General features: G+C 66.3%; 406 protein-coding genes, 3 tRNA genes, 3 rRNA genes and 2 pseudogenes (2 of these 414 cut by a window edge). 166 read left to right on the top strand and 248 right to left on the bottom strand.

From position 1 onward, the window contains the following. The 12 genes from ACR81A_RS04550 to ACR81A_RS04495 form a co-directional block, all read right to left on the bottom strand. Positions 1-2,406, bottom strand: partial view of a hypothetical protein gene (locus ACR81A_RS04550; protein WP_440312798.1) — the 5' portion only. The gene continues 21 nt to the left of window position 1, outside the view; 2,406 of the gene's 2,427 nt are visible here — the first part of the coding sequence; the start codon lies at positions 2,404-2,406; its stop codon lies off the left edge, out of view. Between the two features lie 55 nt (positions 2,407-2,461). Next, positions 2,462-2,617 carry a hypothetical protein gene (locus ACR81A_RS04545; protein WP_440312797.1) on the bottom strand — a complete coding sequence of 52 codons (156 nt, stop codon included), beginning with the start codon at positions 2,615-2,617 and terminating at the stop codon, positions 2,462-2,464. Between the two features lie 88 nt (positions 2,618-2,705). Next, positions 2,706-3,380 (bottom strand): hypothetical protein, encoded by a 675-nt coding sequence (locus ACR81A_RS04540; RefSeq protein ID WP_440312796.1) that lies wholly within the window; start codon positions 3,378-3,380, stop codon positions 2,706-2,708. A 144-nt stretch (positions 3,381-3,524) separates the two neighbouring features. Continuing rightward, positions 3,525-4,715, bottom strand: a complete 1,191-nt coding sequence (locus tag ACR81A_RS04535) for a hypothetical protein (RefSeq protein WP_440312795.1) — start codon at positions 4,713-4,715, stop codon at positions 3,525-3,527. 144 nt (positions 4,716-4,859) lie between these two features. Continuing rightward, positions 4,860-5,273: a hypothetical protein gene (locus tag ACR81A_RS04530; protein WP_440312794.1), complete on the bottom strand. Its 414-nt coding sequence runs from the start codon at positions 5,271-5,273 to the stop codon at positions 4,860-4,862. 60 nt (positions 5,274-5,333) lie between these two features. Further along, positions 5,334-5,600: a helix-turn-helix domain-containing protein gene (locus ACR81A_RS04525; protein WP_440312793.1), complete on the bottom strand. Its 267-nt coding sequence runs from the start codon at positions 5,598-5,600 to the stop codon at positions 5,334-5,336. Continuing rightward, on the bottom strand, positions 5,597-7,747 hold the full coding sequence (locus ACR81A_RS04520; protein ID WP_440312792.1) for a hypothetical protein: 2,151 nt from the start codon (positions 7,745-7,747) through the stop codon (positions 5,597-5,599). Before ACR81A_RS04520 ends, ACR81A_RS04525 begins: the two co-directional genes overlap by 4 nt. 56 nt (positions 7,748-7,803) lie before the next feature. Then, positions 7,804-9,162, bottom strand: a complete 1,359-nt coding sequence (locus ACR81A_RS04515; protein WP_440312791.1) for a hypothetical protein — start codon at positions 9,160-9,162, stop codon at positions 7,804-7,806. 74 nt (positions 9,163-9,236) lie between these two features. After that, complete coding sequence (locus ACR81A_RS04510; protein ID WP_440312790.1) at positions 9,237-10,208, bottom strand: helix-turn-helix domain-containing protein; 972 nt, start codon at positions 10,206-10,208, stop codon at positions 9,237-9,239. Between the two features lie 467 nt (positions 10,209-10,675). Then, complete coding sequence (locus ACR81A_RS04505; protein ID WP_440312789.1) at positions 10,676-10,969, bottom strand: hypothetical protein; 294 nt, start codon at positions 10,967-10,969, stop codon at positions 10,676-10,678. Positions 10,970-11,181: 212 nt separating this feature from the next. Further along, complete coding sequence (locus ACR81A_RS04500; protein WP_440312788.1) at positions 11,182-11,742, bottom strand: hypothetical protein; 561 nt, start codon at positions 11,740-11,742, stop codon at positions 11,182-11,184. Between the two features lie 323 nt (positions 11,743-12,065). After that, positions 12,066-12,878, bottom strand: coding sequence for a hypothetical protein (locus tag ACR81A_RS04495; protein ID WP_440312787.1), 813 nt, complete (start codon positions 12,876-12,878; stop codon positions 12,066-12,068). Positions 12,879-13,013: 135 nt separating this feature from the next. On the opposite strand from ACR81A_RS04495, the gene ACR81A_RS04490 reads away from it, so the two are divergent. Together ACR81A_RS04490 and ACR81A_RS04485 are read left to right on the top strand one after the other, a co-directional pair. Continuing rightward, the gene (locus ACR81A_RS04490; protein ID WP_440312786.1) at positions 13,014-13,682 is read left to right on the top strand and encodes a hypothetical protein; all 669 of its coding nucleotides are present in this window, start codon (positions 13,014-13,016) and stop codon (positions 13,680-13,682) included. A 36-nt stretch (positions 13,683-13,718) separates the two neighbouring features. Continuing rightward, complete coding sequence (locus ACR81A_RS04485) at positions 13,719-14,246, top strand: hypothetical protein (RefSeq protein WP_440312785.1); 528 nt, start codon at positions 13,719-13,721, stop codon at positions 14,244-14,246. Here the strand turns inward: ACR81A_RS04485 and ACR81A_RS04480 are convergent. The 6 genes from ACR81A_RS04480 to ACR81A_RS04455 form a co-directional block, all read right to left on the bottom strand. Next, positions 14,239-14,598 (bottom strand): hypothetical protein, encoded by a 360-nt coding sequence (locus ACR81A_RS04480; RefSeq protein ID WP_440312784.1) that lies wholly within the window; start codon positions 14,596-14,598, stop codon positions 14,239-14,241. The genes ACR81A_RS04485 and ACR81A_RS04480 overlap by 8 nt on opposite strands. A 116-nt stretch (positions 14,599-14,714) precedes the next feature. Beyond that, positions 14,715-14,912: a hypothetical protein gene (locus tag ACR81A_RS04475; RefSeq protein WP_440312783.1), complete on the bottom strand. Its 198-nt coding sequence runs from the start codon at positions 14,910-14,912 to the stop codon at positions 14,715-14,717. Then, positions 14,909-15,517, bottom strand: a complete 609-nt coding sequence (locus tag ACR81A_RS04470) for a hypothetical protein (RefSeq protein ID WP_440312782.1) — start codon at positions 15,515-15,517, stop codon at positions 14,909-14,911. Before ACR81A_RS04470 ends, ACR81A_RS04475 begins: the two co-directional genes overlap by 4 nt. A gap of 367 nt (positions 15,518-15,884) precedes the next feature. Further along, a complete protein-coding gene (locus ACR81A_RS04465; RefSeq protein WP_440312781.1) occupies positions 15,885-19,157 on the bottom strand; it encodes a DUF7507 domain-containing protein in 3,273 nt (1,090 codons plus the stop codon). A 386-nt stretch (positions 19,158-19,543) separates the two neighbouring features. After that, entirely contained in the window at positions 19,544-20,209 is a 666-nt protein-coding gene (locus ACR81A_RS04460) for a response regulator (protein WP_440312780.1), read from the bottom strand. A gap of 263 nt (positions 20,210-20,472) precedes the next feature. Next, entirely contained in the window at positions 20,473-20,868 is a 396-nt protein-coding gene (locus tag ACR81A_RS04455) for a hypothetical protein (RefSeq protein WP_440312779.1), read from the bottom strand. A 102-nt stretch (positions 20,869-20,970) separates the two neighbouring features. Here ACR81A_RS04455 and ACR81A_RS04450 point away from each other — a divergent pair, with 102 nt between their 5' ends. Then, a complete protein-coding gene (locus ACR81A_RS04450) occupies positions 20,971-21,354 on the top strand; it encodes a hypothetical protein (protein WP_440312778.1) in 384 nt (127 codons plus the stop codon). 10 nt (positions 21,355-21,364) lie between these two features. On the opposite strand, the gene ACR81A_RS04445 is transcribed toward ACR81A_RS04450, so the two are convergent. The 3 genes from ACR81A_RS04445 to ACR81A_RS04435 form a co-directional block, all read right to left on the bottom strand. Then, positions 21,365-22,405, bottom strand: a complete 1,041-nt coding sequence (locus tag ACR81A_RS04445; RefSeq protein WP_440312777.1) for a hypothetical protein — start codon at positions 22,403-22,405, stop codon at positions 21,365-21,367. A 768-nt stretch (positions 22,406-23,173) separates the two neighbouring features. Continuing rightward, positions 23,174-23,782 carry a lipase gene (locus ACR81A_RS04440; protein WP_440312776.1) on the bottom strand — a complete coding sequence of 203 codons (609 nt, stop codon included), beginning with the start codon at positions 23,780-23,782 and terminating at the stop codon, positions 23,174-23,176. 41 nt (positions 23,783-23,823) lie between these two features. Next, a complete protein-coding gene (locus ACR81A_RS04435; protein WP_440312775.1) occupies positions 23,824-24,615 on the bottom strand; it encodes a hypothetical protein in 792 nt (263 codons plus the stop codon). Between the two features lie 138 nt (positions 24,616-24,753). Here ACR81A_RS04435 and ACR81A_RS04430 point away from each other — a divergent pair, with 138 nt between their 5' ends. Next, a complete protein-coding gene (locus ACR81A_RS04430; RefSeq protein WP_440312774.1) occupies positions 24,754-25,053 on the top strand; it encodes a hypothetical protein in 300 nt (99 codons plus the stop codon). After that, positions 25,046-25,282, top strand: coding sequence for a hypothetical protein (locus ACR81A_RS04425; protein ID WP_440312773.1), 237 nt, complete (start codon positions 25,046-25,048; stop codon positions 25,280-25,282). The genes ACR81A_RS04430 and ACR81A_RS04425 overlap by 8 nt, the downstream gene beginning before the upstream one ends. Before the next feature lie 113 nt (positions 25,283-25,395). Here the strand turns inward: ACR81A_RS04425 and ACR81A_RS04420 are convergent, their stop codons facing one another. Continuing rightward, a complete protein-coding gene (locus ACR81A_RS04420; protein WP_440312772.1) occupies positions 25,396-25,743 on the bottom strand; it encodes a hypothetical protein in 348 nt (115 codons plus the stop codon). A gap of 127 nt (positions 25,744-25,870) precedes the next feature. Here ACR81A_RS04420 and ACR81A_RS04415 point away from each other — a divergent pair, with 127 nt between their 5' ends. From ACR81A_RS04415 to ACR81A_RS04390, 6 genes are all read left to right on the top strand, one after another. Further along, positions 25,871-26,971 carry a hypothetical protein gene (locus ACR81A_RS04415; RefSeq protein WP_440312771.1) on the top strand — a complete coding sequence of 367 codons (1,101 nt, stop codon included), beginning with the start codon at positions 25,871-25,873 and terminating at the stop codon, positions 26,969-26,971. Positions 26,972-27,013: 42 nt separating this feature from the next. After that, entirely contained in the window at positions 27,014-27,985 is a 972-nt protein-coding gene (locus tag ACR81A_RS04410; RefSeq protein ID WP_440312770.1) for a hypothetical protein, read from the top strand. 17 nt (positions 27,986-28,002) lie between these two features. After that, complete coding sequence (locus ACR81A_RS04405) at positions 28,003-28,920, top strand: hypothetical protein (protein ID WP_440312769.1); 918 nt, start codon at positions 28,003-28,005, stop codon at positions 28,918-28,920. Positions 28,921-28,944: 24 nt separating this feature from the next. Then, positions 28,945-29,499: a hypothetical protein gene (locus tag ACR81A_RS04400; RefSeq protein WP_440312768.1), complete on the top strand. Its 555-nt coding sequence runs from the start codon at positions 28,945-28,947 to the stop codon at positions 29,497-29,499. A gap of 160 nt (positions 29,500-29,659) precedes the next feature. Continuing rightward, the gene (locus ACR81A_RS04395; RefSeq protein ID WP_440312767.1) at positions 29,660-30,115 is read left to right on the top strand and encodes a hypothetical protein; all 456 of its coding nucleotides are present in this window, start codon (positions 29,660-29,662) and stop codon (positions 30,113-30,115) included. 247 nt (positions 30,116-30,362) lie between these two features. After that, the gene (locus tag ACR81A_RS04390; protein WP_440312766.1) at positions 30,363-31,742 is read left to right on the top strand and encodes an NAD(P)-binding domain-containing protein; all 1,380 of its coding nucleotides are present in this window, start codon (positions 30,363-30,365) and stop codon (positions 31,740-31,742) included. Positions 31,743-31,898: 156 nt separating this feature from the next. Here the strand turns inward: ACR81A_RS04390 and ACR81A_RS04385 are convergent, their stop codons facing one another. The 6 genes from ACR81A_RS04385 to ACR81A_RS04360 form a co-directional block, all read right to left on the bottom strand. Continuing rightward, positions 31,899-32,291 (bottom strand): rhodanese-like domain-containing protein, encoded by a 393-nt coding sequence (locus tag ACR81A_RS04385; protein WP_440312765.1) that lies wholly within the window; start codon positions 32,289-32,291, stop codon positions 31,899-31,901. 11 nt (positions 32,292-32,302) lie between these two features. Beyond that, positions 32,303-32,899: a DUF4395 domain-containing protein gene (locus tag ACR81A_RS04380; protein WP_440312764.1), complete on the bottom strand. Its 597-nt coding sequence runs from the start codon at positions 32,897-32,899 to the stop codon at positions 32,303-32,305. Beyond that, a complete protein-coding gene (locus ACR81A_RS04375; protein ID WP_440312763.1) occupies positions 32,896-33,684 on the bottom strand; it encodes a sulfite exporter TauE/SafE family protein in 789 nt (262 codons plus the stop codon). The genes ACR81A_RS04380 and ACR81A_RS04375 overlap by 4 nt, the downstream gene beginning before the upstream one ends. Positions 33,685-33,728: 44 nt before the next feature. Beyond that, a complete protein-coding gene (locus ACR81A_RS04370) occupies positions 33,729-35,159 on the bottom strand; it encodes an MBL fold metallo-hydrolase (protein ID WP_440312762.1) in 1,431 nt (476 codons plus the stop codon). Positions 35,160-35,353: 194 nt separating this feature from the next. Beyond that, the gene (gene trxA / locus ACR81A_RS04365) at positions 35,354-35,725 is read right to left on the bottom strand and encodes a thioredoxin (protein ID WP_440312761.1); all 372 of its coding nucleotides are present in this window, start codon (positions 35,723-35,725) and stop codon (positions 35,354-35,356) included. A 25-nt stretch (positions 35,726-35,750) separates the two neighbouring features. Then, entirely contained in the window at positions 35,751-35,936 is a 186-nt protein-coding gene (locus tag ACR81A_RS04360) for a hypothetical protein (RefSeq protein WP_440312760.1), read from the bottom strand. Positions 35,937-36,064: 128 nt separating this feature from the next. On the opposite strand from ACR81A_RS04360, the gene ACR81A_RS04355 reads away from it, so the two are divergent. The 5 genes from ACR81A_RS04355 to ACR81A_RS04335 all read left to right on the top strand — a co-directional run bounded on the left by ACR81A_RS04355 (position 36,065) and on the right by ACR81A_RS04335 (position 39,157). Further along, entirely contained in the window at positions 36,065-36,358 is a 294-nt protein-coding gene (locus ACR81A_RS04355; protein ID WP_440312759.1) for a metal-sensitive transcriptional regulator, read from the top strand. A 615-nt stretch (positions 36,359-36,973) separates the two neighbouring features. Next, a complete protein-coding gene (locus tag ACR81A_RS04350) occupies positions 36,974-37,384 on the top strand; it encodes a hypothetical protein (protein ID WP_440312758.1) in 411 nt (136 codons plus the stop codon). Between the two features lie 422 nt (positions 37,385-37,806). Then, the gene (locus ACR81A_RS04345) at positions 37,807-37,938 is read left to right on the top strand and encodes a hypothetical protein (RefSeq protein ID WP_440312757.1); all 132 of its coding nucleotides are present in this window, start codon (positions 37,807-37,809) and stop codon (positions 37,936-37,938) included. A 54-nt stretch (positions 37,939-37,992) separates the two neighbouring features. After that, positions 37,993-38,523: a hypothetical protein gene (locus ACR81A_RS04340; protein ID WP_440312756.1), complete on the top strand. Its 531-nt coding sequence runs from the start codon at positions 37,993-37,995 to the stop codon at positions 38,521-38,523. Positions 38,524-38,638: 115 nt separating this feature from the next. Beyond that, a complete protein-coding gene (locus ACR81A_RS04335) occupies positions 38,639-39,157 on the top strand; it encodes a DUF6998 domain-containing protein (RefSeq protein ID WP_440312755.1) in 519 nt (172 codons plus the stop codon). Here ACR81A_RS04335 and ACR81A_RS04330 read toward each other — a convergent pair. Further along, a complete protein-coding gene (locus ACR81A_RS04330) occupies positions 39,106-40,452 on the bottom strand; it encodes an N-6 DNA methylase (RefSeq protein WP_440312754.1) in 1,347 nt (448 codons plus the stop codon). The genes ACR81A_RS04335 and ACR81A_RS04330 overlap by 52 nt on opposite strands. A 119-nt stretch (positions 40,453-40,571) precedes the next feature. Between ACR81A_RS04330 and ACR81A_RS04325 the strand changes: the two genes are divergently transcribed. After that, positions 40,572-40,874, top strand: a complete 303-nt coding sequence (locus ACR81A_RS04325; RefSeq protein ID WP_440312753.1) for a hypothetical protein — start codon at positions 40,572-40,574, stop codon at positions 40,872-40,874. A 6-nt stretch (positions 40,875-40,880) separates the two neighbouring features. Here the strand turns inward: ACR81A_RS04325 and ACR81A_RS04320 are convergent, their stop codons facing one another. Both ACR81A_RS04320 and ACR81A_RS04315 read right to left on the bottom strand, forming a co-directional pair. Further along, positions 40,881-43,313: a DEAD/DEAH box helicase gene (locus ACR81A_RS04320; RefSeq protein ID WP_440312752.1), complete on the bottom strand. Its 2,433-nt coding sequence runs from the start codon at positions 43,311-43,313 to the stop codon at positions 40,881-40,883. Beyond that, positions 43,310-45,259 (bottom strand): site-specific DNA-methyltransferase, encoded by a 1,950-nt coding sequence (locus ACR81A_RS04315; protein ID WP_440312751.1) that lies wholly within the window; start codon positions 45,257-45,259, stop codon positions 43,310-43,312. The genes ACR81A_RS04320 and ACR81A_RS04315 overlap by 4 nt, the downstream gene beginning before the upstream one ends. A gap of 23 nt (positions 45,260-45,282) precedes the next feature. Here ACR81A_RS04315 and ACR81A_RS04310 point away from each other — a divergent pair, with 23 nt between their 5' ends. From ACR81A_RS04310 to ACR81A_RS04280, 7 genes are all read left to right on the top strand, one after another. Continuing rightward, complete coding sequence (locus ACR81A_RS04310; RefSeq protein ID WP_440312750.1) at positions 45,283-45,861, top strand: hypothetical protein; 579 nt, start codon at positions 45,283-45,285, stop codon at positions 45,859-45,861. A 39-nt stretch (positions 45,862-45,900) separates the two neighbouring features. Next, complete coding sequence (locus ACR81A_RS04305; RefSeq protein WP_440312749.1) at positions 45,901-46,731, top strand: DUF6988 family protein; 831 nt, start codon at positions 45,901-45,903, stop codon at positions 46,729-46,731. A 65-nt stretch (positions 46,732-46,796) separates the two neighbouring features. Beyond that, positions 46,797-47,117 (top strand): hypothetical protein, encoded by a 321-nt coding sequence (locus ACR81A_RS04300; RefSeq protein ID WP_440312748.1) that lies wholly within the window; start codon positions 46,797-46,799, stop codon positions 47,115-47,117. Positions 47,118-47,172: 55 nt separating this feature from the next. Continuing rightward, entirely contained in the window at positions 47,173-47,574 is a 402-nt protein-coding gene (locus ACR81A_RS04295) for a TraR/DksA C4-type zinc finger protein (RefSeq protein ID WP_440312747.1), read from the top strand. A 166-nt stretch (positions 47,575-47,740) separates the two neighbouring features. Beyond that, entirely contained in the window at positions 47,741-48,310 is a 570-nt protein-coding gene (locus ACR81A_RS04290) for a recombinase family protein (RefSeq protein ID WP_440312746.1), read from the top strand. Then, a complete protein-coding gene (locus tag ACR81A_RS04285; protein WP_440312745.1) occupies positions 48,307-48,534 on the top strand; it encodes a hypothetical protein in 228 nt (75 codons plus the stop codon). Before ACR81A_RS04290 ends, ACR81A_RS04285 begins: the two co-directional genes overlap by 4 nt. Then, positions 48,531-48,761, top strand: coding sequence for a hypothetical protein (locus tag ACR81A_RS04280; RefSeq protein WP_440312744.1), 231 nt, complete (start codon positions 48,531-48,533; stop codon positions 48,759-48,761). Before ACR81A_RS04285 ends, ACR81A_RS04280 begins: the two co-directional genes overlap by 4 nt. On the opposite strand, the gene ACR81A_RS04275 is transcribed toward ACR81A_RS04280, so the two are convergent. From ACR81A_RS04275 to ACR81A_RS04255, 5 genes are all read right to left on the bottom strand, one after another. Beyond that, on the bottom strand, positions 48,748-48,960 hold the full coding sequence (locus tag ACR81A_RS04275; protein WP_440312743.1) for a hypothetical protein: 213 nt from the start codon (positions 48,958-48,960) through the stop codon (positions 48,748-48,750). The genes ACR81A_RS04280 and ACR81A_RS04275 overlap by 14 nt on opposite strands. A 375-nt stretch (positions 48,961-49,335) precedes the next feature. After that, positions 49,336-51,150, bottom strand: coding sequence for a sigma-70 family RNA polymerase sigma factor (locus tag ACR81A_RS04270; RefSeq protein WP_440312742.1), 1,815 nt, complete (start codon positions 51,148-51,150; stop codon positions 49,336-49,338). A 480-nt stretch (positions 51,151-51,630) separates the two neighbouring features. Further along, complete coding sequence (locus tag ACR81A_RS04265) at positions 51,631-54,462, bottom strand: CshA/CshB family fibrillar adhesin-related protein (protein WP_440312741.1); 2,832 nt, start codon at positions 54,460-54,462, stop codon at positions 51,631-51,633. A 275-nt stretch (positions 54,463-54,737) separates the two neighbouring features. Next, a complete protein-coding gene (locus ACR81A_RS04260; protein WP_440312740.1) occupies positions 54,738-56,255 on the bottom strand; it encodes a SpaH/EbpB family LPXTG-anchored major pilin in 1,518 nt (505 codons plus the stop codon). A gap of 186 nt (positions 56,256-56,441) precedes the next feature. Continuing rightward, positions 56,442-57,398 carry a class C sortase gene (locus ACR81A_RS04255; protein ID WP_440312739.1) on the bottom strand — a complete coding sequence of 319 codons (957 nt, stop codon included), beginning with the start codon at positions 57,396-57,398 and terminating at the stop codon, positions 56,442-56,444. A gap of 644 nt (positions 57,399-58,042) precedes the next feature. Between ACR81A_RS04255 and ACR81A_RS04250 the strand changes: the two genes are divergently transcribed. The 3 genes from ACR81A_RS04250 to ACR81A_RS04240 all read left to right on the top strand — a co-directional run bounded on the left by ACR81A_RS04250 (position 58,043) and on the right by ACR81A_RS04240 (position 59,995). Beyond that, entirely contained in the window at positions 58,043-58,264 is a 222-nt protein-coding gene (locus ACR81A_RS04250) for a helix-turn-helix transcriptional regulator (protein ID WP_440312738.1), read from the top strand. Between the two features lie 114 nt (positions 58,265-58,378). Beyond that, the gene (locus tag ACR81A_RS04245; RefSeq protein ID WP_440312737.1) at positions 58,379-58,594 is read left to right on the top strand and encodes a helix-turn-helix transcriptional regulator; all 216 of its coding nucleotides are present in this window, start codon (positions 58,379-58,381) and stop codon (positions 58,592-58,594) included. After that, on the top strand, positions 58,595-59,995 hold the full coding sequence (locus ACR81A_RS04240; protein WP_440312736.1) for a tyrosine-type recombinase/integrase: 1,401 nt from the start codon (positions 58,595-58,597) through the stop codon (positions 59,993-59,995). It abuts the gene before it with no gap. A 60-nt stretch (positions 59,996-60,055) separates the two neighbouring features. Here ACR81A_RS04240 and ACR81A_RS04235 read toward each other — a convergent pair. The 3 genes from ACR81A_RS04235 to typA all read right to left on the bottom strand — a co-directional run bounded on the left by ACR81A_RS04235 (position 60,056) and on the right by typA (position 62,923). Beyond that, positions 60,056-60,129: transfer RNA gene (locus tag ACR81A_RS04235), tRNA-Pro, on the bottom strand. Positions 60,130-60,225: 96 nt separating this feature from the next. Next, entirely contained in the window at positions 60,226-60,894 is a 669-nt protein-coding gene (locus tag ACR81A_RS04230; protein ID WP_440312735.1) for a maltokinase N-terminal cap-like domain-containing protein, read from the bottom strand. Between the two features lie 121 nt (positions 60,895-61,015). After that, the gene (gene typA / locus ACR81A_RS04225) at positions 61,016-62,923 is read right to left on the bottom strand and encodes a translational GTPase TypA (RefSeq protein ID WP_440312734.1); all 1,908 of its coding nucleotides are present in this window, start codon (positions 62,921-62,923) and stop codon (positions 61,016-61,018) included. A 153-nt stretch (positions 62,924-63,076) separates the two neighbouring features. Between typA and ACR81A_RS04220 the strand changes: the two genes are divergently transcribed. Then, positions 63,077-64,264, top strand: coding sequence for a multidrug effflux MFS transporter (locus ACR81A_RS04220; protein ID WP_440312733.1), 1,188 nt, complete (start codon positions 63,077-63,079; stop codon positions 64,262-64,264). Between the two features lie 93 nt (positions 64,265-64,357). Here the strand turns inward: ACR81A_RS04220 and ACR81A_RS04215 are convergent, their stop codons facing one another. From ACR81A_RS04215 to ACR81A_RS04180, 8 genes are all read right to left on the bottom strand, one after another. Further along, complete coding sequence (locus ACR81A_RS04215) at positions 64,358-66,100, bottom strand: dipeptide ABC transporter ATP-binding protein (protein WP_440312732.1); 1,743 nt, start codon at positions 66,098-66,100, stop codon at positions 64,358-64,360. Further along, positions 66,097-67,158 carry an ABC transporter permease gene (locus tag ACR81A_RS04210; RefSeq protein WP_440312731.1) on the bottom strand — a complete coding sequence of 354 codons (1,062 nt, stop codon included), beginning with the start codon at positions 67,156-67,158 and terminating at the stop codon, positions 66,097-66,099. The genes ACR81A_RS04215 and ACR81A_RS04210 overlap by 4 nt, the downstream gene beginning before the upstream one ends. 1 nt (position 67,159) lies before the next feature. Beyond that, positions 67,160-68,236, bottom strand: a complete 1,077-nt coding sequence (locus ACR81A_RS04205; protein WP_202381720.1) for an ABC transporter permease — start codon at positions 68,234-68,236, stop codon at positions 67,160-67,162. 55 nt (positions 68,237-68,291) lie between these two features. Continuing rightward, on the bottom strand, positions 68,292-69,902 hold the full coding sequence (locus tag ACR81A_RS04200; protein WP_202382155.1) for an ABC transporter substrate-binding protein: 1,611 nt from the start codon (positions 69,900-69,902) through the stop codon (positions 68,292-68,294). A 277-nt stretch (positions 69,903-70,179) separates the two neighbouring features. Further along, the gene (locus ACR81A_RS04195; protein ID WP_440312730.1) at positions 70,180-71,877 is read right to left on the bottom strand and encodes a dipeptide ABC transporter ATP-binding protein; all 1,698 of its coding nucleotides are present in this window, start codon (positions 71,875-71,877) and stop codon (positions 70,180-70,182) included. Next, a complete protein-coding gene (locus ACR81A_RS04190; RefSeq protein WP_202381718.1) occupies positions 71,874-72,827 on the bottom strand; it encodes an ABC transporter permease in 954 nt (317 codons plus the stop codon). Before ACR81A_RS04190 ends, ACR81A_RS04195 begins: the two co-directional genes overlap by 4 nt. Then, complete coding sequence (locus ACR81A_RS04185) at positions 72,820-73,746, bottom strand: ABC transporter permease (protein ID WP_202381717.1); 927 nt, start codon at positions 73,744-73,746, stop codon at positions 72,820-72,822. Before ACR81A_RS04185 ends, ACR81A_RS04190 begins: the two co-directional genes overlap by 8 nt. Positions 73,747-73,928: 182 nt before the next feature. Further along, on the bottom strand, positions 73,929-75,551 hold the full coding sequence (locus tag ACR81A_RS04180; RefSeq protein WP_202381716.1) for an ABC transporter substrate-binding protein: 1,623 nt from the start codon (positions 75,549-75,551) through the stop codon (positions 73,929-73,931). Between the two features lie 308 nt (positions 75,552-75,859). On the opposite strand from ACR81A_RS04180, the gene ACR81A_RS04175 reads away from it, so the two are divergent. Further along, positions 75,860-76,663, top strand: coding sequence for a CPBP family intramembrane glutamic endopeptidase (locus ACR81A_RS04175; protein ID WP_337248925.1), 804 nt, complete (start codon positions 75,860-75,862; stop codon positions 76,661-76,663). Here the strand turns inward: ACR81A_RS04175 and ACR81A_RS04170 are convergent. The 15 genes from ACR81A_RS04170 to ychF all read right to left on the bottom strand — a co-directional run bounded on the left by ACR81A_RS04170 (position 76,660) and on the right by ychF (position 103,600). Next, complete coding sequence (locus tag ACR81A_RS04170) at positions 76,660-77,364, bottom strand: hypothetical protein (RefSeq protein ID WP_440312729.1); 705 nt, start codon at positions 77,362-77,364, stop codon at positions 76,660-76,662. The genes ACR81A_RS04175 and ACR81A_RS04170 overlap by 4 nt on opposite strands. Before the next feature lie 94 nt (positions 77,365-77,458). Beyond that, positions 77,459-78,370 (bottom strand): homocysteine S-methyltransferase family protein, encoded by a 912-nt coding sequence (locus ACR81A_RS04165; RefSeq protein WP_440312728.1) that lies wholly within the window; start codon positions 78,368-78,370, stop codon positions 77,459-77,461. Further along, the gene (locus tag ACR81A_RS04160) at positions 78,367-79,188 is read right to left on the bottom strand and encodes a phosphotransferase (protein WP_440312727.1); all 822 of its coding nucleotides are present in this window, start codon (positions 79,186-79,188) and stop codon (positions 78,367-78,369) included. Before ACR81A_RS04160 ends, ACR81A_RS04165 begins: the two co-directional genes overlap by 4 nt. A 57-nt stretch (positions 79,189-79,245) precedes the next feature. Continuing rightward, positions 79,246-79,992: a GTP pyrophosphokinase gene (locus ACR81A_RS04155; RefSeq protein ID WP_440312726.1), complete on the bottom strand. Its 747-nt coding sequence runs from the start codon at positions 79,990-79,992 to the stop codon at positions 79,246-79,248. A 59-nt stretch (positions 79,993-80,051) separates the two neighbouring features. Further along, positions 80,052-80,261 carry a DUF4287 domain-containing protein gene (locus ACR81A_RS04150; RefSeq protein ID WP_202381711.1) on the bottom strand — a complete coding sequence of 70 codons (210 nt, stop codon included), beginning with the start codon at positions 80,259-80,261 and terminating at the stop codon, positions 80,052-80,054. 10 nt (positions 80,262-80,271) lie between these two features. Beyond that, on the bottom strand, positions 80,272-81,897 hold the full coding sequence (locus ACR81A_RS04145) for an alpha/beta fold hydrolase (RefSeq protein WP_440312725.1): 1,626 nt from the start codon (positions 81,895-81,897) through the stop codon (positions 80,272-80,274). Continuing rightward, entirely contained in the window at positions 81,890-82,438 is a 549-nt protein-coding gene (locus ACR81A_RS04140; protein WP_440312724.1) for a DUF1801 domain-containing protein, read from the bottom strand. Before ACR81A_RS04140 ends, ACR81A_RS04145 begins: the two co-directional genes overlap by 8 nt. A gap of 49 nt (positions 82,439-82,487) precedes the next feature. Then, entirely contained in the window at positions 82,488-82,916 is a 429-nt protein-coding gene (locus ACR81A_RS04135) for a VOC family protein (RefSeq protein ID WP_202381709.1), read from the bottom strand. Between the two features lie 99 nt (positions 82,917-83,015). Beyond that, a complete protein-coding gene (locus tag ACR81A_RS04130; protein ID WP_440312723.1) occupies positions 83,016-83,423 on the bottom strand; it encodes a zinc ribbon domain-containing protein YjdM in 408 nt (135 codons plus the stop codon). Between the two features lie 93 nt (positions 83,424-83,516). Then, positions 83,517-83,903, bottom strand: a complete 387-nt coding sequence (locus tag ACR81A_RS04125) for a hypothetical protein (protein ID WP_440312722.1) — start codon at positions 83,901-83,903, stop codon at positions 83,517-83,519. A gap of 118 nt (positions 83,904-84,021) precedes the next feature. Continuing rightward, entirely contained in the window at positions 84,022-84,390 is a 369-nt protein-coding gene (locus tag ACR81A_RS04120; RefSeq protein WP_440312721.1) for a hypothetical protein, read from the bottom strand. A gap of 67 nt (positions 84,391-84,457) precedes the next feature. Further along, complete coding sequence (locus ACR81A_RS04115) at positions 84,458-85,303, bottom strand: MerR family transcriptional regulator (protein ID WP_440312720.1); 846 nt, start codon at positions 85,301-85,303, stop codon at positions 84,458-84,460. A gap of 54 nt (positions 85,304-85,357) precedes the next feature. Beyond that, positions 85,358-85,819 (bottom strand): hypothetical protein, encoded by a 462-nt coding sequence (locus tag ACR81A_RS04110; protein WP_440312719.1) that lies wholly within the window; start codon positions 85,817-85,819, stop codon positions 85,358-85,360. Positions 85,820-85,839: 20 nt separating this feature from the next. Further along, positions 85,840-102,237: an SdrD B-like domain-containing protein gene (locus ACR81A_RS04105; protein WP_440312718.1), complete on the bottom strand. Its 16,398-nt coding sequence runs from the start codon at positions 102,235-102,237 to the stop codon at positions 85,840-85,842. A gap of 289 nt (positions 102,238-102,526) precedes the next feature. Beyond that, positions 102,527-103,600 (bottom strand): redox-regulated ATPase YchF, encoded by a 1,074-nt coding sequence (ychF, locus tag ACR81A_RS04100; RefSeq protein WP_202381703.1) that lies wholly within the window; start codon positions 103,598-103,600, stop codon positions 102,527-102,529. 51 nt (positions 103,601-103,651) lie between these two features. Between ychF and ACR81A_RS04095 the strand changes: the two genes are divergently transcribed. The 3 genes from ACR81A_RS04095 (at position 103,652) to rmuC (ending at position 107,847) form a co-directional block, all read left to right on the top strand. Beyond that, complete coding sequence (locus ACR81A_RS04095; RefSeq protein ID WP_202381702.1) at positions 103,652-104,236, top strand: exonuclease domain-containing protein; 585 nt, start codon at positions 103,652-103,654, stop codon at positions 104,234-104,236. A gap of 169 nt (positions 104,237-104,405) precedes the next feature. Next, a complete protein-coding gene (locus ACR81A_RS04090) occupies positions 104,406-106,391 on the top strand; it encodes a DUF222 domain-containing protein (RefSeq protein WP_440312717.1) in 1,986 nt (661 codons plus the stop codon). A 67-nt stretch (positions 106,392-106,458) separates the two neighbouring features. Next, positions 106,459-107,847: a DNA recombination protein RmuC gene (gene rmuC / locus ACR81A_RS04085; RefSeq protein ID WP_440312716.1), complete on the top strand. Its 1,389-nt coding sequence runs from the start codon at positions 106,459-106,461 to the stop codon at positions 107,845-107,847. A 151-nt stretch (positions 107,848-107,998) separates the two neighbouring features. On the opposite strand, the gene glpX is transcribed toward rmuC, so the two are convergent. Then, the gene (gene glpX / locus ACR81A_RS04080) at positions 107,999-108,982 is read right to left on the bottom strand and encodes a class II fructose-bisphosphatase (protein WP_202381699.1); all 984 of its coding nucleotides are present in this window, start codon (positions 108,980-108,982) and stop codon (positions 107,999-108,001) included. A gap of 178 nt (positions 108,983-109,160) precedes the next feature. Between glpX and fbaA the strand changes: the two genes are divergently transcribed. Together fbaA and ACR81A_RS04070 are read left to right on the top strand one after the other, a co-directional pair. Continuing rightward, the gene (gene fbaA / locus ACR81A_RS04075) at positions 109,161-110,189 is read left to right on the top strand and encodes a class II fructose-bisphosphate aldolase (protein WP_202381698.1); all 1,029 of its coding nucleotides are present in this window, start codon (positions 109,161-109,163) and stop codon (positions 110,187-110,189) included. Then, positions 110,189-111,010 (top strand): DUF6264 family protein, encoded by an 822-nt coding sequence (locus tag ACR81A_RS04070; protein ID WP_202381697.1) that lies wholly within the window; start codon positions 110,189-110,191, stop codon positions 111,008-111,010. The genes fbaA and ACR81A_RS04070 overlap by 1 nt, the downstream gene beginning before the upstream one ends. A 54-nt stretch (positions 111,011-111,064) precedes the next feature. On the opposite strand, the gene ACR81A_RS04065 is transcribed toward ACR81A_RS04070, so the two are convergent. Both ACR81A_RS04065 and ACR81A_RS04060 read right to left on the bottom strand, forming a co-directional pair. Further along, complete coding sequence (locus ACR81A_RS04065; RefSeq protein ID WP_237462557.1) at positions 111,065-111,706, bottom strand: M15 family metallopeptidase; 642 nt, start codon at positions 111,704-111,706, stop codon at positions 111,065-111,067. A gap of 135 nt (positions 111,707-111,841) precedes the next feature. Next, positions 111,842-112,873, bottom strand: a complete 1,032-nt coding sequence (locus tag ACR81A_RS04060) for a 4-hydroxy-3-methylbut-2-enyl diphosphate reductase (protein ID WP_202382151.1) — start codon at positions 112,871-112,873, stop codon at positions 111,842-111,844. A 141-nt stretch (positions 112,874-113,014) separates the two neighbouring features. Between ACR81A_RS04060 and xseA the strand changes: the two genes are divergently transcribed. Beyond that, the gene (gene xseA / locus ACR81A_RS04055; protein WP_440312715.1) at positions 113,015-114,229 is read left to right on the top strand and encodes an exodeoxyribonuclease VII large subunit; all 1,215 of its coding nucleotides are present in this window, start codon (positions 113,015-113,017) and stop codon (positions 114,227-114,229) included. A gap of 42 nt (positions 114,230-114,271) precedes the next feature. Here xseA and ACR81A_RS04050 read toward each other — a convergent pair whose 3' ends face one another. After that, positions 114,272-115,456, bottom strand: coding sequence for a hypothetical protein (locus ACR81A_RS04050; protein ID WP_440312714.1), 1,185 nt, complete (start codon positions 115,454-115,456; stop codon positions 114,272-114,274). A gap of 96 nt (positions 115,457-115,552) precedes the next feature. Here ACR81A_RS04050 and ACR81A_RS04045 point away from each other — a divergent pair, with 96 nt between their 5' ends. The 5 genes from ACR81A_RS04045 (at position 115,553) to ACR81A_RS04025 (ending at position 119,315) form a co-directional block, all read left to right on the top strand. Next, positions 115,553-115,816 carry an exodeoxyribonuclease VII small subunit gene (locus ACR81A_RS04045; RefSeq protein ID WP_202381693.1) on the top strand — a complete coding sequence of 88 codons (264 nt, stop codon included), beginning with the start codon at positions 115,553-115,555 and terminating at the stop codon, positions 115,814-115,816. Positions 115,817-115,818: 2 nt separating this feature from the next. Then, positions 115,819-116,514 (top strand): DUF4245 family protein, encoded by a 696-nt coding sequence (locus ACR81A_RS04040; RefSeq protein WP_440312713.1) that lies wholly within the window; start codon positions 115,819-115,821, stop codon positions 116,512-116,514. Then, a complete protein-coding gene (locus ACR81A_RS04035) occupies positions 116,511-117,185 on the top strand; it encodes a carbonic anhydrase (RefSeq protein ID WP_202381691.1) in 675 nt (224 codons plus the stop codon). The genes ACR81A_RS04040 and ACR81A_RS04035 overlap by 4 nt, the downstream gene beginning before the upstream one ends. 45 nt (positions 117,186-117,230) lie before the next feature. Beyond that, complete coding sequence (locus ACR81A_RS04030) at positions 117,231-118,637, top strand: aspartate ammonia-lyase (RefSeq protein WP_202381690.1); 1,407 nt, start codon at positions 117,231-117,233, stop codon at positions 118,635-118,637. Positions 118,638-118,724: 87 nt separating this feature from the next. After that, positions 118,725-119,315 carry a tetratricopeptide repeat protein gene (locus ACR81A_RS04025; RefSeq protein WP_440312712.1) on the top strand — a complete coding sequence of 197 codons (591 nt, stop codon included), beginning with the start codon at positions 118,725-118,727 and terminating at the stop codon, positions 119,313-119,315. Positions 119,316-119,330: 15 nt separating this feature from the next. Here the strand turns inward: ACR81A_RS04025 and ACR81A_RS04020 are convergent, their stop codons facing one another. Further along, complete coding sequence (locus ACR81A_RS04020; protein ID WP_440312711.1) at positions 119,331-120,689, bottom strand: MFS transporter; 1,359 nt, start codon at positions 120,687-120,689, stop codon at positions 119,331-119,333. Between the two features lie 53 nt (positions 120,690-120,742). Here ACR81A_RS04020 and ACR81A_RS04015 point away from each other — a divergent pair, with 53 nt between their 5' ends. Further along, positions 120,743-121,483 carry an FCD domain-containing protein gene (locus ACR81A_RS04015; RefSeq protein ID WP_202381687.1) on the top strand — a complete coding sequence of 247 codons (741 nt, stop codon included), beginning with the start codon at positions 120,743-120,745 and terminating at the stop codon, positions 121,481-121,483. Here ACR81A_RS04015 and ACR81A_RS04010 read toward each other — a convergent pair. Next, a complete protein-coding gene (locus ACR81A_RS04010; protein WP_440313126.1) occupies positions 121,480-122,901 on the bottom strand; it encodes a PhoH family protein in 1,422 nt (473 codons plus the stop codon). The genes ACR81A_RS04015 and ACR81A_RS04010 overlap by 4 nt on opposite strands. A gap of 306 nt (positions 122,902-123,207) precedes the next feature. Here ACR81A_RS04010 and mtnA point away from each other — a divergent pair, with 306 nt between their 5' ends. From mtnA to ACR81A_RS03980, 6 genes are all read left to right on the top strand, one after another. Further along, the gene (gene mtnA, locus ACR81A_RS04005; protein WP_440312710.1) at positions 123,208-124,251 is read left to right on the top strand and encodes an S-methyl-5-thioribose-1-phosphate isomerase; all 1,044 of its coding nucleotides are present in this window, start codon (positions 123,208-123,210) and stop codon (positions 124,249-124,251) included. Positions 124,252-124,366: 115 nt separating this feature from the next. After that, positions 124,367-125,422: a BMP family ABC transporter substrate-binding protein gene (locus tag ACR81A_RS04000; RefSeq protein WP_202381685.1), complete on the top strand. Its 1,056-nt coding sequence runs from the start codon at positions 124,367-124,369 to the stop codon at positions 125,420-125,422. Positions 125,423-125,546: 124 nt separating this feature from the next. After that, positions 125,547-127,133, top strand: coding sequence for an ABC transporter ATP-binding protein (locus tag ACR81A_RS03995; protein WP_440312709.1), 1,587 nt, complete (start codon positions 125,547-125,549; stop codon positions 127,131-127,133). Beyond that, entirely contained in the window at positions 127,130-128,269 is a 1,140-nt protein-coding gene (locus ACR81A_RS03990; protein ID WP_202381683.1) for an ABC transporter permease, read from the top strand. Before ACR81A_RS03995 ends, ACR81A_RS03990 begins: the two co-directional genes overlap by 4 nt. After that, positions 128,266-129,180, top strand: a complete 915-nt coding sequence (locus ACR81A_RS03985; protein WP_202381682.1) for an ABC transporter permease — start codon at positions 128,266-128,268, stop codon at positions 129,178-129,180. The genes ACR81A_RS03990 and ACR81A_RS03985 overlap by 4 nt, the downstream gene beginning before the upstream one ends. Next, positions 129,177-129,740 (top strand): cupin domain-containing protein, encoded by a 564-nt coding sequence (locus ACR81A_RS03980; RefSeq protein ID WP_440312708.1) that lies wholly within the window; start codon positions 129,177-129,179, stop codon positions 129,738-129,740. The genes ACR81A_RS03985 and ACR81A_RS03980 overlap by 4 nt, the downstream gene beginning before the upstream one ends. Here ACR81A_RS03980 and ACR81A_RS03975 read toward each other — a convergent pair. The 5 genes from ACR81A_RS03975 to ACR81A_RS03955 all read right to left on the bottom strand — a co-directional run bounded on the left by ACR81A_RS03975 (position 129,721) and on the right by ACR81A_RS03955 (position 134,715). Next, on the bottom strand, positions 129,721-130,776 hold the full coding sequence (locus tag ACR81A_RS03975; RefSeq protein ID WP_440312707.1) for a lysostaphin resistance A-like protein: 1,056 nt from the start codon (positions 130,774-130,776) through the stop codon (positions 129,721-129,723). The genes ACR81A_RS03980 and ACR81A_RS03975 overlap by 20 nt on opposite strands. Beyond that, positions 130,773-131,819 carry a DUF1648 domain-containing protein gene (locus ACR81A_RS03970; RefSeq protein WP_440312706.1) on the bottom strand — a complete coding sequence of 349 codons (1,047 nt, stop codon included), beginning with the start codon at positions 131,817-131,819 and terminating at the stop codon, positions 130,773-130,775. The genes ACR81A_RS03975 and ACR81A_RS03970 overlap by 4 nt, the downstream gene beginning before the upstream one ends. After that, on the bottom strand, positions 131,816-132,205 hold the full coding sequence (locus ACR81A_RS03965) for a GntR family transcriptional regulator (RefSeq protein WP_202381678.1): 390 nt from the start codon (positions 132,203-132,205) through the stop codon (positions 131,816-131,818). Before ACR81A_RS03965 ends, ACR81A_RS03970 begins: the two co-directional genes overlap by 4 nt. 98 nt (positions 132,206-132,303) lie before the next feature. Next, entirely contained in the window at positions 132,304-133,467 is a 1,164-nt protein-coding gene (locus ACR81A_RS03960) for an acyl-CoA dehydrogenase family protein (RefSeq protein WP_202381677.1), read from the bottom strand. A 60-nt stretch (positions 133,468-133,527) separates the two neighbouring features. Further along, entirely contained in the window at positions 133,528-134,715 is a 1,188-nt protein-coding gene (locus ACR81A_RS03955; protein WP_202381676.1) for a CoA transferase, read from the bottom strand. 138 nt (positions 134,716-134,853) lie between these two features. Between ACR81A_RS03955 and ACR81A_RS03950 the strand changes: the two genes are divergently transcribed. Beyond that, positions 134,854-136,380 carry a PucR family transcriptional regulator gene (locus ACR81A_RS03950; RefSeq protein ID WP_440312705.1) on the top strand — a complete coding sequence of 509 codons (1,527 nt, stop codon included), beginning with the start codon at positions 134,854-134,856 and terminating at the stop codon, positions 136,378-136,380. Here the strand turns inward: ACR81A_RS03950 and ACR81A_RS03945 are convergent. Together ACR81A_RS03945 and ACR81A_RS03940 are read right to left on the bottom strand one after the other, a co-directional pair. Then, on the bottom strand, positions 136,377-137,342 hold the full coding sequence (locus ACR81A_RS03945) for a LysR family transcriptional regulator (protein WP_440312704.1): 966 nt from the start codon (positions 137,340-137,342) through the stop codon (positions 136,377-136,379). The two genes, ACR81A_RS03950 and ACR81A_RS03945, sit on opposite strands and share 4 nt — an antisense overlap. Before the next feature lie 56 nt (positions 137,343-137,398). Then, positions 137,399-138,553, bottom strand: a complete 1,155-nt coding sequence (locus tag ACR81A_RS03940; RefSeq protein WP_202381673.1) for an aminotransferase class I/II-fold pyridoxal phosphate-dependent enzyme — start codon at positions 138,551-138,553, stop codon at positions 137,399-137,401. Between the two features lie 305 nt (positions 138,554-138,858). Here ACR81A_RS03940 and ACR81A_RS03935 point away from each other — a divergent pair, with 305 nt between their 5' ends. From ACR81A_RS03935 to ACR81A_RS03910, 6 genes are all read left to right on the top strand, one after another. Further along, positions 138,859-140,487 (top strand): ABC transporter substrate-binding protein, encoded by a 1,629-nt coding sequence (locus ACR81A_RS03935; protein WP_440312702.1) that lies wholly within the window; start codon positions 138,859-138,861, stop codon positions 140,485-140,487. 8 nt (positions 140,488-140,495) lie between these two features. Next, on the top strand, positions 140,496-141,485 hold the full coding sequence (locus tag ACR81A_RS03930) for an ABC transporter permease (protein ID WP_440312701.1): 990 nt from the start codon (positions 140,496-140,498) through the stop codon (positions 141,483-141,485). Continuing rightward, a complete protein-coding gene (locus tag ACR81A_RS03925; RefSeq protein ID WP_202381670.1) occupies positions 141,482-142,348 on the top strand; it encodes an ABC transporter permease in 867 nt (288 codons plus the stop codon). Before ACR81A_RS03930 ends, ACR81A_RS03925 begins: the two co-directional genes overlap by 4 nt. Further along, a complete protein-coding gene (locus ACR81A_RS03920; protein WP_440312700.1) occupies positions 142,345-143,973 on the top strand; it encodes an ATP-binding cassette domain-containing protein in 1,629 nt (542 codons plus the stop codon). Before ACR81A_RS03925 ends, ACR81A_RS03920 begins: the two co-directional genes overlap by 4 nt. Then, positions 143,970-145,136 carry a peptidase C39 family protein gene (locus tag ACR81A_RS03915; protein ID WP_440312699.1) on the top strand — a complete coding sequence of 389 codons (1,167 nt, stop codon included), beginning with the start codon at positions 143,970-143,972 and terminating at the stop codon, positions 145,134-145,136. Before ACR81A_RS03920 ends, ACR81A_RS03915 begins: the two co-directional genes overlap by 4 nt. 124 nt (positions 145,137-145,260) lie before the next feature. After that, positions 145,261-145,926, top strand: coding sequence for a pentapeptide repeat-containing protein (locus tag ACR81A_RS03910; RefSeq protein WP_440312698.1), 666 nt, complete (start codon positions 145,261-145,263; stop codon positions 145,924-145,926). On the opposite strand, the gene ACR81A_RS03905 is transcribed toward ACR81A_RS03910, so the two are convergent. From ACR81A_RS03905 to ACR81A_RS03895, 3 genes are all read right to left on the bottom strand, one after another. Then, the gene (locus ACR81A_RS03905) at positions 145,923-146,153 is read right to left on the bottom strand and encodes a hypothetical protein (RefSeq protein WP_440312697.1); all 231 of its coding nucleotides are present in this window, start codon (positions 146,151-146,153) and stop codon (positions 145,923-145,925) included. The genes ACR81A_RS03910 and ACR81A_RS03905 overlap by 4 nt on opposite strands. A gap of 392 nt (positions 146,154-146,545) precedes the next feature. After that, a complete protein-coding gene (locus ACR81A_RS03900) occupies positions 146,546-146,683 on the bottom strand; it encodes a hypothetical protein (RefSeq protein ID WP_440312696.1) in 138 nt (45 codons plus the stop codon). Between the two features lie 18 nt (positions 146,684-146,701). Next, entirely contained in the window at positions 146,702-146,905 is a 204-nt protein-coding gene (locus ACR81A_RS03895; protein WP_440312695.1) for a hypothetical protein, read from the bottom strand. A gap of 1,207 nt (positions 146,906-148,112) precedes the next feature. Here ACR81A_RS03895 and ACR81A_RS03890 point away from each other — a divergent pair. Both ACR81A_RS03890 and ACR81A_RS03885 read left to right on the top strand, forming a co-directional pair. After that, on the top strand, positions 148,113-148,547 hold the full coding sequence (locus ACR81A_RS03890; protein WP_440312694.1) for an Hsp20/alpha crystallin family protein: 435 nt from the start codon (positions 148,113-148,115) through the stop codon (positions 148,545-148,547). Positions 148,548-148,713: 166 nt separating this feature from the next. After that, positions 148,714-148,932 (top strand): hypothetical protein, encoded by a 219-nt coding sequence (locus tag ACR81A_RS03885; RefSeq protein WP_440312692.1) that lies wholly within the window; start codon positions 148,714-148,716, stop codon positions 148,930-148,932. A gap of 108 nt (positions 148,933-149,040) precedes the next feature. Here the strand turns inward: ACR81A_RS03885 and ACR81A_RS03880 are convergent, their stop codons facing one another. The 5 genes from ACR81A_RS03880 to ACR81A_RS03860 all read right to left on the bottom strand — a co-directional run bounded on the left by ACR81A_RS03880 (position 149,041) and on the right by ACR81A_RS03860 (position 154,134). Then, positions 149,041-149,217 carry a hypothetical protein gene (locus ACR81A_RS03880; protein ID WP_440312691.1) on the bottom strand — a complete coding sequence of 59 codons (177 nt, stop codon included), beginning with the start codon at positions 149,215-149,217 and terminating at the stop codon, positions 149,041-149,043. An 88-nt stretch (positions 149,218-149,305) separates the two neighbouring features. Further along, positions 149,306-149,806, bottom strand: coding sequence for a TspO/MBR family protein (locus ACR81A_RS03875; RefSeq protein WP_440312690.1), 501 nt, complete (start codon positions 149,804-149,806; stop codon positions 149,306-149,308). A gap of 497 nt (positions 149,807-150,303) precedes the next feature. Beyond that, positions 150,304-150,936, bottom strand: a complete 633-nt coding sequence (locus tag ACR81A_RS03870; protein ID WP_440312689.1) for a hypothetical protein — start codon at positions 150,934-150,936, stop codon at positions 150,304-150,306. 26 nt (positions 150,937-150,962) lie between these two features. Then, positions 150,963-151,481, bottom strand: a complete 519-nt coding sequence (locus ACR81A_RS03865) for an amino-acid N-acetyltransferase (protein ID WP_440312688.1) — start codon at positions 151,479-151,481, stop codon at positions 150,963-150,965. A gap of 124 nt (positions 151,482-151,605) precedes the next feature. Then, positions 151,606-154,134, bottom strand: coding sequence for an ATP-dependent Clp protease ATP-binding subunit (locus tag ACR81A_RS03860; RefSeq protein ID WP_440312687.1), 2,529 nt, complete (start codon positions 154,132-154,134; stop codon positions 151,606-151,608). Between the two features lie 220 nt (positions 154,135-154,354). Between ACR81A_RS03860 and ACR81A_RS03855 the strand changes: the two genes are divergently transcribed. Genes ACR81A_RS03855 through ACR81A_RS03820 form a run of 8 tightly spaced genes read left to right on the top strand, consistent with a single transcriptional unit; the run spans position 154,355 to position 161,398 of the window. After that, positions 154,355-155,209, top strand: coding sequence for a MurR/RpiR family transcriptional regulator (locus ACR81A_RS03855; protein ID WP_440312686.1), 855 nt, complete (start codon positions 154,355-154,357; stop codon positions 155,207-155,209). 31 nt (positions 155,210-155,240) lie between these two features. Next, positions 155,241-155,378, top strand: a complete 138-nt coding sequence (locus tag ACR81A_RS03850; protein ID WP_440312685.1) for a hypothetical protein — start codon at positions 155,241-155,243, stop codon at positions 155,376-155,378. Positions 155,379-155,429: 51 nt separating this feature from the next. Continuing rightward, complete coding sequence (locus ACR81A_RS03845; protein WP_025134498.1) at positions 155,430-156,128, top strand: tyrosine-protein phosphatase; 699 nt, start codon at positions 155,430-155,432, stop codon at positions 156,126-156,128. Next, complete coding sequence (locus ACR81A_RS03840) at positions 156,125-156,940, top strand: metallophosphoesterase family protein (RefSeq protein ID WP_440312684.1); 816 nt, start codon at positions 156,125-156,127, stop codon at positions 156,938-156,940. The genes ACR81A_RS03845 and ACR81A_RS03840 overlap by 4 nt, the downstream gene beginning before the upstream one ends. After that, a complete protein-coding gene (locus ACR81A_RS03835; protein WP_440312683.1) occupies positions 156,930-157,970 on the top strand; it encodes an ABC transporter substrate-binding protein in 1,041 nt (346 codons plus the stop codon). The genes ACR81A_RS03840 and ACR81A_RS03835 overlap by 11 nt, the downstream gene beginning before the upstream one ends. Beyond that, positions 157,954-159,645: an ABC transporter permease gene (locus ACR81A_RS03830; protein WP_440312682.1), complete on the top strand. Its 1,692-nt coding sequence runs from the start codon at positions 157,954-157,956 to the stop codon at positions 159,643-159,645. The genes ACR81A_RS03835 and ACR81A_RS03830 overlap by 17 nt, the downstream gene beginning before the upstream one ends. Positions 159,646-159,653: 8 nt before the next feature. Beyond that, a complete protein-coding gene (locus ACR81A_RS03825; RefSeq protein ID WP_440312681.1) occupies positions 159,654-160,811 on the top strand; it encodes an ABC transporter ATP-binding protein in 1,158 nt (385 codons plus the stop codon). After that, positions 160,808-161,398, top strand: coding sequence for a histidine phosphatase family protein (locus ACR81A_RS03820; RefSeq protein ID WP_025134503.1), 591 nt, complete (start codon positions 160,808-160,810; stop codon positions 161,396-161,398). Before ACR81A_RS03825 ends, ACR81A_RS03820 begins: the two co-directional genes overlap by 4 nt. Positions 161,399-161,490: 92 nt before the next feature. Here ACR81A_RS03820 and cls read toward each other — a convergent pair whose 3' ends face one another. The 13 genes from cls to tilS form a co-directional block, all read right to left on the bottom strand. Continuing rightward, on the bottom strand, positions 161,491-162,975 hold the full coding sequence (gene cls / locus ACR81A_RS03815) for a cardiolipin synthase (RefSeq protein WP_440312680.1): 1,485 nt from the start codon (positions 162,973-162,975) through the stop codon (positions 161,491-161,493). A gap of 151 nt (positions 162,976-163,126) precedes the next feature. After that, positions 163,127-163,306, bottom strand: coding sequence for a hypothetical protein (locus ACR81A_RS03810; protein ID WP_202381649.1), 180 nt, complete (start codon positions 163,304-163,306; stop codon positions 163,127-163,129). A gap of 91 nt (positions 163,307-163,397) precedes the next feature. Further along, on the bottom strand, positions 163,398-164,963 hold the full coding sequence (lysS, locus tag ACR81A_RS03805) for a lysine--tRNA ligase (RefSeq protein WP_202381648.1): 1,566 nt from the start codon (positions 164,961-164,963) through the stop codon (positions 163,398-163,400). 61 nt (positions 164,964-165,024) lie between these two features. Further along, a complete protein-coding gene (locus ACR81A_RS03800) occupies positions 165,025-165,753 on the bottom strand; it encodes a DUF2520 domain-containing protein (RefSeq protein WP_440312679.1) in 729 nt (242 codons plus the stop codon). Further along, positions 165,753-167,447, bottom strand: a complete 1,695-nt coding sequence (locus ACR81A_RS03795) for a PH domain-containing protein (protein ID WP_440312678.1) — start codon at positions 167,445-167,447, stop codon at positions 165,753-165,755. Before ACR81A_RS03795 ends, ACR81A_RS03800 begins: the two co-directional genes overlap by 1 nt. Further along, complete coding sequence (locus ACR81A_RS03790) at positions 167,444-168,079, bottom strand: PH domain-containing protein (RefSeq protein ID WP_440312677.1); 636 nt, start codon at positions 168,077-168,079, stop codon at positions 167,444-167,446. Before ACR81A_RS03790 ends, ACR81A_RS03795 begins: the two co-directional genes overlap by 4 nt. Before the next feature lie 53 nt (positions 168,080-168,132). Beyond that, a complete protein-coding gene (locus ACR81A_RS03785) occupies positions 168,133-168,645 on the bottom strand; it encodes a DUF3180 family protein (RefSeq protein ID WP_440312676.1) in 513 nt (170 codons plus the stop codon). After that, complete coding sequence (folK, locus tag ACR81A_RS03780; RefSeq protein WP_440312675.1) at positions 168,632-169,207, bottom strand: 2-amino-4-hydroxy-6-hydroxymethyldihydropteridine diphosphokinase; 576 nt, start codon at positions 169,205-169,207, stop codon at positions 168,632-168,634. The genes ACR81A_RS03785 and folK overlap by 14 nt, the downstream gene beginning before the upstream one ends. After that, a complete protein-coding gene (gene folP / locus ACR81A_RS03775) occupies positions 169,204-170,481 on the bottom strand; it encodes a dihydropteroate synthase (RefSeq protein WP_440312674.1) in 1,278 nt (425 codons plus the stop codon). The genes folK and folP overlap by 4 nt, the downstream gene beginning before the upstream one ends. Further along, positions 170,478-171,083, bottom strand: coding sequence for a GTP cyclohydrolase I (gene folE / locus ACR81A_RS03770; RefSeq protein ID WP_440312673.1), 606 nt, complete (start codon positions 171,081-171,083; stop codon positions 170,478-170,480). Before folE ends, folP begins: the two co-directional genes overlap by 4 nt. A gap of 5 nt (positions 171,084-171,088) precedes the next feature. Continuing rightward, entirely contained in the window at positions 171,089-173,248 is a 2,160-nt protein-coding gene (gene ftsH, locus ACR81A_RS03765) for an ATP-dependent zinc metalloprotease FtsH (RefSeq protein ID WP_440312672.1), read from the bottom strand. Positions 173,249-173,407: 159 nt separating this feature from the next. Then, the gene (hpt, locus tag ACR81A_RS03760; RefSeq protein ID WP_202381643.1) at positions 173,408-173,968 is read right to left on the bottom strand and encodes a hypoxanthine phosphoribosyltransferase; all 561 of its coding nucleotides are present in this window, start codon (positions 173,966-173,968) and stop codon (positions 173,408-173,410) included. A 60-nt stretch (positions 173,969-174,028) separates the two neighbouring features. Then, entirely contained in the window at positions 174,029-175,108 is a 1,080-nt protein-coding gene (gene tilS / locus ACR81A_RS03755) for a tRNA lysidine(34) synthetase TilS (RefSeq protein WP_440312671.1), read from the bottom strand. Between the two features lie 83 nt (positions 175,109-175,191). On the opposite strand from tilS, the gene ppa reads away from it, so the two are divergent. After that, positions 175,192-175,719: an inorganic diphosphatase gene (ppa, locus tag ACR81A_RS03750; RefSeq protein ID WP_440312670.1), complete on the top strand. Its 528-nt coding sequence runs from the start codon at positions 175,192-175,194 to the stop codon at positions 175,717-175,719. A gap of 107 nt (positions 175,720-175,826) precedes the next feature. Here ppa and ACR81A_RS03745 read toward each other — a convergent pair whose 3' ends face one another. After that, complete coding sequence (locus ACR81A_RS03745; protein ID WP_440312669.1) at positions 175,827-177,233, bottom strand: peptidoglycan DD-metalloendopeptidase family protein; 1,407 nt, start codon at positions 177,231-177,233, stop codon at positions 175,827-175,829. Positions 177,234-177,423: 190 nt separating this feature from the next. After that, positions 177,424-178,599: an acyl-CoA dehydrogenase family protein gene (locus tag ACR81A_RS03740; protein ID WP_440312668.1), complete on the bottom strand. Its 1,176-nt coding sequence runs from the start codon at positions 178,597-178,599 to the stop codon at positions 177,424-177,426. Between the two features lie 122 nt (positions 178,600-178,721). Here ACR81A_RS03740 and ACR81A_RS03735 point away from each other — a divergent pair, with 122 nt between their 5' ends. Continuing rightward, on the top strand, positions 178,722-179,642 hold the full coding sequence (locus ACR81A_RS03735; protein ID WP_440312667.1) for a carbonic anhydrase: 921 nt from the start codon (positions 178,722-178,724) through the stop codon (positions 179,640-179,642). On the opposite strand, the gene ACR81A_RS03730 is transcribed toward ACR81A_RS03735, so the two are convergent. The 3 genes from ACR81A_RS03730 to ACR81A_RS03720 all read right to left on the bottom strand — a co-directional run bounded on the left by ACR81A_RS03730 (position 179,600) and on the right by ACR81A_RS03720 (position 182,096). Then, on the bottom strand, positions 179,600-180,064 hold the full coding sequence (locus ACR81A_RS03730; RefSeq protein WP_440312666.1) for an aminoacyl-tRNA deacylase: 465 nt from the start codon (positions 180,062-180,064) through the stop codon (positions 179,600-179,602). The genes ACR81A_RS03735 and ACR81A_RS03730 overlap by 43 nt on opposite strands. Before the next feature lie 93 nt (positions 180,065-180,157). Next, the gene (locus tag ACR81A_RS03725) at positions 180,158-181,525 is read right to left on the bottom strand and encodes an MFS transporter (protein ID WP_440312665.1); all 1,368 of its coding nucleotides are present in this window, start codon (positions 181,523-181,525) and stop codon (positions 180,158-180,160) included. A 127-nt stretch (positions 181,526-181,652) separates the two neighbouring features. Further along, positions 181,653-182,096, bottom strand: coding sequence for an Lrp/AsnC family transcriptional regulator (locus ACR81A_RS03720; RefSeq protein ID WP_202381635.1), 444 nt, complete (start codon positions 182,094-182,096; stop codon positions 181,653-181,655). Positions 182,097-182,252: 156 nt separating this feature from the next. On the opposite strand from ACR81A_RS03720, the gene pdhA reads away from it, so the two are divergent. The 7 genes from pdhA (at position 182,253) to paaZ (ending at position 190,977) form a co-directional block, all read left to right on the top strand. Next, positions 182,253-183,347, top strand: coding sequence for a pyruvate dehydrogenase (acetyl-transferring) E1 component subunit alpha (gene pdhA / locus ACR81A_RS03715; protein ID WP_440312664.1), 1,095 nt, complete (start codon positions 182,253-182,255; stop codon positions 183,345-183,347). Beyond that, on the top strand, positions 183,344-184,435 hold the full coding sequence (locus ACR81A_RS03710) for an alpha-ketoacid dehydrogenase subunit beta (RefSeq protein WP_440312663.1): 1,092 nt from the start codon (positions 183,344-183,346) through the stop codon (positions 184,433-184,435). Before pdhA ends, ACR81A_RS03710 begins: the two co-directional genes overlap by 4 nt. Then, positions 184,432-185,853 (top strand): dihydrolipoamide acetyltransferase family protein, encoded by a 1,422-nt coding sequence (locus tag ACR81A_RS03705; protein WP_440312662.1) that lies wholly within the window; start codon positions 184,432-184,434, stop codon positions 185,851-185,853. The genes ACR81A_RS03710 and ACR81A_RS03705 overlap by 4 nt, the downstream gene beginning before the upstream one ends. A gap of 177 nt (positions 185,854-186,030) precedes the next feature. Continuing rightward, positions 186,031-187,248, top strand: coding sequence for a thiolase family protein (locus tag ACR81A_RS03700; RefSeq protein ID WP_440312661.1), 1,218 nt, complete (start codon positions 186,031-186,033; stop codon positions 187,246-187,248). Then, positions 187,245-188,003 (top strand): enoyl-CoA hydratase/isomerase family protein, encoded by a 759-nt coding sequence (locus ACR81A_RS03695; protein ID WP_440312660.1) that lies wholly within the window; start codon positions 187,245-187,247, stop codon positions 188,001-188,003. Before ACR81A_RS03700 ends, ACR81A_RS03695 begins: the two co-directional genes overlap by 4 nt. A 2-nt stretch (positions 188,004-188,005) precedes the next feature. Next, positions 188,006-188,920, top strand: a complete 915-nt coding sequence (locus tag ACR81A_RS03690; RefSeq protein ID WP_440312658.1) for a 3-hydroxyacyl-CoA dehydrogenase family protein — start codon at positions 188,006-188,008, stop codon at positions 188,918-188,920. Next, entirely contained in the window at positions 188,917-190,977 is a 2,061-nt protein-coding gene (paaZ, locus tag ACR81A_RS03685; protein WP_440312657.1) for a phenylacetic acid degradation bifunctional protein PaaZ, read from the top strand. Before ACR81A_RS03690 ends, paaZ begins: the two co-directional genes overlap by 4 nt. Before the next feature lie 45 nt (positions 190,978-191,022). Here the strand turns inward: paaZ and ACR81A_RS03680 are convergent, their stop codons facing one another. Then, positions 191,023-192,270 carry a ferrochelatase gene (locus ACR81A_RS03680; RefSeq protein WP_440312656.1) on the bottom strand — a complete coding sequence of 416 codons (1,248 nt, stop codon included), beginning with the start codon at positions 192,268-192,270 and terminating at the stop codon, positions 191,023-191,025. Positions 192,271-192,416: 146 nt separating this feature from the next. Between ACR81A_RS03680 and ACR81A_RS03675 the strand changes: the two genes are divergently transcribed. Then, positions 192,417-192,992: a MarR family winged helix-turn-helix transcriptional regulator gene (locus ACR81A_RS03675; protein ID WP_440312655.1), complete on the top strand. Its 576-nt coding sequence runs from the start codon at positions 192,417-192,419 to the stop codon at positions 192,990-192,992. A gap of 58 nt (positions 192,993-193,050) precedes the next feature. Here the strand turns inward: ACR81A_RS03675 and ACR81A_RS03670 are convergent, their stop codons facing one another. From ACR81A_RS03670 to paaI, 3 genes are all read right to left on the bottom strand, one after another. After that, entirely contained in the window at positions 193,051-193,677 is a 627-nt protein-coding gene (locus ACR81A_RS03670; RefSeq protein WP_440312654.1) for a TetR/AcrR family transcriptional regulator, read from the bottom strand. A gap of 77 nt (positions 193,678-193,754) precedes the next feature. Further along, positions 193,755-195,059: a phenylacetate--CoA ligase PaaK gene (paaK, locus tag ACR81A_RS03665; protein ID WP_440312653.1), complete on the bottom strand. Its 1,305-nt coding sequence runs from the start codon at positions 195,057-195,059 to the stop codon at positions 193,755-193,757. 88 nt (positions 195,060-195,147) lie between these two features. Then, positions 195,148-195,645: a hydroxyphenylacetyl-CoA thioesterase PaaI gene (gene paaI / locus ACR81A_RS03660; protein ID WP_440312652.1), complete on the bottom strand. Its 498-nt coding sequence runs from the start codon at positions 195,643-195,645 to the stop codon at positions 195,148-195,150. 206 nt (positions 195,646-195,851) lie between these two features. Here paaI and paaA point away from each other — a divergent pair, with 206 nt between their 5' ends. The 7 genes from paaA to ACR81A_RS03625 are packed head-to-tail and all read left to right on the top strand — an operon-like array spanning position 195,852 to position 200,976. Beyond that, positions 195,852-196,829: a 1,2-phenylacetyl-CoA epoxidase subunit PaaA gene (gene paaA, locus ACR81A_RS03655; RefSeq protein WP_440312651.1), complete on the top strand. Its 978-nt coding sequence runs from the start codon at positions 195,852-195,854 to the stop codon at positions 196,827-196,829. Positions 196,830-196,876: 47 nt separating this feature from the next. Next, complete coding sequence (paaB, locus tag ACR81A_RS03650; protein ID WP_025134813.1) at positions 196,877-197,182, top strand: 1,2-phenylacetyl-CoA epoxidase subunit PaaB; 306 nt, start codon at positions 196,877-196,879, stop codon at positions 197,180-197,182. Beyond that, positions 197,179-198,006, top strand: coding sequence for a 1,2-phenylacetyl-CoA epoxidase subunit PaaC (gene paaC / locus ACR81A_RS03645; RefSeq protein ID WP_440312650.1), 828 nt, complete (start codon positions 197,179-197,181; stop codon positions 198,004-198,006). Before paaB ends, paaC begins: the two co-directional genes overlap by 4 nt. Further along, entirely contained in the window at positions 198,000-198,509 is a 510-nt protein-coding gene (paaD, locus tag ACR81A_RS03640) for a 1,2-phenylacetyl-CoA epoxidase subunit PaaD (RefSeq protein WP_440313125.1), read from the top strand. The genes paaC and paaD overlap by 7 nt, the downstream gene beginning before the upstream one ends. Positions 198,510-198,565: 56 nt before the next feature. Then, complete coding sequence (paaE, locus tag ACR81A_RS03635) at positions 198,566-199,675, top strand: 1,2-phenylacetyl-CoA epoxidase subunit PaaE (protein WP_440312649.1); 1,110 nt, start codon at positions 198,566-198,568, stop codon at positions 199,673-199,675. A 27-nt stretch (positions 199,676-199,702) separates the two neighbouring features. After that, positions 199,703-200,542, top strand: coding sequence for an enoyl-CoA hydratase/isomerase family protein (locus ACR81A_RS03630; RefSeq protein WP_440312648.1), 840 nt, complete (start codon positions 199,703-199,705; stop codon positions 200,540-200,542). Next, positions 200,539-200,976 (top strand): hotdog fold thioesterase, encoded by a 438-nt coding sequence (locus tag ACR81A_RS03625; RefSeq protein WP_440312647.1) that lies wholly within the window; start codon positions 200,539-200,541, stop codon positions 200,974-200,976. The genes ACR81A_RS03630 and ACR81A_RS03625 overlap by 4 nt, the downstream gene beginning before the upstream one ends. Here ACR81A_RS03625 and ACR81A_RS03620 read toward each other — a convergent pair. Beyond that, positions 200,951-202,495 (bottom strand): FAD-dependent monooxygenase, encoded by a 1,545-nt coding sequence (locus ACR81A_RS03620; protein ID WP_440312646.1) that lies wholly within the window; start codon positions 202,493-202,495, stop codon positions 200,951-200,953. The two genes, ACR81A_RS03625 and ACR81A_RS03620, sit on opposite strands and share 26 nt — an antisense overlap. 52 nt (positions 202,496-202,547) lie before the next feature. Here ACR81A_RS03620 and ACR81A_RS03615 point away from each other — a divergent pair, with 52 nt between their 5' ends. Next, positions 202,548-203,126 carry a CGNR zinc finger domain-containing protein gene (locus ACR81A_RS03615; RefSeq protein ID WP_440312645.1) on the top strand — a complete coding sequence of 193 codons (579 nt, stop codon included), beginning with the start codon at positions 202,548-202,550 and terminating at the stop codon, positions 203,124-203,126. On the opposite strand, the gene ACR81A_RS03610 is transcribed toward ACR81A_RS03615, so the two are convergent. Beyond that, entirely contained in the window at positions 203,123-203,863 is a 741-nt protein-coding gene (locus ACR81A_RS03610; protein ID WP_440312644.1) for a helix-turn-helix domain-containing protein, read from the bottom strand. The genes ACR81A_RS03615 and ACR81A_RS03610 overlap by 4 nt on opposite strands. Before the next feature lie 91 nt (positions 203,864-203,954). Here ACR81A_RS03610 and ACR81A_RS03605 point away from each other — a divergent pair, with 91 nt between their 5' ends. Beyond that, positions 203,955-205,385 carry an MFS transporter gene (locus ACR81A_RS03605; protein WP_440312643.1) on the top strand — a complete coding sequence of 477 codons (1,431 nt, stop codon included), beginning with the start codon at positions 203,955-203,957 and terminating at the stop codon, positions 205,383-205,385. Between the two features lie 310 nt (positions 205,386-205,695). Continuing rightward, entirely contained in the window at positions 205,696-207,312 is a 1,617-nt protein-coding gene (locus ACR81A_RS03600; RefSeq protein ID WP_440312642.1) for an ABC-F family ATP-binding cassette domain-containing protein, read from the top strand. Here ACR81A_RS03600 and ACR81A_RS03595 read toward each other — a convergent pair. Then, the gene (locus tag ACR81A_RS03595; RefSeq protein ID WP_440312641.1) at positions 207,309-208,682 is read right to left on the bottom strand and encodes an MFS transporter; all 1,374 of its coding nucleotides are present in this window, start codon (positions 208,680-208,682) and stop codon (positions 207,309-207,311) included. The genes ACR81A_RS03600 and ACR81A_RS03595 overlap by 4 nt on opposite strands. Before the next feature lie 67 nt (positions 208,683-208,749). On the opposite strand from ACR81A_RS03595, the gene ACR81A_RS03590 reads away from it, so the two are divergent. Both ACR81A_RS03590 and ACR81A_RS03585 read left to right on the top strand, forming a co-directional pair. Then, positions 208,750-209,277: a CGNR zinc finger domain-containing protein gene (locus ACR81A_RS03590; RefSeq protein ID WP_440312640.1), complete on the top strand. Its 528-nt coding sequence runs from the start codon at positions 208,750-208,752 to the stop codon at positions 209,275-209,277. 57 nt (positions 209,278-209,334) lie between these two features. Then, on the top strand, positions 209,335-210,141 hold the full coding sequence (locus ACR81A_RS03585) for a TerC family protein (RefSeq protein WP_440312639.1): 807 nt from the start codon (positions 209,335-209,337) through the stop codon (positions 210,139-210,141). On the opposite strand, the gene ACR81A_RS03580 is transcribed toward ACR81A_RS03585, so the two are convergent. The 9 genes from ACR81A_RS03580 to ACR81A_RS03540 all read right to left on the bottom strand — a co-directional run bounded on the left by ACR81A_RS03580 (position 210,126) and on the right by ACR81A_RS03540 (position 220,015). After that, positions 210,126-211,028, bottom strand: a complete 903-nt coding sequence (locus tag ACR81A_RS03580) for a siderophore-interacting protein (RefSeq protein ID WP_440312638.1) — start codon at positions 211,026-211,028, stop codon at positions 210,126-210,128. The two genes, ACR81A_RS03585 and ACR81A_RS03580, sit on opposite strands and share 16 nt — an antisense overlap. Beyond that, on the bottom strand, positions 211,025-212,806 hold the full coding sequence (locus tag ACR81A_RS03575) for an ABC transporter ATP-binding protein (protein WP_440312637.1): 1,782 nt from the start codon (positions 212,804-212,806) through the stop codon (positions 211,025-211,027). The genes ACR81A_RS03580 and ACR81A_RS03575 overlap by 4 nt, the downstream gene beginning before the upstream one ends. After that, complete coding sequence (locus tag ACR81A_RS03570) at positions 212,803-214,434, bottom strand: ABC transporter transmembrane domain-containing protein (RefSeq protein ID WP_440312636.1); 1,632 nt, start codon at positions 214,432-214,434, stop codon at positions 212,803-212,805. The genes ACR81A_RS03575 and ACR81A_RS03570 overlap by 4 nt, the downstream gene beginning before the upstream one ends. Beyond that, positions 214,431-215,219, bottom strand: coding sequence for an ABC transporter ATP-binding protein (locus ACR81A_RS03565; protein ID WP_440312635.1), 789 nt, complete (start codon positions 215,217-215,219; stop codon positions 214,431-214,433). Before ACR81A_RS03565 ends, ACR81A_RS03570 begins: the two co-directional genes overlap by 4 nt. A gap of 11 nt (positions 215,220-215,230) precedes the next feature. Then, on the bottom strand, positions 215,231-216,289 hold the full coding sequence (locus tag ACR81A_RS03560) for a FecCD family ABC transporter permease (protein ID WP_440312634.1): 1,059 nt from the start codon (positions 216,287-216,289) through the stop codon (positions 215,231-215,233). Next, entirely contained in the window at positions 216,286-217,281 is a 996-nt protein-coding gene (locus ACR81A_RS03555; protein ID WP_440312633.1) for a FecCD family ABC transporter permease, read from the bottom strand. Before ACR81A_RS03555 ends, ACR81A_RS03560 begins: the two co-directional genes overlap by 4 nt. Further along, the gene (locus ACR81A_RS03550) at positions 217,278-218,345 is read right to left on the bottom strand and encodes an ABC transporter substrate-binding protein (protein WP_440312632.1); all 1,068 of its coding nucleotides are present in this window, start codon (positions 218,343-218,345) and stop codon (positions 217,278-217,280) included. The genes ACR81A_RS03555 and ACR81A_RS03550 overlap by 4 nt, the downstream gene beginning before the upstream one ends. Positions 218,346-218,516: 171 nt before the next feature. Then, positions 218,517-219,362 carry an AraC family transcriptional regulator gene (locus tag ACR81A_RS03545; protein WP_440312631.1) on the bottom strand — a complete coding sequence of 282 codons (846 nt, stop codon included), beginning with the start codon at positions 219,360-219,362 and terminating at the stop codon, positions 218,517-218,519. A gap of 74 nt (positions 219,363-219,436) precedes the next feature. Next, positions 219,437-220,015, bottom strand: a complete 579-nt coding sequence (locus ACR81A_RS03540; RefSeq protein ID WP_440312630.1) for a TetR/AcrR family transcriptional regulator — start codon at positions 220,013-220,015, stop codon at positions 219,437-219,439. Positions 220,016-220,105: 90 nt separating this feature from the next. Here ACR81A_RS03540 and ACR81A_RS03535 point away from each other — a divergent pair, with 90 nt between their 5' ends. Further along, positions 220,106-220,444: an SIP domain-containing protein gene (locus ACR81A_RS03535; RefSeq protein ID WP_440312629.1), complete on the top strand. Its 339-nt coding sequence runs from the start codon at positions 220,106-220,108 to the stop codon at positions 220,442-220,444. Here the strand turns inward: ACR81A_RS03535 and ribB are convergent. Next, positions 220,432-221,088 carry a 3,4-dihydroxy-2-butanone-4-phosphate synthase gene (gene ribB, locus ACR81A_RS03530; protein ID WP_440312628.1) on the bottom strand — a complete coding sequence of 219 codons (657 nt, stop codon included), beginning with the start codon at positions 221,086-221,088 and terminating at the stop codon, positions 220,432-220,434. The genes ACR81A_RS03535 and ribB overlap by 13 nt on opposite strands. Positions 221,089-221,206: 118 nt before the next feature. Between ribB and ACR81A_RS03525 the strand changes: the two genes are divergently transcribed. Beyond that, positions 221,207-222,394: an MFS transporter gene (locus ACR81A_RS03525; protein ID WP_440312627.1), complete on the top strand. Its 1,188-nt coding sequence runs from the start codon at positions 221,207-221,209 to the stop codon at positions 222,392-222,394. Here ACR81A_RS03525 and ACR81A_RS03520 read toward each other — a convergent pair. Together ACR81A_RS03520 and ACR81A_RS03515 are read right to left on the bottom strand one after the other, a co-directional pair. Beyond that, a complete protein-coding gene (locus tag ACR81A_RS03520) occupies positions 222,391-223,038 on the bottom strand; it encodes a response regulator transcription factor (RefSeq protein WP_440312626.1) in 648 nt (215 codons plus the stop codon). The two genes, ACR81A_RS03525 and ACR81A_RS03520, sit on opposite strands and share 4 nt — an antisense overlap. Further along, complete coding sequence (locus ACR81A_RS03515) at positions 223,035-224,276, bottom strand: sensor histidine kinase (protein WP_440312625.1); 1,242 nt, start codon at positions 224,274-224,276, stop codon at positions 223,035-223,037. Before ACR81A_RS03515 ends, ACR81A_RS03520 begins: the two co-directional genes overlap by 4 nt. 171 nt (positions 224,277-224,447) lie before the next feature. Here ACR81A_RS03515 and ACR81A_RS03510 point away from each other — a divergent pair, with 171 nt between their 5' ends. Next, positions 224,448-224,921: a hypothetical protein gene (locus ACR81A_RS03510; RefSeq protein ID WP_440312624.1), complete on the top strand. Its 474-nt coding sequence runs from the start codon at positions 224,448-224,450 to the stop codon at positions 224,919-224,921. Between the two features lie 21 nt (positions 224,922-224,942). Here the strand turns inward: ACR81A_RS03510 and ACR81A_RS03505 are convergent, their stop codons facing one another. Both ACR81A_RS03505 and ACR81A_RS03500 read right to left on the bottom strand, forming a co-directional pair. Further along, a complete protein-coding gene (locus tag ACR81A_RS03505) occupies positions 224,943-226,652 on the bottom strand; it encodes an Ig-like domain-containing protein (protein ID WP_440312623.1) in 1,710 nt (569 codons plus the stop codon). A gap of 100 nt (positions 226,653-226,752) precedes the next feature. After that, positions 226,753-227,217, bottom strand: coding sequence for a GNAT family N-acetyltransferase (locus ACR81A_RS03500; RefSeq protein ID WP_440312622.1), 465 nt, complete (start codon positions 227,215-227,217; stop codon positions 226,753-226,755). A 126-nt stretch (positions 227,218-227,343) separates the two neighbouring features. On the opposite strand from ACR81A_RS03500, the gene ACR81A_RS03495 reads away from it, so the two are divergent. Continuing rightward, positions 227,344-229,014 carry an ABC-F family ATP-binding cassette domain-containing protein gene (locus tag ACR81A_RS03495; protein ID WP_440312621.1) on the top strand — a complete coding sequence of 557 codons (1,671 nt, stop codon included), beginning with the start codon at positions 227,344-227,346 and terminating at the stop codon, positions 229,012-229,014. Positions 229,015-229,016: 2 nt separating this feature from the next. On the opposite strand, the gene ACR81A_RS03490 is transcribed toward ACR81A_RS03495, so the two are convergent. Further along, positions 229,017-229,472, bottom strand: a complete 456-nt coding sequence (locus ACR81A_RS03490; RefSeq protein ID WP_440312620.1) for an Lrp/AsnC family transcriptional regulator — start codon at positions 229,470-229,472, stop codon at positions 229,017-229,019. A 122-nt stretch (positions 229,473-229,594) separates the two neighbouring features. On the opposite strand from ACR81A_RS03490, the gene ACR81A_RS03485 reads away from it, so the two are divergent. Continuing rightward, positions 229,595-230,224, top strand: a complete 630-nt coding sequence (locus ACR81A_RS03485; RefSeq protein WP_440312619.1) for a LysE family translocator — start codon at positions 229,595-229,597, stop codon at positions 230,222-230,224. Positions 230,225-230,332: 108 nt separating this feature from the next. Continuing rightward, entirely contained in the window at positions 230,333-230,842 is a 510-nt protein-coding gene (locus ACR81A_RS03480) for a VanZ family protein (RefSeq protein ID WP_440312618.1), read from the top strand. On the opposite strand, the gene ACR81A_RS03475 is transcribed toward ACR81A_RS03480, so the two are convergent. The 10 genes from ACR81A_RS03475 to ACR81A_RS03430 form a co-directional block, all read right to left on the bottom strand. Continuing rightward, positions 230,839-232,164: a hypothetical protein gene (locus ACR81A_RS03475; RefSeq protein ID WP_440312617.1), complete on the bottom strand. Its 1,326-nt coding sequence runs from the start codon at positions 232,162-232,164 to the stop codon at positions 230,839-230,841. The two genes, ACR81A_RS03480 and ACR81A_RS03475, sit on opposite strands and share 4 nt — an antisense overlap. A 32-nt stretch (positions 232,165-232,196) precedes the next feature. Continuing rightward, positions 232,197-235,274: a hypothetical protein gene (locus tag ACR81A_RS03470; RefSeq protein ID WP_440312616.1), complete on the bottom strand. Its 3,078-nt coding sequence runs from the start codon at positions 235,272-235,274 to the stop codon at positions 232,197-232,199. After that, on the bottom strand, positions 235,271-235,993 hold the full coding sequence (locus tag ACR81A_RS03465; RefSeq protein ID WP_440312615.1) for a hypothetical protein: 723 nt from the start codon (positions 235,991-235,993) through the stop codon (positions 235,271-235,273). Before ACR81A_RS03465 ends, ACR81A_RS03470 begins: the two co-directional genes overlap by 4 nt. An 86-nt stretch (positions 235,994-236,079) precedes the next feature. After that, positions 236,080-236,304, bottom strand: a complete 225-nt coding sequence (locus ACR81A_RS03460; RefSeq protein ID WP_440312614.1) for a hypothetical protein — start codon at positions 236,302-236,304, stop codon at positions 236,080-236,082. 116 nt (positions 236,305-236,420) lie between these two features. Further along, the gene (locus ACR81A_RS03455) at positions 236,421-237,383 is read right to left on the bottom strand and encodes a siderophore-interacting protein (RefSeq protein WP_440312613.1); all 963 of its coding nucleotides are present in this window, start codon (positions 237,381-237,383) and stop codon (positions 236,421-236,423) included. Next, positions 237,380-238,177: an ABC transporter ATP-binding protein gene (locus ACR81A_RS03450; RefSeq protein WP_440312612.1), complete on the bottom strand. Its 798-nt coding sequence runs from the start codon at positions 238,175-238,177 to the stop codon at positions 237,380-237,382. Before ACR81A_RS03450 ends, ACR81A_RS03455 begins: the two co-directional genes overlap by 4 nt. Beyond that, entirely contained in the window at positions 238,174-239,199 is a 1,026-nt protein-coding gene (locus ACR81A_RS03445) for a FecCD family ABC transporter permease (protein ID WP_440312611.1), read from the bottom strand. Before ACR81A_RS03445 ends, ACR81A_RS03450 begins: the two co-directional genes overlap by 4 nt. Next, complete coding sequence (locus ACR81A_RS03440; protein WP_440312610.1) at positions 239,196-240,239, bottom strand: FecCD family ABC transporter permease; 1,044 nt, start codon at positions 240,237-240,239, stop codon at positions 239,196-239,198. Before ACR81A_RS03440 ends, ACR81A_RS03445 begins: the two co-directional genes overlap by 4 nt. Further along, entirely contained in the window at positions 240,236-241,288 is a 1,053-nt protein-coding gene (locus tag ACR81A_RS03435; RefSeq protein ID WP_440312609.1) for an iron-siderophore ABC transporter substrate-binding protein, read from the bottom strand. The genes ACR81A_RS03440 and ACR81A_RS03435 overlap by 4 nt, the downstream gene beginning before the upstream one ends. Before the next feature lie 60 nt (positions 241,289-241,348). Beyond that, complete coding sequence (locus ACR81A_RS03430; RefSeq protein ID WP_440312608.1) at positions 241,349-242,266, bottom strand: LysR substrate-binding domain-containing protein; 918 nt, start codon at positions 242,264-242,266, stop codon at positions 241,349-241,351. 185 nt (positions 242,267-242,451) lie between these two features. Here ACR81A_RS03430 and ACR81A_RS03425 point away from each other — a divergent pair, with 185 nt between their 5' ends. From ACR81A_RS03425 to ACR81A_RS03415, 3 genes are read left to right on the top strand one after another with little or no spacing between them, the layout of a single operon-like run. Beyond that, on the top strand, positions 242,452-243,828 hold the full coding sequence (locus tag ACR81A_RS03425; protein ID WP_440312607.1) for an MFS transporter: 1,377 nt from the start codon (positions 242,452-242,454) through the stop codon (positions 243,826-243,828). 22 nt (positions 243,829-243,850) lie between these two features. Continuing rightward, positions 243,851-245,071, top strand: coding sequence for an FAD-dependent oxidoreductase (locus ACR81A_RS03420; protein WP_440312606.1), 1,221 nt, complete (start codon positions 243,851-243,853; stop codon positions 245,069-245,071). After that, positions 245,068-245,688 (top strand): NADPH-dependent F420 reductase, encoded by a 621-nt coding sequence (locus tag ACR81A_RS03415; RefSeq protein ID WP_440312605.1) that lies wholly within the window; start codon positions 245,068-245,070, stop codon positions 245,686-245,688. The genes ACR81A_RS03420 and ACR81A_RS03415 overlap by 4 nt, the downstream gene beginning before the upstream one ends. Positions 245,689-245,774: 86 nt before the next feature. Here the strand turns inward: ACR81A_RS03415 and ACR81A_RS03410 are convergent, their stop codons facing one another. From ACR81A_RS03410 to ACR81A_RS03395, 4 genes are all read right to left on the bottom strand, one after another. Then, on the bottom strand, positions 245,775-248,882 hold the full coding sequence (locus ACR81A_RS03410; RefSeq protein WP_440312604.1) for an InlB B-repeat-containing protein: 3,108 nt from the start codon (positions 248,880-248,882) through the stop codon (positions 245,775-245,777). 360 nt (positions 248,883-249,242) lie between these two features. Beyond that, entirely contained in the window at positions 249,243-251,807 is a 2,565-nt protein-coding gene (locus tag ACR81A_RS03405; protein WP_440312603.1) for a putative Ig domain-containing protein, read from the bottom strand. A gap of 64 nt (positions 251,808-251,871) precedes the next feature. Next, positions 251,872-253,593 (bottom strand): leucine-rich repeat domain-containing protein, encoded by a 1,722-nt coding sequence (locus tag ACR81A_RS03400; RefSeq protein ID WP_440312602.1) that lies wholly within the window; start codon positions 253,591-253,593, stop codon positions 251,872-251,874. 197 nt (positions 253,594-253,790) lie between these two features. After that, positions 253,791-256,103: a response regulator transcription factor gene (locus ACR81A_RS03395; RefSeq protein ID WP_440312601.1), complete on the bottom strand. Its 2,313-nt coding sequence runs from the start codon at positions 256,101-256,103 to the stop codon at positions 253,791-253,793. Between the two features lie 758 nt (positions 256,104-256,861). Here ACR81A_RS03395 and ACR81A_RS03390 point away from each other — a divergent pair. From ACR81A_RS03390 to ACR81A_RS03375, 4 genes are all read left to right on the top strand, one after another. Continuing rightward, positions 256,862-257,461 carry a hypothetical protein gene (locus tag ACR81A_RS03390; RefSeq protein WP_440312600.1) on the top strand — a complete coding sequence of 200 codons (600 nt, stop codon included), beginning with the start codon at positions 256,862-256,864 and terminating at the stop codon, positions 257,459-257,461. Between the two features lie 386 nt (positions 257,462-257,847). Beyond that, positions 257,848-258,165, top strand: a complete 318-nt coding sequence (locus tag ACR81A_RS03385; protein WP_440312599.1) for a nucleotide pyrophosphohydrolase — start codon at positions 257,848-257,850, stop codon at positions 258,163-258,165. After that, entirely contained in the window at positions 258,152-258,442 is a 291-nt protein-coding gene (locus ACR81A_RS03380) for a GIY-YIG nuclease family protein (RefSeq protein WP_440312598.1), read from the top strand. Before ACR81A_RS03385 ends, ACR81A_RS03380 begins: the two co-directional genes overlap by 14 nt. Positions 258,443-258,448: 6 nt before the next feature. After that, positions 258,449-259,867 (top strand): DNA/RNA helicase domain-containing protein, encoded by a 1,419-nt coding sequence (locus ACR81A_RS03375; protein WP_440312597.1) that lies wholly within the window; start codon positions 258,449-258,451, stop codon positions 259,865-259,867. Positions 259,868-260,231: 364 nt separating this feature from the next. Here ACR81A_RS03375 and ACR81A_RS03370 read toward each other — a convergent pair whose 3' ends face one another. The 5 genes from ACR81A_RS03370 to ACR81A_RS03350 form a co-directional block, all read right to left on the bottom strand. Continuing rightward, on the bottom strand, positions 260,232-262,058 hold the full coding sequence (locus tag ACR81A_RS03370; RefSeq protein ID WP_440312596.1) for a DUF4209 domain-containing protein: 1,827 nt from the start codon (positions 262,056-262,058) through the stop codon (positions 260,232-260,234). A 379-nt stretch (positions 262,059-262,437) separates the two neighbouring features. Beyond that, positions 262,438-263,193, bottom strand: coding sequence for a Qat anti-phage system TatD family nuclease QatD (qatD, locus tag ACR81A_RS03365; RefSeq protein ID WP_440312595.1), 756 nt, complete (start codon positions 263,191-263,193; stop codon positions 262,438-262,440). Next, entirely contained in the window at positions 263,190-264,467 is a 1,278-nt protein-coding gene (qatC, locus tag ACR81A_RS03360) for a Qat anti-phage system QueC-like protein QatC (protein ID WP_440312594.1), read from the bottom strand. Before qatC ends, qatD begins: the two co-directional genes overlap by 4 nt. Beyond that, positions 264,464-265,207, bottom strand: a complete 744-nt coding sequence (gene qatB, locus ACR81A_RS03355; protein WP_440312593.1) for a Qat anti-phage system associated protein QatB — start codon at positions 265,205-265,207, stop codon at positions 264,464-264,466. Before qatB ends, qatC begins: the two co-directional genes overlap by 4 nt. 49 nt (positions 265,208-265,256) lie before the next feature. Continuing rightward, positions 265,257-267,128, bottom strand: a complete 1,872-nt coding sequence (locus ACR81A_RS03350; RefSeq protein ID WP_440312592.1) for a KAP family P-loop NTPase fold protein — start codon at positions 267,126-267,128, stop codon at positions 265,257-265,259. A gap of 494 nt (positions 267,129-267,622) precedes the next feature. Between ACR81A_RS03350 and ACR81A_RS03345 the strand changes: the two genes are divergently transcribed. Both ACR81A_RS03345 and ACR81A_RS03340 read left to right on the top strand, forming a co-directional pair. Further along, positions 267,623-269,428 (top strand): ATP-dependent nuclease, encoded by a 1,806-nt coding sequence (locus ACR81A_RS03345; RefSeq protein WP_440312591.1) that lies wholly within the window; start codon positions 267,623-267,625, stop codon positions 269,426-269,428. After that, positions 269,406-271,160, top strand: a complete 1,755-nt coding sequence (locus ACR81A_RS03340; protein ID WP_440312590.1) for a UvrD-helicase domain-containing protein — start codon at positions 269,406-269,408, stop codon at positions 271,158-271,160. Before ACR81A_RS03345 ends, ACR81A_RS03340 begins: the two co-directional genes overlap by 23 nt. A 79-nt stretch (positions 271,161-271,239) precedes the next feature. On the opposite strand, the gene ACR81A_RS03335 is transcribed toward ACR81A_RS03340, so the two are convergent. The 5 genes from ACR81A_RS03335 to ACR81A_RS03315 all read right to left on the bottom strand — a co-directional run bounded on the left by ACR81A_RS03335 (position 271,240) and on the right by ACR81A_RS03315 (position 277,972). After that, a complete protein-coding gene (locus ACR81A_RS03335) occupies positions 271,240-272,421 on the bottom strand; it encodes a tyrosine-type recombinase/integrase (RefSeq protein WP_440312589.1) in 1,182 nt (393 codons plus the stop codon). Next, positions 272,414-272,665, bottom strand: a complete 252-nt coding sequence (locus ACR81A_RS03330) for a helix-turn-helix transcriptional regulator (protein ID WP_440312588.1) — start codon at positions 272,663-272,665, stop codon at positions 272,414-272,416. The genes ACR81A_RS03335 and ACR81A_RS03330 overlap by 8 nt, the downstream gene beginning before the upstream one ends. A 105-nt stretch (positions 272,666-272,770) precedes the next feature. Further along, on the bottom strand, positions 272,771-273,100 hold the full coding sequence (locus ACR81A_RS03325) for a sulfate permease (RefSeq protein WP_300143031.1): 330 nt from the start codon (positions 273,098-273,100) through the stop codon (positions 272,771-272,773). 171 nt (positions 273,101-273,271) lie between these two features. Next, positions 273,272-276,808, bottom strand: a complete 3,537-nt coding sequence (gene mobF / locus ACR81A_RS03320; RefSeq protein ID WP_440312587.1) for a MobF family relaxase — start codon at positions 276,806-276,808, stop codon at positions 273,272-273,274. 33 nt (positions 276,809-276,841) lie between these two features. Beyond that, the gene (locus ACR81A_RS03315; RefSeq protein WP_440312586.1) at positions 276,842-277,972 is read right to left on the bottom strand and encodes an SIR2 family protein; all 1,131 of its coding nucleotides are present in this window, start codon (positions 277,970-277,972) and stop codon (positions 276,842-276,844) included. 183 nt (positions 277,973-278,155) lie between these two features. Between ACR81A_RS03315 and ACR81A_RS03310 the strand changes: the two are divergent. From ACR81A_RS03310 to ACR81A_RS03245, 14 genes and pseudogenes are all read left to right on the top strand, one after another. Then, positions 278,156-278,608: pseudogene (locus ACR81A_RS03310) on the top strand (DNA cytosine methyltransferase); the annotation flags it as partial. A gap of 46 nt (positions 278,609-278,654) precedes the next feature. Beyond that, positions 278,655-279,095, top strand: coding sequence for a hypothetical protein (locus tag ACR81A_RS03305; protein ID WP_440313162.1), 441 nt, complete (start codon positions 278,655-278,657; stop codon positions 279,093-279,095). A gap of 535 nt (positions 279,096-279,630) precedes the next feature. Beyond that, on the top strand, positions 279,631-281,286 hold the full coding sequence (locus tag ACR81A_RS03300) for an ABC-F family ATP-binding cassette domain-containing protein (protein ID WP_440312585.1): 1,656 nt from the start codon (positions 279,631-279,633) through the stop codon (positions 281,284-281,286). After that, the gene (locus tag ACR81A_RS03295; RefSeq protein WP_440312584.1) at positions 281,283-282,551 is read left to right on the top strand and encodes an MFS transporter; all 1,269 of its coding nucleotides are present in this window, start codon (positions 281,283-281,285) and stop codon (positions 282,549-282,551) included. The genes ACR81A_RS03300 and ACR81A_RS03295 overlap by 4 nt, the downstream gene beginning before the upstream one ends. Before the next feature lie 170 nt (positions 282,552-282,721). Further along, positions 282,722-283,561: a helix-turn-helix domain-containing protein gene (locus ACR81A_RS03290; RefSeq protein WP_440312583.1), complete on the top strand. Its 840-nt coding sequence runs from the start codon at positions 282,722-282,724 to the stop codon at positions 283,559-283,561. Between the two features lie 225 nt (positions 283,562-283,786). After that, entirely contained in the window at positions 283,787-284,869 is a 1,083-nt protein-coding gene (locus ACR81A_RS03285) for an ArdC-like ssDNA-binding domain-containing protein (protein ID WP_440312582.1), read from the top strand. Continuing rightward, positions 284,869-285,771 carry a bifunctional DNA primase/polymerase gene (locus ACR81A_RS03280; protein ID WP_440312581.1) on the top strand — a complete coding sequence of 301 codons (903 nt, stop codon included), beginning with the start codon at positions 284,869-284,871 and terminating at the stop codon, positions 285,769-285,771. The genes ACR81A_RS03285 and ACR81A_RS03280 overlap by 1 nt, the downstream gene beginning before the upstream one ends. 35 nt (positions 285,772-285,806) lie before the next feature. After that, positions 285,807-286,496, top strand: coding sequence for a DUF2637 domain-containing protein (locus ACR81A_RS03275; protein WP_440312580.1), 690 nt, complete (start codon positions 285,807-285,809; stop codon positions 286,494-286,496). Continuing rightward, positions 286,493-286,927 carry a hypothetical protein gene (locus tag ACR81A_RS03270; protein WP_440312579.1) on the top strand — a complete coding sequence of 145 codons (435 nt, stop codon included), beginning with the start codon at positions 286,493-286,495 and terminating at the stop codon, positions 286,925-286,927. The genes ACR81A_RS03275 and ACR81A_RS03270 overlap by 4 nt, the downstream gene beginning before the upstream one ends. Positions 286,928-287,002: 75 nt before the next feature. Beyond that, positions 287,003-287,869 carry a hypothetical protein gene (locus ACR81A_RS03265; RefSeq protein WP_440312578.1) on the top strand — a complete coding sequence of 289 codons (867 nt, stop codon included), beginning with the start codon at positions 287,003-287,005 and terminating at the stop codon, positions 287,867-287,869. After that, on the top strand, positions 287,866-288,933 hold the full coding sequence (locus tag ACR81A_RS03260; protein WP_440312577.1) for a ParB N-terminal domain-containing protein: 1,068 nt from the start codon (positions 287,866-287,868) through the stop codon (positions 288,931-288,933). The genes ACR81A_RS03265 and ACR81A_RS03260 overlap by 4 nt, the downstream gene beginning before the upstream one ends. Positions 288,934-289,015: 82 nt before the next feature. Beyond that, positions 289,016-289,711 carry a hypothetical protein gene (locus ACR81A_RS03255; RefSeq protein WP_440312576.1) on the top strand — a complete coding sequence of 232 codons (696 nt, stop codon included), beginning with the start codon at positions 289,016-289,018 and terminating at the stop codon, positions 289,709-289,711. A 7-nt stretch (positions 289,712-289,718) separates the two neighbouring features. Then, the gene (locus tag ACR81A_RS03250; RefSeq protein WP_440312575.1) at positions 289,719-290,900 is read left to right on the top strand and encodes a M23 family metallopeptidase; all 1,182 of its coding nucleotides are present in this window, start codon (positions 289,719-289,721) and stop codon (positions 290,898-290,900) included. Then, positions 290,897-291,163 (top strand): DUF6112 family protein, encoded by a 267-nt coding sequence (locus ACR81A_RS03245; RefSeq protein WP_440313124.1) that lies wholly within the window; start codon positions 290,897-290,899, stop codon positions 291,161-291,163. Before ACR81A_RS03250 ends, ACR81A_RS03245 begins: the two co-directional genes overlap by 4 nt. A 19-nt stretch (positions 291,164-291,182) precedes the next feature. On the opposite strand, the gene ACR81A_RS03240 is transcribed toward ACR81A_RS03245, so the two are convergent. Continuing rightward, positions 291,183-292,541 carry a hypothetical protein gene (locus ACR81A_RS03240; protein ID WP_440312574.1) on the bottom strand — a complete coding sequence of 453 codons (1,359 nt, stop codon included), beginning with the start codon at positions 292,539-292,541 and terminating at the stop codon, positions 291,183-291,185. A 102-nt stretch (positions 292,542-292,643) separates the two neighbouring features. Here ACR81A_RS03240 and ACR81A_RS03235 point away from each other — a divergent pair, with 102 nt between their 5' ends. From ACR81A_RS03235 to ACR81A_RS03175, 13 genes are all read left to right on the top strand, one after another. After that, positions 292,644-292,913, top strand: a complete 270-nt coding sequence (locus ACR81A_RS03235; RefSeq protein WP_024355940.1) for a DUF6112 family protein — start codon at positions 292,644-292,646, stop codon at positions 292,911-292,913. 30 nt (positions 292,914-292,943) lie between these two features. Next, on the top strand, positions 292,944-294,341 hold the full coding sequence (locus ACR81A_RS03230; RefSeq protein WP_440312573.1) for a conjugal transfer protein TrbL: 1,398 nt from the start codon (positions 292,944-292,946) through the stop codon (positions 294,339-294,341). Positions 294,342-294,344: 3 nt separating this feature from the next. Beyond that, the gene (locus ACR81A_RS03225; RefSeq protein WP_440312572.1) at positions 294,345-295,808 is read left to right on the top strand and encodes an SCO6880 family protein; all 1,464 of its coding nucleotides are present in this window, start codon (positions 294,345-294,347) and stop codon (positions 295,806-295,808) included. Between the two features lie 10 nt (positions 295,809-295,818). Beyond that, positions 295,819-296,586: a hypothetical protein gene (locus ACR81A_RS03220; protein WP_440312571.1), complete on the top strand. Its 768-nt coding sequence runs from the start codon at positions 295,819-295,821 to the stop codon at positions 296,584-296,586. Further along, a complete protein-coding gene (locus tag ACR81A_RS03215) occupies positions 296,583-298,061 on the top strand; it encodes an ATP-binding protein (protein WP_440312570.1) in 1,479 nt (492 codons plus the stop codon). Before ACR81A_RS03220 ends, ACR81A_RS03215 begins: the two co-directional genes overlap by 4 nt. Before the next feature lie 181 nt (positions 298,062-298,242). Next, a complete protein-coding gene (gene dprA / locus ACR81A_RS03210; RefSeq protein ID WP_440312569.1) occupies positions 298,243-299,256 on the top strand; it encodes a DNA-processing protein DprA in 1,014 nt (337 codons plus the stop codon). 75 nt (positions 299,257-299,331) lie between these two features. Beyond that, positions 299,332-302,343, top strand: a complete 3,012-nt coding sequence (locus ACR81A_RS03205) for a hypothetical protein (RefSeq protein ID WP_440312568.1) — start codon at positions 299,332-299,334, stop codon at positions 302,341-302,343. Positions 302,344-302,505: 162 nt separating this feature from the next. After that, positions 302,506-303,084, top strand: a complete 579-nt coding sequence (locus tag ACR81A_RS03200) for a hypothetical protein (RefSeq protein ID WP_440312567.1) — start codon at positions 302,506-302,508, stop codon at positions 303,082-303,084. Then, positions 303,081-304,856 carry a TraM recognition domain-containing protein gene (locus tag ACR81A_RS03195; RefSeq protein ID WP_440312566.1) on the top strand — a complete coding sequence of 592 codons (1,776 nt, stop codon included), beginning with the start codon at positions 303,081-303,083 and terminating at the stop codon, positions 304,854-304,856. Before ACR81A_RS03200 ends, ACR81A_RS03195 begins: the two co-directional genes overlap by 4 nt. Positions 304,857-304,938: 82 nt before the next feature. Beyond that, on the top strand, positions 304,939-305,397 hold the full coding sequence (locus ACR81A_RS03190; protein WP_440312565.1) for a single-stranded DNA-binding protein: 459 nt from the start codon (positions 304,939-304,941) through the stop codon (positions 305,395-305,397). A gap of 14 nt (positions 305,398-305,411) precedes the next feature. Next, a complete protein-coding gene (locus ACR81A_RS03185; RefSeq protein ID WP_440312564.1) occupies positions 305,412-305,981 on the top strand; it encodes a hypothetical protein in 570 nt (189 codons plus the stop codon). Beyond that, a complete protein-coding gene (locus ACR81A_RS03180) occupies positions 305,978-306,193 on the top strand; it encodes a helix-turn-helix transcriptional regulator (protein ID WP_440312563.1) in 216 nt (71 codons plus the stop codon). Before ACR81A_RS03185 ends, ACR81A_RS03180 begins: the two co-directional genes overlap by 4 nt. Next, positions 306,156-307,406 (top strand): tyrosine-type recombinase/integrase, encoded by a 1,251-nt coding sequence (locus ACR81A_RS03175; RefSeq protein WP_440312562.1) that lies wholly within the window; start codon positions 306,156-306,158, stop codon positions 307,404-307,406. The genes ACR81A_RS03180 and ACR81A_RS03175 overlap by 38 nt, the downstream gene beginning before the upstream one ends. Before the next feature lie 197 nt (positions 307,407-307,603). Here ACR81A_RS03175 and ACR81A_RS03170 read toward each other — a convergent pair. The 5 genes from ACR81A_RS03170 to lysA form a co-directional block, all read right to left on the bottom strand. Then, a tRNA-Pro gene (locus ACR81A_RS03170) sits at positions 307,604-307,677 on the bottom strand. A 278-nt stretch (positions 307,678-307,955) separates the two neighbouring features. Next, positions 307,956-308,747 (bottom strand): ATP-binding cassette domain-containing protein, encoded by a 792-nt coding sequence (locus tag ACR81A_RS03165; protein WP_202383248.1) that lies wholly within the window; start codon positions 308,745-308,747, stop codon positions 307,956-307,958. Continuing rightward, positions 308,740-309,702 (bottom strand): amino acid ABC transporter permease, encoded by a 963-nt coding sequence (locus ACR81A_RS03160; RefSeq protein WP_202383247.1) that lies wholly within the window; start codon positions 309,700-309,702, stop codon positions 308,740-308,742. Before ACR81A_RS03160 ends, ACR81A_RS03165 begins: the two co-directional genes overlap by 8 nt. An 8-nt stretch (positions 309,703-309,710) precedes the next feature. Beyond that, positions 309,711-310,643 carry an ABC transporter substrate-binding protein gene (locus ACR81A_RS03155; protein ID WP_440312561.1) on the bottom strand — a complete coding sequence of 311 codons (933 nt, stop codon included), beginning with the start codon at positions 310,641-310,643 and terminating at the stop codon, positions 309,711-309,713. 70 nt (positions 310,644-310,713) lie between these two features. Further along, positions 310,714-312,012 carry a diaminopimelate decarboxylase gene (lysA, locus tag ACR81A_RS03150; protein ID WP_440312560.1) on the bottom strand — a complete coding sequence of 433 codons (1,299 nt, stop codon included), beginning with the start codon at positions 312,010-312,012 and terminating at the stop codon, positions 310,714-310,716. An 83-nt stretch (positions 312,013-312,095) separates the two neighbouring features. Here lysA and ACR81A_RS03145 point away from each other — a divergent pair, with 83 nt between their 5' ends. Continuing rightward, complete coding sequence (locus tag ACR81A_RS03145; protein ID WP_440312559.1) at positions 312,096-313,694, top strand: PucR family transcriptional regulator; 1,599 nt, start codon at positions 312,096-312,098, stop codon at positions 313,692-313,694. A gap of 16 nt (positions 313,695-313,710) precedes the next feature. Here ACR81A_RS03145 and ACR81A_RS03140 read toward each other — a convergent pair whose 3' ends face one another. After that, entirely contained in the window at positions 313,711-314,076 is a 366-nt protein-coding gene (locus ACR81A_RS03140) for a winged helix-turn-helix transcriptional regulator (RefSeq protein ID WP_440312558.1), read from the bottom strand. A 133-nt stretch (positions 314,077-314,209) separates the two neighbouring features. On the opposite strand from ACR81A_RS03140, the gene ACR81A_RS03135 reads away from it, so the two are divergent. Beyond that, positions 314,210-314,854 carry an NAD(P)-dependent oxidoreductase gene (locus ACR81A_RS03135; RefSeq protein ID WP_440312557.1) on the top strand — a complete coding sequence of 215 codons (645 nt, stop codon included), beginning with the start codon at positions 314,210-314,212 and terminating at the stop codon, positions 314,852-314,854. A 40-nt stretch (positions 314,855-314,894) separates the two neighbouring features. Here the strand turns inward: ACR81A_RS03135 and ACR81A_RS03130 are convergent, their stop codons facing one another. The 6 genes from ACR81A_RS03130 to ACR81A_RS03105 all read right to left on the bottom strand — a co-directional run bounded on the left by ACR81A_RS03130 (position 314,895) and on the right by ACR81A_RS03105 (position 319,462). Further along, on the bottom strand, positions 314,895-315,923 hold the full coding sequence (locus ACR81A_RS03130; RefSeq protein WP_440312556.1) for a VOC family protein: 1,029 nt from the start codon (positions 315,921-315,923) through the stop codon (positions 314,895-314,897). Between the two features lie 46 nt (positions 315,924-315,969). After that, on the bottom strand, positions 315,970-316,650 hold the full coding sequence (locus ACR81A_RS03125) for a DUF305 domain-containing protein (protein ID WP_440312555.1): 681 nt from the start codon (positions 316,648-316,650) through the stop codon (positions 315,970-315,972). Further along, positions 316,647-317,324: a DUF3105 domain-containing protein gene (locus ACR81A_RS03120; protein WP_440312554.1), complete on the bottom strand. Its 678-nt coding sequence runs from the start codon at positions 317,322-317,324 to the stop codon at positions 316,647-316,649. The genes ACR81A_RS03125 and ACR81A_RS03120 overlap by 4 nt, the downstream gene beginning before the upstream one ends. Before the next feature lie 105 nt (positions 317,325-317,429). Beyond that, positions 317,430-317,897, bottom strand: coding sequence for a MarR family winged helix-turn-helix transcriptional regulator (locus ACR81A_RS03115; protein WP_237462946.1), 468 nt, complete (start codon positions 317,895-317,897; stop codon positions 317,430-317,432). Between the two features lie 53 nt (positions 317,898-317,950). Then, positions 317,951-318,877 carry a VOC family protein gene (locus ACR81A_RS03110; RefSeq protein ID WP_440312553.1) on the bottom strand — a complete coding sequence of 309 codons (927 nt, stop codon included), beginning with the start codon at positions 318,875-318,877 and terminating at the stop codon, positions 317,951-317,953. A 6-nt stretch (positions 318,878-318,883) separates the two neighbouring features. Further along, positions 318,884-319,462, bottom strand: a complete 579-nt coding sequence (locus ACR81A_RS03105; protein WP_440312552.1) for an NADPH-dependent F420 reductase — start codon at positions 319,460-319,462, stop codon at positions 318,884-318,886. 115 nt (positions 319,463-319,577) lie between these two features. Here ACR81A_RS03105 and ACR81A_RS03100 point away from each other — a divergent pair, with 115 nt between their 5' ends. Then, positions 319,578-320,105, top strand: coding sequence for a MarR family winged helix-turn-helix transcriptional regulator (locus ACR81A_RS03100; RefSeq protein ID WP_440312551.1), 528 nt, complete (start codon positions 319,578-319,580; stop codon positions 320,103-320,105). Between the two features lies 1 nt (position 320,106). Here the strand turns inward: ACR81A_RS03100 and ACR81A_RS03095 are convergent, their stop codons facing one another. Beyond that, positions 320,107-321,618, bottom strand: a complete 1,512-nt coding sequence (locus ACR81A_RS03095) for a phytoene desaturase family protein (RefSeq protein WP_440312550.1) — start codon at positions 321,616-321,618, stop codon at positions 320,107-320,109. Positions 321,619-321,755: 137 nt separating this feature from the next. Here ACR81A_RS03095 and ACR81A_RS03090 point away from each other — a divergent pair, with 137 nt between their 5' ends. Then, positions 321,756-322,430: an RNA polymerase sigma factor gene (locus ACR81A_RS03090; RefSeq protein ID WP_440312549.1), complete on the top strand. Its 675-nt coding sequence runs from the start codon at positions 321,756-321,758 to the stop codon at positions 322,428-322,430. Here the strand turns inward: ACR81A_RS03090 and ACR81A_RS03085 are convergent. The 6 genes from ACR81A_RS03085 to ACR81A_RS03060 all read right to left on the bottom strand — a co-directional run bounded on the left by ACR81A_RS03085 (position 322,369) and on the right by ACR81A_RS03060 (position 331,775). Then, entirely contained in the window at positions 322,369-323,175 is an 807-nt protein-coding gene (locus ACR81A_RS03085) for a hypothetical protein (protein ID WP_440312548.1), read from the bottom strand. The genes ACR81A_RS03090 and ACR81A_RS03085 overlap by 62 nt on opposite strands. A 4-nt stretch (positions 323,176-323,179) precedes the next feature. Next, positions 323,180-323,746, bottom strand: coding sequence for a hypothetical protein (locus ACR81A_RS03080; RefSeq protein WP_440312547.1), 567 nt, complete (start codon positions 323,744-323,746; stop codon positions 323,180-323,182). Positions 323,747-323,860: 114 nt separating this feature from the next. Then, the gene (locus ACR81A_RS03075; RefSeq protein WP_440312546.1) at positions 323,861-326,920 is read right to left on the bottom strand and encodes a hypothetical protein; all 3,060 of its coding nucleotides are present in this window, start codon (positions 326,918-326,920) and stop codon (positions 323,861-323,863) included. Positions 326,921-327,037: 117 nt separating this feature from the next. Continuing rightward, on the bottom strand, positions 327,038-329,701 hold the full coding sequence (locus ACR81A_RS03070) for a helix-turn-helix transcriptional regulator (RefSeq protein WP_440312545.1): 2,664 nt from the start codon (positions 329,699-329,701) through the stop codon (positions 327,038-327,040). A 140-nt stretch (positions 329,702-329,841) separates the two neighbouring features. After that, entirely contained in the window at positions 329,842-331,008 is a 1,167-nt protein-coding gene (locus ACR81A_RS03065; RefSeq protein WP_440312544.1) for an HTTM domain-containing protein, read from the bottom strand. 8 nt (positions 331,009-331,016) lie between these two features. Next, a complete protein-coding gene (locus tag ACR81A_RS03060; RefSeq protein WP_440312543.1) occupies positions 331,017-331,775 on the bottom strand; it encodes a DUF5819 family protein in 759 nt (252 codons plus the stop codon). A 598-nt stretch (positions 331,776-332,373) separates the two neighbouring features. Between ACR81A_RS03060 and ACR81A_RS03055 the strand changes: the two genes are divergently transcribed. Next, on the top strand, positions 332,374-333,054 hold the full coding sequence (locus ACR81A_RS03055; protein WP_440312542.1) for a hypothetical protein: 681 nt from the start codon (positions 332,374-332,376) through the stop codon (positions 333,052-333,054). Here the strand turns inward: ACR81A_RS03055 and ACR81A_RS03050 are convergent. Then, complete coding sequence (locus ACR81A_RS03050) at positions 333,041-334,723, bottom strand: ABC-F family ATP-binding cassette domain-containing protein (protein ID WP_440312541.1); 1,683 nt, start codon at positions 334,721-334,723, stop codon at positions 333,041-333,043. The genes ACR81A_RS03055 and ACR81A_RS03050 overlap by 14 nt on opposite strands. 284 nt (positions 334,724-335,007) lie before the next feature. Between ACR81A_RS03050 and ACR81A_RS03045 the strand changes: the two genes are divergently transcribed. Beyond that, positions 335,008-335,946: an NUDIX domain-containing protein gene (locus tag ACR81A_RS03045; protein WP_202383235.1), complete on the top strand. Its 939-nt coding sequence runs from the start codon at positions 335,008-335,010 to the stop codon at positions 335,944-335,946. Here ACR81A_RS03045 and ACR81A_RS03040 read toward each other — a convergent pair. Beyond that, on the bottom strand, positions 335,858-336,592 hold the full coding sequence (locus ACR81A_RS03040; protein ID WP_440312540.1) for a lysoplasmalogenase family protein: 735 nt from the start codon (positions 336,590-336,592) through the stop codon (positions 335,858-335,860). The genes ACR81A_RS03045 and ACR81A_RS03040 overlap by 89 nt on opposite strands. A 9-nt stretch (positions 336,593-336,601) precedes the next feature. Further along, a complete protein-coding gene (rraA, locus tag ACR81A_RS03035) occupies positions 336,602-337,072 on the bottom strand; it encodes a ribonuclease E activity regulator RraA (RefSeq protein ID WP_202383234.1) in 471 nt (156 codons plus the stop codon). A gap of 199 nt (positions 337,073-337,271) precedes the next feature. Between rraA and ACR81A_RS03030 the strand changes: the two genes are divergently transcribed. From ACR81A_RS03030 to ACR81A_RS03020, 3 genes are all read left to right on the top strand, one after another. Beyond that, a complete protein-coding gene (locus ACR81A_RS03030) occupies positions 337,272-337,982 on the top strand; it encodes a TetR/AcrR family transcriptional regulator (protein WP_440312539.1) in 711 nt (236 codons plus the stop codon). A gap of 165 nt (positions 337,983-338,147) precedes the next feature. Beyond that, entirely contained in the window at positions 338,148-339,695 is a 1,548-nt protein-coding gene (locus ACR81A_RS03025; RefSeq protein ID WP_440312538.1) for an MFS transporter, read from the top strand. Between the two features lie 275 nt (positions 339,696-339,970). Then, positions 339,971-340,447 (top strand): DUF4190 domain-containing protein, encoded by a 477-nt coding sequence (locus ACR81A_RS03020; RefSeq protein ID WP_440312537.1) that lies wholly within the window; start codon positions 339,971-339,973, stop codon positions 340,445-340,447. Positions 340,448-340,519: 72 nt separating this feature from the next. Here the strand turns inward: ACR81A_RS03020 and ACR81A_RS03015 are convergent, their stop codons facing one another. From ACR81A_RS03015 to ACR81A_RS02885, 27 genes and pseudogenes are all read right to left on the bottom strand, one after another. Further along, on the bottom strand, positions 340,520-341,620 hold the full coding sequence (locus tag ACR81A_RS03015; RefSeq protein WP_440312536.1) for a hypothetical protein: 1,101 nt from the start codon (positions 341,618-341,620) through the stop codon (positions 340,520-340,522). Positions 341,621-341,625: 5 nt separating this feature from the next. Next, positions 341,626-342,576, bottom strand: a complete 951-nt coding sequence (locus ACR81A_RS03010; RefSeq protein ID WP_440312535.1) for a DUF817 domain-containing protein — start codon at positions 342,574-342,576, stop codon at positions 341,626-341,628. A 142-nt stretch (positions 342,577-342,718) separates the two neighbouring features. After that, a complete protein-coding gene (der, locus tag ACR81A_RS03005) occupies positions 342,719-344,134 on the bottom strand; it encodes a ribosome biogenesis GTPase Der (protein WP_237462960.1) in 1,416 nt (471 codons plus the stop codon). A 146-nt stretch (positions 344,135-344,280) separates the two neighbouring features. Next, entirely contained in the window at positions 344,281-345,033 is a 753-nt protein-coding gene (gene cmk, locus ACR81A_RS03000; protein ID WP_237462944.1) for a (d)CMP kinase, read from the bottom strand. Next, positions 345,033-346,154 carry a prephenate dehydrogenase gene (locus ACR81A_RS02995; RefSeq protein WP_202383227.1) on the bottom strand — a complete coding sequence of 374 codons (1,122 nt, stop codon included), beginning with the start codon at positions 346,152-346,154 and terminating at the stop codon, positions 345,033-345,035. The genes cmk and ACR81A_RS02995 overlap by 1 nt, the downstream gene beginning before the upstream one ends. Positions 346,155-346,867: 713 nt before the next feature. After that, positions 346,868-347,617: pseudogene (locus ACR81A_RS02990) on the bottom strand (pseudouridine synthase); the annotation flags it as partial. A 151-nt stretch (positions 347,618-347,768) separates the two neighbouring features. Further along, a complete protein-coding gene (gene scpB / locus ACR81A_RS02985) occupies positions 347,769-348,392 on the bottom strand; it encodes an SMC-Scp complex subunit ScpB (protein WP_202383225.1) in 624 nt (207 codons plus the stop codon). Then, the gene (locus ACR81A_RS02980) at positions 348,385-349,236 is read right to left on the bottom strand and encodes a segregation and condensation protein A (protein ID WP_440312534.1); all 852 of its coding nucleotides are present in this window, start codon (positions 349,234-349,236) and stop codon (positions 348,385-348,387) included. The genes scpB and ACR81A_RS02980 overlap by 8 nt, the downstream gene beginning before the upstream one ends. Before the next feature lie 8 nt (positions 349,237-349,244). Beyond that, complete coding sequence (locus tag ACR81A_RS02975; RefSeq protein ID WP_202383223.1) at positions 349,245-350,099, bottom strand: ParA family protein; 855 nt, start codon at positions 350,097-350,099, stop codon at positions 349,245-349,247. 188 nt (positions 350,100-350,287) lie between these two features. Then, entirely contained in the window at positions 350,288-350,806 is a 519-nt protein-coding gene (locus ACR81A_RS02970) for a MaoC family dehydratase (RefSeq protein ID WP_440312533.1), read from the bottom strand. After that, entirely contained in the window at positions 350,799-351,644 is an 846-nt protein-coding gene (locus ACR81A_RS02965) for an SDR family oxidoreductase (protein ID WP_440312532.1), read from the bottom strand. The genes ACR81A_RS02970 and ACR81A_RS02965 overlap by 8 nt, the downstream gene beginning before the upstream one ends. Positions 351,645-351,671: 27 nt before the next feature. After that, the gene (locus ACR81A_RS02960; protein ID WP_440312531.1) at positions 351,672-352,439 is read right to left on the bottom strand and encodes a TetR/AcrR family transcriptional regulator; all 768 of its coding nucleotides are present in this window, start codon (positions 352,437-352,439) and stop codon (positions 351,672-351,674) included. Between the two features lie 6 nt (positions 352,440-352,445). Beyond that, a complete protein-coding gene (locus ACR81A_RS02955) occupies positions 352,446-354,083 on the bottom strand; it encodes an AMP-binding protein (RefSeq protein ID WP_440312530.1) in 1,638 nt (545 codons plus the stop codon). After that, entirely contained in the window at positions 354,080-354,934 is an 855-nt protein-coding gene (locus ACR81A_RS02950; RefSeq protein WP_440312529.1) for an enoyl-CoA hydratase/isomerase family protein, read from the bottom strand. The genes ACR81A_RS02955 and ACR81A_RS02950 overlap by 4 nt, the downstream gene beginning before the upstream one ends. Further along, positions 354,931-355,707, bottom strand: coding sequence for an amino acid ABC transporter ATP-binding protein (locus ACR81A_RS02945; RefSeq protein WP_440312528.1), 777 nt, complete (start codon positions 355,705-355,707; stop codon positions 354,931-354,933). Before ACR81A_RS02945 ends, ACR81A_RS02950 begins: the two co-directional genes overlap by 4 nt. A 6-nt stretch (positions 355,708-355,713) precedes the next feature. Further along, positions 355,714-356,364 carry an amino acid ABC transporter permease gene (locus ACR81A_RS02940; RefSeq protein ID WP_202383216.1) on the bottom strand — a complete coding sequence of 217 codons (651 nt, stop codon included), beginning with the start codon at positions 356,362-356,364 and terminating at the stop codon, positions 355,714-355,716. 43 nt (positions 356,365-356,407) lie between these two features. After that, positions 356,408-357,226 carry a transporter substrate-binding domain-containing protein gene (locus ACR81A_RS02935; protein WP_440312527.1) on the bottom strand — a complete coding sequence of 273 codons (819 nt, stop codon included), beginning with the start codon at positions 357,224-357,226 and terminating at the stop codon, positions 356,408-356,410. A 292-nt stretch (positions 357,227-357,518) separates the two neighbouring features. Beyond that, positions 357,519-358,562, bottom strand: coding sequence for a site-specific tyrosine recombinase XerD (locus ACR81A_RS02930; protein ID WP_440312526.1), 1,044 nt, complete (start codon positions 358,560-358,562; stop codon positions 357,519-357,521). Next, positions 358,562-359,221 (bottom strand): NUDIX domain-containing protein, encoded by a 660-nt coding sequence (locus ACR81A_RS02925; RefSeq protein ID WP_440312525.1) that lies wholly within the window; start codon positions 359,219-359,221, stop codon positions 358,562-358,564. The genes ACR81A_RS02930 and ACR81A_RS02925 overlap by 1 nt, the downstream gene beginning before the upstream one ends. After that, positions 359,214-360,908 carry a CTP synthase gene (locus tag ACR81A_RS02920; RefSeq protein ID WP_337249009.1) on the bottom strand — a complete coding sequence of 565 codons (1,695 nt, stop codon included), beginning with the start codon at positions 360,906-360,908 and terminating at the stop codon, positions 359,214-359,216. The genes ACR81A_RS02925 and ACR81A_RS02920 overlap by 8 nt, the downstream gene beginning before the upstream one ends. 53 nt (positions 360,909-360,961) lie before the next feature. Beyond that, on the bottom strand, positions 360,962-362,224 hold the full coding sequence (locus ACR81A_RS02915) for an AI-2E family transporter (protein ID WP_440312524.1): 1,263 nt from the start codon (positions 362,222-362,224) through the stop codon (positions 360,962-360,964). A gap of 76 nt (positions 362,225-362,300) precedes the next feature. Beyond that, the gene (gene recN, locus ACR81A_RS02910; RefSeq protein ID WP_440312523.1) at positions 362,301-363,992 is read right to left on the bottom strand and encodes a DNA repair protein RecN; all 1,692 of its coding nucleotides are present in this window, start codon (positions 363,990-363,992) and stop codon (positions 362,301-362,303) included. After that, entirely contained in the window at positions 363,989-364,915 is a 927-nt protein-coding gene (locus ACR81A_RS02905) for an NAD kinase (protein ID WP_440312522.1), read from the bottom strand. The genes recN and ACR81A_RS02905 overlap by 4 nt, the downstream gene beginning before the upstream one ends. Further along, positions 364,899-365,795, bottom strand: coding sequence for a TlyA family RNA methyltransferase (locus ACR81A_RS02900; RefSeq protein WP_440312521.1), 897 nt, complete (start codon positions 365,793-365,795; stop codon positions 364,899-364,901). Before ACR81A_RS02900 ends, ACR81A_RS02905 begins: the two co-directional genes overlap by 17 nt. Further along, positions 365,785-365,967 (bottom strand): hypothetical protein, encoded by a 183-nt coding sequence (locus ACR81A_RS02895; RefSeq protein WP_202383208.1) that lies wholly within the window; start codon positions 365,965-365,967, stop codon positions 365,785-365,787. Before ACR81A_RS02895 ends, ACR81A_RS02900 begins: the two co-directional genes overlap by 11 nt. 53 nt (positions 365,968-366,020) lie before the next feature. Beyond that, a complete protein-coding gene (locus tag ACR81A_RS02890) occupies positions 366,021-367,061 on the bottom strand; it encodes an HAD-IIA family hydrolase (protein WP_440312520.1) in 1,041 nt (346 codons plus the stop codon). Continuing rightward, positions 367,058-367,918 carry a hypothetical protein gene (locus ACR81A_RS02885; protein ID WP_440312519.1) on the bottom strand — a complete coding sequence of 287 codons (861 nt, stop codon included), beginning with the start codon at positions 367,916-367,918 and terminating at the stop codon, positions 367,058-367,060. The genes ACR81A_RS02890 and ACR81A_RS02885 overlap by 4 nt, the downstream gene beginning before the upstream one ends. On the opposite strand from ACR81A_RS02885, the gene ACR81A_RS02880 reads away from it, so the two are divergent. After that, the gene (locus ACR81A_RS02880) at positions 367,877-369,097 is read left to right on the top strand and encodes a hypothetical protein (protein ID WP_440312518.1); all 1,221 of its coding nucleotides are present in this window, start codon (positions 367,877-367,879) and stop codon (positions 369,095-369,097) included. The two genes, ACR81A_RS02885 and ACR81A_RS02880, sit on opposite strands and share 42 nt — an antisense overlap. 5 nt (positions 369,098-369,102) lie before the next feature. Here the strand turns inward: ACR81A_RS02880 and rrf are convergent. The 6 genes from rrf to ACR81A_RS02850 form a co-directional block, all read right to left on the bottom strand. Beyond that, positions 369,103-369,219: ribosomal RNA gene (gene rrf, locus ACR81A_RS02875) — 5S ribosomal RNA — on the bottom strand. Between the two features lie 125 nt (positions 369,220-369,344). Next, positions 369,345-372,448, bottom strand: a 23S ribosomal RNA gene (locus tag ACR81A_RS02870). Positions 372,449-372,919: 471 nt separating this feature from the next. Beyond that, positions 372,920-374,442 (bottom strand): 16S ribosomal RNA (locus ACR81A_RS02865). The 16S, 23S and 5S rRNA genes sit together here, the layout of an rRNA operon. A gap of 620 nt (positions 374,443-375,062) precedes the next feature. Further along, positions 375,063-376,055: a C-terminal binding protein gene (locus ACR81A_RS02860; protein WP_440312517.1), complete on the bottom strand. Its 993-nt coding sequence runs from the start codon at positions 376,053-376,055 to the stop codon at positions 375,063-375,065. Then, complete coding sequence (locus ACR81A_RS02855; RefSeq protein ID WP_440312516.1) at positions 376,052-377,755, bottom strand: thiamine pyrophosphate-binding protein; 1,704 nt, start codon at positions 377,753-377,755, stop codon at positions 376,052-376,054. Before ACR81A_RS02855 ends, ACR81A_RS02860 begins: the two co-directional genes overlap by 4 nt. A 123-nt stretch (positions 377,756-377,878) precedes the next feature. Further along, positions 377,879-379,384 (bottom strand): sodium:solute symporter family transporter, encoded by a 1,506-nt coding sequence (locus ACR81A_RS02850; RefSeq protein WP_202382192.1) that lies wholly within the window; start codon positions 379,382-379,384, stop codon positions 377,879-377,881. 204 nt (positions 379,385-379,588) lie between these two features. Here ACR81A_RS02850 and ACR81A_RS02845 point away from each other — a divergent pair, with 204 nt between their 5' ends. Next, positions 379,589-381,292, top strand: coding sequence for a PucR family transcriptional regulator (locus ACR81A_RS02845; RefSeq protein ID WP_440312515.1), 1,704 nt, complete (start codon positions 379,589-379,591; stop codon positions 381,290-381,292). A gap of 5 nt (positions 381,293-381,297) precedes the next feature. Here the strand turns inward: ACR81A_RS02845 and ACR81A_RS02840 are convergent, their stop codons facing one another. After that, positions 381,298-381,927 (bottom strand): cyclase family protein, encoded by a 630-nt coding sequence (locus tag ACR81A_RS02840; protein ID WP_440312514.1) that lies wholly within the window; start codon positions 381,925-381,927, stop codon positions 381,298-381,300. 48 nt (positions 381,928-381,975) lie between these two features. Between ACR81A_RS02840 and ACR81A_RS02835 the strand changes: the two genes are divergently transcribed. Beyond that, a complete protein-coding gene (locus ACR81A_RS02835; RefSeq protein ID WP_440312513.1) occupies positions 381,976-382,956 on the top strand; it encodes a hypothetical protein in 981 nt (326 codons plus the stop codon). 81 nt (positions 382,957-383,037) lie between these two features. On the opposite strand, the gene speB is transcribed toward ACR81A_RS02835, so the two are convergent. Next, positions 383,038-383,985: an agmatinase gene (gene speB / locus ACR81A_RS02830; protein ID WP_202382195.1), complete on the bottom strand. Its 948-nt coding sequence runs from the start codon at positions 383,983-383,985 to the stop codon at positions 383,038-383,040. Positions 383,986-384,121: 136 nt separating this feature from the next. On the opposite strand from speB, the gene ACR81A_RS02825 reads away from it, so the two are divergent. Then, positions 384,122-384,703 carry a helix-turn-helix domain-containing protein gene (locus tag ACR81A_RS02825; RefSeq protein WP_202382196.1) on the top strand — a complete coding sequence of 194 codons (582 nt, stop codon included), beginning with the start codon at positions 384,122-384,124 and terminating at the stop codon, positions 384,701-384,703. A gap of 6 nt (positions 384,704-384,709) precedes the next feature. Here ACR81A_RS02825 and ACR81A_RS02820 read toward each other — a convergent pair whose 3' ends face one another. The 3 genes from ACR81A_RS02820 to ACR81A_RS02810 are packed head-to-tail and all read right to left on the bottom strand — an operon-like array spanning position 384,710 to position 387,486. After that, positions 384,710-385,825 carry an alcohol dehydrogenase catalytic domain-containing protein gene (locus ACR81A_RS02820; RefSeq protein ID WP_202382197.1) on the bottom strand — a complete coding sequence of 372 codons (1,116 nt, stop codon included), beginning with the start codon at positions 385,823-385,825 and terminating at the stop codon, positions 384,710-384,712. Positions 385,826-385,828: 3 nt separating this feature from the next. Continuing rightward, positions 385,829-387,307, bottom strand: a complete 1,479-nt coding sequence (locus ACR81A_RS02815) for a purine-cytosine permease family protein (protein WP_440312512.1) — start codon at positions 387,305-387,307, stop codon at positions 385,829-385,831. Then, positions 387,304-387,486: a hypothetical protein gene (locus tag ACR81A_RS02810; RefSeq protein WP_202382199.1), complete on the bottom strand. Its 183-nt coding sequence runs from the start codon at positions 387,484-387,486 to the stop codon at positions 387,304-387,306. The genes ACR81A_RS02815 and ACR81A_RS02810 overlap by 4 nt, the downstream gene beginning before the upstream one ends. 215 nt (positions 387,487-387,701) lie before the next feature. Between ACR81A_RS02810 and ACR81A_RS02805 the strand changes: the two genes are divergently transcribed. After that, the gene (locus tag ACR81A_RS02805) at positions 387,702-388,646 is read left to right on the top strand and encodes an Lrp/AsnC family transcriptional regulator (RefSeq protein WP_440312511.1); all 945 of its coding nucleotides are present in this window, start codon (positions 387,702-387,704) and stop codon (positions 388,644-388,646) included. On the opposite strand, the gene ACR81A_RS02800 is transcribed toward ACR81A_RS02805, so the two are convergent. The 3 genes from ACR81A_RS02800 to tyrS form a co-directional block, all read right to left on the bottom strand. Continuing rightward, a complete protein-coding gene (locus ACR81A_RS02800) occupies positions 388,606-389,409 on the bottom strand; it encodes a nitrilase-related carbon-nitrogen hydrolase (RefSeq protein ID WP_440312510.1) in 804 nt (267 codons plus the stop codon). The two genes, ACR81A_RS02805 and ACR81A_RS02800, sit on opposite strands and share 41 nt — an antisense overlap. A gap of 109 nt (positions 389,410-389,518) precedes the next feature. Then, positions 389,519-390,712: a dipeptidase gene (locus tag ACR81A_RS02795; RefSeq protein ID WP_440312509.1), complete on the bottom strand. Its 1,194-nt coding sequence runs from the start codon at positions 390,710-390,712 to the stop codon at positions 389,519-389,521. 171 nt (positions 390,713-390,883) lie between these two features. Then, complete coding sequence (gene tyrS / locus ACR81A_RS02790) at positions 390,884-392,191, bottom strand: tyrosine--tRNA ligase (protein ID WP_440313123.1); 1,308 nt, start codon at positions 392,189-392,191, stop codon at positions 390,884-390,886. Positions 392,192-392,303: 112 nt separating this feature from the next. Between tyrS and ACR81A_RS02785 the strand changes: the two genes are divergently transcribed. Then, positions 392,304-393,005 (top strand): ABC transporter ATP-binding protein, encoded by a 702-nt coding sequence (locus tag ACR81A_RS02785; protein ID WP_202382203.1) that lies wholly within the window; start codon positions 392,304-392,306, stop codon positions 393,003-393,005. Further along, the gene (locus tag ACR81A_RS02780) at positions 393,002-394,348 is read left to right on the top strand and encodes an FtsX-like permease family protein (RefSeq protein WP_202382204.1); all 1,347 of its coding nucleotides are present in this window, start codon (positions 393,002-393,004) and stop codon (positions 394,346-394,348) included. The genes ACR81A_RS02785 and ACR81A_RS02780 overlap by 4 nt, the downstream gene beginning before the upstream one ends. A 78-nt stretch (positions 394,349-394,426) precedes the next feature. Here ACR81A_RS02780 and argH read toward each other — a convergent pair whose 3' ends face one another. Together argH and argF are read right to left on the bottom strand one after the other, a co-directional pair. Further along, entirely contained in the window at positions 394,427-395,872 is a 1,446-nt protein-coding gene (argH, locus tag ACR81A_RS02775; protein ID WP_202382205.1) for an argininosuccinate lyase, read from the bottom strand. Positions 395,873-395,880: 8 nt separating this feature from the next. Further along, positions 395,881-396,819: an ornithine carbamoyltransferase gene (gene argF, locus ACR81A_RS02770; protein WP_202382206.1), complete on the bottom strand. Its 939-nt coding sequence runs from the start codon at positions 396,817-396,819 to the stop codon at positions 395,881-395,883. Between the two features lie 55 nt (positions 396,820-396,874). Here argF and ACR81A_RS02765 point away from each other — a divergent pair, with 55 nt between their 5' ends. Then, entirely contained in the window at positions 396,875-397,639 is a 765-nt protein-coding gene (locus ACR81A_RS02765; RefSeq protein WP_440312508.1) for an HAD-IIB family hydrolase, read from the top strand. Between the two features lie 215 nt (positions 397,640-397,854). On the opposite strand, the gene mqo is transcribed toward ACR81A_RS02765, so the two are convergent. The 3 genes from mqo to ACR81A_RS02750 are packed head-to-tail and all read right to left on the bottom strand — an operon-like array spanning position 397,855 to position 403,732. Next, on the bottom strand, positions 397,855-399,372 hold the full coding sequence (gene mqo / locus ACR81A_RS02760) for a malate dehydrogenase (quinone) (RefSeq protein WP_440312507.1): 1,518 nt from the start codon (positions 399,370-399,372) through the stop codon (positions 397,855-397,857). Between the two features lie 31 nt (positions 399,373-399,403). Beyond that, positions 399,404-400,726 carry a DNA repair protein RadA gene (gene radA / locus ACR81A_RS02755; RefSeq protein WP_202382209.1) on the bottom strand — a complete coding sequence of 441 codons (1,323 nt, stop codon included), beginning with the start codon at positions 400,724-400,726 and terminating at the stop codon, positions 399,404-399,406. Positions 400,727-400,771: 45 nt separating this feature from the next. After that, positions 400,772-403,732 carry a cytochrome P450 gene (locus ACR81A_RS02750; RefSeq protein ID WP_440312506.1) on the bottom strand — a complete coding sequence of 987 codons (2,961 nt, stop codon included), beginning with the start codon at positions 403,730-403,732 and terminating at the stop codon, positions 400,772-400,774. A 127-nt stretch (positions 403,733-403,859) separates the two neighbouring features. On the opposite strand from ACR81A_RS02750, the gene ACR81A_RS02745 reads away from it, so the two are divergent. Both ACR81A_RS02745 and ACR81A_RS02740 read left to right on the top strand, forming a co-directional pair. Continuing rightward, positions 403,860-404,345 carry an HtaA domain-containing protein gene (locus ACR81A_RS02745; protein ID WP_440312505.1) on the top strand — a complete coding sequence of 162 codons (486 nt, stop codon included), beginning with the start codon at positions 403,860-403,862 and terminating at the stop codon, positions 404,343-404,345. Further along, on the top strand, positions 404,342-405,289 hold the full coding sequence (locus tag ACR81A_RS02740; protein ID WP_440312504.1) for a LysR substrate-binding domain-containing protein: 948 nt from the start codon (positions 404,342-404,344) through the stop codon (positions 405,287-405,289). The genes ACR81A_RS02745 and ACR81A_RS02740 overlap by 4 nt, the downstream gene beginning before the upstream one ends. Here ACR81A_RS02740 and ACR81A_RS02735 read toward each other — a convergent pair. After that, positions 405,261-406,559 carry an MFS transporter gene (locus ACR81A_RS02735; RefSeq protein WP_440312503.1) on the bottom strand — a complete coding sequence of 433 codons (1,299 nt, stop codon included), beginning with the start codon at positions 406,557-406,559 and terminating at the stop codon, positions 405,261-405,263. The genes ACR81A_RS02740 and ACR81A_RS02735 overlap by 29 nt on opposite strands. 278 nt (positions 406,560-406,837) lie before the next feature. Here ACR81A_RS02735 and ACR81A_RS02730 point away from each other — a divergent pair. Continuing rightward, positions 406,838-406,928 (top strand) — tRNA-Ser (locus tag ACR81A_RS02730). Positions 406,929-407,145: 217 nt separating this feature from the next. Continuing rightward, positions 407,146-407,553 carry a RidA family protein gene (locus ACR81A_RS02725; protein ID WP_440312502.1) on the top strand — a complete coding sequence of 136 codons (408 nt, stop codon included), beginning with the start codon at positions 407,146-407,148 and terminating at the stop codon, positions 407,551-407,553. An 86-nt stretch (positions 407,554-407,639) separates the two neighbouring features. On the opposite strand, the gene ACR81A_RS02720 is transcribed toward ACR81A_RS02725, so the two are convergent. Beyond that, positions 407,640-408,938, bottom strand: coding sequence for a hypothetical protein (locus ACR81A_RS02720; RefSeq protein WP_440312501.1), 1,299 nt, complete (start codon positions 408,936-408,938; stop codon positions 407,640-407,642). A 227-nt stretch (positions 408,939-409,165) separates the two neighbouring features. Continuing rightward, a complete protein-coding gene (locus tag ACR81A_RS02715; protein WP_440312500.1) occupies positions 409,166-409,723 on the bottom strand; it encodes a phosphorylase family protein in 558 nt (185 codons plus the stop codon). Positions 409,724-410,059: 336 nt separating this feature from the next. Between ACR81A_RS02715 and ACR81A_RS02710 the strand changes: the two genes are divergently transcribed. The 3 genes from ACR81A_RS02710 to ACR81A_RS02700 all read left to right on the top strand — a co-directional run bounded on the left by ACR81A_RS02710 (position 410,060) and on the right by ACR81A_RS02700 (position 411,281). Next, a complete protein-coding gene (locus ACR81A_RS02710; protein WP_202382214.1) occupies positions 410,060-410,377 on the top strand; it encodes a hypothetical protein in 318 nt (105 codons plus the stop codon). A gap of 114 nt (positions 410,378-410,491) precedes the next feature. Next, positions 410,492-410,983, top strand: a complete 492-nt coding sequence (locus ACR81A_RS02705) for an S-ribosylhomocysteine lyase (protein WP_202382215.1) — start codon at positions 410,492-410,494, stop codon at positions 410,981-410,983. A gap of 1 nt (position 410,984) precedes the next feature. After that, a complete protein-coding gene (locus ACR81A_RS02700; RefSeq protein WP_202382216.1) occupies positions 410,985-411,281 on the top strand; it encodes a DUF1905 domain-containing protein in 297 nt (98 codons plus the stop codon). 95 nt (positions 411,282-411,376) lie between these two features. Here the strand turns inward: ACR81A_RS02700 and ACR81A_RS02695 are convergent, their stop codons facing one another. The 4 genes from ACR81A_RS02695 to ACR81A_RS02680 all read right to left on the bottom strand — a co-directional run bounded on the left by ACR81A_RS02695 (position 411,377) and on the right by ACR81A_RS02680 (position 415,261). Further along, positions 411,377-412,132 carry a nucleoside phosphorylase gene (locus ACR81A_RS02695; RefSeq protein ID WP_440312499.1) on the bottom strand — a complete coding sequence of 252 codons (756 nt, stop codon included), beginning with the start codon at positions 412,130-412,132 and terminating at the stop codon, positions 411,377-411,379. A 54-nt stretch (positions 412,133-412,186) separates the two neighbouring features. Beyond that, the gene (locus tag ACR81A_RS02690) at positions 412,187-413,563 is read right to left on the bottom strand and encodes an amidohydrolase (RefSeq protein WP_440312498.1); all 1,377 of its coding nucleotides are present in this window, start codon (positions 413,561-413,563) and stop codon (positions 412,187-412,189) included. Between the two features lie 79 nt (positions 413,564-413,642). After that, the gene (locus ACR81A_RS02685; RefSeq protein ID WP_440312497.1) at positions 413,643-414,473 is read right to left on the bottom strand and encodes an SDR family NAD(P)-dependent oxidoreductase; all 831 of its coding nucleotides are present in this window, start codon (positions 414,471-414,473) and stop codon (positions 413,643-413,645) included. 2 nt (positions 414,474-414,475) lie between these two features. After that, positions 414,476-415,261, bottom strand: coding sequence for an isoprenyl transferase (locus tag ACR81A_RS02680; RefSeq protein ID WP_337248951.1), 786 nt, complete (start codon positions 415,259-415,261; stop codon positions 414,476-414,478). 112 nt (positions 415,262-415,373) lie between these two features. Here ACR81A_RS02680 and trhA point away from each other — a divergent pair, with 112 nt between their 5' ends. After that, a complete protein-coding gene (gene trhA / locus ACR81A_RS02675; protein ID WP_237462672.1) occupies positions 415,374-416,228 on the top strand; it encodes a PAQR family membrane homeostasis protein TrhA in 855 nt (284 codons plus the stop codon). Between the two features lie 86 nt (positions 416,229-416,314). Here trhA and recQ read toward each other — a convergent pair whose 3' ends face one another. The 3 genes from recQ to mca are packed head-to-tail and all read right to left on the bottom strand — an operon-like array spanning position 416,315 to position 419,522. Further along, positions 416,315-418,414: a DNA helicase RecQ gene (gene recQ / locus ACR81A_RS02670; RefSeq protein WP_440312496.1), complete on the bottom strand. Its 2,100-nt coding sequence runs from the start codon at positions 418,412-418,414 to the stop codon at positions 416,315-416,317. Positions 418,415-418,419: 5 nt separating this feature from the next. Next, the gene (locus tag ACR81A_RS02665; RefSeq protein ID WP_440312495.1) at positions 418,420-418,656 is read right to left on the bottom strand and encodes a hypothetical protein; all 237 of its coding nucleotides are present in this window, start codon (positions 418,654-418,656) and stop codon (positions 418,420-418,422) included. Continuing rightward, entirely contained in the window at positions 418,653-419,522 is an 870-nt protein-coding gene (mca, locus tag ACR81A_RS02660) for a mycothiol conjugate amidase Mca (protein ID WP_440312494.1), read from the bottom strand. Before mca ends, ACR81A_RS02665 begins: the two co-directional genes overlap by 4 nt. 85 nt (positions 419,523-419,607) lie before the next feature. Between mca and ACR81A_RS02655 the strand changes: the two genes are divergently transcribed. From ACR81A_RS02655 to ACR81A_RS02635, 5 genes are all read left to right on the top strand, one after another. After that, positions 419,608-420,060: a DUF4307 domain-containing protein gene (locus ACR81A_RS02655; RefSeq protein ID WP_440312493.1), complete on the top strand. Its 453-nt coding sequence runs from the start codon at positions 419,608-419,610 to the stop codon at positions 420,058-420,060. Between the two features lie 145 nt (positions 420,061-420,205). After that, a complete protein-coding gene (gene greA / locus ACR81A_RS02650) occupies positions 420,206-420,691 on the top strand; it encodes a transcription elongation factor GreA (RefSeq protein WP_202382225.1) in 486 nt (161 codons plus the stop codon). A 144-nt stretch (positions 420,692-420,835) separates the two neighbouring features. Next, on the top strand, positions 420,836-421,435 hold the full coding sequence (locus ACR81A_RS02645) for a TetR/AcrR family transcriptional regulator (protein WP_440312492.1): 600 nt from the start codon (positions 420,836-420,838) through the stop codon (positions 421,433-421,435). Further along, positions 421,432-423,243 (top strand): alpha/beta fold hydrolase, encoded by a 1,812-nt coding sequence (locus ACR81A_RS02640; protein ID WP_440312491.1) that lies wholly within the window; start codon positions 421,432-421,434, stop codon positions 423,241-423,243. The genes ACR81A_RS02645 and ACR81A_RS02640 overlap by 4 nt, the downstream gene beginning before the upstream one ends. Positions 423,244-423,349: 106 nt before the next feature. Then, positions 423,350-423,964 (top strand): GNAT family N-acetyltransferase, encoded by a 615-nt coding sequence (locus tag ACR81A_RS02635; RefSeq protein ID WP_202382228.1) that lies wholly within the window; start codon positions 423,350-423,352, stop codon positions 423,962-423,964. Between the two features lie 13 nt (positions 423,965-423,977). Here ACR81A_RS02635 and ACR81A_RS02630 read toward each other — a convergent pair whose 3' ends face one another. The 10 genes from ACR81A_RS02630 to ACR81A_RS02585 all read right to left on the bottom strand — a co-directional run bounded on the left by ACR81A_RS02630 (position 423,978) and on the right by ACR81A_RS02585 (position 434,703). Next, positions 423,978-424,775 (bottom strand): TSUP family transporter, encoded by a 798-nt coding sequence (locus ACR81A_RS02630; RefSeq protein WP_337248952.1) that lies wholly within the window; start codon positions 424,773-424,775, stop codon positions 423,978-423,980. A 47-nt stretch (positions 424,776-424,822) separates the two neighbouring features. Beyond that, positions 424,823-425,746: an amino acid ABC transporter permease gene (locus ACR81A_RS02625; RefSeq protein WP_202382229.1), complete on the bottom strand. Its 924-nt coding sequence runs from the start codon at positions 425,744-425,746 to the stop codon at positions 424,823-424,825. Further along, on the bottom strand, positions 425,743-426,399 hold the full coding sequence (locus ACR81A_RS02620; protein ID WP_440312490.1) for an amino acid ABC transporter permease: 657 nt from the start codon (positions 426,397-426,399) through the stop codon (positions 425,743-425,745). The genes ACR81A_RS02625 and ACR81A_RS02620 overlap by 4 nt, the downstream gene beginning before the upstream one ends. A gap of 66 nt (positions 426,400-426,465) precedes the next feature. After that, on the bottom strand, positions 426,466-427,365 hold the full coding sequence (locus ACR81A_RS02615; protein WP_202382231.1) for a glutamate ABC transporter substrate-binding protein: 900 nt from the start codon (positions 427,363-427,365) through the stop codon (positions 426,466-426,468). Positions 427,366-427,454: 89 nt separating this feature from the next. Further along, positions 427,455-428,201 carry an amino acid ABC transporter ATP-binding protein gene (locus tag ACR81A_RS02610; protein ID WP_025135024.1) on the bottom strand — a complete coding sequence of 249 codons (747 nt, stop codon included), beginning with the start codon at positions 428,199-428,201 and terminating at the stop codon, positions 427,455-427,457. A gap of 224 nt (positions 428,202-428,425) precedes the next feature. Continuing rightward, positions 428,426-429,400: a TAXI family TRAP transporter solute-binding subunit gene (locus tag ACR81A_RS02605; RefSeq protein WP_202382232.1), complete on the bottom strand. Its 975-nt coding sequence runs from the start codon at positions 429,398-429,400 to the stop codon at positions 428,426-428,428. Next, complete coding sequence (locus tag ACR81A_RS02600; protein ID WP_440312489.1) at positions 429,400-430,773, bottom strand: sensor histidine kinase; 1,374 nt, start codon at positions 430,771-430,773, stop codon at positions 429,400-429,402. Before ACR81A_RS02600 ends, ACR81A_RS02605 begins: the two co-directional genes overlap by 1 nt. Before the next feature lie 3 nt (positions 430,774-430,776). Further along, complete coding sequence (locus ACR81A_RS02595) at positions 430,777-431,448, bottom strand: response regulator transcription factor (RefSeq protein WP_202382234.1); 672 nt, start codon at positions 431,446-431,448, stop codon at positions 430,777-430,779. Positions 431,449-431,530: 82 nt separating this feature from the next. Next, on the bottom strand, positions 431,531-432,970 hold the full coding sequence (locus tag ACR81A_RS02590; RefSeq protein WP_440312488.1) for an APC family permease: 1,440 nt from the start codon (positions 432,968-432,970) through the stop codon (positions 431,531-431,533). A 14-nt stretch (positions 432,971-432,984) separates the two neighbouring features. Next, positions 432,985-434,703 (bottom strand): amidohydrolase, encoded by a 1,719-nt coding sequence (locus ACR81A_RS02585; RefSeq protein WP_440312487.1) that lies wholly within the window; start codon positions 434,701-434,703, stop codon positions 432,985-432,987. 139 nt (positions 434,704-434,842) lie between these two features. On the opposite strand from ACR81A_RS02585, the gene ACR81A_RS02580 reads away from it, so the two are divergent. Continuing rightward, positions 434,843-435,439 (top strand): TetR family transcriptional regulator, encoded by a 597-nt coding sequence (locus tag ACR81A_RS02580; protein WP_202382237.1) that lies wholly within the window; start codon positions 434,843-434,845, stop codon positions 435,437-435,439. Between the two features lie 24 nt (positions 435,440-435,463). On the opposite strand, the gene ilvA is transcribed toward ACR81A_RS02580, so the two are convergent. From ilvA to ACR81A_RS02550, 6 genes are read right to left on the bottom strand one after another with little or no spacing between them, the layout of a single operon-like run. After that, a complete protein-coding gene (ilvA, locus tag ACR81A_RS02575; protein ID WP_202382238.1) occupies positions 435,464-436,708 on the bottom strand; it encodes a threonine ammonia-lyase in 1,245 nt (414 codons plus the stop codon). Continuing rightward, positions 436,705-437,904, bottom strand: a complete 1,200-nt coding sequence (locus ACR81A_RS02570; protein WP_202382239.1) for an AI-2E family transporter — start codon at positions 437,902-437,904, stop codon at positions 436,705-436,707. Before ACR81A_RS02570 ends, ilvA begins: the two co-directional genes overlap by 4 nt. A gap of 58 nt (positions 437,905-437,962) precedes the next feature. Further along, a complete protein-coding gene (locus tag ACR81A_RS02565; RefSeq protein WP_440312486.1) occupies positions 437,963-439,366 on the bottom strand; it encodes an aldehyde dehydrogenase family protein in 1,404 nt (467 codons plus the stop codon). A gap of 9 nt (positions 439,367-439,375) precedes the next feature. Next, positions 439,376-439,804 carry a hypothetical protein gene (locus ACR81A_RS02560; protein WP_440312485.1) on the bottom strand — a complete coding sequence of 143 codons (429 nt, stop codon included), beginning with the start codon at positions 439,802-439,804 and terminating at the stop codon, positions 439,376-439,378. Between the two features lie 35 nt (positions 439,805-439,839). After that, positions 439,840-440,133: a hypothetical protein gene (locus ACR81A_RS02555; protein WP_202382242.1), complete on the bottom strand. Its 294-nt coding sequence runs from the start codon at positions 440,131-440,133 to the stop codon at positions 439,840-439,842. Beyond that, positions 440,133-441,491: an inorganic phosphate transporter gene (locus ACR81A_RS02550; RefSeq protein WP_202382243.1), complete on the bottom strand. Its 1,359-nt coding sequence runs from the start codon at positions 441,489-441,491 to the stop codon at positions 440,133-440,135. Before ACR81A_RS02550 ends, ACR81A_RS02555 begins: the two co-directional genes overlap by 1 nt. A 280-nt stretch (positions 441,492-441,771) precedes the next feature. Between ACR81A_RS02550 and ACR81A_RS02545 the strand changes: the two genes are divergently transcribed. Further along, entirely contained in the window at positions 441,772-441,996 is a 225-nt protein-coding gene (locus ACR81A_RS02545; protein WP_440313122.1) for a mycoredoxin, read from the top strand. Here the strand turns inward: ACR81A_RS02545 and ACR81A_RS02540 are convergent. Together ACR81A_RS02540 and ACR81A_RS02535 are read right to left on the bottom strand one after the other, a co-directional pair. Beyond that, positions 441,993-443,030 (bottom strand): 6-phosphofructokinase, encoded by a 1,038-nt coding sequence (locus ACR81A_RS02540; RefSeq protein WP_202382244.1) that lies wholly within the window; start codon positions 443,028-443,030, stop codon positions 441,993-441,995. The two genes, ACR81A_RS02545 and ACR81A_RS02540, sit on opposite strands and share 4 nt — an antisense overlap. 167 nt (positions 443,031-443,197) lie before the next feature. Then, positions 443,198-445,357, bottom strand: coding sequence for a DEAD/DEAH box helicase (locus ACR81A_RS02535; RefSeq protein ID WP_202382245.1), 2,160 nt, complete (start codon positions 445,355-445,357; stop codon positions 443,198-443,200). Between ACR81A_RS02535 and ACR81A_RS02530 the strand changes: the two genes are divergently transcribed. Beyond that, complete coding sequence (locus ACR81A_RS02530; RefSeq protein WP_440312484.1) at positions 445,357-445,482, top strand: hypothetical protein; 126 nt, start codon at positions 445,357-445,359, stop codon at positions 445,480-445,482. The two genes, ACR81A_RS02535 and ACR81A_RS02530, sit on opposite strands and share 1 nt — an antisense overlap. A 30-nt stretch (positions 445,483-445,512) precedes the next feature. Here the strand turns inward: ACR81A_RS02530 and ACR81A_RS02525 are convergent, their stop codons facing one another. The 3 genes from ACR81A_RS02525 to manA form a co-directional block, all read right to left on the bottom strand. After that, positions 445,513-446,463 carry a bifunctional riboflavin kinase/FAD synthetase gene (locus ACR81A_RS02525; protein WP_440312483.1) on the bottom strand — a complete coding sequence of 317 codons (951 nt, stop codon included), beginning with the start codon at positions 446,461-446,463 and terminating at the stop codon, positions 445,513-445,515. Continuing rightward, positions 446,463-446,876 (bottom strand): hypothetical protein, encoded by a 414-nt coding sequence (locus tag ACR81A_RS02520; RefSeq protein WP_237462707.1) that lies wholly within the window; start codon positions 446,874-446,876, stop codon positions 446,463-446,465. The genes ACR81A_RS02525 and ACR81A_RS02520 overlap by 1 nt, the downstream gene beginning before the upstream one ends. Before the next feature lie 95 nt (positions 446,877-446,971). After that, positions 446,972-448,273, bottom strand: a complete 1,302-nt coding sequence (gene manA, locus ACR81A_RS02515; RefSeq protein WP_440312482.1) for a mannose-6-phosphate isomerase, class I — start codon at positions 448,271-448,273, stop codon at positions 446,972-446,974. Between the two features lie 136 nt (positions 448,274-448,409). On the opposite strand from manA, the gene ACR81A_RS02510 reads away from it, so the two are divergent. The 3 genes from ACR81A_RS02510 to ACR81A_RS02500 all read left to right on the top strand — a co-directional run bounded on the left by ACR81A_RS02510 (position 448,410) and on the right by ACR81A_RS02500 (position 452,149). Next, positions 448,410-449,801 carry an O-antigen ligase family protein gene (locus ACR81A_RS02510; RefSeq protein ID WP_440312481.1) on the top strand — a complete coding sequence of 464 codons (1,392 nt, stop codon included), beginning with the start codon at positions 448,410-448,412 and terminating at the stop codon, positions 449,799-449,801. 4 nt (positions 449,802-449,805) lie between these two features. After that, entirely contained in the window at positions 449,806-450,165 is a 360-nt protein-coding gene (locus ACR81A_RS02505; RefSeq protein ID WP_202382249.1) for a hypothetical protein, read from the top strand. Positions 450,166-450,244: 79 nt separating this feature from the next. Next, complete coding sequence (locus ACR81A_RS02500) at positions 450,245-452,149, top strand: glycosyltransferase (RefSeq protein ID WP_440312480.1); 1,905 nt, start codon at positions 450,245-450,247, stop codon at positions 452,147-452,149. A 13-nt stretch (positions 452,150-452,162) separates the two neighbouring features. Here ACR81A_RS02500 and ACR81A_RS02495 read toward each other — a convergent pair whose 3' ends face one another. Beyond that, positions 452,163-454,418, bottom strand: coding sequence for an S-layer homology domain-containing protein (locus tag ACR81A_RS02495; protein WP_440312479.1), 2,256 nt, complete (start codon positions 454,416-454,418; stop codon positions 452,163-452,165). A gap of 401 nt (positions 454,419-454,819) precedes the next feature. Here ACR81A_RS02495 and ACR81A_RS02490 point away from each other — a divergent pair, with 401 nt between their 5' ends. Both ACR81A_RS02490 and ACR81A_RS02485 read left to right on the top strand, forming a co-directional pair. Beyond that, positions 454,820-456,385: an alanine/glycine:cation symporter family protein gene (locus ACR81A_RS02490; protein WP_440312478.1), complete on the top strand. Its 1,566-nt coding sequence runs from the start codon at positions 454,820-454,822 to the stop codon at positions 456,383-456,385. 154 nt (positions 456,386-456,539) lie between these two features. Then, positions 456,540-457,311, top strand: partial view of an acyltransferase family protein gene (locus ACR81A_RS02485; RefSeq protein WP_440312477.1) — the 5' end (the start) only. It continues 1,460 nt past the right edge of the window; the window shows 772 of its 2,232 coding nt (coding positions 1-772); it begins with the start codon at positions 456,540-456,542; the stop codon falls past the right edge of the window.

Raw genomic sequence — 457,311 nt, 5'->3', positions numbered from 1 at the left:
GGTCGGTTTTGCGCGGTTGCTAGTGATTACTGGCGGCTGCTCTGGCTGAGGGACAGGTATTGCGCCCTCGGGCATGTCGAGCACCTCCGGAGCAGACGCGACGGGTCGAAGCGGCGGCATCTCGCCGGGCGAGGCGGTAGTGAAATCGGTGTCGTCGTCAAAAGTGAAGTCGATCTCGCCGAGATCAATGTCCTGTGCAGCAGCAGCGCTCCCATGATTCAAAATCTGCCCGAACGCCGGGACGATCTCTGCCTGCTCAGCGCCGGCCTGCGGCGGCAACTGACCTGAGGCACGCAACTCTCGGAACTCGCGGTCCCAGCGGTCAAGCGTGGCGTCATCCGTGTAGGGGAAGCGGACGCGCTGCGGCTCCGGGAACCCTTCGACGCGGACGTAACCAATTCCGGCACTGCGGTAGCCATTGCCTGGTGACGCCACGGGGATCAGGTGGGCCTCTGCGCCAAAGTCTGTGGCCCCGGTGCCAAGCACCAGGTCGGTTTCGATGGCTGTCTCGGTACGCAGAGCAACGCGCATCGGCAGGAACGGGCGCAGCGCGCCCACCATCTCCTTCTGCGGCGCTTGGACTGCACTCACAATCAAGATATTCATTGAGCGTCCCTGGCTCGCGATGAGGAGCAGATTGCTCATTACTTCCTTCGCTCGCTTCGAGTCTGTATCGAGTGCCGTCAACGCCGAGAGCTCATCGATGAAGAGCACTAGTAGTGGCTGCTCGCGAGAGACTGGCAATGATCGGCCCTGCCCCTTGCGGGCGTTCATCTTGTCGACCACGTTGGCCACGAGCGCGGCCCAGTCGTCAGGTGTCGTAGCTACCTGCTGGAACATGCCTCGCAATGAACCATCGTCGGCAATAGCTTCTGCACCCTTGGGGTCGATGGCGTAGATCTCTGCGAGGCCTTGCCGCGCGGACGGGAGCACTCCGGACAGGATCGACCAGATGACCGATCCTTTACCAGCGCCGGTTTGGCCGACAGCGAGCGTGTGGAACAAGCTGAACGGCACGGCCTCGCCGTCCTCCGTAACCGCAATGTCGAACGATTTCCAGCTGGTGGCCGGGTCGTCGCCGAGTGGGTGTTGGTCGCGGAAGTCATCAATCGTCAGCATGGTCATGAGCGGGTCACGGCGTTCACGCATCGAGATGATGCCGCGCGCGTCGTCTACGGTGGTGCGCCATGATAGGTCTGCCTCGTGGGGCGCGATCGAGACTTTGAGCTCCGCAGCGATCTTGCGGCGCGACAGTCGGTCGGCTGCGAGTAGCTGTGGAGCGCTAAACGTGAGCACCCGGTGGCCGAGCATGTCGGTTATTTGCTCGATCTGTAGGTCGTGCGGGTAAGTCTTCAGCTGCGCTGCGATACGTTCGCGCACCGCCCGCAAGTCCTCAGGGAGCTTCGCAATCGTTGCCCGGCGTTCCAGCGGTGCCCACGCCATCAACGATGCACCGTCGTGGTGGGTGGTGGCGTACGCGGCGACGGCCTCGGCAGCAGAGGGTGAGACGCCATGCGCAAGAGTCAGCACCGTTACGCCGTCGGTACCGGGTGTCTCGTCGACAACAAGTCCTCCGGAGAGTTTGTCAAGGTGGCGGCGAGCCTGAGTCCCGGGCGATACCGGGCGCGCGATGAGCGAACCCCGCTCGATAACGACCTCGTAGCCGCTGTTAATGGCTGCAATGGTGCGATCAACCTGCACCGGGTTCGCCAAAAGACGTGCGCTGGCGGTCGCTGGTGTTGGGCGAATTGAGAATGTGTCGCCTTTCTGCTGGATCCGCTCCGCTTCACGGTCATCCACGCCGAGAGCCTCCTTAAGGAGGTCGGCGATCTCGCTGCGTTTGGCTCGACGGAAGCCAGCATGCCGTGCGCTCATGAACAGCGCCCCCCAGTAGAAGCACCCTCCAAGCGCGATTGCCGCAGCCGGTATCCACCAGGCCACCGGAACGAACTCGGCGAGCAGGTCGTGGGTCGTAGGGATAACCGGGAGGAGGGCGACTGCGAAGCCGAGCAGCTTCGGGACCAGGAGCGCTGGGATCTGCCAGAAGGCGGGCACCGTGAGGCGGGTCTGCACGGCCTGATCGAGGTATCGGAGGCGCCGGCCGATGAGGACGGCTGCAGTAAGGGCGGTGGCAGCCACGACAATGAGGGGTGCATCGAAATGGCCGGCCACACTCGGAAGGAAGGCCCAGAGCACGGCACCGGCGATCTGCCGGGCTTCCTGCGCAGATGTGCGCGGCCGGTGTCCGCTGACCTTTTCGTAGCGGGGTGAATCGGCGAGTACCGTGACGACGCCAGCCAGGAGGTAGGCAGCCCAGCGGATCGGCGTGAATAGAGCGCGGAAGGTCGCGCGCACGGCGCTCCGCTTAGCTTGGGCTACGGCCATGTCGCGCATTGAGACTCCCACGGGCTCTCCTCCTCCTTCGTTATCTACCGCTACACATACGGGTCATTTGATGGCGCTACGCCGCCATTGCCCGCGCCCGCAGTTCGTCGGACAGCTCGTCGGCGGGGCGAGCGTCGTAGGCGAGGTCGAGTGAAGTGAGATACCTCTCGGTGAGGCGGCACTGCATGCATGACGGGCCAGCGGAGAAGACGGTGATCTGAAGAGTGGACATCGTGGGGCTCCTTATATAGGGGGTGAGGGGTGAAGCCGCGGCGACGTGCGGACACGACTACGCTCGTCGCCGCGGCGGTTTGTGGCAGCTACTCGACGGTGATGGTCGAGCTGCTGGACGGCGCGTACGGGAGCGTGAGCGTCTCGTCATCGCCGACCACGTGGGCGGTCGGCTGCGCCTGGATGCCACCGCCGACAGCGACCGTCGTGGTGGCGTAGCCGTCAGCATCGGTGGTCACCGTGCGGGTCTCGTGGGCCGCGGCTTTCGCAGCGGCCTTCAGCTCATTCACCTGGGCACTGGCTGCTGCGACCTGCTGGTACTCGGCGATGCTGCGAGCCTGCGTCTCGACGCGCTTGTCCTCAGCCATCGCGGCCGAGTTCTGGGCGAGCCAATTGCTTAGATTCGCCGGTGTCGGTGCCGCGAGGTAACGCTGCAGCGCGGCGTCAGCGGCGGTGCGCGCAGGTCGATGCCGACTGTCGTACCAGCCCTGCAACGCCGCCTGCGCCTCGCGCAGCTCAGCCTCGGCCTGGTCGAGCGCGGGGCTCGACATCAGCTCCGGCCACGTGCCGGTGATCTCGACGGTCGCGCCCTCGACGGGCGCTCCGGCTGCGTCGACCACCTGGATCTGCGCGTCGGTGGTCTGAACGGCAGTGGTGGCGGCATGGGCGGTGGTCGGGATGAGAAGCGCGCCGAGAACGGCGGCTCCGGCTACGACGGTAGCGCCCATGCGGCGCTTGATCTGGGGTTTTGTCTGGGTGGACATGTAAACTCCTTAGGTCTCTCTGGGATATGGGAGGGTGAGGCCGGGATCGGCGGTTGTGGGACTTGAGATCCCGGCCTCGTAGGACCGTGGCGCTGGCCGAAAGAGGCTCCCCAGCCTGTATTTCCCTCGCGCCCGCGGTACTTCTTATGAGCTACGGCGTCGAATGCGGCGCAGCAGCGGGCCACTCGCGAGGACGCCGGCAGCGGCTGCCAGGATCGCTGTGAAAGTCAGCGGTACCGCGGGATCAGAGCCGGTCTGAATGAGTTGCGTCGGCGGGTCGGTAGGATCCTCGGGCGTGTTCACGACCGTCACCACCCAGCTGCCGTCGTCGAGCTGCTCGGCTGCGCGGGGCGTTGCATCAATCTGGTAACCGGCGGGCGCCTCGATTTCCGTGACCACGGGGGCGATGATCTCGGCCCTATCGATAACCGGCGACTCAGCCGACCCCCTTACGCACTGCGCGAATCCCACGACCTCGACAGTCGCCTGCCCATCCTCATCGGTGGTCACGCTGCTCGCGGTCACCTGCTCGTACGCGTCGATCATGAGCGTCTCGGTCGCGCGAGCGGCGGTGATGGCTGCCTGATCCGCGGCGTCGTACTCAGCTGCTGCCTCCTCGGCTGCTGCGGTCGCATTAGCCAGTTCTGCTCGCGCCTCGGCGATCTCGTCAGCACTCGGCCCACTGGCGATCAGCGCATCGATCTCGGCGCGCGTCTCAACGAGCGCGGTCTGCGCGTCGGTGACGGCCTGAGTCGCGGCGTCGACCGCTGTCTGGGATGCTGCGATCTCGTCAGAGTCACCACCCCACTCGGCGGCAGTGAGGTGTTTCTGCGCCTGCGCGAGCGCTTCCTGTGCCTCGCTGAGCGCCACGCTCTGCGAGGACTCACGCTCTACGAGCGCAGCGAGCCGCGGTGATTGTGCGCCAGCATCGGCGAGCAGAGCGTCGAGAGCCGCCTGCGCGTCAGTCTGCGCGGCCTGGGCAGCATGGAGGATAGCGCGGGCGTCGTCTGCAGCCTGGCGGGCTTCGTCAGAGGTGGCGGAGGCGGCGGAGAATTCGCCGTAGAGCTGGTTGGAAGTGAAGGCGTCACCCATCGGGTTATTGATCGACCAGTGCTGGGCGTCAACCTGGAAGGTCGCGCCGCCCAAAGGCTGGCCGGCGGGGTCCGTCTTCTGGATCTGCAGCGTGGTCGGCTCGGCGCTGCAGCCGCCGAACGCCGCCTGCGCGGGGGCGGGCTGTGCGATGAGCGGGATGGTGAAGGCGGTCGCTGCGACTGCGAGAGTCGCGAGGCCGAAAACGGTGCGGCGGGTGGGGTTGGTGGTGCGGGTGTTCGACATCTTCTTCTCCTAGATACGGGGTAGACGCCAATCGCACTCGATCTCAAGGGAAGCTATTTTGTTGTGCTGCCAATCGCACAGAAGTAGAGTGAATACCCGGGGCAGCGTGCGATTGGCGTTGCTGAGACTGCCCCGGGGAGTTTTTTAGGCCGCGGTGCCGTACCTCCGGCGGAGGGCTGCGGCACGGCGCTTGAGCTCGCGCATCCTGCGGGCGGCGTCCGCCTTCGACGCGTAGGGCTCGCGCGCACCGACGAGCACGGCGGCTGTTGGGATAAGCGCGGCAATATCGGCATCCGGGACGCGGGTTTCGCACTCCCCCAGGTGCGTACGCACGGCGCGCTCAGCCAGAGCCTGGATTCGCTCGGCGAGCGTCGGGAGGCGCTCGATCGCTGGCTCGTAGCTGATCCGTACGTCCCGGTGGTATCGGGCGATCAGGTGCGCATCCGGCCCGGTCACGCCGATCTCGGCGAGCGCCCGGACGTCGGCATTCTCGGGACTGATGCCGTGGAAGTGGCGGGCCTCAGGGTGAGGCGAGAGAGTGGGGGCGCTGTAAGTCATGTCGTCGTGTCCTAACTGCTATGTCAATAAGCCTATCGCATTTCGTCGGTTAATGCAGCATTATGTCGTCTTAGTAGAGAAGAATTTTTCCAGATCTTCCAGCTGGCCTGCCCTGAGCGCTTCGACCCATCCACTCGGTACGAAACGGCGATGAGGCGACAACGAAAACACTGGAATCTCGCCGCTCTTGATACGCCTCTGGATAGTGCGCTCGTGAACACCCAGCGCCTCCGAGGCCTCTCCTACGGTCAGCCACCCAGCTGGAATCAGTTCCTGTTGATCCATTTCAATATCCTCACGTCTCATACGTTCGTCGCTTTTCGTCATCTCTCATTCTCCTCGATAATCGACACGTCCTCCAGCTGGTCATCTGCGTAGAGGCTAGGATCCAGTCCGAGCAGTGCTGCGGGGATCGTGAAACCCGCAGCAGGCCTGGTGACAGAAAAAGCCTTGCGCGAACCTTTGTGACGCCCAGGGGCCTCGCGACGAAAATCGGGGTGTTCCACCGAGTGCATGACCTCCGCCAGTTGATCGGGCCCCATCCCTAGCCTCAGCGCTTCGCCCTTCGCGACAGATCCGATAGCTCCCGCGAGCAGGTGCACGAGTGCGCCATCATCCGAGAGATATCCGAGCGACGGCCCCATGGGCTGTACCGCGTCCTTGACCGGTGACTCCCGCCACCCGTAACGCTTTGCAAGCGTACGGGCCTCGGGGTCCGAGACACCGTCAATGTGCGGAGGCATCAGCAGATGCCCTTTGCCTGCCGCAAGGAGCGAGGACACCTCATCCACGAGCCGCGAAGAGATCGACCCTGAGGTCAGAGACGCGGCGTTCTCGCGCACCATCGCATGGTAGAGCTCGACGATCTGCTGCTCCGACGGAATCAGCGGGGCGAGCTCGTTAGCAAGCGGTGTATCGGCGTAAGCGTCTACCATCTCGCGGAGCAGCTCCCAGCCGAGCGTCCAGACTGCGCAGACCTGCGCGACACGAAGATTCTGTGCCTGCTCGATAAGTCCCGCGGCGGAGTCTTGACGAGCAGCTTTGAGCGCAGCAAAACGGGCGCGGGTCGCAGGGATACCGTCAGCGTCAAGCTTCGAAGCGAGGTACTGAACGAGTGCAGCCGTGAGCTTTCGCAGGCCATCGGTGCGGTCGATAACCGGCTGCAGAGCATTCAGTGGCGCGTCAGATCGACCGAGGCCAAAGATTTCGGATTTCGTCATATCCATCGCGATCTGAGCAATACGGGAGCGGATCGCTTCGCCGTTCTCTCCGGGCGAGATCTCCCCTGTCATCACTGGTGAGACGATACGCGAATCGGGCTGTTGTACTGAAAAAGTGATGTCGGACTTCGCACGCCCACCATCGCCGTACGCGGCCTGGGCGATGATCGTTGCCGCCTCATTCGCCTTATCATCGAGCTTCGAGACGTTTGCGACACGGTAGTCGTCGATGAAAAGCCCGACGTGCCCATGCCAGCTCAAAACTGCGTTCACGGCTGGGGTTGAGTTGTCGGCAGTCAAGCTGAGCGCATAGCCGGAGCTCGCGACCGGGGCGGTCGAGAACAGGGAGCGCACGGCGCGGAGCACCGACGATTTTCCTGAGCCGCGGGGCGCGGTCAGGATCATGCCTGCACCCTCAGACTGCGGGATGAGGGATGCGAGCGTAGCCCCGATCATGGGGATCATGATGCGGTCTGACGCGATAGCACGGAGCGCACGGAGCGCTTCAGCGATGCCACGGGCCTCCCCCGCAGTGTTCTCCACTTCAGGGAGACCAAGCGCTGCCTGGTACGCGACAGGTGCACCGCCACCGGTGCCAGCATTCGCCACGCGGATCGCGTCAGTCGTGCCGTGAGCGTCGAGCGATCCGCCGGGGAGGGCGTAGACGTGGCGACCTTCAAGCTTTATCCAGCCGGTACGGTTTGTGGAGATCAGTTCCTGTCGGTACTCCTGCTGAGCAGAAATCAAGACATTCGACATGTGGCGCGTTCCGCCCGAGACAGCGGGGACCCGGAATGGGCCGCCGACGGCTTTGAGCGCTTCCTTGATGTCTTCGGCTTTTGACTGCGGAAGGTTCGGCGCGACCCATTTGCGGCCGGAGCTATCGATCACGACAACGGTGCAGAGGCGAACTCGAGAGTTCGTCAGAGCTGACTCGACCTCCTCTAGCTCGCCGTCGGCATTCGGCGAGCACAGCTGGTCACGGGAAGCGATGTACGGCACGTAATCCGCGATCATAACGCGTCGAGGTGCCATTCCCTGCTGAGGGATCAGGCCGAAGACACCATGATCCTCGGGGTCATCAAGGTTGATCGAAACAGCCATCGGCTCCATCGGACCGAGGAGCTGCTCGGCGTTACGCTTGTGCTCCGCGAGAGCCTTAGTGAAGTCTTCCTCGATTACCTCCCGGACAAACTCAGGCTCTTCGACAAGGGAGAACTCGGAGGTTGGCATGAGCTCGACAACTTCACCCATAGGACCCCCCATTGCTTCGTTACTGTTGTGTGCTGGCTGTGCGTGCAGGGTCGTGCTCATCGGAACACCGCCCCTCCGAACGCGCTACCGCCGAATGCCGGAGCCGATGTCTGGAAAACCTGCCGCGGTCGCGACTTATACGGCGGATACAGCTCCGCAAGCTGCTGCGGAGTGTTCGCGCGGAGCACTGAAAAGATCGCGGCGAGGTCAAAAACCTGCGCGCCGTCAACAGTGCTGGAGTGGCGGCCAAGCAGGCGGGCTGCGAGCTTCGCATCTCCCGCGCAGAACACCGTGACAAGGAGATCCCAGCTATTGAGCTGCGCCCCCTGCTTCGGAAATAGCGGGAGACCTGCTGCGCGCCAGCGCTCCTGCTGCGCGGTGCCGTGCATGACCAAAACGGGTGCGTCGTGGATCGGACGGTGGGCGATTTGGTTGCTCGGCTCCCCCAGTAGGCTCACCTTCATCACCTGGCGGAAGCCCGAGTTGTCGAGCATCGTGCTCGGCTTGCCGTCAGCGTAGGTGCCATCGGGTCGGCGGAATTTGACCCACTTCCCGGTCACGCGGGCATCCATGACGTGTTGCACGAGGTCAGCCGGAGATGCAGCGAACGCGAACCTGGTGCCGATGCCGTGGTCGACCCCATCGGGAAGAGCGCGAGGTTCGGAGACCTGGTCGCCGCGCGGGCGCAGGAGAGCATCAAGCTCGGCGACGACCTCTGCTGGCAGCGCCCACGCCTCGTCGGTCAACTCGCCATAGTCGTAGGTCGGGCCAACGTCGAGCAACTGCCCACCCTGGGGAGCCTCGGCGTTCTTGCGGTTCACAGAGCCGCAGACCCGGCGCCAGCCACAGTGCTTGCGGGTTACAGCCACATCGGCTGAGGGGCCAAAGATATGCATCACCCAGTAGGCGGCGCGCTCCTCAAGGAGCCCAAGCTCCTGCGAGTCAGGGTGCAGCGGGTCGCGCAGCTGCACGACCAGAAGCAGTCCCCCGCCGGTGAAGGTGGTTACGGTCGGTGCAAAACCTGAGTTCTCGAGCGCAGCGAGTGCTTGTGCGTAGGACAGCATCCCGCTGCTGTTGGCATGAACACCTTCTGACACGTCAATGTCGAAGACGATCGAATCGACGGCAGTTACGTTTGCAACCTCGACCCCGCCGCCGTCGAGCGTGTTCAGGGTTCGGTAGATGCCCCAGGTGCCCGGATGGTCGTGGACGTCAATCCAAGCCACCTGTGCGTCCACGTCGCCAGCGGGCAGCCAAGCGACGCTGCCCCAGCCCGAACCCTTACCGGTCGGGGCGACGAACGCGACGAACCCCTCGCGGTCTTCCTGACCGATCGCATCACAGAAGTCGCGGTAATCGTCTGCGTCAAAGCCTGCGGTCGGATCGACCGGGGCGGGGTAGCTGTGCTGGCTCATGTATCCAGCTTAACAAAACCGACACATTAAGACCAGTTCCGACAGTAAGTTTTTCGTCTAATATTGTTGAGAGGTCACCGAGCTCTTCGCGCCCGGTACTCCTCCACTTCCTGCTGGGAGAGTCGCCCATGCTCGTCGCGAGTGAGCTGGCCGCGCTGGATCGCTGCATAGATCGAGGGGCGCGAGACACCCACAGCCTCCGCAGCCTCAGCAACGGTCATCGAGCCGGCGGCGTCAGCGTCTACCTGCGCCTGCTCGTAGCGATCGAGTGATTCTACGAGCACGCGAACTGGCTCGCCCTCCCCCGACAGTTCACCATCGCGCAGTAGGCGTGAGATCTTGGCGCGAGAGACATCCAGACGCTCGGCGGCTTCTTGCACCGTCACAGACGATCCTGCGACGCGGTCACGCTCCGAAAGGTAGGCGTCGAGGGAGGCGGTATCGATGCCAAATGACCCAGTGGTAGTGAGACCTGCCTTGACGTGGCCCTTCCTCAGCAGCAGCGTGACGGCTGGACGCGAGACACCAGCACGCCGGGCAGCCTCGGACACAGAAACCGCTTCCGGGGCAGCTCCTGCCGCGACCTGGTAGCGCGGGTGGCGCAGCACCGACTCACGCACGATGCGGCGGCGGGTCTGGCGGCCGGGGCGCTCGATCTCGATAGCCTCGAGCTGCCCCTGCTCAACGAGATCGAGCACCGACTGGCGTGCGGCGTAACCAAGGAGCTTCGCAGCCTCGGTCACGGTGATCGTGCCGGCCGGCGGCTCGGTGGTAGCACCGGTCTGCGGCACGCCCGCGCGTGACGGGCGCGGCTGGGGCTGCGCTTCGATGGAGGCGTCCGTGAGACGTTGCAGGCGCCACTGAGCAGAGCGCACCGGGATACCAACGGCAGAAGCGACCTCGTCCCATGAGAGCCCAGCGTCGCGTGCGTCGCGGATCGCGGCGTCTAGCGCGGCCTCGGAGACAGCGAAGGCCTCAGCCGCCTCCGCCTCTCGCTTACGCGCCGCCGCAAGCGCAGTCGTCGGATCCTGCTCAGAATTGCCCATAGCGTCAGCCTACCTTCCTCGTGATTCCGCCAGTCGGGACCACGCCGACTCTATGCGCGGTGCCCTGGTCCCAAGTTGGGACCGCTGGACCCGACCGGACCCGCCCTGGTCCCGAGGTTTGGGACCTGGCAAAATTCGCGTAATTATGCGGAAGTTTGGGGGTCAAACGGGTCGAAATCGCCCCTGGTCCCAAAATCCCAGAAGGGGTACCCCTACCTATATAGAGAACCGTGGAGAGGGAGGCTTGCGCGTAGAAAGGGGGTACCCCTTTCTATATTTTGGGACCAGAGACTAAATATAGAGAGAAAGGGCCTTAACATCGTTGATTTCATGCGGTTTTTGCCTGGTCCCAAACCTTGGGACCAGGGCGGGTCCGGTCGGGTCCAGCGGGACCAAGACAGGGACCAAAACAGCAAAAACCCGCCTGAACGAGCGATTTGGCTCCTTCAGACGGGTTACAAGGGACACTAGCTCAGCCTCGCGAGCAGCTCCGCGGGACCACCTTGCTCCCGCGACAGGACCAGCAGGTCTCGCAGTGAATCGCCCCCATCGTCAACTGCGATCTCGACACTCTCCTTTTCCACTGCTCCCGCGAGCACCGGGCCGTACAAGCGCGGGTGCCTGAGTGCCGCTCGAAGCCCGCTACAACCGGGGGCGACAGCGATGCCTTCAGCGTCAGCGACATCAAGCGCAGCGTACTCAAGTGCGAGCAACTGGAGTAGCTCAACTACATTTACTTCCTGAATCGAATGGGCGGTCATCTACTGCCCCTCTCTGGGATCACGCAAGCGCTGGCTTACGGTGAGCAGTAGCTGTCATGGTTCTTCGCCTCCTTCGTCACTTAGTGCGGAATCTCCGTCTAGGTTCTTAATGCGCGGTATCTACGAAACTCCTCCGGCCAACGCAGAAAGCGCCCCACCAGGCCACCACGACCCGGCGGAGCGCTCCCGTTCTCCCACCACCTACTCCCCTGCTATCCAGCCCGCGCCACCACCAGCTGCTCTGCTTGCCCGCGTAGAACCCCGTGCATCACCTCCGTCGCTCCATCGACCGCCGACACGGGGATACCTAGCGAAGCGACTAGCATCGCGACACCAACTTCGCGCGCTGACAGCTCAAGCGCTATCTCGACCGGAAGCCCCGCGTCGAACACCGAAGCCAGCGACTCCACGTGCATCGCCGTCAGCCTGTTCAGCGCTGGCACGCATGGTGCGACCATCGCCCGCCGTAGCTCGCGCTCAGCCGCTTCAACGCGCTCTCCATGCCCCGCCGATGCCCGCGCCCATTCGTCTTCAGACCGGCGTTCCACCACTCGGCGTGCCTCGCCGAGCAGCCCGTCGCGCAGAGCGGCCCAGGCATCAGTGAGCGCGATACGACCATCGTCAGCGTGCGTGGTCTGGCGCACGAAGACTTCGGCGTACTGCGCTGCGAGCCATACTGCGACGGGCGGTGGATCGCTGGATGGTGTGGGCCACGTGCTTGCGATGGATGCGGAGGCGCGGGTGTTTCTGGATCCGTAGCTGTCTTCTGTCATGCCGAGAGTAATGCGCGGTGCGCCCGATTGCCGACAATCAAGATCAACCACATACCAGAAGGTGCACTAGCCCACTCTCCAAAGTCAGCCAGGAACACACGCCCTATTTCTGGGCTAAGCTCCGAGCCGTCGCGTCACAAAACGGCCAGTGACAGCATTCCTCGTCACCTTGCCGCTACGGGGACTGGACCACTTGAGCTGCTGACGTTCGCGACGAACCTCAGCGACCGTGTCGTCAAAACTCTGATTCAGCTTGTTTGCCCGTTTCTGCTTGCGCGCAGCAACGGTTTCGGGTGAGAGCCGGTATGGCGTAGGTACAAACGTCATGTGTTGTCGTCTCCCTTCCTGCAAAGCATGTTTATTACAGCGTACATCGGCTTCAACCAAACGGAGTCATTTTTGGAGCCCTTTTGGATACTGGCAGCGCTGAAGAAGCTCGCTAACAAGTCTGCGATTGGCACAAGATTCTCTTCGTCCTGCACCGAGAGGTCCAAGGTGGAATCTGTATCAACAGCGAGAATGCCGTACATCTCGTCATCCCTAGACACTGAGGCCACCGAGTAACTCGTGTACTCTCGCCCCTTGATCCCTGCCCGGCTGGCTGACTCAAAAGGGCCAGTGAGATGTTCAAGCAGTGCATCGAATGTGGCGCTGCCAGGAGCGTGTGTACCTGGCACGTCATCCCTGCCGTAAGAGTAGATGGGCTTTATTTGGACTGTGCCATCGGTGTCCTGCCCCAGGATATAGAACGTTACTCGATACCCGTATTTCTTAGGATAAACGCCGGATGCCAATGACTCCACAACCTTCTTGATCGTTTCATCTCGCAGTTCAGCGCGCTCCTGAGCCGACAGGTTCGAGGGTTGAGGGAGCTTTGGAACCAAACTCGAAACGATTCGAAGACTTGCCCGTTCCCTTGCATCCTTTACAAGCTGCACTTGCGCGACGTGCTTCTGAAAATATGCCCGGATGCCAAGTGGAACCGTACCAACAAGGACAGTGAGCGAGCCGACTCCAACCCAGAACCAAGCCAAATTGGGGCCGATGAAATTGGAGATGATGATGCTTCCACCAACCGGCAGAACCCATGGGGCGACCTCCATGAATAGATACCTGTTGGATACGAACTCAATCAACCACCACCAAGCGCGACGGAATGCCCGCCCCAGCGTTCCCCAGAATCCGCTCCCGCGTCGATGTTCTCTCACAACTGAGAGCCTACTGAATGGTTGAAAAGACATAAGCAAGGGACAAGGTGAGAGGCTTCTCCTATGACTCTTACTCCTACGCCCAAGATCTTCGACACGTTCCGATCCCAGCTCGAACCGGCGTACCGCCACATCGGTGTGGCAGCGGTCTCGCATGCTGCGTTCGAGGCGCGGATGAATCAACTGATTGAGTCGCTCAAGCCCGAGGGCGAACCATTCGCCACTGCAGCCGGTCGGTCATACCTCCCGCGTCGCAATATGGAGATGTCCAAGCGGCTCGACGCTCTTGTCGCTGCCAACGTGGTTACTGGGAACTTGCAGGCTCAGCTCATGCAGTTACAAAGTGCTGAGCATGAACTTCGAAACCTCCGGAATTCTGTAGTCCATTCATTCGTCTCCGATCCCTACCCGGACAATCCAAACGTCGTCTATTTTGAAGACGCACGCACGGAGCTGGGTCCTAACCGCGTTCGACGCAATATCCAAGCGTTGTGGGAGGCAACTGTGCGGATCACGGATGAAGCAGCAATTCTCGGAGCCATTGCTGGTGTAATTTTCGACAGGATTTTCGCAACGATCAAAGAGGGACCAGACACCGTAGCACCGGCAGTTAGCGTGAACTCTAGCGATCCAGACTTCGCGAGGAAGTTCACCGCGTTCGTCAAGAAGGGGCTTTGGCTTGGATGGGCTGCTGGCGGTGACGAACCAGATTCCGATTGGTGGCGGAAGTAGGCACCACGGTGGATTCTAACCGGTAAGGTTCTGGGCATGTCTGCACCAATCATGGAACGCACAGTCGGCGGCAAGATCCGACGAGCCGCCATCATCAGTCTTGATTCGCCTTGCCGGCAGAGGAGAAAGCTGGAATCCATCGAACGAGCTGGTCTAGGAGAATTCGGTGCGTTCCCCGGTACAGCTGAAGACTTTAAAGAAGCCTGCAGTGTCGAAGTTGATCTTCTCGTGATCTCTGCTCATGGTTGGCACAGCCACGACAAGGTGGGTTTTGGTCGCCAGGAATGGCTCAACATCGATGAGCTGCAGGGCAGCGCGGATACCCTGCTCGTGCTCACCTGTTTTGGCGGCGACGGCGAACACCCCGCAGTATGGAAGAAACAGTTCAGCGCGAGTCATGTCATCGCCGCTTCTGGTGAGCCTGAAAATATCTCCGGCTACAACGCTGCCCTGCGCGTACTGAGAGATACGAGCATCTGGACAGCACCAGATGAAATCTGCTCACGCTACCGAGAAAACATGCGCGCCCCTGTACTCGCCAACGCCGGATGGTTCGTTAGTTGAGCTTCAGCAGCTTTCGCCACCAGGTCTCTCGCCCAACCTTCGCTACGGGCATCCATTCGTGCTCAAGTAATGGACACTCATCTTCAACATAGTCAGGCAGTGACCTGATCCAAGCAGCGCCCTGCGCGCTTACGTGTGTTCTTGAATGCTGCAGCTCCGGCTCTAATCCGCTCGCAAGCCTCCATAATTCGGTAGCGATCCCTTGACGCCCCCACCCCGGCGCCTCCACCGCCACCATCTGAATGACGTATCCCGACCAATGGATATAGCCGACCTGATACTGCCGGTGTGAGTATTCGATGTCGCTAGTGGTCAGGTCAGTGTCTCGGGAGAAGACCACGATCTGGCCCATCCCTACACCCTGTCGGTCTCCGTAGACACCGTCAGCATGAAACGGGTATAAAGTCCGCCCGTCTCTAGTCATAAACGTAGGCAGCCTCTGCCACTTGAAGTAAGTCACATCACGCATCATGCCACCCGCACCTCACCCAGCACCCGCCCGCCGCACAGCGGACACCCGGCCACCGTCAGTTCCACTCCCCCAGCGTCTCTAATCCGCCGCGGGTTCACCATGTTGAACTCGGGCTCCGCAATACCCTCGACCCGATGCTCCTCCAGGAACCCGCATGCACGGCAGGTCATCGAGTAGATGACCGCACCGGTCACCGGCGGATCCCCGCCCAAGCGTCCTGCGCGAAATTCCCGGTAATCGTATGGCTGACCGCGATCAGCAGATCACCCTCCACAATGATCTGATCCGTGTACCGGTGCTCCGCGCTCGGCGCCTGCACGAACCGCGCTTCCGCGCCATCCGCCAGCACTTCCTCGTAGACCGAGTCGCGCAACGCCGCTACCAATTCGGCCTTCGCTGTTTCGTCGATCACGCTCGCGCCGAGGTAAGCAAACGCGTCGGTGCCAGTAATGCCCCAGTTACAGTAAATCTGCTGCTCGCCAGATTGCAACGTGGCCATCGTCATCGGGCCAATCAGGCCTGAAAGCTGAGTCTCGGCATCAACGCCGGGGTGAGCCTCAAGTCGATCATCGTAAGTGCGCACCTTCGCGAGCGGCAGCAGTTCCTCGCAGGTCTCAGGGATGGACGTGGACGCAGGCTGCTCGACCGGCTTCTCTACGGGCTTGGGTGCCTCAACGGCCTCCGTCGTCTGCGATGGTCGAGGTGCCTGCTCCGGTGCTGGTTCTGCGGCACAGCCGACGACGGTCGCGGCGAGAGCTGCGAAGACGAGCGGAGCATAGAGAAGGCGACGGGCGGGCATAGGCCCAGCCTATCTACCGCTCTCAATACGCTTCAGGCAGCACGGCTGACGATAGCCGTACTGCCTGAAGAGTGCAGCCCTGGACCGCCTTCGGGGAAAGGGATCCAGGGCTGCACGGGGTGCCGCCTCATGATCGAATGTGTGGGTTGTCATGACCCTAGGGAATCTCGATCAGGCGGCGGTAACACCACCCCTGCGACGTGGGAAAGCTTCGCTCAAAGGGGGAGTTTGCGAAGATGCGCCGCTGGGTGTGGTGAGTCTGAGGGTTTGGTCGCGAAGATAAGTTTCGGATCGCGACGAGGCCGGTTCCTTCCCCGACTCACAACTATCACGCTGAGAGCCGGGGAAGGTACTGAACTACGGAAGGTTAGTTCATCTGGACCGTAGCCTCATGCGTTTCTGCACGGCGCCTGCGGAGCAGGAACAGCACTCCGCCGGCAAGGAGCAGGCCGGCCGCGAGGAAGCCCGCGGTAGCAATGCCCTGCCCACCGGTCACGGCGAGGGCTCCGACGGTGATCTTCTCATCGTCGTCTGCCTGCACCGGGTCTCCGCTGGGCGGGTTGCCAGTGACGGAGGCGTGGTTGTCCACGTATCCGCGATCACGGTCGGCGCTGGTGAGCTTGTAGCTCGCCGTCGCCGTCACCTGCTCCCCCGGAGCCAGCACGCCAGCTTCGCCCGGCCAGGAGCCGTATGTGATCTTCGACAGGCCCTTGAGCTCGTCGGTGATCTCCACCCCGGTGAGGGTGACGTTGCCGGTGTTCGTGACAGTGAAGGTGTAGGCGATCTGGTCGCCGTTCAGCTTCCCGGTCTTCACGAGGGTGATGGCCGGCGCCTGGGGCAGCGGCGTGTTTTCCTCGTCCGGATCCTCAACAGGGTCTCCCGTGGGAGGCGTGCCGGTGACGAGCGCGTGGTTATCGACGCTGCCAGCATCCACGTCAGCCTGCGTGAGCGTGTAGCTCGCGGTCGCCGTCACCTGCTCGCCGGGCGCGAGGACGCCAGCCTCACCAGGCCAGGTGTAGACGATCTCCGACAGGCCTTCCAGCTCGTCAGTGATCGACACGTCGGTCAAGGTGACGTTGCCGGTGTTCGTAGCGGTGAAGGTGTAATTCACCTGATCACCGGCGACGGAGCCCGCGCCCTGCGGAAGGGTGCTCGACTTCAGCAGGTCGATTGCCGGACCCGGCGTCACGGGCACAGTCACGTCGTCCTCGTCCTCCACCGGGTCGCCCGTGGGCGGGGTACCAGTAGTGGTCGCGATGTTGTCGACGCTTCCTGCGTCCACGTCAGCCTGCGTCAACACATAGGTTGCGGTCGCGGTGACCTGCTCACCCGGTGCAAGAACACCAGCGGCATCAGGCCACTGACCGAACGTGATGTCCGACAGGCCTTCCAGCTCGTCAGTGATCGTGACATCGGACAGGGTGACGTTACCGGTGTTCGTGACGGTGAACGTGTAGTTCACCGTGTCACCAGCTGTGCCCTCGCCGTCAAGCGTTCCGGTCTTCACCAGATCAATCACAGGCAGCTGCGGGAGGGGCACGTCCTCTTCATCCTCGTCCTCCACCGGGTCACCCGAGGGCGGGTTGCCAGTGGTGGTCGCCGAGTTGTACACGTTGCCTGCGTCAATATCCGCCTGCGTCAGCGCGTAGTTCGCGGTCGCGACTACCTGCTCACCCGGAGCGAGGACACCAGCTTCGCCCGGCCAGGTGTAGACAATCTCCGACAGGCCTTCCAGCTCATCGTCAATCGTGACGCCCGTGAGGGTGACATTGCCTGTATTGGTGGCGGTGAAGGAGTACTCGATCAGGTCGCCCGGAATAACCGTTGCGCCGTCTTCGAGACCGCCGGTCTTCACCAGTTCGATGGCGGGTGCGGGATCCACGGGGATGATTTCAATGTCATCATCTTCCACCGGATCGCCCGTGGGCGGGGTACCAGTCGTGGTCGCGGTGTTCTCTACCTGACCTGCGTTCACATCAGCCTGCGTCAGAACGTAGGTCGCCGTTGCGGTAACCTGCTCGCCGGGAGCGAGGACACCGGTTTCGCCCGGCCACTCACCGTACGTAACCTCGGACAGGCCTTCCAGCTCGTCCGTGATCGACACGTCCGTGAGCGTCACGTTCCCGGTGTTGGTCGCCGTGAACGTGTACTCGACAGTGTCGCCTGCCTGGCCGGTTGCGCCTTCTGCGAGTGCGCCGGTCTTCACGAGGCTGATCGCGGCTGCCGGATCAACCGGAACCGTCACATCGTCTTCGTCTTCCACCGGATCCCCCGAGGGCGGGTTGCCAGTGGTCGTCGCGATGTTGTCGACGCCGCCTGCGTCCACGTCGGCCTGTGTCAGAACGTAGCTCGCCGTCGCAGTGACGGTTTCTCCGGGCTGCAGGACGCCCGCTTCGCCGGGCCATACTCCGAAGACGATCTCCGAAAGACCATCGAGCTCGTCAGCAACGGTGACATCAGTCAGAACAACATCACCGGTGTTCGTCACCGTGAACGTGTACTCGACAGTGTCGCCGGCAACGCCAGAACCGCGGAGGGTACCGGTCTTCACCAGATCAATTGCGGGATTATCAGGGAGGACTACTTCTGCATCGTCCTCGTCGGTGACCGGAGGACCCGTGGGCGGGTTACCAGACACCGTCGCCGAGTTCTGGATGATCTTGTTGTCGACGTCCGATTCAATGATCGTGTACGTTGCCGTCGCGGTCACCTGCTGACCGGGCTCAAGAACACCAGCCTCACCGGGCCACGAGTAGGTGAGATCAGACAGGCCCGGCTTCGGATCCGTGATCACAACATCCGTGAGCGTACGACCGCCAGTGTTCGTGGCAGTGAACGTGTACTCAACCGTGTCGCCCACCACACCGAGATCGCCATCGGCAAGAGCCGCGGTCTTCACGAGGTCGATCGCGGGAGCTGCTGCGCAGTTGTCGGCGATCAGCTCGAGGAGGATGTCGGACAGACCTTCGAAGTTGGTCGACAGGTAGTCACTGCCCTCGACCGGACCCGAAATCTGCGACATGTGCTCATGGAACTCGTTCATGTCGGAGATGTTGTCGGTCAGGCCGACGCCAACGATCCGGGTGTCCGTCGCCTTGAGCGAGTTCGCGCTCTCCACCGCGGCAGTGATCGTCGCAACGTCAGTCGAGTTGCCCGGCCCTTGTGCGGGGCTGCCGTACTGGGTCGGGTTGCCGTCAGTCACGAACAGCAGCGCGTCGTACGACTCCTGGGTTCCTTCGACCGCTGCGAACGCGCGGTCCCAGTTCGTGCCGCCTTGCTGGTTCGAAGGACGCTGGATTCCCTGCACCCAGTTGGACACGCTGCTGATTCCAGCGTCGTCGAGAGCTGTCAGCGGCAGCGGTGCGTTGCTCGGAGCGCCAGTAGCTGGCGCGTTCGATGCAAAGTTATGCAGCGACAGGCGAACCGGGTAATCGCTGAGCGTTTCAGCAAGCTCCGCGACACCGTTACGCATCAGCTGCAACTGCTCGTCATCCACAGAGTTCGACAGGTCAAGGCTCAGCGCAAGATCAAGCTCACACTGTGCCGGCATCGGCGGGTTCGGGGCAGGGTCAACCTGCGACTGAGCCGCGTGGGCAGCGGTAACGCTGCCGAACATCATCAGCGAGGAGACCAGAGCCACTGCAGCAGACTTCTTCACACCGCGGCCTATACCGCGGCGACGCTCCTGAGTAGCCAATGTCACCTCCTCGGGAACTTCGGAGCTCGACGAGCCCCTCAGCCTTATGTGCTGCATATGATTCCTTTTCGCTCGTGTCGCCAGCGGGAAACTCCAACCAGCGGCGGTGATGGTGCAAGCAGGAGAGCGCCCACGCCGAGAAGGCATGACAAAGAGAGGCCATCGGGTGCGAACCCGAGAACCTTCCGTGTGATCACTGCCCCAGCTGTGAAGCCAGGTGCGGCGATCCGCTCCCCCACCCCCAAAGCTAGGCGTCACGATCCCAGCCGATCCAGCATCCAGATCCTTTGACCCCCGCCGGGGGTCACGGCCTGGGAATACGCATCAGCTCAGCCGGCAACGGCGAGGTACCCGTCATCAGCGGCGGCTTTCGCTAAATCCAATCGTGAGTTCAATGGACGCTGCGCCGCGGCATACTTGTTCCGCACTCGTTGCAGGTACTTCTTCACTGTGTTCGTCTTGACGCCGATAGCTGCCGCAACTTCCTCGATCGAGGACCCCGACGCGTACAGAGCGAGCGCACGTTCCTCCTGCTCACTCAAAGCTGGCCGCTTCGGATCGTCCGCGATGAGCTCAGCAAGTTCGGGAGACACCCACCACTCTCCATTCAACACCGCTCTGACAGCTTGCAAGATACTCGCCTCGCTGTCTCGCTTCCCGATGGCGCCGTGCACGCCTGTCTGGATCATCCGCCTCGCGAGCGGCGGAGACGTGAGTGCGGAAAAGAGCACCACCTTGGGCCCCGGGTATCGATGATGCGCGAGGAGCTTCGCCACCATTCGCGGGTCTGCGTGCGGGCGCCGGTCGACCATCAAATCGAGAAGAACGAGATCTGGAAGCACGTTCCGGCCCGCCGTCTCCATCCATTCCATAAGCTCAGGCAGTTCTTCGCAGGCAAACACCACTCGGAGATCTGGTTGGTGATTGAGGAGCGCTGTCACGTATTTGCGCTGCATGAGGTGGTCCTCCACGACCACAACTTTGTGCACGCGCACATCCGACTCCTTGATGCTCCACGCCAGGGACCCGGCTGCCCCCACGACATTCGACTCCCCCTGGACTATCGAACCCCGTATTTGTTCAACGCCTGGTCCGACGCGGATCGAATGACCCCCGGAGGGGGTCACGCAGAACGTATGCGCAGCAGGTACGGCTTTGAGGTGCTGTGGTTCACCGGGGTCCGGCGATCAGCAGATTCGTCAACCCTCTGAGCTACGTACTACTCAGTACGTATCGAACGCGATGAGTGTCTAGCAGTTCAGAGCGCATCCTTCGAAACTGGCGAGTACTCAATAGCCACCACGGACGAGGTCTTACGGACCGTGCCCGCGTAGATACTCCCGCTGCGCTCGACCATGTTCTGACGCTCTTCAGCCCAGTAGACGAAAACAGCGCCCGCGTCAGGCCCTACGCAAGCGCTCCACGACACGAGCTCAAGCTCTTCGCCGTCGCCATGCAGTTCGATCCCGGGCATCCCGAACTCAGGATCAGCAGGGACCGCAGCCCGCCCGCGGACCATCGTCGCTGAGCGGTCCTCGGCTACCATCACGCGGTACACGGAGCCAGAGACAGTCGTCACGACCCACGTACCTGGCGCTGCCTCGCAGCCTTCAATGACCTGAATTGGCTCACCCATCACCATCACCATCACCATCACCATCTCCTCCCGTGGCCAGACCGTTCGGCGGCACGAGTGGTCAATGCGCGGCCCCTCTATCACCCCATCACCTCGCTGTTGCCGGATACTCTGATCACCATGACCACGACCGCCTTTGTTCCCGAGCGCTCGGCCACTAAATTCTGGCTCTTCGCAGGCATCGGCATCCTAGTGATGGTCGTCGCCTGGTGCTGGTACGGTTTCGCGCAACTCGAAGCAGAGTCGGAGCAAGGCAAAGCGCTAAACGCCGGTACGACGATGGAAGGCTTCGGCTTCGCGTTCGGAGGCATCCCGCTGATTACGGCGCACCTCATTGGCCTCGCCATTCTCCTGCCGCTTGGATGGCAGCGCTGGCGGCTGCCTGGCCTCGCGTATGGTCTGCTCGCAGTAGCCGTGGCGAGCGTCATCGGAATCGGTATAGGTCAACTTCTTTTTGGCGGGGAGCTTTTCGAAGTCGGACTTCACCGGTACTACGGCGAGTAGCCGACTGCCGTCACGCCGCCACTCGTTCCACCATCCGCGCGCCGGTCACTCGGTCTGCCGCGACCTGCGCACGATCATCAGCCATCCCCGCGCCGACGAGCACCCGCCGCACGGCCTCGCGCATGGCAGCCCGCTGCGCGAGCGTTGCCCGGTCGCCGATACTCCCCCACGCATCCGCCACCTGGCCAAGCCAGCCCTGCGCCTCGTCGAGATCAGCCGGGCGATCTCCGATACGCTGCAGCACAGCGACGGCTGTCTCCTCCGGAGTGCGATAACTGCGGACCCCGCCGGTTGCAGCATCCGCCGCCCGCCGGTTCGCGCGCCGGGCCGCATCCGCCGCTGCTTTCCTTTCGGCCGCCGCGGCAGCAGCGCCGCTACCCTCAGCCACCTCGGCCACCCATTCGACCATCGGCCGGTCTGCCGGGCGTTCAGCCAGCCAGGCCCGAGCGACGGCGGACTTCTGCGGCGAACCCAGTCGGCTAGGCCAGCCAGCCAGCGACTCTAGTTCCCTGCCGATCTGCCGGCCACGGCGGGTCCCCAACGCTGCCGCCACGTCTCTGCCGACGGTGCGAGCTTCCTTGGCGCGGGGCAGCATCGCCTCCCGGAGCGCCTGCGTCCATGCGCCGCCCGGGGTGCCTTCGTGCAGCCACACCGCGGAGTCCGCCCCGGCGACCACGTCAGCCACGGAGCCAGCGGTCGGCGCAGCGCCGGTGGTCACGAACGCAAGCAGCTCGGACACATCGTCAGCCCACGCCAGCTCAGCCGCCAAACGTTCGGCGTGCGACAGCACGCGGAGCTTGAAGGCGCGCGTGCGCTGATCACGGAGCAGCTTCTCGCTGGTCAGCAGCCCGGCTGACTTCATCACGTTGACCACCTGTAGCGCACCCTGCTGTGTCACGCCGAGTCGGAGCGCGAGCCACCGAGAGGACACGATCACGTACTGCATAGTTTCGCAGCGCTGCGCTTCGGCAATGGAGGTCATGCCGATCACGGCAAGCGCACGACGGACGATCCCCTGACGTCTTTTTGCTACGCCGTCATGCGGTGCCATCACCAGCGCCAGCGTTCGCGCCGCCGCCGCGCGTGGGGCGGAGAGAGAGGGACCGGAGCCGCGAGCCATAGCGAGCTGTGAGAGAGCGGCACGGACTGACGACAGACTGAATGACTGATCGCCCCAGACGATGCGCATCGCCCGATGGAGTTCCGCTGCTGACGGTGCCGACGAACGCGCGGCGTAGTAAGCACAGGAGGCGTACAGAAGCTGAGAGCGCGAGGCACTGTACCGGTGAGCCGCAGAAGCGAGCCACGAACGAAGGGCGATGCTGGTCATCGGTCATCCTTTGCGTCTGGACGGTTGTCTGTTGTCGAACTGGCTTTTCTCGCGTGCGGAGCTGAGCGAGAAAAGGTCATGTGCGCATTACTGGCGGCGGGCCTAGAGCAACCGGTGCGCCAGGTAGCCCCAAGCAGACGAATGTCTGTCGGTCAGTTGTCGAGCTGACGGCGTGCGCGTGCGGGCTTTGCCCTGCCGCTGCGCCGCAGGCGTACTGATAGCCGCCGTCATGCGTAGGCGAGCTGGCGAGGGAGGCAGGCAACAGGAAGCAAAGCACAACGACTATCTGGCTGATAGCTTCCGTCGTAGGGCGCACCTGTACTTGCGTGGCTTGGCTGGCGGGGCGGCGCCGACTCTTCTCTGCAAGCGTTGCGCCTGGCGGCGGGGGGGACGATCATCTCGATACTCATCTTGTTTTTCAGATAGTTCACTACTCCCCCACCTTCCTCCCCTACTTCACACCCTCTGCCGACGCCACACGGCCGCCGCTCAGAACCGCCAAGCGACGGCATGGAACCCAGCGGGGGGCTGCGGTGTCCAGCTATCGCTATTCGTCACCAGCCCGGAGCCGCCGGGGTTGTTCGACTCCACGATCTTGAACGTGCCGTCGGCGTTGATCCCGGTCACCAGCACGGTGTGTACGCCGACCGCCCATGCGCCTTCAGCCCCGTCGGCGTGATACTGGATCACATCGCCAGGCACGGCCTCACCAACGCTGTGCCGCATCGCCCCGAGGTAGTTGTCGAGGACGCTCCCTACGCCGGCCCAGCCTCCGCCACCGGCGTTCACCCAGCGCCTGGCGCTCTCGATGCACTCACCCGGCGCAGCCCAACCCGTCGGCCGCGCGCTGCCGACCTCGGCGTACGCCATCTCCACCGCCGCCCGCCAGTCGTAGCTCGGCTCGACGACCGCCACGGTGGGTGCGGACAGCGGCACGCGGGCAGGCTCGGCGTCGGCCGTCACGAGAGTCTGCGGCGGCTGAATATCAAGGCATTCGATCTCGTACCGAGGGGTCGCCGCCTGCGCCGCTTCGGCCACACCAGCCACCGGCAGGAGGACGCCAGCCACGAGGGCTGCGATTGCGGGGACGGTTCTCACGAGTGCTGTTCCTCCGGTACGTCGTGCCGATGGCCGGTGGCTTACGCCGCCAGCGCCGGTCGGTCGGTCTCAGTCGCAGCGCGCTGCTTGAGTCGGGTTTCGAGCTTCGACCGAGTCGTACCCGCCAGCTCGGCAGCCTTGCGCTGTCCGAAACCGTGCTCGACGTGGAGACGAACGGCGTAGTCGAGGTCACTCTCGTCAGCCAGTCGCTCCGGCAGATCGGCAGGCGGCATTGGCTTCGGCTTCGTCGCGGCAGCTGCGGGCTTGGCTGCGGCCTTCGCCGGCGTGCTGGCTTGCGCAGCGGGTGCAACTTTCTTCACGACCGCGGGAGCTGTTCGTCGGGCACCGCGAACTCGCTTCGCGGCCTTCGGCGGCGCCATGACCATCACCATGATCTCCGACGCAGCGAGCACAGTCAGCGGCATGGCTGCCGAGATCGCTACGCCTGTGATCGTCTCGGGCGTCCATACACCGCTGATCGACCAAGCATGCACGGACTGTGCCGCGACGGAGACGAGCGCGATGACAAGCAGCGACAGCCCCGGCAGCGCCGCGCCGAGACCACGGGCACGCAGCCGCAGGCGACTGATCGCAGCGACGATGGCCATCATGTCGATACCAAGCGGCAGGCAGAGCGCGATTGCCGGTTCTAGATGGAGCCAGTCGGTGCCGATGGCATAGAGCGAGCGCGCGCTCACGACGAACGCGGCCCAGGCCACAACCCAGAGTCCGAGGATGATCAGCTTCTGCATTCCACGCCCTTCCACATCGATGTAGCGGGGCGGCTTCACCGGGTCTACCGCTGCGTCTACGGCGGGGGTTGCGCTGCTCACGGTGCCTCCTTTGGGGCTGGGTTTTTGCTGAGCTCCATATATGTCTTGCGACTTTATGGTTGCAAGCGTACCGAACATCGCCTAGACTTGCAACCATAAAGTCGCAAGAAGTCAAGTGGCCAAGATACGGAGATGATGATGAGCAAGATTCGCCGCGACGCAGACGTAGAGTTCTGGAGCTTCACCACCCGCGAGGAGGCCGAAGCAGCCATCCAGGAGGCCCTCGAAAACGAGCAGGATCCGGAGTTCCTCTCGGCCGCAGGCTTCACCGCTACCGAGATGGTCGAGGCTCGCTGGCAGAACATGACCTCGCTCCACAGCATGATCACTGAGATCGAGTACGACGACGGCACGTTCAGCTACATAATCCCCGACGACTTCTGGGTCATGGTTGACATCGCCGATCGCGCCAATAAGGAGAACGAAGACGATGAGTAGCCCAACCATTGCCACCCAGACCGCTCGCGAGAACATTGTCGACCTGCAGGTCGCCCTTATCGATCTCGTCGCTTACGAAACCGGAGCCTCGAGCGCCGAGGCCAGCGAGACCATCCCTGACGCCTCAACGCTCGAGATCTGGCTCCGCGACCGCAACCAGCATCCACTCGACGAGGCCAGCGTCGAGGAGTGGCTCGACCGCATCGCCGAGGCAGGCCTGCTCCCCTAGCCACCACCACAACCGGCAGGACGCTGACTCACTCCGTCCCACCTCAAGCAGGAAGCCCCTCCAGGCAGACCAACCCGGAGAGGCTTCGCAATTGAGCGCTGATTACTGCGCTATTACTTCTTCTTCTTGCGTGGGGCGCGCACAACTTTCGCGGCCTTGAATTCTTCGGCGATCGCCAGAAGCGCAGCGCGATCCCAAACGAGGGTTCGGAATACTTCGCCTTCCGGCTCAGGCAGCATCCCAGCACGCACGGAGAGCGGCACATCCCACTCCTTACCGTCCTGCGTAAATCTCCGCCCGCCGGCTGATTTTTCAGCACGCAGACTTTTGAGCGTCCTAGTTGAGTCAATGCCGAGAATTTCGATCGCTTCGGCTGACGTGACGTAGCGCTTATCGGTCAGCTTACTGATGAGCGACTCTTCGGCTTTTTCGGCAGGTGAATTCTGATTATCGGTGGTCATGCTCATGATTTTCGCACACTTTCCCGCTTTTTGCGACCTTAAGGTTGCAAGAAGCAAACTGACGCCTTAAGCTTGCGTCGATAAGGTCGCAAGAATGCGAACCGCTGACACGACACCAGGAGTCATCATGAGCACCGTCACCCTCGCCGAGATTCGCCAGGCCCTTCGCTACTACGCCGGCCACCGCGTCACCCGCGGCATCGCCTACGCCGCATCCGCCTCGCTGATCGCGACCGCCGCCATCGGCATCCCGCAATTCGTCGACGCTCACGCCATGCAGACTAACCGCGTCGCCACAGCACACCGGCTGATCGACGGCCAGCTCGACATCACCGAGACCACCCGGTCGGAGCTGGTAGAGCAGATCACGGCAGCGGAGAAGGTGGCAGAGCAGGCGGGAGCAGAGGGTGCGCTTCCTGAGAAGCACAGCCTCCGCGAGCTTCGCGCTGCCATCGCCGACGCTGAGGCCCAGCTCGCAGACCTCGACGCGCAGACGACCGCGACCAAGGAAACCAGCGCCGCCGACGACGTTCACAGCTGGCTCCCCCACGTGATCGCTGAGCAGGCCGACGACCTCGGCGAGGCGTTCAATGACCTCCGCACCAAGACCGTCGCCGCGAGCAAGTTCGACCTCGCGGAGGCCACTGCCACAGTGGTTGCGGAGATGAATGCGAAGGCCGCTGCCGATAAGAAGGCCGCAGAAGAGAAAGCTGCGGCAGAGGCACGAGCAGCCGAGGAAGCCGCCGCAGCTGAAGCCTCAGAGCAAGCCGCCGGGCAGACCATCTACTCCCCCAGCGTCGCGCCCCAGCAGCAGTCGCAGGGCACCCCCGCCCCGGCTACCGGCGGCAGCTGCCGTGCACAGGCCGAAGCATTGGTCGCCTCGCTATCCGGGGCACAAGTCGTCTGGGCGGACTTGTTCGGCGTTCGCGGACAGACCACTGCAGGGATTGTCGAACTCGGAGGAACACGCGGAGTTGTTAGCCTCAGCTCCGGCTCGGATGACAGTGCGTGGTGCACCCCCAGCGCCGGCTACACGGCGGCACATGAAAGCGCCCATTCCCTGCATAACGATCGATACAGCGCTATCGCAGACACTCATGGCTACGAATGGCAGATCGCCCACGCTGAGAGCGCTGCCGACTGCATCGCTAATCAGTGGGGCTACGCAGGGTCCGTTTACGGCTGCACCCCAGAAGGCCAGGAGCTGGCTCGCCTCATTCTCGGCTGATAGCCCAATCCCATCCCGCGCATTCATACACAGGAGGTATCCATGAAGACCAGGACGCTTGTCGCTACCGCCGTTACCGGTGCTCTCATCGCCGGGGCGGTGGCGGCGGGCGCGGTCTTCCATCAGCATGCGCGGGGCGTCGCCGCTTTCGATGAGGCGTATGACAAGCTCGCCGAGCAGATCGAGACAGTCCAGGCCGCACGCGGCACCGCTACCGCTGACCTCGTAGCAGCGCAGTCTGTCCTCGATAGCGCCAGCCAGCCCGGCGCGCTCGCACAGAGCAACCACCTCGCCGACCTTGACGCAGCGGTCGGAAGAGCCACCGAGCAGATCGCCCGGTTCGATGACCTACTCGCACAGCCGGAGCAGATACTTGCCGGCTCGGAGGCGCAGCTCGGCGAACTCTTCTGGCGCGGCGATCTCGATGAGGCAGCTGACGACATGCTCGCGCAGGTCTACTCCATGAGCGCCGCAGGCACCCCGAGGGTTAGCTTCGGGCCAGTTACCGCAGTCCGCGCGGAGCTGGATCGCACCGCCGAGATCGTCGCCATCGAGGAGCAGATCGCGAGCACCGCCCCGGCACAGGACAGCTCCGGCTCGTACCGCGCCGCTGCCGAGAAGCTCGCGACGGAGGCAGGCTACTCGGTTCACCAAGCCCCGGCGGGCGGCGACGCATGCGACGGCACACAGCCTCAGCGGGAGGATGTCGCAGCCTTCGTCTGCCCGGATACCCCCGAGATCTACGTGATTGCCGGGGCGACAGCCGACGACGACCCCTACTACGACGTGATGATCCGCCACGAGCTCGCGCACATGCTGGTCTACGAGCGTTGCGGCAGCTTCGACCCGCTCGGGCAAGGCGACGTGTTCGAGGGGATGACCAGCTCATACGCCGTTCTATACCTCGGGGGCGACCGCGCCGAGCTATCCAAGACTCATGGCGAGCAGTACACCATGAGCGCCGGTTCTGACTCCGCCGCCCGCACTATCCACGACCAGGGCTGCACCGCCTAACCACGAGAGGACTCAACATGTGCCAATCCAAGAAGCAAGGCGGTCGCCGCTGCACGCCCCACACCGCCGGCGCTGTCACCGCCGCTACCGACGCGATCCACGCCGCTATCGCTAGAGACACCGGCAGTCTCACGCAGCGCGGCGCGGCACTCGACGCAACCCTTGTCCGTGGACGACTCGCGCACCGCGCGATGGCAGACCGTGAGGCTGAGATCTCGGGCGAGCTGGGTAGCCTCGCGGATACTGGCTCCGATGCAGAGCTGACTGCGCGGCAGCATCTGCTGCGCCGTCACCGCCAGCTGCTTCGTGACGCACAGGAGCCGTACGAGGAGGCCGTGCGCGAGGCCGAGACTCGGTACGCGCTGCTCATGGCAGAAGCGCCGGGCGGAAAGCGTTTTGACCTAAGGGATTTCTCAACCGGGATCACCGCACGCGAGGCACTCGCGCAGCGGCTGCTTGAGGAGCACCCGGAGTGGTCGAACCCAGGAGCCAAGCCCGCGCCTGAGGTTAGGGCTGCTGCCGAGGCGGAGCGGATCACTCACGAGCGGGCGATGGCTGTCGCACCGCTGGTCACGCCTGCGAATCTCGAAGCTTTGAGTGCAGCACTCGCCGACGCCGGGATGTCGCCCGCTGAGACTGCACCGCATGATCGCGGGGTTTGGCTGCACCGGCAGACCATTGCGGCGGAGGCTGAGATTGCGAAGCGCGGTAAGCGCAGCTCGCAGGTCGGCTCCACCTTCGTCATCCGCCCGCCTCACGGCCGGGGCACGGTAACCCTGATCCGCAGGCCGAGCGGTTGGGCGCTCTGCGACTACGCCGCCGAGTTCGACTCACGCGCGCCGATCCCCGGCCTTCACCCGGCTCCTCGTTTTGAGCGCCCCACGCCGGCTGAAGCGCCTGCCCCCGGATTCTTCGAGCAGCTCTTCGCTGCATAATCTCCCACAGAAAGGACGGTCATCATGACCTCGAATACACCCCGCCGACTGCTTGCTGCAGCGGCCATCGCCGGAGCGGCGTTCATGCTCGCCGGATGCTCGTCCGGCGACACTGAGACAACCGGTACTCCGAATAGGCCGACAGCTGAGCCTTCGGCCCCTTCGACACCACCCGCGCAGCCCCAGGAGGCTTCCGGGCGCACACTCCACACGCTCACAGCAGAGGACATCGCCGCCATCGATGCCGCCGTAGCCGCGAAATTCGAGGAGTGCGGCGGCGCGTTCGACTTTGCTGGCCCCGTCGAATTCAACATCGACTGCGCTGCCGATCCTTCGGCTGCCGATTTCGCCGCCACTCTGGCCGATGCGCCCGTCGCCACCGATGCTGGGGATGGCTCCGACGAATACACCTCGGTTGCCCCTACCCGTGAAACCGGCACTGAGCTTTACCTCCTAGAGCCGGATGTTGTGGGCTGGAAGGGCGGAATCTTCCTCTCGGGTGCTGGTCAGAGCGGGGAGGCAGCCGGCCTCGTAGATCTGAAATCGGGCGAGCTCATCAACATTGCACTCAACTACTGAGCTCTTTCTTCCCGCATGAACCCCGCAGCTCCTCTTGAGTTGCGGGGTTCGCTGCTTCAGACAGCGGTACGGCAGGAACGCGTCATAGCGCGTGAAAGCTCTCGGCCACAGCTCCGGCTCATTACCCCAGCTAGGCTGAGATGCATGGTGAGTCCGTTCCTTGCTGAGGCAAGTTGTGCCTGCTGACGAGCGAATCGAGCGCGCGCTGGGACTCCTCGCAGGCACCGTGGCAGCGGTCCTCGTGTTCCTCGCGAGTTTCTTCATCCTGTTCGGTCGCGAAGCACCGTCAGGGATGTTCCCGGTCTTCGTGACCGTTACCGTGCTCGTCGCATCGATCCCCGGCATCACGGCCGCTGTGCGGCTCGCAAAGGGTGTCAGCGCAGCAGAAGGAACACTCTTGGACGGGCTCGACACGTCCGCAGTTGTCACCCGGTCTGTATGGAGTGGCATCATCATCAACGCCGTTTTCGCGGGCCTCGGCGTGGTCGCGTCGATGGGCATGCTCATTGTCTTCCTTTTGCCATATCTTCTCGTAGGTTCAGCGATCGTCGCTGCGGTGGCGGCGCTCCTCGGGTGGGTTGCGACACGTGCAACAGCCCGAAAGCTCGCACGCTAGCAAGAGAAGGTTGGCGAATGCGGTCGCAACGGTATTCATCGCCGGGACCGCGTTTTTGGGCGCCTGATACGGTTGATCTGTTGTTCGTACCGGTGGTTTGAGACTTTTCTCCTACTCACGACGACTTTGGCAGCTGGAACGATGTGCGTATCGATCCACTCTGTTGCCGATCTGCTTGGTCTGAGATAGGCCCGTTCTGCCCGAAGCGAGCAACAGGCTACGAGATGAACTGAGTGAGGAATATTACTTGAGCGAAAAACAGAGAGTAGCAATTATCGGGGCTGGTCCGAGCGGCATGGCTCAGCTTCGCGCGTTTGAATCTGCGGAGCAGGCTGGTGCTGAGATCCCGGAGATCGTGTGCTTTGAGAAGCAGGCGGACTGGGGCGGCCAGTGGAACTACACCTGGCGCACCGGCCTCGACGAGCACGGCGAACCCGTGCACTCCAGCATGTACCGCAACCTGTGGTCGAACGGACCAAAGGAGGGACTCGAGTTCGCGGATTACTCGTTCGACGAGCATTTCGGCCGACCGATCTCTTCCTATCCCCCGCGCCCGGTGCTGTGGGACTACATTGCCGGCCGTCTTGAGCGTACCGACGTGCGCAAGTACGTGCGCTTTGAAACCGTGGTGCGCATGGTCACGTTCGACGAGGACGCCGCGCTGTTCACAGTGATCAGCGAGCACCTGCCGACGAAGGCCACCACCACTGAAACCTTCGACAAGGTGATCGTGGCGAGCGGGCACTTCTCTTACCCGAACATGCCTGAAGTGTCTGGCATCGAAACGTTCCCGGGCGCGATCTTGCACGCCCACGACTTCCGTGGCGCTGAGAGTTTGAAGGATCGCGACGTGCTCGTCATCGGCTCAAGCTACTCCGCTGAAGACATCGGAAGCCAGGCCTACAAAATGGGTGCCGCCTCTGTCACCGCGTCCTACCGCACCGCACCGATGGGGTACGAGTGGCCAGAGGGCTTCGAGGAACGCCCAGGCATCGACCATTTCAACGGCAACACTGTCGTGTTCGCAGACGGTTCTTCGAAGAACATCGACGCAGTCATCCTCTGCACCGGCTACCAGCACAAGTATCCCTTCCTCCCAGAGAATCTCGCGCTCAGCGGCCCGAACACCGTCTACCCGGGAGGCCTCTACCGCGGCGTCGTCTGGCAGGACAACCCGTCACTCTTCTATGTGGGCGCCCAAGACCAGTGGTTCACCTTCAACATGTTCGACGTACAGGCATGGTACGTGCGCGACCTCATCCTCGGCACTGCCCCACTGCCCGATGCAGCAGAACGTGAAGCCTCGATCACTTCATGGCGGGAACGGTTCCTCTCGATCCCCGATGCTGAGGCCGAGATCGCGTTCCAAGGCGACTACGTGCTCGACCTGCTGCACCAGACGGATTACCCGGAGTTCGATGTCGCCGAGGTGGTGAAGATCTTCGTCGCCTGGAAGCGCGATAAGAAGCAGGACATCATGGGCTACCGAGACCGCTGCTACCGCTCCGTCATAACCGGCACGCTCGCGGTGCAGCACCACACTCCGTGGATCGAGGAACTCGACGACAGCCTGGAACGCTACCTCGCCGAGGATGTGACGCCCACTCCAACAGCCTCATCACACTGACGGGACAATGAGTTCTCATACCGGCGGGGCCGGTCAGTATATCTGCTGATCGGTCCCGTGGTGTCAGATAGACGGCGCGCGAGGGTCCCGGTCTGATCGTGGGAAGAGGACCGCACCTGACCCAACCGGAATGATGGAAAGGAGATGAGAAATCCTCTAACTGAAGCCTCGGCCCACGATAGTGAGTGCTGTGGTCTCGGCGGCTTGTTCGAGGGAGCCGAGGTTCGTGAGGTTCTCAAACCCGGCTTTTTCCATGAGGGTGATGGCTTGGCCTGCACGGTTCCCGGATCTGCAGTAGATGAGGTAGTCGGCGTCGGGGTCGAGGTCCGGGATGGCTTCAGCGACGGCACCAGCGTTGAAATCGAGCAGTTTCGCTCCGTCGAGGTGCCCTGCCGCATACTCCTCCGGGGTGCGAACGTCGAGAATGATGGCGTCCGCTGGGATATCGGCGTCTCCCGTGGGGGTGGGTGCGCTGGTGCAGCCGGCGAGACCGAGCGCGAGGACTCCGGCGGCCAGGGGAAGGGCGATTTTCGTGAGTGTGTGGCGCATGAGCGATCCTTTCATTGTACGGGTGAGGTGGTGCGATGGGGCGTGGTGTGTACAGATGCGGGTGCGGTGTCGTCCGGGATTTCGCAGGTGCCGCCTGCACAGTACTGCGGTGGTGTTTTGGAGAGGAAAGATTGGAGTTTGCAGCCGACGCAGATGCCGAATGCCGTTTCGAGGAAGAGGAGGGTGAGGCAGGTGCCGCAGAGGACGAGCGTCACCCAGAGCGGGGCCTGCAGAAGCCCGGTCGCGAGACAGGCTGCGAGCCCCATGCTGTAGCCGAGCCACCATGCGAACAGTTTCTGAGGCGCACCGACCCATTCGGGCTGTTGCCGCGAGACGATGATGCGTGCGAACGCGAGGGAGGGCGCGTATCTGTCGCCGGCGAGGACGCGGATCAGCATGTCGAGCACGAACACAGCACCGAAGGGCTTCAGCGGTTCAGCGGTGCCTGTGTGGATGGCGGTGAGGTAGAGCACGATTCCGGGGAGGAAGAGGAGGCCTGCGGCGGCTCTGGCTTCGCGTTCGTTGATCACCGGGACTGCGTAGCCGGGGATGATCCGGCCGACGCGCGGCCACGCAAGTGCGGGTGTTCGTCGGGTGGTGCGGGTCATGCGAGGCCTCCCATCAGGTTCGGAGCTTCCTGAGTGAGGACGAGTACGCCCATGGCGAGTACGAAAACGCCGAAACTGCGGCGGAGGGCCCGTTCCGGGATACGGCCCGTGAGCCGGGCACCAAGGAGAGAACCGGCGACCGCGATACCGGTGAAGGCGAGCACGATCGGCCAGTCGAGCGGCACGGACATGAGTGCCCCGGTGAGTCCGGAGGTGGTGTTCATGGCGATGACGAGCAGGGAGGTCGCGACCGCAGCGGCCATCGGCAGCCCGCCGAGGAGGTTCAGAGCGGGCACGATCAGGAACCCGCCGCCGGCCCCCACGAGCCCAGTCGCAAGGCCCACGAGGAATCCGACGGGCAGGATCCGGGCGAGCGGGAGCCCTGCACCGTCGTTCTGCGTCTGCGCACCGTTCGCGGGTGCTCTGCGTCCGCGGATCATCGCGGTGGCGGTCGCGATCATCATCACAGCGAACAGGATCATCAGCACCGGCCCGGGAATCCAGTCGCCCAGCCACCCGCCCGCGAACGCGCCGACCATGCCCGAGATTCCGAAGAGCAGCCCGGTCTTCCAGCGCACCCGCCCTGCCCGAGCATGCGTCATCAGCCCCACGGCACTCGTCACGCCGACGACGAACAGGGAGGAAGCGATCGCGGCACGCGGTTCCATTCCGAGCACATAGGTGAGGATCGGGACAGTGAGGATGGCTCCGCCACCGCCGAGGAGTCCGAGCGAGAGACCGACGAGCACAGCGAGTAGCAGCGCGATGACGAGCGTCGGTTCCATGCACGGACTCCTAGCGTGAGAAAGGCTGCAGCCGATGAGACGGGTCAGACTGAGACCGGCGTACTGGTCTCAGGGGTGTTACCCGCAGCGATCCAGGCCGCGTAGCTGCCGTCGAGCTCGGCGACGTCGTAGCCCGCCCGGCGCAGCGCGCTGGCGGCAACACTATTGCGGACTCCGCTCTGGCAGTACGACACGATCATCCCGGCTCCGGGGTCGGGAAGCAGATCGAGGTTCCACAGCACCCGTCCGCCCGAGAGCTGACGTGCACTGGGCAGGTGCCCGTCGGCGTATTCGGTCTTGTTGCGCACATCGAGTAGCATCACCCGCTTGACGCCGTCGAGTTCTTCCGGCTGTACAAGCTTCGGAGTCACCAGGTCGAGACCGTCGAGCGAGGTGATGTACCCGCGTACCGTGTCGATCCCGACACGGATCAGGTGGTCTCGCATAGCCTCCGCTTCTTCGACGTCGGTGGCGAGGAGCACCAGAGGGCGCTGTTCGACCAGCGGATCGATCACCCAGGCGCCGTAGCTCGCGGCCTTATCGACCCCGGGGATGTTGAGCGAGCGCTCCACGGTGCCCTGGTGCACGTCGCTGTTGTGCCGGGTATCGACGAGGATGACCGTGTCGGTCGCAAGTTCCGCCGACAGCTGCTCGGCCGTGTACTCGACGAGCTCGGGAGTCTCGCCGATCACCGCGGGCCCGATCTTGTTCTCCATCTTCATGCGCCCGAAATAGGCGTGCGCATCGGGCTGCCCGCTGAGGAGCTCGTCGACGAAGCCCTGTTCGTCGTCGTTCTTCAGGTACTTGGCCCACCAGGAGAAGTTGCGCTCATAACCGACGGTCGAGGAGGGGATCGCGCCGAGCGCCTTGCCGCAGGCGCTGCCGGATCCGTGGGCGGGGAGCACTTGTACGTAGTCGGGCAGGGTGAGGAAGCGGTGCTTCAGGCTCGCGAAGAGATCCTTCGCGCCCTGGAAGCGGGTATCGACGAAGCCTGCGGCCTCGTCGAGCAAGTCAGGGCGGCCGAGATCCCCGACGAACACGAAATCTCCGGTGAGCATGAATCCGGGCTCGGCCGTCTGCGCACCGTCGGTGACGAGGAACGACAGGTGCTCGGGGGTGTGGCCGGGAGTGTGCACGGCCTCGACCTCGATGTTGCCGAGCACGATCCGGTGGCCGTGCTTCATCCGTACGGCGTCGTCGAAGTCGGTGCCGTACGTCCAGTCCGGGCCGCCCTCGTCGGAGACGTACATCCGCGCGCCAGTCCTCGCCGCGAGCTCGCGAGTGCCCGAAAGGTAGTCGGCGTGGATGTGGGTCTCGGTGACGGCGACGATCCTCATGGCGTGCTTCGCAGCAAGCTCGAGGTAGCCGTCGAGGTCGCGACGGGGATCGACGACGATCGCCTCGCCCTTAGCCTGGCAGCCGATGAAGTAGCTCGCCTGCGCGAGATCCTCCTCGTAGATGCGTTCCAGCAGCATGATCAGATCCTTCTTTGTCGTGAACGGGTGGAGAGTGTCAGCGGCAGGTGCAGCGCTCGGCTTCTGGAACCTCGGCGAGAGCTTCCTCGATGTGCTGGCCGCACCCGGTCCAGGTGGGTTTTCCGCAGGTTGAGCAGGTGATTCGAGCGCACATGATGGGGTCCTCTCTCACGATGTGCCGGTGGGTTGGGTGGTCAGGATGCGGGTTGCGTGTCGCGTTCGGCGAGCTGCCTGCGCACGTCTTCCATGTCGAGATCGCGGGCGCCTTGGATCAGTTGATCGAGCTGCGGTGCGCGAAGCGCGCCTGGCTGCGCGTAGACCATGATCCCGTCACGAAACACCATCAGCGTCGGAATCGACGTGATACGGAACTCGGCGGCGAGCTGCTGCTCGGCCTCGGTGTCGACCTTGCCGAACACGATGTCCGGATGCTGCGCAGAAGCCTGCTCAAATACCGGCGCGAACGCCCGGCACGGTCCGCACCACGCCGCCCAGAAATCCACGAACACGATCCCTTCGCCGACCGTCTCGGCGAAGTCGGCGTGAGTCAGGTTCTTCGTCGTCATGATCCTGCTCCTCTTCCTCAGTGGTTTAGCGTCCGAAGAGACGGGAGAGGAACCCGCCGCGTTCGACCTTCGCCGCGTCGATCTGGGCCTGCGAGTGCTTGCCGTTGCACCAATCGGAAGCTGGCACGGTCATCTTCACCATCGCCACGTGCTGGCCACAGCCCGCCCAGGTCGTCTTCCCGCAGGTGCGGCACTTCGTTGCTCGGCACATACCGTGCTCCTCGTCTCTTAAGCCAAATGCAATACCCCTGGGGGTATTGTCCAACTACCGGAACTATACCCCATGGGGTATCCTGATTGTCAAGTCCTACCCGGTTCGACTCTTGAAAGCAGGCAGCGATGTCATACGCGACCGCACCCGTCCTCAGCACCGCTTCGCGTGACGAGGAAGCCAAACGCAAGGTGGTGAACCGTCTCCGCCGTGCGCACGGACAACTCGCCGCTGTGATCAGTGCAGTCGAAGACGACGCCCACTGCCGGGATATCGTCCACCAGCTCGCGGCCGTCACGAAAGCACTCGACCGCGCAGGCTTCCTCGTGATCTCCAGCGCACTCAAGGAGTGCCTCACCAACCCGGATGGGGAGCCGACAGATCAGGATGAGCTGGAGAAACTCTTCCTCAGCCTCGCCTAAGGCAAGACCAGTCCAGATCTCAATCCCCTCAGCTATTCAAAGCTGGAGCAAACAACCTCTTAGGTTCGGCGGCGGAAGTTTTGCAGTCGGAGGCAGTTGAACACGACCAGCACCGAGGAGAGCACCATCGCTTCACCGTCACTGAAACTCGCTCCGCTAAGGTCGAGATTGAAGTAGTCGAGGAGTTTCGTGAACGTTTGGAGCCTCCGATGCGTTTTCAAGAAGCAAAGGGATTTGCGGTGTTCGCTGGCTCAGGTCTGGCTGCGGTTTGCCTTGGACTCGTTGCCTTCGGCGCGCTCCCGACTGGCATAAGTGGCCCTTCGAACAGTGCGGAGGTCTCTTCAGCCCAGGAGCAGAACCCCTGGGATCCTCCGGTTAAACCATGCGCAGATGAATCGGTCGAGACCGCCGCGCAGGAACGCAGAGCGGCCGGGTTCGAAAGTCTCGACAACTCGACCCTGGCCCATCCTGACGAGGTATCGAGCGAGCGAAGGACCTATCAAGAGCAGGCCTGGCGCTCGCTCCAACCCCACGAACGCGAGGTACAGCACTGTCTCGCCGCGCTCGGAGCAGAGGGGTAAGCGACTCGCCCCGGGTGCGGACTATGATGAGGCCATGAGGATCCGTTCAACACTTGTCGCGGTCGCCGCTATCTCACTGTTCGCTATTACAGGCTGCGCTGTCGCCTCCGATTCCCAGCAAGCGGTGGATGTGCAGCCGCGAGACGTGGATGCGGTGTTGCCGATCCTCGAGGAAAGCACAATCAATTTCGATGTCGATTCGGCTCGCCTCGTCTGGGAAGGTGAAGACGCCTCCTTCTATACCGCCACCGACACCGATAATCCCGACTTCACTTGCCTCCTCCCGGTCTCCTCCGAGGGGCGGGACCTCGTTGGCGGTTGCTCCACCGACACGTACTTTGCGGTCAGTATTGGTGAAGAGTTCTATGCTTACGGAACCAAGCCAGACTTCGATGACGAGGACTGGAAAGAAGTCGCCACAGACTTTTGGCTTCGGGACGCCTGATCCGCTCAAGATATGACATTGATTAAGATTCCCGCCGCGCTCACAACATGCGTCCTGGCCGCGGTGGCGCTCTCAGGTTGCGCTCCTGAGCCTGGCGCCTCGGTTTCTAGTGACAGCACTCAGCCCTCCCCTGCACAGACCAGTTCGCCAGCGACACAGAACCGCACAGCAACTGGCATTCTCACCTCTGTTGACAGGCAAACGACGGGACGGGTTGAGGTGCAGATCGAAGAAGTCACCGATGACTCCGGGATCACGACCCCGCTTGCGACGGTGGAGTTCTTTGATCTTGTCACGCCATACGACCATTTGACGCCCGGCGGTGCCCTCGCTCCCCGAGGCGACGACCCTGCTTTGACACCGGGATCCGGTCAGCCGGTGGAACAATCACTCCCGACGGGGACGGCTTCGCGACCGCCACCATGCCTGCAGCGGACAGCGATTACTCCCTTCACGAGATCGTGCTGCATCTCGACTGGACCCAGATCGATGCCGAGACCGAGGCATGCATGCAACCGGTCGTCGCCCGCGCCCCGCTGACCTGGTCTGAGTAGCCAGCCAGGAAAATGCCTGGCCTCCTTCCGGGACGAGGTTGGTACAGTACCGAGATGAGCGAGCAATTAGATTTCGTCGAGACAACGGTTGAGCGCCGGCCTCTCAACCGGTCGAAGGTGCTGGTCTCGATTGCCCTTTCTGTCGCCGCGATCCTCGCTCTGATCGGGGCGGGGAGCCTCGCCTGGAATTTTCTTGTGTATCAGCCGAGCGATCGAGGTTCATGCCTCTCTTTCAACTCGCACAACTGCAAGAGCCTCACCCGCGAGGCGATCGAGGACATGGGCCAGGTTGCGTTGCCCGAGGATGCGCGAGTACTTCGATCAGGTTCGGGTAAGACGCTGAAATCGGCTAGCTCGTACGCCGTCGTCGAGCTTCCCGGTGACTCGGAGCTGATCTTGAATAGCAACTATCGAGAGACCAAATCGGATGGCACCGCTCCTGCGTACGTTCGCGATGCGGGCCTTGTCTCCGTAGATACTGCTGCCGCGTTCACGGAGAGTTCGAATGTCATCCGCAAGGTGTTTGTCGGCAGCGGCGAGGGCGGGGAACGACTGGCCTACATCGAGGAATGGCGAGACTTCTGATTCTGCATGGCACCACACTCACCGAGGCGCAGTCGAGGTGTCGCGCCTCTCCGCGGGAAAATTGGCAGTCCTCTGCCCGAGTAAGTCTGGCACGCTGATCACCGAAGGAGCCCTGATGACTGATCTGCCGGACGTTACCCGTCTGCCGGTGAAGCAGTTGCTGCGCCTGGAGGCCAGCATCGTCACCGAACTGCGACGCCGCGACCTCGTGCGCACTAACAACAAGCCTCTCGGAGACATCGCTGAGCACGTCGTCTGGTTGGCACGCGGCGGAGTACTTGAACCCAACTCTACGAAGTCGCATGACATCACGACCTCGGCAGGTCAGCGCATCCAGGTCAAGGCAATGGCCAACCGGGCAGCCGGAGCCGGAGCTCGCTTCAGCCCGTTCCGTAGCGCGGACTACCACACGGCCGTGTTCCTAGTTTTCGACGCCGAGTTCGAGATCGTGAAGGCCTACGAGGTCGTGGCCGAGCACATCGAGGAGCACGTCAGGTTCGTGCCGCACGTAGCCGGACGGCAGCCGAGCCTAACGCAAGTCCGGTCCCTGGGGACGGACGTTACCACCGAGATGCAGGCAGCCTATGCGCGTATCGACGGTTCGATACCCGCGCCGGACTCCCCCTCGCTGTAAAGCGGCACCCCGCCGACAATCGCCGCCGTAACGTGCGGCAGCGTACTCCCGGTCGAACGCCCCGCCAACCATTCCTGCGTCTGCGGCGAGCGCAGCGTCCTGACCAGCGCTGCCGGATCGACACCATCCCTCGGCCGAACCCGAATCACCGATGTCCCGTAGATAGCGCCCGCGTGCTTTTCGCCGACGACAGCCACCCGGTGCAGCTTCCCCCGCCGAGCGATCAGCACATCCCCTTGTACGACCCGATACTTCGCTAGTCGTTCCGCATCTTCAGCAGATACCCGGCGCATCTCTCCTATAACCAGGCCGTCAAGGTTGCGTGCCTCCACGACGGCCACGCCTTCCTCGCTCTCCGGTAGCCAGTGCCGCGACCCCAGAATCTCGCCGCTCGGTGACGGCTGTACGTCCGCTACGTCGCGCAGCACCTGCCTCGCCGGTGTGTTACCCGAGTACGTTGCTGGATTCAACTGCCACCCGCATCCGCCGATCTCCTCAGCGCTCACAAGCTCGCCCTCAGGTAGCATTCCGCTCTCCCAGTTTCGCGCGTCGACCATCAGCACGCCGTCCGCCGGAGCGCCGCGTTCGATCACCCAGATCACGCCAGGCGTAGCGGTCCCCCGGAATTGGTCCCGCGGGAGTGCTACCACGGCGCGGAGCAGACCTGAGGTGACCAGGTGCTGGCGATAAGCGGCCCAACCACCTTGCTCATCGGTGCATACGCTGACTGGCAGCAGAAGCACCGCTCGGCCGTCGGCGGCGAGCGCAGAGACGCAGTGCTCGACCCAAGCTCGGTTCGTCGCCCGCTTCCACGGTGGGTTCGCCAGCACCAGGTCCACTGCGAGCGCATGGTGCTGCTGCTCGAAAAGGGTGTCACCCGGGAGACCGAGGTTGATCTCTACGCCTGCCAGTTCGGCATTGATAAGAGCGGCAGCGTGGCTGACCGCGTCGATCTCCTGTCCTACGAAGGCAGCACCAGGGTGACGCGCGGCGGCCGCGAGCAGCAGGGCTCCGGTTCCAGCCGCAGGGTCGTACACGGTTCCTGTGACATCACCCGCGAGGTCGAGCATGAGCCGGACGAGCGCGGGCGGCGTGTGATGGGTGGTCCTATGAGCGCGCCGGCCTTCGAGAGCTTCGATCGCCCAGGCCAGCGGGTCGTCGTGGGCGGAGAGCGGGTGCCGATCGAACAGGGCGTCGAGTTCTGAGCGGCAGACTGTGGAGAGCTGCTCGGGGTGCAGGGCTGCCACCACGGCTGGCACCGGCACACCGAGGTCTCGAGCGAGCCGCTCAGCCACCGCGCCGACGATCTGCGCACGGGGTACCCTATGCCGCTCAGCGAGCAAGTAAAGCTTTCGCGCGGGAGACGGGGCGGGCATCTGGCCAGCGTATCGAGGGACCGCGCATTGGGTACGGTATGACACGAAAACGAGGCACCCCTCACTTCACCCCAGTTGACAACACCGCCCCGCCGGAACGGCGCACCGCACCCCACGGACGACTCACGCTCGTCGCTGACGATGGTGTTGCCGTAGTGCCTGACTATGACGACTGGCCACCGGATTACGAGCGCCTGGGGTTCGACCCTGACGAGGTCGTACCGCCGCCGGAGCGCCCACAGATCGTGCGCGAGATCGTTGGCGACGACGATGCAGCGTACTTCGAGGCTATGCGCGGCTGGCGCGACGACGGATGGCGGCGAGGTAATGCGCCATTCTGAGTGGGGTCAGCTCCCGATGAGCGAGGCCCAGTCCTGCGCAGCAGCAATCTGCGCTTCAGAAAGCAGCTTGTATCGCCAGGTGCCGAACATGTGCGCCTCATTTACCCGCTGAATCCACAACTCTGCATCAGCAGCCTTCTCTTGTACGTCAGCGGAGTCCTGAGCATCGCGGTTGCTCTTCGCTTCCAATACCCAGTACACGTCATCAGAATCGACGACGACGAAATCGGGATAGTAGTTGCCGCCCTTTGACTTCGGGATCTTCGCTGCGCCGTGCACGTAGATGCGCTGCCACCGGCGAACCTCGTCGAAGTCATCGAGCTTCTGAGCAAGCGAGTACTCGCCGGACTCTGAATCGAACTGGGCGTAGCGTTCGATTGACTTATCCCACAGGCCAATCCACGCTCCGGCTGTGAACCCGGCCCACCTATCTACCGGGTTCGCAGGGAGGGGCTTCGGTGCCGGGATCTCAGTCGGTGTCCACCGATACGTGGTGACCGTGTCCAAGCCCCGTCGTGCAGCTTGCAGAATCTGCAGCAAGGCTGCCTGCGCCCGGGAAGCATGATCGACTGACCACGACCAGTCGCTCTCATCGTCTACATCAGCACCACGCAGGAACGCGTCGACAAGGTCGAGTGCCCACCCCTGCTCAGACACGTCCGGCTCGACAAGCCCCGAGCTCAGGATGCGACGCAGCAAACTCTGCCGAATCTCTGTTGCGCTCCATGTGACGCGCGTAGCCTCATCGCTGTCGACCGCTTGCTCACTAACAATGATCTCTCCGGTGGTGTCACGCTGCACGGCGAGCGCACGCCGCTTGAGCACGATCTTTGGGTCGTGCTTGAATAGCCGTCCCTGCTCTTCCGCGAGCAACGGCTTCACCACCGAGAGAGTGAACTTCGCCGCCTCGATCTGCGGGACCATTGTCGGGAACGTGATCTTCGGCAGGCTCTCATTCAGCGGCATCGACTGTCCCAGCATCTGTGCGCTGCGCTCGATGGCTGCTTGCTGCTCCCCCATCTCCTGAGCGAGCAGCAACTCCGCAGGGCCTACGCCATCAAGCGCGGTGTCGGCCTGTGTGCTAGGCGGCGGCGTAACTGCCCAGCTAAACCCTTCCGCACTGCCGCCGCCCACAGTGCTAATGATGTCCAGTTCCACGGGAATACTGGATTCAGCGCCCGGCTGTGTTGGCTGCCCGGCGAGCTTCTGAAGCAGCACATGACGGTTTCTCAGCAGCGTCTCATATGACTCATGAGCGACAATGTCCACCATATCGATCGCCGGCACACCGACCCGGCGTCCGAACGGCAGACGCAGCCCACGGCCGAGAATCTGCTCGGTGAGCGCTTCGGATGCGAGTGCCCGGTGTGCCATAATCACCGCGATGTTCTTGACGTCCCAACCTTCTTTGAGTTTGTCCACGGAAACGATGGCGCGCACCGGTGATTCAGGCCGCTCAACGTCAGCGAGCATGCGCAATGCTTCGTCGCTTGACTCAGAGGTAATGAGTAGCACCTCGCCGTCACCGGGCAGCATGTCATCGCGGCGCAAAGTAGTGGCAACAGAATTCGCGTCAGCGATCGACTGACAGACGACGAAAAGCACTGGGTGCACCTCGGGCACACCAGCTGCTTCGGCGTACTGATGCCACAGCGGCTCACGGTTCGCTCGGAGTAGACAGGCATCTGCCAGCTGCGTCTCCAGATCGCGCCGTCCGTCGCTGCGGTACACCACAGCGGGGACTTTCACGTAGTGATCCGCGATTGCCTCGGCGAGCGAATACGAGAAGACCACCTTCCCGGCATCCACATCTTTCTTGTCTGGCGTCGCCGTCAAACCCACGACGGTGCGAGCGCCAAGATCTCTGACGGCAGCGTTGAACTTCTTCGCGGACTCACGCACGACGTGGTGCTCATCTACGATGACCACGAGATCATCTGCGGCTTGCAGGTGCTCGTACAGCGCACCGCCAATTGCTTCGTTTTCTTCGTAAGTGCGCCGGTTCGCTTTCACGGTCGGCTTAATCAGCGTCTGCACGTTGAACACAAACACCTTCAGCCTGTTGGGGTCGTGGAGAGCATCGCCGACCTCACCTCGGTTGAAGTTGTCCGCAGTCACAAGTAGCGGGCGCGCGACAGCGCCACTCACGTACTTAGAATCACCTGGCGTAAAGTTCCGAAGCGTCTTCTCAAGGACCGTCTTACCCGGCGTGACCAGTAGAACGTTTCGTACCCCGGACTGCGCAAGGTAGTCGATAAGGGCTGCCGCCAGGTAAGTCTTGCCCACCCCGGTCGCCAGGTCGGCGATAACCTCGCGGCCGTCGCCATGCGACACCTGCTTCGCGAGCTCATGCAGTGCCAGCATGTTCGGGGTGCGCAGATCCATCTGCTTCCCAACGGCTTCGGCAAGGTCTTCCTGGTACGGCAGCCAGTCGCTCATCGAATTACGCCGCCCTTCGGGAACAAATCGTTCGGGATGCTGATGATGCGTGAACCCTTGCTTTCGGACCGCAGCGCAGCCCTGGCGTCGTCAGCAACGGTCGTCGCAGCAATCACCACGGTCTCTTGCTCGTCAACCTGCGAGAGAACTCCGGCGACCGCTTTCGCGTCAACGGTGCCATCAATCACCGCAAGCCGAGACTTCCCGAGTGCACCGACAATCGGCCCTTCGAGCGAGTCCGCAAGTCGGTAGCCGAGCTGGGCAGCAACGGAACGCGCGAGCTGCTCGTAGCTGGAACCCGGCACAACCGACATGATGGTCATCCCTGCCAACTCGCTCACCTGGAAGACTGCCGAGTCAACGACGAGTTCACGAAAGCCACCGCCACCTTCCCAGACCGTCGTGTCTACAGTCTTGGTATCAGTAACCCGTCGCAAGGAATCAAGAGCTTCCGTATGTCCTGCGCCTGTTTCGAGGCCGAGGGACTCGATGGCCCTCAACTTCTTTAGTACTCGTTGGAAAGCGGATGCTTCAGCGGCACTGATACCGAATGCATCGAGGCCGTTCAAAGACTCTCTTGCCGAAGTTGAGGAGATCCCGCCACCGTCATGACCGGAAATCACCTTCACCAGCCTTGGGCGAGTAAACCCTTCGAAAACAGTGTCCAGAAGTTCTGCGGTCACCCATCGACGCCCGAGTTTGTGTGCAACCGCGGCGGTGGTTCCAGAACCGCCGAATACGTCGAGAACGACCTCACCCGGCGAACTTGCCATATTGATGATTCGCTCGAGAAGCTGCTCCGGCTTCGGAGTATCAAATGCTGTCGCGCCAGGGAACAGGCTCGTGATGTGAGCTTTTGCTTGTCTGGTGGTTGGGAGATCAGACCAGATGGTTTGCCAAGGCCGTTCAGGAAGCATAGGCGCATATTCGCGCGTATATGGAACCCACTTCTCACCGCCGTTTAGAGGGTCCGCTCGACGCTTCCAGATCAATCGATTTTCATCATTGAACTGTTCCACAGCTTGCTCACTGAGAGACCAGCACGCTTCTCTCCCGTCGTCATGAATAGGCCAGACCTCGGTACCGTCCGGGGCAGCCAGCGGATACCACATAGTGGGTCTGTCTTCCCGAAGAGAGTTCTTACCGTTCTTCTTGAGAAGACGGTCACGGTAGCGCCGGCCGTCCTCAGTGGTCTGCTTATACCCGTCGAGGATCGACTGATCTGCACGACGACTGAAATTCTTCACCATTTCAGGCGTCCTTGTGTAACAGAGGATGCCTTCATGATCGGGGGTGACAGTCACCTTATTATCGTTCGGGCTGTCTACCTTGCGCCACATGAACGTGGTTACGAAACAGTTGCGCCCGAACACCTCATCCATGAGGGCTTTGGCATAGTGCAGTTCATCGTCACTGAGGTGCACAAAGATTGCCCCGTCTGACGCAAGCAGATCTTTTAGAAGTACCAGCCGTTCACGAAGCATTCCCAACCACACTGAATGCTCAACGCCGTCGTCGTAGTAGGTGAACGACTGCTTAGTGTTGAATGGCGGATCAATGTAGACCAGCTTTACTTTCCCCTTGTACTTTTCAGCGAGTTCAGGGACACGGTTCAGGCTACGGAGAAGATGGTACCCATCGCCTCGGACGAGCAAATTATCTCCGCCATCACCGTTCACATCACCGTGGGTTGCAACCTCAGTCAGCGTACGCACCTCTGCGGCACGCGGGTCGCTCGGGTCGACCCAGAGATATCCGCCTTCCCCGTCGCCGATGAGAGCTTGGTCTTTGTTGCGCCACGAGAGTGTAAGTCGGCCGGTCATGGTGCCTTTCGGTCGGGGCGGTGTTGCTTCATACATCGTATCTGTGGCCTGAGCCGGTTCGTGCTTTCTCTGCCTCTTATGCCGTGTCGTCATCGCGCCGTAATGCGCAGCCGCAAGTGTCACCGGTGGCCACTACAGTGCGAGATGTGAGCTTCCGAGACCCCGCTGATAAGCAACCCGCTGCCCAGAACGAAAACGACCTCCTCCACCAGCTCTGGTTCCACACCTCAACGCAGCCTGATTGGCCAAGTAGCAGCTGGGATCCGACAGTCGGCTGGAATGCTGAAAGCTTCGAGCGCATGGAGAAGATGTGTGGCGCCGGTTCCGTCGAGCGGTGGCGCGCTAAGCAAATCATGAAGTGTCTACACGTCGGAACGCTCACTGCTGCGCTCGAGAACATGGATCGTCGCCGTCGTAACCAAGCGGATAACGACAGCGTCTTCTGGCTGTACCGTGTGAAGCTCTCGCCACAGGCAGTAGTCCGCGCAGATGAAATCAGTGACCCCGGCGGGATGGTCGGCGACGTGTGGCCTGACGAAGTGATGCGGCCTGCGGAGTCAGTCGTGAAGTACACGAATGATCACGAGGATCGCGGCTCCGTATCACTCGCCCTCCGGCAAAGTGCGATTGCTGCGGTGCAACGAGTTCCTGTTTCGGTCGACTACGACGAAGCCGCGTTGCTCGCGGCGCTCGATGCGGCGGAGTGGGAAGACCGGTCAGTCTGAGGGTCCCAAGTGTCGCCGGTCGCGGGTAGAGTCCGAATCATGAGCACTACTGATGCCGAGTCGCTACGCGCGCTGCTCGACGAGCTTCTGGAGATGTGGGAGGAGCACGGCGACCCGCGCGACCTGACTCAGCCAAAGGCGCGCCGTGGTCAACCGATCACCTCCATCGATGTCGCTCGCATGGAGTGCGTGCTCGGTCTGAGCCGCCACACCTACGAGACGGCGTACGCAATACGGCTCCTCCTCGACAACGGGCATGTGCTCAGCGCAATTCCACTCATCCGCTTGGCCTACGAATGCGCACTCACATCGGTGTGGCTCGTGCAGAGCAAGGGAACCGAGGCGGTCAAGGCGTTCATGCATGAGTATGCGCGGAGCAACCGCAACATGCAGGTCAGCCTCCGGAATGCCATGTCGGCAACGTTCCGCGAGAACGCTGACTCAATTGCAGATTCAGATGTCGCGCCGTACCGTGATGCTCTCGACAACGCCCAGCGCTTCGACCTGATCTGTGAGGATCTCACACCCGGTGGCGCAGACGCGTACGTGTACTACCGCGCTCTGAGCGGTTTCAGTCACGCCGGCGTTCGTCTACTGGAGCTCTACTTCGAACCTGATCCCGCCGGAAGCCCGATGCCAGCAGTTCGACCTGAACCCCGCGAGCCGTTCGGCGACAATTACCTGCTATTCATGACGTGTGCTTCGCTGGTCTGGGCTGGCCGGCCGATCACCTATCTCGCCGAGAACAAGGTGTATCGGAACTACCTTCGCCGCGCTGGGAACCAAATCGGCGTGACCTCAGAACTTAAGCTGAGCCAGAAGTACTACCAACGGCACGCGACCGCGAAAGCTCGTAAGCCGAAACACTGACGCTTATCCACAGACCCATTTCTCCCGCTTGACAGCCCTCAGTTCGTCCGTGCGATCATCAGCTCATGAGCGCCGATGACGCTGATCTTCTAGAGCTGCACCTCGCTGCCTGCGTTGCCCAGCTCGCTTGGTGTCTCGTCCCACACGAAGAGCCGCCTGCTGATCTTGCACTTCTTGCTCGCGCCATGATCAGCGACGCAGCGAAAGCGTTCTCTGTACCGACAGAGGAACTGCCTTCTGTGACCCAGTTGCTCTATGAAGCGCGCCCCCGGGTTGTCTGGCGCGGCGAAGTGGACGCCTCGGAACGCACGGAATGGCAGGGCGAGCGCATCCAGGAGGCGTGGGCGGAGCTGCTGGAATACCGAGAACTGGCGGCGCAGGAGTAGACCGCGCATTGCTCACCTGCTCGTAGCGAAAGACGCTGCGGCAGAAGGAGCAGCGATGTCCACCGGCCCCACCCCCGAGCAGCTTGACGAGCTCATGACCCCGCGGTTGCAGGCACTCCGGCGCGACCCGCGGCCGGCTGCGTTCGACTTACCCGGCGGCTGGTACCAGATCGTCGCTGATCTCGACCGAGAGCTTGAGAAACACTCGTTCTGGTTCCGCTACTCGCAGATCAAGGCCGACCACGGCGAGCTGATCGTACACCTCGACTACGCCGAGAACATGCCCGGTGACATCCGGTGGCGCGTCCAAGAGCTGACCGCCCGGGCCCGTGAGCGTTCGGTCACGATCTGCGAGGAGTGCGGCGAACCGGGCGAGCAGCGCATCCATCAGAGCTGGTGGGGAACGCGCTGTGAGGTCTGTTTCGCAGAGCACATCGCAAGCCGGAGCCCGCAGTGAGCGCTACCAACGTCCGCATAGCGCCACGCCACCGGTCAGTTCAGTGGACTACCTATACGGACACCGCTCCGCGAGTCACCGGTTCAACCACATCGACACTCCCCTATCGTCCGTTTGGCGATCGGCTTACGGTCACTGACGTAACCGCAACGGACGGAGGTAAACCATGTTGATCGGCTACGCCCGCGTCTCAACAGCAGACCAGGATCTGACGGCGCAGCGTGATGCGCTGATCAAGCTCGATGTCGCTGAGATCAACATCTACACCGACCATGGCCTCACCGGCACCAACCGTGAGCGGCCGGGGCTCGAACGAGCGCTGGCGGCGGTGCGTCACGGCGACACCTTGGTTGTGACGAAGCTGGATCGTTTGGCCCGCTCCGTACCTGACGCGAGTGACATCGCAGCTGAACTCGGTGCACGGGGCGTCTCCCTCTCGCTGGGTGGCGCGGTGCATGACCCGAGTGACCCGATTGGCAAACTGTTGTTCTCTGTGCTTGCGATGGTCGCGGAGTTCGAGGCTGACTTGATCTCCCAGCGCACCCGTGAAGGCATGGCCGTCGCCCGCGCCAAGGGCAAGTTGCGCGGCAAGCAGACGAAATTAACCAGTGCGCAGGACAGGCATATCGCCGAGCTGCGCGCCGGCGGGATGTCGATCACCGATGTAGCGGGCCTCTTCGGGATCGGCCGCGCATCGGTCTACCGGGCAATCGAACGAACGGAGGCAGCGCAGTGAAAGTTGGAGGCTATGACCACGTCGCCGGCGTGCATCGATTGGCGGCGGTCGCTGAGATACTGCTTGCTACCGGCGTGACAATTGAGCAAGCGTGCGAGGGGATGCAGATTTCACGCGAAGAACTGGGGCACCTCATGGAAGTGATGGTTCAGGATCGTGCGTTGGTATTAGCAGCTCGGACGCAGATCACAGGGATCAAAGACCAGCAGGAGGACACGCAATGACGAAGAAGATCGAGGTACGGGACAGCGGCACCGTCATCGGTTATGTCGTCGAGGGCGGCACGTGGACCGATGCGCCCGGATTTAGGTCAACCGACATCCTGCTGCGCGGCGGCACCTACGAGCAGATCGAGCGGCTCTTTTACCAGCGGTCGGAGTACCGGAGCCCCGAGGTGTCCGAGGGGCGCACGTACCAGGACGACTACTCGTTCCACTTCAGCGACGAGTAGCGCGTCGGGCGCAAGGCGCGAGGCGAACCGCGCCATCCACCACCTCTAGCTCCCAGTCGGTACCGAGCGCCGCGACGCCCGCCCGCCAGTCACTGCCGAGCGGTTCTGGGTCGAGCAGGTGCCGGCAACCGGTGAGATGGACGATGCCGTATCGGTCGGCGTCAGCGTCGTCCATCTCGATAGTGAACTGAGTGCGCATGGAGATCCACCTCTGGCGGCCGCGCGGTGCGGCGTTGTACAGGGAGGGTAGGCGCGATGTGGCGGGCGCTAGGCACATTCAGCGCCGTGACCGTCGCACAGTCTCAGTCTTCCGCGGCAAGCACCGACTGCAATCCATAACTGTTTGCGGAACTCGCGACGCAGGGTGACGAAGCGCACCGAGCCTAAAGAAACTCATGCGAGTGTCGTCGCCAAGTTCAGTGCGCCCACCAACGTCAATTCCAATTTGTCAATCTGTTGAGAATGCTTAGCAGGCAACTGAGCGAATCACGCGATGATACTCGGCGTCCAGCCCATGCAAAAGTGCGTTGTCACCGCCCTGGGGCCGTTCTTTCATCTGCAGAGTGCGTCAGCATCAATCCGTAAGAACTCTCCACCACACTCGCCTCGGGCCTTCAGACGTGTTCCCTTGCCAGTAGCGCAGATCACCGAGCGAGGACCTCGGAAAGGGGACGGTGAGGGTTACTTCGCCTGGCGCCGTAGGTGGATGGTTTGATGCCAGCGTGCCCTGACCTGTGGATTCAATGTTGACGACTTGGTTCTTCGTTGGGGCGGCGAGTCCAGTCACGCGGATTGTGGTCTCCCCTGCTCCGCTCGCCTCGACCTCGATACCGAGGCCATTCCCCACTGCATAGCTGCCGACAACCACTTCGTCGTCCAGGAAATCTTTGCCTTGAAACGAGTACGACTGCTGTCCCGTTACAGTGAGTTGCCCCAGGAGCGTCGCTGGGGTGAACACCCACCTCCCTTGTGCATCAGCAGTGACTTGCTGTTCGTAGGACTGCCCCAGCTCATTTGTGACTTGAAGTTGAATGGATGCGTTCGGCGCCCCAGAACCGGCAAGGCGCGGATAGACTCCAATTTCCACGCCGTCAAGGGGCGCTGCACTCAGGTTTGCAGGAGCCTCCGGCGGGTCGACGCCGTCTGTGTCGTCAGTGCCATCTGAGTTTGCGTTGCCATTCGCGTTGGCCGTCCCGTTGGAGTCCGCCGCGCTATCAGCGTCAGCGTCTGCCTGAACACCCGTCGCAGCGCCACTTCCGCCGGATTCTTCTATGTCGTTCGGTTTCGACTCATCCTGAGGGACTTCCTTTGAGGGGATTGTTTCTGTCTCAGCTTCCTTCACCCCGGATTCGGTAGAAGATTTCTGAGTGACAGGCCCCACGACCGGCGGAGCTTTCCGCTCAGCAGGCATGCCTAATGAGAAAGCGATAGATGTAGCAAGCACACCTGCTGAGATCGCCGCAACCGGCAAGATCATGGCCTTCGTGGCTCCGCTCCCGATGAGCCCTGCTTTCGCCTTCGCTAAGCCGACAGGGTGAGACGCCATAGCGGCAGACGCATCGAAAACGGCAGCACTTGCAGGTGCCGCGGAACTTGATTGCAGCCACGCGGCATAGCCTGTTGCTGCGGAGCCTCCGATCAACGCCGGTAGAAGGACAAGCGCAAGACGAGAATGGATATGCTCTGATTCCTCAGCGAGTATCGCGCATCTGGGGCAGTTCTCGAAGTGTGTTGAGAGTTTCTTGCGGGTCGCTGGAGTAGATTTGCCTCTGGTGATTTGCGGCAGCTTCTCAACAACCCACTGGCAGTCCGCAGACAGGCCAGCTTCTGGTTCCAGATTCGCGGCGATCCAGGCTTGTTTAAAACCTTCCCTCGCACGTTTCAAGAGAGCTGAGGTCGCGTTTTCATTCATTCCCAAATAGGTTGAGAACTCGCGCACCGGCAGATCTTCCACGTCACGGTACCAGAGCACTTCCTGCCATCTCGTGGGAAGGGTGGTGAATACCTGCTGCGTGAAAGCGCTTCCGAGGACCTTCCCGGCGGTATCGGGCAACTCGGAAGCATGTGATTCAAAGACGCTGTCGTCACTGCCTGTGATTTCGTCGCTGCTGCGGTTCCGCGCCATGTTCGTCGCGACGTTCCTGGCCGTCATAATTGCGTAGGCCCTGAACGCGGTGTTGGGTCCGCGGCCAGCTTGGATCTGCTGCAACACCCGAAGAAATGTTTCCTGCGCTACATCGTCAGGATCGAACCCAGTGAAGCAGCGGGTGGCCACAATCACTGCTGGGGCGTGCCTCTTCCATAATTCGGCGTACGCATCGCCGATGCCACTCCGGGTGAGCTCTACGAGGGCCATGTCGGACGCCTGAGTGAGGTCGATGCTCTTCACCGTGCTTACTCTCCTCTTCACCAAAGTCTCACCGCTGAGTGCTCCAGCTAGCAGACTACAGATAATTACCCTTAGTTCACCAATGTGTGACTCGTGAAACTATTTATTAAGACGCGTCAGATTTTGGTGTCACGTGTTGTCTCAATACATGTAGGCGGTTTTGTTGCACCACCACCCCCTAACGTGCAGCAGGCGTCTACATCGTGCGCTTTCGTTGAAGCTCTGTTTTCTTCGTTCAAACTGAAAAGCACACGCAGCGCCTTCCCATTGGATCTTCCCCCATCCGGTCCAGTGGGAAGGCGCTTTTTATTTTGCGACACGGAAGTAAATGGTCGCGCCACCTGCGTGGCACATCCGTAAGGCAGCAGCGCCGGGTTGCCCCCGCAAATGAAACCTCGAGCCAGAACTTTCGGCCAAAGAACTAATCGGGTCTGCACCATCAATGGAGCAGACCCGATTAGTTCCCAATCACTCTCTCAACTAGCCGATGCTCACTCTGGAGCGTCGGCGCTGGAGCGTGAGTGCAATCAACAGCAGCACTCCGATCCCTCCAGCCCCGAGGAAGATCGCAAGAGTCCCCATGCCGCCCGTGAGGGGCAGCTGTGGGACTTCAGCCTGTTCGTTCTCGATATCACCAAGGTCGATATGAGAGTTTTCCACGGTCACGATAATCGGATCGGTGAGCAGTTCATACCCGGCTGGAGCTTTCGTTTCTTCCAGTTGATACTCTCCGGGAGCAATGTCTTTAAGCTGGAACTTCCCGCTCGCTGCATTCATATCTGGCCCAGCACACGGAGCGCTTTCGCAATCGATAATTGCGATCTCTTGAGCGGTAATGGGAGAGCCATTTTCGTCCAACGGGCTGAGCTTCCATTCGGAACCAGCCAAAAACTCGTCCGTTGCCTCCGCAGCGACCTTGTTCCAGCTCAAATCATAAGACAACTTCTTATTGTAGATCGTGCACAGGACTGACTGACCTTGAGTGGTCTCGAAATCAAAACCAGGATGTGATTGAGTACCCTCATACCCACCGACCCCTACAGTCCGATCCGTTGAGACATCGACACATACGGCGTTCTTTGATTCAACCGGCACAACCGCGTAGCCCGGCTGCTGCACCTCTGCAAGTGCAATGTTTCCACCCGCAGTGCTTCCGCTGTAGGTAGCTGTGAATGCGGCTTGGCCGTTCTCATCTGTCGTGACGTTCTCAGGTGTAATGGAAACGCCTTGTTCTGGCGTCCAGTCCTCGGGAACACCGAACTCCCAGTCATCGCCAGCAGGAACCGCGCCTTCGATGGTCCCTTCCGGGGCGTCACTTGGAACCAACATCTTTTGAACGATGATCTCTGAGTATCTCGGCAATTCCACGTCGACCTTATAATCTTCCACTTCACCTGAAGTTGTAGTCAGGCCCTTAGCAGGAATATCTACGATCGAACCATCTGGATTCTCCTGGTTGGTGATGCGAACGCGCATGTAGGTTGGCGCGCTGTCGGGGTCCCCTTCCACGGATCGCACAGCATCATCAGGAAGCATCCAGATCAGCTCGGCAGTGCCGTTCTCACATTTGATTTGGTTGCTCTTGTCGGCTGCATCAAACTCGCCATTCCGGTTCCAGTCGATCCAACCTGCAACATCGCCCGGGCCGGCGCAGATGACACTTTGTGAGAACGTCATCCCACCGGAGTTCTCAGTGGGAACAATGGTGTTCTTTCCGTTAGAAGTGTTGGCAAAAATTACACCATCCTCATCATCAACGGCATTGTTATCATCCCAATCTGCGTCGACGGAATAGTGTGCTTCAAGTTCGCCGTCGATCTCATTCCCCAGGATGGTGTTAGGGGTGTCCATCGTCGTGACCTGATTCGCATTTTTCATGGCCGAAAGGTTGTGCGTGGACTGACCGGAAACGTCACCACCTTGCCAAGTGGGCTGGAAGAGTGCCGCTGCTGAACCATACGATTCCGGTGCATCTCCGAAGTCCAGAGAAATGATAGCCCCCAGGGCGACAGCACCTTGCCCACCTCCTCGGACCTCTACTGCGGCGGAAGTTGATCCTTGCAAGAACATAACTGACGCTGGACCCTGCCCCCCGGCGGGGAAGGTGGGGAGTGTTGCGCATTGGATTCCATCTGAACGGAACCTCATTGTGTCACCAGCGTTCAGGAATTCTGCCACGGAATTTGTCGCACAGCCGGCTGTCTTGTACGAGTCAAGTAGCTTCCAGGACGGCTCTTGCGCGGCTGAGCCATTCGGAGTCACCGAAATATACTCGCGCTGCGACCCATTAAATGTTCCGTTAGCGGGGTACCAGTTATTGGACTCGGCATCAGCGAACACGAGCCCTTCGAGCGGAACGACGGTAAAGTCATCGGTGCTTGTCGAGCTCGTCAGCTGAGGTGCTGTTGCTGAGTTAATCAGCCAGGCACCGCAGTCGAACTGAAACTCAATCGTCGCATCGAATCGACGTTGCGAAGTGTTGTTCGCCCACTCATCTACTGCGATCGCATTCACAAGAGTGTTACTAAAGCCTGTGCCGCCAACGTTATAGAGGTTGCTGAGTGCGTCGCCGCTCCAACTTCCTGACACGTAGGACTTCAGCGGGTTCGCAGGACCGGCCGGGTTTCTCCCGCCAGGTCCTTCACCCTGAAATTGCGGGTAGCCGATCGGGTATGCAGGTGTCTTATCTTTTACATTGGATATTTCACAGCGAGTAGATATCCAATAATCTGCGCCTGCAGCGGTTGGCTTAGTCCATGAAACGTCGCTGTTATTGTCGATTCTGCGGTTCTTTTGTCCCCACTCAGCCCAATCAATTACATCGCCGTACCGACCGATGCCGCCGGTCGCCACCATCCGTGGTCCAACAGCACTGGTTGCAGGTGCGGAAGTGTCCCCGGCAGGCACACTGGGAACCTCAGCGTCCGCGGGCTCATCGGTTTCCGGATCAACAGCGTCTTGGGCAGGGGTAGAAGATGGATGAGTTTCATCCGGTCCTTCGGCTTCACCATCCTCAACAGGAGCATCGTCCTCAACGCCTTCTTGTGGTGTAGATGAGTCAGTTTCAGATGCTGGGTCGTCCTGAGCTTCGGTTGGTTCCGAAACGTCATTGGGTTGCGTGGTCTCTAACTCAGTATTTTGGGAAGCTGAGGTTTCCGGGGCCAACGCATTCGCCATATCGACGCTCAGGCCGGAGCCTGTCAGCAGCCCTGAAGCAAGAAGAATTGATAGCCCCACCGCGGCCGTGCGGCGAGCATTGTGCAGCGGGTGTTTCTGACAGCGATGCTGACTTGTTGATGATGTTCCAAGCACTTAAAGTTTCCTTATCATCATGAGCTTGTTAAGGGCAGCAGCCCTGGGGAAGAACGTGGAGCCCTTGAACGCATGGTCTCAGGCACTCCACACTTTCTCCGCTAGTGGTCACATGCGCCAGGAGACGAGTCCGTGACGAGACCTGCAGACGTTGGCGCATGTGACCACCGCTTTCCATGGTTGCTGTCAGGACTCAGGGCGAAAGATAGCGCCGTTCTGAAGCAATCATGTTGTGCGGGGACTCACTGCGAGTCCCCGCACAACATGTGTGTGAATTAGTTGTCGGCCGACTGGCGGCGACGGTTCATCATGACGAGTCCAACCGCGACAGCAATCGCAGCCGCACCACCCGCGAGGAGGAGCATCTGGCCGGCAGCACCGGTCAGCGGCAGCTCGGGAACGTCCTGCTGCGTGTTCACAATGTCAACGTTGTCGGAGATCGTGGTCTCACCGATCTTGACAGTTACCGAGGTGAACGGATCCGAGGGGAGCACGTAGCCGGTGGGGGCTGCGGTCTCCTTGAGGACGTAGCAGCGCTGCTGCGCGTCAATCACCGGGTTAACGCTGTCGCTCACGAACAGGCCAGAGATCGAGATGACGCCGGTGCCGGCCGAGGTGAACTCAGTCGCACCGTTGACCGTTACGGGGTCGCCCGTGGCCTCGGCTGTGGAGCAATCAGCAGCGTACGGATCAACTGCGTTGTACACCTCGAAGACTGCGCCGTTCAGGAGGCCTTCGTTGCCGGTGGTACCTGCGGCACGCTTCTGCACAGCGAGGTTGCCCCAGTGCGTTTCAACCTCGTTCGAGGGAACCGGAGGGTTCGTGCTCGGGTCAAAACCGGGGTTGTTGGGCCACAGCTCTGCCTCGTTCGTGATGGTGCCGTTGCCAAGCGTGGTCACGGTTCCCGCGAAGATGACCTGGATCTTCTTACCAGCCTGCGCGTTCGGGCCCTCGTTCAGCCACGCGAGACCTTCGGCAGTGAAGTTCATCGTGATCTGCTGGCCAGAAACAGTCAGCTCGTAGTACGACGCATCAAGTGCTGCGCCGTCAACTGTGACTGCCATGTCGGCAGCGTCGACCGGAGTCAGACGTGAATCGAGGGTGTCTCGGATCGCGAAACCCGTCCAGTCCTCACCCGTCGTCGGGATGGGGGCGGTCACCGGGAACTTGACGACGGAGCCAAGGCCCGTCTCCTGCTGCTCCTCGATCGACTTCTCGATCGTTGCTTCACCATTCTTGGGGAAAGCGTGTACGTCATAAACCCAGCCACTTTCGTGCGGCATCGGGATCGTGACGATGAACGGTGAGGCCGAATCAATAATGTTCGCAGGAGCGGACGTCTCACACACCTGGTACGCGCCGATAGGCAGGGCAACATTTGCAGCGCCCTGGTTATCGGTTGCAGGCAAAGCGATCGGCGAGCCGAGCGTGAGACCGGCAGGCGCGGTGCAGCCATCACCGGGAGTGAGCCCAGCGAGCTGATCCCAGTTTGCTGCTACGGAAAGGTCAATTGCCTCCCCATCCTTGAGCAGCGGGTACGCCGTGAACACGACCCCTGCAACCGGATCAGTAAAGTCACCATCGGCCGGCGCCTGGCTAATGTCGCCTTCCTTCGGAGTGACCTGGTGCAGGTACTTGTGCACGGTCAGCGACCCTGTTTTGTCAAAGTCAATGTTGCCGTACTCGGCGGGTGCCGCGAAGGCAGCGCTACTCGCGCCCATGAACGCCGTCATTCCTACCGCTGCTGCTCCCAGCATCGCCGCTAGGCGCCGCCCTGTATTCCGTTCAGCCATCTGAACTTCTCCCTCTCATAAGTTAGGACCGCATGGTCCCGATAAATAAACGCCTGCACCAAAAGAGTCGGCGTCTAGTTATGGAGACACTAGCCCGGAACACAATCTGACGCCCGTTACGTTTTCGTTACATTAACTTTTGTTGACGAGTTGTTCACGTTGCCTTCGTGCGAAAAAGTCACCACTTTAGGCCGCAGTATGAGCTGCGTCTTGTGGAGATTCATTGGGGCCAGATGCGCTCCGAGCGCGACGCAACGTCACGATTCGTGCGTCCGCAAAGCCTTGACGCGCACAGTACCCAGCAACCAGGAGGACGCCAACGCCACCAATCATGGCCCACCAAGGGAAACCAGGAATTGCTGGAGCTTCACCTGCGGCCTGAATATCTTTGAGAGGCGTTGGAGTGATGCGTTCTCCAGTTACGACGATGCGATGGGAATTAATGCCGAGCGGCGTGCACGTAATCAGCGTCACGAGATCTTCCCCCGGTACCGCCCGCAACGAACTGGTCTCAGTCGGTTCAATGACTTCCACGTCAAAGACCCGGTAGGTGAGCACGTCCCCGAGAACCTCGACAGTGAAAGTATCCCCTGACTTCACTTTGTTCAGGTTCGTGAACATCGTCGAGTTCGCAAGCCCGCGGTGTGCAGTGACCACTGAGCGAGTTCCTTCCCCACCTACCGGCAAATGCGACCCCTCGAGATGCCCGGCCCCTCGCAGCAGCGTCTCGTCGGATGTACCGTGATAGACCGGCAAATCAACATCGATACTGGGGACTTTGATTCTCGCCATCAACCCTTCACTGTTTGCTCTGAGCTGTTCGTCATAGTTCAGTGCAGCGTCGGAGCTATTCCCCGTGCCGACGGGCACATTCCCACCGGCTTCGAGTCGAACACCGGAGGTCAAAGCGCTGTTGTACATTCGGGCCGCCTCAAGCTGTTGCTGGGGGCCCGGAGAAAGAGACTCCAGATCCGTGTTCGAGATCACCTTCGACTGGTTATACGAAGATAGCCATGAAGCCGTCATTGGATACAGGCCGGCCACCATCCCACCGATTGCCAAAACCACAATGAACCACGTCAGCACACTCGGACGCCAAGTGACCGCCTTGGCCTGGATTTTCACTTGCCCGGATCTTCCCATGACACCCATTCTCACCGACATCCTCCTGCAGGGAAGCCCATATGCGTTCCAGCCTATGAAGACACTTCACGATCACAGAATATGACGCGCAATCGTCGCCCAAGCCATAACTAGCTCCTATTCACGGCGGCGGGAAACCTGTCAATTGTCCGTTTCACACCGGTGCCCCTTTAGCACCCCGTGTTTCGAACTGATCCCCAGCCGAGCTAATTTCAACCGCTCATGTAAACCCCGCATACTCCCGCCTTCAACCAGCTGTCGACATCTCTACCGAGGCGGGTCGGTTGAGTAATCCAAGCGTGACCCCAAGTCATTCAAGCACCCTTTGAGCTGTCGTCTTCTCGAACAGGAGGATTCGCAGACTCTACGCCCTCTAACCAACCGTCGCGCGTGACGTAGCCCGATGAGGTGCTGCTAGAGCTGCTTGATGACCTACATCGTTGACCAGCCCCCATCGAATCCTCACAGACTGCGGCGAACCTCGCCGCAAACAACGAAATGGCCCAGATTTTGGAAGAGATCTGAACCGTTTTCGTGATTCGGGAGCCTCACAGTTCGTGAAACACCCCGCGTCATTACCGACCCTTATGTGTCTTTTCGAACGGTGCTAGCACCCAGTGAGCACCCCGACGAAAGGCATGAGCATGGCCGCGACGACCGACCGATTCCTCTCCATCTCCGAGACGATGGAACTCACACATCTCAGCCGCCGCACGCTCCGCGAGTTACGGGCGCGGCCTGACCACGGCGGGCTGCCGTTCTACAAGCCGACCGGTGCCAAGCTCGTGCTGTACCGCGAGCGTGACGTTCAGCAGTGGCTCGAACGCGGGCTCGTACCTGCGCCCGACGAGCCGGAGGCTGCGTGAGATACCGCGCATTAAGAATGCGACCCACGCACTGAGGAGCCCCCTATGTGACCGGTCAGGCCGCATTTGTAGCACCAGACAACACGAGACCCGCGGCCCCGAAAGGAAAAGACCATGGCCGCACCAGAGCCCACCCCACTCCACGCAGCGCCACAGCTGCTCACCATCGACGAGCTAGCCGAGCTGCTGCAGGTCAGCACCTCGACAATCTACTCACACCGCTCCCTCGGTCTCCCACTGCCGCCGGCGGCGAAGATTTGCGGGCGGCTGCGGTGGCGACTGTCAGATGTAGAGGCATTCATCGCCAACCAGTTCGCGGAGGCCGCGTAAATGGCAAGGGCCTGGATCGTTGACCTCTGGGTGAAAGACGCGAAAGTAACGCTGCCAGACGGCACCAGCACCAACCTCTCTCCTACGTCGGCGCAACTACGAGCACTTGCGAAGCTCCCAGATCACTTCCGCACCGCAAAGTTCGGTGTCGGGAGCCGCTGGCGCGTGGTCTGGCATGAGGAAGACGATGCAGGCAAGCAGCGTCAACGCACGAAACATTTCGCCGCGAAGAAAGACGCGGCGGCGCTGGTCTCCGAACTAGAGGACGACATTCGCACCGGGCGTTACATCGACCCGTCGCAGCGTGAGCAGCGTTACGCTGTGGTCGCGGAGGCTTGGCTCGCTTCAAAAGCACGCATCAAGGACGCAACATGGCGACGGTACCGCCGGGAACTCGACACATACATCCTGCCGAAGTGGGGCACGGTGCGGATTGGTGCCATCAAACGTCAGCAGATCGATGAATGGGTGCAGCAGCTGCTAGCTGGCACCGCTCCGTACGATTTCCGCGGTGAAGGGAACCGTCGCCCGCGCACCCAAGGGCCTCTCGCACCGTCGTACGTGCAGCATCTTGTCGGTGCGACTTTCGGTGCAGCTCTCCGGTACGCCGTCAGCGAGGGGTGGCTTGGCCGGAACCCTGCGGCGAAGGTTGAGCTGCCTCGCGCCGAAGAATCCGAGGATGATCTCCCGACGCTCACCTACGCGGAGATCGAACTGCTGGCGGCGAGCGCAGCGGCACCGCGCAGACGAAAGAACGGGCACGAGGACGTCGCCCCTCCCGCCGATGACAGGTTACTTCTTCTGCTGCTGGCATATAGCGGGCCTCGAATCGGAGAAGCGACGGCGCTAAGAGTCAAGAACCTCGACCTCGGTAACTCACGCGCCCGTATCGCCCGCACATGGACCGTTGATCGCGAGGGGTTGCGTGTGCTCGGCCCACCGAAAACCTGGCAAAAGCGTTGGCTCCCAGTTCCACCGTTCCTCGTGGAAGAACTTCGGGCACATGTGCAGCACAAGCAACCCGACGACTTCGTGTTCACGAGCTATCGCGGTGGCGGGCAGACCGCTATCGACGGCGGGAACTGGTACAACCGAGTCTGGACGAGACTCCGCACAGAGTCGGGAGTCGCCGCTGGATTCAGCGTGCATGACCTCCGCCACGTAGCCGCGACCCTCGCTATCGGCGCGGGTGCTGATGTGAAGCTGGTGCAGCAGATGCTCGGACATGCTGACGCTACGGAAACGCTCAACACATACGCGCACCTGTGGCCGGAGAAGACTGGCGAGGTGCTCAGCCTGGTCGCAGCGAGGCGGGCGGAAGCGCTCGGAGAGGCTACGGAAATGCCGGGCAGAGACAAGCCTGATGCTGCGTCTGAAAATGTCATCGTGACTGAAACGTGACTGCACCATCAAAAACGAAAACAGCCCCGGTTAGAAACTAGCTCTGACCGGGGCTTTTCGTCGGGATGACAGGATTTGAACCTGCGACCCCGTCGTCCCGAACGACGTGCGCTACCAAGCTGCGCCACATCCCGATTTGCGCTTTCACGCAGGGACTACTCTATCGGGTCTCGACGCAAACTAGGAAATCGCGAGCCGCCCGGGCGCGGCTCATTCGAGACAGCCTCCCGTTACTCGGGCGACACCGTGCTCAGCGTCGCAATCGTGACCGGGATCTCCTGCCCCGGCCAGGTGATGCGCAGCGCGAGACGCTCATCGCCCGGCGCAGGCTCGCCTCCCCCGGCGAGCGCCGATGCGTCGAGCACATGACGCACCCGCAATGTTGCAAAGCCCGTGTCGGCGATGCTCTCGCCGCCCAGCTCAGAAACCGAAGCCGCCCACAGCTCGGGCACCGCGAACTCGGGCGTTCCCGTGCCCGCAACGCTGCTCGTGGGCGCGAGCGGAGCCTCCTCACCCGATTCCGACACCCCAATCTCTTCGGCGCCCGTGCGGCCGTGGGAGATCGCCTCGGCGATCACGGTGCGGAAGACGGGATCCCCCACCGCGTCCGAGATCCAGCGGGTGCCGAGCACGCCGTGCGCGGAGGTGTCGAGCAAGAACTCCTCACCGTCCTGCAGCGGCGCACCGCGGTACGTGAGGGGCACGTGGTAGACCGTGCTGTCCCCGGCGGTCACCAGGTGGCCCTCGATACCGACCTCGCCCTCAGGATCGTCGTAGCGATACGCGGCGATCTTGGTGAGCGCGGACACGTCGCCCGTGAACCAGGAGCGCGTGGGCAGCCACGCAGCGAGCAGCTCCGCCTTTGACGGAGACATTGTGGTGTCGTAAATGAGTCCCATGCGCCGATCCTACGCTGCTCGGTTCCACCGCGCCCGAGAAAAACAGCACAGCGCCCCACCCGTCAAGTGACGGATGGGGCGCTGTGCGGGGCGCGGCAGCTACCGCGGTGCGAACTCGGGCTTACTTGCCCGTGTTCTTCTGACGCGAAGCGGTGCGAGCACGCGCGTTCGAGTCGAGCACGACCTTGCGAATGCGCACGTCGTCGGGGGTGACCTCAACACACTCGTCCTCGCGGGCGAACTCCAGGCATTCCTCGAGCGTCAGCACGCGCGGGGGCGTCATCGACTCGAAGGTGTCCGCGTTCGCCGAACGCATGTTCGTGAGCTTCTTCTCCTTGGTGATGTTCACGTCCATGTCCTCGGAGCGCGAGTTCTCACCGATCACCATACCCTCGTAGACCTCGGCGGTCGGCTGCACGAAGAACGACATGCGCTCCTGCAGGTTGATGATCGCGAACGGGGTGACGACACCCGCGCGGTCAGCAACGATCGAGCCGTTATTACGCGTCGTGATGACGCCAGCCCACTCACCGTAGCCGTGTGCGATCGCGTTCGCGATGCCGGTACCGCGGGTCATCGTCATGAACTCTGAGCGGAAGCCGATCAGGCCACGCGACGGGACGATGAACTCCATACGCACCCAGCCGGTGCCGTTGTTCACCATGTTCTCCATGCGGCCCTTGCGCGCGGCGAGGAGCTGCGTGATCGCGCCGAGGTGCTCCTCGGGCGTATCGATGGTCAGGTGCTCGTAGGGCTCGTGCGTCTTGCCGTCGACCTGCTTCGTGACCACCTGGGGCTTGCCCACGGTCAGCTCGAAGCCCTCGCGACGCATGTTCTCGACCAGGATCGCGAGCGCGAGCTCGCCTCGACCCTGCACCTCCCACGCGTCGGGACGCTCGGTGTCAACAACCTTGAGCGACACGTTACCGATGAGTTCGCGATCGAGGCGATCCTTGATCATGCGGGCGGTGAGCTTGTGACCCTTCACCTTGCCGACGAGCGGCGAGGTGTTCGCACCGATGGTCATCGAGATAGCGGGCTCGTCGACCGTGATGGTCGGGAGGGGACGCACGTCCTCGGCATCAGCGATCGTCTCGCCAATGGTGATGTCTTCGATACCCGCGATGGCAACGATGTCGCCGGGGCCAGCCTGCTCGGCCGGGTAGCGGGTGAGCGCCTTCGTAAGCATGAGCTCGGTGATGCGCACGTTCGCGACGGTGCCGTCGTGCTTGACCCACGCGACGTTCTGGCCCTTCTTGATCCAGCCGTTGTGCACGCGGAGCAGCGCGATGCGGCCGAGGAACGGCGAGGAGTCGAGGTTCGTGACGTGCGCCTGCAGCGGGTGCGTGTCATCGTACGTGGGAGCGGGCACGCGCTCGAGGATGGTCTCGAAGAGCGGCTCGAGGGTCTCGTTGTCGGGCAGCTCGCCATCCGCGGGGCGGGTGTGGCTCGCGGCGCCGGCACGGCCCGAGAGGTAGACGGTGGGCACGTCGAGCACCGCGTCGACATCGATCTCGGGGTTGTCCTCCGAGAGGTCCGATGCGAGGCCGAGCAGCAGGTCCTGGGCCTCGCCCTCGACCTCCTCGATGCGCGCGTCGGGACGGTCGGTCTTGTTCACCGCGAGGATCACAGGGAGCTTCGCCTCGAGCGCCTTGCGCAGCACGAAGCGGGTCTGGGGCAGCGGGCCCTCGGACGAGTCGACGAGCAGCACAACGCCGTCCACCATCGAGAGTGCGCGCTCCACCTCGCCACCGAAGTCAGCGTGGCCGGGGGTGTCGACCACGTTGATGACGATCGGGCCGTTCTTGGCGTGCTCGCCCTCGTACGTGATCGCGGTGTTCTTCGCGAGGATCGTGATGCCCTTTTCGCGCTCGAGATCGTTCGAGTCCATGACCCGGTCGTCCATCTCAGCATGCGCGTCGAAGGAGTTCGTCTGGCGCAGCATGGCGTCGACGAGCGTGGTCTTGCCGTGGTCGACGTGTGCGACGATGGCGACATTGCGGAGGTCTTCGCGAGTAGCGAGAGCCATAGGGGTGGTGTCCTAACGTGACGAACGGGTCGTCGACACGGCGGGGTGCCGGGCACCGCGGGGCGATCCCCCGAGCGGCGCCGAAGAAGCCGACGCACTATTTTAGCGGATCACAGACGAGTCCGCACACAGGAGATCATATATGATTCGAGAATGAGTGCCCGACCGAAGTTCACACGCGGACTCCTCGCGGTTCTTTCCTTCCTCGCGGCCACCGGCCCGTTCGCCACGGACATGTACCTGTCCTCGTTCACGCACATTGCGCAGGACCTCGGTGCCCCGGCCTCCTCGGTGCAACTCACGCTCACGGCCTTCCTGCTCGGCATGGGCGCGGGGCAGCTGGTCCTCGGCCCGCTCTCGGATCAACATGGGCGCCGCAGGATCCTGCTCGCCGCTCTCGCGGTGTTCGCCGCGACCAGCATCGCAATGGTGTTCTCCCCCACCATCGAGGTGCTGATCGCCCTGCGCTTCGTGCAGGGCTTTGCGGGCGCGGCCGGCGTGGTCATCTCGCGCGCCATCGCGGTCGACCTCACCGAGGGCGCGGAGTCCATCCGCGCGATCAGCCTCATCGCCCTGTTCGTGGGGCTCGGCCCACTCCTCGCACCCCCGATCGGCGGGGCGATCGCGGCGATCTCGGACTGGCGCGTGGTGCTTGCCACGCTCGCGTTCCTCGCCGTCGCGATGCTGGTACTCGCGGCGCTCTTTGTGCCCGAGTCTCTCGAGCGGGATCAGCGTCACTCCGGCGGGCTCTCCGCTGCGGCGCGCAACTTCGCCAAACTGCTGCGCAACCGTTCCTTCCTGCTGCTCATGTGCGTGTTTGGGCTCGGCTTCGGCGGCATGATGGCGTATATCTCCGCCTCGCCGTTCGTCGGCCAGGTAGTGCTCGGCATGTCGCCCTTCGTGTACTCGCTCGCCTTCGCACTCGGCGCGCTCGCCATGATCACGGCGAACACGATCAACGCTCGCCTCGCGGGGCGCGTACAGCCCACGCGGATGCTGCTCCTCGGAGCGATCCTTGCACTCACGGCTGGCGTGGCGCTCACCACGCTCACCCTCACCGACACACTCAATCCTGCGGCGTTCATCGCCTGCGCGTTCACGCTAACCGGCGGCACCGGGTTCATCATGTCGAACGCGAGCGCACTCGCACTCGCCCGCGCGCGAGAAGCCCGCGGATCGGGATCGGCGCTGCTCGGTGCCGCGCAGTTCGCCGTGGGCGGTGTGGCCTCTCCGCTCGTGGGCGCCTGGGGTGAGCACACGGCTCTCCCGATGGCACTCTTCGTGCTCACGGTTGCCACGCTCGCGGTGGGCGGCGCGCTCCTCGCCCGTCGCGCAGCGTAGCCCGTCGCGGTACTGAGGCACGGCTGCCGCCGAAATCACTGGCGCCCCCTCCCGCAGCGGGAGCGGGCGCCAGTGTCATTCCAACGGGATCAGTTACGCGTCGCGCAGCGCGCGAGCCTCCTCGCGGCGGACTGCCTGCTCCGCGGGATCCGGCACCGGCAGCGAGGCGAGCAGTCGCTGCGTGTACCGCTCGCGCGGCGCCCGCAGCACCTCGGACGCCGGGCCGCTCTCCACAAGCTCGCCGTGGTAGAGCACGCCTACGCGATCCGCGAGCGCATCGACGACCGCGAGGTCGTGCGTGATGAACAGCGCTGCGAAGCCGAGCTCCGCCTGCAGCTCCGTGAACAGCTCAAGCACGCGCGCTTGCACAGACACGTCGAGCGCCGAGGTCGGCTCATCGGCGATGAGCAGCTTCGGATCGAGCGCCAGGCCGCGCGCCAGCGACGCGCGCTGACGCTGCCCACCCGAAAGCTCGTGCGGGAAGCGGTCCCCGTACGAGCGGGGCAGCTGCACCGCCTCGAGCAACTCGTCGACGCGGGCGCGGGCTGCCGCGGGGTTCGCGGCGATCTTCTGCACCACGAGCGGCTCGGCGACGTTCTCCGCGATCGTGAGGAGCGGGTTGAAGCTCGACGCCGGGTCCTGGAACACGAAGCCGATGTCGCGGCGGGCGGCGCGGAACTGGCGCTCCTTGAACCCCACCATCTCGTGGCCAAGCACGCTGAGCGAGCCACCAGTCGCGGGAGTGAGGCCCGCAATCGCGCGACCGATCGTCGACTTGCCTGAGCCCGATTCGCCGACGAGGCCGTACACCTCACCCGCGGCGATCTCGAAGTCGACGCCGCGCACCGCGAGGAAGCCGGGCTTGCCGAGCCGCCCCGGGTACCGGATCTCCAAACCTTGCGCCACGACAAGCGGTGCGGCGGCGGCCTGGCCGCGATCCCGATCTGATTGCTGGTCGTGCTGCTGCGCCGAGACACGGATCGGCCCCTCGCCCAGCTTCAACACGGACCCCAGCAGCTGCTTCGTGTATGCCTCACGCGGGTTCGCGAAGAGCTCCGCGACGGGCGCCCGCTCGACAACCTCGCCCTGGTACATCACGGCGACGTCGTCCGCGAGATCCGCCACCACCCCCATGTTGTGGGTGATGAGCAGGATCGCGGTGCCGAACTCGTCGCGCAGCTGCCGGAGCAGGTCGAGGATCTCTGCCTGCACGGTCACGTCGAGCGCGGTGGTCGGCTCGTCGGCGACGATCAGACCGGGCCTCAGCGCGAGCGCCATGGCAATCATGACGCGCTGCTTCTGCCCGCCCGACAGCTGGTGCGGGTACGAGTCGACGCGCTCGGCGGGATCCGGGATGCCCACTCGTTTGAGCATCTCGATGGCACGAGCGCGCGCCTGCTTCTTCGAGAGCTTCTCGTGCGCGCGCAACCCCTCCGCGATCTGCCACCCGATCGTGTAGACGGGGTTCAGCGCGGTGGACGGCTCCTGGAACACCATCGCGACATCGCGGCCGCGCACGCTGCGCAGCTGCTCGCCGGTGAGGCGCAACACATCGTTCGTCTCGCCGCCGTCGCGCGAGGTGAGAATCACCGAGCCCGCAGCGGTCGCGGTCTCGGGCAGCAGCCCGAGCACGGTGCGCGCGGAGACCGTTTTGCCGGAGCCCGACTCCCCCACCACCGCGAGCACGCGGCCCGGCTCGACCGTCAGCGAGACGCCATCGACCGCGCGCACGGGCCCGTGATCGGTTGCGAAGGTGACCTCGAGGTTCTGGATGTCGAGCACGGCACCGCTGCGCGGGGCCGCACCCGTTTTCAGGATTCCGCCCACTCGGCTCATCGTGTCGTTCCTTCCTGCGTGGAGTCGCTCGGCTCGGCGGTGCCACCAATGGGCGTCGACGCGGTGTCGAGGCCGGCGACCGAGGTACGGGCGACGGTTCCCGTGCCCGCCTTGACCCGGCGGCGGCTGCGCAGGCGCGGATCTGCAAGGTCATTGAGGCTCTCGCCGGTCAGCGTGAGACCCGTGACGATCAGCACGATGGCGAGGCCGGGCCAGAGGCTCGTCCACCACACACCGTTCGTCACGTCGGCAATCGCCTTATTGAGGTCGTAGCCCCACTCAGCGGCGGAGTTCGGCTCGATGCCGAATCCGAGGAAGCCGAGGCCGGCCAGCGTGAGAATCGCCTCCGACGCGTTCAGGGTGAACACGAGCGGCAGCGAACGCGTCGAATTGCGCAGCACATGCCGGAACATGATGCGGCCCCGGCTCGCGCCGACCACGCGCGCCGACTCAACGAACGCCTCCGCCTTCACGCGCACCACCTCAGAGCGCACCACGCGGAAGTACTGCGGGATGAACACGACGGTGATCGAGAGGGCCGCGGACCAGATGCCGCCCCACAGGCTCGACTGGCCGCCCGAGATGACGATCGACATGACGATCGCGAGCAGCAGCGAGGGGAACGCGTAGATCGCGTCGGTGATCATCACGAGCACGCGGTCGAGGGCGCCACCGATGTACCCGGAGACGAGCCCGAGCAGCGTGCCGGCGAAAATCGAGCTCACCACGGCGATGAGGATCACGAGCAACGCGGTGCGGGATCCCCAGATCACGCGCGAGAGCACGTCGTACCCGGCGATCGTAGTGCCGAACGGGTGGGCCGCGGAGGGCGCGCTGCGCGATCCGAAGTCGCCGTCGGGGCCCGCGAGCGTGTTGAAATCGTACGGTGCGATGAGCGGTGCGAAGATCGCGAGCACGAGGAAGAACGCGACGAGCGCGAGACCCGCGATAAGCATGCCGCGCTGCAGGCCAACACTCTGCCGGAGCTGCTTGATGAGGGGCCAGGAGTGCCACCCGCGCTCGGTGGCGCGGGTGGTCAGGATGGCTTCGGTAGTCATCTCAGTACCTCACTCGCGGGTCAATGAGCGCGGCAACGACGTCGACAACGAAGTTGCTGAGCGCGACAATCACGGCGAGCAGCGCCACAATGCCTTGCACCGCAACGAAGTCGCGAGCGCTCAGGTAGTGGGCCAGTTGGAAGCCGAGCCCCTTCCACTCAAACGTTGTCTCGGTGAGCACGGCGCCGCCCAGCAGCATCGCGATCTGCAGGCCAATGACCGTGATGATCGGGATGAGGGCCGGCCGGTAGGCGTGCTTCGTGACGAGCCGGAACTCGCCCACACCGCGCGAGCGCGCCGAGTCGACGTACTCACGACCGATCGTGCCGATCATGTTGGTGCGCACGAGGCGGAGGAAAATGCCCGCGGTCATCATGCCGAGCGTCAATGCGGGCAGGATCGCGTGGATGAGCACATCGCCCACGTTGGCGAGATTGCCCGTGCGGAACGCGTCGATCAGGTAGAAGCCGGAAGGGCCATCGAGCATCTCAATCTGCAGCTCAGTACCGATCGACGCGCGCCCGGAAACGGGCAACCAGCCGAGCCACACGCCGAAGATGAGCTTCATCAGGAGGCCCGAGAAGAACACGGGTGTCGCGTAGGTGAAGATCGCGAACACGCGCAGCACGGCGTCGGGGCCGCGGTCACGGTAGTACGCGGCGAGCATGCCGAGCGGGATGCCGACGACGAAGGCCACGATGAGCGTGAAGACGGCGAGCTCGAGCGTTGCCGCGCCGAACGTCGCGAGCACCTCGGTGACGGCGCGGTTGTCGCTGATCGTCGTTCCGAAGTTGCCAGTGAACACCTGCCCGAGGTACTCGAAGTACTGGGTGAGGATGGGCCGGTCGTAGCCGGCGTCATGAATGCGCTTGGCGAGCTCGTCGGGCGGCAGCTTGCCGCCGACCGCGGCGGTGATCGGATCGCCGATGCTGCGCATCAGCAGGAACACCATCGTGACGAGGATGAAGACGGTGGGGAGGATGAGGAGCGCGCGCCACAGGATGTAGCGGAGCAGGCCCCCTCCCGAGCGAGCGGCGCGCGTGGGTGTCGGCGCCGCCGGGGGTGCGAGTGTAGCCATGATGCAACTCACCGGCGGCGTGCGGGGTCTCCCCCGCACGCCGCCGGCATGAGAGTTACTTCTTCGTGATCGTCCCGAGGCGGAACTTGAACGAACCGTCGAGCACCACGCCGTCGATGGCGTCGGTGGTCACTGCGACCTGCGTGCCCTGCAGCAGCGGGATCATCGGAACATCCTTCGCGACCTCGGCCTGCGCCTCCTCGATGAGGGTGGTGCGCTTCGCCGCGTCGGTCTCTACACGCTCGTTCGCGATCAGCTCGTTGGTCTTCGCGGAGCTGTAGTGGTTGTTGAAGAAGCCACCGTCAACGAAGAACGGGGTGAGGAAGTTGTCGGCATCCGAGAAGTCGGGGAACCAGCCGAGCTGGTACATCGGGTACGCGTCTGCCGGGAAGTCCTTCGAGTACTGGCCCCACTCGGTCGACTGCAGATCGACCGTGAAGACGCCGTCTGCCTCAAGCTGCTGCTTGATGAGCGCGTACTCCTCGGAGGATGCGTCGCCGTAGTGATCCGGGTTGTACTGCAGCTGGAGCTTCACGGGGAGCGTGACGCCAGCGGCCTCCAGGCGTGCCTTCGCCGCTGCGGAGTCCGCGCCGCCCTGCTTGTCACCGTAGGCGTCCTTAAACGCTTCGGTCGCGCCGGTGAAGCCCTGCGCCACCGGGCTGTACAGCGGGGTGAACGTGTCCTTGTACACCTGCGAGGCGATCTTCTCACGGTCGATCATGTCGGCCGCTGCCTGGCGCACTGCGAGCGCCTTCGCCGCATCGGCCTCGGGCGTCTTCGCGCCGAAGGGCTGCGTGTCGAAGTTGAACACGATGTAGCGGATCGCGCCGCCGGGGCCGTCGACGAGCTTCAGGCCGTCGGTCTTGCCGAGCTTCTCGGTGTCGGTCGCGGAAAGGCTGCGGAAGGCAACGTCCACGGCCTTCGTTTCCATCGCCTGGCTCAGGTTGGTCTCGTTCGCGAAGTACTTCACGTTCACATCGGAGGTCTTCGCGGCGCCCCACAGGCCCGCGTAGTCGGCGTTTGCGACGTAGGAGGCAAGGTCGTTCTTCTTAAAGTTCTTGAGCGTGTACTGGCCCGCGAAAGGCTGGCCCTTGACGATGTCCTCGTCGCTCAGCACGCTGTCGGCGGGGAACACGTCCTCGTCAACAATCGGCGCAACCGGGGTCGACAGCACCTGCGGGAACGTCTGGTCGTTGCCCTCCTTGAGGTGGAACTCGACCGTGGTCTCATCGGGGGTCTCGACCTTGTCGAGATTGCCGAGCAGGCTCGAAGGGCCGCTCGGGTCGGCGATCTTCACCTGGCGATCGAAGGTGAACTTCACGTCCGAGCTGGTGAGGTCGTTGCCGTTCGCAAACTTCAGGCCGCTCTTGAGCTTCACGGTGTACACGGTGGGCGAGGTGAACTCGGCGGACTCCGCGATGTCGGGCGCCACGTCGCTCGAACCGATCTCGTGGTTCAGCAGGAACGGATAGACGTTCGTCATCACGGCGAATGAGCCGTTGTCGTACGAGCCCGCGGGATCGAGCGAGGTGACCACGTCGGTCGTGCCGACCGTGATCGCGCCGCCGCCGGACCCGCCATCGCCGCCGGCGTTGCCGCCGCCAGTGCCGCCGCCTGCGCAGGCCGTGAGCAGCACAGCGCTGCCGAAGAGTGCGGCCGCAGACATCATTGTCTTCTTCAAGAGTTCCTCCTGGTACCCAAGGTGGCGCGCGGCGGAGCGGTGCGCTGCGCTGCGCGTGTCATTCAACGGACACGAGCATAGCGACACTCACGGCCTTCGTTCAGCTTCCGTGACCAATTCGGAACAACACACTCAAATATTGAACGGATCCGCACGTTCTGTCGCAGGAGCCGCTGATTGGCGCCAACTTCTGCGCACCAAAAAAGCCTCAGGGCAGCCCGTCTATGACCGACTGCCCTGAGGCTGCGCGAACGACGCCGAACTAGCTCACACCGAGTTCGATGTTTGCGCCCGGGATCGCGGCGAGGAGGTTCTTCGTGTACTCCTGCTGCGGGTTCTCGAACACCTCATCGGTAGTCGCCTGCTCGACGATCTTGCCCTGCTGCATGACGCAGACACGATCGGCGATCAACCGCACGACCGCGAGGTCGTGCGTGATGAACAGGTACGTGAGCCCCAGGTCACGCTGCAGCTCGGCGAGCAGATCGAGGATCTGCGCCTGCACGAGCACGTCAAGCGCGGAGACGGCCTCGTCGAGCACGAGGATGTCCGGCTTCAGTGCGAGACCGCGAGCCACAGCGACGCGCTGACGCTGGCCGCCCGAGAGCTCGTTCGGGTAGCGCGTCGCGAGTTCACGCGGCAGGGCCACCTGGTCAAGCAGCTCGTACATGCGGGCCTTCCGGCTCGCTGCATCGCCGACACCGTGAATCTTCAGCGGCTCCATGATGGTGTTGCCGATGTTGTGCAGCGGGTCGAGTGAACCGTAGGGATCCTGGAACACGGGCTGCAGCGTCGAGCGCAGCTCGAACAGCTCGCGGCCCGACATGCCACGTGTCTCCTTGCCCGCGATCCGCACCGAACCACTCGTCGGCTCCTCGAGCTGCAGCACCATCTTCGCGATGGTCGACTTGCCCGAGCCCGACTCGCCGACGAGTGCCATGGTCTCGCCACGGTTCACCGTGAACGTCGCGCCGGACACCGCGTGGAAGTCTTCCGAACCGAAGTTGCCCTTGCGGATCTTGTAGACCTTGCCGAGGTCAGTGATCTCGATCACGGGCTCGCCCTGGGCAACCTTGCGCTTCTCGCTCTCGGCGAGCGCCGCGAGGTCGAAGGTTTCGGTCGGTGCCGTGGGAAGCGTCGCGTCAGCACCGATCCGACGCGAGGCGAGGCTCGGCGCCGCCGAGACGAGTCGCTTCGTGTACGGGTGCTTCGGGTGCTGCAGAATCTCGCGGCTCGGGCCGGACTCCACGATGTTGCCCTGGTACATCACGATGAGCTTTTCAGCGCGCTCAGCCGCAAGGCCGAGATCGTGCGTGATGAAGACCACAGCGGTGCCGAGCTCGGTGGTGAGCTTCTGGAGGTGATCCAGCACCACTCGCTGCACTGTCACATCGAGCGCGGAGGTCGGCTCATCAGCGATGAGCAGATCGGGCTCAGCCGAAAGGCCAATACCGATGAGCGCGCGCTGCTTCATGCCGCCAGAGAACTGGTGCGGGTACTGCTTCATGCGCTGCTCGGCATTCTGCAGACCGGCCTGCTCGAGCACCTGGATGGCGCGCTCGCGCACCTCCTTCTTGCCCTTCGCCAAGCCGTTCGCGCGGATCGCTTCCTCGACCTGGAAGCCGACCGACCACACCGGGTTAAGGTTCGACATCGGGTCCTGGGGCACGAGACCGATCTCGCGTCCACGCAGGGACTCCATGTCCTTTCGACCGATCCCAACGAGGTCGCGGCCCTTCCATTCAACGGAACCGCCCGTGATCTTGCCCGTGCCCGGAAGCAGGTTGATCACGGCGTGCATGGTCGTCGACTTGCCGGAACCCGACTCGCCGACAATTGCCACGGTCTCGCCGGGGAAGACGTCGAAACCGACGCCGTGCAGCACCTCGCGGCGCTCCTTCTTCGTTCCGAACTCGACACGAAGGTCACGGACACTCAGAATTGGCTGTTGCTCGCTCATCGCTGCGCCCTCGCCTTCGGATCGAGCGCGTCACGAACAACCTCGCCCAGCATGACAAAGCCGAGCACGGTGATCGCAAGCGCGAGAGACGGGTAAAGCAGAATCTGCGGATCGTTGCGGAGATCACGCTGTGCGGCTGAGATGTCGTTGCCCCAGCTGATGTAGTCGGCCGGAGGCAGACCCACACCCAGGAACGAGAGGACCGCCTCGGCCACAATCGCAGCGGACAGCGAGAGCGTCGTGACAACGATCAGTGGTGCAATCGAGTTCGGCAGCACGTGGCGCACAAGGGTCTTCAGCTTCGACAGCCCGAGTGCGGTCGATGCCATCACGAAGTCGGCATTCTTCACGCGGAGGATCTCGGAGCGCAGAATACGCGCGGAGACCGGCCACGAGAAGCCACCGATCGCGAAGGCGATGACGAGCGGGGTCCGATGCTCCTGGAACACGGTCATCACGATGACCGCGGCGAGGATGTAAGGAATCGAGAAGAAGATGTCACCGATGCGAGAGAGCACGGTGTCCACCCAGCCGCCGAAGTAGCCGGCCAGCGAGCCGGCGATCACGCCGCCCACGAAGGTGATGAGAATCACCAGTAGGCCGACCGAGACCGAGGTCGAGGTGCCGTAGATGAGGCGAGAGAAGATGTCCTGCCCCTGCGCGTTGAAGCCGAGCAGGTGCCCATCGGTCGGACCCTCCTTCGACATGCCGAGGTCGGCAGCGCGCGGGTCGACATTGGTGAACATCGACGGGAAGAGGGACACGACGAGCACGATCAGAATGATGGTCGCGGAGATCCAGAACATCGGCCGGCCACGCATATCGCGCCACGCGTCGAGCCACAGGTTCGACTTCTTCTCCTTGACAACCACGGCATCGACCGCGGCCACCGGCGTCTCGTCGAACGGTGCGACGAAGTGCTCCATTTTCGGGTTCTGCGGCTCAGGCATAACGGATCCTCGGGTCAAGTACGGCGTACAGCAGGTCGACGATCAAGTTCACGCCGAGGTAGATGAGCACCATGAACGTGACGAAGGAGACCACCAGCGAGTTGTCGCCCTTCAGGATCGCGTTGAAGAGTGCGTTGCCGACGCCGGGAACGTTGAAGATACCCTCGGTCACCGTGGCGCCCACCATCAGCACACCGAAGTCGGTTGCGGTGTTGGTGATCGTCGGGATGAGCGAGTTGCGAAGCACGTGGACCGGGACGACTCGGCCGCGGCTCAGGCCCTTCGCGTACGCGGTGCGCACGAAGTCCTGGTTCAGCGTGTCGATCACCGAGGCGCGCGTGAGGCGCATGCTCGTTGCGTAGAGGCTGACGCCGAGCACGATTGCCGGCAGCAGCAGGTCTTGCACGGGGGCTCCCGTGCCGACCGTCGTACGGAACCAGCCGAGCTTGATGCCGAGGCCCCACTGCGCGATGAAGGCGATCACGAAGATCGGGATGCTCATGAAGAGCAGGCCGATGATCAGGTTGACGTTGTCGAACAGCTTGCCCTTGCGCAGACCCGAGATGAGGCCGATCGTGATAGCGAGGATGAGCTCGATCACAATCGCCATCGCCGCGAGCTTGATCGTCACCGGGAAGGTGCGCGCGAGGATGTCCGAGACAGCCTGGCCCGAGAAGCTCATCCCGAAGTCGCCGACGAGGACGCCCTTCAGGTACATGAGGTACTGGACGATGAACGGCTGATCGAGGTGGTACTGCTCGCGAAGGCGCTCAAGAATCGCCGGGTCGGGCGTCTTGTCGCCGAACATCGCGAGGATGGGGTCGCCGGGCATGGCGAAGACCATGAAGTAAATGAGGAATGTGGTGCCCAGGAGAACTGGAATCACCTGGAGGAGGCGGAAAAGGATGTATCTCAGCATGTGCTGACCCTCCCCCGCTCGACTGAGCTATGCATGTGGGTATTCTCTCGCAGTTGTAGTGCGCGGCAAATCTGTGGACTTCGGTGTCGCAGATTTGCAAGTTGGGGGCCGTGCCGCGCGACGGGTAGTCACGCGGCACGGCGGAGGCCCCGGGGCGTGCCCCGGGGCCTGCGTCAGAAGGGTTACTTCTTGGTGATCTCGTGGTACAGCGGCACCGAGTTCCAGCCGAACTCGACGTTGTCCACGTTCTCGCCGTAGCCACCGTTCACGTTGGCGTACCAGAGCGGGAAGGCCGGCAGATCAGCGAGGAGCACTTCCTGTGCCTGCTGGAACTTCTCGTTCGCCTTGGCGGGATCGGTCTCAACCGAGCCTTCCTGCAGCAGCTTGTCGAACTCGGGGTTCGAGTAGTCGCCATCGTTCGAGGAAGCGTTCGTTGCGTACAACGGTCCGAGGAAGTTGAACAGACCCGGGTAGTCGGCCTGCCAGCCGGTACGGAAGGCGGTCTTGATCGTGCGGTTCGTGACCTCTTCGCGGAGGACGTCGAACTTGGGGTATGCCTTGCCAGCGGCGGTGATACCGAGTGTGGAGCTCACGCTGTTCGACACAGCGTCGACCCAGGCCTGGTGGCCACCATCGGAGTTGTAGGCAATCTCAAGGGTGCCCGACCACGGGGAGAGCTTGTCAGCCTCAGCCCAGAGCTTCTTGGCCTCGTCGGGGTTGAACGCGAGCACCTCGGCGCCCTTGAGCGAATCGCTCCAGCCGTCGATGACGGGCGAGGTGAAGTCGCTTGCGGGGGTACGGGTGCCGTCGAAGATCTTGTCCGTGATCTGCTCACGGTTGATCGCCATCGAGATGGCCTGGCGGCGCAGCTTGCCCTCTTCGCCCGAGAAGTGCTCGAGGCGCTCCGGGATCGTGAAGGACTGGAAGATGGCTGCCGGCTGGTTCACCGCGCGGTCACCCAGGTCGTCCTGGAAGTTCGCGAGCTGCGTCTCGGGAATCTGGTCGACAACGTCGAGGTTGCCGCCCATGAGGTCCGAGTACGAAGCGTCCTGCGTCGCGTAGAACTTGATGGTCAGGCCACCGTTCACGGGCTTGCGGGGACCGTTGTAGTCCTCGTTCACCACGAGCTCGATCTGCTCGTCGTGCTGCCATGCGCCTTCGCCGGCCAGCTTGTACGGGCCGTTGACGATCGGGTTCTCACCCTGCGCGTCCATGTCCTCGAACGCAGCGTCGGGCAGCGGGTAGAAGGCCGAGTAGCCGAGGCGCTGCGGGAAGTCCGATGCAGCCTTGTTGAGCTTCACGGTGAAGGTGGTGTCATCGACAACCTTCAGGCCCGGGAGCTCCTTGACGCTGTCCTCGTAGCTGAAGCCCTCAACGTCCTCGAAGAAGTAGCTGTTCAGCTGAGCGTTCTCGGAGTCGGCGCCGTAGTTCCACGCCTTCACAAAGTTCTCCGCCTTGACGGGGGTGCCGTCGGTGAAGGTCGCGTCGTCACGAATCTTGATCGTGTAGTTGATCGCGTCATCGGTCTCGATCGAGGTTGCGATGTCGTTGTGCGCAGCACCGTCAGCATCGTAGTAAACGAGGCCAGCGAAGATCTGGTCGAGGATCTTGCCGCCGCCCACCTCGTTGGTGTTCGTCGCGATGAGCGGGTTCTGCGGCTCCGAGCCGTTGGTCGTGATAATCGCGTCGCTGGCAGCAGCATCGCCACCGTTGTCCGATCCCCCGCCCGACGTGCAGCCCGACAGGGCAAGCGCGCCTGCGGCGGCCAGAGCGATAAAGCTCAGACCCATCCGTGATCGCTTCACTTGTTTCCTCCTTGAACGTGTCCCTCCGGGGCGGCGCGCACGACAAGGTGCGGCCGAATCTATCCCCGAAAAGATTCGGTATATTCCCGCCCAGCTTATCGACCGTTGCAACCGCCCCCGAAAAAATGGACCAGCCGTAACTGCTTCGTGACCGAGAACTGTAGCTCTCCGCAATTGCAATGCCAGAGTTAGGGATACTTTCTGTACATATCCGCAATCTCGGGCGCGTTTCTCCGTACGTAGTCGCACAACACGGAACGTGGAGCGAACCCGCGCGAACCCGCGCGGCCCGGCGCTACGCTGAGCATGTGAGCCCAACTGCACTGCCACCCATCGCGCACTCCCCCGCCGCCCGCACCCGACTCCGCTGGGAGATCGGCATCGTCCTCGCGCTCTCCTTCGGCGCGTCGGCAGTGTACGCGGTCGTGTCGCTCATTGATTCGCTCACCCGCGACTCGGCGCTCGCCGAACAGACCGCCACCATCAATCGTGTGCTCTCCGAGCGGCCGGCGTTCGATCTCGTGTATCAGCTGCTCGGCTTCGCCTTCGCGCTCGCACCGGTCGCCCTCGTCGCGTACCTCGTGTGGCAGCCGCGGCGCCCGCACTTCGCCGCGCTCGGAGTCGGTGGCCAGGCGCGCTGGGGCCGCGAACTCCTCGGCGGGCTTGGCCTCGCAGCCCTGATTGGGATCCCGGGCATCGCGTTCTACGTCGTGTCCAAGCTCATTGGCATCAACGTCACCGTCATTCCCACCGCGCTCGACACCTACTGGTGGACGGTCCCCGTGCTCGTGCTGCACGCGTTCCGCGCAGCGGTGACGGAGGAGATCATCGTGGTGGCATACCTCTTCGACCGGCTGCGCCGACTCGGAGTCGGCACGGTCGGCGTGATCGTGTCGAGCGCACTGCTGCGTGGCAGCTACCACCTCTACCAGGGCTTTGGCGGCTTCATCGGCAACGTCGTGATGGGGCTCGTGTTCGGATGGGCCTACCACCGCTACGGCCGCTCAGTACCCCTTGTCGTGGCGCACTGGATCCTCGACATCGTGAGCTTTGCGGGGTACCCGCTCGCGCTCGCGCTGTGGCCCGCATGGTTCGGGGCGCCCGGCAGCTAGTTGACCTTGATCGACTTCACCCAGGCATCGAGCAGGCCCCAGACCTGGTCGTAGAGTTCTGGCGCGGCCTCGCACGTGGCCGCGGGCTTCGCAACCTCAAACTTGCCGTCCGGAAGCTTCGTGGCACCCCACTCCCCACGCATTGCGGCGCACGATTCGGGGAACGAGTTGAAGAGCTCGCCGCTCAACTTGAGGTGGCTCGCGTCTGGAATCTCGAAGTTCGCGGCGCCGAGGCGCTGCGGCCACTCAGACGACGCGTTCCAGGGACCAATCGGGAACGATGAGGTGGGCCCCACATCGACGCTCGGCACCGTGTCTTCATCCGGCTTCTCGGTCTCCGGTTTCTCAGTGACCGGCGTGGTGGGCTTGGGATCGGGCTGCTCGGTGCTCGGCTGCTCCGTTGCCGTCGGCTTCGGAGTGCTCGGCTCGGCGTCTCCCTGCCCACGCGCAATGTTCACGACGACGATCGACGCGAGGATTGCGAGGAGGGCAACAATGCCGACCACGATCCACGGCTTGGCCTGCGCAGCACGGTCGCGCTGGGGCTCTCCCGGCTCTCCCCACGAGCCCCCACGATCGGCAGGGAGCTGCGCGGTCCGAACACGCTCGGCCTGCTCGTAGGCCAGGCGTTCACGGGCGGGGACGGGTTCGGGCGTCTCGTCGGCAGGGCCGAAGAGTTCCTCCAGTGGGTCCTTATTCACACCCCCACCCTAACTACTCAGCATCCATGCTGCGTGCGGGCCACCCGAATGCGGTGGGATTCAGGCGGCACTCACACCCCTGGGCCGGGCGGAATCACGCCGCCTGAGCGGCATCAGCGAGCGCCGCGATGTGCGGCGCGTCCGTGCCACAGCACCCACCGAAAGCCACGGCCCGAGGTGCGAGATCGCGCAGTGCGAGCACGCCGCGTGCAAAATCTGCGGGGGCATCCCCCGCACCCTCGTCACCGTGCTCCGCGGCGTTCAGCCGGAAGCCGATGATGCGCGAGAGCTCGGGCGCCCCTGCTCCGGCCGCCAGCCCGCGCGCGACCTCACTCGGGTGCGCGCAGTTCACGAGGAAGCCGTCAGCGTAGCCCTCGGTCGCCGCGTCGGTCGCCGCGATCGCAGCGGCAAGGGAGCTCCCATCGCCGAGCATCCCGTCCGCCCCCACCGCAAACGACACCGCGACCGGAACACGCGCTGCGCGAGCGGCTCGCACCACGCCGATCCCCTCGGCGGCATCGATCATGGTCACCGCAGTCACGCGGTCGGCGCCCGCCTCGGCAAGCGCCTGAATCTGCGGTGCGTGATACGCCTCGGCAGCTGCCTCGGTCATCCGCTCTTCCGCGACGTAGTCGTCGAACCGGGGGCCCACGCAGCCGTTCACCACGGTGTCGTCGGGCCCAGCCTGGCGCACGAGGGCGACGGCGTCCGCATTGGCGCGATCGAGTGCCGCCGCGTCGGCGCCCACCCGGGCACCCCAGTCCGGGTTCGCGCGCCAGGTCGGCGTGTCGAGCACGAGCGGGAGACCACGCTCGGCGGCGAGCTCCACGAAGGGTCGGTAATACTCGTTCAGCGCGGCACGCCCCTCGACGCTGTCGAGCAGCACGAACGCCGCAAACTCCGGCAGCTCCTGTCCCAGACGCTCCGTGAGCGCCGTCTCGATCCCGCCATCCGCGAGGGTCACGCGTGCCGAATTCTCTGCTGCCAACGGTGCTGCCTGCGTCATGATTCGCTCCTCTGCTCGATCGGGATCTGGGGTGTTGCGCCGGGCCGGCTCGCGCCGTCGGAAACCAGCAAAGCGCGCAGCTTCTCGCGGCGAGCCGAGAAGCCGGCGACCCGCGCCGCGTGACGCGCCATGATGCCGCCGTCGCGGAGCGCGATGGTGCCCGGGTCTTCTCGCTCGAGGCCCGCACGCCAGCGCGCGGCGATGAGTTCCATTCGTGCGTCAACCGCAGCGAGGAGCTCCTCGGGCGCGACATCACCGTAGGCCGCCGCGGCGATATCGACGCGACGCGCGGCGTCGGCCACTGGAATCTCGCGGAGCAAAGGGACCCCCGACCAGCAGAGGAACGCGAGATCTTCGATCGGGCGGCCCGGGCCTGCCCGATCCCAATCAATCATTCCCGCGAACTCACCGTCGAGAATCATCCAGTTGTAGAGCCCGGGATCGTTGTGACAGATCACCTCGCCGTTAGCGAGTTCCTGTGCGCCCTGCCGCCACTCGCGGGCGTCTCGCGGGAAGTCTCGTACTGCATCGTGAAACCGGCGCAGCCAGGCCGCCGCTGCGGCGAGCGCCTCGTCACTCACCTGCTCAGTCTCGGGATCGAGCGTGCGCCCGGGGAGGTACTCCAGCACCTCGCGTCCCTCGTCGTCGAATCCCTCGACTTCGGGGATGCCGTCAAGGCCGCGCGCGTGCAGGTGCGCGAGCAACTCGTGCACCGCGGGGGTCCAAGGGCCCGTGGGCCGGTGGACGCGCGTCACCCCATCGGCGCCGGCGATCCGCCAGACACCGCCCGATCCGCCCGGCAGGTGTTCGCTCTCCACAATTCGACCGTAGCGCACCGCGGTGCCGACACGCGCGAGCGCGCCCAGGATGTGTCGCTAGACCTGGCGGACGATGTTGCGTGGTCGCCCGGTTTGGCCGTGCAGCTGGATGTGGAGGCGCTCCATGCGGGTGTCGAGCTCGGCGGCGGTGTCGGCCGCGTGCTTGAGCTCTTGCGTGAGTGAGTCGGGCACCTGCCGCGCGTACTTGTAGTAAATCTTGTGTTCAAGGCTCGCCCAGAAGTCCATCGCGATGGTGCGGAACTGCACCTCGACCGGCACGTCCACGCGCCCCGTCGAGAGGTAGACCGGGATCGAGAGGATGGTGTGCAGGCTCTGGTACCCGTTCTCCTTCGGGGTCTCGATGTAATCCTCGACCTCGAGCACGGTGATGTCATCCTGCTGCGTCAACAGGTCGAAGAGCCGATAGACGTCGTTGATGAACGCGCAGGTGACACGCACACCAGCGATGTCGTGGATCTCCCGACGGATCACCTCGAACTCGCTGCCAATGCCGCGCCGCTCGAGCTTCGCAACGAGGCTGTCCACGGACTTCACGCGGCTCGACACGTGCTCGATCGGGTTGTACTCGTGCATGTGGAGAAACTCCTCGCGCAGAATGGCGAGTTTCGTCTCGACCTCCTGCATAGCGAAGCGGTACTCCAGCAGGAATCGCTGCATCTGATCGCCGAGGGTGCGCAGCGCGCTTGCGGAGATGGTGATCTCGTCGTTGTCGGCGGCGGCAAGCGCCGAGTGCGAGTCGGGCTCCGGTTCCTGCGCGGATGCGGCGGGTGCGTCGGTGCTCATGTCAGCAGGCTACTGGCCTAGCTTCGGAAGCCGCTGTGATTTCAGCTGGCCCTCGCCGGTCAGGCGCCGTCGTGCTCCGCGCGGAACACGTGCACGAGGGCGTTCGCGTGGCCGTGCCCCATCCCCTGCTCCTTGAGGAATGCGACCTGCTCCATGTGTTTCTCGCCCGCGTGCGGGCGTAGGAGTGCGATCCATTCGTCGATCGATTTGCCGTACTTCGCCTCGATCGACGGGAAGTACGATTTGGGTCCGGTGGCACGCTCGGTCATGTCGCTGATCTTACGCCTCGGCCGCGTCGTCACGGCACACCGCGCCAGCGGCTGGGAGTGCGCCCGCGAGGAGGTACTCGGTCACCGCATCGTCCACGCACGAGGAGCGATCGGAGTACGAGGCAGCGTGCCCCTGCCCGTCAAGGGTGAGCAGTCGCGCGTTGCCGAGCTCGTCCACCAGCTCCTTCGCGTACGGGTACGGGGTCGCGTGGTCTCCCGTGATCCCAATCACGAGAAGCGGCTCCGCCGTGTCCGGCGCGTGGAACGAGTCCGTAATGTCGAGGCCGCTCTCGGGGAGCGCGTAGCAAGAGAGGTCAACGAACGGCGCAAGGGTGTCGTCCGAGATCTCGGGGCCGCCGAGCAGCCGGGGCATGCCCGCCTCCTCGATGTGCGCGAGCAGGCCCGGGATGTCGGGCTCGATGGGGAACGAGTGACAGCTCACGATCTCCATAGCGAGGTCGATTCCTCCCTCGGGGTCGGGCGCCACCGCCGCACCGATCTCGTCGATCGCGTCTTGGTCGCCAAACAACGCAAGCGCGATGCGATCCAGTGCTCGCCCACGCTCGAAGTGGCTCTGGTAGAGCGTGTCGGTCAGAAACCCCTGCAGGTCCTGCCCGGTAATCTGCGTCCCGTCCGTCGCCTCGAGCGGCTTCTCGTCGAGTTCGCCGAGCACCTTGAGCAGGCTCGCCTCATCAACGAAGGGGCACACCTCGACCTCGTCGCGATACTCGGTGCGGCACGAGGTGGCAAGCGCCACCGTCGCCTTCGCGATCGCCGCCGCCTGATCGAAGGCGTGGATGGGGCTCGCCCACTGCGCGTTCTCCGCGCTGTCGAGCACCATGCGTCCCGCGCGCTCGGGGAAGAGGGTCGCGTACGTCGCGCCGAGCATAGTGCCGTACGAGTAGCCGAGGAAGTTCAGACGTTCCTCATCGAGCAGCGCGCGCATGAGCTCCATGTCGCGCGCCACCTGAGACGTGCCCATCGTGTGCGCGATCGGGTTCGTCGACACGCACGTGCCGATCTGGATCGCGGTGATCTCCGAGCCTCCGCCATCGCAATCGAGCGGTGTGCTGTTGCCGATCCCACGCGGGTCAAAGCCCAGCAGCCCGTAGCGCTCTGCGATCGGCTCGAAGCCGGGCGACAGCGGCATGCCCAGCATGAAGTCGACGCCCGTAGCGCCGGGGCCGCCGGGGTTGCCGAGCAGGGTGCCAAGCGGCTTCGTGCCGAGCGCGGGGAGGTGCACGACGGCGAGCTCGATCCGATCCCGATCTGTGGGGTCCTCCCAGTCGAGCGGGGCGAGCACGGTGCCGCAACGGATCTTCGCGAGCGTGTAGCCTGCGTCCTCGAGCGCCGCACCGGTGTCGTCGTCGAGGCCGTCCTCGGGAAGGCACTCGCGCCAGGCGATGCGCTGCGCGTAGAGCTCCGCGAAGTCGCGCTCCTGCACCGCCGAGGCGGAGTTCGCGCTCCCTGAGCCTGGTCCCGCCGAGCCACCGCCCGGCCAGCCGCGCCACCCGGGGAAGCCAGCCATGCACCCGCTCAGCACCAGCAGCGCGGCAAGCGCTCCCGCGATCGTCGCGCTGCGGACGCTCGCGCTGCGCATGCCCGCACGGCGGTGCGCTCGGCCGGGGCTACGCATCGCGCTGCGCTACGGACCCTGAGCCCGCGTCCGAATCCACGTCCGAGTCCGCGTTCGGATCGGTGTCATGCGCCCCGGCATCCGCTCGAGTCTCCTCGAGCGCCCGTTCGAGCAACGCACGCAGCACCGAGCGATCGACGCGCGCCAGACGCGTGATGTAGAGGCAGGCCTTGCTCGCGGTGTGCGGACCAAGCTCGGCGAGCAGTTCGGGCCAGCGCTCGGCGAACCCCGCCGGGAAGTAAATGGTGTGCTTCGCCTGCGCGGTCGCAAACGCGAGCTCGGGCATGATCCCACCGTGTCCGCTCTCGTACAGGTAGCTGACCTCACCGAAACCGATGATGCGCCCGGCCCAGACAACGGGGGCCTCGCCGCTCACTTCGCGGTGCAGCGCAAGCAACTCGTCGGCTTCCGCACGGCGCGGACCCGACACACGGTCGAGTACCTGCTCCGCCGGCTCGTCGCCCGGGCGCATCGCAGGCTGCTTCGCGGCTCGGCCCCGTGCGGGTGCCGTACCGGCGCTGCTCATCGGTGTTGCTGCCATCCTCGAAGTCCTCCCCCGGGGTTTCGGTGTCAGCCGCCCCGGCTCACTCTCACGCAGCGGCGCTGCACGAGAACGACCACATCACGCCGTAGCGGTCGAATACCTGACCGTACCAGTCACCCCACGGCGCTTCTTCGAAGGGCATCCCCTCAGTACCGCCGCCTGCAAGGAGTTTCGCGATGTACGCTCGCGCCTCGTCCGGAGTGTCGGTCGTGTAGAGCAGCGAATAGGCCGAGCCGCGCACGGGGTAGTCCGTGCCAGGGTCCATCGAGTCGCCGCCGGCGATCACTCCCGCGGGAAGGGTCAGCGTTGCGTGCGCAACCGCCTTCGCGTCTGGCTCGAACGGCATTCCCGGCATGGGCGGCATATCGCCGTAGCGCAGGATCTCGAGCTCACCCCCGAACACTTCGTGCCAGTGCTCCATTGCTTCGCCGGTAGACCCCGGCAGCGAGATGTATGTGGCCAGTGTGTGCGTCATGATGACTCCTTCGACGGAGCGGATGGGATCCGCGTGCGCTCAGTATGCACCCGGCCCTGGCCCCGCGGAAGCCCCTGGCGCACATTCAGTAATCGGGTATCAGTTTGCGCGCCGCACCACGCTTGACTTCAGCATCATCTTGCCGAAGCCGGGCACACGCGCGTCGATGTCGTGCCCGCCGGCGCCGCCCGGCGCAAGTCGGATCCCGGTCACCTTCGTGCCGGCCTTGATCGAGCCACCCCCGCCGCCTGAGACCTTGACGGTCTTCACGACCGTCACTGTGTCGCCGTCCGAGAGCACGTTGCCCACAGAGTCGCGAATCACGTCGGCACTCGCGCTCGCGCCGTTGTTTGCGTCGGTACCGTCAGCCACACCGTCGCCAGCCGCGGCCGCCCACTCGTGCGCGCACATGGGGCAGACGAGCAACGCACCCATCTCGTACGCGTACTCGCTGCCGCACTCGGGGCACGGCGGGAGCTGCGTGGTCTCGGGGGTCTCGTCAGTCATGGCGTCCTCCTCAGGGCTCGCGGAATACCGGCGCCCGGAATCGAGGCTGGCCGACTTCAGACCATACCGTGCTCGGTGCCGCGCTCGTCGTCGCTATTGATCCGCGTCATCCTCATCGTCGTCTGCCTCGTCATCGCCGCCAATGCGCTCCTCAAGGACGGCGAGTTCGGCTCGCACCGCGGCGAGGACCTCGGGGTCGTCTTCCCAGAGCTCGCGGAACTCAGAGTCGGGCTCCAGCATCTCGGAGAGGAGCTCGATTCCGCGCTCGAGCAGCGCGTCGAGACGCTCGAGATCGCCGGGCCAGATGTAGCCCCGCCCGAGCACGGCAAGGAGGTATCCGGCTGCCCGAATGCGGTCGTAGTCGTCATCCGCCTCGAACGCCTCGGAGATTCGCGCATCCGCGTCAATTCCCTCGAAGAACTCGGCGAACCAATCCGCCGCACCGTCCGTATCCCAGGGTGCGCTGCCCCATGCTCCCATGTGTGCTGCCTCTCGATTCGTGTGGACCTCGACCGGTCAATCTGGCCCGTGTTCTGAGTGTAGCGAGCACGTCAGACACTGCAATGGGCTGCAGTTGACGTTTGCACGAACACACGGTTCACTCCCCCGCGGGCGCCTCCGGCAGTCCATCCTCACCGAACACGATGCCCTCGCGTTCGAGGCGCTCGCGAGCCGCGTGGTGCACCACCCCGCGTCGCGCCGGCTTCTCCTCGAGCATTCCGAGAATCGTCTCCCGGCTCGTATTCGGGTGCTCGGCGACGGCGACGCGCACGCTCCAGAAGCGATCCTGCGCAAAGCGCGCAAGCACCGCGGGGCTGGCATCCGGGTTCAGCGCCGCAGCGTTGCGAATGGACTGGTTCGTGTCGGTGAAGAACGGCTCGAACTCGTCGTCCGTGTGGGCCCCCAGCGCGCGGACGTAGCGTTCTTCTTCAGCAGCCCGTTCTTCGGGTGTCTTCCGCTTTCCCATGGTGTCCTCCGCATCTGGTGGTCTCCGGCCTGGGTGTTTCGCCCAGCCGGGACCGTCTCACCCGAGGCTAGCGTTCCTCAACCACCACCGACACTTCCACGCTGAATCCATTGGGATCCTGCCCGCGAATCGTTTGCCGCACCTCCATGCGCCCGAGGCGCAGCTCGATCCCACGCTCATCGAGCGCGTCGAAGAGCGCGACGATCGCGGGGTGCGTCGCCCCCTCCGGGAGTTCTTCCCCGCCTTCGGGCCGCCACGTAGCCACGAGCTCGGTGCGAGGTGGCAGCGTGCCTGCCCGGTCCCCGGGGAAGGTCCACGCGGCGCCGAGGGAATGGGGTACTTCCCAGCAGCCCATGAGCGCAGCACCACCGTTCTCGCCGGACCCCAGCGTCGTCCAGAACTCACCGCTCACCGGGATTCCCGCGCCGGCGAGACGTTCGAAGAGCTCTCCGAAGACCGCGTTCGCGTCGTCGTCGGTCAGCTCGTCGAGGTCGTCGCCTGGTGCGTGCAGCGCTCGTCCAACGAAGTGCTGTTCGGGCTGCTGTCGAAGTTCAACATGGACCGGAACTCGCAGTGCGCGAAGTTCCTTCACCGCGGCCTCGTGCGCGAGATCCTCCCGCGCACGCTCCTCGAGCACACGCTCACGGTGAGCTTCGAGCGCGTCGAGCGCGTCGAGCGCCCCGTCAACTCCAACTGAACTCGCGCCCAGCGCCTCCGCGATCTCCGGCAGCGGCACCCCGCCCGCCCGCATCGCTCGAATGGTCGCGCCGGCACGCACCTGCCCTTCGGCGTACCAGCGGTATCCCGACCGCTCATCCACCACCTCGGGAGCCAGCACCGCTTTCTCTCCGTAGTGGCGCAGCGCTTTCACGCTCAGGCCGGTAATCCCCGCGAAATCTCCGATTTGCAACATGATTCAAGGATGCAGGCTCCTGCTACGGGAGGGTCAAGGAGGAGCTCCCTCCGCCTACTCGGCGAGCCCGTCCACGATGATGTGCAGATTTGCTGTGCCCAGCGACAGCACGTGTTCTCCGGGCACGAACGTATCGAGGCCAGCGAGGAACTCACGGATCGTCCGGGTGTCCTCGGCGTCGGGCACCTCGAGCACTAGGGACTCCGCCTCCGTGTTGACGGGCACCGTGACGTAGGTATAGCCGTTCTGTTCCTCGACATTCAGGTTCGTTGAGTACTCCACACCAAGCACCGTGGTGGTGCGCACATCACCCGCAGGCCACAAGGACCAGGTCACCGCGCCGATTGCAAGCGCCGCGGCAGCGCCAACGCCGAGCCAGAGCGCACGATGCCGAGAGCGACTGCGACGCCCAGCAGACGCGCTGGGTTCCTCCCCAGTTCCCTGGGCCACCGTCGTCTCCGCACCTTCCGCAGCCTCCGCCGCGTTCGCACGCTCAGGCACTCCATGCTTTGCCACTCGGGGTTCCTCCGCTTCCACTATTTGGTTTCCTGCTTCGCGCGCTGTCGCCGCAGGCCGAGGAGCACTCCGCCTGCTGCGAGCAGCAACACCCCGAGTACGGCGCCAATACCGAGCCCTGCTCCCGTGACCGCGAGGTCGCCGATCACGGGAAGACCGGGCGTCGGCGTGACGGGCACAGACACCCGCGCAAACGGGTAGCTGAGCGTGAGATCATCGCGCACACTCGCCAGATCAATCCGAGTCGCTGACGGCTCACGATCGTCCACAGCGGTATCGGCACCCTCAGCGCTTTCAAGAGCTTCGGACTCCGCATCCACCAACTCCACAATCTGCGCTTCGAGCGAAACAGCGTGCTTCCCGTCGGTCTTGGCCGTCAGACTCCCAGCGCTCAGGCGGAAGGCCTGCGGCACAGCCACAGTGGTGCGGTACGTGCGGGGCAGCAGGTAGCCGGGAGCCGCGGCGTCGTACTCGGTCGGCAGCACCGCGAAGGCATAACGCCCCTCGGCATCAGTTCGTTGCGTCGACTCACCGTTCGCGTCAGTAGCGACCTGCCAGTCTCCGTCAACGCGTTCCCACAGCGTCACCTCGTAATCAGCGAGCGGCGCTTCACCCGACTCTTGCACGCCGTCCTCGTCCGCGTCGTCCCACACAGTTCCCCCAACGGCGGTGAGGTGCGGGTAGGTTTTCACACCGATACCCATGTGCAGGTCGTCACGGGATGAGGTGAGATCGATCACACCGTCCGTGTGATCCACGATCGAGAAGACGCGCGTCTCCCCGACGTGTGAGGCGGCTTGCGGCAGCTCAGGTGCCGTCGTCGTCTCGCTCAGCGTACTGATGTCGCTGTCGATCTCCCGATCGTCGCCGACGTTGAGCGGCGACCAGACCTGGTACCCCGCGCGCTCTGCGGTGACACGATACTCACGCGGCGCGAGGAAGCCCGCAGCCCCCTCCTCGAAGTGAGTGGGCGCCACCCGGAAGCGGTACTCCCCGAGGGCATCTGTCATCTGCTCGCCGACGCCGTCAAGATCGGCGGTGCGGATCCACACCCCGTCGACGCGCTCCCACAGGGTCACCATGCGGCCAGCGGTCCCCGCTTCATCGGCGTCCTGAATGCCATCGTTATTCGCGTCCTCCCACATGCGCCCACCAATCGTCACGTCGGTGTCGAACATGGTGAAACCGGCGTCCGCGCTGAGCACATCGTGTGCGTCGTCAAGATCAAGCGCCTCAGCTGCGGATCCCGCGGACCTTGCTTCGATCAGCGAGATCGGATCGGTGAGCACGGTGCTGAACGGCTTCGGGATCGGGATCCCGTCGACGTCGCCTCCTGGCTGGCGGAAGAACACGTTGTTCACCTCAACCAGCTGGAGGTTCGCTGGGGCGTCGAGCCGCACGCGGTACTCCGCGGGGGTGCGGTAGTGCGGCGAGTCCTTTTCGAGATCGGCGACCTCGACGGCGAACGCGTAGTGCCCGTCCGCGTCCGTGGCGACCGTGTGGTGACCGTCAACGTCCGTGTAGGGTTCCCAGAGCCCAGTGTCTCGGTTCAGGGCGTACACGGCAGCCTCGAGCCCCGGGATGCCGGGCTCGTCGGGACCTTGCGCTCCGTCGGCGTTCACGTCGTGGAAGACGGTGTCGCCGAGGATCCGGATTGAGTCGTGCGTGATCACGCCGCCGTCGATGCGGTCGGTCCCTGCGGCCGTCGTGTAGTCGGCGCGGCCGTTGCCGTCGGCCGACACGAGCGAGAACTCCTCGGAGATCACGGTGTGCGCGGGATCCGCGATCGCGTGGCCGTAGCGCGCGCCGCCTTCTCCGAGCAGCTCAGCGAACTTGGAGTTCTTCGCGTCGTCGCTGCCGACCGAGAGCGGGGAGATCGTCTGGCGCGAGCTGAGAGCGAATTCAACGACGTAGCGGTGCGGCTGATCGAGGTGCCCGGTCGCGGGATCCTCCTCGGCCACCGCCGCGGTGAACGCATAGGCTCCGTCAGCGTCCGTCTCCGTTTCGGCGACGGGCACAAGTTCGCCGTCGATCACGCGGTTGAGCACCACGCGGATGCCCCCCAGCCCGGGCTCGTCAGCTCCCTGCAGCCCATCGCGATCTCGGTCGTCCCAGATGAAGTCACCGACCTGCGCTTCGCGCTCGAGCGGCACAAGCCCCAAGTCGACGTCCTCTGCCGGGACCCCCGTGCGGGTATCGATGGGCAGCAGTTCGTTCTGGAGCGCGCCGAGCACGCGGGGCTCGGACACCGCGGTGAGCGTCGCGCCGCGAGCTGACTGAGTGAAGTCGTTGTCGACGGTGGGATCGTCCCCGGCGCCGAGCGCCGTGACGCCCTGCCAGAGCGGCACCTCGGTGACCCGCACGCGGTACTCGTAGGGCACGAGCTGCACGCTGTCGAGGATGTGCAGGTCCTCGAAGCGGTACGACGAGACGCCCTCCTGCCGGATCGGCGCGTCGCTGTCGCGCGCCGCGGCCGGTTCGATCATGCGCCCCGCAGCGTCCTGCCGCGCGGTGGCCCAGCCGGCCGCGGTGCGCACCTCGAGGGTCGCCGTGTAGCGATCTTCGGCGGCGGCGACCTCAGCCGCGGTCTTCGTTCCGCTCGCGTCGGCGTCGAGGAACACCTCGCCCGAGAGCTCCGAGCGCGCGTGCGCCATGAGCCCGAGGTCGATCGTGTTGTCGGTGATGCCGAACACGACGCCCGTCGCCTCGTCGATCTCCACGACGCTGATCAGGTGCTCTCCGAGGGCGGCGCCGGTCTCGTGCATCGTCCCGTTCGGGAAGAAGTCGGAGTCGGTCTCGCGCGTGCCGGTGAGCGACAGCCCGGGCGCGTGCGTCGGCGCGAACGTGTAGCCGGTGACGAGCTCTCGAACGACGACCTGGTACTTCGTCGGCAGTGCCTCAGTGCCGTCGTAACGGACGCTCGGCACCTTAGTGAAGTAGTAGAAGCCGTCGTCGTTCGACACCGTGCGCTGGGCGTAGTCGGTGCGCGTCCAGGCGCCGTCGATCTCGACGTACTGCTCGAGCTCGAGCTGCTGCCCGGCGATGCCCGGCTCCCCCGCCTCCTGGAGACCGTTCCGGTTGCGGTCATCCCACACCCGGTTGCCGATCACGCCGTACGTCGTCTTGTCGTAGAAGCCGATGCTCACGCTCTCGCGCGGCGCGAAGCCGGAGGCGAAGAGCCCCTCCAGGTCGAAGTTCAGCGGGTTCGTCTTCACGATCCGCGTGCCCTTCTCGTTCAGGCCGTCGTTGTCGTTCGCCTCGGCGAACGGGTCGCTGTGGTGGAGGAACGGGGAGACGAGCCGCTCCGAGTTGAACTCGCCGTTCTCGTCGGTGATCTCCAGATAGTACTGGCGGTCGACCGGCAGCAGCGTGAAGCGGTAGGCCCCCTGGGCATCGGTCACGGCGACCATCGGGCGGCCGTGGGAGTCGCGCACGGTCTCGCCGCTCAGGTGCTTCAGCGTGACGTGGTAGCCGGGGATGCCCGGTTCGTTCGACCCCGCCTGGTAGCCGTCGAGGGTGTCGATGTCCTCTGCGAACACCGTGCCGCCGAACTCGATGGTTTGCGCGACGCCGAGGTCGAAGCTCATGCGCTGCGCGTCGTCCGTCGCCGAGTCGACAGTCGCCGCCTCGGTGATGGCGACGAGCGCGGCGTCGTCGACCGCGGCGGGGATGTCGAGCGGCTCGCCCGGAGCGAAGCTCTCCACGCCGGCGCGCTCGAACACGGTGCGCGTGGTGGTCAAGAACGCGTCGTACTCACGCGGGAACTCGAACAGCACCCGGTAGTCGCCCGGGCGGATGTTCGAGAAGGTGTAGTACCCCGCGTTGCCCGCGATGTCCGACTCGGTGACGGTCACGAGCGGACCTTCGGAGGGGATGGGGCGCTGGAACACCTCGTCGAGCACCGACGTGCCGGTGGCTTCGTCGACAACTTCCCACGCGCCCGAGACCTCGTGGATAGGGTTGCCGAGCGCGTCGACGTTGTACCCCGCGGGCGTCAAGAGCGTGACGCGCACGCCGTTGATGCCGGGATCGTCGATCTCGCCGTCGAAGTCGAGGTCGCGGCTCGGCCGCAGGTGCGTGCGCCCGTTGCCGTCGCGCACCGCGTCGCCCTCGTCCTGCTCGCCGTTGTAGTTCACGTCGTTCCAGACGTAGTTGCCGAGGTAGACGCCGTCTCGCTTCTCCGTCGCGTAGACGCCGGCGTTGTTCGACTCCTGCGGGATGAAGCGGCTCACCCGCTGCGTCGCCATGAATGAGTTCCACAGCGATGCTTCGGCCTTGCGCTCAGCACCGTCGAACTGCTCCAGGTAGACGGGTGCGTTGAGGGGCGAGCGCATCGTGTAGCTGAGCTTCAGCTTGTTCTGTCCGGGCAACTGCTCGGTTGCACTGTTGAAGAGCACGAGAATCGACTGCGCGCGGTGCAGCAGCTCCGGGCGGTCCGCCACGTCGGCGAGCGGCACGAAGTGTTGATCGCGCACCGCGGAAGGAGCGCCGGGCAGACCGAGCGCGTCGTAGAACGACTCGCTTGCGGCCTCCGCGTGGGGCACCAGTTCGGTCTCCACGATCTCGCCGGCCTGCTTCGTGAAGGGCCCGACAAAGACGGTGTACTCGCTCGGCCGGTACGTCTTCTTGTCGGCGCCCTCCCGCTCGAGCTTCACGCTGTCAGGGCGGAGCCAGGCCGAGTACTGCGATCCGCGCGGGATCGTCGCGTTGGTGATGGAAGTGTCCCCCGCCGAGGGCAGCACGTCGTAGATGATCGGGTACGGGTAGGGCCGGTCTCCCGCCTCCTTCGAGTTGTCAACGGACACCTCAAAGGTAAAGTCGCCGCCCTGGCGCACAGGCGTCTGCTCAGGCGCAACACTGCCCGCGCGGTTGAGGTCGGAGTAGGCAACCTTCCGCTTCCCGAAGTTGTCGTAAGTCTCGTACTGGAACAGCGACTTCTCCGAGAAGACCAAGCGGTCGTTCATCAGTTTGTTGTCGTTGAAGTCGTGACCGTCAGTCGAGTAGCCGAGGCGGTTTGCCGCGTTCTGCTGCGAATTCAGCGGGTGAAGCAGACCAGTGTTGTTCGTCACCATGGCCCGGGACTTCAGGTCCTCTGCCTCAGCACCGGGCGAGTACGCGTCGACCGCTCCGATGAACTCGACGACGATTTTGTCGCCCGGCATGACGCTGCCATCGAACCACACCGACACGACGTTCCGGTCGAAGCCTGGCCAGGATCCGGTCGCGATCCGCGTGTGCTTCAGGTGCGACTCGGGATCCGCCTCGCTGCCGTCGGCGCGCACAAGCTTCCACGTCCACAGATTCGTGTCGGCGGCGGTGAGCGAGTAGCGCGAGCGGTGCGCGCTGTCGAGCGGGTGATCGGCGGTGATGTCGGCCTGCGGCACGTAGGTGAACGCCCCGCCGGATTCCATCACGGTGGGGAGCTGGAACGTGACGAAGGGGTTCACCAACGTGTCCTCTGCGTACGTGTTGTCCTCGTCGCGCGACCACATCGATCGATCGGCGTTGATGAACTCACCGCTGAACTTCAGGTGCGGTGACGACTTCGGCGCGATCGCCGTGATGTCGGACCACCCGAAGCGCTGGTCGCTCGGCTTCGTGGAGTCGCTGCGGTAGTAGAGCGAGTCGTACTTCACGTTGACCACGGGGCGCGACGGGGTGAGGTACGAGCGGGTCTCGCTCTGGGCGAGCTTCGACACCCGCGTCGAGACGTAGTTGCCCCAGAACTGGGCCGTGTCATAGACGAACAGCGTCGACTTCGCGTTGGACCCGATCCGCACGCCCAGCGAGATCGCGTGGTCCGTGACCGAGGCCGGGTAGGGCGAGGTGCTCCGGTTCGTCGGATCGGTGTCGAGCACCGACTGCGTTCCCGGGGTCTCCGGGTCCGCGTCGATCGCGAGGCGCGTGCCCTGCGGCACGAGGGTCGTCTCGGGATCGAGCGCGCGCACCACGATGCGGATCTTCTGGAGGCCCCCCTGCGCTGCCGCCGGGATCTCGAAGCGCTCGTTGCGCAGGATCGAGGTGCCGCCCGGGTTGAGCAGCGTCCAGGCCCCGGCCTCGTAGCCGTCCTCGGCGAGCTCGTCGGAGACGTAGACGAAGGTCTTGAAGGCGTCGTCGATCTCGGTGCCCGCATCGGCGAGCCGGTCCACCGTGCGCTGCGGCAGCTCCCACGTGCCGGAGGTGACGTAGCGCGTGTTCGTCGTGATCGGCTGGTTGCTGACCGAGACGGTGCTCTCGTTCGTCGTGTCCGTCGGGAGGATGTTCTCGATCACGAGCTCGGTGAGCCCGGAGCCCGTATTCTCGGCGTGGGTGATGAGGTACTCGATCGTGTCCGAGGAGTTGAAGTACGTGTCTCCCGAGAGGCCGTTCGAGTAGGCGATGCGGGGGCGGGTCGTGTTGACGCGCACCTCGGCGCGCGGCTTCAGGATCTCGATCTCCGCGGAGTCCGCGGCGTAGCGGCCGGCGAGGTCTCCGTTGCTGTCGATGTCGATGCCGGTGCCCCGGTCGCTCGTGTGCGTGTGGTACGCGATCGACGCGAGCGACTGGACGATGAAGTCGGCCGGGCGCTGCGCCCCCGGGCTCCCCTGCGGGATCAGCGTCGTGTCGTCCGTGATGAGGGAGACGTACGTGTCCATGACGAGCTCGTCGGCCGTCCAGACCGTGTCGTCGGAGACGACGTTGTCCTCGTAGCCGTCGACGAGCTGCAGCTCGGTGAGGAGCGTGAAGCGCTCGCCCGACTTCAGCTCGCCGCGCGTGCCGCGCTCCCCAGCAGGCGGCGTGACCACCCACTGGATCCGGTTGCGCGTCGCGTCGACCGTCGGCTCGGCCGGCGTCATCCGCTCAACCGTGTAGCCGCGGGCCTCGAACTCGGCGCGGTCCAGCACCTCGTCACCGACCGCGATGCGCACCTCGTCCGTCGCTGCGGCGAAGTTCGTGACGAACTGCGTCACCACGAAACGCGCGTTGTGCACATCGCCCGCGGTCTTCAGCCGCTCGTACGGGTTCGTCTCGTCCTCAGGCGCGTTCGACACCTCGGTTGCGAGCCAGTACTTCCCCGCGGCATCCACCTGGATCAGCTCGGCGAGCGCCCCATCGGCGAAGGAGGCGGCCTTCGTGGTGTTCGTGATCGACGGCTTCTTGAGGTTCAGGTCGCTGCTGCCGTACGCACCGGTCGTCGCGGGCGATCCCGCAGCGCCCGTTCCGCCGGTCCTGCCTGTTCCGCCAGCTCCGCTGCGCGTGTGCCCCGGAGTCAGCTCGCTCGCGCGCTCGGTCCAGCCCGTGCCCGTGTTCAGGGTGAGCTCGGTGTCCGCTCCGTAGGGCTGCGTGGCGGCGATGAGGCGCTCGGTGATCTTCAGCGCGCCCATGTTGCTGCTCCACGTGCTCGTCGCATCGCGGCGGATCCGGTCGTTCGCCGTGATGGCGAGGCCGTTCGAGGACTTGACATTGTTCGGGGCGGCCGAGACGCCCTGGTCGCGCGCTGTGAGCGACGGGGGCGCGCCGGTCGTGTAGCGCTCCGAGACGACGGGGGCGAAGACCGGGCGCTGCGTGCCCGCGAGGGCGAGCAGGTGCTGGTAGCGGCTGTCGTCAGTGTCCGCACCGTAGAGTGGCGTGTCGATCGTGGCCACGCGGGGCGTGATCTCGAGCGATTCGCCGGTCGCGATCTCGGTGGCACGGTCGGCGCGAGCCGTGAAGTGCAGCAGGAAGCGCTCCCCCAGCTTGTCCTCGAGCCGTTCGACGCGCACATCGAAGAGCGCGCTCAGATCCCGAGCGGGCACCGAGGTGCCGAGCCCGAGCGTCTGCGCGGACGCCTGGAACTCGACGCTCTGCTGCTTTGCGAGCTCGCCGTCGTAGCGGGCGACCGTTCCGTCCTCGAGGACGGGGGCAATGCCGTAGGGCAGTGCGATCGTCACGGTCGGCTCGAACCAGGTCCCGCGCGCCCCGCCGATGGTCTGGGGCGCGTTCTTCCAGATGTCGTCGTTGAAGTTCTCCCCCGAGTAGCGGTTGTAGCCGCTGTTCACCCGGTTGTACTCGCCGAGCACCTCGAGCTGCTGGTTCTCGACGGTTGAGCGGATCGAGAACTCCTCGTACAGGTCGACGCTGAAGTCCTCGATCGTGGCGTCGATCCCCGCGGGGTACGCGTCCTTGCTCGCGCTGCTCCACACGCGGAGCGTGGGGCGGCGCATGGCGATCTGGTCGCCCGTGACGAGAGCGGGGCGGCCGTCGTCGGCGGACGTCGCGGTGCCCTGCGCGTTCAGGCCGCGCACGTAGCGGCCCCACGGCTCCACCGCGAAATACGAGGTGTACGAACCGAAATCGTAGGCGAGGTCGTTCACGTTCAGCCCCTGCGCCATGCCATCGTTCGGGAAGCGGGCCGTGTTGTACACGCCGATGGGGCGGCTGAAGCCGCCGTACTCCGCGCCGTAGATCTCGAGGTACTCCTCGGGCGCGATCGAGCTCAGCGTGAGCTGGTCGTGCCAGAGCGAGAGCCCCTGCGCGTTCGCGGGAACCTCGCCCGCGACGCGCACCCGGATCTCGACGCGCTGCGTCTGCAGGTTCTGGTCAGCGGCAGCCGAGCCGAAGAGCCCGGTCACCTCGCCTGCGACCCGCACCCGGAGCACGTAGGGGATCCCGTCATCGCGGGTCGACTCGGCGTACGTGCCAGCCTCCTGCGATTGGGCGGGAGCTCGGTAGCCCTGATCGTTGTCCGGGCTCTGGAGGATCTCAACCTCGCTCGCCAGTTCGCCGCCGCCGCCGCTCAGCGCGGCCACTCCGAGGAGTTGCCCGGACTCGTCGTACGGGCTGATCCCCAGCGGGAGGATTTCCGTGTACTCGAGCCCGCTGCCGATCGCACGATCGCCGAGGTTTGCCGCATGGAGTCGCACGGTGAATTCCTCGTGCAGTTGCACGGCGTAGCTGTAGTCGTCCTCGACGTATGGTGTGTAGCCGAGCCGATGCCGCTCGTACGAGTTCAGCGAGCCGTCGTGCTCGACAAAGTTCGCCGCGTCGGTGCCCCACGCGGCGCGCTCCGTATCGGGCACCATCTCACTCGCCCCCGAGAGCCAGGCGCGGTTCAGTTGCATTCCGTCCTGCGCCCAGAGAATTCGCTCCGGCGCGGTGACCGCGCCGTCGGCCACACGCGCCTTCGTGACGTACGCGAAGTTCTCGTCGAGCGCGGTCGATGAGAAGCTCGTGTAGAGCTCGCTCGCGGCAGTCTCCCGGAGATGTGCCGTGTGCGACTTCTCGACATTCGCCGAGGCATCGTAGTAGGTCGCCTGGACGTACGACCCCGGCGAGTTGCTCGCGTCGCGGCGCCGGTCGTTGGAGCCGGGCAGCCAAGAGTGCGAATTCGACAGGAATTCGGAGGCGGTCATCTCGTGCCCCCGGTCGCCAGTGATCCCGGCATCATGGAGCAGCGCAGCGAGATCCATCGAGGTCTGCTTCGCAGAGTTCGCGACGGGGATGTTGCTGCCGTACCAGCCGAAGAGCGGCGCGAACACCGCGGTGCCATCCGCATACTGCGCGCGGGGCAGATCGTGCTGTCTCGCCTGAGCCGAGTACACAATCTCGAGCTGTTCTCCGCGGCCGAGATCTTCATCGGCGAACGTGTAGCTGAACACGTTGAAGTCGATCGTGTCAGCCGGGTTTACGGTCGTGTTCACGGGCTCGGCGGAGGAGAGCCGTCCCCAACCGTCGTTGTGCCGGTCGTTTGCGAAGGTTTGGGCTCCCGCGACGTCGAGGCCGGTCACCGAGCGCATGGTGACCTCGGGCAGCGTGAAGTCACGCGGGGTGCCCGCGGCGTCGAGCATGCGGATTTCGAGTACACCGGCGGCGACGGCGCCGGCGACGTCGAGTTCCCCGGCGTGCACGAAGCGGCTCAGCTCGGTGCTGAGGTACTCGGGGATCTTGTCGACGATCACCGGGTGGCGCAGCGGCGCCTTGCCGTAGGGCGTGTTCGTGTTCGTGCCCTGATCTGTGCTGTGGTTCTTCGCAGTGAGTCGGTAGTGCACGTCGTCGCCGGCCACGTAGCCGGTCTTTCCCGGCTGCGCGCCGTTGTAGGGCGCGGTCGCCTCGGCTCGGGTGTCGAAGGACTGGATGTTGAACTCGACCGTAGGGATCGCCTTGTACACGGTCTGCGCTGCCTCGGTGCGGTAGCTGTACTCCGCAATGCCCGTACCCGTCTCGTCCTGGTGCGTGAGGCGCGTCTGCGCCTGCGAGGTGAGGCGGTAGGACTTTGTGTTCTGGGCCGCCGGCGTGCGCCAGTGCCCGGTCCCGGAGATCTCAAAGTTCGATGGCCCAGCGCCCGCGTGCACGGTGCCGTAGCGGATCCAGAGCTTGTTGATCTCGCGCATCGTATGCTCCGACGCGTCGAAATCAGCCGAGTCGACCCACTTCCCGTCCCGATCCTGGAACAGGACTGTGGGCTGCGCGGAGGCCGCGGCACCCTCGGGCACGTTGAGCGCCGGAACGGTCGGAAACTCCGTCAACTCGAAACCAAGCAGGCCGCCGGTGTCAAGAGTGAGGAACAGGTCGAGGGCCGTGTTGTCATGTCGGATCTCGTTGCCGATGTTCTTCACGGTGAGGGTCATATCCTCGCCGGACACGTTCTCGCGGTCGAAGCGGCTCTCGATGACGAGCTGCTTCGGATCGGCGTAGCGATACGCGGTGTTCGTCAGTCGCCCGAGCTGCTCAGCAAACGCATCGCCGTCAAAGTTCACCGCGGCGGTGGATCCCGTCACGCGGTTGCCATTCGCGCCATCGCTGTTGTAGCTCATGAAGTGGTGTGTGTAGGCGGGCCGCGCGTACACGTTCCACTGCAGGGTCTTGCCCTGGGTCGCGCCGAGGATGCTCGGCTGGTCGTTCGTCGCCGTGTATTCGACGACAAAGAACACAGACTCACCGTCGTGCAGCGTGACGTCGAAGGCGACGTCAGCGCGCTTGCTGTTCTGACGCGTGATCCGCACCTGATCCTCCGGCACGGTGACTGCCGTATTGACGCTCTCCGCGATGACTCCTGCTCGGTTCGGATCGGCGAGGAGGTACGCCGAGGAAGCCTGCACGTCGGAGACCGCAAGGAAGGCGGGCGCCTCGATGTGCGCAACCGGGGAAAACACCGGGAGCGATCCGGGGCCAGCGTCATCGCTCGCCGTCGTTCCGACGTTCCGCAACTCGTAGAGCACACGGGTCGTGTCGCCGACCGCGATGTTTGCGAAGTCGATCTGAGTCCCCGTGTCTGCGTCGTAGAACAGACCGGTCGCGTCGGCCCGCGAGAAGTCTTCACGGAGATGCACAGCGTGCGCCTGCATCCGCGCCACGCGGGTGAAGACTCGTGGCGCCGCGGCGCTGCTCGAGCTACTCGCGAGGCGCAGCGTCGGCTTCTCGCCTGAGTTGCCCCCGCCCGCGGAAACGAAGATCGGGTTATAGGAGGTAACCACCGCGCTCGCGGTGAAGGCGCTATGCAGCATGATCTGCTCATCGCTGCCCTTGCTCCGCTCCGTCACGAACGTCGGCTTCGAGCTCCAGCTGGGTCCGTCGGCCGCCTCGTCGACCCACACGCCCGTGACGAACAGGTCGCCCCCGTCGCGCATGCGGGTAGGAAGGGGTTCGTTCGAATTCCCTCGAGTGATCGAGCCCCACAGGCCGACCGTGCCATCGCGCGGCGCGAACGCCACGGAGATGCTATCGATGTGTTCCTTGAGCAACGTCGCTGTACCGCCGAGCGTCACATCGAACGGCTGTGACCGCAGCGTTCCGTCTGCGAACAGGCTGCGCAGATCGAACTCACGCATTCCTGTCTCGGGGTTGGCAATGAAGCGATCGCTGGCAATCTCAACCGTTGTGCCACCCTGCGTCACCGTGACTCGGTCAACCGACCAGTCTCCGGCGAAGATGTCCTCCGGGATCGCAACCAGCTGCGAGCGATACGCCGCGTCGGGAGTGAAGGTGATGACGGCATCCTTGATGTCCGCTTCGGAGGTGTTCTCGATCCCCACGGCCACCTGCGTGGTGCTCGGCGTAATCCCGTCAGCCTGGTAGTCATACACCTTCACGCTGTCGAAGCTCATGTCGAGCTTCGCGCTCAGCTTCGGCGTGTAGCCGGTCAACGTCGCACTCGACGTGTGCATGAGGGCTTTCACCCCCGTGTCGCTCGGCACGCGGTAGAGGTTCGTGGTGCCCTGGAGCGCGCGGTTTCCATTGACCACACCCGCTACACGCACGTCGACCTCGGCAAGCGAAGCGCCAAGCGTGTCGGGGGCGATGCCATCAAGCTCTGCGGTGCGCTCTCCGAATCCGGCGACCTCCTCAAAGATCGCTTCAAAGCGCTTGGGGTAGGAGCCTTCCTGACCTAACGAGACCGTAAACGTCCCGTCGCCATCGTCGTGGATCCCTCGCTCACGGGAGTTGTCGTAGTCGAAGCGGGGAGCCTGCGCGAGGGGGGCCGCGAAGTCAATGGAGAGGATGTCGCCTCGCGCGCCGGTCACCCGCACCCCTGTGAGGTACTGCAGTGTGCTCGTATCGGCGATCGAGACGTGAGTTGCGTCCAGGTTGTACACGGCGTCATCAGCCGGGGTCGCGGGGTACACAAATTCGTAGACGAGCTTGTCGTGGAACGACGCGGGATCGTACATGCCGAGCCACTCGTCGTACTCGGTCGCGGCGGGCACGTACACATCGGGGCCATGCCCGGAGTAGTACGACCAGTTCGCCGTATTGACGTTCCAGATGCTTGCGAGGTACTCCCCCGCGCTCCCCATCGGGATCACCTTGTTCGCGAGCGACGTATTGTCATTTGCGCCGGTGCGCGACTGCGCGAACGGGTAGGCGACGAGTGAGTTGATTGAGGTGGTGGCAGTACGGGTGAGTTCGCGATCGCGCCCGAACGTGTCGGTGGCGGTGAGCTTCGTCGCCTGTTTCCCCTTCACGGAAGACGAGTGGAAGCGACCCATGTACTCGATGACATCATTTTGTGTGCCTGCCATCTGCGGAGCAGCATCGTTGCTCTCTCGCGAGAACTCCAGATGAACCGAAACGCGAGAGACGGGCGAATCAGGCTGTACGTCCGCGTCCCACGCTTCCTTGTAATACGGGTGTTCGCTCACTCCGGTGACAGAGTCGTACGTGGTGAAGAGCTCGCTGTCCGGAGTCGCGGGCCGCGCGGTGGCAATGCGCCAGAAGCCAGCGCCCTCCTGTGAGTTCTCCACCCAAGCATCTCCGGGCACTGTCTTCCAGAGCACCTCTGTACCGTCAACCATGCGGAAGAGGTCGACCGACTCGAGGTACGGTCGCATGTCCTCGCGGATCTTCAGGTAGTAGAGATCGAATTGGGTATGCGGGAGCGCGACGTCGACGCTGACGCGCTGGTCGTTGTTCTCGGAGGCGGCGGTCGGCCGGGTGAGCGTCGTCGTGAAGCCACCGAGCGACTTGTATCCCTGGTCGAGGGTGTAGTCCTGCGTGTTGTATGTGGAGCCACGGTTCCACCAGCGATAGATGTCAACCGAGTACGCGTTCCCAGCACCGAGAGGCTGCGTCACCTGGTTGACGCCCTCAACCTTCACAGCGGTCTGCGTCTCGCGGACGTTGACCTGATTCTGCTGGCGCGCGGTCTTCGTCTCCTCGTACGGGGCCTCTTGAGTCCCGGTGAACGTCGCGCGCAGCGTCTGCGAGGACCCGATCTCGATGCCCGCGCGGTACTCAACGAGCGCCACTGCGCTCAGACCGCGCACACGCAAGTCCTTGCCGGAGATGACAATTTTCGCGATGTCTGTGAGAGCCACATCCCCCGCTGCAACTTCGGAGTCCGTGAACTCCTGTTCCTTCCCCGAGGCACTCACGAACGTGATCACGGGATCCGTGATGGCGTCAAGGAACGGCTGCTGGAGTCTGATCTTGGAGAACTCGAGCGCACCCGTCTTCGTGGGTGCAAGCATGTCAATCGTGTAGCTCGCCTGAGGCGAGTTCACGCCCTTCGTATCCACCTGATACTCGGCTTCGAACGTCGACTCATAGCCGACGTTCGTCGTCTTCTGCGTGCGCTGCGAGCCGTAGATGCCGACAACATCAACGGCTGGAACGAGCTCATTGGGCAACCGGATATCAATCGTGCCACTGGCCTCGCGGGTGGCATCCCGATCATAGGGCTTCGGCTGATACGTGCGGATCTTCGCATTGATCAAGTGCTGCCTGTCGAGCTTTGCCCCGACCTTCGCCGTGATCGTGGCGAAGTTTACGGCGCCATCGGTGGCAAGCGTATCGGTCTCGATCATCACCTTCGCCACGTGCTCCGGCAACGCGACAACAACATCACCGTTCGCAGCGGGGCTTCCGAGCTCAAGCCGGGTGACGGTCCCGTCGATCGTTTCCACGCTCACTCGCACGCGCTCCGCTTGGGCGAAGAGCGCGGCTCGAAGGGTGAGTTCGGCATCGCGAAGCCGCTCAACCTTCGGGTTCACGGCGAGCGTCGTTGTCGAGTTTGCGGCGGTGGTGCCGTTGACACCGAAGAGAAAATCGATTGTCGTTTTCGCACCGTAATCCACCGTAGCTCGGTCGGCCGTGCCATCGATGCGCACGGCAATGTTCGGCACGACCTCCTTGGGGTAGATCACGGTGTAGCTCGCATCAATCGGAGTCTCGTGCGGCACCTCGGTATACGTGGTGTTGCCACCGAAATCGTCGTTGCTCGCGATCTTCTCGATGAACACGGCCGTTGCCGTCGACGTCACGTCGCCAACACGGAGAGGCGCACCGAAGACCTTGATGGTGACAGGCAGCAGCGCGCCTGCCTCAACCCGACCACCGAGCCCGAGAACGAGCGTGTGGTCCCAGTCGCGTTTCTGCAGTTCCGCGAGATCAAACGTGAGGGTGACGAGGCCCGTGTCGGGATCCGGATCTGAAACCGTCGGCGTGAGCGACTCGGTAACGGTCTTGCCGCGCTGCTCGTCTTCGAAACGATAGCTCACCCGTACGTCCTCGAAGCGTTCGAGATCGGTCTCGGGTATCTCATAGCTAACGCGATCCGGAGTGACATCCGGGTCAAGCTCGTAGCGCACTGTCGGGTCAAATGTCGGTGCGTTTGATGCGCTGCGCAGCTCAGAGATCTCGGTGTAGGTCTCGTAGCCGTACACAACTTCCCGCTGCTGGGCGGTGTGCGAGAACGTGAAGGCATACTCGGGCACGACAATCTCGCGCTCAACCACGCGGGTCTTTGACCAGTTCGCGGTCTTCGCGAAGAGAACATTCGTGATTGCGGTTACGCGGAACGTTGTGGGCGGGTTCGGGAACCCTTGCCGACTCAATGGCAGCGAGATCAAGTATTTGCGCTCGGAAGGTCCGGCAGCGCCCTCAGGTGTGAGCGCCTGCTTGTTCGCGCCATGCTCACGGTCGATTGTGAGCATGCCGGTACCGGAATACGTGTACGGAATCTCATCGGTGAGTTCGCTTGTGCCATCCCAATCGGTGACGTCGTAGATCAGCACGCCGCCCTCGCCAGGTACGCCGACGAATTGTCCCGATGTATCGTTCCGGTCATCGTTCGGAGTAGCCGGGCCCCCTTCCTCGTACCGCCAGCGGTTGATGTCGAAGGGGATGATGCCGTTCACATCACTGTCAGTGGAGTCAATATCAAAGGTGACCGAATAGCCATCGATGTTGGCGGCGACGTTGTCTGAGGTGTTGGAGAGCGAGTAGAGATAGTCGACGTACTGGTATCGATCCCAAATGGGCACGAGATCCGGGCCGCCACCCGGCACGTACGATTCGATCTGCGTTTCCCAGCGCAAGTCCGAGGAAATCACCGAGACGCGCGACTCGTCGTCGAGCTCGTTCGGTGTCGTCCACGAAGAGCCCTCAACTCGGTTGAACATCTCGTATGAGACGGAGCCGTTGATCTCGAAGCGAGTGCCCTCGGGTACTCCCCCGTAGGGTCCGTCCGAGCCATCGTTGTAGGTCGTGAGGAAGATATCAAACGCGGGGTTCACCCCGGCGCGCAGATCTCCGTCATACTCCATCACGATCGGGCCACCCTGCACGGTCGTGTCAGAGAGCACGTTCCAGCCGCCGCCAGCGCTCACTCGGCCTTGGACGCCCAGCGGGCTCGGGGCCCGATCCCGCCCAACCACTCGGTATCCATCGCCAACATGCTCAAGCGAAGGGAGGTAGATCGCGACGGTGACCCCAGTTGCGGCCCCAGACGCGTAGCCGGGAACGAGCCGATAGTTGATCTTCGTTTCTGCCCCGGTCGAGAGCACAATCGACTTCGAGTTGAGATAGCCAGGATCGCCCTCGGCGACGGTGCCATTCAGGGTGATGCTCGGGGTATCTGCGGCAACCGCGGCAGGAAGCGCGCTCACGCCACCCACGACATCGGAAAGTACCAACAGCAACACGAGGGCCACCGAGGCCACTCCTGAGAAGATCTTCTTCAAAGCACATCCCCCGAGGCCAGAAAGCCTCTGTTCGTTTGTGGTCAGTACGACCAGTGAACGCGCAGACAGGCGAACTGACGCGGGTGTGTCTCGCGCCCGCTGTCCCCCCGTGCGCGCTGGCGCTCCCCCGAGGCCAGCACCCCTGCGCGAAACCGTTGTGCGATGCGACGATCACGATTCCGTTCGCAGGGTGTCGACGCGGCGACGCGCGGATCCGTTCTCTCCGTATGCGGCAGTGAGGCGGATCCGACGCGTCCCGCGCCACCCGGGTCGATCCCCGGGGTACTACTTAGACGTTAAAGCGCCATTCGCAAACGTCGCCGTCCTGCATGATGTAGTCCTTGCCCTCCATGCGGGCCTTGCCCTTCGCACGCGCCTCGGCTACCGAGCCGGCCTCAACGAGGTCATCGAAGGAGATGATCTCGCCCTTAATGAAGCCCTTCTCGAAGTCGCCGTGGATCACACCGGCCGCCTGGGGTGCCGTGGCGCCCTTGCGCACAGTCCACGCGCGAGCTTCCTTCGGTCCAGCGGTCAGGTAGGTCTGCAGGCCGAGGGTGTCGAAGCCGACGCGGGCGAGCTGGTCGAGGCCGCTCTCCTCCTGGCCAATCGACGCGAGGAGCTCTGCGGCGTCCTCATCGCTCAGCTCAATCAGTTCGCTCTCGAGCTTCGCGTCGAGGAAGATCGCCTTCGCGGGCGCAACGAGGGCGGCCAGCTCATCGAGCTTGGCCTGGTCCTGCAGCACACCCTCATCGACGTTGAACACGTAGAGGAACGGCTTTGCCGTGAGCATGCCGAGCTCGCGGATGGGCTCGAGGTCGATCCCGCTCAGCGAAAGCAGCGTCCCCGCGTTCAGTGCGTCGGCTGCCTCCTTCGCGGTGGCAACGACGGCCGGGTCGATCTTCTTCGACTTCAGTTCCTTCTCGTAGCGCGGCAGTGCCTTCTCGATGGTCTGCAGGTCGGCGAGGATCAGCTCGGTGTTGATCGTCTCCATGTCGCTCGCGGGGTTCACGTTGCCGTCGACGTGGATCACGTCGGGGTCCGAGAATCCGCGCACCACCTGGGCGATCGCGTCTGCCTCACGGATGTTCGCGAGGAACTGGTTGCCGAGGCCCTCTCCCTCGCTCGCGCCACGAACAATGCCGGCGATGTCAACGAACGAGACCGGCGCGGGCAGGATCCGCTCGGAGCCGAAGATCTCGGCGAGCTTGTCGAGACGCGGGTCGGGCAGGTTCACCACACCAACGTTCGGCTCGATAGTTGCGAACGGGTAGTTCGCAGCGAGCGCGTCATTGTGAGTCAGCGCGTTGAACAGGGTCGACTTGCCGACGTTGGGGAGACCGACGATTCCGATAGTAAGAGCCACGAGAGCCCAGTCTACCCGGCCGGTGTCAGAGGGGTGTGCAAAGCTGAGGGGGTGCCCGTAGATTTCACCGCGATCGATTTCGAGACCGCCAATAGCCACCCGTCGTCGGCGTGCTCCGTTGGGTTGGTGCGCGTGCGTGGCGGAGCGGTCGTTGATCGTGCGGAGTGGCTCATCAAGCCGCCCGCTGGGCACGCACAGTTTTTGCCGTTCAACATCAAGATTCACGGCATCACCCCTGACATGGTCGTGGCGGCGCGCGAGTGGGCGGAGCAGCTGAGCGAGCTTCGCGACTTCATCGGCTCCGACATTGCCGTGGCGCATAATGCCAGCTTCGATATGGGGGTCATTCGAGCCGCGTGCGCCGAGAGCATCACTCCCACACCCAAGCTGAAGTACCTCTGCAGCGTGCAGGTCTCGCGAAAGACCTACGAGATTCCTTCTCACCGACTGCCGCTTTCGGCCGCCGCCGCGGGTTTTGTTGACTTCGCGCATCACAATGCGCTGGCAGACGCCGAAGCGTGCGCGGCAATCGTCACGGATGCTGCACGGCGGCATGGCGCAGACGATCTCACGCAACTGGCGAAGAGCACTGGGCTTCGGATCCAGCAGCTCAAAGCCATCCCACTGAAGCTCTAGGTGGCGGGCGCGCCCACGGGGTGATCGCACGCCCCACTTTCACCCTCTTCTTGAGGGTGAACTGACTTTCCAGAGTGGGATCAGGAGTTCCTCACGGTGCCGTGTTTTGCCGCGTGTTTCCGCGGTTTTCTGGGGTCTGAATGTCAGTGGTCACTGCTTGAATGAGCGCATGACCACCACCCGAGGTTCTCCCCCTGCTGGCTCGCCGCTCGCGCCCCGCCGGGCTTCCCGGGTGCGTTTCCAGAAGACCTCCGCGGCTCACACTTCTGCTCCACCCCAGCCACCGGAGTTCGACCCCACCGAGCTCATCACCAAAGCGTTCGCGTCCGCAATCCCGGGTGTGATCCCACCCGTGTTCTCTGTGCGGGTGGTGGATGACGTGGTCGGCATGCTGGAACAGTTTGACCGCTTCCAGAACATTCTCACCGCCGCACGCTTGAACGTTCTTTCGTTCGCGATGGAGACCGCGGTGCACCGTGCCCCTTCCGGCAGCGGGGACATCCCGTACCGGTCGTTGCGTGCCGAGATCGCGACCGCCCTTCATCAGAGCGAACACATCGTGGAGCGCGATCTGAACCTTGCGACCGCGCTCACGATGCGTTTCCCGGCGACTCTGCCGCGCATGCTCACCGGCCAGGTCTCTCCCGCGCACGTCCGCGCACTCGTAGAGTCCGCGGACGCGCTGGGGCTTGGGCAGGATCCGGAGTCGGTGCGTGTGCGGGGCAGGTACGAGGCGGAGGTGCTGCGGCGTGCTGAATCCCAGACTCCGCAGCGTTTGCGGCCGATCGCACGAAAGCTTGCCCGTGAACTCGCGAGAACCCTCCCGAAGCCGGCCCCGTTCCCGGGCGTTGACCCCACGGGCGGTGGCCCGGCAGGTGCTGACCAGTCCTCCCCGGATCCGTCCAGCACCGATCCCGACGGCGCTGCCCCGAACAACCTCGACCCGGAAGCTAGCACTGCTGCTAGCGTCGTCCCCGTTCCAGCGCCGGAGTGTGAGCGAAAAGTGTGGGTGCGTGATCACGAGAACGGGATGGCGGAGCTGGTCGCGTTCATGCCGTCACCGGTGGCGTATGCCATTCATGATCGCTTGACGCGGCTCGCGAAGTCCGCGGAAGTAACCGAGCACCAACTCACCCGCACCCTCACGGACCGCGGCACCGGTCTCGCAGACACGAGCACGGGCGCGGGCACCATCACGGGCACGGGCACGGGTAAAGCGTCACCCGCGCACCCCACGCGCAAGCCACGGGGTGTGAGAGCACAGAGCGTCGCAGAACGCCGGCGCATGCTCCGGGAACTCCGTCCGGGCATGAAAGGCGGGCGTCCCGGGGTGCGAGAGATCCGGGCAGGGCTTCCCAAGCGCAGCCGCGCGCAGACCCGCACTGATGTGTTCCGGGACCTGCTCCTTGCCGGGGATCCGATGCGGCTGGTTGCGGGGTCTCCGGAGGAGGCGGTGCGGGCGCACATCCAGGTCGTGGTGACCACCACAACACCCCCGGCAGGTACCGGCAGTGACCCCACTGCTTCCTCGCCGCCGGAGTTCACGGATGCCGAACTCATCGGGTCCGGACCCGTCGACCCCGATCAGGTTCGCGGCTACGCAGGTCACGCCGACTTCTGGGAGAAGGTCACCGTGTCCGGTGAGGCCGGGGATGTGCTGAGTGTGGATCGGTATCGGCCCAGTGCACAGATGCGCCGTTTCCTCGGGGCCCGCGACCTGCACTGCAGGTTCCCCGGTTGCCGGGTGCCGGTGAACCGATGCGATATTGACCACACGGTTCCCGCAGCAGATGGCGGCGCCACGTCAACGGACAACCTGGCCCATCTCTGCCGTGGCCACCACACGATGAAGCACAACTCTGACTGGGACCACCGTTTGTTGTCGGACGGGACGATGCGCTGGCGGTCCCCGACCGGACGCGTGTACGACGATGAGCCGCCGAGCCGGGTGAGGTTCCTGAAACACGAGAACACCGGAACACCACCACCGAGGCCATCAGTGACGAGGTCATCGCCGCCGTCCACAGCACCGGTATCAGCGCCGAGCTCATCAGCACCGAAGGCTGCAACACCGACACCACCGATTCGCACAGCACGACCTCTCGTGCCACCCGGACCAGTTGTCGACGACGCCCCCGACGATCACCCGTTCTGAGTCACTGCGACATGCCGAGCGTGAACGGTCGCCCACCAATGTCCGACGTCCCTGACATCCTGAATTCATGAACCCGCTGACACTCACCCTGCTGATTGCACTCGTTGCGCTGCTCGCCGCCGCCGTGGGCGCCGGGGCCGGCGTTGCAGTCCGGGGTCGCGCCGCACAGCGAGACCTCGCACGCGTCACCGCCGAGCACATCGAGGATGCGCAGCGAGAGATCTCGCTCGCCACCCAGCGCGCACGCCTCGATGCCGAGGCGGGAGCCCGAATCTTGCGTGAGGAACTCGCAGCGGCCGAAACCCGAGCGGAAGGGCTCGAAGCCCGGCTCCGCGACGCTCACGCAAACGCGCAGCAGCGCTCGGAACTCGACCGCGAAGAGCAGCGCGTACTGCAGCAGCTCGCACCGCTTCGCGACAGCCTCGGCAAGTTGGAGGTCACGGTTGCGACGATGGAGCAGCAGCGAGCAGAGCAACACGGTGAACTTGCACAGCAGCTCCGCCAGGCCGCACTCGCTGAAGACAAGCTGCGCGGCACGGCAGAGAGCCTTGCCGCCGCTCTTCGATCCAACAACACGCGCGGTATCTGGGGCGAGACTCAACTGCGCCGAATCATCGAGGCCGCCGGGATGCTCGAACGCGTCGACTTCGACGTGCAGCCCCAGTTCACCACCGAGAACGGGGTGCTGCGGCCCGACGTTGTCGTTCGCCTCCCCGGCGGCAAGTCGATCGCCATCGACGCGAAAGTCCCCTTTGCCGCGTACCTCGAAGCACAGAATCTGGGCACGGGTGCCGCCGGGGCCTCCTCCCCTGACGCGAGCGTCGAAGCGCGCCGAGGGGAACTCCTTGCCCAGCACGCACGTGCCCTGCGGGATCACATCATCGCGCTGAGCAAACGAGACTACGCATCCGCGCTGCCAGACTCGCCCGAGTTTGTCATCGCGTTTCTGCCGAGCGAGTCGCTGCTCTCAAGTGCGCTCGACACCGACCCGCTCCTTCTCGAGTACGCCTTCGAACGCCGCGTCGCCCTCGCCTCACCCGTGAGCCTCTGGGCGATCCTCAAGTCCGTGGCGCACAGCTGGCGGCAAGACTCACTCACTGCCGAAGCGCGCACGCTCTTCGACCTCAGCCGTGAGCTCCACTCCCGCATCGGGCGCAGCGCCAACCACCTCGACAAGCTCGGCCGCACGCTCGCCCGAGGAGTGCAAGATTACAACGCCTATGTCGGATCCTTCGAGCGCCAGGTGCTTCCCACCGCGCGCAAGATCAGCGCGCTCAACGGCGAGCAGATCTCACCTGAGCCGACGCAGCTCGACGTTGCAGTACGCCCACTTATGGCACCCGAGCTGCGCACGAGCGAGATGACCCAGCTCGGCAACGCTGAAGAAGACCTGTGGGCGCCGGAGATGCCAAAGGAGCGAGAAGAGCCTTCGAAAACCCCCGCAGCCGAAAGCTAAGTCCAGCGGCGTCAGCAATCGTGCCCCTCCCCCGAGCGGATGGCCACGCGGATGGCCACGCCGACGCGCACACAGCCAAACACACAAGTGAGGCCCCGGACTTGTACAGTCCGGGGCCTCCCTCAGGCCAGCCTCACACGAGGCAGAACGCTTAGTCCCAGCGGCTGGGGTCCATGTCGCTGATGACGTGGCGGATGGTGCCCGAGTGCGAGCGCATCACGATGCTCTCCGCACGCACGAACGGTCCGCGACGCTGCACGCCGTCGATGAACTCGGCGTCCGTGATCCCGGTCGCCACAAAGTAGCAGTTGTCGCTCGCCACGAGGTCGTTTGCCTCGAGCACACGGTTGAGATCGTGGCCGGCGTCGAGTGCGCGCTGGCGCTCCTCGTCGTCCTTCGGCCAGAGGCGGCCCTGGATCACGCCACCCAGAGCCTTCACTGCACACGCCGTGATGATGCCCTCGGGGGTGCCGCCGATACCCACGCACATGTCAATGCGCGAATCCCAGCGGGCAGCGTTCACGCCACCAGCGACGTCGCCGTCCATGAGCAGACGCGTTCCGGCGCCAGCCTCGCGGATCTCGCGGATGAGGTCCTCGTGGCGCGGGCGGTCGAGCACAGCGACACGAATATCGGACACGTCGACCTGCTTCGCACGCGCCAGCGCACGAATGTTCTCACCGATGGGACGGTTGATGTCAACAACCCCCACGCCCTCGGGGCCGCAGACGAGCTTGTCCATGTAGAAGACAGCCGACGGGTCGTACATGCTGCCGCGATCGGCAACCGCGATGACCGAGAGTGCGCCGGGGCGCCCCTCTGCGGTGAGGCGGGTGCCATCGATCGGGTCAACCGCGACGTCGCACTCGGCGCCCTCACCATTGCCAACGACCTCACCGTTGTACAGCCAGGGGGCGTCATCCTTCTCGCCCTCGCCGATCACGACGGTGCCCTTCATGTTGACCGTCGAGAGGAAACGACGCATCGCATCGACCGCTGCACCGTCCGCAGCGTTCTTGTCTCCACGGCCGATCCAGGGGGTCGCACGCATGGCCGCAGCCTCGGTCGCGCGAACGAGCTCCATCGCGAGGTTACGGTCGGGCTGCCATTCGCCAAGCGAAACAGGTTCATTCATGCCGACCAGCCTACCGCTTCTCCCTGCCGTTCATGGCCCGAACGCGTAGACTGGAACAGCGAAGCGGTGCCCACCGGGTATCGCCACAAACGTCCGGCGCGCCGGGCGAGCTGACGGATCCGTCATCGCAGGCGCAGCCACAGCAGCACTACAACATCACACAACACGAGGAGCACACATGCCCGTCGCAACCCCGGAACAGTACGCAGCGATGCTCGACGCCGCGAAGACAGGCGGCTTCGCCTTCCCCGCGGTGAACGTTTCCAGTTCGCAGACTCTGAACGCTGCACTCCAGGGATTCGCCGAGGCCGGCTCTGACGGCATCATCCAAGTGAGCTTCGGCGGCGCCGACTACTTCGCAGGACACACCGTGTCAAACCGCGTCGGTGGCGCGATTGCGTTCGCCAAGTTCGCTGAGGAGGTCGCGAAGGCGTACGACATCACCGTCGCGCTCCACACCGACCACTGCCCGAAGCAGCACCTCGAGAACTTCGTGCTGCCCCTCGTCGCTGCGAGCGAGGAGCGCGTGGCGCAGGGCGGTCTCCCTTACTTCCAGTCGCACATGTGGGATGGTTCGGCAGTGCCCCTCGGCGAGAACCTCGACATCGCGAAGGAGCTGCTCCCCCGCATGGCGGCGATCAATGTGATCCTCGAGGTCGAGATCGGCGTTGTCGGCGGCGAGGAAGACGGCATCGCACACGAGATCAACGATCAGCTCTACACCACGCTCGACGATGCTGTCGCGACGGTCGAGGCACTGGGCCTTGGTGAGCAGGGCCGCTACCTCACCGCGCTCACCTTCGGCAACGTCCACGGCGTGTACAAGCCGGGCGGCGTGAAGCTGCGCCCCGAGCTCCTCGCAGAGATCCAGGCTGGCCTGCAGGCGAAGTACGGCACCGGCGAGAAGCCGCTCGACCTCGTCTTCCACGGCGGATCGGGCTCCTCGGCCGAGGAGATCGCAGAGGCTGTGCGGAACGGCGTCATCAAGATGAACATCGATACCGACACGCAGTACGCATTCACGCGTCCCGTCGCCGACTTCATCCTGAAGAACTACGACGGTGTTCTGAAGATCGACGGCGAGGTGGGCAACAAGAAGCAGTACGACCCGCGCGCCTACGGCAAGGTTGCCGAGAGCGGCATGGCTGCGCGCATCGCGCTGGCCGCTGAGCAGCTCGGTTCCGCCGGGAAGTCGGTGAGCGCCTAGTGTCCGAACCGCGCGACGAAACCAACACCGGCGCGACCCAGCCGGCGCAGGCGCCCCAGCAGGCACAGCCCCAGCAGCCCGCACAGTCGCAGCCGGTACAGCCCCGGCCCGCACAGCCCGAGTACGGCGAGTACGCGCCGGAGGGTTGGGAGTGGAAGCCGGAGGGCAGCGATGCAGCCCCGCAGGCCGCCGCACCGAGCAACCTCGGGGTTCCCCACAACCTGGGCGCCCCCGCGGCGGCCGGTGCGACGGGTGCCACGGGCACCCAGCCGCAGGCGCACCAGCAGCAGCAGCCGAACCAGCAGCAGGCGCAGCCGTTCACGCAGCAGCCCGGAGATCAGCAGGCCTACCGCGCGGCTGCGCCCCAGCCCGGCCCGGTGTACGGCATGCCCGGCGCCCCGCGCCCCCGCACGGGCGATCGCATCATCACGATCATCCTGCTCGTGTTCGGTGCGTTCGGTGCGCTCAGCGTTGCCCGCTCCTTCTTTGGTCTGGAAAGCCAGATCAGCCTGATGGGCACGCTCATCGGAATGGACGAGCCCAAGGTGGCGAGCTGGGTCGGCACGCTCGGCATGGTGAGCGCGCTCGTCGTGCTGCTCGTCTGGGCGCTCAACCTACTCTTCTCGATTCAGCGGATGCGCGCCCGGAAGATCACCTTCTGGGTACCGCTCGTCGCGGCAGTCATCGCGTTCATCATCGTGATGGTGGTCCCGATGATCGCCATGAACGGTGCGCCCGAGATTATGCAGCAGATTGAGGCGGATCCGAACGGGGCGCTCTCGAAGATGCTCGAGTCGCTGCAGGAGATGCAGCAGCCCTAAGCCGGCTCAGGGAGCACTCCCGCCTTCGGCAACACGGCCAGCGCCGTCGCACGCTCAATCCGGGCGGGCGGCGGCGCTTTCGTATGCTGCGGGGCAGTACCCGTCGGCGTCCAGCTCAGCGAGCTCGAAGTGCCAGTTCTCGTTCGCATAGGTCTGGCAGAGACCAAACTCGGCACCGTACTGACCGACCCAAAGTGCCGCTTCGAGGCCGCCAATGTCGACAGCGTCGCCCCGCACGTGCGCCGAGCGCTCCGGCGTATCAACCCAGTGACGAGCTTCTTCCTCGCTGCCATACTCGGTGATCGCGTCCGCGAGCAGCTCGGCCTGGTAGTCAGCGCTGCGCCACCCAGAGTTCAGCCGCAGCTCCACCCCCTCCTCGCTTGCACGAGCGGCTGCCGCCTGCACCGCCTCACGCAGCTCGGGATCGAGGCCACGGACTCCGGGGTGGTCAGCGTCAACCGCGATTCCGTTGGGGTCGTCGACAGAGCCGTTGCCGCCAAAGCGCTGCTCGGGATCCTGATCTGAGGCCTGCTGCGTGCCGAACCCGCCGCTCGACCCCTGTGCCCCGGGGGATTGCTCAGCGCGCGCCCGCTCGCCCGTCTGCAGAAGCAGCGCGCCCCCGACGATGGTTGCGACGGCAAGCGTCGCGATAATTGCAGCGATTGCGGCGTTGGCCGCGCGGGAACGATACGACATGAACATACGTCCAGTCCAGCAAGACTGGTGTTGCCACGTCGTATGCCCGGGAGCATACGCTCACGATATGCCCGCGCAGGTGTCCCGGAGGTCTCCACCGCAGGTGTCCCCGCGGGCATATCGCGTGAGCGAAACCTAGCGAACGCGACCGCCCAGCGCACGATCATCGCGTTTGCCGTTGGCGTCCTGACGGAGCTCCTTCGGCAGCGAGAACACGAGGTCTTCCTCAGCGGTGACCGTCGCCTCAACGTCGGCGTACCCGGCGTCGGCGAGATCATCGAGCAGCTCCTGTACAAGCACCTCAGGCACCGAGGCGCCGCTCGTCACGCCGATCGTGCGAGCACCCGCAAGCCACTCCTGCTGCACCTCGCTCGCGAAGTCGACACGGTAGGCCGCCTTCGCACCGTACTCGAGTGCGACCTCCTTCAGTCGCACCGAGTTCGACGAGTTCGACGAGCCAACAACCAGCACCACGTCAGCCTGCGGAGCAATCTTCTTGATGGCTACCTGGCGGTTCTGCGTGGCGTAGCAAATGTCGTCGCTCGGCGGATCCTGCAGGTTCGGGAAACGCTCGCGCAGGCGGCGCACCGTCTCCATCGTCTCGTCAACCGAAAGCGTGGTCTGCGAGAGCCACACGAGCTTGTCGGGGTTCTTCACCTCAAGTGTGTCGACGTCTTCGGGCGAGTTGACGATCGTGATGTGTTCGGGAGCCTCGCCGGCCGTGCCTTCAACCTCTTCGTGCCCGGTGTGGCCGATAAGGAGAATCTCGAGATCCTGCTTCGCGAAGCGCACGGCTTCGCGGTGCACCTTGGTGACCAGAGGGCAGGTTGCGTCGATGGCGTGCAAGCCTCGATCGTCAGCGGCCTGCACAACCGCGGGAGAAACTCCGTGCGCGGAGAACACGACGTTTGCGCCCTCGGGCACCTCGTCGACCTCCTCGACGAAGATGGCGCCCATCTTCTCGAGCGTGTTGACGACGTGGACGTTGTGCACAATCTGCTTGCGCACGTACACGGGAGCACCGAAGCGATCGAGCGCCTTCTCGACGGCAACAACCGCGCGATCCACCCCAGCGCAGTAGCCGCGTGGCGCGGCGAGCAGCACCTTTTTCTCGCCTTCCACGGGCAGGTTTTTGAGTCGGCCGACCTCGCGCCGCATGCGCGGCATCGCGAGGCTCACAACGGGGGCGCCGATGGTGCGCTGATCGGGCTGTTGCACGGTCATAGTCATGCCGAAGATTCTACCCGCCCTTCCTCAATGCTCGCGGGGACGGCAGCAAACCCCGATCCCGATCAGTAGGGTGGTCGCATGGCCGAATCAGGAACCGCGCCCGCAACCCGGGATACCCCCTGGCCGGTAGGCCTCATGAGCGAGAAGATCGCCGCTTGGATCGACCGGCTCGGCCAGGTGTGGGTCGAGGGCGAGATCACGCAGTGGCAGGTGCGCGGCGGCCACGTCTACGGCAAGCTCAAGGACCTGGGGCAGGACGCCACCGTGAGTTTCACGGTGTGGCGCTCGGTCGCGCAGCGCCTCACGAGCGACTTTGCGCAGGGCGACCGCGTGATCGCACTCGTGAAACCCAACTTCTGGGTGAAGGGCGGCTCCCTCACCGTGCAGGTATTTGAGCTCTCGCACGTGGGACTTGGCGAGCTGCTCGAGCGCCTCGAGCGCCTACGCCGACAGCTCCAGGTGGAGGGGCTCTTCGACGCAGATCGGAAGCGCCCGCTCCCGTTCCTCCCCGGGCGAATCGGCCTCGTCACCGGCCGCGACTCGGACGCCGAGAAAGATGTGGTGCGCAATGCGACGCTGCGCTGGCCCGGTGTGCAGTTCCGCGTGCACTACGCCGCAGTGCAGGGCGATCGAGCTGCTGGCGAAGTGGCGGCGGGTATCGAGTCGCTCGATCAGGATCCGGAAGTTGACGTGATCATCGTCGCCCGCGGCGGCGGCGACTTCCAGAATCTCCTCCCCTTCAGCGACGAGCGCGTGCTGCGCGCGGCTGCGGCAGCCACGACCCCGATCGTCTCGGCGATCGGCCACGAGGCCGACCGACCGCTGCTCGACGAGGTGGCCGACCTTCGCGCGTCCACCCCCACGGACGCGGCGAAGCGCGTGGTCCCCGATGTTGGCGAAGAACTCGCGGGAATCGATCAGGCCCGCGCCCGCATGACCTCGCGGGTCAGCCAGTTCCTCGCCCATGAGACTGACCGCCTGACGCAGTTGCGTGGGCGCCCCGTGCTGAGCGCCCCCGAGCGCCTGATTGATGAGCGCGCGGAGGAGCTTGTGCGATGGATCGCGCGGGGCACCGAGCTCGCTGATCGCGCCGTCGAAGACCGCCGGCGGGAGCTCACCGATCTGCGCGCGCGGGTGACCGCGCTCTCGCCACGCGCCACGATGGAGCGGGGGTACGGAATCATCCAGCTCGCCGACGGCACGGTGCTACGCGGCACGGCTGGCGCGCCCGCGGGCACCGAGCTGACCATCGCACTCGCGGACGGACGGATCGGCGCGGTCTCTCAGGGGTAGCGTCTCCTGCAGTTTGACCCGCCTCCCGCGCGTCTGGGCACCCTACTGATCCGTGCGAACGAGATCGCTCCCATCAGCTTCCACGCGGAAGCTAGTGCTCCGGTACGCATCACTCAGGGAGAAGTTCACCGTCACTGGGCCCGTGCGGTCCGTGTTCCACGGGTCCTCGGGGTCGTGGGCGAGCGTACGCTCGACCGAGTACATCGCGTCGGCGAGCGCTTCCTTGGTATCGATCTCGTCGTCAACGAGTCGCGCAGCATCCTGCAGCGCCTGCTGCACTGCTGCGCCGTCAAGCTCTGACACGGTGAACAACTCGCTGGCGGACTTGGGCTGCGTCGATCCCGCGCCGGTGTGCGTCACGCTGCCACGGCGGTAATACCACGAGTCGACGTTCAAGCTGTCGCGCTTCACGGGTGCCTCGACGCGCACCAGGTCGGAGGAGACGGTGATGGAGCGCACCTGATCATGGCCGATCTCAGTCGTGAGCGCAGTGAGCGCACCGGCGAGGGAGTCGCCGGTGCGCAAGTCTGCGTGGAGCTGGCCCTGCGGGATCGCCGCCACCGTCTCGGCGAGCCCCGCCCGGTACGGGAAGACGACCGCAGCACCGGCGAGCAGACCGGCAAGCACGAACAGCGTGATCCGAATCGGCTTGCTTCGCATTCCCATTCCGATGAGGGGCCGCCGCCCGGAGCCGTCGCGCGTCAGCCCGCCCGAGGATGGGGGAAGAAGCGGGCCAGCGGTGGCGGCTGGCGGAACCTCGGTGTCCGACCAGATTTCGGCAGAGGCATCGTGCTCAGTGAGTGCGACATCGGGTGTGCCGGGCGCGAGAAGGGCGACGACGTGGGTGCTGCCCGGCTGAAAGCGCGGGATCTCCGTGAGCTGCACAATGCGCCGCACGGTGGTGCGATAGGCGGCGCCGCTCAGCGGCTGCACCGTGAGCTCGAGGTCGCACAGCGGCTGCTCGTTGATGTAGGTGCCGGTCTGCGTGAGGCGATCGATTCGCGCAAGGCCCAAGCGTCCCTCGTCGGTGGCCCGGGTGACGAGTTCCGGCGCCGGCAGGCTGACCCCGCGCATGGACTTGCCGATCCCGAGCATCACCGCAGAAAACACCGTGACGATGAGCCCGACGGGAAACGCCCAGGCCGCAGCGCCCGGCGGCCCGACAACGGCGGAGACGATTCCGCCGAGAAGAATTCCGGCACCGATGAAGCAGAGCAGGCGAAGCATTCAAAAAGCCTAGCGCGCCTCCCGCGGGGTGCCGCAAGTGCGGGATGGCGCTCGACACGCAGCCCCCGATGAGCCGCGGCGGCTAGACTGTGCCACATGTCTGTTTCCGAGACCCGGGATCCCGTCGAGCTCAGCTATGAGGAGGCGCGCGACGAACTGATTCAGGTGGTGCAGCGCCTTGAGCAGGGCGGCAGCACACTCGAGGAGTCGCTGACGCTCTGGGAGCGCGGCGAGGTACTCGCGGCACGCTGCGAGGAGTGGCTGCTCGGCGCGCGTCAGCGCCTGGAGTCGGCACGCCAGCAAGCCGGGGCCGGAACAGCGGATGCCGCAGGCACTGATTCGATGGAGGGCCGCGCGTAGCGATGGCGAAGAAGAACAAACCGCCGGTCGTTGTTGCGGAGCTCGGCCGCCCCGAGACGGCCGCTGAAACCGCGGCGCGGAAGGCACGCGATAGCCGCCTCTACAAGCAGCGCAAGACCGTCAACAACCTGGTGTTTTCTCTCCTGGTCACGCTCGGGCTCGTCGTTGTCATGGTACTCGTGGTGCCGCGCGGAGTCGGCGGTTTTGAGGACCACACGGTGAACGTTTCCGAGCTCGCCACTGAGGCCAGCCCGAGCGCTGGGCGGACGCTCGCAGCACCCGCCGTGGGGGATGACTGGAAGGCGAAGCAGGCCCTCCTCCGCTCCGGCAGCGGAGTCACCTCGTGGCAGATCAACTACACGACCGCCGACGAAGCGTATGCCGCGGTGACGCAGGGCTTCACCGCGTCCGGTGAGCCAGTGCCCGAGCTGTGGATCTCGCAGCAGCTTGAGCAGCAGGCCCCCACGGGCACCGAGCAGATCGGCGGCATTGACTGGATCGTGTACGACCACCCCGACCGCAAGGCGGAGGAGTCGAACATGCTCTTCGGCCTGCAGGGCAACTGGGGCAACGACACGATCCTCGTCTACGGCACCGACTCCCCCGCGACCCTCCGCGTACTCGCGGCTCAGGTTGCCGAGTCGCTCGGCACGCCAGACGGCGCCGCCGCAACCACCGCACCAAAGGAGATCGAATGACCGCGCCCCGCGTGACCCCGCAGCAGGCTTGGGATTCCTTCGCGGCGGGCAATGAGCGCTTCGTCACGGGCGTGTCCGCCCACCCGAATCAGGATGTTGAGCGCCGTTCGGAGCTCGTCAACTCGCAGACCCCTGATGTCGCGCTCTTCGGGTGTTCGGACTCGCGTCTTGCCGCAGAGATCATCTTCGATTGCGGCCTGGGTGACCTCTTCATCGCTCGCAACATGGGGCACGTCGTGGCCGAGTCGATCACGGCGTCGATGGAGTACGCGGTCACCGAGCTGGGCGCCTCGCTCATCGTGGTGCTCGCGCACGATTCCTGTGGCGCGGTTGCCGCGGCCATCGACCAGTCGAGCCGCACGCCGAGCGAGACCACCGCGTCGGTACGACACACGCTCGCCCCGATTCAGCCGGCTGTGCAACAGCTCTGGCTGAAGGGTCGCACGGATACCCCCTACGCGGATGCGTCGCAGATCGACGCGAACGCCGTGGGCCGTGTTCACCTCGCAGCAACCGTGAACGAGCTGCTGCGCACTTCGCGCGCGATCAGCGACGCGGTGGATGCCGGGCGCCTCGCCGTGGTCGGCTGCCAATACCGCCTCACCGAGGGTCGCGCTGTGCCGTACACGGTCGTCGGCCCGGTGGAGCTTGAGCTCGCGCCGCTTGACTAGCTTTCATTTCTTGACCTACCCACCCCTCTCAGACAAAGGACAGCTGTGACCGAAGAGATCGAGTACCGCATCGAGCACGACACGATGGGCGAAGTCCGCGTTCCGAAGAACGCGCTCTACGCTGCGCAGACGCAGCGCGCCGTCGAGAACTTCCCCATCTCGGGCACCGGCCTGGAGCCCGCGCAGATCGTCGCGCTCGCACGTATCAAGCGCGCAGCCGCAATCGCGAACAAGGAGCTTGGGATCCTCGAGGCGCCGATCGCCGACGCCATCGTCGCGGCTGCCGATGAGGTCATCGGTGGCGCACACCACGACATGTTCCCGGTCGACACTTACCAGACGGGCTCGGGCACGTCGTCGAACATGAACACCAACGAGGTGCTCGCCACCCTGGCGACGAAGCACCTCGGCGCCCCCGTGCACCCGAACGACCACGTCAACGCTTCGCAGTCGTCGAACGATGTGTTCCCGACCTCGGTGCACATCGCCGTGACCGGCGCGCTCATCGAGCAGCTGAAGCCCGCACTCGCACACCTCGCCGAGGCATTCGAGGCGAAGGCTGAGCTGTGGAAGGAAGCTGTGAAGCCCGGCCGCACCCACCTCATGGATGCGACCCCCGTGACCCTCGGCCAGGAGTTCGGCGGCTACGCCGCGCAGATCCGCTACGGCATCGAGCGCATCGACGCGGCCCTCCCCCGCGTGGCAGAGGTCCCCCAGGGCGGCACCGCAGTCGGTACCGGCATCAACACCCCGCTCGGCTTCCCCGAGAAGGTCATCGCCGAGATCGCGCAGTCGAGCGGCTTGCCCATCACCGAGGCACGCAACCACTTCGAGGCGCAGGCCAACCGCGATGGCCTCGTTGAGGCGTCGGGCGCGCTCCGCACGATCGCGGTGTCGCTCACCAAGATCAACAACGACATCCGCTGGATGGGTTCGGGCCCCAACACGGGCCTCGCCGAGCTGCACATCCCCGATCTGCAGCCGGGCTCGTCCATCATGCCGGGCAAGGTGAACCCCGTGGTTCCCGAGGCCGTGCTCATGGTGTGCGCGCGCGTCATCGGCAACGACGCCACCATCGCATGGGCGGGCGCTTCGGGCTCCTTCGAGCTCAACGTGCAGATCCCCGTCATGGGCACCGCGCTGCTCGAGTCGGTCCGCCTGCTCGCGAACGCGTCGGTGGTCCTCGCGGACAAGACCGTCGCTGGCCTCGAGGCAAACCTCGACCGTGCGGCGGCGCTCGCGGGCATGAGCCCGTCGACCGTCACGCCCCTCAACCGCCTGATCGGCTACGAGGCCGCGGCGAAGATCGCGAAGCACTCGGTTGCCAAGGGCATCACGGTGCGCGAGGCCGTGATCGATCTCGGCTACGTTGAGCGCGGCGATGTCACCGAGGCCGACCTCGACAAGGCGCTCGACCTGCTCTCGATGACCCACCCGGGCGTCGCAAAGTAGTTCACGCTTCTGAGCACTCTCGCGGGGTGGTGTGGCTTCGGCTGCACCACCCCGCGGTGCTGTGGGGCGGCTGACTAGGCTGTTCGCATGACCGAGACGACCCCGCCCGCGTACGAGCCCGAGCGCACAACTGCGGTCACGGGGCCAAGCGCGCCGCCGACGGCAGCAACACACACAGGCGCAATCACAGTCGCAGACACAGACTGGCAGCGCCGCGTCGACGCGGTGTGGGCAGACGACGCCCTGACCGAGGCCGAGGTCGTGGAACGCATCGGCGCGCTTGTCGCCGAACTCGACCCCACGGATCCGCGCGGCCCGTTCGAACTGGGCGGCGCCCACGACTCAGCCGGCGATGAAGCCCGCGCCGCCGAGCTGTACGAGCGTGCGCTCGAACTGGGGCTCTCGGGGCCCGCACGCGCGGAGCTCACGGTTCAGTACGGCTCGACGCTGCGAAACCTCGGCCGAACCGCCGAGGCCGTCGCGTTCCTCGAGTCGGGCGAGCGGGATCCCGCGCATGGCGCAGCCCCCGATGCGTTTCTTGCGCTCGCGCTGCACTCCGCCGGGCGCGCAGACGAGGCGCTCGCAGTGGCGCTTGAGGCGCTGATCCCGCACGTGCCTCGCTACCAGCGTTCCCTGCGCGGGTACGCCGCCGAGCTCAGGAAGAACTCCGCGACGTAGGCGCATCAGGCGCGGCTACGCCACAGCCTGGGCAGCCGCCGCGCGACGCCGCTCGACGACACGCGTCACGAGCACGCCGATCACGAACTGCGCCACCGTGCACACGGCGAGCGCAATGATCACCGCGTTCCAGTCGCCGAGCAGCTGGCGCGCGGCTCCCGCACCGAGCGGGCCGAGCGTCGCGACCGAGTAGCCAACGGACTGCACCAGGCCGGAAACCCGCGCCGACTCCTGCGCATCGCGCCCGAAGCCTGCGATGAGTGCCAGGACGAGCGGGAAGGCGCACATGCCGAGCCCGAAGAGCGCGGCCCACACCTCGGGGAGCGCTGCCGGCGCGAACAGCAGCCCACCGAGCGCAACGAGGTTCGAGACTCCCACGATGCCGAAGCCGAGGCGCATTCCCGCCGGGGTGCGGCCGAGTGCCATCACAAGGACAGTTCCCACCACGCCGATGGCCATCGAAATGCCGAGCAGCATGCCCGCGCGCCCGGCGGGCAGCCCCGCGTCTTGCGCGATCGAGGGCAGCCAGCCCATCACCACGTAGCTGAGCAGCGCCTGGAGCGCGAAGTACCCCGCGAGGAACCAGGTGCCGTGCGGCAGCGGCTCTCGCGCGGATCGGGATCGCCGAGCGGGTGCCGCAGCAGCGTTCTCCGGCATGGTCTCCGGCGCGGTCTTCGCGGCCGGCGTCGCCGGGGGTGCGGAAACCGAGGCTGCGGAAACCGGGGCCGCAGCCGCCGGAATCCCCCGAATGGCGAACAGCCACACGAGGAGTGCGATCGCAGCGGGAAGCGCCCACGCCGCGAGCCCGAGTGCAGGAGACTGGAGCCCCGCGGCGATCGGCACCGCGAGCGCCGCCGCCAGCGCGGCACCGAGCGACATGAGCGTCGTGTACGCGGTGGTCACGGGCCCAATTCGGTTCGGGAAATGGCCGCGCACAACAGCGGGAAGCAGAATGTTGACCATTGCGAGCCCGCCCGTGCCCACGATGGTGCCGGCCACGATGACCCAGGGACTGGGGACGCCGCGCAAGAGCAGGCCCACAGTGAGGCCGACAAGGCCGACGAGCACAATGCGCTCGACCCCGAATCGAGCGGCGAGCTTCGCGGTGCCGAGGCCCGCAACGGCGAACACCGCGGTGGGAATCGCGGGGATCAGCACCACGGTCGCAGCGGTGAGCGCACCGGCGTCGGTGAGCGCGGTGAGCAAAGCGCTCGCACTCGTGATCGCGAGGCGCAGGTTCACTGCGACAAGCAGGAGGGCGATGAGCATCAGCACGGCGCCCTGCGGCGCGCGGCGCCGTGCTCGCTCGGTGGGGGCACTCGAGGCGTGTTCTGGAGCGGGTGCGACCATGCGCACCGGAGCTGTTGCGGTCATAAAGTTCCAAACATCCAACGTCTAACCATTTGTCGGGGACTATCATGACACATGTGACCCCCAAATCGGAACCCACCCGCGACAGCGCCCAGCTGCTGGACCCGGTGCAGCGCCTGTCGCTCAGCGATCAGGTCGTCGAGCGTCTCCGCACCGAGATCAGCGAGGGCCGCTGGCCCGTGGGAGAGCGCATTCCCCCCGAGCCAGAGCTCATGGCCTCGCTCGGCGTCGCGCGCGGCACACTTCGCGAGGCGCTGCGCGCGCTGCAGTACTCCGGCATGCTCGAGATTCGCCGCGGCGACGGCACATTCGTGCGCGCACGGAGCGAGGTACCGGGCGCGCTCGCACGCTCCGGTGCGAGCCTGCGCGATGTATTGGAGGCGCGGCGCGCGCTGGAACCCCAGCTCGCGCGGCTCGCCGCGGAGCGCGCCACACAAGATGACACGGCACGCATCGCCGACGCGCTCGCGGCGCGCTCTGCTTCGAGCGACGAAGAGTGGGTCGAGGCGGACGTTGCGGTGCACGAGGCGATCGCGCGCGCAGCACGCAATCCGATCCTCTTCGAGGTCTACACCGCGCTGCTCCCCCGCCTCCACGAGTCGATGCGTTCAGCGCAGCAGCGCGAGGGATTCTGCCGCGACGAGCCCCGCGGCCACGACGACGTGCTTGAGGCGATTCGACGACGCGACCCCGACGCCGCAGCGGCAAGCGCGGAGGAAAACCTCGCCGCGACCGAGGTGTGGGACGCCGGCGAAGCCGAGTCCAACACCGCCGGCCGCGGCGAGCAGCGCCGCTAGTCCCCCAGGAGCTCCGTGACGAGCGCTGCGATATCGCTGCGCTCGGAGCGGGTGAGTGTCACGTGCCCAAAGAGCGCGTGCCCCTTGAGCTTCTCGATGACCGCCGCGATGCCGTCGTAGCGCCCCACGCGGAGGTTATCGCGCTGCGCGACATCGTGCGTGAGCACGACGCGGGAGTTCTGGCCGATGCGGCTGAGCATAGTGAGGAGCACTCCGCGCTCGAGCGACTGCGCCTCGTCGACGATCACGAACGCATCGTGCAGCGAACGTCCGCGGATGTGCGTGAGCGGCAGCACCTCAATCAGGTTGCGGGCGACCACCTCGTCGAGCACGTTCTCCGACACGATCGAGCCGAGAGTGTCGAAGACTGCCTGCGCCCAGGGGCCCATCTTCTCCTGGTGATCGCCGGGAAGGTACCCGAGCTCCTGCCCGCCCACCGCGTACAGCGGCCGGAACACCATCACCTTGCGGTGCTGGCGTCGCTCGAGCACCGCCTCCAGCCCCGCCGCGAGTGCGAGCGCGGACTTGCCCGTGCCTGCACTGCCGCCCAGCGAGACGATGCCCACCTGCGGGTCAAGGAGCAGGTCGATCGCGAGCCGCTGCTCGGCACTCCGACCGGTCACCCCGAACACCTCGCGGTCGCCCCGCACCAGGTGCAGGCCGCCGGGGCCATCGATACGCCCGAGCGCCGAACCACGTGGCGAGTGCAGCACCACGCCGGTACCACGCGGCAACTCTTCGGCTGCCTCGATACCGTCGAGCCGCTCGCTCTCCCAGAGCGCCGCCATCTCGGCCTCGTCAATGGACAGGGCGGCCGTGCCGGTGTAGGTGTCGTCGGCAGCAAGTTCGGCGCGGTACTCCTCCGCCCCCAGGCCCAGAGCCGCGGCCTTCAATCGCATCGGCAGGTCCTTCGACACGACCGTCACCTCGCAGCCATCGCTCGCGAGGTTCTGCGCCACCGCAAGAATGCGGGTGTCGTTGCCTCCGAGACGCATACCCGAGGGCAGCCCATCCGTGCTCGTATGGTTCAGTTCGACGCGCAGGGTGCCACCTGCCTCACCGACGGGCACGGGGAAGTCGAGCCGGAGGTGCGCGGACCGCAGCTCATCCAGGAAGCGCAGCGCGCGCCGCGCGAAGTACCCAAGTTCGGGATCGTGGCGTTTCTGTTCTAGCTCCGTCAGCACGACGACGGGCAAGACGACCGCGTGCTCCGCGAAGCGGAACAGCGCTCGCGGATCGCTCAGCAGCACCGAGGTGTCGAGCACGTAGGTGCGGAGCTGCTCCTCGCTTCCCGCGATACGTTCCTGCTCGGGCGGCTCCGAGAGCGCGGGAGTAACAGGTGCGGGATTCGCGTCGTGCGCGGCGCCCAGAGTGGGTGTTTCGGTCGGTGCTGCGGGGTGAAATGCGGGGTGATTCATCTCGGCCACGATGGCTCCTCTGCCCCGAGGCGCAAGCCCCGGATCAGCGAGACGACCGTCACTCCCATCGAGGTGGTTGGCCGCCTCGATCGGGCACCCTGCCCGATGGCACATACGGTACGCCGGGTTTTGCGTGCGCCACACGGAGACACGCGCTGTGTCGCGTGAACGTTGCGTGGCCGCTCGGTGACGCCCGCTTGATCGCGATGGCTCATGAGGTCTGACAAGATTCGGGTATTCTGGCTGTGCGATACCACACACGGGGGACGACGTACATCCCTCGGTCGCCCCCTAAAGGAGCCTCATTTGCGCACGATCGACTGGATCGACGGAGCTATCGAACTTGTGGACCAGACGCTTCTGCCCCACCGACTGGAGCAGCGCCGAGTCACTGAGCTTGGCGAGCTGATCGCGGATATCCAGCGTCTCGCCGTGCGCGGCGCACCCGCGCTCGGGGTAGCTGGCGCAATGGGCGTCGCACTCATCGCCGCGTCGGTCGCCGAAGCAGGCGGCGACGCCGAGCTCGACCGCGACGAGGTTGTCCGACAAGCGCGCCTCCTGCGCGAGGCTCGCCCGACCGCCGTAAACCTCTCCTGGGGTGTCGATCGTGCACTGACCCGCCTCGACGAAGGCGCTGCCGCGATCCTCGAGGAGGCGCTCGCCATTCGCGACGAAGACGTCGCTGCGTGTATCTCGATGGGCCTGCGCGGCGCGGACCTCACGCGCGAGCTCACGGGCAAGGACCCCGTGCGCGTCATGACGATTTGCAACACGGGCGGCCTCGCCACCGTGGAACGCGGCACCGCGCTCGGCGTCATCCAGACGCTTCTTGAGCAGGGCTCGCTCGCCGAGGCGTTCCCGCTCGAAACCCGCCCCCTCCTGCAGGGTGCACGCCTCACCGCGTGGGAGCTGCAGCGCATGGGCGCCCCGTTCCGCCTGCTCATCGATTCCGCAGGCCCATTCCTGCTCTCGCGTGGGATCGCTGACGCCGTCTTCATCGGCGCCGACCGCATTGCGGCAAACGGCGACTCCGCAAACAAGATCGGCTCCTTCTCGCTCGCGCTTGCCGCGAAGCACGCGGGCGTTCCGTTCATCGTGGTGGCCCCCGAATCGACCGTCGATATGAACACCGCAAGTGGGGCAGACATCGAGATCGAGGATCGCGGCGTCGACGAGGTGGCCGGCTTCGGCGGCACTCGCACGGCCCCCGAAGGCATCGACGCGGTCAACCCCGCGTTCGACGTCACGCCGCACGAGCTCATCACGGCGATCGTGACCGAGCGTCGCATCATTCGACCGGGATCGGGCGAAACGCTCGCGACCGTTCCGCTCGAGGCGCTGCGCTCGTAGGCTGTAGCTACTTTCCCTGATCACGACAGTGCCCAGGGAGCACCGACCAGGAAGTACCCGGCCTCGGGTGCACCCGCTGAAGTTTTCCCTCCCACCACCTCCGAAAGGAACACCAATGTTCTTCACCAAGCGCCGCGCCCGTGCGGCTCTCGTCGCAGGCGCGGCTACCGCCGCACTGCTGCTCACCTCCTGCGCTGGCGGCGGCGGCTCCGCCGATGCCGGCTCGTCGGCCGAGGGCCCGAGCTTCATCTACATCACGAGCGATCCGATCGGCCAGAACGAGTTCCTGAAGTCGGGCAAGGTCGGCATTGACGCCGTCGCGAAGACATTCGAGGGCTCGGCCACCACGTACGAGTCCAAGGACGAGGCGCAGCGTCGCACCAACCTCGAGGCTGCAATCGCAAAGGCCCCCGAGGTCGTCGTGATGCTCGGCTTCCAGTTCGGTGACATTGCGAAGGAGCTCGCGGAGCAGAACCCGCAGCAGAAGTTCCTCCTCATCGACACCGCCGTTGAGGGCGCACCCGAGAACCTGTACCAGGCAACCTTCCGCGAGCAGGAGCCCTCCTACCTGCTCGGCGTTGAGGCCGGCCTGCTCACCAAGGCCAACAAGGTCGGTTCAGTACTGTCGCTCGACATCCCGCTCCTCAAGAAGTACTCCGAGGGCTTCGCCGAGGGCGCGAAGAGCGTGAACAAGGACGTCGAGACCGTCGCCCCGCAGTTCATCGGTGGCAACAACCCGTTCGCCGACCCCGCGCTCGCGCAGGAGCAGGCGCTCGCGTACGCCGGCACCGGCGTCGACCAGATGTTCGCCGTTGGCGCCGCCTCGAACGGTGGCATCATGAAGGCCGCAGCAGCCAAGGGCTTCTCCGCCTACGGCGTTGACGTCAACCAGTGCACCGACGCCCCGGGTTCCGTGGTCGACGGCACGATCAAGTCGGTCAACAAGGTCGTCGAGACCGTTGTCGGCGAGATCATGGACGGCAAGAGCTCGGCCGAGGCGACCACCTCGTTCGGCCTCAAGGAGGAGGGCATGACGATCGTCAGCCTCACCGAGGATGCCGCCGACTCGCAGTGCACCGTGATGGACAACGCTGATGTGCTGAAGCAGGTCACCCAGGTGCGCGACGACATCGTCGCTGGCAAGGTCAAGGTCACCGATCCGCTGGCCTAGGTCGTAAACTCGTGGCCGAGAGGTTCCGCGCGCGCGGCGCCTCTCGGCCACACTTGCTTCCCGGGCTGAGTGCCCCCGAAGCCCCAGTTTTTCCCCTCCCGCCTGTTCAACTGAAGGAGCCACGTTGACCGCTGAGGTTTCGATGCGCGGCATTACGAAGCGCTTCCCCGGCGTGCTCGCCGACGACAACGTCGATCTCGAGGTCGCACCCGGCGAGATTCACGCGCTCATGGGCGAGAACGGTGCGGGGAAGTCGATCCTCATGTCGATGCTCGCGGGCGTCATGCAGCCCGACGAGGGCGAGATCTACATTCGTGGGGAGCGCCAGTCGTTCTCCTCCCCCCTCGACGCCATCGATGCCGGCATCGGCATGGTGTTCCAGTCGTTCAAGCTCTTCCCGTCGCTCACCATCGCGGAGAACGTGGTCTTCCGCAGTGAGCCGACGAAGCGCGGCCTCATCGATCGCCAGGCAGCCAACCGCCGCGTCGCCGAGATCGCCGACAAGTACGGCCTGCAGATCGACCCCACCGCGCGCGTGGATTCGGTGCCCGTGGGCGTGCTGCAGCGCGTCGAGATCGTCAAGGCGCTCTACCGCGAGGCCCGCGTGCTCATCCTCGACGAGCCGACCGCAGTGCTCACCCCGCAAGAGACCGAGCGTCTCTTCGAAGTGCTGCGGGCGCTCAAGGCCGACGGCCGCACCATCATTCTGATCACCCACAAGCTGAACGAGGTGATGGCGATCTCCGATCGCGTCACCGTGCTGCGCGACGGCCGCAACGTCGCCGAGCTTGTCACCGCCGACAGCTCGCCTGAGGAGATCACCCGCCACATGACCGGCCGCGACGTGGATCTCACCACGCCGCCCCCGGCGCAGGCACCCGGCGACGTTGTGCTCGACGTGCGCGACCTCACGGTGCCCGGTTCGGGCGGCCGCGCCGCGGTCGACGCAGCGCACCTGTCGGTCCGCGCGGGAGAAGTCGTAGGCATCGCCGGTGTGGCAGGCAATGGCCAGGTGGAACTCGCCGAGGCGATCATTGGAATGCGCCGCACGAGCGCGGGCGAGGTGCACGTCGCGGGCTCCGACCTCAGCCGCGCCACGATCGCGCAGCGCCGCACCGGCGGCGTCGCCTATGTTCCCGAGGACCGTCACGCGGTCGGCAGCGCGGGCAGCGCAAGCGCGGTCGACAACCTTGCGCTGGGCCACCACCGCTCCGCACCGATCCTCACCCGCGGGCTGCTCTCCCGCTCCGCCATGCTCGATCATGCGAAGCGCCTCATCAGCCGCTTCGGCGTGAAGATTGCCGGCCCGTCAACGCCGGTCGGCACGCTCTCGGGTGGCAACCTGCAGAAGATCGTCGTGGCTCGCGAGCTCGACTACCGCTCCCCCGTGCTCATCGCCGAGCAGCCCACGCGCGGCGTCGACATCGGCGCGATCGAGTCGATCCACCGCGAGCTGTGCGAGTACCGCGACGGCGGCGGCGCACTCCTGCTCATCTCGGCGGAGCTCAGCGAGATCATGTCGCTCAGCTCGCGCATCCTCGTGATGTTCGAGGGGCGCATCGTTGCCGAGGTTCCGAAGGCTGATGCCACCGAGGCCCTGCTGGGCCTCTACATGGCAGGACACACTCCGGAGGCGCAGCACCGACCCAGCGCTCCGCTCACCACCCCGGCGGCGCACGCTGCCGCCCCGCAGAAGGAGACCGCACGGTGAAAACCCTGCAGAGTTTCGGCCGCTGGCTCGCCAGCCCGATCCCCGTTTCGGTGGTGCTCGCGCTGCTGATCGGCGCGTGCTTCATGCTGATCGCTGGCGTTGACCCGCTGAGCGGCTACCTCGCCATGGTCAATGGTTCCTTCGGGAGCGGCGTTGGCCTCGCCAACACCCTGCAGCGCGCCGTGCCCATCATCGGTATCGGCATCGCGATCGCCGTGGCGTTCCGCGCGGGCGTGCTGAACCTCGGCACCGAGGGCCAGGCCGGCCTGGGCGCGCTCGCCGGCGGCATCGTCGCGGTGTACGTGCCCGGCCCCGCGATCCTGATCGTACCCCTGGCGTTCATCGCGGCAATCGCCGCGGGTGCCGCGTGGGGCCTCCTCACAGCACTCCTGCAGAACCTGCTCGGGGTGCCGATCCTGCTCTCCACACTGCTGCTGAACTACCCCGCCCGGTACTTCTCCTCGTGGCTCATCCGCTACAAGCTGAAGGATCCCAGCACCGACCTCGTGGCGAGCGCCCAGGTGCCCGCCGACCACCAGATCTCCATGCTGGTGCCGCGCGACTCGGGGCTTGCCGAGACCCTGCGCAACACGCTGGGGGCAACGAACCCGGTCACCGCCGTGCTCACGGGCGTGAACTGGTCGATCATCGTGCTGATCATCGTGGTGCTCGGCGCGATCTTCGTGAACCGCCGCACCCGCTACGGCTTCGAGTCCGGGCTCGCGGGCCAGAACGCCGAGTTCGTGCGCTACAGCGGCGTGCAGCCCGGGCCACTCGTCACCCGCACGATGGCCATCTCGGGTGGCCTCGCTGGCCTCTTCGGCATGATGCTCACCATCGGCGCACCGAGCACTCGAATCATCGAGGGCTACTTTGTGCAGACCAACTTCGCGTGGACGGCACTCCTCGTGACGCTCCTCGCGCTCTACCGCCCCGTGGGAATCGTGATCGCGGGCCTGTTCTTCGCCGCGATCATGGTCGGCTCCGACGCCATGGGCCGTGAGCTCGGCCTTTCACCGCAGATCGCCGCAGTGATTCAGGCGTTCGTGATCATCCTGCTCGCCTTCCGCGTCGCACTCCCCAAGTTCCGCAAGCGAACAGCCACCAGCCCCGCAGCGAAGGAGGGCGAGCGATGAGCTTCCTCGACCTGTTCAACGAGGATCTGATCTCCTCGGTTCTCCGCTCGCTCATCCCGGTGCTGCTTGCCGCCCTGGGAGGCATGCTCGCCGAGCGCGTCGGCATCTTCAACATCGGCCTCGAGGGCATGATCCTCGTCGGCGCATTCGCCGGCGTGGCGGCCTCCTACTTCTCGCACAACTGGATCGTCGGCGTCATTGTCGCGATGCTCGCCGGTGCGGTGTTCTCGCTCATCCTGGGCTATGGCGCCGTCTACCGAAAGGGCGATCCGATCGTGCTCGCCATCGCGATGAATATCCTCGCGGTCGGCGTCACGAGCTTCCTCCTCGTCGCGATCTTCAATGTGCAGGGCGTGTTCCAGGATCCCGGCATCGACGGCATTCCGGTCTGGCGGATCCCGATCCTCGCTGATATCCCCTGGCTCGGCGCGCTCTTCTCGCTCACCCCGCTCGGCTATCTCGCGCTGCTTCTCGTCCCCGCGCTGTGGATCATGCTCTTCCGCACCCCGCTCGGTCTGCGCATGCGCGGCGTCGGCGAGCGCCCGCTCGCTGCTGCCACCATGGGTGTCAACCCGCAGCGCTACCAGCTGGGAGCCGTGATCGCCTCGGGCGCGCTCGCCGGCCTCGGCGGTGCCCAGCTGGCGCTCGGCAACGTGGTGCAGTTCACCGAGAACATGTCGGCGGGACGCGGCTGGATCGCCGTGGTGGCCGTGATGCTTGCCCGTGCGCACCCCGTCGGAGTGCTCGGCGCCGCGCTGCTCTTCGGCTTCGCTGACGCGCTGGGTTTCCGCCTGCAGTCGTTCGGCCTTCCCCAGCAGCTCACCGACTCGGGTCCGTACGTCATCACGCTGATCGCGCTCATCCTCATGAGCCGTCGCTTCCGCAAGACGCGTGAGGCTGCCGTCGCATGAGCGAGCAGCAGAACGTGAGCGAGGAGCGCAGCGCGAACGAGCACCTGAGCGCAATCAGCGCGGCTGCGGCATCGTCCGGCCAGCCTGAGCTGCCGCCGGAGGCCGCACGGTGGGTCGAGCGGCTCGGCCTCGAGCCGCTCGAGCACGAGGGCGGAATGTTCCGCCAGATGCACCTCGACGAGCACTCGAGCGCGATCTACTATCTGCTGGCCGACCCCGATTTCTCGGCGCTGCACTCACTCGCCTCGGTCGAGGTGTACCACTGGTACGCGGGCGCGCCGCTCAGCATGCTGCTCCTCCACCCCGATGGGCGTGCAGAGGAGCGGCTGCTCGGCCCCGATCCCAATTCGCGTGAGCTCCCGGGCCAGCTCCCACAGCTCGCCGTGCCGCCCGAGGTCATGCAGGGCTCGTCGTCAACGGGCGCCTGGACGCTGATCGGAACGACGATGGCGCCGCCGTTCGAATGGAACGGCTTTGCGCTCGGCGAGCGGGCAGAGTTGCAGGAGCGGTACCCGTCCGCCGCGAAGCGGATCGCGGAGCTTACGCGACCTGAGGCGTAGCGCCGGCGCGCACGCGGCGCGGTGCGAGCTCGGGCTGCCGGTCGGGCGAGAACTGCTTCGTTGCGACGAGCAGTACCAGCACTACAGCGATGACGATCCAGCCGCTGGCGCCGAGCGGCAACACGAACGCCGGGTTCAGATCGGCGCCCGCTGCAGCCACGATCCCAATCAATCCCGCGGACGCGTTCAACGAGGCGTGCCCAATCACCGCTGGCCACACCGAGCCGGTGCGGAGGCGGGTCCAGCCAAGCAGGGCGCCCCAGAGCACACAGCCAATCGTCATGAGGGCGACGCCCCGCCAGTCGGTGAGGCCGAAGTTGTAGCCGAGCAGGATGAGCGGCGAGTGCCACAGGCCCCAGATCACGCCTGAGACCGCGAGCGCTGGCCACGTGCCGAGCGGACGGAGAGCGGGGAGCAGCCAGCCGCGCCAACCGAGCTCCTCGCCAAATGCAGCGACCGAGTTGATGACGACGCCGAGCGGAATGCTGAGCAGCTGCGCGACAACGATCACTTCGATGGGCGGCATGGGGATGTCCATACCCTCCGGGAGACCCGCAGCGATAGCGGCGGCGAAGCCGGAGAACTCGACAAGGTCAAGCTCCGTCCAACCGAGCGCTGCCGCGACCGCGACACTTGCGGCGACGATCAGCGTCGGCGCAAACACCGCCCCGACGATGAACCACACGACACGCTTCGCGGGGCGCAGCGGCCACATGCCGAGGAAGCGCAGCCGCTCCGTCCGCGGCACGCGAGCGAAGAAGACAACCGCGAGCGTCGCAAGTGCGGGGGTGAACATCATCGCGGGAGCGAGGACACCGAAGAGCCTGGCGAAGCCGGTGCTCTCGGGATCCCGCAGCCACAGCGGTAGTGCGACGAGCCAGGCGAGCCCACACGCGAGCACCACAAACAGAGCGACGGCACCCCACGGCACGCGTACGAGGCGCGTGTTCGGGCTCTGCTCAGGAACGGGCTGACCGAAATCGAGCTGCACGGGCGCAGCAGCCGCGGGTGCCGGTGCGTACTCTGGCGTCGTCATGCGGAACCTCCGGGTTCAGGGTCGTGCCCACGCGCTCGGGTCTGCAGCCCGGTGAGCAACGCGGCGGCGGTGTCTGCGTCGTCGACCGTCACCGCAAAGAGCCGGCCATCCCGCCGTGTCACCACGATACCCTCACCGGCACGCAGCACCACGCCCATTCGGCCCGGGGCCCAGCGCACGCCCCAGCCCCCGAAGTCTCCGAGTGGGCTGATCGGCGCAGCGACGGCTTGCGCCACGTCCGCGAGCGGTACGCGGAACGCCGGCCAGCCGACGGCCGAGCTCACCGCGATCCCAGAACCATCGACGCGCACGCGGAACATGCCCGTCATCGGGATCGCGCACCAGAGCAGCGCGCCAACGCCAACGAGGATCCATCCCTCTGCCAGCTGGTCGCCCAGGAGCCAGATTCCGCCACCCAGCACGCACGCAGCGGCGCCAATAAGCACCACGAAGAACGTACCGGAGCCTCGAGTCGTGCGGTACCAGACCGCGCGCTCGGCTGCGCTGAGCTCGAGCCCGTCTCCCGGGAACGCTTCGCCGCCGCCGACGGTCACGGCGGGCTGCACCGCCCAGGCGATCGCACCAACGATTGGAAGCAGAGCGAGACCGATCAGGCCCGCCCAGCCGAGCGGCGGCGCGAGCCGGGCATCTGCAAGATCGAGTTGAATCGCGGCCGAAATCACCGCGAGAAACTGCAGCATCGTCACGGTTCCTGCGCTGAGCGCCGCGACGAGCCGGTTGAAGCCCGACCAGGTGGGGATCCCGCTCCCCCGCACACTCGAGGAACCCGCCGCAGCGAACCACAGCAGCAAGGTCAGGCCCAGCCCCACGCCCGCGCTCAGCGCGGGGAACGTCCACGGCGGCCCGAAGCCATCGGGTCCGCCGATGCCAGACCAGTGCGTAGCTGCGGGATCCGGCAGTCTCGGGAGCCAGACGAACGTGAGGACCGTCGCAATCGTCGTGAGCGCGAGGGGAAACACAAGCGCAACCCAGCGCGCGGCCCGACGGGCACGGCGCAGCTCTGGGTGGTGCGCGGCGCTCACGCGGACGCCCCCGCACTCTCTGCCGCGGTGCCGGGAACGGGGACCGCGCTTGCCACGAGCGCGGCGAGCGCAGCGCCCGAGAGCCCCAGCTGCACCGCGCGCTCCACGAGAGCGGTCACGTCAGCGCGCAGCTCAGCCATTGCCCCCGCGGCCGGGGTCACGACCGCGCCGCGGCGGCGCTTCAGATCGATCAGGCCCTCGTCCCGCAGCAGCTGGTAGGCGCGGAGCACCGTGTGCACGTTGATCTCGAGGCCCGCGGCCAGTTCGCGCGCGGGCGGCAGAGCGGCGCCCGGCGAGAGGCGCCCGGCAGCGATGTCCTCGCGCAGCGACGCGGCGATCTGCGCGTAAAGCGGAAGCTCACTCTCATCGGTGATACGAACCAGCATTGCGGCCTCCTTCTGCCGCAATAATTCTATCCGAATACGAACAATTCCCCGGGGCCGCGTGCAACCCCGGGGAATCATCCCATATATTCGAGCCTCTATTAGAACGCGGCGATGCCGGTCAGCTCTCGGCCGATGACGAGCTGGTGCACCTCATCAGTGCCCTCGTAGGTGCGCACCGACTCAAGGTTTGCCATGTGGCGCATCACGGGGAAATCGCTCGTGATGCCGTCGCCACCGAGGATCGAGCGGCAGTTGCCGGCGATCTTGATGGCCTCGCGCACGTTATTGAGCTTGCCCACGGAGATCTGGCCGTAGGAGAGGTTCCCGGCGTCCTTCAGACGGCCCAGGTGCAGCGCGAGGAGGAGGCCCTTCTCGTACTCGACGAACATGTCGGCGAGCTGCGCCTGGATGATCTGCTTCGAACCGATCGGGGCACCGAACACCTCGCGGGTCTGCGAGCGCTCGACCGCCACCTCGAGGCAGGCGCGAGCGGCACCCATGACGCCCCAGGCGATACCGTAGCGCGCCTCGTTCAAGCATTTGAACGGCGCCGAGAGGCCCTTTGCCTCGGGCAGAATCGCGTCGAGCGGCAGGCGCACATCGGTGAGCTCGATCTCGGTCTGCAGCGAGGCGCGCATCGAGAGCTTGTTCTCGATGGCGGTGGCCTTGAAGCCCGGGGTGTCCGTCGGCACGACGAAGCCGCGCACGATGCCTTCCTCATCCTTCGCCCAGATCACGCCAACCTTGGCGATCGTGGCGAGGCCGATCCAGCGCTTCTTGCCGTTGAGTACCCACTGGTCGCCCTCGCGGCGCGCGTTGGTGAGCATGGTGTTGGGGTCGGAGCCGCCCTGCGGCTCGGTCAGACCGAAGAAGCCGACGGCTTCGCCGCGGCCCATGGCCGGGAGCCACTGCTGTTTCTGCTCCTCGGAGCCGAACTTGTAGATCGCACCCATGGCGAGCGAGCCCTGCACGGAGAGCGCGGTGCGGAAGCCGGAATCAACGGCCTCGAACTCCATTGCCACGAGGCCGTAGGCCACCGAGGAGGCACCCTTCAGCCCGTACCCGTTCATGTACATGCCGAATGCGCCGAACTCGCCCACCTCGGGGAGCAGTTCGACGGGCAGGCGGCGATCCTCGAATGCCTGGTCGATGATGGGCTTGATGCGGGTCTGCGCGAACTCGCGCGCCTTCATCTGCCACTCGCGCTCTTCTTCGGTCACGAAGTCGGAAACGTTGAACAGTTTGTCAATCGTCGTGGTCATGATGCTCCTTTGTCGGGATCTCGGAAAACGTTGTGGTGCGGAAAGACTCGGTGGGGCGATTCAGGCGTCTCGCCAGATCGCGTCCTGGTGCTCCCCTACGCCGGGCGGCGGCGCCGAGTAGCGTGCGGGCGTCTGCGAGAGCGAGATCGGCAGCGCGACCGAGCGCAGGGTGTGCTCGGAACCATCTGGCGCGACCGCGGGGGTGTGCGCGACGGGGCTGAGGTCGAGCGTTTCGGCGAGCTCGAGCGCCTGAGCGATCGTGTTGACGCGGCCCGCGGGGATGTTCGCGCGGGTGAACTCCGCGATCCATTCCGCGGCGGTGCGGGTGCGCAGGGGCTGCTCGAGCGCCGCGCGCAGCTCCACGCGGTGCGCAACGCGCTGCGGGTTGTTTGCGAAGCGCTCGTCGGCTGCGAGCTCGGGCACCCCGAGCACCTCGCAGAGGCGGGTGAACTGTCCGTCAGTACCGACGGCGAGAGCGATCGCCTGATCGGACGCGTCGAGCGTCTCGTACGGCGAGATGGACGGATGCGCGTTGCCCATACGGCCGGGCGAGACACCGGTCTCAAGGGTCGACGATGCCTGGTTCGCGAGCGCGGAGAGCAGCGAGCCGAGCAGCGTGACCTTCACGTGCTGTCCTTGGCCAGCGGTCGGCGAATCGGCGGTGTCGCGTGCGCGCAGCGCAGCCTGGATGCCAATGACCGAGTTCAGCCCTGTCAGGATATCGACGAGCGCGACGCCCACCTTGGTGGCTTCGCCGTCTTCCTGCCCCGTGATGCTCATGAGCCCACCAACGGCCTGCACGAGGAGGTCGTAGCCGGGAAGGTCGCGCCCCTCGGTATCCCCAAACCCGGAGATGGAGCAGTAGACCACACCTGGGTTCGCCGCGGCGACCTCGTCGTAGCTGAGCCCAAACTTTGCCATAGTTCCCGGCTTGAAGTTCTCGATCACCACGTCGGCCGTGCTCGCGAGCTCGCGGGCACGTGCAATCCCCTCGGGTTCCCGCAGATCGCAGACCACCGAGCGCTTTCCGCGGTTGACGCCTGCGAAGTAGGTGCTCTGCCCCACCGCGTTGGTCGGCGGGCTCCACTGCCGGGTGCCGTCACCCTCCGGGCTCTCGATCTTGATGACATCAGCGCCGAGATCAGCAAGGATCATCGTGGCGTGCGGGCCCGCGAGCACCCGGGAGAAGTCTGCGACCCGGATTCCGGCGAGTGCGCCCGCCGTGGTCTGCTCCGCATGGTCGTTCACAGTGAATCCCCGTCCGTTCGTCTCGTCGCTCAGGCGTCGATGCCTCGCTGCGTGTGTGGCCAGTGTACGTGTCAGGCAGCCGCCCCCGAGCGCGCGATTGCATAGCCCTGCGCCACGGACCTGTGCAAGAATCTCAGCATGGCGTCACTCTCCGATTTGCTCGCGCTCCCCCAGTTGGGGCTCACACTCGTGCAGTCCGGCCCGGGGGATCCGGAGATCTCGTGGCTCTCCACGACCGAGTTGCTGGACCTCGGCGACTACCTTGAGGGCGGCGAAATCATCCTCACGACCGGGCTCGCGCTCGAGTCCGGAGACCCGCGGTGGCGCGACTTCGTGGCGAGCCTCAGCCGGGCACGAGTTGCCGCGATTGGCTTCGGCGTCGGCGTGAACCACGAGCGCATCCCGCCCGCGCTCGTGAGCGCGGCAAGCATGTACCGGGTGGCGCTCTTCGAGGTGCCGCTCCCCACTCCCTTCATCGCGATCAGCAAGGCCGTCGCCGGGCTCATCCGCGCGGACGAGCTCCGCGCAGCCCGCGGCGCGCTTCAGGCTCAGCAGCGGCTGCTTGACGGCGCCCGCGGGAAACAAGACCCAGCCGAGGTCCTCGCGAGCATCGCACAGGCCACCGGTAAGCAGCTCGCTCTGCTGACATCGGACGGCGCGGTACTCGCGAGCACCGCGGGCTTCGCTGCCGCCACCAGCGCGCCAACCACCCCTGAGACGATTCCCCTCGATCGCGAGGGGTCACTTCGGCTCGCGGTCGCTGGCGCCACCCCGCTCACTCCCGAGGGACACGCGGTGATCGCTGCCGGCTCGATCGTGCTGTGGCTCGGCCTCCGCGGTGCGGACGCTGAGGAAAGCCGCGAGCGCGAACGCTGGGAGCGCTTCACCTGGGCACTCCTCACCGGGAGCGCGACCCCCGCAACGATTGAGATTCTCTCAACGCGTGTGCGGCTGCCCGAGCGTGTGCGCGCCGTCGCCGTCCAGGGGTCACCCGAGGATGTATCCAACTGGCGGCGCCGACCGCGCAGCGGCCACGACCGATTCATCACCCCGGGCGGCCTCCCGGCGCAGGCACCCGGCCTCGCCCTCGCGTGGCAGCTCTGCGCTGACACCCCCGAGGCAACGGCGCACCTGCTCGAGGTCGCCGCGGAGCACGGCCTCGACGCGGTCTTGGGACGCCCCACCGACCCCGCCTCCGCCGAGCTGAGCCTCCGCTCCGCGAACTCGCGGCTCAGTGCGCTCTCGGCGACCGCGCCACTCTATGCGGCCCCGCGCGTTCCAACGGTGGTGTGGGCCGACCGCGATACGCCATTCCTCGAGGCGCTCGTCGCGCTCTCCGACACTCCTGCGGGAGTACCCGATGAGCCATCAGGCCTCACTCCGCACGACACGTCGCAGCTGAGCGCGCGCGTGCTCGGGCCACTCTCCCACCACTCGGCAGAGCTTCCCGGCGAAGAAGCTGAGATGCTGCGCGCCACGCTGCGCGCCGTCTACGCCGCAGATGGGCAACGCGGACCGGCCTCAACCGCGCTCGGCATTCACCGCAACACACTTCGGGATCGCATCACGCGGATCGAGCGGCTGACTGCGCGCACGCTCGCCGACGCCGACGACCGCGCCGAGCTCTGGCTCGCGCTGCGCGTGGAGGATCTGACGGGACTCTAGGCGCTTTCGCCCACGCCGGGCCGGGCGCCGAGCTCGACCGGGTCGAGCACCCGCGCGGCCGCGCGCTCGAGGGCCGCCACGACATCGTGCACTTCCTGGCGCACCTCACCCTTCGCGTGCACGATCAGCAGCTGTCGGCCATCACCCTCGCCGACGCCAAACGCGCGCACGCCCGGGTGCCGATAGCTCAGCAGGCTGAGCCGGGGCACCACCGACACGCTCATGTCGCGTGCCACGAGTTCTTGCACCACCATGTAGTCGTCGGTGGCGTGGCGAATATCGGGCACAAACCCCTCGCGCTCCGCGATGCGCAGGAAGTGCTGGCGGCAGGCCGGGCAGCCGGTGACCCAGCGATCCCGCGCGTGCTCCGCGAGCGGACGGCGCTTCGTTCCGGTTGAGCCGCGACGCTGCGACACGATGAGCTGCAGAGGGTCCCAGCCGATCGGGATCTCGGTGACCTCCGCGCCGAAGTCCGGGGAGGCCTCCCCCTCATAGCGGAACACGAGCGCGACGTCCGCGGTGCCCCGCCGCAGCAGTTCGGGCACGGCGAATGGTTCCTGCTGCTCGAGCTCGATCGCAGTGCCGGGCTCCCCCGCACTGCCGCGTGCGAGCAGCTCGGACATGGCCGGGGCAACGATACTCGTGCACGCCGACGGGAACGCGACCACGCGCACGGTGCGCTGGCCCTCGTCGACGAGCCCCGCCACCTCGCGCGCCGCCCGCTCGAGATGTCCATCGATGATCTCGGCGTGGTGCAGCAATCGGCGACCCGGCTCGGTGAGCTGCACGCCCTTGACGGTGCGAGTCACGAGGGTGACCCCGAGGCTCTCCTCGAGCCTGCGCACCTGGCTGCTCAGCGCGGGCTGCGTCCAGCCGAGCTCGCGCGCCGCCGCGGCGAACGAGCCGTGCTCTGCGACCGCACGAAACGACATCAATGCCCGGGGATCAATCCCATCTGCCATGTCTGCCTCTCTCGCACTCGGTGCTCGCGCGGCACAGCGATCGTGTCGCCTGCCCGCTACGCCGCGCGCGGTGCCGCGGCGGCCGCGGCGACGAGACGCCGCACCGCCTCCATCGTATCCGCGTGGCTGAGCGCCGCATTGAATCGCACACTGCCGGCACCCGCAGCCCCGCAGGACGAGCCATCCGTCACCACGACCTGCGCCGCCTCGCGCACCGCTTCCGCAGCGCTCTGCCCCTCACGCAGCAGTCCAGTCTCGCTGAGGTCAAGCCACAGCAAATAGGTCGCTTCGGGGGCGATCACCCGGATCCCGGTCTCCGCGGCCGTCGCCCGGAGAAGCGCCACCGCCTCATCAACGGTTGCGGCGAGCTCGCCCACGGTGTCGCGCAGCCACTCGCGCCCCTCGGCGTACGCTGCGGTCGTCGCCACCACGCCGAGCACGGCCGTCTGGTGCTCGTGCCAGTGGCCCACCCGGCGCCACTCGGCGAGCTGCGCAGGGTTCGAAAAGATCAGCTGCCCACACTTCGCACCCGGAATGTTGAACGCCTTCGTCGCCGAGGTCGCGGTGATCGTGTGCGCGGCGGCGCGCTCATTGCGCGCGGCGTACACAATGTGTTCACCCGCGCCGAGCACGAGCGGAGCGTGGATCTCGTCGGCGAACACGACGCCGTCGAACTCCGCGACGAGCGCCTCAACTTCGGCGAGCTCAGTCTCCGTCGCGACCTTGCCGATCGGGTTGTGCGGGTTGCACAGCACCATGAGCCGGGCCCCGGCCTCAAACGCGGCTCGCAGCGCAGGAAAGTCGTAGCGCCAGCCCGCCGCATCGTCGCGAAGCATGGGCACCTCGATGACCGGGTGGCCGATCTGCTGCGGCACCGAGAGGAACGGCATGTAGCCCGGGGTGGGCACGATGATCGGCTGCCCAGCGGGGAGCAGGTGCGTGAGCACGGCACGGAACCCGGCGACGAGGTCGGCTACCGGGCGGATCGAGTCGATGTTCGGCTGCCACCCGTAGCGTTCGCTCAGCCACGCCGCGACGCCGCGCTGCAACCTGGAAACGTCCTCCTGCGCCAGGTAGCGGAGCGCGTCTTGCGCAACCGCGTGTGTCAGTGCTTCCGTGACGGCGGGGGCGCACCCTCGCTCCATCTCAGCGAGAGGTCGGCCGAGCGACTGCCGCATTGACGTTTCGGCGGTCTCAGCTGCGATCTGCACACCTGCTCCTTCGTTTGTGCACGGTGTTGTGCCCTGAATCTCATGCTAGGTCTGGGCGCCAGCCGCCAGCTCTTCGTTTCGGCTGGGGTGCTCTCCGTTTTGCTTGGGGGCCCGATGCTGGCGTCGCACATTACCCCGCAAGTCATTGCGCCGCGCCACGGTGCCACACGCTCAGCTACGCTTTCGGCACCGGCTCCGTCCGCGCCGGTGGCTGCCCTGCGCCGCCAGTACACTCGATCCAGCACCCACCGCGACCGTGCGGGGGCGGAGCCGCTCGGTTCCGGGTACGCAAAGGAGCGACACAGATGCACACTCACCCCACACTCGTGAGCCGCCGTGGCCGCGTGCGCCTCGCCGCAGCCGCCGCGATCGCCGCGACCCTCGCTCTCGTCGGTTGCGCGGGCGGCGGCGCCCCCGCTGAGAAGCCCGCGGTCGAGCTCGTCGACACGGGCGCCGAACTCGATCAGGTCACGGTCGCATTCCCCGGTTCGCTCGCCAATCTCTACATCGGCCAGGAGAGCGGCATCCTGAACTACAACCTCGCCGCCACCGTGCAGGAGGGACTCGTGTCGCAGGACGCGAGCGGCGCGATCATCCCCGCCCTCGCAGAGACCTGGGAGACACCGGATGACTCCACCTACGTATTCACGCTGCGCGCGGACGCGAAGTTCCAGAACGGCGACGTGGTCACGCCCGAGGACGTCGTCTTCAGCCTGCAGCGCGCGCAGGATCCCGAGCTCTCCCCCGGTATCTCCTACTACCTGAACAACCTCGCCTCGGTCGAGAAGACCGGCGACCGCGAGGTGACCGTGAAGAGCAAGGCCCCCGATGCCACGTTCCTCGTGAACCTCTCGAACTCGGGCGCCCTTGTGGTCACTCAGCAGAAGTTCTGGGAGGAGCACGCTGGCAAGGTTGGCACGAGCGCGTCCCTGCTCATGGGCACGGGCCCGTACCAGGTCACCGAGTTCCAGCCCGACTCGCACGTGCTCCTCGAGCGTGTGGACACCTGGTGGGGCGGCGTGCCGAAGGCGAAGACCATCCGCGTAAACTTCATCCCCGACGCGAACACCCGCCTCGCCGCCGCGCAGAAGGGCGACATCGACATCGCGTTCAACGTGCCGATCAACCAGGCTGCCGAGTGGCAGAAGATCAGCGACATGCGCGTGGAGTCCATGAACGATCTCTCGTACGTCGGACTGCTCTTCGATGAGCGCGTCGCCCCGTTCGACGATCAAAAGGTGCGCGAGGCGATCGCGCTGAGCGTCGACCGCACCGCCATCGCTGAGAAGCTGCTGCGCGGCTACGGCGAGGCAGCCACCGCGATCATGACCCCCGAGTCGCTCGCCCAGGCGTTCGACGGCGACGAGGCGCGCGCAGAGCTCGCGAAGATCCCGCAGCACGACCTCGACCTCGACGCGGCGAAGAAGCTCATCGCCGAGACGGACGCGAAGGACCTCACGACCGAGCTCACCTACCCGAACACGGGCCCGCAGCTGGGCATCGCCGCGCAAGCGATTGCCGAGAACCTTGGCGAAATCGGCATCACCGTGAAGGTACGCGAGGTGCCCATCGAGGAGTGGCTCGCCACCATCGGCGACGGCGAGCACGGCCTCGGATTCATGTGGTACTTCTCAACGACCGGCGACCCGGCCGAGGTGAACAGCTACCTCGTGGGCCCCGACAACCCGAACGGTTTCGAGAGCGAAGAGGCCGCCGCACTCATCGCGGAGGCAAACGCGCTCACCGAGCCGAAGGAACGCGCCGCAAAGCTGCTCGAGCTCGAGACACTCAATGCGGAGCACGTCGTGAACGCGCCGATCTGGTGGGGCAAGTCGGTCACCGCCTTCTCGAACGGCGTGGGGCTCACCGACTACGGTCCGTACACCTTCACGGGCACGTGGGGCGCGCAGCTGTTCGCCGCTGAGGCGAAGTAAGCACCCCCATGTCAGCCACACGCGCAGGCGGCGCCCCCGGTGGGCGCCGCCTGGCCCGCACGCTCACATTGCGCATTGGCGGGGTGCTCGTCATCCTGCTTGTGCTCTCGTTCCTCACCTTCACGCTCTTGTACCTCGCCCCCGGCGATCTCGTGAAGAATCTGCTCGGCAACCGGCCGAGCTCACCCGAAGCAATCGCCGCGATCCGCGCGCAGTACCACCTCGATGACCCGTTCCTCGTGCGGTACTTCGACTGGCTGTGGAGCGCCATTCGCGGTGACTTCGGCATCTCGATCCGACTCCAGCAGCCGGTCACCGCGGTGATCAGCAGCCGGCTCGGCATCACCTCGCTGCTCATCGGGCTTTCGTTCGTGCTCGCCCTCATCACCGCGGTACCGCTCGGCATCGTGAGTGCCGCGCGCGCCGGCACCCCCGTCGACCGCGTCGCGAGCGCCACCGCACTCTTCGGACTGTCTGCGCCGAGCTTCGCTCTCGCGATCCTCGCGATCACCGTTTTCGCGATCGCGATCCCCATCTTCCCCGCGTACGGTGCCGGCGACGGCCCGCTCGGTCAGCTGTGGCACCTCTTCCTGCCCGCCGCGGTGCTCGCCGCAGGCATCGGAGCGATCCTGATGCGAATGACGCGGGCCGCCGTGCTCCGCGAGCTCGAGAGCGACGCGATCACCTTCGCACGGGCGCGCGGCATCCCAGAGGGCCGGGTGCGACGCATCGCCCTACGCGCGGCCTTGATCCCGATCGTCACCAGTGCCGGGCTTATTCTGACCTTCATCATCGGGGGCACGATCATCGTCGAGACCGTCTTCGCATTGCCGGGCATCGGCCAGCTGCTGCAAGAGGCCGTACTTTTCAAGGATCTGCCCGTCGTGCAGGCGATCACCCTCCTCGTCGCAGCGGCGATCGCGATCATCACCATTCTTGTGGACATGAGCTACCTGCTGCTCGATCCGCGAGTCCGAGCACGGGAGCTGAGCGCATGACCCCGCGTACCCGACAGGTTTCCCTGCTCAACGACGTGCGGGTCGCGCCCGGCCGCCCCCGCGACTGGGTGTCTACACTCGCCGCGGTGTTCCTCGCGCTCGTGGTGCTCGCCGCGATCGCCTCGCCGTTCCTCACCGAGCTCGCCACAAAGCAGAGCATCCTCGATTCGCTGCTGCCCGCGGGCTCCCCCGGACACCTGCTCGGCACGGACGAACTGGGGCGAGATGTGCTGCTGCTCACGCTCGCGGGCACGGGATCCGCGGTGGCTGGCCCCGTCGTCATCGCTGCGGGATCGATGCTGCTCGCCATCCTCATCGGCACCGTTGCCGGCTACCTCCGCGGACCGGTCGATTGGATCGTGGGCCGCGTGGTCGACATTCTGCTCTCGCTCCCGGTCATGCTCGTCGCGCTCGTGGTCGCCGGCATCTTCGGGGCCGGCTACTGGGTGACCGTCATCATGCTGGTGCTGCTCTTCTGCCCCTCGGACATTCGGATCATTCGCGCCGGCGTCACCGAGCAGGCGCCGCGGCCGTACATCGAGGCCGCGCAGATGCTGTCACTGTCGCCCGCACGCATCATGTTCAAGCACATCGTGCCGAACGTGTGGCCGCTCATCATGACCAACTTCATGCTGAACCTCGCGATCGCGCTCGTCACGCTCTCCTCGCTCTCTTTCCTCGGAATCGGCGTCGCGCCCGGCACCCCCGACTGGGGCCGCCAAATCACCGACGGCCGCGGCATCCTCGGCGACAACCCGGCGATGATGGTGGTGCCGGCGATTCTCATCGTGCTCGTCGCGATGGCCATCAACGTGCTCGGCGATCACCTCGGCGAGCGGCTCCGCGAACGGGGGATGCAGTGATCACCTCATCGGACACACAGCTCAACGCTCAGGGCACGCCCCCCGGTGTTGCAGTCTCCGGTCTGCGCGTCGTGGCGGGCGAGCGAACGCTCGTCGCTCCCGTCGATTTCACGGTCGCGCCGGGCGAACTGCTCGCCGTGATCGGCGAGTCCGGCTCCGGAAAGTCGATGACCGCCCGCGCGCTCACCGGGCTCCTCCCCCGCGGAGTGCACGCGACGGGCGACGCGCGCATCGACGACCACGAGTACGATCTCGCCTCCGGGCGCGACGCGGATTGGGCGGCCGTGCGCGGGCGCCGCGCGGTGCTGCTCCTGCAGGATCCCTTCACGAGTCTCAGCCCAGTGCTGCGCTGTGGCGCGCAGATCGCCGACACGATCGAAGCGCGCGCCGCCGCAACCGGGCAGCGAATCGGCAAGTCCGCCGTGCGCGAGGAGGTGCTGCGCCGTCTCGCGGAGGTGCGCCTCCCCGAGCGAGTCGCGCGGCAGTACCCGGGTGAACTCTCGGGCGGCATGCGGCAGCGCGTCGCGATCGCCGCGGCACTTGCGGCCGAGCCGCGCCTCCTGATTGCGGACGAGCCGACCACCGCGCTCGATGCCAGCACGCAGGGCGAGGTGCTCGATCTCCTCCGCGAGCTACAGCTCGCGCATCGGATGAGCCTGATCCTCATCAGTCACGATCTGGGGGTCATCGAGGGGCGGGCCGATCGCGTGCTCGTCATGCGGCAGGGCGAGGTGGTGGAGCGTGGCGTTACGTCGGAGGTGCTTCGAGCCCCCGAGCACCCGTACACGCGCCAGCTCATCGCTGCGAACCTGTCCGTCACCGATGAGCTGCGTGAGCCTGAGGCCCGGCCGGAGCCGCTGCTTGAGGCCGAGCACCTCTCCAAGCGGTTCGGCGCCACCACCGCGCTCGCCGACGCCACGGTGTCTGTCGCCGCGGGCGAGGTGCTCGCGATCGTGGGCGAGTCCGGATCCGGGAAGACCACCCTCGCACGCGCAATCGCGGGCCTCGAGCGCCCCGACACGGGCGAGGTCCGGCTCGCCGGACGTACGCTCCCCTCGGGCCGGCGCGGCCGTACCCCGGGCGAGATCCAGGTCGTGTTCCAGGACCCATACTCCACACTCAACCCGGTGTTCACCATTCGCGAGTCACTTGATGAGGCGCTGCGTGCGGGCGGTCAGCGCGGCCGCAGCGTCGAGGAGTTGCTGCGACTCGTCGAGCTCGATCCCGCGCTGGCTGATCGCCGGCCCGCGCAACTCTCCGGCGGGCAGCGGCAGCGCGTGGCGATCGCACGGGCGCTCGCGCCGAACCCGCAGGTACTCATCTGCGACGAGAGTGTCTCGGCACTCGATGTGTCCGTGCAGGCGCAGATTCTCGCGCTGCTGGCCCGGTTGCGCGATGAGCTCCAGCTCGCGATGCTCTTCATCACGCACGATCTCGGGGTCGTGGCACGCATTGCCGACCGCATCACGGTGCTCCGGCTGGGGGAGATCGTTGAGCAAGGCAACACCGCTGCGGTCCTCAGAGATCCGCAGCACCCCTATACCCAGGTGCTCGTCGCAGCTGCCGAGCGCGACAGCATCGCGCACGAGCGCGACACATCACTTCCACGAGAGGAGCGGGCATGAGCTCCGCAACGCACCACATCACATTCGATTCGCAGTCGGGGGCAGCGCTGCCCGCTGAGCTGCGCGGCGCTGCAGCTCTCGGCGCGAACGCGGCCGAGCGCGCCGCCCTCTGGGACGTGGAGCGCGAGCTCTGGACCCCGCGCACCATCACTGCGCGCAACAGCTCGGGATCGGTGCTGGGCGCAGCCCTCACCGCGGCCCGCCCCTTCTCCGCGTATCGCAAGATCGTGGATGTGGTGGCTGGGTCCGCAGATGTGTGGGCGGCCCTCGTTGCCGCCGCGCGCGATGACCTCCTCGGCGAACCGGGAACTGAGGAGCACCCCGCGCCTCTTGCCGTGCACTTCGAGGAGCACCTGACGCTCGCGCCACTCTCCGAGACGCAGCGCGCGGCGCTCGAAGCCGCCGGGTTCGCGGCGGAAGGCACCCCCGTGCCCTCGGTGCCCAGCACCCGCGTGGAGGAGCCCAGCGCGGTTGCGGCCTGGTCGTTCTGGCGCGTTCCTGCGCCCGCGCGCAACGCTCCCTACTACGGGCAGACCACCGATGTGACCTGCGGCGCGGTCGCTGCGCTCACCGCGCTCGAGCAGCGTGGGCTTGGTGAGTTCCAGGCCGACAACGGTGCCGAGAACCGCGCCGCTGAGATCGCGTTCTGGCGGCGCGCAACGAACCTCCCGGCCTGCGAGCCGATCGGCCTCGCGGTCGAGACGGCGAAGCTCGGCGCCGACTCGGGCACCCTGCCTGCGCGACCCCACATCTTCTTGAGCACCCCCGATCCCGTGTTCATCGAGGAGTTCTCCGAGCAGCCCTGGGAGCAGGACCTGCGCATCGACCTGCAGCTCGAATCGCTGCGCCAGGCGGAGGCGCTGGGCTTGCCCCTCGAACGGCGCTGGCTCGAGGTCGACGAGATCGTGTCGTTCGTGCGCGAGGGCGCACAGGTGCTGCTGCTCATCGATCTGACCGAGCTTATTGCCGACCCGACCCCGCACTGGGTTCTGGCCACCGAGGTCGTGGGCGACGCGCTGCTCATCGCAGACCCGTGGGTGCAGGCCCCGAACGGCGAGACCTGGGTCGATACGTTCGCACTGCCGCTGCCCTTCGCCACGATCGATCGGGTGACCCGCTGGGGTGACCCGGCGTTCCGCGGCGCGATCGTGCTTCCGGCCTAGCGGCCTCGCCGGTCGACGAGATCAGTGCGGGGGCGGGTAGCAGACCGAGTCGCGCGCGAGCCCAGTGCTGCCGCGCACGCGAGGCAATACCATCGGCAGCACGCCCCGCGTTCAAGGAGAAGCCATGCGCCGCCGCACTGATCGTTTTCGCTCGCCAGCCCTGCCCTCGCTCGATCTCCCACACCTCGAGCCGCTCGAAGTCGAGGCACTCGCTGATGCGAAGGACCACGTTGGGGAGCTCATCCAGCAGGTCGACGCCTCCGGGCTCGACCTCTCTGGTGCAACGTTCAGCGAGTGTGAGATCACATCGTTTGTTGCGGATGAAACGCGATTCCTCGGTGCGCGGTTCACGGATTCCCGGCTCACACAGGTTACGGCGCCCACGCTGAAGGCGGCGCGGACGACGTGGCGCAATGTCGAACTCGCCTCATCTCGGATCGGCGCGTTCGAGGCGTTCGACACCGAGCTCGCCCAAGTGCGCATCGACGGGTCAAAACTCGGCTGGGTGAACTTCCGCTCGGCCGAGCTGCGCGATGTGACGTTCATCGGGTGCCGGTTCGAGGAGCTCGATCTGAGTGGCAGTACCCTCAATCGCGTGGCGTTCGAGCACTGCAGCGTGCAGACGCTGGTGCTCGAGCACACGAAGTCGCAGGACTTGGATCTCCGCGGCCTGGAGTTTGCCGAGCTCCGCGGACTCGATGGCCTGCGCGGCGCGCGCGTGTCCGAGGAGCAGGGCGTCGACCTTCTCGGCGTCTTCGCGCGGCACTTCGGCGTGGCGATCGGCGGCTAGGCGTCAGGCCCCGTGCCGCGTGGCCTGGTCCGCCAGATCCACTGCACGGCCTCACAGAGCGCCAGAGCAAGCAGCACGAAACCTGAGACGAGAAGCACCACGTTCCATGCCCCGGGCTCGGCACGGCTCGCAGCGGAGAAGGCAAGCGTGGAGAACAGCACGAGCGCGGCAATGCTTGCGATTGCCCGTTTGCCGCTGTGCGGCGACTTCGGAACCATCTTCTCCACGAGGCGCGCTCCCCTCAACGTTGTCCGCAGAGTAGCAGAGCCCGCCGTTTGAGGGCCGGTCTCCGCTCCACGGCCTTTGCGCGCCCAGAGAACCGAGAGGGCACCGGCGAGCACGAGCGACCCTGCCGCAGCAGCCCACGGCGCAGGGGGCGGCCCGCCGGTCGCTGCAAGCGCGCGTGGTGCCGGGTGTGCGGCCGCAACAGGGTGCTGACTGTCTACTGACAAGCGCGCAGCAGGAGGTTCTGTTCCCGCTAGCTGTCCACCCGGGTTGCCGCCGGGCTCCTCGCTCGGCGCTTCCCCGGCTCTTCGTCCGGCTCTCCCCCACCCGTCTCCTGCGTGTAGCGAATCTCCACAAGCCCAGACGTCCGTGCATCGGCCGTGCTGAAGATCGCTCACGCTGGCCCCAGGCTCGAGCCACCGCCACCGGCGTTTGCGACGTTCGTATCGCCCGCCACCTCGTTCCCGCCAACGCCGACTTGCATGCCGGTCGCCGCGGTACCTGAAGCCCCTGCGATTCCGGCTCCCCACATGGGGAGAGTCTCATTCGGCTAGCTGGCAGCGCCCTGTGTCGTGACGTCGACGTGGGTCACTCCCTCCGGCACGGTCCGGTGTTCGGGCGCGCCGGAAAAGCCAAACTCAACGACTTCGCTCGTATCGCTCGTATCGAGGTCAAATGCATGGGAAGCGACGCCCACGCTCAGAATGCCCAGACTCGCTAAGACGCCCACCGTTACTCGCACTGTTCTGTTCATACTCCCGAGCGTATCGATCGCCCCAGCGGCCCGGTGAGACACCCCGAGTGGGGCAACACGCACAAGTTCGCCCGCACAGTAGAGGAGGAACTCCAATCCTTGATTCGCTACGAACGTGCCCGCTTGCTTGCGTCACAAACATGTCTCTTCTCCGCTTGGGGACAGCGCCCCAGAACCATCCCGAGTCGGGACTCATACGGACTCTGCGCGAACTGCGGCCGCGTCGTTTCCGCATCCAAGACCCAGGCGGAATTGCGACTGCACGGGGGCAGTTCCTCGCTCATCTGGTGTCGGCAGCGTTGCCTTGCGTCCGTCCCGCTGCGAAATGAATGCTGCAAGGTGTCGGAGCTGGCTTGCCTGTCAGCAATACTCTCGCGAGATTGAGGCTCATCGACTGCGGCGTCTTGGACACGATTACGCGTTTGGTGGAGCGTGATACTTGCGCCGTCGCGCACAGAACTGCCGGCGGCAAGCAACTGGGCAACCGGATGGAGGGTTTTCTGACACTCCTGGAATCCTCGTGCCCAAAAACTCTTTCGAGCGAATACCTCGGCCTTCTGAAAGACCCCTGCATACTTCTCAAGGCGTTCGCAGTCCCTGCGAATCGCGAGAAGCAAGTCTGTCCTCGCCGGTGCACGGCGTCTAGATGCCTCCAGCCGAAATGTCACGGCTAGTGCGGCGAGAGAGGCGGCAACAGCAGAGAACAGGCTACCCAAGATGTCATTCAGTTCTACAATAGCGCGGCCACCCATCGGCCGCTTCTCAGCTCACATCTCCTCAACAAGCCAGAGAGCTGACTCAGCTACCACACGTCCAGGCAGGGCTTCCCCCACCTCTTTACCGGCACAAACGGCACACGCGGCGACTACGAACCGGGAGGGAGGGTTGTGAGCGCCGCACCTCCTGGCGACGCAGCCAGGACCTCTCCCAAAGAGCTCCTCTCGCACGCCCCTGAATCCGTACAGGTCTCCTCGATGACCAGTGACGTGTCAGATGCAGAGTTCAAGGAAGCCTTTGCCGACGTGAAGTTTGCGGAGAAGATGCTTCACAGGGATGTGGCGCGCCTCAGGCAAACTTGAGACGAAAACAGACGCCGCATTGAGGGTCACGAAAGCGCAGGACTTGGCACTCTCAGCATGAGAGTGCTAATTTATTTGCCACCTGAGGAACTCAACCTCAGGCAGCAATTGGAAGGAGACTGATTTCAATGACACTGACATTTGACCCTTTCACTGATCTCGAGCGAGCTACGGCAGGGATTCGTCAGGCCCGAAGCGGCCCACGCCCAATGCCAGTGGACCTGAGCCGAGATCAGGACCGGTACGTGGTCACAGCCGATCTTCCCGGCATTGACCCCGGAAGCTTGGATATCGATCTCGATGGCCAGCTCCTCACGGTTCGCGCCTACCGCTCCACCGACAAGTCCGTAGGAATGAAGTGGATCAACCAGGAGCGAGTTGAGGGCACCTACCTGCGCCAGTTCAGCATTGGCGAGGGGATCGACACCGAGGCGATCAGCGCAACCTATCAGGACGGTGTCCTGAGCGTCATTCTCCCGCTGAACGCGAAGGCAAAGCCACGCAAGATTGAAGTTGACCTGTCGCGTGATAACCACCCGGCAGGAAAGTCGATCACCGCGTAAATACTCCGCCTGTGCGGGTAGGTTGCTCGTGGGTGAAAGTTACTACCCGCACAGGTGACACTCCTTGTGACACTGGTTCAAAAGCAGTGGGCCCCTCTCCTCGGGGATTGGGAGAGGGGCCCACTGCTTCCACACTCGCCACGAAAAAGCAATAAAGAGGCACAGGATGCGCATCCGTTCAAGTGACGAGTTCGACGAGCAGCACTCTCGCTTCAATGCCGAAGCTGCGGAAGAAACTCTGCGAGAACTCGAGGAGCAGTACGCAGCCGGAGAGATCGAGCGTCACGCCTACTTCGAGAAGAAGCAGTCGCTCGTCCGCTTATTCTTGAAGGCCACGACGAACCCGAGACGACGACGCCGTGAAGAAAACTACGACGGAGACTAGGCGGTCAGCTCCAGTAGGAACTGGGCAACCCGACCATGTTGGCTGTCGAGGATACTACAGGAGCTGACCAACTCAGGGGGGCGAGCCAGCGCTCACCCTCGGAGAGGCCTAGAGATTATAAGGAGCGGTGTTTTTGTCACCTTTCTCAGGGTGACGAATCAAAGCTGGGTCAGACTGCCCCTTGCGCGGGTCTGCTGAACTATCCATCTTGTCGGTTGCGCCGTCCATGACAGGTTCATCCTGGTATTCCTCAGAGGGAGTTTCGCGGTTCTTGGATTCACTCATGTTTCCTCCTTGCTCGGCAGTTGAAACACAAACGATAGGCCAGAATTCCGAGAGGGCTTTCAGGTCGGCGGACAATGTCTCGAAGTGACTAATTGAGAACAATGACGGCCGCGTTGAGCGTCGAGGCAAAGAGAAGCCACAGCAGATAGGGGACGAAGAGCCATGCGGCCCACTTCGACCAGCGGGCCGCAGACATGATCAGCCCAACGACTGACACAATCAGCATGATCATTACGACCATTGCACCCCACCAGGCACTCTCCCCCACTAATGGGTAGCCGGCGAAAAAGACTGGCGTCCACAGTGCGTTGAGACCGAGCTGCACAGCGTAGAGGGTGAGAGCGGGTCGTGCGGCATTCTTCTCGCCCGGGGTCCAACCTTTGCGCCAGAGCAACCATCCACCCGATGCGATCAACACGTACAGGACTGACCAAGCCGGGCCAAACACCCAGTTAGGTGGACTCCAAGGCGCCTTTCGCACCGAGGCATACCACCCATCAGCATTCGGGATCGTTGCCAATGACCCGGCAAGAGCGATGCCTGCAACAACGGTCAGTACTAAAAGTCCAATACCAATCTGGCGCGCCACAGTGGGCCTGCTCCGCATGGTCCCCTCCTCCGTGATCCTCCCACCAACCTAACAACACTGGTATCCGAAGGTAAGCCTCCGTCGACCCCCTGCGGCGTCCCAGAGGACACCACAGGGGACGAATTCTGCAACTACTCGTGAATGCCTGATCTCGAAGTCGGTCGATCGGGTCTGAATGTCACCTACACGTGCTTCACCTCCCTTGGCGAGAAGCACGCGCGAAGGTTGCCGGCCTACCTGACGGGTTCAGGATTTACGATCTGCGCCACTATTTCGCTCCGATGTTGATCGCGTCATGGCTCGATATGAAGGTGGTGCAGGCGAGGTTGTGCCATGCTTCAGCGAAAACGACGCTCGACACGTACGGGCACCTCTGGCCGGACTCAGACGAGTCCTCTCGAACTGCTGTGAGTGCGGCATTTGCCACTCACCCCAAGACTGCTGCGGATTCTGTGCGGACTCGGGCACCGATTTCCTAAGCGAGGCAAGGGTTCTTACTAGTAGAGCAAGAACTGGGCCGTTCCCGTGCCCTGCACGCCAGCCGCGGTGACCTTCAGATGGTAGGAGGCGCCGTCTGCGCCCACCGGGTCACGGGTGATGTCGCAGGTCTCCGTACTCGAACGAGTGCGGTCCCACGTGATCGGTTCGCTCTCGAGCGGCTTGCCCGGCTCAAGGATCACCGCGAGCGACTCGGCGCCGGTCTGGCAGTCCTTCGAGCGCCACACCTCATCGTCACCGCTCGAGATGGCAAACTCCATGCCAGCAGTACCGAGATCGGCCGTGCAGGCCTCCTCACCGGTGTTCTCCGCCGACAGCGAGAGCGCAGGGAGCTCTCCCGCGGGGTAGTCGCCGCGGTCCGTCACTGGGGTGATGCGCAACTGCCCGGCCCGGCATGCCGCCGGTTCGTCCTTGGCGTCCGCCGAGCCCGATTCCTTGTCGCTTGCGGTCGTGTCGAGCCCCTCGGGCACCTCGACCTGTTCCGCGTTCTTGGGCCCGTCTCCCCCGCCCGGTTTCACGATCACAAGCACGATCACCGCGATCACGGCGAGGAGGCCGGCGAGCACGAGCAGCCGCCGCCGAATGTAGACCTTGCGGTCCTTCGGCCCGACGGGATCGCGGAGGGTGGACATGGCGCCAGCGTAGCCTGGAAAGCGGCCTACAGACGCTTCAACATGCGCGTGTTGCCCAGGGTGTTGGGCTTCACACGGGCAAGATCCAGGAACTCGGCGACGCCCTCATCGTTCGAGCGCAGCAGCTCGGCATACACATCTGATGCGACCAGCGCGGTGTTCTCGCCCATCTCTTCGAAGCCGTGGCGGCCGAAGAAGTCGGTCTCAAAGGTGAGGCAGAACAGCTGCGTGAGGCCGAGCTGACGCGCGCGCTCCTCAAGCGCGGTGATCAGCCGGTGCCCGACGCCGTGCCCGAGCCACTCCTCCGAAACGCCGAGCGTGCGTACCTCGCCCAGCTGCTCCCACATTACGTGCACCGCACCGTACCCGACGAGGGTGCCGTGCTCGTCTTCGGCAACGATGAACTCGGGAACCGCGGCGTACAGGTCGACCAGGTCCTTGCCGAGCAGAATCCTTCGCGCGACGAGGGGTTCCATCAACTCGACCATGCGGAGCACGTCTCCCGTGCGCGCGTTGCGGATGCGAATCTCAGAAGCCACACTCATGACCCGAGTCTACTCGGGCGGGCCCCGGCGCTCGGCACACCGCTGAGGCCAGAAACGCAAACGGGCCCGCTGCCGAAGCAGCGGGCCCGAGGGCGAGTGCGAGGCGGAGCCTGCGCAGCGGAGGTTACTCCGCGGTGGTGTTCGGCGTCGCGGCCGTGGAGGCCACAGCGGCGGCAGCTGACGCGGACGCATCGCCGTGCGCCTTCGCCGAGCGCGACTCAGTCTCGAAGGTGAACTGGCCATCGACAAGGTCGACCTTCACGAGGTCGCCCGCCAGCAGCTCGGCGCCGAGGATCTTCTCCGAGAGGCGGTCCTCGATCTCCCGCTGCATCGCGCGACGGAGCGGACGCGCACCGAGCGTGGGATCGTAGCCGATCTCCGCGAGGCGTTCGCGGGCTGCTGGCGAGATCTCGATGTACATGTCGCGGTCGAGGAGGCGATCCTTCAGCTGCTTCACGAACAGGTCAACAATCTGCAGCAGCTCGGGCTTCGTGAGCTGCGGGAACACGATGGTGTCATCGACACGGTTCAGGAACTCGGGCTTGAAGTGCTTCTTCAGCTCCTCGTTCACCTTGCCCTTCATCATGTCGTAGCCGACCGAGGTGTCGCCCTCGAGCTGGAAGCCCACGGGGCCACCGGCGATCGCGGAGGATCCCAGGTTGGTGGTCATGATGATGACCGTGTTCTTGAAGTCGATCACACGACCCTGACCATCGGTGAGGCGACCCTCTTCGAGGATCTGCAGCAGCGAGTTGAAGATGTCGGGGTGTGCCTTCTCGATCTCGTCGAAGAGCACCACGGAGAACGGCTTGCGGCGGACCTTCTCGGTGAGCTGGCCGCCCTCCTCGAAGCCGACAAACCCGGGAGGGGCACCGAACAGACGGGAGACCGTGTGCTTCTCGCCGTACTCGGACATGTCGAGCGAGATGAGCGCGTTCTCGTCGTCGAAGAGGAACTCAGCGAGCGCCTTCGCGAGCTCGGTCTTACCAACACCCGTGGGGCCGGCGAAGATGAAGGAGCCCGAAGGACGCTTCGGGTCCTTGAGGCCCGCGCGCTGGCGACGAATCGTCTTCGCAAGGGCCGAAATCGCCTCGTTCTGGCCGATGACGCGCTGGTGCAGCGCCTCCTCCATGAAGCGGAGACGGCTCGTCTCCTCCTCGGTCAGCTTGAACACGGGGATGCCGGTCGCCTGCGCGAGCACCTCGGCGATCAGCCCCTCGTCGACCTCGGCCTTCGTCGCGACGTCGCCCGAGCGCCACTGCTTCTCGAGCCGCAGTCGCTCGGCGATGAGCTTCTTCTCCTCATCGCGCTTGTTCGCAGCGGCCTCGAAGTCCTGGTTCTCGATCGCCTGTTCCTTGTCCGCACGCACGACCGCGATCTTCTCATCGAACTCGCGCAGCTCGGGCGGGCTCGACAGAATCGACAGGCGGAGACGGGCACCGGCCTCATCGATCAGATCGATGGCCTTGTCCGGCAGGAAGCGATCCTGCACATAGCGGTCAGCCAGGTTCACCGCGGCGACGATCGCGCCGTCGGTGATGGACACCTTGTGGTGCGCCTCGTAGCGATCGCGCAGACCCTTGAGGATGTTGATCGAGTGCGGAAGCGACGGCTCTGCGACCTGGATCGGCTGGAAGCGGCGCTCAAGTGCCGCATCCTTCTCGAAGTGCTTGCGGTACTCATCGAGCGTGGTCGCACCGATGGTCTGCAGCTCACCACGAGCCAGCATGGGCTTCAGGATGTTCGCTGCGTCGATTGCGCCCTCGGCGGCACCCGCGCCCACGAGCGTGTGAATCTCGTCAATGAAGATGATGATGTCCCCGCGGTTGCGGATCTCCTTCGTCACCTTCTTGAGACGCTCCTCGAAGTCACCACGGTAGCGGCTGCCCGCAATCATGGAGCCGAGGTCGAGCACGTAGACCTGCTTGTCCTTCAGTGTCTCGGGCACCTCGCCCTTGACGATGGCCTGCGCGAGGCCCTCGACTACAGCGGTCTTGCCGACGCCGGGCTCACCGATCAGCACCGGGTTGTTCTTCGAGCGGCGCGAGAGGATCTGCATGACCCGCTCGACCTCCTTCTCGCGGCCGATCACGGGGTCAAGCTTGCCCTCGCGTGCGGCCTGAGTGAGGTTCCGACCGAACTGGTCGAGCACCTGCGAGCCCTTGGACTCCCCACCCGTCTCGGGTGCACCAACGGTCGCATTCTCCTTACCGGCCTGGTAGCCGGAGAGCAACTGGATGACGGTCTGACGCACACGGTTGAGGTCAGCCCCGAGCTTCACGAGCACCTGAGCGGCAACGCCCTCGCCCTCGCGAATGAGGCCGAGCAGAATGTGCTCGGTACCGATGTAGTTGTGGCCGAGCTGCAGCGCCTCGCGGAGGCTGAGCTCCAGCACCTTCTTCGCGCGGGGCGTGAAGGGAATGTGACCCGCGGGCGGCTGCTGGCCGGTGCCGATGATGTCGGTCACCTGCGCGCGCACAGCGTCGAGCGAGATATCGAGCTGCTCGAGCGCCTTCGCGGCAACGCCCTCGCCCTCATGGATCAGGCCGAGCAGAATGTGCTCCGTGCCGATGTAGTTATGGTTGAGCATCTTCGCCTCTTCTTGGGCGAGGACGACAACACGACGTGCGCGGTCGGTGAATCTCTCGAACATCTATAACCTCCCAGACAAACCCGCCGGGGCGCGAGTTCGTCGATGTACCCAGGGTATGCGAGCTGACGGCTCTATGGGCGGTTGTTCGCCAGAGGCGTGCAAGGCCGAGATCCGCGATCCGGTGCCCGCCAGTTGAGCGGGGAACCCGCGCCGCCACCCCGCCGCCTGTCCGCAAGCTCCCCGCCACTTCTCGTTCACCCGGGCGCCCTACGGTGAACGCATGCCAGCCCCGCTCACCCACGCGCACCCTGACGGTTCGGCCCTCGCGCTGATCCGCGCTGTTGCCGGTGGCCTCGGCCAGAGTGAGGGGGCGGTGGCCCGGGTGATTCTCGACCGGCCGGGTGAGATCCCGCAGTGGTCGACGCAGGAGCTCGCCTCCGCAGCCGGAACATCGACCGCCACGGTCATCCGTGCATGCCAGAGGCTCGGATTCCGCGGATTCCAGCACCTCCGGCTTGAACTCGCACGTGAGAATGCCGCGACGCCCGTGGAAGATCCAGTGGCGGGTGACGCCGTTGATGCGGTGTTCGCGCACGCGCGCACGGCGCTGCTTGTGGGGCAGCAGGCCATCGATCGCGTTGCGCTCTCCGAGGCCGCGACGATCCTCGTCGGCGCTTCCCGCGTGGTCTGCTCGGCGAACGGCTTCTCTGCTCCTCCTCTGCAGGATGCGGCCATGCGCTTCGCTACCATCGGTCGTCCCGTCGAAGCGCCGCTCGACATCCTCGCGCAACAGTTCGCCGCGCATAGCACCGGTCCTCACGACGTTTGCCTTGCCCTCAGCCACTCGGGTGCGAACACACACACCCTCGCCACGGCGCGCGCCGCCCGCAAGCGCGGGGCGCGCATCATCGCGCTGAGCAGCTACGCCCGCTCACCGCTCGGCGACCTGGCCGACGTGACGCTCTCGACGGGCATGATCGGCGCCCAGCACACGGTCGACCCCTTCTTCAGCAGGCTCGGGCACTCCGTGCTGCTGCAGGCGCTCGTCGCCGAGGTGTCCGCGCTGGCCGCGCCGAGCGACGCGCTCGACATGCGCGAGGTCGTCGCCGACGCGCTCGCCGATCCCGGCGCTTAGGGAGAGCAGAGACGCCGCGTGGCGGGAAATCGTGCCCGCCCTGCCCGCGTCGTGCACCCGCCCCTGCCTGCCCCTGCCCGCGCGTCGCGCGCACTTCCGCGAACGTCCACGCGGCCGCCTCGCGGCGTTCACCGAGGCGACACCTGGGCTCGGGAAGCTGCTCATGTAATCGAATTTCACGCTCGATGTAACGGGCAGCAACCGGTAGGAGTTCTGAGCAGTGCACGTCATTCCACTCGAGGGCAGCTACAACGCGCGGAGCGTCGGCGCGGAGGCGAGCCCCTGGCTCGTGCGCACCGCGTCGCTCGACGGGCTGAGCGCCGGCGGCGAGCGCGCCCTCCGCGCACTCGGGGTCGACCTCGTGATCGACCTGCGCGAGCCCGAGGAGCACGGCCCGCGCACCCACGGGCTGCCGATCCGCTCCGCGCCCCTGTACGGCGAGGCTCCGCCCGCCGCCGGCTCGCTCGAGGGCGTGTACGCGGGCCTCGTGCGGGATCGCGGAGCCCGGATCGCCGCCGCCGTCGGCGCGATCGCCGAGCACCCGGGCGTCGTCGCGGTGCACTGCACGGCGGGCAAGGATCGCACGGGCCTCGTCGTGGCGCTCGCGCGCCTCGTGGCGGGCGACACCCGCGAGACGGTCGTGGCCGACTACGCGCAGTCGGGCCGCACCGTGCGGCCCGCGCGGGCGAGCATCGCGACCGCGCAGCTCGACGCGCTCGCGCTGAGCGGGGCCGCGCGGGCGGCCGCCGAGCGCCTGCACCTCGACAGCCCCGCCGAGGCGCTCGAGGGGGCGCTCGACCTGATCGACGCGGAGGGCGGCCCGGAGGCCTACCTCCGCGCGCACGGCGCGAGCGACGCGCAGCTCCGGGCGCTCCGCGCACGCGCCGAGCGCCCGGCAGTCGCGGAGCTGCGCGCATGAGCCGCGACACGGGGCGCTTCACGGTGCTGCACCTGAGCGACGTCCACGCGACCGAGACCGGCCTGCTCTACGGCTCGGTGGACGGCGCCGGCCGCATCGAGCGCGTGGGCGACTACGCGGTGGCCGCGGGCGTCACGCCCGAGGTGGTGCTCATCACGGGCGATCTGATCGAGCGCGGCAACCCCGGGGCGTACCCCGCGGTCGCCGCGGCCTGCCGCCGGCTCGAGGACCGGCTCGGCGCCCCCGTGCTCACGGTGCTCGGCAATCACGACGACCCGGTCGCGGCGCGCAAGCTCCCGCACCACGGCGCGGGCCACTTCGCCGTGCACGACGTCGACGGCACCCGTGTGATCCGGCTCGACTCGCACCGCGGCGTGCTGGATCCCGCGCAGCTCGACTGGCTCGCTGATGAACTGGCGCGGCCCGCAGCGCACGGCTCCGTGATCGCGCTGCACCACGCGCCGCTCGCCTCACCGCTACCGACACTGCGTAGGCAGGGCCTCGCGAACGCGGACGCCCTGCTCGAACTGCTGCGCGGCTCCGATGTGCGGGCGATCCTCGCCGGGCACTACCACCACAGCCTGTCGGCGTCGGTGCAGGGGTTCCCCGTCTTCGTCGGCCCCTCGCTCGCCTACCACCAGGTCATGGACGCCGGGCCCGATGCTGTGGCCGGACACGACTCCCCCATGTTCTCGCTCGTGCAGATCACGAGCGACGGAGTGAGCGCCTCGGCGATCGCGCTGCACTCCCCCGATCCCCTGTTCACCCAACCCATCACCCGACCCGCACAGAAAGCGACTCATGTCTCGTAATCGCACCACCGGCGTCATCGCCGCATTCGCCCTCGCGGCGCTCGCCCTCACCGGTTGCTCCTCCGCGGCCGATGCCGCCGGATCCGAGGCCCCGGCAGCGTCCGGCGCCTCGGCCGAGGCCTCCACGATCACGCTCTACACCTCGGAGCCGCAGGAGAAGATCGACGCGGTCATCGCCGCCTTCACGAAGCACCACCCCGAGATCACGGTCGACGTGTTCCGCGCGGGCACGGGCGACCTCACGGCGCGCATCGCCACCGAGGAGAAGGCCGGCGACATCGGCGCGGACCTGCTGCTCGCCGCCGACGCGGGCACCTTCGAGGACTACGCCGAGCGCGATCTGCTGCTCGAGTACGCGTCGCCCGAGGCGAAGGACATCCGCCAGGACCTCATCGACCCCGAGCACTTCTACGTGGGCACCCGCCTGATCCCGACGGTGATCGCCGTGAACACGAACGTGATCACCGACGCCCCCGAATCGTGGGCCGATCTCACCGATCCCCAGTACGCGGGGAAGATCGCGATGCCGAACCCCGATGTCTCGGGCGCCGCGGCCTACAACGCCGCCGTCTGGCTCGACACTCCGGCGCTCGGCCTGAGCTGGCTCGAGGGCCTCGCCCAGAACACGCCCCTGATCGCCGAGAGCAACGGCCCCGTCTCGCAGGCGGTCGCCGACGGCAGCAGCCCGGTCGGCATCGTCGTGGACTCGCTCGTGCGGGATCTCGCGGCGGCCGGCTCCCCCATCGCCGCGGTCTACCCGAGCGAGGGCGTGCCCTTCGTCTCCCAGCCGGTCGGGATCTTCGCCGACACCGAGCAGCCCGAAGCGGCGAAGCTCTTCGTCGACTTCCTCATCAGCGCCGAGGGCCAGGAGATCGCCGCCTCGCAGTCGTACCTGCCCATCCGCGAGGACGTCGCGAGCCCGAAGGGCGCGCCGGCGATCGCCGACATCGCGTTCCTCACCCCTGAGCTCAAGCAGATCCGCGCCACGCAGGCCGACGCCGTGCAGACGTTCAATGGCCTCTTCCAGTAACACGCAGGAGCGCATCCCCGCGGGCCTGGTCGTCACCGACCGGGCCCGCGGGCCGCGCACCGGCGGAATCCGCTTCGACGGCTGTGACGCGACCCGCCTCGCGCTGTGGTGCGCGGTCGCCGCGCTCGTCCTCGTGCCGATCGGCGCGGTCGTCCTGCTCGCGGCGGGCGGCGGCGGCTGGGCGGCGCTCGCCGATCCCGATGTGCTCGCGGCCGCGGCCAACTCGCTCGTGTCGGCGACCGTCTCGGGCGTGCTCGCGGTGGTCATCGGCACCCTCCTCGCCCTCCTCCTGGAGCGCACCGACCTCCCGGGGCGGCGCGTGCTCCGGCTCCTCGCGCTGAGCCCCATGCTCATGCCCCCGTTCGTTGGCGCGATCGCCTGGCTCAGCTTGCTCGGCCCCGCCTCCGCGGTGAACACGTTCTGGACGGCCCGCTTCGGGGCCCCGCTGTGGAACCTCTACGGCGGCGACGGCGTTATCTTCCTGCTCACGCTGCACAGCTTCCCGATCGCGATGATGATCGTCACGGCCGCGCTCCGCCGCATCCCCGCAGACCTCGAGCAGGCCGCGCGCATCGCGGGCTCCTCCGCGCCGCGCGCGCTCTGGGAGGTGACCACCCCGCTTCTCCGCCCCGCGATGCTCTCCGCGTTCACGCTCATCGCGGTGTCGAACCTCGCCGACTTCGGCATCCCCTCGATCATCGGGCTGCCCGAGCGCTACGTGACGCTCTCCACGCTTGTCTACCGCTATCTCCAGTCCGGCACGGTCGAGGATCCGCTCGCCGTGGTCGCCGCGATCGGCTTCGTGCTGCTCCTGATCGCGCTGCTCGGCGTCGTCGTCGATCTGCTGCGCTCGCGCACCCGCGTCGAGCTCGACGCCCAGGCGGGCGCCCCGGCGCTGCTCCCGCTCGGCCGGGCCCGCGGGCCGATCGCCGCGATCACCGCCTTGCTCGTCCTGGCTGTCACCGTGCTCCCCCTCGTCACGCTTGCGATCCAGGCGCTCCTGCCCGCCCCCGGGGTGCCGCTCACGCCGGAGACCATCACGCTCGCGAGCTTCGAGCGCGCGCTCAGCGCCTCGGGCACGCTCCAGGGCATCGGCAACTCGCTCATGCTGGCCACGCTCGCCGCGCTCGGCTGCGGGGTGCTCGGGCTCGGGATCGGAACGATCGTCACCCGCACGCGCGCCCGCGGCAACGCCGCGCTCCTCGGCCTCTCGCTCCTGCCGCAGGCGATCCCCGGGCTCGTCATCGCCGTCGCTTGGCTGCTGATCGCGCCACGGATCGGCCTCTACAACACCCCGTGGCTGATCCTCTGCGCGTATCTGACTTCCTTCCTCGCGCTCGTGGTGCAATCGGTGCACGCGCCGCTCTCCGGGATCCCCACGACCGCCGAGGAGGCGGCCCGGCTCTCCGGCGCCTCCCGCCTTCGGGCCCTGTGGGACATCTCCTGCCGGATGGCGGTGCCCGCCGCGATCTCGGGCGCCGTGCTCGTCGCGCTGACCGCGGTGCGCGAGCTGACCCTCTCGGTGCTGCTCCTCTCCCCCGGCTCGCAGACCCTCGGCGTCGTCATCTTCAACCTGCAGCAGGCGGGCGCGTACAACGCCTCGTCGGCGCTCTCCCTCATCGTCGCCGTGGTCGGCCTCGTCGGCCTCGGCTTCACCGCACGTACCCAGCGTTAGGACCGATCGTGTCATCCGTCTCCCTCACCTCCGTCAGCCTCGCCTACCCGGGCGGACACCTCGGCCTCGCCGATGTCGATCTCAATATCGGCGACGGCGAGTTCGTCGCCCTCGTCGGCCCCTCCGGCTCGGGGAAGACGACGCTGCTGCGCACGGTCGCCGGCTTCATCTCGCCCACGGCGGGCACCGTGCGGATCGGCGAGACCACGGTCGCGGGGGCCGGACGCGACGTCGAGCCCGAGCGGCGCGGCCTCGGCATGGTGTTCCAGCAGCACGCGGTGTGGCCCCACTGGAACGTGGGCCGCAACGTCGAGTATCCGCTCCGCCGCGCGGGCGTCGGCCGTGCGGAGCGCACCCGCCGGGTGGCCGAGGCGCTCGAGCTCGTCGGGCTCGGAGGCGCCGAGCGCCGCGATCCCGCGACGCTCTCGGGCGGTCAGCGCCAGCGCGTCGCCATCGCCCGGGCGATCGTGGGCCGGCCCCGGGTGCTGCTCCTCGACGAGGCGCTGTCCGCCCTCGACGAGCCCCTGCGCGATCGGCTCCGCCTGGAGCTCCGCGCCCTCACCCGCAGCCTCGGGCTCACCGTGATCCACGTCACGCACGACCGCAGCGAGGCGCTCGCCCTCGCCGACCGCGTCGTCGTGCTCGACGCGGGCCGGGTGCAGCAGATCGGCACCCCGAGCGAGCTCGTCGATCGGCCCGCCTCCCCCTTCGTTGCGCGCTTCATCTCCGACGCGGCCGTGCTGCCCGGCAGGCTGTCCGGCGGCGTGTTCCGCGCGAGCGGCTTCCCGATCGAGGTACCGGCGGAGCGGCTCTCGGCGGAGCGCAGTCCCGACCATCGAGCTCGCGCCCACCGAGATCCCGCCCACCCCGTTCACGTCGCAGGCGAGCGCGCCGTGGAGATCGCGGTCCAGCCGGAGCACGTGCGCGTCGTGCCCGACCCGGCCGGGCCCGCGGTCGTCGAGTCCTCGCTGTTCGGCCGGAGCGGCGACGAGCTCGTCGTGCGCTGGGGCGAGCTGCGGCTGCGCTCCCGGGCGAGCGGCGCCCGCTGCGCGGCCGGCGAGCGGGTGCGCGTCGAGATCGACCGGGCCCTCGTATTCGAGCCGGATCCGGCGCAGCGCGCCGCGCACGCGAGCTCGCAGGCGGAACCGGCTAGCGTGGGGGCATGAGCACCTCGTCGCACCCAGCCGCGTCCATCGTCATCGTGCGCCACGGCGAGACGGACTGGAACATCGGCCGCCGCATCCAGGGTCGCACCGACATCCCCCTGAACGAGCGCGGCCGGGCGCAGGCCGGCGAGATCGCCGAGCTCCTGGCGGCTTCGGGCAGCTGGTCCCGGGTCGTCGTGTCGCCGCTCGGGCGGGCCGTCGACACGGGCCGCATCATCGCCGGGCGCCTCGGCCTCGCCGAGCCCGAGATCGACGTCGCGGTCACCGAGCGCGACTTCGGGCCGGCCGAGGGCCTCCAGGTGAGCGAGGTGACCGCGCGCTGGCCGGGCCTCGACATCCCCGAGGCTGAGGGGCTCCTGCCGCTCGCCCGGCGCGGCGCCCGGGCCTTCGAGCGCCACCTGCGCGAGGCGCCGGGCAGCATCGTGATCGCGCACGGCGCGCTCATCCGCGCGGCGCTCTCCGAGCTGAGCGGCGAGCCCGCGCCCCGCATCCTGAACGGGGAGGCGTGGCTGCTGTCCGCGGTGTCGGGCGCTGCCGCGCCGGCCGTGCGCCGGCTGGGCACCCCGGCGATGCAGCACGCGCTGTAGCCGAGGCTGGCCGGCGGGGCGGGCGGGCTGAGCCGGGCGGGCTGGCTGGCTGAGCCGGCTGAGCCGGGCTGGCTGGCCAGCCCGGTGCGCCGCTACTGCAGGGCCGAGCTGAGGCGCGCGAGCCCGTCGAGGAGCTGCGAGCGGAGCGGCTGCTGCAGCCACTCCTCGAGCGTGAGCTCGCGCGAGTTCGCGCGGTAGAAGTCGCTCACCTCGTCGAGATCCCGCACGAAGCCCTCGCCGTGCACCACCATCGAAATCTCCATGTTGAGACCGAAGGATCGCTGGTCCATGTTCGAGGAGCCGACCACGGCGACCGCGTCGTCCACGGTGAAGTGCTTCGAGTGGAGGATGTAGGGCGGGCGGTACATCCAGATCCGCACCCCCGCGCGCAGCAGCTCCTCGTAGTACGAGCGCTGCGCGTGGTAGACGACGGCCTGGTCGCCCGTCTCCGAGACGAACAGCTCCACCTCAACCCCGCGCGCCGTCGCGGCGCGCAGCGCGTTCATGATCGAGCCGTCGGGCACGAAGTACGGGCTCGTGATGCTGATGCGGCGCTTCGCCGTGTACAGCAGCGCGACGAACACCTGGAGGTTGTTCTCGGCCTCGTAGCCGGGACCGCTCGGCACGATCTGGCAGTCGAGCTGGCCGGGCCGGGCCACCTCGATGGGCGATTCGGCGAGGTGCGTGAGGTACTGCCCCGTCTCCAGGTACCAGTCGCCCTGGAACACCGCTTCGAGGCCGAGCACGATCGGCCCCTCCACGCGGACCATGAGGTCCTTCCAGTGCAGGCCGCGCCGCTGGTTCGAGCGCTTGTTGTAGCTCGAGTCGACGAGGTTCTGCGAGCCCATGAAGCCCACCCGCCCGTCGACCACGATGAGCTTGCGGTGGTTGCGCAGATCGGGGCGCTGGTACTCGCCCCGCCACGGCCGCACCGGGAGCATGTACGCCCACTGCACGCCGAGGTCGTCGAGGCTCTGCGCTGTGCGACGCGTGCCCGGGTTACGCACCGCGGAAATGTGGTCGAGCAGCACGCGCACCTGCACCCCGCGCTCGACTGCCTCGCCCATCGCGGTAAAGATGTCGTCGGTCGCCTCGTCGTGCACAAGGATGTAGAACTCAATGTGCACGTACTCCGTGGCCGTGCGGATCGCCGCGGCCATCTGCGCGAGCGACTCCTCGTAGTCGATGCACATGGTCGCCGCGTTGCCGCTCAGCATCGGCTGGGCGCCGAGCGAGCGCCCGAGCCGCACCGCGCTATCCAGGCCGGGCTGCAGCTCCGAGGTCGGCGTGACCATGCCCTGATCCTCGCGCTCCGCGATCTGCGAGACGAAGAGGTTGATCGCCTCCTGCTTCTGCTCGCGCGCACGCGGCAGCCGCTTACTTCCGATGATCAGGAAGAGCAGGAGGCCGGGCACGGGCAGCAGGAAAATAGCCATCAGCCAGGCCATGCCTGAGGTCGGACGACGGTTGCGGGGGACGACGAACAGGGCGATGATGCGGATCACATTGTCGACAATGAGGAACGTCAGGGTCCACGCGAATGGCCAGTTCACTCCGAACCAGTTCAGGTCCTCCATCGACGCATCTCCTCAGTCACCACAGCACACAGTGACACCGGCACAACGCGCTCGCCAAAGATCCGTCGTCGAGCAGCCGGGTATCACCCCTGCAAGTACTGTAGCGGGCGCCGCGGGTCACGCACGCATGCGGCGCGGGAGGAAGTGCGGGTTACGACTCTTCGCGGGCGGGGAGGCCGGCCTTCGCGCGCTCCTCGTCCTCGATCTGCCGGTAGACCCGACGCTCCGTGCGATCCGCGCGCAGAATGAGGCGGATCACCATCCAGAAAAAGATCCCGATGAGCACGGTCGGCGTAAGCGACCAAACCGCGTTCGTCCACCAGCTGTCCATGCTCGCCAGTGTACCGGGTGGATACCGGGGATAGCTGAACGCCCACCCGCGCTGGCGGGTGGGCGTTCAGTCATGCGTGCGGGATCCCGCGCTACTTCACGAGCGGGAAGAGGATGGTCTCGCGAATGCCGAGACCCGTGAGCGCCATGAGCAGGCGGTCCATGCCCATGCCCATGCCACCCGACGGCGGCATGCCGTGCTCGAGCGCGCGCAAGAACTCCTCGTCCACGCCCATGGCCTCATCGTCGCCGCGTGCGGCCTCTGCCGCCTGCTGAGTGAAGCGCTCGCGCTGCACGACCGGGTCGATGAGCTCGGAGTAGCCCGTGGCCAGCTCGAAGCCACGCACGTACAGATCCCACTTCTCAACCACACCGGGGATGGAGCGGTGGTGACGGGTGAGCGGGCTCGTCTCGACCGGGAAGTCCATTACGAAGGTGGGGCTGGTCAGCCCGTCCTTCACGAAGTGCTCCCACAGCTCCTCGACCAGCTTGCCGTGGTTCGGCAGCTTCACCTCGACGCCCTCGGCATCGGCGATCGCCTGCAGCTCGGCAACCGAGGTCTCGGGCGTGATCTCACGGCCCGCGGCCTCCGAGAGCGTGCCGTACATGGAGATGCGATCCCAGTTGCCGCCGAGATCGAAGAGCGTGCCGTCAGCCCACTCGACCACGTGCGTTCCCTCGCGCTCCGTGCCCACGTTCGCGGCAAGCGCGGCGTTCTGTACGAGATCCTGCGTGAGGTCAGCAATGCCGTTGTAGTCGGTGTATGCCTGGTATGCCTCGAGCATGGCGAACTCGGGGCTGTGCGTCGAGTCGGCGCCCTCGTTGCGGAAGTTGCGGTTGATCTCGAAGACGCGCTCGAGGCCACCGACGACCGCGCGCTTCAGGAAAAGCTCGGGTGCGATGCGCAGGAAGAGCTCGGTGTCGAACGCGTTCGAGTGCGTCACGAACGGGCGCGCCGAGGCGCCGCCGTGCATCGTCTGCAGCATCGGGGTCTCGGCCTCGATGAAGTCGCGCTCGGCGAAGGTGTGACGCAGGCTCGCCATCGTGCGCGCGCGGGTCACAACATTGCGGCGTGCCTGATCCCGCTGGATGAGATCGAGGTAGCGCTGGCGCACCCGCGTCTCCTCATTCAGCTCGGTGTGCATGTTGGGCAGCGGCGCGATCGCCTTCGCTGCGATCTGCCACTCCGTGACCATGATCGAGAGCTCGCCGCGACGGCTTGAGGCGACCTCGCCGCGCACGAACAGGTGGTCGCCGAGGTCGACGAGCTCCTTGTATGCGGCAAGCGATTCCTCGCCCACCTCTGCCAGGCTCACCATGGCCTGAATCCGCGTGCCGTCGCCGGCCTGCAGCGAGGCAAAGCACAGCTTGCCCGTGTTGCGCTGGAACACGACACGGCCGGCGACGCCGACGATGGCACCCGAGGCGGTGTCGGGTGTCTCTTCGAGGTGACCCCACTCCGCGCGCACGGCGGGGATGGTGCTCGTCACCGGAACCGCGACCGGGTACGCGCCGCCCTCGAGGCTCGCTCCGGCGTTCAGTTTGTCGCGCTTCTCCAGTCGCACGCGCTTCTGTTCGAAGACCTCCTCGGCACTGACGGCCGGGGTGGCGTCCGTGGTGGCCGGCTCGGCTGCGTGGGCTGCGCTCTGATCGCTCATAGTGGGGGCGTGTCCTCCGTGATGTGACGTCCGTCGCAATGATCCGACGGTCCGTTCCATCCTAGGCCAGCTCGGCGGGCGGGGTGATGCCCCCGTCGCGGCCGGCCGCCTCACGCAGCTCTTCCTCGACCGCTGCGCGCACCACACCGCCGGCGAGCCGGTCCGGGCGCTCGACGCCGATTTCGCGCAGCGCGTCGGTCGTCTGCCGCACGACGGCACGCGAAAGCTCGGCCGCCGCGGTCAGCGCGTCGGCGTACGCCGCCCGATCCTGCTCGCGCACAATGACGGGCTCGCCGCCCATCTCCACCGCGAGCGCCTGCCCGATGGGCAGCACCGGCGCGGGCGCGGTGACCGCGATCGTCGCGCCGGCAAGGCGCCCCAGATCGAGACTCGTTCCCGTGAACACAATCGCCGGGTGCAGCGCGAGCGGGATCACCCCCACGGCGAGCGCCGGCCCGAACACCGCGGTGCCATGCTCGGGCGCGGTGTGGATCGCGAGCTGGCCGGGCTGCCACGCGCCGGTTGCGGCGAGACCCGCGATGAGCCCGGGCAGCTCGTCACCTGGCACGGCGAGCAAGACGAGCTCAGATCGCCGCACCACCTCGGGCACCTCAAGCACGGGGACGCCTGGGAGCATCGCCGCGGCGCGCTCTCGGCTCTCCTCGCTCACGGCCGAGATGCCGGTGATCGCGTGCCCCACCCCCGCGAGGGCGCGCGCGAGCACGGGGCCGACGCGGCCCGCGCCGATCACCCCAACGCCGAGGCGTGACTCCTGCGCGCTCGGGTGCACTACGCCTCCTCGACGGGCGTCTGAGTCGCCCGCGGACCGCGCGCGGCCGCGAGGCGCTGGGCCTCAGCGCCCTGAATGCGCAGCACCGCGGTGGCGAGCTCGTCGAACACGCGCTGGCCGATCCCAAGCTCCATGCCCCGCATCTCCATGCGCACCGGGCCAAGCACTGTGTGCGCTTGCACCGAGGCGAGCCCGAGCATCCGGTGCACGAGCGGGCGGCGCAGCTGCACCGACTGTGCACGGACGATCGGCATGATCGAGAGCGAGCGCGTGAGCACGCCGCGGCGAATCCGCAGCGTGGCGTCCTCGCTGCCGAGACCCTCGAGGGCGATACCCGCGCGAGGCTTGCCCCACCAGAGCACCCAACCGGCCCGCTGCCCCGGTCCACGGTACCCCGCGCCGGGGCCGCTGAGGCCGTTGCGGAGCGCGGCAATCTCGACGTCGTCGTCACCCACACCGGGCAGCAGCGTGTCGATGACGCGCAGCACATCTGCCTCGAGGCCGACGGGAAGCACGACGTTCTGGGACGCATTCTGACCGCCCTGCGCCACAGAGTGGCCCGCCGTGGTGATGCGCACCTTCCACCACCCAAGCGGGCGCCAGAACAGCGGCTGGCGCGCCTCAATGGCGTGGATACGGCCGAACGGGATCGACTCGGTGAGTGTCGAGGTAAGCCCCGCGCCCGTGCGCACAGTGTCGCGACCGCGCGAGAGCGTGAAGTTGAAGCCGCGATTGAACTGGCCAAACATGACGCCGGCCATCACGACGATGAGAGGCAGAATGCCGAGGATCATGAAGGGCTCGAAGATGGCCCCGCCGACAATAACGGCAACCACCACGAGCACGAGAATGATCGCTTCCCAGCTAAGGGCGATGCTGCCGAGCAGTCGACTCACGGGCACGCGCACGAGCGCACCGCCCACGATCGCATCGGGATCAACGTCGCTGTCCACGAAGTCCTGCGCCCGCCCAGCGAGGCCTGCCACACCGGCAGCGTAGACCGATCCATCGAACGCAACCGCGGCAGCGCCGTGGATCTCGTCGAGCGGCACGGCTCCCACCGCATCGCCACGGCGCTTCTGCGCGGCGATCTGCATGATCTGCTCGCGCACGGTCTTCGCGTCAGCGTGCCCGAGGTACGCGAGTTCCACCTTGCCGTCTTGACCGGCGGTGACCACCTCGATTTTTGTGAGGCCGAGCGCGCGCGCCAGCATGGGGCGCTGCAGGTTGACCGACTGGATGCGCTCAAGCGGCGCGCGGCGGTGGTTGCGGAACAGAATACCGCTGCGCGTCTCGACCGCCTCAGCCGTCACCCGGTAGCTCGAGAACCGCCACGCGAGCCAGGAGAACAGCACAATGAGCAGGATGACGCCGAGGGCGCCGCCCAACACGAGCAGCAGGAGGCCCTGCTCAACGAGGTAGCCAAAGATGTCCTGCTCATCGAACACCCCCGCGAGGTCGTCGTTTTTCAGCGCCTCGCGCGCAAAGAAGAACTCGACGAGCCGGTCGCGAAAGTTGGCGATGATAATGCCGCCGATGACGAGCAGCGCCAGCCCGCCGCGCAGCAGCGGCGACAGCGGGTGCATGCGGCGCCAGCCCTCGGCGTCCGCTGTGCCGGGCAGCTTCGCCGCGGCGGGCAGGGGGCCGCGGCCCGGCTCCTCCGCCGGGGTCGTGGGGTGCGGGAGCTCGCTCACAGCCCAGACCGCCGGGTCTCGGCCAGCGCGACGAGTCGGTCGCGCAGCGCCTCCGCGTCGTCGAGCTTCAGCCCGGGCAGCTGCACGCCGGTGGCCGCCGATGCCGTGACAAACTTCAGGGTGGCGAGGCCGAGCGCGCGCAGCAGCGGGCCTCGGGTCACGTCGACGAGCTGCAGGCGCCCGTACGGCACCGCGACAACGCGCTCGAACATGATGCCGCGGCGGAAGAGCAGGTCATCCTCGCGCAGGATGTAGCCGATCGCGCGCACGCGACGGAATGCGAACAGCGCGTTCACCAGCAGCGCGACGACCACCGCGCCGAGACCGATCAGCGGCAGCACACGCTGGTCCCCGGCGTTCACGAAGACGATGAAGCCCACCACGGCGCCGACCACGAGCACGAGCACGAGGTTGACGATCAGATCAGCCCACGCGTACGAGGGCGAGACGCGCTGCCACTCGGCATCATGGTTCGGCCAGTTCACGTCCGCGGGCACGGCTGCACCGGGTGCCGCCCCACCGGGCGCGGCGTTCGTCACGGCGTCGCTCGCTGCGTCGGCTGCGGGGGCGGCGTGGGCGGGAAGCGGCGGCGTGGAGCTGGGCTGATCCTGCGGCAGTGGTTCATAGGTCACCCTTGTAGCCTAGGCCAGCCAGGGGCGGAGTGACCGCGCGAACCCCTCGCTCGTCAGGGTTTGCGGTACGCGGTGTGTGCTGCGGGATCGGGATCGGGATCGCTCTGATCCGGCGCATCGCCGTCCCCGGGCGGAATCTTGCACAGGTGCTCAGTGATCGCCGCGCAGGTGACGAGCACCGCACCGCCCACGAACACGAGCACCATGGGCAGCCAGCTTTCACTGGGTGCGGGCACGCTGCGGCCGAGCAGCGAGAGCGCAAGCCCGCCGCCGAAGCCGCCGAGCAGTGCGCCGACGAGCATGCCGGCCCGCGCGGTAGCGAGGAGCCGCACCGCGTGGAATGGGTTCACGTCGCCCGCACGCTTCAGCACGGTGCGGCGCAGCCGGATCCCGAGCGTCAAGAGCACCCCGGCGATCAGCGCGAGCATCAGTGCGAGCGAGAGCGGCGGCACGAACGGCGGCGCGCCCCGCCCCGACAGTGCGAACTGCAGCACGAGGCCGAGCGCGATGCCCATGGCTCCGGCCGCGGCGACGGCGAGCGGGCCGGTGCGCTCATCCCCGCGCACGGTTGCTCCCCTGCTCTGGTTCGCGCGGCTCACGATCATGCAGATCGGGATCACCCAGCTCGGGATCGAACGGCTGCGTCGTGTCCCCCACCCGCGCGAGCAGCTCGGCTACCCGGCCGTGCCCCATGAGCACTGCGTTCGGATCCAGCGCGAGCCAGGGTGAGAGCACGAAGTCCCGCTCGTGCGCCCGCGGGTGCGGCACGATGAGGCGCTCGTCCTGCACCACGCGGCCACCGAAGAGGATCACATCAATGTCGAGCGTCCGCGCCCCCCACCGCACCTCGCGGGTGCGACCGTGCGCTGACTCGACCCGCTGCGTGAGGTCGAGCAGCTCGTGCGGGGACAGCGTGGTCTGCGCCGTCGCGACGCCGTTCAAGTAGCGCGGCGCGTCGGGGTCGGGGCCATCCGGCGTGAGCGCGATCGTTTCGCGCAGCGGCGACGCCACGAACTCGCTGATGCCTGCCGCCGCCGCGATCTCGGCCTGCGCGGCGCGAATGGTCTCGCCGCGGTCGCCGAGGTTCGCGCCGAACGCGAGGAGCACAGGAACGAGCTGCGCGATCATCGGGCGGCCTCCCCGGCGGCGCGGCGCACCACCGACACCGAGACATCGGCGAAGGTCGCGGGAATCGGGGCGTCCGGCTTGTGCACGGTGATGCGCGCCTCGCGCACTCCCGCGAAGCCGAGCGCCACGCTCGCAACGCGCTCCGCCACCGTCTCGATCAGGTCGACCGGGTCGCGCTCAACGGCGGCCACGATCGCCTCGGCGAGCTCGCCGTAGTGCACGGTGGCCGCCAGCGCGTCGCCGGCCGCGGCGGCACTCAGGTCGACCGCGACCTCAGCATCGATCACAAACTTCTGACCAGTCTCGCGCTCGAAGTCGAAGACGCCGTGGTGCGCGAACACCTCAAGCCCGGTGAGGGTGATCCGATCCTGCGGGATCGCTGCGGGGACGTCGCCCGTCGCCAGTCGAGGCGCGGCGTGCAGCGGGAGCGCGGCGCCCCACGCGTCTGCAACTGCGAGAGCTTGCACGGTGCCTGCGACGTCATGCACGCGCACGCCCCACGCACCGTCACGCGCAGCGAGCGCGCTTACTACGGCCGTCGCGAGGTCGCGCTCGTGCGCGCCGGGGGCCGCGGCCGCGCGGGCGGCTTCGGGAACCGTCTCGAGCACTTCCGCGAGCATCCGCTTGCGCGACGCACCAACGAGCACGGGGTACCCCAGCGCGCGCAGCGAGTCGAGCGCGGCAAGCAGGCGCCAACCGTCCGCACCGGTCTTGTCAAAGCCGAGCCCCGGATCGAGCACCACGTGGCTCGGGGACACCCCTGCGGTGACTGCCGCGTCGGCGAGCCCCTGGAGCGCGGTGCGCACCTCGGCCACCACGTCGCGGTACTCCGAGCGCTCGTGCGCGGGATCGGGGATGCCCCGCCAGTGCCCGATGATGAAGCGCACGTCGTGCTCGCGGCTCGCCGTGGCCGCCACCGAGAGCATGTCGGCGTCGGCAAGTCCACCCGAGACATCGTTGATGTACCGCGCGCCGGCCGCCACCGCGGCGGCGGCGGTCTCCGCGTGGATCGTGTCGATCGATACCGTGATGCCGTCTGCCACGAGCCGCGCGATGACCGGCAGTACACGACGCAGCTCCTCGGCTGGCGCCACCGGAGTCGCTCCCGGTCGCGTGGACTCGCCGCCGATGTCGATGATCGTGGCGCCCTGTGCGATCAGCTCGCGCGCCTGAGCCACAGCGGCGTCCGGGCTCACGAAGCGGCCGCCGTCGCTGAAGGAGTCCGGGGTGACGTTCAGCACCCCCATCACCTCGGTGCGGGGCGCGCGCGTCATCGGCCGGCCTCGGCCGTGGCTATTGCTCCCGAGCCGCAGCCGAGCAGCGCGAAAATGGCCGCCTGCTCCGCGGGGTCGGCGAGTACGCCGCGGGATGCCACCGTCATGGTCACCGCGTCGGCCTGGCGCACGCCGCGATCAGACACGCACCCGTGGCTCGCCTCGAGCACCACGAGCACCCCCGCGGGAGCTAGCCCGTCTTCGAGGGTCTGTGCGATCTGCTCGCCCAGTCGTTCCTGCACCTGCGGGCGCGCGGCGAGCGTCTCGATCACGCGCGGGATCGCGCTGAGGCCGACCACCCGGCTGCCGGGCCGGTACGCGACGTGGGCGCGTCCGCGGAACGGCAGGAGGTGGTGCTCACACATCGAACGCAGCGCGATGTCACGCACAAGCACGAGCTCACCCGTGTCTGCGCCGACCGGAACCGCGTCGCTGAGAAAACCAGCCGGGTCCGTGCCGACACCCGCGAAGAACTCCGCGTACGCGTCGGCCACCCGAAATGGCGTGCTCGCCAGCTCGGGGCTATCCGGATCCGAGCCGATTGCGCTCAGCATCTCGCGCACCGCCGCAGCGATGCGCTCGCGATCCACGGTCTCGTTCATCGGCGCTACCGGGCGTCGTCAGCGTCAGTCGCGGGGGGAGCCCCGAGATTGCGCGGCGGCTCGGCCGGGCGTGCGGGCTCGGCAGGCTCGGCCGGGGCGACCGGCTCCGATGCCGCAGCGGGCTCCGCAGGGGCGAACTGCTCGGCAGCACTCACTCCGTCGCCTGCCGTCTCCGCGGGGGCAGCCTGCTGCTCCGCGTTCGCGCCGGCGTCAGCGAGGTCACCATCGGTTCGCACGACGGCGGGCACCTCGATCGGCGGGCGATCCGACACCGGGCGATCCGAGTGCGAGAGCCAGATGGCGCGCTCGGGCAGCTTCTGCACGTCGTGGAAGATCGCTGCGATCTGGTTGTGATCGAGCGTCTCCTTCTCGAGCAGCTCAGCCGCGAGACGATCGAGCACGTCGCGGTTCTGCACGAGCGCCTCGTACGCCTCGTTGTGCGCCTGCTCGAGCAGGGCGCGCACCTCGGTGTCGACCGAGACGGCCACCCCCTCGGAGTAGTCGCGGCTCTGACCGAACTCGCCGAGGAAGGCGCCGGGCTGTGCCTGGCCGAGCTTCACCGGGCCGATCGACGCGGACATGCCGTACTCGGTCACCATCTTGCGTGCGGTGCCCGTGGCCTTCTCGATGTCGTTGCCGGCGCCCGTCGTGGGGTCATGGAACACGAGCTCCTCGGCCACGCGGCCGCCGAGCGCGTACGCGAGCTGATCCTGCAGCTCGTTCCGAGTCACCGAGTACTTGTCCTCGAGCGGGATCACCATCGTGTATCCGAGCGCGCGTCCACGCGGGAGAATCGTGATCTTCGTCACCGGGTCGGTGTGGTTCAGTGCTGCCGCGACGAGTGCGTGGCCGCCCTCGTGGTACGCGGTGATGAGCTTCTCCTGGTCCTTCATCACGCGAGTGCGGCGCTGCGGGCCGGCGATAACGCGGTCGATCGCCTCGTCGAGTGCGCGGTTGTCGATCAGCTGCGCGTTCGAGCGCGCGGTGAGCAGCGCGGCCTCGTTCAGCACGTTCGCGAGGTCTGCGCCAGAGAACCCGGGGGTCTTCCGCGCGACGACCTCGAGGTCAACGTTCTTCGAGAGCGGCTTGCCCTTCGAATGGACCTGCAGAATCTTGAGTCGGCCGGGCATGTCCGGTGCGTCGACACCGATCTGGCGGTCGAAGCGGCCCGGGCGCAGGAGCGCGGGGTCCAGCATGTCGGGGCGGTTCGTCGCCGCGATCATGATGACGTTGGTCTTCGGGTCGAAGCCGTCCATCTCGACGAGCAGCTGGTTGAGCGTCTGCTCGCGCTCGTCGTGACCGCCGCCCATGCCCTGGCCGCGGCGCTGACCAACCGCGTCGATCTCATCGATGAAGATGATCGCCGGGGCGTTTGCCTTGGCCTCCTTGAAGAGGTCGCGCACGCGGCTCGCGCCGACGCCCACAAACATCTCAACGAAGTCAGAACCGGAGATCGTGTAGAACGGCACGCCGGCCTCCCCCGCGACGGCACGCGCGAGCAGAGTCTTGCCGGTACCAGGAGGGCCGTACAGCAGCACGCCCTTCGGAATGCGGGCACCCACAGCCTGGAAGCGGGTTGCGTCCTGCAGGAAGTCCTTGATCTCGTGGAGCTCTTCCACGGCCTCATCTGCGCCCGCAACGTCGGCAAACGTCACCTGCGGGGTCTCTTTCGAGACCAGCTTCGCGCGCGACTTGCCGAACTGCATCACGCCGCGGCCGCCGCCCTGCATGGAGGAGAGCATCCACCACAGCAGCGCGCCGATGAGTAGCAGCGGGAGCAGGAAGCCGAGCAGCGACCACAGCGGGTTCGGCTGCGGCACCTTGTCGGTGAAGCCGTCCTTCAGCTTCGCGTCGGTGACCGCGTCAACGACGGCCTCGCCGCGCTGCGACACGTAGTAGAAGTACACCTGATCGGTGCCGAGCTTCTTGTCGGCCTTCGTCAGGGTGAGATTGACGCGCTGATCGCCGTCAATGATCTCGGCCTGCTTGGTCTTGCCCTCGGCGATGAATTCAAGACCCTGCTTCGTGGGCACCTCGCGTGTACTTCCACCCGAGAGCAACGACCAACCGATCAGAACGATCAGCGGGGCGAGGATCAGGTAGAGGAGCGGGCCGCGGAACAGCTTCTTGCTCTTCGTCGAGCTCTTCGGAGAATTCTCTGCCAAGTCAGGGCCTTTCGGGGGTGCCGTGCCGGAGTATTCCAGCCCTTGCAAGCGTAACCAATTCCACTGGCCGCCCACTGTGGGAATCCGCGTGTCCGCTCAGGGCGCACCCCGGGCGCACTCAGTCGTGTGGAATACGACGCTGCGCCCGGGGCGTCCTGACTACTCTTCTCCGCCGTAGACGTGAGGCGCGAGGATCGCCACGTCGCGGAGGTTTCGGTAGTTCTCCGCGTAGTCGAGGCCGTAGCCGACCACGAACTCGACGGGGATGTCGAAGCCGACGTACGCGACGTCCACCTCGACCTTGAGCGCCTTGGGCTTGCGCAGCATCGTGCAGATGCGCACCGACTTCGCGCCGCGACTCTCGAGGTTCTCCTTCAGCCACGCAAGCGTCAGGCCGGAGTCGATGATGTCCTCGACGATCAGCACGTCGCGGCCGGTGATGTCGGCGTCGAGATCCTTGAGGATCTTCACGACGCCACTCGACTTTGTGCCAGCGCCGTACGACGACACGGCCATCCAGTCCATCTGCGCGTGGAAGCGCAGCTCGCGAGCAAGATCCGCCATGACCATCACGGCGCCCTTCAGCACACCGACGAGAAGCGGCGGCTCCTCGGTGTAGTCCGCCTCGATCTCGCGGGCAAGCTCGCCGAGCCGCGCAAGCAGCTCAGCCTCGGTGTGCAGTACAACGGAGAGGTCATCCCCCAGGTGTGTGGAATCCATGCGGCTATGTTAGTGCCCACCGCTGAGGGGTTCCGCACCGCGGCGCGTCTGCGGCGGCACTCAGTCGCGCTTCTCGCGCGGTGATCCCGTTTGTCGGGTGAGGCGAAGCAGCCCCGCCGCGCGCGTCCCGCGGATCCCGGGCACGAACACGGGCCCCTGCCCGCGCCAGTCCGTGGCGAGCGCGGCAAGCGCGAGCGTGTGCTCCCGACTGAGGTGCGCACCGAACTCCACCCCTGCGAGTCGGATCACCCGATTGCGGATCGCAGCGGGCAACCCCGCGATACCGGCCGCGGGAAGGAGCACCTCGTGGTCAGCGGCGCCCGGCGCACCGGGCGCGTGCACGGCGTCCTGCTGCTCCGCGCGTCGCAGCCCAGCGAGGGCCTCGGCGGCAAAGGCGTCGAGCGCGTCTGCGTCTTCCCGGGCAAGATCGGCGCTGCGCGCGAGCGCGGCGGAGATGCCCTCACCAAGTTCCTCGGCGAGCACGGGCAACACGCGTCTGCGCACGCGCACCCGCGCAAAGCGGTCGTCGTTGTTGTGCGGGTCGTCCCATGGTTCAAGCTCGGCCCGCTCACACGCGGCGCGGGTGACCTCACGCGTGATCTCGGGGTCCGCGCCCAGGAATGGGCGCAGCAGCTCGCACTCAGTGCCAAGCGGGCGGCGTTCGGGGATGCCGGCAAGCGTTCGGCTGCCAGATCCGCGCGCGAGCCCAAGCAGCACCTGTTCCGCCTGATCGCTGCGGGTGTGGCCGGTGAGGATCGCGCTCGCTCCCGCCTCGGCGGCCACCGATCGGAACTCCGCATAGCGGGCATCTCGCGCGGCAGCTTCCGGCCCGCCTGGGGCATCCGCCGCAACCCGCACCCGGCGCACGAGCACGGGGCCGAGGCCGAGTGTGCGCGCCTGCTCCCCCGCACGCTCGGCAACCTCTGCCGACCCGGTTTGGAGCCCATGGTCGATGAGCAGCACACCCGCGCGCACGCCAAGCTTCGGTGCCTCGACCGCCGTGGCCGCGGCAAGCGCGAGCGAGTCGGCGCCGCCGGAAAGCGCAACCAAGACAAGCGGCTCGGGCCCCGAGCGCGCGCGCAGACTGGCGAGCGCACGGCGGACCGCGCGCCGGGTGTCGAGCAGCGGCCGATCGGACATGCTCTCAGGCTACCCGCCCGGCAGTCGCCGCGCAGCGGGCTTCGGGTAGCCTGGTCCCAGTACTATTCGCCGGGGCCGGCACCATGCCCACCCACCACAAGATTGAAGGAGCGCGCATGACCGCCGCATTCGACGCTGTCATCGAGATCCCCAAGGGGAGCCGCAACAAGTACGAGGTCGATCACGAGACCGGTCGGGTGTACCTCGATCGCGTGCTCTACACCGGCTTTGTCTACCCGACCGACTACGGCTTCTTCGAGGAGACGCTGGGCGAGGACGGCGATCCGCTCGACGTGCTCGTGCTGCTCGACTACCCGGTCTTCCCCGGGGTCGGCATCAAGGTTCGCCCGGTCGGCGTGCTGAAGATGAGCGACGAGGCTGGCGGCGACGACAAGGTCATCGCGGTGCAGGCGAAGGATCCCCGTTGGGCGCACATCCAGGATGTCGCTGACATCCCGGAGTACACCCGCAAGGAGATCGAGCACTTCTTCGAGCACTACAAGGACCTCGAGCCGAACAAGTGGGTCAAGGTGGACGCGTGGGGCTCGGCGGCTGACGCAGAGCAGCTGATCGTCGAGGCGCAGGAGCGTCTCGCAGCGCAGGGACACTAAGTTCTCGGCCCCTCGGGGCCACGACGAAGGGCCCGGAATCCTCACGGATTCCGGGCCCTTCGTCGTGGGTGCGTCGCTTTGCCCGGGCAAAGCGACCCACGTCGCTCCTAGAAGTTGATGTAGAAGGAGGGGTTCACGAAGCCGTACCAACCCTCGTCCTGGTTCAGTCGCATCTCGAAGTGCAGGTGGCAGCCCGTGCTCGCCCCGCCGGTCGTGCCGACGTAGCCAATCACCTGTCCTGCGGAGACTTGCTGGCCTCCACCCACAAGTGCCCAGCTCTGCATGTGGGCGTAGCGCGTCTGCCAGCCGGTCGGATGGTTCACCGTCACCATGTTGCCGCCGCCGTACGGATCCCAGTACGCCATGCCAACCGTGCCGCTCGCCGCGGCAACAATGGGCGTACCGCATCCCGTTGCGAGGTCAATACCGGTGTGGTTCGGTCGCCCGGGGGGCGCAAAGTAGTCGGAGATGTAGTAATTGCTGGTGGGGATCACCCAGCCGTTCGAGATGCCGCCGTTGCCACCACCGGTGTTGCCACCACCCGTGTTCCCACCGCCGGTATTGCCACCACCCGTGTTCCCACCACCGGTGTTGCCACCACCCGTGTTGCCACCGCCCGTGTTTCCACCGCCGTTGTTCGCCTGCTCCTGCTGCTGGCGGGCGAGCTCTTCCTGCTGCTTGCGGTACTCCTCGGCAATGCGGGCGAGGCGCTCGGCTTCCTTGCGGCGCTGCTCCTCCTCGATGCGCAGGCGCTCCTCGTAGCCGTCGACGGTCTTGCTCGTCGTGTCCTTCAGCGCAGCGAGCTGGGTCTCGAGCACGCGCTGCTTGCCCTCCTGCTCAGCAACCTTTTCGCCCTGCGTCGCGGCGGCGGTAGCGGCCTCCGCCTCGAGCACGGCGGCGCGCTCGCGCAGCTCCTCGCGCTCCTTCTCGGCGGCCTTCGCCTGCTTGCCGAGCGTGTCTGCGGTATTCGCTGCCTGCTGTGCCTCCTCCGAGAGCTGCGTGTTGCGCTCGGTCGCCTTCGACATCGACGCCATGCGCTCGAGCAGCGCGTCAGCGGTCTTCTCGTCGGCGTCAAGGAAGAGTTCCATGCTGCGGTCGACGCCGCCGGAGCGGTACATCTGCGCAACAAGTACGCCCGCGCGATCGGCGGCCTCCTCGGCCTCCTTCTGGCTCTGCTCAGCCTGTGCACGCAGCTGCTGCGCGCGGTCGGCGGCCTCGCGAGCGTTCGCGTCTGCGACGTTCAGCTCTTCGAGTTTCGTGGCGTGCAGGTTGCGCAGCCGGTCGAGCTCCTTCTCGCCATCCTTGATCAGGCCCTCGATCTCGGTGACCTTTTTCGCCGCCGCGGCCTCATTACCCTTCGCCGCCTGCACGTCGTCCCAGGTGGGAAGGTCAAGCGCCTGAGCTGGTGCGGGGGCGGTGGTGAGAGAGCCGCCAACGAGCAGGCCTCCCGCGAAGGCACCCGCGCAGAGCACCCCAATCGCGCGCTTCGGCCAGCTGGTCTTTCGCTTCTGCATGTCGCCTCGCATCCAAATCTCGGCAGAATAATCCGCTTTTACGCTAGCACTCAGCTGCTACTCATGAGTAGGGCCACATGTGAACAGTGGGGTGCACTGCCCGGATCGAACGCGGAATCCCGCCGATCTCGGTGCGACACGCGGTCGACTCAGTAGTGTCCTGTGGCGGTCTGCGCGCACCCCCATGGCGCTACTGTTCGTCCAACAACGCCGCGGCAAAGAGCGGGCGCGCGGCATCGGCTGCGGGTGGATGGAACATCCCCGCCGCCGCGTCGCGATACAGGCGGCTTGCCTCGTGCCCCGAGTCGAAGCCGGAGCCACCGGCGCACAGCAGCGCGACCTCGGCCATGCGCCGCGCGGCGGTCGTCGCGTGCAGGCGAGTGCCCACGAGCCGCGGCGACCAGCCGCCCCCGTGATTCACCAGCTCGTCGAAGTCACGCGTGGTCGAGTCGAGCAGGGCGGGCACCGCGAGGAACTCGAGGTGCGCATCGGCGAGGCGCACACGGTGCTCCGGCACCTCGGCGAGCGTCGTGTCCGCCTTCGCTGAGCGACGCGCGCGCAGTCCCTCGGCCGCGACGTGGAGGGCACGCCGAGCAACTCCCGCGTACACCGAGGCGATGAGCAGCTGGAAGTTCGCGGCAATCGCGAAGGTGAGGAGATCGGGATCGGGGCCGACCGGTAGGCGGCGCACCACGCGGTCCGCGGCCAGCTCGACGTCGTCGAGCCTCGTTGCCCGGCTCTGCGAGGCGCGCATGCCGAGCACGTCCCAACGATCGGACACGGTGATTCCCGGGGTATCGCGTGTCACAAAGCCGTAGACGAGCGTGCGCACATCGGGGTCACTCTCGTCGACGCCGTGGGTCATCAGCCTCGTCCACACGGGCGAGAGCGAGGTGAAGATCTTGGTGCCCGTGAGCCGGTACCCGCCGTCGGCCTGCGGCACTGCGGCGGTGGTCGAGTCGCTCAGCACGAAATCGTTGCCAGGCTCGCTGATGCCAAACGCGAAGATCTCGCCCGCCATCGCATCGGAAAACACGCCGTCGAGCGAGTGGTCTCCGCGCTCACGCAGCGCACGCGCCACCCCTGTACACATCAGGTGCATGTTGACCGCGAGCGCGGTGGCCGGGGCGGCACCGGCGAGACGCTGCTGCAGGCGCGACACCTCGTGCAGGGTGAGGCCTGGCCCGCCGAACTCCTCGGGCACGAACACGGTGAGGTACCCCTGTTCTCGCAGCTCGGCGAGATCCTCAGTGAAGAACTCGTTCGCCCGATCAGTCTGCGCCGCGCGGCCCCGAATCCGTTCCATGAGCGCCGTGGGCAAGAATCGCTCTGCCAGCTCTGCGTGCTGTGTCTCCCGATCAGCCAAGTCGCCTGCTCCTTCTCACTCGTGGGGCGCGTGTGCCCCGGACCCCACCCTACGCTCGCGCATGCAGCTTGCGCGGAGAATTCCCGGTGCGCGCTCGCGGCGGAGCGCCTACGATGCTGCGCATGGGGACAACGGAATCGAACACGGGCGGTCACGGCGACGACGCGGGGCCCGCAGCACACACCGCGGATCGGGATCGGCTCTTGCAGATCCGGTGGGTGGCGCAGTCCGACCGGCCCGCCCCGATTGAGGCGCACTCCCCCGCGGAAGCCCTTGAGCTCCTCTCCGCGGGCAGCCGTCGCTTTGGCTCACTCGGCAGCACAGGCGGTGACATCGAGATGCGGCTCGACCCTGAGGCCCTCGGTTTTGTGAACGGCTCGGACGACGACGGCATCCTCAACCAGGAGCCCTTCGCCGCAGTACTGAGCTGCTCGGACGCCCGCGTGCCGATCGAGCTGGCTCTGGGGCGCGGCGCAAACGACCTGTTTGTGGTGCGGATCGCGGGAAACGTGCCGGGCGCCGAGTGCCTGGGAAGCCTCCACTACGCCTCGGCGCACCTGCCCCGCGTGCAGCTCTTCACTGTGATCGGCCACTCGCAGTGCGGCGCGGTCACCGCCGCGGTCGACGCGCTCCTCTACCCCGAGACCTACCCTGAGGTTGCGCGTCTCGCCCCACTGCGCGAGATCGTCGACTCACTGTTTGGCAGTGTGCGACTCGCGGCCGCCGCGCTGCAGCTCGTCACCGGCACTGCGACCTTCCTCGCCGCCGCGGACTCCCCGCAGCTGCGCGAAGCACTCATCGGCCTGAGCGCGCTCGCGAACGCAGCGCTCAGCGCGAACGTGGTCGCGCAGAACCTCGGTCGCGACGCCGCGTACGGGGTGTACGACCTCGCGCAGCGCACCGTGGGAGCGATGCGCGCGGGCGGCTGGGAGTCCGGGCTGCGCATGGCCGCGAGCGATGACACTGGCCTGCAGGAGATCCTGCGGGAGGCCGCGGCCGGCTACTTAGCCGTCGCAGAGAGCTCGGCGAACTCCGCGTCGTAGGCGCGCGCGAGCGCATCGGCGTCAACGATGGCGCCAAAGCCGTGCGCGCCGGCGCCCAGCGCAATGCGCTGCCCGGCGAGGCTCGCGTCGAGGATCACGGGCCACGGCGTGTGCGCGCCCAACGGTGTAATTGCGCCGCGCGGGTAGCCGGTCGCGGCGAACGCGCCGTCGGCGTCGGGCAATGACAGCTTGTTCACGCCGAGCAGCGCGCGCAGCTTCGGCCAGGAGAACTGGGCGGCGAGCGGCGCAATGACGAAGACGAACTCCTCGCGCCGCTGCACCACGATCGTCTTCGCGATCGGTACACCGCTCAGCATGCCATCGGCGGGTGGCCCCTCACCCGTGCGCGCCACAAACTCGACGGACAGGCCGCGCTCGGCAGCGTCGGCGGCCGCGCGGGCAAGCTCTGGGTGTTCGGTCATTGGGTCTCCCTCGGTGCGGCGTACCCCCGACACAACGCCGCGGGGCGGCCGGGGATTCCCCGACCGCCCCGCGGCGTCACACTTCGAGCGGGATCACGCCTCCTCAGGCATGACCACCTCGTTCGAGCGCGTGTGCAGGTTGACGCCCTTCGGCTCTTTCACGAGCGACACCGCGATCAGCGAAATGATCGTGACACCAAGGATGTAGAGGCCGATCGTCCACGAGGCGCCCGTCGCCCCGAACACCAGGTCGGCGATCATGGGAGCGAATGCGCCACCAAAGATCGCGCCGATCGCGTAGCCGATGGAGACCCCGGAGTAACGCACGTCTGCGGGGAACATCTCGGCGTACAGCGAAGCCTGCGGACCGTAGGAGAGACCGAGACCCACGGTCATCAGGAACAGCGCGAGGAAGTAGAGCCACAGGTTGCCGGTATCGATAAGGAACCACATCGGGATCGCCCAGATGCCGAGCAGCACGTAGCCAATCTGGAAGGTGCGCACGCGGCCGATTCGGTCGGACAGGATGCCGCCGTACAGCGTGAAGAACAGCCAGCCGAACGAGGCGAGCGTGGTTGCGAGCAGCACCGGCGGGCGCTCGAGCCCCAGGCCGCCATCTGCCACGGGGCGCGTGGCGTACGTCGAGAAGAATGCGATGAGCAGGTAGCCGGCCGCGTTGTTCGCGATGAAGATGAGCGCGGCAAGGATGACCTCACGCGCGTGCTTCGAGAACAGTGTCTTGAGCGGCGTGGCCGACTCACCTTTGCGCTCCTGCAGCTGCTTGAAGACGGGCGACTCTTCCACCGTCTTGCGAATGAAGTAGCCGACCACGATGAGCACGATGGAGAAGAGGAACGGGATCCGCCAGCCCCACGTGAGGAACTGCTCCTCCGTGAGCGTCGTGGTGATGACCCACATCGTGGCGGTCGCGAGGATCATGCCGAGCGGCACGCCAATCTGCGGGTAGGCCCCGAAGAAGCCGCGGCGGTGCTTGGGCGCGTGCTCGACCGACATGAGTGCGGCGCCGCCCCACTCACCGCCGGCCGAGAAGCCCTGCAACACGCGCAGGAGGATGAGCAGCACGGGAGCCGCAATCCCAATCTGTGCATAGGTGGGGAGCACCCCGATGAGCGCGGTGGCAAGCCCCATCATGATGAGGGTGAGCACGAGCATGCGCTTGCGCCCGAGACGGTCGCCGAGGTGGCCGGCCACAATCGCGCCGAGCGGCCGGAAGAGGAATGAGATGCCGAGTGAGGCCCAGGAGACGATCTGACCGACCGTCTCGCCTGCCGGGGCAAAGTAGAGCGTCGCAAAGACCGCGCCGGCCGCCTGCGCGTAGATGAAGAAGTCGTACCACTCGATCGTGGTGCCAACGACCGTGCCCGCGAGCACCTTTCGCTCTTCGATACGTCGGGCCGCCGCCTGCGCGGCGTCGCTTCCGGCTATTGCAGTGTCTGTCATTGAGAACTCCATTGTTCGTCCGCTGCTGCTGGATATCCTGACCGAACGGTCGGATAGCCATCGAGTGTACACACACGCCTGACCGGCCGCGACCCGGGGCTGGGCGCGGCCACTCGGACAAGTGGAGCTAGCGATCGTTCGTGTTGGGGAAGTCCTCGAAGATCAACAGGGTGCGCGAGGTACGCACCGAGGGGATCGCCTGCACCTCCTCGAGCACCACCCGCCGGAGGTCGCGGTTGTCGCGGGCGCGCACGAGCAGCAGCACGTCAAACTCGCCACCCACGAGCGCAATGTGCTCAATTTCGGGAATGCGCATCAGCCGCTCGCGCACCTCCTGCCAGGCGGGCTGCTCAACGGACAGCGTCACATAGGCAGAGGAGTGGAGCCCCGAGCGCACCGGGTCCGTGCGGATCGTGAAGCCGGTAATCACGCCAGCCTCGCGCAGCCGTCCGAGCCGCGCGTGGGCGCCGGCACGTGAGATGTGCACCGCCTCAGCGATCGCCGTCATTGAGGCGCGTGCGTCCTTCCGCAGCACCTCGATAATCGCGCGGTCCGTCTCGTCCAGCTCCATTGCGGGCCCTCTCCGCACCACGCCGCGTTGCGGGGTGCATTTGTACGCAATAGTCGCAGCTTTCGTGCTGTTCGTCCAGGCACACCGCCAGAAAAACGGACGATCACTACGCTGAGGGACACAGAACGTGAACTCTTGTCAGCTCAAGGAGGAGCCGTGTCCAGTTCAGCGCATTCGCTGCTGCCCAGAGAGACCCCGGTCCAGCTCATCGATCCAACGGGCACCCCGGTTCCCGATTCGCAGTTCAGCGCGCCTGCGGGCGATGAACTCGTCGCCGCATACGGCGACCTCGTTGCGGGGCGCCGCATCAACGATCAGTGCAACGCACTCGTGCGCCAGGGACGACTCGCGGTCTACCCGTCGTCCAACGGCCAGGAGGCCTGCCAGATCGCCGCGGCACGCGTGCTCCGCGACACCGATTGGCTGTTCCCCACCTACCGCGATTCCGTCGCCGTCATCGCGCGCGGCGTTGAGCCCGAGCAGGCGATGGTGCTCTTGCGCGGAGACTGGCACTCGGGCTACGACCCGAACGAGCACCGCGTGGCCCCGCAGGCAACGCCGCTCGCCACCCAGCTGCTGCACGCAGTGGGCTTTGCGCACGCGGCGAAGCTGCGTGGCGAAGACACCGTCGTGCTCGCGATGTGCGGCGACGGCGCGACGAGCGAGGGCGACTTTCACGAGGCCATGAACTTCGCCGCTGTGTTCGGGCTCGCGGTCGTGTTCTTCGTGCAGAACAACGAGTTTGCGATCTCGGTACCGCTGTCACGCCAGACCGCGGCCCCGTCGCTCGCGCACAAGGCCATCGGCTACGGCATGCCGGGCGAGCGCGTCGACGGGAACGATGTTGCGGCGCTCATGGCCGTACTCGGCGCCGCGGTCGACCGTGCGCGCCGCGGTGACGGCCCGAGCCTCGTCGAGGCGCACACCTACCGCATGCTCGCGCACACAAACGCGGACGACGATACGCGCTACCGCGAACACGAGGAGGTGCAGGCCTGGATCGAACGCGACCCGCTCACTCGGGTGCGCGAGCACCTCCGCTCCTCGGGTCTCCTGAGCGACGAGACTGAGGCGCGCTTCACGGCCGCGGCCGAGCAGACCGCAGCCGAGCTGCGCGACGCCATGAACGCCGAACCCCAGGTCGACCCCGAAGACCTCTTCACCCACGTCTACGCCGAGCGCCCGGCAACGCTCACCGCCCAGTGGCAGCTGCTGCAGGACGAGATCGCACGAACGGAGGCTCCCGCATGAGCACCGCAACCCTCCCCCAGCGCCCCGCCGCACCGGCGCCGGGCGCACCCGAGACCGCACGCCGCACCCCGCAGAGCGGCGGAACCGTCGAGCACGCGCCCGCCGTCGAAACGATGACGATGGCCGCAGCGCTCAACCGCGCGCTCGCCGATGCACTCACCGAGGACGAGCGCGTGCTCATCTTCGGTGAAGACGTGGGCGCGCTCGGAGGTGTGTTCCGCATCACGGACGGGCTCACCGCGCGCTTCGGCGAGGATCGCTGCTTCGACACCCCGCTCGCCGAGTCCGGCATCATGGGCACCGCGGTCGGCATGGCCATGAACGGCCTGATCCCGGTTGTGGAGATGCAGTTCGACGCATTCGCGCTGCCCGCGTTCGAGCAGGTGGTGAGCCACGTCGCAAAACTCGGCAACCGCACCCGTGGCGCCAGCCGCATGCCGATCGTTATTCGCATCCCCTTCGGCGGCGGCATCGGCGGCGTTGAGCACCACTGCGATTCGTCGGAGGCCTACTACGCGCACACCCCCGGCCTTACCGTGGTCTCTCCGTCCTCCCCGCAGGAGGCATACTCGCTGCTGCGCGCGGCAATCGCTTCGCCCGATCCTGTCGTGTTCATGGAGCCGAAGAAGCTCTACTGGTCGAAGGGCCCCGTGGACACCTCGATCGTCGCGGAGCTGCGCGAGGCACGCGTGGTGCGCGAGGGCACCGATGTGACGCTCATCAGTTACGGCCCGTCCGTGCCCGTCGCACTGGCGGCAGCCGAGGCGGCGGCCGCAGACGGGCGCAGCGTGCAGGTGGTCGATGTCCGCACGCTCACGCCCTTCGACGACGAGACCGTGATGGCCGCGGTGCGGGGCACAGGACGCGCGGTGGTCATCGCCGAGGCGCCGGGCTTCGCAAGCGTCGCCTCCGAGATCCAGGCGCGCGTCTTCGAGCAGTGCTTCGAGCACCTCGAGGCGCCCGTGCGCCGCGTGGCCGGCTTCGACGTGCCGTTCCCCTCCCCCAAGTTCGAGCACTGGAACCTGCCCGACGTCGACCGCGTGCTCGACGCGATCGATTCCCTGCACTTCGAGGAGGATGAGCGATGAGCGTGCAGACCTTCATGCTGCCCGACCTCGGCGAGGGCCTCACCGAGGCCGTGCTGGTGCGCTGGACCGTGGCGGTGGGCGACACGATCGGTATCGACCAGGTGATCGCCGAGGTCGAGACCGCGAAGAGCATCGTCGACCTCCCCTCACCGTTCGCCGGTACCGTGCTCGCGCGGCACGGCGATGAGGGCGGCACGATCCTCACGGGCGCACCCGTAATCGAGATCGAGGACGGCGCAGCGGCTTCCGCTGCGCCCACCGCCGACGACAGCGCTGCCGGTGGTGCGGCGCCCAGCACCGCTGCAGCACCCGCATCCTCCGCCGAGCACGAGGCGTACCGCGCCGAGGAGCAGGCCGGCTCCGGCAATGTGCTGATCGGATACGGCACGGGCTCGGGCCCCACAAAGGGGCGCAGGCGCCGACGCGGCGCGGCTGGCCGCCCGCCAGAGCGCCCCGCGGCGCCTGAGCCCGCCGGCCGCCCTGAGCAGCCACCGCGCCCCACGCTCCCCGGGCACGCCGGGACTGCTTCGGTGCCGGATCGCCCGGTGGCCGTGCGCTCGCCGATTGTGCGCCGACTCGCCCGCGAACTCGGCGTCGATCCCCGGGCGCTCGAGCCGAGCGGTGCGGACGGCGCGGTGACCCGCGGGGACGTTCTGCGGGCTGCCGCGGCACTCGCACACGCCGCGGCAAGCTCGGCCCCCGCCGCAGCCAGCGAAGAACCGCTGCGGGTGGTGCAGACCGAGCGCTTCACCCAGCTGCGCAAGGCCGTGAGCGCCACACTCAGCCGCAGCCGCAGCGAGATCCCCGAGGCCACCGTATGGGTCGACGTTGATGTGACCGAGCTCTGGCGGCTGCGCCCGGCGATGGCGGCGGCCGATGCGAAGGCGCCTTCATTCACGGCGCTCTTCTCGCGCTACGTGCTGCTGGCGCTTGACCGCTTCCCGCTGCTCGCAGGCAGGCTCACCGAGTCCGGCGACGCACTCGAACTGTTCGACGGCGTGAACCTCGGCGTGGCGGTCGACACCGAGCGGGGGCTCATGGTTCCCGTGATCCCGCGCGCAGATGCGCTCGACCTTGCCGGGCTCGACGGGGCGCTGCGCGAACTTGCGGCGACCGCGCGGGATGGCCGCACACCGCCCGAGCGGATGCGCGACTCCACGTTCACGGTGAACAACTACGGCGCCTTTGGCGTCGACGGCTCCGCGGCGATCATCAACACCCCGAACGTGGCGATCCTCGGCATCGGCCGCGTGATCGAGCGGCCCTGGGTGGTCGAGGGCGAGATCGTGCCACGGCGCATCGCGCAGCTGTCGCTGGTGTTTGACCACCGCGTGTGCGATGGCGGCTACGCAGCCGGTTTCCTGCGGGCCGTTGTCGACCTGCTGGAGCACCCGCTCGCCGCCTATCCCCGGGTGTGAGCGCGGGGGCGCGGGGGCTCAGGCCGCCGCGCCCCCGGCCGTTTCACCGGCCCGGACGCATGCCGCGCGATGTTTGCGAAAACCCCGCGCGGCACCCTATTGTTGAATTCATTACCGACCGATCAGTCACTAATTCGAGTGACGGGCGTTCGGGGCACGACGAGGAGGTCACCGCCCATGCCAGAGGCATATCTCGTAGGAGGGGTTCGCACCCCGGTTGGCCGCTACGGCGGCGCACTCGCGGGCGTTCGCCCCGACGATCTCGCGGCCACCGTGCTGCGCGCGGCGGCCGAGCGGTCCGGGCTGAGCGCCGAGGCGATCGCCGCCGGCGCGCTCGACGAGGTGATCTTTGGTGCTGCCAACCAGGCAGGCGAGGACAACCGCAACGTGGCACGCATGGCTGTGCTGCTCGCCGGACTGCCTGACGAGCTGCCCGGGTACACAGTCAACCGGCTGTGCGCCTCGGGCATGACCGCGGTGGCGAACGCCTCGCAGGCCATCCGCGCGGGCGACGCCGATCTCATCGTTGCGGGCGGCGTCGAATCCATGACGCGCGCGCCCTGGGTGCAGGAGAAGCCGGGTCGCGCCTGGGCGAAGCCCGGCGATCAGTTCGACACCTCCATCGGCTGGCGCTTCACGAACCCCGAGCTCGCCGCGCGCGAGAAGGCAACCTTCACCATGCCGGAGACAGCCGAGGAGGTCGCCCGCGTTGACGGCATCAGCCGCGCGGACGCCGACGCGTTCGCCGTGGAGAGCCACCGCCGCGCGGTCGCCGCTATGGCCGCCGGGCATTTCCGCGACGAGATCGTGCCCGTCGAAGCCCCGCACGGCCGCGCGACCCGGCTCGTCGACACCGACGAAGGCCCCCGCCCCGACACCACCGCCGAGGTGCTCGCGGGACTGCGCCCCGTGGTGCGCGGCGGCGAAGTCGTCACCGCGGGCAATGCGTCCTCCCTGAACGACGGCGCTTCCGCACTTCTCGTTGCGAGCGGCGCGGCCATCGAGCGCTACGGGCTCACTCCCCGCGCACGCATCGTCACCAGCGTGTCGGCCGCACTCGCCCCCGAGGTCATGGGGCTCGGCCCCGTGCCGGCCACCGAGAAAGCGCTCGCCCGCGCCGGCCTCTCCGCCGCAGACATCGGCTCGGTCGAGCTCAACGAGGCCTTCGCCTCGCAGTCGCTCGCGTGCATTCGGCGGCTCGGCCTCGATCCCGCGCGGGTCAACGCCGACGGTGGCGCGATTGCGCTTGGGCACCCGCTGGGCTCCTCGGGCTCACGCCTCCTGGTGACCCTCCTCGGACGGATGGAGCGCGAGGGTTCTCGGTACGGCCTCGCCACCATGTGCGTGGGCGTGGGCCAGGGCACCGCCACGATCATCGAGCGGGTCGACGCATGAGCGCGACAGCACCCGCGTCCGGCGCGCTGCGCATCGAGGATCGCGGCAGCCATATCCTCGCCACGCTCGATCGCCCCGAGAAACGGAACGCGATCGATCAAGATCTCATCGACGCGCTGCACGAGCTGTGCGCGGGTCTCGAGCGGGATCCCCGCACGCTCGTGCTCCACGGCGCCGGCGGCAGCTTCGCGGCGGGCGCCGATATCGCGCAGCTGCGTGAGCGCCGCGCGGCAGACGCCCGGGCGGGCATCAACACGCGCGCATTCATGCGGATCGCAGCGCTCTCCATGCCCGTGATCGCGGCACTCGACGGCTACGCGCTCGGCGGCGGCGCCGAGCTCGCGTACGCGGCAGACATCCGAGTCGGCACCCCCGCGCTGCGCATTGGCAACCCAGAGACGGGGCTCGGCATCATCGCCGCGGCCGGCGCCACCTGGCGACTCCGCGAGCTCGTGGGCGAACCGCTCGCCGCGGAGATCCTGCTCGCGGGGCGCATCCTCACCGGCGACGAGGCACTCGCCGCTGGCCTGATCACGCACCTCCACGACACCGGCGATGAGGCGCTCGCGGCAGCCGAACAGATCGCCGGGCGCATCGCGAAGCTCGACCCCGAGGCAACCCGCGCCACGAAGCGCGTGCTCCGGGCACCGCGCGAGGCGCACCCCGCCATCGATCTCGCCGAGCAGGCCACCCTGTTTGACAGCCCCGAGAAAATGCGCCGCATGACCGAGTTTCTCGACCGGAAGAAGAAGTGACGATGGCCGCGCAGACTGACACGCAGGATTCGAGCGCCCGCCTCGACACCGTACCGGCACGCGTCGGGGTGCTCGGCGGCGGCCGGATGGGCGGCGGCATTGCGCACGCGTTCCTGGTCGCCGGCGCCGCTGTCACCGTCGTCGAGCGTGACGACGCCGCCGCATCGGCTGCGCGCGAGCGCATCGAGCGCAGCATCGACGCGTCGATCGCTCGCGGCTTCACCGGTGACGCACGAGCGCTTCGCGCCGCGCTCACCGTCGCGACCAACTCGGCAGCATTTGCGGGTACCGAGCTCGTCGTCGAGGCCGTGCCCGAGTCGCTCGAGCTCAAGCTCTCCGCGCTGAGCGGCATCGAGGCGCAGGTGGACCCCACCGCGGTGATCGCGTCGAACACCTCGTCGATCCCACTCTCGCAGCTCTCCGGCGCCCTCGCCGATCCCGCCCGCTTCATTGGCCTGCACTTCTTCAACCCCGTCCCCGCGTCCTCACTCATCGAAGTGGTCGTGTGTGACACCACCGACGAGGCGCTGCCCGAGCGGGCACGCTCCTGGGTGCGCGCGCTCGGTAAGACCCCCATCACGGTCGCCGATGCCCCCGGCTTCGCGTCGAGCCGGCTGGGCGTCGCGCTCGCGCTCGAGGCGATCCGCATGGTGGAGCAGGGCGTGGCCTCCGCCGCAGACATCGATCTGGCGATGGAACTGGGGTACCGCCACCCCACCGGCCCGCTCCGCACCACCGACATCGTCGGCCTCGACGTGCGGCTCGGTATCGCCGAGCAGCTCGAGCGGGATCTCGGGCCGAACTTCACCCCGCCGCAGCTGCTGCGCGACATGGTCGCCGCGGGCAGGCTCGGCCGCAAGACCGGCGCCGGCTTCTACGACTGGCCCGACACCCCTTCCGAACGGAGCACCCCATGACACGCACGCTGCAAAGCTACGTCCAGGGCGCCTGGTGGCAGCCCGCCGCTGCGGACCTCGCCGCCACGCCCGCCGCCGAGGTGCGCGATGCGGTGACGGGTGAGGCCGTCGCCCTCGTCTCGAGCGCCGGCCTCGACCTTGCGGGGGCGATGGCCTACGCGCGCGAAACCGGGCAGGCGAGCCTCGGCGCGCTCACCTTCCACCAGCGCGCCGTCATCCTCAAGCAGCTCGCGCTGGCGCTGACCGAACGCAAGGCCGAACTGTACGAGCTGTCCACACGCACGGGCGCAACGAAGACCGACTCGTGGGTCGACATCGACGGCGGCATCGGCGTGCTCTTCACGTACTCGGGCAAGGGCCGCCGCGAGCTGCCGAATGCCCGCGTGCAGTTGGACGGTCCGGTCGAGCCGCTGTCGAAGGATGGCTCGTTCATCGGCCGCCATATCCGCACGACGCTGCCGGGTGTCGCCGTGCAGATCAATGCGTTCAACTTCCCGGTGTGGGGCGCGCTCGAAAAGCTCGCGCCCGCTTTCCTCGCGGGCATGCCCACCATCATCAAGCCGGCAACGCCGGGCGCGTACCTCACCGAGCAGATGGTGCGCATCATGGTGGAGTCGGGTCTGCTGCCCGAGGGCGCCGTGCAGCTGGTCACCGGCTCGATCCGGGATGTGTTTGAGCACGCGCAGCTCGGCGACGTGGTGTCGTTTACGGGCTCCGCATCCACCGCGGAGAGCCTGCGCCTGCACCCCGCTGTGCAGACGGGTGGCGTCATCTTCGGCGCGGAGACCGACTCGATCAACGCTTCCGTGCTCGGCCCCGATGCGGCCCCCGGCACGCCTGAGTTCGACGGCTATGTGCGCCAGCTCGTCGCCGAAATGACCACGAAGGCCGGGCAGAAGTGCACCGCGATCCGGCGCGCGATTGTGCCCGCCGAGCTCGCCGACGCCGTCGAGGCGGCCGTGGCCGAGCGGATCGCCGCGAAGGTCGTCGTCGGCGATCCGCGCACCGAAGGGGTCACGATGGGCGCGCTCGCATCCGCTGAACAGCGCGCCGAGGTACTCCGACAGGTGCAGGCGCTCGTCGACGGCGGCGGACGCATCGTGTTGGGCGGCGGGCAGGAGGCAGGCGACGGTGGCGCGGGCGGGGCATTCCTTGACCCGATCCTGCTCCGCTTTGCTGACGCGACCGCGGCACGCGTGCACGACACCGAGGCGTTTGGTCCGGTGTCGTCGGTGATCACGTACGATTCGCCCGCCCAGGCCGCCGAGCTCGTCGCCCGCGGCGGTGGCTCGCTCGTCACGAGTGTGGCGTCGGCAGACCCCGAGTTCGTCGCACAGCTCACCCGGCGCATCGCTTCGGGCAACGGCCGCGTGCTCACGCTCGACCGCACGAGCGCGCGCGCGTCGACGGGTCACGGCTCCCCGCTGCCAAACCTCGTACACGGCGGCCCCGGCCGCGCCGGTGGCGGCGAGGAGCTGGGCGGCGTGCGCTCGGTGTTCCACTACATGCAGCGCACCGCAATCCAGGGGAGCCCTGAGATGCTCACCGCAATCACGGGCGTGTGGCACGCTGGCGCCGCAACGCGCGATGATGTACACCCGTTCCGCAAGTCGCTGCAGGATCTGCGCATCGGCGATCAGGTGGTCTCTGAGCCGCGCGAGGTCACCCTCGATGACATCTCGCACTTCGCCGAGTTCACGGGCGACACGTTCTACGCACACATGGACGAGGAGGCCGCGGCCGCGAACCCGTTTTTCCCGGGCCGCGTGGCGCACGGCTACCTGCTGCTGTCCTTTGCGGCCGGGCTGTTCGTCTCACCGGAGCCCGGGCCCGTGCTCGCAAACTACGGGCTCGAGAGCCTGCGCTTCATCACGCCAGTCTCCCCCGGCGATCGGGTGCGCGTGGCGCTCACCGCGAAGCAGATCGTGCCGCGCGAGACTGACGAGTACGGCGAGGTGCACTGGGACGCGGTGCTCACCAACCAGAACGACGAGATCGTGGCGACCTACGACGTACTCACCCTGGTCTCGAAGACGCCGGAGCCGGCCGCCGCGTAGCTCCAGCATTCTCCCCATCTACCCTCGTCGCCGCGGGCGGGGCGGCTAACCCTCTCTCGGGATCAACTCCGCGATTGCCGGGCGCGGGACGGCCCCACCCTTCGCGCAGCAGCCCGGGCGACAGACGTCGAACCAGGGACCAATGCGCGTGGTGTTCGCACGCTGACCGACGGGACGGCCGATCACCCGTTCTCGCACGAGATCGACCAGGCCGTCAACGAACGCGGGATCCACGCCCGGGGTTGCAACGCGGCGAACCCACAGCCCGTGCTCTTCTGCGGTCTCGCGCGCCTCCCGGTCCAGGTCCCAGAGCACTTCGAGGTGGTCGCTCACGAACCCAACGGGCACGATGATCACCGCGCTGCGCGACTCGAGCTCCGCAATCGCATCGTTGATGTCCGGTTCAAGCCAGGGCGTTGACGGGGCGCCCGAGCGCGACTGGTACACCAGCTGCCAGGCCACCTCAGGCGCAGCCTCCTCCATGATTCGTTCAGCGACCGCGAGGTGCTGCGCCGCATAGCCACCACCGTCAACCTCGGCAAAGAGGCCGGCCCCCGAGTTCTCGGCGTCGGCGCTCGGAATGCTGTGCGTCGAGAACAACACTTCGATCTGAGCGCGCGCGTGACCCGCCGCTTCCGCTTCCGCCACCGCGGCGGTCACCCCCGCAACAAACGGCTGCACAAAACCGGGGTGCGAGAAGAACTGCCGCACCTTGTCGATCTGTAGCTGTTCCTGCAGCCCAGCAGATTCCAACGCGTCGGCCCAGTCCTCGCGATACTGTCGACACGAGGAGTACGACGAGTACGCACTTGTGGGAATAGCCAGCAGCCGACGCACACCATCACTCGCCGCCTGCGCCAGCACGTCATCGAGGTACGGCGCCCAGTTGCGGTTGCCCCAGTAGACGGGCAAGTCGATCCCGGCGGCTTCGAGCGCTGCGGCGAGCGCGGCCTGGAGCTCCCGGTTGTGGTCGTTGATGGGACTCACTCCGCCGAATGCGCGGTAGTGATGGGCAACCTCCTCGAGCCGCTCGTCCGGGATCCCGCGACCGCGCGTGACGTTGCGCAGGAACGGCAACACGTCTTCTTGGGCCTCCGGTCCCCCGAAACCCGAAAGCAGCACCGCGTCGTAGCTTCCGGGTCGCTCAATATGAGCCTCACCACTCTGCGCAGCCGGAGTGGCGGACGCCACATGGGCTCCGGGAGCTACGTGCACGCGCGTGGCCTGAGGTGGCTTCTCCTCCCGCCGCGAAGTTGTGGAATTCGAGATCTCCTGTGGGCACGTGTCATTCATTGCGCTCTCCAACTCAGCCGGGGTAGATGGCTGTGGTGTCGCGCCAGCCCGCGAACATGTGACGGAACGCTCTGCCGACTTGCACGACACCACATTTCGTTAGCTTAGCGAAAGATTAGTTTGGCGAGAAATCGTATACTTGGAGAATGGTCCACAGCAGCGAGGAGCGCGCATCGATACGCCAGCGATCCATCGCGCCAAGCACGCTCGATGCCCACGAGCTCAGCACCGAAGACACCACCCAGGCGTTCGCGGTCATGGAGGCCTTGGGTGCGTGGCAGGAGGCCGGCCGAGCACTCGCGAGGCTCTCCGCGGATTACATGCGACTCAACGAGACCGACATGCGCGCCATCCGCATGATCATGGCCGCACAGCAGCGCGGTGAGGTCGTCACCCCCAAGGACATCGCTCGCTCGGTCGATATCTCGAGCGCTTCCACCACAAAGCTGGTGGATCGCCTGATCGCCGCAGGTCACCTCACCCGATCCCCCCACCCGAGCGATCGCCGCACCGTGTGCATCGAGGTGACCGAGTCGACGCGACGCACGGCGAGCAACACGATTGGTCGGCAGCACGCGCGCCGGTTCGCGGTGGCCGCGGCGCTCGAGCCCGAGGAACGCGCAACCGTCATTAAGTTCTTGGAGGGCATGCTCGACGCGGACCAACCGCAACCCGAGCTCCTGCACTCAGAGCTCCTACACCCGGACCCAACCTCACCCTGAACCAACGCCCCGTCGGGTAGCTTGCCTGCGGGCGGGGAGGCTCCCGAGCGCGGCGAGGCTAGCGGAAGTCGCGCTCCTCGTTCACACGCAGACCCGTGCGCACATACTTCAGCACGGTGTCGGCGAGCTGCTCAGGGGTCTCCGGACCATCGGGGCGATACCACTCGACGAGCGAGTTCACGAGACCGAAAGTGAGGCGGGCCGCGATCGGCGGCGCCACATCGTCACGCACGCTGCCCTCAGCGCGGGCCTGCTCGAACACTCGGCTCAGCCGCGCGGTGAGTTCCCGCCGCCGCGCGAGCGCTCGCAGCTCGACATCGGAGTTTCCGTGCAGGCGCAGCAGCAGCGTGAGGTATTGCCGCCGCTCGCAGGCGACGGTCACCGCCCCCCGCACGATGCGGCGAATCTTGAGCACGGCATCGGTCTCTTCGGACTCAGCCTCGTCGAACACACGCTCAAGCTCGCCGAGCACGCGATCCAGCGCGATCTCCAGCATCTCCGCCTTTGACGAGAAGTGGTGGTACACGGCCGACTTCGAGAGCCCCAGCCGCTTCGCGATCATGTCGAGAGACGACGCGTCATACCCGCGGTCCATAAAGAGCTCGACAATGATCTCGAGCATGCTGTTCTGGTCGTAGCCCGGCCGACCACGTCGGCTTGCTGTCGCCACCTCGGAAGCCCCCATCGGCCACTCCTTCCCGGCCCGCGCCTCCGCAGGCGCCCAGCGCTTGGGTGCGGGCGAGAAGCCCGCACCCACCCAAGCTACCTCAGGTCGTACAAACGCTTCAGCTTTCCTTCGGAGCGGGGCAGACTGCCGCACGCCACAAGCTCGACCCCAAGGGAGGTTCCCACCCGATCTTTGATGCGCTTCTGCAGGAGACGCAGGGCCGACTCCGCCTCGGCCGGGCCCGCGTCGATCGACGGCTCGATCTTGACGACCAGGTGGTCCATCGTGCCACGGCGCGACAGCTCAAGAATGAAGTGCGGCGTGAGCGCGGGGATCTCGCACGCAATCTCCTCAATCTGCGTGGGGAAGAGATTCACGCCACGCAGGATGATCATGTCGTCATTGCGTCCCGTAATCTTTGCGATGCGGCGGTGACCGGGCCGCGCGGTGCCGGCGCTGAGCGAGGTCAAATCCCGAGTCCGGTACCGAATCATCGGGAAGGCTTCCTTCGTGAGCGTCGTGAAGACAAGCTCGCCCTGCTGCCCATCGGGTACCTGCCGGAGATCCTCATCGATAATCTCGGGCAGGAAGTGGTCCTCCCAGATGTGCGGCCCATCCTGCGTCTCGACGCACTCATTGCCGACACCCGGCCCCATGATCTCGGACAGCCCGTAAATGTCGACGGCCTTGATGTCGAGCCGTGCCTCCAGCTCCTGTCGCATCGAGTCGGTCCACGGCTCCGCCCCGAGAATCGCCACCTTCAGGCTCGACTTGCGCGGGTCGAGGCCGGCACGCTCGAACGCGTCGGCGATCGTCAGCAGGTAGCTCGGCGTGCACATGATCGCCTCGGGCTGGAAGTCGTTGATCAGCTGCACCTGCTTCTCCGTCTGCCCGCCAGACATCGGGATCACCGTGCACCCGAGCCGCTCGATCCCGGCGTGCGCTCCCAGGCCGCCGGTGAACAGCCCGTAGCCGTAAGCGTTGTGTACCTTCCATCCCGGGCGCACGCCCGAGGCATACAGCGAGCGGGCGATGAGGTCCGCCCAATTCTCCAGATCCTGGTCGGTGTAGCCGACAACAGTGAGCTTGCCCGTTGTGCCCGAGGACGCGTGCACGCGACGCACCTGGTCCATCGGCACGGCGAACAAGCCGAAGGGGTAGTTGTCGCGCAGGTCACTCTTCGTGGTGAACGGAAGCCGTTCAACGTCACACAGCTCGCGGATATCCTCGGGGCGCACCCCAACCTCGTCGAAGCGGCGCTGGTAGAAGGGCACGTTCTCGTATGCGTGGCGCACGGTCCACTGCAGGCGCTGCAACTGCAGGCGCTCCAGCTCGGGGCGCGCGAGGCGCTCCTCCGGGTGCAGTCCGATCTCGGCGAGCGTGCGTGAGGTGGTCGACATGGGTCCTCTTTCAGGTGTGCGGCGGTGGACACGTGGGTGGGGTGAGCGGTGTGCGCTCGCAGGGCGGGGCGCGGGGAAGCTCGAAAGCTCAGCCGGAGACGGGGAGTGCGCGGTTGGTCGCGAACGAGCGCCCGCGGAACTCGGCAACAGTGTCGCCGTGTTGATCGGTGACGGTAATGTCGTACAGTCCGTTGCGGCCAGAGAGCCAGCGCCGCTCGGCCACTGCCGTGAGCAGGTCGCCAGCATGGGTGGCGCGGGTGAAAGCAATGTCGGCGCCGGAGGCCACCACCGCATTCTCCCCCTCGTTGCAGGCGTACGCGAACGCGGTATCGGCGAGGGTAAACACCATGCCGCCGTGCGCAATCCCGAAGCCGTTCGTCATGTCCTCGCGAATCAGCATGTCGAGCACTGCTCGGCCACGCTCGAGCTCGAGCACACGAATACCGAACGCCTCCTTCGCCGTATCGGTGCGCAGCATCGCAGTGGCAGACCAGCTCGCATCGAGCGGGATCTCGGCTGCGGTCAGCTCCGCGCGCCGCGGCGCCTGCGCGGCTGTAATCGTAGACAGGTTCGGCAGTGAACTCATGTGCGCTCCATTGCGTTGGGGGTCCGTGATCGGCGCGGGAACCCCTGGGGCGGTGCTCCGTTGCGATCGTACTCAAGGAAGACTATACTCACTGAATGTTCGGTAAGTAATTCAATTGGCCGCAACTCTACCACCTTGCGCTGGACCGGGACACCCCAGCGTCAGCGCAAGCAGACCGGAAGAGCCCTGACGCAAGGAGGCAGCAGATGGCACACACGGCAACACCCGAGACCCAGAGCCCGGCAGAGCTCGAGGAGCAGGCACGCTTCGACGCCATCATTGAGGCGGACCAGCGCATCGAGCCGCGTGATTGGATGCCCGAGAAGTACCGCGCGACGCTCGTGCGCCAGATCTCGCAGCACGCGCACTCCGAGATCATCGGCATGCAGCCCGAGGCGAACTGGATCAGCCGCGCCCCGAGCCTGAAGCGCAAGGCCATCCTCATCGCAAAGGTGCAGGACGAGGCGGGGCACGGCCTCTACCTCTACTCTGCGGCGCAGACCCTCGGGGTGAGCCGCGAGGAGATGACGCAGAAGCTCATTGACGGCAAGGCTCGCTACTCCTCGATCTTCAACTACCACTCGCCCACCTGGGCCGACATGGGCGCCATCGGCTGGCTCGTCGACGGCGCAGCAATCTGCAACCAGGTGCCGCTCTGTCGCGCATCCTACGGCCCGTATGGTCGCGCCATGGTGCGCATCTGCAAGGAAGAGTCGTTCCACCAGCGCCAGGGCTTCGAGATCCTCTACGAGCTCTCGCACGGCACCCCCGAGCAGAAGCAGATGGCCCAGGACGCGGTGAACCGCTGGTACTGGCCGGCGCTCATGATGTTCGGCCCGAGCGACGACGCGTCCCCCAACTCGGCGCAGTCGATGGCGTGGAAGATCAAGCGCTTCTCGAACGACGAGCTGCGCCAGCGCTTCGTGGGCATGTGCGTTCCGCAGTTCGAGGCGCTCGGCCTCGAGTGCCCCGATCCCGATCTGCGCTTCGACGAGGAGACCGGGCAGTGGATCTCAGGCCCCATCGACTGGGATGAATTCATGGCTGTGCTCGACGGCCGAGGCCCGGCCAACGCCGAGCGCCTCGACCACCGCCGCACCGCCCACGAGGAGGGCGAGTGGGTGCGCGAGGCCGCGGTCGAGTACGCCCGCAAGCAGCGCGAGCGCGCACGCTTCGCCGCATAGTTCTTCCGCAGCACAACAGCTGTACGCAGCACGACAAGGAGACGAAGATGTCGACACCCGGAGAAATGGGAACCGAGGCCTGGCCACTATGGGAGGTGTTCATCCGCGCGAACCGCGGCCTGAGCCACGTGCACGCCGGATCCCTGCACGCACCCGACGAGGCCATGGCCCTGCGGAACGCGCGTGATCTCTACACACGCCGCAACGAGGGCGTGTCGATCTGGGTGGTGCCGGCCGCGGCGATCACCACGAGCGACCCCGATTCGAAGGGCGTGTACTTCGAGTCACCCGCCGGCAAGAACTACCGCCACGCCATCTACTACACGGTGGCCGAGGGGGTGAAGCACCTGTGAGCCAGGATCTCGACACCCAGCACGGCACGGTCAGCGTCGACGAGCTGCGGCTCGCCGACGAGCTTCCCGGCGACGGCTCGACTGCCTCGCCCGATGTCGCGGAGTACGCGCTCTGGCTCGGCGACGACGCGCTCATCCACTCGCAGCAGCTCACGTGGTGGATCAGCCGCGCACCCGAGCTCGAGGAAGACATGGCGCTCGCGAACGTGGCGCTCGACCTGCTCGGCCACGCGCGCGCCCTGCTGCACTACGCGGGCACCGCGAGCGAGCGCTCCGAGGACGACCTCGCCTACTGGCGCGACGAGCCCGAGTTCCGCGCGAGCTGGCTCGTGCAGCAGCCGAACGGTGGTTTCGGCGACACGATCGCGCGACTCTTCGTGTTCTCCGCCTACCAGATTCAGGTCTACCGTGCGCTGCTCGACAGCCCCGATGCGACGCTGCGCGCGATTGCGGGGAAGGCCGAGCGCGAGGTCGCGTACCATCTCGATCACGCCGCCCAGTGGGTGCTGCGCCTCGCGGGCGGCACGGAGCTGTCGCGCGAACGCATGGTGCTCGGGATCGAACGCGTCTGGCCGCACGTGGATGAGCTCTTCACCGACGAGCCGCTCAACGACCGCCTTGAGGGCATCGCGCCTCGCCCGTCGTCGCTGCGCGCCGGATTCGACCGCGCGATCGAGACCGTGTTCGACGAGGCGGGCCTCGCGGTTCCCGATGTGAAGCCCGCGCGGGCACGCGGCCGCTCCGGCGTCCACAGCACGCGCATGGGCTACATTCTCGCGGAGATGCAGTGGCTCGCGCGGCGGCACCCGGGCGCATCATGGTAACCGAACTGCGCCCCGCCGATCCCGCGGCAGCCCGCGTCTGGGATATCGCTGCGCAGGTGCCGGACCCAGAGGTGCCAGTGCTGACGATCGAAGATCTCGGCGTACTGCGGGCGGCGCGTGCCACCGACTCGGGCGCCGAGGTGGTGCTCACCCCGACGTACTCGGGGTGTCCCGCGATCGATCAGATGCGCGACGACGTGACCGCCCGCCTCCACGAGGCGGGCTACGCGCAGGTCAACGTCTCGACGACGCTGTCCCCCGCGTGGACGACGGACTGGATGAGCGAGGCCGGCAAGCGCAAGCTCGAGGAGTACGGGATCGCTCCTCCGCACGTGCGTTCCGCGCTCGGCGAGGGTCCCGTGCGCCTGCAACTCGCCGTGAAGTGCCCGCGCTGTCACTCCACACGCACTCGCGAGGTGGCGCGCTTCGGCTCCACCGCGTGCAAGTCGCTCTACGAGTGCCAGGCCTGCCTCGAACCGTTTGACTACTTCAAGGCTCACTAAGCTCACCAGACTCACCGGCAGCGGCGCCCCGCGCTGCGGCCAACGAAGGGACCATCATGGCCGCCATCAACCTCGGCGCAAAGAAGCGCGCGACGTTCCACGACCTCCGGGTTTCCGAGGTTCGCCCCCTCACCGAGAACAGCGTGGAGGTGACCTTTGAGGTACCGCAGGAACTCGCGGAAGACTACCGCTACCTCGCCGGGCAGCACCTCGCGCTGCGCACCACCATCGATGGTGAGGATCTGCGCCGCTCGTACTCGATCTGCCGCCCGCCCGCAGATGGGAAGATCTCCGTCGCGGTGAAGCGCGACTTTGGCGGAGTCTTCTCCACCTGGGTGAATGATGAGCTGCAGGCGGGTGACACCCTCCAGGTGATGACTCCGCAGGGCGCGTTCACCTCGAACCTCGACGAGCTTGCGGGCCGGCACGTCGTCGGCATCGCTGCGGGGTCGGGCATCACGCCCATCATCACGATGGCGCACCGTGTGCTCGCGCAGAGCGACACCTCGCGCTTCGACCTGCTCTTCACTAACCGCTCGACCGTCGACGTCATGTTTGTCGAGGAGCTCGCAGACCTGAAGGATCGCTATCCGCAACGCTTCGCGCTGCACCATGTGCTGTCACGCGAGCAGCGCTCGGCCCCCATCCTCTCGGGCCGCCTCGACGAGGAGCGCCTCCGCACGATCCTGCGCGAAGTGATTCCTGTGGGTCGTGCCGATGAGTGGGTGCTGTGCGGACCGTTCGATCTGGTGCAGCTGTGCCGCGATCTGCTCGCCGAGCATGAGGTGCCGAGCTCGCACGTGCGCTTCGAACTCTTCACCACCGGCGAGCCGGGCGCGCAGCTGCCACGCGCGCGGCCGGTTGAGGTGCGCAGCGGCGAGAAGACCGTGGTGATCGACTTCACGCTCGACGGCACTTCGGCTTCCGTCGAGAGCCCGGTCGCGGCGAACGAGACCGTGCTGAACGCGGCGCTGCGTGTGCGACCCGACGTGCCGTTCGCCTGCGCGGGCGGCGTGTGCGGCACGTGCCGCGCACGCGTGATCGAGGGCTCCGTCTCCATGACTGAGAACTACGCGCTCGAGGCCGACGAGATTGAGCGCGGCTACGTGCTCACGTGTCAGTCTCACCCGCAGTCCGAACGCCTCGTCGTCGATTACGACGCCTAACCGCACGCCGAGCACGGAAGGATTCCGATGACGAGCGAAACAGCTCCCCCTGAAGTCAACCTCGCGATCGCCGATGGCGTCGCGGAGATCACCTTGAACGCACCCGGGCGTCTCAATGCGCTGAGCCCGGCAATGCTTGACGAGCTGTCGGCGGCCTACGCGCAGGCTGAGCAGGCGGGCGTTCGCGCGCTCGTGCTGCGAGGCGCGGGGCGCGCGTTCAGCGCGGGCCGCGACATCTCGGGGGTCGATCCGCGAAATGACGACGTGATCGGTTACCTGGAGGGCCGGGTGCAACCACTCCTCCAGCGGATGAGCGAGTTCCCCGCTCCCACATTTGCGGTGGCGCACGGCGCCTGCCTCGGCGTGGGGCTTGGCCTGCTCATTGCGAGCGATGTCGTCTACGTCGCGGAGAGCGCCAAGATCGGCAGCCCGTTCGCAAACCTCGGCGCAACGCTCGACTCTGGCGGCCACGCACTGTTTGTTGAGCGGCTCGGCGCGCACCGCACGCTCGACCTGATCTTCACGGGTCGACTCATGAGCGGCGCTGAGGCGGTGGCGGCCGGACTCTTCTCGCAGTCGTTCCCCGACGATGAGGTGCTCGAGCGCACCCGCACCGTCGCGGCGACCGCGGCGACAGGCGCCACCGAGGCGTTCCGCGCTTCGAAGCAGCTCGTGCGACAGCTGCGCGATGAACGCGTCGGCCTCTGGGAGTCGATGTCTGCGGAGAACCGCGCGCAGGCAGCGCTCTGCGACACGGATGACTACCGCGAGGGCTTCGCCGCGTTCCAGGAGAAGCGCCGCCCCGTGTTCCACGGCGTGGCAGCATCGGGAAACGCAGCCGCATCGGGCAACGGGGTCGGCGCATGAGCGCGCCCGTGGGCACCGCGCTCCCAGGCGCGGAAAACTGGGTGGCCGCGAACGGCTCGGGCGAGCTCGCGGAGGCAATGGGGATCGAATTCACGGAGTTCACGGTCGAGCGGACCGTTGGACGCATGCCGGTGCGCGGCAACCGCCAGACGGTCGGCTTTCTCCACGGCGGCGCCTACGTGGTGCTCGGTGAGTCACTCGGCTCGATGGCGGCGAATCTGCACGCCGGCCCTGGCCGCCTCGCGGTGGGCATCGACATCAATGCGACGCACACGCGATCGGCGACCGAGGGCTACGTGACCGGAGTGTGCACGCCCGTGCACCTCGGCCGCACGCTCGCCGTGCACGAGATTGTCGTGAGCGATGAGCAGGGTCGGCGCTGCTGCACGATTCGCATCACGAACCTCATCAAGGACGCGCCGGAGCCCCAGTAGGTGCGCCCCGCATAGCTGCGGCGAGCGCGGGTGAGATCTCGTCGGGTTGCACCAGACGAGCGGCGATGTGTCCATCGGGGCGCACGAGCAGCCCAACCGCGCCATCCATTGCGTGCCCCGCAAGTCCGGCGCGTTCGGCGAATTGCTCCGGCTGCGCGAGCGCGGTGAATCCGACCGCGGCGTGCTCAGCCGCTGTGACCCAGGCGGTGCCGTTCGCACGTGAGTCCGCGAGCAGCACCAGCCAGTCGCGCGCGACGAGGTCGAGCGTTGAAGCCTCGCGCGGCTCTCCTGCAATCCTCGCGTGCGGCAGGCGACGGCCGACGGCGCCGGACGGCGCGTACGCCCCCGCGGCGATCGGTTCGGCAGCGCCGTAGTGGGTGCCCAACAGCAGCTCGTCGTCGATCCCATACTGTCCCCCGAAGTTGCCGCGCGAGATCGCGATGATCGTCTCGCCCACCGGGCGACGCTCGGCCGTGTACGCGTCGAGGAGCTCCTCGCCTGCTTCCCCGTGCAGCACTGCCGCAAGCTGCCACGCGAGCGTGTCGGCATCACCGATGCCGACGTTCATTCCGTGACCACCGGTGGGCGGGGTCTGGTGCGCGGCGTCGCCCGCGAGAAACACGCGGCCCGCGCGGTACGTGTCGGCAATGCGCGCGTCCATGCGCCACACCATCGTGTCGCGCACCTCGACGGCGAGATCCGGGATCCCCGCGGCGTCGCGCACGAGCCGGACAAGCGCAGCGGGATCGTCCGCGAGCTGTGTGCCGTCGTTCCCCTCCGGGAGCGGGTATTGGTAGACCCAGTTGGTGCGGTTGTCGACCGCGAGAAAGCCACCCTTGCCGCCGGTGAGGAAGTAGGAAGCCGCTGCCCGATCACGCACCACCTCGGCGAGGTCAGCGACGACGCGAATCGACAGGAACCTCGCGAGGCCGCGCTCCCCCTGAAGTGGGATTCCCGTGGCCCGCCGCACCGTGCTCCCTGCGCCATCGCAGCCGATGAGTGCTCGCGCGCGCAGCGTACGCTGCCCATCGCCCGCCTCGACGACGGCGCTCACGCCCACCTGGTCCTGCGACAGCTCGGTGACTCGCTGCCCGAATCGCACATCGGCTCCCGCGTCGCGCGCAGCCGCAAGGAGAACCGGCTCGAGTGCATCCTGCGAACAGAGCACACCGGGCGCCGGGGTCGCGTCGCTCCCGTGCGTGGCCGGCGGATCGGAACGGCTGAACCGCGGGTCGACAAGCGTGTCTCCACGGAAGAAACGGATTTCGTCGCTTGGCAGGGCTGCCTGGCGGATTGCCGACTCAAGCCCGACTGAACGGTAGGTCTCCATCGAACGAGCAGAGATGCCCCGGGCTTTCGGGTGAGTGGAGAGCGTGGTGTGCGCCTCGACGACGGTCACGGTGACACCGTGCGCACGAAGCAGCACGGCAAGGGTGAGACCGATCGGGCCGCCGCCGACGATCAGGACGTCGCTGTGCAGAGTTCCGCCTGTGTACCGCTCGGGTGAGGGCTTCGTCATCACACCCTCCTTTCGTAACGCTTAAACTTGGTTATAGCGTTACACTAGGGGCATGCCAGCTCCCCGCGCAACCCCCGCACCCGACGACCGGCCACTCGGCCTCCGCTTCATCACGGCTGTGGTGAACGAGCCGTGGGCCGAGCTCGACGCAGCCGCGGCGCAGACTCGCTGGGCGGCGCTGAGTGCTGCCCACGGCGATGCGGCACTTGGCGCACGCGCCGCCCACGCGGAGCGCCTTGCCGAGGCCACGGCAGAGCTGCGCGCAATCTATGCGGAGCACGATCCGGCGCGAGTGGCCGCAAGCCTCAACGCCGCCCTCCGCGCGCACGGTGCGCCCACCGAACTCACCCAACTCCCGGACGGACGCTGGGCGACTCGGCCCGCGATCCCAATCGAGTCAAGCGCAGCTGATTTCGTCCGATCCCTCGCTGCGGCCTCGCTCGCCCAGTGGTTCGCCGAGCGCGGGCGCGGCGCCTGGGGCCTGTGCGCGGCCCCGGGCTGCGAGCGCGCCTTCATCGACGAGGGTCGGCGCGCACCCCAGCGCTTCTGCTCCCCGAGCTGCGCCACACGCACGCGCGTCGCCGCGCACCGCGCCGAACGACGGTCACCGGGCGGCGCGCACACGCGCTAGCCGCGCGGCTGCTCGCGATCGTCGTCATTGTTCAGCCGCAGCCACTCAGCCCAGCTGGTCGGCGCACCGAGCTCGGCGGGATCAGCGGCACCCGGCACACGCTGCCCGGCGGCACGCGCGCGCAGGCCGGCGAGCACGAAATCGAGGTGGCGGAGGTGCAGCTCGTTCGCGCGCTCCCGCGGCACGGCGTACACCGGCCGCAAGTGCGTGATGGTGAGCATCACATCGGCGGGGCCAAAGTCGGCGGGGATCACTCCGCGATCCCGATCAATCCGCACGAGCTCCGAAAGCGCGGCGTGGAGCCGATCCGAGAGCCGATCAATCTCCGGCGTCGTGCCCACGTGCTGCCCGAAGGTGGGCATGCGCGAGCCGGGCGCCTCAATGACCTGACGACACAGGAAGACACCCACCACCGAGGGGCGGGCGGACACGTCCGGTGATGCGGCGGCCGGGTCGGCACCGCCGAGCTGAGCGCTCGCCTCCGCGAGAGCGCAGATCTCCTCGAGCGAGAGCACCCGGATCGCGTTGACGAGCTCCACCTTGCTGGGGTAGCGGCGATAGATGCTCGCCACGCCCGCGCCCGCTCGCGCGGCGATCTCCGACATGGGCGCCCCCCACCCCCACTCACTGAAGACCTCGCGGGCAGCGCGGAGGATCGACTCGTCGTTGGACCGAGCCTCGCGGGCGCGACCGCGGAGCGGGCCAGCCTCCGCGGGGTCAGACTCAGGAAGATTCACCCTTCCCACGGTACCCGGACTTCGCTTACACTTCTATCGGAACGAATCATTCCGTTCCGAATAGATTTGACCTCACACAGATTCGAGCCGCATGACCTCCCCCGCATCTCAGCCGAGCACCGCACCAGTCCCCCTGCCCACGACCCAGGCAGCGCGCCCCGCCGCACACTCCGGTCGCCTCGTGTTCGCGCTCGCGATCGCGGTGCTCACCTTCTCGATGATGCAAACCCTGCTCGTCCCCGCACTCCCGACCTTCATCCGTGTGTTCGAGCTCGAGCCCTCGGTGGCCGGGTGGATCCTCACGAGCTACCTCCTGTGCGGCGCGGTCGCCGCCCCGATCCTCGGCTCACTCGGCGACCGTCATGGGCACCGCAAGATCCTGCTCGTCTCCTTCGCGCTCTTCGTCGCGGGCGCTGTTCTTGCCGCCACCGCGGGTTCCCTCCCCGTCCTGCTCGTCGGCCGCGTGCTGCAGGGCGCCAGCATGGCCGCCTTCCCGCTCGCGCTTGCCATCGTGCGGCGGCACACCGACGGCAGCACGCAACGGAGCGCGATCGGCCTCCTGAGCGGCACGATGGGACTCGGCGCCGGCGCCGCACTCGTGGTCGGCGGCGTGATCGTCGAAGGCCTGTCCTGGCAGTGGCTGTTCCTCACGGGCGCGCTCATGGGACTCCTCTCGATCGCGCTCCTCGTCGCGTGGGTGCCCGCATCGCAGCGCGGGGTCGCCACCCCCACCGACTGGCCGGGCACCATCCTGCTCACCATCGCGCTCCTCTCGCTCTTGCTGGGCATCTCGCAGGGCAGCGCTTGGGGGTGGGGATCCGCTGCGGTGATCGGGCTCTTCGTCCTCGCGCTCGCCGCGTTCACCGCGCTCGCGTTTGTCGAGCAGCGCACCGCAGCGCCCCTCATCGATGTGCGCACGCTCGTGCGGCCCGCACTCGCCGTGACGAACGGGCTCACGCTCTTCCTCGGCTTTGTTCCGTACCTCTTCTACGTGGGACTGCCGATGCTGCTGCAGGCTCCCACCGGGGCCGGCGTGGGGCAGGGCTTCTCGGTCACGCAGACCGGAATCGCCCTCCTGCCGGGCGCCATTCTTGTGTTCCTCGGCGGCAGGCTTGCGCCGTTGCTCATCTCTCGCGCGGGATCCCGACTCACCGCCCTCATCGCACTCGCGGTGATGGGGCTCGGTAGCGCAGGGGTCGCGCTCGCCCCCGGCAGCCTCGCCGTGATCGTCGTGTTCTTCTCGCTCATTGGCCTCGGCAACGGCATCGGCTTTGCGGTGGTCGCCGATCTCGTTGCGAGCCTCGCGCCGCGCGACGAGATTGCGGCGGCCCTCGGCGTGAACGGCGTGCTGCGCACGGTCGGTTCCGCACTCGGCACCCCAGTGTCGACCGCGGTGCTCGCGGGAGTCGCGGGCGGCGGGGCGGCAGCAGCCGAGCCGTTCACCACCCTGTTCGCCATCGCCGCTGCGGTCAGCATTGTCGGGGCCGTGTTCTCGCTCACGCTGCGGCAGCCCCGATCCTGATCCGATTCTGGCTGGGCAGAACTGAACTCTGCTGCGCTGTCACTGGTACACTGGGCGCATGGATTTGATCGAAGTGGACGGCAACTAGCCACCGCACCGCCGGTGGCACTCGCGCGCTCTTGCGCCGAGATCGTGCCCAGCTCTCCGAGTGCGTCCACCCTGACGGGTGTTGACCGCGGGCCGGGCCGCCGCCTTCCCCACACCGCAGCACCGCTCCATTTGGCGTGCGTGCGCGGCCGCGCGATCTGAGGCCCGACGGAGCCTTCCTCGCGCGTCGCCGCACGCCCGGGCACTTCGAAAGGCGACAGCCATGTCAACATCACCCGCAATCTCTCTGCACGAACTCTCGTTCGCGTGGCCCGACGGCACCGCGGCACTCGAGCGCGTATCAGGCACATTCACCCCCGGCCGCACCGGCCTCGTCGGCAGGAACGGTGCGGGGAAGTCCACTCTGCTCCGACTCATCGCGGGCGAACTCACCCCCTCGTCCGGCCACATCGTCACGAGCGGCGAGGTCGGCTACCTGCGACAGACGCTCACGCTTCGCGCAGACGCGCCCCTCGCCGAGTTGCTCGGCATCCACGAGACCCTCGCGGCTCTGCGCGCCATCGAGGCGGGCGACGTCGCGCACGAGCACTTCGACGCGGTCGGCGACGATTGGGATATCGAGTCGCGCGCCGGGGAGGCACTCCAACAACTCGGATTCGCGCCGGAAGACATCGATCGACGCGTCGGCGAGGTGTCGGGTGGCGAGGCGATGCTCATCGCCATCATGGGGTTGCGGATTCGGCGCACGCCCATCACGCTGCTCGACGAGCCGACGAATAACCTCGACCGTGCCACTCGGGCCAGGCTCGGCGAGCTCGTCGATGCGTGGCCGGGCACGCTGCTCATCGTGAGCCACGACCGCGAGCTGCTCGAGCGGATGGATCACACGGCCGAGCTGTTCTCCGGACGCCTTGAGACCTTCGGCGGCCCGTACAGCGCGTGGGAGGCGCATCAGGAACAGCAGCAGGCCGCCGCCGCGCAGGCTGCGCGCAGCGCACAGCAGACCCTGAAGGTAGAGAAGCGGCAGCGCGTCGACGCGGAGACCAAGCTCGCACGCCGCGAGCGCACCGCGAAGAAAACCCAGGCGAGCGGCGGGATCCCGAAGATTCTCGCCGGGAATCGCGCCAGCAAAGCACAGGCATCCGCCGGCGCGATGCGGGGCACGCTCGACGACAAGGTGCAGGCCGCGCAAGCCGCGGTCGACGCCGCCGATGCGCGCGTGCGCGTGGATGAGCGGATCAGTCTCGTGCTCCCCGACCCCGAGGTGCCGCGCGGGCGCCGCCTCGCCGAGTTCAGCACGGGCTCGCGCACCATCCTCGTGCAGGGGCCGGAGCGTGTGGCGCTCGTCGGAGCGAATGGCTCTGGCAAGTCGACGCTGCTCGCGCAACTGATGAGTGGATCGGCGCCAACGGCGGGGCGCCCCTCGGGCACGCTGCTGACCGAGCGAGTGGGGTTTCTCGCTCAGCGTCTCGACGGCCTCGACGAACAGGCCAGCGCGATCGCGAACGTGCAGGCGGTGGCCCCTGCGACGCCAACCGGTACGATCCAGAATCAGCTCGCACGCTTGCTCCTGCGTGGTGACTCCGCGCATCGCCCTGTGGGGACACTGTCGGGCGGTGAGCGGTTCCGTGTCGCGCTTGCGCGGCTGCTGCTCGCGGACCCGCCCGCGCAGCTACTGGTACTCGATGAGCCCACCAACAACCTGGATCTCGCGAGCGTTGAGCAGCTCGCACAGGCACTCGACGCGTACCGTGGCGCACTCCTCGTCGTGAGCCACGACTTCGCGTTCCTCGAACGACTCGGCATCGACACGATACTCGAGCTCGACACGGCGACAGGCCTGCGCGAACTGCGCACCTTCGAAGAAGCAGTGGCCTAACCTGGCTTGGCGCGGCACTGGGGCTTCGCCTCCGGAGCCGCGCCGAGTCGTAGGACGAGAATGCCAATGCTCAGAGCGAGCACCGCACACACGAGAAACGCGCCCGCAAGCGGACCCGGCTCGGGTACCGCAGCCACACTCCCGCAGACCGCCACTCCCAACGCGAGCCCCAGCTGCCGGGCCGCATTCGCGCCACTCGTTGCAGCCGCGGAAACATCCGCGGGCGCGGCCGCAAGTGCGAGGGCGGGTAACGCGGGCGAGATGATACCGGCCGCAGCACCAGAGAGCACGAGGAACGGCACGAGCGTGCTCCACCCCGCACCAGTGAGCAACAAGAGGCCCGTGGCCGCAGCGAGCGCGATCACCAGCATGGGCCACCCGAGTGACCTGCGCACTCCCGCGCCGCGCAGGCGAGTGCTGAGCAGTGCAGATGCCAGCACAAACGCGATGAGCTGCGCGAGCAGGATCGTGGCGGTTGCGGCCGACCCGAGCCCTTCCCCCAGCTGCAACCAGTTTGAGAGGGCAGGGAGCTGCCCGAACGCGGCGAAGTAGTAGCCGAACGCGGCAAGCAGCACGGCAAGGTATGCCGGGGTGCGCAGGAGACTGAGCGGCAGCACCGGGGCCACCGCTCGCCGCTCGGCCCACACGAATCCGACTGCGCTGCAGCCGGCCACCAACGCCGCGGCGAGCACCCCGAGACCCGGCCCGCTGGGTGATCCCGCCTCGGTGATTGCATACGCGAGCGCAGTGATGCCCAGCGTCGCGCAACCGAGACCTGCCCAGTCCATTGGCGGCCGTACGCCGCTGGCGGGTGGACCCCCCGGCAGCGCGCGAAGACGCAACGCCGCGGCGAGCGCAGTCAGACAGAACGGGAGCGCCGCGAAGAACAGCCATCGCCAGCCCACAAATTCGGCGAGCACCCCACCCGCGATCGTCCCGATAGCCGAGGCTGCGCCCGCAACCGCGCCCCACACCGCGAAAGCCACAGCACGGGTGCGCGGCTCGGCGTATGCCCGGCCGATGAGCGCGGGGATGCAGGCAAACATCACCGCCCCGGCGACTCCCTGCACGGCGCGTCCCGCGATGAGCCAGCCCACGCTCGGCGCGAAGCCCGCAAGCGCGGTGGCAACCGTGAATGCCGCAACCCCCACGAGGTATACCCGGGTGATGCCCAACGCGTCACCGATCGATCCCGCCCCGAGGAGGAATCCGGCCAGCGCGACGGTGTACACATTCACCACCCACTGCTGTGCACTGTGCCCTGCGCCGAGGTCCGCCCCAATGCTGGGCAGGGCAACCGTGACAATCGAGGTGTAGACGAGCAGCAGGAACGTTCCCAGGCAGCAAGCGACCAGAGGCCACCAGCTCACTCGTGGGAGGGGAAGCGACTGGGAGGAACCTGATTCATGCACCGCACCAGCATGTTGTAATGGCCTTATGCGCGTAAACCCTTACATGCGCGAGCTGCTGGGGATCGGCATCTCGCTGCTCAACGAGCCGCCCGCGTCGAGCGCGGAGATCGCGGCACGATGGCTGGAGTGGGGCATGCCGCTCGATGCCCCGCCTCAGCCTGCGGATCTCCCACGAACGCTGGAGTTTCTCGCCGGTTGGCGCGACCTCGTTGACGCCGCATCAGAGCTGCACCGCGTGGAGGCGCTGAACGCCCTCCTCACCGATTTCGCAAGCGCGCCGAGCGTCACGAACCACGACGGTTCTGGGTGGCACCTCCACTACCGCGCAGACACCGCGGGGCTCGGTGAGACCCTCGCCGCCGCGGTGAGCGTCGCCGCTGCCGAGCACCTCACACAGAACGGGATGCACCGGCTCGGCCGCTGCGCCCTGCCTGAGTGTGCTCGCGCATTCGCTGACGTGAGCCGCCCGGGGCGACAGCGCTACTGCTCGCAGCCCTGCGCCGGGCGCGACGCCGTGCGCCGCCACCGGAGGCGAGCCGCTGCCGCAAAGTAGCCGCGTAAGCGCTGAATGAACGCTGAGAAGCGCGGGATCGTGCCCTAGCGTTATTCCATGGAGTTCGACTTATCCCTCTCCCCTGACCTCGTCGCTGTGTTTCTCGCGCTCTTCCTGCTGGAGGTGGTGCTCGGCGTCGACAATGTGATCTTCATCTCGATCCTCGCGGGCAAACTGCCGGAACACCAGCAGGCCAAGGCCCGCAAGCTCGGCCTCAGCCTCGCCATGCTCATGCGCGTGGTGCTGATCTTCTTCGCCGGTTGGATCATCACGCTCACCGATGACTTCATTCAGATCGGCGAGCTGGGCTTCTCAATGAAGGACCTGATCCTCATCGCGGGTGGTGTCTTCCTGCTGTACAAGGCGATACAGGAGATTCACCACAAGTTCGAGGGACATGACGAAGAACAGCCGAAGGCCGGCGCCGTCGCTACCACCTTCGGTGCAGTGATCGCCCAGATCCTGGCGCTCGACCTGGTGTTCTCGCTCGACTCGGTGATCACCGCGGTGGGCATGACCTCAAACATGATCGTGATCATCGCGGCCGTGCTGCTCTCCTTCGGCATTATGCTCTTCGCGTCAGGCACCATCTTCGCGTTCGTGAACCGCCACCCCACCGTGAAGATGCTGGCGCTGTCGTTCCTGCTCCTCATCGCGGTGTTCCTCATCGCCGAGGGCTTCGGGGTGAAGATCGACAAGGCCCTCATCTACGGCCCCATGGCGTTTGCGGTGCTCGTGGAAACGCTCAACCTCGTGGCCCAGGGCCGCGCGGCAAAACGTCGGGAACGCACCGCGCTCACCGAAGCCGCCACCGGCCCCTCCGCAAGCCACGCCGCCGAATCGGAGACTCAGAGCCCCAGTTGAGCGAGGCGCTCCTCGTAGCGCAACTGCGTATCCTCAGCGTCGCCGGGCTCGGCGTCATCCCAGATCGCTGCGAGCTCGCGCTGCACGTCCTCCGAGAGGGCGTCGTAGCGCGAGCTCCAGTCGGCCACCGGGTTCCAGTACCCCACCACCTTGTACCGGGCGGCGGGCAGCCCGAGCTCGCGGCGAAGGAGCTTCCGCACATCGCGCAGTGCAGCGGTCTCGCCCGCCACCCAGACGTACCCTTCCTCGAACGATCCCTTCTCGTGCAACGACCGGCGCACAATCTCGCCGAGCGCGCTCGGGCCGTGCCCGTTGCCGCCCTCGATCCACGTCACTTCGATGCCAGCACCCGCGGCAACCCCGTAGACCGCAAGATCGACGAGAGCCGCACCCGCGGGCACTTCGAGCACCAGCCGGGTGCGGATCCCGGTGCTGCGTGCGGCGATACGGGCCGCAGCGGGCAGCCCGGTGAGGTCCGCCGCGAGCAGCTGCCAACGCGTGCCGTTCGGCGGATCGTAAAGCCCAGTGGGGGCATTCAGCCCGAGCACGTACCCGGGCTGAGCGGTGCGCGCCCACGGACCCGCGATCCCGGCCTCGTGCACCACGAAGTCGATGTCGATCTCGCCCGCCGCCGGTCGCACGGCGCTGATCGTGTACGTGCGCATCGGTGCCTCCGGGGCGCCCGGCGGGGTGCTCCACCAGTCGCCGTCGGGAATCGGAAGCGACACATCGTGCGGGTCATCGCCGTGCGGGAAGAAGACGCGCACGTACTCGTCGGGCACCCCGGTGCTGACGAAGTCGGCAACGCCCGGCCCGCCCAGTGTGACGCGCACAAGCTCGGGGCTGAGGGATTCTGTGGCGGTGACTACCCCGCGGAAGATGGTCATGGAATCTCGCTTTCGGGATCGGAAGGATCGGGATCGGAAAGATCAGTGTCAGAAGCGTCGGTGGCGGGCGAGGCACTCTCGCCGAGCTGCGCGGACCACAGCTCGCGATACGGGCCAGCCGCCGCGCGCAACTCAGCGTGTGTGCCGTGCTGCACCAAACGACCGTCGGCAAACACACCGATCTGCTCTGCGGTCGCCGTGGGTTGCAACTGGTGCGCGATGTACACGGCGGTGCGCTCTTGGCGGAGCAACGCAATGGCCCGGTCGACCGCGGGCCGCTGCTGCAGACCCACCTCAGCGGTCGGCTCGTCGAGAATGACAATCTCAGGGTCAGCGAGAAGTGCACGCGCGACGGCAAGCTGCTGAATACGCCCCTCGTCCCAGCGTTCCGGCTGCTGTGATTCAAGCGCCCACTCGGCACCCACCGCCGCGAGCGCGGCGTGGATCTCCTCGTCGGCCGCCTCGGGCGCCGCAAGCCTGAGGTTCTCGGCGACCGTGCCCCGGAACTGATGGAGCTCCTGCGAGATCGTGTACGGCTGCGCGCTGGTGTCGAGCGTGCCAGAATCTGGTGCGTACTGGCCCGCGATGAGGCGCGCCACCGTGCTCTTTCCTGAGCCGGACGCGCCGACAAAGACCGCCGTCGTTCCCGCGGGGATCGTGAGCGTCACGTGTTGCACCCCACGTCCGGTGCGGGGATAGCGGAATGACACATCGTTCAGGGCGACCGCGATGTGACCTTCGGCCAGGCCAGATCGCGTCACCTCGCGCTGCGGCGCAGGCACGGCGGGCGGGGCGGCTTCGATGACTCCCACGAGTCGCGCCAGACCGATCGTGGCACGCTGAATGTCGTCAAGCCCAAAGATGAGCTGCCCGATGGGGCCGAACAGTCGGTGGAACACGAGCGCCGCAGTGGTCACCATACCCACGGTCACCGCGCCAACGCCGCTCAGCGCGAACCCCGTGCCGAGCAGGGCAACCATGCCGATCGCCTCGCCACCGTTGATGGTGAAGAACAGTCGGTTGCGCAGCCGCGCGCCCACGATCTGCGTGCGGATCGACGCTCGGGCCCGCACCGCTACGCGGTCGAGCGCGTGCGTTTCCTCGCCGAGCGCGGTGAGCGTCTCCCGACCCTCGACGGCTTCGAGCACAGCCTGGCTGCGAGCGGCTTCGCGCTCGCGCACCTCACGGAATACAACGCGCGAGTGCTTCAGAAACACGCGCGTTCCCCACACATAGCAGGGCGCGCAGGCGAGCCCTGCGAAGGCGAGGCGCAGGTCGAGCGCCGCGAGCGAGGCAAGCGACACCGCGATCGCAAACAGTGCGGAGAGCAGTGTCGGCATGACATCGCCGCCGGCCTCCGCGACCGCCTCAACGTCGCCAGTGACGCGAGACAGGAGGTCAGCGCTCTCGCCATCATCAATCGTCGCAACCGGCAACCGCATCGCGGATGCGAACACCTCTTCGCGGAGGCTCGCGAGGGTCTGCTGCACGAGCCCCACGAGTACTCGGCTCCCCCACATCCCCATGAGCGCGGCACCAATGGCGCCCGCGGCAGCTCCGAACACCCAGCCGCCAATCACCGCGGGCCCGGCGTCGCGCACCACGGCGTCGACGATGCGCCCGAGGCAGAGCGGCAGCACGAGCCCGAGCACGCTCGCGAGGAGGAGCAGCACTGCCGCGGCGATCGTCCGGCCGCGGTGCGCGCTCAGCAGTCGGACGATCACGGCGCGAACTTCACGCCCGCTCGCAATCGGCAGGGTGGGAGTCGGCTCGCTCACTGGGCACCCCATTCCACCACGCGATCGCAGGCCGCAAGCAGCGTGGGCGAGGAGGAGATAAGCACCATCGTCTCGGGTCGCGCCGCGAGACCAGCTGCAATCTCCGCCTCCGTCACCGCGTCAACCGCGGAGGTTGGCTCATCGAGCACGAGCACCTCCGCGTTCACATGGAGGCCACGCGCAATGCCAATTCGTTGCCGCTGTCCACCAGATACGCGCCGGCCCGCCTCGCCCAGCGGGGTCTCCCAGCCACCGAGCTCGGCGACCACGTCGGTGAGCGCCGCGGCGGCGACCGCCGCAGCCTGCGGCGCATCGCCCGCGACGGGTGCCGCCGGGCCCAGCACCGCGGCGCGGAGGCTCTCGCTCGCCACCGCCTGCCGGTGCGGCAGCGAGACGACGCGGCGACGGTATTCAGCGAGCTCGAGATCACGCGCATCACGGTGCGCGCCGACCTGAGCCGCGTCTGCGAGGGTGAGTGCGCCGCGGTCGAGCGGGGCGCGCAGCCCGAGCGCACGGGACGCGGCGCGCGCCGCCGCCGTGTCGGTGGGCCGTACCCCCAACTTCTCACCGCGCCGCAGTTCCACCCGCTCGGCGCCGCGGCCCGGCAGAAATGTGAGCACGACGTCTGCGTGATGCTGCACAGCTTCCCCCTGCTCCGCGGGTGGCAGCAGGTCCGGGGTGTTGATCAGGGTGGCGAGTCGCCTCGCCGAAGCCAGCTTGTGCGCCCAGTTCGCGGGGAATGTCCCCGCGTGCGCGAGCGAGCCGCTCACAAACTGGGCGAGGCCGAGCACCGTGACGAGCTCGCCGATGCTGATGCTGCCCGCGCTCGCAAACCACGCGGACATGCCCGCGAGCCCCGCTGTGGTGAGCGCTGCGAGCGTGGCGCTCACCGCTTCGGCGCCCGCGAGCGCCCGACCAGCGGAGGTCGCGGCCCCGCGCGAGCGCGTGCTCGCCGCGGTGTAGCGGCGCACGGCCTCGCGCCGTGCCCCCATGCCCACGAGCACGCGGAATCCCGTCATGAAGTCGGCGGCGACCGCCCCAGCCTCCGTTGCGGCCGCCTGCTCGGCGTGGCCGCGCTGCTCGAGCGGACGCGACACGAGGCGCATGACAAGCATCATCACCGCCGTGGCGAGAAACACCACGAGAGTCGCGGCCGGTGAGATGACCAGCATGGCGCACGCGGAGGCGATGATTGCAGCGACCGTGGCGCTCTGCTGCGCCACCGACCAGGCGACACCGGCGACCCGGTAGGTGTCTGAGGTGACGTAGCCCAACGCCTCGCCGGCGCTCAGCGTGCGCGCCGGCAGTGTGGGGCGGAGCAACCGCGAGAGCGCCAGGTGCCGCAGCGACTGCTCGCCCGTGCCGTAGACAGTCACCATGAGACGCGAGGCCCCCTGGTAGCTCAGCGTGAGGACGAGAAACACCGCGAGGAGCACACCGAGCCAGGTGACCAGCGCCCCAGCGTCCGCGTTCAGTACCGCGCGGTCCACCACCACGCCAATCAGCACGGGGATCGCGGTCTCCGCGAGCGCGTGGAACACGAGCAGCGCGGTCGCAAGCGTGAGCGCGAGGCCACGCCCCTCCCCCGCGAGCGCGACACGAAAGAGCTTTCCTGGGGTGACGGTCACTTCCCGCTCCGGCCGAGCGGCAGCACGAGCGGAGCCCCCGACACCGGGTCTTCAATCACTCGGCAGGGCAGCTCGTACACGCGCTCGACAAGCTCCGCGGTGATGACCTCGCGGGGCGGGCCCTGCGCCACAATCGCACCATCGCGCATCGCCACGAGGTGGGTGGCATAACGCGCGGCGTGGTTCAAGTCGTGCAGCACTGCCACCACCGTGGTGCCACCACGGTGCAGCTCAGCGAACAGCTCTAGAAGTTCGATCTGGTGCGCAATATCGAGGTACGTGGTGGGCTCATCAAGCAGCAGGTGGCCCGTCTGCTGCGCGAGCGCCATCGCCACCCAAACACGCTGCCGCTGCCCACCCGAGAGCTCGTCTACGAGGCGGTGCGAGAGCTCGGTCGTGGCCGTGGCGGCGAGCGCTTCGGCCACCGCCTCCTCGTCGGCGCGACTCCAGGTGCGCAGGGCACTCTGATGCGGGAAGCGGCCGCGGCCCACGAGGTCGGCGACGGTGATCCCGTCGGGGGCAATCGCCGACTGGGGCAGCAGGCCCAGCTTGCGTGCCACCTCCTTCGGCGGCCGCGAGTGCAACTCGGCACCGTCGAGCATCACCGATCCCGTGCTGGGTCGCAGCAGTCGTGAGAAGCCGCGCAGCAGGGTCGACTTGCCGCACGCGTTCGGGCCGATGATCACGGTGAACGAGCGGTCGGGGATGCCCAGGGTGAGATCCCGAACAATCGGAGTGTCCCCGTAGCCAAGGGTGATCTCATCTGCGCGCAGTGCGGCGGTCATGGAAAGTCCTTTCAACGTGAAGATCGGTACTGCACGGCGAGCAGCCACGCGAGGTAGAGGCCGCCTAGCGACACCGTGACAACGCCAACGGGAACCTGCATGAGCTGCGCGATCGCGTCGGATACGACGACGAGCGCGGCGCCCGTGAGCATGAGCGGCACGGTGCCCATGGGGCTGTTTGCTCGCAGCAGGCGCTGGCAGATTTGCGGTGCGGCGAGCGCAATGAACGAAATTGGCCCGGCCGCGGCGGTGACGAGTGCCATGAGCGCAACGCCCGCGCACATCGCCCAGAAGCGCAGCCGGCCGGGGCGGATGCCGAGCGCCGAGGCGGAGTCATCACCGAGCTCGAGCAGTGGCAGCGTGCGCGCGAGCGGCAGCGACGCGCACACCACCACCACGAACACGAGCGCGGCGGGCAACAGCTGGTCGAAGCCGAGCGACGCGAGTGATCCCGCGCCCCAGGTCGCCACCATCATGGCCTGTTCGACACTCACAGAGATGAGGATCCATGAGCTCAGCGACCCGAGGCCTGCCGAGACGCCGATGCCAACGATGATGAGCCGGAACGAGCTGGTGGTGCGCTTGGCCGCGAGCGCGTAGACGAGCAGCGCGGTGAGAAGACCGCCCACGAGCGCACCCGCAGCCTTGGTCATGTAGGTGTTGAGGCCCAGCACGAGGAGCGTGATCGTCACGCCGAACTGCGCGCCCACGCCGAAACCGATGATGTCGGGCGAGCCGAGCGGGTTGCGGGTGAGCGACTGGAAGATCCCGCCGGACAGCGCGAGCGCGGCGCCGCAGAGGATCGCGAAGAGGAGTCGGGGCAGCCGCCACTCGAACACCACCTGGCGCGCGTCCGGGTCGGCCGCGGGGTCGACGAGCGCGCGGAGCACCGTCGCGAAGTCGAGCGAGTAGGAGCCGATCGTCATGGAGGCGAGCCCCGCGACGAGCACGACGGCCAGGAGCGCCACGCTGACCCACAGCGTGCGCACCGGCACGCGCCCGGACGCACGTGGTGCATCGATCCAAATCTCGCGTCGCCCGCTGTCGATCTCCGAGTGCAGCCGGGTCACAGCGAGATCACCCGCCTGCGGCGCACGAGCGCGATCAGCACGGGTGCGCCGATGACGCCCGTCACGATGCCCACTCGCAGCTCACCGTTCGGCAGCGCGACGCGACCGAGAATGTCGGCGAGCAGCAGGAAGATGGGACCGACGATCACGGAGTAGGCGAGCACCCAGCGCTGATCGGGTCCGGTGAACCAGCGCACCGCGTGCGGCACCATGATGCCCACGAACCCGATGGGGCCCGCGGCAGCAACGCTGGTTCCCGCGAGGAGCGTCACCGCGAGTACGACCAGCACCCGTGTCACCGCGATGCGTGTGCCGAGGGCTCCGGCGAGCTCATCGCCGAGCGCGAGCGCGTTCAGCGAGCGCGCGCAGGCGAAACCGAGCAGCAGCCCCACGAGGATGAGTGGGCCCGCCCAGACAACCTGGTCAAGGGTGCGGCCGCCCACAGCGCCCACGCCCCAGAATCGCATCACCTGCAGCGTGCTGTGGTTCTGCAGCACGATCGCGGTGGTGAGCCCGGTGCACGCGGCCCCGAGCGCCACACCCGCGAGCGTGAGCTTGCCCGGGGTGCCGCCGGAGGGTCCGAGCGAGCCGAGCAGCGTGACGAGCAGGGTGAGCGCGAGCGCCCCAAACAGCGCGAAGGGCACGTAGGCGCCGGGCGCGGTGAGCCCCAGCACGCCAACCGCGAAGGTCACGGCGAGCGAGGCACCGGCGTTCACTCCCAAGATGCCGGGGTCGGCGAGCGGGTTGCGCGTGAACGCCTGGATGAGCGCGCCGCACACCGCGAGCGCGGCCCCCACGAGCACGGCGAACACCGTGCGCGGGAACCGCAGTTCCATCACCGTGAGGTGGAGCGGATCCTCCTCGTCGAAAGCGGTGAGCGCGTCGATCACCGTTGCCGGCTCAATCGCTTTGGCGCCCACCGCCAGCGAGGCGATCATCACGGCGACCAGAATGACCGCCGCGATGATGAGCCCCGTGGTTCGAGCGATCACTTCCCGTTGATGGTGGGCTTGCCCTGCAGCGCGTTCGCGAGATCCTCGACGTACTGCGGCAGGATGTACTGCAGCGAGAGCACCGTGGGGGCGCTGATCGCGGAGGCGTCGGCCTGGTCGGTGTAGATCACGTACGAGTTCTTGGCGATGGGGTTCCACTGCGAGACGACCTTGTTGGCGACGGTGTACTCTCCCTCGGCTACGCTGCCACCCCACGCACCAAACAGATCGGCCTCGACGTCGCCGAGCTGCTCGAGGCTCACGCCCGTGTACCAGTTGTCGCCCTCGGCGGTGCCCAGGAACGTGTCCATTGCGGAGGTGGAGGTGAAGCCGAGCTCCTCGGTGATGCGCACCCGCGGATCGTAGTTGAGGTACACACCAAGATCGGTGCCGCCCTCGTTGAGGGTCAGGCCCCACACAAAGGTCTTGTCCTCGAACTCGGGGTGCTCTCCGGCGAGCGAGGTGACGAGCTCCTCGGTGTCGGCGATGAGCTCCTCGGCGCGATCCTCCTCAGACATCGCGGTGCCGAGTGTGCGGGTCATGTCCTGCCAGGTGCTCGGATCCCAGGCCCGGGTGATGTACGGAAGCGTCGGCGCGATGTCGCTGAGTCGTTCGTACTCGACATCGGTGATTCCGGAGTAAAGGCTGACAATCAGATCGGGATCGAGGGCCTTGATCGCCTCAAAGTTGGGCCCTTCTTCGGTGAAGGGGATGATCTCGGGCGTCTCCCCGTACTCCTCCATGACGTAGTCCTCGAACCACGGCTGGAAGCCGTCTTCGTCGGCACCCCACACCTCTTCGATGCCCACGGGGTTCGTGCCGAGCGCCGCAACGATGTCGGGGCTCATCCAGCCGAGCGCCACGATTCGCTTCGGCTTCGCCGGGATCGTCGTGCTGCCGTGTGCGTGCTCGATCACCACGGCGTCGCCGGAGGCGGCAGGTGCGGTCTCGGCTGCACCCGAGGTGCTCGGTGAGCACCCCGTGAGAGCGAGCGCAGCTGCGGCGAGCAGAGCGGTGAGGCCCGAGGCGCGGCGGATCTGGGGGCGCGCAAACGCGTGCGGCATGGTTCTCCTTGTGGCAAAGCGAATAAGTGGATGCCACGCCCTGCGGTGTGCGTCGCGGCGTGACATCAGACGTAGGGAAGGCTCACCTAACTCCTCAAGGCTACGGGTGCCGCGAAGTCCCGTGTGTTGCTGAGCGGACGACTTCTATCCCGAAACCGACAGCCCCGCTCGCTACCGCCAGTAGTTCCGTTGCGCAGAGTCGGCGCGCGCCCGCGCAACGTATTGGCGCGGGGTCACCCCAAAGCGCCCCTTAAACGCTGCGGAGAACGCGCTCGTCGAGTCGTAGCCACACTGCTGCCCCGCAAGCCCCACCGGGTCGCCCGCGACGATGCGCCGCGCTGCCGCCGTCATGCGCACACCCGTGCGCCACTGCCCAAAGCTCATGCCAATGTCACTCGTGAACACGCGAAGAACAGTGCGCTCGTGGAGCCCGTGCTGCGCGAACAGCTCGCGCGCGGTGCGCCGATCCCCGGGCTCGGCAAGCACCGCCTCAACGAGGCCGCGCACCCGCTCGTCGGCGGGGACGGGCACCTCCCCCACCTCCTCTGCCACGTGCTCGGCGGGGAGCTGCAGCATGTCGATGAGCGCCTGCTGAATGCGGATACGCAGATCGGGATTCATGTCGTTCGACGCAAGGTGCAGCAGCATCTCCTGCACCGCGCGCGGCACGGCAACCCGACTCACTTCGGTGATCGGCTCGCCAAGCGCATTGTCCGGCACGTACGTGTAGCACCCGGTGGCATCGCGCTCGTGCCGGGCGGTGTGCGGTGTGTGCGGTGGAATCCAAATCCCCTGGCCCGGGCCAAGCTGCCACATCGCACCCTCGAGGTACACCCACACCGTGCCCCGGTAGCACCAGGCGAGCATCGCCTCGGGGTGCGTGTGCGGTGGCGAGATGGGGCGCTCGGGGTCCACATCACTCCCGCGCACCACGCCGGTGCCCATGAGATACGGATCGCTGATCGCCGGCGGGTGCGCCCCGCTGAGTGCCCAATCGGGCTGGCGATACGCATTCATCAGATGTTGATCGTATCAGCGCTCAGCTGCGGCACCTGAGCGCTGCCCGCGCCTCAGGGCGGGCCATCCGAAAACTACCGCAGGCCACGCAGAAAGCGCTGCGCCATACGCAGCAGCTCAGCATCGTCGGCGCGCCACCCCTCGGCAAGGATGCGGAACACCAGCGGACCCACGAGGCCGGCGGCGAGCGCCCCCGGGTCAGATTCGATAGGGATCGCCCCCTCCACCTGCACCCGCTGGATCACCGCGCGGGCCGCATCACCCAGCACATCCGTGCCGCGGAGCAGTTCGGCCACCTTCTGATCATGCTGCGCCTCTCCCAGCAGGGCACGGTACGCAAGCCCCGCATCCGACACTGTGAGGAACGCCGCGAGCGCCCGCAGAAACGCCGCCACTTCAGTCTCGGCATCGACCCCGGGTTCAACCGTGAGCTCTCGGGCCGCGTCTGCGGCACTCGCCTCGAGCAGAATTTCAGCCTTCGAGGACCACCAGCGGTACACCGTTTGGCGCCCCACACCGGCGCGCTCGGCAATGCCCTTCATGGTCATCGCGGCATAGCCGTCCGCAACAAGCATGTCGTCAACGGCGCGAAGGACGGCGAGCCGAGCATCTTCGCTGCGCGGTCGCCCCAGTGGGCGCGGGTGGTCTGCCATGAGTCGAGCGTACCATTTTCGAGACTTGCTGCATCGGAACTGTCATGGATACGCTTACGGGACACGGTGACCCGAAAAGATTCGACCACTATGCGCCCCGCTCTCCGCGACGTCGTCGTGACCGCACGCGAACACCCCACCGAACACATGCTCCGCCTCCGCCTGAGCGGCGACGAGCGAGGCCGGCAGGAGCTCACCGCCCCCGAACACGCGGAGATCGTGTGGCCCACGCGCGAGAGCGGCGAGGTGCCGGGTGCACAACTCGCGGCCGCCACCCACATGCTCGACATCCATCCCGGCAGCGCCGCGTGGTTTGCTGCAGAGGCAAGCGCCGCGAGGGAGGCGCGCCGCGCCCTCCGCGAACGAGAGCTCGCGAGCCCGCACGCGCAGGGCCACTGGCGCGCCGGCGTTGGCGACTACCGAGACTGACTCGCGCGCGCAATCTCCGCCACGGTTGTCACAGCCATCCCGGCAAACACCGAACCCGCGAGCACATCGCCCAGACGGAGCATCTCCCCCAGGTCATCCACCAACTCCGCGAGCACCCCTACCGGCTCCAGGCCCGCCATGCGGGCAAGATCAACAGCCGCCTCAGTGTGGCCGCCGCGCCCGCGAGTGCCGAGCGGGTGCGCGCGGAGCGGCAGCACGTGCCCCGGGCGAATGAGATCGACGGAGCCGGTATCCGGGTCGGCGAGCACACGCACGGTGCACGCTCGGTCGCCCGCCGAGATGCCGGTCGCCACGACCGCCCGGGCATCAACGGTCACCGTGTAGGCCGTAGCGCGCGGATCCTCATTTCGCTCCACCATGGCCGGCAGCCCGAGGGCGTCCGCACGCTCCGCGGTCATTGGCGCGCAGAGCAGCCCGGAGGTGTAGCGCACCATCCACCCGATCGTCGCCGGGGTTGCCAGCTCGGCGGCCACGATCGCATCCACCTCGTTCTCCCGCGCATCATCATCTGCAACCAGCACCACCTCGCCCGCCGCAAACCGAGCCAGCACCTCCGAAATTGGCGAGAGCTCGACACCCCCGCTCGCCCCACTCGCGGCCACCACTTGCTTCGCCGTACCCATCTCGCTCCTCTCGCAATATCGAGACACCATGCCTCGATGGGCAACAGTATCAGGACAGGGTGCCCCGTAATGTGTTACGTTCATTTCGAGACACAATGTATCGATAGTCAGGAAGCAGATGTCCTTTACTCCAACCCCCGCCGCACGCGGTCGAGCGGCGCGCGCTATCGCGGCGACCGCGTTCGCGTTCACGGTCACCATGCTCGGCACCACGGTGCCCACCCCGCTGTACACGCTGTACGCTGCCGAACTGCACTTCTCACCGCTCACCGTAACCGTGCTCTTCGCGGTCTACGCCGTCGGCGTTGTCACCGCGCTGCTCCTCTTCGGAAAGCTCTCCGACCAGATCGGCAGGCGGCCCGTGCTCCTCACCGCCGTTGCACTCGCGTTCGCGAGCGCTGTGCTCTTCCCCCTGCCACCGTCGATACCGCTGCTCCTGGCGGCACGCGTCGTCTCCGGCTTGGGCGCGGGCCTCATGAGCGGCGCCGGCACCGCGGCGGTGCTCGATCTCTTCCCGCCCGATCGCCGTGGCGCTGCGGGGTCGCTCGCGGTGATCGCAAACACGGGCGGCCTCGCTATTGGCACGCTCGGCGCTGACCTCATCGCCGAGTTCACGAGCGAGCCGCTCTTCACCCCGTTCGCAGTGCATCTCACGCTCTGCGCGCTCGCGTTCGTTGGGCTGTTCGCGTGGACGCCCAGCCACGTGATCACGCACCGCCCCAGCTTTCGCCCGCAGCGCCTTCGTGTGCCGCGAGAAGTCCGCGGCGATTTCGTCCGGGCGGTGCTCGGCGCGGGAAGCGGCTTTGCCGTCACCGGGGTACTCACCGCGGTGTCTGCACTCTTCCTCTCACGCGAACTGGGCGTCGAGAACCACGCGCTTGCTGGCCTCGTCGTGTTTCTCGCATTCGCGGGCATGGCTGCGGGGCAGCTCATCGCGGGTCACATGCGCCCACACCGCGCGCTGCCGATCGGCTGCAGCGGGCTTGTCATTGCGGCAGGTCTTCTCACGCTCGCGCTCACCGGAACGAACGCCATTCCGCTCCTCATCGCTGCTGCCGTTCTCGGCGTCTCGGGCGGGATCTGTATGAACGCCGGACTCGCCACGACAGTCGGCAGCGTGGCCCCGGAGCACCGTGGCGAAGTGTCGTCCTCGTTCTTCGCAGGGCTGTACACGATGCTCGCGCTGCCCGCGATCGGCGTTGGGCTCCTCACCAACGCAATCGGCCTCCGCCCGGCGGGCATCATCTTCGCGGCGGCAGTCGCCGTTCTTTCGGCCGGGGTTGGCGTGACCGCGGTTCGCCGCTAGATCCAGCCCTGCTGCCAGGCGTGCTCCGCGGCATCGTGTCGGTTCGTTGCCCCAAGCTTCGTGATCGCCGCGGAAAGGTAGTTGCGCACGGTTCCCGACGAGAGGAAGAGCTGCTCCGCGATCTCCTGCACACTCGCCGAGCCCCGGCTGCCCCGAGTGGCGCGGAGCACGTCGAGTTCCCGTTCCGTGAGGGGGCAGCGCTCCGCGGTCAGCGCCGCAGCAGCGATCTCCGGGTCGATGTAGCGCTTGCCTGCCGCGACGTCACGGATCACATCAGCAAGCTCGCCCGCCGGCGTCGACTTCGGCACGAAGCCCGTGACCTGTGCGGCGAGCGCGCGACGGAGCACGCCAGGACGAGCATGCCGCGTGACGATGATCACGCGAGTCCCGGGCAGCGCCGCGAGAATGCGCTCGGCCGCCTCGATGCCGTCGGCGCGCGGCATCTCGAGATCGAGCAGGCAGATGCGCGGTCGCAGCTCGAGCGCGAGCGCAACGGCCTGCTCCCCGTCATCGGCGCCCGCGACCACCTCGATGTCGGGCTCCAGGCCGAGCAGGGCCTCGAGCGCGCCCCGAATGAGGTGTTCGTCGTCAGCAATCAGCAGGCGGATCGGCTGGACCGTTTCACCGTTCTCTATTGCGCTCATCGCGCGCCTCCCTTCGGCACCCAGGCCGTCAATTCAAACCGGGCGGTGGGGATGCCGGGCCCGGCCTCGCCCGCGACCGCGTGCTCGGTGACGCCGGCGGTGAGCGTGCCACCCACCGCTGCGAGCCGCTCGCGCAGCCCGGCAAGCCCCGAGCCCGCCGTGCCGCGCTGAACCGCCATGGCGTCGACGACGACTCCATTGTTCACCACGATAAGGAGGTACCCGCCGCGCGCTTGTGTGAGCGTCAACTCGGTCTCGGTTGCGCTCGCGTGGCGGAGGATGTTCGTCGTCGCCTCGCGTACGGCGAACGCAAGCACCCGCTGCAGTTCACGATCCGCGGGCATACCGGTCACGGTCAAGCGGCACTCGGCCCCCGCGAGCGTCAGCACGTCGCTCGCGTTTTCCAGCTCCTCGGTGAGACCCACCTCGCGGAGCCCCGCGACGAGCGCTCGTGTCTCTTCCATCGCCTCCTTCGCGATGAGCCGGATCTCCCCCACCTGCGCGGCCGCCTGAGCAGGAGCGATCTCAAGCGTGCGCTCGGCGAGCTCGGCCTTCAGAGCGATTACCTGCAGGTGGTGCCCCTGAATGTCGTGCAGATCAGAGGCGAAGCGGAGCCGTTCCTGCGTTACTGCGAGGTCTGCGGCGAGGTGCCGCGCTTCGTCCAGTTGTCGCACCACCTGCCAAATCCACAGGCTCGTCAGCAGCATGAAGGGCAGCAGGAGACCGTAGAACGCCACCATCCAGTGCAGCGGACCGGCGTCGAGCAGAATGGACCCCGGTACGCGCACCTGGTGCCACAGTATGGGCATCAGCGTGAGCAGCAGGAATCCGAGCAGCACAACCCAGCGGGTCGGCCGGCGCAGCCAGCAAGCGAAGATCGAACCCGAGAACCAGAGCTGCGCCGCCGCGAACACTGCGATGCTCGGGTCAGCCAACGACAGCAGCCACGATGCTCCGGCCGAAGCGAAGAGCAGCATTGTCCACCCACGCGGCGGAAGGCCCGCGGTCGCCGCATCGCGGAGCAGCCAGGTGAACCGCAGTCGCACCGCCGCAGCGACGACGATGAGCACGAGAAATGCAAGGAGCACGGGGCTGCGGCTCGTCGAGAGTCGCATGAGCGCATCCCCGACGATGCAGAGGTCGATCACGAGGAAGAGAAACACGATCGAGCCGAGCGTGTAATTCCAGGTGGCGGTGACACCGGCGCCCGGGGGTGGAGTGATGGTGGGTTCAGACACGCTCCCAGCCTAGGCGGCGCAGCCCCGCGGCTACCGCCGAGACCGCAGGCTGTGACAGATGTCATGCCCGGGTGATGTACGACTCATACGAACGCGTGACACGGTGGCACTGGGCGCCAGCGATCCCAATCGAGACGATGGAATCACCATCAATTCGACCGAAAGGCCCTCATGATTACCACGCTCCAAGACTTCACCGCTTCGCTCCCCGAGGTGCTCCAGTGGCTGGGAGTGCTGCTCGTCTCGGCAATTCCGTTTGTGGAGTCGTACTTTGGTTCGGCCATCGGCGTGATCATCGGGCTGAGCCCGGTCGTGGCCATCGGCGTGGCCGTACTCGGCAACATCGTGTCAATGCTCGTGTGCGTACTGACCGCGCATGGTGTGCGCTCGCAGGCCACCAAGGGGCGCGAGGCAAAGCCGCTCAGCCCTCGCCGCGCAAAGCTGAAGGAACGCTTCGACCAGTTCGGCGTGCCCGGTGTGAGCCTGCTCGGTCAGCTCATCCTGCCGAGTCAGATCACCTCCGCCGCCATGGTGTCGTTCGGTGCGTCGAAGAACCAGGTGATCGTGTGGCAGATCATCTCGATCATCGTCTGGGGCGTCGTGTTCGGCGTGCTCGCCTCGCTCGGCATCGCGGTGCTGCGCTAACGCAGCACCGCGAGAGCCGCGCTAGGAGTTGCGTCGGCGGGTGCGAGCCAGGGTGAACGCCGCACCGGCGCCAAGGAGCAGCGCGGCACCGCCGAGCAGGATCCCGCTCTGCTCCGCACCGCCGGTCTTCGCAAGTGCGCTCCCGGTCGTCTTGCCCGGAGCCTTAGGCGTCACCGTGGATCCGCCGTTGGTGCCACCATCGGTCTCGCCGTCAGTTTCGCCGTCGGTGCCGCCGTCAGTCTCGTCCGCAGCGATGGTCGCAGTCACCGTGGCTGAGCTGCGCAGCAGGCCCTGCTCAGCCGGGATGAATCGCAGGTCAACCACATGGGTCCCAACGGGCAGGCCGGCAAGCTCCGCGGTTCCCGCACCGTCGGTCACAACGAACGGATCGCCCAGCGGCTCATCGCCCACGAATACCTGCACGGTTCCGTTGGGCAGCAGGGCATCGGCAGGAGCGGCGTTCGCGACGCGGCGTGTCGCAACGGTCTCTGGGACGGGGTCGGTGCCAGGCTCCTCCTCCGCAAGAGCCACCGTCACGTCGACCGTCGCCGGGTGCGCCGGGGTGCCGTGCAGCTCAGACTTGGCTGGGGTGAGGACTGTCTCCACGGCACGAACGTTCAGCTCCACTGGCGCGATCTCGGCACCGCCGAAACCGGGGGCCGGCAGGTAGCGCGCCGATACCTGGTGCGGTCCGGGGGTGAGCCCGCTCAGCGATGCCTCGAAGCGCGAGATGCCATCGCCCGGTGTCGCGTCGCGGTCGTCGCTCGATGCCTCCGCGTAGAAGACCTCGCCGTCAACGAGGATCTCGATTCCGCCACGGGGATCGATGCGCGCACCCAGCCCGTCTGCGCGGACCTCAAGCTCAGCGGTCACTGTGTCAATCGCGCGAAGCTGGTGCGTGGAGAGGCTGAGGTTCGCACTCGTTCCGATCTCACGCGCACCATAGGAGACCGCCGCCGACGTCGAGTTCGCCCAGTTGCCTGAGACGTCGCCCGTGTACGCAACGGTCAGCTCATTCACACCCCATGGCACCTCCGCCTGCTCGAAACGGACGGTGCCGTCTGCCGCCAGAGTCTCGGTCTGCACGGGAGAACCGTCGGCGAGCAGCACCGCGGTGCCAGCGACACCGGACGCCGACGAGGAGACACGGGCCACTACGTCGATGGGCGCGAACGCTGCGGGTGAGGTGGGGGCCTCGAGAATGGTCGTCTGCGTCGGTGCCTGGGCGACAACGATCGTCGCACTCTCACTGATCGAGGGCAGTGCATTCGGAAGACCCGGAATATCGCTCTCGCTCCCCGCGAAGCGAGCGGTCAGCGTGTGGGTCCCTGCCTGCGGGGTGAATGTCACCGGGAAGAGCGCCCCGTACTTCGTGGGGCCCTCTGGGATCAGCAGCACGCTCGTGCCGATCTTCGTGTCGTCGAGGTAGAAGTCGATCGACTTGCCAATTACCATGGCGGGCCCCAGCAGCTCTACCGCAGCAGACAGGATAAGCGGCTGACCAAAGGTCGTGGGCGCCGCATTTACGCGCAGTGTCGTCACGGTTTCCGAGGGCGCAGGCTGCGGAGCCCTCCCGTCCCAGGCTGAGGGAGTGGCCACGGGCTGCTGAGCCTCCTGCGAGAGCGGAACCGCCATGGCCGGGCCCGCTGCTGCAAGGCTCACGCAGCTGAGCGCGAGCGTCGATGCTGCGAGCAGTGCGATGGATCGGGGACGTGGAGAAAACTGAATCATGTCCAAAGATTAGGCGCGCGCGTCGATGCGCCCCCACGGATCCCCCACGCAGTGCGCGAACTGCACCTTTTCTGCGCGCAATGGCGCGCCGAGCGGCGAGCTAGGGCACGCCCGCCAATTTGAGGTGCAAAATCGGGTACGGGCGCCCATCGCCGTCGAGTTCGCTGCGCCCAACCTGAACAAAGCCCCGACTCCGGTAGAAGCCACCCGCGCTCGCGTTCTGCTCGTTGACATCCACCCGCGTCACGCCCTGCTCTGCAACCGCGTGGGCAAGGAGGGCACTGCCGACCCCGCTTCCGCGCGCGGAATCTGCCACGAACAGCATCTCGAGGTTGCCTTCGGCGACCCCGGCGAACCCGACGGGCGCACCGGCGCGCTCTGCGACGGTCAGCGTGACCGCCGGAAAGTACGCGTCGGCGAGCAATGATTCGATTCGCGCAAAGTCTTCCGCGGCAAGGAAATCGTGGGTGGCGCGCACCGCGCTGCGCCAGATTTCAACGAGCGCGGGGTACTCCCCTGCTCCGGCGCTCGGGCGAAGTGTCAGATCGGGCGGAGTGCTGGTCATCCCACAATCCTTGCGCGCGGATGCGTCGGGCACAAACCCAGACCCGATCTCGTCGGCATCCCGGAAAAGGTTGCGCAATCGGCAACACGCCTGCACTGCGCCACGCCCGGGATGTAAGCTGAAATGATGTCCCATCTCGATCTTTCCGCGATCAGCTACTCGCTTCCCGACGGTCGGCCTTTGCTGAACAACGTCTCGTTGCGCGTGGGCGACGGTGATCGTCTCGCGCTCATTGGCGCGAACGGCGCAGGCAAATCGACCCTGCTGCGTATCGCGCTCGGCGAGCTCACCCCCGACGACGGCGCGGTTGCGCGCACGGGTTCGCTCGGCGTGATGCGCCAGTTCCTCACCGGAGCCTCGGTGCGCGAGCTGTTGCTCGATGTCTCCGCTCCGAAGATTCAGCAGGCGAGCGAGCGGCTCGAAGCGGCCGAGCGCCGCATGGCCGAGACCGGCTCGGAGGCCTCGCAGATGGCCTACGCGAACGCACTCGTCGCCTGGGGCGAGGCCGGTGGCTACGACGCCGAGGTGTTCTGGGACGTCTGCACGCAGGCCGCGCTGGGACTCCCCTTTGAGCGAGCCGCAAGCCGCCCCATCGAGACGCTTTCGGGCGGCGAGCGGAAGCGACTGGTGCTGGAGGCACTCATCCGCGGCCCGCACGGCCTGCTTATCCTCGACGAGCCCGACAACTTCCTCGATGTGCCGGGCAAGCGCTGGCTGGAGGATCAGCTGCGCGCCTCCGGCAAAGGGGTCCTCTTCGTCAGCCACGACCGCGAGCTTCTCGCACGCTCGGCCACCGCAATCGCAACGCTTGAACTCGGTGCAGCAGGCAGCACCGCCTGGATCCATCCCGGCAGCTTCGCGAGCTACCACGCTGCGCGAGACGCGCGCTTCGAACGACTCGACGAGCTGCGCCGCCGATGGGACGAGGAACACGCCAAACTCAAGGCACTCGTGCTCATGTACAAAGAGAAGGCGGCATACAACGACGGCATGAGCTCGCGCTACCGCGCCGCACAGACGCGCCTCGCGCGCTTCGAGGAGGCCGGTCCACCGCACGAGCAGCCGCGCGAGCAGCGCCTCGAGATGCGGCTCGCCGGTGGCCGCACGGGCAAGCGCGCGGTGATCTGCGAGCAGCTCGAGCTCACCGACCTCATGTTCCCGTTCGACGCGGAAGCCTGGTTTGGTGATCGCGTCGCCGTGCTCGGCTCAAATGGTTCGGGGAAATCTCACTTCCTGCGACTGCTCGCGGCCGGCGGCAGCGATCCCGATCTGGAACACGAGCCGGTGGGCGACCTGGAGATCGAGCCGGTTGCACACACGGGCTCTGCCCGCCTGGGAGCCCGAGTTCGGCCGGGTTGGTTCGCGCAGACGCAGCGGCGCCCGGACCTCGCGGGGCGCACGCTGCTCGAGATCCTGCATCGTGGTGACGAGCATCGAGCGGGGCGGGATCGCGAAGCGGCAGCCCGCGCGCTGGCCCGCTACGAGCTGGCGCAGTCGGCCGAGCAGGCCTTCGACTCGCTCTCGGGTGGCCAGCAGGCGCGTTTCCAGATCCTGCTGCTCGAACTGGGCGGGGCGACCCTGTTGCTGCTTGACGAGCCCACCGACCACCTCGATCTGCAGTCGGCGGAGGCGCTGCAGCAGGCGCTCGCTGCGTTCGAGGGCACCGTCATCGCGGTGACGCACGACCGCTGGTTCGCGCGCGACTTCGACCGGTTCTGGGTCTTCCAGGAGGACGGCGAGGTCGTAGAATCCGCGAAGCCCGTGTGGGACGAGGGGCGGGTGAACCGCGCACGCTGAGGCTACGGGATCGGCACCGCCCGCTCCTCGCCGATCTGCTTCATGACCATCGTCGAGGTGAGGCGCTGCACCCCGGGCAGGCCCGTGAGCGTCGTGTCGAAGAACTCCTGGTAGTCCGCCAGATCTCGCGCGAGGATCCGCAGGAGGTAGTCGGGCTGCCCGAACAGGCGCTGCGCCTCGACGATGCTCGGCATCTCCGTCACCGCCGCCTCGAACGATGCGATCACTTCGAGCGCGGTGTGCTGCATCGTGACGAACACGATCGCTTCGAAGCTAAGCCCCACTGATTCGGGGGCAACAATCGCACGGTAGCCAAGAATCGCGCCGGAGCGCTCCAGCTCCTTCAAGCGTCGGTGGCATGCCGACAGGCTGAGACCCACCTGCGCGGCGAGGTCGGTGGCCGTGATGCGCCCGTCCTCTTGCAGAATTGCAAGAATCTCCCGATCAAGCTTGTCCATGTAGGAGATTCTGCCAGTGATTCCCGCGATTCCCGCGAAGAAGCGAAGCACATTTCGTGAGATTCTCCGTACAGTCTTCACGCGGGGCAACACGGTGCCCCGCTCAGTGGAGCGGAGACGCAATGGATGGCACTCTCGTATTGCAGTTCTGGGCCGTCGCCGTACTGCTCGCGCTCACCCCGGGACCCGACTGGGCGTTTGCGATCTCGACGGGTCTCCGATCGGGCGCCGTCGTGCCGTCTGTGCTGGGAATGGCGTCCGGCTACATCGTCATGGTGACGGTGCTGTCGCTGGGCGCGGGCGCGCTCATCACGGCCTTCCCGATCATCCTCACCGCCCTCACGGTGCTGGGCGCCGCCTACTTGGTCTTCCTCGGCGTGGGCACGCTCCGTGGGCCGGCGCAGGCGTTTGGTGACACCGCCGCTGCGCCAAGCGGCAGCTTCCTCACACAGTTTCTGCGCGGCGCGGGTGTGAGCGGCTTCAACCCGAAGGGACTGCTGCTCCTCCTCGCGGTGCTCCCCCAGTTCACCTCGGCCACGACCCCGTGGCGGCCCGAAGCCCAGATGTTCGTGCTCGGCCTGCTATACGTCGCCAACATCATTGTCATTTACTTTGCGATTGCGCACGGCTCACGTCGGGTGCTCGGCGCCCGTCCCCGCGCGGCCCTCCTCATCACCCGGGTGGCGGGCGTCTCCATGATCGGGATCGGCCTGCTCCTCGTCGCCGAGCAGCTCGCGCCGTTGCTCGCTTAGCGGGCGCCGCACAGCTCGCGCTAGCCAGTAACCTGCTACGGTACCGTCAGCTCTGCGCCTCGCTGGCCGGCAGAGCAGCCCGCCTGCCCTGGACAGAAAGTGCACCGTATGCTCGCGACGTTTCTGGTCGAGTATCCGTGGCTCGTACCCGCGGCATTCCTTGCCTTCGCGCTCGCAAGCCCGTTCCTCGGCGCGTGGCTCGTTGAGCGCCGCTCGCTGCTCGTCACGCTCTTCGCGCTGGCAATTGTCGCCACGCTAGCGCTCGTGTTCACCCCCACCGGGCGCACGCTCGCCGTCGGGTGTCTCGTGGAGTGGTCAGTTCCCGTTCCCCGAGCGGTCGAGCCGTTCGCAAACGTCGTATTGTTCGTCCCGATCGCGTTCCTCGGTGCGCTGTTCATCCGACGCCCGCTCACCGTCGCACTCCTGGGAAGCCTCGCGTCAGCCCTCATCGAGACGGCGCAGGCGATCCTCCCCGCGCTCGGGCGCAGTTGCTCGACGAACGATTGGCTCGCGAATTCGATCGGTGCACTCATCGGCGCGCTGCTCGCGTGGGGCGCGCTCGCGCTGCGACGGCGGTGGGACCGCGCTCACCTTCCCACCGCCGCTGTGAACTCTTAGGAGTCCCAGATCGGACCAAACGCGGGCACACCGCGGCGGCCGAACTCATCGACCACCCGGTCAGTCACGCCCTTATTCGACACGCAGATCACCGCGTCGGCCCCTGAATCGTGGAACGCCTCAAGCGTCAACTCAAAGACATCCGCGCGCCCATTCTCGGTCGTGTTCCAGATCACCGCCTCCGGCTGCGCAGTCGTCACCTCCGTGTAGAGCGCGTCGCCGTAGGTCTCACGCGGCGCCTTTGTGACCCATACGAGGCGCGCTCCCTGGGTGTCGGTGAGCAGGTGGCCGAGCACCGGGCCGATGCCACTCCCCGTGACGACGTAGAGCACGCGTGTGAAGAGCCGCTTCGCGTTCGCGACCCCGGCGGTGGGGATTCCGCGCACCCAGACGTGCGTGGGCGGCTCATCGATGAACTTCGAGGTCCACCCGCCGGCGCGCGAAATGACCATGCGGTACCCAGGTTCACCGGCCGGTGCGGGCACACAGGCGAAGGGGTGCCACCCAAATAGCGGCGAGCGGCTGATCGCTCGCGTGGTACCAACCGGTGGCACGAAGCCATGGTCCAGGCGCACGATCGCCACGTGTGGCGAGGGGCTTTCAACCGAGATCGCCACGCGACGGAGCAGCAGCCACGGCCAGATGGCCAGTGACGTCGAGATGACAAGCATCCAGAAGATCGGCGAGGTCAGGAGCGCCTCCCCAAGCGTGCGCACGGGAGCCTGCAACTTGGCAAGCACGAACGCATTGGTCCAGGCAAGCGCGAGCACCGTCCACGTGCCGAAGCGGTGCGAAGCCTCGAACACATCATGGTGGCGGGTGCGGAACCCCGGAGCGGCAAGCGCGCAAATCGTGATGAGCAGTGTCAGCACAAGCAACGCGATCCCGAGCGAGACATCATCGTATCCCGCTTCGCCGTCCGCCCACGCAGGAGCGAGCAGCACGACGTACACGAGGTACCACGCGGTACTCGCGATCGCGCCGCCGACATGCAGCCCGCCCACGTGATAGTACTGCGCGAGCTTCCAGCGGAGCGCGAGCGGCCAGGAGGTAGGAGCACGCGTGGCTATCCAGGACAGCAGGTTGACCATCCAGTGCTGGCGCGGCAGCACTGCGGCAAGCAGGTTGAGCTGCGAAAGCGCGGCAATGATCTGCAGGCTCCACGCCTTCGGCTGCCAGGCCCCCACGAGGGCGCCCAGCACGAAGAACACGAGGTTCACGGCGAGCACACTCAGAATGAGGATCACGTAGAGCTTCACCCGGGATCGCCCGCGCTCGGCAACGGCCTGCGCCGTTCCCGTTCGCTGATCGTGTGTTGTCATGCGGAGGTCCTTCGTCTCGGCTGAATCACTCGCTATACGGCGGGGTCTGCCGGTGCGACCGGCGGCGTCGAGCCGCCGCGAATCGTCCAGAACCAAGTGTGCCGCCACAGCTCCCACTCCCACTTGGGTGTTGCCGCATTGATGTTCACGATGTCCCACTTGTAAATGCGCAGCTTGCCCGAGAACTTCGCCTCAGCTGAGGCCCACGCGCGCGCGACGAGGCTCAGGTTATGCACGTTCGGTGGCGTGACCGTGTCGGTCAGAGTGCCGGAAATGTTGGCGCGCGGCTTCACGAGCAGCTGCGGCCCGGCCACGCCGTAGATGAGCGTCTCTGTTTTCAGCGTAGGCCCGACAGCCACGGCGCCGGAGATCTCAGGCGCGATCTTGCCGTTCAGTGCGCGGACCGTCGGCGGCGTCATCTTCGCGCTGCTCTGTCCTTCCATCGTGGTGATCCCATTCGCCGAACTGTAGCTAAAGCCCTGCATGATCGTCCGGTCATAACGCAAGTTCGTCACGTGCACGTTCGCCTGGATGTTCGCTTCCGCGTCGATCGTCAGCGTTACGTAGTTCTTCACGACGATTGGGATCGGGCCGAGGTATACGGTGAACGACCCGGTCTCGGTGCGCTTCAGCGGCTCGAGGAGAGTCACCTCACGCTTGGCGGAACCGTTCGCCGCGATCTCGACGCCTACGCCGGCGGCGACTTCCGCCTGCACGGTGAAGTCATTGACGCGCACGCCGACGGGCACATACTTCAGCTTCTTGATCAGGGTGATATCGAGCGCGATGTGCACATCGACCTTTGCCTTCACCTCCGCGCTGATCATGGCTTCGAACAGCCCATCGACCGGGTGATCGGTGATGCGGGTCAAGATGTTATCGACGTCTGCTTTCTTCGCGTTCGTCATCGTACGAACGATCACGTTGCTCTTACCGCCGCCGTCACCAACGAGCAGGTAGAACACCGGGTTCACCTCGAGTGCGGCTGCCTTGTCCCACGAGTTGCCAGCGCGAGCCGTATCCTCCGCAAGAACCGCGGCACCGCTCGGCTCATGGTCGAAGACCGCATCTTCGCCCGTGACGAGTTCACCAGTTCCTCCGCGCTCGTTCTCGTATGTCACATCGTCGCGCGTGAGGGTTTCCCCCGTCTCGGGGTCGGTGATCGTCACCTCAAGCGGATCGTCACCGGCCTCACCGGCGAGCGGCGCAAGAGACTCGAGGTCGGGGTCGACTGTGTCGGCGTTGAATTCGAGCTCTTCGTCAATCGCGGCGTTGAGCACCACGTCGCCGAGAGCGGCCTCGGTGGTGCGGACGAGCCAGTCGGTGCCGCGCAGCTCAATACTCGCAACGCGTCCCAAGAACCCATCCGGCAGTCCAGGGGTGGCCTGGGACACGATGACGCTGTCGAGCACGAGCTCAGCGGGGAGTTCCGCAAAACGCACCACGCGCGGGTCGCTCGTGGCGTCCATGACCGGACCGTCCGCGCCATTCACCACGAGCGCGTTCTCGCTCACGGTCGCAGCGTCATCGGTGACCGCGGTGATCTGCAGCTCAATACTCGTAGCAGTGCGCGCCCCGGCACGGTCGACGAGCGTCACGGTGTAACGGTAGCGGCCGTCGACAGGCGCGCCAACGTCGGTGGTGAAGCGCAGGTTCCCGTCGTCGGTGACCACCACGTCGGCGTTGCCGATGTAGCCATCCTGGCCGATCTCCTCCGGGTAGTCCGCCGGGTTGAACCCCGGGGCGTCCACACCGGCGATCGCAATCTCGACGCGGTCGACATTCTCGTCGCCCGCGCTGAGCGTGCCTGCCAGCTCGAAGTACCCGTTCTCGTTGAGATCGATCGCAGCACCACTCCGCTGCGAGTCGATCACGACAGCACTCGCGGTGTTCGCACCCGGTGTCGCCTCGCCCAGATACTCACCGATCAGGTGCAGGCCGACATCGGCGGTGCCCCGGTTGAGGTGCAGCCGCTCGACCTCGCTTGCCGGAGCGAGCAGCAGCTGCGGGATCGCACCCGCCGCCGCATCAACCACCGCACCCGTCGGGCGACCCGTCGGTGCTGCGCCGAAATCGAGCAGCGCGAGCTCACTTCCTATCGTTGCCTGCGCGAGCACGAGGACGTAGCCACCCTCGCTGGTGTCACCAATGGGCACCTCAGCAGCACGCGGTCCCACGGTCGTGGTGAACTCCACGTCACGATCGCTCGCGAGGTCGAAGCCACCCGTCACGTTGACCTGGGAATGGAACTCGTCGGCGTTCGGCATCCACCCGAGCACGTCCATGCGCAGCTGCGCGTCGCCCCCGTCGATCTCCGCGCGGATAAGCCCCTGCTCGTCCGGCGTTACCACGGTGGTGAGCGAGGTGATGCCAGCGGGGAGGTGCAGTGTGGCGCCGTCCAGGGTCACGTTCGCTGCGCGCTGCAGGTCGAGCGTGAGCGCCGCGTACACCGCACGCACATCGGTGGTGGGCACGCCGCCCTCACCGGTCACACCGATCTCCATCGGGCGGCCGGGCGCAATCCCTGCGCCGCCCAGACCGATCTCGCTGTCGGCTCGAGTCACCGGGGCGTCGAGCGTAATCGTGGAGCCCGGGGTGCCCGCCTCGAGCAGGGTCCCGTCTTCGCCAATCCGCGGTGCGCTGCCCGCAAGGCCGGCGATCACTTCGATGCGCGCGTCGGTGTTCGCGGACGCCCAGAGGGGCGCCGTGCCGTCCGTGATGCGCAGCAGCGAGGTGGTCGATGCTGCCTCGCCCGCGGGCACGGTGAGGATCGCAACTGGCTGCTCTGCCGTGCCGGTGAAGACGGTGCGTGGCGCGTCAGACGCGGCGAGCGACACACGAACGAGAGCGCCGGTATTCCCGTCTGCAAGACCGGGCAGCAGCACCCGAGCGCCAGCGGTGGCGCTGAGCCCTGCGCCCCAGCCGAGCGAACTCTCCGCCGCGGGCAGGCGGTCAGAAACGGGGGTAAAGATGTCTTTCGCTGCGGCCACCTCGCGCAGGTCGGAGGGCATGGCGAGCGCGGGTGATGCGACCGCGGTGGCGAATCCACCCGCAAGGGCGACCGCCGCGGTCGCAGCGAGCAGGCGGTTCAACGTCGGCTTCGGGCTCATGCGCGCGGCTCCTTGGTGTCGGTGGTGTCAGCGGCCAGAGCGCGTCGCGTCTGTGCGGTGCGGATGGCGAACGCTGCGCCGCCGCCGAGCAGCAGCAGTGCGGCCAGGATCCCAATTGAGAAGAGCGTGCTGTCGCCCGTGGTGGCGAGGGGCCCACTGCCCTTTCCGCCGGAGCTTCCCGGCTTCGCTCCCCCGGTGCCAGCGTCATCAGTCCCAGAGCCGTCAGTCCCCGAGCCGTCGGTGCCGGAACCATCGGTGCCGGATCCGTCGGTACCTGAACCATCGGTGCCCGAGCCGTCGGACTCTCTTTTCAGTTCGATGCGCGTGGCATCGAGCACGGCACCAGCCTCGTCGGCAAAGGTGAGCGCGAGCACAGGCTTCGTCGCGAGCGCTGCGTCGGTGGCGGTGACCGTGGCGGTCAGCTTGCCCGGCACCGCGGCAGCGCGGAAGCCGGCGCCGGAAACGGTAGGTGCCCAGGTGGCGGTCTGCGGTGCTGCGGTGCCGGAGGTAAGCACCAGCTCAACATCTGCAGGATCCGCGCCCTCGAGGTCCGCCCACACCTGGGTGGTTCCTGCGGGAGCTTCTTCGCTCAGAGTGATGGGCTTTGGTGCTGAGGCAGCATAGGCTGCGGGGGCCGCCGCCCCGACCAGGCCGACTCCGAGCAGCAGTGCGAGGAGTCGCCCCGTGGCGCGCAATGATCTTGTTTCAGATGCTTTCACCCGAAAAAATTAACAAGGGCGATGGGGGGTCGACCAGGGCACGCCCGGAAGGTGTCGCAAGGTGGCGCTGAAAGTGCGCGTTCTGCTCACTTCGCGGATGCTGCGTCCGGGTCCTGGTGGGAGCCTGCGTAGGCCTGCCGTTCCTGTTCCAGCATGAGGCGGTACTCCGCGGCCAGTGAGATCTTCGCGGGCGCCGTGCTCGGCGTCGCCCACGCTGCTGCGGTGGCGTTTCCGGGGGGTGTCACCGCTCGGCGCGTGGTTGCGGGACGCCGCTCGGCGCCCCGCAAAGATCTCGGTCCAGATGTCTTCATGCGAGCACGCTAACAAGCCCCGCGCTGAAAGCAGAGGGCCCGCGCACCAAGGAGACGCAAGCTGGCGCTAAAGGTGCGCGATTTGCTCGCTGAGCTGTGAGTTCTCCGAGCGCGGGCTAGCGTTCGGCGCGACCGAAGCGCCAGTACCCCATGAACGCCACCGCGTCGCGCGGCATGCCGCGCTCGGCTACGAGTTCGCGACGGATGCGCTTGATCGCGTCGGCCTCGCCCGCCAGCCAGGCGTAAGCGCGGGCCGAGCGAGCGTCGTTCTCTGCGGGCATTCCCGTCTTCGGGTCAAGGCCGGGCACTTCCCAGAGCACCGTCGCTTCAAGGTCGACGTCCTCGAGCTCGGGGCGGGCCGTCGGCGCCGCCTCAGCGCGCGCAGCCGGGTGGAACGCGGGGTCATCGAGCGCCTGCACCGCGGCGACGAGCGCTTCCCCGTAGTGCCGCTCGCCGCGCTCGTGGACCTCGACCGTCACCCCGCTCGTGTCGCCCAGCAGCGCAGCGTCGCGGGGATCGCCCAGCTCGAGGATCACGCGCACCACGGCAGCCGCATCGATGTCTTCGAGGATCGCCGCGATTGCGGGCAGCGCACTCTCATCGCCCACGAGCAAAAGCTGGCTCGCGTCGCGGGGCGGCAGCCACCCGACCGCGCGCGTGGTCGCGGAGTACGCGCCGTTTGGGCCGACGATGGCCGCGATGTCGCCGGGCTGCGCACGCGCCGCCCACGCCGCCGCGGGCCCAGGGTCGGGGTGCCACGCGAAGTCGATGACAACGCTCGCAGGTGTGCCTGTCGTGGGGTCGGCTGGCCGCAGCATGCGCGGAGTGTAAGTGCGCATGGGCGGCTGCTCGGCGGCACTCAGCGCACACCACGCCGCGTACCAGTCGTCGCTGCCGCGCAATTCCGGCAGCACCCCTTGCGCATCGGGCAGCAGGAGCTTGACCCGCTGGTCGATGCCCACAAACCCGAAGTCCGCGAGGTCCTCGCCCGTGAACGTGACCCGCACAAAGCTGGGCGTCACCCACTCCGCGGAGATGACCCGCACCCGGAACAGGCGGTACGCACCGAGCCCGCTCATGCGGCGCTCCGCGCCGAACCGACGGGCACAATCATCGGGGTGCCCGCGACGGGGTCGGGGCAGATCACGGTGTCGAGCCCAAACACCTCGCGCACCAGCTCCACGGTGATGATGTCTGCAGGGCGGCCCTGCGCCACGATCGCACCGCCCGACATGGCGATCAGGTGGTCCGCGTAGCGGGTGGCGAGGTTCAGCTCGTGCAGCACCACGACTACCTGGGTGCCGCGCTCGCGTGACAGGCGCACGAGCAGTTCGAGCACGTCCACCTGGTGGGCGAGATCAAGGTAGGTGGTCGGCTCGTCGAGCAGCAGAATGTCTGGCTCTTGGGCGAGCGCCATGGCCACCCACGCGCGCTGCCGCTGGCCGCCGGAGAGCTCGTCGACCCCGCGCTCCGCAAACTCACTCATGCCCGTGAGATCGAGCGCCTCGGCCACCACCGCGTCGTCACCCGTGCCGCGTCGACCGAGTGCACCACGGTGTGGGGTGCGCCCGCGATCCACGAGCTCGGCGACGGTGATGCCGTCGGGCGCAATGGGCGCCTGCGGCAGCAGGCCGATGATGCGCGCCACTTGCTTGGTGGACAGCTGCGAGATCTGCTGCCCGTCGAGCAGCACCGATCCCTCGCGCGGGCGCAAGAGCCGGGCGAGCGCGCGCAGCAGGGTCGACTTGCCACAGCCGTTGCCGCCCACGATCATGGTCACCCCGCTGCCGGGGAGCTCGAGGTCGAGCCCATCGATGATGGGCTCCGCGTCGTAACCGAGAACAAGTTCGCGTGCGTGAAGCGAGTGAGTCATACGCGGGTGCGTCCTCTCATGAGCAGGAACAGGAGGTAGGGGGCGCCGAGAATGCCCGTCACCACGCCGACGGGCAGCACCGCCGGCGCGAGGTGCTGGGCCACCACGTCGCCACCGAGCACCAGGAGCGCGCCAACGAGCGCCGCGGTGATCGGCACGGATTCCGGTCGCCGCACGAGCCGCATGGCGATCGGACCAGCGAGGAAGGCGACGAACGCGATCGGACCGGTGAGCGAGGTGGCCACGGCAATCAGCAGCACGCCGCAGAGGATGATGCCGAGCCGCGCCCACTGGACGCGCACGCCGAGCGCCGCCGCGGTGTCGTCGCCGAGACGCAGGGTCTGCAGTCGGGAGGCGGCGAGCAGCCCCGCGGCGATGAGCACGGCGAGCACGGGCAGGGTGGGGCCGAGCTGATCCCACAGGCTGCGACTCAGTGACCCAGTCATCCACACGACCGCGTCCTGCGCGCCCTTCACGTCGCTGCGGGTGAGCACGTAGTTGATCACCGCCTGCAGCGCGGCCGCCACCGCGATGCCGACGAGCACGAAGCGAATGCCCGAGAGCCCGCGGCGGTACGCGCACACCCACACGATGAGGGCGGCACCGAGCGCGCCGAGCACCGCGACACCCGAAACCACCAGACCGGATGCCCCGAAGAGGCCGATCGCAATCACGGCGGCCGCGCTCGCGCCGGCCGAGATGCCGATCACGTCGGGGCTCGCAAGCACGTTGCGCAGCATGGTCTGGAAGAGCGTGCCGCCGAGGCCGAACGCCATACCGGCGGCGAGCGCACCGAGGGTGCGCGGCACGCGCAGCTCCCCCACCACGAACGAGGCGCCGGGCACCTCCTCTCCCGCGATCACGCGGAAGACGTCGCCGAGGGGCGTGACGGAGTTGCCCCACACGAGCGAGACGCCCATGAGCGCAAGGATGAGGAGCGCGAGGGCTGCGCAGACGAGTGCATCGCGGCGCACGCGCGCGGATCGGGATCCACGCAGTCGCGTGGCGAGCTGTTCGCTCACAGTCCCACCGCCTTCCGCTGCTGGAGGAGCAGGATGAAGATGGGGGCGCCGATCACCGCGGTGACGATGCCCACCTCGATGAGGCCGGGGCGCGCGATCAGTCGCCCCACCACGTCGCACACAAGAAGGAACGCGGCGCCGGTGAGCGCGGAGAGCGGCACGACCACGCGATAGTCGCTACCTGCGATGAGGCGCACCGCGTGGGGTACGGCGAGGCCGACGAAGGCGATGGGGCCCGCAATGGCGGTCGCCGTGCCGCACAGCAGCACGACCGCGAGCGCGGTGAGCGTGCGGACAAGCCCAACGCGCACGCCGAGCCCGAGCGCGACGTCGTCGCCGAGCGCAAGCCCGTTGAGTCCGCCCGCGCAGAGGAGCGCAACGACTGCGCCCACCCCCAGGAAGCCCGAGAGCTGCGCAATGGTGCCGAGGTTGCCCGCGGTGAGCGAGCCGATCTGCCAGAAGCGGAAGCTCTCCAGGGTGGACTGATCAGTGATCAGGATCGCGGAGATCACTGAGGCGGCGATCGCCGCAACAGCCGCACCCGCGAGCGCGAGCGTCACGGGCGTCGCGCCCGACGGGCTCGCGCTTGCGGCACCGTAGCCGACAAGCACGGCGACCGCGGCTCCAGCGAGGGCGCACCACACGATGGCGAGCGGTGCCTCCAGCCCCAGGAGGCTCATGCCGAGCACCACGAAGAGCGAGGCGCCGGCGTTCACCCCGAGCAGACCGGGATCCGCGAGCGGGTTGCGCGCCATCCCCTGCATAAGCGCGCCGCCCACGCCGAGCGCGGCCCCGACGACGAGGCCGGTGACGGTAGTGGGGATGCGAGCGAGCACGGCCGCCTGGTCGATGTTCTGCGTGTCGCCAACGGTCAGCGCGGCCCACACGGACGCGAGCGGAACATCGCGCACCCCGATGGTCAGCGAGAGCACTGCGGCGAGCGCAACCGCCGCGATCGCAATGCCCACCACCCAGACCGGGGCGAGGCGCGCACGGCGGCGCTCCTCGCCCCGGTTCGGTGCGGTGGTGGTGCGGGTCACTTGACCTGCGCGGCGGCCTCGCCGAGCAGCTTCGCGTAGGCCGGCAGCGCCCACGGAATCGACAGCGGGGTGGGCGAGGAGATGGCCATGAGCTGCGCGTCGTCGTCAACGTAGGCGAGGGCGCCCGACGCGACGGCGGGGATCTTGCTGAGCAGCGGATCGTTCTTCAGCGTGGAGAGGTCGCCGCCGCCCTGCACGAACACAACGGCCAGGTCGGCGTCGAGCTTGTCGGCCTCCTCGGCGCTGATGGTGGAGACGAACTCCTCGGATCCCTCCGAGAGCTTCTCGATCGACGGGGCGATCGTCATGCCGAGGTCGGTGAGGTACTGGAGGCGGGTGTCGTTCGGCGTGTAGTACTGAACTTTGCCGGGATCCTTCGCGTCCACCCAGATCACCATGGCGGTCTTGCCCGCAACCTCCGGGTACTTCGCCATCTCGGTGTCGGTGAACTTCTCCGTGTCGGCGATCAGCTTCGCAGCTGCCTCGGGCTTGCCGAGCGCTTCGCCGACCATACGGGTGTTGTCGCGCCACGGGGTGCCCCACGGGGTCTTCTCGTAGGCGACGGTGGGGGCGACCTTGCTGAGCGTCGTGTACTCCTGCTCGCTCATTCCCGAGTTCGTGCCGAGGATCAGGTCGACCCCGGCGTCGGCGAGCACCTCGTAGGGTGCGCCGTCGAGCTCATCGTGCAGGGCGGGGAGCTCCGAGCCTACGTCTTCCACGGCTTCCTTCGTCCAGGGGAGGAAGCCCTCGGCGTCGCCGCCGAAGGTTGCCTTGCCGATCGACACGGGCACCACGCCGAGCGCGATCGCCGCGTCAAAGCTGCCCCAGCCGATCGTGGCCACCTTCGTGGGCTCGGCCGGGATCTCGGTCGTGCCGTACACATGCTCGACGCTCGCGGGGAATACCCCGTCACCCGAGGCTGCTCCCCCGCCCGCGTCCTCCGTGGCCGAGGGCGACGCCGCGCAGGCCGTGAGCGCGAACGCTGCGGCAGTGAGTGCGGCGAGCGCGCCGAGCGAGCGGCGCGCGATGCGGGGGTGGTGCGAAGACATGAGGCTCCTTAGCGGTGGGAATTTCCGTGGCCAAGGCTAGCCTAAAGTACATCTGATGATCTACTCTGAGCGCGGATCAGACGCCCCAAACGTCTCCTCCGCGAAGTCGAGCAGCGCCGATGCCCGCGGCGTGAGCCAGGCGTCCCGCGGCCAGATGCCCACCACATGCGACACGGTGACGGGCGGGTCGAGCCGCCGAGTGACAATCGGTTTTCCCTCAAGGCTGAGCGGCACGAGGTTCGGCCGCGACATGAGCAGGCCGTAGCCAAGACCGCGCGCCACGAGCGCCTGAACGAGCCCGATCTCGGTGACGCTCGCGGCGATCACGGGTTCGAGGCCGCGCGCGGCAAACGCGTCGAGCACGTTCGTTGTGCCCGGGGTCGCGTCGAACTGGATGTACGGCTCGTCGGCGAGGTCTGCAAGGTCGAGCGCCTCGGCCCGCGCGAGCGGGTGCTCGGGGTGCAGGTGGGCCTCGAGCTGCGTGCCGTAGATGTTGCGCTTCCGGAGGCCGGTGGGCAGCGACACGTCGTACACGAGCGCGACGTCGAGCCGCCCGCCCTCGAGCGCGGCGAGCAGCTGCTCGTTCGTGCCGACCATAATCTCGATCTGCACGCCCGGATGCCGCTTCGGAAACTCCTCGAGCAGCGACGGCATCACGTTCGAGGCGAACGTCGAGTAGCACCCGAGCTTCACGGGCCCACGCAGCTCCTCCCCGCGCCCGGCGCTCAGCACGAGCTCCCGGGTGTCGGTGACGATCTGCCGCGCCTGCCGCGCGAACTCCACCCCGGTTGGCGTGAGCGTCAGCCCGCGCGCCTTGCGCCGCACGCACAGTTGCTCCCCCACCGCGCGCTCGAGCGCCGTGATCGCCTGCGACAGCGCCGACTCAGAGATATGCAGGTGGGCGGCCGCGGCACTCAGCGTGGTGAAGTTCGGCAGCGCAGCGAACAGCTCCAGCTGGCGCAGGCTCACGTCACTCATAGCCACCCCGATCCCGATCTGATTCTTTCATCATACCAAATTTGTTCCTCATATTACTGTGATTTACACACAGAGACATCGCCGCCACCATTGAGAGGAAGCGTCTTCCCGCCCCCTGGGGGAAGCCGCTCACCGGCCTGCCCGCACCACCACATTCACGCCCGACAACGACGTTAGGGATCACGATGTCCACACCCGCCTCCGGCGCGCCCACCTCGCTTCGCAGGGTCGCGTTTGCCACCATCATCGGCACCACCATCGAGTGGTACGACTTCTTCATCTACGCCACGAGCGCCGGCCTCGTGTTCGCGCAGCTGTTCTTCGAGCCCGCGGGCAAGGAGATTGGCCTGCTGCTCTCGCTCGCCACCGTGGGCATCTCGTTCCTGTTCCGCCCGCTCGGCGCGTTCCTCGCTGGCCACTTCGGGGACGTGATCGGTCGCCGCGCGGTGCTCGTCATCACACTCGTGCTCATGGGCGCAGCCACCACGCTCATCGGCGTGCTGCCCACATTCGCTCAGATCGGGATCGCGGCTCCCATCCTCCTCCTCGTCCTCCGCATCTTGCAGGGGCTCTCCGCGGGTGGCGAGTGGGGCGGCGCCGTGCTTATGGCCGTCGAGCACGCTCCCGCCGATCGTCGCGGCCGCGCGGGGTCCTGGCCTCAGCTCGGGGTGCCGCTCGGCTTCCTGCTCGCCTCGGGCGTGACCGCGCTCATGACGGGCGTGATCTCCCCAGGCGCCGCGTACCTCGAGTGGGGCTGGCGCATTCCATTCCTCGTGAGCATCGTGCTCATCGTTGTGGGGTTTGTGATTCGCCGCTCGGTCGAGGAGAGCCCCGTGTTCACCGAAATCGCCGAGCGCGGCAAACAGAGCAGCGTGCCCATCGTGCAGCTGTTCAAGAACCACTGGCACCTCGTGCTCCTCGCCGCCCTCGTCTTCGCGGGCAACGGCGCGCTCGGGTACATGACCACGGGCGGCTTCCTCAACAACTACGCGATCAACGTGCAGAGCATTGACACGACCGCCGTGCTCGTCGCCGCCTCGGTCGCCGCATTCCTGTGGTTCTTCTCGACCCTTCTCGCCGGGTATCTTGCCGACAGGATCGGCCGCCGCACCACCTTCCTCATCGGCTTCGCACTGCAGGCCGCCATCGTGTTTCCCATCTTCTGGCTCGTTGACAGCGGCGGGCTCGCTGGGCTCTACACCGCGCTCGTGCTCATTTCCACGAGCCTCGGCCTCACCTACGGCCCGCTCGCCGCGTGGTACTCAGAAATCTTCCCCGCGTCGATCCGCTTCTCGGGCGTCTCGATCACGTATGCGCTCGGCGCCATCTTGGGCGGCGCCTTTGCGCCCCTGATCGCGCAGATGCTACTCGAGGCCACCGGCTCCACCGCGGCCGTGTCCGGCTACCTGCTCGCCGCGTCGCTGCTCGGCGGTATTGCGACGCTCTGCCTGCGCGACCGGCCCGGCATTCCGCTCGGCCCGGACCACGAGGCCGAACAGGCCACCGGCGCCACCATGTTCTCGCAGCCCGCGCCCGCACGCGAGCTTGCGCACACCCGTTGACCAGCAGTTCGAAGGAGTCATCATGGTCAGTCAATCCACCAGAGTCGCGATTATTGGCGGCGGGATGGGCGGTCTCACGGCCGCGATCGCGCTGACAAGAATCGCCGGCGTCGAGGTGACCATCTTTGAGCAGGCGAGCAAGCTCGGCGAGGTGGGCGCGGGCGTCACCGTCGCGCCGAACGCGCAGCGCGTGCTCGATGCTCTCGGTGTGCTCGAGCGCGTGCGGAACGCGGGCGCGGTGCCCGATGGGCATGGTGTCTACCAGGGGTCGATGGGCGACCTCGTCACCGATGCGGCGTGGGAGGATTCGGCGAAGCAGTACCGCAACATCGGCATGTACCGGCCCGACCTCATCGACGTCCTCGCCTCCGAGGTGGCCCCCGCCACCATTCGCCTCGGCCACAAGCTGGCCGCCGTGCACGAGGCGGGCGCCGGGGTGCGTCTCGAGTTCGAGAACGGCGTCACCGAAGAGTTCGACGCGGTGGTGGGGGCCGATGGCATTCACTCCGTCGTGCGGAAGTCGGTGGGTCAGTTCCCCGAGCCCGTGTACTCCGGCTACATCGTGTACCGCGGTGTGGTCGACGCGTCGCGTCTGCCCGCGGACTGGCCCATGATCAGCCAGGTGTGGATGGGCGATCAGCGCCACTTCATGTGTTACCCGCTGCAGCAGCGCAAGCTCTTCAACTTCGTCGCGGGCGTGCCGAGCGACCGGCCGCTGCACGGCCCGTGGTCGGGCCCGGCCGAGGTGAGCGAGCTCGCAGCCGAGTACGCGTCGGACATCTGGGATCCCCAGCTGAAGGAGTTCATTGGCGCCATCGACCAGACGTTCTGGTGGGGGCTGTTCGATCACGAGCCGCTGACCAACTGGTCGCGCGGGCCTATTGTGCTGCTCGGCGACGCCGCGCACACGATGCTCCCCCACCAGGGGCAGGGCGTTAACCAGGCGATCGAAGACAGCATGGCTCTCGCCACGTTCCTGAAGGCCACGCAGACCGTTGCCGACATCCCTGAGGCGTTCCGCCGCTACACCGCTGTGCGCATGCAGCGCACCGCGATCCTGCAGCACGGCTCCCGGCGGTCCGGCTGGATGTTCGATGCGCAGCACGAGTTCACCGATCTCTCGAAGCGCGATGCAGACCTGCGGGTGGGACGCGACTTCCGCCGCAGTGCGGTGTTCGACTACGACGCGCAGAAGGTCGCCGAACAGGCGCTCGCGCGGTTTGAAGGGAGCGCGGTCGCATGACCTCGATCAGCATTATTGGCAGCGGCAAGATGAGCGCGGCGATCGCGGAAGTGGCGGCGCGTGCCGGGTGGGACACGCAGATCCTGCGCCGCAGCACACTGAGTTCTTCGGGCGACCGGCCGGGCGTCACGTACAGCGCGCTCGGCGAGGACCTGACGGGAGGGCTCGTTGTGCTCGCCGTGCCGTTCGTCGCGTACCCGAGCATCATCGAGCAGTATCGCGATCGTCTGGCGAGCAAGGTGGTGGTCGACATCAGCAACCCGATCGACTTCAGCACCTACTCGCCGCTCGCCCTGCCGGGGCGCGAGTCGACGGCCTCCGAGCTGGCGCGGCAGCTGCCCGCGGGCACCGCTGTCGTGAAGGCGTTCAATGTGAACCTGGGCGACACGCTCGCGAGCGGCACGAACGGCACCACCCCCACCACGGTGCTGTACGCGGGCGACTACGCGGAGGCGAAGATCGCGGTCGCGCAGCTTGTCGAAGCTGCGGGCATGCGCGCGGTGGACGCGGGCCCGCTCCCCCGCGCCCGCGAGCTTGAGGCAATGGGATTCCTGCAGATCTCGCTCGCTGCGCTTGGCCGCACACGCAACGAGTCGGGCTTCACGCTGCTGCCGTAGCGCGCTCAAGCGGGTGCGGGCCCCGGACAACCGAGAGGTTATCCGGGGCCCGCACCCGTTGTGCGTTGCGTTGAATCGCGCTGCGCCTACGCGTCGGCTGCGGTGTCGGGCTGCGCGCGGCGCTTCCGTGCCACAAGCAGGCCCGCGCCGAGGGCGAGCAGCACGGCCGCGGCTCCGAGCGCCGGGGCGATGGGTGCCCCACCCGTGCGCTCGAGCGGCTGCTGCGGCGTTGCGGGGTCAACGGTCGGCGGAGTCGGCCCGGGCGGCGTCGGCCCGGGGCCGGGGCCCGGCGGCACGGATGCCTTCTCCCAGCCCGCCACGAGGGTGATGTCCGCGGTCACGGGTGCCGCGAAGTCGTACGCTGCACCAGCCAGCGTCCAGCCGGTGAAGGTGAAACCGTCACGCGCCGGGTCGGCAGGCTTCGCCACCGCGTCACCATCGGTCACCTCAGCAGTGAACGCGGCGGCACCGTTCGCCGGATCAAACGTCACCGTGTGCACGGCGGCGGGAACCGCTTCCCAGACCGCCAGCAGCGTGATATCCGAGGTCACCGGCGCGGTGAAGTCGTACGCGGCACCTTCCAGCGTCCAGCCCGTGAAGGTGAAGCCCTCGCGCGTCGGGTCAGCTGGCTTCGCAACCGTGTCACCATCGGTCACCTCAGCGGTGAACGTGTCGCCACCGTTCGCCGGGTCGAAGGTCACCGTGTGCACCACCGCGGGGATCTCCTCCCACACAGCGAGCAGCGTGATGTCGGCGGTCACCGGGGCGGTGAAGTCGTAGGCCGCGCCGTCGAGCGTCCACTCCACGAAAGTGAAGCCGTCGCGCTGCGGGTCTGCGGGCTGCGCCACGGGATCCCCATCGACAACCTCGGTGGTGAACACGTCGTTTCCGTTCGCGGGATCAAACGTCACCGTGTACAGGGTGGCGGGAATCTCTTCCCACCCGGCCACAATCGTCAGGTCGGAGGTGACCGGCGCAGAGAAGTCATACGCCGCGTCTTCGAGCGTCCAACCCGTGAACGTGAATCCCTCGCGCTCCGGATCCGCAGGCTGAGCGACCGGATCGCCGTCCGTCACCTCGACGGTGAAGGTGTCCTCACCGTTCGCGGGGTCAAACGTGACCGTGTGGATCACGGCGGGGATCTCTTCCCACGCCGCCACGAGGGTCAGGTCCGAAGTGACGGGCGTCGAGAAGTCGTACGCCGCGTCGTCCAGCGTCCAGCCCGTGAACGTGAACCCGTCACGATCCGGATCTGCGGGCTGCGTGACCGGGTCGCCGTCCGTCACCTCCGCGGTGAAAGTGCTCTCACCATTGGCAGGGTCGAACGTGACCGTGTGCGTCACAGCAGAGAACTGCGCGTACACCGTCTGCCCAGCAGCCACCGCGGTGGTCACCTCGGTGCCGCCGCTCGCGCTGTCGAACCAGCCGAGGAAGGTGGTGCCTGCAGGAGGGGTCGGCGCGGTCGTGGGCAGCGGAATGGTAGCGCCCGGCGCTGCGACCTCGAACCAGCCGCCGGTGGCAGCGGCGTCGCTCAGGAAGCTGCCTTGCGCGCCCGGCAGCACCGGTGTCAGGCCGGCCCACGCGCCACCGTTCTCCGTCGCGTCGAAGCGCACGTAGTCCATGGTGAAGCTGCCCGCATCCTGGTTACCCTCGGCGCGGTAGGCGACGCCGCGCTGGTCAGCGGTCAGCCCCGTGGCGTCCGTGACCACGCGAGACGCGGTGTGCGTGTCGGCCGCGAGCGGCGGCACGATCCCCACGGTGGGTACGGCTGCCTGCTGGCCACGGCTGTCGCCGGCAAACACGGTAGTGCTGTTCTCGGCGGCCACGGGGGTCACGGTGCCGAACACGCCGAGCATGAAGGCGTCCTGCTGCGCGACCGGCAGCCCGCACCCGGCACCGCCGGAGCACGTGAGCCCGGAGACCGAGTCGTTGCGAGTAAAGATGTTGTTCGTCAGCGTGCCGATCGGGCGCACAAACCCTGTGCTGTCGAGCGTCGAGTGCGTGCCGAAGTCCACGCCCTTGCGGCCATTCGCCTTCGTGTTGCCCACGAAGGTGTTGTTGCTCAGATTCACGTCGACGCGCAGCGAGGCCTGAATCGCACCGCCGGTGTCAGACCCACCCAGGTCACCGGAGACGTTGTTTGCAAAGGTCGAGTTGGTCACCGTGAGGTTCGCGGGAAACGGGCGGCTGCTGTTGGCATTGCGGCCCTCGATGAAGATCGCTGCACCGTCGTCACCCGCCTCGTTCGCCACAAACGAGCTGTTGCGCACCACGAGCGAGCCCGAGGTGTTCGCGCCCGAGTTGAAGACGGAAATTGCTCCGCCGTCTGCACTGCCGGGGGTCCCTGCAGAGAAGGTGCTGTTGCCCTGGAAGAGGTCGTTCTCGAGCACCAGCTGCACGTTTGAGTTGTGCAGGGCGATCGCACCGCCGCGCGGCTGCGTGCCGCCCTCGCGGAACGTGTTGTTCTCGAAGAGGGAGTTCGCGATGCGAAGCGTGCCCGAGCTGCCCGCGCCCGCGCGTGCAGCCCCGCCGGAGTAGCCGTAGCCGCCGTCGCCCACGTTGTTCGTCACGCTGACTCGGTTCATCACGGTCTCAGCGCCGGCGTTGTTCCGCCCGAAGGAGAATGCTGCGGCCGACGAGGCGGTGTTGCCGCTCAGCGTGACGTCTTCGATGCGCAGCGCTCCCGATCCCGCTCCCCCAATGTTCAGAGCTGTCGCACCGAGATCCGAGATGGCGAGCTCACTCAGCGTCACCACGGCGGCGTCGTTCTGTGTGAGCTGCAGGCCACCGTTCGTGCGCCCTGCGGCTGGCGCGAGTGCGAGGTTGCGCACCTGCACCGAGCCTGTGCCGCCAGCCTGCACGTCCAAGTGCTTGCCGGTCGGCGGCGCGAGCAGCGTATGCCCGGCACCTTCGACGGTGATGTTCGCACCGCTCGCGTTTGCGAGTTTCACCGAGGCGGGAAGCTCGTCGGGAAAGCCCACGCCCAGCACGATCTCCGTGTCAGCGGTCGCTGCGGCGAATGCGTCGCGGAGCTCCTCAGCTGTCTCCACGGTCGTCGCGTCGGCAGCGTATGCTGCGGTGCCCGCGACGAGTGGTGCGACGAGCAGCGCTGAGACCACACCAAACACCGCCGTGAGCCGTGCGCTTCGACGTGGTCGAGTTGTGGTGAATACGGATTCTCTGTTGTGCCCCATACTTCGACGGTAAGAGGGCAGAACGAGAGCACTACGTAAAGCATCTCGGTCTACGTAGTAGGCGCACTCAATTTGGGCGAAAAGTGCGCGGATCTACGCAGCACTCACACGCGTCTGAGTACCCGGCAAGCAACACAGTCATTCGCAGGTGGGCACCTCGGGCGGATCACTGTTCGCTTTCCGTTTCGTTGGGCCGCGACGACTTCAGCGACGATCGTTCTTCCCAGACATTCAGCCGCGCAGGGTCTCACAGCAAGAGAACCTCCGGGTGGGAGTGGCCTGAACATCAGCCACATCCACCCGGAGGTTCTCTATCTCTTCAGCCCCTTGCGAGGCTACGCCAGCCTGGGCCGGGCCTGTTTAGGCTCTCACTCGCCGACGGCTGGGGCGCGAAGCGAGCACCGCTCCCCCTGCACAGAGCGCGAGCGCCACGGCCCCCAGCGCCCAGAGCCCTGCCGCGCCTGTCTGCGGAAGCTGCTGAGAGTTCTCGTCACCCTTGCCCTGTGCGACAGGCGGCGGTGTGGCGGAGGGTTCTGTGGTGGGCGGATCCGTGACCGGCGGCTTCGTCCCGGGAGGAGTGACAGTCGGCGGGACGGGCGCACCTGCCACTGAAACGGTGTAGTGCTTGGTGTCTGCACCGTGGTCGTTCGTTGCGGTGAGCGAGAAGCTGTATTCACCGGCCTTCGTTGCCGTGCCGGAAAGCACTCCACTCGCAGCATCGAGGCTCAGTCCAGGCGGAAGCTCACCGTCAGAGATGCTCAGACTCGGGTCAGGGTAACCATCCGTATCGACCGAGTGACGATACTTGTCATCCACTGTCGTGTTCGGCAGCGAGTCCGTTGTGATGCGCGGCAGAGCTCCGATGACCACGGTGTAGGTACGGCTCTGATCCCGGTCCACCCCGTTAGAGGCAGTGACCGTGAAGTCGAAGCTTCCCGCACGGCTCGGCGTGCCAGCGATCTCCCCGGTCGCCGGGTCCAGCTCCAGCCCGTCCGGCAGATCGCCAACGACATCGATCGCCGGAGTAGGCGTTCCGAAGGCATCGATCTCTGCGGTGTATGGGGCGCCGACGAGCCCGTTGGGGAGCTCATCCGGAGCCAGGGTGAGCCCTGACACCCGCGTACGTGCGATGCCCATCGTCCCGTCTGCCGTGTAGATCCAGGTTCCGCCCGAAACGGTGTCTGCTGCGGAGGCGACGCCCGCCGCATGGAACCCGGTGCGCACGGAGCGCAGCACTGACCCGTCCTCGATGGTCACGATCTGAAGCACTCCGCGGCTTTCGAGCACGCTCAGGGTTCCACCTGACACGCTCACGTACACCGGGGCGGCGAAACCGTCGAAAGAGGTCAGCACCTCGAACGCGGATACGCTGCGAACCTCGACTCGACCGTTCGTGCGGTCCGGGATGAAGTATGCGGGAACCCCGGCATAGTCGGCGACCGTCGCAGCGCCCGCTTCATACGGCACCGAGTGGGTTCGCACCACGCTGCCCGTCGTCGTATCGACCACGCTGAGCGAGCGCGCTCGCGCGTCGGATACGAGGATCTCGGTCGAGTCCGGTGAGCTTCCGAGCGTGCTCACGCGCAGCTGAAGTGTGTGCAGGAGTGCACCGGTATCGGGATCACGGATCTCGAGGGGCCCGTCCCACCAGCCAGTCGCCAGCCGGGCATCCTCAGTACCACTCAGGGCGACGCTGGGAAACTCCTTTCCCGAGAGCTTGATCTCCCGCGCGAGTGTGTCGCTCGCTGTGTCGTACACCTTGATGTTCCGTGACAGCCGATCGGAGACGAAGAGCTCTCCTTCAAAGCTTCCCGGAGCAGCGGGCCGGAACCCGAGCCCGTCCCAGGGATACCCGAGCGAGTCCGTCACGTACTCAAGCTGCGCACTCGCCTCATCGAACGCGACGAACCCGCCGTCGGGCCGGAATCCGAACACAGTGCCCTGACCGGCCTGCTCGCCAGGCAGGTACCCCACTGCCGACATGCCGTCGTCGCTCATGGGGAACGGCAGGCCCGGCCCGAAGGCGTACGCAGACACGAGCTGGCCAGTCGCCAAATCGATGCGGCTGATCGTGCTGGTCTCCTGGCTGGTGACGAGCACATGTTCCGAACCCGCGCTCCCACCAGGGAGCACGGTGATATTGCGTGCTTGGTTGGGCCCTTCCTGGGCTGGCAAGAGGCGAGCCTCGATGAGCGCGCCCGTCGCAATATCGAGGCGCAGTATTTCGCCCCTGTTCCCGGCGTCAACGACCAGCAGACTGCCCGATCGGGCTTGCGCGTCCGCTCCGGGCGCGAGCCCACCGATCCATCCGCCCCAGGGCACGTGCGCCTCCATGACCGTATCTCCGGTGGCGACGTCTACTCCGTAGATCGAGTCTTCGCTGGAAGCACCGACGAACAGGGTCCCCTCTGTACCGTCGTCGCTGCCCACAAAGGCGAGCGAGGCCGGCGTGGGGCCGGGCACCGAGATCTCGTCTACCCAGCTATTCGTCGCGATGTCGTAGACGCCAACAGAGTTAGAAAACAGCGAGACGAAGAAGAGACGACCGCTCGCCGACGTCGCTCCGGGCGCCGCCGCGACCCCGTGGGTACCGTTGAGCCCCGTCACCGGAGTGATCGCGGCACGGCCAGACGGGATATCGAGGATCGGAGCAATGCCCGTATAGCTCGAGGTCACGACCGCTCGAGGCGGCACGCCGTCAGCACCCGGAAGTATGACGGCGGACCCAGCACCGAACTGGGCAGGCACGCCCGAGAAGGTGCGGGAGACCTGGGCTGGCCCGACCGCCCGCGTCAGCGGCCCGGGAGGTGTGAGCTCGGTCGTCACGCCATATTCATCAGGGGCGCGGTCCTCTGCAAGGGCGGGCACTGCACTCAGCGCGGGCGCGAGCAGCAGGCCAACGGCCAGAGCCGTGGCGGTAGACACGAGTCGCCTCGTTCGTTTCTGCATTCAGATGTCCTTTGTCGGGGTTCAGAAGGGTGTCAGGCGACTACTCGCCCGCGCGACGCCGTCGCGAGCGAAGCACGAGGTATGCGCCGGCAGCGCAGAGCAGCAGCGCGAGCGAGCCCAGGGCCCACGGGAGGGCCGCGCCTGTGGCGGCGAGTTTCTCGGTAGTGGTCGCCGTCGTCCCCGGAGCAACCGGAGCCGTTGTGGGCGGCTGGGTGGTGGGCGGTACAGTCGTCGGCGGGGTCACGGTCGGCGGAGTTACCGTGGGCGGCTCGACGATCGGTGGCTGGGGCCGCACGGCCCCCTTCCCCACCGCGACAGTGACATCGCTCTCCAGAAAATTGCCGTGGCGGTCCGTTGCACGAACGGTGAGCGCGAAGTCGCCCTGCTCGGTCGGCGTTCCGGCAAGCACTCCCGCTTCGCTCAGCTGTAGGCCGGGAACCTCACCGGATGTCAGGCGGTAGCCTGCCGCGGACGTAGCGCGAGTCAGTTCAGTATCCGTGAACCCGGGGGTCGTGCTAAACGCAAACTCGTACGGCGTCCCGACTTCGCCCTCGCCAGGCGCGCTGGACTCGAAGTCGGCGCGTCCCACCGCGAAGTCGACGGTCGCGGAGAAAGGGGGGCCGCCAGGCACCACAGGCTTTGAGAGGAACACCTCAATGCGATCCGCATCTGCTTCAATGTCGCTCCATACCGCACCATCTCCATCTTCGGTAGGAGCAGCGTGCTCCACCACCTGCTGTCGTTCACCAAAGGGCATCTTGAACATCGGCACAATGTCGCTTCGGGTGAACTCGCTCGCCCCCGTGGGAATCAGCGCTTTCCCTCCGTCGACTTTCTGGTTGTTGAACCCAACGGTTGAGATTTCGGGCCAAGTTTCCAGCATCGAAAGATCGGTGACATGGTTCGAGTTGATGTTCAACAGGTAGAGCTTCTGCTTGCCCCGCAGCGGTTCAAGGTCACTAATTTCCGCGTCGGGCGCCGAGATCACCTGAATGTTGTCGATTCCGCTGAGCGCCGAGATATCCGAGACACTCGTGTTCTGGAAATACAGGCTGCCGATGTTGGTGCTCTCACTCAGCGGCTCAATCGAGTCAATTCCGGTGTACGCCACCTGCAACCAGCCAAGTTTCGTATTGCCACGAAGCGCTTCAAGTGATGTGATTTCCGTCCAGTTCAGCTCAAGCCAGTTGAGATTTGGCAGCGTCGCGAGCGGCGAAATGTCAGAGATGGGGTTTCGACTCGCGGTGATCTGCCGCATGTTCGAGAGACCGCGCAGTGGTTCAAAAGAAGTGATGTTGTTCTGGTCCACGTAGAGCAGAGAGAGATTCGTCGCAATCTCGAGGCCGGTAAGGTCCGTGATCCCCACGTTCTTCGCGGTGAGCGACTGCAGGCGGCGCAGGTCCCCCTTGGTGAGCGACTGTGGTGAGCTGATATTGAGCTTGCGCGCAATCTCCCGTCGCAGAACCGGGTCGGGGATTTCGGCGGGCTCACGGTCGTCGGGCAGCGCTCGAGTCTGTCGCGGTTCCAGAGGCTGAGCCGGCCGATGGTCGACGCTTGCCTCGCTCGGGGTCGTTGCTCCCAAGCCAGTGTCCGACCCCAGCGGAATGTCAATAATGTCTGTAGGGAGCGCCTGTGCTGCGGCAGGCGCCATCGCACCCGTTGCGAACACCCCACCCACGACGAGCGCGCCAATCAACATGGCTGTCCCGCGGCGCAGCGTCTGAGGCGGTGTCCACCCAAAGTCCATTCGGCGCAGGCCCATACTCGCGCTCCTCGCTTCCCACTGTGCGCCCTCCGCCCGGTTGGCGGAGGACTTCCACCATCCATGCCAACATCGAATATTGACGCTGGGTATGGTGTACGCAGAGATCACGTGCGCTTCGCGCGCAGGGTGAGTGGAGTGGATTTGAGCAGTAGGTGTTCACTTCAAGGTGCTGAGGAATTCGCTGGGCAGCTTTCCTAGAGCGATTGCAGTAGCCGCGCAAGCTCTTTGCGGTTTGCCAGCCCCGTTTTCTTGAGGCCATTCGCGATGTGATTCTCAACAGTGCGCCGGCTAATACTCAGTCGTTCAGCTATCTCAGTGTTACTCAGCTCTCCTCCGAGCCGACCAACCTGTAGCTCGCGGCTACTCAAGAGCTGAGCAATATCACCGGTGGCAATCGTCTCAGTTCGGCGCTGCAGCACAGTCGAGAGGATGCGTTCAAGCACCTCGGCGAGCGGAAGCTCCTCCCGCCGCGCACTGCGATACGCGGCCCCGAGCACACGCACCAGCATCTCTGCATCATCTCGGTCCGGGGACAGCGTCGCTCCCCACGCATCAAGCCCACGCAGGTCCCGCTGCGCCATAAGCCGAACCCCCTCAGCGGTGGAAACATAGGCCGGGATCGGAGCAATCGTGAATGCACGGAGAAAAGCCTCCGCAATGCGCTCGTTCCACCGAATCGTGAGGCTGAGTGCCGCGGTCTGCACCGCACCGAGGCGGTAACCAAGCTCAAGGCTGCGATCCACCGTCGCTTCAACGGCAGATGCGAACTCCTCGGGCTGATCCGACAAGCGAATGGTCGCGTCCAAGAAATCTGCGCTCATCCCGATGCCCGGGCCAATCGAGGGCAAGCGGGTTGCTGCCTCTCGCTGCAGGTTGTCTCGAAGTCGTGTTTGGCCGGAGTAGTGCGCCAGACCGGCTTCCAAAGCGAAAAGCGCGCCGTAGAAAATGTTGAGTGAGCTTGAGGGCTGGCCCGCAACCGTGCCTTCGTCAACGTACTGGCGCATGAGCTGAATGTCGCCAAGGTATAGTGCGCCCACGGCCGCAACGTAGCTCAGCATCGTGTATTCGGATCGGCTGAACCGTTCGCGGGCCAGCTCGCGCTGCTCCACGGCGCGGCGAACTGACTCGCGCACTTCACCTTCGAGGTACAGTTGCGCCGTTTCAACGAAGCCGATGAACACACCGTGCCCCGCGAGGTGAGTGGCGCTTTCCACGCCTCGGCGCACCCCATCAACGTCGCCGAGCGAGAGCGCACAAGCGATCCGGCCTACCAGCTCCCACTCATCATTCGGCGGTGTTTCGAGTCGGGCAATGTCTTCGGGCACACCGCGCCCGTCGGCGATGTCGAGGCCCGCCATCGCGGCGTTGAGGGATGTCTCCATGCCTGGGTTCAGTTCAAGCAGCTGTGCAAGCATCGCGCGTTCGCTCTCGCTATCATGCTCATCAAAGCGCAGCCACTGCAGGCGACGCATCGCGAATGCCTGGTGGATGCGCTGATCAACAAGCCGATGTGACATCGCGGTCTGGCTCAAGACCCGGCGCACTCGCCCCGCCTCGCTGGATACTCCCATGGCGGCGGCCAGGTAGGCAAGCGCATTGGCGGGTGTCGGCGCGACGGTCCACGTACGGAATGTCGCTCGAGTGGCACGCTCTTCATGTTCTACAAAGCTGCGGGCCAGCAGTGCGAGCTCGTTGCCGGGGGCCTCGCTCAATACCGGGGTTCCGTTGTCGCTCAGGCTCTCCTCTGGGAATGCACCAACGTAGGCGTGCTGTTTGACTCGGTTCACGAGCAGCGGCGGCCACACTTGCACCAGCAGCGACGCCCGTGCACCTACGGGCGCTGCATAGTGCAGGTCGAACACTCTGCGAAGCAGCGGTTCGGAGAATCGCTCGACCACTCGGTCGTGCAGCACGGGCCCCTCGGCAGCGAGCCAGGAAACGAGTTCCCGTTCCTCCGGGGCAAGCTCGGCCAGGAGCCCGTCAATGAGCGGCGCCAGGTGGTTGTTCCAGAGTCGCCGCCCGTCGCCTCGCCAGTGCGAGCCGTCGAGTTCAATGAGACCTGCGTACTGCGCGCTCTCGGCGAGCGCGATCGTGAGGCCAGCGTTTCCCCCGGCCTTGCCGTAGATCTGCAGGTGCGTGCGAGACTCGACCGGGTGCCCAAGGGCGGATTCGAGGAGCAGTGCGCTACTTGCGAGGTCAAGATCCGGGATTGGGATCACAGCTTCCGGCCATACCGGCGGGAAATCGAGATCGTGGGCATGCCCAACAAGTTCGGTACTGACCACGACAACACCCACCCGTTTGCGCAGCACCGACAGTGCGCGAAGCGAGAGCGAGTCGACCAGGTGAACATCGTCGATAGCGATCACGTCCCGCGCACTCAGCGCGCTTGAGAGTGAGTCAACCACCCCCGAGAGCTCGCGCTGTCGAGGGCCGAGCGAGAGCGCATCGCGCAGTTGCTGCAGCGCGTAGCCCGGGTGCTCGCCAGCGAGCTGGTCGCCGCTCATCTGGAGAACCGTGGTTCCACTACTCTCAAGCGATTCGATGGCCGCACGCAGCACGGTGGTTCGGCCGCCCAGGCGGCGCCCCACGATCCGAGCGTTTCGTCGTGCCCGTACTGCGGCAACAACCTCTTGCACCGCTTCCCCGTAGACCAGCATGGGCTGCCTCCCGTTCGTCAGGGCTCGGAGGAGCAGCGCGCGTGAACGGATGTTCCACGAGCTCTTCGCGAGCGCAGGATTATTTCACCACGCGGTGCCCCCCACTGGGGAGAGCTTTCCTCACATACTCACGGCAATTCCAGCGATACGCCCCATACACCTAGCCCCCCTTACCCAGAAGTGCCGACAACTCGAAGGCAGATAGGTGGAGTCGTGTCTTTGCAACGGGTGTCACCCCAGCATCGTGCGAAGCCTCGAGGAAATCGAGGCTGGCACCTCATAGATCAAGGTTGGTCACAGGCGAGAAGGCAGTCGCCGCAAGAGTTGCCCGCCCTCTCGGCGCTACTCAGCAGCGCCCGCGAAGCTCCCGGAACAAGAAAAGTGTCCCCTAGTCACGAGCAAGTTCCTGGCCCGTCCACCCGGTATTTTCTACTTTCGCCTCACCTAATCCGGGAAACAAGCTATGCCTGGAGCTTCCGACAAAGGGACGATTGCTTCCCGCCCCTTGGCGGCGTCAAGACAGACCGACCCAAAGGAGTCTTCACAACAGTTCTCATGCATGCGTGCCCAACATTCTGAACTCCCTATAACCCGAGGAGATAGACATGAAACTCTTCAAAAAGCTCACCTCACTAGCTCTCGCGTCGCTCTTGGCAGGAGGGGGCCTAGTTGCCAGCGCAGCGGCCGCTAGTGCAACCCCGAACGCAACGCAAAGCAGCTCAGTTAGTACAAGCAACGGATTTACCGTTGTGGGACCTACTGGCGAGCTCAGAACGATAGCCCCCGATGAGTTCAACACCACGAGCTACCCCGGCCTCAGCGCGACTATGTCGCTTGCTCCCACCGACCAAGTGCTACTCGCGAATGAAGATCGCATGTTGCTCATCAAAGATGCGTCAGGGATTGTCCTACTGAGCTCCGTGAATCCTGTCCTTGGCGACGCGCTAAACCCCATCGAGGCGAAATTTGTAGTTGTAGGTGACAAGCTCGTCGTCACACCAGCCGATGCACAGTTGTCACAGCAACGCCCGACATCACGGGCTGCTTGTGCCTCCGCTTTCTGGGGGAACCTCATCTTTAACGTCGGCATGTACGCGGTGTGTGCGATGCTCGGCATTGGCACCGGAGGCGTCGGTGCGCTTCCTTGCAGTATGGCCGTTATCGGCGCCAATCTGGGGATCAACTGGGATAAGCCCTGTAAGTGAGGCTAGCAATGCACTGGCTGAAGTTCGGGCGGAAAAACGACGGTGTTGGCCCGCGACCAAGAAAAGCACGACTCAGCTTCGGCCTCCTCTATGTGGTCGTTGTCGTGTCCGGTAGCCTGCTGGGCTTCTGCCTTCAGGCCGCACTTGGCTCTCGCGATTGGAGCAGCATCCCGATCTCATTGCTTCCAGTTTTGCTCGGCGCGACCTTGGGACATCTCGTCTTTTGGGTCGCGCATCGTCTCGGGAAACCTAGGAAGCGGATGAACCGTCAAGTGGACTAGACCGGACGTGAGCCGGTGGGCGAGGGGACTCTTGCATCGGGCCCAACCTCATCATCTACCGGCTCACGCCCTCACCAGGCGTAGCCCCTTGATAAGTTGAGAGCCATGCATGGAGAAGCACTGCGCAATGAGCTGCGCGAGTTCGTCGCTGAACGCGAGTGGCAGCAGTTCCATTCCCCAGAGAACCTCACAAAGAGCATCAGTATTGAGGCAGGCGAGCTGCTCGAGTGTTTCCAGTGGGGCGATGCCGACGTTGCCTCGGCCCAGGACGAGCTCGCAGATGTGCTGACTTACTGCATGCTGCTTGCAGACCGGCTGGGCCTTGATCCGGATACCATCGTCGCCGAGAAACTCACAAAGACTCGAGCGAAGTACCCAGTTGAGAAGTCCCGCGGGAGAAGCGAGAAGTATGACCGCCTTTGAGCTGGAGCGGTTCCCCTTTGCTGCCGACGAGATCCGGGTATGGGGTGCGTCAGATACGAAGCATCGCAACTGGCCGGTGGTCTACGTCATGTCGAACGACCGTGAGGTCTACGTGGGCGAGTCGCTCAACGCCGAGGGCAGGATGCGTCAGCACCTCGATTCCCCAGAGAAGCGTGAGCTCGAGTGGGTGCGCGTCGTGCTGGATGAGACGTTCAACAAATCTGCCTGCCTGGATCTCGAGTCTTTCCTCATCCGCATGTTCTCCGGCGACGGGTAGTTGCAGGTGCTCAACCAGAACGCCGGGATCACAGACCGGGACTATTTCGATCGGGATCGCTACCGCCGCACCTTCGACGCCGTCTTCGAAGAGCTTCGCATCAGCGAACACCTCTTTCAGCGCACGCTTCCGGAGATCATCAACAGTGACCTCTTCAAGCTCTCGCCGTTCAAGGCGCTGAACCACGATCAGGCGGTAGCGGTCGAGGACATTCTTGAGGGCCTCTTCGCCGACCTTGAGACGGGTGCACCCAGCACGGTCGTGGTGCAGGGAAACCCCGGCACCGGCAAGACGGTCGTCGCGATCTACCTCCTCAAGTTGCTCGAAGACATCCGGAATCACAACGCTGAAGACTCGCCCGATAGCGATTCACTCTTCAGCGAGTTCTTCACTCCTGGCCACGCGGAGCTGCTCGCCTCGCTCCGCGTAGGCATCGTGGTGCCCCAGCAGTCACTGCGAGAGTCGATCGCAAAGGTGTTCGCCCTCACGCCCGGGCTCGACAAGAAGATGGTGTTCACTCCGTTCGCCGTCGGGGAGAGCGAGCAGCCGTTCGATCTCCTGATCGTGGATGAGGCGCATCGACTCAACCAGCGAGCCAATCAAGCGTCTGGTCCGCTGAATCAGAAGTTCGCAGCAATCAACGAGAAGTTGTTTGGCGCGGATGACCCCAATCTCACCCAGCTCGACTGGATCCGCAAACTGAGCACCCATACGATCCTCATGCTCGACACTGGCCAGAGCGTGCGTCCCGCTGACCTCTCTGCAGAGACGACTCGGGATTTGCTCTCCACCGCGGCAGCTCAGAATCGTGTCTACCCGCTCCGTTCACAGATGCGGATCGCGGCAGATGCAGACTATGTTGGCTATATCCGCCAGGCACTGAGCAGCACTCCCCCGCCTCGCCTCGAGTTCCCCGACTACGATCTCCGATTCTTCGACGATCTCGGCGAGATGCGCCGGGAGATCTTGCGCCGCGAAGAGGAGCACGGCCTGTCGCGTCTCGTGGCAGGTTATGCCTGGCCGTGGGCCAGCAAGCGGAACAAGAGCGCGTTCGATATCGAAATTGACGGTGAGCAGCTGCGCTGGAACTCAACGCAACGAGACTGGATCAACTCCCCTGGCTCAATCAACGAGGTGGGCTCGATCCACACGGTGCAGGGCTACGACCTTAACTACGCGGGCGTTATCATCGGCAAGGATCTCCGCTACGACTCTGAGTCGCAGAGCATCGTGTTCGACCGCTCCGAGTACTACGACAAGAAGGGCCGCGAGAACAACCCGAAGCGCGGCATCACGTACACGGACGACGACCTGCTGCAGTACGTGCGCAACATCTACACGGTCCTCCTCACCCGAGGCATCCGAGGCACCTACGTCTACGTCTGCGACCCGTCGCTCCGCGAGCATCTGCGCAGGCTGTTCTAACAGGCGAGTAGAAGCTCGTCCGGCCCACGCGTGAAGCCCCTCGAGCTTCGCCCCATCTGGGTTTACCTCAATTTGAACCTGCGACCCCTTGACCCCCAGGCGTCCAAGTGGTTTAGCACTCGCCGAGAACCGCGTAATTCCGCGGATCAGATCATGCAGAGCACGTCACGAAATGCGTGAATTGAATGGTTCTGGTCCCCTTTTGGTCCCCTCGACAAGCGACGAAAAACTGTTACGAGTTCGCTCCACCCTCGTGATGACGTGTTATCTACGATCTTTGTGATGACGCGGTCAGCATCTATCGATTCATCAACGGTAAATGCGCTTGCGTGGCAGCGCTGAGCGACAGACTCGAGAGACGCTTTTAGTCCGTTTCCTGCCCAGGATCCGAAGGTTCTCGCGCTTCAGCTGCGCCTGGATCGTGCAGCGCGTTCCAGTAGGGCATGAAGACGAGCTTGAGCGTGAGCCACCACAGGTAGACGCTAACGCCTGAGGAGAAGGCAGCATCGCCGGCTAATCCATGCGCGACCTCGTTGCGAAGATTCGGGCCGATGGGTCCGCACAGCAGTGCGCGAAGTTCGAATGCAACGTCCTCACCGAATATGTCGACGACCCGCTCGTTCTCCATAAGCGCGGAGAGACCGATCTCGTTTTCGTCTCCGTCCGCGCTAATCACGCTCGTGCGCTCACCGGAGTTCGCGAGGTGCAATCGCACTAGTGCTTCGATCGCGGGCACTAGGAGATGGACTGCGGCCCCGAAGTCTCCGTTGTAGCCATAGTGCAGCCCCCTCGCAAATATCCCTTCATGCGTGCTAGGCACGATTGAACTGCCTGCAGCAAGCGCTTGGAAGTCGCCAATGTGTAGCCGGTGATCAGTAGAGAGCTGTCTCCAAGCCCTCGGCAACACGATACCGCCCAGAAGATTGACTCGCAGCTGATAGTGCTGGATCATCCCTTCCCAGATGGCGGCCCTCTCACCATAGATCGTGGCATCGTCATTCGCAGGCGAACGGTATACGGTGCGCCCATCGGCGCTAAGGGTCCGCCGCGTCGCCAAAAAAGAGAGAGGGGATCGCCGCTCGCGCGCTTCAGTCTCAGTCCGAGCCGCCGACACACTAGCGAAGGCCTGTACGTCAGCGAAGCACCGGACAGACTCAACGGGATCGTCGCTACGGATTGTGGCGAGTAACGCAGCAACATAGCCGCTGAGATCGCCGCTCTCCGTAGTGAAAGTTTGCATCTGGCCGATCGCCGCGGCGCCGCTTTCCCGGATTCGACGCGCCAGTTCGGTCGGCAGGTCGGCCGCACCAAGGCGCTCGCGGGCCGCGCGAGACAGCGTACGGAGGATTTTAAGGGCCAGCTCTAGATGAACGGATGCTCGAAAAGCCTCGTTAATTTCTGCTTCAGCGATCAGTCGCTGAACAATTGTGTACGTCGCTTCTTCGGCCGCCCCAGGATCGCCTGCACGTTGATACCACTCGGCCGCGACCTCCAAGGTGTTCTGAGCGGCGATAGATTCAATGCCTTCAGCCTGTCCTGCGAGGTGTGCCGCGATCGCCGCTGCATGCTCTCGCCCAAGTCGATGCTCGCCGAGCATTCGCGCCGCGCGCACCGCAAGCGCGCCGTCGGAGGAAGTGCTCGCGGCCTCAACGAGTTGGCTCTCGATCTCGTCGAGCTGAACGGATGCGACGCCACGGAAACGAACAGCGACGGCAAGCCCACGTTCCCACTGCTCAGCGGCATAGCTGATTGCTTCGCTGGTCACCCCATGGTCGGCCAGGGCCTGGAGCTGCGCCACATGCCGAGCCGGGCGAAGCGCAGTATCCCCAGTGATTGCGACGACGTCGAGGACGCGACTCCGAAGGATCAGACTGGGGATGAGTGGGGCGATCTCGGCCAGCACCGTAATGTCCGCCTCGGTGAAGTCTGCGGGAATGGGACTCCGCCGATCACCGAATGCAGCGAAAGGACCGTAGGGGTTGGTCCAGTCGTTCCCGTTCGGCATGAACCCCGCTATCGTCGCAAGCAGATCTGCGACGAAACGGACATCGTCGTCGACATCGTCGTCATCCGAGATTGCGCGGAGAGGGCTGCCCATAAGGAGCGTTCCGGTGTCTTGTTCGGCGAATGCTGCCTGCAACTCAGGGTGGTTCGCAGCAACCTCCCATCGAGAGTCCTGACCCGCGTTCATGAGTCAATGATAATGCCGAGCGTCGGCAATAGCCGTCTTAACTTCGCTGGATAGCTACAGATACTCCTGTTTGTCGTAGACCTCGACAGCACCTAGAGTTTGATTCGCCGCAGTGGTCCCTGAGCTACAGGTATCCAAAGCAGCCTATGGGCCTCGTTCTCTGCCTAGTTCTGCAGGTCAGGGGACTTCAGAACGCTCTGGATTGCATGCTTTGCAAGGTTGTGGGCACCTTCTGGTCGCCCTCGCCGCTAGGCTTCGCGAAGGTTGGTTGGCACACCGAATTCTCGGTCGAAGGATCTATCCTCCATCCGATCGAGTGCACGACTTTCGTCAAGGGATCATTGCGGTCGACCGTTGAATCTCCACCATATTTGGTGCCTCAGAAACCCATTTCGAGCGTGCTCGCGACAGGGGCGAGAAGCGTCCGTTCGTTGGCTTTGATCTGCCTTTTCGCCTCGTGCTCGCTCACGCCCCAAAGTTCCGCGATCAGCCCGAGGACCGAGGTGATATCCCACGGGTTCAGCCCCTGACGTCGAACTTGTGCGAACGGCCCGTCTGTCTCAAGGACAATCTTGTCGTTGGGCATGCCCGCCACCAGGTCTCTGCCCTTCGCACCAGTCAGCATCGCCGGCCCAACGCTGAACCAGCACCCGCGCCCGATCGCGCGTTCCAACTGTGAGTGTGAGCCCGAGAACCAATGGAGCACCGGGGTCTTGATCTGCGCGTATTGGTCGAGTTGGTCAAGTACATCTTTGGCCGCCCTACGGCTGTGGATCGAGATGATCTTTTCGTCTCCGGCGCTACAAGATTGAAGCACGTGGTCGAAGACTTCCAACTGATCTTCCCAGAAGGTGCGACACTCGGGTGACCCATCTAGGCCCACTTCACCGACGAAGGGAGTCTTCGTCAAGTATGTGTCGAAGAGGGGCAGTTCGTGCTTTCGCTGTCCTGCGAGTTGAGGGTGCAGGCCGATCGCGGTGCGGATCGCAGAACGTCCCTCGGCGAGCTTCACGGTTCCGTTCCACGCAGAGGGCGTCGTAGTTACCGAGAGGACGCCGATGCCGCGGCGCTGGCTCTCGTCTGCTACGGCAGACGGCGATTGGTAGAGATCTAGGTGACAGTGGAAGTCGATCATACGAGACCGTACCTCTCATGGATTTTCCGTAGCTCGGCAAAGCCACGCTGGAGCATACCTCGAAGTTCGAGACGGTTATGGATCAGCGGAGAGCCGAGAGCCGGTCCGAGCCAACGGTCGAAGCCATCTTGTTCGATCGTGAGCAGCGCGATCGCTACGGAACGCACGTCGTCAAACGCTGCATGGTCTTCGTCCTCGATAGCCAAGTTATCGTACACGTACTCCGTCGGGTCTGGACGTCCCCATGCCTCGAATGAAGCGCGCCGAATCTGGCACGGGACGCATCGACCGCAATGCCGGTAGTTGAAGCGCTGGAATCGACCGCAGCTTGTCGAAAGCGGCGCCTCGGTGGACAGCAGGTCTTGGTCAAGACACTCACGAAGCATCTCACCCTTGGTCTTCTCCGCGTATGGGTTCTTGATCTGGACGTTGAGTCCTACGGCATCGAAGATGCTTTGCATCCGTCCTAAAAACTCGGGATGGGCTGTTCGAGTACTGAGGCTTCCCACGCGAGCCGCTGTCAACGGTGGGTTGATCGCGATGAATCCGTTCTCATTGACGTACAGAGGTACCGGCTGGCCGTAGGCGTAACGACGAGTGGCGGTGGCAGCCAGCACGGCGAAAGCTAGAAAGATCAGTGAACGAGAGCGTTGTGAGGTCTCCTTCTCGCCGCGTGGGGTACTTGCGTTGTGATTGAGCTGAAGGTGATCGATACCCCCACCAATCCGCTGGGCGAACCGGTCTTGCTTCGCCGCATCCCCACGCACCGTTTGACTGACGGCAAGCAACTTCGTCCCTGCCACAGTGAGGTCGATCGCACCGATCAAAGAGTCGAGGCCGCCAGACAAAAGTGCAACGGCATCACTCGTCGGGTACTGAGGCTTCTTGGGCGGAGTCGGGATAGCTCCGCCATCTCGAAACGAGATCGTCCAAAGATCGGTGGTAAGAAACTTCAACGCCGTAGCGATTGCATCGGCGTGCGGGTTCCACCGCTGCGGGTCACTCAACGCGATTTCAAGTTCGATCTGCCGAGTCCATCCGTCTGGGCTCGCGCTTCGCAACGTCGTGCCATCGGCGACAACGACTGATAAGGCGATAGCGAGCAAGTCCCAGGCTGTGGCATCTGGGATCAACTTCTGTCGGCGAACCTTCTCCGCAGCAGACCACCCCGCCGTGAGCACGTCGCTGGTTTCGCCACGTCCGAACAGCAGGATGGGAGTTTGGTCGCCGCTTCGGTCGCTTGCCGTCAGCTTGGGAACGCTGAGGTATTTCATGAGGTGTACTCCTCGAAAACTGCCAGTGTCTCGGTTAGCGCCGAACGGGTAAGTTGAGCGATACTCCTGGTCGTCGGAGCTGCACTCTCGTCGCGAATCTTTCGAAACGAGGCCGAGACTTGCTCCGAGATGAACTCGCGGATGTATCTCAGTCGTCGCATCCCGGTGACTGCGTCTGGGGCCTTGTCCAGCACAGTCTTCTGCAAGTCGAGACAGAATCGCGCATACACGTCGAGAGCCGCATAGCGCTCGATCACGTAGTTCCTCTGCGCTTCGGTCAGCGCAAAGAGGTCAGCATCAGGGAATCGTGCCAGTAGGTCGGATAGCGCATTGCGGATCGAGAGGCGTGATGCTTCTTTGTCCTGCGTTCCGTCCGCAGGACTGGCGGCGTCAACAATTGCGTCGAGTACAGCATTTGCGTCGCTCCCATTAGCTAGGGCCGCGTCACGGAGCGATGTCCCGTCCGGCGTGCGGCCAGACTGGAACATCGAGCCCAAGCGGCCGGCCGTCGCGGCCGTTCCGCCCAGCCGGCGCGTCATGGTTGCGGTGCCACCATAGCCGCTTCTTACATAGTGACCGAGCGCCCGGCGAAGGTCCCGGCTATCTCCGTTGCGGGCATAGCTTCCAAGACTTCGACGAGTGTCCCTGAACCGTGCAGGTGGCGCCTCTTGCGGCCGGTTCTGGTCGGGCTCGTCCGGTGTATTGTCGGCGCTGGGGTCTAGTGGATTGTCCTGAGGCACATCGTCGGCCCAGGGCGGAACGAGAGCGACTCCGGCGCCTGGTCCAGTACTACTTTGCGACGTTCCCACTCTTAACCCTCCCCTCAATGACTTTCTTTACTGGACCCTCAACATCGGCGGCGTTGGTCCAGTGTGTGAGTACATCGGCTGCCCAGGGTTCCGACTCGATCTTCGGCACAATGCTTGCTTGAATCTGTTTGCCGGGTCGCTCGATGAGAAAACCTGCGAGGCTTCGTCCTTGGTTTGGATCGGCACTAGCTAGGGCGATGCAGGCATCCAGGATTGGCGGAGCGCCCCACTCTTGGACCTGGCGAGCGCGCGCTAGAACGCGATCCATCATGATCGACAACTCGGTTCGAGGCAGCGCCGCGAGTTGGGTAACGAGGGCGCGGGACTCCTGAGGATCCTCAACAAGTGCTCGAAGTAAGTCGGCCGCCGCAGACGACAGACGATCCGATGCTGTGACCAGGGGCGCATGTTCGCGTCCAACGTAGAGCGCCCCACGAAGGTCTAGCTGCCCGAGGGCTGGCGGGAGGGCCAGCCATTCCCGAACGAACGCTTCACCCCATGCCTCGTCGGGCTCGAACTCTTCCTCCTTCGTTGCTGCGTCTTCCCACGGAGTCAGGACTTGAGGCTTTCCGTCTGGGTCGGCGTTCACCGCGGCGTTCAATGCCGCGTATGCCGCCGGCGAAGCCAAGCGCTCAAAAAGCAATAGCTTCGCCAAGACTGCCTCATCCACGCCCACACCTTGAGCGGTCGAGATGGTCATGCGGATCGAAAGCGCGTTGAGGAATCGCTTGATCAACCTGGGATTTCCTGCGATCCGCTCCGAAGTTGTCATTAGCGGAGCAAGCCGCTCCGCCGTTTCAAGCCGAGCAAGCAGCCCAGGCTTCAGATCAATCCCGCAGCTACTAACGAATGATCGATCAACGCGCTTGCCCTTCCAAGACTCTCGGAGTTGATGTGCGATTGACGTCCGAAGTTGATCTTTGTGCACTTGATCGAGGTCGCTGTTCTCGATGAACAGCATCATGAGGTAGGCACGAACTTCTTGGGTTCCAAGCGCTGGTACGCGAATGGGTATCTGTACGAGCTTGTCGAAGTAGTTGGTGATTAGTTCGTCGTCTTCGAGTCCACCGAAGTGCTTCTTGACGGCATACTTGATCATGTTGTCGTCGGCAGCGATGACGAACGCCGTGTGCTCAAGGAACAAGAAAAGACGGATGGCTTCCAGAGTCGATATTGTGGTCCCTGGCATGCACCGATCTAGATCGTCGATGAGTACCACGAGCGTGATGTCAAGCGCTTTGATCGCGTCTTCGAACGAGTCGCGAAGGGCCTGAATCTCTTTCGGCGGTGACACCGTTTCCTTTGGGTTCACCAGAGTTGTTGCGACGCTTGCTGTGGCTAACGCCTGCTCCCCAAGCGACTCCAGCCCTTCATTGTCCAGGCTCCCAGAGGTTGCATCCCTGACGGCTCCGGCAATCTCTCCCGTGAGTCCTACGGGCGGAAGCCCTAGCGCCATCGACGCCGCGGGCAACGCGACCAGTTTTGCGAGGCGGAACCATTGGACCCGTGAAAGAAAGTCCTTTGCCTTATCGATCCCTGTCTTGCGAGCTTCCGCCTCGGCTTCGAGCTTGTTGGCAATCACTTCGAGTAGCGCTGCACGGGCGTCGTCGTATCCCTGGTACAACCAAGCGTTGAACTCTACGAAGACGAACTTCTCTGCTCCCTGCTCTGGCTGATGCTTCGCGAGGGAAGTCTTTGTCAGCTTGATCATGGAGGACTTTCCAACGCCCCAGGCACCAGATACCCCGATCGATACGGGCCGCCCATTCGCGCTGACGATGACTTCGGCGATGGTGTCAGCGACACCCTCGAAGTTGAGGAAATCGCGATCAGTCTCGTTGTCAGTCCACATGCTCGACCGCCTCCTCGCGTTTCTTGCTCTGATCGGTGATCCAAGCTGGCCTCACGTCAGATTCTCCCATGTTGTCTGGCCGGTGCGCCTATGTCGGGTCCGTGTCTCACTCCAGCTGGTCCATGCCAAGGCGGGATGATTCACCAGCCCGTAGCAGAGAAACAGACGGGCGCGCCCACATGCCATATACCCGGACATCGTAACGATGATCGCCTCAAATGATGAAAGAGGCACATTACATATCCTCAGGTCACATCCATCGCGACCTCGAAAGTAGGGCACGCGTGGCATAGGAGCAGACAGGCGACGATACAAAAGCGACCGATATGCGCCGAACACAATGCCTGAAAAATGAAGCAGAGAGACTACGCGCGGGCGTCAACGCAAACGGTCTGCGAGTGGGGCATACCTCAGACTGAGTGATCCTCTGAGAGGATGGGAGCGCGCATCATTGGCGATGTGCCGAACGACGATCTGTACGGGATTGAGGCCGCATGTACTTAGCGCGAATCACCATCGAAAACTTTCGAGGCATCTTAAAGGCAGAAGTGTCCTTCGCAGGAAACACCGTACTTCTCGGCGACAACAACTCGGGCAAGTCCACCTTGCTCGAAGCCGCGGAACTTGCACTAGGTGCTGACCGCTTGTTCCGTCGCCCAGTCATCGACGAACACGACTTTCACGGTGGTGAATACCTAGTGAACGAGATCACAATCGAAGTCATGATTGTTGATCTTGACGATGAACTTCAATCTCGTTTTCGGAACAACCTCGAGTATTGGGACGTTGCCAACAAAACACTGCTCTCATCTCTACCTGGACCGGGTTCGGACGCACTTCCCTCCGTGCGAATTCGGTTCGTAGGACGTTACGACCCGGACGAGGACGATTTCGAGGGCCGAACCTGGTTCTGCAGCCCAGAAGACGATAAGGGGAACCCCACTAACGAGGCTAGATCGGCTGACAAGCGCGAGTTCGGCTTCCTTCTACTTCGTGCCCTGCGGACAGGTACCCGAGCCATGTCCATGGAACGCGGATCACTCCTCGACTTTGTTCTTCGTACGTTTGAGGTCGAAGTTCAAATGTGGGAGACCCTCCTCCAAAAGCTGCGAAGCGTGGCAGTAGCGGGTGAAGAGAATCCCGAGTTTGGCCAGGTTCTCTCAAGCATCGATGAAGCTATGAAACAGATCGTCGCTGCAGAGTGGGCAGATGCACCGCACCTTCGGGTGTCTGAACTCACACGTGAGGACCTCCGCCGAGTATTGAAGTCCTTCATGGCTACGGGAGCGCCCGGTTACTCGGCACCTTTCAATCACCAAGGATCGGGCACTATCAACTCACTGGTGATAGCCATGCTTACTCTCATCGCGCAAAAGCGCGAGGGACGCGTCATCTTCGCGATGGAGGAGCCAGAGATCTCAGTTCCCCCGACGGCTCAAAAGCGAGTCGTAGATCTCATTCTCGCGCTCGGCGGCCAGGCCATATTCACCACCCACTCACCGTACGTGCTCGAAGAGTTCGAGCCTGAGCAGATGACCGTACTATCCCGTGCACACAGCACCGGCCGACTGTCCAGCACGCCGGTCACGTTGCCCACTTCGCTACGCCTCAAGGCGTTCCGCACCGGGATTCGAACCCGGTTCTGCGAAGCACTGCTAGCTCGCAGAGTTCTCGTTACAGAGGGCGACACCGAAGCTGCTTCGTATACCGAACTCGCCAAAACTGCCGCCCGAGCCAACCCCACCCGATTCGCGAGACTTGACACCCGCGGTTGGGCTATCTTCGATGCACAAGGCGAAACCAACGTCGCCGGCTTCGCGGGCTTCTTCCGCGGCCTTGGAAAAGATGTTGCGTCAGTTTTCGATCAACAGCCCGCTGATCGCCTGGACGAGATCAAAGCAAATTCCGACTACGCATTCGAGCAGCCCTACAGCGGATTCGAAGACCTAGTGCTGGCAGAGGTTCCCGTTGATGCCAAACGCAAATATGTAAATGAACTAATCGCTAATGGGGCGTGGCCCTCACATGTGTCAAAGCCAACGAAAGACACTGATGACGAATACGCCAAAGCTCTGAAGAAGCTTCTATCGAAGACCAAGGGAGATCGCTTCGCAGCTGATCTGGTGTCTGGTCTCACGGAGATTGACTTCCCTCCCTCTATGACGAGTGTCCTGGAAGCGTTGAAAGAAGCAAGCGAACCTCCTACACCTGCCACCACGGAGAGCATAGCGGCAATCGCAGACACTGACGCTGACTCGGAAGGCGCAGAGGAACCAGATGTCAGCGACACAACAATCTGAAGAGGCTTACGAACTCGCTATAAAGCCGCTGCTGGAAGCTCAAGGCCCGGTGATGGTCACCGGTAGTGCTGGCTGCGGCAAAACCACCGTGGCTCTCAGAAAGGCTGCTCGCGCGATTGGCGAGGGCCTCGATAGTCGCCACGCCCGGGTGCTTTTCCTTAGCTTCGCGAACGCCACCGTCGATCGCGTTGCCGAGCACGCAACCTTTCAACTCGCGAAAGAAGAACGCCACCGCCTAGAGGTTGGCACTTACCACAGCTTTGCTTGGACGATTCTACGTAGCCACGGTTACCTCCTAGGCGCACCGCGGGGTGTGAAAATCATGTCCCAGGCCGAACAGAACGCTTTCCGATCACACTTTCAAGATCCCAACGTTGACCTGCGCGCTGAATTCAGACGACAGTTCGAGATGCTGGGGCACGTGGGGTTCGACGACTTCGCGGGACTTGCCAACGAAATTCTCGCTGGAAGCCCCTCACTACTCAAGGCTTATGCCTCGGCCTACCCGCTCATCGTCCTCGACGAGTTTCAAGACACTACAGATGATCAGTGGGCCCTCGTGAAGACGCTCAGCCAGCACTCACAGCTCGTTGCGCTCGGAGACCCGAGCCAACGGATCTACGACTTCGTGGAAGGATCAAGTGAAACTCGCTTTGCTGACTTCGACGAGGCACTCACGCCACAACACGTGGACCTTTCAAAATGGAACTGGCGGAGTCCCGGCAGTTCGATCACCCGCTTCGGTCGCGATGTCCTTCGCGGGAGCTTCGAGTACCCCTACGACGAGGTCGACATAGTACTGTGCGACTTCCCTCCACTATTGAGGCTCAAACTGGCCCTCCTTGCATCATTGAAACGCCTTCGAGTCGGCGGCGGAACAATCGCTATTCTCACGCCGACAAATGCCCTCGCTATGAAGGTATACGAGTACATTAGTGCGCCACAAAGCAACCCGAAGTTGCCTGCTCTCAGCATCGATATCCATACAACAAAAGAAGAGGGCTACGCCGCACTCATCTTTATAGGCGTGATTCTCCAAGCGTCCGGCGACGGCTTAGAGCGAGACGCTACCGTGTGCGATGCAATGGCCCACTACTTGAGAACAAAGTCAGTGAAGCTGTCAGCGACAGCCCGTTCCACGGCCGATCGCCTCGAAGGATACGCCACCAAGCTCCGAGCAGGTACTCCCGTCAACGTCAAGATCGTAAAGGCGCTGCGTGAGCTCCTTGACGGGTCAATCAGTAAATGCCGAAGCGGATACGTGCTCGGGGACTACCTCGCCGTCGTCAGTATGCTTGCGGCGTCCGATACGACTGAGATCAAGCAGATGGCTGGATATGTGCGAATGCTCAACTTCATCACGCGGGGATCTGAAATCGAAACACTGTTGGCTGATATCTGGCGTGAGAACGGCTCTTACTTCGGCGCAGCTGACACGCTCCGAAACGCGGTCCTCCAATACCAACTAACCAGCAGCAAACGCGGCAACAGAGATCTCATTGTCATGACTATCCACCGCGCCAAAGGTCGCGAGTTTGACGAGGTCATCACATATGAAGAGCGATACGAACCCTTTCTCAGGCTTAACGCAACACCGAGAGACTTGGAATCCGCGCGGTATGCGCTCAATGTTGCAGTGACACGGGCAAAGAAGCGTGCAACGATCATCACGCCGTCGAACGCGCCTTCTCCTCTCCTTACCCTAGAACTCGGTCATTTAGCTAAGGCATGAATGCACTGCTGCTAGTTCCTTGCGCATGATCCATCCGTCATGACTACACAGAATCTCTGTTCTGAGGCATGGAGATTAACTACCCAGCCTTTCCAAACGCTCGCTCTAGGTGCTCCGCGGTGGCGGGGTCGACGCTCTCGTTGCGCTGGATGTAGTGCTGCATCGTGATCCGCGGGTCGGTGTGCCCGAGAAGTTCGGAAGCGAGGAGCGCGCCTTGGGCGTCGTTAATGACAGTGGCGACGGTGCGGCGGAAGCGGTGTGGTGTGACGTTCTCGATCCCGGCCTCATCCATCACGTCTCGCAGAAGTCGGCGGATGTTGTTCGTCGTGTGCGGCGTCCCCACCCGCGTACTGAATAGCAGCGCGCCCGGCTCGGTCTCGCCGGACCGGAGGAGGCGCGATCGGATCGCGTGCAGCGTGAATGACGGTAGCGCGACACGACGAACCGAACGATCCGTCTTCGGATGATCCTGTCGGTGGGTCGGCTCACCCTTCCGCGTGATGATCGTACCGGCGATCCTCGCCGTCGGGATCGGACTATTCAGGTCGAGATCCTGTAGGCGGATCGCAAGAACCTCGCCGATGCGAGCCGAGGTGCCGAGCAGGACTTCGACGATCTGCCCGAGTTGCCGGTCGGGTCTCGGACCCGCCAGAATCCGACGGGACTCCCACGCCGTGATCGCCGCCCTGATCTCTTGCACCTCATTGATCGTAAATGCGTCCGGGATGCTCTTTTTCCGGTGGAGTCGCGAGACGTAATCCATCGGGTTGCGGGGCAGGATCTCGTGGCGGACCGCGAGTGCGAGGGCGAGGCGGAGGACGACGCGGGCGTGCTTGGCTCGGCTGTAGCTGCGTTTGGCGAGGTGTTTGAGGAAGTGGTCGCAGCGGGCGACGCCGATCTCTCGGAGGGTGAGGTCTTTGAATGATGGGAGGACGAGGGTGCGCATATCTCGCTCGTAGAGGTTCCTGGTGGTTCGCGAGAGGCGGTCTTCGATCTCGATGTCTTCCAGCCAGTAGGCGACGAGCTCTGGGAAGGGACTGTCGGCACTCATGCCATTGAATCCGGGCTGGTAGAGGGAGCGTTCGGCGAGTTTCTGCTTCAGTTTCCGTTCGGCAGCGGAACGGGAGGGGCCGGTGGCCTGGACGAGCCTGTTCTTGCCGTCCCAATCTCGAAAGCGGGCTTTCGCGACGTGGTTGCCGCTGGGATGTGTGCGGGTGGCGATGATTCCGAAGGTGCCGATCGGCGTGCGGGGCCTACCCATGTGTAGCCTCTGTCGTTCCGGGAAAGGTGGCGGCGCCCGCGGGTTCGCGCATGGTGTCCATCCAGGCGCGGATGTCGGTGATGCCGAACATGATCCGCTTTCCGAAGCGGTAGGCGCGGGGTCCTTTGCCGTTGGTGCGCCAGTCGTAGATGGTGGAGACGGGGACACCGAGGTAGTTGGCGAGTTCGTTGATGTTCAGGAGTGGTTCCAGCCCGTGAGGGCTTGGCTGTGGTTCATCGTTCATCCCTCCAGTTTCGAAGGTTGATGTAGGAGGCGAATGCGCAGCCAATACTCCAACCACAAGCTCCAGCAGCGGGTGGGGTTCTGAGCTAGCGGATGCCGAGTTGTGTCATGCGCTCGATTCGGCCAAGCGCGTGCGCCGCTCGCGAGTTCGGATGAGCATGAGATGGATGAGACTGACGGGCCCGATCCACAGGAACTTCAACGCGTTCCATACGCACAGCAGAACGACCAGGTACAGCAATTCAGGCGCGCCGTTGTCGATGAGGTTCGTGCAGATGCTCGCGGCGACCAAGTACGGCATCGCGAGAAGCATCGTGGGTACGCCCCATTTGAGTCCTCGCCTGGTGCGGATGGCGTCGAGGAGGATGTTGGTGGGCATGTAGCGGCGCAGGAATGCGCGGGTGTGGATGCTGAGGGTCCAAAGTTGGCGGATCATGACGACAGTCCTCTTCTCAGGGGTCTGGCGACAAAGAACCTTGAAGGACTGCCCGGAGGCCGTCATACCGTCACACTCGGGGTAACGGCGACACACATTTGAAAGTCGCCCTGCTTGTCCTTCCACTGTACGTCGCCCCTGCGACATCGGGAAGAGCCCGTCTGCCTCGGCTCAGCGAGCGAGACCGCGCCGGTCACGTCCCTGGGGCCGGCGCGTGTCTGGCTCCGACGCCTGCGCAGCGATGTCACGAAGTCTCGCCAGAGCCGCTGCTACTCGTGCGGCATCGATCTTCTGCGCATCACTATCCGGGGCTGGGCCGAGTGGCGTCTTCGCGGTGATCCCGTAGCGATCACGGTACGCCGCGACCGTGATCGCCTGGCGGTTCCATGCTGCCGCTGCTCGCGGTTCGACGGGTGGTTCTCCAAGTCCAAGCGCCCAGTCCTGCTTCTCACTGATAGCGCGGTCGAGGATCGCGTCAGCGCGTTGCTCAATGAGCTCGCGACGCTCGGTGAGAGCGATCTGCATCTCGGCGCTCATCTCACCAGCGGCCTCGGGGATCAAACCCGCGATGAGCTGCGGCACCTGGCGAGTCCGGCCTGAGCCTGCCGGTCGCGCAGTAGCTCGTGCGAGTCGATGGTGAAGCACAGAGGCGATGTCGTCAGCGTCGCCAAACCCTCGACCGGCAACCAGGCGCGGCATGAGAGCGTCGATGTTGTGATGGTTCGCTTCCGCCCGACGCAGTTCGGCAGAGAGCGCCCCGAACGCTTCAGAGTGAATCGTGTCTTCTGCTTCGTCCGGGGTGAGGCCGGAATCGCGAACGAGGGTGGCGAAACGGTCGTGTTGGGCGGCTTGCGCGATTGTCTCGTACTCCGCCGCGAGCTGCGCCACCGAGCCCCATGCTTCTTGCTCGGCGGTGATGGTCTCGTGCGCGGAAAGTTCCGCGCCGACGTGTTGCAGTACCCCGTAGAGCACGCTCCGCGCGGTCGCATCCGGATCGTCCGCGGGGTGCTGTGTTGTGTGGCTGTCGTCGGGTCGGTCGGTGGCGACGTAGACGAGGTTGGCGTGCCGTCCGCGGGTCATCGCAACGTAGAGGTTCTCGCGCGTGGTGGATGGGTCGGCGAGTACGTGCGAGGTGTCGGTCGTGATGCCTTGAGCGCGGTGGGCGGTGACTGCGTATCCGAGATCGACATGCTCGGAAACGTAGGTGGCGGGCAGGATCGTCGTGCCTCTGCTTCCTTGACGGCGGACGGTGAGTGATCCGTCGTCTCGCACCTCCGTAACAGTCCAGCGGTCACCGTTTCGCACCCACCCACGTCCCGCACCAAGGCGGCGGTCGTTCTTGCGCGTGATGATCCTGTCTCCGACTCCTGCACGGGTGTCGTCATGGAGGACGACTTCTCGGAGTGCGTTCACGGTGCCGTCGAGGATCAGGTCAGCTCGGGCTCGCTGATTGAGCGCGTGCACCGATTCGTTGGAGTCTGCAATCAGCACCGTCGCAAGCCCATCCAGGGTGTCAGTGCGCCAGGCGGTGTAGGCGGCGTCGATCATCGCCTCGGTGTCACCACCGGTGATGCCTCCGCGTTCGGCGTAGGTGTCGATTGCTTCGGTGCGTCCGTGGCGGAGGTCGAGGGATGCGGCCTTCTCCCACTCGTTGACGAAGCGGTGAATGTCGACGAGTTCAGGCGCGTCGTCGCGGTCGTGCACGAGGAGCGAGAAGGCGCCGCTGGCGGTGACGGATTGCAGTTGCGCCCAGTCACCCACGAGCAGCACCTTCGCACCGACCTCCACAGCGTGCGCGGTGATGCGGTCGAGCGAGAGAGTGCCCGCGAGTGAGGCCTCATCGACGATCACGAGCTGGTTCTTGCGGAACGTCGCACCGATACCTTGATGGGTTTGCCACCACTTAGCCGTGTTCTCCGCCCGGATGCCGAGATCATCAGACAGCACCTGCGCAGCGACCGCTGATGGGGCGAGCCCGATGACGCTGCCGCGACCGTGCTCTCGTTCCCAGGCGGAGCGTAGCGCGCTCATCGCGGTGGTCTTCCCTGCGCCTGCGGGGCCGACCAGCACATCGACTGCGCGGGCGGAGATGGCGATCTTCGCGAGCGCTGCGGCTTGATCCTCGCCCAGGAGTCTGCCTTCACGGTCAGGGCGGCGTGTGATCTTCTCGATCACCTCGACTGGCACCGTCGGCGCTGTGGTGGTGCGGGAGCGTTCTAGAAGTCTCGCCTCTGCGGCGAGGGTCTCTTCGGAGGTGAACACCGTTGATCCCACCGGGCGGAACCTGCTCGTGTCATCCGGCCTGCGGAACATTTCGGGGCTCGATGCGAGCTCCGGTGGTGTGATTCGGAGGGATGCTCGTTCGGCGGCGTCAACGACCATGCCCACGATCGCTTCGCGATCCTCGGTGCTGGCGAACCGGTACTGCATGGTTTGGCGTGCAGCTTCAGCGGTGAGGTTCCATTTGCGCCACGTCGCTCGCTTCTCACCGACCGCCTCAACGACACTGCGCCCGAGCGAGTCGATCACGTTGAGCGGAATGTCATCCGCACGCAACAGCAAGGGAGCAGTGTTCGCGGTGATGGTGCTTGCCCAGCGGGTGGCGTCTTCGCCGAGGAGGTGCGATGCACGTTCTCGCCACTGCCCGGTGAGCTCGGCGAGAGATCGCACCTGCTTGTCCGGCCTGGTTGAGAGTGTTGCTTTCGCTCGCAACCGAACGATCACCGCCGGTGATGGCCGGCGTCCGTGCTCTGTGACGTATTGGGCGATGAGGCGATCCGTCTCAGCATCAATGTGACGTGCCCGGGTTGAGAACTCGGCCACCATCGCTTCGGGCACACCGGTCACCGCCCATGCGGGGTTGCGGTCACGACCCATCGGCCGCGCCTCCCACTCAACACCGAACGCACGGGTGAGGTGATCGGCGAACACTGCCTCGTGCAGTTCGGAGAGAGCAACGGTCGCAGCGTGCAGTGGCCGGCCGTCGAGGGAGCGCCATTTGCCGTCGTGCACGGTCTGCACCTTGTTCGAGAGCACCACGTGCGTGTGCAGATGCGGGTCGCCTGCACGGGAGTCGTAGTGATCGAACGCGGTTGCAATCACACCCGAGACTTCGGCCTGCGCAACCGCCTCATTGCGTCCTGCGGCACCGACGCGGGTTGCAGCGAGTTCGCGTTCGATGAACGCAACCATCTCCGCAACCGCCGCATGGTGCGCGTCCGCAATCAGTGATTGCGTGCCCGCGTCCGATAGCGCCCACAGCACCGATGCCGACTTCGGAATAGAGAACGTGAAGTCAAACCCCGCAACCGCCTTCCGCGTACTCCGGGCAGCTTCTTCCGACTCGATTGCGGCGACCGCCGCTGCGCGCTCGGTCACAGGGAGCCTCGCATCAAGTTTCGCGGTACGCCGCTCGATGCGCTCCGCCGTGGTCGGGTACTTCCGATACGGACGACCGAGTGCCTTCTTCGTCACCGGGTCGAAGCCCTGCCCGATCAGAAGCTGGAGCTGTTCCTCGGTGACCTCGTCGCCGACGGCGAGCGCGCCACCACCGAGAACGGTCACCGCGGAGCCGATCCATCGTCCGGGTGGGGTTCCCTCTTCGGCGTAGTACCTCGTCAGCGGCGTGGAGAGTGTCCGCTCGCCGTCACCAGTCGCGACGGTACGCAGGAGGTACTTGTAGCCGTCGCCGGCTGACATCACCCGCATTGACACCGTCACGTCATGCAGGTGTACATTTCACTACTCGATGAAAGCTTGCCAGGAGGCAGTTTCTTCGGCACCACTGGCGCCATCCCGGTTGATTGTCAGCCAGGCCTTGGAGCGGCCATCCTCAGCACCCCAGCCGAAGGCCCGCTCTACGTCTCGGCGACGCAACTCCTCACCATACGTGACAACAAGAACGCGGGGTTTCGGATCGCGCTCAATGAATTCCGAACGCAATGTATTGTTCACGGGGTCATCTTTGAAGGAGTAGCCGATTATGAGCCACCGATCCGCTTCCGCTAAACCGGAGGCGAACATCTCGTAGGCAAGGTTGAAGGGAAACTGGGCTACATGATCTGCTTTGTCTCGTCGATTCGCGAGAACGACAACGGGACGGACGTTTGTGGTTTCTTCGCGGATTGCTCGCCATTGCTCGCCGTCTTCCAGCATCTCCTTGGGCAATTTGGCATGGATAGTCTGATCGCGCGTAGCCCAGAAGGTAAGTGATCCGTGGATATGCAGCAGTTGCACTCTCTTGCTGCTCGGGAAGTCAGCACTGCTAGCCCTCAGCGCATGAACCCTACGCTCAACCTCATCATCAACCAGGACATTCACAAAGCGGTTGCCATGCCCCATATCTGCAACTTCTCGCTGACATACCGTCAGGAGCGCTGCGAGCAAGAGCGTGTCGTAATTTAGATTGCCGATCACAACTCTTCCGTTGAACGACTCCGTGATCGCAGTTACGAGGCCATAGAGACTCTGTGAATCGTCGACGTTAGCGTGCGATCGCTCAGCAATGACTTCGAGGACATGCGAGATACCTGTGTCGCGCACCTGCTCGGCGAACTTTGAAACGCGGCGGATAGCCTTCCTGAGTTTTTTATCGGAGGGCTTGGTCAGCTCAGCAAGGGTATCGAGGACATCAAGCGTGCGTGACTCAGCGCCGAATGCGCCGACAAGCACCTCAAAGTCATCGGCGCTTGTTGCTCCGTATGGAAGCGCACGCTCGGCGATCTCCTTCATGGCAACGACGACGTCCCCGCCTTCCGACTTTTCGATGCGTTGCAGAACCTCCTCCGTGATGCGCTGAAGGTTCAACTCAGGGTTAAATGCGATCGAGAGACCATTGCCAACGAGAACTGCCACGTTCCGCTCAGCCGTCATTTCTCTCCTCTGTCCGGTTCCCTAACGCGGATCAGATACGCGTTGACGCCTACCCCAGATTATCCGATACTCCTCGCTTGCAAGAGGCGTGACAACTCGTGTGAGCGAACCGCGAAGGTTGAGCGGCGAACGCTGGCGACGGCTGTCTGCGTGCGGATCGGGTGCCTGAGTGAGCGCTGATCCGTGGGCGGTCGGAGCACCTGGTTGGTGACCAGCTCGGGGCAGCAGTACGGCTCCGGGATCACCGTTCCAGGAGGTTCGCCCGTGGCCGACGCCCCACTCCCCGCGCCGCTTCGTGTCGGGTCATTGTTCTCCGGCTACGGCGGGCTTGATCTCGCCGTTGAGGAAGTCTTCAACGCCCGCACCGTCTGGTTCTCCGAGATCAACGAACCTGTCGCACGCGTCTTCTCCCGCCACTGGCCAGATGCCCCGAACCTTGGCGACATCACTCTGATCGACTGGAACACGGTGCCACCGGTGGACATCCTCTGCGGAGGATTCCCCTGCCAAGACGTTTCGACTGTCGGGAAGATGGCCGGTTTGAAACCCGGCACCCGCTCCGGCCTCTGGGCGCATATGGCGACAGCGATCGACGTGCTGCAACCCGAATGGGTCGTGATCGAGAACGTTCGTGGGCTGCTCTCCGCGCCCGCGATCCGAGCAACCCCTGAAGGAGACGATGATGAGCAACGCAACCCCGCAGACGCAACCCCCGACGATGCAACCCCTCGCAGTGTGGAACCCGGGCCGTGGCATCTGGGAGAAACCGCAACTCGACCTCTTCGGGCAGCAGGAGCAGTTCTGGGAGACCTGGCCGACCTCCGGTATGACGCGCAATGGATCGGTCTACCCGCTTCCCATGCCGGCGCGCCTCACCCCAGATACCGTGTCTTCGTCCTCGCCCACCGCACTATTCCGCACACCCCTGGCATCGGATGCCTCCCGCGGTGGCGAGAGCTTGCAGCAGGTGAAGGCACGGCGGGGCACGATCGCGCTAAGTCATCAGATTATCGATCTCGCCCTCCACGGGCCTGCCAGCTACCCGCGCACCGAGGAACCCGACAGCCTGTGGAACCTGATCAGGCAACTCTTCAACGATGGGGAAAGTACGCTGGCGCCGTAGCACGCTGGGTACAAATTGTCGGCAGGCCTGCCCCAGCACCAGCGCTCCTCACGGGAGGAACCGGCCCACGGCCGGCTCCCGGCTTTGTGGAGTGGCTGATGGGTCTGCCCTCAGGCTGGGTGACCGATCCACACCATGGGCTCACCTCGAACCAACAGTTGGCAGCCCTCGGCAACGGCGTCCTGCCCGCGCAGGGAATCCTCGCCCTACGGGGCCTTTTGCCTCTCGGCGCACTGCGCGAACATGGCTGATCGACAGCGCTCTCTTCCAGTTGCAGAGCAGATCGTCGCGCCCTCGACGCGCCCTCGACGCGCCCTGCCGCGTTACCTTTCGCCCGGAACCAGTGAGTCACGCACTCGTGCGCTAGAATGAAGGCATGCATTTGTACTTCATGTGACGGCTGAGCAGGCCCACCACGCTCGTTGAGTATCTCCGAGTTCGTGGCGGCCGTTCGCTTTGACCCATTTTCTGGGTCGCCGTCATTTTGTGCGCTTTGTGCTTCCGGGCTCTCGGCGCGCTGTTTCGAAGGATTCACATGCTTACCCTCATCAACCGTTATCCAGCGCGCCAGCGCGCGCAACTCATAGCCGCAGGCATCTCTCTGACCCGCGGCACCACGCCCGTGCTCCATGAGGTAGACCTCGCGATCACCCCGTCCTCTCGCGTCGCCATCATTGGCGAGAACGGTCGAGGTAAGTCATCGCTTCTCCACGTGCTCTCCGGAGCGTTGACACCTGACAGCGGCACTGTCCAACTGATCGGAACAGTCGGTATCGCCGAGCAAGAAATGGATGCCGAGGAGAACCGAACCGTAGGACAGGTGGTTGCAGAAGCTATCGCGGCCCCGCTTACAGCTCTCGCCGCGCTGGACGCCGCAGCGTCGGCACTGGAGCGCGGCGAGAGTGACGCGGAAGACAGATACGCGACTGCGCTAGAGGCGGCAGAAGCACTCGATGCCTGGGATGCGGAACGGCGTGTGCAGGTAGCGCTTGAAGCTCTCAGTGCGGAGACAGATCCAACCCGCCAGCTCTCCACACTTTCGGTGGGGCAACGGTATCGCGTACGTCTGGCATGTCTTCTCGGAGCAGACCATGATTTCCTCCTGCTGGATGAGCCCACCAACCACCTCGACCGTGACGGGCTCGAGTTCCTCACATCACAGCTTCGCTCGCGTACTGGCGGGGTCGTCGTCGTCAGTCATGATCGTGCGCTGCTGATCGATATCGCGGAGACGATTGTCGACCTCGACCCCACACCCGACGGACGACCGCGCATCTACGGCAACGGCTACGCCGGGTATCGGGAAGGTCGCGTTGCCGAACGCGAACGCTGGAAGCTGGAGTACGAGCGCCAACAGTCCGAGCATGCACGGTTGCAGGACAGTTTGAGCAGTGCACAGAATCGTCTCGTTTCGGGGTGGCGTCCGGAGAAGGGGACGAACAAGCACGGACGAGCTACCCGCGCCGGGGGCCTGGTCCAGAGCGTGCACCGGCGACAGGAAGCTCTACAAGCGCACGCCATTACAGTTCCAGAGCCACCGCAAGTGTTCCGATTCCCCGAGCTGATGACACGAACCGGCGCCATCTTGCTCAGGGCGGACGGGGTCAGCGTTACCGGGCGACTCTCTCGGCCGGCGACCATTTCACTCGCGCATCGTGAGCGTTTGGTCGTGACCGGACCCAACGGTGCCGGCAAGTCCACCCTCCTGAACGTGCTGAGTGGAGACCTGCTGCCAGATACCGGTGCAGTGCGACGTCCAGAAAGCACTCGTCTGGGCTTCCTCCGTCAAGAGTCCGAGTTGCCTCCCGGTCGCCGAGCGAGCGACGTTTTCTCAACTCACATCGCATCACTCATCAGCGCGGGAGAGCTGTCCGATTCGGAAGCGGTGGGTTTGTCCCAACTGGGTCTTCTGCGACCGCAGGAGACGGGCAAGAAAATCGGCGATCTTTCAATGGGACAGAGACGTCGTCTCGATTTGGCGCTGATACTTGCCCAACGGCCGCACGTGCTCCTCCTCGACGAACCTACAAATCATCTCTCCATTGCGCTGGTCGATGAACTCACCGATGCGTTGGGAGCCACGCAAGCTGCGGTCATTGTGTCAACGCACGACCGACAACTTCTTCGGGATACAGCGGATTGGCCCCACCTCTCCCTCGACGCCACAATCGAGAGCGCGGTGACAGCATGAACGAGTCCACCTCAAACCGGATGCGCGCTCTGCGTCCGTTCAAGTCTCGTGACTACCGGCTTCTGTTCGCGGCAGTCGGTATCGAGGTGTTTGGCACTGGGATGTGGACCATCGTGATGGTCTTCCAGGTGCTTGCGCTCGATGACAGTCCTCTTGCGCTCTCCGCCGTTGCAACGGGGATGAGCTTGGGGTTGTTCCTCTTCTCGATCCTCGGCGGTGTGGTCGCGGATCGGTTCTCCAAGCGAACGATCATCATCACCGTGCAGGGGCTTACCACGGCGATGATGACTGGAGTTGCAGCCCTCTCTCTGACGGGGTCCATCGAGCTGTGGCACGTCGGTGCTGCCTCCTTCGTCATGGGTGCAGGAAGCGCCTTCTTCTACCCCGCCTACAGCGCGTACTTGCCCCAAGTTCTCCCTCCTGAACAATTGCTCGCGGCCAATGGGCTCGAAGGCGCCCTCCGCCCATCCATGGGACAAGGGCTTGGCCCTGCCCTCGGAGGGGTCGTGGTCGGCATGTTCTTCCCAGCGGCTGGGGCGATCATTGTGGCGGTTTCCTACGCCATCGCGTTCGCGATCACACTCTTCCTCAGCCACAAGGACGAACCGATACAGGCTGCTCCGGTAGCGGAGCGGACAAGTGTGTGGAGTGATATCCGCACCGGAGTGAAGTATGTCGCGCGGACACGTTGGCTCTTGTGGACGCTGATTTTCGGATCATCTCTTGCGCTAATCATCCAGGGCCCGATCGAAGTGCTGCTGCCTTTCCTGACCCGCGAGCGTTTCGAGGAGCCCGAAGCCACCTTCGGCTTCCTCCTAGCCGCATACGGCATCGGCGGAGCCGCCGGTTCACTGGTCGTGTCGTCCTTGAAGCTTCCCCGCCGATATCTGACGTTCATGATCCTCTGTTGGGGAGGAGGGACGCTTCCGCTCGTGGTGATTGGCGCCGCCAACAACCTCGTCGTGATGCTCGCCGCACTGTTCATCGTCGGTGCAACCACCGGGGCCGGTGTGGTCATTTGGGGAACTCTGCTGCAACGGCTCGTCCCACTGGAAATGATTGGCAGAGTCGCAAGTCTCGACTTCTTTGTCTCGATCGCGTTCATGCCTGTATCCATCGCCATCGCAGGCCCACTCTCACTGCTGGCACCCATCCCGACTATCTTCATGATCGCTGGAATCGTCCCACCAGTGTTGGCTGTCGTCGCCTTGCGGGCGGGGCGAATGCTCGAAGTCGAAAGGACACATCACCTAGACGCTCATTGAGACTCAGTTCCTTGTCTTCGGCATCAGCGCCACCGTTTGGCTTCGAGGAGATGAAACCTCGAAGTCAAACGATGGGCTCTGCCCGCACATCCGACAAAGACGCGTACTCACCGCTGGCCGCACGAACTCAGTCTCACCACTCCCCACTTGATCCTGTCGCGTTCGACTGTGTGAAGATCATTGTGGTGAGAGCAGGTAGCGCCCGACTCTTCAGTGAGTTTGGGCGTCGCCACATCAACGTCGGTGATGTGGTCGTGCTCGCGGCGAACACGCTGTGCGGCGCTGAGCCCGAGGGCTGGATCACGACGACGACGTTGTATCTGGATCGCGACTATGTGATCGACCAGGTGTACTGGCAACACGCTGCACGGTTCCACACTCGCCATGACGCCAGCGACTTCGTGGATGCTTACTACGCGGAACCTGCAAAGATCGTGCGTCTTGGCGAGGAGCGTGCTGGTCTACTTACGCCTTGGCTTGACGAACTCGCAGCGCTGAGCGTCGACGGCCTGACACCTGAGCGCTTCTATCGCGCACAAGCCTGTCTGTTTGCCGTCCTTGATGTCGTCGTGCCGATGCTGACGACATCGGACGAACGCATGACCTCAACTCAACGGATCGCCGAAGTACCGTCTGCACCTCGCCGCCGCCAGTTCCGCGCTTCACGCATCGAAGCGCGGGATTCCGCCGAACGACTTCGTGAACAGCTTGATCGACGATGGACTCTGGCGGACTTAGCGCAGGCCGCGCACCTGTCCTCCTCACAGCTCCGGCGGATATTCGTTGAAGCATTCGGGAAGTCTCCAATCGCATATCTAACGATGCTCCGAGTGCAGCGAATGGTCGAACTCTTGCGAACCACCGACGCTCCGATTGCGGTCATCGCTGCAGAAGTCGGCTGGGGCGATCCTGATTTCGCTGGACGCCAGTTTCGTCGTAATGTCGGTGTCTCTCCGAGTGAGTATCGAAGGATCAGCCTCAGTACCGCAAGGGATCGCGCCCCGGAGTAAGTGCGCGAGATTCCGGGCGAAATGACCATGATCCGATGCTTGGATCACCCGGCTCCCGACATGTGAGGTAGAGCTGGGCTGACCACGTCGGGTTCAGTGATGCACCTGATGGTCGCTCACAATCTGTCCGTCGTCCGTCTCGATTGTCTTCTCTGAGTTCCTTCGCGCACCTTCTGGTCGCAGGGTAACCCGCCGTGTGTGGAGCCTTGCGGAAGGAGGACGACGATGGCAACAGCCGAGGAAGCACGAGCAGGACGGGATGCGAAGCTCGATGCGCTGCATGAACAGCTCACCGGCGCGGTGGAGTCATTGGTGTCGGGTGAGGACTGGAAGCAGGCGCTCACGTTCGCGGCCAGGTTTCGTGCCCGTTCGTTCAACAACACGCTGTTGATCTTCGTGCAGCATCAGGCGGCGTTTGAGGCGGGCCGGGTGTCGGAGCCGGTGCCGTCGTATGTGGCGGGATTCAAACAGTGGCAGCGACTCGGCAGGCAGGTCGAGAAAGGCCAGTCGGGGTACATGATCCTCGCCCCCGTCACCGGCCGATTCGCGTCCGCGACGCCGAAGGTCGCGGAATCGTGGCGCAGGATGTCGCGGTTTGAGAAGCCGAAGCCCGGTGAGGCGGTGCGCTCCCGCATGGTCGGTGTCCGCCCCGCCTACGTGTGGGATGTCTCGCAGACCGCAGGCGATCCGATCCCTACACCGCCGTCACCACGGCTGCTGGAAGGTGAAGCACCCGATGATCTTTGGGAGGGCGTCGCCGCTCAGGTTGAGGCGCAAGGGTTCACCGTGATGCGGGTGCCGCACGAGGGCATGATCCACGGCGCCAATGGCCTCACTGATTTCGGTGCGAAGACGGTGGCGGTGCGGGAGAACATGCCCGATGCCGCCCAGGTGAAGACTCTCGTACACGAACTCGCCCACGTCCTCCTGCACGGCCCTGACAATCCCGACGCGACGGGGCATCGCGGAATCGGTGAGGTGGAGGCGGATTCGGTCGCGTTGATGGTGGCTGCGGCGCATGGCATGGATACCAGTGATTACACGGTGCCGTATGTGTCGGGGTGGGCGGCGACGGTGCCGGAGAAGTCCCCGGTCGAAGTCGTCCAAGCCACCGGCGAACGAGTCCGCAAGACCGCCGCCGGGATTCTCGATCAGCTTCCGACGGTGCAGATCAGCAACGGTGATCCTCCCGGCCTCACCCGCGACCCCGCCGCGAAGAAGCAGACCGAACCGATGGCCGAGGCTGCTGCTGATCCGTTGACCGAGGAGCCCCGTCGTCCGGTCGCATCCTCCGCGAGGAGCTTCTGATGGGCGCCATCGACGTGTTCTCCGAGATCAGCCGACTGTCGCTCCCGGAGGCTGCGGCAAGGTTCGTATCTGCCGGGGTGCCGGTGTTTCCGTGTGTGCCGGGTGAGAAGCGTCCGCTGGTGCGCCGCGGCTTCCACGACGCAACCGAGGACCCCGATCAGGTTGATGCTTGGTGGTTGAGGTGGCCGCAAGCGAACATTGGCATCCCCACCGGCGCCCTCTCCGGTGTGGATGTTGTCGATGTTGACGTACACTCCACCGGCACCGGATTCCCGGCGTTCCGTGCTGCACACAGTGAAGGCCTTGCCGCCGGGTGGGCGGCGCTCGTGCGCACCCCTTCCGGCGGACTCCATGCGTACTATCCGGTAGCCCCGGACCGGTCGCAGTCGTCGTGGCAGGCAGCGAACGCGCATGTCGATTTCCGTGGTGACGGCGGCTACATCATCGCCCCGCCCTCTCGCGTGCTTCGACCTGGCGGGGTGCGGGCCCCGTATCGGCTGATCGTCGCCGGTAACAACCCGGCCCCGGTGGATGCGGCACGTTTGCGCGACTCCCTTGGCCCCCGCACCCCGATCCCGCTCGACCGCACCCGTGTAGCACGGGCTGAGCGGCGGGGGTCAGATGCGCAGGTGCTCGCCGGCTGGGTTGCGGGGCGTGGTGAGGGCGAGCGGAACCGGGGCCTGTTCTGGGCCGCGTGCCGTCTCGCGGAAGCCGACACCCCGCCCGACGCGACGTTTGAAGCCCTCAGCCCCGCGGCAGAGCACGCGGGCCTGGGAAGGCGGGAGATTATGGCGACGATCCGCTCCGCTTACCGCACCACCCACCCCGCGCCCCGAGTTGTCGAATCCGTGGCGAATGAGCGGCGTCTCGTGCGCGAATCACCAGGGAGGGCACTCTCGTGAACCCAATCGAGACGGCGCAGCCGAGGGGTCGCCGGTTGGCAGCCGTGACCGCGATCACGGGCACTGTGTTCATCGCGGCCGGTGCGTTCTGGTTGTCGTTCACGGCGCTTGCCGATCTGGCGCGTCGGTCTGGGATCGATGCGGGGCAGGCATGGGCGTGGCCGTTGATCGTGGACGGCATCATCGTCGTCGCGACCGTCGCTGTCGTCGCCCTCGCTGGGCAACAACGTCCGACTTGGTATCCCTGGACGTTGCTTGCTGCGGGGGCTGTGGTGTCGGTGACGGCGAACGCGATCCACGCGATCATCGCCGCAGACACCGACGTTCCCAGCGTGCTTGCCGCATCGGTCGCGGCGATCCCGCCGCTCGTGCTGCTCGCAATCACACACCTCACCGTCATCCTCACCCGACCCGTCACGCCCGACGAGAAGCAAGCGATGGAACCTGTTGTCACGTCGGCTGAGCGCAGGTCTGAGGTGACGGTGATCGAGCCGACTCAGCCGCTTCGTCCGGCCATCGAGGAGAGTGCCCCGCCCGCAGTGGAGGCGGCACCAGCGCCGCAGCTGTCGGATGCGTTGGTGTCGGTGAGTGAGCGACGGGCGGAGGCCGCGCAACTGCGTGAGCTGGAGGGGTGGTCGAACAAGCAGATTGCCCGGCACTTGGGCGTGCATCCGTCGACCGTGGGCCGCTGGTTCGGCACAGACACGAAGGAGGAAACACCATGAACGACTACCCGCAGCCAGAACGCGGCGACCCACCCGACCCCCGCCCAGAACCACCACCTTCAGAAGGCACGGGCGAGCGGTCAGCGTTCGCAGTGCACCGCGACCCCTCACTCACCGCCACCACTGCTGCTGCTGATCCTGCGTCGCGGGTGGGGCGTGGAATCGCATGGGTACGGCCGACTGATCTGATCGCGTCGAGCACCGCCCGAATCGCCGGCCGTGGCATCAACTTCCAGGCCGAGCTCGCGCATCGGGCCCACCGGACGCTAGGGCAGGCCTACCGTGCGACCCGCAATGAGGTCCGTGGCATCCGAGATCGCCGCGCCGAACGAACAGCGCCCGAAGAGCCGTCGGGGTTCGATGTGTTCGAGCCGCAGGACCGTCAACGCTCGTCGTCGTGGGTGCGGCCGTCTGGGATCGGGCGGGGGTGAGGGCCCGTGTTCCGGGAAGCGCCGGGCCAGGCTGACGGGGATGAGGTGCGCACCTTCCTGTCAGGAGGTGCCACCATGCCACAACACCACAATCACCGACCACGCGATCGGCGGCGAGGTTTCGAGAGCTCTGAACGACTCCGAGAACTCCTCACCCGCCTGAACGATGAGGGGCCAGGCGCTTGGCGCAGCGACCCGGAAGCCGCGGCGCTCATGCAGCACGCCGCCCAGAGATACGCAGCCCTCGCACGCAAGCACGGCCTCGATCCGTGGGAGGCGGCGACTGCGGCGTTTGAGGCGATGCGCACCGCAGCCGTCCGCCGGGCAGATGACCCTTGGGCTGTCATTACCCGCGCGGTGCAGATCACCTGCATCGCAGAGAATCGCGCGAACGGGCTGCTGTGCTCAGTGCATCAGGCACGCCGCCCCAGGTACTCGAGTTTCCACGACGCTGAACGGTTCTCTGACCGGGAGAACCCGCTCACTGATTACCACCCGGCATTCCGCGCCGACCCCTTCACCCACGATGAGGACGATAGCGGCGGCGCGAGCAAATCGTCGGGGTCGACCGGGGTTGAATCGGCGGTCGAGGACACGATCGCCCTTCTGTGCTGGAACGGGTGGGAACCAGAACTCGCCCGCGCAAGCATCGAGTGCATCACCGCCCGCCTCGCCGAATCCGTCTCCCGCGCAGGCGCCTACGAGTCGTTGCGGAGGGATCGTCACGCCCGCGCCCTCCTCGACATCCCCGCACCGTCTTGGTATCGGCTACTGCGCATCATTCTCGGTTCCCCCGACACGCACCTTTCGGGTACGAATGCGGGCCGCGGGGTGCTGCTGCGGCTCCTGATCGGTGACTCCCTCCGCCACCTCATCGCAGACAGTGAGTTGGAGACGGCGATCAAAGTTGCCGCTCCCGGCAGGATGCGAGGCCGGCCATGAGCGAGCCGGGGCATATCGAGTTGGAGCGGGCGGTCGATTCGATCTGGGCCGGCCGCCGACACCGGGAAGACTATGGCGATCTCGACTCGCTCGTGGCGTCGATCATGCGTGATGGGTTGTTGCAGCCGATCACGATCACCCCGGACGGGATGCTGATCTGCGGCGCCCGTCGCCTCGCCGCGATCCGCACGCTGGGGTGGAAGACCGTGAACGTGTGGGTGCGCTCCGGTATCTCCACCATCCTCGGGCAGCTCCTCGCCGAGCAGGACGACAACCTGCTCCACAAGCCCCTCACCCGCACCGAGGAAGCCACCTTGTACGCCGAGCTGAAGGCGCTCATGGTCGAGGATGCGGCGGGCCGTCAGGAAGCGTCACGGTTCACCTCAAAACAAGAAAACCCCAGGTCACACGGTGCCGCCACCGTGGCGGCACCGCAAAAGGGCGAAACCCGGCAGCAAGCCGCCCTCATGGTCACCGGCCGCAACTCCTACACCTCGCTGGAACGCATCAACGAGTTGCAGCAGATCGCCGCTGACCTCGCACAGCCCGAAGAGGTCCGGGAACGGGCGCGGGACGAGCTTGACCGGATTGATGCGGGCGAGTCGATCACCGGGGCACAGCATCGCATCCGCGCCGCGCAAGCCCTCGCCGAACTCGACATCCTCGCCACCGACCCCGCACAACCCGCAGGTATCCGAGACGCTGCCGCAGCAGGTGCTGCGCGCCTGCGGGAGCTTGAAGACACCGCACGGCCTGCGGATTTGCAGCGGTTGGCGGAGATCGCGGTCGAGCGCGCGAGGACTGCAACGAAGAAGCGCCCCAACCAGCTCGCATCCGCCCGGCTCCACGCTGTCGAGGAGCCGGTGCGGGAGTTTCTGCCGGTGCGGTCGTTCGTCTACCTCTGGGATGAACTCTCCACCTGGGCCGAACGCTACGACCCCGACACCATCGGCCCAGCGCTCTCGAACGAGCAATGGGTCATGTTCGAGCACGCCGTCACTGCAACGATCGCGTTCCTTGATGCCGCCCGTAAGGCACGCGACGCGCACCGCAACACCGCCTGACCCTTCCTTCTGCCGTTCCTCTCTGGGGGTGCGTGGGGTGCACCTGTCTGGTGATCCGCACATTGCCGGGAAGGACACCAGGATGGACCCCACCGCTCGCCGCCACCGCACCACGCTCATCGCCGTCATCGCAGGCGGGCTCATCCTGCTCACCCTCCTCGGCGTCGGCGTGTACGGCCTCATCCGCGGACCCCAGACCGCCGAGGCTGTGGACCTAGTCGCGACGGATATCCCAGCGGCGACGCGCCCGGCAGACACATGGCTTTCGGGGGCTGAGCCGGTAGTCACGATTGGCGAACCAGAGGAGTTCGCGGTCGCGGTGGCGGAGGCGCTGTTCACCTGGGATACCACCAGAGGATACGGACCCGCGGACTATGCGCAGATGCTCGCTGATGTCACGGCCGCCGAGGAAGCCGACGCCGCAGCCTCCGATGTCCGCGCCTACCTGCCCTCAGCGGAGGCGTGGGCGAAGTTGCGTACGCATCAGACGAGGCAGTGGCTCACCATCGACACGATCGAGATCCCGGCCGTGTGGGAGGACGCGGTGGCGCAGGCGGCGCCGGGGCAACTGCCGGACGGCGCGGTCGCGTACACGGTCACCGGCACCCGTCACCGCACCGGCTACTGGGGCACCGACCCTGTCACCACGACGCATGAGGTGGCGTTCACCGTGTTCCTCACCTGCACACCCGAACGAGACCCGGCACCGTCTGCCGATCCGCTCACCGAGACCTGCGCGCTCTTGCGACTGTCACAGTTCGACAACCCGCTGCGATAACCCGATCATGCTCAAGAAACTCCTCGCCTCTCTTGCCGTCGCTGCGGTGTGTTTCGGCCCCGCCACAGTGCTCCTGTCCGTTGCTGTTCTCGCGAATCCTGCGGTCGCCGCGTGCGCGCCGGGATCGTTGATCGTGGGGCCGATCCCTGACTCGCTCACCGCGACGACGAAGAACGGTGAGACGGTGACGTTGAACCGTCAGCAGCTCACCCATGCGGCGACGATCATCACTGTTGGTGGGCAGACCGATGGAGTGGGGCGTCCGGGGGTGGTGATCGCGTTGATGGCGGCACTCACGGAGTCGCATCTGCGGATGCTCGCGAACACCGGTACCTACCCCGAGTCCGCGAACTACCCCAACGACGGGGACGCGTCCGACCACGACTCTCTCGGCCTGTTCCAGATGCGCCCACAAGCCGGCTGGGGCACCGTGCCTGAGCTCATGGACCCGAACTACCAGGCCCGTGCGTTCTACGGCGGACCCACCGGACCCAACTACCCCTCACCGCGAGGATTGCTGGACATTCCGGGGTGGCAGCAGCTCGACCCCGGCGAAGCAGCACAGGCCGTCGAGGTGTCGGCGTACCCGGACAGGTATCAGAACTATCAGCCCGTCGCCGAAGCGATCCTCACCACCCTCACCAAGCCCGCACCGTCAACCGGCGGCGGTGGAAGTGGCGAGGTCTTGGTGCCGGAGACCACACGGGTCGTGTTCCCGTTGCCGGAGGGCACCTGGGTGCGGACGAGTCCGTTCGGGTGGCGCACCGACCCGATCACCTTCGAGCAGGCATTCCACTCCGGCAGCGACTTCGCCGCCGCAGACGGCACCCCGATCTACGCCGTCGCCGACGGTATCGTCACCCACGCCGGATACACCGGCTCCTGGGGTGGGCTCATCATCGTCGAGCACACCGTCGGCGGGGAACGCATCGCGTCGTACTACGCGCACATGTGGGAGTACGGCATCCACGTCACCGAAGGGATGACCGTCACCGCCGGGCAACACATCGGCGATGTCGGCTCCTCAGGGAAATCCACCGGACCCCACCTCCACCTCGAAATTCGCCCCGGCGGCACCGGGCAGCCCGCGATCGACGCCGACCAATGGCTCACCGACCAAGGCGCGGAAGGCATCACCGGCGGCACTACCTCTCGCGCGTCCTGCACCCTGAGTGGGGGTGGGCGCTGATGGTGTTCCCCGACTTCGGTGGCGTCGGAGCCGCCGACGACCTCCGCAGTATCGTCGGGGCGTTGCTGATGTTCGTCCTCATCATCGCCGTACTCATGCTGATCGTCTCCGCGATCATCTGGGCCATCGCATCCTCCACCGGCAACGCCCACACCGCCACCAAAGCCAGGATCGGCGTTTGGGTAGCCCTTTGCGCCGCCGCTCTCGTTGGTGCCGGGGTCGCGTGGGTGAACTTCCTCCTCGGTGTCGGGGAACAGTTGTAGCCGCAGGAAACTATGACGTCTAGAACGGGAGGTCCGCTGAGGATGTTTCGGGAGATGTTGTCGATGGCTCTGGTTCGGTGTCCTCTTGCCACTCTGTCTTGATCGCGATGATGAGTTCCCGGTCAGAGCCCAGCTTTTCCATCGCTTTCTTGAATGCCTTGGAACGCGTGCTTGCAGTTCCAATGAATCCGCGCGAGACGAGTTGCGTAAAGACTCGCCGCCCCAGATACTTCGCATTCTTGTAAGTGACTCGGAAACCGTCTCGCGGCCCGACTTTGAATGTCGAATCAGTCATGGCGAGCCGCAGCCAGTCAGCCGAGACATACATGCCTTTGAGTGTCTGTCCGTCGAGTTTTCGTCCAGCGTCTCCGCGCACGAACTTGAACCAGAACGGGGTATCGAAGGCTCGCCAGTCCGCGGCCGTCTTCGGCAGTTCGCGGCCTTTCGGCATGAGGTCGAGCTGCTTCTCAATCTCCTTCCTGCGCCGATAGACCCACTCGTAGGTGCCGTGTCCATCGCCGCTGTCGGCTCGTTCGAGTCGCTTGTACTGGACGAAGGTGAAGGCATCGTGAAGCTGGTCCCAGTAGAGGAGGTCGACGCCAAGCTCTTCTTCGATGGGCTTCTTGTTCACTGACATGACCAGGAGCTTCCGTTGGCCGTTTCGATCTTCGAAAACGACGAGGCTTGCCGCGCGCTGGTCGGCGATGAGTTTGCCGTCAAATCGTTGAAGATCGAGTGGCAGTAGTTCCTCTTCCATGTCTCGCTCATAGCCGGCGTTCAGTACCGTGTCGAGAAGCGTCTCTTTCTCCTCGACGCTGGGCGGCTCGCCAAAGGCATCTGCGGGCAACGGAACCTCCGCAATCTGTGATGCGAGCAGGACCGCATCTCGCGCTTCGACTCTCGACTGTTGCACTTCATCGTCGAACGTGCGCGGTTCTCTGAACACGGAGTCCAGCCAGGGGCCGACTGTCGGGTCGACTTTTCGGAGATGGTTCAACAGGGCCGTCGCTGTAGGACCGTCGAGTCGGCGCGAATAGAAGTGTTGCGGCATTGCTGGCATTGAAACTACTTGTTCTCGCAACTGCTCAAGTTCGAGTGGTGCGAGCAGTCGGAGGATTGGTGACAAGGTCGCACGCAGCGTGCCACTCGCAATGCCTGCGACACCGCGCGTGACTGCTAACCCGATCAGGTAGTCCCCGGTGCCGAGTTCTTCATCTCCTTCGCGGACGATAGCGCAGAGGGAGCCGACGGTCGGAGTGGATTCCTTATCGAACGCTTCGCTGATCTTCTCAACGCTCTGGTAACTGATTCGGTTCGCGCCTTTCGCGTGCACGACGTACATCACCAGAGGCCTCGTTGTCTCGGCATTTCCCGTCATCTCCTCATTTTAGGAGAGCTCCTAGATTCGCCGTGGGCAAGTGGGTGCACCTGGCTGGCAAGCCCGCCATCCCTGGCGTTTGTGAGCTGAAGGAGCACCCCTGTGATTGATATTGATCCGAACGGTACCGGGCTTCCCGGTATCGAGCAGTTGCGCATCATCGTCGGCGCGGTGATGACCGTCGGCCTGATCCTCTCCGTCCTCGCCCTGATCGTCTCCGCGATCGTGTGGGGCTTCGGCGCGAACTCCTCGAATCCGCATCTCGCGTCGCGTGGGAAAGTCGGGGTGCTCGTCTCCTGTGGGGCGGCGATCATCTGCGGCGCATCTGTGACGCTCATCAACTTCTTCTGGGGCGTCGGCCAAGCCGTCTAACCCCAAAATTCGCGCGGGAAGGAGTGAGCGATGAGTGTGTGTGATGTGCCGGTGATCTCGGCCGTGTGCGACACCGTCGGCCAAGGAGCCGCCACGTTGATCGCTGCCCCGTTCGACTGGCTCGCCCAAGCCATGGGAGGCGCCGCAGCCTGGCTCTTCGAAGCCGTCTGGGCGGTGTTCGACACCACCACCCTCGTCGACGTATCTGACCCCGGCTATATCGGGGTCTACAACATCTTGTTCGGGGTGGCGGTGTTCGTGGTGCTGATCTTCTTCTGCCTGCAACTGATCACCGGTCTCATCCACCGCGACCCCGCCGCCCTCACCCGCGCTGCCCGGGGAGCTGCGAAAAGCATCCTCGGTTCCTTCGTCGCGATCGGGCTCACCGGGCTTCTGTTGGAGATCACGGATCAGCTTGCGATTGGGATCGTGCAAGCAACCGGGAACACGATGGAATCCATCGGCGACCGCATCGCCCTCCTTGCCGCAGGGTTCGCGGGAATCAACATCGCAGCCCCTGGTGTCGGGGCGATCGTCACGATCTTCCTCGCAGGCCTCGCCATATCGGCTGCTGCGATCGTGTGGTTTTCCCTCCTGATCCGCAAGGCTCTCCTGCTGGTCGCGATCGTGTTCGCCCCCATCGCACTTGCCGGGTTCTCCTGGGATGCCACCAAGGGGTGGTTTGGGAAGTGGGCGACGTTCGTGATCGCCCTAATCCTGTCCAAGCTCGTCCTCGTGGTGATCTTCCTCGTCGCCATCACCCAAGTCAGTGCACCGATTGAGCTGGATCTCGCGTCGATTAGCGACCCCATCGCAGGGGTTGTGCTGATGTTTATCGCCGCGTTCGCCCCTTATATGACATACAAGTTCGTCACGTTCATCGGGTTCGATATGTACCACTCGATGAGCGCCGAACAAGAAGCTAAGTCGGCACTCAACCGCCCGGTCCCCGTCCCGTCAGCGCCGAAGGCCGACGGCGCAAAGAAGGTGCTCGACGGCGCAGGCGACAAGGGAGGCGGTTCGGCTCCCTCTGGCGGCGGCACGTCACCCGCGTCGAGTACCGCTCCCGCTGCTGGTGACCGGGCTGCGGCAGCCGGTGGTTCCGGCACTGCCGCCGGTGCTGGGGCAGGGAGCGCAGGCGGTGGTGCTGGCGCGGCCCGAGCCGGTGCGGGTGCCGCTGCGGCGGGGCCTGCGGCTGCGGTTGTAATCGGCGCACAGGTCGCGAAAGCCGCCGCGACCGCGGGGCCGAAACTCGGCGGTGCTATTGGTGGGGCTGCGGAAGGTCAAGCGGCCGGTGCCGGTGAGACTGTGCAGCCGGCGCCGCCCGCACCGAGCCATACCCCGACTGCACCGCCCGCAGCGCCTTCGGTGCCCCCGGCGCGGCAGACGCCGCCGCCGGCTCCGAAGCCGCCGGCTGGGAAGGAGTGATCAATGTCGAATCAGCAGAGTACGGTGGAGTTTGGGTTGCGGGCGGTGCAGTTCTCCCGCCTCACCCGCCGCGGCATCCTCCTCGGCCTCTCCCTCCCACAACTCATCGTCCTCGCCATCGGTGTCCTTTCCATCGTTAGCGCCCTCTACGCAGGCGGCGGCATCCTCCTCACCTGGACCGCACCCATCTGGCTCCTCTCCGCAGCCCTTGCCTGGACACCGGTCGGGAGCAGGAAGCTCATCGAATGGGTGCCCGTCACCTTCCGGTGGGTCGCCCGTACACAGGCCAGGCAGACCGTGTTCCGGCGCAGGATCGTGAAACCCCGCCCCGCCGGCACCCTCGCCCTCCCAGGCGATGCCGCAGCGCTCCGAGAGTGGGAAGACCCCGAGACAAGGGCGGCGATGATCCACGACCCCCACAATCAGACGCTCACGGCGATCATCGCGGTGTCGCATCCCGCGTTCGTGCTCCTCGACCCCGGCGAACAAGAACGCCGCGTCGCCACCTGGGGGCGCGTACTCGCCACGACCTGCCGCTCCGGGCGGATCGCCCGCCTGCAAGTGTGCGAACGCACTCTCCCCGACGGAGGCTCGGGGCTCGTGGAGTGGTGGCGCAGTCACGGCACGGATGACGGGTCGTGGACCTCGACGGTCTACCGGGAACTCATCGACCGTGCAGGCCCCGCGGGGGAACGTCACGCGACGACGATCAGTCTCGCCCTCGACCTGCGCGCTGCGGCACGTCAGGTGCGCACGAACGGTGGCGGGATCAAGGGGGCTGCGGCGGTGCTGCGGCAGGAGATGACGACACTCGTGACCGCGCTGCGTGCCGCAGAACTCACCGTCGGTGCTTGGCTCACCCCCAGCGAGGTCGCCGTGATCCTCCGCTCCGCGTACGACCCTGCCGCCGCGGCGCTCCTTGAACGTCACGGCGACATCGGCCGGAACCTCGCGACGGCGGGGCCAGTGGCGGTGACGGAGTCGTGGGACCGCCTGCGGTCAGACTCCGCACATCACGCGGTGCTGTGGATCAGCGAGTGGCCGAGGTCTCAGGTGTATCCGGGGTTCCTTGCCCCGGTGCTGTTGTCGTCTGGGATTCAGCGCTCGTTTTCGCTGGTGTGTACGCCGATCCGTTCGGATCAGGCCGCGAGGGATATTCGGAAAAAGAAGACCGAGCTGATCTCGGATGCGGCGCAACGCTCCAAGATGGGGCAGATCGAAGACGCCTCCCAAACCGCCGAATACGGCGACGTGCTCCAACAAGAAGCCGACCTCACCGCCGGGCACGGCGTCCTCCGCTACACCGGCCTCATCTCGATCAGCGCACCGACGCCGGAAGAGCTCGACACTGCGGTCGCGGCGATCGAACAGGCCGCGATCCAAGCATCCTGCGAAACGCGGCGTCTTGTCGGGCAGCAAGCCCAAGCCTTCACCGTCGCAGCCCTGCCGCTGTGCCGCACCGTCTGAGGAGTAACCGATGCCGACCTTTCAGAACCCGACCGCGGATGCGGCGGAAGCCTCCGAAGCCCTCCGGGGCCTCGCGCACGCCACTCGCGTGTTCGAGGAGCCTGCCGACACGTACACGGTGCTCGGTGATCTCCTCGCCGGGGTGCGATCACTCCGTCAGGTGCTCGATCAACTCGCGACCGCGCACGCCCGGAATCAGGTGCGTGCCTATGATGACACTGGGAACCAGGGCGCCGGTGCCAGTCACGCCCTCACCGCAGCCGCCGCACTCCGGCACGCGGCGGTGCTGCTGGATGGTGTGCATGAGCAGGTAGATGCGGCGATGGGCGCATCAGGACGCATCGCTTGGCGCCCCGCACCCTCAGATTCGGTGCCTTCCCGGTGGGTGGGGATCGTGTTCCTGCAAGGGCAGGATGCTGAGGAGGTGCTGGCGATCATCGACCGTGACGGTACAGAGGCGGCGATCGAGCATCTGGCCGGGTTCGACATGGGAAATGAGACCACGCAAGCGGCACTCGTCAACGGGTACGTCTACGACACCATCCCCACCGGCCCCTTCGACCGCACCGCTACACAGGGCGAATACACGTTGACGTACAACCACGACCACGGGCACGTCTCACTGCTCCGCACGCACCCCGAACCACGGGAATCGGCTGTCGGGGCTCAGGCAGCCAAGCGAACACCAGGACGTCGGCCAGCACGAGCGATTGAGGACGAGGATGACCCGTTCGCCCCGTCACGCTCGTCGTCAGTGTCGCGGGGGCGAGCACTGTGAGTGATCGGCAGAAGCTCCACACCGCGGCACTGGTGGAACCTGCCGGGGAACGCCGTAAGCTCCGGAAAGCCCGCAAGCTCGCGGCGGTGAAGATCGAGGCCGATGCCCGCAAACACAAGCAAGCGGTCGAGCGTGCGCGGATTGATTTGGAGCGTGCAGAACGTCGCAACACCAACTACCTCCCCGCAGCAGGCGAGCCAGGGGCGGCGGTGCTGCGGACTCCGGGCAGGTTTCGCCTGCCCCGCCACCAGGACACCTCTGCGACCCTCGCCGGTGCGTACCCGTTTCTCGCCGAAGGGGGCCTCGGTGCTGACGGGGTGTTCATCGGGCAAGACCTCTACTCCGGAGGCTCTTTCGTCTACGACCCCTGGACTCTCTACGCTCGCGGCATCATCACCGCCCCGAATATCGTGCTCGCAGGGATCGTCGGCTCCGGGAAATCCTCACTCGCGAAATCGCTCTACACCCGGTCGATCCCGTTCGGGCGCCGCGTCTACGTTCCCGGTGACCCGAAGGGCGAGCACACCGCTGTTGCGGAAGCCGTCGGTGGGCGGGCAATCGTTCTCGGCCATGGGCTGCGGAATCGTCTCAACCCGCTCGATGAAGGACACCGCCCCGGCGGCCTCTCGGACGTCGAATGGGCGGCGCAGGTTGCCTCTCGCCGCCGTGAGCTGATTGGCGCTCTTGCGGAGACGGTGCTGGATCGGGTGCTGTCCCCGTTGGAGCACACGGCGATCGACCTCGCTCTCCAAGACGCTGTCCGATCCAGCGAGGTGCCTATCCTGCCGATGGTCGTCGACCGCATCCTCACACCCGACCCCACAACCGACACCGACGGGCGACTCACCGAAGACGGCCGCCTCGTCGGACACGCACTCCGCCGCCTCGTCGCAGGCGACCTCGCAGGACTCTTCGACGGACCATCGACCGTCAAGTTCGACCCGTCACTCCCGATGGTCAGCCTGGACCTGTCGCGGGTGGCGGAGAACAGCACGCTGATCTCGGTGCTGATGACCTGCTCATCGGCGTGGATGGAGTCAGCGCTGATGGACCCGAATGGTGGGCACCGGTGGGTGATTTACGACGAGGCCTGGCGACTCATGGCCTACCCTGCACTCCTGAAACGCATGGATGCGCAATGGCGGTTAGCGAGGCATTACGGGATCGCGAACATGCTGATCTTCCACAAGCTCACCGACCTCGACAACGTCGGCGACTCCGGTTCCGCCATGCGCGCCCTCGCCAACAGCTTGCTGGCGAATGCGGAGACGCGGATCATCTACCGGCAAGAACCCGACCAGCTCGGAGCCACCGCTGCAGCACTCGGCCTCACCGGCACCGAACAGAAACTCCTCCCAGGTCTCGGCACCGGGCAAGGGCTGTGGCGGATCAAGGAACGATCCTTCGTCGTGCAGCACCAACTTCACCCGGCAGAGCTTGCCGCATTCGACACGACCGCGCGAATGAAGGGGTAACCGCTCAGGTTCAGGATTTCTGAAGCCTGTTTCCGCGTGATTCCGGCACTGTTCGCTGATCTGCGGAGTGCTGTGAGGGTGCAAGTTCCCGCTGCGACCGACTTCCTCTCGGTCACCAGCGTGGCATGGAGGTTCGCACCTATCTCTCGATTGATTCGCCACAACCGAGGGAGCAGAACCGATGGACACGATCACCGAGCTGGCAGCCGACGAGCGCACCGCGAGGATCATCCTCGCGACTGTCTCCGAACCAGGTGATGCGGTCACGGGGCAGATGATCCGCACCCTCGGTGCCACAGAGGTTGTCGCTCGTGCCGTCGCCGATGAGGTGCCGGTCGGGCCTGACGCTGACACCTGGCAGCGGCGTCTCGCCCCGCGCCTCGACGCGCCCCAGGTGCGGCGGGTGCTCGCGGAGACTGAGCGTCACGGCATGCGAGTGCTGATCCCCGGCGATGCGGACTGGCCGGCATCGGTCAACGCGCTCGGAGATCATGCCCCCGTCGCGCTGTGGGCGAAGGGCGACACCAGCCTGCTGACAGGGCCGGTGTGGGATCGCCTCACCGTCACTGGGGCGAGGGCGTCCACCGGCTACGGCGAACACATCACCACAGATTTGGTGCAGTCAGCAACTGCGGATGCTCGCACGGTGCTCTCGGGTGGAGCGTACGGGATTGACGGCGCCGCGCACCGCGCCGCTCTCACTTTTGGTGGCTCCACGATCGCGGTGCTCGCTGGCGGACTGGACCGCCCGTACCCGGCTGGGCATGCCGAACTCCTTGGCCGGGTCGCAGACGAGGGGCTGTTGTTAAGTGAGGTGCCGCCGGGGGCTGCGCCGACGAGGTGGCGGTTCCTGCAACGTGGCAGGCTCCTCGCCGCCCTCTCGGGCACGGTCTTGATCGCCGAGGCGGGATACCGCTCCGGCTCTCTTCATACCGCGGCCCGTGCAATGGAGCTTGGGCGTCCGGTCTGTGCGGTTCCTGGGCCGTTGACGAGTGCGGCGTCTGCGGGGTGTCACCGGTTGTTGCGCGACGGGCTCGGGTCGATCATCACCGGCTACGACGACATCCGCGAACTCCTCCACGGAGTACGCGACGGCGCGCACCGTGCGGTGCGAGAGCGAGCAGGACTCGAGACTGACCCGCTGGATCAGGAGAAGCCCGGGCCAGGCCGGAGGCCGCAGGGACCTGTGCTGTGAGGGTCTGGGTGGTGCACCTGCTGTGAAGGCGACCCGTGTCGGGTTGCTGCTCACCAGAACATCAGGAGGCATCTCGTGTCAGGATCACTCGCACACATTCCGCAGCCCGTGGCTGCGCCACCCCCGACCAGGCTCCGACGATGGCTGTCCGTGCTGCTGGCCCTGTTCTTGCTCGCGGGGTCGTTCGCGCTGAGTACGCAGCCCGCGCATGCGGCGAGTGAGGGCGTCGGCTACTGGTCTGACGGTGCGTTCCTCGGCGCGTACAACACCGGTGTCGACGGCCGGCAGGCGTATTGCGCCGACCTTCACGCCGCGCCTCCCTATGGGAATACGGCGGGGCCGGAGCGGATCACGTCGCTGGATTCGTTGTCTCGTCAGCAGCTTGCCGAGATGAACTATGTGCTGGATCGGTGGGGGCAGTCGGGTGACGCGAATGTGACGGCTGCGGTGGCGCTGTATGTGTGGTCGGTCGCGAGTCCTGGCATGTACAACTCGCATGGCATGTCCGGTGACGACTACTACGTCGCCCGGGCGCCGGCGTCGGAGCGCGGCACGATCCTTGCAAACCTCTCGACCATGCGACAGGAAGCGGCAGTGAACGCAGTCACGGATCCGTCGTTGTCGCTTGCGCTGGATATGACGGATCAGTACACCGGCGCTCTCACCGTCACCGCGCACCCGGCTTCACTGGCCGGGAGTGCGTCGCTCACGAATGCGGTGTTCTCGGACGGGGCCTCGACGCGGAATCTCGCCGTCGGTACGCACCCGATCACCGGCACCCCAGCCGACGGAGTGCCGTCGTACAAGATCGGCGCATCCATGACGGTGTCTGCTGCCGGGTACGGGGCCGCGCTCGACCTCTACACGACGCCCGGCGCGCAGCGCCTTGTCGCCGCTGTCGCGGGCTCTTCCACGGGCCTGTCGGCGTCGGTGGAGTCGCCGGTGATCGAGTTGGATTTCCAGCCGGAGATCACTACCCAGGTCGCCTCCCGATACGTCGCCGAGGGCGACGCGTTCCTGGACGGGCTCACTGTCACGGTATCGAAGGGCACCTGGATTCACCTCGACGGGAAACCGGTCGAGGTGATCGCGACCGGCACGCTGTATGGGCCGTTCGATGAGCAGCCCACCGAAGCCGACGCCCCGCCCGTGGGTGCCCCTGTCGCGGGCACCGAGACGGTGACGCTGACGGGTGCGGGGTCGTATACGTCGCCGGGCACGATCATCGCTCCGGAGTCGGGGTTCTACACGTGGGTGTGGGCGATCGACAAGGACGCGCACGGCGAGAACGCGAAGTACCTCACCGATTCGTTCACTGACCGGTTCGGGCAGGTGGCCGAGACCTCGGTGGTGCCGTTCCAGCCCATCGCCGTCTCCGAAGCCGACCAGCGCCTCGCCATCCCCGGTGATGCACTGACGGACACGATCACCGTGTCAAGCAGCAATGGTGCGTGGCTGAAGAAGGACGGCGTACACATTCCGGTGGTGTTCGAGGGCACCGCCTACCAAGTCCCCGGCACCCTGCCGCCCGCGCAGAACGCAGCGATCGATGGCAACGCGGTGCCCCTCGGGACCGTCACCGTCACGGCGGACGGCCCCGGCGTCTACACGTCACCGTCGGTGGTGGCTCCGTCGGGTGGGTTCGTGACCTGGGTGTGGGAGGTGAAGAAGGTCTCGCAGCCGGAGTGGGTGCGCGACTACCTCGCCGCCGACTGGCAGGACGACTACGGCATCAACGTCGAGACGACATCGGTGCGGTGGCCGATCACGGTGACCTCGCTGATGCGGGAGTACAACGTGCACCCCGGCGGGCGTGCGTTCGATGTCGTCACCGTCAGCGGGTTCCCGGCGAACCACGGTGACTTCACCGGCGACGGCTACTGGAACCCCGACCTCGATGAACTCCGTCACACCGTCTACGGCCCCTTCGCCACCGATATCGAGCTCACGGATGATCTCGACCTCACCGCTGCGCCGGTGCTGACGGAGCTCACGACGCCGGCACGGAATGGGGTCTACAAGCTCGGATACACCGATGAGGACAAGATCGTGCCGACCGAGCCGGGGTTCTATGTGCTGGTGACAACGTTCGAGGGTGACGATCGGGTGCAGCCCTATGCGTCGTCTCCGGCGGATGTGCTCGAACGTTTCTACGTCCCACCGACGAATGCTGAGGTGCCGGTGTCGGTGATCACGCAGGCCACACCGGAGGCGGCCGTCGGGGAACCATTCTCGGATACGGCGCTCGTGCAGGGCACGACGATTCCCGACGGCGCGTATCTGGTGTTCCGTGCGTACGGGCCGCACCCGGCGGAGGTCGGGGCTGTGTGTGAGTCACCGTTCTACGTCAGCGACGAGATCCCCGTCACCCAGGCCGGTATCTACCATTCCGGCACCACCACCGTCACCGAGCCCGGGAACGTCTACTGGGTCGAAACCCTATACGGCGCCGACGGCGCTGTGATCGCCGAAGGGGCGTGTGGGGCGCCGGGTGAGACCACGGTCGTCATCGAGCAGCCGGAAGAACTTCTCGTGAAGACGAACGCGGTGCCGACGGTGGTGTTGGGTGAGCCGGCGCATGATGTCGCAACCGTTACCGGCGCCGTGCCGGAGGGTGCGCGCCTGGTGTTCGAGGCGTACCGGCAGCAGACCGGTGAGGCGCTGTGCACGGCGGAGGAGCTCGTGTTTACCTCCGCCGTGATCGACCTGAATGGTCCCGGCGAGTACGCCTCGGATGAGGTGGTCTTCGATGAGACCGGTACCTATTACTGGGTGGAGACGGTGATCGATAAGGACGGTCTGATCTTGCACCGTGGCCTCTGCGGCGCACCGGATGAGACCACCACCGTCACCCCCGTACCGGAGGAGCCTGGAAAGCCGGGAGCGCCGGGTGAGTTGGCGCAGACCGGCGGTGGTAACTGGTGGCCGCTCGGTCTCGCCGGTGGCCTGATGGCCGCCGCAACCGGTGGGGTGCTGCTGTTCGGTCGCCGCCTCGCGATCGCCCGCGAACGCGACGGGTACGTCCGTGAAGAGGACGAGGCGTTCGAGGAGTTCAAGGCCCAGTTCGAGGGAGCAAAGGAGGACTAACCAAGGCTGCTGATCCGCTGGCGCCCCACTATGGCGGGTCAGCACGGGAGGGCACGAACCAACCCCCAGGTTCGTGCCCTCCCACCTTTCCGTCTTCTGCATCCATAGGGGACGCGGGCGCACCTACATGGCGACTGCCGTTCGTCTTGGAAGGACCCGCCCGTGACCCCGAAACCCCGCTACCGCCGCACCACCCCCGACACTCAGCCCCCGACGACGCCTGTGCCTCCGGGCGGTGGGCCGGTCGTGCTGCCGGTGGTGGAGTTCACCATCAGCGCGGACGGTGCAATGACGGTCACCGTCGACGGGGCACCGTACCTGCCTGAGCCGTTCGCACCGGGATGGCGTCGCGAATCATTCCCCGCGATTCTCGACACCCTCGCAGCCCGCTACCGCACCCCGCTGCGGGTGCAGGTTCGGGAAGCAGACGGATCGACGTTCACCGACATCATCACCCCACCACGCGAACGCCCCACCACGAGACCTTGGGAACGACCCGCGCCGGAGACGCTGACCCCGCCTGTGACTGCGGTGCCGCCGGTGCTGCATCAGGTCGCGGGTGCGGGGTTCGTACCGGGTGAGGATGTCGCAGTTGCGATCATTCACGCACACTCCGACGCCAGCCTCGATGGCACCGCCCGCGCCCTCCTCACCGCGCAGCAGGCCGCAACCGCGGTGACCGGTGAAGTAATTCTCCTCGGACGTGTCTCCGGCACCCTTGTCCTCAGCAGGCTCCCATGAGCACTCCCAGGCAAGGCGGGGCGCTCGGTGATGAGCTCGCGAACCTCGGCATTATCGCCCTCATCGCCGCCGCGGCCCTCGCCGTCATCCTCCGGGTAGCTGGCACGATCGCCGCGTGGGCGACAGGGATCGCACAACCGAGTGGTGGCATCGAAGCTGGCCTCCGTGTCCTCCTGCATCTCGCCAACCCGGGCACTGCGCTCGGTTCCGATGACCTGAACGCCGTCGTCTACTGGATCGTCGCGGGGCTGCTGATCCTCGGTGTCGGTGCGGCGGGCTGGTGGGTGTGGCGCACGTTCCGGGAGCACACCCGGCGCACGAAGATCGACCCTTACCGGATCGTCGGGATCGCAACCCGCACCGACGTCGCTACCGCAGCGTCGGAGAGGGCGCTGCTGCGCCGCGGCGGGCAACTCCGCCCCTCACTGCCAAAGCCCGAAGCGCAGGACGTGGGCTATCTCCTCGGTGCCTCGCGAGGCGTGAACGTGTGGGCGAGCGTCGAGGACTCGATCCTGCTGATCGGGCCACCACGCTCCGGCAAAGGCCTGCACGTCGTCATCAACGCGATCCTCGACGCGCCGGGCGCGGTCGTTACGACCTCCACGCGCCCGGATAACCTCACCGCCACTCTCACTGCCCGCAGTGCTGAGGGGCGGCCGGTGGCGGTGTTCGACCCGCAGCACCTTGCCGAAGGGGTTCCGGCGGGGCTCAGGTGGTCGCCGATTCGTGGATGTGATGACCCGTTGACGGCGATGATCCGCGCCACCGGCCTCGCCGCCGGCACCGGGCTCTCCGCTGGCGGTGTCGAGGGCGGTGACTTCTGGGAAGGGAAAACCCGCACCGCCCTCCAAGCCCTCCTTCACGCTGCTGCGCTTGATCACCGCACCCCGGCAGAGTTGTTCCGGTGGACGCTCGACCCTGCTGCGGCTTCCGATGCGGTCGCGATCCTTGCCGCGAACCCGCACGCTGCGACGGGGTGGGCGGACTCGTTGCAGGCGATGATCGACTCCGACCCCCGCACGAGGGATTCAATTTGGCAAGGAGTTTCGCTCTCGCTCGCTGCCCTCGCCGATCCGCGTGTGCTCGACGCCGTGAGTCCCGGCCCAGATGAGAAGTTCGACCCGGAAGAGTTCCTCCGCAAGCGCGGCACTGTGTATCTCTTGGCGACGGGGGCTGGGGCGAACAACAGTGCGGCGTTGGTGTCGGCGTTCGTGGAAGACCTCGTAGAAGCCGCCCGCCGCCTCGCCGCCAGATCACCCGCAGCCCGCCTCGACCCGCCACTGCTCCTCGCGCTCGACGAAATCGGGAACCTCGCACCGTTGCCGTCCCTGCCGACGTTAATGGCGGAGGGCGGGGGTACGGGGATCACGACGATGCCGGTGTTGCAGTCACTCGCCCAGGCCAGGGAGAAGTGGTCGGAAAACGCGGCCGGAGCGATCTGGGACGCCAGCATTGTGAAGATCATCCTCGGCGGAGCATCCAACAGCCGCGACCTCCAAGACCTCACCACCCTCATCGGCGAGCGGGATGAGATCACCGACTCCACCACCATCGGCGACCATGGCTCCCGCTCTGCACAACGCTCCATCCGGCGGGTAGCGATCATGCCGCCCGACGTGATCCGCACCCTCCCATTCGGCACCGGCCTCATCCTCCTCCGCGCAGCACCACCCATCGTCGCGAAGCTGCGCGCATGGACGGGCAGGCGGGACAGCGGCGAGCTCCGCGCACAGCGGGCCGTGGTCGAAGAATCCTTGCGTCAACGCCCGTAACCAGGTCAAGAGCGGGAACGTGCTGCGCACCTCTCCAGTGAACGGCGACCACCGCGGTCACCGTCTTTGAGAGGAGTACCCCATGACTATCGATACGCAGCAGTCCATCTCAGGGTTCATTGCCACACAGCCCCGGCTGAGTGTCGGTGAGAATGGGGTGTCGAGGTTTCACGCCCGTGTCGGCATTGAGCATGCTCGGCAGGAGCCTGATGGGTCGTTCACGCAGTTGGAGCCGACGTTCCATGACCTCGCGATCTTCCGCAAGACCGCAGAGGAAGCTGCAGCACGGTTCCGCAAGGGCGACCGCTTCGTCGCCTCCGGGCGCATCCACGAGTACACGTACGAGAAGGATGGGCAGCAGGTGCCCGCGGAGGAGTTCATCGCTTCTCGGGTCGGCCACGATCTCGCACGCACCCGCTACGAGGTCGACCGCACACCCCGACGCCCCAGCGTCGATCACGATGCGCCGAGCCCGGATGATCTCGGCCACGATGCGGCGACCCGCGCTCAGGCCACCCACCCGACACGCGCAAGCGTCTGACGGTGGCGATCGTCATGGACGAGAACACCACCGCAGACGACACGGTCGATGAAGAAGTCGAGTTCGATGCCGACTTCGAAGGGCCACTGTTGGTTGAGCCCCCGCATCCGATCAACTGGAACCTCCTCGGGCCCGAAGACCTGGAAGCGGAGTGGCTGGAACTGAACCGGTGGGTGCATTGGCTCCGCCGCACCTACGGCCTGCCCGCAGCCGTCATCCCACCGTTCTGGCATCACCACCCGGAACTGCTGTGGGAGCTCTCCGCCCTGCACCTGCACTGGCTGTGCTGCTTCGACGCGGAAAAGAGTGGTTCGGCACCGCTGGCCTGGCATCGAGACTTCGCCGACGCCAAACTTCGTCTTCGCGACTGGGTCGCCACCAACGGCACGCGCCTCGACCGTGACCGCCCCACCCGACAGACGGCCTGGCCCGGCGAAGCACCAGCACCTCAGGTAGAGGACGTGACCATCGAGGACCGGGAGACCGAGTTCATAGAGTTCGTCCTCGCCGAAGTCGAGAAGCGACGCGAGGAAGAGGACCAGTTCTACCGTTCCCTCGATCCGCGCACGGGCGAGATCTCATGAACGAGACCACAGTGCCAGTCGTGCAGTCTCCGTTGTTGCACAGTCGCGATGTCGCCACCTATCTGAAGGTGTCGGAATCGACCCTGTCGCGGTGGCGGTCAGCGGGGACCGGGCCGCCGTTCATCCGAATGAGTGGGATTGCCCGCTACCGGCTTGAGGCGGTCGAGGCGTGGCTTGCCAAGTTGGAACAAGATCATGCCGCGGAAGGGTGAACCGCTCCCGAAAGCAGATCCGAAGCCCGTGCCGCCCATCGGTGTGAAGGTTTCGACCGACATGGAGCGCCGTTCCTACGGCATCCGTGCCCGGGCGAGGTGGACAGACCCGATCACGAAACGCCGGGTGATCCGCTCAGAGATCGTCACCGACGAAGCAGCAGCACACGCGTTCTTCGATCAACTGCGTGACTCCTCCGTCAAGGGCATGGACACGGCCATGACGTTGACGGAGTTCGTCACCTCTATCGGCGACCGCTGGGCCCGGGGTCTTGATCCGACCTCCACCGGCGAGACCTATGGTTTCGGCCTGAAGCTACGGGTGCTGCCCGCGCTCGGGCATCTGCCGGTGACGCAGATCACAGCCGGGATCATCGACCGGACGATCGATGAATGGGAGCAGCGCTACGGGGCGTCAACGATCAAGAACTCCATCGCACCCCTCGTGCGGGTGCTTGACGAGGCTGTACGCGATGGGCTTCTCACGATCAATCCTGCGAAGAACCGGGCAAAGCGCAGCCTGAATCGCAATGCGTTTCGCACGCAGTCGGCCGAGCAGGCATCGCCGCGGGCGCATGCGATCCCGGATATGAAGACGTTGAACAGGCTCGCGAAGGCGTGCGGGAAGATCGACCAGTCCTACAGCGATTTCGTCATGCTCGCAGCCCTCCTCGCCGCACGCTCATCCGAGGTGTCCGGGTTGCAGGTCGGCGACGTGCGATTCGAGAAGAACCTCGTCGTCATCGCCCGCCAGATCTTCCCCGGCAAAGGCGGCCTCGTCACCAAACCCACCAAGAGCCGCAAAGAACGTCGCGTGCCAATTTTGGAGCCGCTGCGCCCGGTGCTCGAACGACTCACTGAAGGCAAAGAGCCCGACGATCAACTCCTGGTCGGGCCGAAAGGCGGGGTGCTGACGACGGCGACGGTCCGGGATGCGACGAACTGGGACAAGATCGTCGCGAACCTCGGCCTGCCCGACCTCACCCGTCACGGGCTCCGCCACACGGGCGCGACGTGGATGGCCGACGCCGGTGTCCCGCTGCACGTGCTCCAAGAGATTCTCGGGCACGCCTCAATGGAGACCACCCGCGGGTATCTCCACCCCGACGACCGACATCTCGCGTCTGCTGCGGAGCAGGCGAACGCGTTCCTCTCACCGTCGGGACAGAAGCGCCAGAACACCCGCAGCACCTCGTCGACGCGACGGCTGTGAGAGGCGAAAACGATGCCCGGAGCGGTTCTGGTCCCCTTTTGGTCCCCTTATCCACAGGCCAGCCCATTTCGACCCGATCTCCGGAGCCCAAGCGCCAGCTCGGAATCGGCCAGGGGGACCAGAGGGGGACCAACAAAAACCCGTCGGCAGAAACGATGAAGCCCTGATGAAACTTGCGTCTCATCAGGGCTTTTCTGTCGGGCTGACAGGATTTGAACCTGCGACCCCCTGACCCCCAGTCAGGTGCGCTACCAAGCTGCGCCACAGCCCGTGGCATCGATTTTCAGTTGTTTTGGGCCGTCCGGGAGGGGTAAACCCCTTAACCCCCAGTCAAGTGCGCTACCAAGCTGCGCCACAGCCCGTTGGTCACGATTGCTCGTGGACAACTCCTCTATCTTACCCATACTTTTGGTGGCCGCTGACCACGGCCGCAGGCCGGGCGCGTCGTGCCCTGAAACGGTTGCGCCCCGGTCGCCAGGACGGCGACCGGGGCACACACATCGTGCGGGATGGGGAGGCGCGGCAGGGCCGCACCACTCCCCGCCCCAACTACAGCACGCTCTGGAGGAAGCCCTGCGTGCGGGCGTGCTGCGGGTTGTCGATCACGTTGGCCGGGGCGCCAGCCTCGACCACCACGCCGCCGTCCATGAACACGACCTGGTCGGCCACCTCGCGGGCGAAGCCGATCTCGTGGGTGACCACGATCATCGTCATGCCCTCGTTGGCGAGCTCCTTCATCACGTCGAGGACCTCGCCCACGAGCTCCGGGTCGAGCGCCGAGGTGGGCTCGTCGAAGAGCATCAGCTTCGGCTTCATCGCGAGCGCGCGGGCGATCGCGATGCGCTGCTGCTGGCCACCCGAAAGCTGCGACGGGTAGTGGTCGGCCCAGGCGTCGAGCCCCACGCGGCGGAGCAGCTGCCGGGCCTCGGCCACGGCATCCGCCTTGTTGCGCTTCGACACGACCATGGGCGCCTCGATGATGTTCTCGAGCGCGGTCTTGTGCGGGAACAGATTGAAGCGCTGGAACACCATGCCGATGGAGCGGCGCTGCTTGGCCACCTCGCGGGGGTGCATCTCTCGGAGGCGATCCCCCTCCGGGCGGTAGCCCACGATCTCGCCGTCAACCGAGATGCGGCCGCCGTCAATCGTTTCGAGGTGGTTGATGCAGCGGAGCAGCGTCGACTTGCCGGACCCCGACGGGCCGAGCAGCACCGACACCTGGCCGGCGTGCACGTCCATCGAGATCCCCTTCAGCACCTCGAGGCTGCCGAAGTGCTTGCGCACTCCGCGGAGCTGCACGAGGGCGGTATCGCTGAGCTGTGGGGTGGTGAGATCAGCCACGGCGCTCCCCCTTCTTCTTACCCTGGAACTGGACGGCGATCGCGCCAGTCATCTCGCGCGCCTTCTGCAGCGTCGAGGTGGGCGCATTGCGCTCCACGCCGCGGCCGAAGTAGCGCTCGAGGTAGTGCTGCGGGATCGACAGGATCGACACGATGAGGAGGTACCAGATGCTCACCACGATGAGCAGCTCAACCTGCTTCAGGTTCTGCGCCGAGATCTGCGTGGCCCGCGTGTAGACCTCCATCACCGCGATGAGCGAGAGCAGCGAGGTGTTCTTGATCATCGAGATGAGCTCGTTGCCAAGCGGCGGGATGATGACGCGCATCGCCTGCGGCAGCAGGATCCGCACGAAGGTGGCGAGCGGGCTCATGCCGAGCGACGCTGCGGCCTCCTTCTGGCCAGCGTCGACGGACAGCATGCCCGAGCGCACGATCTCGGCGGAGTACGCGGCCTCGTTGAGCGTCAGCGCAATGATGCCGGCCACGAATGCGGTGAGCAGCACGTTCGTGTCGATCGACCAGAACACCACATCGGTGAACGGGATGCCGAGCGAGATCTTCTCGAAGATGAGGCCGAAGTAGCCCCAGATAACGATCTGCACGAGGAGCGGCGTGCCGCGGAACAGCCACACGTAGAAGGAGGAGAACGCGACTGCAACGGGGTTGCCCGACAGGCGCATCGCCGCGAGGATCACGGCGAGCACGGTGGAGATGATCATCGCGATTGCGGTGATGAGCAGCGTCACGCCGACGCCGGACACGATCTCCGGGTTGAACAGGTACTGGCCCACCACCGAGTAGTCGATGTTTTTGTTGGTCCAGAGTGCCTGGATGAACCAGGCGGCGAACAGGATCAGGGCGATCGCCCAGATCCACCGGCCGGGCCGCCGGAGCGGGAGGGCTTCGATGTCGAAGCTCCGATCCTGCTCCGGGGCCGTCACAGTTGCGTGCGTCATGGTGGTACTTATCCCTCCAGCGATGCGCCGTTGACGATCGCTTCTTCGGTCGCGAAGTTGCCGAGGTTGTGCTTCTCGAGGATGTCCTGGTAGACGCCATCGTCGATGAGCGACTGGAGCGCGAGGCGCAGCGCCTCGGTGAGCTCGGTGTTCTCCTTGAGCGTGCCGATGCCCGTGTACACGGGGTTCACACCGGCGGGGTACTCGGGATCCTCGACCATTTCGAAGTCCTTGCCGTCGCCTGCGGTGGCAACGGTGTAGGCGGCGACGGGTGCGTCAACCGGGTACGCGACCACGCGGCCGGCCTTGAGTGCGGTCTGCGGATCCTGCGCGGTGGGCAGCTGCTGGATGGTCAGCTCGCCCTTGCCCTCGGCCTTGCAGGTCGCGGCGAGCTCGGTGAGCAGGTCGAGCTGCGCGCTCGCCTTCTGCACGGCAACCGGGTGGCCACAGAGATCCTGCAGTCCGTTGATGCCCTCGGGGTTGCCCGCCTTCACGACGATGGTGAAGCCGGCGTAGATCTCCTCAATGAAGTTGAGGGTGCCCTCGCGCTCCACCGTGTCATTCATGCCCGACATGATGATGTCGAACTTCTTCGCCTGCAGCGAGGGGATGACGGTCTCGAACGCCTGGTGCGAGATTTTGAACTCGACGCCCAGCTTCTCGCCCAGTGCCTGAGCCAGATCGGGATCGAGGCCGGTCTGCTTTTCCCCCTCGAGCATGATGAACGGCGGGTAGGGGATGCCGGCTGCGGCGCGGATGACGCCCGCATCGCGAATCGACTGGGGCAGGGCCGCCTCAGCGGCCTTGTCGACGCCCGTGGTGAGCGCCGCGGTGTCGTCCTTCGCGGGGGCGGTGTCGCCGGTGCCGCCGCCGGAGCAGGCGGTGAGGCCGAGCGCTGCGACGAACGCTGCCGCGGCCGAGATCTTGATGAGCTTCTTCATGGTGGGTTCCTCTTCCTTGGGGAATCGTGGTCGGTGGGGTGGAAATTGAGGTCGGAATATCAGTGCGGGATCAGGAGGCCCAGGCCTCCTCGTTCGGGCCGACGTGGTGGCCGAGGAACTCGGCGTACGTCTGGCGGCGCACCGCGAGGCGGCTCTCACCGTCGCGGCAGAACACCACGGCGGGCTTCAGCGCTCCGTTGTAGTTGTTGGAGAGCGTGTAGCCGTACGCGCCGGTGGCGGCGAGCACGATCGTGTCGCCCGTCGCGGGGGCGGCGAGTTCGGCCTGATCGACGAGCAGGTCGCCCGACTCGCACTGGCGGCCCACGAGCTGTGCGACGGTATCAGGCTGCGCGCTCGCGCGGTTCGCCACGATGGGGGTGAACTCCATGTTCATGAGCGCGACGTTCAGCTGGTCGGCAAGACCACCGTCGACGGCCACGAAGGTGGCGCCCGTACGCTTCACGTTGTTCACGCGGTACGCGGTCATGCCGGTGCGAGCCACGAGCGAGCGGCCGGGCTCGATGATGAGGCGGCTGCCCTCGGGAAGCACGCGCTTCGCGGCGGCGGTGATCGCGTCGAGGTACTCGTCGAGGCTCGGCGCATCGTGCTTCACGTTGTAGTTCACGCCGAGGCCGCCGCCGATGTTGTAGACGGGGAACTCGCCGAGCTCGCGCACCGCCTCCACCGCGCGCTCGAACGGCTCGACCTCGAGCACCTGCGATCCGATGTGCAGGTGGAGGCCCACCACGTTGATGAAGGGGTGGCTCTCGAGCCGCGCGATGAGCTCCTTCGCCTGCGGGATCGGCAGACCGAACTTCGAGGTCTCGCCGCCCGTGGAGATCGCTTTGGGTACGCGGGGGTTGACGCCCGGGATGATGCGGATCAGCACGTCCTGCGGGCGGGTGAGCAGCGCGTCGAGGCGCTCCACATCGGCCTCACCGTCGAGCACGATCGCGCCGATGCCGGCGTCGACCGCGAGCACGAGCTCCTCGTGGCTCTTCGCGTTGCCGTGCAGGTGGATGAGCTCGGCGGGGGCGCCCGACTCGAGTGCGAGCAGCAGCTCGCCAGCGCCGGCGACGTCAATCGCGAGGCCCTCGGCCGCGGCGATCGCGTAGGCGGCGAGCACGGGGAACGACTTCGAGGCGAACGCGACCTGGCTGTTCGGCCAGCGGGCGGCGAGGCCCTCGCGGTAGGCCCGCATGCGATCGCGCAGGCCCTGCTCGTCAATCACGTACAGCGGGGTGCCGTATTGCTCGGCGAGTGCCGGGACGGAGCAGCCGCCCACCTCGAGAACGCCCTCGGCGTTGACCTCCGCGTTCGGGGGAAAGATCCGCTCGAACCGGGGATCGTGGAACCCGCTAGCTGCCACTTCGACACTCCTTTGTTTTCGTCAGTACCGACTGTAGAAAGCGAAAAGCCCCGCGCTTTTATCGAACTCGCTAATATTTACCCGTGTCTCTATCGAATTCGCGCACGAGTACGCTCTCCCCGCTGTCTACGGGTCTGCCCATCGGCAGCCTCGTCACGCAGATGGGGCACGGCGTGCTCACCGTGCTGCACGCCCCGCAGCACCCCGCAGCCCTCCTCGGGGTGAGCTACTACGACACCGATCTGCTCGAGCAGCAGCTCGCGGGCCAGCTCATCATGCTCACCGCGCACGCCGAGCTGAGCCCGGAGCGCATCGACCTGCTCTGCGAGCGGCTCGCGGCCGCAAAGGCGAGCGGCATCGTGGTGCGCTCCGCGGAGGAGCAGGGCGCCGCCGGGCTCATCGGCGCGTGCGTGCGCCACGGCATACATTTGCTTGGGATCGCGCCCAGCGTCGGCTGGCGCGAGTTCGACGCGCTGGTGAGCCGCCTGCTCGGCGAGCACGGTGCGGGCCTGCAGCTCGGCACGAACTCGGGCGATCGACTCTTTGCCCTCGCGAACTCGGTGGCACAGGCGTTCGGCGGCTCGGTGGCGATCGAGGATCACCGCCGCAACATCCTCGCGTACTCCGCACTGCCCGGGCAGGCGATCGACAGCCTGCGCGCGAACGGCATCCTCACCCGCCGCACCCCAGACGGCCCGCTCAACGAGATTCGCTACCGGCAGGTGTTCGCCGCCGACGGCATCTCCCGCTTCCCCACCGAGAACGGCTTCGCCCCGCGCGCGGCCCTCCCCCTGCGCGCCGGCAACATTCCGCTCGGCTCGATCTGGGTGATCGATCCGCTCGGCGACGATCTCGCAACCCCGATCCCGCCCGAGAAGGAGGAGGTGCTGCGCAGCGCCGCCGAGCTCGCCGCCGGGTACATCGTTGACGCGTGGCGCTTTGATCACGGTGATGAGCGCTCGCGTGAGACCGCGCTGCGGCGCCTGCTCTCGGGCACGCCGCACGAGAACGACTCAACCGTGCTCGGCGTGCGACCCGAGCAGAACTACCTGGTGCTGGCGGTCGACTGCGGCACAGTGCCTGAGGGTGATCTCTCCGAGGTGCGCACGGCGGCGTCGCGCCACCTCTCCGTGTACTTTCCGGGCAGCGTGTGCGCGGTGATGGACGGCGCAGTCGTGGCGCTTCTGCCGAGCAGCGCGACGGAGCCCGTGGTGCGCTCGCTTGAGCGGCTGCTGCCCGAGCTCACGCGACTCATCGGCAGCGCCGCGCACTGCGGGCTGAGCTATCCGCGAAAGCCGAGCGCCACGCTCGCGGCCGATGCGGCCCGCGCCGTGCGGGTGGCGGAGTGCGCGCGCTCGATGCAGCTGGCCATCGCGACACCGGACGAGGTGCAGCCGCAGCTGATCCTGCGCGCGTGCGCGGACGCGCTCGATGCAACCGACCTGCAGCTGCCCGAGGCGGAGCGGCTCTTCGGGCCCGACGAGCGCGAGACCCGTGCGACGCTGCTCGCCTGGCTCGAGGAGCGAGGCAGTGCGCCCCGCGTGGCCGAGCGGCTCAACGTGCACGAGCAGACCGTGCGGTACCGGATGCGGCAGGTGGCCAACCGACTGGACATCGACCTCGACGACCCCGATCGCACCCTGGCGCTCTGGCTGCAGCTGCGCCTCGCCGAGCTACAGTAGCCCGGCGAGCGGTGCGCTACGCGCTCAGGTCGTACGCCTCGCGCGCGGCGAGCACGCCCACCATGTGCGTGCGCGCCCAGTCGTCGAGCGCGCCGAGCGGACCCTGCAGCGTGCGCCCCGCCTGCGTCAGCTCATACTCCACCCGCGGCGGCACCTGCGGGTAGAGCGTGCGGGTGACGAGGCCATCGCGCTCGAGCGCGCGCAGGGTCTGGGTGAGCATCTTCTGCGAGACCCCGTCGACGCGGCGCGACAGCTCGCCGAAACGCAGCGGCCCATCACCGAGCGCGCCGATGATGAGCACGGTCCAGCGGTCGCCGATGCGGTCGAGCAGCTGCCGGGTGGGGCAGTCGCGCTCGTAGGGATCCCAGCTCTGATCAGTCACGCCTCGCGTCCTCTCCGGCACCGCACGGAACCTTGGTTACCGCAAAGTGCCTACTTTCGAGAATAAACATACTCTCTTATCGTAAGTATTGGCGGCTTCGTTGGGAAGCCCCGACAATGAGAGGACAGAACACATGGCACGCATCACCGTGATCGGCGGCACCGGCTACGCAGGCGAGAACATCGTGCGCGAGGCGGCCGCCCGCGGCCACGAAGTCACCGCAGTCTCCCGCTCACTGCCCGAGACGCCCGTCGATGGCGCCACCTACAGGCCGGCCGATGTGCTCGACGCGAGCGCACTCACCGCGGCGATCGACGGCGCCGAGATCGTGGTCGGCGCGCTCTCGCCGCGCGGCGCACTCGAGGGCAAGCTTGCCGACGTGATGCGCACGCTGGCCGCCGCAGCGCAGGCACAGGGCGCACGCCTTGGCGTGGTGGGCGGCGCGGGCTCGCTGCTCGTCGCAGAGGGAGGCCCCACCGTCTCCTCGGGCCCCGACTTCCCCGAGGCGTTCAAGGCGGAGGCCGAGACGATGGGTGAGGTACTCGCAGACCTCCGCGCCGGAGACGAGGCGCTCGACTGGTTTTACGTGAGCCCCGCCGCGAGCTTCGGCGCCTGGGCCGCGGGCGAGCACACGGGCACCTTCCGACTTGGCGGCGACGTGCTGCTCACCGATGAGGCGGGCGAGTCGAGCATCTCGGGCGCCGACTTCGCGCACGCCTTCGTCGACGAGATCGAGCGCCCGGCGCACTCGCGCCAGCGCTTCACTGTCGCCTACTAGCCCGTCGCTTACTCACCCGTCGCGTACTCACCCGTCGCCGCTACTCCCCCGGGGCGACCAGTCGAATCTGGTTGCCCCAGGGGTCGGCGGCGGCGATCCCACGCTCGATGCGCGTCACCTCGATGTCGGCCGCATCAAGCCGATCGGCCACCGCGTCAACGCTCGCGGCATCCGGCAGCGCGACGGTCACCGCTCCCAGCCCCACCTCGGTGCTACGCGGGCCCGCCCCCGCACTCATCCACGTGTTCGTGGCCAGGTGATGGTGGTAGCCGCCCGCCGAGTAGAACAGCGCCCCGTCGGCCTCCGACACCACATCGAAGCCGAGAGTGTCGGCGTAGAACGCGCGCGCCTCATCCAGGTTGCCCACCTTCAGGTGCACGTGCCCTACGGTGGCCGTGCCGCTCGCGTCGCCGGAGCCGTACTGGTCGATGAACTGATTGGGATCGAGCACCTCGCTACCCATCACCACCTTGCCGTCCTGCCACACCCACTCGTCCTCGGGCCGGTCAACGTAGAGCTCCACCCCGTTGTTCTCGGGATCACCGAAGTAGAACGCGCGGCTCACGGCGTGGTCGGCCGCGCCCTGGTAACTGTTCGGCGCCTGCTGCGCGACGCGGAGTAGCGTGTTCGCGAGCGTCGCCTCATCCGGGAAGAGAATCGCCGTGTGGTAGAGCCCGGCCTCCTCCGGCTGCGGCAGTGGCTGGTCTGAGGCGATGAGCTTGATCAGCGGTTCGTCGCCGAGCCCGAGGAGCACCTCATCCCCCTGCTCCTCCATCACTGTCATGCCCACGGCGTTCTCGTAGAAGCCGCGCACCGCGGCCAGGTCGCGCACCTTCAGCTCGTTCACCGACATGTGCGTCTCTTTGGGCAGGCCGTCGGCGCGCTCGCGCGGGGCACCGGCGGGCCCGCGCACCTCACCCGAGGTGGTCGTCGCCTCGGCTTCAGCGGGGGTGGCGCGGGCGGCGAACCACCAGATCGCGCCGATCGCGAGCGCGACGATGATCGCACCGCCGATGATCGCGGCGCGCATGCGCGGATTTCGCTGGGTGGTGCCGGTGGGTGCGGGCATGGTGGTGAGGTCTCTTTCGTTCGGGGTGTACGTCTCGGATGCTGCGCTAGGCCGCGCGCTCGGCGAGCATGTCCTGCATCAGCTGAATCTCGCTGCGCTGGGCGGCGACCATGCTCTTCGCGAGGTCGGTCACCACGGGCAGCGAGCTGCGCGCCACGACTGCTTGGGCCATGTCGACGCCGCCCTCGTGGTGGGCGATCATCAGTTCGAGGAAGCGGCGCTCGGCCGCCCGCCCCGAGAGCGACTCGAGCTCGTCGAGCTGCGCGCGCGTGGCCATGCCGGGCATCGTCTCGGGCACGAGCGCGGGATCGACGTCGGGTTCGCTCCCCGCCGCGTGTCCCGCGTGCGCACCGCCCTCCCCCGGAATGGGGCGATGCATCCACGTCATCGCGGGCTCGGGCGAGGCCTGCGGCAGCCCCCACGTGGCGAGCCAGCCGTACATCTGGCCGGACTGGCGGGCCTGCGAGGTGAGGATGTCGTACGCGAGCAGGCGCACGGCGGCATCGTCGGTGCGATCCCGCACCATGATCGACATCTCGACCGCCTGGTCGTGGTGCGTCTGCATGTCGCGGGCGAAGCCGGCCTCGGCGCTACGCGTCGAGGGCACCGCCTCGGTGGTCGCGGTCACCCGGCCGATCATCAGCGAGGCTGCCACGAGCACCAGCGCGAGCATGGTGCCGATGAACACCGTGAAGCCGATGCTGCGGCGAGCGCGCACTTCGTTCACGAAGCGACTCGGCCGATGCCCTCGACTGCGCCGGAGCAGGAGGCGCCGGGCTCGGGCGCATCCGCCGACTTCCAGTAGCGGTCGACGAACTGGCCGAGACGGGGATCGCTCGGGGTGTCGAACTCGATCTGCGCGCCCCAGGCGGACGCAACGAAGGGCGACTCGAGCCCGGGGTAGGGCGAGATGATCGTGTACAGCTCCGGGATGCTACTGCGCAGCTCGGCGAGATCCTCCTCGGAGACGGTGTCCGGGTTATAGGTCACCCACACAGCACCGTGCTCCAGGGAGTGGACCGCGTTCTCGTTGGGCTGCGGCGCGGAGTACACGCCGCAGTTCAGCCAGGCCGGGAAGTGGTTGCCGCCCGCGGGCGGGCTCATGCCGTACTCGACCTCGTAGTCGACCGGGTCCGGGCCGACGTGCACTGCGGGCAGGTTCGGGTACTCCTGCAGCCCCTCGATCGCGATGTCCTGCGGGCGCTGCCGCGGCTCGGAGGCCGTGGCGATGAACGTGACGAGCAACGCAACCACGGCGGCCCCGCCCACGGCGCCGCTCACGATGCCGATCTTGCGCCTGCGCGCCTTCGCCGCTTGCTCGCGCTGGTACTGCTGCACCTTCTCAGCGCGCCGCTCGGCCCGCTGCTCCTTGTTCGTCGTTCGCCCGGTGGATTCCGCCACAGTCTTCCCCGCATTCGCAATTGGTTGTTGCGACAAGCTTTTCGAACGCGGCTGGGAGTTTCGTGTCCAGACACTGAACAGACGCCGGGTGCGACGCGGGTGACGCTAGCTCTGGCGCTCCGCCAGGCGCGCGTTGATCTTCGCGGAGATCGCGCCCAGCGCATCGAGCTCATCCGAACTGAGCGCGTCGATTACCAGTTCGCGCACCAGCTCAATGTGCTGTGGGATCGCGCGAATGAACGCGCGTCGCCCGAGCGAGGTGAGGCGCGCGTTCGTGGCCCGCCGATCGTCAGGGCACGGCATGCGCTCGAGCAGGCCGCGCTTCTCCATCCGCGTGCACACGTGCGAGAGCCTCGGCAGCGTCGCCGCGGTCTCTCGGGCCAGGTGCGACATCTGCAGCGTCGACTCTGGCGCCACGTAGAGGGAGGAGAGCACGGTGAACTCGAAGTGAGTCATCTGCGAATCGCGCAAGAGCTGCGCGTCGAGCACGTTGGGCAGGAGCTGCGAAACCGTCACGAGCCCCAACCAGGCACTCGACTCCTGCGCGGTCATTCGCGGAGCGGAGGTTGTCATGCCCCCATTCCATCACCTCGCGCGACATCGCGCCCGCCGCCACCCCACACGGACTACCGCGCGAGCATCTCCTCGGCCCCCGCGCCCGGCAGCGCGAGCGTCACCGAGGTGCCCCACGGATCTGCGACCTCGATCGCTGCCCCGGTATCGGCGAATGCGATCCCACGCCCGGCAAGGCGCGCAGCGACCGCGTCGAGATCCTCCCGCGTGGGCAGCGTGATCGCCACGTCGCCGAGCCCGAGCGCAGCGGCGCGCGGCCCCGCACCCCGACTGTTCCACGTGTTCATCGCGACGTGGTGGTGGTACCCGCCGGCCGAGGCGAAGAGCGCTCCCGGGTGCGCGCTCGCGGTGGCCTCAAAGCCCAGCGCGTCGACGTAGAACTCGCGGGCGCGGGCCACATCCCCCACCTGCAGGTGCACGTGCCCCACGCCACCGGACTGGCGCTCAACCTGCGCGAGCACCTGTTCGTCGAGGTGCTCGGCGAGGTATCGATTGGGATCCAGGGCCAGCGTGTCCATGCGAATCTGGCCGTCCGCCACCTGCCAAGTGTCGCGCGGCCGGTCGACGTACAGCTCGATGCCGTTGCCTTCGGGGTCAGTGAAGTAGAACGCCTCGCTCACGAGGTGATCCGCCGAGCCCGCGAAGCGGCTGCGCTGATCCTGAGCTGTTCGATAGACGGTGGCGGCGAGGCTCGCGGCGTCGTCGAAGAGAAACGCGGTGTGAAAGAGACCCGCCTCGCGCGGGCTCGCCGCAGGGAGGTCCGGGGTGTGGACAAGCCGCACCATCGGCACATCGCCGCGGCCGAGCACGCGGTGCACCTCGGTGCGGTCCGCGCGCTCGGCGATGGGCACGAGCGCGAGCGCCTGCTCGTAGTAGCCGCTCATCAGCTCGAGATCCCCCACACGAAGCGTCACCGCGTCCATCGCGAGATCAGCCGAGAGCACCCGATCGTCCACCGAGCTATTCTGTGTCGCGCTCATGATGACTTACTCGGCGACGGCGAAGCCGCCGGTCCACGCGATCTTCTCGCTCGCGGCGAGGGTGAGCTGCAGGAAGCCGAGCGCCTCGAGCTCGTGCGCGCGCTTCAGCGAGCCCGCGTCGATCGCGCGGAGGCCGCCCGCGACGACGTCTGCGGCGAGCGCGGCCTTCGCATCGCCCGAGTCGCCCGCAATGAGCACGGTCGTGGTGGCATTCCCCACCGCGCCGGTCGCGAGGGTGGCCGCGAAGTTGGTGTTGAACGCCTTCAGCACGGCCGAGTCGGGAAGGGCGCGCTGAATCTCTGCGGTTGCGGAGCTTCCCTCGGGCACCACGAGCGCGTCAAAGGTCTCGAAGTTCAGCGGGTTCGTGATGTCGACCACAGTCTTCCCCGCGAGCTGATCGGCGTATGCGCCGAGGATCTCAGCGACGGCCGGGTACGGCACCGCGAGCACCACCACGTCGCCCGCCACCGTGGCGCCCGCACCCTGATCGTGCGAGATGTGGTCAACGGCGGCGCCGCCCGCCTCAAGCACGCCGCCGATCGCGGTCGCCATGTTGCCGGTTCCGAAAATCGTGTAGTTCGCCATGATCCTGTTCTCCGTTCTCGACCGTGGGGCGGACCCGCGGTGCATTGGTTGTAGCTTTAACTAAATAATAGACGCACTTTAGTTGTAGCTGCAAGTAATGTGCGAGAATTGCTGCATGACCTCTCAGCTGACGCACCCGGAGCGCGTGGCCGTCGCGCGCCTGCACGCGCTGCTCGAGCTCCTCCCCACCGCGCTCGACCAGCGCCTTGCAGACGCTGGCGTTACCTCGTTCGAGCACACGGTGCTCGAAACGCTCGCCGAGAGCCCAGAGCAGCGCGCACGCCTTAGCGCTGTTGCCCGCCGCACCAACGCCACGCTCCCCCGCCTCTCCCGGGTCGCGTCGGCGCTTGAGCGCCGTGGGCTCATTGCGCGGGCCGCGTGCGAGCTCGACGGCCGCGCAACCAACGCCGTGCTCACCGCGCAGGGCGTTGAGACCCTCGCCCGATCCCGCGAGGCCTACGCCGCCGCGGTACGCGAGCTGATCCTGCCTGGGCTCGCGCGCCTGCCAGGCGACGGAGTCGCGCAGCTCGCCGATACGAGTTACGCGATCCTTACGAGCCTGGACCCGACTGCAGAAGCGCAGGCCGCGCCGACGCCGAACTCAGCGCCGGCCTGCGCAGCAGATCCCACGCGCGCTGCGTAGCCTACCCGGTGCCAAGGCCCAGGTCGGGGGCAGCCAAGCCGTAGTCGTGGCGAAGCGCGGAACGCGCGGCGTACCACCCCGAGAGTCCATGCACCCCGGGCCCCGGCGGCGTTGATGATGAGCAGAGATATACCCCGTCCAACGGCGTACGCCACGGATCCCGTGACACAACGGGGCGGGCAAACAACTGCGTGAGCGACACTCGCCCAGCGCTGAAGTCACCCCCGTGGTAGTTCCGGTTGTAGCGCGCGAGCTCCGCTGCAGTCGTCACGCGCACCGCGCGGATCCGATCGCGAAAGCCGGGCGCGAAACGTTCGATTTGCGCGGTCACGCGATCCCCCACATTTAGAGAAGACCCGGCGGGCACGTGCGTGTAGCTCCAGACCGCGTGCTCGCCGCCCGGGTTCCGCGCGGGGTCCCACGTCGTCGGCTGCGCGAGCAGCACATACGGGCGCTCCGGATGCCGCCCCCGTGCGACGGCGAGCTCCGCCGCGGCTCCCTCCGCCCGGCTCCCGCCCAGATGCACCGTCGGCGAATCGTGCACGCGGGGATCGCGCCAAGGCACAGGGCCGTCAAGCACGAAGTCCACCTTGGTTGCCGCGTCCCCATAGCGAAACTGTCGGAGCGCGCGGCGATACCGTGGCGGCAGACGTGAACCCGCGAGTTCGGCCAGGCCGCGAGCCGAGGTGTCGAGAATCACGACGCCAAAGCGGTCGAGTTCTTCGATCCGCTCTACCGCGTGGCCGGTCTCGATTCGGCCGCCATGCGCGATGAGATCAGCGGCGAGCGCATCGGTGATCGCGCGGGATCCGCCGATCGGTACCGGCCACCCACGGAGGTGTCCAAGGGCGCCGAGCACCACGCCGACGGCGGAGGTGGCGAGGTTCGGCATCCGACCGATGCTGTGCGCCGCAACGCCAGAAATAAGTGCCGGGGCCGCCGCCTCGCGGAACCGCAGGTTCCACGCTGGGGTCCCCTGCTCCAGCGTGCGGAGCCCCGTCGTCGCAGCAGCGATCAGGTCCGCGGGCCAGCGCAGCATCGACCCGCCCAGCGCGAAGTCCACCACACCTTCGTGTCGCCTGAGGAGTGGGGCATAGAAGCGGGCGTATGCGTCGCCGTCGCGTCCCAGCTCCGCGGCTGTGCGGTCGATATCCCGGTAGGCCACCGCCGCGCGACCACTCCGCCACGCGGAGCCGGCGCTGGCATCGAGCGGATTCGCATACGAGGCGTCGGGCACAGCAAAGGAGACACGGCGCTCAAGTTCGAAGGCCCGGAAGAATCCCGTGGCAAGTGCCAGCGGGTGGATCGCTGAGCAGACGTCGTGCAGCACTCCCGCGCTCACGAGCTCTGCCGTGCGCGTGCCACCCCCGATTGTTTCCGCGGCTTCGAACACCGTGACCGGCACACCCGCGCGGGCCAGCGTCACCGCCGCCGCGAGTCCGTTCGGCCCCGCGCCTACCACCGCGGCCGGGGCGTCGCGGTGTCGTCGCTCGGCACGATTCCGTGCGCTCAAGATCCGTCTCCCCGCGCGCACCGAGCTTGCCCTCCCCCGCACCCAAGCGGGCTCCTTGTCCACCGAATCATGCGGAAACCTCTCTGACTTTTCCTGCGGTCCTCTGTGTCCACGTCATGGCGAATGAGCATGGGGCTGTGGTTATCCTGACGCAAACTTTGGAAGCACCCCACGCCCGCGATACACGTGGCGCCGTGGGCGATCGGGCGCTGCTGTCCGCGGCCCGGAGCGGCTCGACCTCCGCCTGGGCAGAGCTCTGGAGCCGCCACTACCTGGCCGCGATCCGCACCGCCCGGCAGTATGTGCTGCATCATGAAGCAGAGGATCTGGTGTCGCACGCGTTCCTCCGAATCCACAGCGTCCTCGTCGCCGGCGGGGGCCCGGAGGAGAGCCTGCGCCCGTACCTGCTGACAACGGTGCGCAACACTGCGCACGAGCTGTTCCGCCGCCGCAGAGAGTACCCGTGCGAGTCCGTCGAGGAGACCGCTGTGTCCGTGACTCTCCCCGCGCCGCCCGCTGATCGGGAGACCTTTGACGACGTAGCTCGCGCATTCTCCGCACTCCCGTCGCGCTGGCAAGACGCGCTCTGGCTCCGAGAAGTCCAGCAGAGCAAGCTCTCCGAAGTCGCCCATGAACTTGGTCTCAATGCCAACTCGGCCGCAGCCTTGTGCTTCCGCGCCCGAGAGGGACTTCGTCGCGCCTGGCACGAGTTGCAGTCAGGGAGCGAGCTCAGCGATCCCCAGCTCGATCTCACTGTTCAGCGGGCAACGAGAGCCGCACCGACGCAACCTCAGCGGCGTCTGGGCGCGTGATCTGAGGGGCGTGAGGAAGCGCGCTCAACGTCACACGGCTGGTCACCTGTTCCCCCAGGTCCGCTTCGACGCGGTCGATCCATGGAGTTTCCGCGTCCAGAGCGAAGCGCTGCTCTTGGCCCGCGACGGTGACTGCGAGCATGCCTGCGTGTTCTCCGGTCATCACGCGTTGCGGAGAAGCGGCCTCGCGACTGGATTCCAGTGCCTGAAGGAAGCTCGTCAGATCGGCAAACGCGACGATGCGCTTCGCATCCACGCCAGTGAAGACAAGATACTTCCCCCCGATTCGCGAGATCGTCTCTGCGTCGGCGCCGTAGGACGCCCAGTACGCGTCAGGGCCGCGCACCCACAGAGTGTCTCCGAGCTGCACCAGCTCGAGCGCAAACGCGCCTACGAGGAAGGTTCCCCGCCACGATAGAAGGTCCCCGGAGACCTCGGCGCTGCCGGTAATTGCGGAGGATCCGGATTCGGTCACGTCGAACGCCACGTCCAGCCCCGGCTGCTCGCGGATTGAGCTTCGCGCAGCCACGAACGCCGTGTTCTCCTCCGCAGTGAGTGGCTCCAGGCGATCAACCGTTGGCGCTTCCGATGCTCCCGGCTCCGCATTCGTGGCGGACGGAGCGCGGTCGACGGGCGTGGACTGCACCTCCGCTGAGCACCCGATCGTTCCAACGCCGATGCCAATCATCAGCGCCAGCGCAGCACGTGTTCCGCGCGCGCTGGCGCGGTGGTTTCGCTGGGGCATGCGCTCAGTCACCAGTCGCGAGTAGGCTCTGCAGGTCGACACCGCAGCGCGCCGCAAGTTCTTCAGCGTGCGCGTCCGCGGCGCTCTGGAACGCGATCGAGAGTTCCCCGAGCGCGGTCAGCACCTCAGCATTTCCCAGCGTTCCGCCGTATGCGGCGAGGGCGTCCTCCGCTGAAGTCGCTGCGTTCGCAATGCTGCTCCAAGATTCGGCTTCATCCGGGAACTCAGAGACGGCGCTCAACTGGGCAAAGAGCCCTGATGTCTGAGCGAGTCGCTCGTCGAGGGTGTCCCCCACCGACTGCGGGGAGAGCTGGGCGGTGAGCGTGTTAATCCGTTCAAGCTCGACCAATGCGCTGCAATCATCACTAAGCGATTCGGTGTCGACCGCAGCGAGCTCTGCAAGGAGCTCCTCTTGCGGCGGATAGGTCTTGCCCGCAATCGTCTCAGGGGTTTCGCTCGGTACTGGATCCGGATCGACCGTCGCGGTCGTCTCGTTGGCGCACCCGCTGAGTAGCAGCGCTCCAGCGCACAGCACGGTCAACACTGTCTGCTTCGCTCGTGTCCTGAGCATGTTTCTCCTCTTCGGGTTGTCCCCCGCCCCGAACTGCGGGAAGTCGTTGTTGGTCCGAGCCCGGGGGTGTCGCACCGTGCGAGACGATGCGACACCCCCGAACCGGATCATGGGTTACTTCGCAGCGTCCGCGTTCCGGCGGCGGACCGCGGAGAAGCCGACGGCTGAAGCGCCCAGCAGGAGCGCGATGCCCGCACCGACGATCGGCAGCGTCATGTCGCTGCCGGTCGTGGCGAGCGCGCCCGTGGTGTTGCCCTTGGTCGAGCCGTTTGCGGAGCCCTGGTCCTTCGCCGAAGCGCTGGCCTGAGCTGCAGCCGACGTGTCGCCCGTGGCGGCGTTGTCGCCCTTGGCCGACTTGTCACCCTTGGCCGACTTGTCGCCCTCGGTGCTCTTGTCACCCTCAGTCGACTTATCGCCCTCAGTGCTCTTATCGCCCTCAGTCGACTTATCGCCCTCAGTCGACTTATCGCCCTCAGTGCTCTTGTCACCCTCGGTGCTCTTGTCACCCTCGGTGGACTTGTCACCCTCGGTGCTCTTGTCACCCTCGGTGGACTTGTCACCCTCGGTGCTCTTGTCACCCTCGGTGGACTTGTCACCCTCGGTGCTCTTGTCACCCTCGGTGGACTTGTCACCCTCGGTGCTCTTGTCACCCTCGGTGCTCTTATCGCCCTCGGTCGACTTGTCGCCCTCAGTGCTGTTGTCGCCCTCGGTCGACTTGTCGCCCTCAGTGCTGTTGTCGCCCTCGGTGCTCTTGTCACCCTCGGTGGCCTTATCGGCGTCCGCAGCAGCATCTGCCGCAGCATCAGCCGAGGCATCCGTGGAAGCGTTCGCCTCAGCAGCAGCCTTCGCCGCAGCCGACGCATTGCCCTCAGCAGCAGCCGAAGCCTCAGCAGCAGCATTCGCCGAAGCCGCAGCAGCGGTCTGCGCCGAACCCTGAGCGTCCGCCGAAGCCGACTCCGATGCCTGAGCCTTCGCAGCCGTCGACGCCGCAGCCTGCGCCGTCACATCAGCAGCAGCCGAAGCCGTGTCGTTGCCGTTCGCATCAGCAGCCGCAACCGCAGCACCCTGCGCCGCAGCGTTCGCCTTCGTGTCAGCCTGCGCCGACGCCGAAGCCGAAGCCGCCGCATTCACGTCACCAGCCGTAGCCGTGTCACCCTCGGTCGACTTATCGCCCTCGGTGCTCTTGTCACCCTCGGTGCTCTTATCGCCTTCGGTCGACTTGTCACCCTCGGTGCTCTTATCGCCCTCGGTCGACTTATCGCCCTCGGTGCTCTTGTCGCCCTCGGTGCTCTTATCGCCCTCGGTGCTCTTGTCGCCCTCGGTGCTCTTGTCGCCCTCGGTGCTCTTATCGCCCTCGGTGCTCTTGTCGCCCTCGGTGCTCTTATCGCCCTCGGTGCTCTTATCGCCTTCGGTCGACTTGTCACCCTCGGTGCTCTTGTCGCCCTCGGTGCTCTTGTCGCCCTCGGTGCTCTTGTCGCCCTCGGTGCTCTTGTCGCCCTCGGTCGACTTGTCACCCTCGGTGCTCTTGTCACCCTCGGTCGACTTGTCGCCCTCAGTGCTGTTGTCGCCCTCGGTGCTCTTGTCACCCTCGGTGGCCTTATCGGCGTCCGCAGCAGCATCTGCCGCAGCATCAGCCGAGGCATCCGTGGAAGCGTTCGCCTCAGCAGCAGCCTTCGCCGCAGCCGACGCATTGCCCTCAGCAGCAGCCGAAGCCTCAGCAGCAGCATTCGCCGAAGCCGCAGCAGCGGTCTGCGCCGAACCCTGAGCGTCCGCCGAAGCCGACTCCGATGCCTGAGCCTTCGCAGCCGTCGACGCCGCAGCCTGCGCCGTCACATCAGCAGCAGCCGAAGCCGTGTCGTTGCCGTTCGCATCAGCAGCCGCAACCGCAGCACCCTGCGCCGCAGCGTTCGCCTTCGTGTCAGCCTGCGCCGACGCCGAAGCCGAAGCCGCCGCATTCACGTTCGACTCGGGTTCGGGCGTGCAAGAGATGCCGCCGGCCTGAATGTTTGCCGCAACGTCCGTCTTCATCATGCCGAACTCAAGGTTGCCAAGTGCACCGATGACGGGAAGCTTCAGCAGCGTCACGTCCATGCCGAGGCCGTTCATCGTACCCGAGGCATGCGTGCCGTCCTGGGCCTCCTGCTTGTTGGTGATGCCCTCGTACGAGATCTCACCGGTGAGGATCGCGGTAAGCGCCTTCGGGAGGATCTTGTCGAGCTCGAGGCTCATCCCCGGGTGCAGGCTCACGCTGGCTGCGCCACCGATGACAGAAACGGTCATGTCGGGCAGCTCGCTCACGACGAGCTGCGCGCCACCGGTCTGGCCGTTGACGCGTGCCGTCACCTCCGGCCACTGGTCCACGTTCTGGCCGGCACCCCAGGACACGCGAAGCGTCTCGCCGAGCACCTTAGCCTCACCGAACTGCCAGCGCGAGGTCGCCTCGACCGCGGTACCGTCGATGCATGCGTCGTCGGGAACGAGGTTCACGCTTCCCTCGGTCTTGCCGAGAGCCGCTCCGGCGAGCGGCAGCATCGGCTGGAGGATCGACGGCAAGAGCGGGATCTGGGTGACGATCTGCGCCTCGGCGGTCGTCTGGTCGACCTTCGCCAGCACGCCGGAACCAGCTCCCACCACCGGAGCCCACGAGCTCATCGCACTCCCGGTGAGCGCGTTGAGAGAGGCCAGCGGCTGGAGGTTGATCTTGCCGAAGTTCTGGTCCTTCTGGCCGCCCTCCGTGTTCGTGCGCGAGAACGACTCAGCCTTGACCGGCTGCACCGGAATCCCCAGCGCGCCCACCCCGACCGGGGTCGCCCGAGCATAGGAACGCGCATCCGGGTCGTTCAGGATGCTGCTCGGAATACCGAAGTTGAAAGCACCGAGCTGGCCGTAGTGCGCGAGGCCCTGGCTGTCGGCGACGGAAATCGACTCGGCGATGTTCGCGCGCGCGTTCAGCAGCGAGCCGAGCAGGCCACCACCCACGTCGGCCGCTGCGAATGCGCCATAGGCGCGGACGTGACCACTGAAGTCGCCCTCGAGCGGGGCGGCCTGAGCGGCACCGCCGCTGAACAGGCTCGCCGCAACCACTGACGCGGCAAGCCCGGCAGCAGCAACACGGCGGCCGGCAACCGGCGGCGTTCCCGTGTCGGGGCGTTTCGCCCAAAATACTGAACCCATGCTGTTCCATTCATTCGTGTCGAAGGGACTTCGAACGAAGTCCCGCGGGTGAAGGACGCGGTGAGCGCGAGGCGCACCGCATCCCTCACTGAGAGAGACGGAACAGCAGCGGATCCATTACGCGGGCGGAGCAAAATCTTCGGATCGGTGTTCCTGCGCACTTGGCGGGACCGGATCGCCGCCCGGGTTCGCGCCACGCTTGTCGAGCAGCACCGGGACGAGCCCCCGAAGCTCGTCTCGGTGTTCCACTCCAGCTTTCCGGAGGATCCGGTTGAGGTGGCTCTCGACGGTACGCACACTGAGACCGAGTTTGAGCGCAATCTCCGGGTTACTGTGACCACGGACGATCTTGCCCATGATCTGCACCTCGCGCGGGGTCAACTCGAGGTACTTCTGCGAGAAGCGGCGTTCGTCGACAAACTCATCGGCGCCGCTATTCCAACTGTCGAGGTGGACCCGGAGCTTCGCCGTGAGTTCGCTGTCGGCCGCCTCAAGCGCCAGCTCGAACGCACGCCGGATTGCCCGTCGCCCGTTCCCGTCTTCTCCTCGGCGGAGCATCGCTTCGCCGATCGTGGCGAGTTCATAGCGATCGTCGTCGCGGAGGGCGCAGGCGAGTGAGAATTGTATCCGCAGCAACGGACTGTCAACGTCCTCAAGCCAGAGCGCGACCTGTTGGAACCAAGCCTCGCGTGGTTCGACTTCCACGGCGGCGAGCCCCTGAAGCACGGCAGACAGTCTGAGCCCCTGCGCCCAGCACTGCTCCGCCGATGCCCAGAGCCCGCTCCCGCTCAGCGGCTCACCGTGTGCCGCGCGCAGCTGGGCGTCGAGCAGCGCGCGGCTGAACCCGATCCGCTCGCGCGCCAAGTAGCTCACGCGGAGAGCTCGGGCTGCAACGCCCTCACCCTGCACGACACGCCCCATACGTACAAGTGCCAGCGCGATGAGGTTGAGTGAGTCAGCGTGCGCCTGCGCGTGATACGTGCGCAGCCCTCCAAAGACGCTGATGGAGTCGAGAAGTTCCGGAAGCTCACGGTACCGTCCACGCATTGTGAGCACGAGAATCAGCACAAAGTAGGCATTGTGCAGCGCGTCAAGGTTCAGGCTATTCCGCGCGAGCTCGATCGTCCGTCGAGCGTGAACCTCGGCCGCACGCAGTTCGCCCTCGAAGCAGAGCAGCAGCGCTTCAGTGACGAGTTGTTCGCCACTCTCAGACGTGGTGACCCGCGCAACCTTCTCGCCAAGCACGCGCGCGTGCCGGATGTGCCCGAACCATACTTCGGTGAGGAACCGCTTGTTGAGTAACGTCTTCGTTTGAGCAAGTGGCGCGAACTCGGAAGTCTCGGTGTGCAGGTCAACCTCTGTGATCACGCCGCCGCACTCGAGCGCGGTGATGAGACGCACAAATTGCGTGCCAGGTCCGCTCAGCCCTCGCGTCTCAGAGGTTTCCTCGGCGGTGACCGCGGCGAGCGGTTCCCCGCGCAATTGACGCATGCGGATCCGCGCATAGGCGAGCACCGCGGCGAAGAAGTTTTGCGGGTCGCTCGGTGCCGGTGCCTCCAGCAAGCGTGCAAGCGCGATCTCATTTCCAGGGAGCTTCACCAGCGCTTTCAAAAGCAACACCGCGTTCTCCGGCGAGGGATCTGCATGCCAGAGTGCGGAGCGCTGCGAGACTTGCCGGTGCACATGCTCACTCAGCACGCGCACGAATGTCGCGTCCGGTTCTTGAGCGAGGTTGCCCGCGCGCGACACGCGCTGGCCTGGCTCACCGGGTGCAGGCTCGTCACGCAGCTGGAAGGGCTGCCAGAGTTGCGCGCTCGCACCGTCAATCGCGCTGCGGCGAGCGCTGAAACTGTCGATGAGGATGGGAGGTGACACTGACACGCTCTCCACCCCAGCGAGGAAGTATCGGGCGACACTCCCCGATTCGATCAACCGCTGAAGCGCGTCGCGTCCCACGAGCTCTTCAGCGGCGGGGAGTTCCCAACGTTCCTCAGCGCTCAGCTGTTCGAGGGCGTCCCGTTCGCCGCCGTCGAGCGCCGCAATGACCCCGTCGACAACCCCGTCAAGCGCCGGGTTCCAGAACGGTTCTGCCAGGTGCCAGATCCCATCGATCTTGATGATCCGGTCGGTGAGGATCAACACTTCAAGCACCCCAAATACCAGCGACGGCACGCCCCCGGAGTAGACGAAGAGGCTGCTCACCGAACTGTGGTCAACCGCCCCCTGCAGCTTCTTCTCGATGGCGAGCAGCATCTCAGAGAAGGTGAGCGGTTGGAGCTCAATCACGAAGCTTCCACGGCCAGAGGATCCGCCGAGCCCTGAAGGGGTGCGCTTTTTCCGCCGTGTCGGGCGCCGACCCACGACTACAGACATGTCGACACGGGACTGTGCGGTCTCGATAACACCCCACGAGACCTCGTCGAGGTCGTGCCAGTCGTCCACGAGGAGCGCCAGCGGACCCGTGGCGGCGAGCGCTTTCAGAGTCTGCACCGCAGTGACGATCCCGCCCGGCCGCCCATCTCTCCCGACCCCGATTTCCGCCGCGTGCAGGGCCGCAAGCGAGTGAGGTTTGAGCGAGGGAACCCCACGCACATGCACGACGTTCCACTCTCGATTCTCGAGTTCAGCGGACAACGACCGCAGTGCGGTGCTCAAGCCGAGACCGCGCCCGGCGACGAGGTCGATGTCGTGCCCCAGTTCAAGATTCATCACGAGACGCCGGATCACGGCTGCCCGGGTGTCTTCAACCCCTCCCAGAGGACTGTTCGTGTCTTTCAGCATTTCTACCCTCCCGGTTTCGCCTCGGGCTCCGCGCTACGTACGACGTGTTTGCGCCGCTCGCTGCGGAGGCACCCGCCCGGCGTTGCTGCCGAGGAAGCCCGGCACGAGGTGGCCCCCTCAGCCGTGCTGAGCGCCCCCGCCTACGATCTGCGTTCCCCTGCGCTCCCCCATGCAGCACGCCATCGGCGTTCCAACCCGAGCCAACTCCGGTCGCTGATAAAGATTGCGTCCAGAGCGATCATCCCGAGGGAGAACCAGGGTAGCCCCATGAGGAGCCCGATCGCGGCGTGGAATCCCATGATCACAATGAGTGCGATGACACGCGTGAATCGCCGGAGAAGCATCAGCGGAAAGGCGGTTTGAACGAGCACTGTGCCGATAGTCCCAACTGCGACGGCGGGCCCCCACGCGGTGATGATGTCGCTCAGGACTGGCCAGGTGCCGAATTCCATGGTTTGGAGCGGGGCGTACACCGCGATCCCGCTCTGCCATGGTTCGCCCCCGGCTTTGAACAACCCACCCGCCGCGTAGACGAAGCAGATCTGCACTCCGATCACCACAACGGCAGCGTTGTGTGCCAGTGTCGTCACCCACTCGGGAAGCACCGGCTGGAACCGCCAGAGGCGGCGCACGATACCGCCGGAGGCCCCCGCGAAACGTCGCCGCCGCCGTGCGTCGAACGACCAGCGGTCGGACAGGGCGCTGAAAGCGAGCGCGATGAAGACGATTCGGGTGAGGTTGTCGCTCTGATTCTGCACATAGAGGTTGATGTTCACGAAACCAACCCACAGCAGGAACAGCGGAACCAGGACGAGGCGCGTGCGGTACCCAACGGTGAAGAGCACGGCGCACGCAATCAGGCCGAGCAGTACTAGCGTCACCCCAAACTCGCTCTTCGCTGCCTCACGGATCACCGCGAACGGCCACATCTCGGAGAACCCGCTCGTGGGGTACTGCAGCTGCCCCGTCCAGGCCGCGCCCGGACCCCAGGTATATGCGCGCGTTCCATACTCGCTTAAGGCGCTGCCAAGGAGCGTGATACCCAGGAGGATCCGCACCACTGCGGTGCCGTACTGAGCATGCTTCCGGTCGAGCAGCCAGTCGTCGACGAAATGGATGATGCGGGCCGCAACATCGCAGATCGATCCCCAAATCCCCCCAGCGAAAGCCCCAAGAGCGGCGCAGATCCGACGGAACGCCCCCCGGGGGCGCTCCCTGAGGCTGCGCGGCTCGCGGCGCGGATCCCCGCCTGGCTCACCTGTTGGAACGGTGGCAGCGTCAAGGACGGTATCGACCGCAGGGTGCATAGGATTCCTCACTGTCCGGACCTCCGCAGCGCGTCGCGGAAGGTGTGCGTGAAGGCCGACTCAGACTGGTCCTCGAGTGCGAGGATGCCACGCCACCCGGTCGACACGATCTGCTCGGCGGGCCGCTCAGCATCCGGGTTGTGGCGCTCAGCAAAGGGGATCACGTTCTGTCGACTGACCTGGAACTGGACGTTCACTACCTCGGAGCCCCAGACCGCGTGAGCGACCTGCGCCGCGTACGCGGATGCGTAGCGCTCCTGCGAAATGTATGCCGCGACGATATCGGGATCGTCCCCGAGTTCATCCAGCGCAATCTGCATGCGCCCCAGCCATGCGTCGCCCTTGTAGTAGCCCAGAGCGGCGACCTCCCGCTGCTCGTCAGACAATTCTTCGAACGCGCTCTTGAAGTTGGAGGCAAGCTGCGAGGCAAGGCCTGCGGCTCGCGGCGGGAATAGCTGGTACTGCGCGAGCGACAACTCTGCAGACGTCGCGTCAACCCACTCCGTTTCGACCAGCCCGTCCGGCCCCGGCATGTGCGCGCGTACTTTGAAGAAGTAGTCGCCATTGATCGGAGAGGGGGCGAATACGCTCCAGCTCTGGCCATACCAGGGAAGCATGTAGTTCGAGAGCGCCTTCCCCGGCACAACGGTGCGCAGCTCGCTGGGCGGCGAGATCCACAGGAAGGAAGCGAAGATATGCCACCCCGTGAGGACCACGGTGAGGAGTACCCCCAGCCGCATGGCGAGCGTGTGCTTGCGGTGTGCCACGGTGTTCGTTCTCCTTCAGTTGCATCAGTGGGGCGCGCCCCGGCCGGCGTCTGAGCGGAACGCCCTGGCGCCACGGCGGGATCAGGCTAAGTCGCGCGCCACTCAGCCGCGCACCGAATGCGCGCTTCGCGAGCGTTGCCGCACCACTACCGTGCGTCGCAGAGCGAATCTCCGAGTCCAATCTCGAATTCGCAGTGCTTCGGTGACCATGGCAGCGCCAACTGCCCACCATCGAGCGACACGGGCAGGTGACGTGTGTCTCTTGCCGCCCCGTGCGCTCAGCGAGAGACCGCCTTCAAGATTCGGGGTCCGATGTGCGAAGTAAATGCTGCAAGTGCGACGTCTCTGACACCCGTGTTGTGCCAATCGCCCACTGCGGCCGTGTCATAGCGCACGGAGACCCAGTGTCTGTGCCACGGTTCGTCGGCGCGTTCTTCGCGGAGTTCCTGCACGGGCCTAGGCTGCGAACAGGTGCCGAGCAGGTCCCCATATGAACGCGGATCACGCGAGACACTGGTTCGCCTAGTGAAGATCAAGCAGCTAGCACAGCTGTTACAGTAAAAACCAATTGCTGAATAGCAGATTGACACGAACACCAATGACTCAGCTGACTTACCTCATTTTGACCCTCATCGGGAACCGGACGCCGCGCATGCGCGAGCTCATTCCAATCCTCGACATCGAAGGCCCGTTCGCGCTCGACGAGCCGGACCTCCCGAGCGTGCTGACACACTTAACGTCGCTCCTCAATGAGGGGCTCATCGGATCGGATTCAGACGGCGGGGCGGAGTACCCCGACGCGCAGCACTTGCACGTAACCAACGCGGGCGAGCAGCTTCTCCGTGACTGGATCGACGAACCTTACTCGCCGATCCCCCGCGTGGACGAGGTCTCGTTCTCGCTACGCATACTCGCGGCCGCGACCTTCGCGCCGTACTCCGCGTTGCGGCTCCTCGAGACTGAGATCACCTACCGCAGGTCACAGTTGGAACTCCTCACCGCACTCCCTGCAGACGGCGCGCCCCCGGTTCCAGTCATGCCAGGCAGCCTCGCCGCCTCCGAAGTCGGGGCTGACAGCCCCGGTTTCGCGGCAGTAGCCATGGAGCCGGGCGAGGATGGCACTCTCGCGCCGAGCCAGGCGCTCAGCCGGATCATGCGTTCAAGCCGGGTCACCTCGATCCAGAACTGGGTCGAGGCCCTCACTGAGATGCATCTGCACCTCATCCACGGCAGCTCGCAGTCGCTCCTCCAAGGCGCGCAGGCAGCTACCGCTCCGTAACGCGGCCCGCCTCGACGTGCCAGCGGCGGTCGAGGCGCACGGTCTCGAGCATGCGGCGATCGTGGGTCACAAGCAGCAGCGCGCCCTCGTACGTCTCGAGCGCCTGCTCCAGCTGCTCAATGGCGGGCAGGTCGAGGTGGTTCGTCGGCTCGTCGAGCACGAGCACGTTCACTCCCCGCGCCTGCAATAGGGCGAGTCCCGCGCGCGTGCGCTCCCCCGGCGACAGCTCGCCACACGGGCGCAGCACGTGGTCGGCTTTGAGCCCGAACTTGGCGAGCAGCGTGCGCACCTCGGCCGAGGCCATCTCTGGCACAAGCGCTTCAAACGCGTCGGCCAGCGGCGCACTGCCGTCGAACAGTGAGCGGGCCTGATCCACCTCTCCGATCGCCACGGAAGTGCCGATCGTCGCCGTGCCCGCGTCGGGGGCCTGGCGGCCGAGCAGCAGCCGCAGCAGCGTCGACTTCCCCGCACCGTTCGGCCCGGTGATGCCCACGCGCTCCCCCGCGTTCAGTTGCAATGAGACGGGGCCGAGCGTGAAGTCACCCTGGCGCGCACTCGCCTCGTTGAGCGTTGCAACGACTGCACTCGATCGGGGCGCCGCGCCGATCGTGAACTCGAGGCGCCACTCCTTGCGCGGTTCTTCGACCTCTTCGAGCCGGCGGATGCGGCTCTCCATCTGGCGCACCTTTTGCGCCTGCTTCTCGCTCGACTCGCTCGCGGCACGGCGGCGAATCTTGTCATTATCGGGGGCCTTGCGGAGCGCGTTCCGCGTGCCCTGGCTCGACCACTCGCGCTGCGTGCGTGCGCGAGCCACGAGGTCCGCCTTGGTCTCGGCGAACTCGTCGTAAGCGTCGCGCTGATGCTGGCGCACAATCTCGCGCTCCTCGAGGTATGCCTCGTAGCCGCCGCCGTAGACGCGGTTCGAATGCTGCGCAAGGTCGAGCTCAAGCACGCGCGTCACGCACCGTGCGAGGAACTCGCGGTCGTGGCTCACAAGGACGGCCCCGCCGCGCAGCCCCTGCACGAACCGCTCGAGCCGCTCCAGCCCATCGAGGTCGAGGTCGTTCGTGGGCTCGTCGAGCAGCACGATGTCGAAGCGCGACAGCAGCAGCGCAGCAAGCCCCACTCGGGCAGCCTGCCCGCCGGAGAGTGAAGTCATGAGCGACTCGGCGGAGACGCTCGCGGGCCCTGATCCTGCCCCGCCGTCGAGCCCGAGTTCTGCGAGCACGCCGGGCAGACGGTCGTCGAGGTCTGCCGCACCGCTCGCGAGCCAGCGCTCGAGCGCCGCGGAGTACACATCAGCGGGGTCGGCGCCATCCGGCCCCGCTGCGTCGGGGTCGCCAAGCGCCGCCGCCGCGGCGTCCATCTCGAGCGTGGCCTGCGCGCAGCCGGTGCGGCGGGCGACGTAGGCGGCCACCGTCTCCCCCGGCACACGCTCGTGCTCCTGCGGCAGCCAGCCCACAAACGCGTCGAGCGGCGCGAGGTGCACGGTGCCCTCCTGGGGCGCGAGCTCGCCCGCGAGAATGCGCAGCAGGGTCGATTTCCCCGCACCGTTCACCCCGACGACGCCGACCACGTCACCCGGCGCCACGGTGAGGTCGAGGTTTTCAAACAGGGTGCGGTGGGCGTAGCCACCCGCGATGCCCTGCGCCACAAGAGTTGCCGTCATAGAGACCAGCCTATTCAGCCCCGGCGCCCCGCCCGCGCCGTCTGCCACGTCAACTCCCACGTCCGTCCATTCCCGGGAGGGTAGTTTGGCCAACGAAAGGGCAGCCTGCGGCGCGAGATAGCCTGCCCCCGCGCGGCGAACCTGCCCTGCGGGGAGTGGGCGGCAAGAAAAGGGAGCGGGACAGAGAGAGTCGGCGCCAGGGAGGCCGCCCTCGCACATCCCGGTGCGCCGGCGTTTCGGATGAGTCCGGGCGGGCACGCAGCTCGCGCGACTACGCTGGAGGCATGAGCGACCTCCGAGATTCTGGCGATGCGTGGGTCACTGCCGAGGACGGCGGCCGCTACTGGGGCCGCTACGGCGCAGCCGGTCTGCTCGCCTTCGACCGGGCGCGCGGCGCGATCCTCATGCAGCACCGCGTCACGTGGAGCGACCACGGCGACACCTGGGGCATCCCGGGCGGTGCACGGCACTCCGACGAGACACCCATCGAGGCGGCGCTCCGCGAGTCGCAGGAGGAGGCGGGCGTGCCGGATCACTCGATGATCCCGCGCTTCACGCACGTACTCGACCGCGGCGGCTGGAGCTACACGACCCTCATCGCGGACGTTGCCACTCCGTTCGAGCCCGAGATTACCGACCCCGAGAGCCACGCCCTCGAGTGGGTGCCGGTCGCCGAGGTCGAGAAGCTCACGCTGCACCCCGCATTCGCGAGCAGCTGGGCGCTACTCAAACCGCTCGTGGGCGGCATCCCAACGGTCATCGTTGACGCGGCGAACGTGGTGGGCGCCGTGCCCGACGGCTGGTGGAAGGACCGTCGCGGGGCCGCCGTTCGGCTACGCGATCGCCTCGACGCCTTCGTCGCGAACGGAAACGGCATTCGCGCCGGTTTCCTCGACCTCCCCGACACCCGAGTCGCGGGCCTCGCCCAGGCGTTTCCCGAGTGGGTGATGGTCACGGAGGGCATCTCGCGCGGGATCGGCGATGGCGCCCACGTGCGCGTCGTCGATGCGCCGGAGGTCGGTGACGACGCGATCGTCGCTGAGGTGGATCGCGCCGCCGAGCAGGGTGCCATCGTGACCGTCGTTACGAGCGATGCCGAGCTGAAGGTGCGCGTGCGCGTTGCTGGCGCGGCGACTACGCGGGGCGCGAAGAAGCTGCTGCGGGTGCTCCCGGAACTCCCGGAGCAGCCATCGACCCCGCCGCCCGCCGCCGCAGCGCCGTAACAATTCCGGCGGCGATGAGCCCCTGTCCGAGCGTGTAGGTGAGCATCACCATGCCACTCGTCCAGTCGGGCATCACCTCGGGCAGGAAGATGCGGAACGACAGGATCGCGTCGGAGACGAGGAACCACGCGCCGCCCCACGCGATCACGGGGCCGCAGCGCGACGCCATTGCCGCCGTGCCCGCGAGGAGCAGGCCGTACACAATGACGGGCACGGTGAGCGCACCCGTGTGCGGCACGAGGAGCGCGATCATCACAACGTAGGCGAGCGCATACACGAGCGCCCAGGCCGGCACCCGCCGCACGGCCACCCCGCGGGCGCGCCACATGAGCAGCACGTACCCCACGTGGGCGAGACCGAAGCAGGCCAGCATCATCGGCAGCTCGCTCTCGAACATGGGGAAGAACGTCGCCGAGCCATCGCCGAGCCACGAGAAGAAGATCGACGCGACGAGCAGCACAATGACACCGCGCGGCCACGGCCGGATTCCCGCAGACGCCCACAGCACGCCGAGCGCGAGCGCCGGCATGAGCAGCAGCTTCGTTGGCGCATCGATGGGATGCTCGAGGAATCGAGCCGTCACGTGCACAATGGACGCCACGATGTAGGGAACGAAGGGCAACGCCGCCCGCAGTCGAGTGTTCACACGGCGACCTTAACGCTCGACGAGGATCCCGTCTTCGTCGCACCACACCTGCGCGCCGGGCCGGAAGGTGACGCCGGCGATCTCCACGGGCACATCCTGCTCGCCCGCGCCCGTCTTGGTGGACTTTGCGGGGTTCGAGCCGAGCGCCTTCACGCCGAACGGCAGCGTGCCAATCGCCACACGGTCGCGGATCGCGCCGTTGACGATGAGGCCAGACCAGCCATTGTCGACCGCGAGGCCGGCGATCACATCGCCCACGAGTGCGGTGGCGAGCGATCCCCCGCCGTCGATCACGAGCACGGCACCTTCGCCGGGCGTCGAGAGAATCTGCTTGAGCAGTGCGTTGTCCTGGAAGCAGCGGACCGTGCGCACCGCGCCGGTGAAGCCGCTCATGCCGCCGATGTTCTGGAACTGCAGCGCAACCGACTGCAGCTCCTCACCGCGCTCGTCGTACAGGTCTGCCGTACTGATCTGAGCCATTGTGCGTTTCCTCCTTGGGGCCGGGCTACCGAGCGGTGGCCGGGCACCGTCCACGCTATCGGCATCGACCGACAAACGGGGCGAGATCCCACGAAACTGTCATCTTGCGAAAAGTGCACCCGGTAATGTACAAAAGTACATGTACAGAAGTACATCACCGGGTGGCCTCGCGCCACCCGCCGGGGATTGGAAGGACACCGTGACGAGCACGCACGCGCAGTCAAGCGATCCCACTCCCGTGAGCACCGGCTCCGCCCCGGCCACCACCCCGCGCCGTCGCGACCCCGAGGGCCGGCGCCGCGCCATCCTCGACGCGGCCACCGCGCTCGTGGCAGAGCGAGGCGTCGCCGCGCTCACTCATCGGGCGATCGCCGCACGCGCGGAGGTCCCCCTCGGCTCGACCACCCAGCACTTTGCCTCGATCGACGAGCTCCGGGAGGCGGCCCTCCAGCAGCTTGCCAACGAGATCGACAAGGCGCTCGAATCGATCGAGCCGTTCGTGTCCGATATGGCGCAAGACCCGAGCCGTGCGGTCACCGAAATCCTCGCGTTCCTCGGCGATCGTCGCGCCGTGCAGGCAGAAATCGCGCTGATCACCAGCGGCACCACCGATCCGCGGCTGCGCGCACTCGCGACCCGCTGGAACGACCGCCTGATCGAAATGCTCACCGAGCACATCGGCCGCGCCGCTGCGCTTGCGCTCTCGGTCTACCTCGACGGGGCAACCGTGCACGCGAGCCTCCGCGACGAGCCGCTCACCCGCGACGACCTCACCCGCGCGTTCCTCGCGCTCTCCCAGCTCCCTGAAGTTCCGAGCTTCCCGACGGAGTCGGCGGCCCCCACGGCCGCAGCTCCCGCCCCCGAAGCCGTTCCCGAGCTTCGACGAACTTCGGGCCCCGCGCACTCCTAGGCGCTGGGCGTTCACACACCCGAACGCACCCAGCACCGCGCGGCGGCCCCACCCCAGGATCCCTCGGTAGCCGCGCCCTCACTGAGCCGCTGCCCCCGCACTTCGCGGCTTCCTGCGCGCCAACCCTGGCGCGCATCACATCTCTCGCCCAGAAAGGCACCACACATGTCCACCCTCCCCGCACCCCAGGCACCCCCGCAGCAGTTCAGCCGCGGCCGTCGCTGGGCTGCCCTCGCGGTCCTCACGGCCAGCCTGCTCGTGATCACCATGGACATGACGATCTTGAACATTGCTCTGCCCGAGATGTCGGCCGAGCTGCATCCGAGCTCTGACCAGCAGCTCTGGATCATCGACGTTTACTCCCTTGTCCTCGCGGGCCTGCTCGTGTCGTTCGCCGCGATCGCCGATCGCTGGGGCCGGAAGCGCATGTTGCTGCTCGGCTACGCCATCTTCGGCGGCGCATCGCTGCTCATCCTCTTCGCGAACAGCGCCGAGGGCGTGATCGGCATCCGCGCGCTGCTCGGCGTCGGCGGCGCCATGATCATGCCGATCACGCTGTCGCTCATTCGTGTCATCTTCACGAACCCGAAGGAGCGCGCCACCGCACTGTCCATCTGGGCCGCCGTGTCGAGCCTCGGCGCTGCCGTCGGCCCGCTCATCGGCGGCGTGCTGCTCGAGCACTTCTCCTGGCACGCGGCGTTCCTCATCAACGTGCCGCTCATGCTCGCCGGCGTGATCGCGGGCATCCTGATCCTGCCCGAGTCGCGTGTTGCGCACCCCGGCCGCTGGGACGCGCTCGCGGCGGCGCTCTCGCTCGTGGGCATGACGCTGCTCGTGTGGGCGATCAAGACCTTCGGCAAGGAGGCGAGCTTCCTCGTGCCCGAGGCGCTTATCGCGTTCACCGCGGGCGCCGCGCTGCTCGTCTGGTTTGTCGTGCGCTGCATCCGGAGCGATACGCCGCTGCTTGAGCTGAAGCTGTTCCGCAACCGCGAGTTCTCGGCGGGCATTCTCGCCGCGCTCGGCTCCACCTTCGCCATGATCGCCGCGCTGCTGCTCATCGCACAGTGGATGCAGCTCGTCGACGGCGCGTCCCCAGTCGAGGCTGGCATCCGCCTCTTCCCGATCGCCATCGCCGGCGCGATCGCGTCGCTTGCGGCTCCCCCGCTGGCACGGGTCATCGGCGCGCGCACCGTCCTCGCGGGCGGCATCGCGTTCGCGGGCGTCGGCATGATGCTCGTCGGCATTCAGCCGGGCACGCTCTCGACTACCACGGTGATCGTCGCACTCGCGCTCGTCGGCGCGGGCAGCGGCTCGCTGGCCATCGGCTCGGCCATGATCATGCACGGCTCCCCCGAGGAGAAGGCGGGCAGCGCTGGCGCGATCGAGGAGACTTCGTACGAGCTGGGCGCGGTGCTCGGTGTCGCGATCCTGGGCAGCATCTCCGCACTGCTCTACCGCGCGGAGTTCCTGAAGTCGGGCGCACTCGCGGGCGTGGATCCCGAGCTGGGTGCGCAGGCGCAGGAGTCGCTCGGTGCCGCGGTGTCGATCGCTGAGGAGCTGCGCCTGCCCGATCTCGCGCACGAGGCCGGGGTGGCATTCACGCACTCGCTGCAAACCACGGGAATCGCGGGCGGCATCATCATGTTCGCGGTGGCTGTGGCGGTGTTCCTCCTCGCCCCGAAGGGCACGGACCTCTCTGAGGTCTCCCACTAGCCGCGTCCCCGCCTCCCCCGCCTCCCGGCGAATCGGGGTCACTTCGGCAGGGTGTCGTCTCGCTGCACCGCGCGACACCCTGCCGAAGTGACCCCGAACCGTTGGGGCGAGCGGGTCAGGGGAACCCTGAGGGGGTACAGCAGGCAGGGCAGTACCGGGGTATGAGGCGCTCGGCACCGCGGGAGGACGCGCCGCACCCGGGTGCCGGCATACCTTTGAAGCATCAGGACGGGCCGACACCAGAATCACCCGCCGACGCTCGAAAGGAGAGCACCATGAACACCACCGCGATCCTCCCCGGCACCGCTCCCATCACAAACGATGCTGCCTCCGCCCAGGCCTTCGCTATGCAGGGCGAGCAGGTTCCCGGCCAGGCACCGCAGGGCACCCCCGGCGCACAGTGGGAGGCGGGCGCGCAGTACGGACAGTACGGCTTCGACGGCTCGCAGGGCACACCCGCGCAGGGTCCGCAGCCGGTCCCCGCTGCCCCGAGCGAGAACAGCCGCGTCTTCGCGATCGTCGGCTTCGTGCTCGGTATCGCCTCGATCGTGAGCAGCTGGACGTTCATCGCTCCCATCGCCGGCCTTATCCTCAGCATCCTCGCGCTGCGCCGCGGCACCACCGAGCGCACGCTGGCGCTCTGGGGTGTGTGGCTGAACAGCATCATGCTGGCGTTCACCGCGATCGGCATTCTGATCGGTGCGGTCGCGCTCGGCGCCGGGCTCCTCGCCCTGCCGTTCGCGTGGCTCTAGCCTGAGCCTCGCCCGCACAGCATGCAGCTCAGCGGGCAGCGAGTGTGAGGCCCCCGGGATTTCCCGGGGGCCTCAGACGTGTGCGGAGGCTGCTGGCGCGGCGTCTCGGATAAAGCGCAGCACGGGGTGAGGTCGGGCCGGCGTTGGCTGGACGCGAGCGCGGCCCGGTGTGCGAGGCGAGACCTCCGCGAGCCCTGCTTTGGCGAGCTCCGCCCGTACCCGGCGCGAGAGCGGGGGCAGCGCCGCGCTCAGTCCGGGTCGCGGCCGCGCGATGCCCACGAGCAACGAAGTGTGACGCTCCCCCGAACGAAGTTCGAGTCGGGCACCGTCGCCCGTTGCGCACCAGACGAACTCATCAAGTTCACGAAACGCGAACGAAGTGCGCTCCACCGTGTTGGCACTGGCACTGGCACTGGCACTGGCACTGGAACTGGCAAAATCTTCTCCGCGCCACGCGCCCGGTCGCGCCGCGACCCACAGCGTCACGCGGGAGCCCGCAAACTCCACACGGCACTGGCGCGTGCGTGCGCGCAGGGCTGCGCGGGCAGCGAGCACGATCGGCAGCGCGATCCCGATCCCGAGCGCCAGCAACACGAGCTTCGGCGGCCACCACCAGATCTTCGGCGACCCCAGCGCGAACACCGCCCACAGCGCGAGCCCGATCAGCACACCGACCAGCGCGACCACCCAGCCGTACGCGCGGCGCGTCATGGGCACCGCGGTGACCCACGCTTCGGTGCCCGACGAGGTGCGGGCCTCCCACTCGGGCGCCGGGCGATCCCGCGGGTCGCGGTTCGGAATCGCCGCCACCGCCCGCGAGAGGAGCAACAACCACACCACAGCGGTGAAGCTCACCACGACCATGCCGACAACCGGCAAGAAGGCAAGCACTGGCTGCGGCGCCCAGCTGCGCTGCCAGGGCATGATCTCCGTCAGACGCGGCACGATGAACATTCCCACGAGGCCGAGCAGCGCCGCGAGGAGGATGTGCAGCAGAAGATCCGCCCGCGCAGACAGGCCTCGGCGAAACGCACCGAGCACCACGTAGCCGAGGAAGAACCCGGCGACGAGCGCGCAGACCATCGGCCCGAACGCGGTCCCGTCACCAAGCAGCGCCCACAGCACCGCGACCGCACCCGTGATCAGCGCCCAGCCACCGGCCGAGCTGAACACCCGCCTCACGCCGCGGGACCCGGGCTCTGCGCAGCGTCTCGCTCGGGCTCGATGTCCGGATCCGGATCAGCTTCGCCATCGGGAGCGGGATCCACGTCGCGCGGCGGGTACACCCACGTGACCATGACGACCGAGATGATCATAAGCAGGAACCAGGCGATCAGCTTCTGCGGCGAGACGAGCTCCCAGCCGCCCTCCTGATGCGGGTACAGCCACGCCCCACCCCACGTCGCGATATTCTCAGCCAACCAGATGAACACGGCAACGCCGAAGAACACGAGCAGGAGGGGCGCGCGCAGCGTCACCCGGTACACGCGGAAGTGCATGGTCGTGCGCCACCAGAGCACCACCACGGCGACGAGCAGCACCCACCGCAAATCGACGATGAAGTGGTGCGAAAAGAAGTTCACGTAGATCGCGGCCGCAACAATCGTGGTGAGCCACACCCGCGGATAGTTGGTGAAGCGCAGCCGGTGCAGCCGGTACACGCGCACCATGTAGGAGCCGACGGCCGCGTACATGAAACCGCTGAAGAGCGGCACGGCGCCAATGTGCAGCACGCCCGCGGCTTCGTACGACCACGACCCCACATCGGTTTTGAAGAGCTCCATCGCCGTGCCCGTGATGTGGAAGAGGATGATCACCCACAGCTCGCGCCCGGTCTCGAGCTTGAACACGAGCATGCCGATCTGGATGAGGATCGCCGCGATCGTGAGGGCGTCGTTGCGCGCCAGCGCGGCGTCGTCCGGGTACCAGAGCCGTGCCGCGACGATGACGGCGAGCAGCAGCGCACCGAACACGCACGCCCACGCCTGCTTCATCACGAACACCGCGCACTCGACGAGCACGGCCCGGGCCCCGCGCGCGGGTGCCCCCTCGAGCAGCCGGTTCGCCGCCCGATCGATGGCCCGCTCAAGCGGTGTCAGGCCGCGTTCGGCACCGGATTCTTCGTGCATCCGTTTAGCGTAGGGCAGCGCGGCTGGGATTTTCGCGCGGGATCGCGGCCGTGGCAGTCCCCGAAAACGCCGCAGCGCCCCTCCCGTGGGAGGGGCGCTGCTGTTCGCTGAATTCCTTGCGCGAGGCAAGAACCCGGCGTCGTTACACGCGCTGACGCTTCTCGCGGATGCGCATGTTCAGCACGATGGGGCTGCCCTCGAAGTTGTACGTCTCGCGCAGGCGGCGCTGGATGAAGCGGCGGTAGCCGGGATCCAGGAAGCCCGAGGTGAAGAGCACGAACGTGGGCGGCCGGTTCTGCACCTGCGTGCCGAACAGGATCTTCGGCTGCTTGCCGCCGCGCAGCGGGTGCGGGTGCTCCTGCACCAGCTCCGCGATGAACGCGTTGAACTTCGCCGTGGGAATACGGGTGTCCCACGACTCGAGCGCGGTCTCCAGAGCGGGGACGAGCTTCTCGAGGTGGCGGCCCGTGCGCGCGGAGATGTTGACTCGGGGTGCCCAGTCGACGTGGCTGAGATCCTGCTCGATCTCGCGCTCCAGGTAGCGGCGGCGGTCGTCGTCGAGCATGTCCCACTTGTTGAAGGCCAGCACGAGCGCGCGGCCCGACTCGAGAACGAGGTCGATGATGCGCAGATCCTGGTCGCTGATCTCCTGCGTGACGTCGATGAGCACGACGGCCACCTCGGCCTTTTCGAGCGCGGCGGCGGTGCGGAGCGTTGCGTAGAAGTCGGCGCCCTTCTGCAGGTGCACGCGGCGGCGGATGCCTGCCGTGTCGACGAAGGTCCACACGCGGCCCGCAAGCTCGACCTGCTCGTCCACGGGATCACGCGTGGTGCCGGCGATGTCAGACACGACGGCGCGCTCTTCGCCCGCAGCCTTGTTCAGGAGGCTCGACTTGCCCACGTTCGGGCGGCCGAGCAGCGCGACGCGGCGGGGGCCGGCGAGCTTCGGCTGCGCCACGGCAGACTCGTCGGGCAGCGAGGCGATGACCTTATCGAGCAGGTCGGCGACGCCGCGACCGTGGAGGGCCGACACCGCGTGCGGCTCGCCGAGGCCGAGCGACCACAGCTGGGCTGCCTCGGGCTCCTGCACCATGTCGTCCACCTTGTTGGCGACGAGGAAGACGGGCTTGTTGGTGCGGCGCAACAGCTGCACGACGCGCTCGTCGGTCGCAGTGGGGCCCACGCGCGAGTCGACGACGAACATGACGGCGTCGCACAGCTCGATGGCCACCTCGGCCTGCAGCGCGACGGAGGCGTCGAGGCCCTTCGCATCGGGCTCCCACCCGCCCGTGTCGACGAGCGTGAAGCGCTTGCCCGTCCACTCGGCGGGGTAGCTCACGCGGTCGCGGGTGACGCCGGGGAGGTCCTCGACGACGGCCTCGCGGCGGCCCAGGATGCGGTTGACGAGTGCGGACTTGCCCACGTTCGGGCGGCCCACGATCGCGACGACGGGCAGCGCCTCGGCGGCGGGCTCGGCGAAGCCGAGGAACTCGCCGTCCTCGTTGACGAGCACCATGTCGTCGTCTTCGAGGTCGAAGCCGTCGAGGTTCGAGCGCATGGCGCGCAGGCGCTCCTCGTCGGTCACCCCGTCGAGCTCGGGGTCGAAGCCCTCGCCCACGATCACCTCGGAGGAGTCAACGGTCGAGACGTCGAACACCTCCGTCTCGTTCTCGGCGGCGCCTGGTGCGCCGTTCTGTTCCGTGCTCATTTCTTGCTCTCTTCCGCAGCGCCCTGCGCCGCTCGTACGATGTCGACGACAGCCTGCACCGACTGCTCGAAGTTCAGGTCGCTCGTGTCGACGAGCGTCACCCCGGGTGCGGGGTTGATGAAGTCCACCACGAGGGCGTCCTTTGCGTCGCGCGCAGTGAGATCGGCGAGCACCTGCTCGGGTGTGAGCCCGGGCAGCTCCCCCGCGCGCCGCTGGGCGCGCACCTCGGGCGACGCGGTGAGGAGGATCCGCACCGGCGCGTCGGGCGCCACCACGGTCGTGATGTCGCGGCCCTCGATCACCACGCCGGGCAGGCCCGACTCGGCGACCGTGCGGCGGAACATCTCGTTGAGCCGCTCGCGCACCGCGGGGTGCTTCGAGACGCGACTCACCTGGCCGCTGACGGAGTGCTCGCGAATCGCGGCGGTCACGTCGACCCCCTCGGCGAGCTCGGGCACGGCAGCCCCCACCCCACCGGGCACGGCGACCGTCACCTGCTGCGTGCCGCGCAGCGTGATGCGGTACACCCAGTTGTCGAGCAGCACCTCCATTGCGGCAGCATCATCGAGGTCAAGGCCGATGCGCTGCGCCGTCCACGCGAGTGCACGGTAGGCAGCGCCGGTGTCAAGGATGCCGAAGCCGAGAGCCTCGGCAGCGGTGCGTGACACGCTCGACTTTCCGCTGCCCGCGGGCCCATCGATTGCAACGAGGATGGGTGCGGGTGCGCCCGGCTCGTGCTCAGCATTCATCACAGCGTCCTCCATCCGCGTTCAACGAGGTCGGCAACCGCGCGCTCAGCCACCTCGGGCAGCACCGCGATCTCCGCAAAACCAATCTGCGCGCCCGGCGAGTGTTCCAGACGCAAGTCTTCCATGTTAATGCCCAGTTCTCCGAGTTCGGTGAGCAGTCGCGCCAGCTGGCCCGGCGTATCGTCGATGAGCACCGTGATCGTGGTGAAGCGCTCGGAGGAGCCGTGCTTGCCGGGAATGCGCGCCACACCCGCATTGCCCGCCGACAGCAGATCGGCGATGCGCCGCTTCGTGCCGACTCGCTCGGGATCCCGGAGGGCGTCAGCAAAGTCGGCGATGTCGCCGGCGAGCGCGTCGAGCAACTCGGTGACGGGCTCGCGGTTCGCGCCAAGAATCTGGATCCACAGCTCGGGATCGCTCGCGGCAATCCGCGTGGTGTCGCGCAGCCCCGCCCCCGCAAGGCCGATGGCCTGCTCGGTTGCCGGCACGAGACGCGCGGCGAGCAGGCTCGATACCACCTGCGGGAGGTGCGAGACGAGTCCCACCGAGCGGTCGTGTTCCTCGGGGGTCATCTCGATCAGCACGCCGCCGAGGTCGAGCGCCACGTCTTCCACGTGCGCGAGCGCCTCGGCCGGGGTCTCCGCGTCGCGGCAGATCACCCACGGGCGGGCGGTGAACAAGTCGGCACGCGCCATGATCGCGCCGCCGCGCTCGCGGCCTGCCATCGGGTGCGAGCCAACGTAGTTCGTGAGGTCGACGCCGCGGCGCTGCAGTTCCTCGAGCGGGGCCAGCTTCACGCTTGCCACGTCGGTCACCACGGCGTTCGGGTAGGTGGCGAGGGCCCGCTCGACCGCGTCGGCGGTCACATCGGGCGGGGTCGCGACGACCACGATGGTGGGTTCGGCGTCGTCTGCCGCGCGCACCCGGCCCGCACCGTAGTCTGCGGCGAGCGCAACGGTAGTGGGCGAGAGGTCCTCGAGGGTCACGTCAACGCCGCGCTCGCGCAGGCCGAGGCCGACGCTCGCGCCGAGCAGCCCCGAACCGATCACGTGCACGGGTCCACGAGTGCGCGCCGCGGGCTGCGCACCGTAGAGCCCGTTGCGGGTGCCGTTGCCGCTCATCGCTGGCCTCGGTACCCGCGGGGCCCGCCGCCGCGCTGGTCACGACCGCCACGGTCGTCGCGGTTCCGGTCGTAGCCACGGTTATCCCGCTGATCGCGACCGCCACGGTCATCACGGTTCCGGTCGTAGCCACGGTTGTCCCGCTGCTCGCGACCGCCGCGGTTGTCACGGTTGCGATCGAACCCACGGCTATCCCGCTGATCGCGACCGCCACGGTCGTCACGGTTCCGGTCGTAGCCACGGTTGTCCCGCTGATCGCGACCGCCACGCTGATCCCGATCCCGATCGAAACCACGACCGCCACGCTCGTCGCGGTTCCGGTCGTATCCACGGTTATCCCGCTGGTCACGACCGCCACGCTGATCCCGATCCCGATCGAAACCACGACCGCCACGATCATCGCGGTTCCGGTCGAACCCACGGTTATCCCGCTGATCGCGACCGCCACGGTCGTCACGGTTCCGGTCGTATCCACGGTTATCCCGCTGATCGCGACCGCCACGCTGATCCCGATCCCGGTCAGCGCCGCGACGCTCCCCGCCGCGCTCGGCGTCCGCAGCACGGCGCCCGTGCGGGTTGCCACGCGCTGCAACGCCGCGCAGGCCCTTCGCGCCCTTGCCGTCGCCGGGACGGCCCGCCGTGACCGAGCTCTTCGCCCAGCCCACACGCGAGCGCGGCTTCTTCTTCTCCTGCTCGGCGTCGTCGCCCTGCCAGTCATCGGGTCCAGCCGACAGCAGCGCCCCGCGCTCAGCGGGTGCGAGCTCCCGCATCTCGCCCACGCGCAGCGTGCCGAGGTGCAGCGGACCAAACTGACGGCGCACCAGCTCGTCAACGGGGTGGCCCACCTCAGCGAGCATGCGACGCACGATGCGGTTCTTGCCCGAGTGCAGAGTGAGTTCCACAAGCGAGTGCGACTTACCCGCGCCACCCGGCAGCAGCTTCGCGCGGTCGGCCTTGATCGGGCCGTCCTTCAGCTCGACGCCGTCCTTCAGCTGCTGGATGACGGCCGGGGTCACCTGACCGCGCACCTTCGCCACGTAGGTCTTCTGCACGCCGAAGCTCGGGTGCGCCAGGCGGTGCGCGAGTTCGCCATCGTTCGTGAGGATGAGCAGACCGCTCGTGTCGGTGTCGAGGCGGCCAACGTTGTACAGGCGGTCCTCGAACTGGTCGGTGAACTCGCGCAGGTCGGGGCGGTCGTGCTCGTCGCTCATGGTCGAGACGACGCCGGTCGGCTTGTTCAGCACGAAGTAGCGCTTTGTCGCGTCGAGCTGCACGACAACCCCGTCGACGCGCACCTCGTCGGTGCCCGGCACGATGCGGGATCCGAGTTCGCGCTCGGGCTTGCCGTTCACCCACACGCGGCCGCTCGTGATGAGCGTCTCGCACGCTCGGCGCGAGGCGATCCCCGCGTGCGCGAGTGCCTTCTGCAGGCGCACGCTGCCGTCGTCATCGTTCTCGGTGATCACACCGCGGCCGGGCTCATCGCCAAAATCCTCCGGCTTCTCAGCCCGGTCGCCGAGTACGCGTGCGCGCTCTTCGGGATCCCACCCGAACTCCGCGAGGTCGACCTCAGCGGCTCCGCCATCGACGGAGAACGAGCCGCCGGCTCCCTGATCAGAGTTCTTCATGTGTAAAACCTTCCATTGGATCGTCGAGCAGCGGCGCGATAGGCGGCAGCTCCGAAATGTCTCCGATACCGAGATAACCGAGCAGTGACTCGGATGTCCCGTACAGCGTTGCGGTGGTCTCCGGGTCGTGCCCCACCTCGGTGATGAGTCCGCGCGCAAGCAGCGTGCGCACCACGGAATCCACGTTCACCGCACGGATCGACGCGATCGCGCCGCGCGCAATCGGCTGCCGATATGCGATCACGGCGAGCGTTTCGAGGGCCGCCTGCGACAGCTTCGACGGAGTCTGCTGGTGCACGAAGTCGGCCACGAGCGGGTCAAGGCTCGCACGCACGTAGAAGCGGTACCCGCCCCCCACCTCGCGCAGTTCAAAACCGCGGGCGTGGGATCCGGGAGCCCCATCCCTCCCATCGTACTCCGCGGCGAGCGCGATGACGGCCTCGCGCACCTCGCGCACGGGCTTCTCGGTCGCGGCGGCGAGCGAGACCGCGCTGAGCGGCTCGTCGGCGACGATGAGGAGTGCCTCGAGCTGCTGCGCGAGCGTGTGGTCGGCGCGGGCAGCGGCCAGCTCTTCCGCGGCGCTTCCGGGCTGTGCGTCTGGCTCAGTCATAGTCACTCCCCAGGGTCGCGAGTTCGTCATCTGACCAGTTCTCGCCCGTCCACTGCACGATGAGTTCGCCGAGCGGCTCGGCCTGCTCGAAGAGCACCGCCGCGCGGCGGTACAGCTCGAGGATGGCGAGGAAGCGCGCGATGATCACGCCGCGCTCGTCGACGCCCGCGATCAGTTCGCGGAAGCTCCGTGCACCCGAATTGCGCAGCTCAGCAACGATGATGGCCGCCTGCTCGCGGATCGACACGAGCGGAGCGTGCAGGTGGTCGAGGCCGACCATGGGCAGCTCACGCGGCGCGAAAGCAAGTGTTGCGATCGCGGCGAAGTCTGCCGCCGACAGCGTCCACTGCAGCTCCGGCCCGCGCTCCCGATACTTCGGGTCGAGCGGCACGAGGCGTGGGTGGCGGGCATCCTCCGCGAGCAGTCGCTCCTGGAACCAGGCGCTCGCCTGCTTAAAGGCGCGGTACTGCAGCAGGCGCGCAAAGAGGAGATCCCGCGCTTCGAGCAGCGCAATGTCTTCGGCGTCGACCGCTTCGCCCTGCGGGAGCAGGCTGGCGATCTTCAGATCGAGCAGTGTGGCGGCGACAACGAGAAACTCCGATGCGCGATCCAACTCGATGAGCCCCTGCCCCTCGAGCGAGGAGAGGAAGGAAATGAACTCGTCCGTCACCAGGCTGAGCGACACCTCCGTGATGTCAAGCTCGTGCTTGCCAATCAGGTTGAGCAGCAGGTCGAACGGCCCATCGAACACCTCGAGCGACACTCGAAACTCGGTGCCGGGCGCGCTCGACTCACCGGGCGCATCGCGCACGCCCGGCTCCTGGTTCGTGTCGAGCGCTGCCATGATCGTGGTTAGGCGACCACGCCCCGCTGCACGAGCTCGCGAGCGAGCTTCAGATACGCCTCGGATGCGGCGTTCGAGGGCGCGTAGTCGAGGATGGGCTGCGCGGCGATCTGCGCGTCGGGCAGCTTCACGGTACGGCCGATCACGGTGTCGAACACCTTGTCACCGAAGGTGTCGACGACGCGCTCGAGCACCTCCCGCGCGTGCAGCGTGCGCGAGTCGTACATCGTTGCGAGGATGCCGTCGAGCTCGAGGGCCGGGTTCAGGCGGTCCTTTACCTTGTCGATCGTCTCGACGAGCAGCGCGACGCCGCGCAGCGCGAAGTACTCGCACGCGAGCGGGATGAGCACGCCGTGGCTTGCGGTGAGCGCGTTCACGGTGAGCAGGCCGAGGGACGGCTGGCAGTCGACGAGGATCACGTCGTAGTCGTCGGCCACTTTGCGGAGCACGCCGCCGAGGATCTGCTCGCGAGCAACCTCGGTGACGAGGTGCACCTCCGCCGCCGACAGGTCGATGTTCGCCGGGATCACGTCGAGGCCGGGCGTGGCGGTCTGCTGGATCGCGGTGTGCGGATCCCTCTCCTTGCCGAGCATCAGGTCGTAGATCGTCACGACGTCATGCGCGGGCACGCCCAGGCCCGCGGAGAGCGCCCCCTGCGGGTCGAAATCGACGGCCAGCACGCGGCGGCCGTAGCGCGCGAGCGCGGCAGCCAGGTTGATGGTGCTCGTCGTCTTGCCGACGCCGCCCTTCTGGTTGCACATCGCGATGATGCGCGCGGGACCGTGGCGGTCCAGCTTCTGGGGTGCCGGGATGACACGCTCTGGTCGGCCGGTTGGACCGAGCTCGACCTGTTGCTTCGCCATTCCCGGACTCCTTTCGCCTGCCTCGCTAACGCTCCATCCTATCGTGCACCGCGACCCCACCCCTCCCCCGGTTTCGGGTCACTTGGGCAGGGTGTCGCGCGGGCGGGCGGAGCGACACCCTGCCCAAGTGACCCCGATCCGCTGGGGAGGCGGGGAGGCGGGGCGCGGGGACGGAGCGCGGGGCGGATCTACGGGGCGTCGACAAGGATGCGGGTCTCCGCCACGAGCACGGGGCGCGCCTCACCCTCCGCCTCGAGCGTGTACGTGACGGGCACGTCGAGCAGGGCGCCGCGCGCCGTCGCCTCCCCCACTCGCGCACGCGCACGCACGCGATCACCCACGCGGAGCGGCGCGGGAAAGCGCACCCGGTCGAGCCCGTAGTTCACCACCGTGCGGGTGCCCTCGATGCGGTACAGCTCGCGCGCGAAACGGCTGAGCAGCGCGACCGTCAGGTAGCCGTGCGCGATCGTGCCGCCAAACATGCTTGCTGCGGCCAGCTCCGGATCGCAATGGATGGGCTGCCAGTCCTCAGTGACCCGGGCGAAGTCGTCCACGCGCTCCTGCGTCACCTCGAACCACGTTGTGGGGCCGAGCTCTGCGCCGGCAGCCGCGCGCACCCCGGCGAGGCCGTGCAGCACGAGCGGCGCGCAGCCCGGATCCCGCGCAGTTTCTTGCGTGGGATCCGGAGCCGCCTGCGCACTACACACTCGGGCCGCCGGAGACGTACAGTACCTGGCCCGACACGAAGCTGCTCTCGTTTGCCACGAAGAACGCCACCGCGTTGGCGATGTCCGCGGGGTCGCCCATGCGGCGCACAGCGGTTGCGGCGGACACCCGCTCGGCGAGCTCCTCGAACGTGATGCCCTGTCGCTCAGCCGTCGCGCGCGTCATGTCGGTCGCGATGAAGCCCGGGGCCACGGCGTTCGCGGTGATGCCGAACTTGCCGAGCTCGAGCGCGAGCGTCTTCGTGAGCCCCTGCACCCCGGCCTTTGCCGCGGAGTAGTTGCTCTGGCCGGCGTTGCCGAGCGCGGAGGTGCTCGACAGGTTGACGATGCGCCCCCAACCAGCCTCCACCATGAAGCGCTGCACGGCACGGCTCATCAGGAACGCGCCACGCAGGTGCACGTTCATGATGAGGTCCCAGTCGTCGAGCGTGGCCCGGAACAGGAAGTCGTCGCGCAGCACGCCCGCGTTGTTGACGAGCACGAGCGGGGCGCCGAGCTCCGCCGCCGCGACTGCGACGCCCTCGGCGACACTCGCCTCGTCGGACACGTCCACCGTGTAACCCGCCGCGGTGCCGCCGGCATCACGGATCAGCTCGGTGGTCTCGGCGAGCGCCGCCGCGTCGAGGTCGAAGAGCGCCACCGCCCAGCCGCGGGCTGCGAGCTCGCGGGCGGTGGCGCGGCCGATCCCGCGCCCGCCGCCCGTCACGAGCGCGCAGCGGCCAAGAGCCGGGCCAGCTACGGCCGCAGCCGGAGTTGCAGGGCTCGAGGTTGTCGAGCCCAAGGTGGTGGGGCCTGCGTTGGAGTCTGTCGAAGGTGTCATGAGGAGCTCCCGTCGTTGGGTGTCGCGTCAGTGTGCGGGGGTCGCGTCAGTGTGGGTTGTGGTCGTACCGGCGGGCGCCGCCCGACCCGTGTACTCGTCGGCGCTGATGCCCCACACGCGGCTCACCAGCGCGCCCGCGAGATGATCCTCGCCCGTGGGGATCTCGGTCGCGTTCGCCTCGTGGCGCAGCATGGCGAACGCAATGTCGATGAAGCGGTCGGCCACCTCGGCCGCCGAGAGCTCGCCGTCGCGCGAGAACCAGTGCGACACGCTCGTGCAGGTCTCCAAGAGCGCGAGGCGCACAATCCGCTCGTCTCGCACCGCAAAGCTGCCGCTCGCGACGCCCCGGCGAATCGCATCCTGCCAGATCCGCTCGTAGTGGTCTCGCTGGGCCACCACGCGCTCGCGATCTGCCGGCCCGAGATTGTCGATCTCGGTGTCGCCCACGAGCGCCGAGTCACGCTGAATTGCGTGTGTCACGACGTGCAGCCAGACGAGGTGCGCAAGCAGCTCTGCCGGGTCGTCGCAGTGCTCGTTCAAGAACTCGGAGGCGATCGTGTAGCGCTCCAGCGAGTCGCTGAGAATCTGCGCGAGCAGCTGATCCTTCGTGCCCGCGTAGTGGTACAGAGTCGAGGAGGTGAGCCCACTGTGCGTGGCGATCTCGCGAATGCCGGTGGCGTTGTAGCCGTTGCGCGCGAACAGGTGAAGTGCGGCCTCAAGCACACGCAGATGCGTGCCCGTCGGCAGGGCTGGGACGGCGAGTTCCTGCAATTCATTCATGGCAGTGCTGGTCATCTCGGGTTACCTCTCGCCTCGCAGGTCCCAGAAGCTCGATCGATCGAGCGATTCTGCGAGCCTGTGCTTCGCCACGCGTTCGGAAGCCGTCCGCGGGAACTTCGTTACCGACTTCCAGTATCGGGGAATCTTGAAGCTCGCGAGCTCCGCGGCGCAGTATTCAACAAGATCGCGGAAGAGCGTGTCGTCGTCGCGGGGGTCGCCGGGCTCGCGCAGCACGAAGCACGCGACCTCTTCACCGCGCAGTTCGTCGGGCAGTCCCGTGACGGCGGACACCTGCACCGCCGGGTGCGCGGTGATGACGCTCTCGACCTCAACCGCGGCGACGTTCTCACCCGCCCGGCGAATCATGTCTTTCGTGCGCCCCACGTACGCGATGCGGCCGGCGCCGTCGTGCTGCACGATGTCGCCCGTGCGGAACCAGGTGTCAGGAGCACCGCTCCGATCCTCCTCCCCGAGGTACCCGAGGAACAGGCCGTCACCCCGGATCCACAGCTCACCAGGCTCCCCAGCACGGGCGACCGCACCCTCGGGGGTCACGACGGCGGCCTCGCGGTGCGCGCGGGGCACGCCGATCCATGCGCTCGCGGCGAAGCGGGAGCCCTCAATTTCGGGCATAAACAGGTCAGACCCGGTCTCGGTCATGCCGAACGCCTCGAGCCACGGCACACCCCAGCGCTCCTCGAGGGTGCGGTGCAGCGCGGGCGGGATCGCGGAGGCCTGGATGAGTCGCACGCGATGCTCGAGGTCAAGTGGGCTGGCAGGCATGCGCTCGAGCAGCACCGGCATGAGGCCGAGGCAGTAGAAGTAGGTGACGCCGTAGTGCCGCACCCGCTGCCAGAAGGTCGTGGGGTGGAACCCGTCGGCCACGACGAGCTCCGCGCCGGCCGCGAGCGCAACAATCACGTTCCACTGCGGGTCGATGTACGACATTGGTTGCGCGGTGAACAGCACATCCGATCCGGAGATGCCGGGCGCCTCGCGCATCAGCGTCCAGGCAAGGGCAAGCCAATAGCGGTGGCTCAGCACGCACCCCTTCGGGGGTCCCGTGGTGCCCGAGGTGAACTGAATGTTCGCGACCGCGTCGGGGCCGGGCGCGGCCGGCAGCTCGAGCGAGGGCTCGCGCCCCGCCTGCGCGGCTGCGGCGGCGAGGTACGCATCGAGCGCCACCACGCGCACGTGGCTCTCCGCGTACTCGGCCGCGGCGTGCGCGGTGGTGAGCGCGCTCGGGTCAGCGAGCAATAGCTTCGGTGTGCTCGCGCGCAGCACGTGCGCGAGGTCGCGCCGGCGATAGCGCACATTCACCGGCACGGTCGTGGCGCCGAGCCGGGCGAGCGCGAGCCAGCACAGCGGAAACGCGGCGGTGTTCGGGGCGAGCAGCGCCACCCGATCGCCGGCCCCGATCCCGTCTGCGGCGAGCGCAGCGGCGAGGGCACGCGTGCGGGTCTCCACCTCGGCAAACGTCAGCGCGTCGCCGCCCGGGTCAAACCGCCAGGCCACGCGGTCCGGCCACAGGCGCGCGGCGCGCTCGATGAGGCTACCGATGTCGGTAGCCTCGTCGAGCGGCACGCGGGCGAAACGCGGGGGCTGTGCGAGATCCTCCACCACCCGCGTGGCGAGCGCCGGGAGCTGCGTGGTGCTCACGCGCGCCCGCTGAACCGCGCTCGGGCTGCCTCCGCTTCCGCGGCACCGCCGGTGTCGAGCCCATTCTCGATCTCCAGCGCCATCGCGCGCGCTGCGACGTCAGCAAACACGCGCTCGATCGTGCCCTTCGCGAGCGCGAGCGCGTCGTGCGGCAGCTCGAGCAGCCGCTCGGTGATGCGTGCGCTCAGCTCGTGCCGCGCGTCGCCATCGACCACGCGCGTAATCATGCCGAGCGTATGTGCCGTCTGCGCGTCGAACGGTTCCCCCAGCATGATGAGCTCCTTTGCCCGCGGCATTCCGATTGCCTGCGGAAGGTAGAACGATATCCCGCCCGTCACCGACAGGCCAACCGACACCTCCGGGAAGCGGAACAGGGTGGCGCGCTCCGCCACAACAAAGTCGCAGCTCAGGGCCAATTCGATGCCTGCCCCGTAGGCGAAGCCGTGCACATTCGCCACGGATACCAGCTCGGGATCGCGCAGCGCTCGACTGACGAACTGCAGGCGATCGAGATGGCGGCGCGCGGCCTCCGAGTGGCGCGGCAGGGGCGGCGCCTTGAGGTCGTGCCCGGCACAAAAGGCACGACCGGCGCCGCTCAACACCACCACGCGGCACCGGGCTTCGTGTACGCGATGCAGCGCGTGCGCGAGGCCCCAGATGAGCTCGGCCGACGCTGCGTTCAGCCGCTCGGGCCGGTTCAGCTCGATCTCGGCCGTCTCCCCCGCAATTCGGCAGGTGACCAGCTCGCCCGCGCCGGGGTACGCTGCGGCGTCGGAGAAGAGCGCGCCGGGATCCGGGTCGGGATCCCGATCGAAACCGGGATCAGCTGCCCCCGCGGCGCCGGAGGTCATCCCTCCTCCGTGATCTGACGCAGGAAGGCGCGCCCGCGGTCAGACTGGGGGTCGTCGAGCACGCGCTCGGGCGGCCCCTGCTCCTGAATGTTCCCGTCGGCGACGAGCGCGATCGTGTCGGCGACCTGCCGCGCGAATCGCATCTCGTGCGTCACCGCGACCATGGTCATGCCGTCCTGCGCGAGTTCCCGCATCACCGCGAGCACCTCACCCACCAGCTCGGGATCAAGCGCGGAGGTCGGCTCGTCGAACAGCATCAGCTTCGGGCTCATCGCGAGCGCGCGGGCAATTGCGACGCGTTGCTGCTGCCCGCCGGAGAGCGAGCGCGGGTAGGCGTCCTTCTTCGCGGCGAGACCCACCCGGTCGAGGAGCCCCAGCGCCGTGGCCTCGGCGACGTCCCTGCCTTGCTTCGCCACGCACTGCTGCGCGAGCGTGATGTTCTGCAGCACGGTCAGGTGCGGGAACAGGTTGAACGACTGGAACACCATGCCGACGTTCTGGCGCATCGAGTTCAGCGTGCGCTCGCGGTAGTCAAGGTGCGCGCCGTCGATCTCGACTGAGCCCGCGGAGAGGCGCTCGAGGCCGTTGATGCAGCGCAGCAGCGTGCTCTTGCCGGCACCCGAGGGGCCGATCAGCACGGTCACCTCGCCGCAGGCGACATCGAGGTTGACGCCATCGAGCACAGTGTGGTCGCCGTAGCGCTTCACCGCGTCGCGAATGCGCACCCGCGGGGTGGTGTCGATGGCTGAGGGAGCCTGGAGTGTCGTGTGCATGCGGGGTTATCCTCGCTTCCGGAAGTAGGCCTCGACGCGATTCACACCGAGGGTCATCAGGCCCACGATCGCAAGGTAGTACAGGCTGACAATGCTGTAGTAGGTCAGCGGTTCGAACGAGGCAGCGGACAGGCGCTGCGCGGTCATGAAGAGCTCGCCAACCGTGATGAATGCGGCGACCGAGCTGTCCTTCAGCGAGATGATCGCCTGGTTAGCGAGGGCCGGCACCACGACGCGGATCGCCTGCGGCCCAACGACCTTCTGCAGTGTGCGCATTCGGCTCATGCCGAGCGAGCGCGCTGCCTCCACCTGGCCGTTCGGCACCGAGGCGAGGCCGGAGCGGAGGATCTCGGAGACGTATGCCGAAGTGTGAATGCTCAGGCCGACGACGGCGGCGGTGAAGGCCTCGACCTTCACCACCGAGACGATGCCGAAGTAGATCACGAAGAGCAGAGCGATCAGCGGCACGCCGCGGATGATCGCCAGGTACGCCGTCGCGAACCAGACGAGCGGCTTCTTGCCGCTGAGTCGCATCGCGGTGATGAGCACCGCGAGGATCAGCGAGAAGATCAGGGTCAGCACCGTGAGTGCGAGCGTGACCCCGAGGCCCTGCACGAACACCGGCCAGCTCGACAGCAGCGACTGGAGGAATTCCATCTGTGTGTTCTCGTTCTTTCGTTTCGTAGTGTGAGCTGGGGCTTTAGCCCAAGCTCTCCCCGAACCATTCCTGGCTCAGCGCGTCGTAGGTGCCGTTGTCGCGCAGCGTAACGAGGGCCGCGTCGATCGCGTCGCGCAGCTCGGGGTTGTTCTTGCCCACCGCAATGGCGGCGACGTCGGGGATCAGCACGTCGCCCACCTCCTTCACCTTGAAGCCGGCGTTCTTCGCGAGGTAGTTGCCGATGAAGCCCTGGGTGATCACACCGTCGATGCGGCCCGATTCGAGGTCCTTCAGCGCGTCGGGGTCGGCCTGGTAGGTCTTCACCTCGGCGATGTTCGCCTGCTCGCGGGCGTACTCCTCGAAGGTGGTGCCGAGGGTGACACCCACCTTCGCAGCGTCCAGGTCCGCGATCGAGGTGACCTTCGAGTCGGCGGGGACGAACAGGGAGGCGCCGGTCTCGTAGTAGGGCTCAGTGAAGAGCACCTGCTGCTTGCGTTCCTCGGTCGCGGCGAGCGAGCCGATGATCGCGTCGGCGCGGTCCGCCTGCAGCCCGCCGATCAGTGAGTTGAACGGGGCCGTGACGGGCTTCGCGGCAAGGCCGAGCTCATCGGCGATCGCCGTGCACATGTCGACGTCGAAGCCGACAACCTTGCCGGTCTCGTCGAAGTAGTTGAAGGGGCGGTACTCGCCGCTCATCGAGCAGGTGAAGCTGCCCGCCTCGATCGTGGGGAGCGCGCCTGCGCCCCCGTCGCTCGATCCGGTGTTCGCCCCGGCCGCCGGGCTGCAGGCTGTGAGGCCCAGTGCGCCTGCGGCGAGCGCGAGGGCAATCGCGCCGATTCGTGTGGTTGCGTGCTTCGTCATCTCACTCACTCCTTTGTCAGTGGGGTCGCTCCCCCGCGGGCCGCTCGGCCAACGTCGTGTCATTCGATCGATCGATCGATCGATCGAATGACAAAAATGTAGCACGCCAACCCCGCTCCCGAAAACCGAGTACCCCGCCTCCTCCCACGAATCGGGGTCACTTGAGCAGGGTGTTGCGGACGCGGGGAACGCGACACCGTGCCTAAGTGACCCCGATCCCGAGGGGGCGGAGGCGAGGCGAAGGGCGAGTACGGGACTGGGTGCGGAGGCGGGGCGAAAGTGGGCGGCGGGGTTAGCGGGCCCGGGGATGCGCCAGCAGGTAGTGCTCGCGCAGCGTGTCCGCGGTCACCTGCGTGTAGATCTGCGTCGTCGTCACCGACGCGTGGCCCAAGAGCTCCTGCACCGTGCGCACATCGGCGCCACCGGCGAGCAGGTGCGTCGCAAACGAGTGGCGCAGTGTGTGCGGCGAGACCTCGGCGGTGATCCCCGCACGCTCAGCGGCCGCGCGAATGACCAACCACGCACTCTGCCGCGACAGCCTGCCACCACGCGGGCCGACAAAGAGCGCTGGGGTCCCGCGGCCCGCCGCAACCAAGTGTGGGCGCGCACGAACGAGGTATGCGGCGAGCGCGCGCCCCGCATAGCTGCCGTACGGCACAATGCGCTGCTTCGCGCCCTTGCCGGTCACCTGCAGCAGCCCGCCCTCGCCGAGCGCGGCAACGGGATCCGTCCACGCATCCCCGCCGGTGGCCAGCAGCAGGTCATCCAGATCGAGCGCGCACACCTCACTCACGCGCGCACCGCTCGCGTAGAGCAGCTCGAGCAACGCACGGTCGCGCAGGGCGACGGGGTCAGCAGCACTGTCCTCGTCTCCCCCGCCGGCCGCCGCAAGCAGCGCCTCGATGTCTGCAACGGGAAGCGCCTTGGGCAGACGCTGGGCCCGCTTCGGAGTGCGCACACCGCTCCCCGCGTGGGTGTCGAGCAGGCCCTCCTCGAACAGGAAACGGTGCATACCCCGCACGGTGGAGAGGCGGCGCGCAATGGAAGCGGGCGCGAGTGGTCGCGGTCTGGCAGCAGCGCCGGAGTCCGGGTCGACATCGCCCGACTGCGCGGCATCACTTCCCGGCGCATCGCGCACGCCGCTCAGCTCGGCGACGTACTCGGAGAGCGTTGCAGGCGTCACCTGTGCGAGGTCAGCGATCCCGCGCCCCTCAAGCCAACCCGCGTAGGCGGCGAGGTCGCGCCGATACGCGGCCTGACTGTTCGCGGAGAGCCCGAGTTCGAGCGCAACGTGACGCAGGAACCGCTCGGCCCCCTGCGCTGCACCAAGTGCCATCAGCGCGAGCGCTCTCCGCGTGCGGCGGCTCGTGCAGTCCACGGGAGATCGGGATCGCGCAGCGTCGCCCATCCGCGGCTGCGCGCAGCTTCGGCGGCAAGCACCGCACTCACGGTCACGGCGTTCTGGATTCGACCATCGAGTGCAGCGGCGACCGCTTCGTCGAGGGGCACCCAGTGCGGCACCAGTTCGGCCTCTTCTTCGCCACGCACGTAGTCGTGCTCGGCGGGCCGCACATCACGGGCCAGGAAGATGCGCATGGCCTCGCTCGTGCCGCCCGGCGAGAGATACAGGTCGAGCAGCAGGTCCCAACGCTCCGCCTGGAGGTCAGCCTCCTCGGCCAGCTCGCGCTGCGCGCCAGCAAGCCCGGACTCCCCCGGCATATCCATGAGCCCCGCGGGTATCTCCCAGTCGCGGTGCGCGATCGCGTGGCGATACTGCTGGATGAGCAGCACACGGCCAGCATCATCGACCGCAAGAACAGCGACCGCGCCGGGGTGATCGAGGTAATCTCGCACCAACTCGCCATCGCCGAAGCGAAAGCGATCACGGCGTACATCCCACACATGCCCCTGGACGAGAAGCTCGCTCGTGAGCACCTCGACCTCGGCAGGCGCGTCCGCGAGGGGCGCGCCTGCCTGCGGAGGCTGGTTACTCACCGCCGTTGACCTCGAAAAGGCGCGCAGCGTCGCGGCGCTCAATCGCGGCACCGGCGAGGCCCGCGAACAGCGGGTGCGGGGTGCCGGGACGCGAGCGGAGCTCGGGGTGCGCCTGCGTGGCGATGTAGAACGGGTGCTTCTCGCGCGGCAGCTCAACGTACTCGACGAGCGATCCGTCGGGGCTGGTGCCCGAAAACGACAGGCCAGCTGCCGCGATCTCGTCGCGGTACTGGTTGTTCACCTCGTAGCGGTGGCGGTGACGCTCGGTTGCAGTCGGCGCCCCGTAGAGCTCGGCCGCGAGCGAGTTCTCAGCGAGCGCAGCCTCGTAGAGGCCGAGGCGCATGGTGCCGCCCAGGTCGCCGCCGTCGATGATGTCGACCTGCTCAGCCATCGTCGCGATGACGGGAACCGGAGTCTCGGGGTCGAACTCGGTGGACGACGCGCCCTCGAGGCCGGCGACATTGCGCGCGTACTCGATGACCATGCACTGCAGGCCGAGGCACAGGCCGAGCGTGGGGATCCCGTTCTCACGCGCAAAGCGGAGCGCGCCGAGCTTGCCCTCGATGCCACGGATGCCGAACCCACCGGGCACGCAGATGCCGTGCACGTCGCCAAGCGCGGCGAGCGCACCCTCGGGCGTCTCGCAGTCGTCGGAAGGCACCCAGCGGATGTTGACCTTCGTGGAGTGCGCGAAGCCGCCTGCGCGGAGCGCCTCGGTGACCGACAGGTACGCGTCGGGCAGGTCGATGTACTTGCCAACGAGCGCGAGCGTGATCTCGCCCTTCGGGTGGTGCACCGCGTCGAGCACGGGCTGCCAGCCGGTCCAGTCGACATCGTGTGCGCGCTCCTCGAGTCCGAGGGTCTCGGTGATGATCTTGTCGAGGCCCTGATCGTTCAGCAGGGTCGGCAGGTCGTAGATGCTGGGCACGTCGATCGCGTTTACCACGGCGCGCTCCTCAACGTCGCACATGAGGGCGATCTTGCGGAGGTTGTCCTCGGTGACCGGGCGGTCGCTGCGCAGTACGAGCGCGTCGGGCTGAATGCCGATCGAGCGCAGTGCCGCAACCGAGTGCTGCGTGGGCTTCGTCTTCTGCTCACCCGAAGCACCCATGAAGGGCACGAGCGACACGTGCACGAAGAACACGTTGCCTCGGCCGAGCTCGTGGCGCACCTGGCGTGCGGCCTCGAGGAAGGGCTGCGACTCGATGTCGCCGACAGTGCCGCCAACCTCGGTGATGATCACGTCAGGCTGCGGCGTCTGCTCAGCCTGCAGGCGCATGCGGCGCTTGATCTCGTTCGTGATGTGCGGGATCACCTGCACGGTCTGGCCGAGGTACTCGCCGCGGCGCTCCTTGGCGATGACCTGCTGGTAGATCTGCCCGGTCGTCACGTTTGCGGCCTGCGACAGGTTGATGCCCAGGAATCGCTCGTAGTGTCCGATGTCGAGGTCGGTCTCCGCGCCGTCGTCGGTGACGAAGACCTCACCGTGCTCGAACGGGTTCATCGTGCCCGGATCAACGTTCAGGTACGGATCCAGCTTCTGCATGACCACGTGGAGACCACGTGCTGTCAGAAGGTTGCCGAGGCTTGCCGCCGTCAGGCCCTTACCGAGAGAGGAGACAACACCCCCGGTGACGAAGATGTGCTTAGTGATGCTGGTCTGTTCCGCGCGCTGCTCTGTTCCCACGGGCTTCGATCCTATCAGTAGTGTCCGGGTGCGTGGTGCGAAAGTGTTCTCCCCTAGCGGATCTCCTGCCGCGGGACCCACACCTGCTTGATGATCATCAGCACCATCGCGGTGACCGGGATCGAGATGAGCGCGCCGAGGAGGCCGAGCAGCGTGCCACCGGCGAGCGCGCCGATCACTACGAGTGCACCCGGCACTGACACAACGCGGTTCATGATGCGCGGGGTGAGGAGGTACGACTCGATCTGCATGTAGACGAGGTAGTACGCGGCGGCGATGAGGGCGGTGGTGGGCGAGTTGAAGAGCGCCACAACCGAGACAAGCACGGTGGCCATGACCGAACCGACGAGCGGGATCAGGGCGAGGAAGAACACACCGACTGCGACCAAGCTCGCGAACGGCACGCCAACGATCGACATCATGACGAAGCCCAGCACGGCGTTCACGAACGCGAGCACCACCATGCCGTTGATGTAGCCACCCACCGACTTCGTGACCTGCTCAGTGATGTCCATCACCTTCGCGCGGCCGGAACGCGCGACCAGCGAGTAAAACGCCCGCTTGATGGTGGGCAGGGAGGCGAGGAAGTAGAGCGTGAGGATCAGCACGATGAGTGCTGCAGTGAGACCGTTGGCAATACCGACGCCGGCCTGCCACACCCCACCGGCGACCTGCGCCCAGTTCTCGGGGCGGCTCACCAGATCCTGCCCTGTTTTGAGCAACTCGTCGAAGTCAACAAAGCGCCCGAAACGATCATTAATGTCGATAAACCAGGCCTGCGCGGTGATGTCCTTGAACAGGGTGGGCGCGCTCTTCACGAGCAACGAAATCTGGTTGGCGATCATCGGGATGACGATGCTGAGCAGCGATGCGATCACGACCACGAAGCCGCCGAACACGATGCCGATGCCGAGCCCGCGCTTGATGTTCTTCCGTTCCAGCCAACGCACCACGGGGTCGAGGCCGAGCGCCACGAACAGCGCCGCTACCACGTACATGATGATGGTGGTGAGCTGCTCAACCATGCCCCCGAAGAGCATGGCGACAAGCACGCCGAGCGTCACCGTGAAGCCGAGCTGGAAGGGGCCGCGCACGACGAATTCGCGGGCCGGGCTCTTCGCCCGCTCTTCCTGCGCGTCGAGGGCGGCCTCGCGCGCATCGCGGTACATCTCCCGAGTGTCCGCATCCATCTGTTCGATGTCCGCGTGCTTCACCGCCGGGTGCGAGTCGAGGTAGGCGGCCTTCGCCGCCTCACCCGCCCCAATATCGGGGGTGACCGGGGCAGCCTGCTGCCGTCGTCGGAAGATCTTCGCCATGTGTGGGAGCGTAGCACCCACTGTGGACACTGGGCGGAACCTTCCTGCGTGTGACAGCGCTTCGCGCGAGACGCAGCTAGATTTCCTCGCGCAGAGCGAGCAGTTCCGCGGCGTGTTCGAGCGCGCTCTCGGAGTCGCTGAGCCCGGAGAGGAGGCGCGCCATCTCCGCGAGACGCGCATCGCCGTCGAGGCGCTGGCAGCTCGACTCGGTGAATCCGCCCGCGGAATCCTTCACCACCTGCAGGTGGTTGTTCGCGAACGCCGCCACCTGCGCGAGGTGGGTCACGACGATCACCTGCGAGGTGCGCGCGAGGCGGCCCAGTCGGCGCCCAATCTCGATCGCGGCGGCGCCGCCGACACCCGAGTCGACCTCATCGAACACGAATGTGGGCACGGGGTCGACGCCCGCGAGCACCACCTCAAGCGCGAGCATGACGCGGGAGAGCTCACCACCGGACGCGCTCTTCGAAATCGGCCGCGGCGTAGCGCCGGGGTGCGGGGCAAGGAGCAGTTGCACCTCATCGCCGCCCGCGTTGCCGAGCGCATCGAGCGGCGCAACGGTCACGAGGAACTCGGCGTCGGGCAGCGCGAGCTGCCGCAGTTCGACAGTGACCAGCTCGGACAGCCGTGCTGCGGCCGCCGTGCGGAGCTCGGTGAGCTCCGCTGCAAGCTCGCGCTCGCGTGCGGTGACCGTCTCAAGCTCTGCGGCGAGCTCCTCAATCCGTTCGTCGTCTCCCTCGAGCTCGGTGAGCCGGGTCGCTGCGGTTGACGAGTAGTCGATCACGGCGGCAGCGTCCACGCCGTAGCTGCGGAACAGGCCGTTGAGGGCGGCGAGGCGCTCGTTCGCACGCGCCAGCTCCCCCGGCCCGTCCTGGTCGAGATCATCCACGTACGCGGCGAGCTCGCGCGCCCCATCGGCGATCTGAAAGCTCACGCTGCGCAGCGCGTCGAGTACGGCCGCGAGCCGCGGGTCATGCTCTGCGACCCGCTCCAGCTCGCGCACGGCACCATCCACGAGGCTGCCGGCGTCGCGGCTCATTGGATCGTCGGACTCGGTTGCGAGTGCTTCGTGCGCGGTCGCGGTCGCGGCGCGCAGAGCCTCGGCGTTGCTGAGCAGTTCGATGCGAGCGGTCAGCTCGGCGTCCTCGCCCGGCTGGGGGTCGACGCCGGCGATCTCGTCGAGCTCAGTGCGCAGACGCGCGGCCTCGGCAGCGCGCTCGTCGCGCGCGGCGGTCAGTTCGGCGACCTGCTCGCCGAGCTCGCGCCGGGCTCGATGGGCGTCGCGATAGTTCGTGAGAACCGCTGCCAGCGCGGGCCCACCAAAGCGGTCAAGGGTCTCTCGCTGCGCCACGGTCGAGCGGAGACGCAACTGCTCGGACTGGCCATGCACGGCAAAGAGCCGCTCGGCAAGCCGCCCGAGGCTGCCAACGGGCGCGTTCGCCCCGCCCACACTGGCACGACTGCGCCCTTCAGCACTGACGGTGCGGCTGAGCACCAGCTCGCCATCCTCGATGTCGCCGCCGAGATCGTCGACCTGCTCGGCAACTTCGGGGTCCGCGGTGCGAACCACACCGCTCACACGGGCCTGCGCGGCCCCCGTGCGCACCGCACCCGCGTCGCTGCGCTCGCCCATGAGCAGGCCGAGCGCGCTCACCACCATCGTCTTGCCCGCGCCGGTCTCGCCGGTAATCGCGGTAAAACCGGGGCCGAGCGGCAGGGTCGCATCAGCGATGACCCCAAGATCCCGGATCCGCAGTTCGTCAATCATGCGCGCCCTCCACGTCCGTTGCCCCGCCACCCCGAGACCGGGAGGTGAAACTTCTTCACGAGGCGGTCCGAGAACGGCGCGGTGCTGAGGCGCGCCAGGCGCACCGAGAACGGCGACTGACGCACCCGAACGACCGCACCGGCGGGCAGTTCGGTGCGGCGGCGACCGTCGCACCAGAGCACCCCGGGCCCCACATTCTCGGGCAGGATGCGCACGCTCAGCACCGAGTCGGTGCCGGTGACGAGCGGCCGATCGAAGAGCGCGTGCGCCGCGATGGGCACCATGAGCATGGCCTGCACGCCGGGCCACACGATAGGACCGCCCGCAGAGAACGCATACGCGGTCGAACCCGTGGGGGTCGCCACGACCATGCCGTCGCACGCGAACGAGGAAACGGGCAGGCCGTCGACCCCAATCTCGACCTCAAGCATGCGGCGCCGCTTCTCGACGCTCGCCTCATTAAGCGCCCACGTTTCGGCGATGGACTCCCCGTCCAGGCTCGCGCTCACCTCGAGCGTGAGCCGCTCCTCAACCGTGTAGTCGCGCTTCAGCACGCGGTCGATTGTGGACGCGAGATCGTAGCTTTCCATCTCGGCGAGGAAGCCAACGTGGCCGAGGTTGACGCCCACGATGGGGCACTCGGAACCGCGGAGCAGCTCCGCGGCGCGCAGGATCGTGCCATCGCCGCCCAACACGATCGCCACCTCGAGCTCATCGCGCATGACGCCATCGTCGAGCGTCGCAACACGGGAGACGTCGAGGTGCGGCGCGAACTCCGCGCGGTCCTCGGCGTGGAAGACCGGGGTGACGCCGGCGCCCTGCAGGGCAGCCACCGCCTCAATGGTCGCCGCGATCGCCTCGTCGCGGTGAGTGTGGGAGACGATCAGGATCCGCCGTGCGGCCTCCTCATGCACCGTGGTCATCACGCTCCTTCCGCGGGCCGGCCTCGGCGCGCTCGTTCGGGGCTTCGGGCGCGGTGAGGGCCGCGATCCGCTCCTCCCATTCTGTCGGAAGCGGTTCCGCGCCGCGCGCAAAATGCACCAGGAATTCTCGGTTCCCCGTTCCTCCCGCGATGGGAGAGATTGCGAGCCCGCGTGCGGCGAAGCCACTTGCCTCGGCCGCGCGCAGCACGAGGCGGATCGCCTCGGCCCATTGCTTGGGATCGGTCACCACCCCGTCTTTCACCCGGCCCACTTCAAACTGCGGCTTGATCAGCAGCACGAGCTCCGCGTCGGCGGCGACGGTCCGCGCAACCGCGGGCAGGATCAGCGTGAGCGAGATGAACGAGAGATCGGCCACCACGAGCGTGGGCCGCTCCGCGATGCCCGTGTCTGCCGCAAGGTTCTCGGAGGTGAGTTCTCGCGCGTTGCGCCCCTCGACGAGCCGCACCCGGTCGTCCGCGCGGAGACTCGGCGCGAGCTGGTCGCGGCCCACGTCGATCGCCTGCACGAGCCGTGCGCCGCGCTCAAGGAGCACCTGTGTGAACCCACCGGTCGACGCGCCAAGGTCAAGCGCCAGGGCGCCCTCCGCGGAAATCCCGAATTCGTCGAGACCTGCGATCAGCTTGTGCGCCGCGCGGCCCACGTAGTGGTCGTCGCCAGTCACCGCGACGAGCGCTCCCACGTTCACCTTCACGCCGGGCTTTCGCGCCGGACGGCCGTCGATGCTGACACGCCCCTCGGCGATAAGCTCGCCGGCACGGCTGCGTGAGCGCGCGAGGCCGAGCTCGGGCAGCACGCGGTCAAGCCGCTCCGCGCTGCTCCCCTGCCACGGCGCGGCGCGGCGCTGGTCCTCAGATGTCACCGAGGTCGCCCCGCTGCAGGTCCGTCAGAAGTTCGTCGTGCAGTTGCTCGAAGCGTGCGGCCCGCTCCGGCAGCGGCTGCGCCTCGATCAGCTCCACGCGGCTCAGCAGGCCATCGGTGGGATCGCTCGCGGCCGGCGTGGCCCCGGGCACAGGGGTGTCGGGACTGCTCATATCTCCCAGCCTAGCCCGCACTCCGGACATCGTCCGGGATCCCAATCTGTGGGTTACCGCCAGTGATCCGCGTACAGCGCCTCAGGCACCTTCAGACCGTAGATCGCCAGGCCAGAGTTCCAGATCGCCGCGCAGCCGGCACGCAACAGGTTGATCTGCGAGTCGCCCTCCGCATCGATGCGCACAATGTGACCATCCATACCTACGCGCGCGGTGCCCACCTGCATCGAGCCGTCCTTCAACTGCACCGTGCTGGGGTACGGCTCATGCAGCTCCGCGAGGCTTGCCACGATGAAGTCGGGGTGCATGTCCCGGGAAGCCGCCACGAGCTGCTTCGGCCGGTCCACGCCCGTGAGCACGTGCACGGACGGGATCCCCGCGGCGCGGGCGCCCTTCATGTCTGTGTCGAGTCGGTCGCCAACCATCAGCGCATTGCGGGTGCCGAATCGCGAGAACGCTGTCTCGAAAATCGGTGTCTCCGGCTTGCCTGCAAACACCGGGAGGCGCGCCACCGCGGTGTGCACTGCAGACACGAGCGTGCCGTTGCCGGGTGCAAGCCCGCGGGCGACGGGAATAGTCCAGTCCGTGTTCGTTGCGATCCAGGGCAGCTGTTCACCGTTCGGGCCCTCCGCGAGTGCGAAGGCGGCCTCGGCGAGCTCCGTCCAGCCCACCTCCGGCGCAAAGCCCTGCAGCACTGCGGCGGGGTTGTCGTCCGCGCTGCGGGTCACGATGTAGCCGGCCTTCGTGAGCTCGTCGGTCAGGCCTTCGCCGCCGATCACGAGGATTGTGGCGCCCGGGGCGATCGTCTCTCGCAGGAGCGTGACGGCGGCCTGCGGGGACGTCACCACCTCGTTCGGCTGAGCGTTCAGGCCGAGATCACGCAGGTGCGCGGCGACCGCGTGGTCGGTGCGCGATGCATTGTTGGTGATGTAGCCGAGCGGCATGCGTTCGGCGGCACGATTCAACTCCGAAACCGCGCCCGGGATCGCGCCCGGGCCGCGGTAGACCACGCCGTCAAGGTCGGCGAGCAACAGGTCGCGACCCTCGATCGGCGCCGGACCCATCGGCGTCCGACGCCGACCAAACAGGCTCACTGTGCGCTCTCCTCCGATGCGTCTTCATCGCCGCCGGTGATGCCGGCTTCGGCCAACAGCTCATCAACCTCGGCCTCGATGGCGTCCGCAAACGACATCTGGTCTTCGGGCGCGGCCGGTGCATCGTCGGCTGCCGGGGCATCGTCAGCTGCCGGAACTTCGTCAGCGTTGGCCGCGGCGTCCGCAACCTCGGTGTCGGCAGACTCGGTGTCGGCGGGCTCCGCCTCGGCGGGCTCCGCCTCGGGCTCCGGGGACACCGTGTTCTGAGCCTCAGCGTCGTACTCCGGCTCGGGCTCCTCCTCAAGAATCTCGAAGACCTCGAGCTCGTCGCGTCCACCGTGGTGATGCTCGAGCGCCGCCGCGGCACGGTCCGCGTTCGCCAGCCACTGCTTCGCCTCAGACGTGCGCCCAAGATCCTCGAGCACCGCCGCGTACGCCGCAAAGAGATCGGGGCTCCAGGAGAAGCCCTTCTTCGGGTTCAGCTCGGGGATCTCGAGCTCGAAGAGCGCCTGCTGGGTCTGGCCCAGATCGAGGCGGGCACCCGACATCGCGATCGCGAGAAGCACGCGCTCCTCCGTCTCAAGCGTGCTCGTGTCGACCTCAAGGCCCGTCTCGATCGCCTTCTCCGGGCGACCGAGACCGCGCTCGCAGTCGACCATGAGCGCCACATGCTCCACGCGGCCGCTCAAACGGCGGTGCGTGCGAAGCTCGCGCAAGGCGAGGGCGAAGTCGCCCGTACGGTACGCGGTGATCGCGAGCGTCTCGCGCGCCACCGGAATGCGCCCCGCGCGACGGCTTGCCGAGAGGGCATGCTGGTGTGCGAGCTCAGGGTCATCGTCGATGAGGAAGGCGACCATCGCAAGGTGGCGTGCGACGCGATCCTGCAGATCAACCTGAAGGGTCTTCAGCTCGTTGCGAGCCGCCGGGTGCAGGTCCTTCGCGCTGACCTCGTCCGGAAGGATCGGATCGTCGTGCTCCGCGCGGACGGGACGCAGCTCGTGCTGCAGACGCTCGGCCTCGGTGTACTCACGACCCTGGCCGCCGCGGTCACTCCGGCCGCCGCCACGGGTGCCACCACGACCGTACGTCTCGCGCGGTCCCTGGCCACGACCACCGCTATCACGACCACCGTCGCGGCCGCCCTCGCGGCGGGGCCCACGATCGTCGCGATCGCCGCGGTAGGGGCGACGCTCGTCGCGCTGGCCGCCATCACGGTAACCACCCTCGCGACGCTGACCACCATCACGGTAACCGCCCTCACGCTGGCCGCCCTCACGGCGGGGTCCACGATCGTCGCGATCACCGCGGTAGGGGCGACGCTCATCGCGCTGCCCACCATCACGGTAACCGCCCTCGCGCTGGCCGCCCTCACGGCGGGGCCCGCGGTCGTCGCGATCACCGCGGTAGGGGCGACGCTCATCGCGCTGCCCGCCATCACGGTAGCCACCCTCGCGACGCTGCCCACCGCCACGGTAGCCACCCTCGCGCTGGCCGCCCTCACGGCGGGGCGCACGGTCGTCGCGGTCGCCACGGAACGGACGATCGGAGCGGTAACCATCACGCTGGGGGCGCTGACCATCGCGCTGCGGCCGCTGGCCACCACGGTCGTCACGGTCACCGCGGTACGGGCGACGCTCATCGCGCTGACCACCGTCACGGTAACCACCCTCACGGCGCTGACCACCGTCACGGTAACCGCCCTCACGCTGACCGCCCTCGCGGCGGGGTCCACGATCGTCACGATCGCCACGGTATCCGCCGCTGCGGCCCTGACCACCGTCGCGACGCTCGAAGCGCCCGCCGGAGTCGTCGCGGCGGGAGCGAGGCCCGTCGTTGCGGTCACCGCGGTACGGCGAGCCCTCGCGACGCTGCCGGGGTGCACCGTCGTCCGGGCGCTCTCGTCGGTCCCGATCGTTCATGTGCTACCTCCAGGTGCGCGCTATTCGCAAAAACTCTATACAACAAAAAAAGGGGGTCGTATTCGTGGAACGAGTCACCATCACTGGTGCTTCTTCCTCGAATACGACCCCCTATAAAAGGTGTCCGGCGGTGTCCTACTCTCCCACACCCTCCCGAGTGCAGTACCATCGGCGCAGTCAGCCTTAGCTTCCGGGTTCGGAATGTAACCGGGCGTTTCCCTGACGCTATAACCGCCGTAACTCTATCAACATATCAACCACACCCACCCCACAAGGGTGTTGTGTGTGGCCGTCCGTTGGGAACCACAAAGTGGACGCGAAACATCGTTACATCTGAAAACCTATGCCCACCCAAAAGGTGGTGGAAATCAAGTCATCGGCTTATTAGTACCAGTCAGCTCCACCCGTTACCGAGCTTCCACATCTGGCCTATCAACCCAGTCATCTACTGGGAGCCTCACACACTCAAAGTGTACGGAGATCTCATCTCGAGGCCGGCTTCCCGCTTAGATGCTTTCAGCGGTTATCCATCCCGAACGTAGCCAACCAGCCATGCCCTTGGCAGAACAACTGGCACACCAGAGGTCCGTCCAACCCGGTCCTCTCGTACTAGGGTCAGATCCTCTCAAATCTCCAACGCGCGCAGAGGATAGGGACCGAACTGTCTCACGACGTTCTAAACCCAGCTCGCGTACCGCTTTAATGGGCGAACAGCCCAACCCTTGGGACCAACTCCAGCCCCAGGATGCGACGAGCCGACATCGAGGTGCCAAACCATGCCGTCGATATGGACTCTTGGGCAAGATCAGCCTGTTATCCCCGAGGTACCTTTTATCCGTTGAGCGACAGCGCTTCCACAAGCCACTGCCGGATCACTAGTCCCGACTTTCGTCCCTGCTCGACCTGTCAGTCTCACAGTCAAGCTCCCTTGTGCACTTACACTCGCCACCTGATTGCCAACCAGGTTGAGGGAACCTTTGGGCGCCTCCGTTACATTTTGGGAGGCAACCGCCCCAGTTAAACTACCCACCAGGCACTGTCCTAAAACCCGATCAGGGTTCGTAGTTAGATATCCAATATGACCAGAGTGGTATTTCAACAACGACTCCACCAACACTAGCGTGCCAGCTTCACAGTCTCCCACCTATCCTACACAAGCCACACCGAACACCAATACCAAGCTGTAGTAAAGGTCACGGGGTCTTTCCGTCCTTCTGCGCGTAACGAGCATCTTTACTCGTACTGCAATTTCGCCGAGTTCACGGTGGAGACAGCTGGGGAATCGTTACGCCATTCGTGCAGGTCGGAACTTACCCGACAAGGAATTTCGCTACCTTAGGATGGTTATAGTTACCACCGCCGTTTACTGGGGCTTAAATTCAAAGCTTCGACCCAAAAGTCTAACCTCTCCTCTTAACCTTCCAGCACCGGGCAGGCGTCAGTCCGTATACGTCCACTTGCGTGTTGGCACGGACCTGTGTTTTTAGTAAACAGTCGTTCCCCACTGGTCTCTGCGGCCACCACACCCTTTCCGGAGTAAATCCGTATAAGTGGATGGCCCCCCTTCTCCCGAAGTTACGGGGGCATTTTGCCGAGTTCCTTCACCATGATTATCTCGATCTCCTGAGTATTCTCTACCTGACCACCTGAGTCGGTTTGGGGTACGGGCAACAGCAAACCTCACGTCGATGCTTTTCTCGGCAGCATAGGATCACCTGCTTCCCCAAACGGGTCCGCATCGTATCTCACCCAAAGCCGAAAACTATTAATAAACGACGGGCTACATACTTACACCGGGACAACCATCGCCCGGCACAGGCTACCTTCCTGCGTCACACCTCACGCTCACCACCCCAGTTCGGGTTCGCAGCCGCCACCGAACATCACCCGAAGGATCCATCCAGCTTTGGATTGCTTAGCACTACTAGTTAGGTCTTTGACGGTTTACCGCCGGTACGGGAATATCAACCCGTTGTCCATCGACTACGCCTGTCGGCCTCGCCTTAGGTCCCGACTTACCCAGGGCAGATTAGCTTGACCCTGGAACCCTTGGTCTTCCGGAGGACGGGTTTCTCACCCGTCTTTCGCTACTCATGCCTGCATTCTCACTCGTGTGGCATCCACGACTGGTTCACACCGCCGCTTCACTCGCCACACGACGCTCTCCTACCCATCCATACGGCTGGACCACGAAGGCCTACCTGTTATATGAATGCCACAACTTCGGTGGCGTGCTTGAGCCCCGTTACATTGTCGGCGCGGAATCACTTGACCAGTGAGCTATTACGCACTCTTTCAAGGGTGGCTGCTTCTAAGCCAACCTCCTGGTTGTCACAGCAACTCCACATCCTTTTCCACTTAGCACGCGCTTTGGGACCTTAGTTGGTGATCTGGGTTGTTTCCCTCTCGACTATGAAGCTTATCCCCCACAGTCTCACTGCTGCGCTCTCACTTACCGGCATTCGGAGTTTAGCTGACGTCAGTAACCTTGTAGGGCCCATCGGCCATCCAGTAGCTCTACCTCCGGCAAGAAACACGCAACGCTGCACCTAAATGCATTTCGGAGAGAACCAGCTATCACGAAGTTTGATTGGCCTTTCACCCCTATCCACAGCTCATCCCCTCAGTTTTCAACCTAAGTGGGTTCGGTCCTCCACGCGCTCTTACACACGCTTCAACCTGGCCATGGATAGATCACTTCGCTTCGGGTCTAGGACACGCGACTGAATCGCCCTATTCAGACTCGCTTTCGCTACGGCTTCCCCACACGGGTTAACCTCGCCACATATCGCTAACTCGCAGGCTCATTCTTCAAAAGGCACGCAGTCACACCAACAAAGGGTGCTCCTACGGATTGTAAGCAAACGGTTTCAGGTACTATTTCACTCCCCTCCCGGGGTACTTTTCACCTTTCCCTCACGGTACTAGTCCGCTATCGGTCATCTGGGAGTATTTAGGCTTATCAGGTGGTCCTGACAGATTCACACGGGATTTCTCGGGCCCCGTGCTACTTGGGATACACACCACGCGGTAAAACCATTTCGGATACGGGACTCTCACCCACTCCGGTCCGCCGTTCCAAGCGGTTCTCCTATAGCTTCACTCTCACGTTCGAGACTCAGCAGCGTCTCACGGCATGTCCCGCAACCCCGACCATGCAACCCCTGCCAGGTATCACACATGATCGGTTTAGCCTCATCCGGGTTCGCTCGCCACTACTACCGGAATCACTGTTGTTTTCTCTTCCTGTGGGTACTGAGATGTTTCACTTCCCCACGTTCCCTCTACCCGCCCTATATATTCAGGCGGGAGTCACCAGGTCAGCAAGCCGCCTGGCGGGGTTTCCCCATTCGGAAATCCTCGAATCACAGCCCGTTTATCGGCTCCCCGAGGCTTATCGCAGATTACTACGTCCTTCTTCGGCTCCAGATGCCAAGGCATCCACCGTTTGCTCTTAGAAACTTGAAATCACATAAGTATTCAGAAACACACACCCACCCAAAAAGATGAGCATGTGACCAATGAAATTACATTAAGAATCAGTAACACCACCAACACAAAACACACCCCCAAAAGGATACGAATCATGCGTGGCATCACTAGATGCTCGCGTCCACTGTGTAGTTCTCAACGTACGGTCGATCCCACAATCATGAGCAACACGTCCCATAACCGCAGGTCAGAAAACCAAGTCCACCCACCCCCAAAGAGGCAGATCGGCTGGTCTTCCAGGACCCAATAGTATGCACCAGAGAAACACCAACTCACACACCCACACGTTCCAACAACCCTGTCCACGAGGAACAACGCTGCGTACTAGCACAGGCGAGCAAATCAATGCTTGCATTGTCAAATGTTCCACCCATGAGCGGTTGCGCATCACACGTGTGGTGATGATCGCACCATTCTGCAACAACAATGTTGTTGAGTGCTCCTTAGAAAGGAGGTGATCCAGCCGCACCTTCCGGTACGGCTACCTTGTTACGACTTAGTCCTAATCACCAGTCCCACCTTCGACAGCTCCCTCCACAAGGGTTAGGCCACCGGCTTCGGGTGTTACCGACTTTCATGACTTGACGGGCGGTGTGTACAAGGCCCGGGAACGTATTCACCGCAGCGTTGCTGATCTGCGATTACTAGCGACTCCGACTTCATGGGGTCGAGTTGCAGACCCCAATCCGAACTGAGACCGACTTTTTGGGATTCGCTCCACCTCGCGGTATCGCAGCCCTTTGTATCGGCCATTGTAGCATGCGTGAAGCCCAAGACATAAGGGGCATGATGATTTGACGTCATCCCCACCTTCCTCCGTGTTGACCACGGCAGTATCCCATGAGTTCCCACCATAACGTGCTGGCAACATAGGACGAGGGTTGCGCTCGTTGCCGGACTTAACCGAACATCTCACGACACGAGCTGACGACAACCATGCACCACCTGTATAGAAGTGTCCAAAGAGTTCTGTATCTCTACAGCGTTCTTCTATATGTCAAGCCTTGGTAAGGTTCTTCGCGTTGCATCGAATTAATCCGCATGCTCCGCCGCTTGTGCGGGCCCCCGTCAATTCCTTTGAGTTTTAGCCTTGCGGCCGTACTCCCCAGGCGGGGAACTTAATGCGTTAGCTACGACACAGAACCCGTGGAACAGGCCCTACATCTAGTTCCCAACGTTTACGGCATGGACTACCAGGGTATCTAATCCTGTTCGCTCCCCATGCTTTCGCTCCTCAGCGTCAGTTACGGCCCAGAGATCTGCCTTCGCCATCGGTGTTCCTCCTGATATCTGCGCATTCCACCGCTACACCAGGAATTCCAATCTCCCCTACCGCACTCTAGCCTGCCCGTACCCACTGCAGGCCCGAGGTTGAGCCTCGGGTTTTCACAGCAGACGCGACAAGCCGCCTACGAGCTCTTTACGCCCAATAATTCCGGACAACGCTTGCACCCTACGTATTACCGCGGCTGCTGGCACGTAGTTAGCCGGTGCTTTTTCTGCAGGTACCGTCACTTTCGCTTCTTCCCTACTAAAAGAGGTTTACAACCCGAAGGCCGTCATCCCTCACGCGGCGTTGCTGCATCAGGCTTGCGCCCATTGTGCAATATTCCCCACTGCTGCCTCCCGTAGGAGTCTGGGCCGTGTCTCAGTCCCAGTGTGGCCGGTCACCCTCTCAGGCCGGCTACCCGTCGTCGCCTTGGTGAGCCACTACCTCACCAACAAGCTGATAGGCCGCGAGCCCATCCTTCACCGATAAATCTTTCCCACAACAGACCATGCGGCCATTGTGCATATCCAGTATTAGACACCGTTTCCAGTGCTTATCCCAGAGTGAAGGGCAGGTTGCTCACGTGTTACTCACCCGTTCGCCACTCTTCCACCCAGCAAGCTGGGCTTCATCGTTCGACTTGCATGTGTTAAGCACGCCGCCAGCGTTCGTCCTGAGCCAGGATCAAACTCTCCGTAAAAAATTACATGCACCCTGGTAAGCGGAATAAGCCACCACGATGCGAGTTCAACCTGACAAAACGAACATCATTACTGACGTTCATATAATTTGTCCAAAAGGAATCGCCATCAACCAAACCCAAAAGGGCTTAGCGACGGGATAAATAATTGGCATTTGACAATCAAGTGCACACTATTGAGTTCTCAAAGACCAGACACCACCCGTAGAATCCCCCGAAGGAACCCTTCCGAACAGCAACTGTGCCCCAGGCAAACACCCAACCGGGCATTCGCTGCGCATTCATATAGACCGGACCGCTTCGCTTCTGCTTAGCTGCCCGGCTGCGTTGCGCTGACAAAGGAATAGATTACGCAGAATCTCCCCCTCCCGCAAACCACCTCTCGTTCTCGGGCGTGTCTCCGCATGATTCCGCGGATCTTGTCATTTCACGCCCGCTCCCCCGCCTCTCCCACCTCCTGTCGAGGAGCGATGAAACCGGCCCGAAACCCCTCGTTTGCTTCCCGTTTCCACATTTCCCGGGCGCGGCGTGGACATGACATCGCGCTTCGACCGAGAAGCACGGAACGGGCCGGGGCTTCACACGTGTGAAGCCCCGGCCCGTTCCGTTGGTCGCTGAGGTTACTCCGGGAGCATCGGGGCGCGTTCCGCACCCCGGACGACCGCTCGCTCGAGTCGGCCAGCACGCAGCCACTCGAGAACGTTGCGCGCGGGATCAAGCGTGTAGTGCTCGAGCGATCCCGCGGAGAGGAAGGCAACGTGCGGGGTAACCAGCACACGCGGGTCAGTTCGGTACGGATCGTCTTGAACGGGCGGCTCTCCAAGCAGCACGTCGAGACCAGCGCCACGGAGCGCACCGGAATCGAGCGCGTCCCGGAGGGCCATAGGGTCGACGAGCTCACCACGCGACACATTGATCAGCGTCGCCCCCGACCGCATCGAGGAGATGGCGGCGGCGTCAATCGTGCCCGCGGTCTCGGGCGTCAGCGGAAGATGCAGGGAGAGAATGTCGGACTCCGCGATCAGCGTCTCCCGGTCGACCAGTTCAACCCCGTGGGCTGCCGTGGTAACGAAGGGGTCGTGCGCGATAACGCGACCAAACACCGGCGACGCGATCTGCGCAAGCCGCTGTGCAATCCGGCCGAAGCCAAAGAGCCCGAGGGTCAGGGTGCTGAGTCGGCGCGGCACCGCGGTGACCTCCTCGGTCCAACCGCCCGCCGCGGTGACCGCGAGGCTGCCGCGGAGCTCGCGCTCACTCGCGAGCGCGAGGGTGAGCGCGTGGGCGGCAACCTCTTCGGTCGCGGCATCCGTGAGGTTGACGATCCAAATCCCGCGTGCCTCGGCGGCCGCGCGATCGATCATGTCGAAGCCCGCGCTCATCGTTGCGATGCATGCGACGTTCGGAAGGCGCTCGAGCAGCGCCTCATCGATGCGCGCGTAACCGACAACGAGCGCAACGGCGGCTTCCGCGCCGGCGGGCAGCTCTTGCGCTTCCCCCACACGGGACGGAAGCGATGCGAGCACGGTGTCGCAACCCGCGGCCTCGAGGAGCGCGCGGCCGGGCGCGGGATCAAGATCAGTCTGGTCAGTAAAGAGGACAAGCGGCCGGGTCATGCTGCGTCTCCATTCAGACGGTCGAGGTGGGTTGGCGCGAAGAGTTCGAGCAGCGCGGAGAGTACGATGACGCGAGGCTTGCCAGCCTCGAGCGCGCGGGCGACCACCGCGGGTGCGTCCTCGAGCGTGGTCTCCTCCGCCGCGATCCCGAACGACTCGGCGAGCGCAACATAGTTCGGCCGAGCGAGCTCGGTCGCGGTTGCCGCACCGAATGCGCCCTCCATGTACTCGCGAAGCACGCCGTAGCCCCCATCGTCGACGATGAGCCAGACAACAGGCAGGTCGTGCTGCGCCGCGACTGCGAGCTCAGCGATGCCGTAGAGCGCGCCACCGTCACCGGAGACCGCGAGCACCGCGCCGGTCTCGCCCTGCACGCGGCGACCGAACGCCGCACCGAGCGCTGCGGGGAAGCCGTAGCCCAGGCCACCGGCACCCTGCGCTGAGGCGAACTCCACGCCGCGCGCATCCCAAGCGGACCACGCCCAGTAGGCGAGGATCGTCATGTCCCAGTACACGCGGGTATCCGCAGGAACCGCCTCACGGAGGCCACGCACGAGTGCGAGCTCCGCCTCGCGGCCCTGTCCCTCCACGCGATCGCGCACGGTGGTGAGCAGCTGTGAGATCTGCGCGGCGGCGTCAGCGCGGCGTGCTTCCGTCGAGCTGCGCCCGAGCCCCGCGAGCGCGGTGTCGAGCCCGGCAAGCGCGAGCTTCGCATCGGCGTGAATGCCGATCCCGATGTGATTCGAGCCGATCTTGCCGAGGTCTGCTTCGATCTGGATCACCCGGCCGTGCGGGCGGAAGGTGTGGTAGTTGCTCGAGAGCTCGCCCACGCCGCTGCCCACAATGAGCAGCACATCGGCGTCTTCAAGAAACTCGGTCGTGGCGATGTCTTCAATCCAGCCCTGCGCGGAGAGCGGGTGCGTCCACGGCAGCGCCGTCTTGCCGCTGAACGTGGTCACGACGGGGGCATCGAGTCGCTCGGCGAGCGCCGCGAGCTCGGCCTGCGCGCCCGCGCGCACCACGCCGCCGCCCGCGAAGATCACCGGCCGCACGGCACCCGCGAGTGCGGCCGCTGCGAAGTCGATCGTCTCAGCGATGGGAGCGAGCGGGGCCGGGGTGCCAGCGAGCGTGGCGCCCTCGAGTGCGGGCACGAGCGCATCGGCCGGGGCGAGCAGGATGTCCTGCGGCACCTCGACGAGCACGGGGCCCTGCGGCGCGGCGGCAGCGATGCGCCACGCCTCGGCCATCGCGGTGGGGATCTGGGCCATCGTGCGCACGGTCACCACGTGCTTCACCACGCCGCGGAACGAGTCCGACTGCTGCGGCAGTTCGTGCAGGTAACCGTGGCGACCGCCCCCGAGCCCCGCGACGGGGATCTGCGCGCTGAGCGCGAGCACGGGGATCGAGGAGGCGGCAGCCTCCTGCAGCGCGGCGAGCGAGGTGAGCGCACCGGGGCCGGTCGAGAGCAGCAGGGGTGCCACCTCTCCGGTGACGCGAGCGAGGCCATCGGCCATGAAGCCCGCGTTGTTCTCGACGCGTGCGGACAGGTACGCAAGATCCGAGCGCCGCAGCGCGTCGAAGAGCCCGAGCGCGTGCTGGCCGGGCAGACCGACAACGCCGCGAGCGCCGAGCGCGACGAGCGTCTCAAGAACGACGTCGCCGCCGATCCGCTGTCCGGTATCTGTTGAGTGCGTGGTCATGATTCCTCCTGGAAAAGAAGTGGGACGTGACTGGCACTCGGTTCGGATGTGGATCCGGCACCGCGGGCGTGCCCTCCGCGGTGCCGGATTGCGCAGCCGAAGCTGCGCAGGCTGTCAGGCGTTCTAGCGCTGCACCTCGTCGTACACGACGTCGTTGACGGCGGTGCGGTCGTCGAGGCTGAGGCGGTGCGTCCACTCATCGATGATGGGTGCGGGCGTCGGCTTCGTGAGGAGGCTCACCACCACGTAGGTGACGAGGCTCGCGAGGAGGCTGAAGTAGATCGGCTCGTTCGCGAGGATGCCCCAGATCGACATCGACACGATCACTACCGCGGCGCCGACGAGCATGCTCGCAAGGGCTCCGGCGCGGGTGCCGCGCTTCCAGAACAGACCGCCGACGATCGCGACGAGCAGGCCGCCCACCAGGATGTCGTAGGCAATCGTGAGCGCGGCGACCACGTCAGTGACCAGTGTCGAAATGAACATGGTGATGCCGGCGAGCACAAAGATCGTCACGCGGTAGCCGGTGAGGCTCTCGCCGCCCACGTGGCCGTCATGCACCTCGACCTGCTGCGACTTCATTCCGAAGAGGCGGCGGATCGCGGGGAACAGGTCGGTCGTGAAGACCGTCGCGGAGGCGATAAGCGCGCCGCTCGCGGTGGACATCATTGCGGAGAGTGCCGCGGCGAGCACGATGCCGCGCACACCCGGCGGCAGCATCTCCTGCGCCATGAACGCGAATGCGTCGTTGCGGTTGTCCATCTCGGGGAAGAGGACGCGCGCGGCCATACCGATGAGCGCACCAGCGAATGCGTAGAGGAGGCAGTACACACCGGAGGTGATGCCGCCCCACTTTGCGACGCGCGGGGTGCGTGCGGTGACCACGCGCTGCCAGATGTCCTGACCGATGAGCAGACCGAGCGTGTAAACGATGATGTACGTCACGATCGTCATGCCGCCGATCGACCACGGCGAGAAGAAGGAGTCGCCGAGGCGCTCGCGGATGCCGTCCCAGCCGCCGGCTTCCTCGGAGGCGGAGATGAGCGCGATGGGGAGCAGCAGCAGGAACATGCCGATCGTCTTGATGACGAACTGCACGACGTCGGTCATGGTGATCGACCACATGCCGCCCATAATCGAGTACACGGCGACGATGCTGCCGCCGATGATGACGCCCCACAGGTTCGAGATGCCGAAGAGCACGTGGAAGATCGTGGCGTAGGCGAGCGTCGAGGTAACCGTGAGCATCAGCGTGTAGAGGAACATCACGATGCCCGAGATGAGGCCGTTCGAGCCGCCGTAGCGGAGGTCGAGCATCTCGGTGACGGTGGTGACTTTGAGCTTCACGATGCGCTTCGCCAGGAAGGCGCTGAGTAGCAGGATCCCCAGCCCGATCGCGGTAACCAGCCAGGCGCCGGAGATGCCATACTCCCAGCCGAGTCCGATGCCGCCGACGGTGGATGCACCGCCGAGCACGATGGCAGACATCGCGCCGGAGTACATGAAGCCGCCGAGGCGACGGCCGGCGACGAGGTAGTCGCTCTTCGACTTCGAGCGGCGCATGCCCCAGTAGCCGACACCGAGGATGCCGATGAGATACGCCGCGATGACGATGTAGTCCAGGACCACAGTGTCCTCCTAGTGGGGTGGATGGGATCTGCGCCGACGCCCACGTTCATCGACGCTGAGTGTGTGTTACCTCACGGAAAGGTACTCGCCTTCAGCGAGCATGTATTGCGAAGAATGTCCCACTTCGTTCCCTGAATGGGATAATTCATCCTGGAGATTGGGATCACGCCCGATGTCACCCGCCCCAACCGCAAGGAGCACCCCATGCAGCCGGTCACTCAGGCCCGGGATCGCGCGACCGTGCCGCTCGCGACGCTGCTCGACGAGCCCGCGTTCGGGGCGGCGCTCCTCTCCCCCGCACCCGCCGACCTCGCGACGGATCCCGAACTCGAGGCGCGCGTTCGCAGCACACCGGTGGCCTCGTCGATCGTCATCGAGCTCGACGACCCCGGCGCGTACATGTTGCCCGGCGACCTCCTGCTCGTGACGGGGCTCGCGATCACGGGGGATCCGGAACGGGACGCCGCGTACGCCGCGCGCCTGCACGCGGCGGGGGTGTCCGCGCTCGTTTTCGGCCTCGAGCCCGTGCACGCAGAGGTGCCGCAGGGGCTCGTTGCCGCGTGCCAGGCCCTCGAGTTTCCGCTCGTTGCCCTGCCGCCGCACGTCTATTTTGCGGCGGTGACAAGCGTGCTGAACCGTGCGCTCGAGACTGAGCGCACGCGCGCCCTCGAGTCGATGAACACGCTCGCACGTCGGCTGACCGAGGCCTCACTGCAGCACCGCCCCGCGCAGCGACTCGTGGAGGAACTCGCCCAGCAGGGCACGGGGTGGGCCGTGCTGCAGATCGAGGACGAGGTATATCGGAGCGGCGAACTGCCGGTCGGCCTCCCTCTTGAAGCGACAATCGCCGAGTTGCGCGAGCGGCTTGCCGCCCAACCCCGCGCGCGCGGCTCACAGCCGACGGTGTTCACCACGGTCACAGCTGGCGGGTGGGGGCCCGCGGCGGGCTCCGGTGCGCGCATGCGAGCGGGCGCCGACTCGGGCACTGAGTACGAGGTGGCCGCACACGAGGCCGGGCCCCGGCGGGCGCGATCCCGGGGGTCTGGCGCCGGCGCCATCCTGCTGCTGGGGCGCGCGCCCAGGCTCACTCGCACCGATCTCACGGCGCTGCAGCTCGCAGCAAACCTCGTTGGCCTCGTGCTGCAATTGCCCGCTGCGCAGTCGATGGCGGTAGATCAACTCCTCATGCATCTCATGACCGATTCGCCCGGCATCACGATCCCGGGAGCGGAGCGGGATCGCTTCGCGCGGCTGCTCACCAACTCGTTCGGCGGCAATGCGCGGCGAGCGCACGCGGTGATCGCCGTGCGGGATCCGGGTCGCGCGCTCGCCCACGATCCCGTGCCCGGCGATGGCACGGTTGCCTCCGACGCAGCCTGGCTGCGGCGGCTCCTCCACACGCCGTTCGTCGAGCACCGGGCGCGACGCCTGCGCGCGTTCGTCGGGGCGCCTCCCTCCCCCGGCGAACTGGATCGCGCGCGCGAGCTCGGCTGGCTGCTCGCGGTGAGCGCCGCGCACGACTTTGGTGATCTGCCTGCCGCGATGCGGGAAGCGGAGGAGCACGCGCGGGCCGCACTGCACCTGCGTCAGCACATCGACGGCGCTGCCGCCCCCGCGGCCGGCGTCTGGCCGCTCGGCGCGGCGGCCGATCCGGCGGTTGCGCGCGCCGCCGCCGCACAGTGGCTGGCGCCCATCCTGGGGCCGGAGCACGAGGAGCCGCGCCGCGTACTCGTCGCATGGCTGCACCATCACGGAGCGTGGGATCGCACGGCGCGCGAGCTCGAGCTGCACCGCAACACTGTGCGGCGGCTCGTCGCGGAAGCGCAGGCGCTTCTCGGGCGCGACCTGGAGGATCCGCTCGAGCGGGCGCGGGTGCTGCTCGCGCTCACGGCCCTCGACGCGGGCTGAGCTCGCTAGGGAAAGCGGGCGACCGCGCGCACCGGGGAGCCGTCGATGCCGAGCAGCCGGAGCGGCAGCACCGAGAGCTCGACAACATCGGGCACGTGGGCCAAGCCCGCGAGATTCTCAATGATCGCGCCGCCTCGCCCCAGCCACAGCTCGTGCACCGGCATACCGGCATCGCCGCCGGTGGGGTCCGGGCTCAGCGTGTCGACGCCGAGCACGCGAGCACCCCGATCCCACAGCGCTGCGGCCAGATCGCGCGACAGAGCAGGGTGCGCGAGCGCGGTCTCGGTGCCGAAGTGCTCGTCCCACCCGGTAGCGATGCAGACGATACGGGGCAGAGCGCTGGGCAGGTCTAGATCCGCCGGGCCGACCAAGCGCTCCGGGCCGGGCGCCGCGACGCGCAGCACGCGAGCTTCGCCCCAGAGCCACTCGAGCGGGATCGCGTCGACCGGCCCGCCGTCGGCGCGCACGTGTGCGGGCGCATCGATGTGTGTGCCCGCGTGCGAACCGAGATCGAGTCGGGAAACAGCCACGCCGTCCGCGTCGACCGTGAGCGCGGGCGCAATCGTCACTTCGGGATCGCCCGGGTACACGGGCATGCCCGCGGCGATCGGCTGGCTGAGGTCGACGGTGTGCACACCGTCACGCTACCGCCCGTTCGGTGGCGCGCACCAGCAGCAGAGAGCATGAGCCAACTCCGTCGTTCCGCTGGACTGATCTGGGTCGATGACAGCCACCCGCTCCACGATTCCGGCGTGACCGCCTGGCGGCCAGCACGCGATGAGCTCACTCTGCTCGCCAGCGATCCCGCCCTCGCGCACTTCGCCGCCCACCGCTTGTACGGGGTAGCCGAGGATGGTGGCGTGCTCGCGCTCGGCACGGATACCGTGTTCCGCGGCGCGAACCGCACGGACCTCACCATTGGGCGCCGTGACGGCACGGTCCTGCTGCACACCCGCGACTTCTTGGTCTACGGCGTGGTGTTCGCGCACGATGCACGGGTGATCCTGCTCGAGTCGTTCAAGAACAAACCGCGCCGGTTCGTGTTCAACGACGCGACCGACCACTACGAGGATGCGGGCGTGCTCGCGCGCGACTTCCGACAGCACGCGGGCGGGCTTGATCCGCGCAGCGAGCGATTCGTGGCCGCGGCGCAGAGCCGCACGGCCGGCCGGGTCGTGGTCACCGATCTCGCAACAGGCGAGGTCGCGGAGCGCAAACTGAAGCTCGGACTGGTGCACTCGGTGACCTTCGTGGCGGGCGGAGACGGACTGATCGTACGCTCGGGCGACGCTGTGGTGACCCGCTACTCCCGCGATTGGGAAGTGGAGTGGCACGTCGACGGCGCGAGCTGGCACGGCGCACCCCCGCGTGATCAGCCCGAGCTCGGCACCTTGAAGCTCGGGGCCGACGTATTCGAGACGGGTGACGGTTCCCTCCTCTGCGTTGCGGCGGCCAGCACCATGGCCAGCGCGTGGGGAACCGAGTACCTGCTTGACCCGGCGAGTGGCGAAGTGTTGCACCACATCGACGCCTCGCAGGGGCGCGGGCGGGTGGTGGGCCCCGTCGCCGAGCGCGAGCTGCTGCTCTTCACCGGGCACACGCTCAGCCTCCCCGACGGTACCGTCAGCGGGCTCCCCGCCGCGCCGTTCCGCGACGCGCACTAAATGCGACGAGGGCCCTGGCCCCGACATCCGTCGGGGCCAGGGCCCTCGTCGCAGCAAGACCGCTGCTGCCGGTCGCGGTGACTAGTCGCGTGCCGCCATCGCGCTGACGAGCTCGTACACCACGTGGCTCGCGGCGATCGCGGTGATCTGTGCGTGGTCGTAGGCCGGAGCAACCTCGACGACGTCTGCGCCCACGATGTGCAGGTCGGCGAGACCACGGATCAGGCGGAGCATCTCGCGGCTCGTGAGACCGCCGGCCTCGGGCGTGCCGGTGCCGGGGGCGTGCGAGGGATCCAGCACGTCGATGTCGATCGAAATGTAGAGCGGCTTATCGCCCACGCGCTTGCGGATCTTCTCGAGCGCAGCGGGGATGCCGTGCTCCTCGATGAACTCGCTCGTGACGATCTGGAAGCCGAGCATCGCGTCGTCCTCAAGATCCTGCTTGCCGTAGAGCGGGCCACGGGTACCACCGTGCATCGACGCGGTCATGTCGATGAGGCCCTCTTCCGACGCGCGGCGGAACGGGGTGCCGTGCGTGGTCGGGGCACCAAAGTAGGTGTCCCACGTATCGAGGTGCGCGTCGAAGTGCAGCACGGCGACCGGGCCGTGCTTCTTGTTGATGGCGCGCAGCAGCGGGAGCGCGATCGTGTGGTCGCCACCAACGGTGACAATCTTGTCGACCTTCTCGCCGAGATCGGTGGCGGCGGCCTCGACCTGCGCGACGGCCTCATCGAGGTTGAACGGGTTCGCCACGATGTCGCCGGCGTCAACAACCTGCTTGACAGAGAAGGGCGACACATCCTGCGCCGGGTTGTACGGACGCAGCAGACGCGAAGCCTCACGCACGTGCGCGGGGCCGAAGCGCGCGCCCGGACGGAAGCTCACGCCCGTGTCGAAGGGCACTCCCACGACGGCGATGTCTGCCGAGGGCACATCTTCGATGCGCGGCAGCTTGGCAAATGTGGCAATTCCGGCGTAGCGCGGGGTCAGGCTGGCGTCGACCGGCCCCTGCGGGGTGTGATCAGTCACTGATGCACGTCCTTTCAGATTCGCTCCCGCAAAGTTTCGCGAGAGTAAACAAGTGAGTTCTAGCGGTGAACTTGCCTTCACTATAGGCTGGATCCCGCGGTCCGGTCAATGCGGGCCACAGGAAAGAGGCGAGAGCGTGCGAGCGATTCACCTGAGCGCCGGCGACGACCCGGTGCAGATCGGCGCGAAGCTCCGTTCCTCGCGGGTTGCGCAGGGCCTCACGCTCGAGCAGCTCGCGCAGGCCTCCGGCCTCACGAAGGGCTTCATCAGCCGCGTCGAGCGCGACGACACCATGCCCAGCGTGCCCACGCTCGTGCAGATCTGCCACGCGCTCTCCCTGCCCGTGGGCGCGCTGTTCGAGGAGCCCGACGTGCAGCACCTCGCGCTCGAGGACGCGCCGCGCATCAACATGGGCGGGATCGGCGCTGACGAGCGCCTCGTCACCCCGCGCGCCGAGGAGCGAGTGCAGTTGCTCCGCTCCAGCGTCGAGCCACACGGCACCGGTGGCGACGAGCTCTACACCGTGAGCTGCGCGGTCGAATCCCTGCACATCATCTCGGGTTCGGTTGAGGTGCGCTTCTCCGACCGTGTCGCCGAGCTCTCACCCGGCGACACGCTCACCTTCCCCGGCCTCACCCCGCACACCTGGAGCGCGGGCGCAGCGGGCGCCGAGATGGTCTGGGTGCTCGTGCCCGCCGCATGGAGTGGTTCGAGCTAGCCGCGATCAGGCTTCGAACGTGATCACCGTGCGCGTGCGTTCGCCCCGCCGCATCGCGTCGAATGCCTCGTTGACGTCATCGAGCGTGCCACGCGCACTGATGAGTTCGTCGAGGGCGAGCTCGCCCGCAAGGTACGCGGCTGCGACGCGCGGAAAATCACGTGCGGGAACGAGCCCGCCGTAGTTTGAGCCAATGAGGGTCTTCCCGTCGTAGGCCAGTTGCAGCCCATCGATGCGAAGTTCTTGCCCCTCCGGCGGGAGGCCGACGAAGACGGCGCGACCGCCCGGACGGATGAGCCCCGGGAGCTGCTCCATGGTGGCAACGCGACCGATGGCCTCAAACGCAACATCAGCCCCACCATCGGTGAGCGCAACGACGGTCTCCGCCAGCTCAGCGCCTCCGAGCACACCGTGGCTGGCACCCGCGGCCTTGGCCTCGGCGAGCTTCTCCTCCGTGACATCGACCGCGATGATCGGGGAGGCACCTGCGAGGCGCAGCGCGGCGATGATCGACATTCCGACACCGCCTGCACCGATCACCACCGCCGACTCCCCCGCGACGACGCGCGCGTTGTTCACCACGGCCCCGTAGCCCGTGCCCACGGAGCACCCGATGAGGCTGGCCACGTCGAAGGGCACCCGCTCGTCCACTTTGATGGCGGCGAAATCCGGCACGACAATGCGCTCGCTCAACGCCCCCACCGCGAGGTAGGGCCACGCCTCCGCACCGTCAGCCGCGTGCCAGCGGGTCGTCCCGTCCGGCAGCTGCGAATCATTCGATCGCACACGCATGCACGCCCACGGCTTTCCGCCCGTGCACTCCGCACAGCGCTGGCACGCCTGGTGCCAGGCAATGATCACGTGATCCCCGACTGCGAGTTCGCGCACGCCGGTACCAATTGCCTCGACCACACCGGCGGCTTCGTGCCCCATGACAGCGGGCAGCGGCACCTGCCACTCCCCGTCAATCACGTGTCGATCGGAGCCGCACACCCCCGCAGCGCGCACGCGCACGCGCACCTCGCCATGGGCGGGCGGGTCCAACAGCAGTGATTCGACGGCCAGGCGGTCCCCGTTGTCACCACGATAGACGGCTGCGCGCACCTCAATCGGATTGGTCATGTTTTACTTCCTTCCAGCTGCCGCGAACAGGTCCGCGCCGCCGTACGCGCCGCGGCCGCGACGCACGTAGAGCAGGGTGTTGAGAATCAGATAGCTGACCATCGCGATGCCCACCGCGGGCAACGTCGCGGTGGCAAACCGGAAGACGTCTTGCGTTTCGAGCGTGATGGGGTTGTACACCCAGAGGTAGAACGCTGACGCGATCGCAACGGACAGAAGCGCTGCGATGTTCACGCCCCCGGTGAAGCGGAGCGGATCATCGGCACCGCTCGCGTACAGCGCGCGGAGCGGAACGACCTGGCGCCGCAGGATGAAGTAGTCGGCGATAATCACACCGCACAGCGCGGCGATGAAGGCGCCACTCACCACCACAAAGGTCATGAACTGCTCGTACATGAAGCCCGGGAAGAAGCTCAGCACCGCGGGCAGTACGAGGAACGCACCGGCGAGCACCGGCCACCTGAGACGCGAGAGCGCGCGACCACTCGATTGCTTGAGCGCAAGCACCGTGGAGTAGGCGATCGAAGCCATACTCGTGACGTTTGCAAAGCCGACAAAGAGGAGGGTAAGCACTCCGAGGATCGGGCCGCCGAGCGGCACCATCCACGCGGTGGGGTCGGCCTGCCCGAAGAGGAGGCCGGCGGCCATGCCGACAATCTGTGCCACCACGGTGCCCACCAGGATGCCACCGTACGCGGGCCACAGCGCAGCGCGCGGGCCGCGGGTGAGCCGGGCGAGGGTCCCCATAACGGGCCACCACGACAGCCCTGCGCCCAGGTTGAACTCGACCGCCATCATGAAGTTCAACTGCTCATCAGCGAACGGAGCGATCGGTTCGGCTGCGAGGAGTTCGCCCCAGCTGTAGTTCGACATGAGCAGGATCATCATGAGTGCGACGATGACGAGCAAGCCGGGGGCCACGAAGCGGTTCAGCTTACTAATGGTGACGGGCCCGCGGGAAAGAATGATCCAGCCGACGAAGATCGCAACCAGAGCGAACACCGTGACCAGTGGCCCAAACTGATCGAACTCTGTTCCGAACGCCTGGTTGGAGATCTCGCTGAAGGCGCGCCCAAACATCACGCCGAGGAGCGAGGTCCACCCCATCTCGGTGAGAAGCACCACGACGAACACCACGATGCCCACGCCAACGATGCCGAAGACAGACTTGAGCGCCCGGTACTGCTCGACGCCGAGCCGTTGGCTGAGCATCACACTGCCGAGGGCCATGATTGCCAGGCCAATACTGTTGCCGATGAGCATCGCGGCGATCCCGTCGGTGAAACCAACGAGCAGCACGGTCGATCCGCCTGTCAAGAAGGCCCACGTTGCGATCGCGAGGCTGAGCGTCACCCAGCTGAAATCGCCGCCGCTCCAGGTGCGTTCGGCTTTCAAGAGCGGGAGCGAACCGTAGGTCGCTTCCTTCGCCACCTCGGCTTCCACGGCGCCGCCGCGCGCCTGGCCATTCACCGGGGCGCTCACAGCGCAACCCCGATGAGGGCGAGCACCACAATGCCCGCAGCGACGGCGAGAAACAACGCAAGGCTCTTCCCGCTCAGCGCCGCGTGCACCGAGTCTGAGGATTCCTCAGTTTCGATGGCGACGAGTCGCCGTTCCAGTTCTTGTTCAAGCTCACGGTCGAGCTGCGATGCTGACGACATGTGGGTCTGACCTCCTTGTAAGTCCCCTGATCACGGCCATGTAACGGGTCATCAGCCTAAGCAGCACTGCACAGAGAAGCAAACGCCTGAAGAGGCTAGACACGTGTATTCTGCGTGAACGTCACCTGAGAAGCCGAAAGTAGATCGATTACGATGGAACTGAGACACTCAGATGCAAATTTGCACACCATATTCTGAGTGGTTTTGGAGTACACGTGGATCTCACGACCGCACATGAAGAGCTGCGCGCCAAAGTGCTGCGCGAACTGCGCGACGACGGCAGGGCGAGCTATGCCCGCATTGCCGCACTGCATGGCACAACGCGCCGAGCCGTCACGCACATCGTGCAGCAGGCGATCGAACGTGGCCTACTTCGCATCACAGTGTCGCTCAGCCCCGACCTCCTGGGCCATGAACGCTTCGGATATCTCCAGATCGCCGTCGATGGTCCCATCGCTCCCATCCGGGAAGCGCTCGTCGCCATGCCGGAAACCACGTTTGTGGCGGAGATCAGCGGCGGCTACGCCATTGACGCCGAGATTCGAGTGGGTGCCGACCCGCACCTCCGCGACACGGTCGATCGGGTCCGGGCGCTCCCCCATGTGCGCGAGATCCGGTTGCACCACTACGAAAGCATTGAGATCAACTTGTACTCCCCGATCCGCACCGGCGGTGTCGGGATCAAGATCGACGAGACCGACCGCGCGATCATTCAGCACTTGCAGCGTGACGGGCGAGCCACGTTCAGGGAACTCGGCGAGACGGCAGCGATCTCACCGAGCGGTGCACGGCTGCGCCTCACCCGCCTGACCGAACGGGGCGCGGTCAAAGTTGTCGGCATCCCCGTGCGTGGTGAGCGCGCGGAGGCCCCCACCCTCGGCGTCGGGATCCAGTCGAGCGCGCCCGTCGCGCAGGCGCTCGCCAGGGTGCGCGAGCTCGACCCCGAGTTCCTCGCGGTGTCGGTTGGTGGCTACGACCTGATCGCCACACTCTCCGGGGAGAGCAACGACGAGGTTTTGGCGCTCGTCGATCGGCTCCGCTCATACCCCGAGATTGCCCGCATCGAGTCGTGGGCGAACCTCCGGATCGTCAAGGAGCAGTACGGCGAGGGGGATACCCTCAGCGCCAGTCCGCGTACAGCGTGGGGCGACGGTCGCTGAGGTAGTTTGCCTCGCCCGCCGCGACCGGCCGGACGTCCGGCAGATCCGCGAACAGCAGCTCCGCTTCGCGTCCCGCCGACGCAAGCACACGCCCTTCGCGGCCGGCCACCGTGCTGAGCCCGGTGAAGCCCGCGGCGGGATCGTCGCCCTGGTCTGCGCGCGCCGGGTGATCCGCGTACGCGACCACGAGCGCATTCTCAGCGGCGCGTGCACGGATGAGCACCTCGGGTACATACTGCGAGAGGCCGTCGATCGCGGTCGGCACGAGCAGCAGGTCGACGCCTCGCGCCGCGAGATCCCGCGTGGGCTCCGGGAACTCGATGTCGTAGCAAATCTGGAAGCCGACGCGTCGCCCATTCCACTCGGCGACTCCCGGGCGCTCCGCCGCAGGGGTGAAGGCGAGCGGCTCAAGATCCGCCCACAGGTGCAGCTTCTCGTAGCGCAGCACCTCGGCGCCCGCCGCGTCCCACAGGCCGGCCGCGATCGCAAACGTGCCATCGGGACGCGCGTGCGGAAAGCTCGCCGCCACCGCGATCCCGCTCTCGCGTGCGATCTCCGACAGCGCATCGGGGATGCCGGCCACCCGCTCGACGCTCAGCCACTCGGCCAGCTCACGCGGCGCGTAGCCGCTCACAAACAGCTCGGGGGTGAGAATCAGCTCGGCGCCCTTCGCGCGAGCGGCGTCAGCACCCGAGCGGAGTGTCTCCAGGTTGGCCGCGGTGTCGAGCGGCACGGCCTCAGCCTGCAGTAGTGCGATCCTCATCGGGGGCTCCTTCGTCCGTGTGAGCACGCGCGCGTGCGAGCCGCACCCATCCGGCGGCCAGCCCCGAGCCTAGCGGGAGTTCCCGATCACGTGATCAGATTGGGATCGCTCACACCGCAGGCAGCGTCTCCCCGAGCACGCGCAGCGTGTTGCCGCCCATGATCGCCCCGATCTCCTCGGGCGTGCGCCCGCGGTCGAGCAGTTCCTGCGTGATAATCGCGATGTCGCTCGTGTCCCACGCCACCTCGGTGGAGCCGTCGTAGTCGCTGCCGAGGGCCGCAGTCTCGATCCCGCCCACCGTGATCACGTGCTCGATCGCATCGACGACCGCTTGTGGCGTTAATTCGCACACCGCCGCATCCCAGTACCCGATGCCCACGACTCCGCCGGTCGCTGCGATCCCGCGGATCTCCTCGTCGGTCAGGTTCCGGTTCACATCGCACGTCGCTTGCACGCCGCCGTGGCTCGACACGACGGGCTTCGTCGCGAGCTCCAGGATCTCCCCGACCGTCTGGTGGCTGGCGTGCGCGAGATCCACCGCGATCCCGAGCTCCTCCATGCGCGCGATCGTCTCGCGCCCGAGCGGGGTGAGCCCGCCCTGCTCGACGCCATGCATCGAGCCCGCGAGATCGTTGTCGAAAAAGTGTGTGAGGCCGGCCATGCGCAAGCCGTCATCGAACAGCACATCGAGGTTGCCGAGATCGCCCTCGAGGTTCTGCAGTCCCTCCGCGGAGAACATCGCACCCACCACGGGGTCACCGTCCGCTCGATCGGCGAGCAGCTGCGCGAGGTCGGCCTGGGTTTCGATCGTGCGCAGCGCTCCCCCGGAGGCCTCGGCGTCGGCCCGCAGCTTCGCGGCGTGGAAGCGGGAGCGCTCGAGCAGCGAGAACCAGGTCTTGGGTGGCTGCAGCTGCGCGAAGGTGAGTAGCGTGATGTTGTCGGTTTCGTCGGTGTTCGAATCGTAGTTCTGCCCCTTCGGCGATTTCGATACCGAGGAAAACACTTGCAATGCCACGTTCCCGTCCTGCAGCCGCGGCAGGTCGACGTGTCCGCGGTCGGCCCGATCGTTCAGGGAGCGATCCCACATCAGCGTGTCCGAGTGCATGTCCGCGATCGCAAGCTCCGAGTGCAGGGCGCGCGCCTCCGCCGACACCTCCGGGATCGGATCGCCCGTCACCTCGTTCATGCTGCGCTCCACGATTCCGGGGGCGAACAGGAAGAAGCCGATCGCGGCGAGAACGAGCAGTGCGGAGAGGCCGATGATGCTGCGGCGCAGCCAGCGACGTCCATGTCGTGTGGTCATGAGCCGAAGCTACCAGCCCGCGGGCGCGGGAAAGGACCGCGGATCGGGATCCTGGTGAGTCACCACAATCTTTGGCGCTACCGGGGAGTCTGCGCGCCGGGGAAACGACGAAGCGCCCGTCCGCCAAGGTGACGAACGGGCGCTTCGTACGGCCGTGGAGCGGGGTCTGCGTTACGCGACCGTCACACCCGCGAGGGTCTTCTTGCCGCGACGGAGCACCGCGAAGCGATCGTGCAGCAGGTCGCTCGCTGAAAGCGCCGCATCCTCCGCCTCGACGGCAACGTTGTTGACGTAGACGCCGCCCTGCGCGATCGCACGCCGCGCCTCGCCCAGGCTCTTCACGAGCTCGGCGTCGACCATCAGCTGCGCGATCGTCGTGCCGGCTGCGCCGGTGGCCTGCGGCAGCGCCTCGATCGCGCCAGCGAGCGTCACCGCGTCGAGCACCGTGAGGTCGCCACGGCCGAACAGCGCCTCGGACGCGTCGATGGCGCCCTGCGTTGCCTCACTGCCGTGCACGAGCGTGGTCACCTCAAGTGCGAGTCGCTTCTGCGCGGCGCGCTTGAACGGCTCCTCCGCGACCTGACGAGCGTAGTCCTCGATCTCCGCACGCGACAAGAACGTGAACACCTTGAGGCGATCCACCACATCGGCGTCCGCCTGGTTCAGCCAGAACTGGTAGAAGGTGTACGGCGAGCACATCTCGGGGTTCAGCCAGATCGCGTTGCCCTCGCTCTTGCCGAACTTCGTTCCATCGGAGTTCGTGATGAGCGGCGTGCCGATGGCGTGCGCGGTGCCGCCCTCGGCCTTACGAATCAGTTCTGTACCGCTCGTCAGGTTGCCCCACTGATCGCTGCCGCCGGACTGCAGCTTGCAGTTGTACTGCCGGTAGAGCTCGAGGAAGTCGAGTCCCTGCAGAATCTGGTAGCTGAACTCGGTGTAGCTGATGCCCTCATCCGAGTTCAGGCGCTTCGCAACGATGTCTTTCTTGATCATCGTGCCGACGCGGAAGTGCTTGCCGATCTCGCGCAGGAAGTCGATCGCCGAAAGCGGCGCCGTCCAGTCGAGGTTGTTCACGAAGCGCGCGGCGTTCTCACCGTCGAAGCTCAGGTAGCGCGAGATCTGCTCGCGAAGCGAGTTCACCCACGCGGCCACGGTCTCCGGCGAGTTCAGCGTGCGCTCCGAGGTGGGGCGCGGGTCGCCGATGAGGCCGGTGGAACCGCCCACGAGCCCGAGGGGCAGGTGGCCCTTCAGCTGCAGGCGGCGCATGAGCAGCAGCTGCACGAGGTGGCCGAGGTGGAGGCTCGCCGCCGTGGGGTCGAAGCCGCAGTAATACGCGAACGGCTCGCCCTCGATCAGTTCAGACAGCGCCGCAGCGTCCGTCGAAACGTGGATCAGCCCACGCCACTCCAGCTCGTCCCACAGGGTGGCGAAGCTGTCGTCGTTGCGCTGGGTTGCCAGGATCTCGGTGCGATCATTCATTTCAGACACGCCCACCATCGTACCGCGGTCTGGTGCGGACACGAGACCTGAGTGCCGCGGCCTGGCACCGCGGGCCGATCCCGCGCACGCAGCAGCGCAGAAGACTGGGATCATGTCCGAAATTCTGCTTCGCGCCTCAGCCCTCAGCCAGCACTACGGCCCCACCCGGGCGCTCGATGGGGTGTCGCTCGACCTCTACGCCGGCACCTCCACCGCCATCATGGGTGCATCGGGCTCCGGGAAGACGACGCTGCTCCACGCTCTCGCCGGCATCACAGTTCCGCAGTCCGGCGTGGTGCAGTACGGCGGAGCCACCATCTCGCAGCTCTCCGATGCCGAGCGCAGCCGCCTGCGCCGCGAGCAGTTCGGTTTCGTGTTTCAACAGGGTCTCCTGATCCCGGAACTCACCGCGGTCGAGAACGTGGCGCTCGCGCTCATGCTCACCGGCGTCGCCAAGCGCGACGCGCTCCAGCCTGCAGCGCAATGGCTCGCCGCCCTCGGGCTCGCGGGCCTTGAAGAGCGTCGGATCGGCCAGCTCTCCGGCGGTCAGGCGCAGCGCGTCGCGATCGCCCGCTCGCAGATCACCGGAGCGCGCCTCACCTTTGCCGACGAGCCCACGGGCGCGCTTGACTCCACGACCTCGCGTGAGGTGATGGACGCGCTCTTGCACTCCACGGTGGGACAGGGGCGCACCCTGGTCGTCGTGACGCACGATCCGCAGGTCGCAGCCCGGTGCGCCCGCGTCATCACCATGAGCGATGGCCGCGCGATCTCCGACGCGTGGGCGCAGCCTTCCGCTGGAGGCGCACAGTGATCGCCCGCGTGCTGCCGCTCCTCTCTCGCCCGAGTCGGCAGGGCTCCTCCGCGCTCGTGCTGCCCGCCGTCGCCTTCGCGAGCGTCACCGCACTCCTCGCGATCGTGCTGGGCGGCGCGCAAACGTTCTGGGGCTACACCGACGAGCTCGCGCCGCTGTACTGGATGTGCGCCGTGACCGCACTCGTGCTGCTCGTCGTGCCGCTCATCTCGCTCGGCCACGCCGCCGCCAGGCTCTCCGCCCGGCGTCGCGACGACCGGCTCGCCGTGCTCCGCCTCCTCGGCATGCCCGGCCGCAGCACGGCGCTCCTCGCCGTCGTCGAGGCATCGGCCGTGGCATTCGTCGGTGCCGTCGCCGGGGTGCTCGTCTCCTACCTCGCATCGCCCCTCGTTGGGCTCATCTCGTTCCGCGGCGCACCGCTGGGAGCGGCAGGCGTCGCGCTGCCCCCGCTTCACGCCGTGCTCGTGGTGCTCGGCATCACCACCGTCGCGGCGCTCAGCGCGGTGGTCAGCCTCCGCCGCGTGGTGATCTCCCCACTCGGAGTTGCACTGAAGCAGCACGCGCCGAAGCTGCCCTGGGTGCAGGCGCTCTTCGCAGTGGCGGGCATTGTGCTCGCCTCCGCAATCATCAGCGCGGTGAATGGGCTCGGCGCGGCGGGCGGCTTCACCGCGATCATCGCCGGCCTCGGCATCGCCTTCGGGGTCGCGCTGCTCGCCCTCGATCTCATCGGTTCCTGGCTGATCGGCGTCTTCGGGCGCGGCAAAGCGAAGCGTGCGCAGACCCCCGCTGACCTCCTCGCGGCCCGGCAGATTCTCGAGTCGCCGCGCGGCGCCTGGCGCCAGGTCTCAGGCGTCGCGATGGCCAGCTTCGTCGCGGTGTTTGCGGGTTCGGGCGTCGCGCTGCTCTCCGCGGTCGAAGAGCCGGGCTCAGGCGCAGACGCGTTCCCGGTCGCCGACATCCGCACGGGCATCATCATCACCGTAATCGGCTCGTTCATCATGGTGGCGTGCTCCGTCGGGGTGACGCAGGCCGCGCAGATCCTCGACCGGCGCGACGTCTCGCGCTCGCTCGCCATCATGGGCACTCCGCTCGAAGTGCAGGATGCGGCACGGCGGAAGGCGACGCTCCTGCCGCTGCTCCTCGCGTCGGTTGGCTCGGCGATCCTTGCCGGCACGCTGATGTTCCCGCTGCTGGGCATGGCCATCGTGGTGGCCCCGATCTCGCTCGCGGTCATCCTCAGCTCCGTGGCTGCAGGAATCCTGCTGGTGCTCGCGGCGCTGCTCGCAACCCGTCCGCTGCTGCGTGCGGCAGCGGCCCCGGCGAGCTCAGCGATCCCGAGCTGATATTCCTGGCGCAGACGGCTGTGGCCCCCGACACTTCTCGTGTCGGGGGCCACAGCCGTCAGTGCGGGGCACCGCGAGTTAGGCGCTGCGGAACTCCGCGATGCGAGTCTGCAGCTTGGCGAGCTGCTCGTCGACGCGTACGCGGGCCGTGCCGCCCGCACCCACGCGCGAGTTCACGGAGCCCTCGATCGTCAGCACCTCGCGCACCGCGGGAGTGAGGTGCTCAGATACGCTCGCGAGCGCGGCGTCGTCCGGCTCGTGCAGCTCGAGGCCGCGCTCCTCGCAATAGCGCACGAGCTCGCCCGAGATCTCGTGGGCGTCACGGAAGATCACGCCCTGCTTCACGAGCCACTCGGCAACATCGGTGGCCAGCGAGAAGCCCTGCGGGGCGAGCTCAGCCATGCGCTCCGTGTTCAGCGTCATCGTGGCGATCATGCCGGCGAAGGCGGGCAGCAGCACCTCGAGCTGAGCGATCGAATCGAACACCGGCTCCTTGTCCTCCTGCAGATCGCGGTTGTACGCGAGCGGCATGGCCTTGAGCGTGGCGAGGAGGCCCGTCAGGTTGCCGATCAGGCGGCCCGACTTGCCGCGCGCCAGCTCGGCGATGTCCGGGTTCTTCTTCTGCGGCATGATGCTCGAACCGGTGGAGTAGCCGTCGTGCAGGCGCACGAAGCCGAACTCCTTCGTGTTCCAGAGAATGATCTCTTCGCTCAGTCGGGAGAGGTCGATCCCAATCTGCGCACAGATAAACGCGAACTCGGCGACAACGTCGCGAGCTGCGGTGCCATCAATCGAGTTCTCGAGCGGATCACCGAGGCCGAGCTCCGCCGCAACCAGACGGGGATCAAGGCCGAGCGATGAGCCGGCGAGGGCGCCACCACCATAGGGCGAGGCGCTCGCGCGCACCGACCAGTCGCGCAGGCGCTCGAGGTCGCGCACGATGGGCCACGCGTGAGCCGCGAGCTGGTGGGCGAGGAGCACGGGCTGCGCGTGCTGTAGGTGCGTGCGGCCGGGCAGGATCGCGTCCGGGTGCTTCGCCGCCTGCTCGGCGATCGCGTCGAGCAGGTCGAGCAGCATGCCACGGATCACTGCGGTGTGATCGAGTAGGTACAGGCGCACGAGCGTGGCGATCTGGTCGTTGCGGCTACGGCCCGCGCGAAGCTTGCCGCCCAGCTGCACGCCAACAATGTCAATCAGCAGGCGCTCAAGTGCCGAGTGCACGTCCTCGTCGTCTTCGCCGGGTACGGCGCGGCCGTCAGCCACGCGCGCAGCGAGTTCGTCGAGACCGGCCCGCATGTCGACGAGCTCCTGCTCCGTGAGGTAGCCGGCTGCGGCGAGCGCCGTGGCGTGCGCCTTCGAACCGCGGATGTCATACTCCGCAAGCACCCAATCGAACTGGGTGGACTTCGAGAGGGCAGCCAGCGAGGGCGACGGGCCGCTCGCGAATCGGCCGCCCCAGAGCGCCCCGGCCTCGGCGGCGCGGTTGCCGGCGTCTCCTGCTGCGGTGGTGTTCTCGGTGCTCATGTCGTCCTTTACTTCGTCTCGTCTTCGGTGCGGGCCAGCAGCCAGGCCATGAGGGCCTTCTGCGCATGTACGCGGTTCTCGGCTTCGTCCCACACCACGCTCTGCGGGCCGTCGATCACCTCGGGGGCGACCTCGAATTCGCGGTATGCGGGGAGGCAGTGGAGGAAGATCGCGTCGTTCTTCGCGTGCGCCATCAGCTCGGGCGTCACCCGGTAGGCGCCGAAGGTCTGCACACGCTCGGCCTTCTCGGCCTCCTGCCCCATCGATACCCAGGTGTCGGTGATGATGGCGTCGGCGCCCGCGACTGCCGCAGCGGGGTCGGTCATCACCGTGACGCTGCCACCGGTCTGTGCGGCGATGCGCTCCGCGTCAGCCACGATGTCGGCGCGCGGGTGGAAGCCCTCGGGGCCTGCGACGCGGATGTGCATTCCCGCGGTCGCGAAGCCGAGCAGGTACGAGTGCCCCATGTTGTTTGCGGCGTCACCAACATAGGTGGCCGTCAGCCCGGCGAGCTCGCCCTTCTGCTCGCGGATGGTCTGCAGGTCCGCAAGGATCTGGCACGGGTGGAAGTCGTCGGAGAGTGAGTTGATCACGGGCACGGTCGCGTGCTCCGCCATCTCCGAGATGCCAGCGTGGTCAAAAGTGCGCCACACGATCAGCGACACCATGCGCGACAGTACTCGGGCGGTGTCGGCAATCGACTCCTTCGCACCGAGCTGCGCCTCCCCCGGGTTCACGATGATGGGTGAACCGCCCAGCTCGGAGATGCCCGCGGCGAAGCTGAATCGGGTGCGCGTCGACGTCTTGTCGAAGAACACCGCGGCCGAGCGGGGGCCCGCGAGGGGTCGCTCCGCGAACGGCTCGCGCTTGAGACGCGCGGCGAGGTCGAGGACCTCGCGCTGCTCGGCCGGGCTCAGATCGTCATCTCGGAGAAAGTGTCGGGTCACCCACTCAGCTTACCCGGGCCCCGACGCGCCCGATTCCCTGTGGGACAATCAGAGGATGTCTGCCCTGCCTCGCCTGGTCGCGTTCGACCTCGATGACACGCTCGCCCCCTCCAAGTCGCCCGTCGAGGAACGCATGCTCGACGTCTTTGCACGACTCCTCTCCCGGACCACGGTTGCAGTGATCTCAGGGGGCAACTTCGAGCAATTCGAGGCACAGCTGCTCGCGCGGCTGGACGAGTACGCGGGAGCTGACGAGGAAGCGCTCAGCCGACTCCACCTCCTCCCCACCTGTGGCACTCGCTACGAACGCCGCGAGGCCGGCGCCTGGCACACGGTGTACCGCGAGCATCTCACCCCGGAGGAGCGCGACGGGGCGCTCACCGCCCTCCGGGAGGAAGCCCAGCGCCTGGGGCTCTGGGAAGCTGAGCCCTGGGGCGAGATTCTCGAGGACCGCGGATCTCAGGTCACCTTCTCCGCGCTCGGACAGCAGGCACCCGTCGCGGCAAAGCACGCGTGGGATCCCGATGGAACAAAGAAGAACACCCTCCGCGCTGCGGTTGCAACCCGCCTGCCAGATCTTGAAGTGCGCAGTGGCGGCTCCACCTCGGTAGACATCACGCGGCGCGGTATCGACAAGGCGTACGGGATGCGGAAGCTGGAGGAGCACACCGGGATCCCGCTCGACGACATGCTCTTCGTTGGCGACCGACTGGATCCGGATGGAAACGACTACCCGGTGCTCGCGCTCGGTGTGCGGTGCCAGGCAGTGACCGGGTGGGAAGACACTGCAGCATTCCTGGAGCGGCTGCTCGCCGAGTAGCCCTCCCCACCGCCCGCCACTCCTCTTCCCCAGGGATCGGGGTCACTTGGGCACGGTGTCGCCGCACTGTTCTCCGCGACACCGTGCCCAAGTGACCCCGATCCGGGGGGGTGAGGGCAGCAGGTATGTTTCGGCGCTCAAACGAACGATCCCGCCCTCGCACGGAGCGAGAACGGGATCGTTTCAGAGCACGCGAGGCCCGCGCGGCGTGAGACCTAGGCGGTCTCCTCCGCCGCAGCGACCTCGTCGGCCGCGGGGATCAAGCCAAGCACTCGGCCGGTCTCGGCGAGCGAAGCCGCAGCCGCAGCCGCGTCCTGGTTCAGGCCGCCCGTCGCGAGCACCGGAATCTGCTCGGTGAACGTCTTCTCCCACGAGTTTGCGTACTGCTCGGGGAAGCACTTTCGCAGCACACCAAGCATCGCGTGCACAGCGGTCGATGCGCCGGGCGATGCGCCGAGCAGGCCCGCGATGGAGCCCTCAGCGCCCGTGATGACCTCGGTGCCGAACTGAAGAATGCCACCCTTCTCGGGGTCCTTCTTCATGACCTGCACGCGCTGGCCGGCGGTGATCATTTCCCAGTCCTCGGTACGCGCTGCAGGCATGTACTCGCGGAGCGTGTTCATCTGCTTCTCGCGGCTGGCGAGGAGCTCACCGAGGAGGTACTTCTCAAGCGACCACTGGGTCAGGCCGACCTTGATCATGGGGCCCAGGTTGTGGAGACGGATCGAGCCAGGCAGATCCCACCACGAGCCCTTCTTCAGGAAGTTGGGGCTGAAGCCTGCGTACGGCCCGAAGAGAATGCTCTCTTCACCGTCGACAATGCGGGTGTCCAGGTGCGGCACCGACATGGGCGGTGCGCCCACAGCGGCCTTTCCGTACACCTTTGCGCGGTGGTGTGCGACGATCTCGGGGTTCGAGGTCTTGAGGAACTTGCCGCTGATCGGGAAGCCACCGAAACCACGGATCTCGGGAATCTTCGACGACTGGAGCAGCTGCAGCGCGCCGCCGCCCGCACCAACGAAAACGAACTTCGCGTTGACGACCGAGCGACCGTAGCCTGCACGGTTGCGCACGTGCACGTCCCATGTGCCGTCTGCGCGGCGCTTGACCTTCTTCACCTGCGTTCCCAGGTGCATGTTCGCACCCTCTGCAACGAGGTAGTCGAAGAGCTGGTGCGAGACCGCACCAAAATCAACGTCGGTGCCGCTCGTGGAGCGAGTGGCCGCGAAGACCTCGTCCTTGGCGCGGCGATCGACGAGCAGCGGAGCCCACTCAGCAATCTTCTCGGGATCCTCGCTGAACTCCATGTCGGAGAACAGGGGCTCCTGCTTCAGGATCTCGAAGCGGCGACGCAGGTAGTCCACATTCTCCGCGCCGCGCACGAAGGTCATGTGCGGGGTGGGGTTGATGAACGAGGAAGGGGTACCGAGGATGCCCTTGCCAACGAGGGTGGACCACCACTGACGAGACAGCTGGAACTGTTCGTTGATGTCGATCGCCTTCGCAGCGGAGAGGCTACCGTCGGCGCCCTCCGGCATGTAGTTCAGCTCGCAGAGGGCTGCGTGACCGGTGCCCGCGTTGTTCCACGCGTTGGTGCTCTCGGTCGCTACCTCGGACTGGGACTCGAAGATCTCGATCGACCAGTCGGGCTGCACCTGCTTGATCAGGGTGCCAAGGGTGGCGCTCATGATGCCACCGCCGATGAGGACGACGTCTACCGTGTTTTTACTCACGGTGGGCAAGTCTACTCCGCCTCGGGCCGAACTACAGACCGGCCCCCAATCTTGCTTGCTGCAGGGTCTCCTGGTCGGCATCGATGAGCCGCACATATCCGAGGCGTGTTGCCTCCTGCGCGCGCTGCGCCCCGGACGCAACGGGGCGCACTTCACCGGCGAGGCTGATCTCCCCGAATGCCGCAAGATCGTGGGGCAGCGGTCGGTCGGTCACCGCCGACAGCACAGCGAGCGCGATCGCCAGGTCTGCCGCGGGCTCCGTGAGCTTTACGCCCCCCACGGTCGAGACGTAGACATCTTGATCGTGCAGGCGAGCGCCCATTCGCCGCTCAAGTACGGCGAGAATCATTGCGACTCGCGAGGGATCCACCCCACTCGTCACCCGGCGCGGATTGGGCGTCGCACTCTTCGCGACGAGCGCCTGGATTTCGACCGGCAGCGCACGGCGTCCCTCCATCGCCACCGTTGCGCAGGTGCCGCTGACGGGCACCCCGGTCCTGCTGAGAAAAAGCCCACTGGGATCGGGGACTTCCTGAATACCGTCGCCCGTCATCTCGAAGCAGCCGACCTCATCGGTCGGCCCGAAGCGGTTCTTCAGTGTGCGGAGGAAACGCAGCGCCGTCTGCCGGTCCCCTTCAAAGTGGCACACCACATCCACGAGGTGCTCGAGGAGGCGCGGCCCGGCCACTGAGCCGTCCTTCGTGACGTGCCCGACGAGAATGACAGGAGTGCCGCGCCCCTTTGCGACGCGGATCAGCGCAGCGGCGACTTCGCGCACCTGCGCCGGGCCACCGGCTGCGCCCTCGATCTGATCGCTCGCCAGCGTTTGCACCGAGTCGATAATGACGAGGGCGGGGTTGACCGTCTCGATGTGCCCGAGCACGGTTGCGAGGTCAGTCTCGCTCGCCAGGTACAGCGTGTCGTGCATCGCTCCCGTGCGCTCGGCGCGCATGCGGATTTGGCCGGTCGACTCCTCGCCGCTCACGTAGAGGATGCGTGCTCCAGTCGCCGCGGTGCGCGCGGCGGTATCGAGCAGCAGCGTGGACTTGCCGACCCCTGGTTCCCCGGAGAACAGGATCGCCGCACCGGGCACGACACCTCCCCCGAGCACGCGATCGAGCTCGCCGATGCCGGTGGCCTGGTGTCGCACCGAGTCCCCGGTGAGCTCCGTGATCGGGCGTGCTTCCCTCCCGGCCGCGGGCTGCACGGCGCGCGTGGTGCGCGCGATCGTCGCTCCCTCGCGCGCACGCTCGACGACCGTGCCCCACTGCTGGCATTCACCGCAGCGGCCTACCCACTTGGAGGCCTGCCAGCCACACTCGGTGCAGGAGAACGCGCTACTTGTCTTCGCCATGGTTGCGACACTACCGGCGACCACCGACATCGCCGAAGCCGCCGCTTACCCTGCGGCCACCATGGCGGCTTCACGCAGCTCTGCAAGCACCCCGCGCACCCACTCGCTTGCTGCCTCTCCCGCGTTCTCAGAGCCGCCGGCGTCGTGCCGGCCGTACTCGCCCACCCGGCGGGCACCGTTTCGCGCAAGCGCCTCATCAATCAGCTCGCTGCCCCGCGAGTACGTACGGTCGTAGCTCCGATCCCCCATTCCAAACATCGCGTACCTCAACGGCGAGAGCCTGGCACTCCTCTGGACGAGCGCCTCGTGGAACCCACGTGCATCAGTCGGCACTTCACCGTCACCGTAGGTGGAACACACGATCACGTAAAAGGTTGCGGGGTCGAGATCTTCGGGCAGCAGGCTTCCCAGGCTTGTCGCCTCAGCGCCGGGAATGAGCGCCGCAAGATCTTCGGCGACCAGCTCTGCACCGCCGGATTCGGATCCGAACAAGACGGACACAGGCCCGTCGATGAGGATCTCCTCCGGTTCTTCCTCCGCCGACCGCAACTCCTCATCGAAATCAGCGTTCGCCGAAGCTTCGATCATCGCGTCCCGGGTTTCCAGCTTGCGGCGAGTCCGGGCGACAGACGCGCCCGCGCGCTCCCGCGCGTCGATGCGCTGCCAACCGTGGAATGACACCTCGGTGTCCTGCGCAGGTAGCCCCACCGCGCCAACCGTCACGTCCCCCGAGCTCACGTCCTCCGCAATCAACTGTGCGAGGTTGTGCGCATCGGCGCGCTGATCGGGAATCGTCCCTCGTGGCCCGCGGCGCAGCCAGCCGGCCGTGTACAGTCCGGGCTCCACGCGGCCACTCGGGTGTGCACCGGGCGCGACCGGCGAGTTCATATTCGGCGCAAAGCCGACGGCCGTCACGATGTCGTCGACCTGAAGCGCTTCCATCCGCCCGGCTGTACTCGTGCGGAACACCAGGCTTCCATCGTTGCTGCGATCAATCGAGGCTGGCGTGCGCCCGAACCACCATTCAATGCGCACCCGATCGACCGCGTCAGTTGTATTTGCGCCTGTTGCGATCAGTTCACGCACCGCGTCAACCCGGGCATCAACACCCGCGCTCGGAGTCGGGAGTTCGCCGTGCACACGGTGCGTCACTCCAGGCATGCCCGCAATTTCCCTGATGAGTACCGGATCGAACCGTGCCGCGTCGAGCTCACTCCGGCCGACGACGTGAATGACACGCACGCGCGACGCCAGGTGAGCAAGCCGCGCGTCAGCTGTGTCCGTGCCGGCATGATCGCTTGGGTCACAAGCGAGAAGTCGCACCACATCGATCGCCACATTGCCATTCCCGACTACGGCAACTTCTGCGCCGAGGGGATCGGGAGTTGCTTCATCTGGGTGAACGTTGAGATATCGGGTCATTGCGCCAGCTCCTCGCGCAAGCTCGGCCCCGGGGATCGGGAGCGGAGAGTCCTCCCGCATCCCCGTGGCAAGAATCACCGCATCGTAGTTCTCGCGCAGGGCGTCAAGCGCTACATCAGACCCGAGGGTGAGATTCCCACGAAACCTCACCCCATCCTCCGCGAAGAGTCGGTCGAACTGACGCGTGACCGCTTTGGTTCCGGGGTGGTCCGCGGCAACTCCGTACCGCACGAGTCCGTACGGGGTCGGAAGGCTTTCAAACACATCGACGGGAGCTGCGGGGAAACTCTTCCGCAGCGCCTGCACGGCGAAGCATCCGGCTGGCCCCGAGCCCACCACCGCGACCCGGGGCATCGGCTCGCTCTGCTGCTGATCCGGTGCCGTGCCCGTGGCATCAGCGTTCCAAGCAACTGCAAGTTTGTTCATTCCCCGGAACACCCACCCGCTGATCTCCGCGGCGTCCTCGCCAGCCAGCCGCAATTCTGGGAGCTCATCGAACAGCATGGGAAGTCCGACCTCCGCCACCGCTGCTCGCGCGGCCCAAGCACCGAGGCACACGTGTACGCCCTTTCCGAAGGCGAGGTGAGGTTTCACCTCGCGCAGCAGATCGAATTGCTCGGCCCGATCCCACACTCGCTCGTCCCGGTTCGCGGAGAGAATGCAGATGCCGAGCCGCGCCCCCGCGGGGAGCCGGACCCCCGCGAGCGATACCTCTTGCGTCGTCTGCCGGGAGTACATGCCGATGGGAGCGACCCACCTGATCGACTCTTCGAACGCCGCGTGCCAGAGCGCGGGATCCCGGCGTACGGCCGCCAGCTGTCCCGGGTCCCGCAGCAGCGCCCAGGCCGCGACGCCAAGCGCATCGCGCGGCTCGTTGAGTCCGCCACCAATCGTCATCTTGAGGTTCGCCCGGATTTTCTCGAGCGGCATCTCATACTCAGGAATTCGGAGCAGCTGTGAGATGAGCGATTCATCCGGGTGCTTCGCGTGCCACACGAGCATTTCGTCCAGCGCGACGTCCACTTCCGCGAATGATTCCTCGCCTTTTCGCCATACTTCCGGGTCGTCAGAGTAGTTGCCGGTCGCATCGATCATCGTCTGCGACCAGCGCTGCAGATCTGCTTGGTCAACGTTGTAGAGCCCCGCGAGCTGTCGCAGGTTTTCTGCTGCGTATGGCGCTGCGAAGTCCCACACGAGGTCAGCGCCGGGCCCGATCTCCCGGAACCGTTCGAGCTGAGCCGCCGCGTTGTCCCGAAACACTTGCGTCCATACGCGCTTCACCGCGCCCGGCCGGAGCGCGGGCTGCCATGCTTTCCGCTCGACGTAGTGCTCGGGATCGTCTCGCCGCAACATCGAGTGGCCCATCGCCCGGATCTGCAACGAGCCTTCCTCGTTGGCGGAGAACACCTCTTGGTCAAGCTCGGTCTCGTGCACAGCCTCGTAGCTCGTCACGAGATAGCGACCGACGCTGGGAACCCAGTGCACGCCCCCTTCCGCGCGAAGTCGGGCGTAAATGGGAAACGGATCCTCGTACAGCTCAGGGATGGTCACCCAATCGGCAACCGGAGCATCTGTGCCAGTCATGTCACTTCCTTGTGAGTTCAAGCGTTGCGCGGTACCGCGCGATGTGGTTCGAGTATCTATCGACTAGAACACAGGGAAAAACGGAATTACTCTCCCTGGTAATTCGGTTTCGTGTGAGAATGCCGGTATGAGTTCCAGCGACGTATCTCAGGGTCTTCTTGTGTGGGGAGTGAAAGCTTCGCTCCTGCAGTACATTCAGCGCATGCCAGACGGGGTGGTCGATGTGGATCCCCCAGTTGTCGCGATGGGCAATACGCACGAGTTCTCCTTCCCGCTCACTGAGCAATCAGCTCAGGATCGCCTGCGGTTCTCCGGTGGGCTACGTTGCTCCGGCCACGGCGGACTCCTGCGTATCGACATCGTCGATCCCGAGCTCGCCGCAGAAGACGCCACAGATCCGCTTGCGGGCCCCTGGCTCCTCACCATCGCCGATCCGTACGCCCCGGGTTCCAGACTCCCCTTTGCCACCATCGGCCGCATGCGCGCCAGCGCACTCAACACGCTCACGGGATCCGACACACGTCTCACCGAAGACGGTGCCGATCTCTTCTACGCGGGTCCGTACACAGCAGGCACCGTGCTCGATGACCCCGTCGTGCGAGGTGCCAAATGAACCAGGCGCTTCCCCTCTTGCCAGCATTCACGCTGCGGCAGCTTGCGTACTTCGTCACTGCAGCGGACGCCGGCACGATCGCCGCGGCCGCCACCACGCTCCGAGTTTCACCTTCGGCAATGTCCGACGCGATCACCGAGCTCGAAACCGCGCTCGGTGAGCGACTGTGTGTACGCCGCCGAGCACAGGGGCTCACCCTCACCTCCTCGGGGATCCAGCTGTTGCCCCTGGCGCGCCGGGTGCTCGCAGAAGCCGACGAGCTCGCAAGCCTCGCGCTCGGACGCGGCGCGCTCTCAGGGCCGATCACCGTTGGCTGCTACCCGACGCTCGCACCCACCGTGCTTCCGCCGCTCCTGCAGGACTTCGGTGCGCGCCATCCCGGCGTCGAACTCGCGATTCACGAGGCGACGCAAGACCAGCTCGCCGACGGCCTGACATCCGGTCGACTCGATGTCGCAGTCGTGTACGACATGCTCGTCCCCGGAAACACCCGCCGCGCTCGTCTGTACGAGCTTCGCGCGCACGCGTTGCTCTCGGCGAACCACCCGCTCGCTGCGGCACCTGAGGTGGAGCTTGCCGAACTCGTTGAGGACGACCTGATCCTGCTGGACGCACCACCGTCCAGTGAGCACACGCTGTCGCTCTTCGCTGCGCAGGGGCTCTCGCCGCGGGTGCGCCACCGCACCACAAACTATGAGGTCGTTCGGAGCCTGGTGGCCCGGGGCCTCGGCTACGGCATCCTGGTCTCGCAGGTGTCACACCAGCGCAGCACTGAAGGGCGGCCTCTTGTCGTCAAGGCGATCACGCCGCCGGTCGCCCCAGTGGCGGTCGACATGATCTGGGCACCCGACCGCCCGCTTCCTGCGCGTACCCAAGCGCTCATCGAGTTCGCGCAGGAAGTGGAGTGGACGCGAGCTACGCCCGACCGCCAACAAACTGGCTGACGTGCTCTGCTTCGGCCCCGTCTCCCTCGGCCTCAATCAGCGGACGGCCCCAGCGGTCGCGAATGATCAGCAGCGCGACGATCGAGATCAGCGCCATGCCCATCAGGTAGAGCGACACCGACCCGATCCAACCCGTGGTTTGCTGCAGCCAAGTGGCAATCGTGGGCGCGAATGCGCCACCGAGGATCGCACCCAGCGCGTACGACAGCGATACACCTGAGTAACGCACTCGCGAAGGGAAGATCTCCGCAAAGTAGGCCGCCTGCGGCCCGTAGGTGAGCCCGGTGGAGAGCATCCACGCGGAGAGCGAGATCAGCACCATCACAACCAGCTGCGTGTCCACCAGCAAGAAGAGTGGGAACGCCCACACGATCTGCAGGGCGTAGCCCACAAGGTAGACGTTGCGCCGGCTCTTCCAACGGTCAGACAGCCAGCCGCCGAGGAGTGTCGTGCCGGCCCACACGGCTGATGCCGCCGAGACGCAGAGCAACACCGCGGTGCGGTCCATGCTGTGCACGGTGGTCGCGTACGACAGGACGTAGCCGCCGGTCGACATGTACCCCGCCGCGTTGTTCCCGGCGAAGGTGAGTGCCGCGAGAATGACCAGCAGCCAGTGCTTCTTCATGAGTTCAACAAGCGGCATGCGCGAGCGGGCCTTGCTCTCCCGGAGTTCGAGGAACACCGGGCTCTCCTCTACCGAGCGTCGAATAATGAAACCGACGACGAGCAGCACGACACCGATCAGGAACGGGATACGCCAACCGATCTCGAGGAATCCTTCCACCCCGAAGGTCGCTGTCACGAGCGCAAGCACACCCGAAGCAAGCAGCATCCCGAGTGGGACGCCGAGCTGCGGCGCAGAGCCATACAATCCACGCTTCCCTTCGGGCGCATGCTCCACGGCCATAAGCGCGGCACCGCCCCATTCGCCGCCGGCAGAGAAGCCCTGCAAAATGCGAAGGAGCACCAGCAGGATCGGTGCGAGAATCCCGGCCTGCTCGTAGGTTGGCAGTACTCCGATCAGTGTGGTCGCGGCTCCCATCAGCACGAGGGTGGCCACGAGCATTGCCCGGCGGCCGATCCGATCACCGAGATGCCCGGCAACGATCGCCCCGAGCGGCCGAAAGAGGAAGCTGATGCCCACAGTTGCGAACGACACGAGCAGCGCTGCCTGACCGCCAAGCGGTTCGAAGAAGAGCTGCGCGAAAACGAGCGCTGCCGTGTTCGCGTAGATGAAAAAGTCATACCACTCGATCGTGGTGCCGATCATGGTGGCAACTGCGACCCGGCGACCCTCCCGCCGCGGACGAGTACTGGATAGTGAAGACATATTCGTAAGACTCCGTTGTCTCGAGAAAACCGGCGCCGTGCCGGACTTGCCCCATATTCAGCGCAGCCCATTCGTGGAGTCAAACGGGTTTTCCAGGAGAGAAACCCCGATTCTCTCGGAGTTTGTCCGCCCGCCACGAGGCGCCACGACACGCCAGGGAGACAACCCCCGGAGGGTCGATTTCACTTTCTCCCCCAAAATCCCGTATTGTTTTTCCCGGTGACGTGTCCGAGCGGCCGAAGGTGCAACACTCGAAATGTTGTGTAGGGTAACCCCCTACCGTGGGTTCAAATCCCACCGTCACCGCCACCGAAACCCCCGCAGATCCAGCGCAAGCTGAGAACTGCGGGGGTTTGCTCGTTGCTGGCGGGCCCCTTGTCGCACCCATGCTTTCGGGGCACCTTGAGGCATCACCTCACACCCCGTGCATCTGCACAGTTTTCTCAGCCAGCCATCCTCGCAGCTCGTTACGCTGAGAATTGTTTAACCACATTGTCAGATAACTCGGACTCACCCTAGGAGATGTATGTCCTCACCCGTTCAGCTGATTCGTTCCAACGCCCTGAGTGACGTTGCGGAGTACGCGTACGCCGCAACCGCCCCCGCCGGCACGCGATTCGTGTTCATGGCAGGGGCCTGCCCACTCGCAGACGATGGCTCAACCGTTGGCCCTGGCGACTTCCGCGCGCAGGCGGCTCGCTGCGTCGAGACACTCACCACCGCGCTTGAAGCCGCGGGCGCGTCACTTACGCACGTCATCCAGACCCGCGTCCTCGTCGCATCAACGCGACAGGAAGACCTCGTAGCGGCGTGGGAAGTGGTGCGCGACGCTTTCGGCGAGCACGACGTTCCCAGCACCCTCATGGGCGTTGCAGCGCTCGGCTACGACGACCAGGTGGTCGAAATCGAGGCGATCGCCGCGGTTGCCGACTAGCCCGGCTGGTTCGGGCGTCAGCTGACGCCCGAACGGCGGTGCACGGGGTATGGCACGACTTCAGCACCACCCGTGCACCGCGCGCGCTACTCGGCAATGAGCCGATCGACCACCCGGAGGTGCTGCACATCTGCGCCGCCCCGGCGCGTGAGCGGCACGAGCAGCGCGAGCGCCACGAACCCGGTGAGCAACTTGTCCGTGATCGAGGACAGCACGTTCGAGGCGAACACCCCAGGCATGACTGAGCTCGCCCCCTCGGACAGCAACCGCAAGACATTCTCGGAGCCGTGCCCGGTGATTCCCGCGTAGCCGAAGGTGAGAATCGGCGTGGCCACGAGCGAGCACGCCACGGCAACGATGATGGTCAGCGAGAAGAAACGCAGGAACGTGTCGCCCCCGCGGAAGCGTCGCACACCGTACGCCCACACGAGCGCTCCAGCAACGTTGACGAGCGCGAACGGCAGCGACATCGGGCCGTTCACCGCGACCCCCACCCCGTTGCTTGCGAGCCCGACGAGCATACCCGCACACGGTCCGAACGCGAGTGCGGCGACCGCAGTGCCGATCATGTCGAGGTACACCGGCAGGTGCAACAGCGTGACGAGCAGCTGCCCACAAAGGTTCAGCGCGAGGCACGCGAGCAGCACCAATGCGACGAATCGTGCACGCTGTGCGCGCGTGCGTCGGCGAGGGCTGGGGCACGCGACAACTTCAGCAGCGGGCTCCCCTCCGGGATCTCCCAGCTGCTCGGTGGCTGCCGGAAGTTCAGTGAGCGGTGCGATCGTTGCCACAGCCTCCGGCGCCGCAGCGAGCGCCTCGGGAGCGGCCGCTAATTGCGCCTGACCACGCGGCGATGCCCACACCGCGAGCGCGCTGTGCGAGGCAGCGGAGAGCGCGACGGCCGGCACCGAACCGGTGCGCGGCTCGATGCGCCCAACGACCGGAGCGAGCCCCGCAGAGAGATTGGGATCAGAGAGCTTAGCGTCTATCTCGCGCTCCCCCGCGGCCGCCTCCGAGCGGACCGCTGCGAGCGACGTGGACGCATCGCCCGATGCGCGTTCGGGAACGCGCGCCGGCACGTGCTTTCGCGCTGAACCACACCGGCGCACCCAGTCCTCGGCGCTCGCAGCGCTCTCCCCCAGCGCAAGCGCGATGTCACGTACGAGTTCGGCGTCAATCCGTGAGCGCCCTTTGCTAAAGGCGTGATAGACGGTGGAGCGTGGGATCATCGCGCCGTCCGGCAAATCCCCGAGCGCTACCCGTCGCACCGTGATCCGCCGCGCGATCTCCGCGTAACTCGTCGCCCCGGTACGCTCGCGCAGGCGCGTGAGATCCGCCGCGATCTCGTCCAGTGTCTCGACCGCGGTCTGAGAGCCGACCCCCATCTGCGCCCCAATCCATCGACAACCTACGTATTTCAGCTCACACGCTACACGGCGCGAACTGCCGGCGGATCCCTCGAACGAGCGGTATTTGGAGCGATTTTTGGACAAAAACCCCCGCTCCGCGAGAGTATTCACAGCAATTCATAGGAAGCCAAAGGCTAGTCGCAGGGCAAGAACATACTGAGCCCAGAGATGCAGTCGCGCGCCCCCTGGACTCCTGGACTGAGCTATGCCAGCTGTGCGTCCCAGAATGCGCGGAGTTGCTCGCTCTTGCGGAACACGATGGTGTCCCATTCCTCATCGGTGGTCGAAGAGTCCGCAAAATCCGAAGGGATCTTAAAGAGCTGCAGCGGGACGTCGAACTTCGCGCAGACGCTCGCGTAGGCGTACGACTCCATGTCCACGAGCGCCGCACCGAGCCCTGAGATGTGGGCGCGCTGCGCGTCATCCTTCACGAACACATCACCCGTCGCGATGGTGGCCGTGCGCTCCGGCAGGATGACCGTTCCGGCCGGCTCGAGCGTCGGCGAAGGCAGCGAGAAGTCGTGCTGCACCACACCCGTGATCTGCACGACCTCCTCGAGGCTCAGCCGATCCTCGCCGTCACCCACCACGCCAGCCGTGCCCAGCACGACAACACGCTTGACATCCCCGTCAGCCAGCGCCGCAGCGAGCGACACCGCTCCCTGCACCTTGCCGACTCCGGTCACGAGGTGCGGCACATCCGCGAAGGCCGAAGCCTCGTCACGGTGAGCAAAAACGAGCAGGGTGCTGGCGTCCGACATGTCAGTCTCTCCCTCGCGCTCACGCGCGGTTTCGAATCAATTTCGAATCAACACTAGCGTTTTTCGAAGACCTGTTCTAAACTAAGGTTTCGAGCTTGCATCGGCACGCGTGATCTTCCTCGTTCAAGCAGGAATGCCTCCCACTCCGCGGCCGCAGCGTACAGCTCCTCGGCGCACTCCATCAACGTGATGCAGTGGTGCGTCTCGCCACGACGGCAGTCCGCACCGCGCTCACGCGCACAGGATTCGTCGCGGCTGGCTCGATCCCGAGCCCCGCACCCGCGAGAAGTACTTGGCGGGTATCGCACCACGATGGTGCGGCAAGAAAGGAACACCATGAACCAGCTGAAGCATCGCACCCAGCGCACCGCAGCGCAGCAGCGACCCGCTCTGCGCACCCCCTACCACTCGCTCGGATCGGGCTCGGAAATGCGCGTGCCCGAGTGGGCGCAGCACCGCTCCGTATACCGCACCTCCGGGCGCACGCTCTACCTCGTCGAGACTGACCAGCCGGGCGCTGCCCGCGGCGATCTCGAGCGCCTCACCCGTTCGGGGTGGGACGTGCGGGTCGAGCAGGCTCCACAGGGCGAACTGACGCGCATCGCGCTCACCCGTGGCGATCTCTCGCTCAGCGACCTTGCCCGCGCGGCGTAGGTTCGCGGCACGGTTCGGGATCCCAATGGATCCCGAACCGCCCACCACCGCCCTCGGTGTCGTCGTGTGACGCACGCCGGGGGCGTTGTCGTGTGTCGTCGTTACACTGGCCGCATGAGCGACGTCGAACTTGCCGAGGTGGAGAGCTTCTCCCTCGACCACACGAAAGTCCTGGCACCCTACGTCCGACTGATCGGGGTGGAACACGGGCCCAAAGGCGACGCGATCTCGAACTACGACATTCGGCTCGTGCAGCCGAACGAGCAGGAGATCCCCACTGCGGGCCTGCACACCATCGAACACACGCTCGCCGCCCTCTTGCGCACCCGCTTCGAGGGCCTCATCGACATCTCGCCATTCGGCTGCCGCACGGGCTTCCACCTGATTGCCTGGGGCGAGCCCACCCCGGAGGAGGTGGCGGCGGCCATCAAGTCGGCGCTCGACGACCTCGCGCACCGCGTCACTTGGGCTGACGTGCCGGGCACCCAGGCGGTGAGCTGCGGCAACTACCGCGACCATAGTCTCCACTCCGCACAGGAGTGGGCGAAGGTGGTGCTCGAGCGCGGCATCAGCCTCGACCCCTTCGATCGCTCGCGCATCGCCTAACGTGTTCGTCGAGTTCACCGCGGTCCCCTACCTCTGGGAGGCTCGCACCGAGAAGTGGGTCTTCATCGAACTACCGGGACCGCTCTCCGAGGACATCGCCGAGATCCCCCGCCCGCGTGCGGGCTTCGGTGCGGTGAAGGTCGAAGCCCGGGTGGGCGCGACCGTGTGGCGCACCTCCATCTTCCCTGCGGGCACGGACGGCGCCTACGTGCTGCCCATTAAGCGTGCGGTGCGCGAAGCAGCGGGCATCGAGGTGGGCGAGGAAGTCTCGATCCTGCTCTCGGTGCTCGATCTGTAATTCACGCTGCACTCCAGGCCACGCCAGGCGGCCCCACACGTACGGGGGCCCGGCCGCGCAGCGCGCGATCGGACCCCCGTACGTGTTCGTGCAGTCTAGGAGACGAGCACGTCGAGCGCACTCGTGAGCGCTCCATCGACCGCCTGTGTGACGACTTCACGGTACGGATCGTAGCCATCCATCGAGTCGTTCTTCGCCGCAAGCGGGTTGCCATCGATGGCGAAGACGGCGCCCGCCTCAATGCCGTGGAGCGACGCGATCACGAAGAGTGCCGAGGCCTCCATCTCGACCGCGACGATCCCTGCGCGCTGCCACATCTGGTGGTCAATGCCCACGATCACGTCGCTCGGGTAGAACATGTCGCCGGTCAGCACGATGCCGCTGTGGGTGCGCAGGCCCGTCTTCGCTGCGGCCTCGCGGAGCGCAATCGTGAGCTCCGGGGTGGCGATCGCGGGGAACTCGCTCGGCACGAGCTGGTGGCTGATGCCGTCCGCGCGCACGGCGCCCGTCGCGACGACGATCGCGCCGTCGACCACCTCGGGCTGGATGCCGCCAGCGGTGCCCGAGCGGATGATGCGGGTCACGCCACCGCGTGCGAGCTCCTCAAAGCAGACCGCAGCGCCGGCCGCGCCGACACCGTGCGAGGCAACCGTGACGGGAACACCGCGGTAGGTGCCCGCGTAGACGTGGTACTCACGGTTGGCCGAGAGCTGACGCACATCGTCGAGCTGCTCGGCGACGCGGGCCGCACGCCCCGGATCGCCGACGACGAGCGCACGGTCGGCGAGGTCGGAAACGCGAGTGCGCAGCAGAGGCAGTTCGGAGTCGGCGGGAAGACGGACGGGTGCCATGGTGGGCCTTTCGTGTGTGGGTGAGCCGGCGCGCAGCCGGCAAGCGGGAAGCGGTTAGGCGCGAGCGCCCTCTGCGAGATCGGCTAGGCGGGCGCGCGCTTGGGCGGCGCGAGCGCGGACGGCAGTCGCGTCGAGGGTCTGGTGCTCGCCATCGGCATACACGTGGCGGCCGCCGATGAAGACGTGGCGCACGTCTGCGCCGGTCGCGGCGAATCCGAGGTGCGATACGAGCGCGGCGGGATCAAACGGGGTCGCGGCCGATCCCGTGACATCGAGCGCGATCACGTCGGCCAGGCGACCCGCCTCAAGCGCGCCCGTCTCCGGAAAGCCAATCGCCTCAGCGCCGCGGTGCGTGGCAATCGCCAGCACGTCGGAGGCCTTCACGATCGCCGCATCCTGGCGGGCGCCGCGGTGCAGGATCGTGGCCGTCTTGATCTCCTCGAACAGGTCGAGCGTGTTGTTGCTCGCCACCGAGTCGGTGCCGAGGGTCAGCCGAATTCCGGCCGCCTGCCACTCCGGCAGCGGCGCAATGCCATTGCCGAGCTTCAGGTTAGAGACCGGGTTGTGGCTGATCGCAGCGCCCGTGCGGGCGAACAGTTCGATTTCTTCCGGGGTGAGGTGCACACAGTGCGCGGCGAGCACCTCGGCCTGGAAAAGCCCCACCCGCTCGAGGTGATCCGCGGGCGTCGCGCCGTACTGCTCGGTGATCTGTGCCACCTCGGCTGCCGACTCGGAAACGTGCGTGTGGATCGGGATCGCCCGCGCGGCTGCACGCGCGGCGATGTCGCTGAGAAACTCGGGCGGCGACGTGTACGGCGCGTGCGGCCCGTACGCGAGGCGGATCTGCGGGTCGGCGGCGTAGCGCTCGGCAAGCTCCTCCGTGAGCGCGGTCACCGCGGCCCCATTCGCCGCGGAGACGCCGGGGAACCCCACCGTCTCGGGGGCGAACGATGCGGGAGCGATGAGCGCGCGCATCCCGGCGGAGCGCACCAGTTCGATGAGCTCGGCGTCCCAGTGGTACATATCGGCGAAAGCCGTTGTGCCCGTCTCGATCATCTCGACGAGCGCCAGCTCGAGCCCCGCGGCAACGTCCGCCGCGGTGAGGTGCTGCTCCAGCGCCTGCACTGCCGCAAGCCAGGGCATGAAGCCCTCGTCGTCGGAGACCGCGCGCAGCAGCGTCATCGCGGAGTGCGTGTGACCGTTCACGAGGCCCGGCATGAGCACGTGCCCCGCGAGCTCATGCAGCACGGCGTCCTCGGGCAACTCGGCGGCATCGCGCGGGGCTCCCGCGTAGGTGATCCGGCCGTCCGCGTCGAATGCCAGCTCGGCCGGGGCGACCGCGCCCGCCGGGGTCAGCATCGCGTCGGCACGCAACACCGTCGCCTGCGCTTGTGCGGCTGCGCCAGTGTGCGCGTTCTCGGTCTCACTCATCGCGAATCCTCCATCGTTGTACCCTGCCCAACTGTACCGGGCCGGGCTGCGCGGGGCGGTGCCGCGCTCGAGGCTTGCGTTACCAGCCCGGGGTGGCAAGCATGCCGCCATCGACGGCGAGATCCTGCCCCGTAATGAAGCTCGCACCGGCCGAGGCGAGCAGCACGCACGCATTACCGATGTCTTCCGCGGTGGCAAGCCGACCGAGCGGCGCACGCTCCGTGTAGCTTGCCACGCCCTCAGGCCACGCCTCGGCAAGCCCGGGGCGCGACACCAACCCGGGCGACACCGTGTTCACGCGCACCCCGGCCGGGCCCAGCTCGAGCGCGGCGGCGCGCGCGTGCATCACGAGCCCCGCCTTGGCCACCGCGTAGTGCGCGTGCGCGGGCGCGGGCCGGCTCGCCTCGATCGACGCGATGTGGGTGATCCAGCGGCTCACGGGAGCTTCTTGATCCCGATCGAGACTCGCGACCGCTTCACTCTCCGCGGTGCGCTGCATGGCCGCGGCCGCCTCGCGCGACAGCTCGAACACAGCGCCGAGATTCGTCCCGAGCACCTCATCCCACTCCTCGCGCGACGTGTCAGCGAGGGGCGTGAGCGGTTGGATGCCCGCGTTGTTCACGAGGCCATCGAGCCCGCCAAGTGCATCGACGGCGTCGGCAACGAGGCCGGCCGCGGCTCCCGGCAGTGCGAGGTCGGCGCGCACGGCAACCGCCTCAACGCCGCGATCGCGCAGCTCCTCAATCAGGGCAAACACGGGTGCGGCCGAGCCGCGATAGTGCAGCGCGAGGCGCGCCCCCGCCGCACCGAAGCGCCGGGCAATGCCGCCGCCGATGCCACCTGATGCGCCCGTGACGAGCACGCGCTGGCCACCCAGGTCGGGAAGAGTCTGATCCTGACGCGTCACCATGGTTAGCCTCCGAGTCGTCGCTGGCGGGATGAGTAGTCGCGAAGCGCGCGGAGAAAGTCCACCTCGCGCAGATCCGGGTAGAGCGCCTCAACGAAGTAAAACTCGGAGTGCGCGGACTGCCAGATCATGAAGTCAGAGAGGCGTTGCTCGCCCGAGGTGCGAATCACCAGATCGGGATCAGCCTGCCCGCGCGTCCACAGGTGCTCGCCGATCGTTTCCGGGGTGAGGTGCTCGTCGAGTGTGTCGATCGTGCCGCCCGCGGCCTGGTGCTCCGCGATCACGCTGCGCACCGCTGCCGTGATCTCACTGCGGCCGCCGTAGCCAACCGCGAGGTTGATGTGGAGCCCCTCGTGGTCCGACGTCGTCTCCTCGGCTGCGGCGAGCGCGGCGGTGAGCTCGGGCGACAGGCCGTCGCACGAGCCAACGTGCTTCACTCGCCAGCGGGGATTCTCGGCGAGCTGCGCCGCGAGTTCCCCGATGATGCCGAGCAGGTCGTCGAGCTCTTGGCGATCCCGCGCTTTCAGGTTGTCCGCTGAGAGCAGGTAGAGGGTTACCGTGCGAATGCCGGCTTCCTCGCACCAGCCGAGAAACTCGGGCACCTTTTGCGCGCCCGCCCGGTGGCCGAACGCTGCCCGCTCCTGCAGGCGCTGCTTCGCCCAGCGGCGATTGCCATCGACAATCACGGCGATGTGCTGCGGCACGCGCGCCGGGTCGATTTCCTTGCGCAGGCGACGCGAGTACATCCGGTACAGGAGACCGGTGCGTGGCGTCGGTGGCTGGGGCTTCACCCTCAGAGTGTACCGGGTTGCGGCTGGGCGGGGCCCGGCGGCGAGCGCGGCGCGGCTGGGGATCCTCCACATATATGCCCCACCAGATCTGTGCGGAACATACACTCGGGACATGACCTCCTCCGGCGGCAGCGACTCCTTCTCCGGCGAGCGCGCGGGGCAGCAGCCCGCGGGTGAACCGCCTCACGTCGAGCGCCCGTTCCCCGAGCCCGATCGACTCTCACTGCCGCTGCTCGCGGACGCGCTTGAGCACACGGAGCCGCAGGGCCCGGATGCAGACGCGGGCGCGGGATCGGGCACGGTGGCCGACACCGCCCCGCCCGCCGAGGTGAAGCCGCGCTGGCGGGGGTGGATCCACGCCGGCACGTTCCCGGTGGCGGTTGCCGCGGGCATCGTGCTGATCTGTCTCGCGCACGGCGCCCTCGCGAAGTGGGCGTCGGCGGTGTTCATGCTGACCAGCATGCTGCTGTTTGGCATCTCGGCCCTCTATCACCGCATCAATTGGAGCCCGAAGACGAAGCAGCTGTTCCGGCGGCTCGACCACGCGAACATCTTCCTGCTCATTGCGGGCACCTACACGCCGCTTGCGCTGCTCGCGCTGCCGCTGAACAAGGGCGTCTTGTTGCTCGTGCTGGTGTGGGCGTTCGCACTCCTCGGCATCGGCTTCCGAGTGTTTTGGCTGAGAGCTCCGCGCTGGCTGTACGTCCCCCTGTATGTGCTGCTGGGTTGGGCGGCGATGATGTACATCGTTGACATCGCGAACGCGAACATGGCCGCAATGGTGCTCGTGGTGGTCGGCGGGCTGCTCTACACCGCCGGCTCCATCGTCTACGGCTTCAAGCGCCCGAATCCCGTGCCCGGGGTGTTCGGGTTCCACGAGATCTTCCACTCGCTCACGGTGATCGCGTTCCTCTGTCACTGGACGGCGGCACTGCTCGTGGCGCTCGACCCGGTCTACCTTCGCTAGCCCGCCGCGGCCCCAGGTGCCCGCCTGCCCGGCTCCAACGCACGGCAAGCTGCCCTGCGCGGGGAATGAGAGGGACGCCGGGGCGGCTATTCCGAAAGGAGCGCCAGCACCGCCGCGCCGTAGCGCTCGAGCTTCACCTCACCGATGCCGGAAATCGCGAGCAGCTCGGGATCCGTGCCGGGCCGGTGCACGGCAAGCGCGGCGAGCGTCGCGTCACCAAACACCACATACCCGGGCACTCCCTGCCGCTTCGCTTCCTCCGCACGCCAGGCGCGCAGGCGCTCAAACACTTCGCCCTGCTCGGGGGTGAGCTCCGCCGCAGCAGCCGACTGCTTCGCCCCGGTGAGGCCCGAGCGGGTGCCACGGGAGCCCCGGCCAGAGCGAGCGGCGCGCGCCACCACTTCCTCACGCATCATCACTTGCTCTTCACCGCGCAGCACGGGCTTCGCGGCCTCGGTGGGGGCGAGCACGCCCCACTCCCCCTGCGCCGCGAGCACACCCGTGGCGAGCAGGTGGCGCACCACGCCCCGCCACTGGGCCACGGACCACTCCGCGCCGATGCCCCACGTCGAGAGCTCGTCGAGGCGCAACTGCGTGACGCGCTCCGAACCGGTGCCGCGCAAGACATCAATGTGCTGGCCCGCTGCAAAGGTGCGACGTCGCTCTCGCTCCGTGCGGAGGATCGTCGACAGCAGCATCTGGGCGGGGATCGTTGCGTCCCACAGCTTGGGCGGGTTCAGGCAGACGTCGCAGTTGCCGCACGGCTCGCTGCGATCCTCCCCGAAATAGCGAAGCAGGAACACGCGCCGGCACGACACCCCCTCGCAGAGGGCAAGCATCTGATCGAGGTGCCGCGTCTGGTTCGCGCGGGTGGCCTGATCCCCATCGCCCGACTCGATGAGCTGGCGCTGTTGCACGACGTCGGCGAGGCCGTACGCCAGCCACGCCTCGGAAGGCAGGCCATCGCGCCCGGCCCGGCCCGTCTCCTGGTAGTACCCCTCAATCGACTTCGGCAGGTCGATGTGGGCGACAAACCGCACGTCTGGCTTATCAATGCCCATGCCGAAGGCCACCGTTGCCACGACGACCACGCCGTCCTCGCGAAGGAAGCGCGTCTGCGCGTCGAGCCGGGTCTCCGCGGGCAACCCCGCGTGGTATGCGACCGCATCGATGCCCGCGTCGCGCAGCGCGGCGGCCGTCTGCTCCACGCGCTTCCGGCTGAGCGCGTACACAATGCCGGCCTCCCCCGCGTGCTCGCCCTGGATAAACGCGATGAGCTGGCCACGCGCGTTCTGCTTCGGCTCGATGCGGTAGCGGATGTTCGGCCGATCAAAGCTCGACACGAAGTGCCGCGCCTCGCCGAGGTGCAGGCGCTCCGTGATCTCACGGTGCGTCTCGGGCGTCGCGGTCGCGGTGAGTGCGATGCGCGGCACGTTCGGCCAGAGCTCAGCGAGCTGCCCCAGTCGCAGATAGTCGGGCCGGAAGTCATGCCCCCACTGCGACACACAGTGCGCCTCGTCGATCGCGAAGAGCGCGATGTGCCCCTGGCCAAGCAGTTCGACCGTGCCCGGCGCGGAGAGCCGCTCGGGCGCGAGGTACAGCACATCGAGCTGACCGGTGCGGTACGCCTGTTCGACCTCCCGCCGCTCGTCGATCGACATCGACGAGTTCAGCGCCGCCGCCCGCACCCCAGCGAGCTGCAGCGCGGCGACCTGATCGTGCATGAGTGCCACGAGCGGCGAGAGCACGATCCCGGTCCCGTCGCGCACGAGTGCGGGGATCTGATAGCAGATCGACTTGCCGCCGCCGGTGGGCATGAGCACCACGGCGTCACCACCGCCGATGACGTGGCGGATGATCTCCTCTTGCTCGCCACGGAACGCGTCGTAGCCGAAGACCCCAGAGAGCACGGTGAGCGGATCGTGGCCCACCGCCTGCACCGTGCCAAACGTCACGGGAGCGGCACCTGCGTCAGGAGCGCTCACACCGGCGGGCGCGGTTCCTGGCACTGTTCCTGCCGCGGTTCCCGGCGCCGCCCCTCGAGTGGGATCAGGTGCCCCGGGCGCCGGAGCGCCCCAGGCCTCGCCGGGCCACCGTTCTTCGTCGCCGAACGCGCCGGGCTCGCCGCCCCAGGGTCCCCCGAACTCATCGGGGTCGCCCCAGTTCGGTGCGCCCGGCCCGCTCACGACGGTCAGCTCCGCGGCTCGGCGTCTGCGCCGGTCTCGCCGAGCTCTTCCGCGATCTGCGCGCGCACCTCGTGCCGGTACGCGTTGCGACGCAGCCGGCTGACGAGCAGGAAGCCGAGGCCGATAATGCCCGCCGCCATCAGTCCGGTGAAGATGAATCCTTCAACGCCGGGGCTCACCGTGTTCGGGTCGAACTCGGTGTTCTCCTCTGCGATACGCAGTGCGATACTCATCAGGCTCATGCCGTCTCCTCTGTAATCCCCTGGAACAAATCTGCTTCAAACTCGCTCGTGGCCACCCGCGACGCCGCGAGCCGGTAGTCCTCGAAAGGCCACGCCTGGCGCTGCACTTCGTTTGGCCAGAAGAAGAATGGGCTGTCCGGCGGCACCTGGCTCGCGTGCGCGCGCAGCGCCTCGTCGCGGCGCTCGAAGAAGCGACCCACCTCGATCTTCGCGGTGCTGCGGTTCAGCCGCTTCGACATCCGTTCACGCATCTCGCCGAACTGTGCAACGAGCGGCGACGTCGGCTCGTTGTCCACGAGCCACTGGTAGACCGTCTCGATGCGCTCCACGTTGAAGATCTCTTCGTAGTAGAGCTTGCCGATCTGCCACGGTTCCCCCGCTTCGGGGTACGCGTCGGCATCGCCCGAGCGATCCCAAGCAATCTTGCTGATCTCGTGGCAGCGGATGTGATCCGGGTGCGGGTAGCCGCCCTGCTCGTTGTACGTGATCATCACGTGCGGCTTGAACTCGCGCACGAGTCGCACGAGCGCCTCGGCCGACACCTCGGCCGGGATATCAGCGAAAGATCCGAGCGGGATCGGCTCGCCCTCGTCCGGCAGACCCGAGTCCTCATAGCCGAGCCAGCGGTGCTCGAAGCCGATGATCTCTTGGGCGCGCGCCATCTCGTCGCGGCGCAGGCCGGCGAGGTCGCGTCGACTCTTGGGATCCCGTGCGACCAGCTCGTTGAGCACGTCGCCGCGCTCGCCGCCCGTGCAGCTCACAATGAGCACCTCGACACCCTGGTCGAGGTAGTGGGCGTAGGTGGCAGCACCCTTGCTGGATTCGTCGTCGGGATGCGCGTGCACCGCGATGAGCCTGAGCGTCATGCGCTTCCTCTCACGTGCTTCCCGGGCGGATCCCGGTACTCTGGCAACAGGGACATAGTTTACCCAGTCTGGATCGGAGGTTCCCGTGCCGAATGCGGCCGCAGCCGTCGACGCGGAATCCGCGACGACACAGCGCTTGGAAGACCGCTACGGGACCGGGAAGCGACGGAGCTTTGACCGCCGCTTTGCGTGGGGCGCCGCGGGCCTCCTCGTCGCAGCTGGCCTCGGTTTCCTCCTCTTCTCGGGGTGGCAGAACTCGAACCAGGTGTCGGCGCAGGACATTGGCTACACGCACGAGAGCGAGCTCGTCGTCAACGCGAAGTTCGAGGTCAGCGCACCGCCGCAGACGCCCGTCGCGTGCGCGGTTGAGGCGCTCAACACGTCGAAGGCGACCGTGGGCTGGAAGATCGTTGAGCTGCCGCTCACGGACCAGCGCACGCACACCGTTACGACGCGACTCGTCACGACGAACCCGGCGACGGCCGTGACGACGCGCGCCTGCTGGGTGGTTGAGGATCCGGCGGAAGGCACGCAGTAGGCGCGTCTTCCATCGCCTCAATCCGGCGCCCCTGACGGTCGCGCTGCTACGCTGGATGCCACGCCCTGATCCGTCAGGGCGTTGTGTGTATCTCCGCGTGCGCCTCAGAAAGGCCCGCACGCACTCACCGAAACGAGGATCGACTATGGCCGAGCCCACCCAGACCTGGCTGACACAGGACGCCTACGATCGGCTCACTGGCGAGCTGGATCAGCTGACCGGTGCAGGCCGCAAGGACATTGCCGCCCGTATTGAGGCCGCTCGCGAAGAGGGCGACCTCAAGGAGAACGGCGGCTACCACGCGGCCAAGGACGAGCAGGGCAAGATGGAGGCGCGCATTCGCGACCTCGAGGAGCTCCTGAAGCACGCTGTGGTGGGCGAGGCCCCCGAGGCGAGCGGCGTCGTTGAGGTCGGCACGGTGATCACCGCCACGATCTTCGGCGACGAGGAGCGCTTCCTCCTCGGCAACCGCGAGCTGGCCGATGGCTCGGACCTCGACGTGTACAGCGCGGAGAGCCCCCTCGGCGCCGCAATTCTCGGCCGCAAGATCGGCGAAGAGGTCAGCTACGCTGCACCGAACGGCAACCAGATTTCGGTGAAGATCCTCGGAGTCGACACCTACGCGGGCTAAGCTCCCGTACACACCGGAGGCGGGGTGCGACCAGCTGGTTGCACCCCGCCTCCGTCGTATTCCAGCAGCGCTCTCCGCTCGCGCCGTGCGCACAGCGCTGACCTCGAGTTGCAAAAATATATAGACCAGTCTATTTTTAACTTCATGACATCCAAGGGAGACAAGACGCGGGCACGGCTCGCTGAGTCGATGCTCGAACTCATCCAGACTGGCGGCTACAGCGGCACTGGAATCAACGCGGTGATTGACCACGCCGGAGCCCCCAAGGGATCGGTCTATTTCCACTTCCCTGCGGGGAAGGAAAGCCTGGGGGTCGCCGCGGTTGAACTCGCGACTCAGCAGTTCGAGGCGCTGATCGCCGAGGCGGTCTCCGTGACGAGCGACGCCGCCAGCGCGGCACGCACCGTCATCGAAACGCTGGCGACGATTGTCGGTGAGAGCGACTTCCGCGTCGGCTGCCCGGTATCCGTCGTCACCCTCGAAATGGGTGCAGAGAGCGACACACTCCGCCAGGCGTGCTCAACTGCCTTTGAGTCGTGGATCACCCCAACCGCAGGGCTTTTCGAAGCGAACGGGCTCGAACCCGCGGACGCGCACAGCCTGGCGACCGTCGTCGTCTCGACGATTGAGGGAGCCGTCATCGTCTCTCGTGCGATGCGGAGCACTCAGCCGCTCTACGCGGCGGCCGACGTCGTGTCGGAGCTCATCGCGGTTCGGATCAACGCTGCAGCATCGGCCCGATGAGCGACCAGACCATGCCCCGCCACGCGCTCGTGTTCGGGGCATCCGGGCTCGTGGGCCGGCACCTCATCCTTGCCTTGACTCAAGCTGGTGCGCGCGTGACGGCCGCGGTCAGAACACCCGAATCCGGAACACGCGTCAAGCAGTGGCTCCATGCGCACGGACCGAGTCGGCCCGTTGCCATCGCGCTCGTTGACTTCAAGTCGTCTGAACTTCTGCGGGGCGGCCCGGCGGCCTACGCTGACGTGACCGAGATCCACAACTGCGCGGGCTCCTTCCGGTTCGGGATGCCCGCCGAGGAGGCGCGCAGCGCAAACGTCGGCATTGTTGAAAGCGTCCTCAACTTTGCCGCCGACCTCCCCTCGCTGCACCGCGTGGTGCATATCTCGGGGTACCGCGTCGGCGGGCAGAATCCGGACTCCGTGCCGTGGTCGAGGGCGCACCGTTCGCGCCTGTACACGAAGCTCGGAGGCTACGAGGCGTCCAAGGTCGAATCCGACGCCGTTTTCCAAGCCAAGGCTCGGGAACTCGGACTCCCCTGGACCATCGTGAACCCGGCGACCGTGATCGGCGATAGCGAGACCGGGGAGTCGGAGCAGTACATTGGGATCGCCAGCACGATCAAGCAACTGTGGCGTGGCACTGCGACGGCCCTGCCCGCAGGAAAAGACGTCTTCGTTCCCGTCCTCACGGTCGACTACCTGGCGGCGTTCATGGCTGCCGCGTCCGTCGACCCGGACACCGTCGGCAAGTCCTACTGGGTCTTGGACGACGCGACCCCGCCCCTGGGCGAGCAGTTGAGCGCTGTGGGCCACCATCTCGGAGCGAAGGTCCCGAAGCTAAGGATTCCCATCAGTGTGATCAGGCGCCTCCCCGCGGCGCTCACCCAGGCCGACCCGGAGACCCTCGGATTCCTCTCAACCGACCGGTACCCGACGGGCCCCGCTGTAGAGTTCGCATCGCGGCACCACATCCCCATGCCCGACGTGCACCGCTCGCTCAACCGTTGGGCTGACTACCTGGCCGCACACCGATTCGGAGCAGCCATGGATAGGGATCGGCGATATATCCAGGCCGGCGCCGTTCGATTGTTCGAGCTGGGCACGCCCGACGCCAATCGGCTGATTCTGCCGGGCCTACCCGTGAACGCCGACGCCTGGTCTGACGTTGCTCAAGGAATCGGTGCGCGGGCCGTCGATCTCCCTGGACTCGGGCTGAGCGGCGGAGCGGGCACCACGGACTGGGAGCACTGGTTACCGGTTGCGCTCGGGGACGAGCCCGCCGAGCTCATCGGGCACTCGATCGGCGCGGCCGCAGCCGTGCTGACCGCGGACCGTTTCCCTGACCGGGTGACCGCCCTGACGCTGGTCTCGCCGTTCTTCCTGCAGCCACGCGCCCGCGCAGGTATCTTCACGCGCCCCGTAATTCGCAGGTACCTGAGGCACGCAAGCGCGGCGGCGCTTTCGCGTCGCCTCACGGGCACGGAGAAGAGCGCCGAGGCGCTCACGTCAACCGTCGAGGATCTCAAGCGCGGTCGCGCGAAGAGCGTGGTCCAGCATCTGGGCCACGCGAGCTCGAAACACTGGCGTGACGAGATTACCGAGGCGCTCAAGCGGTTCTCGGGCCCTGTCCGCATTATCACGGGGAGCGAGGACCCGCTCACGCAGAACGCAGCACGCGAGTTCGGGGCGCTCTCGAACGTCAGACTCCTCTCCCTGCCGGGCGCCGGGCACCACCCCCAGTTGACCCATGGCACGGAACTCATCGAGCTCCTGCACGATGCGACACTTGCTTCACTCCCCCGCACGTGAGAACGAGATGCGCACGAAAGCCAGCACAGATACGAAACGAGACACAGTGAAGAACGGCTCACCCAATTTGGCGGTTCGCCAGGCAGTCCCCGAGGATCTGGACGAGATGGCACGAATCCTCACCTCAGCGTTCCTTGAGGACCCGGTGTGGGGACCCGCGTTTCCTGACCGAGCCTCTCGCCCGCAGGTGGCCCGGCGGTACTGGCGGTTCATGGTCGGCGAGGCACTGCGCTTCTCCACGTCGCGAGTGCTCAGCGGGGCGTCCGGAGAAGAGAACGAGTCCGCAGAACGTGGAGCGCAAGCACCGCTCCGGGCAGTCTCAGTGTGGTATCCGCCCGGCGAGGACGAGATCTCTGCTGAGGCGCACCCTGCGTACGATGCCCTGGTCGCAGACTTGCTTGGCGCTGAAGCGGCGGCCGCATTGGACGAGGCCGGAACGCGTTTTGCCGCCGCGCGACCTGAACGCCCGCACGCGTATCTGACTCTGCTCGGTGTGGCACCCGAGGCCCGCGGTGGCGGACACGGGATGGCGTTACTGAGGGCGGCGCTCGCTGAGTACGACCTGGCCGGCATTCCCACATACTTGGAGTCATCGAACCCGGTCAACGACGCGCGCTATGAGAAGCTCGGTTACCGTGTCCACGCCAGGGTCGAACTCGCCGACGGCACGCGCGTGCGGACGTACTGGAGGGAACCACACCCTCCCACAGCGACGTCTTGATTTCCGCCTGAGATCAGCGGACGGCCTCGGCCCAAACATCGAGCCCAAGTTTCACGGTCAGCACACCGACCACTGCGAGGAACAGCACCCGCACGAAACGCGAGCCGCGCGCGATCGCCATGCGGGATCCGAGGAGGCTCCCAACGATACTTGCGGCCCCCATCGCGAGCCCGAGCGGCCAGAGCACCGCACCGAGCGGAATAAAGAAGAGCAGCGCTCCGAGGTTCGTCGCGAAGTTCACCAGTTTCGCGGTAGCGGTGGCGCGCAGGAAGTCGTAGCCGAGCAAGCCGACAAGGGAGATCACGAGAAACGTGCCAGTGCCAGGACCGAGCAGGCCGTCGTAGAAGCCGATGAAGGCGCCGATCGCGCCCGAGACCGCGAGCTGCGCGAGCCCGCGATGCCGCGGGCGTGTCGCTTCGCCGAGCGTGGGCTTGAGGAGTGTGATGAGACCCACGACAAGGAGGGCGACGAGGATGATCGGTGTGAATACCTGCGCAGGCAGGAATGCGGCGAGCGAGGCGCCGCCGAACGCCCCGAGAAGAGCGATCCCCGCCATCGGCAGGACCGTTCGTGGGCTGGGCCGCACCCGACGCGCGTAGGCGACGCTGCTCGTCGCTGTGCCGAACACTGAGGCGAGTTTGTTCGTGGCGAGCGCCTGGACGGGCGTGATCCCCGGCACGAGGAGCAGCGCGGGCAGTTGCAGCAGGCCACCCCCGCCCACAACAGCGTCGATCCACCCCGCGGCGAAGGCCGCGACGAGAAGCAGAGCGAGCGCTCCCGCATCGGTGTCTACCGGAAGCAGTCCTTCCACGGGTGCTCACCCGTGCGGGCGGCGCCCCGCGCCGCCCGCACCCCGGGTCACGGCCGCTCGCCCTGCACGGAGATCACCTCGGTGACCGTGCCGTCGCGGTGGAGGCGTGGGTCATCCGGCTGTACCGGGATCGTCGCCGTCGTCGCGTCGGGCCCGCCCGGACGCTTCTGCGTGCGGCGGCTCCACCCCTCCAGCCACTTCGCCACGGCCGACAAGAGGAGGCACATCAGGATATAGATGCCGCCGATCACGAATGCTGACTGGAGCAGCGGGCGCCCGAACTGCACGTTGCTGCTGAGCTGCTTCGCCAGGTAGAGCAGTTCAGGGTAGGTGATAATGAAGCCGAGCGCGGTGTCCTTCATGGTGACCACGAGCTGGGAGACGATGACGGGCAGCATGGCCCGCACGGCCTGCGGCAGCAGGATCAGCCGCATCACGCCGCTCTTGCGCAGGCCGATCGAGTACCCGGCCTCCTTCTGGCCGCGCGGCAGCGACTCGATCCCCGCCCGGAGCGCCTCGGCGAGCACCGAGCCGTTGTAGACGACGAGCGCAATCACGACGGCCGCGTAGGGCTCCATGCTGACGCCGACCGAGGGCAGGCCGTAGTAGAGCAGCATCATCATGACGAGCACGGGCACCGCGCGGAAGAGTTCCGTGATCGCGGTGATGGGAACGCGCACCCAGCGGTGGTCGGAGAGTCGGCCGATCGCAAGCAGGAAGCCGAGCACCACGCTCAACACCGCCGCGAGGCCGAACGCCGCGAGCGTCTTGCCGAGCGCCGCGAGGATCTGCTCCCAGATCGTCGCGTACGTGAACAGTCCCCACTTCGTCGCCGAGAACTGCCCTGAAAGGGCCAGGCGATAGACGATGAAGGCGATGATCGCCCCGACGACCAGCACGGTCACGACGGCGAGCACGCGGTTGCGCGCGATCGCCCGGGGGCCGGGAACGTCGTACAGCACAGAAGTCATCGCACGATCCTCCACTTCTTCTCGAGACGGTGTTGCACGAGACTCAGGAACATCACGAGCACGACGAACACGAGGGCGACCCAGAGTAGTACCTCCATCGGGCTGCCCGGGCGGCCCGCCGCGTCGTTGATCGTGGCGCGCAGCGCGGCGAGCTCGGCGACCGAGAAGCCTGCCGCGACGGTGGTGTTCTTCAGCAGCGCAATAAAGACGCTCATCATTGGCGGGACCACGGAGCGGAACGCCTGCGGGAGCACGACGAGGCTCATGACCTGGCCAAACGGCAGCCCGATGGCGCGGGCAGCCTCCGCTTGCCCCACCGGAACGGTGTTGATCCCAGCGCGGAGCACCTCAGCAACGTACGTCGCAGTGTAGATACCGATCGCGAGGATGCCGAGCAGGAGCGTGCTCAGCTTTGGCAGCCCGAGCGCGGGGTAGCCGAGCACGAAGAAGAAGAACACAAGCGTGAGTGGCGTATTGCGAATGAGGGTCACATAGAGGGTGCCCACACCCTGTGCGATCGGCACAGGGGACACCCGCATAGCGCCGACGATTACGCCAAGCACGAGGGCGAGCACCCCTCCCCCGAAGAACACCAGGAGGGTGTTCTTGATTGCGGTTCCCCAGAGATCGAGGTTCCCGAAGATGACGTCCATCCGTCAGTCCTCTCGGTCTAGCGTTCGGGGCGGGCGCGCGCAGGCTCGCCCCGAACGCGTGAGCGGTTAGTAGGCGTCAACCTGGGGCTGGTCCACGGTGATCCCTGAGCTGCCGAGATTCTTCTCGAAGATCTTCGTCCAAGTGGTGCCGCCGTCGGTGAAAAGCGTGTTGATGTGGGCGCGCAGCGCGTCGTCGCCCTTCGCGAGGCCGACACCGTACTTCTCCTCCGTGAACACCGGACCCGTTGTGACCATCAGGTTCTCGGGATCCTGCGCGGCGTAACCGATCAGGATGGCCTGGTCGGTAGTCACGGCGTCGACCTGACCGTTGACGAGATTCTCAACGCACGCCGAGTACAGGTCGAACTCCTGCGTCTTGATCTTCGGGTAGTTCTCCTTGATGTTCTGAATCGGCGTCGAGCCGGTCGCCGAACACACGGTCTTGCCGTCAAGTTCTTCGAGCGTCTGAACATCGGCGCTGCCCTGCTGTATGAGGAGGCCCTGTCCGGTGATGAAGTAGGGGCCGGCGAAGTCGATGTCTTGCTTGCGCTTGTCGTTGATTGAGTATGTGCCGACGTAGTAGTCGATGTCGCCGTTCACGATCGCTTGCTCGCGGTTGGCCGAGGCGATCGCCTTGTATTCGATCTTGTCCTCGCCGTAGCCGAGAGAGGAAGCGATCCAGCGCGCGATATCGACGTCGAAGCCGCTGCGCTCCTTCGTCACGTTGTCGAGATACCCAAGCCCCGGCTGGTCCTCTTTGACCCCGATGACAACCTTGCCGCGTTCTTGGATCTCGTCAAACGTCGGGCTCCCCTCGATTTGCACGTTCTCAGCAGGCTGCGGGATCACAGACTCGGTTGCGTCACCGCCCGAAGCGTCGGGAGTGCTGCCCCCGTTGCAGGCGGTGAGCGTCAGCGCAGCGGCGGCAACGAGGGCGCCGACGGCGAGAAACTTTTTGGTACGCATGGTGGTTTCCTTTCGGTGGATCGGATTTCGGGTGCGCGCGAACATCGCTCCGCCGGCTGACGGAGTCGCTCCCACGCGGGCCGCGCGGGTCAGTTGGTGATGAGCTTCGAGAGGAAGTCCCGCGCGCGCGTGCTCTGCGGGTTCGTGAAGAACTCCTCGGGCGTCGCTTGCTCGACGATCTGCCCGTCGGCCATGAACACCACGCGATCCGCCGCGCGGCGGGCGAAGCCCATCTCGTGGGTCACCACGATCATGGTCATACCCTCCTTCGCCAGGCCGACCATCACGTCGAGCACCTCGGTGATCATCTCGGGATCGAGGGCGCTCGTCGGCTCGTCGAACAGCATCACCTTGGGGTGCATGGCGAGCGAGCGGGCGATCGCGACGCGCTGCTGCTGGCCGCCGGAGAGCTGGGCCGGCAGCTTCGCGGCCTGCTTCTCCACACCCACCCGGGCGAGGAGCTCCATCGCTTCGCGCTCGGCCTCCGCGCGGCTCACGCCGTGCACCTTGATCGGACCGAGCGTGACGTTCTCGAGAATGGTGAGGTGGGCGAACAGGTTGAACGACTGGAAGACCATGCCGACCTCGGCCCGCAGCTTCGCGAGCGCCTTGCCCTCGGCCGGCAGCTCCCTTCCGTCGACGCGGATCGAGCCGCTCGTGATGGTCTCGAGGCGGTTGATCGAGCGGCACAGCGTCGACTTCCCCGAGCCCGACGGGCCGATAATCACGACGACCTCGCCAGCGTCGATCGCGAGATCGATGTCGGTCAGGGCTTGGAACTCGCCATAGTGCTTCTGCACGTTCTCAACGACCACCAGCGGTTCGCGCGCGCTCATCTCGTCTCCGTCTTCTGGATCTCGGCCCGATCCACTTCTCGCGTCCCGGGCCTGCTGCCTGTCTGAACGATCCGGGGTGCGTTGCCGCCCCGAGACGGAGTGCGACAAGCGCGTTCACCTTCGAACCGCTTGCCCCAAAGCTAGGCCCGCCCGCCGAGCGGGGTCAGCCCTCTTGAGCGCTTCTTGAGCATTCGCTTGAGCACTTCTTGAGATTCAGGGCCGGATCAGCGCCGGGCGTCGATGTAGAACTCCGCTGCGCCGGGATGGAGCTCGAGCGGATCGGTGAAGATCGCCTGCCGCCGGTCGAGCAGCTCAGCCGCAGGGACCTTCCGCGCGATCGCGGGTCGCGCGGCGAAGAGCACCCGAGTCGCATCGAAGATCATCGCGTCGTCGGCATCGGCCGCGGCAACGATGTAGTTCGGCACCGTCATCGTGCTCGTCTGAGGCTCGGCTCCAGAGATCCCGACCGGGAACTCGGTGAGCCGATACACCGCCGCGTGCCGAGCGTTGACTCGCGACACTGTGCCCGCGTCGATGGGGAGGAGGCGGATCGGCTGGTCTCGAGCCAGCCGCTCGATCGACGGGGTCGGCAGCCCGCCGACCCAGAAGAAGCCGTCGATCTCGCCGCGGCGGAACGCCGCGATCGAGGACTCGAGGCCGAGCCCCGGGTTGTCCACCTGATCGAGTGCGACACCCGAAGCTTCGAGAACGCGGCTGGCGATCACCTGGACACCCGACGTCGCCGAGCCGAGTGAGACGGTGCGCCCCGCGAGGTCAGAGATACTGCGCACCTCAGAGCCGGCGGGCACGACCACTTGCACTGACTCGTCGTAGACTCGCGCGACGGCGCGGAGCGGGAGCGGTTCCGGGAAGGTGCCGGTGCCTGCGATCGCGTCAGCGGCGGTGTCGGCTTGAGAGAAGCCGATGAGCGCTTCACCCGCGGCTACGCGCTGCAGGTTGTCGACCGACCCGTCGGTCTCGGCGACCGCGACGTCGACGCCCAGCTCGTGGCGCAGTGCCTCCGCGTACTGCTTGCCATAGGTGTAGTAAATACCGGCGACCCCGCCTCCCGCGATGACGTACTGCGGCGCTCGTGCGGATTCGGGGGGCGATCCCACACAGCCGCTCAGGCAAAGCATCGCGGCGAGCACCGCGAGCGCGCCCCGCCGTGCCCGGAAGCGTCGCGTCCGATCGCGCATCACTCTTCCACCCCTGGCAGCCGCAGCACGACCCGCAGCCCGCCACCCTCGGGTGCCTGCACCTCGACACCACCGCGGAGATCCCCCAGTAGGTCGGAGGCGATGGCGAGCCCCAGGCCGGATCCCGGCACGTTCTGGTCCCGCGGGCTCCGCCAGAAGCGACTCGTCACGAGTTCGAGCTCTTCCTGCTCGAGACCAGGCCCGCGGTCCCGAATCGCGATGCGGCACCCGTCCACTTCACAGACCACCGTCACGTCGACCTTTGATCCCGCCGGGGCGAACTTCAGCGCGTTGTCGAGCACCGCGTCGAACGCGCTCTCGACTGAGGTCCGGTCGGTGAGGCTGAACGCTGAGTGCTCCCCTCGGAGCTCGACCACAACGCCGCGATCCGACGACACCGGCTCCCACGCAGCGATGCGGTCCGCCAAAAGCTCCACGAGATTGACCGCGACGAAGGCGGAGTCCTGACGCCCGGATCTCGCCATGCCGAGCAGAGCGTCGAGAATCTCGGTGAGCCGGCGCCCCTCGGCACGGGTCTTCTCTACATCGGGTTCCCACGAGTCGTCGAGCCCAGTCGCGAGGTACTCAACACGCATGAGCAGCGCACCGAGCGGGTTCCGCAGCTCGTGCGAAGCGTTCATCGCGAACGCTTCTTGGCGCCGCATGACCCGTTCGATCTCTTCCGCCATCTGGTTGAACATGCGGATCATCCGCCGCATCTCCGGCGGACCGGTGTCATCAGCGATACGCGCGTCGCGTTCTCCCCGCTCCACCGCGGCCATCGCCCGATCGACGCGCAGCATGGGGCGCAGTACCCAGTTCGCGAGACGGATGACGGCGAACAGCAGGAGGAGCACCGTGAGCAAGCAGGCCGACGCGAGTACTCCCCAGTGTGTGAGGATCTGGGTGCGCACCCGCTCGGCGTTCTCAGCGATGAAGATCGCGCCGATCACGTTCCCGTCGTCGAACACAGGCTCGACCGCGACCAGTTCGCCGAGCGACCAGGGAAGCACGGGCGGCGCCGGGTCGCTCCGCCGCCCGGAGAGTGCCAGCGCGACCTGGTTCTGCGCCGAGCTATCGAGCGCGTCGAAGCTGCCCCCGCCGGAGGCCCACAGTATCCCGCTGCGGTCAAACACCGCGATGCGCGTGCCGTAGAGCTCGCTGAAGCGCGTCATCTCCCCCACCACGGTACTGGCGTTCCCGGCACGCAGTGCTTGCCGCACCCCACTCTGGAAATAGCTCAGGTCACCAAGCTGCTGGCTCGATACTTCCTCCTGCACGGTGCGCGCAACGCTCCAGGCGTACGCGCCGCCAAGCGTGAGCAAGATCACGGTCATCGGGATCAGGAGGACGAGGACGAGACGCTGCCGCACGGCTCACACACCCGTCAGCCGGTATCCGACGCCCCGAACCGTCGCGATGAGCGACGGCCGGTCGAGCTTCCGCCGTACGGATCCAACGTGCACCTCGAGCGAACGACTAAAGCCGTTCCAGTCGCTCCCCCACACCTCGCGGATAATGCGGTCGCGCGGCACCACTACCCCGGGGTACCGCACGAGCACTGCGATGATGTCGAACTCCTTTGGGGTCAGCTCGACTGGACCCCCGTCGACCAGCACGAGCCGGTTCGCGAGATCAATGTACACGCCATCGACGGAGACCCCGGAGCTGTGCTCCGCGTCGCTCGGCAGGGCACGCGACCGCCGGGTCACCGCCTCGATGCGAGCAACGAGTTCTCGCACATCGTACGGCTTCACCACGAAGTCATCGGCCCCCGCATGGAAGCCCTTGATCCGTTCCTCGACATGACTCCGGGCGGTGGCCACGATGATCGGCACGCCGGAGAGTCCGCGGATCCGTCGGCAGACGTCGAGGCCGTCCATGTCCGGCAGTCCGAGATCGAGCAGCACGGCGTCGGTGTCAGCTCCGAGTGCCTCGAGCGCGGCTGCGCCGCTGCCCACCCACTCCGTGGTGTATCCAGCCTGACGGAGGAACGCGCCCAGCGCGTCGGCAACGCGCTCGTCGTCTTCAACGATCAGGATCTTCATGTCGGCCTTCTCCGCCCGCTCGGGAACATCCCCATCCGTTCATTCTAGGGAGGCCCGAGCGGTGGGCCGCACGCGGCGCCCGCTACTCGTACATGCCGATGTTGATCGGCCCCGTGAGGTCAGGCGCGGGGGCGCGGAAGCCGCGCGTGGTGATGAGCAAGTAGGCCGCGCCGAGCGCGAGCCAGATCCCACCGATCACCATGGACACGGTGTCGAGACTCAGCCAGAGCCACACATTGATGACCACGCCGATGCCCGGCACGATCACGAAGCCCAACCACGCGCCCGGCCCGCGCCGCTTCAGGAAGCGGAAGAACACGAAGATCACCGAGAGGTTGACGAAGGTGAACGCGATGAATGCGCCGAAGTTGATCATCGATGCTGCCCGATCCAAATCGACGAACAGCGCGGTGAGCGCAATCGCCGCCACGATGAGCACGTTGACCACGGGCACGCCGGTGCGCGGGTTGATTCGCCCGAAGAGGCGCTTCGGCAGTGCGCCGTCGCGGCCCATCGCGTAGAGCAGCCGCGCCGCACTCATCTGCTGCGTGATGCCACAGCCCAGCACGGCCATCATGTAGCCACCCACAAAAATGGCCTGGAACGCCGCGCCGCCGATGTACTTCGCGATCTCGGGCGATGCACCGACGATGTCGCCGAGCTCGCTCACGTCCGGGAAGAGCACCTGCATCACGTAGGTGACGGTCACAAAGAACGCCCCGGCCACGCCAATGATGATGAAGATGGCGCGCGGGATATCACGCTCGGGCCGCTCAGCTTCCTCCGCGAGCGTCGAGACCGCGTCGAAGCCGAGGAAGGAGAGCGCCAGCACGGCGGCGCCCGCCGAGATCGCCGCGAGCTGAAGGTCGCTCGAGATGAAGGGCTGCACGCTGAAACCAGAGCCGTTCGCGCCGTTCGTGATGTTGACGATCGTGAGCACGACGAAGAGGATCGCGACCACCAGTTGGATGCCGACCAGGATGATGTTCATGCTCGCGGCGAGCTTCACGCCAATGAGGTTCATCACCGTGCAGATGCCGACGGTGAGAAGCACCCAGACCCAGAACGGCACATCAGGGAACACCGCCCCCATGTAGATTGCCGAGAGGATCGCGTTGATCATGGGTAGGAGCAGGTAGTCGAGGGTCGCCGCCCACCCGACGAGGAAGCCGATGTGCGGGTTGATCGCCTCTTTCGCGTACGTGTAGGCGGACCCCGCGATCGGGAAGAAGCGGACCATGCGCGAGTAGCTGAACGCTGTGAACAGCACCGCGACGATGACCACGAGGTACGCGAGGGGGACGTGGCCGTCGGTGACGTCTGACACGATGCCGAACATGTCGAACACGGCGAGTGGCGCCATGTACGCGAGACCGATGAATACGAGGTGCCGCAGCTTCAGCGTGCGCCGCAGCTGGGCCGGGCCCGCGGCGGAGCCAGGCTCCGCCGCGGGGGTGGCGGCCGCCTGCGATGCAGGTGCGGCCGAGGTGGTGATTTCAGTGGGTGATGACGCCGTTGACATCGTGGGTGTCCTGTCTAGTGTGCGTGTCCGTGGTGGTGGTCGCCCGCGGGTTCGCCGCAGGACTGGCCCGCACCACCGGGATCCTGGCTGCGATCGGCCGCGGCCGCGCCGCCCTGTTCCCCGAGCACGTCATGGATGGCGGTGCCGCCCACAACGGTGAGATCAGCGCGCTGCGCAAGCAGCTCGGCGGGATCCATCGCGTACAGGTCGCCAGACCAGACGACGAGATCAGCGAGCATGCCAACGCGGAGCGTGCCGACCGTGTCCTCGCGGTGGAATGCTTCGGCGCCGCCCGTGGTGTACGCGCGCAGCGCACGATCCAAATCGAGGCGCTCCGTCGAGGTCCAGGCGTCCGAGCCGTCGAGGCGCGCGCGGGTCATCGCGCTGTAGAGGCCAACGAGCGGATCCATCTCGCCCACCTGCCAGTCGCTCGAGAACGTGACGCGCGCGCCAGAGTCGATCATCGACTTGAAGCGCCATGCGCGATCCCACCGCGCCTCGCCGACGTTCTCCATCCAGGTGCCGGCAACGAGGTCGGGTGACGCGTGACGCGGCTGCATGGCGGCGACAACGCCGAGCTCCTGGAAACGCGGGAGATCCTCGGGGGCGAGGCACTCGACGTGCACGATGCCGTGCCGGGTGTCGCGCACTCCGTTTGCACGCTGGGCCGCCTCGATCGAGTCGAGGGTGAGCTGGATGCCCCAGTCGCCCGTTGCGTGGGTGTGCACCTGGTAGCCGAGGCGGTCGAGTTCAACGAAGAGCTTGGTGAACTCGGTGGGCTCGAGGCTCGGGTGCCCGCGGTGGCCGGGGCGGTTCGCGTAGTCCTGGAGCATCGCGGCGGTGTGCGGCTCGATCACGTCATCGGCATAGAGCTTCACGGGCCCGAGCGAGAAGCGCTCGTGCTGCGGGGTCTCGCGGATGGCCTCGGTGATGCGTGCACGGAAATCGCCGTCGGCGCCCACCGGGTGGTAGATCGCGGCGATCGTGCGCGAGGTGAGCTTGCCCTCGCGCTCGGCGCGCGCGAACAGGTCGAGCTCGGCGAGCGGCACTTGGGGCTCGACCACGGAGGTGATGCCGACCGAGGCGGCCATCTCGAGGCTGTTCGTGATCTTGCGGTAGCGACGGTCGGGCGAGTACATGGGGATGTCCCGCTGCAGTTCGGCGAGGCCAGCGATCGTCATGGCGCTCGTGTAGAAGTCGGTGACCCAGCCGGTCGGCTCGCCCGTGGTCGCGTCGATCTCGGGGTTGCCCCACGCGATCTCGCCGCCGTTCAGGATGCCGAGCTTCGCGAGCGCCGGCCGGTTGAGCCAGACGGAGTGCTGGTCGTACGTCGTGATGAAGACGGGCTTGTCCGTGACGCCCACGAGATCGTGGGCGTTCGGGCGGCGGCCCTCGACGACCGAGTAGAGCGCGTTCTCGGCGCAGATCCAGTCGAGTTCGGGGTGCGTCTCGGCGAACTCGGCAATGCGCGATCGCACGACATCGAGACTCTGCACCTGGTCGAGGCTGACAGCAAGATCGTCGAAGCCAAGCAGCAGGTGGTTGTGCGTGTCGGCCACGCCTGGCGTGAGGAGACGGCCCTCGAGCTGCACGGTCGTGCGCGCTGCGGGGGCATCAGCGGCGGATCCCACGTAGCTGATGCGGTCGCCGGTCACGCCGAGCGCTTCGGCCCAGGGCTGCTGCGGGTCGAAGGTACGGATGCGCCCGCCCGTGTAGAGAGTGTCGACGGCCATGTCTGCTCCTGAAGTTCTGGGCGGCCGGGAACCGGCACGCCACGAAGTTATTTAACACCAGAGTAAATTAATTCACTCAGATGTCAAATAACCGCGGGGCGGCGCGCTGCGGCGCGCACGCTCTGGCATACTGACAGGCGTGGCACGCCCCAGTACGCAGAAGCAGCGCCGCATCGAGGTCATCGACGCGGCGCTCACCGCTGCCGCCGAGCACGGACTCCGCAATCTCTCACTCACTGACGTGGCGAATCAGGCCGGCGTGACCCGCGGCGCGCTGCTCTACTACTACGACGACCTCGAGGCAATCCTCGTCGAGGCGCACGCCGCCGGTATGGCCCGCGTCGGCACGGAGCGCGCCGAGCTGGTTGCGCAGCACAGCTCCCCGGCGGGGAAGCTCGCCGCGGCGATCGACGCCGGGCTGCCGAGCGGCCCCGACGATGCGCTCATGCGGCTGCTCTACGAGTTCGACGTGCTGGCGGGCAAGTCGCCGCTACACGATGCGCTCGTGCAGCAGCTCTACGGCGAGCAGCTGCAGCTCTACACCGGGATTCTTGAGGAGGGTGCGGCGTCCGGCGATTTCGCACTGACTGGCGCGCTCGCGGACACTGCCATGAACTTCGTTGCGCTTGAGGACGCATATGGGCTGCACATCGTCGCGGGCGGCAGCATCACGGTTGCCGACGCGCAGCGCGCCATCCGCGCATTCGCTGCGCAGGCGGGCGCCCCACTCTCCTAGTTCGCCCGCCGGCTCAGCCTGCGGCTAGTAGCGCTCGCCCACGCGCACCTGGTAGCCCGCGTCGCGCAGCGCCTGCGCGACCTGCTCGCCGTGCTCGGCGCCGCGCGTCTCGATGTGCAGCTCGAGCTCCACCTCACTGACAGGCAGCTCGGTCGCGTGGCGCGTGTGGATCACCTCGATGACGTTTGCGTTCTGCTCAGCGACAATCGTTGCCGTGCGCACGAGCTGGCCGGGCACGTCGGGCAGCAGGATGCGCAGCTTCGTGTAGCGCGCCGCAGCGGCAAGGCCGTGACCGATGACGCGCTGCAGCAGCAGCGGATCGATGTTGCCCCCCGACAAGATGGTTGCCGTCGGGCCGGAGAGCTGCAGCTTGCCCGTGAGCATTGCCGCGACACCGGCGGCCCCCGCGGGCTCGACGACGAGCTTGGCGCGCTCGAGCAGCATGACGATCGCGCGGGCGATGTCGTCATCGCTGACCGTCACAACCTCGTCCACGTAGTCGCGCACGAGGTCGAAGTTGCGCACGCCCGGACGAGCCACCGCGATGCCGTCGGCGATCGTCGACTTGGTCTTGATCGTGACGGGCTCCCCCGCTGCGAGCGACACAGGGTACGGTGCGGCGTTCTCGGCCTGCACGCCGATGATGCGGATATCGCGGCCTTCTTCGGCCGCCCACTGCTTCGCCGCAGCCGCGACACCGGCGATGAGGCCGCCGCCGCCGATCGGGACCACGATGTTCTCGATTTCGGGCGCAACGTCGAGCATCTCGAGCGCGATGGTGCCCTGTCCCTCGATCACGGCGGCGTCGTCGAACGGCGGGATGAAGGTCGCACCGCTCTCGCGCACGAAGTCCTGCGCGGCCTGGTTCGTCTCATCAAACGTCGCACCAACGAGCTGCACGTTCGCCCCGTAGTTGCGCGTGGCCTGCAGCTTAGGCAGTGCGACGCCGAGGGGCATGAAGATCGTTGCAGTGATCCCGAGCTCACGTGCCGCGAACGCAACGCCCTGCGCGTGGTTTCCCGCGGATGCCGCGACCACGCCGCGGGCGCGTTCGTCCGCCGTGAGCTGCGTCAGGCGGTTGTACGCGCCGCGAAGCTTGTATGCGCCCGTGCGCTGCAGGTTCTCACACTTCAGGTAGACGCGCGGCACACCCAGAATCTCGGCAAGGAAACGCGACGACTCGAGCGGCGTGCGCCGCGTCACCCGGTGCACCACGTCGAGCGCTGCACTGAAATCGTCCAGGGTGGGTGCCGTGGTGGTCTGCGTCATGAGAGGCCTTCCTTGCGATTCAGTTTGGCGACGCTTCGCGCGCGATGCTTCGCCTGCTGGTGTGTTCGTTCACGTTTGTGGTATTCGGCCACCGGGTCGGTGCCGCGCGTCCACTCCCGCTTCACGAGTGTGTTGACGATGGAGTTCGCGGCGGCTGCGAGCGGCACAGCGAAGAGGGCGCCCGGAATACCGGCGATGAGCGCACCGGTCGAGACCGCAAGCACCACGCCGAGGGGATGGACCTTCACCGCATTGCCCATGACGAGCGGCTGCAGCACGTGGCCCTCAATCTGGTTGACGAGGATCACCACGCCGAGCATCAGGAGCGCATTCACGGGGCCGTTGTAGACGAGCGCGATGAACGCCGCGAGCAGGCCGGTGGTGATCGCACCGAGGAACGGGATGAACGAGCCAAGGAACACGAGCACCGCGATCGGGATCGGCAGCGGCACGCCAAGCAGCGCGGCGCCCACGCCGATGCCCACCGCGTCGACGAACGCGACGAAGATTTGCACACGCACATACTGTCCGACCGACACCCAGCCGGTGCGGCCGGCCGCGTCGACGGGAGCGTGCGCGCGGGCGGGCAGGAAGCCGAGCACCCAGAACCAAATTCGCTTGCCGTCGATGAGCAGGAAGATGAGCGAGAAGACGGTGAGCAGCGCGCCGGTGACGAACTGCCCCGCCGAGGTCGCCACACCGAGTGCACCATTCAGGATCTCAGTCTGGTGCTCTTGCACGGTCTTGAAGATCTGCTCGGTGAAGCCCTGCAGCTGGTCCGCGGTGATGCCGAGCTTGTTGTCCTCGATCCAGTGCAGCACGTCCCACCACACCTCTTCAGAGCGGGAGGCGAGGTCGCCGAGGCCGTTCCGCAGCTGCGTGACGATGAGATTGATCAGGATCCACACCGAGGCAACGAACAGCGTGAGCGCGGCGACGACCCCCATCCAGTGCGGTGCACCGCGGCGCACAAACCACTGGACGACGGGAGCAAGCAGCGCGGTGAGCAGGATCGCGACGAGGAGCGGGATCACGATGATCCGCACCTGCACGATCAGCCACAGGAACCCGGCGAGCGCGAGGGCGACGATGATGAGGCGCCACGACCACGCGGCCGCCACCCGGATGCCGAGCGGCAGCTCGGTGGCGGCGTTGCCGTCCTCGGCCGCACCCACGTCGTCTTTACGCTCTTCCACGGCACAATCCTAGCGATCGGTGTATGCGTACCCGGTGCATGCGCGCGGCCGGTTCGCCCTACAGCAGCTTCTGGAGGGGCCCGCGCGCGAGCGCCTCCTTGGTGCGCGTGAACGGCGGCATGATCGTGGCGGCAAGCGTCTCGGGGCGCAGCGGCTTTGACAGCACCGCTTTCTCGTGGCTGAACACGAGGAAGGAACGCTCGCCGTGATACGCGCCCATACCGCTCTCGCCAACCCCGCCGAACGGCAGCTCGGGGGTGACGAGGTGGAGCGCGGGCGTGCCGAAGTTCAAGGCACCAGAGCTCGTCTCGTTCTCCCACCGCGAGCGGGCCACGCGGTCGTCGCTGAACACGTACGCGGCGAGGGGCTTGTCTCGCGCTGTCACGAACTCGAGGGCGTCATCGAGTCCAGCCACCTCAACGAGCGGCAGGATCGGCCCGAATATCTCATCCTGCATGACCTGGGCCTCACGCGATACGCCGCCGAGCACCGTCGGCGCGATCCACCGCGTTTCCGCTTCGTGCTCGCCGCCGGTGAGGATCTCGCCGTCCTCGAGGTAGCCGATGAGTCGCGCAAACTGCGCGTCGGTGATGATCCTGCCGTAGTCGGGGTTCCCCGCCGTGGCGGTGCCGTACAGATCGTGGATCGCGGCGACGAGTGCGGGGCCCAGCTTGCGCAGCACCTCCGCGGTGCCGAGCACGTAGTCGGGCGCAATGCAGGTTTGCCCGGCGTTCATGAACTTGCCCCACACGATGCGGCGCGCGGCGTCTGCGAGTGGCACCGTGTCGTCGACGAAGACGGGTGACTTCCCGCCGAGTTCCAGCGTAATCGGGGTGAGATGTTCGGCAGCCGCGCGCGCGACGATGCGACCGACACGACCATTCCCCGTGTAGAAGATGTGGTCGAAGCGTTCCGCGAGCAGTGCGGTGGTCTCGGGCACCCCGCCAGTGACGACTGCGACGGCGCGGCGGTCAAGAACGTCGGGCAGCAAGCGCGCAATGAGCTCGGAGGTGGCCGGCGCGAGTTCGCTCGGCTTCACGATCGCCGCGTTGCCCGCAGCGATCGCACCAATGAGCGGGGAGAGCGCGAGCATCAGTGGGTAGTTCCATGGCGCGATGATGAGCACCACGCCGAGCGGCTCCGCGACCACCCGAGCTGCCGCAGGCTGCACCGCAAGCGGCACCGGCACCCGACGAGGGCGCATCCACCCCTTCAGTTCGTCGAGCGTGTGCTCGATCTCGGTGAGGAGGAAGCCGATCTCGGTCAGCTGCGCCTCTGCGGGCGACTTGCCGAGGTCGGCGTGCAGCGCGCGCTCAAAATCCGGCCCACGCTCGATGAGCAACGCGCGCAGCCGCTGAAGCTGATCGCGTCGCCACGCCTCTGGCCGGGTGTGCCCGGTGCCGAAGCTGTGACGCAGACCGGAGACGATTCCGGGGATCCGTTCGACTGAGGTGTAGACCATGGCCCCACACTACTCCGCGACTCTGCGCCCCGCCCCAGCCCCAGCACCCGCGGCCGAGGGCCCCGCGTAAAGAACCGGGTCCAGCCCGGCATAGTCTTCGATGGCATCGCACCAGCGCACGTCACCTGGCGCTCGGCCCAAGCTCCGCGTCCAGTCATACAGAATCTGCTGCCCCTGCCCGGGAGGCGAGTCAAAGTCGTGGATGATCACCTCACTCGCGTACTCCTCTGGTGCGCACGCCTCGTCATCGAAAATGGCGACGAGGTCCGGCCAACGGTAGATGCGTCCGTACACCCGTTTGCTCTTGTGCCAGGTGTACAGCACGATCGCGGTATCGTCGCCGCTCGTTGCAGCGCAGACCACCTCGTAGTTACGGAACTCGATGCCGGATCGCACGATTTCGTCAAGAAACCGGTGGAGCCTGTCGAGGTTGCTCATGCGCCCACACTAGTTTGCGCGACTGCGCCCCGGGTTTACCAGAAGTGCAGGCCCGGGATGATCAGGAAGACGCCGACGAGCACCGCGAGACCCGAGAGGCCGAAGCACACGTTCGCCGCGATCGTCGCCCACCGCGGGCGGCCCAGATCGATGTCGTCGTCCTCGTCGTCGCGCGACGGACCGTTCGGCTCGAAGCTGCCGTCGGGGCGCGGCGCGGGCGGCGCGGGCGTTGCGAGGAAGCGGATACCGAGCGAGTAGAGCGCCACGACGAACACCGCGGACACCAGTGCGGCGCCGAAAACAACGAGGAATGCCATCCAGTCGATCATTATCGCTTCTCCCCGGTGTTCACATCGCTGCTCGCGTCGCGGTCGCTGGCTGCCTTCTCCGCCGCCTCAGCAGCGTCTGCCTTCTCCGCATCACGGAGCGCCTTCTCGGCTTCCTTTGCGGCGACGTCGTCGCGCACGGCCGACTGAGCGACGGGCGTGAGCTGAGTCATCGAGCCGGTCTTCGTCTTCACGGGCTTGACCTTGCTCTTCCGGATGCGCACCGCGTAGCCGGACTCGGCAACATCGGGGACCGGGATCGCGTTCGAGTGGTCCACCTTGTTGCGGCTGGAGCGCCAGAAGATGAAGAGGATGAAGCCGAGGCCGAGCACGGCATCGATGATGATGCCGACCATGCCGAGGTGCGCGATGAGCGCGGCGATCGCACCAACGGCGCCTGCGGCGGGAAGCGTGAAGAGCCAGCCGGAGGCGATGCGGCCGACGGTGCGCCAGCGCACACTCGACCCGCGGCGACCGAGGCCCGAGCCGATCACGGAGCCGGAGGCCACCTGCGTGGTCGAGAGCGCGAAGCCGAGGTGCGTCGAGGCGAGAATCGTTGCGGCGGTGCTTGTCTCGGCCGCGAAGCCCTGCGCCGGCTTCACCTGCGTGAGCCCCGCACCGAGCGTGCGGATGATGCGCCAGCCGCCGGAGTACGTACCGATTGCAATCGCGAGGGCACACGAGATGATCACCCAGAGGTGGGGGCCCGTATCCGGATCCTGCATGTTCGCGGCGACAAGCGTCAGCGTGATGACACCCATCGTCTTCTGCGCATCGTTCGTGCCGTGCGCGAGGGCGATGAGCGAGGAGGAGGCAATCTGCGCGTAGCGGAAGCGGCCCCGGCCGTCCTTCTTGCCGTCATGGCGACGCGTGATGGCGTACGCCACCTTCGTCGCGGTGAACGCCACGATGCCGGCGGTGAGCGGCGCGGCGAGCGCCGGGATGATCACCTTCGAGAGCAGCACGCCACCGTTGATCGCGGAGAAGCCGGCGCCCACAATTGCGGCACCGATCAGGCCGCCGAAGAGCGCGTGCGAGGAACTGGACGGGAGCCCGTAGAGCCACGTCAGCAGGTTCCACACGATCGCGCCGATGAGGCCCGCGAAAATCATGGCGGGCGAGATGAGCACACCGCCGTCGCCCTCGTTGATGAGGCCGCCGGAGATCGTCTTCGCCACCTCAGTGGAGAGGAACGCGCCAACCAGGTTCAGCACCGCAGCAAGGAGCACGGCGGTCTTCGGCTTCAGCGCTCCCGTGGCAATCGGCGTCGCCATCGCGTTCGCCGTGTCATGGAAGCCATTGGTGAAGTCGAAGAAGAGGGCCAGTACGATGACCAGCAGCACGACGAGAGTGAGTTCCACCGGCGTCTTTCGTTCGGGAGCAGGGGCCGTGGACCACCCGCGTGTCACTAGAACTTCACCGAACGTTCAGCAGAGATGCCTTGACACGCGAGCGCCACGTTCATGCTTCCACCTTGAACGGGGCAGGTCAAGCTGGGAAAGGGTCGTTTACCTGTCGTTCACCCGGGCCCAGCGAGCACTCGATCTCCGGCGCTAAACTGGCGTCCCGCAGATCCATAGGAGGTTCCCCGTGAGCACGGCACAGCTGAGCGATTTCGTCCCCGAGTCTGGCGCGATCACCATGTTCTCGACGGAGTGGTGCGGCTACTGCAAGCGCCTCAAGTTGATGCTCGACAAGACCGGCATCGCGTACACCGAGGTGGACATCGAGAACACGCCGGGCACCCCGGAACTCGTCATGGCCGCGAACGGCGGCAACCAGACCGTCCCTACCGTCGTGTACCCCGACGGCACGACGGCGACCAACCCCTCGCTCAACGATGTGAAGGCGCAGCTCGGCCTCTAGCCGAAGCTGAGGCGCGCCTCCTCGTAGCGCGCGGCGGGCACAGTTTTCAGCGCGCCGACCGCCTCTTCGAGAGGTACGAGTTCGACACGGTCGCCGTGCAGCCCGGCCATGGTTCCCCAGGCACCGTCGTTCGCGGCGTCGGCTGCGGCGATGCCCGTGCGCGTGGCGAGCACGCGGTCGAACGCGGTCGGTGAGCCGCCCCGCTGCACGTGCCCGAGAACGGTGGCGCGGGTCTCGATACCCGTGCGCTCCTCAATGCGCGGGGCGAGCACCTCGGCGACGCCCCCGAGGCGTGGCCGCCCGAAGCCGTCGAGCCCTGCGCGCGTCACCACGTCGGCCTCGCCCGCCGGACGGAAGCCCTCGGCAACAACGACGAGCGACGAGCGCCCGCGGTCGCGCACGCTGAGCACCCACTCGCAAATCTGCTCGACCGATTCGGGGAACTCCGGCAGCAGGATCAGCTGCGCGCCGCCCGCCATCCCGGCGTGAAGCGCGATCCAGCCAGCGTCGCGACCCATCACCTCAAGCACCATGCAGCGGCGGTGCGACTCCCCCGTGGTGCGCAGCCGGTCGATGGCCTCGGCCGCGACCGACACGGCCGTGTCGAAGCCAAAGGTGTAGTCCGTGCCGCCAAGATCGTTGTCGATTGTCTTTGGGACCCCCACGACGGGGATCCCTGCGTCGTCGAGCATCTGCGCAACCGTCTGCGTGCCGTTGCCGCCGATGAGCAGGAAGGCATCGATCCCGAGCTCTGTCATGCGCGCACGCACGGCCGCAAGTGCTTCGGGGGTGGCGACGCCGTCAGGGAACGGGGGGACCCGGCTGGTGCCGAGCATCACGCCGCCGAGCGGGGAGATGCCGCGCACAGCGAGGCGGTCGAGCGGCACGGTGTCGCCGTCGTGGAAGCCGCGCCAGCCGTCCATGAAGCCGACCATCTCGAAGCCGTGCACCTCGACCCCGCGGAGCACCGCGCCGCGAATGGCCGCGTTCATCCCTGGGCTGTCGCCGCCTGAACAGAGCACACCAATCCGCATGAGTCCCCTTCGCATCCGGGTGCCGCGCCGGTCACTCCGGCGAGACTTGTCCCATGCTAGCGGTGGCGAGAATCACGCGAACAGTCGTGTTTCTGCCACTTGCGTGTCCAAAACGGCCAGCGGCCCCCGCTCCCCTTCGGGAGCGAGGGCCGCTGCGAGCGGTGCGGTTAGGCCGCGGCGATCGCGCGCTGCAGCACGCCCATGAGCGCGAGCAGCTGCACCGAATCCTCGGTCTCGTCCTTCGCCTCGGCACCATCGAGCGCGCGCGCGGCGAGGCCCGCCTTGCCGTCGATGAGCTCCGCAATCTTGGCGTCGATCGTCTGCGCGGCGACGATGCGCCACGCGGTGACCGGCTCTGCCTGACCGATGCGGTGCACACGGTCGATCGCCTGCGTCTGCTCGGCGTCTGTCCAGCTGAGCTCGGCGAGCACCACGTTGGACGCGGCCTGCAGGTTCACGCCCACGCCCGCTGCGGTGAGCGAGCAGACGGCCACGGCGACCTCGGGGTCCTTGTTGAACGCGTCGATCTGTTCCTGGCGGAAGGTGGTGCTCTGGTCACCGCGAATCGACACGGTCTTGAGCCCTGCCTCGGCGAGCTGCGCCTCAGCCCGGTCCATCACGTCGATGTGCTTCGCGAAGAACACGACCTTGCCCACCGAGCGTGCGAGCTGCGCGGCGTAGTCTGCCGCGAGGCCAGCCTTCGCCTGGCCGATCTGACGCACCATCGTGAAGACGTTCATGCCGTCGGCCGACGCGTTCGACTCCTCGAGCTCCTGCGCGCACACCATGCGGATGATCGCGTCGTCGCTGAGCTTCTCTCCGAGCTTGCCGTTCTTCACCGCGGTGAAGCGGTCGAGCAGCTTGCGGGCCAGCTGTGCCTCCGCCTCGCGGATGCCGCGACCGTACTCGTCGTCCAGCTCGACGGGCAGATCGACCACGCGCTTCGCGGGCAGGTCTGCGGCAACGTCGATCTTGCGGCGACGCACGATTCCCATGTCGACCACGCTCTGGCGTGCCTCCGGGTAGAACGCAGAGTCCGCGGGGGTCCAGCCGTTGCTCTCGAGACGTGCCATGAGCTCGGGGCCCGGCTTCTCGGCGTCGGTCCACCCCAGGAAGCGCCAGATCGCGCGGAAATCATCGATGTCGTTGATGAGCGGCGTGCCCGTCAGCGCGATCAGCAGCGGCGAGCCGCCGGGCGTGCGCTCACGCACGCTCTCGGCGATCGCGAGCACGTTGCGCGAGCGCTGCGACTGCACGTTCTTGATCATGTGCGCCTCGTCGACGACCATGCCCTTGAAGCCGAATCGCGAGATCCAGCTCAGGTGGCGGTCGAGGATTTCGTAGTTCACCACGAACACGTCGGCGAACGCGTCGATATCCTGACCGTCACCGTGAATCACGGTGACGCGGCGCTGCGGCGTCCACCGCTCCACCTCGCGCGCCCAGTTCATCTTCACGACGTTCGGCACAACAACGAGCAGCGGGTACGCGTCGGCGACCGATGCGGCAATCACCGACTGCGCGGTCTTGCCCAGGCCTGGCTCGTCGGCGAGGAGGAAGCTGCGGTGCCCCTCACGCACGCTTGCGAGGAAGCGAGCCTGGTGATCCATGAGCTCTCGCCCGGCGGGGGCGAGGCGATCCGGCACGGGCGGCTCGGGCAGGGGCATGCATGCGGAGCCGCCGCCGCCCTGCTCGAACGACTTCAGCAGCGGCCCGAGCAGCTCCCAGTTCGCGAGGCGCACCACGGGGGTGGGCTGCTTCGGCGGCGTGAGATCGGGCGCAAGGAACGGGTTCGCGAGCATGCGCGACTCGACGCCGGCGGGCTCGACCTGGCGCTCAGCGAGCTCCGGCGGCACATATGCCTTCACCGGCTCGGGCGCAACCTTCTCCTCCTCGGGCAGCTCGAAGCCGGCCTGCGTGAGCATCTTCCGCTTCAGCTGGCGGGTGGCCTCGGTGATGGGCGCCGTCGGCTCGAGCAGCGTGATGAGGCTCGTGTCGCGCGCGGCGGTCTTCGCGAGGATCGCCGCAACACCATCAAGGCGCTTCAGCGTCTCGGCGCGCTCTGCGTCGCTGACGCCCTCCTCGGTCTTGATGCGAGCGCGCTCCTCACGCATGAGCAGCGCGATGACGTGAAACTTGGTGCGGTTCGCGGGGGTCGCCTTGCCGCGCTGGGCTGAAGCCTCAACTTCACGCACCGCCCGAGCGAGCAGCGGGATGATTCCCTCGTTGTGCGTGTGCTTGCGGCGCCCGTTCGAGCGCGATGACCCGTTCGAACCTCGCGAAGCGTTCTTCGCGGTGGACTGACGCGTGGCAGTGTTGGATGCCAATGGATCTCCTGATCGGCGTGGGACGAACTCGGAACGCGTACCGAGCCGCGGGCCGGACGCGAGTCTCCGAGCCTGACCTCATGCGCGGCATGGGGCTCTGGGCGCACTCGCGGAAGCGACCGTAGGTCGATCGTACCACTATGTGTGGCGGCGACTCACCGAGAAGGTGTGGCCTCGAGCAGGCGTCGAGTTTCGGCAACGTCGGCGTGCATTTGCTCGAGCAAAGGCTCGAGCCCGTCGAAGCGAACCATGCCACGCAGCCGGTGCGCGAACTGCACCTCGATGCGCTGCCCGTAGAGGTCACCCTCGAAGTCGAGCACGAAGGCCTCGACCCGCGATTGTTCGTTCGGGGTGAACGTGGGGTTGTTCCCGACCGAGATGGCGGCGACCCTGCGCTCGCCTGCGAGCAGCACCCACCCCGCGTACACGCCGTCGGCGGGCACGAGGCCCTCGATCGCGCCGCCCAAGTTTGCAGTGGGATAGCCGATCTCGCGGCCACGCGCGTCACCGTGCACCACGTCGCCGCGCACCGCCGGCGGGCGGCCGAGCATGCGTGCGGCCGCGGCAACGTCACCCGCCACCACTGCCGCACGCGCGGCAGAGGAGGAGACCGGTTCGGCCTCGGCATCTTCGACCCACTCGACGACCTCGGCGGTGAAGCCGTGCGTCGCGCCGAGTTCGCGCAGCAGCGCGCCGTCACCCGCGCCGCGGTGACCGAAGCGGAAGTCTGCGCCCATGATCACGTGCCGCGCCTGGAGCTTCCCGACCAGCACGTCGGTCACGAAGTCCGCCGCGGGAATCGCCGCGAACTCCGCGTCAAACTCCACCATCACGCACACGTCAATCCCCGCGGCCGCAAACGCTTCGAGCCGCTGCTCGCGGCTCATGAGCGGCTGTGGGCAGCGCTCAGGGTTCAAGTAACTGAGCGGATTGTTCGCAAACGTGAACACCACCGTCAGCTGATCGGCCGCCGCGGCCTCGCTCCGCAGACGTCGCAGAATCGACTGGTGCCCAAGGTGCAGACCGTCGAACTTGCCGATCGCTACACAGCTGCCCACCGAGAATTCCTCGGGGCGCAGCGCTGCGAGCGATTCAACAACGCGCATCAGTAGATGTCCTGGCTGACGGGCTCAGCAGTCACGGCCGGAGCCGCAGCGGCGCGGCCGGAGCGGCGCAGCCACACGAGGCCGAGCACGGGAAGCACGAGCGGAATGAAGACGTACCCGCTGCCGTAGAACGACCACACCGAGGGGTGGCCGAACAGTTCGGGGGTGGTGAGGCTCAGCGTGCCTACGATCAGGACGCCGCACAGCTCGAACACGAGCGCCGCCCAGGCAATGCCGCGCCAGACCCGTGCGGCCGCCGGCTTCCGCCCGCGCACGCCCATGATGAGCGCGACGGTCGCGACGATGTACACGACCCCGGAGAGCGCCGACAGGGTGTATGCGAGCGGGGCCTCGTCAAACTTCGACAGGATCTGGTAGACGGAGCGGAACGTCGCCGCGATCGCGAGGATCATGTAGACGGCGATGAGTACGCGCCCCAGGCCACCCAGCCGTTCGCCGCGCTCGGCGGGGGCTGTGGGGCCGGATGCTTCAGGATTCGACACGGGCTTCAGTGTACTCGCCCGAGCTGCCAGCTCTCTGCCGAGGGGCTACCGACCGTAGCGAGGAACAATTCGCCCGCGCCCGTGAGGCGGATGGGCTCGCCCGCGGAGACGTAGAGCGACTGGCCGCGGCGTGCAGTGGCCACCTCAGCGAGCTCAGTGGCGGTCCGCTCCACGCGCACTCGGCCTGCCGTGACCACGATGACGAGCGGGTGCGGCGCCGCGACCTCGACCTCGGCGGCCGCCCCGCTGGCGTCGCCGACCGGGTCCGCCGAGTCGAGATCGCACAGCCGCGCGCGCAGCAGTTGGAAGTCAGGCACCCCGGGCTGCCAGGCGATGAGGCCCGGCTGCAGTTGGGTCGCGGGATAGCGCGGCTCAGGAATCTCCTCGGCGTCGAGGATGCGGCACAGCTCAGCAACGTCCACGTGCTTCTCAGTGAGGCCTGCGCGCAGCACATTGTCGGAGGCAGCCATCACCTCAACCGCGATCCCCCCGAGGTATGCGTGCAGTTGACGTGCGGGGAGGAACAGCGCCTCCCCCGGAGCGAGCCGCACGATGTGCAGCAGGAGCGAGACGAGCACGCCCGGGTCGCCGGGGTGCGTTGCGACGAGCGCGTCGAGCGCGGCGCGCCGATCGGCGGCGATGTCGTCGCCGACACCGGACATCGCGACGGGCAGGGCCGTCAGTGCGCGGGACACCTCGGGGTCTCCGGCAAACGCCCACTCGAGAAACTCGCGCCGCACGTCAGCCTCGCTCTGCGCGCCGCTCGGGGCGAGCCGCTGCGCGACCGTTTCGAGCGCGGCGTTGCCCGCTGCATCGCCAGCGGTCTGCGCCGCTGCGGCGAGCGCGCGGAGGTCGTGCCGCACGGCACTGAGCGCACGGAAGCCACTCAGCGCGGTCACCTCGCTCAGCGCGACGAGCAACTCGGGCTTGTGGTTTGCGTCGCCGTAGTTGCGCTCGCGCGCATCCCGCGCAATCCCCGCGGCTTCCTCCGCGGCGAAGCCAGCGGCGGCCTGATCCCGGTCTGGGTGAACCTGGAGCGAGAGCGGCGCACCGATCGCGAGCACCTTGAGGAGAAACGGCAGCGGCCCCCCGGAAACGCCGTAGCGTTCCGGATCGCCTTCAACGAGATCGATGAGGGTCTGCCCCACGGGGGTGGCCTTCGCGACATGCGCGGGGCTCCCGGGGTGTGTGCCCAACCAGAGTTCCGCCTGCGGCTGCCCCGTCGGCATGGTGCCGAGCAGTTCGGCGAGTGCGTCGAGCGAGCCCCACGCGTACGCACGCGGGGTGTTCTCAATAAAGATCAGCACGGCTCTCCTCGGGGTGTCATGCCGCGCGGCGACGGGTCAGCAGGCGGCGGCGTCCGCCCTCTCCCGAGCGGTCGCGCAGCCGCGCTCCCAGCCCGCCCCACCGGTGAGGATCACGCCATGCTCTACCATACCGACTATGGCGGAGAGCAGGACCAGACTCGGCGTGAGCGCGTACGCAATCTGTGTATTCGTGCTCGCGCTCGGCAGCACGGGCGTGCGCAACCTCGTGGGCTGGTGGGGGTTCCTCGGCATCGCCGCGGTGCTCACCGCGATCGGCGTGGTCATCTTCATTCGCGAGAAGCCCGCGCGCTTCCGCTGGTATCGGCTCCCCGCGCCGCTCTACTGGTTCCTCTTGCTCGCGATCGCGTCGATCGCGTGGTCGCAATACCGGTTCGAGTCGCTGCTCGGCGTTGTCGCGCAGCTCGCCACCACACTGCTCGCCGTGGTGCTCGCATTCGTGCTCACCTGGCACGAGGTGCTGCGCACGCTCGGCACCGCGCTGCGCTGGATCATCGGCGTCTCGTTCCTCTTCGAGCTCTGGGTGTCGATCTTCGTTCGCGAGCCCGTGTTCCAGAACTTCATTGAGCGCCCCGCGGAGGGCGAGAAGATCTCGAAGCTGCTCTACTGGAGCCGCGATCTCCTCTTCGCCGGCGGCCCGATTCAGGGAATCGTCGCTAGCTCCGTGCTCTTCGGGTTCATCGGCCTGCTCGGCCTCATCGTGTTCGGAATCCAGCTTCGGGCCGGCCTTGTCGGGCGGTTTACCGGATGGTTCTGGGTGTTCCTTGCAACCGCCACGATTCTGCTGACCCGTGGTGCGACCGTGTGGGTGGCGCTCGCAGCGGTGCTCGTCGCGCTCGCGCTCGCGCTCTGGGCACGCAGGCTCGGGCCCGAGCGGCGAGTGCCGCTCTACGCGGTGGGCGTCACGCTCCTCGCTGCTGCCATTGGCCTGGTGCTCTTCGCCCGCGACTTCGTGTTCGGTCTGCTGGGCAAGAGCGGTGACATGACCGGACGGCTCGAGACCTGGCACAAGGTGATCGAGCTTGCCGAACAGCGCCCCTGGTTCGGCTGGGGCTGGGTGAGCTACTGGGCGCCGTGGGCCGAACCGTTCGCCTCGCTCGACACGAAGGCCGGAATCCCTGTCATGAGCGCGCACAACGCATGGCTCGATGTGTGGTTCCAGCTCGGCATTGTCGGCGTGCTCGCCTTCGCCCCGCTCGTGCTGCTCACAACCTGGCGCGTGTGGTTCCGCGCGGTCGACCCGCCCCGGCGCGGCTTCGGCCCAGCGCTGCCGTACGCGACGAGCGCACTCTGGCCGCTGCTGGTTGTCGTGGCGCTCGTCATTCAATCGCTCACCGAGAGCCGGCTGCTCATCGAGGGCAACTGGATCCTCCTCGTGCTCATCGCGGTGAAGTCGCGCTACGACTTCCAGCTGCCCTCGCTCGACGCCGAGCCGACCAAGCTTCCGTGGCGCCAGATCCCAATCCCGCAGAGCCACTCCGCTCGCACAACGCCAACGAAGACGCGGTAGCGCGATGCAACCCATCACCCCCGAGCGCCTCGCCGAGCTGCGCGCCGACGCTCGGCTCGAGCGCGACACGATCCTGGAGCGGCGCGTACGCGGCGGTCAGGATCCCGCGATCGCCGTGGAGGAAGTACCCGAGGTCGACGACTTCGTGGTGCTCACCCTCCGGGACGAGCTGCTCGAGGCCGAAGGGCGGCTGGCTGAGTTCGGGCTCGCCCGTCTCGCGGCACGCGCCGGTGGACCCGACGCCGAGGAGCACCGACGCAACGCCGACCGGGCGGAGTTCGAACTGCTGCGCACCATCGCAGCGGCGGCTCCCGATCTCACGGTCGCCGTGTGGCGCGCTGGCGAACACCTGAACGCCGAGTAAACCCGACGGTTCTGCAGTTTCTCCGCGGGTACACTGGGGAGGCTCCGTCCGTCAGACCGAAAAGAGAGGCACGCTTTCGATGCCGACCACGCTGCAGTCGATCGTTTTCCCGCTCACTCAGGATCCCGATGTCCTACCGCTCTACGCGGACTCTGAGACCTGGTCGAAGATCGGCGGGCGCCACGTTCGGCTGAGCGAGAACGCACACATCGACAACGTGCTCTCCCGCTCGAGCGCCCGCGTGCGCTCCGGCAAGCGCGTCTCGTTTGCGAGCTATTTCAACGCCTTCCCGGCGGCGTACTGGCAGCGGTGGACCGTGGTCACCGAGGTGTCACTCACCCTGCGCACCGCGGGCAGCGGCACCATCATCGTGTACCGCTCGAACGCGGGTGGCGTGCAGCAGCGCGTCGATTCGCGCACGGTCACCGGCTCCGAGGAGAGCGTGTTCACGCTGCCCCTCACCTCCTTCAGTGATGGCGGCTGGTACTGGTTCGACCTCATCGCGAGCACTGAGGACCTCGTGCTCGAAGAGGGCAGCTGGTCGACCGCGGCGGAGCCCGTCACGAACGGCAAGCTCAGCCTCGGCATGACGACGTACAACAAGCCCGACTACTGCGTGGCTACGCTCGCGAACATCGCCGAGAACCCCGCGCTCACCGAGGGCATCGACCGGATCTTCCTCGTCGACCAGGGCACGCAGAAGGTGCGCGACGAGGCAGGCTTCGACGAGGTCGCCGCGCGACTGGGTGAGAAGCTGCGCGTCATCGAGCAGGGCAACCTTGGCGGCTCGGGCGGCTTCTCCCGCTCGATGGCCGAAACGCTGGAGCGCGAAGACACCGACTTCCTGCTACTGCTCGACGACGACGTGGAGTTCGAGACGGAGAGCGCACTCCGCGCCCTCCAGTTCGGCCGCTTCAGCCGCGAGCCGGTGATCGTGGGCGGTCACATGTTCGACCTCCTCGACAAGCCCGTGCTGCACGCGTGGGCCGAGGTCGTGCGGCCTGATCCATTCATGTGGGGGCCGTCGTTCGAGGAGCAGCACCGCCACGACTTCCGCAAGCGCAACTTGCGCCAGACCAAGTGGATGCACGCCCGCCTCGATGCCGACTACAACGGCTGGTGGATGTGCATGATCCCCAAGAAGGTCATCGCAGACATTGGGCTCTCGCTGCCCGTCTTCATCAAGTGGGATGACGCCGAGTACGGCCTGCGCGCAAAGGCCGCCGGCTATCGCACGGTGTCGCTGCCGGGCGTCGCGCTGTGGCACGTGTCCTGGCTCGACAAGGACGATTCGCAGGACTGGCAGGCCTTCTTCCACACCCGCAACCGCATCATCGCGGGCCTGTTGCACTCCGACCGCCCGAAGAGTGGCAAGCTGCTGCAGAACAGCGGTCGACAGGACATCAAGAAGCTACTCAACATGCAGTACTACGCGACACAGCTCGCCGTCGATGGAATGCGTTCCGTCCTCCGCGGCCCGCAGGGCCTGCACGATGACATCTCGAAGGACATGCCAGCTGCGCGCGCTCGCGCGAAGGACTTCCCCGAGACCCGCGTGTACCGCCCCGGCGACCCCGAGACCCCGGTCGCGCCCGCGGGCCGCGCCCTGCCGCTCCTCGAGGAACCCACTGACTACCCCAAGGGGATCAGCCTGGGCATCTTTACCGCACGCATGCTGCCGCGGCACTGGCGACGTGCGAGCAGCGAGGCCGAGCAGCGCGTTCCCGAGCTCGAGTACTCGAAGCGTGACGCGCTCTGGTGGCGCATCCCGAATCACACGAGCGTCATCGTGGGCGCCGCCGACGGCAGTGGCAAGATGTGGTACCGCCACGATCGCGCGAAGTTCCGCCGCCTGCTGCGCGAGTCGCGCGAGCTGAGCAAGCAGATCGAGAAGAACTGGGATCGCCTGTCGGCCGAGTACCGCGCGGCGCTTCCCCAGATGGTGTCGCCGGAGGAGTGGCGCAAGACTTTCGAGGGCCGCTAGTCCGCACCCGCGGCTAGTGCGTGAGCTTGTAGAGCGCGACCGCTGCGGCCTCACGTGTCACCGCGTCGCGCGGGGCGAAGGTGCGCTTGCCGCTCTTCACCGTGCCAGGCGCGAGCCCTGAGGCGTACATCCACGTGATCTGCTTGTAGTTCGCCGACCCCTTCTTCACGTCCGCGAACGGAGTCTTCGCTGCACCCCCGTACTTGCTCTTGCGCACTTTGTAGAGCTGCACCGCAAACGATTCCCGCGTCACCGAGGCGGTCGGCGCGAAGGATCGGCCGCCCTTCACAGCTGTGCCGGGCGTGAGGCCCGCGCTGTATGACCATGCGATCTGGCGGTAGTACGGGTGCTGTATCGAGACATCCGTGAACGGTGACTTCTTGGGCGGCGTGTATGCCTTGGATGCGGCGAGCTTGTAAAGCATTCCGGCCACCTCTGCTCGCGTGAGCTTGGCTGTCGGGCGAAACTCGCGCCTCCCGCCGGCCACGCTCGTACCTGAGAAGTACCCGCTCGTGTGCATCCACGAGATCTGCGTCGCGTTCGCGCGCGAGAACTGGATGTCCGTGAACGGCATGACCTCGATCTTCACCTTCGCGCTCGTGGCCGCCGTCGACACCACCCGCACCCGCACCATGCTGTTCCAGGTGCTCGCTTGCTTGCCCGAACGTGCCGTTTGGAAGAGCCCGTTCTTTCCGAGCTGCGCATCCCGCACCGAGACAACCGTGCTGCCATAGCGGTGCGTGCCATCGGCATTCTGCCCTCCGCCGCCGTCGCTCTTCACGATGCGCACACCCGCCGCCGTGTAGTGCTCCCCCTTCGCGAGCCCGGTCTCGTACGCACGGCCGGCCTTCAACCCCATGCTCGCGTCCTGGCCGGTCATCGCGCGGTACTCGACATAGAACGTACCGCCGCGATCGCCCTCGACACGGATCGCACGCACGCCCGAGTTCGTTCCCGCAGCCGAGAGCGTGACGGTCTGCGTCGCCCCGCCCGATGCCTTCACGACCTTCACCGTCCCCGCGGGGGCCACACCGAGCGCATCGCGCTGGGCCGCGGGCAGCGCCGGGGGTGTACGCCCGCCAGCCCACGCTCCGATTCCCATCACATTGAACGGGTCACCGTACTCAACGTCGCTGCAGGGCGACACGGGCTTTCCTCCGCTGACCGCGGCGTCCGTCGCGCTGCCCGTGCACACACGAGATTTGCCGTGCCCGAGGCCGAGGTTGTGGCCAAGCTCGTGGGCGATCGCGCCGGTCGCGGAGCTGAGCGGCAGCTTTGCCTTGTGCCGTGAGCCGAGGTCCACCCAGGTCATGCCGCCACTGTGGAGGGTGCCGTAGCTCCCCCAGCCGCTGGAGTTCTGTGCGAGCGCGCCGCACCCGTCGTCGACGAGCACCACAAGATGCCGTGCCGAGCCGATGTAGCTGCTCGTGCTGCGCCCGAACTGCTTCGCCGCGTCGCTCCACAGCTTCTGGAGGTTCTTGGGCTCGCAACGCATGCCCCGATCACGCGCGTAGCTCGTGATCCGCTTCACCGAGTTCACCGTGAGACTCTTTACCGCGCCGTTCGTCTGCCCCGCCCAGTACGCACCGGCGTCGTTGACGAGCTGCGTGAGTTCCGCGGTAGTGGGGTTCCCGCCGCCCGTGTAGAACGCTACGTCCGCCGTGTGCGCGCGTGGTGCGGTCCCGCTGCCCGACCCCGTTCCCGGAATGATCAACCCGCCGATAGTCAACTCCTTGCCAAGATTCAACGCCGCCACGGTGACGGATGCGGTCGCTTCCTCGCTCAGCTCTCCTGGCGTGGGAGCATCGGGCAGCACTTCAGGTGCCAGCTCGGGCGCCAGTTCTTCGGCCACCGCGCGCTGCTCCTCGGGGACCAACTCGAGATCCCCGACCAGGCGCTCCCCCGCGGCGGCGTCAGCAAGCACCTCAACTGGCACCTCGACGACCGGCCCGGCATCGGTTGCGAGCAATCGCTGCTCCGCCACCTGCTCACTCGCTGGCAGCGGGGTGCCCTCGATGCGCGGCGCGGACCCGCCCTCTGCTGCCACCACCACCACGGTCCCCTCGACCGGAAGCGAGCTTGGGATCGCCTCCGCCAGACGCTCCACGAGGTCCGCGGGCTCCACGGCGTCTGCGGGATCCGCGGCGGCACCCGACTCAGCTTCTGGAGAGGGGTCACCCTCGACCCCAGCACCTTTTCCGTCATCGGACAGCTCACCCTCCTCCGACTGCCCAACTCCCCCATCGACTGGCGCTTCCTCCCCGACCAAGGGCCCCGGTTCCTCGGGCGGCGCCTGCGGCTGTTCAAGCTCCGTGCGTACGGTGGGCCGCGCGGGTGGAGGCGAAGAGCTCGCCTGCGCTGGCGGGATTCCGAACGCACTGAGAGCGAGAACGAGCGCCAGCACTTCCCCTGCTGTTGACCTGAAGATGACTCGCATGAACACACCTCCGAACCGACCCGGCTGGGTATGCGGCCCAGCATAAGTCCCGATGAGAGTGCTGTGAAGTCTCGATTTGTTGAATATGTGCAGGTATGCTAAGGCTCAAGCTCTGCCCAGCGCCCCACCTGCACGAGGGCTGCGCCACTCACTGAGTTCCTGCTAAAGTCGCCCGCAACCTCGATCGGACACAAATCCGACTCCGCAACGACGCGAAGGACTCAGGTACCACAGTGACTGACAAATTGCAGAGCATCCTCGACTCCATCGGCGGCGTAATCTGGGGGCCCTTCGTCCTCATTCCGCTGCTCTTTCTCACCGGCCTCTATCTCACCTTCCGCCTCGGCGGCATCCAGTTCCTCCGCCTCGGCGCAGCCCTCAACCTCGGCATCATTCGCCGACGCGACCCGGGCTCGAGCGGGGATATCTCCCAGTTCCAGGCGCTCACCACCGCACTCGCGGCCACCGTCGGCACGGGCAACATCGTTGGCGTCGCGACCGCGATCGGCATCGGCGGCCCCGGCGCGCTCTTCTGGATGTGGGTGACCGGCCTCCTCGGCATGGCTTCCAAGTACACGGAGGCGTTCCTCGGGGTCCGCTTCCGCCAGGCAGACAGCAAGGGCGAGCGCAACGGCGGCCCGCAGTACTACCTCGAGAAGGGTATCCGCGGCCCGCTCGGCAAGATCCTCGGGTGGTCGTTCACCATCTTCGCCGTGTTCGCGTGCTTCGGGATCGGCAATCTCACCCAGTCGAACTCGATCTCCGCGAACGTGGAGCACAGCTTCGGCGTTCCCACCTGGGTGACGGGCGTCGTGCTCACTATCTTCGTGCTCGTCGTGCTCGTTGGCGGCATCAAGTCCATCGGCAAGGTGACCGCCGGTTTCGTGCCGATCATGATCGTGTTCTACGTGGTTGCCGCGCTCTACATCCTGTTCGTCAACCTCGGCGACGTTCCCGCAGCGATCGGCCTCGTCTTCGCCGATGCGTTCACCGGGACGGCAGCGGCCGGCGGCTTCGCCGGCTCGGTCTTCATCATCGCGATTCAGTACGGCTTCGCTCGCGGCATCTTCTCGAACGAGTCGGGCATGGGCTCGGCCGCAATCGCCGCAGCCGCAGCACAGACCAGCCACCCCGTGCGTCAGGGCCTCGTCTCGATGACGCAGACCTTCATCGACACGATCATCGTGGTCACGATGACTGGCCTCGTGATCATCACCACGGGCACCTACACCTCGATCGACCCGGAAACCGGAGAGCAACTCTCGCCCGCGCTCATGACCGGGCAAGCGTTCTCGAACGGTTTGCCCGGTGAATGGGGGCACTGGATCGTCACCATAGGCCTTGTCATGTTCGCCGCGTCGACGATTCTCGGCTGGGCGTACTACGGCGAGCGCAACATCGTGCGCATCTTCGGTCGCGGCGTCGTGATGCCCTTCCGCGTGGTGTTCTCCCTCATCGTGTTTGTGGGGGCGACGACCCAGCTCGCGATCGCCTGGTCGTTCTCCGACATGATGAACGGGCTCATGGCGATCCCGAACCTCATCGGGCTCATCATCCTCTCGGGCCTCGTCGCACGCGAGACGCGCGCCTACCTCAAGTTCGATCCCAAGCTGCGGGCCTCGTCCGCGGAGATCGAACGCGCACTCGCCGACGAACCTGGCTACCAGGCCTGGCGGAAGCGTGAGGCCGAGCTCGACCGTGAGGGTGGTCTCACCCCGCAGCGACCGAACACGCACCAAATTGAGGCGGTCGGCCTCGAATTCGACGAAGCCGGCGAACCGCAGGGCCCGCGCGGGTAGCCGCGCGCTCGCCACAGAGTGTGCCCCCGATCGCCTCCGGCGGCCGGGGGCACACTGCGTCCTCCGCGAGGTCAGCGCACAGGCTCGGTAGACTCGAGGCGCTTGGCGTTTCTCGCCGAGGCGCACGAGAGGACGATCGCTGAGCAGCACATCCGTGGCGAGCAGCGCGCTGCAGCGCGATCCTCAGCCTGCACGCACCAAGCGGCCGAAGCGCCCCATTCGCACCGATATCCAAGCGCTTCGCGCAATCGCGGTGGGCCTCGTGATCCTCAACCACCTGTGGCCGGAGCGCCTTCCCGGCGGCTACGTCGGCGTCGACGTGTTCTTTGTCATTTCGGGCTTCCTGATCTCCTCACACCTCATCTCGCAGCTCATGCGCACGGGCAGGATCGCGTTCGCCGACTTCTATGCGCGCCGCGCACGCAGGCTGCTCCCCGCCGCGCTGCTCGTCAGCCTCGCCGCGCTCGCGGGTGCGCTGCTGTGGCTCCCGGCGGAGCGGTGGCCGCGCATTGCGAGCGAGACGTTCGCTGCGACCGCGTACGTGGAGAACTGGTTCCTTGCGGCGAGCGCGGTCGACTACTCAGCGCAGAGCAACGCCGCCACGACGGTGCAGCACTACTGGTCACTGTCTGTCGAGGAGCAGTTCTACCTGCTCTGGCCGCTCCTGCTGCTCGGGCTCGTGTACTTGCTGCTGCGACGACGACGGAGTCAGCTCACTGCTCCCCCGGCCGCGCCAGCGTTTCCTCGCTGGGGGCTCCTCGCCGCAGTGTCCCTCATCGGCGCGGTCTCCTTCGCGTTCGCCGTATGGCTGACGGGGGCCGAGCGCAGCCTCGCCTACTTCCACACGGGCACTCGGGTGTGGGAATTCATGGCGGGCGCAGCGGTAGCGCTCGCAGCACCCGCGCTTTCCCGGTGGCTGAGCAGCG

The sequence above is a fragment of the Leucobacter chromiireducens genome (assembly GCF_051993095.1).
Classification (GTDB): Bacteria; Actinomycetota; Actinomycetes; order Actinomycetales; family Microbacteriaceae; genus Leucobacter; species Leucobacter chromiireducens.
This window is presented reverse-complemented; position numbering and strand designations above follow the sequence as displayed.

What these genes read in the sequence shown, in the direction of transcription:
- ACR81A_RS04545 (WP_440312797.1), bottom strand. Translation starts at nt 2,617, where the DNA reads ATGTCCACTCTTCAGATCACCGTCTTCTCCGCTGGCCCGTCATGCATG.
- ACR81A_RS04540 (WP_440312796.1), bottom strand. Translation starts at nt 3,380, where the DNA reads ATGTCCACCCAGACAAAACCCCAGATCAAGCGCCGCATGGGCGCTACC.
- ACR81A_RS04535 (WP_440312795.1), bottom strand. Translation starts at nt 4,715, where the DNA reads ATGTCGAACACCCGCACCACCAACCCCACCCGCCGCACCGTTTTCGGC.
- ACR81A_RS04530 (WP_440312794.1), bottom strand. Translation starts at nt 5,273, where the DNA reads ATGACTTACAGCGCCCCCACTCTCTCGCCTCACCCTGAGGCCCGCCAC.
- ACR81A_RS04525 (WP_440312793.1), bottom strand. Translation starts at nt 5,600, where the DNA reads ATGACGAAAAGCGACGAACGTATGAGACGTGAGGATATTGAAATGGAT.
- ACR81A_RS04520 (WP_440312792.1), bottom strand. Translation starts at nt 7,747, where the DNA reads ATGGGTGAAGTTGTCGAGCTCATGCCAACCTCCGAGTTCTCCCTTGTC.
- ACR81A_RS04515 (WP_440312791.1), bottom strand. Translation starts at nt 9,162, where the DNA reads ATGAGCCAGCACAGCTACCCCGCCCCGGTCGATCCGACCGCAGGCTTT.
- ACR81A_RS04510 (WP_440312790.1), bottom strand. Translation starts at nt 10,208, where the DNA reads ATGGGCAATTCTGAGCAGGATCCGACGACTGCGCTTGCGGCGGCGCGT.
- ACR81A_RS04505 (WP_440312789.1), bottom strand. Translation starts at nt 10,969, where the DNA reads ATGACCGCCCATTCGATTCAGGAAGTAAATGTAGTTGAGCTACTCCAG.
- ACR81A_RS04500 (WP_440312788.1), bottom strand. Translation starts at nt 11,742, where the DNA reads ATGACAGAAGACAGCTACGGATCCAGAAACACCCGCGCCTCCGCATCC.
- ACR81A_RS04490 (WP_440312786.1), top strand. Translation starts at nt 13,014, where the DNA reads ATGACTCTTACTCCTACGCCCAAGATCTTCGACACGTTCCGATCCCAG.
- ACR81A_RS04485 (WP_440312785.1), top strand. Translation starts at nt 13,719, where the DNA reads ATGTCTGCACCAATCATGGAACGCACAGTCGGCGGCAAGATCCGACGA.
- ACR81A_RS04480 (WP_440312784.1), bottom strand. Translation starts at nt 14,598, where the DNA reads ATGGGCCAGATCGTGGTCTTCTCCCGAGACACTGACCTGACCACTAGC.
- ACR81A_RS04470 (WP_440312782.1), bottom strand. Translation starts at nt 15,517, where the DNA reads ATGCCCGCCCGTCGCCTTCTCTATGCTCCGCTCGTCTTCGCAGCTCTC.
- ACR81A_RS04455 (WP_440312779.1), bottom strand. Translation starts at nt 20,868, where the DNA reads ATGGTGATGGTGATGGTGATGGGTGAGCCAATTCAGGTCATTGAAGGC.
- ACR81A_RS04450 (WP_440312778.1), top strand. Translation starts at nt 20,971, where the DNA reads ATGACCACGACCGCCTTTGTTCCCGAGCGCTCGGCCACTAAATTCTGG.
- ACR81A_RS04445 (WP_440312777.1), bottom strand. Translation starts at nt 22,405, where the DNA reads ATGGCACCGCATGACGGCGTAGCAAAAAGACGTCAGGGGATCGTCCGT.
- ACR81A_RS04430 (WP_440312774.1), top strand. Translation starts at nt 24,754, where the DNA reads ATGAGCAAGATTCGCCGCGACGCAGACGTAGAGTTCTGGAGCTTCACC.
- ACR81A_RS04425 (WP_440312773.1), top strand. Translation starts at nt 25,046, where the DNA reads ATGAGTAGCCCAACCATTGCCACCCAGACCGCTCGCGAGAACATTGTC.
- ACR81A_RS04420 (WP_440312772.1), bottom strand. Translation starts at nt 25,743, where the DNA reads ATGACCACCGATAATCAGAATTCACCTGCCGAAAAAGCCGAAGAGTCG.
- ACR81A_RS04415 (WP_440312771.1), top strand. Translation starts at nt 25,871, where the DNA reads ATGAGCACCGTCACCCTCGCCGAGATTCGCCAGGCCCTTCGCTACTAC.
- ACR81A_RS04410 (WP_440312770.1), top strand. Translation starts at nt 27,014, where the DNA reads ATGAAGACCAGGACGCTTGTCGCTACCGCCGTTACCGGTGCTCTCATC.
- ACR81A_RS04405 (WP_440312769.1), top strand. Translation starts at nt 28,003, where the DNA reads ATGTGCCAATCCAAGAAGCAAGGCGGTCGCCGCTGCACGCCCCACACC.
- ACR81A_RS04400 (WP_440312768.1), top strand. Translation starts at nt 28,945, where the DNA reads ATGACCTCGAATACACCCCGCCGACTGCTTGCTGCAGCGGCCATCGCC.
- ACR81A_RS04385 (WP_440312765.1), bottom strand. Translation starts at nt 32,291, where the DNA reads ATGCGCCACACACTCACGAAAATCGCCCTTCCCCTGGCCGCCGGAGTC.
- ACR81A_RS04380 (WP_440312764.1), bottom strand. Translation starts at nt 32,899, where the DNA reads ATGACCCGCACCACCCGACGAACACCCGCACTTGCGTGGCCGCGCGTC.
- ACR81A_RS04375 (WP_440312763.1), bottom strand. Translation starts at nt 33,684, where the DNA reads ATGGAACCGACGCTCGTCATCGCGCTGCTACTCGCTGTGCTCGTCGGT.
- ACR81A_RS04370 (WP_440312762.1), bottom strand. Translation starts at nt 35,159, where the DNA reads ATGCTGCTGGAACGCATCTACGAGGAGGATCTCGCGCAGGCGAGCTAC.
- trxA (WP_440312761.1), bottom strand. Translation starts at nt 35,725, where the DNA reads ATGACGACGAAGAACCTGACTCACGCCGACTTCGCCGAGACGGTCGGC.
- ACR81A_RS04360 (WP_440312760.1), bottom strand. Translation starts at nt 35,936, where the DNA reads ATGTGCCGAGCAACGAAGTGCCGCACCTGCGGGAAGACGACCTGGGCG.
- ACR81A_RS04355 (WP_440312759.1), top strand. Translation starts at nt 36,065, where the DNA reads ATGTCATACGCGACCGCACCCGTCCTCAGCACCGCTTCGCGTGACGAG.
- ACR81A_RS04350 (WP_440312758.1), top strand. Translation starts at nt 36,974, where the DNA reads ATGAGGATCCGTTCAACACTTGTCGCGGTCGCCGCTATCTCACTGTTC.
- ACR81A_RS04345 (WP_440312757.1), top strand. Translation starts at nt 37,807, where the DNA reads ATGCCTGCAGCGGACAGCGATTACTCCCTTCACGAGATCGTGCTGCAT.
- ACR81A_RS04340 (WP_440312756.1), top strand. Translation starts at nt 37,993, where the DNA reads ATGAGCGAGCAATTAGATTTCGTCGAGACAACGGTTGAGCGCCGGCCT.
- ACR81A_RS04335 (WP_440312755.1), top strand. Translation starts at nt 38,639, where the DNA reads ATGACTGATCTGCCGGACGTTACCCGTCTGCCGGTGAAGCAGTTGCTG.
- ACR81A_RS04325 (WP_440312753.1), top strand. Translation starts at nt 40,572, where the DNA reads ATGACACGAAAACGAGGCACCCCTCACTTCACCCCAGTTGACAACACC.
- ACR81A_RS04320 (WP_440312752.1), bottom strand. Translation starts at nt 43,313, where the DNA reads ATGAGCGACTGGCTGCCGTACCAGGAAGACCTTGCCGAAGCCGTTGGG.
- ACR81A_RS04305 (WP_440312749.1), top strand. Translation starts at nt 45,901, where the DNA reads ATGAGCACTACTGATGCCGAGTCGCTACGCGCGCTGCTCGACGAGCTT.
- ACR81A_RS04300 (WP_440312748.1), top strand. Translation starts at nt 46,797, where the DNA reads ATGAGCGCCGATGACGCTGATCTTCTAGAGCTGCACCTCGCTGCCTGC.
- ACR81A_RS04295 (WP_440312747.1), top strand. Translation starts at nt 47,173, where the DNA reads ATGTCCACCGGCCCCACCCCCGAGCAGCTTGACGAGCTCATGACCCCG.
- ACR81A_RS04290 (WP_440312746.1), top strand. Translation starts at nt 47,741, where the DNA reads ATGTTGATCGGCTACGCCCGCGTCTCAACAGCAGACCAGGATCTGACG.
- ACR81A_RS04280 (WP_440312744.1), top strand. Translation starts at nt 48,531, where the DNA reads ATGACGAAGAAGATCGAGGTACGGGACAGCGGCACCGTCATCGGTTAT.
- ACR81A_RS04275 (WP_440312743.1), bottom strand. Translation starts at nt 48,960, where the DNA reads ATGCGCACTCAGTTCACTATCGAGATGGACGACGCTGACGCCGACCGA.
- ACR81A_RS04260 (WP_440312740.1), bottom strand. Translation starts at nt 56,255, where the DNA reads ATGGCTGAACGGAATACAGGGCGGCGCCTAGCGGCGATGCTGGGAGCA.
- ACR81A_RS04255 (WP_440312739.1), bottom strand. Translation starts at nt 57,398, where the DNA reads ATGGGAAGATCCGGGCAAGTGAAAATCCAGGCCAAGGCGGTCACTTGG.
- ACR81A_RS04250 (WP_440312738.1), top strand. Translation starts at nt 58,043, where the DNA reads ATGGCCGCGACGACCGACCGATTCCTCTCCATCTCCGAGACGATGGAA.
- ACR81A_RS04245 (WP_440312737.1), top strand. Translation starts at nt 58,379, where the DNA reads ATGGCCGCACCAGAGCCCACCCCACTCCACGCAGCGCCACAGCTGCTC.
- ACR81A_RS04240 (WP_440312736.1), top strand. Translation starts at nt 58,595, where the DNA reads ATGGCAAGGGCCTGGATCGTTGACCTCTGGGTGAAAGACGCGAAAGTA.
- ACR81A_RS04230 (WP_440312735.1), bottom strand. Translation starts at nt 60,894, where the DNA reads ATGGGACTCATTTACGACACCACAATGTCTCCGTCAAAGGCGGAGCTG.
- typA (WP_440312734.1), bottom strand. Translation starts at nt 62,923, where the DNA reads ATGGCTCTCGCTACTCGCGAAGACCTCCGCAATGTCGCCATCGTCGCA.
- ACR81A_RS04220 (WP_440312733.1), top strand. Translation starts at nt 63,077, where the DNA reads ATGAGTGCCCGACCGAAGTTCACACGCGGACTCCTCGCGGTTCTTTCC.
- ACR81A_RS04215 (WP_440312732.1), bottom strand. Translation starts at nt 66,100, where the DNA reads ATGAGCCGAGTGGGCGGAATCCTGAAAACGGGTGCGGCCCCGCGCAGC.
- ACR81A_RS04210 (WP_440312731.1), bottom strand. Translation starts at nt 67,158, where the DNA reads ATGACTACCGAAGCCATCCTGACCACCCGCGCCACCGAGCGCGGGTGG.
- ACR81A_RS04205 (WP_202381720.1), bottom strand. Translation starts at nt 68,236, where the DNA reads ATGGCTACACTCGCACCCCCGGCGGCGCCGACACCCACGCGCGCCGCT.
- ACR81A_RS04200 (WP_202382155.1), bottom strand. Translation starts at nt 69,902, where the DNA reads ATGTCTGCGGCCGCACTCTTCGGCAGCGCTGTGCTGCTCACGGCCTGC.
- ACR81A_RS04195 (WP_440312730.1), bottom strand. Translation starts at nt 71,877, where the DNA reads ATGAGCGAGCAACAGCCAATTCTGAGTGTCCGTGACCTTCGTGTCGAG.
- ACR81A_RS04190 (WP_202381718.1), bottom strand. Translation starts at nt 72,827, where the DNA reads ATGCCTGAGCCGCAGAACCCGAAAATGGAGCACTTCGTCGCACCGTTC.
- ACR81A_RS04185 (WP_202381717.1), bottom strand. Translation starts at nt 73,746, where the DNA reads ATGCTGAGATACATCCTTTTCCGCCTCCTCCAGGTGATTCCAGTTCTC.
- ACR81A_RS04165 (WP_440312728.1), bottom strand. Translation starts at nt 78,370, where the DNA reads ATGACGCAGGCAGCACCGTTGGCAGCAGAGAATTCGGCACGCGTGACC.
- ACR81A_RS04155 (WP_440312726.1), bottom strand. Translation starts at nt 79,992, where the DNA reads ATGAGCACCGACGCACCCGCCGCATCCGCGCAGGAACCGGAGCCCGAC.
- ACR81A_RS04150 (WP_202381711.1), bottom strand. Translation starts at nt 80,261, where the DNA reads ATGACCGAGCGTGCCACCGGACCCAAATCGTACTTCCCGTCGATCGAG.
- ACR81A_RS04145 (WP_440312725.1), bottom strand. Translation starts at nt 81,897, where the DNA reads ATGCGTAGCCCCGGCCGAGCGCACCGCCGTGCGGGCATGCGCAGCGCG.
- ACR81A_RS04140 (WP_440312724.1), bottom strand. Translation starts at nt 82,438, where the DNA reads ATGGCAGCAACACCGATGAGCAGCGCCGGTACGGCACCCGCACGGGGC.
- ACR81A_RS04135 (WP_202381709.1), bottom strand. Translation starts at nt 82,916, where the DNA reads ATGACGCACACACTGGCCACATACATCTCGCTGCCGGGGTCTACCGGC.
- ACR81A_RS04130 (WP_440312723.1), bottom strand. Translation starts at nt 83,423, where the DNA reads ATGACTGACGAGACCCCCGAGACCACGCAGCTCCCGCCGTGCCCCGAG.
- ACR81A_RS04125 (WP_440312722.1), bottom strand. Translation starts at nt 83,903, where the DNA reads ATGGGAGCATGGGGCAGCGCACCCTGGGATACGGACGGTGCGGCGGAT.
- ACR81A_RS04120 (WP_440312721.1), bottom strand. Translation starts at nt 84,390, where the DNA reads ATGGGAAAGCGGAAGACACCCGAAGAACGGGCTGCTGAAGAAGAACGC.
- ACR81A_RS04115 (WP_440312720.1), bottom strand. Translation starts at nt 85,303, where the DNA reads ATGTTGCAAATCGGAGATTTCGCGGGGATTACCGGCCTGAGCGTGAAA.
- ACR81A_RS04090 (WP_440312717.1), top strand. Translation starts at nt 104,406, where the DNA reads ATGACCACCACCCGAGGTTCTCCCCCTGCTGGCTCGCCGCTCGCGCCC.
- rmuC (WP_440312716.1), top strand. Translation starts at nt 106,459, where the DNA reads ATGAACCCGCTGACACTCACCCTGCTGATTGCACTCGTTGCGCTGCTC.
- glpX (WP_202381699.1), bottom strand. Translation starts at nt 108,982, where the DNA reads ATGAATGAACCTGTTTCGCTTGGCGAATGGCAGCCCGACCGTAACCTC.
- fbaA (WP_202381698.1), top strand. Translation starts at nt 109,161, where the DNA reads ATGCCCGTCGCAACCCCGGAACAGTACGCAGCGATGCTCGACGCCGCG.
- ACR81A_RS04065 (WP_237462557.1), bottom strand. Translation starts at nt 111,706, where the DNA reads ATGTCGTATCGTTCCCGCGCGGCCAACGCCGCAATCGCTGCAATTATC.
- ACR81A_RS04060 (WP_202382151.1), bottom strand. Translation starts at nt 112,873, where the DNA reads ATGCCGCGCATGCGGCGCGAGGTCGGCCGACTCAAAAACCTGCCCGTG.
- xseA (WP_440312715.1), top strand. Translation starts at nt 113,015, where the DNA reads ATGGCCGAATCAGGAACCGCGCCCGCAACCCGGGATACCCCCTGGCCG.
- ACR81A_RS04050 (WP_440312714.1), bottom strand. Translation starts at nt 115,456, where the DNA reads ATGCTTCGCCTGCTCTGCTTCATCGGTGCCGGAATTCTTCTCGGCGGA.
- ACR81A_RS04045 (WP_202381693.1), top strand. Translation starts at nt 115,553, where the DNA reads ATGTCTGTTTCCGAGACCCGGGATCCCGTCGAGCTCAGCTATGAGGAG.
- ACR81A_RS04040 (WP_440312713.1), top strand. Translation starts at nt 115,819, where the DNA reads ATGGCGAAGAAGAACAAACCGCCGGTCGTTGTTGCGGAGCTCGGCCGC.
- ACR81A_RS04035 (WP_202381691.1), top strand. Translation starts at nt 116,511, where the DNA reads ATGACCGCGCCCCGCGTGACCCCGCAGCAGGCTTGGGATTCCTTCGCG.
- ACR81A_RS04025 (WP_440312712.1), top strand. Translation starts at nt 118,725, where the DNA reads ATGACCGAGACGACCCCGCCCGCGTACGAGCCCGAGCGCACAACTGCG.
- ACR81A_RS04020 (WP_440312711.1), bottom strand. Translation starts at nt 120,689, where the DNA reads ATGACCGCAACAGCTCCGGTGCGCATGGTCGCACCCGCTCCAGAACAC.
- ACR81A_RS04010 (WP_440313126.1), bottom strand. Translation starts at nt 122,901, where the DNA reads ATGAATCACCCCGCATTTCACCCCGCAGCACCGACCGAAACACCCACT.
- ACR81A_RS04000 (WP_202381685.1), top strand. Translation starts at nt 124,367, where the DNA reads ATGTTCTTCACCAAGCGCCGCGCCCGTGCGGCTCTCGTCGCAGGCGCG.
- ACR81A_RS03985 (WP_202381682.1), top strand. Translation starts at nt 128,266, where the DNA reads ATGAGCTTCCTCGACCTGTTCAACGAGGATCTGATCTCCTCGGTTCTC.
- ACR81A_RS03980 (WP_440312708.1), top strand. Translation starts at nt 129,177, where the DNA reads ATGAGCGAGCAGCAGAACGTGAGCGAGGAGCGCAGCGCGAACGAGCAC.
- ACR81A_RS03975 (WP_440312707.1), bottom strand. Translation starts at nt 130,776, where the DNA reads ATGACGACGCCAGAGTACGCACCGGCACCCGCGGCTGCTGCGCCCGTG.
- ACR81A_RS03965 (WP_202381678.1), bottom strand. Translation starts at nt 132,205, where the DNA reads ATGCTGGTTCGTATCACCGATGAGAGTGAGCTTCCGCTTTACGCGCAG.
- ACR81A_RS03960 (WP_202381677.1), bottom strand. Translation starts at nt 133,467, where the DNA reads ATGACCACGACGATTGACAAACTGTTCAACGTTTCCGACTTCGTGACC.
- ACR81A_RS03950 (WP_440312705.1), top strand. Translation starts at nt 134,854, where the DNA reads ATGGCGTCACTCTCCGATTTGCTCGCGCTCCCCCAGTTGGGGCTCACA.
- ACR81A_RS03945 (WP_440312704.1), bottom strand. Translation starts at nt 137,342, where the DNA reads ATGGCAGATGGGATTGATCCCCGGGCATTGATGTCGTTTCGTGCGGTC.
- ACR81A_RS03935 (WP_440312702.1), top strand. Translation starts at nt 138,859, where the DNA reads ATGCACACTCACCCCACACTCGTGAGCCGCCGTGGCCGCGTGCGCCTC.
- ACR81A_RS03930 (WP_440312701.1), top strand. Translation starts at nt 140,496, where the DNA reads ATGTCAGCCACACGCGCAGGCGGCGCCCCCGGTGGGCGCCGCCTGGCC.
- ACR81A_RS03925 (WP_202381670.1), top strand. Translation starts at nt 141,482, where the DNA reads ATGACCCCGCGTACCCGACAGGTTTCCCTGCTCAACGACGTGCGGGTC.
- ACR81A_RS03915 (WP_440312699.1), top strand. Translation starts at nt 143,970, where the DNA reads ATGAGCTCCGCAACGCACCACATCACATTCGATTCGCAGTCGGGGGCA.
- ACR81A_RS03910 (WP_440312698.1), top strand. Translation starts at nt 145,261, where the DNA reads ATGCGCCGCCGCACTGATCGTTTTCGCTCGCCAGCCCTGCCCTCGCTC.
- ACR81A_RS03900 (WP_440312696.1), bottom strand. Translation starts at nt 146,683, where the DNA reads ATGTGGGGAGCCGGAATCGCAGGGGCTTCAGGTACCGCGGCGACCGGC.
- ACR81A_RS03895 (WP_440312695.1), bottom strand. Translation starts at nt 146,905, where the DNA reads ATGAACAGAACAGTGCGAGTAACGGTGGGCGTCTTAGCGAGTCTGGGC.
- ACR81A_RS03890 (WP_440312694.1), top strand. Translation starts at nt 148,113, where the DNA reads ATGACACTGACATTTGACCCTTTCACTGATCTCGAGCGAGCTACGGCA.
- ACR81A_RS03885 (WP_440312692.1), top strand. Translation starts at nt 148,714, where the DNA reads ATGCGCATCCGTTCAAGTGACGAGTTCGACGAGCAGCACTCTCGCTTC.
- ACR81A_RS03880 (WP_440312691.1), bottom strand. Translation starts at nt 149,217, where the DNA reads ATGAGTGAATCCAAGAACCGCGAAACTCCCTCTGAGGAATACCAGGAT.
- ACR81A_RS03870 (WP_440312689.1), bottom strand. Translation starts at nt 150,936, where the DNA reads ATGTCCACCCTCCGCGATCCCGTCGGGCCGAAGGACCGCAAGGTCTAC.
- ACR81A_RS03865 (WP_440312688.1), bottom strand. Translation starts at nt 151,481, where the DNA reads ATGAGTGTGGCTTCTGAGATTCGCATCCGCAACGCGCGCACGGGAGAC.
- ACR81A_RS03860 (WP_440312687.1), bottom strand. Translation starts at nt 154,134, where the DNA reads ATGTTCGAGAGATTCACCGACCGCGCACGTCGTGTTGTCGTCCTCGCC.
- ACR81A_RS03855 (WP_440312686.1), top strand. Translation starts at nt 154,355, where the DNA reads ATGCCAGCCCCGCTCACCCACGCGCACCCTGACGGTTCGGCCCTCGCG.
- ACR81A_RS03840 (WP_440312684.1), top strand. Translation starts at nt 156,125, where the DNA reads ATGAGCCGCGACACGGGGCGCTTCACGGTGCTGCACCTGAGCGACGTC.
- ACR81A_RS03835 (WP_440312683.1), top strand. Translation starts at nt 156,930, where the DNA reads ATGTCTCGTAATCGCACCACCGGCGTCATCGCCGCATTCGCCCTCGCG.
- ACR81A_RS03830 (WP_440312682.1), top strand. Translation starts at nt 157,954, where the DNA reads ATGGCCTCTTCCAGTAACACGCAGGAGCGCATCCCCGCGGGCCTGGTC.
- ACR81A_RS03820 (WP_025134503.1), top strand. Translation starts at nt 160,808, where the DNA reads ATGAGCACCTCGTCGCACCCAGCCGCGTCCATCGTCATCGTGCGCCAC.
- cls (WP_440312680.1), bottom strand. Translation starts at nt 162,975, where the DNA reads ATGGAGGACCTGAACTGGTTCGGAGTGAACTGGCCATTCGCGTGGACC.
- ACR81A_RS03810 (WP_202381649.1), bottom strand. Translation starts at nt 163,306, where the DNA reads ATGGACAGCTGGTGGACGAACGCGGTTTGGTCGCTTACGCCGACCGTG.
- lysS (WP_202381648.1), bottom strand. Translation starts at nt 164,963, where the DNA reads ATGAGCGATCAGAGCGCAGCCCACGCAGCCGAGCCGGCCACCACGGAC.
- folK (WP_440312675.1), bottom strand. Translation starts at nt 169,207, where the DNA reads ATGATCGCGCAGCTCGTTCCTGTGCTCCTCGCGTTCGGCGCGAACCTC.
- folP (WP_440312674.1), bottom strand. Translation starts at nt 170,481, where the DNA reads ATGACGCGCGCGCCCCGCACCGAGGTGATGGGGGTGCTGAACGTCACC.
- folE (WP_440312673.1), bottom strand. Translation starts at nt 171,083, where the DNA reads ATGAACGAGACCGTGGATCGCGAGCGCATCGCTGCGGCGGTGCGCGAG.
- hpt (WP_202381643.1), bottom strand. Translation starts at nt 173,968, where the DNA reads ATGGATTCCACACACCTGGGGGATGACCTCTCCGTTGTACTGCACACC.
- tilS (WP_440312671.1), bottom strand. Translation starts at nt 175,108, where the DNA reads ATGTCCGATCGGCCGCTGCTCGACACCCGGCGCGCGGTCCGCCGTGCG.
- ppa (WP_440312670.1), top strand. Translation starts at nt 175,192, where the DNA reads ATGCCCACCCACCACAAGATTGAAGGAGCGCGCATGACCGCCGCATTC.
- ACR81A_RS03745 (WP_440312669.1), bottom strand. Translation starts at nt 177,233, where the DNA reads ATGCAGAAGCGAAAGACCAGCTGGCCGAAGCGCGCGATTGGGGTGCTC.
- ACR81A_RS03735 (WP_440312667.1), top strand. Translation starts at nt 178,722, where the DNA reads ATGGGGACAACGGAATCGAACACGGGCGGTCACGGCGACGACGCGGGG.
- ACR81A_RS03730 (WP_440312666.1), bottom strand. Translation starts at nt 180,064, where the DNA reads ATGACCGAACACCCAGAGCTTGCCCGCGCGGCCGCCGACGCTGCCGAG.
- ACR81A_RS03725 (WP_440312665.1), bottom strand. Translation starts at nt 181,525, where the DNA reads ATGACAGACACTGCAATAGCCGGAAGCGACGCCGCGCAGGCGGCGGCC.
- ACR81A_RS03720 (WP_202381635.1), bottom strand. Translation starts at nt 182,096, where the DNA reads ATGGAGCTGGACGAGACGGACCGCGCGATTATCGAGGTGCTGCGGAAG.
- ACR81A_RS03710 (WP_440312663.1), top strand. Translation starts at nt 183,344, where the DNA reads ATGAGCACCGCAACCCTCCCCCAGCGCCCCGCCGCACCGGCGCCGGGC.
- ACR81A_RS03705 (WP_440312662.1), top strand. Translation starts at nt 184,432, where the DNA reads ATGAGCGTGCAGACCTTCATGCTGCCCGACCTCGGCGAGGGCCTCACC.
- ACR81A_RS03700 (WP_440312661.1), top strand. Translation starts at nt 186,031, where the DNA reads ATGCCAGAGGCATATCTCGTAGGAGGGGTTCGCACCCCGGTTGGCCGC.
- ACR81A_RS03695 (WP_440312660.1), top strand. Translation starts at nt 187,245, where the DNA reads ATGAGCGCGACAGCACCCGCGTCCGGCGCGCTGCGCATCGAGGATCGC.
- ACR81A_RS03690 (WP_440312658.1), top strand. Translation starts at nt 188,006, where the DNA reads ATGGCCGCGCAGACTGACACGCAGGATTCGAGCGCCCGCCTCGACACC.
- paaZ (WP_440312657.1), top strand. Translation starts at nt 188,917, where the DNA reads ATGACACGCACGCTGCAAAGCTACGTCCAGGGCGCCTGGTGGCAGCCC.
- ACR81A_RS03680 (WP_440312656.1), bottom strand. Translation starts at nt 192,270, where the DNA reads ATGAATGACACGTGCCCACAGGAGATCTCGAATTCCACAACTTCGCGG.
- ACR81A_RS03675 (WP_440312655.1), top strand. Translation starts at nt 192,417, where the DNA reads ATGGTCCACAGCAGCGAGGAGCGCGCATCGATACGCCAGCGATCCATC.
- ACR81A_RS03670 (WP_440312654.1), bottom strand. Translation starts at nt 193,677, where the DNA reads ATGGGGGCTTCCGAGGTGGCGACAGCAAGCCGACGTGGTCGGCCGGGC.
- paaK (WP_440312653.1), bottom strand. Translation starts at nt 195,059, where the DNA reads ATGTCGACCACCTCACGCACGCTCGCCGAGATCGGACTGCACCCGGAG.
- paaI (WP_440312652.1), bottom strand. Translation starts at nt 195,645, where the DNA reads ATGAGTTCACTGCCGAACCTGTCTACGATTACAGCCGCGCAGGCGCCG.
- paaA (WP_440312651.1), top strand. Translation starts at nt 195,852, where the DNA reads ATGGCACACACGGCAACACCCGAGACCCAGAGCCCGGCAGAGCTCGAG.
- paaB (WP_025134813.1), top strand. Translation starts at nt 196,877, where the DNA reads ATGTCGACACCCGGAGAAATGGGAACCGAGGCCTGGCCACTATGGGAG.
- paaD (WP_440313125.1), top strand. Translation starts at nt 198,000, where the DNA reads ATGGTAACCGAACTGCGCCCCGCCGATCCCGCGGCAGCCCGCGTCTGG.
- paaE (WP_440312649.1), top strand. Translation starts at nt 198,566, where the DNA reads ATGGCCGCCATCAACCTCGGCGCAAAGAAGCGCGCGACGTTCCACGAC.
- ACR81A_RS03630 (WP_440312648.1), top strand. Translation starts at nt 199,703, where the DNA reads ATGACGAGCGAAACAGCTCCCCCTGAAGTCAACCTCGCGATCGCCGAT.
- ACR81A_RS03625 (WP_440312647.1), top strand. Translation starts at nt 200,539, where the DNA reads ATGAGCGCGCCCGTGGGCACCGCGCTCCCAGGCGCGGAAAACTGGGTG.
- ACR81A_RS03620 (WP_440312646.1), bottom strand. Translation starts at nt 202,495, where the DNA reads ATGACGAAGCCCTCACCCGAGCGGTACACAGGCGGAACTCTGCACAGC.
- ACR81A_RS03615 (WP_440312645.1), top strand. Translation starts at nt 202,548, where the DNA reads ATGCCAGCTCCCCGCGCAACCCCCGCACCCGACGACCGGCCACTCGGC.
- ACR81A_RS03605 (WP_440312643.1), top strand. Translation starts at nt 203,955, where the DNA reads ATGACCTCCCCCGCATCTCAGCCGAGCACCGCACCAGTCCCCCTGCCC.
- ACR81A_RS03600 (WP_440312642.1), top strand. Translation starts at nt 205,696, where the DNA reads ATGTCAACATCACCCGCAATCTCTCTGCACGAACTCTCGTTCGCGTGG.
- ACR81A_RS03590 (WP_440312640.1), top strand. Translation starts at nt 208,750, where the DNA reads ATGCGCGTAAACCCTTACATGCGCGAGCTGCTGGGGATCGGCATCTCG.
- ACR81A_RS03585 (WP_440312639.1), top strand. Translation starts at nt 209,335, where the DNA reads ATGGAGTTCGACTTATCCCTCTCCCCTGACCTCGTCGCTGTGTTTCTC.
- ACR81A_RS03580 (WP_440312638.1), bottom strand. Translation starts at nt 211,028, where the DNA reads ATGACCATCTTCCGCGGGGTAGTCACCGCCACAGAATCCCTCAGCCCC.
- ACR81A_RS03565 (WP_440312635.1), bottom strand. Translation starts at nt 215,219, where the DNA reads ATGACCGCCGCACTGCGCGCAGATGAGATCACCCTTGGCTACGGGGAC.
- ACR81A_RS03550 (WP_440312632.1), bottom strand. Translation starts at nt 218,345, where the DNA reads ATGCCGCACGCGTTTGCGCGCCCCCAGATCCGCCGCGCCTCGGGCCTC.
- ACR81A_RS03545 (WP_440312631.1), bottom strand. Translation starts at nt 219,362, where the DNA reads ATGAATGCGTATCGCCAGCCCGATTGGGCACTCAGCGGGGCGCACCCG.
- ACR81A_RS03540 (WP_440312630.1), bottom strand. Translation starts at nt 220,015, where the DNA reads ATGGCAGACCACCCGCGCCCACTGGGGCGACCGCGCAGCGAAGATGCT.
- ACR81A_RS03535 (WP_440312629.1), top strand. Translation starts at nt 220,106, where the DNA reads ATGCGCCCCGCTCTCCGCGACGTCGTCGTGACCGCACGCGAACACCCC.
- ribB (WP_440312628.1), bottom strand. Translation starts at nt 221,088, where the DNA reads ATGGGTACGGCGAAGCAAGTGGTGGCCGCGAGTGGGGCGAGCGGGGGT.
- ACR81A_RS03525 (WP_440312627.1), top strand. Translation starts at nt 221,207, where the DNA reads ATGTCCTTTACTCCAACCCCCGCCGCACGCGGTCGAGCGGCGCGCGCT.
- ACR81A_RS03520 (WP_440312626.1), bottom strand. Translation starts at nt 223,038, where the DNA reads ATGAGCGCAATAGAGAACGGTGAAACGGTCCAGCCGATCCGCCTGCTG.
- ACR81A_RS03510 (WP_440312624.1), top strand. Translation starts at nt 224,448, where the DNA reads ATGATTACCACGCTCCAAGACTTCACCGCTTCGCTCCCCGAGGTGCTC.
- ACR81A_RS03505 (WP_440312623.1), bottom strand. Translation starts at nt 226,652, where the DNA reads ATGATTCAGTTTTCTCCACGTCCCCGATCCATCGCACTGCTCGCAGCA.
- ACR81A_RS03500 (WP_440312622.1), bottom strand. Translation starts at nt 227,217, where the DNA reads ATGACCAGCACTCCGCCCGATCTGACACTTCGCCCGAGCGCCGGAGCA.
- ACR81A_RS03495 (WP_440312621.1), top strand. Translation starts at nt 227,344, where the DNA reads ATGTCCCATCTCGATCTTTCCGCGATCAGCTACTCGCTTCCCGACGGT.
- ACR81A_RS03490 (WP_440312620.1), bottom strand. Translation starts at nt 229,472, where the DNA reads ATGGACAAGCTTGATCGGGAGATTCTTGCAATTCTGCAAGAGGACGGG.
- ACR81A_RS03485 (WP_440312619.1), top strand. Translation starts at nt 229,595, where the DNA reads ATGGATGGCACTCTCGTATTGCAGTTCTGGGCCGTCGCCGTACTGCTC.
- ACR81A_RS03480 (WP_440312618.1), top strand. Translation starts at nt 230,333, where the DNA reads ATGCTCGCGACGTTTCTGGTCGAGTATCCGTGGCTCGTACCCGCGGCA.
- ACR81A_RS03475 (WP_440312617.1), bottom strand. Translation starts at nt 232,164, where the DNA reads ATGACAACACACGATCAGCGAACGGGAACGGCGCAGGCCGTTGCCGAG.
- ACR81A_RS03470 (WP_440312616.1), bottom strand. Translation starts at nt 235,274, where the DNA reads ATGAGCCCGAAGCCGACGTTGAACCGCCTGCTCGCTGCGACCGCGGCG.
- ACR81A_RS03460 (WP_440312614.1), bottom strand. Translation starts at nt 236,304, where the DNA reads ATGAAGACATCTGGACCGAGATCTTTGCGGGGCGCCGAGCGGCGTCCC.
- ACR81A_RS03455 (WP_440312613.1), bottom strand. Translation starts at nt 237,383, where the DNA reads ATGAGCGGGCTCGGTGCGTACCGCCTGTTCCGGGTGCGGGTCATCTCC.
- ACR81A_RS03450 (WP_440312612.1), bottom strand. Translation starts at nt 238,177, where the DNA reads ATGACTCACTCGCTTCACGCACGCGAACTTGTTCTCGGTTACGACGCG.
- ACR81A_RS03435 (WP_440312609.1), bottom strand. Translation starts at nt 241,288, where the DNA reads ATGTCTTCGCACCACCCCCGCATCGCGCGCCGCTCGCTCGGCGCGCTC.
- ACR81A_RS03430 (WP_440312608.1), bottom strand. Translation starts at nt 242,266, where the DNA reads ATGAGTGACGTGAGCCTGCGCCAGCTGGAGCTGTTCGCTGCGCTGCCG.
- ACR81A_RS03425 (WP_440312607.1), top strand. Translation starts at nt 242,452, where the DNA reads ATGTCCACACCCGCCTCCGGCGCGCCCACCTCGCTTCGCAGGGTCGCG.
- ACR81A_RS03420 (WP_440312606.1), top strand. Translation starts at nt 243,851, where the DNA reads ATGGTCAGTCAATCCACCAGAGTCGCGATTATTGGCGGCGGGATGGGC.
- ACR81A_RS03415 (WP_440312605.1), top strand. Translation starts at nt 245,068, where the DNA reads ATGACCTCGATCAGCATTATTGGCAGCGGCAAGATGAGCGCGGCGATC.
- ACR81A_RS03410 (WP_440312604.1), bottom strand. Translation starts at nt 248,882, where the DNA reads ATGGGGCACAACAGAGAATCCGTATTCACCACAACTCGACCACGTCGA.
- ACR81A_RS03400 (WP_440312602.1), bottom strand. Translation starts at nt 253,593, where the DNA reads ATGGGCCTGCGCCGAATGGACTTTGGGTGGACACCGCCTCAGACGCTG.
- ACR81A_RS03395 (WP_440312601.1), bottom strand. Translation starts at nt 256,103, where the DNA reads ATGAGCGGCGACCAGCTCGCTGGCGAGCACCCGGGCTACGCGCTGCAG.
- ACR81A_RS03390 (WP_440312600.1), top strand. Translation starts at nt 256,862, where the DNA reads ATGAAACTCTTCAAAAAGCTCACCTCACTAGCTCTCGCGTCGCTCTTG.
- ACR81A_RS03385 (WP_440312599.1), top strand. Translation starts at nt 257,848, where the DNA reads ATGCATGGAGAAGCACTGCGCAATGAGCTGCGCGAGTTCGTCGCTGAA.
- ACR81A_RS03380 (WP_440312598.1), top strand. Translation starts at nt 258,152, where the DNA reads ATGACCGCCTTTGAGCTGGAGCGGTTCCCCTTTGCTGCCGACGAGATC.
- ACR81A_RS03370 (WP_440312596.1), bottom strand. Translation starts at nt 262,058, where the DNA reads ATGAACGCGGGTCAGGACTCTCGATGGGAGGTTGCTGCGAACCACCCT.
- qatD (WP_440312595.1), bottom strand. Translation starts at nt 263,193, where the DNA reads ATGATCGACTTCCACTGTCACCTAGATCTCTACCAATCGCCGTCTGCC.
- qatC (WP_440312594.1), bottom strand. Translation starts at nt 264,467, where the DNA reads ATGAAATACCTCAGCGTTCCCAAGCTGACGGCAAGCGACCGAAGCGGC.
- ACR81A_RS03350 (WP_440312592.1), bottom strand. Translation starts at nt 267,128, where the DNA reads ATGTGGACTGACAACGAGACTGATCGCGATTTCCTCAACTTCGAGGGT.
- ACR81A_RS03345 (WP_440312591.1), top strand. Translation starts at nt 267,623, where the DNA reads ATGTACTTAGCGCGAATCACCATCGAAAACTTTCGAGGCATCTTAAAG.
- ACR81A_RS03340 (WP_440312590.1), top strand. Translation starts at nt 269,406, where the DNA reads ATGTCAGCGACACAACAATCTGAAGAGGCTTACGAACTCGCTATAAAG.
- ACR81A_RS03335 (WP_440312589.1), bottom strand. Translation starts at nt 272,421, where the DNA reads ATGGGTAGGCCCCGCACGCCGATCGGCACCTTCGGAATCATCGCCACC.
- ACR81A_RS03330 (WP_440312588.1), bottom strand. Translation starts at nt 272,665, where the DNA reads ATGAACGATGAACCACAGCCAAGCCCTCACGGGCTGGAACCACTCCTG.
- ACR81A_RS03325 (WP_300143031.1), bottom strand. Translation starts at nt 273,100, where the DNA reads ATGATCCGCCAACTTTGGACCCTCAGCATCCACACCCGCGCATTCCTG.
- mobF (WP_440312587.1), bottom strand. Translation starts at nt 276,808, where the DNA reads ATGCGGGTGATGTCAGCCGGCGACGGCTACAAGTACCTCCTGCGTACC.
- ACR81A_RS03315 (WP_440312586.1), bottom strand. Translation starts at nt 277,972, where the DNA reads ATGACGGCTGAGCGGAACGTGGCAGTTCTCGTTGGCAATGGTCTCTCG.
- ACR81A_RS03305 (WP_440313162.1), top strand. Translation starts at nt 278,655, where the DNA reads ATGAGCAACGCAACCCCGCAGACGCAACCCCCGACGATGCAACCCCTC.
- ACR81A_RS03300 (WP_440312585.1), top strand. Translation starts at nt 279,631, where the DNA reads ATGCTTACCCTCATCAACCGTTATCCAGCGCGCCAGCGCGCGCAACTC.
- ACR81A_RS03295 (WP_440312584.1), top strand. Translation starts at nt 281,283, where the DNA reads ATGAACGAGTCCACCTCAAACCGGATGCGCGCTCTGCGTCCGTTCAAG.
- ACR81A_RS03285 (WP_440312582.1), top strand. Translation starts at nt 283,787, where the DNA reads ATGGCAACAGCCGAGGAAGCACGAGCAGGACGGGATGCGAAGCTCGAT.
- ACR81A_RS03280 (WP_440312581.1), top strand. Translation starts at nt 284,869, where the DNA reads ATGGGCGCCATCGACGTGTTCTCCGAGATCAGCCGACTGTCGCTCCCG.
- ACR81A_RS03270 (WP_440312579.1), top strand. Translation starts at nt 286,493, where the DNA reads ATGAACGACTACCCGCAGCCAGAACGCGGCGACCCACCCGACCCCCGC.
- ACR81A_RS03265 (WP_440312578.1), top strand. Translation starts at nt 287,003, where the DNA reads ATGCCACAACACCACAATCACCGACCACGCGATCGGCGGCGAGGTTTC.
- ACR81A_RS03260 (WP_440312577.1), top strand. Translation starts at nt 287,866, where the DNA reads ATGAGCGAGCCGGGGCATATCGAGTTGGAGCGGGCGGTCGATTCGATC.
- ACR81A_RS03255 (WP_440312576.1), top strand. Translation starts at nt 289,016, where the DNA reads ATGGACCCCACCGCTCGCCGCCACCGCACCACGCTCATCGCCGTCATC.
- ACR81A_RS03250 (WP_440312575.1), top strand. Translation starts at nt 289,719, where the DNA reads ATGCTCAAGAAACTCCTCGCCTCTCTTGCCGTCGCTGCGGTGTGTTTC.
- ACR81A_RS03240 (WP_440312574.1), bottom strand. Translation starts at nt 292,541, where the DNA reads ATGACGGGAAATGCCGAGACAACGAGGCCTCTGGTGATGTACGTCGTG.
- ACR81A_RS03230 (WP_440312573.1), top strand. Translation starts at nt 292,944, where the DNA reads ATGAGTGTGTGTGATGTGCCGGTGATCTCGGCCGTGTGCGACACCGTC.
- ACR81A_RS03225 (WP_440312572.1), top strand. Translation starts at nt 294,345, where the DNA reads ATGTCGAATCAGCAGAGTACGGTGGAGTTTGGGTTGCGGGCGGTGCAG.
- ACR81A_RS03220 (WP_440312571.1), top strand. Translation starts at nt 295,819, where the DNA reads ATGCCGACCTTTCAGAACCCGACCGCGGATGCGGCGGAAGCCTCCGAA.
- dprA (WP_440312569.1), top strand. Translation starts at nt 298,243, where the DNA reads ATGGACACGATCACCGAGCTGGCAGCCGACGAGCGCACCGCGAGGATC.
- ACR81A_RS03195 (WP_440312566.1), top strand. Translation starts at nt 303,081, where the DNA reads ATGAGCACTCCCAGGCAAGGCGGGGCGCTCGGTGATGAGCTCGCGAAC.
- ACR81A_RS03190 (WP_440312565.1), top strand. Translation starts at nt 304,939, where the DNA reads ATGACTATCGATACGCAGCAGTCCATCTCAGGGTTCATTGCCACACAG.
- ACR81A_RS03185 (WP_440312564.1), top strand. Translation starts at nt 305,412, where the DNA reads ATGGACGAGAACACCACCGCAGACGACACGGTCGATGAAGAAGTCGAG.
- ACR81A_RS03180 (WP_440312563.1), top strand. Translation starts at nt 305,978, where the DNA reads ATGAACGAGACCACAGTGCCAGTCGTGCAGTCTCCGTTGTTGCACAGT.
- ACR81A_RS03160 (WP_202383247.1), bottom strand. Translation starts at nt 309,702, where the DNA reads ATGACGCACGCAACTGTGACGGCCCCGGAGCAGGATCGGAGCTTCGAC.
- ACR81A_RS03155 (WP_440312561.1), bottom strand. Translation starts at nt 310,643, where the DNA reads ATGAAGAAGCTCATCAAGATCTCGGCCGCGGCAGCGTTCGTCGCAGCG.
- ACR81A_RS03135 (WP_440312557.1), top strand. Translation starts at nt 314,210, where the DNA reads ATGGCACGCATCACCGTGATCGGCGGCACCGGCTACGCAGGCGAGAAC.
- ACR81A_RS03130 (WP_440312556.1), bottom strand. Translation starts at nt 315,923, where the DNA reads ATGCCCGCACCCACCGGCACCACCCAGCGAAATCCGCGCATGCGCGCC.
- ACR81A_RS03115 (WP_237462946.1), bottom strand. Translation starts at nt 317,897, where the DNA reads ATGACAACCTCCGCTCCGCGAATGACCGCGCAGGAGTCGAGTGCCTGG.
- ACR81A_RS03110 (WP_440312553.1), bottom strand. Translation starts at nt 318,877, where the DNA reads ATGAGCGCGACACAGAATAGCTCGGTGGACGATCGGGTGCTCTCGGCT.
- ACR81A_RS03105 (WP_440312552.1), bottom strand. Translation starts at nt 319,462, where the DNA reads ATGGCGAACTACACGATTTTCGGAACCGGCAACATGGCGACCGCGATC.
- ACR81A_RS03100 (WP_440312551.1), top strand. Translation starts at nt 319,578, where the DNA reads ATGACCTCTCAGCTGACGCACCCGGAGCGCGTGGCCGTCGCGCGCCTG.
- ACR81A_RS03085 (WP_440312548.1), bottom strand. Translation starts at nt 323,175, where the DNA reads ATGCCCCAGCGAAACCACCGCGCCAGCGCGCGCGGAACACGTGCTGCG.
- ACR81A_RS03080 (WP_440312547.1), bottom strand. Translation starts at nt 323,746, where the DNA reads ATGCTCAGGACACGAGCGAAGCAGACAGTGTTGACCGTGCTGTGCGCT.
- ACR81A_RS03075 (WP_440312546.1), bottom strand. Translation starts at nt 326,920, where the DNA reads ATGGGTTCAGTATTTTGGGCGAAACGCCCCGACACGGGAACGCCGCCG.
- ACR81A_RS03070 (WP_440312545.1), bottom strand. Translation starts at nt 329,701, where the DNA reads ATGCTGAAAGACACGAACAGTCCTCTGGGAGGGGTTGAAGACACCCGG.
- ACR81A_RS03065 (WP_440312544.1), bottom strand. Translation starts at nt 331,008, where the DNA reads ATGCACCCTGCGGTCGATACCGTCCTTGACGCTGCCACCGTTCCAACA.
- ACR81A_RS03055 (WP_440312542.1), top strand. Translation starts at nt 332,374, where the DNA reads ATGACTCAGCTGACTTACCTCATTTTGACCCTCATCGGGAACCGGACG.
- ACR81A_RS03050 (WP_440312541.1), bottom strand. Translation starts at nt 334,723, where the DNA reads ATGACGGCAACTCTTGTGGCGCAGGGCATCGCGGGTGGCTACGCCCAC.
- ACR81A_RS03045 (WP_202383235.1), top strand. Translation starts at nt 335,008, where the DNA reads ATGAGCGACCTCCGAGATTCTGGCGATGCGTGGGTCACTGCCGAGGAC.
- rraA (WP_202383234.1), bottom strand. Translation starts at nt 337,072, where the DNA reads ATGGCTCAGATCAGTACGGCAGACCTGTACGACGAGCGCGGTGAGGAG.
- ACR81A_RS03025 (WP_440312538.1), top strand. Translation starts at nt 338,148, where the DNA reads ATGTCCACCCTCCCCGCACCCCAGGCACCCCCGCAGCAGTTCAGCCGC.
- ACR81A_RS03020 (WP_440312537.1), top strand. Translation starts at nt 339,971, where the DNA reads ATGAACACCACCGCGATCCTCCCCGGCACCGCTCCCATCACAAACGAT.
- ACR81A_RS03010 (WP_440312535.1), bottom strand. Translation starts at nt 342,576, where the DNA reads ATGCACGAAGAATCCGGTGCCGAACGCGGCCTGACACCGCTTGAGCGG.
- der (WP_237462960.1), bottom strand. Translation starts at nt 344,134, where the DNA reads ATGCGCTCGAACCTCGACGGCTTCGACCTCGAAGACGACGACATGGTG.
- cmk (WP_237462944.1), bottom strand. Translation starts at nt 345,033, where the DNA reads ATGAATGCTGAGCACGAGCCGGGCGCACCCGCACCCATCCTCGTTGCA.
- ACR81A_RS02995 (WP_202383227.1), bottom strand. Translation starts at nt 346,154, where the DNA reads ATGAGCGGCAACGGCACCCGCAACGGGCTCTACGGTGCGCAGCCCGCG.
- scpB (WP_202383225.1), bottom strand. Translation starts at nt 348,392, where the DNA reads ATGACTGAGCCAGACGCACAGCCCGGAAGCGCCGCGGAAGAGCTGGCC.
- ACR81A_RS02980 (WP_440312534.1), bottom strand. Translation starts at nt 349,236, where the DNA reads ATGGCAGCGCTCGACACGAACCAGGAGCCGGGCGTGCGCGATGCGCCC.
- ACR81A_RS02975 (WP_202383223.1), bottom strand. Translation starts at nt 350,099, where the DNA reads ATGGCGAAGCAACAGGTCGAGCTCGGTCCAACCGGCCGACCAGAGCGT.
- ACR81A_RS02965 (WP_440312532.1), bottom strand. Translation starts at nt 351,644, where the DNA reads ATGACACCTTCGACAGACTCCAACGCAGGCCCCACCACCTTGGGCTCG.
- ACR81A_RS02960 (WP_440312531.1), bottom strand. Translation starts at nt 352,439, where the DNA reads ATGACCAGCACTGCCATGAATGAATTGCAGGAACTCGCCGTCCCAGCC.
- ACR81A_RS02950 (WP_440312529.1), bottom strand. Translation starts at nt 354,934, where the DNA reads ATGACCTCCGGCGCCGCGGGGGCAGCTGATCCCGGTTTCGATCGGGAT.
- ACR81A_RS02945 (WP_440312528.1), bottom strand. Translation starts at nt 355,707, where the DNA reads ATGCACACGACACTCCAGGCTCCCTCAGCCATCGACACCACCCCGCGG.
- ACR81A_RS02940 (WP_202383216.1), bottom strand. Translation starts at nt 356,364, where the DNA reads ATGGAATTCCTCCAGTCGCTGCTGTCGAGCTGGCCGGTGTTCGTGCAG.
- ACR81A_RS02935 (WP_440312527.1), bottom strand. Translation starts at nt 357,226, where the DNA reads ATGACGAAGCACGCAACCACACGAATCGGCGCGATTGCCCTCGCGCTC.
- ACR81A_RS02930 (WP_440312526.1), bottom strand. Translation starts at nt 358,562, where the DNA reads ATGGCACTTGGTGCAGCGCAGGGGGCCGAGCGGTTCCTGCGTCACGTT.
- ACR81A_RS02915 (WP_440312524.1), bottom strand. Translation starts at nt 362,224, where the DNA reads ATGGCGAAGATCTTCCGACGACGGCAGCAGGCTGCCCCGGTCACCCCC.
- recN (WP_440312523.1), bottom strand. Translation starts at nt 363,992, where the DNA reads ATGATTGACGAACTGCGGATCCGGGATCTTGGGGTCATCGCTGATGCG.
- ACR81A_RS02905 (WP_440312522.1), bottom strand. Translation starts at nt 364,915, where the DNA reads ATGACCACGGTGCATGAGGAGGCCGCACGGCGGATCCTGATCGTCTCC.
- ACR81A_RS02895 (WP_202383208.1), bottom strand. Translation starts at nt 365,967, where the DNA reads ATGAGCAGTCCCGACACCCCTGTGCCCGGGGCCACGCCGGCCGCGAGC.
- ACR81A_RS02885 (WP_440312519.1), bottom strand. Translation starts at nt 367,918, where the DNA reads ATGGTCGCCTTCCTCATCGACGATGACCCTGAGCTCGCACACCAGCAT.
- ACR81A_RS02860 (WP_440312517.1), bottom strand. Translation starts at nt 376,055, where the DNA reads ATGACCCGGCCGCTTGTCCTCTTTACTGACCAGACTGATCTTGATCCC.
- ACR81A_RS02855 (WP_440312516.1), bottom strand. Translation starts at nt 377,755, where the DNA reads ATGACCACGCACTCAACAGATACCGGACAGCGGATCGGCGGCGACGTC.
- ACR81A_RS02845 (WP_440312515.1), top strand. Translation starts at nt 379,589, where the DNA reads ATGCAGCCGGTCACTCAGGCCCGGGATCGCGCGACCGTGCCGCTCGCG.
- ACR81A_RS02835 (WP_440312513.1), top strand. Translation starts at nt 381,976, where the DNA reads ATGAGCCAACTCCGTCGTTCCGCTGGACTGATCTGGGTCGATGACAGC.
- ACR81A_RS02820 (WP_202382197.1), bottom strand. Translation starts at nt 385,825, where the DNA reads ATGACCAATCCGATTGAGGTGCGCGCAGCCGTCTATCGTGGTGACAAC.
- ACR81A_RS02810 (WP_202382199.1), bottom strand. Translation starts at nt 387,486, where the DNA reads ATGTCGTCAGCATCGCAGCTCGACCGTGAGCTTGAACAAGAACTGGAA.
- ACR81A_RS02800 (WP_440312510.1), bottom strand. Translation starts at nt 389,409, where the DNA reads ATGAGGATCGCACTACTGCAGGCTGAGGCCGTGCCGCTCGACACCGCG.
- ACR81A_RS02795 (WP_440312509.1), bottom strand. Translation starts at nt 390,712, where the DNA reads ATGACCACACGACATGGACGTCGCTGGCTGCGCCGCAGCATCATCGGC.
- tyrS (WP_440313123.1), bottom strand. Translation starts at nt 392,191, where the DNA reads ATGAATGATCGCACCGAGATCCTGGCAACCCAGCGCAACGACGACAGC.
- ACR81A_RS02785 (WP_202382203.1), top strand. Translation starts at nt 392,304, where the DNA reads ATGTCCGAAATTCTGCTTCGCGCCTCAGCCCTCAGCCAGCACTACGGC.
- argH (WP_202382205.1), bottom strand. Translation starts at nt 395,872, where the DNA reads ATGAGCACCGAGAACACCACCGCAGCAGGAGACGCCGGCAACCGCGCC.
- ACR81A_RS02765 (WP_440312508.1), top strand. Translation starts at nt 396,875, where the DNA reads ATGTCTGCCCTGCCTCGCCTGGTCGCGTTCGACCTCGATGACACGCTC.
- radA (WP_202382209.1), bottom strand. Translation starts at nt 400,726, where the DNA reads ATGGCGAAGACAAGTAGCGCGTTCTCCTGCACCGAGTGTGGCTGGCAG.
- ACR81A_RS02750 (WP_440312506.1), bottom strand. Translation starts at nt 403,732, where the DNA reads ATGACTGGCACAGATGCTCCGGTTGCCGATTGGGTGACCATCCCTGAG.
- ACR81A_RS02745 (WP_440312505.1), top strand. Translation starts at nt 403,860, where the DNA reads ATGAGTTCCAGCGACGTATCTCAGGGTCTTCTTGTGTGGGGAGTGAAA.
- ACR81A_RS02740 (WP_440312504.1), top strand. Translation starts at nt 404,342, where the DNA reads ATGAACCAGGCGCTTCCCCTCTTGCCAGCATTCACGCTGCGGCAGCTT.
- ACR81A_RS02735 (WP_440312503.1), bottom strand. Translation starts at nt 406,559, where the DNA reads ATGATCGGCACCACGATCGAGTGGTATGACTTTTTCATCTACGCGAAC.
- ACR81A_RS02725 (WP_440312502.1), top strand. Translation starts at nt 407,146, where the DNA reads ATGTCCTCACCCGTTCAGCTGATTCGTTCCAACGCCCTGAGTGACGTT.
- ACR81A_RS02720 (WP_440312501.1), bottom strand. Translation starts at nt 408,938, where the DNA reads ATGGGGGTCGGCTCTCAGACCGCGGTCGAGACACTGGACGAGATCGCG.
- ACR81A_RS02715 (WP_440312500.1), bottom strand. Translation starts at nt 409,723, where the DNA reads ATGTCGGACGCCAGCACCCTGCTCGTTTTTGCTCACCGTGACGAGGCT.
- ACR81A_RS02710 (WP_202382214.1), top strand. Translation starts at nt 410,060, where the DNA reads ATGAACCAGCTGAAGCATCGCACCCAGCGCACCGCAGCGCAGCAGCGA.
- ACR81A_RS02705 (WP_202382215.1), top strand. Translation starts at nt 410,492, where the DNA reads ATGAGCGACGTCGAACTTGCCGAGGTGGAGAGCTTCTCCCTCGACCAC.
- ACR81A_RS02695 (WP_440312499.1), bottom strand. Translation starts at nt 412,132, where the DNA reads ATGGCACCCGTCCGTCTTCCCGCCGACTCCGAACTGCCTCTGCTGCGC.
- ACR81A_RS02690 (WP_440312498.1), bottom strand. Translation starts at nt 413,563, where the DNA reads ATGAGTGAGACCGAGAACGCGCACACTGGCGCAGCCGCACAAGCGCAG.
- ACR81A_RS02685 (WP_440312497.1), bottom strand. Translation starts at nt 414,473, where the DNA reads ATGGTGACGCGTCAGGATCAGACTCTTCCCGACCTGGGTGGCCAGCGC.
- trhA (WP_237462672.1), top strand. Translation starts at nt 415,374, where the DNA reads ATGACCTCCTCCGGCGGCAGCGACTCCTTCTCCGGCGAGCGCGCGGGG.
- ACR81A_RS02665 (WP_440312495.1), bottom strand. Translation starts at nt 418,656, where the DNA reads ATGAGCCTGATGAGTATCGCACTGCGTATCGCAGAGGAGAACACCGAG.
- mca (WP_440312494.1), bottom strand. Translation starts at nt 419,522, where the DNA reads ATGACGCTCAGGCTCATCGCGGTGCACGCGCATCCCGACGACGAATCC.
- greA (WP_202382225.1), top strand. Translation starts at nt 420,206, where the DNA reads ATGGCCGAGCCCACCCAGACCTGGCTGACACAGGACGCCTACGATCGG.
- ACR81A_RS02645 (WP_440312492.1), top strand. Translation starts at nt 420,836, where the DNA reads ATGACATCCAAGGGAGACAAGACGCGGGCACGGCTCGCTGAGTCGATG.
- ACR81A_RS02640 (WP_440312491.1), top strand. Translation starts at nt 421,432, where the DNA reads ATGAGCGACCAGACCATGCCCCGCCACGCGCTCGTGTTCGGGGCATCC.
- ACR81A_RS02635 (WP_202382228.1), top strand. Translation starts at nt 423,350, where the DNA reads ATGGCACGAATCCTCACCTCAGCGTTCCTTGAGGACCCGGTGTGGGGA.
- ACR81A_RS02625 (WP_202382229.1), bottom strand. Translation starts at nt 425,746, where the DNA reads ATGACTTCTGTGCTGTACGACGTTCCCGGCCCCCGGGCGATCGCGCGC.
- ACR81A_RS02620 (WP_440312490.1), bottom strand. Translation starts at nt 426,399, where the DNA reads ATGGACGTCATCTTCGGGAACCTCGATCTCTGGGGAACCGCAATCAAG.
- ACR81A_RS02615 (WP_202382231.1), bottom strand. Translation starts at nt 427,365, where the DNA reads ATGCGTACCAAAAAGTTTCTCGCCGTCGGCGCCCTCGTTGCCGCCGCT.
- ACR81A_RS02610 (WP_025135024.1), bottom strand. Translation starts at nt 428,201, where the DNA reads ATGAGCGCGCGCGAACCGCTGGTGGTCGTTGAGAACGTGCAGAAGCAC.
- ACR81A_RS02605 (WP_202382232.1), bottom strand. Translation starts at nt 429,400, where the DNA reads ATGCGCGATCGGACGCGACGCTTCCGGGCACGGCGGGGCGCGCTCGCG.
- ACR81A_RS02595 (WP_202382234.1), bottom strand. Translation starts at nt 431,448, where the DNA reads ATGAAGATCCTGATCGTTGAAGACGACGAGCGCGTTGCCGACGCGCTG.
- ACR81A_RS02590 (WP_440312488.1), bottom strand. Translation starts at nt 432,970, where the DNA reads ATGTCAACGGCGTCATCACCCACTGAAATCACCACCTCGGCCGCACCT.
- ACR81A_RS02585 (WP_440312487.1), bottom strand. Translation starts at nt 434,703, where the DNA reads ATGGCCGTCGACACTCTCTACACGGGCGGGCGCATCCGTACCTTCGAC.
- ilvA (WP_202382238.1), bottom strand. Translation starts at nt 436,708, where the DNA reads ATGACGCAGACCACCACGGCACCCACCCTGGACGATTTCAGTGCAGCG.
- ACR81A_RS02565 (WP_440312486.1), bottom strand. Translation starts at nt 439,366, where the DNA reads ATGGTCTACACCTCAGTCGAACGGATCCCCGGAATCGTCTCCGGTCTG.
- ACR81A_RS02560 (WP_440312485.1), bottom strand. Translation starts at nt 439,804, where the DNA reads ATGAGCAACCTCGACAGGCTCCACCGGTTTCTTGACGAAATCGTGCGA.
- ACR81A_RS02555 (WP_202382242.1), bottom strand. Translation starts at nt 440,133, where the DNA reads ATGATCGACTGGATGGCATTCCTCGTTGTTTTCGGCGCCGCACTGGTG.
- ACR81A_RS02545 (WP_440313122.1), top strand. Translation starts at nt 441,772, where the DNA reads ATGTTCTCGACGGAGTGGTGCGGCTACTGCAAGCGCCTCAAGTTGATG.
- ACR81A_RS02540 (WP_202382244.1), bottom strand. Translation starts at nt 443,030, where the DNA reads ATGCGGATTGGTGTGCTCTGTTCAGGCGGCGACAGCCCAGGGATGAAC.
- ACR81A_RS02530 (WP_440312484.1), top strand. Translation starts at nt 445,357, where the DNA reads ATGGATCTCCTGATCGGCGTGGGACGAACTCGGAACGCGTACCGAGCC.
- ACR81A_RS02525 (WP_440312483.1), bottom strand. Translation starts at nt 446,463, where the DNA reads ATGCGCGTTGTTGAATCGCTCGCAGCGCTGCGCCCCGAGGAATTCTCG.
- ACR81A_RS02520 (WP_237462707.1), bottom strand. Translation starts at nt 446,876, where the DNA reads ATGATCCTCGCGATCGCGGCGACGTTCCGCTCCGTCTACCAGATCCTG.
- ACR81A_RS02510 (WP_440312481.1), top strand. Translation starts at nt 448,410, where the DNA reads ATGGCGGAGAGCAGGACCAGACTCGGCGTGAGCGCGTACGCAATCTGT.
- ACR81A_RS02505 (WP_202382249.1), top strand. Translation starts at nt 449,806, where the DNA reads ATGCAACCCATCACCCCCGAGCGCCTCGCCGAGCTGCGCGCCGACGCT.
- ACR81A_RS02500 (WP_440312480.1), top strand. Translation starts at nt 450,245, where the DNA reads ATGCCGACCACGCTGCAGTCGATCGTTTTCCCGCTCACTCAGGATCCC.